General features: G+C 48.5%; 405 protein-coding genes, 11 tRNA genes, 3 rRNA genes, 1 other RNA gene, 2 pseudogenes and 1 riboswitch (1 of these 423 running past the window's edge). Of the genes and pseudogenes, 215 read left to right on the top strand and 207 right to left on the bottom strand.

Annotated elements, in window-relative coordinates:
• The 4 genes in view from eutT to eutS are tightly spaced (at most 14 nt apart) and all read right to left on the bottom strand, a layout consistent with a single transcriptional unit that may run on beyond the window.
• Positions 1-244: the 5' portion of an ethanolamine utilization cob(I)yrinic acid a,c-diamide adenosyltransferase EutT gene (eutT, locus tag EJO50_RS14185; RefSeq protein ID WP_125975235.1), read on the bottom strand. It extends 575 nt beyond the left edge of the window; only the first 244 of its 819 coding nucleotides appear in the window; it begins with the start codon at positions 242-244; the stop codon falls past the left edge of the window.
• A gap of 12 nt (positions 245-256) precedes the next feature.
• On the bottom strand, positions 257-976 hold the full coding sequence (gene eutQ / locus EJO50_RS14180) for an ethanolamine utilization acetate kinase EutQ (protein ID WP_125975233.1): 720 nt from the start codon (positions 974-976) through the stop codon (positions 257-259).
• A 14-nt stretch (positions 977-990) separates the two neighbouring features.
• Positions 991-1,458, bottom strand: coding sequence for a EutP/PduV family microcompartment system protein (locus EJO50_RS14175; RefSeq protein ID WP_125975231.1), 468 nt, complete (start codon positions 1,456-1,458; stop codon positions 991-993).
• A complete protein-coding gene (eutS, locus tag EJO50_RS14170) occupies positions 1,458-1,793 on the bottom strand; it encodes an ethanolamine utilization microcompartment protein EutS (protein ID WP_125975229.1) in 336 nt (111 codons plus the stop codon). Before eutS ends, EJO50_RS14175 begins: the two co-directional genes overlap by 1 nt.
• A gap of 445 nt (positions 1,794-2,238) precedes the next feature.
• Positions 2,239-2,461: riboswitch (cobalamin riboswitch) on the top strand.
• 136 nt (positions 2,462-2,597) lie between these two features.
• On the opposite strand from eutS, the gene EJO50_RS14165 reads away from it, so the two are divergent.
• The 11 genes from EJO50_RS14165 (at position 2,598) to EJO50_RS14115 (ending at position 14,595) form a co-directional block, all read left to right on the top strand.
• On the top strand, positions 2,598-4,409 hold the full coding sequence (locus EJO50_RS14165; protein ID WP_125975227.1) for a TonB-dependent receptor domain-containing protein: 1,812 nt from the start codon (positions 2,598-2,600) through the stop codon (positions 4,407-4,409).
• The gene (gene cobU / locus EJO50_RS14160; RefSeq protein ID WP_125975225.1) at positions 4,406-4,915 is read left to right on the top strand and encodes a bifunctional adenosylcobinamide kinase/adenosylcobinamide-phosphate guanylyltransferase; all 510 of its coding nucleotides are present in this window, start codon (positions 4,406-4,408) and stop codon (positions 4,913-4,915) included. Before EJO50_RS14165 ends, cobU begins: the two co-directional genes overlap by 4 nt.
• Positions 4,915-5,955: a CobD/CbiB family cobalamin biosynthesis protein gene (locus tag EJO50_RS14155; protein WP_125975223.1), complete on the top strand. Its 1,041-nt coding sequence runs from the start codon at positions 4,915-4,917 to the stop codon at positions 5,953-5,955. The genes cobU and EJO50_RS14155 overlap by 1 nt, the downstream gene beginning before the upstream one ends.
• The gene (gene cobD / locus EJO50_RS14150) at positions 5,943-6,971 is read left to right on the top strand and encodes a threonine-phosphate decarboxylase CobD (protein WP_125975221.1); all 1,029 of its coding nucleotides are present in this window, start codon (positions 5,943-5,945) and stop codon (positions 6,969-6,971) included. The genes EJO50_RS14155 and cobD overlap by 13 nt, the downstream gene beginning before the upstream one ends.
• The gene (locus tag EJO50_RS14145) at positions 6,968-7,771 is read left to right on the top strand and encodes an ABC transporter substrate-binding protein (RefSeq protein ID WP_125975219.1); all 804 of its coding nucleotides are present in this window, start codon (positions 6,968-6,970) and stop codon (positions 7,769-7,771) included. The genes cobD and EJO50_RS14145 overlap by 4 nt, the downstream gene beginning before the upstream one ends.
• Positions 7,772-8,216: 445 nt before the next feature.
• On the top strand, positions 8,217-8,819 hold the full coding sequence (gene cobO / locus EJO50_RS14140) for a cob(I)yrinic acid a,c-diamide adenosyltransferase (RefSeq protein WP_125975217.1): 603 nt from the start codon (positions 8,217-8,219) through the stop codon (positions 8,817-8,819).
• Positions 8,813-10,096: a cobyrinic acid a,c-diamide synthase CobB gene (locus EJO50_RS14135; protein ID WP_125975215.1), complete on the top strand. Its 1,284-nt coding sequence runs from the start codon at positions 8,813-8,815 to the stop codon at positions 10,094-10,096. The genes cobO and EJO50_RS14135 overlap by 7 nt, the downstream gene beginning before the upstream one ends.
• Positions 10,093-10,956, top strand: a complete 864-nt coding sequence (locus tag EJO50_RS14130; protein ID WP_125975213.1) for a cobalamin-binding protein — start codon at positions 10,093-10,095, stop codon at positions 10,954-10,956. Before EJO50_RS14135 ends, EJO50_RS14130 begins: the two co-directional genes overlap by 4 nt.
• Before the next feature lie 166 nt (positions 10,957-11,122).
• Entirely contained in the window at positions 11,123-12,112 is a 990-nt protein-coding gene (locus EJO50_RS14125) for a FecCD family ABC transporter permease (RefSeq protein WP_125975211.1), read from the top strand.
• Positions 12,109-12,876, top strand: coding sequence for an ABC transporter ATP-binding protein (locus tag EJO50_RS14120; RefSeq protein ID WP_164521518.1), 768 nt, complete (start codon positions 12,109-12,111; stop codon positions 12,874-12,876). Before EJO50_RS14125 ends, EJO50_RS14120 begins: the two co-directional genes overlap by 4 nt.
• A 276-nt stretch (positions 12,877-13,152) precedes the next feature.
• Entirely contained in the window at positions 13,153-14,595 is a 1,443-nt protein-coding gene (locus EJO50_RS14115; protein ID WP_233702098.1) for a cobyric acid synthase, read from the top strand.
• A 204-nt stretch (positions 14,596-14,799) separates the two neighbouring features.
• On the opposite strand, the gene rrf is transcribed toward EJO50_RS14115, so the two are convergent.
• From rrf to EJO50_RS14070, 9 genes are all read right to left on the bottom strand, one after another.
• Positions 14,800-14,913, bottom strand: a 5S ribosomal RNA gene (gene rrf, locus EJO50_RS14110).
• A 135-nt stretch (positions 14,914-15,048) separates the two neighbouring features.
• Positions 15,049-18,342: ribosomal RNA gene (locus EJO50_RS14105) — 23S ribosomal RNA — on the bottom strand.
• Positions 18,343-18,773: 431 nt separating this feature from the next.
• Positions 18,774-18,849: transfer RNA gene (locus EJO50_RS14100), tRNA-Ala, on the bottom strand.
• Between the two features lie 248 nt (positions 18,850-19,097).
• Positions 19,098-19,174: transfer RNA gene (locus tag EJO50_RS14095), tRNA-Ile, on the bottom strand.
• Positions 19,175-19,304: 130 nt separating this feature from the next.
• A 16S ribosomal RNA gene (locus EJO50_RS14090) occupies positions 19,305-20,838 on the bottom strand.
• The 16S, 23S and 5S rRNA genes sit together here with 5 tRNA genes alongside, the layout of an rRNA operon.
• Positions 20,839-21,251: 413 nt before the next feature.
• Positions 21,252-21,327, bottom strand: a tRNA-Met gene (locus EJO50_RS14085).
• Between the two features lie 27 nt (positions 21,328-21,354).
• Positions 21,355-21,430, bottom strand: a tRNA-Met gene (locus EJO50_RS14080).
• 27 nt (positions 21,431-21,457) lie between these two features.
• A tRNA-Met gene (locus EJO50_RS14075) sits at positions 21,458-21,533 on the bottom strand.
• A 131-nt stretch (positions 21,534-21,664) separates the two neighbouring features.
• Positions 21,665-22,429: a DUF2189 domain-containing protein gene (locus tag EJO50_RS14070; protein WP_125975207.1), complete on the bottom strand. Its 765-nt coding sequence runs from the start codon at positions 22,427-22,429 to the stop codon at positions 21,665-21,667.
• A gap of 306 nt (positions 22,430-22,735) precedes the next feature.
• Between EJO50_RS14070 and coxB the strand changes: the two genes are divergently transcribed.
• From coxB to EJO50_RS14045, 6 genes are all read left to right on the top strand, one after another.
• Positions 22,736-23,830, top strand: coding sequence for a cytochrome c oxidase subunit II (gene coxB / locus EJO50_RS14065; RefSeq protein ID WP_206434402.1), 1,095 nt, complete (start codon positions 22,736-22,738; stop codon positions 23,828-23,830).
• A gap of 10 nt (positions 23,831-23,840) precedes the next feature.
• Positions 23,841-25,490: a cytochrome c oxidase subunit I gene (gene ctaD / locus EJO50_RS14060; RefSeq protein ID WP_125975205.1), complete on the top strand. Its 1,650-nt coding sequence runs from the start codon at positions 23,841-23,843 to the stop codon at positions 25,488-25,490.
• A complete protein-coding gene (locus tag EJO50_RS17550; protein WP_233702097.1) occupies positions 25,483-25,578 on the top strand; it encodes a cytochrome oxidase small assembly protein in 96 nt (31 codons plus the stop codon). Before ctaD ends, EJO50_RS17550 begins: the two co-directional genes overlap by 8 nt.
• A 198-nt stretch (positions 25,579-25,776) precedes the next feature.
• Complete coding sequence (locus tag EJO50_RS14055) at positions 25,777-26,289, top strand: cytochrome c oxidase assembly protein (RefSeq protein WP_125975203.1); 513 nt, start codon at positions 25,777-25,779, stop codon at positions 26,287-26,289.
• On the top strand, positions 26,286-26,459 hold the full coding sequence (locus EJO50_RS14050) for a DUF2970 domain-containing protein (protein WP_125975200.1): 174 nt from the start codon (positions 26,286-26,288) through the stop codon (positions 26,457-26,459). The genes EJO50_RS14055 and EJO50_RS14050 overlap by 4 nt, the downstream gene beginning before the upstream one ends.
• A 118-nt stretch (positions 26,460-26,577) precedes the next feature.
• Positions 26,578-27,444 carry a cytochrome c oxidase subunit 3 gene (locus tag EJO50_RS14045; RefSeq protein ID WP_125975197.1) on the top strand — a complete coding sequence of 289 codons (867 nt, stop codon included), beginning with the start codon at positions 26,578-26,580 and terminating at the stop codon, positions 27,442-27,444.
• 457 nt (positions 27,445-27,901) lie between these two features.
• On the opposite strand, the gene EJO50_RS14040 is transcribed toward EJO50_RS14045, so the two are convergent.
• A complete protein-coding gene (locus tag EJO50_RS14040) occupies positions 27,902-28,093 on the bottom strand; it encodes a twin transmembrane helix small protein (RefSeq protein WP_125975195.1) in 192 nt (63 codons plus the stop codon).
• Here EJO50_RS14040 and EJO50_RS14035 point away from each other — a divergent pair.
• From EJO50_RS14035 to cyoE, 4 genes are all read left to right on the top strand, one after another.
• Positions 28,092-28,760, top strand: coding sequence for an SURF1 family protein (locus EJO50_RS14035; protein WP_164521517.1), 669 nt, complete (start codon positions 28,092-28,094; stop codon positions 28,758-28,760). The two genes, EJO50_RS14040 and EJO50_RS14035, sit on opposite strands and share 2 nt — an antisense overlap.
• Positions 28,760-29,215: a hypothetical protein gene (locus tag EJO50_RS14030; RefSeq protein WP_125975190.1), complete on the top strand. Its 456-nt coding sequence runs from the start codon at positions 28,760-28,762 to the stop codon at positions 29,213-29,215. The genes EJO50_RS14035 and EJO50_RS14030 overlap by 1 nt, the downstream gene beginning before the upstream one ends.
• A gap of 430 nt (positions 29,216-29,645) precedes the next feature.
• Positions 29,646-30,659, top strand: coding sequence for a COX15/CtaA family protein (locus EJO50_RS14025; protein ID WP_125975187.1), 1,014 nt, complete (start codon positions 29,646-29,648; stop codon positions 30,657-30,659).
• A gap of 156 nt (positions 30,660-30,815) precedes the next feature.
• Complete coding sequence (gene cyoE / locus EJO50_RS14020) at positions 30,816-31,715, top strand: heme o synthase (protein WP_125975185.1); 900 nt, start codon at positions 30,816-30,818, stop codon at positions 31,713-31,715.
• A gap of 60 nt (positions 31,716-31,775) precedes the next feature.
• Here cyoE and EJO50_RS14015 read toward each other — a convergent pair whose 3' ends face one another.
• The 4 genes from EJO50_RS14015 to ubiU form a co-directional block, all read right to left on the bottom strand.
• Positions 31,776-32,606, bottom strand: a complete 831-nt coding sequence (locus EJO50_RS14015) for an undecaprenyl-diphosphate phosphatase (protein ID WP_125975182.1) — start codon at positions 32,604-32,606, stop codon at positions 31,776-31,778.
• 160 nt (positions 32,607-32,766) lie between these two features.
• Positions 32,767-33,192 carry a ubiquinone anaerobic biosynthesis accessory factor UbiT gene (gene ubiT, locus EJO50_RS14010; protein ID WP_164521516.1) on the bottom strand — a complete coding sequence of 142 codons (426 nt, stop codon included), beginning with the start codon at positions 33,190-33,192 and terminating at the stop codon, positions 32,767-32,769.
• Positions 33,189-34,064: a U32 family peptidase gene (locus EJO50_RS14005; protein ID WP_125975178.1), complete on the bottom strand. Its 876-nt coding sequence runs from the start codon at positions 34,062-34,064 to the stop codon at positions 33,189-33,191. Before EJO50_RS14005 ends, ubiT begins: the two co-directional genes overlap by 4 nt.
• 417 nt (positions 34,065-34,481) lie before the next feature.
• Positions 34,482-35,480 (bottom strand): ubiquinone anaerobic biosynthesis protein UbiU, encoded by a 999-nt coding sequence (gene ubiU / locus EJO50_RS14000; protein WP_125975176.1) that lies wholly within the window; start codon positions 35,478-35,480, stop codon positions 34,482-34,484.
• A 432-nt stretch (positions 35,481-35,912) separates the two neighbouring features.
• On the opposite strand from ubiU, the gene gnd reads away from it, so the two are divergent.
• On the top strand, positions 35,913-36,824 hold the full coding sequence (gene gnd, locus EJO50_RS13995; protein ID WP_206434401.1) for a phosphogluconate dehydrogenase (NAD(+)-dependent, decarboxylating): 912 nt from the start codon (positions 35,913-35,915) through the stop codon (positions 36,822-36,824).
• A gap of 151 nt (positions 36,825-36,975) precedes the next feature.
• Here the strand turns inward: gnd and EJO50_RS13990 are convergent, their stop codons facing one another.
• The 6 genes from EJO50_RS13990 to EJO50_RS13965 form a co-directional block, all read right to left on the bottom strand.
• Positions 36,976-37,434 carry a tellurite resistance TerB family protein gene (locus EJO50_RS13990; RefSeq protein WP_125975171.1) on the bottom strand — a complete coding sequence of 153 codons (459 nt, stop codon included), beginning with the start codon at positions 37,432-37,434 and terminating at the stop codon, positions 36,976-36,978.
• Between the two features lie 197 nt (positions 37,435-37,631).
• On the bottom strand, positions 37,632-38,876 hold the full coding sequence (locus EJO50_RS13985) for a DEAD/DEAH box helicase (RefSeq protein ID WP_125975168.1): 1,245 nt from the start codon (positions 38,874-38,876) through the stop codon (positions 37,632-37,634).
• Positions 38,877-38,997: 121 nt separating this feature from the next.
• The gene (locus EJO50_RS13980; protein ID WP_125975166.1) at positions 38,998-41,595 is read right to left on the bottom strand and encodes a DEAD/DEAH box helicase; all 2,598 of its coding nucleotides are present in this window, start codon (positions 41,593-41,595) and stop codon (positions 38,998-39,000) included.
• Positions 41,596-41,711: 116 nt separating this feature from the next.
• Complete coding sequence (locus tag EJO50_RS13975) at positions 41,712-42,602, bottom strand: site-specific DNA-methyltransferase (RefSeq protein ID WP_125975163.1); 891 nt, start codon at positions 42,600-42,602, stop codon at positions 41,712-41,714.
• Between the two features lie 112 nt (positions 42,603-42,714).
• A complete protein-coding gene (locus tag EJO50_RS13970; RefSeq protein ID WP_125971449.1) occupies positions 42,715-43,464 on the bottom strand; it encodes an IS5 family transposase in 750 nt (249 codons plus the stop codon).
• An 81-nt stretch (positions 43,465-43,545) separates the two neighbouring features.
• Positions 43,546-44,160, bottom strand: coding sequence for a site-specific DNA-methyltransferase (locus EJO50_RS13965; RefSeq protein ID WP_125975160.1), 615 nt, complete (start codon positions 44,158-44,160; stop codon positions 43,546-43,548).
• 123 nt (positions 44,161-44,283) lie between these two features.
• On the opposite strand from EJO50_RS13965, the gene EJO50_RS13960 reads away from it, so the two are divergent.
• Complete coding sequence (locus tag EJO50_RS13960) at positions 44,284-44,640, top strand: helix-turn-helix domain-containing protein (protein ID WP_125975158.1); 357 nt, start codon at positions 44,284-44,286, stop codon at positions 44,638-44,640.
• Positions 44,641-44,730: 90 nt separating this feature from the next.
• Here EJO50_RS13960 and EJO50_RS13955 read toward each other — a convergent pair whose 3' ends face one another.
• From EJO50_RS13955 to EJO50_RS17195, 10 genes are all read right to left on the bottom strand, one after another.
• The gene (locus EJO50_RS13955; protein ID WP_206434400.1) at positions 44,731-45,864 is read right to left on the bottom strand and encodes an ATP-binding protein; all 1,134 of its coding nucleotides are present in this window, start codon (positions 45,862-45,864) and stop codon (positions 44,731-44,733) included.
• A gap of 226 nt (positions 45,865-46,090) precedes the next feature.
• A complete protein-coding gene (locus EJO50_RS13950) occupies positions 46,091-47,068 on the bottom strand; it encodes a peptide ABC transporter ATP-binding protein (RefSeq protein WP_125975155.1) in 978 nt (325 codons plus the stop codon).
• A complete protein-coding gene (locus EJO50_RS13945; RefSeq protein WP_125975152.1) occupies positions 47,065-48,045 on the bottom strand; it encodes an oligopeptide/dipeptide ABC transporter ATP-binding protein in 981 nt (326 codons plus the stop codon). The genes EJO50_RS13950 and EJO50_RS13945 overlap by 4 nt, the downstream gene beginning before the upstream one ends.
• 182 nt (positions 48,046-48,227) lie before the next feature.
• On the bottom strand, positions 48,228-49,139 hold the full coding sequence (locus EJO50_RS13940; protein ID WP_125975150.1) for an ABC transporter permease subunit: 912 nt from the start codon (positions 49,137-49,139) through the stop codon (positions 48,228-48,230).
• A 2-nt stretch (positions 49,140-49,141) separates the two neighbouring features.
• Positions 49,142-50,152 carry an ABC transporter permease subunit gene (locus tag EJO50_RS13935; RefSeq protein WP_125975147.1) on the bottom strand — a complete coding sequence of 337 codons (1,011 nt, stop codon included), beginning with the start codon at positions 50,150-50,152 and terminating at the stop codon, positions 49,142-49,144.
• Positions 50,153-50,307: 155 nt separating this feature from the next.
• Entirely contained in the window at positions 50,308-51,924 is a 1,617-nt protein-coding gene (locus EJO50_RS13930) for an ABC transporter substrate-binding protein (RefSeq protein ID WP_206434399.1), read from the bottom strand.
• Between the two features lie 491 nt (positions 51,925-52,415).
• Positions 52,416-53,039, bottom strand: coding sequence for an NF038129 family PEP-CTERM protein (locus tag EJO50_RS13925; RefSeq protein ID WP_125975144.1), 624 nt, complete (start codon positions 53,037-53,039; stop codon positions 52,416-52,418).
• Complete coding sequence (locus tag EJO50_RS13920; RefSeq protein WP_125975142.1) at positions 53,039-55,777, bottom strand: DUF8508 domain-containing protein; 2,739 nt, start codon at positions 55,775-55,777, stop codon at positions 53,039-53,041. Before EJO50_RS13920 ends, EJO50_RS13925 begins: the two co-directional genes overlap by 1 nt.
• A gap of 251 nt (positions 55,778-56,028) precedes the next feature.
• Positions 56,029-56,973 carry a carbohydrate kinase family protein gene (locus tag EJO50_RS13915; RefSeq protein ID WP_125975138.1) on the bottom strand — a complete coding sequence of 315 codons (945 nt, stop codon included), beginning with the start codon at positions 56,971-56,973 and terminating at the stop codon, positions 56,029-56,031.
• 89 nt (positions 56,974-57,062) lie between these two features.
• Positions 57,063-57,428, bottom strand: a complete 366-nt coding sequence (locus tag EJO50_RS17195) for a hypothetical protein (protein WP_164521382.1) — start codon at positions 57,426-57,428, stop codon at positions 57,063-57,065.
• Between the two features lie 4 nt (positions 57,429-57,432).
• Between EJO50_RS17195 and EJO50_RS13910 the strand changes: the two genes are divergently transcribed.
• Positions 57,433-58,605 (top strand): ABC transporter substrate-binding protein, encoded by a 1,173-nt coding sequence (locus EJO50_RS13910; RefSeq protein WP_233702096.1) that lies wholly within the window; start codon positions 57,433-57,435, stop codon positions 58,603-58,605.
• 431 nt (positions 58,606-59,036) lie between these two features.
• On the opposite strand, the gene EJO50_RS13905 is transcribed toward EJO50_RS13910, so the two are convergent.
• From EJO50_RS13905 to EJO50_RS13890, 4 genes are all read right to left on the bottom strand, one after another.
• Entirely contained in the window at positions 59,037-60,710 is a 1,674-nt protein-coding gene (locus EJO50_RS13905; protein ID WP_206434398.1) for a bifunctional metallophosphatase/5'-nucleotidase, read from the bottom strand.
• A 405-nt stretch (positions 60,711-61,115) separates the two neighbouring features.
• Entirely contained in the window at positions 61,116-61,355 is a 240-nt protein-coding gene (locus tag EJO50_RS13900; protein ID WP_125975137.1) for a hypothetical protein, read from the bottom strand.
• A gap of 111 nt (positions 61,356-61,466) precedes the next feature.
• Positions 61,467-62,186 carry a pseudouridine synthase gene (locus tag EJO50_RS13895; RefSeq protein ID WP_125975134.1) on the bottom strand — a complete coding sequence of 240 codons (720 nt, stop codon included), beginning with the start codon at positions 62,184-62,186 and terminating at the stop codon, positions 61,467-61,469.
• A 110-nt stretch (positions 62,187-62,296) separates the two neighbouring features.
• Positions 62,297-63,475: an SGNH/GDSL hydrolase family protein gene (locus EJO50_RS13890; protein WP_125975131.1), complete on the bottom strand. Its 1,179-nt coding sequence runs from the start codon at positions 63,473-63,475 to the stop codon at positions 62,297-62,299.
• A 439-nt stretch (positions 63,476-63,914) separates the two neighbouring features.
• Between EJO50_RS13890 and EJO50_RS13885 the strand changes: the two genes are divergently transcribed.
• The 4 genes from EJO50_RS13885 (at position 63,915) to EJO50_RS13870 (ending at position 67,863) form a co-directional block, all read left to right on the top strand.
• Positions 63,915-64,673, top strand: a complete 759-nt coding sequence (locus EJO50_RS13885) for a sulfite exporter TauE/SafE family protein (RefSeq protein ID WP_125975129.1) — start codon at positions 63,915-63,917, stop codon at positions 64,671-64,673.
• 65 nt (positions 64,674-64,738) lie between these two features.
• A complete protein-coding gene (gene nudC / locus EJO50_RS13880; protein ID WP_125975126.1) occupies positions 64,739-65,557 on the top strand; it encodes an NAD(+) diphosphatase in 819 nt (272 codons plus the stop codon).
• Between the two features lie 124 nt (positions 65,558-65,681).
• Positions 65,682-66,569 (top strand): DMT family transporter, encoded by an 888-nt coding sequence (locus tag EJO50_RS13875; RefSeq protein WP_125975123.1) that lies wholly within the window; start codon positions 65,682-65,684, stop codon positions 66,567-66,569.
• Between the two features lie 598 nt (positions 66,570-67,167).
• A complete protein-coding gene (locus EJO50_RS13870; RefSeq protein WP_125975121.1) occupies positions 67,168-67,863 on the top strand; it encodes a hypothetical protein in 696 nt (231 codons plus the stop codon).
• Positions 67,864-68,195: 332 nt separating this feature from the next.
• Here the strand turns inward: EJO50_RS13870 and EJO50_RS13865 are convergent, their stop codons facing one another.
• Positions 68,196-69,020: a class I SAM-dependent methyltransferase gene (locus EJO50_RS13865; protein ID WP_125976523.1), complete on the bottom strand. Its 825-nt coding sequence runs from the start codon at positions 69,018-69,020 to the stop codon at positions 68,196-68,198.
• Positions 69,021-69,510: 490 nt separating this feature from the next.
• Between EJO50_RS13865 and EJO50_RS13860 the strand changes: the two genes are divergently transcribed.
• From EJO50_RS13860 to EJO50_RS13850, 3 genes are all read left to right on the top strand, one after another.
• Entirely contained in the window at positions 69,511-70,239 is a 729-nt protein-coding gene (locus EJO50_RS13860) for a carbonic anhydrase family protein (protein WP_206434397.1), read from the top strand.
• Between the two features lie 308 nt (positions 70,240-70,547).
• Positions 70,548-72,707: a YgiQ family radical SAM protein gene (locus EJO50_RS13855; RefSeq protein ID WP_125975118.1), complete on the top strand. Its 2,160-nt coding sequence runs from the start codon at positions 70,548-70,550 to the stop codon at positions 72,705-72,707.
• 161 nt (positions 72,708-72,868) lie between these two features.
• A complete protein-coding gene (locus tag EJO50_RS13850; protein WP_125975116.1) occupies positions 72,869-73,069 on the top strand; it encodes a SlyX family protein in 201 nt (66 codons plus the stop codon).
• Between the two features lie 74 nt (positions 73,070-73,143).
• On the opposite strand, the gene EJO50_RS13845 is transcribed toward EJO50_RS13850, so the two are convergent.
• Positions 73,144-73,842 (bottom strand): MarC family protein, encoded by a 699-nt coding sequence (locus tag EJO50_RS13845; protein WP_233702094.1) that lies wholly within the window; start codon positions 73,840-73,842, stop codon positions 73,144-73,146.
• A gap of 76 nt (positions 73,843-73,918) precedes the next feature.
• A complete protein-coding gene (gene yqfB / locus EJO50_RS13840; RefSeq protein ID WP_125975113.1) occupies positions 73,919-74,227 on the bottom strand; it encodes a N(4)-acetylcytidine aminohydrolase in 309 nt (102 codons plus the stop codon).
• 232 nt (positions 74,228-74,459) lie between these two features.
• Here yqfB and EJO50_RS13835 point away from each other — a divergent pair, with 232 nt between their 5' ends.
• Together EJO50_RS13835 and EJO50_RS13830 are read left to right on the top strand one after the other, a co-directional pair.
• Positions 74,460-74,675 carry a hypothetical protein gene (locus tag EJO50_RS13835; RefSeq protein ID WP_125975111.1) on the top strand — a complete coding sequence of 72 codons (216 nt, stop codon included), beginning with the start codon at positions 74,460-74,462 and terminating at the stop codon, positions 74,673-74,675.
• A gap of 257 nt (positions 74,676-74,932) precedes the next feature.
• Positions 74,933-75,640, top strand: a complete 708-nt coding sequence (locus EJO50_RS13830; RefSeq protein ID WP_125975108.1) for a hypothetical protein — start codon at positions 74,933-74,935, stop codon at positions 75,638-75,640.
• Here the strand turns inward: EJO50_RS13830 and EJO50_RS13825 are convergent.
• The gene (locus EJO50_RS13825; protein ID WP_308418403.1) at positions 75,637-76,527 is read right to left on the bottom strand and encodes a LysR family transcriptional regulator; all 891 of its coding nucleotides are present in this window, start codon (positions 76,525-76,527) and stop codon (positions 75,637-75,639) included. The two genes, EJO50_RS13830 and EJO50_RS13825, sit on opposite strands and share 4 nt — an antisense overlap.
• A gap of 174 nt (positions 76,528-76,701) precedes the next feature.
• Between EJO50_RS13825 and EJO50_RS13820 the strand changes: the two genes are divergently transcribed.
• Positions 76,702-77,580 carry an MBL fold metallo-hydrolase gene (locus EJO50_RS13820; RefSeq protein ID WP_125975105.1) on the top strand — a complete coding sequence of 293 codons (879 nt, stop codon included), beginning with the start codon at positions 76,702-76,704 and terminating at the stop codon, positions 77,578-77,580.
• Between the two features lie 52 nt (positions 77,581-77,632).
• Here EJO50_RS13820 and EJO50_RS13815 read toward each other — a convergent pair whose 3' ends face one another.
• Positions 77,633-78,010, bottom strand: coding sequence for a hypothetical protein (locus EJO50_RS13815; protein ID WP_125975103.1), 378 nt, complete (start codon positions 78,008-78,010; stop codon positions 77,633-77,635).
• A gap of 156 nt (positions 78,011-78,166) precedes the next feature.
• On the opposite strand from EJO50_RS13815, the gene EJO50_RS13810 reads away from it, so the two are divergent.
• A complete protein-coding gene (locus tag EJO50_RS13810) occupies positions 78,167-79,168 on the top strand; it encodes a patatin-like phospholipase family protein (protein WP_125975100.1) in 1,002 nt (333 codons plus the stop codon).
• A 2-nt stretch (positions 79,169-79,170) separates the two neighbouring features.
• Here the strand turns inward: EJO50_RS13810 and EJO50_RS13805 are convergent, their stop codons facing one another.
• Positions 79,171-79,962 carry a transporter substrate-binding domain-containing protein gene (locus EJO50_RS13805; RefSeq protein WP_125975098.1) on the bottom strand — a complete coding sequence of 264 codons (792 nt, stop codon included), beginning with the start codon at positions 79,960-79,962 and terminating at the stop codon, positions 79,171-79,173.
• A 146-nt stretch (positions 79,963-80,108) separates the two neighbouring features.
• On the opposite strand from EJO50_RS13805, the gene EJO50_RS13800 reads away from it, so the two are divergent.
• Positions 80,109-82,088: a methyl-accepting chemotaxis protein gene (locus EJO50_RS13800; RefSeq protein WP_125975095.1), complete on the top strand. Its 1,980-nt coding sequence runs from the start codon at positions 80,109-80,111 to the stop codon at positions 82,086-82,088.
• A gap of 80 nt (positions 82,089-82,168) precedes the next feature.
• Here EJO50_RS13800 and EJO50_RS13795 read toward each other — a convergent pair whose 3' ends face one another.
• The 5 genes from EJO50_RS13795 to EJO50_RS13775 form a co-directional block, all read right to left on the bottom strand.
• A complete protein-coding gene (locus EJO50_RS13795) occupies positions 82,169-83,119 on the bottom strand; it encodes an SAM-dependent methyltransferase (RefSeq protein WP_125975092.1) in 951 nt (316 codons plus the stop codon).
• Between the two features lie 224 nt (positions 83,120-83,343).
• Positions 83,344-84,537, bottom strand: coding sequence for a branched-chain amino acid ABC transporter substrate-binding protein (locus EJO50_RS13790; RefSeq protein WP_125975089.1), 1,194 nt, complete (start codon positions 84,535-84,537; stop codon positions 83,344-83,346).
• A 183-nt stretch (positions 84,538-84,720) separates the two neighbouring features.
• The gene (locus tag EJO50_RS13785) at positions 84,721-85,629 is read right to left on the bottom strand and encodes a Dyp-type peroxidase (protein WP_125975087.1); all 909 of its coding nucleotides are present in this window, start codon (positions 85,627-85,629) and stop codon (positions 84,721-84,723) included.
• Between the two features lie 107 nt (positions 85,630-85,736).
• Positions 85,737-86,318, bottom strand: coding sequence for a YqiA/YcfP family alpha/beta fold hydrolase (locus tag EJO50_RS13780; protein WP_164521515.1), 582 nt, complete (start codon positions 86,316-86,318; stop codon positions 85,737-85,739).
• A gap of 4 nt (positions 86,319-86,322) precedes the next feature.
• Complete coding sequence (locus tag EJO50_RS13775) at positions 86,323-87,294, bottom strand: quinone oxidoreductase family protein (protein ID WP_233702092.1); 972 nt, start codon at positions 87,292-87,294, stop codon at positions 86,323-86,325.
• A gap of 189 nt (positions 87,295-87,483) precedes the next feature.
• On the opposite strand from EJO50_RS13775, the gene metH reads away from it, so the two are divergent.
• Together metH and bluB are read left to right on the top strand one after the other, a co-directional pair.
• Entirely contained in the window at positions 87,484-91,233 is a 3,750-nt protein-coding gene (gene metH / locus EJO50_RS13770; RefSeq protein ID WP_125975081.1) for a methionine synthase, read from the top strand.
• A gap of 212 nt (positions 91,234-91,445) precedes the next feature.
• Positions 91,446-92,120 carry a 5,6-dimethylbenzimidazole synthase gene (bluB, locus tag EJO50_RS13765; protein WP_125975079.1) on the top strand — a complete coding sequence of 225 codons (675 nt, stop codon included), beginning with the start codon at positions 91,446-91,448 and terminating at the stop codon, positions 92,118-92,120.
• 132 nt (positions 92,121-92,252) lie between these two features.
• Here bluB and EJO50_RS13760 read toward each other — a convergent pair.
• Positions 92,253-92,329: transfer RNA gene (locus EJO50_RS13760), tRNA-Gln, on the bottom strand.
• Positions 92,330-92,595: 266 nt separating this feature from the next.
• Here EJO50_RS13760 and EJO50_RS13755 point away from each other — a divergent pair.
• The 5 genes from EJO50_RS13755 (at position 92,596) to EJO50_RS13735 (ending at position 99,662) form a co-directional block, all read left to right on the top strand.
• The gene (locus tag EJO50_RS13755; RefSeq protein ID WP_125975076.1) at positions 92,596-92,937 is read left to right on the top strand and encodes a DUF1289 domain-containing protein; all 342 of its coding nucleotides are present in this window, start codon (positions 92,596-92,598) and stop codon (positions 92,935-92,937) included.
• Between the two features lie 313 nt (positions 92,938-93,250).
• Entirely contained in the window at positions 93,251-95,947 is a 2,697-nt protein-coding gene (locus EJO50_RS13750) for a type VI secretion system Vgr family protein (protein WP_125975073.1), read from the top strand.
• Positions 95,947-97,665, top strand: a complete 1,719-nt coding sequence (locus EJO50_RS13745; protein ID WP_125975070.1) for an esterase/lipase family protein — start codon at positions 95,947-95,949, stop codon at positions 97,663-97,665. Before EJO50_RS13750 ends, EJO50_RS13745 begins: the two co-directional genes overlap by 1 nt.
• Complete coding sequence (locus tag EJO50_RS13740) at positions 97,662-98,657, top strand: T6SS immunity protein Tli4 family protein (protein WP_125975068.1); 996 nt, start codon at positions 97,662-97,664, stop codon at positions 98,655-98,657. Before EJO50_RS13745 ends, EJO50_RS13740 begins: the two co-directional genes overlap by 4 nt.
• Before the next feature lie 30 nt (positions 98,658-98,687).
• Positions 98,688-99,662 (top strand): T6SS immunity protein Tli4 family protein, encoded by a 975-nt coding sequence (locus tag EJO50_RS13735; RefSeq protein ID WP_233702284.1) that lies wholly within the window; start codon positions 98,688-98,690, stop codon positions 99,660-99,662.
• 295 nt (positions 99,663-99,957) lie between these two features.
• Here EJO50_RS13735 and EJO50_RS13730 read toward each other — a convergent pair whose 3' ends face one another.
• The 4 genes from EJO50_RS13730 to hslU all read right to left on the bottom strand — a co-directional run bounded on the left by EJO50_RS13730 (position 99,958) and on the right by hslU (position 104,913).
• Positions 99,958-100,764, bottom strand: a complete 807-nt coding sequence (locus tag EJO50_RS13730) for an ABC transporter ATP-binding protein (RefSeq protein WP_125975063.1) — start codon at positions 100,762-100,764, stop codon at positions 99,958-99,960.
• Entirely contained in the window at positions 100,761-101,660 is a 900-nt protein-coding gene (locus EJO50_RS13725) for an ABC transporter permease (protein ID WP_125975061.1), read from the bottom strand. Before EJO50_RS13725 ends, EJO50_RS13730 begins: the two co-directional genes overlap by 4 nt.
• Before the next feature lie 161 nt (positions 101,661-101,821).
• Complete coding sequence (locus EJO50_RS13720) at positions 101,822-102,784, bottom strand: ABC transporter substrate-binding protein (protein ID WP_125975059.1); 963 nt, start codon at positions 102,782-102,784, stop codon at positions 101,822-101,824.
• A gap of 833 nt (positions 102,785-103,617) precedes the next feature.
• Positions 103,618-104,913, bottom strand: coding sequence for an ATP-dependent protease ATPase subunit HslU (hslU, locus tag EJO50_RS13715; protein WP_308418402.1), 1,296 nt, complete (start codon positions 104,911-104,913; stop codon positions 103,618-103,620).
• A gap of 193 nt (positions 104,914-105,106) precedes the next feature.
• On the opposite strand from hslU, the gene EJO50_RS13710 reads away from it, so the two are divergent.
• Positions 105,107-106,099 carry a DUF3369 domain-containing protein gene (locus tag EJO50_RS13710; RefSeq protein WP_125975057.1) on the top strand — a complete coding sequence of 331 codons (993 nt, stop codon included), beginning with the start codon at positions 105,107-105,109 and terminating at the stop codon, positions 106,097-106,099.
• 236 nt (positions 106,100-106,335) lie between these two features.
• Positions 106,336-107,850, top strand: a complete 1,515-nt coding sequence (gene ilvA / locus EJO50_RS13705; protein WP_206434396.1) for a threonine ammonia-lyase, biosynthetic — start codon at positions 106,336-106,338, stop codon at positions 107,848-107,850.
• A 195-nt stretch (positions 107,851-108,045) separates the two neighbouring features.
• On the opposite strand, the gene udp is transcribed toward ilvA, so the two are convergent.
• From udp to EJO50_RS13665, 8 genes are all read right to left on the bottom strand, one after another.
• A complete protein-coding gene (gene udp, locus EJO50_RS13700) occupies positions 108,046-108,807 on the bottom strand; it encodes a uridine phosphorylase (RefSeq protein WP_125975053.1) in 762 nt (253 codons plus the stop codon).
• A gap of 230 nt (positions 108,808-109,037) precedes the next feature.
• Entirely contained in the window at positions 109,038-109,466 is a 429-nt protein-coding gene (locus tag EJO50_RS13695) for a cytidine deaminase (RefSeq protein WP_125975051.1), read from the bottom strand.
• A gap of 3 nt (positions 109,467-109,469) precedes the next feature.
• Entirely contained in the window at positions 109,470-110,684 is a 1,215-nt protein-coding gene (locus tag EJO50_RS13690; protein WP_125975049.1) for a phosphopentomutase, read from the bottom strand.
• Positions 110,685-110,723: 39 nt separating this feature from the next.
• Complete coding sequence (deoA, locus tag EJO50_RS13685; RefSeq protein ID WP_125975047.1) at positions 110,724-112,031, bottom strand: thymidine phosphorylase; 1,308 nt, start codon at positions 112,029-112,031, stop codon at positions 110,724-110,726.
• A gap of 66 nt (positions 112,032-112,097) precedes the next feature.
• A complete protein-coding gene (gene deoC, locus EJO50_RS13680) occupies positions 112,098-112,874 on the bottom strand; it encodes a deoxyribose-phosphate aldolase (RefSeq protein WP_125975045.1) in 777 nt (258 codons plus the stop codon).
• A gap of 181 nt (positions 112,875-113,055) precedes the next feature.
• On the bottom strand, positions 113,056-114,333 hold the full coding sequence (locus EJO50_RS13675; RefSeq protein WP_125975043.1) for a NupC/NupG family nucleoside CNT transporter: 1,278 nt from the start codon (positions 114,331-114,333) through the stop codon (positions 113,056-113,058).
• A gap of 932 nt (positions 114,334-115,265) precedes the next feature.
• Positions 115,266-116,066: an inositol monophosphatase family protein gene (locus EJO50_RS13670; protein WP_125975041.1), complete on the bottom strand. Its 801-nt coding sequence runs from the start codon at positions 116,064-116,066 to the stop codon at positions 115,266-115,268.
• Positions 116,067-116,319: 253 nt separating this feature from the next.
• On the bottom strand, positions 116,320-118,719 hold the full coding sequence (locus EJO50_RS13665) for a phosphoketolase family protein (protein WP_233702090.1): 2,400 nt from the start codon (positions 118,717-118,719) through the stop codon (positions 116,320-116,322).
• A 661-nt stretch (positions 118,720-119,380) separates the two neighbouring features.
• Here EJO50_RS13665 and EJO50_RS13660 point away from each other — a divergent pair.
• The 4 genes from EJO50_RS13660 to EJO50_RS13645 all read left to right on the top strand — a co-directional run bounded on the left by EJO50_RS13660 (position 119,381) and on the right by EJO50_RS13645 (position 122,639).
• Positions 119,381-120,130, top strand: a complete 750-nt coding sequence (locus EJO50_RS13660) for a VWA domain-containing protein (protein ID WP_125975039.1) — start codon at positions 119,381-119,383, stop codon at positions 120,128-120,130.
• Between the two features lie 69 nt (positions 120,131-120,199).
• Positions 120,200-120,781 carry a TerD family protein gene (locus EJO50_RS13655; protein WP_125975037.1) on the top strand — a complete coding sequence of 194 codons (582 nt, stop codon included), beginning with the start codon at positions 120,200-120,202 and terminating at the stop codon, positions 120,779-120,781.
• Positions 120,781-121,518 carry a hypothetical protein gene (locus tag EJO50_RS13650; RefSeq protein ID WP_125975035.1) on the top strand — a complete coding sequence of 246 codons (738 nt, stop codon included), beginning with the start codon at positions 120,781-120,783 and terminating at the stop codon, positions 121,516-121,518. Before EJO50_RS13655 ends, EJO50_RS13650 begins: the two co-directional genes overlap by 1 nt.
• Positions 121,519-121,526: 8 nt before the next feature.
• Positions 121,527-122,639, top strand: coding sequence for a toxic anion resistance protein (locus EJO50_RS13645; RefSeq protein ID WP_125975033.1), 1,113 nt, complete (start codon positions 121,527-121,529; stop codon positions 122,637-122,639).
• A gap of 71 nt (positions 122,640-122,710) precedes the next feature.
• Here EJO50_RS13645 and EJO50_RS13640 read toward each other — a convergent pair whose 3' ends face one another.
• Both EJO50_RS13640 and gloA read right to left on the bottom strand, forming a co-directional pair.
• The gene (locus EJO50_RS13640; protein WP_125975031.1) at positions 122,711-124,114 is read right to left on the bottom strand and encodes a sodium:proton antiporter; all 1,404 of its coding nucleotides are present in this window, start codon (positions 124,112-124,114) and stop codon (positions 122,711-122,713) included.
• The gene (gloA, locus tag EJO50_RS13635) at positions 124,111-124,491 is read right to left on the bottom strand and encodes a lactoylglutathione lyase (protein ID WP_125975029.1); all 381 of its coding nucleotides are present in this window, start codon (positions 124,489-124,491) and stop codon (positions 124,111-124,113) included. The genes EJO50_RS13640 and gloA overlap by 4 nt, the downstream gene beginning before the upstream one ends.
• A gap of 281 nt (positions 124,492-124,772) precedes the next feature.
• Between gloA and EJO50_RS13630 the strand changes: the two genes are divergently transcribed.
• From EJO50_RS13630 to EJO50_RS13595, 10 genes are all read left to right on the top strand, one after another.
• Positions 124,773-124,848: transfer RNA gene (locus EJO50_RS13630), tRNA-Lys, on the top strand.
• Between the two features lie 27 nt (positions 124,849-124,875).
• Positions 124,876-124,951, top strand: a tRNA-Lys gene (locus EJO50_RS13625).
• 531 nt (positions 124,952-125,482) lie between these two features.
• On the top strand, positions 125,483-125,734 hold the full coding sequence (locus tag EJO50_RS17545; protein WP_233702089.1) for a hypothetical protein: 252 nt from the start codon (positions 125,483-125,485) through the stop codon (positions 125,732-125,734).
• Between the two features lie 14 nt (positions 125,735-125,748).
• Positions 125,749-126,807 carry a type VI secretion system Vgr family protein gene (locus EJO50_RS17540; protein ID WP_233702087.1) on the top strand — a complete coding sequence of 353 codons (1,059 nt, stop codon included), beginning with the start codon at positions 125,749-125,751 and terminating at the stop codon, positions 126,805-126,807.
• Positions 126,756-128,180 (top strand): DUF2345 domain-containing protein, encoded by a 1,425-nt coding sequence (locus EJO50_RS17535; protein ID WP_233702086.1) that lies wholly within the window; start codon positions 126,756-126,758, stop codon positions 128,178-128,180. The genes EJO50_RS17540 and EJO50_RS17535 overlap by 52 nt, the downstream gene beginning before the upstream one ends.
• Before the next feature lie 4 nt (positions 128,181-128,184).
• The gene (locus tag EJO50_RS13615) at positions 128,185-130,083 is read left to right on the top strand and encodes a T6SS effector phospholipase Tle3 domain-containing protein (protein ID WP_164521513.1); all 1,899 of its coding nucleotides are present in this window, start codon (positions 128,185-128,187) and stop codon (positions 130,081-130,083) included.
• Positions 130,080-131,729 (top strand): type VI lipase adapter Tla3 domain-containing protein, encoded by a 1,650-nt coding sequence (locus EJO50_RS13610; RefSeq protein WP_125975025.1) that lies wholly within the window; start codon positions 130,080-130,082, stop codon positions 131,727-131,729. The genes EJO50_RS13615 and EJO50_RS13610 overlap by 4 nt, the downstream gene beginning before the upstream one ends.
• Positions 131,730-131,840: 111 nt before the next feature.
• On the top strand, positions 131,841-132,104 hold the full coding sequence (locus EJO50_RS13605) for a PAAR domain-containing protein (RefSeq protein WP_125975023.1): 264 nt from the start codon (positions 131,841-131,843) through the stop codon (positions 132,102-132,104).
• Positions 132,105-132,217: 113 nt separating this feature from the next.
• Positions 132,218-133,171 carry a transposase gene (locus tag EJO50_RS17625; protein ID WP_125975021.1) on the top strand — a complete coding sequence of 318 codons (954 nt, stop codon included), beginning with the start codon at positions 132,218-132,220 and terminating at the stop codon, positions 133,169-133,171.
• Between the two features lie 552 nt (positions 133,172-133,723).
• Positions 133,724-133,799, top strand: a tRNA-Lys gene (locus EJO50_RS13595).
• 114 nt (positions 133,800-133,913) lie between these two features.
• On the opposite strand, the gene EJO50_RS13590 is transcribed toward EJO50_RS13595, so the two are convergent.
• The 7 genes from EJO50_RS13590 to yihA all read right to left on the bottom strand — a co-directional run bounded on the left by EJO50_RS13590 (position 133,914) and on the right by yihA (position 145,314).
• On the bottom strand, positions 133,914-134,705 hold the full coding sequence (locus EJO50_RS13590; RefSeq protein ID WP_125975019.1) for a transporter substrate-binding domain-containing protein: 792 nt from the start codon (positions 134,703-134,705) through the stop codon (positions 133,914-133,916).
• A 385-nt stretch (positions 134,706-135,090) separates the two neighbouring features.
• Positions 135,091-140,427, bottom strand: a complete 5,337-nt coding sequence (locus EJO50_RS13585) for a hybrid sensor histidine kinase/response regulator (protein WP_125975017.1) — start codon at positions 140,425-140,427, stop codon at positions 135,091-135,093.
• A gap of 109 nt (positions 140,428-140,536) precedes the next feature.
• The gene (locus EJO50_RS13580; RefSeq protein ID WP_125975015.1) at positions 140,537-142,714 is read right to left on the bottom strand and encodes a methyl-accepting chemotaxis protein; all 2,178 of its coding nucleotides are present in this window, start codon (positions 142,712-142,714) and stop codon (positions 140,537-140,539) included.
• A 150-nt stretch (positions 142,715-142,864) separates the two neighbouring features.
• Positions 142,865-143,380, bottom strand: coding sequence for a chemotaxis protein CheW (locus EJO50_RS13575; protein ID WP_125975013.1), 516 nt, complete (start codon positions 143,378-143,380; stop codon positions 142,865-142,867).
• A gap of 213 nt (positions 143,381-143,593) precedes the next feature.
• Positions 143,594-143,956 carry a response regulator gene (locus tag EJO50_RS13570; protein ID WP_125975011.1) on the bottom strand — a complete coding sequence of 121 codons (363 nt, stop codon included), beginning with the start codon at positions 143,954-143,956 and terminating at the stop codon, positions 143,594-143,596.
• A gap of 17 nt (positions 143,957-143,973) precedes the next feature.
• On the bottom strand, positions 143,974-144,357 hold the full coding sequence (locus EJO50_RS13565; RefSeq protein ID WP_125975009.1) for a response regulator: 384 nt from the start codon (positions 144,355-144,357) through the stop codon (positions 143,974-143,976).
• Positions 144,358-144,660: 303 nt separating this feature from the next.
• The gene (yihA, locus tag EJO50_RS13560) at positions 144,661-145,314 is read right to left on the bottom strand and encodes a ribosome biogenesis GTP-binding protein YihA/YsxC (protein WP_125975007.1); all 654 of its coding nucleotides are present in this window, start codon (positions 145,312-145,314) and stop codon (positions 144,661-144,663) included.
• 240 nt (positions 145,315-145,554) lie between these two features.
• On the opposite strand from yihA, the gene EJO50_RS13555 reads away from it, so the two are divergent.
• The 4 genes from EJO50_RS13555 (at position 145,555) to EJO50_RS13540 (ending at position 150,152) form a co-directional block, all read left to right on the top strand.
• A complete protein-coding gene (locus EJO50_RS13555) occupies positions 145,555-146,178 on the top strand; it encodes a c-type cytochrome (protein WP_373280517.1) in 624 nt (207 codons plus the stop codon).
• Between the two features lie 153 nt (positions 146,179-146,331).
• Positions 146,332-148,344, top strand: coding sequence for a cytochrome c biogenesis protein ResB (locus EJO50_RS13550; protein WP_125975005.1), 2,013 nt, complete (start codon positions 146,332-146,334; stop codon positions 148,342-148,344).
• Positions 148,341-149,471 carry a c-type cytochrome biogenesis protein CcsB gene (ccsB, locus tag EJO50_RS13545; protein WP_125975003.1) on the top strand — a complete coding sequence of 377 codons (1,131 nt, stop codon included), beginning with the start codon at positions 148,341-148,343 and terminating at the stop codon, positions 149,469-149,471. Before EJO50_RS13550 ends, ccsB begins: the two co-directional genes overlap by 4 nt.
• A gap of 207 nt (positions 149,472-149,678) precedes the next feature.
• Complete coding sequence (locus tag EJO50_RS13540) at positions 149,679-150,152, top strand: hypothetical protein (protein WP_125975001.1); 474 nt, start codon at positions 149,679-149,681, stop codon at positions 150,150-150,152.
• 377 nt (positions 150,153-150,529) lie between these two features.
• Here the strand turns inward: EJO50_RS13540 and EJO50_RS13535 are convergent, their stop codons facing one another.
• The 3 genes from EJO50_RS13535 to EJO50_RS13525 form a co-directional block, all read right to left on the bottom strand.
• On the bottom strand, positions 150,530-150,916 hold the full coding sequence (locus EJO50_RS13535; protein ID WP_125974999.1) for a diacylglycerol kinase: 387 nt from the start codon (positions 150,914-150,916) through the stop codon (positions 150,530-150,532).
• Entirely contained in the window at positions 150,906-151,655 is a 750-nt protein-coding gene (locus EJO50_RS13530; protein ID WP_125974997.1) for a BPSS1780 family membrane protein, read from the bottom strand. The genes EJO50_RS13535 and EJO50_RS13530 overlap by 11 nt, the downstream gene beginning before the upstream one ends.
• A 319-nt stretch (positions 151,656-151,974) precedes the next feature.
• Complete coding sequence (locus tag EJO50_RS13525) at positions 151,975-153,168, bottom strand: acetate/propionate family kinase (protein ID WP_125974995.1); 1,194 nt, start codon at positions 153,166-153,168, stop codon at positions 151,975-151,977.
• 337 nt (positions 153,169-153,505) lie between these two features.
• Between EJO50_RS13525 and EJO50_RS13520 the strand changes: the two genes are divergently transcribed.
• The gene (locus tag EJO50_RS13520; RefSeq protein WP_125974993.1) at positions 153,506-153,985 is read left to right on the top strand and encodes a biotin/lipoyl-containing protein; all 480 of its coding nucleotides are present in this window, start codon (positions 153,506-153,508) and stop codon (positions 153,983-153,985) included.
• Positions 153,986-153,987: 2 nt separating this feature from the next.
• Here EJO50_RS13520 and EJO50_RS13515 read toward each other — a convergent pair whose 3' ends face one another.
• From EJO50_RS13515 to EJO50_RS13490, 6 genes and pseudogenes are all read right to left on the bottom strand, one after another.
• On the bottom strand, positions 153,988-154,269 hold the full coding sequence (locus tag EJO50_RS13515; RefSeq protein ID WP_125974991.1) for a hypothetical protein: 282 nt from the start codon (positions 154,267-154,269) through the stop codon (positions 153,988-153,990).
• Positions 154,259-154,483: a hypothetical protein gene (locus EJO50_RS13510; protein ID WP_125974989.1), complete on the bottom strand. Its 225-nt coding sequence runs from the start codon at positions 154,481-154,483 to the stop codon at positions 154,259-154,261. The genes EJO50_RS13515 and EJO50_RS13510 overlap by 11 nt, the downstream gene beginning before the upstream one ends.
• Before the next feature lie 46 nt (positions 154,484-154,529).
• Positions 154,530-155,599: pseudogene (gene aroG, locus EJO50_RS13505) on the bottom strand (3-deoxy-7-phosphoheptulonate synthase AroG).
• Between the two features lie 64 nt (positions 155,600-155,663).
• On the bottom strand, positions 155,664-156,080 hold the full coding sequence (locus EJO50_RS13500) for a Fur family transcriptional regulator (RefSeq protein ID WP_125974987.1): 417 nt from the start codon (positions 156,078-156,080) through the stop codon (positions 155,664-155,666).
• A gap of 15 nt (positions 156,081-156,095) precedes the next feature.
• Positions 156,096-156,512 (bottom strand): RNA polymerase-binding protein DksA, encoded by a 417-nt coding sequence (gene dksA / locus EJO50_RS13495; RefSeq protein WP_125974985.1) that lies wholly within the window; start codon positions 156,510-156,512, stop codon positions 156,096-156,098.
• A gap of 185 nt (positions 156,513-156,697) precedes the next feature.
• Positions 156,698-157,000, bottom strand: coding sequence for a c-type cytochrome (locus EJO50_RS13490; RefSeq protein WP_125974983.1), 303 nt, complete (start codon positions 156,998-157,000; stop codon positions 156,698-156,700).
• Positions 157,001-157,112: 112 nt separating this feature from the next.
• On the opposite strand from EJO50_RS13490, the gene EJO50_RS13485 reads away from it, so the two are divergent.
• Entirely contained in the window at positions 157,113-157,967 is an 855-nt protein-coding gene (locus EJO50_RS13485) for an energy transducer TonB (protein WP_164521512.1), read from the top strand.
• Between the two features lie 48 nt (positions 157,968-158,015).
• A complete protein-coding gene (gene ruvC, locus EJO50_RS13480) occupies positions 158,016-158,537 on the top strand; it encodes a crossover junction endodeoxyribonuclease RuvC (protein ID WP_125974980.1) in 522 nt (173 codons plus the stop codon).
• Here the strand turns inward: ruvC and EJO50_RS13475 are convergent.
• Entirely contained in the window at positions 158,534-159,241 is a 708-nt protein-coding gene (locus tag EJO50_RS13475) for a substrate-binding periplasmic protein (RefSeq protein ID WP_125974979.1), read from the bottom strand. The two genes, ruvC and EJO50_RS13475, sit on opposite strands and share 4 nt — an antisense overlap.
• A gap of 34 nt (positions 159,242-159,275) precedes the next feature.
• Here EJO50_RS13475 and ruvA point away from each other — a divergent pair, with 34 nt between their 5' ends.
• The 11 genes from ruvA (at position 159,276) to queC (ending at position 169,166) form a co-directional block, all read left to right on the top strand.
• A complete protein-coding gene (gene ruvA / locus EJO50_RS13470; protein ID WP_125974978.1) occupies positions 159,276-159,875 on the top strand; it encodes a Holliday junction branch migration protein RuvA in 600 nt (199 codons plus the stop codon).
• 375 nt (positions 159,876-160,250) lie between these two features.
• Positions 160,251-161,288: a Holliday junction branch migration DNA helicase RuvB gene (gene ruvB, locus EJO50_RS13465; protein WP_115228480.1), complete on the top strand. Its 1,038-nt coding sequence runs from the start codon at positions 160,251-160,253 to the stop codon at positions 161,286-161,288.
• A 76-nt stretch (positions 161,289-161,364) separates the two neighbouring features.
• Positions 161,365-162,057, top strand: a complete 693-nt coding sequence (tolQ, locus tag EJO50_RS13460; protein ID WP_444542840.1) for a protein TolQ — start codon at positions 161,365-161,367, stop codon at positions 162,055-162,057.
• Positions 162,057-162,464, top strand: coding sequence for a protein TolR (gene tolR / locus EJO50_RS13455; protein ID WP_125974977.1), 408 nt, complete (start codon positions 162,057-162,059; stop codon positions 162,462-162,464). The genes tolQ and tolR overlap by 1 nt, the downstream gene beginning before the upstream one ends.
• Before the next feature lies 1 nt (position 162,465).
• A complete protein-coding gene (locus tag EJO50_RS13450) occupies positions 162,466-163,353 on the top strand; it encodes an energy transducer TonB (RefSeq protein ID WP_125974975.1) in 888 nt (295 codons plus the stop codon).
• 108 nt (positions 163,354-163,461) lie between these two features.
• Positions 163,462-164,733: a Tol-Pal system beta propeller repeat protein TolB gene (tolB, locus tag EJO50_RS13445; protein WP_125974973.1), complete on the top strand. Its 1,272-nt coding sequence runs from the start codon at positions 163,462-163,464 to the stop codon at positions 164,731-164,733.
• Between the two features lie 96 nt (positions 164,734-164,829).
• On the top strand, positions 164,830-165,378 hold the full coding sequence (gene pal, locus EJO50_RS13440) for a peptidoglycan-associated lipoprotein Pal (protein ID WP_206434395.1): 549 nt from the start codon (positions 164,830-164,832) through the stop codon (positions 165,376-165,378).
• A gap of 91 nt (positions 165,379-165,469) precedes the next feature.
• On the top strand, positions 165,470-166,198 hold the full coding sequence (locus EJO50_RS13435; RefSeq protein WP_164521511.1) for a YbgF trimerization domain-containing protein: 729 nt from the start codon (positions 165,470-165,472) through the stop codon (positions 166,196-166,198).
• 176 nt (positions 166,199-166,374) lie between these two features.
• Positions 166,375-167,019, top strand: coding sequence for a 7-carboxy-7-deazaguanine synthase QueE (gene queE / locus EJO50_RS13430; RefSeq protein ID WP_125974969.1), 645 nt, complete (start codon positions 166,375-166,377; stop codon positions 167,017-167,019).
• An 11-nt stretch (positions 167,020-167,030) separates the two neighbouring features.
• Positions 167,031-168,338, top strand: a complete 1,308-nt coding sequence (locus tag EJO50_RS13425; RefSeq protein WP_125974967.1) for a chloride channel protein — start codon at positions 167,031-167,033, stop codon at positions 168,336-168,338.
• A 144-nt stretch (positions 168,339-168,482) separates the two neighbouring features.
• Complete coding sequence (gene queC / locus EJO50_RS13420; RefSeq protein ID WP_125974965.1) at positions 168,483-169,166, top strand: 7-cyano-7-deazaguanine synthase QueC; 684 nt, start codon at positions 168,483-168,485, stop codon at positions 169,164-169,166.
• 477 nt (positions 169,167-169,643) lie between these two features.
• Here queC and hemB read toward each other — a convergent pair whose 3' ends face one another.
• From hemB to argH, 4 genes are all read right to left on the bottom strand, one after another.
• Positions 169,644-170,648 carry a porphobilinogen synthase gene (gene hemB, locus EJO50_RS13415; protein WP_125974963.1) on the bottom strand — a complete coding sequence of 335 codons (1,005 nt, stop codon included), beginning with the start codon at positions 170,646-170,648 and terminating at the stop codon, positions 169,644-169,646.
• A gap of 183 nt (positions 170,649-170,831) precedes the next feature.
• The gene (locus EJO50_RS13410; protein WP_125974961.1) at positions 170,832-172,085 is read right to left on the bottom strand and encodes a D-amino acid dehydrogenase; all 1,254 of its coding nucleotides are present in this window, start codon (positions 172,083-172,085) and stop codon (positions 170,832-170,834) included.
• A 394-nt stretch (positions 172,086-172,479) separates the two neighbouring features.
• On the bottom strand, positions 172,480-172,935 hold the full coding sequence (locus tag EJO50_RS13405; RefSeq protein ID WP_125974959.1) for a GNAT family N-acetyltransferase: 456 nt from the start codon (positions 172,933-172,935) through the stop codon (positions 172,480-172,482).
• A gap of 227 nt (positions 172,936-173,162) precedes the next feature.
• A complete protein-coding gene (argH, locus tag EJO50_RS13400) occupies positions 173,163-174,551 on the bottom strand; it encodes an argininosuccinate lyase (RefSeq protein WP_125974957.1) in 1,389 nt (462 codons plus the stop codon).
• Between the two features lie 544 nt (positions 174,552-175,095).
• Here argH and EJO50_RS13395 point away from each other — a divergent pair.
• The 3 genes from EJO50_RS13395 to ltaE all read left to right on the top strand — a co-directional run bounded on the left by EJO50_RS13395 (position 175,096) and on the right by ltaE (position 177,664).
• On the top strand, positions 175,096-175,755 hold the full coding sequence (locus tag EJO50_RS13395) for an SPOR domain-containing protein (protein ID WP_233702085.1): 660 nt from the start codon (positions 175,096-175,098) through the stop codon (positions 175,753-175,755).
• Positions 175,756-175,772: 17 nt separating this feature from the next.
• A complete protein-coding gene (locus EJO50_RS13390) occupies positions 175,773-176,423 on the top strand; it encodes a thiol:disulfide interchange protein DsbA/DsbL (protein ID WP_125974955.1) in 651 nt (216 codons plus the stop codon).
• A 209-nt stretch (positions 176,424-176,632) separates the two neighbouring features.
• On the top strand, positions 176,633-177,664 hold the full coding sequence (ltaE, locus tag EJO50_RS13385) for a low-specificity L-threonine aldolase (protein WP_125974953.1): 1,032 nt from the start codon (positions 176,633-176,635) through the stop codon (positions 177,662-177,664).
• Between the two features lie 45 nt (positions 177,665-177,709).
• Here the strand turns inward: ltaE and EJO50_RS13380 are convergent, their stop codons facing one another.
• The 7 genes from EJO50_RS13380 to EJO50_RS13350 all read right to left on the bottom strand — a co-directional run bounded on the left by EJO50_RS13380 (position 177,710) and on the right by EJO50_RS13350 (position 185,224).
• A complete protein-coding gene (locus EJO50_RS13380; RefSeq protein WP_125974951.1) occupies positions 177,710-178,843 on the bottom strand; it encodes a M14 family metallopeptidase in 1,134 nt (377 codons plus the stop codon).
• A 201-nt stretch (positions 178,844-179,044) separates the two neighbouring features.
• A complete protein-coding gene (locus EJO50_RS13375; RefSeq protein ID WP_125974949.1) occupies positions 179,045-180,031 on the bottom strand; it encodes a Gfo/Idh/MocA family protein in 987 nt (328 codons plus the stop codon).
• A gap of 410 nt (positions 180,032-180,441) precedes the next feature.
• Complete coding sequence (gene metW / locus EJO50_RS13370) at positions 180,442-181,038, bottom strand: methionine biosynthesis protein MetW (protein WP_125974947.1); 597 nt, start codon at positions 181,036-181,038, stop codon at positions 180,442-180,444.
• Positions 181,035-182,174 carry a homoserine O-succinyltransferase MetX gene (gene metX / locus EJO50_RS13365; RefSeq protein WP_125974945.1) on the bottom strand — a complete coding sequence of 380 codons (1,140 nt, stop codon included), beginning with the start codon at positions 182,172-182,174 and terminating at the stop codon, positions 181,035-181,037. The genes metW and metX overlap by 4 nt, the downstream gene beginning before the upstream one ends.
• Positions 182,175-182,349: 175 nt before the next feature.
• Positions 182,350-183,165: a glycosyltransferase family 2 protein gene (locus tag EJO50_RS13360; RefSeq protein ID WP_125974943.1), complete on the bottom strand. Its 816-nt coding sequence runs from the start codon at positions 183,163-183,165 to the stop codon at positions 182,350-182,352.
• Positions 183,162-184,361, bottom strand: coding sequence for an O-antigen ligase family protein (locus EJO50_RS13355; RefSeq protein ID WP_125974941.1), 1,200 nt, complete (start codon positions 184,359-184,361; stop codon positions 183,162-183,164). The genes EJO50_RS13360 and EJO50_RS13355 overlap by 4 nt, the downstream gene beginning before the upstream one ends.
• A complete protein-coding gene (locus tag EJO50_RS13350; protein ID WP_125974939.1) occupies positions 184,358-185,224 on the bottom strand; it encodes a glycosyltransferase family protein in 867 nt (288 codons plus the stop codon). Before EJO50_RS13350 ends, EJO50_RS13355 begins: the two co-directional genes overlap by 4 nt.
• Before the next feature lie 237 nt (positions 185,225-185,461).
• Between EJO50_RS13350 and EJO50_RS13345 the strand changes: the two genes are divergently transcribed.
• Entirely contained in the window at positions 185,462-186,214 is a 753-nt protein-coding gene (locus EJO50_RS13345) for a glycosyltransferase family 2 protein (protein WP_125974937.1), read from the top strand.
• A gap of 108 nt (positions 186,215-186,322) precedes the next feature.
• Here the strand turns inward: EJO50_RS13345 and EJO50_RS13340 are convergent, their stop codons facing one another.
• From EJO50_RS13340 to EJO50_RS13305, 8 genes are all read right to left on the bottom strand, one after another.
• Entirely contained in the window at positions 186,323-187,363 is a 1,041-nt protein-coding gene (locus EJO50_RS13340; RefSeq protein ID WP_125974935.1) for a CobW family GTP-binding protein, read from the bottom strand.
• Between the two features lie 261 nt (positions 187,364-187,624).
• A complete protein-coding gene (pth, locus tag EJO50_RS13335; RefSeq protein ID WP_125974933.1) occupies positions 187,625-188,230 on the bottom strand; it encodes an aminoacyl-tRNA hydrolase in 606 nt (201 codons plus the stop codon).
• 147 nt (positions 188,231-188,377) lie between these two features.
• Positions 188,378-188,959 (bottom strand): 50S ribosomal protein L25/general stress protein Ctc, encoded by a 582-nt coding sequence (locus tag EJO50_RS13330; protein WP_125974931.1) that lies wholly within the window; start codon positions 188,957-188,959, stop codon positions 188,378-188,380.
• 105 nt (positions 188,960-189,064) lie between these two features.
• Complete coding sequence (locus EJO50_RS13325; RefSeq protein ID WP_125974929.1) at positions 189,065-190,015, bottom strand: ribose-phosphate pyrophosphokinase; 951 nt, start codon at positions 190,013-190,015, stop codon at positions 189,065-189,067.
• A gap of 63 nt (positions 190,016-190,078) precedes the next feature.
• A tRNA-Gln gene (locus EJO50_RS13320) sits at positions 190,079-190,155 on the bottom strand.
• A 15-nt stretch (positions 190,156-190,170) separates the two neighbouring features.
• Positions 190,171-191,028 carry a 4-(cytidine 5'-diphospho)-2-C-methyl-D-erythritol kinase gene (gene ispE / locus EJO50_RS13315; RefSeq protein WP_233702084.1) on the bottom strand — a complete coding sequence of 286 codons (858 nt, stop codon included), beginning with the start codon at positions 191,026-191,028 and terminating at the stop codon, positions 190,171-190,173.
• Positions 191,010-191,537 (bottom strand): lipoprotein insertase outer membrane protein LolB, encoded by a 528-nt coding sequence (gene lolB / locus EJO50_RS13310; RefSeq protein WP_125974927.1) that lies wholly within the window; start codon positions 191,535-191,537, stop codon positions 191,010-191,012. Before lolB ends, ispE begins: the two co-directional genes overlap by 19 nt.
• Positions 191,537-193,303, bottom strand: a complete 1,767-nt coding sequence (locus tag EJO50_RS13305; RefSeq protein WP_125974925.1) for a tetratricopeptide repeat protein — start codon at positions 193,301-193,303, stop codon at positions 191,537-191,539. Before EJO50_RS13305 ends, lolB begins: the two co-directional genes overlap by 1 nt.
• A gap of 244 nt (positions 193,304-193,547) precedes the next feature.
• Between EJO50_RS13305 and mutM the strand changes: the two genes are divergently transcribed.
• From mutM to cysN, 5 genes are all read left to right on the top strand, one after another.
• On the top strand, positions 193,548-194,363 hold the full coding sequence (gene mutM / locus EJO50_RS13300; protein ID WP_125974923.1) for a bifunctional DNA-formamidopyrimidine glycosylase/DNA-(apurinic or apyrimidinic site) lyase: 816 nt from the start codon (positions 193,548-193,550) through the stop codon (positions 194,361-194,363).
• An 80-nt stretch (positions 194,364-194,443) separates the two neighbouring features.
• Complete coding sequence (locus tag EJO50_RS13295; protein WP_125974922.1) at positions 194,444-196,450, top strand: dynamin family protein; 2,007 nt, start codon at positions 194,444-194,446, stop codon at positions 196,448-196,450.
• Between the two features lie 187 nt (positions 196,451-196,637).
• Positions 196,638-197,381: a copper homeostasis protein CutC gene (locus tag EJO50_RS13290; RefSeq protein ID WP_125974920.1), complete on the top strand. Its 744-nt coding sequence runs from the start codon at positions 196,638-196,640 to the stop codon at positions 197,379-197,381.
• 157 nt (positions 197,382-197,538) lie between these two features.
• Positions 197,539-198,456, top strand: a complete 918-nt coding sequence (cysD, locus tag EJO50_RS13285; protein ID WP_125974918.1) for a sulfate adenylyltransferase subunit CysD — start codon at positions 197,539-197,541, stop codon at positions 198,454-198,456.
• A gap of 122 nt (positions 198,457-198,578) precedes the next feature.
• The gene (cysN, locus tag EJO50_RS13280) at positions 198,579-200,015 is read left to right on the top strand and encodes a sulfate adenylyltransferase subunit CysN (protein WP_125974916.1); all 1,437 of its coding nucleotides are present in this window, start codon (positions 198,579-198,581) and stop codon (positions 200,013-200,015) included.
• Positions 200,016-200,161: 146 nt separating this feature from the next.
• Here cysN and EJO50_RS13275 read toward each other — a convergent pair whose 3' ends face one another.
• From EJO50_RS13275 to EJO50_RS17650, 3 genes are all read right to left on the bottom strand, one after another.
• Positions 200,162-201,856, bottom strand: coding sequence for a PglL family O-oligosaccharyltransferase (locus EJO50_RS13275; RefSeq protein ID WP_125974914.1), 1,695 nt, complete (start codon positions 201,854-201,856; stop codon positions 200,162-200,164).
• Positions 201,857-201,920: 64 nt separating this feature from the next.
• A complete protein-coding gene (locus EJO50_RS17655) occupies positions 201,921-202,364 on the bottom strand; it encodes a pilin (RefSeq protein WP_125974912.1) in 444 nt (147 codons plus the stop codon).
• Positions 202,365-202,686: 322 nt separating this feature from the next.
• Positions 202,687-203,109 carry a pilin gene (locus EJO50_RS17650; RefSeq protein ID WP_125974910.1) on the bottom strand — a complete coding sequence of 141 codons (423 nt, stop codon included), beginning with the start codon at positions 203,107-203,109 and terminating at the stop codon, positions 202,687-202,689.
• A gap of 200 nt (positions 203,110-203,309) precedes the next feature.
• Here EJO50_RS17650 and EJO50_RS13260 point away from each other — a divergent pair.
• Positions 203,310-203,385: transfer RNA gene (locus tag EJO50_RS13260), tRNA-Thr, on the top strand.
• A 201-nt stretch (positions 203,386-203,586) separates the two neighbouring features.
• On the opposite strand, the gene EJO50_RS13255 is transcribed toward EJO50_RS13260, so the two are convergent.
• The 3 genes from EJO50_RS13255 to EJO50_RS13245 all read right to left on the bottom strand — a co-directional run bounded on the left by EJO50_RS13255 (position 203,587) and on the right by EJO50_RS13245 (position 206,302).
• Complete coding sequence (locus EJO50_RS13255) at positions 203,587-204,195, bottom strand: Maf family protein (RefSeq protein ID WP_125974908.1); 609 nt, start codon at positions 204,193-204,195, stop codon at positions 203,587-203,589.
• A gap of 89 nt (positions 204,196-204,284) precedes the next feature.
• Positions 204,285-204,755: a 23S rRNA (pseudouridine(1915)-N(3))-methyltransferase RlmH gene (gene rlmH, locus EJO50_RS13250; RefSeq protein ID WP_125974906.1), complete on the bottom strand. Its 471-nt coding sequence runs from the start codon at positions 204,753-204,755 to the stop codon at positions 204,285-204,287.
• A complete protein-coding gene (locus EJO50_RS13245; protein ID WP_164521510.1) occupies positions 204,752-206,302 on the bottom strand; it encodes an EAL domain-containing protein in 1,551 nt (516 codons plus the stop codon). Before EJO50_RS13245 ends, rlmH begins: the two co-directional genes overlap by 4 nt.
• 67 nt (positions 206,303-206,369) lie before the next feature.
• Between EJO50_RS13245 and EJO50_RS13240 the strand changes: the two genes are divergently transcribed.
• Positions 206,370-207,056 (top strand): TIGR01621 family pseudouridine synthase, encoded by a 687-nt coding sequence (locus tag EJO50_RS13240; protein WP_125974902.1) that lies wholly within the window; start codon positions 206,370-206,372, stop codon positions 207,054-207,056.
• A gap of 53 nt (positions 207,057-207,109) precedes the next feature.
• Here the strand turns inward: EJO50_RS13240 and EJO50_RS13235 are convergent, their stop codons facing one another.
• Both EJO50_RS13235 and EJO50_RS13230 read right to left on the bottom strand, forming a co-directional pair.
• On the bottom strand, positions 207,110-207,877 hold the full coding sequence (locus tag EJO50_RS13235) for a LytR/AlgR family response regulator transcription factor (protein WP_046353753.1): 768 nt from the start codon (positions 207,875-207,877) through the stop codon (positions 207,110-207,112).
• Complete coding sequence (locus tag EJO50_RS13230) at positions 207,846-208,889, bottom strand: sensor histidine kinase (protein ID WP_164521509.1); 1,044 nt, start codon at positions 208,887-208,889, stop codon at positions 207,846-207,848. The genes EJO50_RS13235 and EJO50_RS13230 overlap by 32 nt, the downstream gene beginning before the upstream one ends.
• 54 nt (positions 208,890-208,943) lie before the next feature.
• Here EJO50_RS13230 and EJO50_RS13225 point away from each other — a divergent pair, with 54 nt between their 5' ends.
• The 6 genes from EJO50_RS13225 (at position 208,944) to EJO50_RS13200 (ending at position 216,304) form a co-directional block, all read left to right on the top strand.
• A complete protein-coding gene (locus tag EJO50_RS13225) occupies positions 208,944-210,440 on the top strand; it encodes a YifB family Mg chelatase-like AAA ATPase (RefSeq protein WP_125974898.1) in 1,497 nt (498 codons plus the stop codon).
• A gap of 374 nt (positions 210,441-210,814) precedes the next feature.
• On the top strand, positions 210,815-212,791 hold the full coding sequence (parE, locus tag EJO50_RS13220; RefSeq protein ID WP_125974896.1) for a DNA topoisomerase IV subunit B: 1,977 nt from the start codon (positions 210,815-210,817) through the stop codon (positions 212,789-212,791).
• 316 nt (positions 212,792-213,107) lie between these two features.
• Positions 213,108-213,647 carry a hemerythrin domain-containing protein gene (locus EJO50_RS13215; RefSeq protein ID WP_125974894.1) on the top strand — a complete coding sequence of 180 codons (540 nt, stop codon included), beginning with the start codon at positions 213,108-213,110 and terminating at the stop codon, positions 213,645-213,647.
• The gene (locus tag EJO50_RS13210; RefSeq protein ID WP_125974892.1) at positions 213,644-214,825 is read left to right on the top strand and encodes an NnrS family protein; all 1,182 of its coding nucleotides are present in this window, start codon (positions 213,644-213,646) and stop codon (positions 214,823-214,825) included. The genes EJO50_RS13215 and EJO50_RS13210 overlap by 4 nt, the downstream gene beginning before the upstream one ends.
• A gap of 134 nt (positions 214,826-214,959) precedes the next feature.
• Positions 214,960-215,580, top strand: coding sequence for a 4'-phosphopantetheinyl transferase family protein (locus tag EJO50_RS13205; protein ID WP_125974890.1), 621 nt, complete (start codon positions 214,960-214,962; stop codon positions 215,578-215,580).
• 265 nt (positions 215,581-215,845) lie between these two features.
• Positions 215,846-216,304 (top strand): ProQ/FINO family protein, encoded by a 459-nt coding sequence (locus tag EJO50_RS13200; RefSeq protein ID WP_125974888.1) that lies wholly within the window; start codon positions 215,846-215,848, stop codon positions 216,302-216,304.
• Between the two features lie 50 nt (positions 216,305-216,354).
• On the opposite strand, the gene EJO50_RS13195 is transcribed toward EJO50_RS13200, so the two are convergent.
• A complete protein-coding gene (locus EJO50_RS13195; RefSeq protein ID WP_125974886.1) occupies positions 216,355-217,344 on the bottom strand; it encodes a TDT family transporter in 990 nt (329 codons plus the stop codon).
• A gap of 96 nt (positions 217,345-217,440) precedes the next feature.
• Between EJO50_RS13195 and EJO50_RS13190 the strand changes: the two genes are divergently transcribed.
• Both EJO50_RS13190 and EJO50_RS13185 read left to right on the top strand, forming a co-directional pair.
• Complete coding sequence (locus EJO50_RS13190) at positions 217,441-218,325, top strand: LysR substrate-binding domain-containing protein (protein ID WP_125974884.1); 885 nt, start codon at positions 217,441-217,443, stop codon at positions 218,323-218,325.
• A gap of 190 nt (positions 218,326-218,515) precedes the next feature.
• Positions 218,516-220,240, top strand: a complete 1,725-nt coding sequence (locus EJO50_RS13185) for a SulP family inorganic anion transporter (RefSeq protein ID WP_125974882.1) — start codon at positions 218,516-218,518, stop codon at positions 220,238-220,240.
• Here EJO50_RS13185 and EJO50_RS13180 read toward each other — a convergent pair.
• From EJO50_RS13180 to cobT, 7 genes are all read right to left on the bottom strand, one after another.
• Positions 220,143-220,856 (bottom strand): anaerobic ribonucleoside-triphosphate reductase activating protein, encoded by a 714-nt coding sequence (locus EJO50_RS13180; RefSeq protein WP_125974880.1) that lies wholly within the window; start codon positions 220,854-220,856, stop codon positions 220,143-220,145. The two genes, EJO50_RS13185 and EJO50_RS13180, sit on opposite strands and share 98 nt — an antisense overlap.
• Positions 220,856-221,035, bottom strand: a complete 180-nt coding sequence (gene nrdD, locus EJO50_RS13175) for an anaerobic ribonucleoside-triphosphate reductase (protein ID WP_125974878.1) — start codon at positions 221,033-221,035, stop codon at positions 220,856-220,858. The genes EJO50_RS13180 and nrdD overlap by 1 nt, the downstream gene beginning before the upstream one ends.
• A gap of 376 nt (positions 221,036-221,411) precedes the next feature.
• Complete coding sequence (locus EJO50_RS13170; protein WP_125974876.1) at positions 221,412-223,406, bottom strand: ribonucleoside triphosphate reductase; 1,995 nt, start codon at positions 223,404-223,406, stop codon at positions 221,412-221,414.
• Positions 223,407-223,562: 156 nt separating this feature from the next.
• Entirely contained in the window at positions 223,563-223,826 is a 264-nt protein-coding gene (locus EJO50_RS13165; protein WP_125974874.1) for a hypothetical protein, read from the bottom strand.
• Positions 223,827-223,896: 70 nt separating this feature from the next.
• Complete coding sequence (cobS, locus tag EJO50_RS13160; protein WP_125974872.1) at positions 223,897-224,625, bottom strand: adenosylcobinamide-GDP ribazoletransferase; 729 nt, start codon at positions 224,623-224,625, stop codon at positions 223,897-223,899.
• A 178-nt stretch (positions 224,626-224,803) separates the two neighbouring features.
• Positions 224,804-225,418, bottom strand: a complete 615-nt coding sequence (locus EJO50_RS13155) for a histidine phosphatase family protein (protein ID WP_125974870.1) — start codon at positions 225,416-225,418, stop codon at positions 224,804-224,806.
• A gap of 262 nt (positions 225,419-225,680) precedes the next feature.
• A complete protein-coding gene (gene cobT, locus EJO50_RS13150; protein WP_125974868.1) occupies positions 225,681-226,718 on the bottom strand; it encodes a nicotinate-nucleotide--dimethylbenzimidazole phosphoribosyltransferase in 1,038 nt (345 codons plus the stop codon).
• 310 nt (positions 226,719-227,028) lie between these two features.
• Between cobT and waaC the strand changes: the two genes are divergently transcribed.
• Together waaC and waaA are read left to right on the top strand one after the other, a co-directional pair.
• Positions 227,029-227,979 (top strand): lipopolysaccharide heptosyltransferase I, encoded by a 951-nt coding sequence (gene waaC, locus EJO50_RS13145; RefSeq protein WP_125974866.1) that lies wholly within the window; start codon positions 227,029-227,031, stop codon positions 227,977-227,979.
• A complete protein-coding gene (gene waaA, locus EJO50_RS13140; protein ID WP_125974864.1) occupies positions 227,976-229,244 on the top strand; it encodes a lipid IV(A) 3-deoxy-D-manno-octulosonic acid transferase in 1,269 nt (422 codons plus the stop codon). The genes waaC and waaA overlap by 4 nt, the downstream gene beginning before the upstream one ends.
• 362 nt (positions 229,245-229,606) lie before the next feature.
• On the opposite strand, the gene EJO50_RS13135 is transcribed toward waaA, so the two are convergent.
• Entirely contained in the window at positions 229,607-230,458 is an 852-nt protein-coding gene (locus tag EJO50_RS13135; protein ID WP_125974862.1) for a DMT family transporter, read from the bottom strand.
• 250 nt (positions 230,459-230,708) lie between these two features.
• Between EJO50_RS13135 and parC the strand changes: the two genes are divergently transcribed.
• Together parC and EJO50_RS13125 are read left to right on the top strand one after the other, a co-directional pair.
• The gene (gene parC, locus EJO50_RS13130) at positions 230,709-233,075 is read left to right on the top strand and encodes a DNA topoisomerase IV subunit A (RefSeq protein WP_125974860.1); all 2,367 of its coding nucleotides are present in this window, start codon (positions 230,709-230,711) and stop codon (positions 233,073-233,075) included.
• 2 nt (positions 233,076-233,077) lie between these two features.
• Positions 233,078-233,602 carry a M15 family metallopeptidase gene (locus EJO50_RS13125; protein ID WP_233702083.1) on the top strand — a complete coding sequence of 175 codons (525 nt, stop codon included), beginning with the start codon at positions 233,078-233,080 and terminating at the stop codon, positions 233,600-233,602.
• Between the two features lie 60 nt (positions 233,603-233,662).
• Here EJO50_RS13125 and EJO50_RS13120 read toward each other — a convergent pair whose 3' ends face one another.
• Together EJO50_RS13120 and thiD are read right to left on the bottom strand one after the other, a co-directional pair.
• A complete protein-coding gene (locus tag EJO50_RS13120; protein ID WP_125974858.1) occupies positions 233,663-234,619 on the bottom strand; it encodes an AraC family transcriptional regulator in 957 nt (318 codons plus the stop codon).
• Between the two features lie 16 nt (positions 234,620-234,635).
• The gene (gene thiD, locus EJO50_RS13115) at positions 234,636-235,481 is read right to left on the bottom strand and encodes a bifunctional hydroxymethylpyrimidine kinase/phosphomethylpyrimidine kinase (protein ID WP_125974856.1); all 846 of its coding nucleotides are present in this window, start codon (positions 235,479-235,481) and stop codon (positions 234,636-234,638) included.
• A gap of 59 nt (positions 235,482-235,540) precedes the next feature.
• Between thiD and EJO50_RS13110 the strand changes: the two genes are divergently transcribed.
• The 5 genes from EJO50_RS13110 (at position 235,541) to hemL (ending at position 238,920) form a co-directional block, all read left to right on the top strand.
• A complete protein-coding gene (locus EJO50_RS13110) occupies positions 235,541-235,705 on the top strand; it encodes a rubredoxin (RefSeq protein WP_125974854.1) in 165 nt (54 codons plus the stop codon).
• A 115-nt stretch (positions 235,706-235,820) separates the two neighbouring features.
• Positions 235,821-236,552 carry a M48 family metallopeptidase gene (locus tag EJO50_RS13105; protein ID WP_233702082.1) on the top strand — a complete coding sequence of 244 codons (732 nt, stop codon included), beginning with the start codon at positions 235,821-235,823 and terminating at the stop codon, positions 236,550-236,552.
• Between the two features lie 3 nt (positions 236,553-236,555).
• The gene (locus EJO50_RS13100; RefSeq protein ID WP_125974850.1) at positions 236,556-236,978 is read left to right on the top strand and encodes a CopD family protein; all 423 of its coding nucleotides are present in this window, start codon (positions 236,556-236,558) and stop codon (positions 236,976-236,978) included.
• Between the two features lie 21 nt (positions 236,979-236,999).
• Positions 237,000-237,461: a CYTH domain-containing protein gene (locus EJO50_RS13095; RefSeq protein ID WP_125974847.1), complete on the top strand. Its 462-nt coding sequence runs from the start codon at positions 237,000-237,002 to the stop codon at positions 237,459-237,461.
• Positions 237,462-237,639: 178 nt separating this feature from the next.
• Complete coding sequence (hemL, locus tag EJO50_RS13090; protein WP_125974846.1) at positions 237,640-238,920, top strand: glutamate-1-semialdehyde 2,1-aminomutase; 1,281 nt, start codon at positions 237,640-237,642, stop codon at positions 238,918-238,920.
• A gap of 103 nt (positions 238,921-239,023) precedes the next feature.
• On the opposite strand, the gene EJO50_RS13085 is transcribed toward hemL, so the two are convergent.
• Complete coding sequence (locus EJO50_RS13085) at positions 239,024-239,527, bottom strand: TlpA disulfide reductase family protein (RefSeq protein WP_164521508.1); 504 nt, start codon at positions 239,525-239,527, stop codon at positions 239,024-239,026.
• A gap of 367 nt (positions 239,528-239,894) precedes the next feature.
• Here EJO50_RS13085 and ylqF point away from each other — a divergent pair, with 367 nt between their 5' ends.
• The 8 genes from ylqF to EJO50_RS13045 all read left to right on the top strand — a co-directional run bounded on the left by ylqF (position 239,895) and on the right by EJO50_RS13045 (position 247,821).
• A complete protein-coding gene (gene ylqF / locus EJO50_RS13080) occupies positions 239,895-240,794 on the top strand; it encodes a ribosome biogenesis GTPase YlqF (protein ID WP_125974842.1) in 900 nt (299 codons plus the stop codon).
• Between the two features lie 113 nt (positions 240,795-240,907).
• Positions 240,908-241,108, top strand: coding sequence for a hypothetical protein (locus EJO50_RS13075; RefSeq protein ID WP_125974840.1), 201 nt, complete (start codon positions 240,908-240,910; stop codon positions 241,106-241,108).
• On the top strand, positions 241,105-241,422 hold the full coding sequence (locus EJO50_RS13070; protein WP_206434394.1) for a cell division protein ZapA: 318 nt from the start codon (positions 241,105-241,107) through the stop codon (positions 241,420-241,422). Before EJO50_RS13075 ends, EJO50_RS13070 begins: the two co-directional genes overlap by 4 nt.
• Positions 241,423-241,445: 23 nt before the next feature.
• A non-coding RNA gene (gene ssrS / locus EJO50_RS13065) (6S RNA) lies at positions 241,446-241,622 on the top strand.
• Positions 241,623-241,640: 18 nt separating this feature from the next.
• Positions 241,641-242,243 carry a 5-formyltetrahydrofolate cyclo-ligase gene (locus tag EJO50_RS13060; protein ID WP_164521507.1) on the top strand — a complete coding sequence of 201 codons (603 nt, stop codon included), beginning with the start codon at positions 241,641-241,643 and terminating at the stop codon, positions 242,241-242,243.
• A 241-nt stretch (positions 242,244-242,484) separates the two neighbouring features.
• Positions 242,485-245,034, top strand: coding sequence for a phosphoenolpyruvate--protein phosphotransferase (ptsP, locus tag EJO50_RS13055; protein ID WP_125974838.1), 2,550 nt, complete (start codon positions 242,485-242,487; stop codon positions 245,032-245,034).
• A 660-nt stretch (positions 245,035-245,694) separates the two neighbouring features.
• A complete protein-coding gene (gene ptsG, locus EJO50_RS13050) occupies positions 245,695-247,458 on the top strand; it encodes a PTS glucose transporter subunit IIBC (protein WP_125974836.1) in 1,764 nt (587 codons plus the stop codon).
• A gap of 168 nt (positions 247,459-247,626) precedes the next feature.
• Positions 247,627-247,821 carry a PspC domain-containing protein gene (locus EJO50_RS13045; protein ID WP_125974834.1) on the top strand — a complete coding sequence of 65 codons (195 nt, stop codon included), beginning with the start codon at positions 247,627-247,629 and terminating at the stop codon, positions 247,819-247,821.
• Positions 247,822-247,905: 84 nt separating this feature from the next.
• Here the strand turns inward: EJO50_RS13045 and EJO50_RS13040 are convergent, their stop codons facing one another.
• On the bottom strand, positions 247,906-249,924 hold the full coding sequence (locus tag EJO50_RS13040; RefSeq protein WP_125974832.1) for an NADPH-dependent 2,4-dienoyl-CoA reductase: 2,019 nt from the start codon (positions 249,922-249,924) through the stop codon (positions 247,906-247,908).
• 210 nt (positions 249,925-250,134) lie between these two features.
• Between EJO50_RS13040 and EJO50_RS13035 the strand changes: the two genes are divergently transcribed.
• On the top strand, positions 250,135-251,379 hold the full coding sequence (locus tag EJO50_RS13035) for an AmpG family muropeptide MFS transporter (protein WP_125974830.1): 1,245 nt from the start codon (positions 250,135-250,137) through the stop codon (positions 251,377-251,379).
• Between the two features lie 185 nt (positions 251,380-251,564).
• Here the strand turns inward: EJO50_RS13035 and EJO50_RS13030 are convergent, their stop codons facing one another.
• Positions 251,565-252,338: an exodeoxyribonuclease III gene (locus EJO50_RS13030; protein WP_125974828.1), complete on the bottom strand. Its 774-nt coding sequence runs from the start codon at positions 252,336-252,338 to the stop codon at positions 251,565-251,567.
• 67 nt (positions 252,339-252,405) lie between these two features.
• Here EJO50_RS13030 and pyrE point away from each other — a divergent pair, with 67 nt between their 5' ends.
• From pyrE to EJO50_RS12950, 16 genes are all read left to right on the top strand, one after another.
• Positions 252,406-253,044, top strand: a complete 639-nt coding sequence (gene pyrE, locus EJO50_RS13025) for an orotate phosphoribosyltransferase (protein ID WP_125974826.1) — start codon at positions 252,406-252,408, stop codon at positions 253,042-253,044.
• A 13-nt stretch (positions 253,045-253,057) separates the two neighbouring features.
• A complete protein-coding gene (locus EJO50_RS13020; protein ID WP_164521506.1) occupies positions 253,058-253,645 on the top strand; it encodes a DUF4124 domain-containing protein in 588 nt (195 codons plus the stop codon).
• 69 nt (positions 253,646-253,714) lie between these two features.
• On the top strand, positions 253,715-254,491 hold the full coding sequence (gene ppgK / locus EJO50_RS13015) for a polyphosphate--glucose phosphotransferase (protein WP_125974822.1): 777 nt from the start codon (positions 253,715-253,717) through the stop codon (positions 254,489-254,491).
• Between the two features lie 251 nt (positions 254,492-254,742).
• Complete coding sequence (mnmG, locus tag EJO50_RS13010; RefSeq protein WP_125974820.1) at positions 254,743-256,635, top strand: tRNA uridine-5-carboxymethylaminomethyl(34) synthesis enzyme MnmG; 1,893 nt, start codon at positions 254,743-254,745, stop codon at positions 256,633-256,635.
• Positions 256,632-257,282: a 16S rRNA (guanine(527)-N(7))-methyltransferase RsmG gene (gene rsmG, locus EJO50_RS13005; RefSeq protein ID WP_125974818.1), complete on the top strand. Its 651-nt coding sequence runs from the start codon at positions 256,632-256,634 to the stop codon at positions 257,280-257,282. The genes mnmG and rsmG overlap by 4 nt, the downstream gene beginning before the upstream one ends.
• A gap of 93 nt (positions 257,283-257,375) precedes the next feature.
• The gene (locus EJO50_RS13000) at positions 257,376-258,161 is read left to right on the top strand and encodes a ParA family protein (protein ID WP_125974816.1); all 786 of its coding nucleotides are present in this window, start codon (positions 257,376-257,378) and stop codon (positions 258,159-258,161) included.
• Positions 258,158-258,979 (top strand): ParB/RepB/Spo0J family partition protein, encoded by an 822-nt coding sequence (locus EJO50_RS12995; protein ID WP_125974814.1) that lies wholly within the window; start codon positions 258,158-258,160, stop codon positions 258,977-258,979. The genes EJO50_RS13000 and EJO50_RS12995 overlap by 4 nt, the downstream gene beginning before the upstream one ends.
• A gap of 165 nt (positions 258,980-259,144) precedes the next feature.
• Entirely contained in the window at positions 259,145-259,516 is a 372-nt protein-coding gene (locus tag EJO50_RS12990) for an ATP synthase subunit I (RefSeq protein ID WP_125974812.1), read from the top strand.
• A gap of 1 nt (position 259,517) precedes the next feature.
• Positions 259,518-260,336: a F0F1 ATP synthase subunit A gene (gene atpB / locus EJO50_RS12985; RefSeq protein ID WP_125974810.1), complete on the top strand. Its 819-nt coding sequence runs from the start codon at positions 259,518-259,520 to the stop codon at positions 260,334-260,336.
• An 86-nt stretch (positions 260,337-260,422) separates the two neighbouring features.
• The gene (gene atpE, locus EJO50_RS12980; RefSeq protein ID WP_046353800.1) at positions 260,423-260,710 is read left to right on the top strand and encodes a F0F1 ATP synthase subunit C; all 288 of its coding nucleotides are present in this window, start codon (positions 260,423-260,425) and stop codon (positions 260,708-260,710) included.
• Positions 260,711-260,739: 29 nt separating this feature from the next.
• On the top strand, positions 260,740-261,210 hold the full coding sequence (locus EJO50_RS12975) for a F0F1 ATP synthase subunit B (protein ID WP_099396736.1): 471 nt from the start codon (positions 260,740-260,742) through the stop codon (positions 261,208-261,210).
• A gap of 7 nt (positions 261,211-261,217) precedes the next feature.
• A complete protein-coding gene (locus EJO50_RS12970) occupies positions 261,218-261,754 on the top strand; it encodes a F0F1 ATP synthase subunit delta (protein ID WP_125974808.1) in 537 nt (178 codons plus the stop codon).
• Positions 261,755-261,762: 8 nt separating this feature from the next.
• Positions 261,763-263,304 carry a F0F1 ATP synthase subunit alpha gene (gene atpA, locus EJO50_RS12965; RefSeq protein WP_125974806.1) on the top strand — a complete coding sequence of 514 codons (1,542 nt, stop codon included), beginning with the start codon at positions 261,763-261,765 and terminating at the stop codon, positions 263,302-263,304.
• 28 nt (positions 263,305-263,332) lie between these two features.
• Positions 263,333-264,202 (top strand): F0F1 ATP synthase subunit gamma, encoded by an 870-nt coding sequence (gene atpG / locus EJO50_RS12960; RefSeq protein ID WP_125974804.1) that lies wholly within the window; start codon positions 263,333-263,335, stop codon positions 264,200-264,202.
• 42 nt (positions 264,203-264,244) lie between these two features.
• On the top strand, positions 264,245-265,624 hold the full coding sequence (gene atpD, locus EJO50_RS12955) for a F0F1 ATP synthase subunit beta (RefSeq protein ID WP_125974802.1): 1,380 nt from the start codon (positions 264,245-264,247) through the stop codon (positions 265,622-265,624).
• 11 nt (positions 265,625-265,635) lie between these two features.
• Complete coding sequence (locus EJO50_RS12950; RefSeq protein WP_125974800.1) at positions 265,636-266,061, top strand: F0F1 ATP synthase subunit epsilon; 426 nt, start codon at positions 265,636-265,638, stop codon at positions 266,059-266,061.
• A 121-nt stretch (positions 266,062-266,182) separates the two neighbouring features.
• On the opposite strand, the gene EJO50_RS12945 is transcribed toward EJO50_RS12950, so the two are convergent.
• On the bottom strand, positions 266,183-266,716 hold the full coding sequence (locus EJO50_RS12945) for a Fic family protein (protein WP_206434393.1): 534 nt from the start codon (positions 266,714-266,716) through the stop codon (positions 266,183-266,185).
• A gap of 170 nt (positions 266,717-266,886) precedes the next feature.
• On the opposite strand from EJO50_RS12945, the gene glmU reads away from it, so the two are divergent.
• Positions 266,887-268,254 (top strand): bifunctional UDP-N-acetylglucosamine diphosphorylase/glucosamine-1-phosphate N-acetyltransferase GlmU, encoded by a 1,368-nt coding sequence (glmU, locus tag EJO50_RS12940; protein ID WP_125974798.1) that lies wholly within the window; start codon positions 266,887-266,889, stop codon positions 268,252-268,254.
• 70 nt (positions 268,255-268,324) lie between these two features.
• Here glmU and EJO50_RS12935 read toward each other — a convergent pair whose 3' ends face one another.
• Positions 268,325-269,233 (bottom strand): RluA family pseudouridine synthase, encoded by a 909-nt coding sequence (locus EJO50_RS12935; RefSeq protein WP_125974796.1) that lies wholly within the window; start codon positions 269,231-269,233, stop codon positions 268,325-268,327.
• 283 nt (positions 269,234-269,516) lie between these two features.
• Between EJO50_RS12935 and ychF the strand changes: the two genes are divergently transcribed.
• A complete protein-coding gene (gene ychF / locus EJO50_RS12930) occupies positions 269,517-270,608 on the top strand; it encodes a redox-regulated ATPase YchF (protein WP_125974794.1) in 1,092 nt (363 codons plus the stop codon).
• A gap of 189 nt (positions 270,609-270,797) precedes the next feature.
• On the opposite strand, the gene EJO50_RS12925 is transcribed toward ychF, so the two are convergent.
• The 13 genes from EJO50_RS12925 to EJO50_RS12865 all read right to left on the bottom strand — a co-directional run bounded on the left by EJO50_RS12925 (position 270,798) and on the right by EJO50_RS12865 (position 292,246).
• Entirely contained in the window at positions 270,798-271,283 is a 486-nt protein-coding gene (locus tag EJO50_RS12925) for a hypothetical protein (protein ID WP_125974792.1), read from the bottom strand.
• 541 nt (positions 271,284-271,824) lie between these two features.
• Positions 271,825-273,282 carry a capsule polysaccharide biogenesis protein gene (locus EJO50_RS12920; RefSeq protein ID WP_206434392.1) on the bottom strand — a complete coding sequence of 486 codons (1,458 nt, stop codon included), beginning with the start codon at positions 273,280-273,282 and terminating at the stop codon, positions 271,825-271,827.
• The gene (locus EJO50_RS12915) at positions 273,279-275,408 is read right to left on the bottom strand and encodes a capsule polysaccharide biogenesis protein (protein WP_125974790.1); all 2,130 of its coding nucleotides are present in this window, start codon (positions 275,406-275,408) and stop codon (positions 273,279-273,281) included. Before EJO50_RS12915 ends, EJO50_RS12920 begins: the two co-directional genes overlap by 4 nt.
• Complete coding sequence (locus tag EJO50_RS12910) at positions 275,405-276,445, bottom strand: CgeB family protein (RefSeq protein WP_233702081.1); 1,041 nt, start codon at positions 276,443-276,445, stop codon at positions 275,405-275,407. Before EJO50_RS12910 ends, EJO50_RS12915 begins: the two co-directional genes overlap by 4 nt.
• 106 nt (positions 276,446-276,551) lie before the next feature.
• The gene (locus EJO50_RS12905; protein ID WP_125974788.1) at positions 276,552-278,315 is read right to left on the bottom strand and encodes a hypothetical protein; all 1,764 of its coding nucleotides are present in this window, start codon (positions 278,313-278,315) and stop codon (positions 276,552-276,554) included.
• 242 nt (positions 278,316-278,557) lie between these two features.
• Positions 278,558-279,679, bottom strand: a complete 1,122-nt coding sequence (locus EJO50_RS12900) for a DUF6270 domain-containing protein (RefSeq protein WP_125974786.1) — start codon at positions 279,677-279,679, stop codon at positions 278,558-278,560.
• Between the two features lie 138 nt (positions 279,680-279,817).
• A complete protein-coding gene (locus EJO50_RS12895; protein WP_125974784.1) occupies positions 279,818-285,493 on the bottom strand; it encodes a glycosyltransferase family protein in 5,676 nt (1,891 codons plus the stop codon).
• Between the two features lie 18 nt (positions 285,494-285,511).
• Positions 285,512-286,789, bottom strand: a complete 1,278-nt coding sequence (gene wecC, locus EJO50_RS12890; protein ID WP_125974782.1) for a UDP-N-acetyl-D-mannosamine dehydrogenase — start codon at positions 286,787-286,789, stop codon at positions 285,512-285,514.
• A complete protein-coding gene (wecB, locus tag EJO50_RS12885) occupies positions 286,773-287,921 on the bottom strand; it encodes a non-hydrolyzing UDP-N-acetylglucosamine 2-epimerase (protein WP_125974780.1) in 1,149 nt (382 codons plus the stop codon). The genes wecC and wecB overlap by 17 nt, the downstream gene beginning before the upstream one ends.
• Before the next feature lie 19 nt (positions 287,922-287,940).
• A complete protein-coding gene (locus tag EJO50_RS12880) occupies positions 287,941-289,653 on the bottom strand; it encodes a polysaccharide biosynthesis/export family protein (protein WP_125974778.1) in 1,713 nt (570 codons plus the stop codon).
• 3 nt (positions 289,654-289,656) lie between these two features.
• Positions 289,657-290,706 carry a KpsE/RkpR family capsule polysaccharide export protein gene (locus tag EJO50_RS12875; protein WP_206434391.1) on the bottom strand — a complete coding sequence of 350 codons (1,050 nt, stop codon included), beginning with the start codon at positions 290,704-290,706 and terminating at the stop codon, positions 289,657-289,659.
• A gap of 98 nt (positions 290,707-290,804) precedes the next feature.
• A complete protein-coding gene (locus EJO50_RS12870) occupies positions 290,805-291,470 on the bottom strand; it encodes an ABC transporter ATP-binding protein (protein WP_125974774.1) in 666 nt (221 codons plus the stop codon).
• Positions 291,467-292,246 (bottom strand): ABC transporter permease, encoded by a 780-nt coding sequence (locus EJO50_RS12865; RefSeq protein ID WP_206434390.1) that lies wholly within the window; start codon positions 292,244-292,246, stop codon positions 291,467-291,469. The genes EJO50_RS12870 and EJO50_RS12865 overlap by 4 nt, the downstream gene beginning before the upstream one ends.
• Before the next feature lie 873 nt (positions 292,247-293,119).
• Between EJO50_RS12865 and EJO50_RS12860 the strand changes: the two genes are divergently transcribed.
• The 4 genes from EJO50_RS12860 (at position 293,120) to EJO50_RS17190 (ending at position 296,597) form a co-directional block, all read left to right on the top strand.
• Entirely contained in the window at positions 293,120-293,386 is a 267-nt protein-coding gene (locus EJO50_RS12860; protein ID WP_115228617.1) for an oxidative damage protection protein, read from the top strand.
• A 369-nt stretch (positions 293,387-293,755) separates the two neighbouring features.
• Positions 293,756-295,834, top strand: a complete 2,079-nt coding sequence (gene ppk1, locus EJO50_RS12855; RefSeq protein ID WP_125974770.1) for a polyphosphate kinase 1 — start codon at positions 293,756-293,758, stop codon at positions 295,832-295,834.
• 9 nt (positions 295,835-295,843) lie between these two features.
• A complete protein-coding gene (locus EJO50_RS12850) occupies positions 295,844-296,302 on the top strand; it encodes a SixA phosphatase family protein (protein WP_125974768.1) in 459 nt (152 codons plus the stop codon).
• A gap of 136 nt (positions 296,303-296,438) precedes the next feature.
• Positions 296,439-296,597: a hypothetical protein gene (locus EJO50_RS17190; RefSeq protein ID WP_164521505.1), complete on the top strand. Its 159-nt coding sequence runs from the start codon at positions 296,439-296,441 to the stop codon at positions 296,595-296,597.
• A gap of 52 nt (positions 296,598-296,649) precedes the next feature.
• Here EJO50_RS17190 and EJO50_RS12845 read toward each other — a convergent pair whose 3' ends face one another.
• The 6 genes from EJO50_RS12845 to polA form a co-directional block, all read right to left on the bottom strand.
• Positions 296,650-297,855 carry a heme biosynthesis HemY N-terminal domain-containing protein gene (locus EJO50_RS12845; protein ID WP_125974766.1) on the bottom strand — a complete coding sequence of 402 codons (1,206 nt, stop codon included), beginning with the start codon at positions 297,853-297,855 and terminating at the stop codon, positions 296,650-296,652.
• Complete coding sequence (locus EJO50_RS12840; protein ID WP_125974764.1) at positions 297,852-298,892, bottom strand: uroporphyrinogen-III C-methyltransferase; 1,041 nt, start codon at positions 298,890-298,892, stop codon at positions 297,852-297,854. The genes EJO50_RS12845 and EJO50_RS12840 overlap by 4 nt, the downstream gene beginning before the upstream one ends.
• Complete coding sequence (locus tag EJO50_RS12835) at positions 298,889-299,662, bottom strand: uroporphyrinogen-III synthase (protein ID WP_125974762.1); 774 nt, start codon at positions 299,660-299,662, stop codon at positions 298,889-298,891. Before EJO50_RS12835 ends, EJO50_RS12840 begins: the two co-directional genes overlap by 4 nt.
• Positions 299,662-300,606 (bottom strand): hydroxymethylbilane synthase, encoded by a 945-nt coding sequence (gene hemC / locus EJO50_RS12830; RefSeq protein WP_125974760.1) that lies wholly within the window; start codon positions 300,604-300,606, stop codon positions 299,662-299,664. Before hemC ends, EJO50_RS12835 begins: the two co-directional genes overlap by 1 nt.
• Positions 300,607-300,673: 67 nt before the next feature.
• Entirely contained in the window at positions 300,674-302,620 is a 1,947-nt protein-coding gene (locus EJO50_RS12825) for a type IV pilus assembly protein FimV (protein WP_125974758.1), read from the bottom strand.
• 144 nt (positions 302,621-302,764) lie between these two features.
• A complete protein-coding gene (polA, locus tag EJO50_RS12820) occupies positions 302,765-305,536 on the bottom strand; it encodes a DNA polymerase I (protein ID WP_125974756.1) in 2,772 nt (923 codons plus the stop codon).
• A gap of 340 nt (positions 305,537-305,876) precedes the next feature.
• Between polA and EJO50_RS12815 the strand changes: the two genes are divergently transcribed.
• From EJO50_RS12815 to EJO50_RS12785, 8 genes are all read left to right on the top strand, one after another.
• Positions 305,877-306,194 (top strand): DUF2782 domain-containing protein, encoded by a 318-nt coding sequence (locus EJO50_RS12815; RefSeq protein WP_125974754.1) that lies wholly within the window; start codon positions 305,877-305,879, stop codon positions 306,192-306,194.
• A 9-nt stretch (positions 306,195-306,203) separates the two neighbouring features.
• Positions 306,204-307,142, top strand: coding sequence for a homoserine kinase (locus EJO50_RS12810; RefSeq protein WP_125974752.1), 939 nt, complete (start codon positions 306,204-306,206; stop codon positions 307,140-307,142).
• Positions 307,139-307,417, top strand: coding sequence for a hypothetical protein (locus tag EJO50_RS17510; protein ID WP_233702080.1), 279 nt, complete (start codon positions 307,139-307,141; stop codon positions 307,415-307,417). The genes EJO50_RS12810 and EJO50_RS17510 overlap by 4 nt, the downstream gene beginning before the upstream one ends.
• Complete coding sequence (locus EJO50_RS12805; RefSeq protein ID WP_233702079.1) at positions 307,396-308,529, top strand: FAD-binding oxidoreductase; 1,134 nt, start codon at positions 307,396-307,398, stop codon at positions 308,527-308,529. The genes EJO50_RS17510 and EJO50_RS12805 overlap by 22 nt, the downstream gene beginning before the upstream one ends.
• A gap of 117 nt (positions 308,530-308,646) precedes the next feature.
• Complete coding sequence (locus EJO50_RS12800; protein ID WP_125974750.1) at positions 308,647-310,830, top strand: type I secretion system permease/ATPase; 2,184 nt, start codon at positions 308,647-308,649, stop codon at positions 310,828-310,830.
• A gap of 2 nt (positions 310,831-310,832) precedes the next feature.
• On the top strand, positions 310,833-312,254 hold the full coding sequence (locus EJO50_RS12795) for an HlyD family type I secretion periplasmic adaptor subunit (RefSeq protein ID WP_125976492.1): 1,422 nt from the start codon (positions 310,833-310,835) through the stop codon (positions 312,252-312,254).
• Positions 312,251-312,853, top strand: coding sequence for a response regulator transcription factor (locus EJO50_RS12790; RefSeq protein ID WP_125974748.1), 603 nt, complete (start codon positions 312,251-312,253; stop codon positions 312,851-312,853). The genes EJO50_RS12795 and EJO50_RS12790 overlap by 4 nt, the downstream gene beginning before the upstream one ends.
• A gap of 385 nt (positions 312,854-313,238) precedes the next feature.
• Complete coding sequence (locus tag EJO50_RS12785; protein WP_125974746.1) at positions 313,239-324,248, top strand: retention module-containing protein; 11,010 nt, start codon at positions 313,239-313,241, stop codon at positions 324,246-324,248.
• Between the two features lie 50 nt (positions 324,249-324,298).
• On the opposite strand, the gene EJO50_RS12780 is transcribed toward EJO50_RS12785, so the two are convergent.
• Together EJO50_RS12780 and EJO50_RS12775 are read right to left on the bottom strand one after the other, a co-directional pair.
• A complete protein-coding gene (locus EJO50_RS12780; RefSeq protein ID WP_125974744.1) occupies positions 324,299-326,218 on the bottom strand; it encodes a bifunctional diguanylate cyclase/phosphodiesterase in 1,920 nt (639 codons plus the stop codon).
• 96 nt (positions 326,219-326,314) lie between these two features.
• Positions 326,315-326,998 (bottom strand): transglutaminase-like cysteine peptidase, encoded by a 684-nt coding sequence (locus EJO50_RS12775; protein ID WP_125974742.1) that lies wholly within the window; start codon positions 326,996-326,998, stop codon positions 326,315-326,317.
• Between the two features lie 195 nt (positions 326,999-327,193).
• Here EJO50_RS12775 and EJO50_RS12770 point away from each other — a divergent pair, with 195 nt between their 5' ends.
• From EJO50_RS12770 to moaC, 11 genes are all read left to right on the top strand, one after another.
• Positions 327,194-329,005 carry a TolC family outer membrane protein gene (locus EJO50_RS12770; RefSeq protein WP_125974740.1) on the top strand — a complete coding sequence of 604 codons (1,812 nt, stop codon included), beginning with the start codon at positions 327,194-327,196 and terminating at the stop codon, positions 329,003-329,005.
• Between the two features lie 318 nt (positions 329,006-329,323).
• Entirely contained in the window at positions 329,324-329,917 is a 594-nt protein-coding gene (locus EJO50_RS12765) for a hypothetical protein (protein WP_125974738.1), read from the top strand.
• A complete protein-coding gene (locus EJO50_RS12760) occupies positions 329,914-330,648 on the top strand; it encodes an oxygen-binding di-iron domain-containing protein (RefSeq protein ID WP_125974736.1) in 735 nt (244 codons plus the stop codon). Before EJO50_RS12765 ends, EJO50_RS12760 begins: the two co-directional genes overlap by 4 nt.
• A 103-nt stretch (positions 330,649-330,751) precedes the next feature.
• The gene (locus tag EJO50_RS12755; RefSeq protein WP_233702078.1) at positions 330,752-331,498 is read left to right on the top strand and encodes a peptidylprolyl isomerase; all 747 of its coding nucleotides are present in this window, start codon (positions 330,752-330,754) and stop codon (positions 331,496-331,498) included.
• 208 nt (positions 331,499-331,706) lie between these two features.
• The gene (locus EJO50_RS12750) at positions 331,707-332,375 is read left to right on the top strand and encodes a carbonic anhydrase (protein ID WP_125974734.1); all 669 of its coding nucleotides are present in this window, start codon (positions 331,707-331,709) and stop codon (positions 332,373-332,375) included.
• Positions 332,376-332,873 (top strand): molybdopterin-guanine dinucleotide biosynthesis protein B, encoded by a 498-nt coding sequence (mobB, locus tag EJO50_RS12745; RefSeq protein WP_233702077.1) that lies wholly within the window; start codon positions 332,376-332,378, stop codon positions 332,871-332,873.
• Complete coding sequence (locus tag EJO50_RS12740) at positions 332,845-334,041, top strand: molybdopterin molybdotransferase MoeA (protein ID WP_233702075.1); 1,197 nt, start codon at positions 332,845-332,847, stop codon at positions 334,039-334,041. The genes mobB and EJO50_RS12740 overlap by 29 nt, the downstream gene beginning before the upstream one ends.
• A 67-nt stretch (positions 334,042-334,108) precedes the next feature.
• A complete protein-coding gene (locus EJO50_RS12735; RefSeq protein ID WP_125974732.1) occupies positions 334,109-334,804 on the top strand; it encodes a DUF4197 domain-containing protein in 696 nt (231 codons plus the stop codon).
• Between the two features lie 234 nt (positions 334,805-335,038).
• Positions 335,039-335,284, top strand: coding sequence for a MoaD/ThiS family protein (locus EJO50_RS12730; protein ID WP_125974731.1), 246 nt, complete (start codon positions 335,039-335,041; stop codon positions 335,282-335,284).
• Positions 335,284-335,748, top strand: a complete 465-nt coding sequence (gene moaE / locus EJO50_RS12725) for a molybdopterin synthase catalytic subunit MoaE (RefSeq protein WP_125974729.1) — start codon at positions 335,284-335,286, stop codon at positions 335,746-335,748. Before EJO50_RS12730 ends, moaE begins: the two co-directional genes overlap by 1 nt.
• A 1-nt stretch (position 335,749) precedes the next feature.
• The gene (gene moaC, locus EJO50_RS17845) at positions 335,750-336,877 is read left to right on the top strand and encodes a cyclic pyranopterin monophosphate synthase MoaC (RefSeq protein WP_125974727.1); all 1,128 of its coding nucleotides are present in this window, start codon (positions 335,750-335,752) and stop codon (positions 336,875-336,877) included.
• Between the two features lie 270 nt (positions 336,878-337,147).
• Here the strand turns inward: moaC and EJO50_RS12715 are convergent, their stop codons facing one another.
• Complete coding sequence (locus tag EJO50_RS12715; protein ID WP_125974725.1) at positions 337,148-337,522, bottom strand: SirB2 family protein; 375 nt, start codon at positions 337,520-337,522, stop codon at positions 337,148-337,150.
• A gap of 185 nt (positions 337,523-337,707) precedes the next feature.
• Between EJO50_RS12715 and EJO50_RS12710 the strand changes: the two genes are divergently transcribed.
• The 4 genes from EJO50_RS12710 (at position 337,708) to EJO50_RS12695 (ending at position 342,446) form a co-directional block, all read left to right on the top strand.
• A complete protein-coding gene (locus tag EJO50_RS12710; protein WP_125974723.1) occupies positions 337,708-338,439 on the top strand; it encodes a pseudouridine synthase in 732 nt (243 codons plus the stop codon).
• The gene (locus EJO50_RS12705) at positions 338,439-338,738 is read left to right on the top strand and encodes an MliC family protein (RefSeq protein WP_164521504.1); all 300 of its coding nucleotides are present in this window, start codon (positions 338,439-338,441) and stop codon (positions 338,736-338,738) included. The genes EJO50_RS12710 and EJO50_RS12705 overlap by 1 nt, the downstream gene beginning before the upstream one ends.
• Positions 338,738-339,481 (top strand): TlyA family RNA methyltransferase, encoded by a 744-nt coding sequence (locus tag EJO50_RS12700; RefSeq protein WP_125974719.1) that lies wholly within the window; start codon positions 338,738-338,740, stop codon positions 339,479-339,481. Before EJO50_RS12705 ends, EJO50_RS12700 begins: the two co-directional genes overlap by 1 nt.
• 505 nt (positions 339,482-339,986) lie before the next feature.
• On the top strand, positions 339,987-342,446 hold the full coding sequence (locus tag EJO50_RS12695; protein ID WP_164521503.1) for a hypothetical protein: 2,460 nt from the start codon (positions 339,987-339,989) through the stop codon (positions 342,444-342,446).
• Between the two features lie 43 nt (positions 342,447-342,489).
• Here the strand turns inward: EJO50_RS12695 and EJO50_RS12690 are convergent, their stop codons facing one another.
• The 13 genes from EJO50_RS12690 to EJO50_RS12630 form a co-directional block, all read right to left on the bottom strand.
• Positions 342,490-344,223, bottom strand: a complete 1,734-nt coding sequence (locus EJO50_RS12690; protein WP_125974715.1) for a PglL family O-oligosaccharyltransferase — start codon at positions 344,221-344,223, stop codon at positions 342,490-342,492.
• Positions 344,220-344,960, bottom strand: coding sequence for a twin-arginine translocase subunit TatC (gene tatC / locus EJO50_RS12685; protein WP_125974713.1), 741 nt, complete (start codon positions 344,958-344,960; stop codon positions 344,220-344,222). Before tatC ends, EJO50_RS12690 begins: the two co-directional genes overlap by 4 nt.
• Positions 344,961-344,963: 3 nt before the next feature.
• Positions 344,964-345,329, bottom strand: a complete 366-nt coding sequence (gene tatB / locus EJO50_RS12680; protein WP_125974711.1) for a Sec-independent protein translocase protein TatB — start codon at positions 345,327-345,329, stop codon at positions 344,964-344,966.
• Between the two features lie 9 nt (positions 345,330-345,338).
• Entirely contained in the window at positions 345,339-345,530 is a 192-nt protein-coding gene (gene tatA, locus EJO50_RS12675) for a Sec-independent protein translocase subunit TatA (protein ID WP_125974709.1), read from the bottom strand.
• Positions 345,531-345,553: 23 nt separating this feature from the next.
• Positions 345,554-345,910, bottom strand: coding sequence for a histidine triad nucleotide-binding protein (locus EJO50_RS12670; RefSeq protein ID WP_125974707.1), 357 nt, complete (start codon positions 345,908-345,910; stop codon positions 345,554-345,556).
• A gap of 1 nt (position 345,911) precedes the next feature.
• On the bottom strand, positions 345,912-346,238 hold the full coding sequence (locus tag EJO50_RS12665) for a phosphoribosyl-ATP diphosphatase (protein ID WP_125974705.1): 327 nt from the start codon (positions 346,236-346,238) through the stop codon (positions 345,912-345,914).
• 154 nt (positions 346,239-346,392) lie between these two features.
• A complete protein-coding gene (gene hisI / locus EJO50_RS12660) occupies positions 346,393-346,782 on the bottom strand; it encodes a phosphoribosyl-AMP cyclohydrolase (protein ID WP_125974704.1) in 390 nt (129 codons plus the stop codon).
• On the bottom strand, positions 346,779-347,552 hold the full coding sequence (gene hisF, locus EJO50_RS12655) for an imidazole glycerol phosphate synthase subunit HisF (protein ID WP_125974702.1): 774 nt from the start codon (positions 347,550-347,552) through the stop codon (positions 346,779-346,781). Before hisF ends, hisI begins: the two co-directional genes overlap by 4 nt.
• A 21-nt stretch (positions 347,553-347,573) precedes the next feature.
• Complete coding sequence (locus tag EJO50_RS12650; RefSeq protein WP_125974700.1) at positions 347,574-347,912, bottom strand: hypothetical protein; 339 nt, start codon at positions 347,910-347,912, stop codon at positions 347,574-347,576.
• A gap of 66 nt (positions 347,913-347,978) precedes the next feature.
• A complete protein-coding gene (gene hisA / locus EJO50_RS12645) occupies positions 347,979-348,719 on the bottom strand; it encodes a 1-(5-phosphoribosyl)-5-[(5-phosphoribosylamino)methylideneamino]imidazole-4-carboxamide isomerase (RefSeq protein WP_125974698.1) in 741 nt (246 codons plus the stop codon).
• Positions 348,720-348,939: 220 nt separating this feature from the next.
• Positions 348,940-349,575, bottom strand: a complete 636-nt coding sequence (hisH, locus tag EJO50_RS12640; RefSeq protein WP_125974696.1) for an imidazole glycerol phosphate synthase subunit HisH — start codon at positions 349,573-349,575, stop codon at positions 348,940-348,942.
• 278 nt (positions 349,576-349,853) lie between these two features.
• Positions 349,854-350,447 (bottom strand): imidazoleglycerol-phosphate dehydratase HisB, encoded by a 594-nt coding sequence (gene hisB, locus EJO50_RS12635; protein ID WP_125974694.1) that lies wholly within the window; start codon positions 350,445-350,447, stop codon positions 349,854-349,856.
• 193 nt (positions 350,448-350,640) lie between these two features.
• A complete protein-coding gene (locus EJO50_RS12630; protein WP_125974692.1) occupies positions 350,641-350,973 on the bottom strand; it encodes a TfoX/Sxy family protein in 333 nt (110 codons plus the stop codon).
• Between the two features lie 388 nt (positions 350,974-351,361).
• Between EJO50_RS12630 and EJO50_RS12625 the strand changes: the two genes are divergently transcribed.
• From EJO50_RS12625 to EJO50_RS12600, 6 genes are all read left to right on the top strand, one after another.
• Positions 351,362-352,633, top strand: coding sequence for an ABC transporter substrate-binding protein (locus tag EJO50_RS12625; RefSeq protein WP_125974690.1), 1,272 nt, complete (start codon positions 351,362-351,364; stop codon positions 352,631-352,633).
• A gap of 255 nt (positions 352,634-352,888) precedes the next feature.
• Positions 352,889-353,950: a substrate-binding domain-containing protein gene (locus EJO50_RS12620; RefSeq protein ID WP_125974688.1), complete on the top strand. Its 1,062-nt coding sequence runs from the start codon at positions 352,889-352,891 to the stop codon at positions 353,948-353,950.
• A 91-nt stretch (positions 353,951-354,041) separates the two neighbouring features.
• Positions 354,042-355,526, top strand: a complete 1,485-nt coding sequence (locus tag EJO50_RS12615; RefSeq protein ID WP_125974686.1) for a sugar ABC transporter ATP-binding protein — start codon at positions 354,042-354,044, stop codon at positions 355,524-355,526.
• Positions 355,527-355,665: 139 nt separating this feature from the next.
• Entirely contained in the window at positions 355,666-356,646 is a 981-nt protein-coding gene (locus tag EJO50_RS12610) for an ABC transporter permease (protein ID WP_125974684.1), read from the top strand.
• Positions 356,647-356,867: 221 nt separating this feature from the next.
• Positions 356,868-358,481: a glycoside hydrolase family 3 protein gene (locus EJO50_RS12605; RefSeq protein WP_125974682.1), complete on the top strand. Its 1,614-nt coding sequence runs from the start codon at positions 356,868-356,870 to the stop codon at positions 358,479-358,481.
• Between the two features lie 196 nt (positions 358,482-358,677).
• On the top strand, positions 358,678-360,888 hold the full coding sequence (locus EJO50_RS12600; protein ID WP_206434389.1) for a carbohydrate-binding protein: 2,211 nt from the start codon (positions 358,678-358,680) through the stop codon (positions 360,886-360,888).
• A gap of 158 nt (positions 360,889-361,046) precedes the next feature.
• Here EJO50_RS12600 and EJO50_RS12595 read toward each other — a convergent pair whose 3' ends face one another.
• The 5 genes from EJO50_RS12595 to EJO50_RS12575 all read right to left on the bottom strand — a co-directional run bounded on the left by EJO50_RS12595 (position 361,047) and on the right by EJO50_RS12575 (position 367,526).
• On the bottom strand, positions 361,047-361,829 hold the full coding sequence (locus tag EJO50_RS12595; RefSeq protein ID WP_125974680.1) for a helix-turn-helix domain-containing protein: 783 nt from the start codon (positions 361,827-361,829) through the stop codon (positions 361,047-361,049).
• A 568-nt stretch (positions 361,830-362,397) separates the two neighbouring features.
• The gene (gene hisD, locus EJO50_RS12590) at positions 362,398-363,693 is read right to left on the bottom strand and encodes a histidinol dehydrogenase (protein ID WP_373280516.1); all 1,296 of its coding nucleotides are present in this window, start codon (positions 363,691-363,693) and stop codon (positions 362,398-362,400) included.
• 381 nt (positions 363,694-364,074) lie between these two features.
• Positions 364,075-365,448 carry a TRAP transporter large permease gene (locus EJO50_RS12585; RefSeq protein WP_125974678.1) on the bottom strand — a complete coding sequence of 458 codons (1,374 nt, stop codon included), beginning with the start codon at positions 365,446-365,448 and terminating at the stop codon, positions 364,075-364,077.
• Positions 365,445-366,050: a TRAP transporter small permease gene (locus EJO50_RS12580; protein ID WP_125974676.1), complete on the bottom strand. Its 606-nt coding sequence runs from the start codon at positions 366,048-366,050 to the stop codon at positions 365,445-365,447. Before EJO50_RS12580 ends, EJO50_RS12585 begins: the two co-directional genes overlap by 4 nt.
• A 480-nt stretch (positions 366,051-366,530) precedes the next feature.
• The gene (locus tag EJO50_RS12575; RefSeq protein WP_206434388.1) at positions 366,531-367,526 is read right to left on the bottom strand and encodes a TRAP transporter substrate-binding protein; all 996 of its coding nucleotides are present in this window, start codon (positions 367,524-367,526) and stop codon (positions 366,531-366,533) included.
• Between the two features lie 126 nt (positions 367,527-367,652).
• On the opposite strand from EJO50_RS12575, the gene EJO50_RS12570 reads away from it, so the two are divergent.
• Positions 367,653-369,551: a sensor histidine kinase gene (locus EJO50_RS12570; protein ID WP_125974674.1), complete on the top strand. Its 1,899-nt coding sequence runs from the start codon at positions 367,653-367,655 to the stop codon at positions 369,549-369,551.
• On the top strand, positions 369,548-370,141 hold the full coding sequence (locus EJO50_RS12565; RefSeq protein WP_125974672.1) for a response regulator transcription factor: 594 nt from the start codon (positions 369,548-369,550) through the stop codon (positions 370,139-370,141). The genes EJO50_RS12570 and EJO50_RS12565 overlap by 4 nt, the downstream gene beginning before the upstream one ends.
• A 290-nt stretch (positions 370,142-370,431) precedes the next feature.
• Here the strand turns inward: EJO50_RS12565 and EJO50_RS12560 are convergent, their stop codons facing one another.
• The 14 genes from EJO50_RS12560 to EJO50_RS12500 all read right to left on the bottom strand — a co-directional run bounded on the left by EJO50_RS12560 (position 370,432) and on the right by EJO50_RS12500 (position 379,899).
• Positions 370,432-370,938: a potassium channel family protein gene (locus EJO50_RS12560; RefSeq protein WP_164521502.1), complete on the bottom strand. Its 507-nt coding sequence runs from the start codon at positions 370,936-370,938 to the stop codon at positions 370,432-370,434.
• Positions 370,939-370,945: 7 nt separating this feature from the next.
• The gene (gene hisG / locus EJO50_RS12555) at positions 370,946-371,593 is read right to left on the bottom strand and encodes an ATP phosphoribosyltransferase (protein ID WP_125974668.1); all 648 of its coding nucleotides are present in this window, start codon (positions 371,591-371,593) and stop codon (positions 370,946-370,948) included.
• A gap of 163 nt (positions 371,594-371,756) precedes the next feature.
• Positions 371,757-372,161: a DUF4870 domain-containing protein gene (locus EJO50_RS12550; protein WP_125974666.1), complete on the bottom strand. Its 405-nt coding sequence runs from the start codon at positions 372,159-372,161 to the stop codon at positions 371,757-371,759.
• A 402-nt stretch (positions 372,162-372,563) separates the two neighbouring features.
• Positions 372,564-373,814 (bottom strand): UDP-N-acetylglucosamine 1-carboxyvinyltransferase, encoded by a 1,251-nt coding sequence (gene murA, locus EJO50_RS12545; protein WP_125974664.1) that lies wholly within the window; start codon positions 373,812-373,814, stop codon positions 372,564-372,566.
• A gap of 16 nt (positions 373,815-373,830) precedes the next feature.
• Positions 373,831-374,007 (bottom strand): hypothetical protein, encoded by a 177-nt coding sequence (locus EJO50_RS17185; protein WP_164521501.1) that lies wholly within the window; start codon positions 374,005-374,007, stop codon positions 373,831-373,833.
• On the bottom strand, positions 374,008-374,250 hold the full coding sequence (locus EJO50_RS12540; protein WP_125974662.1) for a BolA family protein: 243 nt from the start codon (positions 374,248-374,250) through the stop codon (positions 374,008-374,010). It lies immediately after the preceding gene.
• A gap of 5 nt (positions 374,251-374,255) precedes the next feature.
• Positions 374,256-375,011 carry an ABC transporter permease gene (locus EJO50_RS12535; RefSeq protein ID WP_125974660.1) on the bottom strand — a complete coding sequence of 252 codons (756 nt, stop codon included), beginning with the start codon at positions 375,009-375,011 and terminating at the stop codon, positions 374,256-374,258.
• 54 nt (positions 375,012-375,065) lie between these two features.
• Complete coding sequence (locus tag EJO50_RS12530) at positions 375,066-375,962, bottom strand: ABC transporter ATP-binding protein (RefSeq protein WP_125974658.1); 897 nt, start codon at positions 375,960-375,962, stop codon at positions 375,066-375,068.
• A complete protein-coding gene (locus tag EJO50_RS12525; protein ID WP_125974656.1) occupies positions 375,959-376,765 on the bottom strand; it encodes an MlaA family lipoprotein in 807 nt (268 codons plus the stop codon). Before EJO50_RS12525 ends, EJO50_RS12530 begins: the two co-directional genes overlap by 4 nt.
• Positions 376,766-376,864: 99 nt before the next feature.
• Positions 376,865-377,140: an STAS domain-containing protein gene (locus EJO50_RS12520; RefSeq protein WP_125974654.1), complete on the bottom strand. Its 276-nt coding sequence runs from the start codon at positions 377,138-377,140 to the stop codon at positions 376,865-376,867.
• The gene (locus EJO50_RS12515; protein WP_125974652.1) at positions 377,137-377,739 is read right to left on the bottom strand and encodes an MlaC/ttg2D family ABC transporter substrate-binding protein; all 603 of its coding nucleotides are present in this window, start codon (positions 377,737-377,739) and stop codon (positions 377,137-377,139) included. Before EJO50_RS12515 ends, EJO50_RS12520 begins: the two co-directional genes overlap by 4 nt.
• A gap of 29 nt (positions 377,740-377,768) precedes the next feature.
• On the bottom strand, positions 377,769-378,236 hold the full coding sequence (gene mlaD / locus EJO50_RS12510) for an outer membrane lipid asymmetry maintenance protein MlaD (protein WP_125974650.1): 468 nt from the start codon (positions 378,234-378,236) through the stop codon (positions 377,769-377,771).
• A 66-nt stretch (positions 378,237-378,302) separates the two neighbouring features.
• Positions 378,303-379,097 (bottom strand): lipid asymmetry maintenance ABC transporter permease subunit MlaE, encoded by a 795-nt coding sequence (gene mlaE / locus EJO50_RS12505; RefSeq protein WP_125974648.1) that lies wholly within the window; start codon positions 379,095-379,097, stop codon positions 378,303-378,305.
• Complete coding sequence (locus EJO50_RS12500; protein WP_125974646.1) at positions 379,090-379,899, bottom strand: ABC transporter ATP-binding protein; 810 nt, start codon at positions 379,897-379,899, stop codon at positions 379,090-379,092. The genes mlaE and EJO50_RS12500 overlap by 8 nt, the downstream gene beginning before the upstream one ends.
• Positions 379,900-380,338: 439 nt before the next feature.
• Between EJO50_RS12500 and EJO50_RS12495 the strand changes: the two genes are divergently transcribed.
• The 11 genes from EJO50_RS12495 (at position 380,339) to EJO50_RS12445 (ending at position 393,227) form a co-directional block, all read left to right on the top strand.
• On the top strand, positions 380,339-381,649 hold the full coding sequence (locus tag EJO50_RS12495; RefSeq protein WP_125974644.1) for an ExeA family protein: 1,311 nt from the start codon (positions 380,339-380,341) through the stop codon (positions 381,647-381,649).
• Between the two features lie 223 nt (positions 381,650-381,872).
• A complete protein-coding gene (gene mshL / locus EJO50_RS12490; RefSeq protein ID WP_125974642.1) occupies positions 381,873-383,711 on the top strand; it encodes a pilus (MSHA type) biogenesis protein MshL in 1,839 nt (612 codons plus the stop codon).
• Entirely contained in the window at positions 383,708-385,087 is a 1,380-nt protein-coding gene (locus tag EJO50_RS12485) for a tetratricopeptide repeat protein (RefSeq protein WP_125974640.1), read from the top strand. Before mshL ends, EJO50_RS12485 begins: the two co-directional genes overlap by 4 nt.
• Positions 385,084-386,790 carry a GspE/PulE family protein gene (locus EJO50_RS12480; protein WP_125974638.1) on the top strand — a complete coding sequence of 569 codons (1,707 nt, stop codon included), beginning with the start codon at positions 385,084-385,086 and terminating at the stop codon, positions 386,788-386,790. The genes EJO50_RS12485 and EJO50_RS12480 overlap by 4 nt, the downstream gene beginning before the upstream one ends.
• Positions 386,791-386,834: 44 nt before the next feature.
• Positions 386,835-387,329 (top strand): hypothetical protein, encoded by a 495-nt coding sequence (locus EJO50_RS12475; RefSeq protein WP_125974636.1) that lies wholly within the window; start codon positions 386,835-386,837, stop codon positions 387,327-387,329.
• Positions 387,330-387,401: 72 nt separating this feature from the next.
• Positions 387,402-388,598, top strand: coding sequence for a type II secretion system F family protein (locus EJO50_RS12470; RefSeq protein ID WP_125974634.1), 1,197 nt, complete (start codon positions 387,402-387,404; stop codon positions 388,596-388,598).
• Positions 388,595-390,142 (top strand): hypothetical protein, encoded by a 1,548-nt coding sequence (locus tag EJO50_RS12465; RefSeq protein ID WP_125974632.1) that lies wholly within the window; start codon positions 388,595-388,597, stop codon positions 390,140-390,142. The genes EJO50_RS12470 and EJO50_RS12465 overlap by 4 nt, the downstream gene beginning before the upstream one ends.
• Positions 390,139-390,726: a hypothetical protein gene (locus tag EJO50_RS12460; protein ID WP_125974630.1), complete on the top strand. Its 588-nt coding sequence runs from the start codon at positions 390,139-390,141 to the stop codon at positions 390,724-390,726. Before EJO50_RS12465 ends, EJO50_RS12460 begins: the two co-directional genes overlap by 4 nt.
• The gene (locus EJO50_RS12455) at positions 390,723-391,025 is read left to right on the top strand and encodes a hypothetical protein (protein WP_125974628.1); all 303 of its coding nucleotides are present in this window, start codon (positions 390,723-390,725) and stop codon (positions 391,023-391,025) included. Before EJO50_RS12460 ends, EJO50_RS12455 begins: the two co-directional genes overlap by 4 nt.
• A complete protein-coding gene (locus EJO50_RS12450; RefSeq protein WP_125974626.1) occupies positions 391,003-392,478 on the top strand; it encodes a hypothetical protein in 1,476 nt (491 codons plus the stop codon). Before EJO50_RS12455 ends, EJO50_RS12450 begins: the two co-directional genes overlap by 23 nt.
• Complete coding sequence (locus EJO50_RS12445; RefSeq protein ID WP_125974624.1) at positions 392,475-393,227, top strand: type II secretion system protein; 753 nt, start codon at positions 392,475-392,477, stop codon at positions 393,225-393,227. The genes EJO50_RS12450 and EJO50_RS12445 overlap by 4 nt, the downstream gene beginning before the upstream one ends.
• Before the next feature lie 116 nt (positions 393,228-393,343).
• Here the strand turns inward: EJO50_RS12445 and secA are convergent, their stop codons facing one another.
• Together secA and EJO50_RS12435 are read right to left on the bottom strand one after the other, a co-directional pair.
• The gene (gene secA, locus EJO50_RS12440; RefSeq protein WP_125974622.1) at positions 393,344-396,082 is read right to left on the bottom strand and encodes a preprotein translocase subunit SecA; all 2,739 of its coding nucleotides are present in this window, start codon (positions 396,080-396,082) and stop codon (positions 393,344-393,346) included.
• Between the two features lie 252 nt (positions 396,083-396,334).
• On the bottom strand, positions 396,335-397,228 hold the full coding sequence (locus EJO50_RS12435; protein WP_125974620.1) for a M23 family metallopeptidase: 894 nt from the start codon (positions 397,226-397,228) through the stop codon (positions 396,335-396,337).
• Between the two features lie 26 nt (positions 397,229-397,254).
• Here EJO50_RS12435 and EJO50_RS12430 point away from each other — a divergent pair, with 26 nt between their 5' ends.
• Both EJO50_RS12430 and EJO50_RS12425 read left to right on the top strand, forming a co-directional pair.
• A complete protein-coding gene (locus EJO50_RS12430; RefSeq protein ID WP_125974618.1) occupies positions 397,255-397,692 on the top strand; it encodes a DciA family protein in 438 nt (145 codons plus the stop codon).
• 106 nt (positions 397,693-397,798) lie between these two features.
• Positions 397,799-398,413, top strand: coding sequence for a prepilin-type N-terminal cleavage/methylation domain-containing protein (locus EJO50_RS12425; protein WP_125974616.1), 615 nt, complete (start codon positions 397,799-397,801; stop codon positions 398,411-398,413).
• Positions 398,414-398,458: 45 nt separating this feature from the next.
• Here EJO50_RS12425 and hda read toward each other — a convergent pair whose 3' ends face one another.
• Entirely contained in the window at positions 398,459-399,136 is a 678-nt protein-coding gene (gene hda / locus EJO50_RS12420; protein WP_125974614.1) for a DnaA regulatory inactivator Hda, read from the bottom strand.
• Between the two features lie 184 nt (positions 399,137-399,320).
• Between hda and purM the strand changes: the two genes are divergently transcribed.
• The 4 genes from purM to EJO50_RS12400 all read left to right on the top strand — a co-directional run bounded on the left by purM (position 399,321) and on the right by EJO50_RS12400 (position 403,544).
• Complete coding sequence (purM, locus tag EJO50_RS12415; protein WP_125974612.1) at positions 399,321-400,358, top strand: phosphoribosylformylglycinamidine cyclo-ligase; 1,038 nt, start codon at positions 399,321-399,323, stop codon at positions 400,356-400,358.
• Positions 400,359-400,490: 132 nt separating this feature from the next.
• The gene (purN, locus tag EJO50_RS12410) at positions 400,491-401,126 is read left to right on the top strand and encodes a phosphoribosylglycinamide formyltransferase (protein ID WP_125974610.1); all 636 of its coding nucleotides are present in this window, start codon (positions 400,491-400,493) and stop codon (positions 401,124-401,126) included.
• Positions 401,126-402,271, top strand: a complete 1,146-nt coding sequence (locus EJO50_RS12405) for a DUF3108 domain-containing protein (RefSeq protein ID WP_125974608.1) — start codon at positions 401,126-401,128, stop codon at positions 402,269-402,271. Before purN ends, EJO50_RS12405 begins: the two co-directional genes overlap by 1 nt.
• 4 nt (positions 402,272-402,275) lie before the next feature.
• A complete protein-coding gene (locus EJO50_RS12400; protein ID WP_125974606.1) occupies positions 402,276-403,544 on the top strand; it encodes an RsmB/NOP family class I SAM-dependent RNA methyltransferase in 1,269 nt (422 codons plus the stop codon).
• 38 nt (positions 403,545-403,582) lie between these two features.
• On the opposite strand, the gene EJO50_RS12395 is transcribed toward EJO50_RS12400, so the two are convergent.
• The 8 genes from EJO50_RS12395 to EJO50_RS12360 form a co-directional block, all read right to left on the bottom strand.
• Complete coding sequence (locus EJO50_RS12395) at positions 403,583-405,919, bottom strand: alpha/beta hydrolase family protein (protein ID WP_125974604.1); 2,337 nt, start codon at positions 405,917-405,919, stop codon at positions 403,583-403,585.
• A gap of 162 nt (positions 405,920-406,081) precedes the next feature.
• Positions 406,082-406,483 (bottom strand): ClpXP protease specificity-enhancing factor, encoded by a 402-nt coding sequence (locus EJO50_RS12390; protein ID WP_125974602.1) that lies wholly within the window; start codon positions 406,481-406,483, stop codon positions 406,082-406,084.
• A gap of 96 nt (positions 406,484-406,579) precedes the next feature.
• Complete coding sequence (locus EJO50_RS12385; protein ID WP_125974600.1) at positions 406,580-407,185, bottom strand: glutathione S-transferase N-terminal domain-containing protein; 606 nt, start codon at positions 407,183-407,185, stop codon at positions 406,580-406,582.
• Between the two features lie 201 nt (positions 407,186-407,386).
• A complete protein-coding gene (locus tag EJO50_RS12380; protein WP_125974598.1) occupies positions 407,387-408,130 on the bottom strand; it encodes a cytochrome c1 in 744 nt (247 codons plus the stop codon).
• 12 nt (positions 408,131-408,142) lie between these two features.
• Entirely contained in the window at positions 408,143-409,417 is a 1,275-nt protein-coding gene (locus EJO50_RS12375; protein ID WP_125974596.1) for a cytochrome b, read from the bottom strand.
• 10 nt (positions 409,418-409,427) lie between these two features.
• Positions 409,428-410,012, bottom strand: a complete 585-nt coding sequence (petA, locus tag EJO50_RS12370) for a ubiquinol-cytochrome c reductase iron-sulfur subunit (RefSeq protein ID WP_125974594.1) — start codon at positions 410,010-410,012, stop codon at positions 409,428-409,430.
• 110 nt (positions 410,013-410,122) lie between these two features.
• Positions 410,123-410,590, bottom strand: coding sequence for a hypothetical protein (locus EJO50_RS12365; protein WP_125974592.1), 468 nt, complete (start codon positions 410,588-410,590; stop codon positions 410,123-410,125).
• A complete protein-coding gene (locus tag EJO50_RS12360; protein WP_206434387.1) occupies positions 410,590-411,342 on the bottom strand; it encodes a Nif3-like dinuclear metal center hexameric protein in 753 nt (250 codons plus the stop codon). The genes EJO50_RS12365 and EJO50_RS12360 overlap by 1 nt, the downstream gene beginning before the upstream one ends.
• Positions 411,343-411,364: 22 nt before the next feature.
• On the opposite strand from EJO50_RS12360, the gene EJO50_RS12355 reads away from it, so the two are divergent.
• On the top strand, positions 411,365-412,516 hold the full coding sequence (locus EJO50_RS12355; protein WP_125974590.1) for a Do family serine endopeptidase: 1,152 nt from the start codon (positions 411,365-411,367) through the stop codon (positions 412,514-412,516).
• A 67-nt stretch (positions 412,517-412,583) separates the two neighbouring features.
• Here the strand turns inward: EJO50_RS12355 and EJO50_RS12350 are convergent, their stop codons facing one another.
• Positions 412,584-414,554 (bottom strand): monovalent cation:proton antiporter family protein, encoded by a 1,971-nt coding sequence (locus EJO50_RS12350; RefSeq protein WP_125974588.1) that lies wholly within the window; start codon positions 414,552-414,554, stop codon positions 412,584-412,586.
• Between the two features lie 307 nt (positions 414,555-414,861).
• Between EJO50_RS12350 and EJO50_RS12345 the strand changes: the two genes are divergently transcribed.
• The 20 genes and pseudogenes from EJO50_RS12345 (at position 414,862) to EJO50_RS12250 (ending at position 430,335) form a co-directional block, all read left to right on the top strand.
• Positions 414,862-415,833, top strand: a complete 972-nt coding sequence (locus EJO50_RS12345; RefSeq protein WP_125974586.1) for a KpsF/GutQ family sugar-phosphate isomerase — start codon at positions 414,862-414,864, stop codon at positions 415,831-415,833.
• Between the two features lie 198 nt (positions 415,834-416,031).
• Positions 416,032-416,547: a KdsC family phosphatase gene (locus EJO50_RS12340; protein ID WP_125974584.1), complete on the top strand. Its 516-nt coding sequence runs from the start codon at positions 416,032-416,034 to the stop codon at positions 416,545-416,547.
• Positions 416,547-417,125: an LPS export ABC transporter periplasmic protein LptC gene (gene lptC / locus EJO50_RS12335; RefSeq protein ID WP_125974582.1), complete on the top strand. Its 579-nt coding sequence runs from the start codon at positions 416,547-416,549 to the stop codon at positions 417,123-417,125. The genes EJO50_RS12340 and lptC overlap by 1 nt, the downstream gene beginning before the upstream one ends.
• Complete coding sequence (lptA, locus tag EJO50_RS12330) at positions 417,103-417,606, top strand: lipopolysaccharide transport periplasmic protein LptA (RefSeq protein WP_125974580.1); 504 nt, start codon at positions 417,103-417,105, stop codon at positions 417,604-417,606. The genes lptC and lptA overlap by 23 nt, the downstream gene beginning before the upstream one ends.
• Positions 417,603-418,328 carry an LPS export ABC transporter ATP-binding protein gene (lptB, locus tag EJO50_RS12325; RefSeq protein ID WP_125974578.1) on the top strand — a complete coding sequence of 242 codons (726 nt, stop codon included), beginning with the start codon at positions 417,603-417,605 and terminating at the stop codon, positions 418,326-418,328. The genes lptA and lptB overlap by 4 nt, the downstream gene beginning before the upstream one ends.
• A complete protein-coding gene (locus tag EJO50_RS12320; RefSeq protein ID WP_125974576.1) occupies positions 418,329-419,702 on the top strand; it encodes an RNA polymerase factor sigma-54 in 1,374 nt (457 codons plus the stop codon).
• A 24-nt stretch (positions 419,703-419,726) separates the two neighbouring features.
• Entirely contained in the window at positions 419,727-420,053 is a 327-nt protein-coding gene (gene hpf / locus EJO50_RS12315; RefSeq protein WP_125974574.1) for a ribosome hibernation-promoting factor, HPF/YfiA family, read from the top strand.
• Between the two features lie 105 nt (positions 420,054-420,158).
• Positions 420,159-420,632 carry a PTS IIA-like nitrogen regulatory protein PtsN gene (gene ptsN / locus EJO50_RS12310; RefSeq protein ID WP_125974572.1) on the top strand — a complete coding sequence of 158 codons (474 nt, stop codon included), beginning with the start codon at positions 420,159-420,161 and terminating at the stop codon, positions 420,630-420,632.
• Positions 420,613-421,557: an HPr(Ser) kinase/phosphatase gene (hprK, locus tag EJO50_RS12305; RefSeq protein WP_125974570.1), complete on the top strand. Its 945-nt coding sequence runs from the start codon at positions 420,613-420,615 to the stop codon at positions 421,555-421,557. The genes ptsN and hprK overlap by 20 nt, the downstream gene beginning before the upstream one ends.
• A 72-nt stretch (positions 421,558-421,629) precedes the next feature.
• Complete coding sequence (rapZ, locus tag EJO50_RS12300; protein ID WP_125974568.1) at positions 421,630-422,478, top strand: RNase adapter RapZ; 849 nt, start codon at positions 421,630-421,632, stop codon at positions 422,476-422,478.
• Positions 422,479-422,551: 73 nt separating this feature from the next.
• Entirely contained in the window at positions 422,552-422,911 is a 360-nt protein-coding gene (locus EJO50_RS12295) for a NusG domain II-containing protein (RefSeq protein ID WP_206434386.1), read from the top strand.
• Positions 422,886-423,410 (top strand): Gx transporter family protein, encoded by a 525-nt coding sequence (locus EJO50_RS12290; protein WP_125974564.1) that lies wholly within the window; start codon positions 422,886-422,888, stop codon positions 423,408-423,410. The genes EJO50_RS12295 and EJO50_RS12290 overlap by 26 nt, the downstream gene beginning before the upstream one ends.
• A 540-nt stretch (positions 423,411-423,950) precedes the next feature.
• Positions 423,951-424,559: a flavin prenyltransferase UbiX gene (locus tag EJO50_RS12285; RefSeq protein ID WP_125974562.1), complete on the top strand. Its 609-nt coding sequence runs from the start codon at positions 423,951-423,953 to the stop codon at positions 424,557-424,559.
• On the top strand, positions 424,556-426,184 hold the full coding sequence (locus tag EJO50_RS12280; protein ID WP_125974560.1) for an ArnT family glycosyltransferase: 1,629 nt from the start codon (positions 424,556-424,558) through the stop codon (positions 426,182-426,184). Before EJO50_RS12285 ends, EJO50_RS12280 begins: the two co-directional genes overlap by 4 nt.
• A gap of 82 nt (positions 426,185-426,266) precedes the next feature.
• Complete coding sequence (locus EJO50_RS12275; protein WP_125974558.1) at positions 426,267-426,980, top strand: hypothetical protein; 714 nt, start codon at positions 426,267-426,269, stop codon at positions 426,978-426,980.
• A 298-nt stretch (positions 426,981-427,278) separates the two neighbouring features.
• Complete coding sequence (locus tag EJO50_RS12270) at positions 427,279-428,259, top strand: hypothetical protein (protein WP_206434385.1); 981 nt, start codon at positions 427,279-427,281, stop codon at positions 428,257-428,259.
• Between the two features lie 144 nt (positions 428,260-428,403).
• Positions 428,404-428,868, top strand: a pseudogene (aac(6'), locus tag EJO50_RS12265) (aminoglycoside 6'-N-acetyltransferase).
• Positions 428,869-428,887: 19 nt separating this feature from the next.
• Positions 428,888-429,319, top strand: coding sequence for an SGNH/GDSL hydrolase family protein (locus tag EJO50_RS12260; RefSeq protein ID WP_125974556.1), 432 nt, complete (start codon positions 428,888-428,890; stop codon positions 429,317-429,319).
• Positions 429,316-429,816, top strand: coding sequence for a DUF2199 domain-containing protein (locus EJO50_RS12255; protein ID WP_125974554.1), 501 nt, complete (start codon positions 429,316-429,318; stop codon positions 429,814-429,816). Before EJO50_RS12260 ends, EJO50_RS12255 begins: the two co-directional genes overlap by 4 nt.
• A gap of 39 nt (positions 429,817-429,855) precedes the next feature.
• Complete coding sequence (locus tag EJO50_RS12250; protein WP_125974552.1) at positions 429,856-430,335, top strand: hypothetical protein; 480 nt, start codon at positions 429,856-429,858, stop codon at positions 430,333-430,335.
• Positions 430,336-430,392: 57 nt separating this feature from the next.
• Here the strand turns inward: EJO50_RS12250 and EJO50_RS12245 are convergent, their stop codons facing one another.
• From EJO50_RS12245 to dtd, 3 genes are all read right to left on the bottom strand, one after another.
• Positions 430,393-431,742 carry an MATE family efflux transporter gene (locus EJO50_RS12245; protein ID WP_125974550.1) on the bottom strand — a complete coding sequence of 450 codons (1,350 nt, stop codon included), beginning with the start codon at positions 431,740-431,742 and terminating at the stop codon, positions 430,393-430,395.
• Positions 431,743-431,795: 53 nt separating this feature from the next.
• Positions 431,796-432,089, bottom strand: coding sequence for a hypothetical protein (locus EJO50_RS12240; RefSeq protein WP_125974548.1), 294 nt, complete (start codon positions 432,087-432,089; stop codon positions 431,796-431,798).
• Positions 432,090-432,503: 414 nt separating this feature from the next.
• Positions 432,504-432,956: a D-aminoacyl-tRNA deacylase gene (gene dtd, locus EJO50_RS12235; protein ID WP_125974546.1), complete on the bottom strand. Its 453-nt coding sequence runs from the start codon at positions 432,954-432,956 to the stop codon at positions 432,504-432,506.
• A gap of 193 nt (positions 432,957-433,149) precedes the next feature.
• Here dtd and asd point away from each other — a divergent pair, with 193 nt between their 5' ends.
• The 4 genes from asd (at position 433,150) to EJO50_RS12215 (ending at position 436,493) form a co-directional block, all read left to right on the top strand.
• Positions 433,150-434,253, top strand: coding sequence for an aspartate-semialdehyde dehydrogenase (gene asd / locus EJO50_RS12230; protein WP_125974544.1), 1,104 nt, complete (start codon positions 433,150-433,152; stop codon positions 434,251-434,253).
• Between the two features lie 164 nt (positions 434,254-434,417).
• Positions 434,418-435,182 carry a sulfite exporter TauE/SafE family protein gene (locus EJO50_RS12225; RefSeq protein ID WP_206434383.1) on the top strand — a complete coding sequence of 255 codons (765 nt, stop codon included), beginning with the start codon at positions 434,418-434,420 and terminating at the stop codon, positions 435,180-435,182.
• Between the two features lie 61 nt (positions 435,183-435,243).
• Positions 435,244-435,702, top strand: coding sequence for an EVE domain-containing protein (locus EJO50_RS12220; RefSeq protein ID WP_125974542.1), 459 nt, complete (start codon positions 435,244-435,246; stop codon positions 435,700-435,702).
• Positions 435,696-436,493, top strand: coding sequence for a sulfite exporter TauE/SafE family protein (locus EJO50_RS12215; RefSeq protein WP_125974540.1), 798 nt, complete (start codon positions 435,696-435,698; stop codon positions 436,491-436,493). Before EJO50_RS12220 ends, EJO50_RS12215 begins: the two co-directional genes overlap by 7 nt.
• Positions 436,494-436,521: 28 nt before the next feature.
• Here EJO50_RS12215 and trhA read toward each other — a convergent pair whose 3' ends face one another.
• Positions 436,522-437,139, bottom strand: a complete 618-nt coding sequence (gene trhA, locus EJO50_RS12210) for a PAQR family membrane homeostasis protein TrhA (RefSeq protein ID WP_125974538.1) — start codon at positions 437,137-437,139, stop codon at positions 436,522-436,524.
• Between the two features lie 250 nt (positions 437,140-437,389).
• Between trhA and EJO50_RS12205 the strand changes: the two genes are divergently transcribed.
• Positions 437,390-439,069 carry an LTA synthase family protein gene (locus EJO50_RS12205; protein WP_164521500.1) on the top strand — a complete coding sequence of 560 codons (1,680 nt, stop codon included), beginning with the start codon at positions 437,390-437,392 and terminating at the stop codon, positions 439,067-439,069.
• Positions 439,070-439,092: 23 nt separating this feature from the next.
• On the opposite strand, the gene EJO50_RS12200 is transcribed toward EJO50_RS12205, so the two are convergent.
• From EJO50_RS12200 to EJO50_RS12180, 5 genes are all read right to left on the bottom strand, one after another.
• Positions 439,093-440,361, bottom strand: coding sequence for an EAL and HDOD domain-containing protein (locus EJO50_RS12200; RefSeq protein WP_125974534.1), 1,269 nt, complete (start codon positions 440,359-440,361; stop codon positions 439,093-439,095).
• Positions 440,362-440,576: 215 nt separating this feature from the next.
• Positions 440,577-441,455: a phosphoribosylaminoimidazolesuccinocarboxamide synthase gene (locus tag EJO50_RS12195; protein ID WP_125974532.1), complete on the bottom strand. Its 879-nt coding sequence runs from the start codon at positions 441,453-441,455 to the stop codon at positions 440,577-440,579.
• Positions 441,456-441,765: 310 nt separating this feature from the next.
• Complete coding sequence (locus tag EJO50_RS12190; RefSeq protein WP_125974530.1) at positions 441,766-442,374, bottom strand: FMN-binding negative transcriptional regulator; 609 nt, start codon at positions 442,372-442,374, stop codon at positions 441,766-441,768.
• A 153-nt stretch (positions 442,375-442,527) separates the two neighbouring features.
• Positions 442,528-444,267 carry an ABC transporter ATP-binding protein gene (locus EJO50_RS12185; RefSeq protein ID WP_125974528.1) on the bottom strand — a complete coding sequence of 580 codons (1,740 nt, stop codon included), beginning with the start codon at positions 444,265-444,267 and terminating at the stop codon, positions 442,528-442,530.
• A 171-nt stretch (positions 444,268-444,438) separates the two neighbouring features.
• Complete coding sequence (locus tag EJO50_RS12180) at positions 444,439-446,178, bottom strand: ABC transporter ATP-binding protein (RefSeq protein ID WP_125974525.1); 1,740 nt, start codon at positions 446,176-446,178, stop codon at positions 444,439-444,441.
• A gap of 389 nt (positions 446,179-446,567) precedes the next feature.
• Here EJO50_RS12180 and EJO50_RS12175 point away from each other — a divergent pair, with 389 nt between their 5' ends.
• The gene (locus EJO50_RS12175; protein WP_125974524.1) at positions 446,568-447,560 is read left to right on the top strand and encodes an NAD(P)/FAD-dependent oxidoreductase; all 993 of its coding nucleotides are present in this window, start codon (positions 446,568-446,570) and stop codon (positions 447,558-447,560) included.
• 175 nt (positions 447,561-447,735) lie between these two features.
• On the opposite strand, the gene EJO50_RS12170 is transcribed toward EJO50_RS12175, so the two are convergent.
• Positions 447,736-448,230, bottom strand: coding sequence for a DUF6630 family protein (locus EJO50_RS12170; protein ID WP_206434382.1), 495 nt, complete (start codon positions 448,228-448,230; stop codon positions 447,736-447,738).
• 244 nt (positions 448,231-448,474) lie between these two features.
• Entirely contained in the window at positions 448,475-450,457 is a 1,983-nt protein-coding gene (locus EJO50_RS12165; RefSeq protein ID WP_125974520.1) for an acyltransferase family protein, read from the bottom strand.
• Positions 450,458-451,349: 892 nt separating this feature from the next.
• Here EJO50_RS12165 and EJO50_RS12160 point away from each other — a divergent pair.
• From EJO50_RS12160 to EJO50_RS12150, 3 genes are all read left to right on the top strand, one after another.
• Positions 451,350-451,757 (top strand): DUF1398 domain-containing protein, encoded by a 408-nt coding sequence (locus EJO50_RS12160; RefSeq protein ID WP_125974518.1) that lies wholly within the window; start codon positions 451,350-451,352, stop codon positions 451,755-451,757.
• A 64-nt stretch (positions 451,758-451,821) separates the two neighbouring features.
• Entirely contained in the window at positions 451,822-452,166 is a 345-nt protein-coding gene (locus EJO50_RS12155; RefSeq protein WP_125974516.1) for a hypothetical protein, read from the top strand.
• A gap of 60 nt (positions 452,167-452,226) precedes the next feature.
• A complete protein-coding gene (locus EJO50_RS12150; RefSeq protein WP_125974514.1) occupies positions 452,227-452,700 on the top strand; it encodes a hypothetical protein in 474 nt (157 codons plus the stop codon).
• Positions 452,701-453,320: 620 nt separating this feature from the next.
• Here the strand turns inward: EJO50_RS12150 and EJO50_RS12145 are convergent.
• The 6 genes from EJO50_RS12145 to rpmH form a co-directional block, all read right to left on the bottom strand.
• A complete protein-coding gene (locus EJO50_RS12145) occupies positions 453,321-454,847 on the bottom strand; it encodes a transposase (protein WP_125974512.1) in 1,527 nt (508 codons plus the stop codon).
• 801 nt (positions 454,848-455,648) lie between these two features.
• A complete protein-coding gene (gene mnmE, locus EJO50_RS12140; RefSeq protein ID WP_125974510.1) occupies positions 455,649-456,983 on the bottom strand; it encodes a tRNA uridine-5-carboxymethylaminomethyl(34) synthesis GTPase MnmE in 1,335 nt (444 codons plus the stop codon).
• Between the two features lie 221 nt (positions 456,984-457,204).
• Positions 457,205-458,875, bottom strand: a complete 1,671-nt coding sequence (gene yidC, locus EJO50_RS12135; RefSeq protein WP_125974508.1) for a membrane protein insertase YidC — start codon at positions 458,873-458,875, stop codon at positions 457,205-457,207.
• Between the two features lie 24 nt (positions 458,876-458,899).
• Complete coding sequence (gene yidD / locus EJO50_RS12130) at positions 458,900-459,109, bottom strand: membrane protein insertion efficiency factor YidD (protein WP_125974506.1); 210 nt, start codon at positions 459,107-459,109, stop codon at positions 458,900-458,902.
• A complete protein-coding gene (gene rnpA, locus EJO50_RS12125) occupies positions 459,097-459,456 on the bottom strand; it encodes a ribonuclease P protein component (RefSeq protein WP_373280515.1) in 360 nt (119 codons plus the stop codon). The genes yidD and rnpA overlap by 13 nt, the downstream gene beginning before the upstream one ends.
• A gap of 31 nt (positions 459,457-459,487) precedes the next feature.
• The gene (gene rpmH / locus EJO50_RS12120; RefSeq protein ID WP_099399737.1) at positions 459,488-459,622 is read right to left on the bottom strand and encodes a 50S ribosomal protein L34; all 135 of its coding nucleotides are present in this window, start codon (positions 459,620-459,622) and stop codon (positions 459,488-459,490) included.
• A 236-nt stretch (positions 459,623-459,858) separates the two neighbouring features.
• On the opposite strand from rpmH, the gene dnaA reads away from it, so the two are divergent.
• Complete coding sequence (dnaA, locus tag EJO50_RS12115; protein ID WP_125974504.1) at positions 459,859-461,223, top strand: chromosomal replication initiator protein DnaA; 1,365 nt, start codon at positions 459,859-459,861, stop codon at positions 461,221-461,223.
• Positions 461,224-461,373 lie beyond the last annotated feature (150 nt).

Raw genomic sequence — 461,373 nt, 5'->3', positions numbered from 1 at the left:
CACGGTGGTGCTCTGCATCGCCTGTCAGTACATGGACCGGCGCAAGAACTACGTTGCCATCTGCACCGGCCTGCTCCACAAATACGCTGCCATCTGCATTCATAAACTTCACTACTAAATGGCGATCTTCAATCAAAGAGCGCGCGGCGGGCGTAAGCTTTGCATTGGCAGGAAGCTGAATCTCGGTGCCTGTAGCACGGCCAAAGTGCTCTCGCAGCCAGTCCTCAGTAATGAAGGTCATCATGCGTCAGACTCCTTAGCAATCCTGCCAGTTCGCCGGATAGGCCACGTACAAAAAGGACACTTTGCTTGGCGTGCCGAATTCAATACTGGAATTCTTGGGAATAAAAATGACATCGCCTGCTTTGGCAATGGCCGTTTCGCCATCACAGCGAATATGCAGCTCGCCATCCAGAACGATATCGATCTCGTCGTAGCGCAAGGTCCAAGGGAAAAAACTGTTTTCCCATTGCATAAAACCAGCTGCCATACTGCTGCGGTCAGCTCCGGTAATCACGTCAGCAATCCCGATCTGATTTGCGCCTGCCCCTTCGAGTAAGCCCATTTTTACCGAGCTGCCAGTCACACGCTTGATGCCACTTTTTAAGGTAATCGATTCATAGCCTGCCACCGGTACCGTAGCCACATTTGCTTGCTCTGCAGCCACTTTACGTACCAGCTGATCAATCACATTTTCCGGCACGCTGCCTGCGGGTAACTGCGCCAGTACGGCATGGCGAATTGCCGCAAGTTCCGACTCATGATCGGCAGCGATTTCTGAAGCGCCCGGCAGCACAGGGCTGGCAATCGAAACAGACGGCTTACTGGCGAGCACTTCGATAATCTCAACCCCCAGGCGCTCGGCAACCATACGAGCTTCTGCCGTCACAATGCAATCTGGCAGGGTAACTTCGATACGCGTTTTGCCTTCGGCATGCGCTGCGCGCAGGGCGTCGGCGGTGATCAATTGCTTCATACTCTAATAGCTCCTTACGGTAGGCAGTCTTTATCCGTACTACCCATGAGAGAGGATTTCAGTGCGGCCACCGTTTCAGGCCAATAACTGGAAACCTGGAAAATTTCACCCACAAACCCGTGTTCGCGCAGCATTATTTCAACAGCATCGGGATCAGCATCATCCAAATCAATTTGGCTAATGACTCCCAATACCCGCTTGCCGCCATATACACTCAATAAACCCGGCGGCATTCGGTACTGCATATCATTGGCAGCATGCACATACACCAGCACATCCACATCGTTAACGGTATTAATCAAAGCGCTATAAAGGCGGGGATGATTAAAAAACTCGCCCGGTGTATCCACACCGCCCTTGCCATCAAACTCCAGAGCCTGCGTTTTTTGCGCCACCAGCCCATCACCTTGCAAGGCATGAAATAAAGTTGATTTGCCTGCGGCAATAGAGCCCACCATGGCGTAACGAATCGTCGTCAGCATTAGCTGCGCGTTTGCATACAAACGGTGTAACCAAGAACGCGCTGCAGGCCCAGAGTCGTTTGATTTAAGGCCTCTTCTACAGCACCGGTTGATCCGTAGATTACTAAGGCACCGGAAAAACGGTCCAAAAAGCCGATCTGAATATTAGCGGCCTTACTGGCAAAATCACCGGCGATCATGGCAGTTTCACCAGGAGTAAGCGTCATGATTCCAATTGCTTCAGCCGTTGGTACGCCAATTTTTTTGGCTAAATCTTCGGTTGGGTGTGAAATCAAATGCGCCAGCGTAACCTGCTTACCGGGCACAAACTCCTGAATGATCCTTTCCTTTTCCATGCCAGCCTGCCGTGTGAAATGCTTATGTAGCTTGCATACTAATTCGCTACTCAAATAGGCCACTATCAAAAATCGGCAACAATTTATGTAAAAATTCACACCACAAAAAAAGCCTGTTTCAGGTGTTTGAAGTGTGCCTTCTAAGCTAAGCTGTACGGCATAAAAATCAAATCAAGGAGAAAAAACTTCTTAAAAAAGTAATAAAAATAAACAAAATTCGGCCAAAAGACGCAAAATTCAATCCGAATTTTGTCAGCACTACTTTTTGCGCCATGTCAAAGGCACCTTCAAAAGAATGTCTAGACTGGCAACCTGGGTCGCACAAGTTAGCGTGTCCTTTAGTATGCAGAACACATGCACAGGCACAATAAAAAGCACTCATTCCTCTGGCTTTTTTCTCTTCGCAAAACGTAATGCGCGGACACAGAAGTAACCAGGGGGTATACAATCCGCCCATTCCAAAGGTGCTCGAAAGAGTAAAACGGGAAACAGGTTCAAATCCTGTGCTGCCCCTGCAACGGTAAGCAAGTAAACAACATTAGGTAAACCACTGTCTGAAACTAGGCGGGAAGGTAATGTCAGAATCAAGATATTTATTGACGTAGTAAATGTCAGAATTGATTGAATCGCTTGTAAGTCCGGAGACCGGCCTTAAACTTCGCCCAAACGCGAAGATCAACCACGCACGGCAGGGTAGCCGAAGCGAGCTAGATTCATCTCACCCCATGGTGTTTTGCGTCATCTCTGCCGACTCCTGCCTGCTGATTACTGCCACACAGCGGGTGTGGTATTCAGGAGAGAGTCATGTTATTTCGTATCGCCCCTTTAACCATCTTGGTCGCCAGCATCTGTGCGCAAGCCGAGACAGTTCAGCTATCACCCGTCGTCACCACGGCCGCACGCTTACCGCAAGCGGTTAAGGAAGTGGTCGGTGACGTAACCGTTATCGATCAAAAAGCCATTGAAACCTCAGGTGCCATCAGCCTGCCAGAATTACTCACTCGCCAGCCAGGGATGCAAATTTCCAGTAATGGTGGAGCAGGGAAAGCAACATCGGCTTATATTCGAGGCAGCAGCTCCCAACAAACTATTTACCTGATTGATGGCATTCGCTTTGGCTCGGCAACTACTGGTACAGCAGCACTGCAACACATTCCATTATCCCAAATAGAGCGGATAGAAATCCTGCGTGGGCCAGCGGCCAGCTTATATGGCTCGGATGCAATTGGCGGCGTGATCCAAATCTTTACCCGCCAGGGCAGTAAAGGATTTCATCCTTCGGTAGAAATCGGCCTTGGAACTGAAAACACCCAAACCCTCAGTGCGCACCTTGCCGGCGGAGTCAATGACACACGCTATTCCATCGGTTTAGCCCACACTAAAACAGATGGCATCAGCGCCAGGTCAAACACTAGAGCCGGCACTTTTAGCACCGACAACGATGGTTATGAAAACACCAGCTTGTCGATCAATGCCAGCCACCGCATTAATGAAGCTCACGAATTTGGTGCAAGTCTGTTACAAGCAAAAGCAGAAAACCATTACGACTCGTCATCTTCCAGCAACTACGACGATCACGACAATGGCACAAATGGCAGCGCCACCTTCTGGATGAACAACAGCTTTACAAAGAACTGGACCAGCAAATTACAAGCAGGCGTCAGCATCGATGACAGCACAAATTATACGACTTCAGGAGAAAGCCGCTTTAAAACCAAGCAGACTCAATTGTCTTGGCTCAATGAAATTAAAGCAGGCCCCGGCATCATTACTGTTGGTGCAGAAACGCTAGAGCAAGCCGTTAGCAGCAGCACAAAGTACGATGTCGACCAACGCCGTATTAACAGCGTGCTTGCGGGGTACCTTGCTCATTTTGACAATGTTTCATTGCAAGTAAATCTGCGTAATGACGACAATAGCCAGTTTGGTAAAAAAACCACAGGAAACCTCGGAGCCTCTTGGCAAGTTGCCGACGCTTGGAAAATCGGTGGTAGCTTTGGCACTGGCTACCGTGCCCCCACATTCAACCAGCTCTATTACCCAAACTATGGCACACCAACATTACAGCCAGAGACATCAAAAAATACGGAAGCTTTTGTTCGCTTTGAAGCAAACAATGTCAAGCTTAGCGCAACGGCTTACCACAACGAAATTGATGGCATGCTAGAAACGGGCAAAACCACCACCATCGTAGTTGGTAATGCCAAGCTCAAAGGCATCACCCTCACGGCAGACTGGCAAGGCGAGATGTTTCAAGCAGGAGGTAGCTTTGATTTACTGAACGCCAAAGATACCTCTGGTGGATCAACAGATGGCAAGCAACTCACTCGTCGCGCCAAACAGTTTGGCTCAGCCTATGTAGGTGTAACACAAGGGCAATGGAGTACGCGCGGCGAAGTACAAGCTCAGGCACACCGTGAAGAAGATATTTCTGGTGGACCACGAGCTCGCCTTCCAGGCTATGCGCTGGTTAATCTGAGTGTGAACTGGCTGTTTGCTAAAGACTGGCAGGCCAGCGCCCGCGTCAACAATATATTCGATGCCGAGTACGAGCTGGCAAAAGGTTACAGCACGCTGGGTCGTAATGCCATGCTTAACCTGAGCTGGCAACATTGAGCACCGAGCTTATTTTAGGCGGGGCGCGTAGCGGCAAAAGTGGCTACGCGCTGGCCCAGGCACTGGCCCATGACGGGCCGGTGTTCTGGCTGGCAACAGCTCAGGCTTTTGATGAGGAAATGCAGGAGCGCATTATTCGTCATAAGGCTGAACGCCCCGCGCATTGGCAAACGCTGGAAGCGCCATTACAGCTGGCCGCTGCACTGGCGCAAAGCCAGGGATATTTTTGTGTGATCGATTGCCTGACGCTCTGGCTATCCAACTGGCTTTGCAAGGATGATCTGGCCAGCTGGGCACAAGAAAAGCAGGCCTTTATAACCACCGCAGCGGCGCATCGCGGTACACTATTGCTAGTGAGTAACGAAGTTGGCTTTGGCATTGTTCCTGATAATGCACTGGCCAGATTATTTCGTGATGAGGCCGGTCGCTTACATCAGGATATCGCCAGGCAAGCCACTAACGTCACCCTGGTAGTGGCCGGAATTCCTGTGCCGGTGAAGCGCTGATGCTAAATCTGCCGCCAACCCACTGGCTCTATGCCTTTGCGCTTGGCCTGCTGTTAGAACTTTGTCTAGGCGAGCCTAAGCGATTTCACCCGCTGGTGGGCTTTGGCTGGCTTGCATCCATGCTGGAGCTGCGTTTTAATCTGGCTGGCAGATTACAAACACCAAAGTACAGAAACACCCCGAAAAACCGTTGTCCCCGAATATTTTTACCGTGGATCTGGCAAAACCGCCGGGCTCCCCCCCTCGTGGAAATAACAAAGTTTTGGGAAACCTTAAATGTCTTGCGCGGAGCACTGGCCTGGCTCTTACTCCTGGGCACATCACTGGCTGCCTTTGCCCTGCTGAAATTTATTCTAGGCTGGTGGGCCGATGCCTTGGCTCTTTGGTTTGCCCTTGGCGCACGCAGCCTGTTTGAGCATATCCGGGCCATCGCCAGGCCATTAAGCACTGGCGATCTGGCTGCGGCAAGGCGTGCAGTTAGCCGCATTGTCAGCCGCAATTGCACAGAGCTGGACGACACAGGCATTGCCAAAGCAGGCCTTGAATCCACTTTAGAAAACGGTGCTGATGCCATTTTTGCCAGCCTGTTTTTCTTTGCACTATTTGGCGGCTATGGCGTGCTGCTGCATCGGCTGGCCAATACACTGGACGCTATGTGGGGTTATAAAACCGTGCGTTTATTTCATTTTGGCCGTATTGCAGCTCGGGCCGATGATGTACTCAATTTTATCCCCGCCCGCCTCACGGCACTCAGCTACGCTCTGCTCGGCCACTGCCGCAGCGCGCTTTTTTGCTGGAAAAGCCAGGCGCCACTTTGGGACAGCCCTAATGCTGGCCCCGTAATGGCAAGCGGCGCGGGCGCTTTACAAGTTTGCCTAGGAGGTGAGGCAACGTATCACGGCAAAACCCATACCCGCCCGCAACTTGGCTGCGGCCCCGCACCAACAGCCCATGATTTGCAGCGCGGTATTTCACTAGTACAAAAAACGCTAGCCCTGTGGCTCGCACTTTTACTGGGAGGCTCGCTATGGATGCTGTAAATCAGCCCCGGCACGGAGGAGATCTCCTGCGCGCCATCTCTGCATATGGCGGAGATCTGGCAGACTGGATCGACTGCTCCAGTGGCATTGCGCCTTGGGCCTACCCCTTGCCTGCCGTGCCCGGTCACATCTGGCAGCGCCTGCCAGACCAGGACCAGGCGCTATTGATTGCCGCCCAAGATTATTATGGTTGCAATCAGTTATTAGCACTGGCGGGCAGCCAGGCAGGCATCGCCCTGCTGCCCAAGCTGCGCCCTGCTTGCCAGGTTGCCATCATCAGCCCCAGTTACGCCGAGCATCACTGGCAGTGGCAACAGGCTGGCCATCAAACCAGCGCAATCAGTAGTGAACAGGTTGATAAATGGTGTATGGCAAATAAAGCCCATCACCCTGTACTTATCGTGGTTAACCCAAATAACCCCAGCGCCCAGCAAATCAGCGCAGAAACCTTACTCGCCTGGCATACAAAACTGGCTGAGCACGGTGGCTGGCTGATTGTGGACGAAGCCTTCGCCGATTGCGCCCCGGCAGCCAGCCTGCTACCGCACGCTGGTAAAACAGGGCTGATTATTTTGCGCTCCGTCGGTAAATTCTTTGGCCTGGCAGGCATTCGTCTGGGGTTTATTGCCTGTGAAAAACAGCTTTTAGACAAAATAAAACGAGCACTCGGCCCCTGGCACATCAGCGGCCCGGCGCAATGGGCAGGGCAGATCGCCTTAAGCGACAAAGCCTGGCAAAGCGCGCAACAACAGCGCTTACTAGCCAACCAGAGATGGATGATTGCAACACTTAGCGAGGCAGGTTTGCCCCCAGGTGGCAGCCTGCCCCTGCTGCACTGGAGCCCGGCTTCCAATGCCAAAACTCTGCATGGCAAACTGGCAAAACAGAAAATATGGTGTCGCCTGTTTGATCAGACAAACCATCAGGGCCTGCGTTTCGGGCCAGTGGCAGAACATCAGCAGGCACAATTTAAAACCCGGCTTATGGCCGCGCTAAACGATAAGGATGCAATATGAGTCCCTTCACAAGAATCGCCTGTCTTTCCTGCGAAACCGTTGATGTCTTATACGCGCTTGGCCAGCAGCATCGCGTAGCGGGTATCAGCGCTTTTTCACGCCATCCGGAGGGTGTGACCAAACAGCACCCGATTATTTGCGGCTTTTCCAGTGCCAAGGTTGAAAAAATCCTTGCGGTAAAACCTGATCTGGTGCTGGCTTACTCCAGCCTGCAAGGCGAGATCGTTAAAGAATGCATCCTCGCGGGCCTGGAAGTGCACTTTTTCAACCAGAAAAACTTGGTTGGCATTTTCAATATGATAGACACGCTGGGCCGCCTGCTTGATTGCCAGCCCGCCGCCACGGCACTGATTTCCGATTTAGAAGCCCAGATCGATGCCGCCTGCGCCCGGGCAGCCTGCTTTCAATCACGACCTAAAGTCTATTTTGAAGAATGGCATGATCCGCTTTATACCGGCATCCGCTGGGTTTCAGAACTGATCGAAATTGCCGGTGGCGAAGATATTTTTAGCGAGCTATCACATGCAACACGCGCCAAAGACCGCACCGTTAGCCCGGAACAAGTTATTGCCGCTCAGCCGGATATCATCATTGGCAGCTGGTGCGGCCAGCCATTCGATATCAACGCTGTGCGTACAAGGCCCGACTGGCAAAGCATACCTGCAGTTGCAAATAACCAGCTATTCGAAATAACCAGCCACGACCTCCTCGTCCCCGGCATCGCCGCGATTCGGGATGGCTTAGGACAAATCCAAAAAATTATTGCGAATTGGCAGGAACAGATCAAACCCGCATCTTGAAACACTTCGACCCCAGAGTGCACGGAGTTTCAAAGAGCAACCAGTTAGATGTACTTGTTCCCACCTTGAAAAGGCACTGTCTGCGATACAGTTGAAAACTGAAATCATGGTTTTTTATTAGCAAACAATGGGAAATGCAATAAACGCACTCTTTGCACGGGGCTTAAATTTCCCCTTGAAGCACGCCGAAGCGAGGAACAAACGGGGCGGGGTTTCGGCGAGGATGTTTAAGCGAGCGCAGCGAGTGAATCCTGCAGCAGCAGCCTCGATTGTGCGCAGTGAGGGGCCTTCGTGCTTCGTGGGGTCGCCTTCTTTGCTTACTTTCTTGGCGAAGCAAGAAAGTAAGTCCCACGCGGGGGATTCCCGCTCCAAAATCAACGTGCCGAAGGCACTTATAAAAAAAGACATTTTTGACTGTAAGTCAGCGAATTACTGGAGCATCACCATGACCATCAACACCGAACGCAACGCCCGCCACTCCGCCCGTATGGCACGCAAAAAAGCCGTCATTGATGCTCATATTGCCCAAGCCAGCATCGACACAGGCATCATGATTTTGCTTACTGGTAACGGTAAAGGTAAATCGTCTTCCGCCTTTGGTATGGTGGCACGCGCCATTGGTCACGGACTAAAAGTGGGCGTAGTCCAGTTTATTAAAAACCGTACCGATACCGGCGAAGAAGCCCTGCTCAGCAAGCATTGCGAATGGCATGTAATGGGCGATGGCTTTACCTGGGAAACACAGAATTTTGAAGCCGACAAACTTAAATCCGAAGCCGCCTGGGCCGTGGCTGCCCGCATGCTGAACGATGTCAGCTACGATGTGGTGATTCTGGATGAGCTGACGTACTGCCTCAGCTACAACTATCTGGATAAAAATATCGTAATTAAAGATATCGAATCCCGCCCGGAAATGCAGCATGTAGTAGTCACCGGCCGTGCCGCAGTCAAAGAATTACACGAGATTGCCGACACCGTGACCGTGCTGAACGACGAAAAACATGCTTATAAAGCAGGCATCAAAGCCCAAAAGGGTTTGGAATGGTAAGCGCCGCAACCCTGCTGATCGCAGCCCCTTCTTCTGGCAGCGGCAAAACCACCATCACGGCAGCTCTGGCCTGGCACCATCGCCGGCTGGGCCACAAAGTTCGCGTCTTTAAATGCGGGCCGGATTTTCTCGATCCGCTCATACTCAGCTATGCCTGTGGCTCACCGGTCGATAATCTGGATTTGTGGATGGTCGGCGAGGACTTATGCCGCCAGATGCTGGCCAATGCAGCGCAAGAGGCCGATGTGATTTTAATCGAAGCGGTGATGGGCCTCTTTGATGGCGAGCCTTCTGCTGCCGAGCTGGCCACCCGCCTGGGCCTGCCGGTGCTGGCAATTATCGATGCCAGTGCCATGGCGCAAACCTTTGGTGCGCTGGCTTTCGGGCTGGCAAACTATAAAAGCAATCTGCCGTTTTATGGCGTACTCGCTAATAAAGTTACAGGCGATCGTCATGCACAAATGTTGCAAGAGTCGGTCAAACCCCAGCACTGGCAAGGCTGGCTGGGCAAGCACGAAGCCCTGCCCGAGCGGCATTTGGGCCTGGTTCTGCCAAATGAAATCCCCGATCTGACGCAAAAACTTGATGCACTGGCTGATGCCCTGGCCAGCCAGCCAATTGCAGCGTTACCCCCAGTCATCGATTACGGCGACACGGCCCCCCCGGCCCTGCCGCCTCTGCTTGCGGGCAAACACATCGCCATCGCAAGGGATGTTGCCTTTTGCTTTATTTACCCAGCCAACTTAACCTGCCTGCGCAAGATGGGGGCCGAGCTAGTGTTTTTCTCACCACTGGCCCATGAAGCCCTGCCGCAAGCCGACGCGCTCTATTTGCCCGGTGGGTATCCGGAACTACATGCGGAAACACTCGCGGCTCATCCAAGCATCGCCACCGATTTACACCTCTGGCTTGCTGCAGGTAAACCTGTATTTGCTGAATGCGGCGGTATGCTGGCGCTTTGCGAATCACTGACGCTCAGCGATGGCACCACACATAAAATGTGGGGAATTTTAGATGCAGCAGCCAGTATGCAAAAACGCCTTTCAGCGCTCGGCACGCAAGCGTTTGACCTGGGAGCAGGCGAATTGCGCGGCCACACTTTTCATTACTCAACACTAAAAAGCACGCTGCCGCCACTGACCCATGCTACGCCTTGCCGTTTAGGCAGCCGGGGCGAAGCCATTTATCGCCAGGGTAGTCTCACCGCCAGCTATGTACATGCCTGGATGATGGGCAACCCCGTGGCCAGCGCGGCATTATTTGGAATAACAAAATGAAGCACATCCGCTATGCAGCTTTTGCAAGCTTACTGCTTGCTCATGCCGCAATCGCCAGCGTCAGTGTAAAAGACGACCGGGGCCAGACCATTACCTTAGCCAAACCGGCGCAGCGCATCATCAGCCTAGCCCCGCATGCCACCGAAGACTTGTTTGCGATTGGCGCGGGCAAGCTCATCGTGGGGGCGGTGAATCACAGCGATTATCCACCGGAAGCAAATAAAATTGAGCGTATCGGCGGCTATAACGGCTTTGATCTGGAACGCATCCGCGCCCTAAAACCCGATCTGATCGTGGCATGGCAAAGCGGCAACCCCGTTAAACAGCTGGCGCAGATCGAAACACTGGGATTACCGGTTTTTTACACTTTTTCTAAAAAACTGGAAGACGTCCCCACGGTCATGGAGCGTTTAGGCGTGTTAACTGCCAAAGAAAGCAAAGCACAAACCGCAGCCGGCAAATACCGCAGCAGCCTTGCCACACTTGAGAAAAAATACACAGGCAGAAAGCCAGTGCGTGTTTTTTATCAGGTCTGGGACAGGCCCTTGATGACGATTAACCGCGAACAAATTATCTCCGATGCGATGCGTCTTTGTGGTGGCATCAACGTCTTTGCTGCTCTGCCAGCACTGGTACCAACCATCGACGACGAAGCGGTGCTCGCCGCCAATCCGGACATAATCGTCACCAGCGGCGAGCCAGGGGTAAAAGACAGCTGGCTGAACCGCTGGAGGCGCTGGCCCAATCTGAAAGCCAATAAACACCTCTACATCCTGCCTAAAGACCTGCTCAACCGCATGGGGCCAAGATTAGTGGAAGGCACAGAAAAACTCTGCGAGGCGATTGATAAAACGCGTTAAAACCTAAACACCAAATCCAGATCTTGAAACACGGAGGACACAGAGGGCACGGAGAAAATCAGGAGTTTTAGATTTTTGGCTTTTCTCCGAATAACTCCGTGTTTCAAGATTTGGGTTTTATTTATTATTTTCAGCCATTCAAGATTTGGTTTTTAGGCAATTTATTATGAAGCATTCCCGCCTTACCCCTGCCAGACTCACCTTTACGCTACTTATGCTAAGTACTCTGCTGCTGCTTACCGCCACCCTTAGCCTCTGCTTTGGCAGTACCAGTTACCGGCCCTGGCAATTATTGGGCAATGGGCCTGATGCCGCACTGGCGCGCGATGTGGTGCTTGAGCTGCGCCTGCCGCGCACTTTAGCCGCAATTGCCGTCGGTGGTTTATTGGCTTTGGCCGGTGCTTTGCAACAGGTTCTACTTAGAAATCCACTTGCTGACCCTTACATTCTTGGCACTTCCGGCGGGGCAAGCGTCGGCGCTTTACTGGCAATGCTTCTGGGTGCAGGCGTGGCAAGCGTTAATCTGGCTGCGGGTTGCGGTGCTTTACTCAGCATTACACTAGTGTTTATTTTAGCGCGCAAAGATCACTCCAGCAGCCAGGCCCGCTTACTTTTAACCGGGGTGGCGATTGCCTCATTTTGTGGTGCGCTTTCCAGCTTATTACTCAGCCTTGCTCCCGATGGACTCTTGCGCGGTATGGTTTTCTGGATGCTGGGCGATCTTGCTGGCGCGCGCTGGCAGCTGGCATTGCCGCTACTTTTGGCGCTACTGTTACTCGTTTGGCCATTGGCACGGCAGCTCAATGTACTCAGCCAGGGCGCACAAACCGCCCATGCACTCGGGGCCAATACGCGCAAATTGCAATGGCTGCTCTACTTTGTGGCCGCTGCAGCCACAGCCATTGCGGTGACCACAGCAGGGATGATCGGCTTTATCGGGCTCATCGTTCCACACGCCTTAAGGCTGCTTTTAGGCCACGATCAACGCCTGCTATTGCCAGCTGTGGCACTGACCGGTGGCACAGTTTTACTGGCCGCTGATATCACCTCACGCATTCTTCTGGCACCGCAGCAGCTACCCGTTGGCGTGATTACCGCGCTGGCTGGCGTACCGGTCTTTTTATGGCTATTGCAACACAGGGGAGTCGTGCGATGAGCCATTTATCTATCCGCTCATTGCTCATCAAGCAGGGCGAGCGGCCACTCTGTACAGGTTTGAACCTGGAAGTAAATCGCGGTGAAAGCTGGCTTATTTTAGGAGAAAACGGCTGTGGAAAAAGCACCCTGCTGGCCACGCTGGCCGCATGGCTTAAGCCTGCTGCAGGGGAAATCCACTTGAATAAGCAATCATTTAAAAAATGGTCAGGGGCCGAGCGCGCCAAAGAAATAGCCTGGCTGAATCAGCAGGATGATTGTCCATTCCCCTTGTCCGTAATCGAAAAAATACTCAGCGGCCGCCATCCCCACTTAAGTCACTGGAATTGGGAAAGCAGTGACGATCTGCGTCTGGCAGATGAGCAATTAGCCAGGCTTGATATCAGCCACCTGAAACACCGCGACCTCGCCACGCTCTCTGGCGGCGAGCGGCGCCGTGTTAGCCTTGCTGCAGCACTTGCCCAGCAGGCACCACTGATTTTACTGGATGAACCACTATCACAACTTGATCTGCGCCACCAGCAACAGGCCTTATCAGTACTACGCGAAGAGAACCAGGCTGGCAGAACTTTGCTGATGGTTAGTCACGACCCCAACCACGCCCACCAGGCCAGCCATGTGCTGCTGATGTTTGGCAATGGCCAATGGCTGGCCGGGCCAACGATAGAAATCATGACCAGCAAAAATCTCAGTGCGCTTTATCGCACCGAAATCCGCAGCACTCATATCGAAGGGCAAGAGTGGTTTATGCCTCAGCCCCGCTAAACAACAAACCCAAATACTGAGGGGCACTAAGAACTCGGAGTTTCACGGAGAAAAGCAATTCAATAACTAAAGATTTGCTAGGACATGGCCTCCTGAAATGTCGGCACAGGCATGCTGACATGACATCATTTCGGAAAGGGGCGTTTAAAGACTAAGTACATAATCTTTAAACACCCCCAAGGTTTTCTCCGTGTTCTGCTTTTAATCTCCATGTTCTCTATGTCTACAAACCTTAGATTTGAGTATTTCTTCCCTAATGTTGCACAAGGCAAACCCATGCCCACTCTTATGATTCAAGGTTGCACCTCTGATGCAGGTAAAACCACTATCGTTGCCGCACTTTGCCGCATTCTTTTGCGTCGTGGCATCAAAGTCGCACCGTTTAAGCCACAAAATATGGCACTTAATAGCGCCGTTACCAGCGACACAGGCGAAATTGGCCGCGCCCAGGCCATGCAAGCCACTGCAGCAGGCATCGCCCCGCATACTGATTTCAACCCGGTATTACTCAAACCTTCCAGTGATTGCCGTGCTCAAGTCATTATTCAAGGTAAAAGCATCGGCAATCTGGATGCTGTGGATTACCATGCCTATAAGCAAACGGCTAAAAAAGCCGTGTTTGAATCATGGGGCCGCTTAAAAAACCAGTATGAATGGGTGATTGTGGAGGGTGCGGGCAGCCCTGCCGAAGTCAATTTACGCGCGGCTGATATCGCCAATATGGGCTTTGCCGAAGAAGCAGATTGCCCCGTCTGGCTGGTTGCTGATATCGACCGGGGCGGCGTATTTGCTCACTTTGTCGGCACCCTTGCTTGTCTATCCCCATCAGAGCACGCAAGAATTACCGGTTTTATCATCAACCGTTTTCGCGGTGATTTAAGTCTGTTACAAAGTGGAATAGACTGGCTGGAGCAAAAAACCGGCAAACCAGTCATCGCCGTTGTTCCCTATTTGCACGGACTGGATATTGCAGCGGAGGACGCCGTACCCCGTTCCGCAGGCAATGGCGGTGCGTTCAAAATCGTCATCGCAACCCTGCCGCATATTTCCAATCATACCGATTTCGACCCACTACGCCGCATTGCTGGTGTCGATTGCAGCTACGCCACACCCAATCAACCTTTGCCAGCAGCCGATCTGCTGATCATCCCTGGCAGCAAAAATACCCGTGGTGATCTGGCATGGCTGCGTCGACAAGGCTGGGACAAGCAAATCGAAAAACATCTGCGCTTTGGCGGTAAAGTCATCGGCATTTGCGGCGGCTACCAAATGCTAGGCCAAACCATCGCCGATCCACTCGGACTGGAAGGCGAAGCAGGAGATTCTAAAGGATTAGGCTGGCTGCCGATTGCCACATCTCTGGAACAAGACAAACAGCTGCGTAATTTATCGGGGCAATTACTCGCCAATGGCGAAACCGTTGCAGGTTATGAAATCCATCATGGCGAAACCCAAATCCTCGATTCAACTGCCATTCCACTGATTAAATATGCCGATGAACACGACGGCGTAATCACCGATCAGGTACTTGGCTGCTATCTGCACGGCTTATTTGATTCCAGCGAAACATTAAAATCATTACTCGCCTGGGCAGGACACCAAGTCGCAGAAGTGGTCGACCATCAACAGCTGCTGGAACAAGAAATAAACCGCCTGAGCGACGCGCTGGACCAAGCCATAGACTGGGAAAAAGCCAGGCAAGCTGGACTTATCATGTAAGTCGGGTTAGCAGTCTGCGACGAGGTTTACCTCGCTCAGCGATAATCGCGTAACCCGACCCACAGGAGCCGGGGGGGCAGGAGTCGTTTTTACGCTCCACTCCCCTCTCAACATTTCTTCCACGCAAAGCAAAACCCCCGCCTCTTTCGAGTACGGGGGTCTTGTTTACATCACGTGCGAATCTTTGATTCGCTCAGTAAAGGTGTCTGGCAATGACCTACTTTCACACAGGTAATCTGCACTATCATCGGCGCTAAGGTGTTTCACTGTCCTGTTCGGGATGGGAAGGAGTGGGACCACCTCGCTATGGTCGCCAGACTTTAACGGGGTAACTCGTTGTGTGTATTGCTCCACAACGCGTTCAGTTCAATAGAAGAAGTAATGTCTTACATTTCAAATCTAGTTTTCTAATCTGGGTAGATTATACCGTCGCGCACACGCGTCTCAGGTTATAGGATCAAGCCTTACGGGCAATTAGTATCGGTTAGCTTAACGCATTACTGCGCTTCCACACCCGACCTATCAACGTCCTGGTCTCGAACGACCCTTTAAAAGGCTTAAAGCCTTGGGGAAATCTCATCTTGAGGCGAGTTTCGCGCTTAGATGCTTTCAGCGCTTATCTCTTCCAGATTTAGCTACCCGGCGATGCCACTGGCGTGACAACCGGTACACCAGAGATCTGTCCACTCCGGTCCTCTCGTACTAGGAGCAGCCCCCCTCAAATTTCCAACGCCCACTGCAGATAGGGACCAAACTGTCTCACGACGTTTTGAACCCAGCTCACGTACCACTTTAAATGGCGAACAGCCATACCCTTGGGACCGGCTACAGCCCCAGGATGTGATGAGCCGACATCGAGGTGCCAAACTCCGCCGTCGATGTGAACTCTTGGGCGGAATCAGCCTGTTATCCCCGGAGTACCTTTTATCCGTTGAGCGATGGCCCTTCCATTCAGAACCACCGGATCACTATGTCCTGCTTTCGCACCTGCTCGACTTGTCTGTCTCGCAGTTAAGCCGCCTTATGCCATTACACTATCAGTACGATGTCCGACCGTACCTAGGCGACCTTCGAGCTCCTCCGTTACAATTTGGGAGGAGACCGCCCCAGTCAAACTGCCTACCATGCACGGTCCCCGATCCGGATAACGGACCAAGGTTAGAACCTCAAAGGGGTCAGGGTGGTATTTCAAGGTCGGCTCCACGCAGACTAGCGTCCACGCTTCATAGCCTCCCACCTATCCTACACAAACCACTTCAAAGTCCAATGCAAAGCTACAGTAAAGGTTCACGGGGTCTTTCCGTCTAGCAGCGGGGAGATTGCATCTTCACAAACATTTCAACTTCGCTGAGTCTCAGGAGGAGACAGTAGGGCCATCGTTACGCCATTCGTGCGGGTCGGAACTTACCCGACAAGGAATTTCGCTACCTTAGGACCGTTATAGTTACGGCCGCCGTTTACTGGGACTTCAGTCAAGAGCTTGCACCCCATCATTTAATCTTCCAGCACCGGGCAGGCGTCACACCCTATACGTCGTCTTTCGACTTTGCAGAGTGCTGTGTTTTTGATAAACAGTCGCAGCCCCCATTTCTCTGCGACCCATTTCTGCTCCATTCGCGAAGAACTTCACATACTCTGGGCTCACCTTCTCCCGAAGTTACGGTGATAATTTGCCGAGTTCCTTCTCCTGAGTTCTCTCAAGCACCTTAGAATTCTCTTCCTACCCACCTGTGTCGGTTTGCGGTACGGTCAATATAAAGCTGAAGCTTAGAGGCTTTTCTTGGAAGCATAGGATCAATCACTTCAGTCCGAAGACTTCGTCGTCACGTCTCAGCGTTATAGCAGCCCGGATTTGCCTAAGCCACACGCCTACTCGCTTAAACCACCTATTCCAACAGATGGCTGACCTACCTTTCTCCGTCCCCCCATCGCACTTCATATCGGTACGGGAATATTAACCCGTTGTCCATCGACTACGCATTTCTGCCTCGCCTTAGGGGCCGACTCACCCTGCGCCGATGAACGTTGCGCAGGAAACCTTGGGTTTTCGGTGTGCGGGCTTTTCACCCGCATTATCGCTACTCATGTCAGCATTCGCACTTCCGATACCTCCAGCATCCTTCTCAAGACACCTTCGCAGGCCTACGGAACGCTCCTCTACCATTTAGGAGCCAGCTTTCAGGGTTCGGGTTTCAGTGATTTGCCTAAACCATGCAACATCTTGGCGATCTCTTCATATTGATCGCGCCAACGTTGCCAGTCTGTTTCACTGATGTATCCTAAATCCATGCTATATCGTAGCCAAACTCGCACTTCATCTGCACTGCCTAAGGCAATAAAAATGAAGCGTAAAAATTCTCCTTTCAAGTAGCCTTGTTTGCCAAATCCTTCTGCAAGATTTGCAACAATGCTTTTACTCGATCGTCGTATTTGATCACCCAACGCGTATTGTTCAATCTTTGGAAAGCTTAAGCTCATCCGATGAATCTCTAAGGAGACCACATAGGCTTTCTTAAACACGTCCAATTCTTCTACACGTTGAACCATCGTTTGACTCCTGAAGCCTGAAAGCTGACTCCTAAATTCGCGTCTTCGGTTATCAGTTTGAGCCCCGTTACATCTTCCGCGCAGGACGACTCGACCAGTGAGCTATTACGCTTTCTTTAAATGATGGCTGCTTCTAAGCCAACATCCTGGCTGTCTATGCCTTCCCACCTCGTTTTCCACTTAACTGATTATTTGGGACCTTAGACGGCGATCTGGGTTGTTTCCCTCTTGACCATGGACGTTAGCACCCACAGTCTGTCTCCCATGCTCGCACTTGACGGTATTCAGAGTTTGCCATGGTTTGGTAAGTCGCGATGACCCCCTAGCCATAACAGTGCTTTACCCCCGTCAGTGATACATGAGGCACTACCTAAATAGTTTTCGAGGAGAACCAGCTATTTCCAAGTTTGTTTAGCCTTTCACCCCTATCCACAGCTCATCCCCTAATTTTGCAACATTAGTGGGTTCGGACCTCCACTGCGTATTACCGCAGCTTCATCCTGGCCATGGATAGATCACTTGGTTTCGGGTCTACGCCCAGCAACTATGCGCCCTATTCGGACTCGGTTTCCCTACGCCTCCCCTACTCGGTTAAGCTCGCTACTGAACGTAAGTCGCTGACCCATTATACAAAAGGTACGCAGTCACCCCATTTTGCAAGGGCTCCCACTGTTTGTATGCATCCGGTTTCAGGTTCTATTTCACTCCCCTCCCGGGGTTCTTTTCGCCTTTCCCTCACGGTACTGGTTCACTATCGGTCGATGATGAGTATTTAGCCTTGGAGGATGGTCCCCCCATCTTCAAACAGGATTTCTCGTGTCCCGCCCTACTTCTCGCATGCTTAGTACCAACCAATCTCTTTCGTGTACGGGGCTATCACCCACTATCGCCAGACTTTCCAGACTGTTCCACTAAAGTTTGATCTATCACATGCAGGCTCTTCCCATTTCGCTCGCCACTACTTTGGGAATCTCGGTTGATTTCTTTTCCTTCGGCTACTTAGATGTTTCAGTTCGCCGAGTTCGCTCTACACCACCTATGTATTCAGTGATGAGTGACCCAAAAGGGCCGGGTTTCCCCATTCGGATATCGATGGATCAAAGCTTATTTGCCAGCTCCCCATCGCTTTTCGCAGGCTAACGCGTCCTTCTTCGCCTATCATCGCCAAGGCATCCACCAGATGCACTTAGTCGCTTGATCCTATAACCTCAAACACGTGAAAAATATTCGCCAAGCTACTGCGAAACACAATGACTGCGTTAAAAAACGACTCAAAATCCTCATTTACATACGTAAACTCCGGTTTCTCGCCCTTTTTTGCCTTGTCCTTGCTCTTCTCGCTACGCTTGACAAAGATTTTTATGGTCGAAACCAATCACATCTTTAAAGTATCTGATTTCGCTTTGTTTGCGACATCAATTATTCAGTTCTGACTTCGAATAATCGATTTTGATACAATCTACCCTTATTTATTTCTAAACTTGAGTATTACTTCTTCTATTTTTTTAAAGATCAAAGATACATATTGCTGATTTTAGAAATCAGAAATAAAACATCGTCCCAAGCTTTAAATCTCTCTTGAGACAATATGTTATTTCTAGTTTCTTACTTCATTCCACCACTCAAAGGAGTGGTGGAGGCTAACGGACTCGAACCGTTCACCCCCTGCTTGCAAAGCAGGTGCTCTACCAGATGAGCTAAGCCCCCAGTTACTTCACTATACTTCGTCATTCAATCTCTCGTTTACCTTAGTAAACATCGAGATTTTATTTCTCGTCTAGCTCGCAATGAATTATTGCAATTTAAAATCAAATTGGCTGCTCAATAAATTCATTAAGCAATCACCTCTCTGGCCGCAATAGTCAAGTGAGGCTAGAAATAAAATAACGCAGTGTACGTTTCAGTACACAAATTATTTTATGACGACGCATCACACAGGCTAGTGCGGATTAGAATGGTGGGTCAGACAGGAATCGAACCTGTGACCCCCGCCTTATCAAGACGGTGCTCTAACCGACTGAGCTACTGACCCATTTCAGAATATTCAGGTAGCTAATCTACGCCGCCTGAGCAACTGAGCAATCTGATTTTTACGAAAACTTCTCGTATCTTCTTTTCTACAGTCGATGAGTGTGAGTACTCAATCCAAAAGTCTTCTCTTGAAAGGAGGTGATCCAGCCGCAGGTTCCCCTACGGCTACCTTGTTACGACTTCACCCCAGTCATGAATCCCACCGTGGTAAGCGGCCTCCCGAAGGTTAGCCTACCTACTTCTGGTGAAACCCATTCCCATGGTGTGACGGGCGGTGTGTACAAGGCCCGGGAACGTATTCACCGCGACATGCTGATCCGCGATTACTAGCGATTCCGACTTCATGGAGTCGAGTTGCAGACTCCAATCCGGACTACGATCGGTTTTATGAGATTAGCTCCACCTCGCGGCTTGGCAACCCTCTGTACCGACCATTGTATGACGTGTGAAGCCCTAGCCATAAGGGCCATGAGGACTTGACGTCATCCCCACCTTCCTCCGGTTTGTCACCGGCAGTCTCCTTAAAGTGCCCAACCAAATGATGGCAACTAAGGACAAGGGTTGCGCTCGTTGCGGGACTTAACCCAACATCTCACGACACGAGCTGACGACAGCCATGCAGCACCTGTGTTCAAGTTCCTTGCGGCACCCCCCAATCTCTCAGAGGTTCTTGACATGTCAAGGCTAGGTAAGGTTTTTCGCGTTGCATCGAATTAATCCACATCATCCACCGCTTGTGCGGGCCCCCGTCAATTCCTTTGAGTTTTAGCCTTGCGGCCGTACTCCCCAGGCGGTCTACTTCACGCGTTAGCTGCGTTACTAAGGAACGAATTCCCCAACAACTAGTAGACATCGTTTAGGGCGTGGACTACCAGGGTATCTAATCCTGTTTGCTCCCCACGCTTTCGTGCATGAGTGTCAGTATTAGCCCAGGGGGTTGCCTTCGCCATCGGTGTTCCTCCGCATCTCTACGCATTTCACTGCTACACGCGGAATTCCACCCCCCTCTGCCATACTCTAGTTCACCAGTTTGCAATGCAATTCCCAGGTTGAGCCCGGGGCTTTCACATCACACTTAATCAACCACCTGCGCACCCTTTACGCCCAGTAATTCCGATTAACGCTTGGACCCTACGTATTACCGCGGCTGCTGGCACGTAGTTAGCCGGTCCTTATTCTTCCGGTACTGTCATCCCCAAAAGATATTAGCTCTTAGGATTTCCTCCCGGACAAAAGCGCTTTACAACCCGAAGGCCTTCTTCACGCACGCGGCATTGCTGGATCAGGCTTGCGCCCATTGTCCAAGATTCCCCACTGCTGCCTCCCGTAGGAGTCTGGACCGTGTCTCAGTTCCAGTGTGGCGGATCGTCCTCTAAGACCCGCTACAGATCGTCGCCTTGGTGAGCCTTTACCTCACCAACTAGCTAATCTGATATCGGCCGCTCTAATAACGAGAGGTCTTGCGATCCCCCTCTTTCCCCCTCAGGGCGTATGCGGTATTAGCTATCCTTTCGGATAGTTATCCCCCATTACTAGGTACGTTCCGATATATTACTCACCCGTTCGCCACTCGTCAGCGGTGCAAGCACCCTGTTACCGTTCGACTTGCATGTGTAAAGCATGCCGCCAGCGTTCAATCTGAGCCAGGATCAAACTCTTTAGTTTAATCACTAAGCTAGTACTTACTGGCTTACAAAACTCAAGCCATTCCGAAAAATGACTCTTACTATGCAAGCACTTGTTTCGCTTCCGAATCAAGCACTCACACTCATCGACTGTATTTTTTTAAAGATCGTTTCGCTTGCCCAAACACTGTGTTGCCGTGTGTGCTGCAGCGAGAGGCCGAAATATACGGACCTTACCCGGGAAGGTCAACCACTACCGTGCAATAAAAGCGTAGTAATGCGCTAATTTGTTGATTTAAAAAGAATCCATATTGACCAGCAAATCATCAAAAGCAACAAAAGCCACTTCTTGTTTATCAAAATGCATTTAAAACGCGGGGAGCTGGCTTGCAAGAACAGAAAAAATATACGAAAAAGCCGCTCTTCAGGGTAGAAGTAGCGGCTTTTTAAATTTGGTTGCGGGGACAGGACTCGAACCTGTGACCTTCGGGTTATGAGCCCGACGAGCTGCCAACTGCTCCACCCCGCGACGGGTATCTTGCTAGAATCTATTTACTGGTTGCGGGGACAGGACTCGAACCTGTGACCTTCGGGTTATGAGCCCGACGAGCTGCCAACTGCTCCACCCCGCGACGGGTATCTTGCTAGAATCTATTTACTGGTTGCGGGGACAGGACTCGAACCTGTGACCTTCGGGTTATGAGCCCGACGAGCTGCCAACTGCTCCACCCCGCGACAGAGGGGCGAACTATACAAGAGCTCATCGGACGTGTCAATACGTAAGGAGTACTAAAAATCAATAACTCATAAATAAAATCTATTGAGCCTTGCTATGAACTCATGCCCAGGCTCAATGCATCAAGAGCTTATTCAACCAAATCCTTATAGGCATACCAGGTTGCATGGCCAAGAAGAGGAAAAATCACCACCAGCCCCACCACGGTAACAAAGCCAATAGCAGTCAGAAAAACAATCAGTGCGGCCCATTGAATCATCACAACCCGGTTTTCAGAAGTGACCCGCAAGCTGGTCATCATGGCGGTAATACTATCGATCTCCCTGTCGGCCAACATGGGGATCGAAACTGCGGTAAGACCAAAGACTAAAAAAGCCAATAAAAAGCCGGCTAAAGTCCAGACAAGCGTAAACGGTAAAAACTCTCCTGTTAAAGAGCTGATATAACCCGCCAGAGTGACATCCTGTCCGCCGTAAAACACGGCAAACAAAATAGCAGAGAAACGCTCCCAGGCAATAGCTACCATCCCCAGAGCCAGACCAAGAAAACCGAGCTGCCCCAGATTGGCCAGCAAATCACGAATCGATTGAATAAAAGATGTTGGCCGGCCTTCCTCTCGCTCAGAAGTTAGCTCGTAAATACCCGCTGCACCTAAAGGGGCCAGCAATAAAAAACCTGTGATTGATGTAGTGAATAGATAAGGGTGGTGTGCCGCCAGAGAAAGAACCAAAGCACCAATAAGCGTGACAATAACACCGTACATCAGGCTCGGGCCGGGATGAGCCCATAAATCACGCCAGCCTTTTTGTAACCAGACCATTGGACTATTTGCTGCAACTTCGCGAGTTTTGGGGAGCGTGAAATGCTGGTCCAGCGCGTCCATATGAATACTCATGATCTTCCTCCTTGAAAATAAGGCTGATATCCGGAAGAGGTTCGTATCTTCGTACCTTGCTCCGGCTTGTTCCAGCAAAAAAACTGGAGATCACAAAAATCTGTGATCAACCTAATTTCTAGTGCATATGTAATCAAGACACCGTGACGCCCAGATAAACGGCAATAAAAAAGCTTTATGTAAGAATTTTAATTACTTTACTGACTTGCACATATCAAAACTCCTGCTAGCTTGTATTGATAAACATTAAATCTGCGACCGGCCCAGTCAGTCAAGAGGAAGGCGCTACACCCAGGGAGGTGAGTAATGCGAAGACTTGCATTAGCTTTGATGTTGCCTGCTGTTACACAAGCAACAAGCATGAACTTCCAGCCTGCTCAAACTGCAATCGCCCACGACATCACAAATCTGCACACCTTGCTTATGTGGGTGATTCTGGTGATTTTTGTGCTGGTGTTTGGAGTAATGTTTTACTCAATATTAAAACATCGCAAATCCCTAGGCCACGCCGCCAAACCCTTTCATGAAAACACCACGGTTGAGATTCTCTGGACCATCATTCCAGCCCTTATTCTCGTTGCCATGGCCTGGCCTGCAGCCCGTGTGGTGATTGCACAAAAAGACACCCGCGACTCAGAAATCACCATTAAAGCCACCGGCTATCAATGGTTCTGGGGCTACAAATATCTGGATCACGGTGTTGATTTTAAAAGCCGCCTCACCACCGACCGCAAGCAAATTGATGAATACCAGGGCAAAGGCAGTGCTAAAGGCGAGCATTACCTTTTAGAAGTAGACGAGCCATTGGTTGTACCCGTAGGCAAAAAAGTACGCATTCTGACCACAAGCAATGATGTGATCCACTCCTGGGCCATGCCTGCTTTTGGCGTAAAACAAGACGCCATTCCCGGTTTTATTCGCGACACTTGGTTTAAGGCCGAAAATACCGGCACCTTCCGTGGCCAATGCTCGGAGCTTTGCGGTAAGGACCATGGCTTTATGCCCATCGTGGTGAAAGTAGTTACCGATAAAGAATTTCAGGAATGGGTAGGCAAAAAACAAGCTGAAGCCAAAGCCGCCGCCGACGATCCAAACAAAAAGTGGACCAAGGACGAGCTAATTGCCCGCGGCCGCTCTGTTTACGAAGGCAATTGTGTGGCCTGTCATAAGGCAGACGGCAAAGGCACCGGCCCTTATCCGTCGCTGGCCGGATCAAAAATTGCCACCGGCCCGATCGCTGACCACCTTGGAATTGTATTGGCAGGCAAAAACGCCATGCCCGCATGGAATGCGCTATCTGATACCGAAATTGCCGCTGTCGTGACTTACGAGCGCAATAGTTTTGGCAATACCACGGGCGATGCCCTCCTCCCCGCCGATGTTAAAGCCGCCAGAAAGTAAGGATCAGACGATGACTACTGCACACGACGCGCTCCACGCACCGGCCCACGATCATGCACATGAAGAACACCATGTTTCTTTTGTGCAGCGCTGGTTTTACGCCACCAATCATAAAGATATCGGCACGCTTTATCTGTGGTTTGCCTTCAGCATGTTTATTACCGGCGGCATTATGGCGCTGTGTATTCGCGCTGAGTTATTTCAGCCCGGCCTGCAATTCTGGCAACCTGATTTCTTTAATCAGCTCACCACCTTGCACGGCGTGATTATGGTGTTTGGCGCGATTATGCCGGCCTTTACCGGCTTGGCTAACTGGATGCTACCGCTGATGATAGGCGCACCCGATATGGCTTTTGCACGGATGAATAACTGGAGCTTCTGGCTACTGCCACCCGCTGCTGCGCTGCTGTTGATCTCATTCTTTGTACCCGGCGGCGCAGCAGCGGGCGGCTGGACTCTTTATCCGCCCTTGTCGATTCAGGCAGGCATGGGGATGGATTTAGCCATTTTTGCCATCCACCTCTTAGGGCTGTCGTCCATTATGGGCTCAATCAATATTGTCACCACCGTGCTGAATATGCGCGCGCCGGGGATGACGATGCTAAAGATGCCGCTGTTTGGCTGGACCATGCTGATTACGGCTTACCTTTTGATTGCCGTGGCGCCGGTGCTAGCAGGTGCAGTCACTATGCTGCTGACTGACCGGCATTTTGATACGCACTTTTTCAAGGCCATTGGCGGCGGCGACCCGGTATTGTTTCAGCATATTTTCTGGTTTTTTGGCCACCCCGAGGTTTACATCATGGCGCTGCCCGCTTTTGGTATCGTCAGCCAGATTATCCCCACCTTTGCGCGCAAACCGCTGTTTGGCTATGTTTCGATGGTTTACGCCACCTGCTCGATCGCCATTCTGTCGTTTATGGTCTGGGGCCACCATATGTTTGCCGTAGGAATGCCGGCCAGCACCCAGCTGTTTTTTATGTTCCTCACCATGCTGATTGCCGTGCCAACGGGGGTGAAAGTCTTTAACTGGATCGCCACCATGTGGCAGGGCAGCATGACTTTTGAAACACCGATGCTGTTTTCAATCGGCTTTGTTTGCCTGTTTACCATTGGAGGGTTTTCCGGGCTGATTCTAGCGATTGCCCCTGTCGATACCCAGATGCAAGACACCTATTATGTGGTGGCGCATTTTCATTATGTACTGGTAGCTGGTGCCTTATTTACCCTGTTTGCCGCCACCTATTACTGGCTTCCTAAATGGACCGGCAATATGTATCACGAGGGCCGGGGCCAGTTTCATTTCTGGTGGTCGATGGTCTGGTTCAACGTCACATTTTTCCCTATGCACTTTTTGGGCCTTGCCGGTATGCCACGCCGGATTCCTGATTACGCGCTGCAATTTACCGACTTTAATGCCATCGCTTCAATCGGCGCATTCTGCTTTGGCCTGGGGCAAATATTCTTTCTCTTTAACGTGATTCACACCATACGCGGTGGCGTAGGCAAAGCACCCGCCAAACCATGGGAAGGTGCAAACACGCTGGAATGGGAAGTGCCATCACCAGCACCACACCACACATGGGAAACCCCGCCTTCCTTAGAAATGGTCGAAAAAGGCCTTAAAGCCCAGGGCCTCTTGGGAGATCATCATGAGTAAAAATCTGCGCACCGCCTTGATTACCGCAAGCATCGCCCTCGCCTTTTTTGTGGGGATTATTATTCGGCGTTGGTTAATGGACGTTTAGAGCCAAACCCAAAATCTGTGGGCACGGAGAACACTGAGTTTACAAAGAGAGTACACAGGGAAAAACCAAGATCGTGCCTATACACAACTGGGTACATCACCCGCTTACGACTTGCTTTTCTCTGTGTTCTCCGTGGGCTTTGTGTTCTCTGCGTCTACAGGTTTTTTTACGTTTTTCACCTGAATACAAAAGGTAAAAATGCAAAGCACTCTTCAGCAAGCCAATCGCAAACTCGCTATACGGATGATGGTGATTGCCTGCCTGATGTTTGGTTTTGGCTATGCCATGGTGCCGTTTTATGGTGCGCTGTGTAAGGCAATGGGCATAGATCGAGCCAATAGCGATTTTGCCAACACCAGCGCAGCGGTCATCCGGGTGGAGTTTGATACCAATGTGGATACGGGCTTAGCCGCCTCCTTAATAGCGCTCGATCCGGTGCTGGCGGCCAAGCCAGGCGGCTTACTTAAAGCCAGATTTCGTTTAATTAATAAGAGCGATCAGCCATTAAAAGTACGCGCCATTCCCAGCTATGCCCCGGCCAGAGCCGCAGGCCTGCTGCAAAAACTGGAATGCTTTTGTTTTGATGGCCTCACGCTGGCCGCCAATGAACAACGCGATGTCATGGTCGTACTCTTAGTTGCTAATGAACTGCCGGAAGAGCTGGGGGCCGCCACGCTCTCTTACACGCTGCACCCGGAATTGAAATCATGATTGCAGCACTGAAAACGGTGCTCACCGCTTTTTTTGGCGTACGTAGCCGCAAAAATGCCGAGCAGACCAAACTAAAACCGCAACAGATTATTGCCGCAGGCCTGTTTTTAGCACTGTGCCTGGCGCTGAGTGTGTTTCTACTGGTACGGGTGCTGATTGCTCATGCCTAGAGTGAATTACGGCAAAAAACTGCCCAAGCCACCCGGCAAATCTAATTAAGTCTTTTTCAAGCAAGGTCTGGCTCGTGGGCATAAACGCTTGTCCACCCTAATATTGATGGAGCTGAAAATGAATGTAGAAAACGGAATTCACGATGAGCATTACTACGTGCCAGCCCCGTCGCGCTGGCCCATCGTCGGCTCTGTCGCCTTATTCTGCATGGGGCTGGGGGCTGCTTTTGCCATGAATAGTGTGGCAGCCGGAGCCTGGATTTTGTTGCTGGGCTTTGCCATTCTGATCTGGATGATTTTTGGCTGGTTTGGTGATGTGGTCAAAGAATCACAAAGCGGCAGTTACGGCCAGCAGGTCGATTACTCATTTCGCTGGGGAATGAGCTGGTTTATTTTCTCTGAAGTGATGTTTTTTGCCGCCTTTTTTGGCGCACTCTTTTACACCCGCACCATTTCTGTTCCTGAGCTGGGCTTCTTTTCTGATACCAACACCCTGCTCTGGTCAGGCTTTCATGAAAGCTGGCCAGCCCAAACCGGCCCCAAAGCCGCTGCCTATACCCCGATGGCGGCAATTGGCTTACCGGCAATCAACACCGCCCTGCTGCTCACCTCTGGCGCAACGCTCACTTGGGCACACTGGGGATTAATGGCCAATAAACGCAGCCAGCTCAAGCTTGGCCTATTGTTTACAGTGCTGCTCGGCACTCTGTTCTTAACCCTGCAAGCCGTCGAATACCACCACGGCTGGACCGAGCTTGGCCTGAAAATGAGCTCCGGCGCTTACGGCGCAACCTTCTACATGCTGACAGGCTTTCACGGCATGCACGTACTAGTCGGCACCATCATGCTGGCCACCATGCTGGTGCGAACCATGCGCGGCCACTTCAGCCCCGAACACCACTTCGGCTTCGAAGCCGCCGCCTGGTACTGGCACTTTGTAGATGTGGTGTGGCTGATTTTATTTGTGTTTGTTTATTGGTTGTAAGAAGCAACAAACCCAAATTTTGAACCACAGAGGGCACTGAGAACACGGAGTTTCACGGAGAAAAGCAAGTTCGGAGTTAAATCGTTTGGGTTTGGGTTTGGGTTTGGAATATCCCCCAACCATTTGAATTTATTTCGCAACTCATAGCATGGGGCTTAAATCTCCCCTTGAAACACGCCGTAGCGAGGAACAAGCGGGGCGGGGTTTCGGCAAGGGAGCGAGGAACGAGCCAATCCCGCCCGCCGCCGCCTCGATTGTCCGCAGCGTAGGGGCCTTCGTGTTTCGTGGGGTCGCCTTCTTTGCTTACTTTCTTGGCGAAGCAAGAAAGTGAGTCCCCGCGGGGATACCGCACCAAAATCACTGTGCCGAAGGCACTAAAAAAAGATCTTTTTTAGTTAACAAAGAAAACGGCGGGTTGCACCCGCCCTACAAAAGCAGTTCAATAAAAACAAAAAACTCATGCATTGGGATGTATCCACCCCATCCCATAAGCCACCAATAACAAAACAAATAAAGCAATCGACAAGCCCACCCTCAGTGTTAAAGCACGCACCATCTGCGTGGGTCGCCCGCCGCGAACCATCTGCAACAGTGCTCGCCCGAGGGCGATGATGATAATCAGGAGCAGGATGATGGCAACAATCTTCATGGAAAATCCTCCGTCTACACCCATCTTAGCGCAACGTCGCCGATATGCACTTGTCAGTTTAGCAATCCTAATCCTGATTACCTTTTACATGGGTCTGTGGCAGCTCAGCCGAGCACACGACAAACAAATACTCATAACGCAACTGACAAAACAAGAAGCACTCGCCCCCCTGCCTTGGGCAAAAGGCACTCCGCCCTTATTTCGCCCGATCAAACTAATCGGCCAATGGCTGCCACAGGCCCAAATCCTGCTCGATCACCGGATTGAAGCAGGCCAGATCGGCTATCACGTCATCACCCCTTTTCAGCTGAGCGATCAGAGCATAGTGCTGATCAACCGCGGCTGGTGGCCCGATGCGCAGCCCCCTAAAGCCGGTGCTAGCACCATCGTGAACGCACAGCCTTGGCCGCGTTATGTTGAGCTAGCCAACACACCGCCCAAAGATCACATCTTTCAAAATCTCCATCCGGAACGCTTTGCCGCATGGAGCAAGTTGCCCCAGCCAGTTGCCTATGCACTGATGCAAGCAGGTGAAAAAGGTTTGATCGTGCAACACAGCCAGCCCGCTATCCCGCCCGAGCGGCATCTTGCTTACACAGCCACTTGGTGGGGAATGACTTTAGCGGGTATTTTTCTTTGGATACGCTTTAAATGGGAGACAAGATAATGAAAGGACGCACCGTACTTATTGCATGTTTTATGTTATCCCTACTGCCGGTATTAGCCGCGCAAGCCGTTTGGCAATGGTGGCGACCCGTCGGAGGGAATAGCTTTGGCGAACTACTCGCCACCCCCATCGCAGCGCCCGGCCCCTGGCGATTAGCCGCTGCCGATGCCGCTTGCAGCGAGATACACGGCAAGCTGCTCTTTGCTGCCAGGCAACTGCGGCTGGCTCAGGGCGAAGCCAGCCAGCGTATTGTGCGCGCCAGTTTTTGCCCCTCGGACAATGCCGACATCGTCTACCTGCCCAGCCACGCCCCTGCCAGCGGCCTCTACCTGATCGACCCCCACGGCAATGCCGTACTGCGTTATTCCAAAGAGCAACTCTCTAACGACGATGGCAGACGCAAGGCGCTAAAAGAAATCGGGCAGGTTTTGAAAAATAATAAAGCGCTGGGTTGAAGCTGGAGGATAGGTGTAGCTACAAAGGAGCAAAGAAAATAACTTTATTTATTTGCAAACAGCAAAAAAATCGAAATGACCGCGCTCTCTGCACGGGGCTTTAGAGTCCCCTTGAAACACGCCGAAGCGAGGAACAAGCGGGCGGGGTTTCGGCGAGGACTGTCTGAGCGAAGCGAGTTCTGCAGCAGCCGCTCGATTGTCCGCAGATGAGGGGCCTTCGTGTTTCGTGGGACGGCCTTCTTTTGGTTCTTTTCTTGGCCGTTCAAGAAAAGAACGCCCCCGCGGTGGCTACCGCTCCTAAACCAACGTGCCGAAGGCACTAAAATAATGGCTTTTGACTTTGGCTAGCGCACATGGGGTAACACCCACCGCATTTTGGCTTTAAATATTAAACAAACGGCGGCTTGCACCCGCCCTACAGGAGCCATCAATGAAACCACTGCTCTGCCTTACCCTGATCTGGACTTTTTGCTTAGTCATGCTGGGTGCTTATGTGCGGCTTTCTGATGCCGGCTTGGGTTGCCCGGATTGGCCGGGCTGCTATGGGCTGCTCAGTGCGCCGGACGAGGCGCATGAAATTGCCAAGGCTGGCGCGGAGTTTGGCGGCGAAGTAGATCCAGCCAAGGGCTGGAAAGAAATGATACATCGCTATTTTGCGGGTGGATTGGGCATGCTGGTGCTGGCAGTGTGCTGCCTACTCTGGAAAAAACGCCCGCAGCTCAGCCGCGTCAGTATTTTACTGCCCCTAGCGGTGATTGTTTTTCAAGCATTACTGGGGATGTGGACCGTCACCATGAAGCTGATGCCGATCGTGGTTACCGCGCATTTGCTGGGTGGCATGACGCTGCTGGCACTGCTGACCTGGCTTAGCTCCCGCGCCCTTTTAAAGCCGCAACTTCCCAGCCAGTTGCGCCCCGTTTTCATCATCAGCCTGCTCGCCATCGTGCTGCAAATTGCCCTCGGCGGCTGGGTCTCAACCAATTATGCGGCGCTGGCTTGCAATGGTTTTCCTGCATGCCAAGGCAGCTTTGCCGCGCCTGTAGGTTTAAGCACCGCTATGCAGCCACTGCGCCAACTAGGCCAGAGCGCCAGTGGCGAAGCGCTGACGATTCATCATCTGGCCGCTATTCACTGGTTGCACAGGCTGGGCGCATTATTGCTACTCATCTGCATCAGTGTGCTGGTATGGCAGCTACGCAAAGCCACGCCCAAGTTCGCAGGGCTGATTTCTGCGGCGCTGCTGCTACAAATCTCACTGGGGATAAGCAATGTCTGGTTTGATTTACCGCTGCCGCTGGCCGTAGCGCATAACGGCGGCGCAGCGATATTACTGATGCTGGTGGTTGCCGTATGGGCGCAGGTTTTACCGGCTCAGAATATGGCCAAAGCGCACTCTGGCCTAAGCCTCACCCCAAGAGAGGGGAAAGTAGCGGCTTCGTCGTAATTTATATCGGACGGCAAACACTTAAGAACAAAACGCGTAGGAGCGGCTTTAGCCGCGAATGTCTTTAATGGCGTTTTCGCGGCTAAAGCCGCTCCTACGAAAAGCATCGTCTGAGATCGAACTTTCTTCCCCGTTTTAATTTACCGGAGCTTAGCCATGCTTACTCTTGCCCTTACCCGCTCCCATGCCAAGCTAACCGAGCTGCTCAAACTTGGCAAGCCGCGCGTCATTGCTTTGATAGTGTTCTGCGCCGTAGTTGGCATGCTGCTGGCCACACCGCAGCTGCCATCCATCGCACTGCTGCTTGCTGCCACAACAGGCATTGGTTTGGTTGCCAGCGGAGCGGCCGCTTTTAATTGCCTGATCGAAGTAGAGCGCGATGGCAATATGCGCCGCACTCAGCAGCGACCACTGGTTAAAGGCTCGGTCAGGCACAGCGACGCCCTGCTCTATGCCCTGATCACCACGGCAGTTGGGCTATGGCTGCTGGCCGCTTTTGTAAATATGCTGACGATGTGGCTGACGCTGGCTACCTTCTTTGGCTATGCAGTGATTTACACTCGCTTACTCAAAGCCGCCACGCCGCAAAATATCGTGATTGGTGGTGCGTCGGGCGCTATGCCACCCATCTTAGGCTGGGCCGCCGTCACCGGCAGTGTGCCACCTGAAGCCATGGTCTTGTTTTTGATTATTTACACCTGGACGCCGCCACACTTCTGGGCGCTGGCAATCTACCGCCGCGATGAATACGCCAAAGCAGGCCTGCCTATGTTACCAGTCACCCATGGCCTGGCATTCACCCGCTTATCCATCCTGCTCTACGCCGCCATCCTTGCCGCCGTCACCGCCCTGCCGGTGGCATTAGGCATGAGTAGCTGGCTGTATGGCATTAGCGCAGCCGTGCTCAATGCAGGCTTTTTATCGCGGGCATTTAAATTGTGGCAGGAAGAAAAAGAAGCAGAGGGAGACGTAATTGCGCGGGAATTATTTAGATATTCGATTAAATATCTAGCGTGTTTATTTGCGGCATTATTGCTGGATCATTGCTTGGTTTAAGAATGGGGAGTTGGAAGTCGAAATGGTGATTGAAGTGCCACTCCCCACTCCCCAAAAAAATCAAACCGTCCAGCTTACCAGCCCGGAATAAGCGGTGGCCAATACGATCAAACCGAAAGCAATCCGATAATAGGCAAAGCCAACAAAAGTGTGGGTTGAAACAAATTTAATCAGCGCACGAATTGCAATAAAAGCAAAAACAAACGAGGCGATAAAGCCCACGGCAAATACGCCGCTGTCGCCGATATCTAACTCATGACGATGTTTGAGCAAGCTGTAAATAGATGCCGCGCCCAACGTTGGAATCCCCAGAAAGAACGAGAACTCGGTTGCGGCCCTGCGGGAAATGCCAAGAAACATCCCGCCGATAATAGTTGCACCAGAGCGGCTGGTGCCGGGAATTAATGCCAGACACTGGCAAAGGCCTACTTTCAGTGCGTCTTTCAGACTTAAATCATCCACCGTTTCAACTACAGGGACTTTATTCACCTGGCGCTTCTCTGCCCAAAGAATAATCAAACCACCCACAATAAATGCCATTGCCACCGGCACAGGCTGAAATAAATGTGCTTTGATTACTTTACTAAATAAAAGGCCAAGAACCGCCGCCGGGATAAACGCCACCACCACCGCCAGTAATAAATTACGCTCGCCACCGGGTTTACCTGCACCGCACAATGTTTTGCTAATTTTGGCGCGATACTCCCAAACCACTGCCAGCATGGCACCCAGCTGAATAAAAATTTCGTAAACGTCACGCTTTTCCTTGCTCATAAAATTGAGCAAATCACCCGTTAAAATCAAATGGCCCGTGCTGGAAATCGGCAGAAACTCGGTAATCCCCTCAACCATGCCCATAATGAGCGACTTAAACAGCAAAACAATATCCATTAATAATCTGCCAATAACCTAAAAGAGACACGCATTATATCTGGGCAATCTTATCAACTGATTAAGATCTGGTATTTATTAGCAGAATTTACATCAAAACATACCGGCGCATTGTTTATAAAGGCGGATGAAACCCGCCAGACTTTGTTTTAACACCAAATCAAACTGGCAAATGCGCACGCAATTTGCTTGGCAGCCAGGCCAGGAGCGGCTCAAAATCGGTAGCATCCATCAAATTTTTTAGCGTGAGGCCCAGCTCGGTATCGCCTTCAATGCTTAAACGGCGCTGAAAAAACAACGTGTCTGGGTCTTCCAGACGGCGGGCCAGCACCAGATAATCGGCAAGGCTCGCGCTAAAAGTAACATCTGCTGTGCCAGTCCCACGCTTAAAGCGTCCATTCTGAAAAGACAACGTCAGGCCTCGACCAATATCCAGCACTTCCAGGCGAATATTTCGCCCGGCCAGCCAGGCAAAGTCTTCTTCCGGCCAAAGCTTGTTTTTAACCAGATTTAAGCTGCTCGCCAAGGCAATGGCCACCGGCGCTTCGGGTAGTTTAAATAAAACAAATTGCGGTAAGCGCTTCATACACATTCCTTTATGCCTGCTTCACCATGCCAATAACCGTTCACAATGCCCTGTGGATAAGCTGTTGAGAAGTCGTGGATAGCGTTGGGATAAGTTATTTTTTCGGCGTAAGCCACAACAAGCTCGCCCGTACCGGTGGATTGCGGGCTGATACGCAGGTAATCAATGCCCATCTGCGCCATTTGCGGCAACTCGGCATACAGCGATTGGCAGGCGGAAGACTGAGTCTGAATGCCGTTCAGACGCAAAAACCCCTGGCCTTCGCGGGTAGAAACCAGTTGCCCGTCCGCATGATCCAGGCAACGAAACTCACAAGCATCTTTGCTCAAGCCGTAATAGCGAGCAGTAAAGCAGCGGGCCGAAAACGCCAGCGGCAAATAGCCATGCACAAAGACTTCGGTTTCGATGGCACAGGTTTTCTCGGCCAAAATAGCGGCAATATCAGCCTGACTGCTTTCTAAAGAAGGCACCCAGCGCATTGCGCCCTGCGCCGCAAACCAATCCAGAGCTGCGCCGTTATAAATATTAAGATGCGGCCCGGCCACAAAGCGCATCCCCAGATCCCGCGCCACCTTCACCGCGCCTAAATCATTGGCCTCGATGCAGCCACCTGCCTCGGCCAGCTTTTTTAAGCTGGAAAGATCACTGGCAGACTCCAGCAGCGCCTGGGACGAAATCACCACTTCTTTACCCGCAGCACGCAAGCTCTGTACCACTTCCAGCCAATCGGCACTACGCAGCTCGTGGCGGCGCGAACAAACCACCTCACCCAGATAAATAACCTCCACCGGCCAACCCGCTGCCTCGGCATAAAAATCCAGCACCTGCTGCTTAGGCCAGTAATAAAGAATGGGGCCAAGAGAGAGTTTCATTGTTATTCCTAATGGGGCTGCTTTTAAAACCCCGTGTTTCGATACTTGTATGAAAGGGGCAAACCAAAAGCAATTTTTAAATATGACCGAGTATCGCCCCACATAAACCAGTCAGTTTGCTTGCAGCAAGCACCTAAAAACCTTAAAAACCACATTTTCTGCGTAGGGCTTAAATCCCCCTTGAAACACGCCGAAGCGAGGAACAAGCGAGCGGGGTTTCTTTGATGCCTGTCTGAGCGAAGCGAGTTCCGCAGCCGCCGCTCGATTGTCCGCAGATGAGGGGCCTTCGTGTTTCGCGGGGTCGCCTTCTTTGCTTACTTTCTTGGCGAAGCAAGAAAGTAGGTCCCACACGGGGGATTCCCGCACCTAATCACCGTGCCGCAGGCACTAAATAGACTGGATAGGCAAACCCAATAGTTATCTCCACGGCCTGCTATAAGCCCCCAGCGTTTGCTGATGCCCTTCGGACACTTTATCCAGCGTGGCTTGCCAGGCAGGTTTAACTGAATAACGCGGGTCGGCGCAGGCATCGATGGCCATGCGCAGGGTTTTAGTCACCTCGCCTACATAGGACGGGCTGCGCTGGCGGCCTTCTACCTTGATGGCGGCCACCCCGATGCGCATCAGCTCGGGCAAAATAGATAATGTATTCAAGCTGGTTGGCTCTTCCATGGCGTAATAAGTATCACCATCAACTTCAAAGCGCCCCTTGCATAGCGTGGGATAACCGGCAGGTTCACCCGCTTCGAAACGATCAATCAGTACACCATTTAAGCGCGCATCCATACGCTCACCCTGTTTATCCCAACGCACAAACTGCGCTGGGGAGCATACGCCATGGGTGTTTGGCGATTGTCCAGTAACATAGCTGGATAAAATACAGCGTCCTTCCGCCATCACACAGAGGCTGCCAAAGCCAAAGACTTCGATTTCTACCTGGGTGTTTTTAATGACGCACTCAATTTGCGGCAAAGTGAGCACGCGCGGCAATACGGCACGGCGCACGCCAAAACATTCGTGCGCTAAATTAATGGCTTCAAAATTAGTGGCAGAGCCTTGCACAGATAAGTGCAGATGCAAATGCGGATGAGTACGATGGGCATATTCCAACAGGCCAAGATCGGCCAAGATCACCGCATCAGCGCCCAGATCAGCCGCTTTATCAACCGAAGCCCGCCAGTCGGCAATTCGCCCCGGCTGAGCATAGGTATTAATCGCGATTAATACTTCACGCTGTTTGGCATGAGCATAGCGTACACCCTCGCCGAGCTGCGCATCGCTAAAATTAAGTCCGGCAAAATTTCTGGCATTGGTGGCATTTTTAAAACCAAGATAAACTGCATCAGCCCCATGATCGACGGCCATTTTCAACGCAGGCAAGCTACCCGCCGGACAAATAAGTTGGGGCAGGGCCATAAGCACCCCCGATGTATAAACAGAGGCAGCTTACAGAGAGGCAACAATGTATTTTTTAAGCTACATCAAATAAAATGCATAAACGTTGCGCAGAAAAAAGCGTGCGGCTGCAAAAAAGCAGCGACGCACGCACCGTACCCACACACAGAGTCCTTTCACAAAGCCCACACGCTTTATGACGACTTTTCAATCATAGTGCACTGCAATATATTTTGCCTTAACCAAGATCAATTTTGCTGTCATATACAAAATTCTCTTATAAAAAGTACAAGAGACACTGTTTACTGCATTTTGTAGGCATTTGCTTCGCACTGAGCAGAGCATAGTGTCATAATTCCCAACTAGCAGACATGCGGCAAAAACCCATGCTGCGGGACCTTCCGGCCGGAGCACAACCCCGGCAACGAAAACCAACAAACAAGGATGCTCAAAATGCAAATTGCAATGATTGGCCTCGGTAAAATGGGCAGCAATATGGCGCGCCGTTTGGCAGCTGGCGGAGCCACCGTATTTGGCTTTGACGTAAGCGCCGAAACAGGTAAGCAACTGGCCGCAGACCACGCCAATATCCGCAGCTTTGACTCCGTAGCTAGCCTGATTGCAGAGCTACCAAGCCCACGCGTAGTATGGATGATGCTGCCAGCAGGTGAAATCAGCGAAGCCATGTTTTCTGAGCTAACCACACTACTGGCACCAGGTGATTTAGTTATTGATGGCGCAAACGCCATGTATAAAGACTCACAACGCCATGCAAAAGAGCTGAATGCCAAAGGCTTTAAGTTTATGGATGCAGGCGTATCAGGCGGCGTATGGGGCCTGGCTAACGGCTACACCATCATGATTGGTGGCGAAAAAGACGCTTTTGCGATGGCTGAACCCTTTGTTAAAATCCTCGCCCCGGCATCAGATCGCGGCTGGATTCACGCAGGCCCAGCAGGTAGCGGCCACTACGTGAAGATGGTTCACAACGGCATTGAATACGGCATGATGCAGGCTTTTGCCGAAGGCTTTGCCCTTTTAGAAGCTAAAAAAGAGCTAAACCTTGATCTGGCTGAAGTCGCTGAAACATGGCGTCATGGCTCGGTAATCCGCTCCTGGCTGCTCGACTTAACCGCAGACACGCTGAAAAACGATACCAAACTCGACAACATCCAACCCTTCGTTCCCGATTCAGGCGAAGGCCGCTGGACCGTACTGGAAGCTGTAGAACTTGGCGTTCCTGCGCCGGTTATCGCAGCTTCATTATTCCAGCGCTACACCTCCCAGGGTAAAGGCGATTACGTTGCCAAATTGCTGTCTATGATGCGCAATGCCTTTGGCGGCCATCATGTAGCCAAGAAGTAACAGCTGCATCTGCCCCGGCCAGCAGTGCAATTTCTGAGCCTCCAAATAAGCCCCCCCTGCTTGCTGATATATCTGACATTAAAAACAAATGACCCAGAAACATTTAGCCAAAAAAAACCTGCCACAGCAGGTTTTTTTTGCTTGAAATATATTATTTCAAATCAAACTCGGTCGCATTGATGCCTAATTCATTGCAAATGGTCGCAACCATTTTCTTTTCATTGGCATCAAAATCACCATCTGCCGCACCAATCACGCAACAAACGCGGATCATTAATTTGCAGGCATCAGGATTATTTTTTAATTTAGAAATAATCTTTAATGCTTCTGCCTTACCGATTTCATAATCGAAATCAAATTTAGCGGCAATTTTATTAAAAGATTCAATCACATCAGATGAATCAAATACTTTTAATTCATCTGAATTGCTAATATAGCCCAGCATCTTGCGCTTTTCTTCCGGGCTAATTGAGCCATCACTGCTCGCCACCAAAGCACACCCGGCAATTACTGCATTTAAAAAATCTTTATTTTTAAATTTAGTCACTTCATTTGTCAGCATCGTACTGGCATCCTGACCCATTTTTTTGATCGAATCGAACAAACCCATTGTCTATCTCCTGATGCGATTAAGCAGATGATGCGGATAACTTCTGCTAATCAGATCATGGCTTAAGAAAATAGTTCAGAATATGCGGTGCCGATTAAAAAATAACTCACAACAAAACAGGTAAAACACATTAAATCAGCATTAAAAAAAGCCCGGTAGCCGTGAACGCAGGGCTTTTCAGAAGTAAAGGTGCAAAATTACTCAATACTTCCAGCAGCACGGGCCGCCGCCGCACGCAGCTTGTCTTTTTTGCTCATACGCACCCCCTTAATGCCGCCCGTATTTTCGACCACCGGCAGACTCGTCAGCCGGGCTTCAAAACCTGCAATCACTTCACGGCTCAGACGGATATTCAGGCGGGTTTCGATCAGGCGAAAATGCGCTTCGGTGGCGGCACTAATCAGGCTAATCGCAGTGCCACTCGCGCCATTTCGGCCGGTGCGACCAATGCGGTGGGTGTAATCCACTGGCGAGCGGGGCAAATCGTAATTCACCACAAAGGGCAACCCGTCGATGTCGATACCACGGCCAGCCAGATCGGTTGCTACAACCACTTGCAAGCTGCCCGACTTAAACTCGGCCAAGACCTGATTGCGGCGACCTTGGCTAAATTCCCCATGAAAAGGCGCGGCATTAATGCCCTTGGCGTACAACGTATTGGCCAGCTGCTCGCTGCCATGCTTGCTCGCCACAAACACCAGCATGCGCTGGTCTGCATTTTCTTTGATCAAATGCGCAAGCACATCGGCACGGCGCTCGGCATCCACAAAAATCGCCCGCTGCAAAATATCTGGCTGCGTTGTTTCAGTAGCGACAATCAGCACGCGCGTCGGATTATGTAAAATGCCTGTTGCCAGCGCAGTGACATCATCAGGAAAAGTCGCCGAGAAAAACAGACTCTGACGCTTAGCCGGTAACAGCGCCAAGATGCGCTTAATTTCGGCAGCAAAGCCCATATCCAGCAAACGATCGGCTTCATCAAGCACCAGAGTATTAAAAAACTCAGGCCGAACCGCATTCTTATCGATTAAATCCAGCAAGCGGCCAGGCGTTGCCACCAACACATCGACCCCACCACGCAGCTGCATCATTTGCGGATTAATCGCCACCCCGCCAAATACCGTCGCCAGCTTGATCGGCCTAGCCATATTGTTCTTACCCAAAACCGCCAGCAAGCCCTTGATCTCCTCCCCCGCCTGCACCGCCAGCTCACGCGTTGGCACCAGAATCAGTACCTTACTACTGCCAGCCAGCATAAGATGCAGCAGCGGCAGCACATAAGCAGCCGTTTTACCCGAGCCCGTGGCCGCCTGCGCCAAAACATCCTCCCCCCACAACACGGCAGGAATCACCTCCGCCTGAACGGGTGTTGGCTTGAGATAAGATTTTTTGCTGGCAGCTAGTAAAACGGCGGGTGACAGACCCAGAGCGGAAAAGGACATGATGGGCCTTAGATAATATTTCAGACGGGTGCGAAGTATAAGCGAGATGGGGGGAGCTGTCGCAGTACTGAGGGCGGGATACAATGCAGGATGGGCACGCACTTGTGCCCATCCTGAGGGATTAACTTAATATTCCCTGCATCTCATCCCAATTTTTAGCGCCCGCAGGGGCATTATTTTCAAATACCATAAAATAGCGAAAACCACGCCCAGCTAGCTTTTCCCATTCGGCGCCTAAAGCTATTTTGGCTGAAGAATCAGAGTTATCCCGGTCACCACCCTTGGTTTCTATCAACAACAGCCGGCCATTCTTTAAACGCACAATAAAATCAGGATAATGATGCTGCACTGGGCCATTGAGCATAAAACCCGTCTTGCCAAATGAATTACGGTGCCACCATGCGACATTGTCCAAACCCGCCAACAGCTCACTCATTTTATTTTCTAAGCTATTACCCCGCTCTTCTCGCAAATAAAGGGTGTTTTCACAAGGGGATAGCACTTGGGCCGGATGAATACTGGTCGGGAGAGCATGCTCTGGGCGTGTTTCAATCTCACCGCGTGCAATCCACTGTTGAAAACATTTCAACGACCACGCCGCCATTTCTTGTTTGATACGGGTCTTGATAGATTCCACATACGCTTGTTGTTGTTCCAACACATCGTCAAGCTGGCTGGATGTTAAGTTTTCCAAAATCTTCGCAATATAAGCCCGAATATCACTCTCTGCCAAAGGTGGTAATTTACCTACCCAATTCCCGACCAAGCCGCTAATTTGCCGCACTTTAGCTTCCTTATTCAGAGTGGATAAATAATCCTTTAGCTGGCGTATTTCCTGATCTTTCATCCGCACACGGGTGGCTTCGTAATCGTGCTCGCCCACTTTGACCAAATCAAGCTTGATTAAATCGCCATTTGTCGGTGTCAGCTTAAAATCCTGCACATTGCAATTGGCCAGTTTAAATTGCCGGCCAATCAAATGATCGCGCTCCAGCCAAATCCAACGATTCTCTTCGCCCTCAAGCAAAGAGCCTGCCACACACATAAAAAACTGTGGAATTTTTAACTCAGCAATTTCAGCAGCAAATTCAGCGCGTACAGGGTATTTCACTTGTTTCTCCAAGATTTCAGGCGCGATGCGCTCCACAGGCTGCGCCGCAATTTGGGCATTTAAATCTGCATTCGCTTGGCTGGCATAAGTTAAGGTCTGCCCCACTGAATCATGCAGATCAGCGGGCGCATTCACTTGGCTGGAGGGGGAATAGGGTAATGGGCGTGCCTCCGCACATAAACCTAATGCGCTTGGGGCTGAAAATAGATCTTCTGTATTTGTCGGCGGAGCGGGCTTGCTTGTATCTGGGGTATCAGGCGCAATCAGCGTATCGGGTGTGCGGTAATCTAAGCGGCTAAAACCGGCGCGATTTAATCCGGCGACGATTTTATCTAAGGTATTTGAGAACACGGCAGAAGCGGTCAGCACATAGCTCATATTCAAGGCCTCATGCCCATGCAGCCGTACTGCGGGCTGGCGCAAGATCCGCCCTAAAATTTGCTCAACATCTACTGGAGATGATCGATCCGCCAGCGTGGCCAAAATATAAGCAAACGGACAATCCCAGCCTTCTTTCAAAGCATTCACGGTAATCACAAAGCGAATCTGGCAATCACGCTCCGCTAGCGCTACGCCTTTAAGCTCATCAATTTTGGCGATTTTAATGGCAATTTGCTCAGCAGGAATGCCACGCGCCAGTAAATCGGCTTTGACCAACTCAAAGCTGCGGCTATCTTCGGCATTTTTTGGCTCGGCTTGCAGTAAGACGATAGGACGAATAAAAGTACCACCCGCCGCCGCTTCAAGCTGAGCTTGGGCTTCCAGGCGGGCGCGTAAATCAATTGCATGGGCAATCACGGCATCTTGATCTGGCAAATTTCGCACAATCACCGGCAGCTTCACCATATGCTGCTCGCGTAGCGCCATGGCCCCAACCGCGCTCACCAAATTTGCCCCGCTACGTGGCGTTGCCGTTAGCTCCAGCACCAGCGCGGGGTTTAAATGCCGCAGCATGTCATTGGATAAAGGCGTAGTCGCGTTATGGCTTTCATCCACGACGATAACGGGATTAAGGCTGGCCATGGCGGCCACCAAAGACGCCGGATCAATCGCCTCGTCGAGTGCCACGCCGTCAAATTCTGCCAATGCACCATTTTCCTGATACAGCTTACGATCGTCCTTGTTTTTGGCCCGCAGGCTGGCATATGTCAGCACCGCAATCACCACACCATCATGCGCATCATCGTAATCAAAACCGTTCAATAAACCGGCCTTATCTAATACCGTCACGCGGCCATTGAACAGGCGATTGAGCGCCACGCGGTAGGGGTGCTCTGGCTGCGTAAAAGCAGCAAGCACCTGATCATGAATAGAGCTGGATGGCACCAGCCACACACACAGCCGCGCATCACCCTGTCGCCGCTCCAGCGCATTAAAACAGGTTACCAAAGCGTGAATACCAATCAAGGTCTTGCCACCGGCTGTGGGCACTTTGGCGCAAATTTGCGGTGCACCATGCGCGGCAGTTTGAAACCCCGGCATTTGCAGCACGCCCTTGGACTCCCAGTGGGCGCGATACGCCAATACCGCATCTCCCGCCATCTGCCATTTAGCCAAATAGCCACGCAAATCGGCGATCACATCAGCTTGGTAAAGATTCAATTCCATTTATTCACGCTCATAAAAATTGCATATTTACCCAATGCACCCATGGGAAAATCAGCATCTACACAAGGTAAGGAGTCGTCTCCCCTTTGAAAAAGGGGGAAGCAAAGTCAACTGCATCACAACCTGGCAATATCACGCGGGATTTTTTTGAAGGTGATTTGGCTTTGCGCCATAAACTTTTCACCCAAGGTACACAGATCGGCGTAAATCACGCTGCGACCTTTAGCTACTTTTAATTTGGCCAATAGCTCAAAATCCAGCGTCATTACCTGATCGGCTGCATAGCAAAAATACAATGGCACCGTATTGTTAATACCCAGCCAATACGGCGATACGCTGCTATCGGGCGTAGTCAGCCCGGCGATGCTGAGGCCTTCTTGCCAAGCGATGTATTTACGGATTTCTGTGATCTCGGCCTTAGGGTTGAGGTGGCCAAATTCATCAAACAGCTTTTCACCCACGCTATAAAAATCAAATGCCCCTCCCAAACCCGCCACAGCTTTTGTGCCCTCGCCGTAGCCCGACATCACACGGCGCACCCGCTCGGCCGTAATGGTTTCGGCGTAATCCATGGTTTCAACCAGAATAAACTGCCGATTACCCCCGTCTTGGGCGTTGAGTTTGAGGACAGCGTGGGCTGTGGTGCCGGAACCGGCGAAGGAGTCGAGGACTATGGAGTTTTTGTCCGTCGCAATTTGAAGAATGCGCTCAATCAAGCGTGTTGGCTTTGGCGTATCAAATACAGCTTCTACGTCTAAAAAGATGTCTTTAACTTCTTTTTTTGCCTCTTGGCTATGACCCACTTCGTCATTACCCCACCAAGACCACGGTGTGACTCCTTCTGACTCAGAAAGAAAAGTTTTTCTCCGTGGCACCCCATCCCCATTTTTACCAAACCAAATACGATTTTCTGCGACTAATGAAGCAAAAACATCTTCAGTGTTTTTCCAACAATTTCCAGGTGGTGGCGTTACCACTCTGCCTGATGGAGTGTGAATTTCATACATTTGATTTGGTCTAAATCCTTGCGCTGAGTAATCGGATGATACCCATTTCCCTCGGGGATCAAGGTCAGGATTTTTATAAGCAGTAAGCTGTTTGCTAGGGTCTGTTGACGTTTCACATCGGTAGCCATAAAAATGCGCACGCCATGGCTATGACACTTTCATAATTTCGCTTCAACTTGTCATATCGGAATGCCACTGCGCGGTAATGCTTCAATCGCGCAAAAGCATTCTCGACCAAATGTCGATAGCAATACAGCCCACGATCTAGATCCACATTCCCTTTGATTGAATTACGTTTTCTGGGAATCACTGATCGCGCACCCTGCGCAGAAATCAGCCCTCGAAGGTACTCACTATCGTACCCCTTATCTGCGATGATCACTTCGGCTGAAGGCAGTTGGGCAATCAGCTCTGGGGCGGCAGTACAATCATTAATCTCGCCTCCGGTAATTTCGAAGGCAATCGGCAAACCATAAGCATCTACCGCCAAATGAATTTTGCTGGTGTTCCCTGCACGGCTTTTGCCAATCGCTTCAGATTGATCGCTGGCCGCCCCGGCGCTGTGTTGATGCGCCTTGGCATAGCTACCATCAATGAATACCCATTCAAAATCGGGGTCGATCAGTAAGGCTTTGAAAATATTGAGCCATTTCCCAGCTACAGACCAAGCATTAAAGCGTTTATAGACTGAATTCCATTCACCAAAGGCGCTGGGTAAATCCCGCCACGGGCAGCCAACGCGCATGCGGTAAAACATTCCTTCGACGGTAATTCGTAAATCAGGCTTGTTGTAAATGGTGTGTTGAAGCAGAATCTTTTCTAGCTTCGACCAAAGCTCGTTACTGAGCATTAATCGGGGCATCGCAAACCTGCAGGGGAAATGGTGTAGGAACCTGAATTCTGCGGGTTTGCATCCATCATTGCATGACTTTAGCTTGAAACGTCAACAGACCCTAGATTGAGGAATCTTATTAAGTGACAGCGTCGATATTCTTTTTGCATAACAGAGTACATGTTCATGTGCATCACTAAGTTGAAGCCTTGCATCAGGTGAAGTACGTTTCTGCCACAGCACATTCGCTACAAATTGACCTGAAAAAATCTCATCCAATACCAACTTCAAATGAGCCTGCTCATTATCATCAATCGAAACAAAAATCACCCCATCGTCCACCAGCAGACGTTGCAGCAATTTCAAACGCGGATACATCATGCACAGCCATTTATCGTGCCGCGTTAAATCTTCGCCCTCTTTGCCAACTACCTGCCCAAGCCACTTTTGCATTTTTGGGTCGTTAACGGCGTCGTTGTACACCCAGCCTTCGTTGCCGGTGTTGTACGGAGGGTCGATATAGATGCAATTGACCTTCCCTTCAAATTCAGGAATCAGGCTTTTTAGCGCGTCAAGATTATCGCCATGAATAATGCGGTTGCCGCTGCTATTGGCGGGCATTCCTGCGAGTGCAGCAAAGCGGTATTTTAAGTCGAGCGCGCGGTAAGGCACGTCGCGGTGATGGTGGACGACTTTATCTTTGCCGATCCATTGCAGCTTGGGCATGTTGGTCTACTTGGCGAATACGCAAATAAACCACATATTATTTGCGTTTAATGCAAATTTAGACAAGTATTATTTGCATATTCGCTTTGCGTCAGACGCAAATCAGCCCAGAAAATCCGACATATGAACATAGGATCAGTCATCAGAAAATTGCGTGTAGAACAGGGAGCAACGCTTGAACAGCTTGCTCTTGAGATCGGCACCGATGCAGGTAATTTGTCGCGCATTGAGCGCGGCACACAGCAACCAGCCCTTTATATTCTGGAGCCCATCTCTCGTGCCCTTAAAATCTCCCCCGCCGAGCTAATCGCCGCTGCCTGCGACACTGAAGCCCAAGCCGTATCCACCGAACTCGACGACATCAAACAACTCCTGCGCAACTACCGCATGCTTAATCCTGAGAATCAGCATCTGGCTATCGAGTTTGTGCGCCTGCTCAACCGTTTACAGCCGCCACAAAATCATACGGATGAAACTTAGGACGTAAAAATGGCCTTTTTACGCAAAAAAGGCCATTTTAATTTGGAAAAAATACGGAGCTAGTAGGCTCCCCTCTGCGACTCACTTATTTCAACAATAAACAATATTTTTCATTTTAAGCCATGTATTCCAGGACTCATCCTCAAGCTCATATGCGCCACGTGACTCTTTCCATACAATGCCCCGTCCTCGCAAGGCATCCAAAGCAGTCTGAATGGATCCTGTTGACAGCCCTTGGGCTACCGCACCATATTCAGCCATTGAGCTCGCACTAAACGGGCTAAATTGGCCGTGCTGAACAGACATCACGCGGATAATCGCCTGCTGTAACGCAGAAAGAGAAGTGTATTCATTTTCAATTTCAGCCCAAATTCTATTTTGCAATAAAGTGCCACCTGCCTGAATTTTTTGATTCAAGTCAGGCGCAGACTGCATCTCCAGGGCCACATCACTGATAATGCTGCGTAAAAACTCAGGCCGATAGCCCACCAATTGAAAGGTATCCCAAACGGCATTTGGATCCAGCTGATTATCCAAAGCCAAACTCCTGTTAATATGCGCGGTATATCCATCGATAAACTCACGATTTAACATCGGAAAATCCATCACACTCGAACCAAAAAACGGCATTTTGCTGTTCATCACCAAATGAGCCAGCTTATCGCGATTTGATCCGGTAAAAACGAGCATAAGCCTGGGCGCACCCTTACTGTCATTCATTCCATCCCGGGCCGCCTTTAAAGCAAACATGCTCGCTTCACCTTCTTTGCTAATCAAGGCATGCTGAGCTTCGTCTACAACCAGAAGAATAGGTTTTTTGGTAAGTTGGTACAGCAACTGTAACCCTTGAAACAGAGTCATCCCTTCGGGCAAACCAGCAGCCTGAAAATCAAAAGAAAACCCGGCAACACTAAATTTGCTAAGGCCTGTTGATTTAGCTGCCTTAGCCACAGCCCCCGATTCCTGATAGATCGTTTCCTTCACAACATCAGCGATCAGCTGCCCGGGGTCCCGAGACCGGTCAGACCACAAATCGATGTATACCGCCAGCCAACCTCGCTGTTTTGCCTCTGGCAGCAAATCTTCTCGTAAAAAAGTGGTTTTTCCAACCCTGCGCTTTGCTGTTAGAAATAGGCCGGATCTTTTATCCACCAAGCTGTCGCCCTGAAGTGCATCGCAATACATCTCTGCGACTTTAGGACGCCTGTAGCTGTAGATTTTCATCACCATTACCTTAAATTATCAATTTTTCATAAATTATGGTTTTAAAATAATTGTAGATAAATGAGCATTCCACCACAAGCCAAAATTAACGTTAGGCAACCTAAAAAAAGAAAATAATAAACCGGCCCTCTGCCCGTTACTCCCCATAGAAAAGCCGCCATCCCATGGCGATGGGTATAGCGGCGTATTAATTTACAGAGAGGGGTGTTGCACCAGACGTGCGATATCAGAGTGTAATTTTTTCCACTCGGTGGCAAGCCACCAAACGACCTTCTGCCGGGCGCAGCTGGGGGACTTCTTTACGGCAGTGATCGGAGGCAAAGGGGCAACGGGTGTTGAAAGCACAACCTGTTGGCGGATTAAGCGGGGATGGCAGCTCGCCGAGCAGCTTTACCTTGGCTCCGCGATCTTCAGCGCGAATAGCTGGCGTGGCCGACATCAGTGCGCGAGTGTAGGGGTGCAGCGGGCGATCAAACAACACTTCTTTACTGCCGTGCTCTACCGCGCGACCAAAGTACATCACCATCACATCATCTGCTACGTGTTCAACCACCGACAGATTATGGCTGATAAATACGTAAGCAATGCCCAGCTCGTCTTGCAGATCCATAAACAGATTCAGAATCTGCGCCTGAATCGATACATCCAGTGCAGAGGTCGGCTCGTCTGCCACCACCACACTTGGGTTCAGCATCATGGCGCGTGCTACGGCAATACGCTGACGCTGGCCGCCGGAAAACATATGCGGATAGCGATGATAATGCTCAGGCCGCAGGCCAACACGCGTCATCATGGCACGTACTTTCTCTTCGCGCTCTGCGGCGCTTAAAGACGTATTGAGCAGCAGTGGCTCTGCCAGCATCGTGCCGATTTGTTTACGCGGGTTTAAAGAGGCGTAGGGGTTTTGAAACACCATCTGCACTTTAGGGCGCAGTGCTTTCAGAGCCGCAACGCTCGCGCCGACGGTATCGATACCGGCAATTTGTAACTGGCCGCTGGTCAAGTCTTCGATCAGGGTAAGCTGACGCGCTAAGGTCGATTTACCACAGCCCGATTCCCCCACCACAGCCAGTGTTTTCTTGGCATGCAGACTAAAGCTTACACCGTTTAAGGCTTTGACCAAGGCGGCAGGCTTCATAAAGCCGCGTGAAACAGGGTAATGACGGGTAATTTCACTGGCGACCAGAATTGGATTATTACTCATGCTTGTGGTCTCCCGGCCTCATCAAGCGGTGTAATACAGCGCACGGTGCTTGTACCTTTATTCATCAGCGCCGGACGATTTGTTTTACAGGACTCTTGTACATAGGGGCAGCGAGGGGACAGCAAGCACCCCAACGGCCTGTCGTACTGGCCCGGTACAACGCCAGGTAACGTTGCCAGACGATGTGCGCCCTTGCTGTGTTCGGGAATCGAGCTAAGCAGCGCCTGTGTATAAGGGTGACGTGGCATATCAAAAATCGCCGGCACAGGGCTGGTTTCGGCCACTTGCCCTGCATACATCACCACCACACGCTGCGCTACTTCGGCAATCACCGCTAAATCGTGGGTAATCAGAATCAGCGCCATGTCATGCTGCTTTTGCAAATTAACCAGCAGCTCCATAATCTGCGCCTGCACCGTTACATCCAGCGCGGTGGTTGGCTCATCGGCAATCAGTAAGCGCGGCTTACAGGCAATCGCCATGGCGATCATCACCCGCTGGCTCATCCCGCCGGATAATTGATGCGGATAGGCATCGAGGCGTGATTTGGCATCAGGAATCTCTACCATTTCCAGTAACGCCAACGCCCTTGCCCTGGCTGCGGCACCACGCAGGCCTTCATGCTCGCGCAGCGTTTCCATCAGCTGGTATCCCACGGTATAAGCCGGATTCAGGCTGGAAAGTGCATCCTGAAAAATCATGGCGATATCTTTGCCAATAATCTTGCGCTTCTCGCCATCTTTCATATTCAGCAGGTCTTTGCCTTCAAAAGACAATTCATCTGCAGTGACACGGCCCGGGGCGTCGATCAAGCCCATCAGGGCCAGCATGGTGACACTTTTACCCGAGCCCGATTCGCCCACAATGCCAACGATCTCGCCACGGTTAATCGAAAAATCGGCGCTTTCTACCGCCCGAAATGGCTTATCAACCGAACCAAACGCGACGGAGAGGTTTTTTATATCTAATAAACTCATCGTTTTCTCTTTATTAGAATCATTACATAAGCAAGCTGCCTACAGCTCCAAGCAAACCCAAATCTTGAACCACGGAGGACACTGAGAACACGGAGTTTCACGGAGAAAACCAGAGGAAGTTTTCTCCGCAGTCTCAGTTTTGTCTTTCTCCGTGTTCTCAGTGTCAAAGATTTATGTTTTTTTTAAGCCAGCTTTTTCAGTTTTGGGTCCAGCGCGTCTCTAAGGCCGTCGCCCATCAGATTGAGTGCCAGTACGGTGATCAGGATGGTTACCCCCGGCATGGTCACTACCCACCAGGCGCGCTCGATGTAGTCGCGGGCGGAAGCCAGCATGGTGCCCCACTCAGGCAGTGGCGGCTGAGCGCCAAGGCCCAAAAAGCCCAGCGCGGCCGCATCTAAAATGGCGGCCGAAAAACCCATGGTGGCTTGTACGATCAGCGGAGCCATGCAATTGGGCAGCACGGTATTAAACATCAGACGCAATTGCCCCGCTCCCGATAATCTGGAAGCGATCACATAGTCTTTGGATAACTCACTCATAGCAGAGGCGCGAGCCAGACGCACATAAGAGGGCAGGCTCACGACAGAAATTGCCAGGATAGTATTCAACAGCCCCGGCCCAAGTACGGCCACAATCGCTACCGCCAGCAGCAATGAAGGCAGCGCCATCATTACATCCATCGCACGCATGATGGAGGTGCCAATAAAGTTAGGATAGAACGCGGCAATCATACCCAGCACAATGCCGGGCAGCAGCGACATCAGCACCGAAATCAGGCCAATCATCAGGCTCAGACGGGCACCATGCAGCAAGCGGCTAAGAATATCGCGGCCTACTTCATCTGTACCAAAAATAAACTGCATCGAGCCGCCTGTTTGCCAGGCCGGTGGAGTCAGAAAAAAATCCCGATATTGCTCGGTAGGCGAATGGGGCGCCAGCCATGGCGCACATAAGGCAGCCAGCACCAGTAGTACAAAAAAGATAAAGGAAACCAAGGCGCCACGGTTGCTGCTAAAGCTTTGCCAGAATTCTTTAAGAGGAGATGGATAGCTGTAAAGCGGCTCTGCAGCAGCCAGTGTTGAAGCATTTGTCATACTTACCTCGCGTGGCGAATACGTGGATTGATAACGCCATACAGCACATCAACCAGCAGGTTCACAATAATAATCAGAGTAGCGATCAATAAAATACCGCCCTGCACCACCGGGTAATCACGGCGCGAAATCGAATCAATCAACCATTTACCAATACCAGGCCAGGAGAAAATGCTTTCGGTCAGCACGGCACCGGCCAGCATGGTGCCCACCTGCAAACCAATCACTGTCACCACGGTCATCAAAGCATTACGTAGCGCATGCACCAGTACGATGCGGGTTTTAGACAAGCCTTTAGCACGGGCAGTACGGATATATTCTTCACGCAGCACTTCCAGCATGGAAGAGCGCGTCATCCGCGCAATCACCGCCATCGGGATGGTGCCCAGTACAATGGTCGGTAAAATCAGGTGCATCACCGCTGATTTAAACGCGCCCGCTTCGCCAGAAATCAGCGTATCAATCAGCATCAGGCCAGTCACCCGTGTGATGTCGTATTCCAGATCAATCCGGCCAGAAACCGGAGTCCAGCCTAGTTGCACTGAGAACAGCATAATCAGCTGCAAACCCAGCCAGAAAACCGGCATTGAATAACCGGTCAGCGCAGCGCCCATCACGGTGTGATCAATCCAGCTACCACGGCGTATGGCGGCAATCATGCCGATAATCAAACCAAACACCGAGGCCAGCAGCATGGCACAGATAGAGAGTTCTAATGTGGCGGGAAACAGCGCCCAAAAGTCTTTAATCACCGGCTCGTGTGACACCAGCGATCGGCCCAGATCGCCTTGTAATACTTTCAGCAAATATTGCCAGTACTGCACATATAAAGGCTGATCCAAACCAAGCCGAATTAGAGCTTGACGATAAAATTCAGGGTCTAGGCGACGCTCACCCACCATCACCAGCACCGGGTCCCCAGGAATCATATGAATTAGGGCAAACGCTAAAACAGTGATGCCTAAAAAAGTAGGAATCGTGACGCTTAAGCGGCGAAAAATAAAACTAAACATGGATATTTCCCCGTACGACTACAGCCGTTTGCATATCAACACCGCACAGAGCAAAACCCAGCCCTGCAAATGCAATTTTCATAAATACACTACAAAACGCTTACGTAAAAACGGCCGCCCCAAACGCAGCGGCCGTTTTTTAAAATCATGAATAATTATTGGACACTGACATTAGAAAAAGACATCGTGCCAAACGGGCTAATCTTGAAACCCTGCACTTCCTTACGAGCAGGCACGTAAACAGTGGAGTGTGCAATGGTAGTCCAAGGTATTTCACGCTTAAAGACTTCCTGCGCTTTTTCATAGAGCTTAGTACGCTCAGCCTGATTATTAATCGCACGGGCTTTAACCACCAAGCCATCAAACTCTTTGTCACACCACTTGGAGTAGTTATTACCTTCAAGCGAAGCGCAAGCCAGGTTAACACCCAGCCAGTTATCAGGATCACCATTGTCACCCGTCCAGCCAACCAGCATCGCATCATGCTCGCCACCCTTACCGCGCTTCAGGTATTCACCCCACTCGTAAGTGGTGATCTTGCCCTTAATACCAATCTTGGCCCAGTCGGATTGAATCATTTCAGCCATCAGTTTTGCATTCGGGTTGTAAGGGCGCTGAACCGGCATCGCCCACAAGGTGATCTCGGTCCCCTCGGCAATCCCGGCTTTTTTCAGCAGCACTTTGGCCTTGGCTGGATCGTAATTCTGATCTTTCAGCTTTTTATTGTAAGACCACTGAGTTGGAGGCATCGGGTTGGTGGCAGGTTGGCCCGCACCCTGATAAACCGCTTCGATAATGGCTTTTTTATTGATCGCCATATCCAGTGCCTGACGAACTTCCAGCTTATCCAGCGGCTTGTGCTGCACATTGTAAGCCAGATAGCCCAGATTAAACCCCGCCTGAGAGGACACAACCAGTGCCTTATTACTTTGCATCGATTTCAAATCAGCAGGTTTCGGGTAAGCCATCACATGGCATTCACCCTTTTGTAATTTCTGATAGCGAACGGAGGCATCGGGGGTAATCGCAAAAATCAGCTTGCCCAGTTTAACGCTACCTTTTTTCCAGTACTCCGGGTTAGCATCAAAGCGGATATTGCTGTCTTTTTGATAACTTTTGAAAATAAACGGGCCCGTGCCAATGGGCATGGTATTAAGCTGTGCGGTTTTACCACTTTTCAACAGACTATCGGCATATTCAGCCGAATAGATAGAGGCAAAAGACATGGCGATATTTTGCAAGAAAGCGGCATCAATCGTTTTTAATTTCAAGCGGATTGTATAAGCATCAACCTTTTCAATCCCCACAATATTAGTATCCAGACTCATGTCCGATACGTAGGGAAAATCTGTTGGCGCAGCCTTGTTAAATGGCAGGTTTTTATCCGTCATGCGCTGAAAGGTAAATGCCACATCGTCTGCATTAAAATCACGCGTTGGCTTAAAGAAAGGTGTGGTGTGGAATTTAACGCCTTTACGCAGGCTAAATGTGTAGGTCAAACCATCAGGCGACACTTCCCATTTTTCAGCAAGGCCCGGCTCAATCTGGGTAGAGCCCTGCGTAAATTGCACCAAACGATTAAAAACAGGTTCAGCAGAAGCATCAAAATCCGTACCTGAGGTATAACGCACCGGGTCAAAACCGGCCGGACTGCCTTCGGAACAATAAATCAGCGTTTTGCCTGCGGCCATCGCCGTACCGGCGCTCAGCACACACGCAGCAACGAGGGTTGATTTCAAAACAAAACAATATCCGGGCTGTTTTAATCGCATGAATGACTCTCCCAATACCAAGTGAATAAAGGTTTTTTTATAAACCCCTAAATGCTGGCTATCAGTAAACCTATAAATAGGGCTATGTCCTACTAGAGATATCCCCAACCCTTTTTAGCATCACTAAGTAAGTAAGCCTATCTGGGGCTTTATTTTTGCCTGCATTACAAAACAAAAATCGATATTAATCATACGATAAGCACCAAAAACTACCCTTCTACACCCACAACGTATTGGCCCTAAACAGACTATCTATTCCCCCTATCAGCACAAAAAAATCTTATGGCGTACGAAAATTTATATAAATCGGCAGATAACTCAGGTTTTCTGCTTACTTTTAAAGCAAAATGCAACAAAACAAGGCCCCTTCTGGCTTAACCTTACAAAAAACGAAAAATGCCCAATGATGAACATTTTTTACAGTAATGATCTTCAACATATAAAAAAACGGCCCTGTCAGGGCCGTTGTTTCACTCTTTAAATACACTGCTTCAAACAGTTTTTCCGTATAAATCAGCACCCATCATCCGGCGGCGCATCACCAGGCCCAGCAGCCCTAAACCTACTAAAGCATAGGTTTCTGGCTCTGGCACAGGAGTAATTGTTGCCATTATATTACCCTGTGCATCGGTGATCGTTTTGAAATCCACAGCTTGGCCAGAAGTAAATTCAGCCAAAACAGCAGCACCGGTAGGATCATTACTTAATAAAGCAGCAAAGCTTCTATCATATAGAGCCAGAGCAAAACGAGTTCCAGAGCCAATCAGACTCTGCTCCCCCGCAAATTCCACATCAAATTGCAGCTGTTTGCCAAAGATCACGCCCTGGGTAAACTGGTTCAGTTCACGGTTTTCCAGCTTAAGCACCGAGCTTAAATGACCAGATACGTTAAAGGTATTGTCGATATCAATAGACTCCAGGCTGCTACCACGGTACTGACTTACCAATGCGCTCAGTAAAGGAGAGTCGCTCAGGCCATTAAGGCCAAAAGCTACAAAGCCACCCTGTCCATCCAGAGTACGGGTATCTACATTCACGTGATACATCGCGGCAGAAGCCAGGCTGCTGCAAGCCAGAAATAATCCGGCCAGCGCTAATTTAAGTGTGTGTTTCATTATTTGAAGTCCTTAGTCGCCAGAATCTGTGCATTAAAACGGATCGCTACACGCGCAGGATTATTGAATTTAAGCGGCAAAATAAAAGGAGTGCCCGCACTAATATCGGCAGTAAATACACCACCTTCCGCGCCATTAGCCAAACTCACCCCAGATGGCAGATCTTTGATCTGCACGCGCACCGTCCCACTCACCACGCTTTGCGCAGCAAGGGTCAGGCTGCCATTAAAGGTTTTGCCAGCAGCGCTATATACCAGACCTGATTTTTGCTGAGTAAAACGATCACTCACATCAAACCATGCCTGAGGCAATCGGATTCTTGCCACTTCCGGATCATGATCGGAGGCCTGATCAGCAAACTCGGAATTCACATGCACCACGTCGTATTCGGTGCGAGCGGCCAGTGCAGCAGATGCAAAAACGTGATCCAGCACCTGGCTATTGCCTTCGAATACATAGGTGTAGCGCTCGTTCTCCGGCAGAGTTTCAACCAGATCAACCAGGCCCACTGCCTTCAGGCGCGCCACGCTGCTGGAAAACTGGTAATCATTGATATCACCCAGCACCACTACATTGGCATTGCGATCCAGAGCATTAATACGGCTGACGAAATCGGCAACGATTTGCGCCTGGTTGTTACGTTGTACTTCCGAAGTACGACCTGGCGGCTGGAAGCGACCGCTCAAGGGCTGATCCCCTCCTTTGGAATTAAAGTGGTTGGCAATCACAAACAGCTTCTGGCCATTAAACGAAAACTCGCCCACCAGTGGCTTACGGCTGGAATTAAATACCGGGTCAAGGGGCAGAATACGGCCCGGGCTGAAGGTCAGACATGCCAGCTCCGGGCAGGCTTCCACATCAACCGCTCCGGTAGATGTTCCGCCCGAGCGATCAATAAAACTGACACGTGCAGGGTTAAATAAGAACACCGGGCGAATATTGCCGCCAGGCTCACCTCCATCCTTGCCATCTACCGGATTAATCTGGCGATACTGATAAGCCGGGCCACCGGCACTTTGAATAGCAGCAATCAGCTTGCCTAGTGTTTGCGATGCATCCACCGTGCCATCGCTAGTCGCACCGTTATTATCCTGAATCTCCATCAGGCCAAGAATATCGGGTGATTGCAGGTTTTGAACAATCTGGGCAGCAAGGCGGGCAAACTTCGCACTACCTTCTTTGGCATCCAGGTTTTCCACATTAAACGAGGCAATGGCCAGCTCATCCTCAGCTTGCTTACGCGTCACTTCAGGAGCCAGGTTGCTACTGACCGGAGCAGACAACTCGCTCAGCAATACGGTGTAATTGGCAAAGTTATAATCCACCACACCTACAGCCCTGGCAAACCAATCCCCTACATTTACCGTAGAAGGCTTTACCGATCCTTGCGCCAGCTTAATGCGCTCCGGATTAAAATCAGTTTCAGTGATCACGACACCACCACGCGGCGTGCGCGGGCTGGCATCTCGACCATAATTAGGCACCACAAATACGTCACCAAATTTATTTGTCGGGCCACTTGCGATCGCACCGTCGAGCTGCACCCGCATTCCTTCTAGGCTTTCATAAAAATCAATGCCATTGGCCAGATCCAGCTGAGCAGCCTGTTCTACATCACTCACATTACCCTGCCACATGCGCTGATTAGGTACATTGGCAGCCAGAATCACAGGCTCAGGCAAAGCATTGCCCGATGACAGTTTGCTCACCCCACCTGCAGCCAATTTAATTTGCGTTGTTGTCAGATTATTAGTGCCACCTGTACTGCCCGGGCGGAATTCATTGACAACCCCCGAGACCAACACTGAATCCCCCGGCACAACACTTGGTGCACTACCGACAAAAACAAAAATCCCTTCAGACGTTAAAGGATCATTGTCGGGCTGGGTGCCCTGAATAAAAAAGCCGTTACTGCGAACCAGTGTTACAAGCCCGGGCACATCGCTCACCTGGCGGTTTTCTATAGCCGAGCGATGAGCACGGCCTTGAATATCATGGATGCGCTGAGTGCCTGGTGTTGGTGTTGGTGTTGGTGTTGGCGTTGGCGTTGGCGTTGGCGTTGGCGTTGGCGTTGGCGTTGGCGTTGGCGTTGGCGTTGGCGTTGGCGTTTCACTGCAGGTTTTGATCAACGTTGCTGTATTACGCGGCACAGGCGTAGTCACAACAAAATCAGCACTATTATCGTTACTATCCGTGCATCCCTCATTTTCACGCAATGCTGCGGTACTACTGCTTAAAGCTGCTACCGGATTTGTTTCTGCACTATTTGCGGCACCAAAACCCACAAAATCAACTACATCAGCAAAACTGCTGCACGCAGAGCCACAGCCCAATAATGTGTTGTTTTTAACCAGTGCCACTTTGCCAGAAGTACCACCTATAGCCAGAGTGCCAATTGCATCAGGCGCTGGCAAGCTTACACTCCCTCCCACACCGGCAGCTTGTTGAATCAAAAAATACTGACCCGCAAGTAATACGCCATTAATGGGCGTTTTTTGCCAGGTACTCCCCGTAGCAGAAGTGTATTGAACACTCCAGCCATTAAGGATTTCTGGCTTATCTCCGGTATTGTATAACTCAATAAAATCATTTTTGAATGTGGCGCCATTATTGCCTCCACCACCATAAACCTGGCTAATCACTACTGCAGATTGCACCGGAGCAGCAATGCCCCAGGCCATCAGACACAGTGCCACCAGCCTCTTCAGCTTGCCGCTTTCTTCACCCTTATTATTCATTGCAACCCCCCGCTTGACTAATTATTGGTATGGTCATCATTACCGATGTGGAACCAAACATTATAGATAAAACGTGAAGGAATAGCGTCAGCAATATTACAGAATTATTACACAGGGCCTTGCCTAAAACAAAAAATAGCGGGCTAACAACTAAATCGGTGCTGCCTAAAATACCAAAGGCGGCTTATTGCAAAGCCGCCCCGAATAATCATCATCATTTAACCCGCCTAAGCTTGCGGGGGCAACACAACTTAGCTTGCAGGCAAAGCAAAGCCAAATTCGGCCTTAAAGCGCACTGCCAGCTCATCACGGCTTATCCCATGGTTTTGCCCGCCCCTGGAAGCAATTTTAATTGCGCCTAAAAGCGATGCAAGCCGCCCCGTTACCGGCCAATCCCAGGTCAGGCTCATTCCATAGAGCAGGCCCCCACGGTAAGCATCACCACAACCGGTAGGATCCAGTACCTCACCTGGCATGGCCGCCGGAATATCATGACATATGCCATCGGTGTAAATTTTTGAGCCTTCTCCACCCAGAGTAATAATCAGCACTTTTGCCATATTTTGCAGTGCTTCCTGGCTAAGCCCTGTGGTGTTCAGCACCATTTCCAGCTCGTAGTCATTTAATACCAGAAAGCTAGCCAGCGAAATCATGTGTAGCAGCTCCGCCTTACTAAACATCGGCAAACCCTGGCCCGGATCAAAAATAAAAGGAATCCCGGCTTCTGCCAATTGCTCACAATGCTCCTGCATACCCTGCTTACCATCAGGAGAAACAATTGCCAGCCTGACCGGCAGCGGCACATCGCTCACCCGGTTCAGATGAGAAAAACTCATTGCTCCCGGGTGGAAGGCATTAATCTGGTTATCATCCAAATCGGTGGTTAAAAAGCACTGTCCGGTAAAAGTATCCGGCACTTCTTTAATGCTGCTACGGTGAATACCCAGCTTATCAAGGCGATCAGCATAGGAAAAAAAATCACAACCCACCGTAGCCATGATCTGCGGATCCCCGCCAAGCATTTTGAGGTTATAAGCAATATTGCCCGCACAACCTCCAAATTCACGGCGCATTTCCGGCACCATAAACGACACCGAAAGCATATGAATTTTTTCCGGCAGGATATGATTTTTGAAACGATCAGGAAACACCATAATGGTGTCATAAGCCAGTGAACCGCAGATCAAAACAGACATCGTTTCGTACCTCGCTTAGGGTTAAGCTGGCAAGTATAGATTGAAGAAAGTCATTTAAAATACAAATACATTATGAATACAACATATTTTTATGCAGAAATAGCCATGCAGAATTTATTTCTGCCCGAAATATTGATCGCTTGCAGAAAAAACAGCCACGCACCCAATCCATAATCAGCAGAAAAATAACACTCAGGGTATGGCTGTTTTCTACACCTTATTTGGTTAATGCGTAAGGCATTTTCAAACACAAAAAAACTGTATTTTTTCATACTCACAAACAGAGCGGCTGTTTCACAATATCGGGATGCCCAGCCGTTTTGGCCCCCTATTGCAGATCTGGAGAAAATAGCGATGAAGAAAAAACTAATTGCCAGCGCAATAATGATAGCCAGTGTATTAAGTGCTTCATCGGTTTTTGCTACAGAAAAAGTAAATCTTGAATTCTGGACCATGCATATGGCCCCTCAATTCAATCACTATTTTACAGATCTCGCTACACAATTTAATCAGAACAACCCCGATTTGGAAGCCGTGTGGGTTGATATGAATTGGGATCAGGTTCAACCCAAGCTCATCGCCGCTATTGCGGCAGGCAATCCGCCCGCACTGGTTAATTTTAATGTGCCCTGGGTACACGACTTTGCCCGCCAGGGAAATATACTGCCACTGGATGAATATCTGGGTACGGATAAAAATCTTTATCAGACCAATGCGCTAAATGATGTTACCTATAAAGGAAAAATCTACGCATTTCCCTGGTATAACTCTGTTTCCGTTATTGCATATAATAAAAGTTTATTTAATAAAGCTGGAATTAAAGCCCCGCCAAAAGACTTTGATGAATTACTGACCCAGGTAAAAAAAATCAGCAAAAAAACAAAAGCCCCCGCTTTTGTACCCAAGCTATCTGCGGAAAGTGGCGGCAGTTTTATTAACTGGTTTTGCTATGCTGGCCTGCCTGTAATTGAAAATGGCAAGGCCGTTTTTAATTCACCCAAACATATCGCTTTATTGCAAAAATTTGCTGATTTGTATAAAGCAGGAGCAATACCTAAAAATGTATTCAAAATGGAGTTCGAGCAAGAAATTACTTCATATAATACGCAAAGAATTGCCATGATGACGACAGCACCTCAGGCTCTGAAACGCACCCAAACAGATAGCAAAGCCATCTACGCCAAAACAGCAATTGCAGCCTTTCCCATTAGCGAGGGCAAAATAGCTTTCGGTGGCTGGATGATGGATTACGTGATTCCCACCGGAACCAAATCTCCGGCTGACGCGGCCAAACTAGGTAAGTTTTTAACCAGTGATGCCGCTCAACTGGCTTTCTCTAAAGAAACCGGCACGACTTTCCCCTCAACCAAGCAAGCTGCAACTGACAGCTACTTTATGTCAGGGGCAAAAAGTAGAGATCCCATCGAAAAATCGCGCGCCATCGCAGCATTATCTATTGGCAATGCAAAAACACTGACGCTGGAGCCGGGCATTTTGCCAGATGAAACCACCATGCAACGCATGTTGCAAAACGAAGTACAAGCCGCAATTACCGGCCAGAAATCTGCCAAAGCAGCACTGGATGCTGCAGTAAAAGACTGGAATAACAAACTAAGCAAGAGCAGCCTCTAGCATTACCAGTTCGTCATCACCATGAGGGGGTGATTTTTTATACCACCTTTGGCATCCATTTATAACAGCAGGCCTTTACCTGAAATGCCCCCGAAAATGCTTTACCTTCCGGAATCCGGGGCTTCAATCAACTTCGCTGTACAAAAAAACCTGCCTGCTAGGGCCTGCATCATCCCTATTTTTAAACGATCAGTAATGCGCCGCCACGCAGCCTTGGGCGGCAGCAACCGGTGCATCGACTTTTAAAGGCGATAACGCCCGCTCACCAATTGCATTACTTGAACCATAGCCAAATTGGCGGTATGAATACGGTTCGTTCTTTTTAAAGAAAGGAGACCCTCATCCATTAAAAAAGCCGCAGCACCACTTCCCCAGAGGCAAAGTGATACGTACGGCTAGGCACACACACAGCTCACTGTCGTGATTTATTCTTAGTTCAGAACGCTAATTCGATCTGTATTTGGGATAGCAAGCAAAGGATTTTTACTTACATACTTTTCCAGGGTATCCACATCCAGCGGGCCACCAAGGATGTCTTTACCATTTACAAACTCCAGATAACCATCCCCTCCTGTCGCCATAAAATTATTTACCGTCACGCGATAGCTGGCTTTTGGATCAATAGCAACACCATTAAGTTTGATGCTTGCAAGATCAACCTTACTACCATCTGGCTTGCTCTTATCCCATACATAGCTAAAACCAGTAGACACTTGCATGACTTTCTGAACCCCGGCATTCCATTGCTGCTCGAGCACCTTATCAATTTGCTCTCCTGTCAGCGTCATTGTTACCAAAGTATTGCCAAAAGGCTGAACAGCAAACAACTGACCGTAAGTCACCTTACCACTTGCATCTGCCGGAGCCAGCTCTGTACGCAACCCGCCCGGATTCATAAAGGCAATTTGTGAAGCACCATTATTCGGCCCTGCAGTAGCATCAAGAAGAGCATCTGCCATCACACGCCCCAGCAACATTTCACCACCTGCCGTTACCGTTTTGGTCAGCGGACCAGCGATCGATCCAACCACACGATCTTTAAGCGGCGAAACCAGTTTCAGGAACTTTTCAACCAATGATGTTTGGACTGTGTCTTTTGGCACATCACGCGTTACAGCCAGATTATTGGCACTCATCTTGATTACGTTGCGGGTTTTAGGATCAATAGTCAGATCAATATCAGTCACCATGCCACCATATTGATAAGCACTGGTCACTAACTTATCATTAATTCTGCAATTGTAAGGCTGGTGAGTATGGCCTGAAACCACCACATCAATGGCTTTATCCAGCTTATTAACAATATTGACAATCGGGCCTGAAATCCCGTTGCATTCATTGTACTTTTTATCAGCCGGGAAGCCGCCTTCGTGCAGCAAAACCACAATAGTCTCAACACCCTGCTTTTGTAACTCAGGCACAAGCTTATTCGCCGTTTCTACTTCATCTTTAAAATCTAACCCTGCAACACCAGACGGCGTAACAACATCCTTCGTGCCTTTTAAAGTCATACCGATAAAGCCGACTTTTACACCATTAAATTCTTTGATCTGGTAAGCAGGAAATAGCGTCTTGCCAGTTGCACTATGTTGCACATTGGCCGCCAGAAACTTGAATTTAGCACCATCGAATTTACCATCGGCACAGCCTACCTTATCTGCGTGGCATCCCCCATTTTGCATACGAAGTAATTCTTCACTACCATCATCAAACTCATGATTACCCACCGCGTTAAAATCCAAACCCAGGGCACTCATGGCTTCAATCGTTGGCTCGTCATGGTAGAGAGCAGAAATCATCGGGCTGGCACCGATCAGATCACCCGCAGAAACCACTACATTATTTGGATTTTTGGCTTTAAGGCTTTTAACCCAGCTCGCCAGGTATTCAATCCCCCCCACCGGAATCTTGATAGTTTTACTTGGGTCAGAAGGATCAGGAATGGTCAGAGTAATCGGTCCAGCTTCGAGGTTGCCATGAAAATCATTAATAGCAATCAGCTTGACGTCAACAGCGGAGACTTCAGGAGCTGTATCATCAGAATCAATACACGCAGTAAGCGCCAGCGTGACACTGGCCATCAGTAAAGCATTACGCAACTTCATGGTAATTCCCTCAAGCAATAAAAAAAGTTAGTAAGGTTAATTAAGTTTCATGACAAAACCATAAAGCTATGACTAAGCCATGATGTCAATAAATTGACTATACTCTTTCCTTACAAACTTTACTGTGAGGGCGGCAACAGCATACTTGCGCCTTGGAGAAGCAATACCACAAAATTTCTGACAAATATATTTCACTAGCTGAGCCACCATTCCCAGAACAGCTCATGATTGTCGGCAGTGGCCAGCATAGCTTTTACCTGATGACATCTACCCCACTTCGGCACAATTTCAAGCTCATTTTCTGGCAAGCTTTCCGCAATGCAACCAGAAGCTCATACCCATCATCTAAGGATCAATCCCTGGCTTGTCTGTGATAAAGATGAGAAATCATCAGGTTAATACCGATCAGACAACCCAAATGGTCCACCGCAGCAAATGCTGCAAGAGATCCTTCACCAGCGTTTTACCTGTATCTGTGGAAGCCAGCAGAGTGATCTCTCCCGCTTTAATATTGTCATGAGAACGGTTAACGGCAATCAACTTAACTTCAGCAGTGAAGGTTTCAGGAACCATTTTATCAAGCACACTACCCGCAGTAAGTCCCAGCGCGATGCCAACCATAAATAAGCTATTACGTAAATTCATGTTAATCCCCTCAGGCAACAAACAAAAAGTTGCTTAAAATCAATGGAATTTCACGAAAGCCAGATTAAACAATAACAACGCGCTACTTACTATACTCTTTCTTTATAAATTTTACTGTACAGACACCAATAGTGCCATTTGCTGCTCAGATAAATAGCACCACTGCCCTTCAGCCAAACCCATTTCAGCCAGCTTTAAGCCACCAATTTCAGAGCGGCGCAAACTGGCACAGTGATTACCTGCTGCGGCCAGCATGCGTTTTACCTGATGATATTTACCCTGCTCCAGCACGATTTCCAGCTCATTCTCACCCAGCTTTTTGCAATGCACGGCAGCAAGCGGCGCAGGTTCGTCGTTCAGCTGCACGCCGGCCATTAAGAGTGTAATCAGCTCTTCTGTTACAGGCTCGGCGGTAATTGCTACATAAACCTTAGGCACATGGCGCTTGGGGGAAGATTGCGCGTGGATAAATGCACCGTCATCCGACATCAGCAAGAGGCCGGTAGTATCGTGATCCAGGCGCCCAACCGGCTGCACTTCACGCCAGTTAAATTGCTCGGGAAGGAGTGTCAGCACACCGGGGTGGTGGCTGGGTTTACGTGAACATTCAAAATTGGCCGGTTTATTCAGCGCAATATAAACGTGCTCACGATAGGGCCAGCTTTCACCAAAAATGGTCAGCTCCAGTCCCGTGGTTTCAAAAGTGAGCTTAAAGTTGCTGACAATTTCACCATTTACGGCCACTTCACCGTCGGAAATCATCTCTCGACAACCCTTGCGCGTACCAAAGCCCTGCGATTGCAGGATACGATCTAATGTTAATTTGCTCATGCTTGAATTTTACCGGATACGCAACGCTGAGGCGATATGGATGATTTTAGCCAATAAAAAAACCGCGCATATGAGTTAGCACGGTTCTTTTTGTGAGAAAGTTTTAGAGCTTACTTAATATAACCCGCAGCCATTGCCGTTACTGCGGCGGCTTTACCCAAGATGGTATGCCCGGCAATCGTTGGATGTACGCCATCCGCAAACAGATAATTGGTATCAGCAGCTGCAGCCACTAGGGTTTTAGCATTACATGTCAGCGCAGAAACATTAGCAGGATTAGTAGTTGGTGGCAGAGGGGTGGCAGATACACTAATATCGTTGTTACACGCCATATTGCTGGTGTTCACCAAACCAAAGCTCACCGGGCTGGCAATGGCCTTAGCCACAAGACCTGCTGTATCCACAATTACTACCTGCTTGGCGGTCACTTCCGCAGCCAGCGCAGCGGCAACAGCCTTGTTGTATTCAATAGAAAGGTTGGTCGCCAGACCTTTTAATGGGGTAGATACAAACTGCGGAGTCACACCCAGATCCGGCATATTGGCGTAAACCACCTTGCTGGCCCCCATAGCTACCAGCGTTTTGATCTGCGTGACCATGGCGGTCACATTTTTACCAATTTCTGTAGATGCTGTCGATGGGTTAATCGTGCCGTCAGCGACCCCGCTCAAGAAAGCAAAGAAATCATTGGGCCCCCCCTGAATTAACACCAGCTGACTGGCATTGAAGCTGGTACGTGCGGCTTTGTATTTAGCAATCTGGCCTTTGATCGACAAAGCGCTGGCCGATTGATATGTCACACCTGGCTTCAGGGTAATCAGGCCATCAGTAAGTTTACCCTGTTCATCCAAAGTATCGATTTCAATACGTGCCCCGCCTTCAGCATATGCACTACCACCTAAATCATAAATTTTACCCATCGTGGCTGGCGTACCCACCGCTGCGCCAGTTGCCGGATTAAGGCCGCTAAAATTCACCACGCGATTTGGGGTGATATTTAAGCCGTACTCAGCAGCCAGAATTTCTGTCCATACCGCACCAGCCGGTGCAGTCGCTGGCTTAGTGGTAAAACGTAAACCCACAGGAATATCGTTCGTCAAATCTGCATCAGCGGTGGTTGGATTGTAAGTACCAATGTCACTTAGGCTATCGCCAAAAGAAACTATTTCTTTAATACTGCGGATGTCTGCTGGGCTACCTGTATCTCCGCCACCTCCGCACGCAGCGAGCAGAGAAGTCAGCAGCAAAATAGCAAATGGGCGGCTTGCCCGTGGCAGCGAAGAACTCATGTATATCTCCCGTCTTGTTATTGGTTTAACGCAACCCAAAGCCCGATGCTCTGTCGTTGAGAAACGATCTTCATGCTACGAATCAAACAATTGTTTGACAAGCTAAAAAAGGCTAGGATTATCCCTAAGTAAGAACAGCCTTATATAAACCAAAAATAAACAATAAAATAATGTAAGAATATAGAACATCATTGTAGATCTAAAAAAACATCTGCAAGATTGGTCTAAGCAACTGTTTCATATTGAACTAAACGCTTCATTTCTTATGTTCTAGTGAATGAGCCGCCCTAAAAGCTTGTGTATCCTGACAAAAGAGCACAAAAACATTTAGCAAACCTGGATGGCAAGTGGGTCGCATTGATGTATTTAAACAACATAACAAGTAAACCCGTTGTCTAAAGTCGCGGCAGATTAGGCCCGATGCCCCAGGCACGCCCCGATGACTGAATTGCTCGCATTATCTATTGTTTCTTTAATTGCCAATACACTTTCTGCCCTTGCTGGTGGAGGTTCAGGTCTGCTGCAACTTCCTATTTTGCTGTTTTTGGGCCTGGCTTTTCCCGTAGCACTGGCAACACATAAAGTAGCCAGCGTGGCACTGGGGCTAGGGGCTACGTTTAAATACCTAAAAGCAGGTACGCTAAACTGGCGATTTTCTGTCCTGGTGCTAGCCAGTGGTTTACCCGGTGTACTGATCGGGACTCTGCTGATTTTGCATATTCCTGAACCCTGGACACTACTCATTTTGGCCTTTCTGACCTGCGGATTAGGCCTGTATTCGCTATTATCTCCCGCACTGGGTCAACAGCAGCAAAGCCGCCACCGTAGCGGATCAAAACGCTGGGTAGGCGCAGCAGGTTTATTTTTTATTGGTGTATTAAACGGATCATTTACCTCAGGCACAGGCTTATTTGTCACACTTTGGCTGGTGCACTGGTTTGGTATGGATTACAAACGGGCCGTGGCGTATACCATGGTTCTGGCTGGATTATTCTGGAACGGTGCAGGGGCCATTTCACTGGCTTTGCAAACAGACTTACACTGGCCGTGGATTCCGGTACTGCTGCTGGCCTCTGCCCTGGGGGGCTATCTGGGCGCACACTGGGGGTTAAAACAGGGCAATCAGATAATTAAACGCTGCTTTGAAAGTGTCACTATCCTGGCAGGAATATCATTATTTATTAAAGCATTATATTAAGCACTCCAGATATTGAGCCTTCACCAGACAACCCAGTTGCCCCACTCACTTTGATAGATTTGGCCATGCTACCTATTAAATTTATTCCAAAATACAAACACCGGACGGCAGTCAGCGCCGATAACCTCTGTCTGGCTTTTATCGGCGCTCAGCTGCTGGTTCACCCTGATGGCAGATTGCCTGTAGCAAGCGATCTGCCAGCGCATGATACTGCAGAAATTTCAGTGCAAATTGGTAGTGTAACCGGGCAGGCTTGCGTGTTAATGGCATGGCATGAAAAAACTTCCTATGCCGCCAGTTTGCAAGCTATCGGCCTGCGTGCCGCCTGGGGGCTCATTGCAGACAGTCACTACTGGATAGCCGCTCGCGCACAACAATTGCTGACATTTGACAGGCAGCACCGCTTTTGTGGCTGTTGCGGCACGGCCACAACACGTATGCCCAAAGAAACAGCCAGAGAATGCCCGGCCTGTCTACATCGCGCTTATCCAAGAATTTCCCCGGCCATTATGGTGCTGATCAAAAAAGACCGGCAGCTCCTTTTAGCCCGATCCCCCCATTTTCGCTCCGGTGTTTACAGTGCGCTGGCCGGCTTTGTGGAGGCTGGAGAAAGCTGTGAAGAAGCTGTTTTTCGCGAAATTTATGAAGAGGTAGGGGTAAAAGTCTCCAAGCTAAGCTGGTTTGGCAGCCAAAGCCATCCTTTTCCACACTCTTTGATGCTGGCTTTTATTGCAGATTATGTTTCGGGGGAGATCATCCCCCAGGAAGGGGAGATCGAAGATGCGCAATGGTTCGGCCCGGAGAATCTGCCCGAGCTCCCCGGAAAATCCAGTATTGCTTATCACCTGATTCAGGCTGGCTTGGCAAAAATTGCCAGTAAATAACCGATTTGCTTCAGGCAAACCCGAGCATTAAACCACGAGGCTCACGAGGAGCCCGGAACTTCACAAAAAAACAGCTTTTCTTCAATCAAACAAAATCGCTCACGGCCCAGCAGGAAGATCCAAGATGCAGAGTACTGCCAACCACGCGTCCTTTCGCCTTGGCGTGATCCTCGCCATTTTTGCTGCAACCGGTTTTTCATGCAAAGCCATTTTTGCCAAATTAGCCTACCGACACGGTATAGACGCCATAACCTTAATCTGTTTACGCATGCTATTTGTGCTGCTGATCTTAGCCTCCTACAGCCTGTGGCGCAGCAAAGCACGGCTTGCAGGGCGCGATTATCTGGCACTGATTGGCCTGGGGCTTCTAGGCTATTACCTTTCCAGCGTACTGGACTTTATTGGCTTAATGACGGTGAGTGCCAGTCTGGAGCGGCTAATTCTCAGCCTTTATCCCACCCTAACCGTGCTGTTTTCCGTGCTGCTCACTGGCTCTGTTATGACCCGGCAGATAAAACAAGCACTGCCGCTTACCTATCTCGGCATCGCCCTTGTGATTGCGCCAGGCTTAAGCGAGGCCAATGCCGATTGGGTAGGTATCGGCTTTATTGTCGCCAGCACCACCTGCTATGCCTTATATATGAGCCTAAGCCCGGTGATGATTTCCCGGATAGGCGCAATGCGTTTTACCGAGCTGGGGCTCACTGTTTCCAGTATTGCCGTACTCTGTCATTTTTTAGTCACTCATCCAGTCAGCGCGCTCGTTCAGCCACTGCCTGTATATGGTCTTGCCGCCGCCATGGCCGTTTTTTCTACCGTACTACCAATTTATGCCACAGCTGCCGCAATGAGCCGCATCGGTGCCAGCCGCACCGCCATTATCGGCAGCCTTGGCCCTATGTTATCTATTTTGATGAGTATCGGTATTCTGGATGAGCGCCTGAGTACAATCCAGTGGCTGGGCGCAATCATTGTGATGTTGGGGGTCTGGATCATCAGTAAAAAATCTTAAAGGCAGCCCACAGGAGGTACTAAAGCAACTAATAACGGCTTCAGAGCCAATTCCGTTTAACCACCTTACCGCACAACACAATGAACAGGCGAGTTTGATCTATATCCTATTTGTAAAAGCAAAAAACGTTAATATCTGCCCGCCACTCTATTTATCAGGCAACGGGCGAGCCGGACCAAAAAAGAAAGTACAAACCGGGGCTCAGCCTTAGGCAGCCTTCGCAGGTTGGTCAGTGTAAACCACTCGTTCATCCTCGCTAAATACCAGTAATACATCCTTGCAAAGTACCAGCTAGCTCTGCAAGAGCCGGGCCCTTATTTGGATAAATCATGAAACTCTGGAATATGCTCTGTACTGCTTTTACCCGTAATTCAGCCCCCCCGCCTGTGATCCGGCCCTGCTAACGGCTTTAGCAGACAGCACCAATCCCCGTATTAAGCTCGCCAACCGTTATCAGGCACGCCTGCAAAATGCCTATGCAATTGCCCATTCCTGGAGCGGGCGTATCGTATCTCAGCTGCCAGCGCCGGTAGAGCTGTCAAGCCAAAGCTGGAATCAGGAAGCCCATGCCCATGCAGCCTTTGGCACTGCTGAAAGTGTGCAGGAAACCATCAGCCATTCCGAAGAAGTCAGAAACTGGTTTGCACAAAACCTGCTGGCCGATCACGCTTATGCCGTCTTAGTCATGCAAAGCCAGCTACAACAACGCTATGGAATGGAAGTTTGCGGCGACAATATCAGGCAGGATGTAGCCCAGCAGGTGCTGGTTTGCCGTGGACAGCAAATCAGCCAGGTTGCTGGCAGCAGCAGCGATTTACAAAAAAAACTGATTGGCCGCTTGCTTGAGCTGCTTGCCAGCCAGGCGGCCTGGCATATAGAAGCCAGAGAACAATTTAAACGCCAGCTGGAAACCGAGCTTAATGAAGTAAGAATGAGCTGGCGCTATTGCAAACCCACCGAGCCACGCTATGCCGTGCTCACACAGGAAGTTGAAAAACTATCTACAGAATTTAACGCCTGCTGCAGCGCCTTGGAGCCAGACGCCCTGCTTGCACTACTGGAAACCTCACTCACCGATGCTAATAGCCATCTCAAACTGGAAATCCAAACCCTAAAGCTCGATAAAATGAGCGTGCTCAGCCAGGCAGAAGACGCCTCTGAAATCACACTCTGCCATGTATTAATGGAGCGTGGTCAGTGGCTGGACCGCACCATCTTGCCGGTAAAAATATTACGTAGCGATGTCATCCAGCCCAAAGGCTTTAGCCAGCGGCTAGATGAGGTACTGTTTTAGTATCTGTAGCGGCTAATACTAAAAAGCCAATGAAATACGCTTGAAAGTATTTAAATTTAACCAGCAGGCTATTCGTTTTTATAAAGCGCAGCGTTTTCTGTCTCAATCTCAAATAATGACAAAAAATTAAGTCATAAATAAAATGCTAAATCAGCTTCAGTACTAACCAACATATACTCAAAACCCGATCAACCTAAATAACCGGTGGCTTTCACCGCAAATACCCAAACAGAGCACTCGCCATAGGGAGCGCAAAACGTTTTATCTTGCCCTCACAAAATAACCCCTGGCAAAAACTTATACCTCCGTGCAAGGGCTCCACAGCTCAAAAATCAAACCGTAAAAAACCGCTCCTGCATCTCTTCCAGCCCCAGCTCTGCCAGTACAGCGGCAAGGCGCTCGGTGGGTTTGCGGCGCGGCAGATTCTTATACTGGGCGATAATCAGCTCATTTTTCATCGAATGCTCCCAGCCTACCAACTCGGTCACCGTTACTTGATAGCCGTGCGCTTCCAATTGCAGGCAACGTAATACATTGGTGATCTGGCTGCCAAATTCACGGGTGTGAATCGGATGACGCCAGATTTCTGCCAGCGGGTTCTTTAGCGATTTTGCCTTATTTTTACGCAGCACAGTCGCTACTTCGGCCTGGCAGCAGGGTACCAGCACCATAAATTTAGCCTTCTTTTTTAGCGCAAAGGCAATGGCGTCGTCAGTGGCGGTATTGCAGGCATGCAGCGCAGTCACCACATCGATTGTTTCTGGTAAAAGATCAGAATTCGTTGATTCTGCCACGGATAAATTCAGGAAAGACATACCGGGGAAGCTAAGCCGCTGGGCCAGCTCTTGTGACTTTTTAACCAGCTCATCGCGGGTTTCAATGCCATAAATATGCCCGGAACCGGGCCTGTCTTTAAAGAATAAATCGTACAGAATAAAGCCCAGATAAGACTTACCCGCACCATGGTCAACCAGAGTTACCTCAGGATGCTCCACCTGTACTTCTTTTAAAAGAGGCTCAATAAACTGATAGAGGTGGTAAACCTGCTTCAATTTACGGCGGCTATCTTGATTAAGCTTGCCGTCGCGGGTGAGGATATGTAGTTCTTTAAGTAGCTCGACCGACTGGCCGGGCTTGATTTCGTGATGTTCTGTCATGGTGCGTCCAATGGCTGAGCTTGCAGCAAGGCGCAATTCTACCCCTTCTGAGCGCTTACGACACTTTGTAAACTTGCCATGCATTACCCTAGCCTTAAACCCAGATTAGCCCTTACCAGTCATAAACATAAAGTAAGCCCAACAAGCAGATATTGTAATAATTACAGGCCATGCCTACCTGGCAAATATTGCTATATTACTTCTAACCCTGTAATTTATGACACAGAAAGCAAGGATAGTCGCCTATCAACAAATGTATACACCCTGCAAAAACAGGCCAGATTCGTGCCCTGATCCCCATTAGCGCCGCAAAAACCACAAAAAACAAACGAACAAAGAAAGCAAAGAAAGCAAAGAAAGCAAAGAAAAATATTTTATTAAGCTGACTCAACACTAAAAAAAACTTGTTACTACATTGAACAAAAACATGCCATTTAACTCAAAGCAGCTGCGTAAATATGCAAATCGCAATAATATCCAAGGAGTAAAAATGAAATCATTGACATACATTCGACCACTCACACTTTCACTGATGCTGGCTTCTGCCCTAACTTATGCGGCGGCGGATCAAAGCGGCGCGATTAAACCAGAGTCTTATGCCGTCGGTAAAACCATGACCAAGGCAGTGCAGGCCAGCATTACACCAGGCTCAGCTCTAGATATTCTAAAGGCAGGCAATGTGCGCTTTGCCAGCAATAAATCTATCAAACGCGACAATAAAAAGAATGTAATGAAAACAGGCTTGGGCCAATACCCTTTAGCCAGTGTTGTGTCCTGCATTGATTCTCGTGCGACACCAGAATTAATTTTTGATCAGGGAATTGGCGATATATTTACAGCCCGCGTAGCGGGAAACATAGTGAATGAAGATATCCTGGGCAGCCTGGAATATGCAGCCAAAGTAGCGGGCTCGCGCGTTATTGTAGTGTTAGGCCACACACACTGCGGTGCAATCAAAGGTGCATGTGATGATGTAAAAATGGGTAATCTAACCAACTTAATCGCAAAACTAAAACCAGCAGTTGAAGCAACCAAAACTGATGGCGAACGCAATTCTAAAAACCATGAATTTGTACAAAAAGTAGCCGACGAAAATGTTGAACTCACCGTGCAAAAAATCCGGGATATGAGCCCCATCCTGAAAGAGATGGAAGACAAAGGCCAGATTAAAATTGTCGGCGCCATGTATGACGTTGGCACGGGTAAAGTTACCTGGTAATTCACTAAATTACGCATAGGAAACAAATTTTGTTTCCTGCTGGCTTTTCTCCCCCGTTATAAATACGGGGGCTGAAAGAGATAATATTTAGTCGTCGGTTTAAAAACGGGGAGGCCGCTTCTGCAACTCCCCGCTTTTTACTGGTCCGCACAAATTAAACAGATCTTTACTGCCTCACCCATCTCTCAATAAAAACCACCTGCCATTGATAGCTGGCTTTAATCATATCCTTATGAAAAACAAGCAATTTTTTGATTACTGCTGCCTAAATCTGCGACAATGCACAATTAGTATTGCTCATCAAAACCATGAATCCCGCTCCTACTGCCATTTCCACCCTGCCTACAGGTGTTTTCCCACGTAAACCCGCCCCGTTTTTGCCTATGAGCCGTGCCGAAATGGACGCGCTCGGTTGGGACGAATGCGACATTATTCTGGTCACGGGTGACGCTTATATCGATCACCCCAGCTTTGGCATGGCCCTAATTGGCCGCCTGCTGGAAGCGCAGGGGCTGCGGGTCGGGATTATTTGTCAGCCAGACTGGTTGTCCGCTGACGAATTCAAAACCCTAGGTAAACCAAGGCTCTTTTTTGGCGTCACCGCGGGCAATATGGATTCGATGATTAACCGCTATACCGCCGATAAAAAACCGCGTTCTGACGATGCCTATACCGCGGGTGGCATGGGCGGCAAGCGGCCTGACCGCGCCGTTACTGTTTATTCCCAGCGCTGCCGTGAGGCTTATCCTGGCGTGCAGATTATGATTGGCGGGATTGAAGCGAGCTTGCGCCGGATTGCTCAGTACGATTACTGGAGCGATAAAGTGCGCCAATCGGCGCTAATTTACTCCAAGGCTGATATTCTATTATTTGGTAATGCCGAACGCGCCTTAGTGGAAGTCGCCCAGCGCGCAGCTGCTGGCGAAAAGCTCAAAGATATGCGGGATATTCGCGGCACCGCCTTTATGAGCCCACAGGGCTGGCTGCCCGAAGGCTGGGTGGAACTTGATTCCACTACGGTAGATACCCCAGGGCGCGTCGATAAATATATCAATCCTTATGAAATGCTGCCGGAGAAATCTGAAAAAGATATCACTTCCGCCAGCGACACCAAGGCGATTCGCCTGATCAGCAAGGCCGAGCGCATCGCCGCCAGGCAGGCCGACCGGCGGCACACAGTGATCCGTATTCCGGCCTATGAAGCCGTGGCTTTTGATCCGGTGCTGTACGCCCACGCCAGCCGCACTCTGCATCTGGAATCTAATCCCGGCAATGCGCGGGCGATGGTGCAGCAGCATGGCTCGCGGGATGTATGGATTAACCCGCCACCGATTCCGCTGGCGACCCATGAGATGGATTATATCTTTGGTCAGCATTACGCCCGGAATCCGCATCCAAGCTATGGCAAAGCCCATATTCCGGCATGGGAAATGATCCGCTTCTCGATCAACATTATGCGCGGCTGTTTTGGTGGCTGTACGTTCTGCTCGATTACCGAACACGAAGGGCGGATTATCCAGAGCCGCTCGGAAGAATCCATCCTGCAAGAAATCGTCGATATCCGCGATAAAACCAAGGGTTTTACCGGGCATATTTCCGACCTTGGCGGGCCGACGGCCAATATGTATCGCCTGTCGTGTAAAGACCCAAAAATTGAATCATCTTGTAGACGCTTAAGCTGTGTTTATCCCGGCATTTGCGAAAACCTGAATACCGATCACGCGCCGCTGATTCAGCTTTACAAAAAAGCGCGCAAGATTGATGGCGTTAAACGCATCACCATTGGCTCGGGTGTTCGCTACGATATCGCAGTGGAATCGCCTGAGTATGTAAAAGAACTTGCCACCCACCATGTATCGGGTTATTTAAAAATCGCGCCGGAACACACCGAAGAAGGGCCTTTATCCAAGATGATGAAGCCCGGCATCGGCACGTTTGAGCGCTTTCGCGAGATGTTTGATTATTACTCCGAGCAAGCAGGCAAAAAGCAGAGCTTGATTCCCTACTTTATTGCCGCCCACCCCGGCACCAGCGATGAAGATATGCTGAACCTTGCACTGTGGCTGAAGAAAAACAACTTCCAGCCCGATCAGGTACAAGCCTTTACGCCTACGCCAATGGCCATGGCAACCACCATGTGGCACACCCGCCGCAATCCTTTAAGAAAGCTGGCCAGAAGCTCGGAAAAAGTAGATGTGATCCGCGATGGCCATCGCCGCAAGGTACATAAAGCCTTTTTGCGCTATCACGATTCAGATAACTGGCCTATCCTGCGCGAAGCCTTGATCGCCATGGGCCGAAGCGAGCTGATCGGTAACACGCCCAGGCATCTGATTCCGGCTCAACAACCGGGTGAAAAGTTTGTGCACGAAAAAAACAACGTCGTAGTACGTCGTACCGATAAACCGAAAGGCAAAAAAACCTTCGGCAGAAGCCGTGATGCAGCGGCACAGGGCTCTAAAAAATAAGCGGGTCATCAAAAAACCTGTAGACACAGAGCACATGGAGCTTTAAAACAGCACCCAGAGAAAACCTAAACAGAAGCACCTGCCTGAATGCTGGGCTTACTCATCAGCTTTTCCTCTGTGTGCTCTGCGTCTACAGAACTTTTAATGCCAGAGAGGAAAATATGAATTTAGAAAACCGCATTACCGAGCTGGAAATCAAGCTGGCGCTGCAAGATGAGCTATTAGAAGAATTGAACCGCATCGTTGCTACCCAGCAGCAGCAGATGGATCAGGTAATCAATGAGTTACGCTGGTTACAGCAGCAAGAGCCAAGTGGCCCGGCGCAAAAATCACTCTTTGATGAAGTACCACCGCATTATTAATTTCTGCCCACAGAAAATTAAAAAGGGCATAGTAAGCACTAACTATGCTTGCTATGCCCTATGCACCCAGAGCTTTAAACTGGCTTTAAATAATGAACCAGCAGCTCACCAAACAACACACTAAAGCCATCCCAGAAAATCTGAATGCCAATACACATCAAAATAAATGCGGATAAGCGCAGAAAAATAATAGAACCTGTACTGCCCAATAGCTTAAGCAAACGCTCTGCATGGCGGTAGCACAGGTACAAAGAATAAGAAGTAATCGCCACAGCGGTCAGGCTGGCTAAAGGCATAGAAAACTTCTGCAAACCCGGGCCATTAAACCCCGCCCCTAAAGCAATCGCCACCGTAATTGAACCAGGGCCAACCGTAATCGGAAAGGTCAGCGGATAAAATGCCCGCTCACGTAATTCATCATTACTAGGCCGCGTTTCCCCCACCTGCAACATGCCCGCAGACTTATGACTATCATCACCTGAGCTCATCAGTTGCCAGCCTGCAGTCGCAACCAGCAAGCCTCCCGCAACACGCACAATCGGCAGCGATACACCAAAAAACTCCAGTACATAACTACCAATAAACATGCTGATCAGCAGTAAAATAAAACTATAAATTCCCACCCGCCGAGCCAGAATTGTTCGCTCTTGCGAGTTGTAATCGGCCGTCATGGTTAAAAAAATCGGCGCATGACCTGGCGGATTTAAAATAGGCATTAAAGCGCCGAAAACCAGCAACATATTGCCAAAAAATACGGTTAAGGTTTGCAGCATTTTGATTAAAACCTTGCAATAAACAGCCGATAAAAATGGCATTCTAAACGAAGAAACCCATACAAACGCCCAAACATTACTTTAGCAATTCAAAGTGAATCACATAAAAATGATCCTGCCCCGGGTAAATTTCCTTAATTAACTGCTTCAATTCGACTAAACCCATGTTTTCTTGTGCTGCATGCAGCGGCGTTAGATCTGCCCAATTCACTTGAGTTACCGACAAAACCTGCATACGGCAAAACCATAAACCTTCTTCCAAAGTACTCACTTCCAGAATATCGCCAGCTTGCACATTTGCTTCGCTGGCATCCCGGATAGTGATGGTTTTGCGCTCAGCAAGGATATCGTTAACGAAGCGCTTAAAAAAAGTAATCTTTTGCATGTCATTCTTCCCGAAAAATATAAACTACAGGCTCTATAAGCTAACAGCTCTGCCTGTATAAAAATATGACTACACAGCCAGGCAACAAACCATCAAACCATTTGTTGATCAAAGGCTTATAAATAGCCTCTCTTATAAGTGCGATATAGGCAGCCACAAAAAATGTAGTTGTACTACTTTAATTTATGCTATAAAATCCGTAGTAATACTACAATCATACTGGAGATTAACCATGATCAGCTTATTAGGCAGCCTTTACCACTTCTTCTTTTCTACATCACAAAATATTACTATTAATACCCGTGTAAACCGCATCGCCACAATTGATGGCTCGGAAAAAATTGACGGGCTGGTCATGAAAGTTGAGGGCGGTCGCGCCCGTGTCTGCTGGAATAAAGGCGAAAAAACCCAGGAAGACTTAAGAAACCTCGTAACTGTTGTCGACTGATTTCAGTAACACAAATAAATCAAAAAAGGCTGACCAAAATCAGCCTTTTTTCATGAATAGCTTTAACCCGCCTGGCCACCCAGATTGCCAGCAAAAGATATAGTCTAAAAACATCCCCGAGCAACGTCTAGCAATAAGCATAGCCTGTATGCGGTATTGCGGATTAAGTGAGAAAAAACAAGCTGAAAGCATCCTGCCCCCTCAAGAAAAATCAAGATACTGCCGATAAGCAATAAATAACTTTTGGGCAACAGGCCATGACCCCGCTCTCTCTGCTAGGTAATCACGTAAATTCCAACCTATACGCATCTTCTGCAAAGAGCCCCATCGTCCACACGCAAGCGGGCCAGCCTGAAACCATAGTACAAAAAAACGATGATGTACTGGCCACACGCGCTGAAGAACTGAGCAAAGCCACCACCGGTTTGGCACAGAATTTAATGCAAGGGTTTGCCCGACAACTCTTGGGTGATGCCGCCGATGGCATGATGTTTCAGTTTGAGGTGGCCGAGCTTAGCAGCTCATCCAATTTTGCCGCAGCAGCCCGGCAAAGTGCCAATAGTGCAGCGGCTGGTTTTCGATTAGAAGACACCAGCCACTTTAATGGCAAAGGTAAACTCTTTACCGCCGATGGACGCCAATTCGAGTTTGAGATTGATGTGCGATACCAATCCATAATCGAAGGGTCCAGCACCAGCAGCTTCCAGCCTGCTCCCCAGCCCGTAAATATTCCGATAAGCCATCTGAACGCACAATTCACAGATACGGCAGACAAGCTATTAAAACGATTAAGCAGCGAGCCTAAACATCAGCCATTTCAATTATTAAAACAGGGAGAAGATGGCAAATCACTGCTAAAACTATTGGGAGATATAAGCTTACAACTACTTAACCTACCCGGTGGCCCACGATATTTGGATTTAAGCTCAGGCAGCCCGGAACAAAGTTTCCAGGAACAAGCTTAATACAAAAACTGATCCCAGCTCGGATTGCTACCAAAACGTTCAGCCAGAAAATCTAAAAAACTACGCAAAACATTAGGCATATGACGCCTGGATGTATAGAGGCCATAAATTCCTAATTCGTCCGACTGATAATCCGGCAATAAATGCACTAACTCACCCGATTCCAAGTAGCGTGCAGCACTAAAAGTTGGCTGATGCACAATTCCTGCCCCTGCCAAAGCAGCTTGCAAAATTACATTTGCATCATTCGCGCTAATTGCACCTGTCACATTCACAACAAAAGACTTACTATTTCTAGTGAAGCGCCAGCCATTCTTGCCAAAAAAAACATGATTTAAACATTGATGTTGCAATAAGTCTTCTGGATGAGTGGGAGTGCCATGCTTTGCCAAATATGCAGGTGTTGCACACACAACAGATCGGCAAATGCTTAATTTTCGGGCAATCAGGCTGGGATCAACATCGTTGGTAATCCGGATCGCTAGATCAATTCGCTCATCAACCAAGTTAATACTTCTGTCCCCCACAATCAGCTCGACCTGAGTATCCGGGTACTGTCCTACAAAGGCTGCAGCTGCTGCTGCTAAATACGATTGAGCAAAAGAATTGCTACTGGCTACACGGATCAAGCCATGCGGGGCAGCATTCAAGTTATGCGTAAGCCCCTGCACATCATCAGCCAGCTCCAGCATCTTGCGGCAGTGCGGTAAAGCATCCTGCCCGGCACTGCTAAGGCTTAGGCTACGTGTGGATCGGTGCAATAATCTGGCCCCTAACCACGTTTCCAGCTCGGCCAGATAGCGGGAAACCATCGCTCGCGACATATCCAGCTTATCTGCCGCAGCAGTTAAGCTGCCCTGATCAACCACCTCCATAAACACACGCATTGCAGTTAGCCTGTCCATCATTCTTGTAACAGCATGCGCCGCTCCTTTTTTTGCTGATTAGTCATTCGCTCGAATTATGCAACAAACTAACGCGTGATCTAGGGTTTTTCTGCGTACGGTAGACCGCTAATCTAGCATTCATTGCCAAACCAAAGATTACCAAGGAAATAAATCATGCTGAAATCTGCTACCGTTTTACCCACACTCGCTCTTGCCATTGCTGTCATTACTGGAGCACAAGCAGCCGATACACCTTTAAAGCTCGAAGTCTATGCAAACCCAGACCCCAGCACCTTTGGCGTAGCCTCTACCCTGGTAACAGGAAAAACCGAAGCCATCCTGATTGACGCACAATTTACCCTGGCCGACGCCCATCGCGTCGTAGCCAACGTGCTGGCCAGTGGCAAAAAACTGACCACGGTTTACATCAGTCACGGCGATCCTGATTACTACTTCGGCCTTGAAGTGATTACCCAGGCTTTCCCTGGAGTAAAAGTAGTAGCAAGTGCACCAACCATCGCCCACATCAGGCAAACACTGCCAAAGAAAATCGCTTACTGGGGCCCGATCCTGGGTAGCAATGCACCTAAAAATCCAATCGTTCCGAAGCAATTGTCTGGCAATACGCTAACGATTGATGGTGAGAAATTAGAAGTAATCGGCCTGGATGGCAGTAATGCAGAGCACAGCTTTGTATGGATTCCATCAATTAAAACAATTGCTGGTGGTGTATCGGTATTTGGTAATTTCCACCTGTGGACAGCAGACGATGCATCTGTAGCCAAACGTGCACAATGGTTGAAAGTCCTCGATAAGATGGAAGATTTAAAGCCAGAAGTAGTGATTCCAGGCCACTTTAAAGCAGGCACAACTTTTACCGTTGAGCACCTGCAATACAACCGTGAATACCTGAAAGCCTACGATCTTGAGCTGGCAAAAGCCAAAGACTCTGCAGCATTGATCTCTGCCATGAAAAAACGCTATCCGGATGCAGGCCTTGGCATGGCGCTGGAAATTGGTGCTAAGGTCAATAAGGGCGAAATGAAGTGGTAAAACAGACGGCCCCATAAAATAAAGAGTCCGGAAAAATCCGGGCTCTTTGCATTTAATGAGCCAATGGGCTGACTTCTCTGGGCTTGGCTGCGACAACAGCCAAATGTACCGCATCATCTTGCAAACCATGCCAAAAAACGTGTGCAGCCACTGCATGACTATGATCATTAATTTGCTGCCAGGCCCGTACCGCATCACTTGCCATCTCGAACATCACAATCGAATGATGCTCTTCCAGAGCCTGCGCCACGATGATCATGCCTACATCACTTAAATAATCAATTAAAGCACCTCGTGATTTAGTTGTTCGTTCATCGGTTGTATCGTAGGTTAGGAACAAAACTGCATCGCTCAATTGTGCAGACACAGTACGAATAAAATCAACCCGGGACAAAATACTCACCTTGCCGCATGAACTCTCAATCTTCATGATGAAACTCCTTCGCCTCAAGCAAACCTTTACTGTGTTCTAGCAGATATAAATCTGCACGCGGGCAAAGAGAGCACACATTACCTCCAGCTAAAACGAGATAAGTCATAAACAAAATGCAGATTAATCGTAAGCTATTTAAAGGCAGGAACCAGCATGGCACAGACAGCTTTAATTATCAGTGGGGGCGCTCCAAACTCCACCTTGATTGCAGGTGCTTTAGAAGCCTTTCATGAACTTGGGGTACAGATCGATGTAATATCCACAGCGGGAGCCGGAGCCCTGCTTGGCCTAATGTATATAGCCCCGAAAAACGGCGATGTTGTAAGCACTTTGCGTGGATTAAAAGAGATGGGTGTGGCAGATTTTATCTACCGTGCTTTTCCGGTTAATTTTAAAGTTTTTCATAAACCTGGTCCTATGGCCGCAGCCTATCGTCAGACACTTAATCCGTTGCTACAAATGGTGCAGCAATGGCCCGCCAGTAATGAATGGGCACAAACCCTAAAAGACAGTACCACCCTGACTTTAGCCAGTGCCTGCCCCAGTAATCTGTGCAGCAACTCTCTCGGCCTCTGCGCCCACATCCCTTTTGCCGAGCAAATTATTGACTTTAATAGCCTGCAAACCAGTCGCACCGATTTTTGGCTCAATGCTTATAACCTCAGCCAGCACCAAATGGAAAACTGGCCACACAAAAAGATTGATGTACTACACTTACAAGCAGCACTGTCTTTCCCCTATATTTATCCCCCTACCGAAATCAATGGTGACTTTTATATTGAAGGGGCCGCCATTGACTGCCTTAATTTTAAAGGCCTGCGCCAAAACTACCCGGAATTAAAAGAAATTATTATCTTTAATTTGCTTGGTGCGGAAAAATTACTCCGAAAACCAAAAGACTTATACGATGCGTGGGTTATGTCTATCATTACCCCTCTGGTTGAAATTGCCAGAGATGATATTAAACTATTTGAAGCATTACATAGCGACGGGATTAAACTGTATAAAGTTCCATTAATTGACGCCATTGCCAACAAAGACCTTCCAGATGTCTTTAACTGGTCAAGAAGCAATATGGACCGGCTTTACCAAACCGGCTATCAAACAGCAAAAGCCTATGCCAAAATCAACTTGAATCATTTAATTAAAAAATAAAATTAATAATTAACAGGTGAGTTTAAATTAATCACCGTTCTTTTATTTAAATTAAGCCCTTTTACCTTAGAAAAAAGAAACTGATCAAAAAGGCGGCGCTGTAAGCCACTTGCCAGTGCCGCTTGTAATGCTTTTTCAATCTGCCCTCTAAGCTGTGGGTAGCGGGGTGAAACATAAAAGACAAAATCACGCTCATAATTTAAAAGTAAACCAGGCTCTATTTCCAAATCCGGATGTGAGGCTAGATCATCTAAAGCTTCTATCGCTCCACGTGGCAAATAATCAACATCCCGATTACCCGCCGTAACTAACTTGAATAATATTTGCCAGTCCCCGATCTGCTCATAAACCGGTAATTGATTTTCTTTCCAGACCATGACATCAAACCACCCCTGAGCCATACCTGCACGCTTATTTGTTGCCTGTAAATCTGCCAAGGTTTTTACTTTGGAAAAGGCAGCCGCCCGCCCCTTTTTAACAAGTAATAAACGCTGGCCAATTAAACCAAAACTTAAAGGCACATTAACCCGCAAAAACCGCTTATCCCTTTCCGCAGTTTGCAAAAGCCAGTGGGCAGATAACTCCCCGCTTTCTAATAATTTATACACACGCAGTAATGGCATTTCCGGTTCCGAAACAAGGCTAACTCTATGCCCTTCCAGCTGTAACGACTCCTGCAATAAGCGATGATAATATTGTTGCTGCTGATCACGCCTGCCCATTAAATGAAGCTCAATTCTCTCTGCATAAGCAAAATCTATCAGCAGCAAAAGAACAATGCTTAATTTATACATAACTTTAACCTCTAGTTTCTCTTAATCTATAGTAGATTAAAACCAAACAAAGCTCATATTCCTTTTAGCCGCTCACCTATAGATAAAAATAAAGAAACAGCAAATCCTGCCTAAGATAAAAACTCGGCACATTCTGGATCACAGAGATGAACTACTTAATACGATTAATGCGCTCGCTCAGCTACCCTGGCCGGTTTGCCGTAATGGGCCTGGTCATCGCAATGGGTATTTGTTTTCTGGGCTACTCTCTTTATAAAGTCACTGAAACTAACCGTCTTTTCTCTGCCCGTGAACAACAGGGAATGGCGTATATCCAGCCGTGGCTTAGTTTACAAAACAGCTTGCAGCCACTGCGCTCGACCAAAGTAGCAGAATTATCCGTTAATGATAGCGAGTGGGTCAGCGAGTTTGAAAAAATACTTTCCAATGCTGAACAAATCCAAATAGTACAAGATTTAGGCTTTGATGCTAAAAGAGATGCCATGCGCCAGGCGTGGGAAGAATTTCGCAAGCAAAATGCCACAAACCCCAAAGATGCAGAGCAAAGCTATGCCAGGTTATCCAGCCTTATTACCCAACATATTTCTGATGCTTGTGATCAATCCAACCTCACCCTGGACCCTGATATCGACACCTATTACCTGATGGATACCGTCTGCTTTCGCCTGCCTGCCTATCAGGATTTACTGGGTGAACATATGGCACGCAGCGCTATCAGTTTAAAAATTGGACAAGCTGGTCAGACTACCCGTCTAATTGAACTTAGGCCAATGGCCCAGCAAAATCTGGACCTTAGTACAGGGAATTTAATCAGGGTCGGTAATTACAATACAGAAATGAATAAGCACTTTGATAACGCTTTAAATGCAATGAGCAGCCAATATAACAAACTGCAAAGCGAACTAAGCCCTCAAGCACTGGAAAACCTAAAAGCCGATGCCCTGCCCTCTCTCTTACAGAGGCACGCTCAAGGCAGTAAAGCACAGCAAGAGCTGAGTCAAAGCCTGCAAGCCGCACTCAATAAACTTTTACAAGTACGGGTTGATGACCTGACTCAGAAACGCAATTACTATGTTGGTGCAGCTATTATGGCCCTCATACTAATCAGCTTACTTGGCTGGGCCTTTTATCGTGCTCTCAGTATGCAGCTTGGCAGTGACCCAAATACCGTTGTTGCCCTGGTCAAGCTGATTGCTGCAGGTAATTTAGCGGTACCAATCCCGCCTTCAGATCAGGGAAGTCTGCTTCAAGCAATTGATAGTATGCAAAAAGACTTACGCAGCATGGTGGCAGAAACACAAATCGCCACCACTTTGCTGGGAGATATCGCAATTGAATACGCCAAAACAGTTGCAAGCATTGCAGATATGGCGATCAGGCAAAGTGAAACAACCCAGATGGTATCCAGCGCGGTTGAACAACTTTCTACCAGCATTGCCGAAAGTGCATCCCATGCCAGCAGCGCACTGGAATTAGGGACCCAATCAGAAACACAAGCGCTCCAAAGCGTAGCGGAAGTGGACTCAGCGTTTGGCCAGATGCAGCAAATAGCCGACAGCATAAACGCCGTATCCACCAGTATTAATCATCTGAGCGTTGAATCAACGCGGATTTCATCACTGGTAGGAGTTATCCGGGAAATTGCCGACCAGACAAATCTGCTGGCACTTAATGCCGCCATTGAAGCCGCACGCGCAGGAGAACAGGGCCGTGGCTTTGCCGTTGTTGCCGATGAAGTGCGTAAACTAGCCGAAAGAACATCCAGCTCTTCGGCAGAAATTGTCGGGGTTTTAGGAAAAGTCCAACATGCTACACAGGATGCGGTAAACAGTATGAATCACAGTGTGGCGGAAGTAGAACGGAACAGCCACACATCAAAAAAGGTAAGTGCGTCAGTGAATGCCATGAGAGAACAAATGAGTGGTGTAGTCGGACAATTACGCGCGATCAGCGACACCCTGCTTGAACAACGCACCGCCAGTGAACATGTAGCCCTGCATGTTGAAACCATTGCCAGAGAAGCAGATGGCAGCCGCACCTACACCGAAAAAGGCCTGCACGCCTCTAAAGAGCTACAGCAGGTAGCATCTCGCTTACAGGAAAGTGTGAGCAAATTAAAGGTTTAATCATCAGCCAGAAATGTAAAGAGCGATAAATTGTATTCGTAAAACCGCTTCTGAAAAAAGACCAAGCGAGCCTGGATAATTTAATCAGGCGGGATGCTTTTACGCTGAAAAATCCATACCCCGGCCTTTAATTCAGGTGGCAGCACCAGTTTGCTAAGCGCAGTATTTTCCTGCCAATCAAATCCCGTTTGTGCTTCATAATCGACCCAGTTGCCGGTAATAAAGCGTGAATGGCTGCCAATCACAATATAAGTTTCCACGCTACGAGTGCGGAATATCTGTTTTTCAAAACGATTTCCCGAAGGGGGCCACGAACAAATCACTACCTGCGGATTAAATCGGGCAATGGCGGCGGCGGCGTCCAAACGCTGCACCGCTTCAGGATATTGCACCACTTTTCCCCAGCTAAAATCATCGCTAGCCGTGATATCCACATTTTTATCACTTAAAAACCGGCTAAGCGTACCGTCCCCTGCGGCAATCTCCAGGCAACTACGCTGGCCAATAATCCGGGTTAGGCCTGCAATTAACTCTCGGCTATAAAAACAATAAATCCCGCGTTTTTCTACCAGAGGCATTAGGAGCCGCTTTTGCCATAACAGCGGCCAAACGCACTTAAATGCCCGCATCGAAACCGGTTTTCTGACTAAATCATGCTTAAATAAAAGCTTTTGTGCCAGAAAACCATTAAAGAAATTAAACCTGACTTTGCCCTGATACACGCCCGTTGCGGCAGAAAAAGCATATTGGCGCAGGGCCAGTTCAGCCATACGCTGACGAACTTGAGCATGTACAAAGTCGTCAAAAGCCCGGCCATTTCGCTCGCCTGATAAAAACCGCGCATCTGGCTTAACGCGCTGAGAAGAACGCTCGACCAACTGCTTAAGCTCGGCTGGATTACGCCGCGCAAACACCGATGCCAGCTCCTCACGTACAAGGAGCCAATCCTCCGGGCAAGCCTCACTTAAAGCCGCCAAACCCGGCCCGCTCTGCAACCACTGCCATCGCTGCTCGGGCGTTTTAGTATTCAAAGCACTGCTCCTGACTCATGAATCTTAAACCACAGAGAAAAACACAAGCAAAGCCAGGTTTTCTCCATGAAACTTCGTGTCCTCTGTGCCCTCCGTAGTTCAAGATCTGGGTTTTGAGTGGTGGTTATTTTCTGGCGTGCGAGCATAAAAAAATGCAAACCGGCGGGCCAGTTTGCATTAAAAGGTAATCTTACTCACCAACTTGCATGCAGACTGAAATAAACTTACTTTCCGCCCAATGTTTCCAGTACTTCCCACTTACCGTCTTTCACTTTGTACACTGTCAGGCTACCGTCTTGCAAATCGCCTTTGTCATCAAAGCTGATATTGCTGGAAGTCACTCCGCTGTGCTTGATTTTAGCCAGTACCGGCAAATATTTAGCCGGGCTGGCCGAACCGGCAGCCTGCATTGCGGCCAGCATCAGGCGGGTAGAGTCATAACCGTATGGAGTATAAATTTCTAGCTCACCGTATTTGGCTTTATAACGAGCCGCAAAATCTTTACCGCCCGGCATCAGATCCAGAGGCTGGCCAGCCAGTGCGGCAACAGTGCCTTCTGCATCCGGGCCAGCTAATTTCAGGAAGGTATCCGAGCGGGTCATTTCACCAGAAACAATCGGTGCATTAATGGCTAGGCGTTTCTTTTGACGCGCCATAGGACCGGACTGCGCATCAGAGCCACCGTAAAAAATGACATCCGGCTTAGTGCCTTTGATAGAAGTAAGAATCGAGGTGAAATCTGTCTCTTTATCACTGGTAAACTCGCGCTTCACAATTTCTGCACCGGCAGCCTTAGCAGCTTTTTCAAACTCATCAGCCAAACCCTGTCCATAAGCAGAACGATCATCAATGATGGCGATTTTCTTAGCACCTAGCTTTTCTACCGTGTATTTACCGATAACCGAGCCAAGCTGTGAATCAGAAGTCAGCGAACGAAAGGCCGTTTTAAAACCTTGAGCCGTATAAGCAGGCGCAGTGGCCATCGCAATTTGCGGTAGGCCTGCATCTGAGTAGATTTTGGAAGCTGGAATCGCACAGCCAGAATTAAAGTGCCCGATAATCCCGGCTACTTTTCTATCTACAAATTTCTCGGCAACCTGAGTGGCTGTTTTGGGATCTGCCATATCATCTTCAGCCACCAGTTCAAACTTAACAGGCTTGCCATCCAGCGTGGGTTTAGTTTCGTTTACATCATCAATCGCCAGTTGCACGCCATTTTGGTAGCCCTTGCCATAATGCGCTTGTGGCCCTGTCAGCGGCGCTGCAAAACCAATTTGTACGACCGATAAATCGCCAGCAGATACGGCAGCAGGGGCCGGAGCAGATGCCCCGGTATTGCTTTCCGGTTTTTGACCACACGCTGTCAGCGCCAAAGCAAGAGCTGCAGATAGCACGGCTGATTTCTGAACAAATTGCATAAAAACTCCCCTCGAATGTGTCCACACAATGTGGGCGCGTTCATTTTTTACAGCAATCGGGATTTTCCTGAACAAGCACAGAGCACAGAATGCTAGCCAAAAAAAATCAAGCCATAACAACGCTAAAACGCGAGCTACGGCTTGAATTTACGGCAGCAAAAAATACCTAAATAAGCTGCTGTTTTATTTTTGCAATTGCTTTAGCTGCTCAATACTAGGCGCAAAAAATGCGGCCCCCGTTACTGCGCGCGTGAAATTAAGCAAATGATCAACTCTGCCATCTGATGTAGGCGCGACCATTCTGGTCAGCATTTTTTCAAACACCAGGGGAGTTTTACAGTAGGAAATAAAATAAAGTCCCTTTTCTCCACCGGGCTGACCATAAGGCATGGAGTGCCTGAGCATCGCCAGCTCTTCACCATCCTCCTCAATAATCACCCGACTAATGTGGGCAGTGTGCGGCCGATCCTCATCGGCGATTTCTTCATTACTTTCCTTACTACGCCCAATCACTGCTTCTTGCTGGCGCACCGGAAGTTTTTTCCATTGCTCCATACGGTGCACATAGCGCTGCAGGTGAATATAACTGCCCCCACCCCAATCACCATCCACCAGTAATGCAACTTCTGCACGCTCCTCACCTACCGGATTTTCAGTCCCATCCACAAAGCCGGTCAGATCACGTGCATCCCGGTAGCGAAAACCATGTACCGTTTCGATCACATCCAGCCATTCCGACATTTCAGCGCTCAACTGATCTGCAAATTCATGCAGCAGATCATAGCGCTCGCCACGTAAATGGAGCAAAACATCGACTTCACTAACCGGCGCGGGATGAATCGCCCCTGAAATGGAAGGAAAATCCCGCAATAAAACAGGCTTGCTGCTGTAGAGCTCGGGCCAGACATGAGAGCCAAACGCAAGCACTCCGCTTGCCTGTGGATCCTCGCCCTGCAATTGAGTAATCCGATCTGAAACACTGGCTAGCAACGCCTTTAACCGCGCATCGGCACGCCTGCCCAGCCTCCGCCTAAACAAGGTAAATAGTGCGTGCCCATTGGCAGGAGGAAGAATTCCACTTTGTGGAGTCATGCTTTAATCCTTAAACAAATATCTCAGACATCGGGCGAGGCTACCCCGCCTTACAAAACAATAATGCTATCAAAAACCAGCTCTAAACAGCACGGTTATATCAAGTTTTATCGACCTTGGGCAAAGCCCCATATTTCGGGCAACCACGGCTTAAAATCGGCAAAAGCATGGTCACCCCCTTGAATAATCGTTTGACGGCAGGCTGAGTAATAACTCACACCTATTTGATAATCCAATACCTCATCACCCGTCTGTGTAAGTAACCAATATTTGTCCGGCTGGCTTGGCTGGCGTTCGAACGCCTGTAGCTGCTCGGCAAAGCAGGCATCTATCAAATGAATTTCGCCCGTCTGGTAATTGCGCTGAGGTCCCAGATATTCATTAATTCTTTCATAAGGCCTTACCGCAGGATTAATCAGCACTGCACGACAAGCAAAAGTTTCAGCAGCCCATGTGGCAAAAAAACCGCCTAATGAACTACCCACAACGCAAATATCTTCATGTGCTAAATGAAAAAACAAACCCTGAAGCAACGCTCCCGCAGCATTGGGATCCATAGGCAGCTGAGGGCAATGAAAATAATCCTGTAAGCCCTGCTCTCTCATCCAGCCAGCCATTTCCTGTGCTTTTTGCGATAGAGGGCTGGATAAAAAACCGTGCAGATAAATAATGTGCGGGCGAAGTAGCATTTTTTTAAGGCCGTAATAAAGTAGAGCCTTGCGTTTTTCGCAGTGCCAAATCCTGATGGGCCTGTGCCACATCTGCCAATGCGTAAGTCTGGCCAATTTCTGGCTTGAGTAAACCACGACGCACTGCATGGAAATAGTCTGCAGCTGTATTCACCAGCTCGGCTCTTGTTGAGGTGTAATGCCCCAGTGTAGGACGTGTAAAGAAAAGTGAACCTTTATGTGCCAGAATTGCCGGCTCAAAAGGCGGGACAGGGCCCGATGCATTACCAAAACTCACCAGCATTCCACGTGGGGTCAGGCAATCTAGCGAACCTGCAAAAGTATCTGCCCCCACTCCGTCATACACCACAGGGACGCCCTTGCCACCTGTTATTTCACGAACCTGCTCAGAAAAACGCTCATAACTAATCACATAATCACAATAACGGCGCGCAATTACTGCTTTTGCCTCAGAGCCCACAGTACCAATAACTGTAGCCCCCAGCTCTCGTGCCCACTGGCAAGCCAGCTGACCTACACCACCGGCAGCCGCATGAAATAAAATCGTTTGCCCTACGTGCACCGGAAAAGTCTGCTTAAGCAGGTATTGCGCCGTCATCCCCCGCAGCAGCGTCCCGGCTGCAATATCATCACTCACCCCTGCCGGAACAAGCACCAGTTTCTCTGCCGGCATCACCCGATACGATGCATAAGCACCCACAGCGCCACCGGCATAAGCCACCCTGTCCCCCAGCTTAAACTCAGTCACGTCGGGGCCGATCGCCCTAACCACGCCACACGCTTCAACACCCAAACCTGAAGGCAGGCTAAGCGGATACAAACCTGAACGATGATAGGTATCAATAAAATTAACACCAATCGCAGTCTGGCTCAACAAGACTTCACCTACCTGCGGTGCTGGCAAAACCTCATTTTCAAGCTGCATTACACTGCTATCACCATGAGAGTGGATACGAATCACCTGGGTTTGCATCATAATTTCCTCTTTAGGTAGTCATTACACCGAACAAACCTGACAAAAAAATAAAGCCAATCACAAACAAACGATAACCTGATTGAAAGCTTTCTGCATCGGAATTAATGAAACTACTTATCCAAAGACGAAACCCTCTGCTTGGCATGGTAAAGTTATCAATTTTGCATGATGCCCAGATTGGACCAGCCCATGACCCGCCCTCAGAGTCTTCATTCGGAACTACAAAACCAGCTCAAACAGCGCATTCTGATTTTAGACGGCGGCATGGGTACGATGATTCAGGCTTACGATTTGCAAGAAGCCGATTATCGTGGGGAGCGTTTTGCCAATTGGGCTTGCGATGTCAAAGGCAATAACGATTTGCTGGTGCTGAGCCAACCGCAAATTATCAGCGAAATCCATCAGGCATATCTGGATGCAGGCGCAGATATTATCGAGACCAATAGCTTTAACGGCACCTCGATTGCCATGGCCGATTATGAAATGGAAAGCCTGGTTTGGGAGCTGAATTTTGCCGCTGCCAAGCTGGTAAAAGATTTATGCGTGGCGCAAACCGCCAAAACACCGAATAAGCCGCGCTACTGCGCCGGTGTTTTAGGGCCAACCAACCGCACCTGCTCGATCAGCCCCGATGTAAACGATCCGGGCTATCGTAATGTCACCTTTGATGCGCTGGTTAAAAGCTACCTAGAGGCCATCGACGGCCTGGTGAAAGGCGGCGCGGATATTCTGCTGGTTGAAACGATTTTCGACACGCTGAACGCCAAAGCCGCAGTGTTCGCGATTAAACAGTATTTCCGCAAAAATAATATCGCCAAACAAGATCAATTACCGGTGATGGTTTCCGGTACGATTACCGACCAGTCTGGCCGCACCTTAACCGGCCAGACCACCGAAGCGTTTTACAACAGCCTGCGCCACTCAGACGCCATCAGCTACGGGCTGAACTGTGCGCTAGGGCCAGATTTGCTGCGTCAGTATGTAGAAGAAATGAGCCGGATTTCTGAAAGCTTTGTTTCAGTCCACGCCAATGCGGGCTTACCAAATGCTTTTGGTGGCTACGATTTGGACCCGGCCATGATGGCCGAGTCGATCAAAGAATGGGCCGAATCAGGCCTGATCAATATTGTCGGCGGCTGTTGCGGCACCACACCGGCACACATCGCCGCCATGTATGCGGCGGTCAAAGATCTGCCACCACGTGCCTTGCCCGAGATCAAAGCCAAATGCCGCCTTTCTGGCCTAGAGCCATTTAATATCGGCGATAGCGATTTATTTGTGAACGTGGGTGAGCGCACCAACGTGACCGGCTCCAAAGCCTTTGCCCGGCTAATTTTAAATGGTGATTATCCACAGGCCTTGGTGGTGGCGCGTCAGCAGGTTGAAAACGGCGCGCAAGTCATCGACATCAATATGGACGAGGGCATGCTGGACGCCCATAAGGCCATGGTCACCTTCCTGAACCTGATCGCTGCCGAGCCGGATATCTCGCGCGTACCGATCATGATCGACTCGTCCAAATGGGAGGTGATCGAAGCCGGTTTGAAGTGCGTGCAGGGCAAGTGCATTGTTAACTCGATCTCGATGAAAGAAGGCGTTGAAGCCTTTAAACACCACGCCCGTCTGGTCAAAGACTACGGCGCAGCGGTGATCGTGATGGCTTTCGATGAAGTCGGTCAGGCCGATACCTATGCCCGTAAAGTAGAAATCTGCGAAAAGAGCTACCGCATTCTGGTCGATGAAGTAGGCATGGATCCGGCCGATATTATTTTCGACCCGAATATCTTTGCGGTGGCCACAGGGATTGAAGAGCACGCCCGCTATGGGCTGGACTTTATCGAAGCCACCGGCTGGATTCACCAGAATCTGCCGCACGCCAAGGTTAGCGGCGGCGTGTCGAATGTGTCGTTCTCCTTCCGTGGCAATAATAAAGTGCGCGAAGCCATCCACGCCGTCTTCCTTTATCACGCCATTAAAAAAGGCATGACCATGGGGATTGTGAACGCGGGCGCGCTGGAAGTTTACGAAGAAGTGCCACGCGAATTACGCGATTTAATCGAAGACGTGGTGTTAATGCTGCCCGCAGGCACCAGCGCCGGAGCACCGCTCACCGAGGGCAATCTGGATGTCACCGAACGGCTGATCGAAATTGCCGAGCGCTTTAAAGGCGACGCAAGCCAAGGGAAAACCGAGGATCTGGGTTGGCGCAATGGCACGCTGCAAGAGCGCATCACCCATGCGCTGGTACGCGGCAATACCACCTTTATTCTGGAAGACACTGAGGAAGCACGCCTCGCCTGCGAGCGCCCGATTCATGTGATCGAAGGCATGCTGATGAACGGCATGAACCATGTGGGCGATCTGTTTGGATCAGGCCAGATGTTTTTGCCGCAGGTAGTTAAATCTGCCCGCGTGATGAAGGCCGCCGTTGCGCACCTAGAGCCCTTTATCGAAGCCGAAAAAATCGCCATGGGCCTGCAGGACGCGCCCGCCAAAGGCAATATTGTGATGGCAACGGTAAAAGGCGATGTGCACGATATCGGCAAAAATATTGTGGGTGTGGTGCTCCGCTGTAATAACTACAAAGTGACCGACCTTGGCGTAATGGTGCCTGCACAAAAAATCCTCGATACCGCCAAAGAAATCGGCGCAGATATGATTGGCCTCTCTGGCCTGATTACGCCTAGCCTGGAAGAAATGAGCCATGTGGCCAAAGAAATGCAGCGCCAGGGTTTTGATATTCCGCTGCTGATTGGTGGAGCCACCACGTCTAAAGTACACACTGCGGTTAAAATTGAGCCGGGCTACGCCAATGGCCCCGTGGTTTACGTGCCCGATGCCAGCCGCGCGGTAGGCGTATGCTCCAATCTGTTAAGCGATGAGCTAAAGCCCGCCTTTATGCAAAAGCTACGCGCCGAATACCAGAATATCCGCACCATTCATGAAAACAAAGGCAAGAGCAAGCTGCTGCCGATTGCCACGGCCCGCGCCAATAAATTTGAAATAGACTGGAGCAGCTACACCCCGCCCAAACCTAAGCAGCTGGGTGTGATGCACTTTGAAAAAGTGCCGCTGCAGGACATCGCCCCCTATATCGACTGGAGCCCTTTCTTTAACGCCTGGGAGCTGGCTGGTAAATATCCGCGCATTCTGACAGACGAAGTGGTGGGAGAGGCTGCCACGGCCCTGTTTGCCGATGCCCAGGCGCTAATGGCCAAAATGATTGAAGGCGAGTGGGTGCAAGCCAACGGAGTAATCGGCCTTTTCCCGGCCAGCAGCGTGGAAGACGATATTGAAATCTACCACCCGGAAAACGGCGAGCGCCTGATGACCTGGCACAATCTGCGCCAGCAAAATGCCAAGGCAGCTGGCAAGCCAAACTGGTGCCTGGCTGACTTTATTGCGCCAAAAGACAGCGGTGTAAGGGACTATATCGGCGCATTTGCCGTAACCGGCGGGCTGAATATTGACCAGCATGTAGAGCGCTTCGAGCTCGCGAGCGATGATTACAACGCCATTATGGTGAAAGCCTTGGCCGATCGTTTTGCCGAAGGCTTTGCCGAATATATGCACGAAAAAATTCGCAAAGAGCTATGGGGCTATGTGCCGGATGAAAACCTGCCTGTGGATGATCTCACCGACGAAAAATACCAGGGCATCCGCCCCGCCCCTGGCTACCCCGCCTGCCCGGATCACACACCCAAAACCGGCTTATTTAATCTGATCGACCCCGCCAGCATCGGCATGAGCCTTACCGAGGGCTACGCCATGCTGCCTACCGCAGCCGTCAGCGGCTTCTACTTCAGCCACCCGCAAGCGCAATACTTTGCAGTGGGCAAAATCGAGAAAGATCAGGTAGAAAGCTACGCAATACGCCGTGGAGTAACGATCGAGCAAGCCGAGCGCGATTTAGCACCTAATCTGGGATATAACGCCTGATTTTGTGGGCCAGATAACAGAACTTGGAAGGTAAAGTAAAACTCAGCAGACTTTGGCACCAAAACTGACAAACAACGGGTTTTACCCAGCCTGTAACAATGCAGTGCCTAGAAGCCACCGTCTTATAAAAAACACCTAGCTAAATATGTATATGGCATTATTTTATCGTAGCCACGTGCCAATTCATCCAAATCATCCGTTTCGGACACCCAATGCCCAACTTACATCGTTTTTTAGAAAGCGAAATCGAAAGCCTGACCCGGCTAATGAACCAGCGGCGCGATATTCGTCAGTTTAAAAGCGGCCCTCTGCCAGAAGGACTGATGCCCCGCTTAATTGAAGCGGCACAAATGGCCCCTTCGGTGGGCTTTATGCAGCCCTGGCGCTTTTTACATATCACCGATAGCGCATTACGTAAGCAGATGCATGTCTTGGTAGATACCGAACGCGAGCGTACCTCGGCGGCGCTGCCAAGCCGCCAGCAAGAATTTATGAAGCTAAAAGTACATGGCCTGGCAGAATGCGCCGAAGTATTGGTCGTCGCTTTAATGGATGGGCGCGAGAAACATATTTTTGGTCGCCGCACCCTGCCCGAAATGGATTTAGCCTCTGCATCCTGCGCCATCCAAAATATGTGGCTGCTGGCCCGCGCCGAAGGAATTGGTATGGGCTGGGTATCGATTTTTGAGCCTGCTGATCTGGCCAAGCTGTTAAAGATGCCGGAAGGCGCAAAGCCCATTGCCATTCTTTGTCTGGGGCAAGTTGAAGAATTTCCTGAAAAACCCACACTGGAGCGCCTGGGCTGGGGCTGCCGGTTGGAGCAAGAGCAGATCTTTTTTGAAAATAGCTGGCCAGCTGGCGATCACAGCACCCCAAGCAGCTATTAAAAGCACTCCCTGAGCCCACTTTCTGCAGAACCGATGCCCTTGCCATAACCCCAATGAATACGAGGCACTTCAGCCTTAAAAGGGCATGGTTCAGACGTAAAAAAAGCCGCTCTACGCGGCTTATTTTGCTCTTGGCAGGGGAAGAAGGATTCGAACCTTCGCATGTCGGAATCAAAATCCGATGCCTTAACCAACTTGGCGACTCCCCTGAAGAGATCGGCATACTACATGAAGAATTTTGTTTTGGGAAGCTTTAAACACAAATTTGTAAGCAACCCTATAAAAATCAGCATAGAAGCAATCTCAACCAGCTTTTTTAGCTTTTCCAAAGTCCCCACAAAATAGGGTATTAATGATGTAAGCAATATATTCTGTCTGTTTATTTCCCTTAATTTGATAAGGAAAAAACGGCATTTTGTAAGATGATCAGGAGTCAGGCTGGTAAAATCACAATTTACCCTCCTGATTTGCAATCATGACCGAAGCCATTCCCTCACCTTGCATTCAGCAGTGCAAACTGGATGACACTCAAACCTGCACCGGTTGCCGCCGCACAATTGATGAAATCAGCCTCTGGTCTAAAGCAACAGAAACAGAAAAAACCGCCATCTGGCAACGCTTACTGGCCCTGCCCTTAATTATGAAAAGCAAGCAATGCCAGCGCTGTGGCGCAAAATTCAGCTGTGGCAGTGGCGGTCAACAGGGCGGATGCTGGTGCATGGATCTCCCACCCGTTTTGTCGCCTGCCAGCATAACAGGTGATTGCTTCTGCCCCACATGCCTTAACCAGCAAATGACAGAGCGCAAGCCGTGCTAAACGTTTAAAGAGCTAGAACAGAGCACCGCAGGTCACGATAACTGGCAACAACAGACCAGCCAGTATTGTAAATAGCTTGCCGGGAATATGCCCCCCTTATGCAAGCAAATACAATCCAGAGGCAAACCTGAAGATTAATACCAGCTATTGGTGCATATATCATTTTGATAAAAACATACCCGCCGACTATGTAAGGTTATTTACTTGCAACGCACATGTAAAAAATTACAAAACCCAATAAATGACGTAATCATTTTGACAAAAAAATAGTGTGTAAGGTAGGCTACATAATCATCCCTTATAAAGCATAACCATGCGCCCCGACCAGCTCCTTGCCTCTTTCGCCGCTGCCTTTAATCAGGATCAGCGATTGATCTCATTGCAAATTGGCGATGGTGCCGTATGGGGAGATCAGCTGCTGCCCCAGCAGGTAACGGGGGAGGAAGGGCTAAACCGGCCCTTTCTTTACAGTATTAATTGCTTGTCCGCAGACGTGGCTTTAGAGCTTAAATCCTTACTGGGCTTACCGGTTGTACTGTCAATTACCGATGCTCGGGGGGGAGTAATAGAGCGCTGTGGGGTGGTTTCCCAGGCACAATTATTGGGCTCTGATGGGGGCTTTGCCAAATACAAGCTCACTGTTGAGCCGCCCTTTGCCCTGCTTAGATACCGGCGCACTTCTCGCGTTTTTCAGGATTTATCTGTACCAGATTTGATTAAACAGGTTCTGGCCGAACATCAGGACAAAAACCCCGTCTTTGCCTCAGTACAAACGCTGGATTTCAAACTGTCCGGCAATTACCCTCTCCAATCTTATACCACCCAGAAAAATGAATCTGATTATGCGTTTCTATGCAGAATCATGCAGCGTGAAGGCTTATCCTGGCGCTTTGCCCATTTAGCCGGTGATTCACCGCAAGTACAACTGGTGATTTTTGATGACGCTTACGCTATCCCCGAGGCTAGTGATTCGCACGTCAGGTTCCACAGGGCCGACTCCACAGAGACAGATGATGCACTCACTGACTGGACCACCCAGCGTCAGCTGGGAAGCAGTAGCGTAGCCTTAGCCAGCTTTGATTATAAGGCCGTTAAGACCAACCAAAGCTTTGATGACAGCTCAGTTGATCAGGGTGAAGGCGGCCAGCAAATTCAGTCGAGCTTTGAAGATTACGGCTCACTCTCGCACTACTATGCGAATAATTCTGAAGACCTTAGCCACTACGCACAGCTACGCCAGCAATCACACGATCTGGTTAAAAAGTCTTTTAGCGGCTCTGGCACATTGCGATCTTTGCAGGCAGGCCAGTGGTTTCGCCTGGAAGATCACCCCGCCCACGAGTGGGATGCCGCTGAAAAGCGTGAGTTTGTAGTAACCGAGCTTAAATTTACGGCCAATAATAATTTGCCTGTTGATCTGACCCAGCAACTGCTGATGATTGCACCGGGCCTGTTGGTGGGTTCAAATCCAGCAGATGCAGCAGAAAATGCACCTTATCAGGCGGACTTTACCGCCCAGCGCCGGGGCCAGGCGCTCACCCCTCGCTATGACGAAAGCAGCAAACCCAGCAGTTTTGGGATGCAAACAGCTACCGTGGTCGGCCCTGCCGGATCAGAAGTGCATACCGATGAGCTTGGCCGGATCAAGATCCAGTTTTCATGGCAGCGAGAAAATGAGCACCCTGATTTCGGTGCAAATCTGGATGATAAATCCTCCTGTTGGGTGCGCGTGGCTTACCCGTCTGCGGGTGCAAGCTGGGGCCATCAGTTTATCCCCAGAATCGGCCAGGAAGTTTTAGTTGGCTATCTGGATAACGATATCGACCGGCCTATTGTGACAGGCGTGGTTTATAACGGTAGCCACGGTGTGCCTGATTTTAGCGGGGCTGGTTCTCTGCCTGCGAATAAAACACTCTCGGGGATTAAAACCAAGGAGCATCAAGGCGGGCAATACAATGAATTACTGTTTGATGACACCCCACAGGAAGTACGCGCCAAGCTATCAAGTGAAACCGGTAAAACCCAGCTAAACCAGGGTTTTCTGACGCATCCCCGTAAAGATGGCAAAGCAGAGCCGCGCGGCAGTGGCTTTGAGCTTAGAACAGACTTGGCAGGCGCGATCAGAGGCGCACAAGGCTTACTACTCACCGCACATGATCAGCCCGGCGCAAAGGGCGCTCAACTGGAACGAGACGAGTTAATCTCCCAGCTAGAGCAAGCCCTTGCTATTGCTCAGCAGCTGGCCAAGCAAGCAGAAACACATGAGGCTGATAACACCGATACCAAGCAAGAAGAGCAACTATTGGGCGATTTGAAAAAATGGCACGCAGGCAGCAATACAGATAAGGAAGGCCAAGGAGGCGGTAAAGGCATCGTGGCAATGACGGCTCCCGCTGGCATTGCCATATCTTCCCAATCAGCGATCAGCATTGTATCCGGGGCTAACCATGACCAGATTGCGGCAAAAGACAGCAACCACAGCATCGGGCAAAAACTACGTTTTCGTATCGGGGAATCCCTGTCAATTTTTGTTCAGCAAATGGGTATGAAGCTGATTGCGGCAGCAGGAAAAATCCATATTCAGGCACAAAGTGATCAGATGGAAATCGGCGCGTCCAAGCGTTTACACCTTTACTCCCTGGAAGAGATTTTGCTGGAAGCCCCAAAGATTACCTTGCGCACCCAGGGCACCGATATTGCACTTGGAGCTGGCAATATCATCACCCAAGCATCAGGAAGCCACACTCAAAAAGCCAGCCAGCACAATATGGAAGGCCCCGGCAATGGCAGCCCTCAGCTACCCTCGATGCCCAAAAGTGAAAACAAAACAGATGAGCAATTTTCAATCGTCAGCCGCTCTGGCAAAGCCATCACCGAAGTAAAGCACGAAATACACAGTGATGCGGGCAAGTTATTAGAAAGTGGCAGCACAGATGCCAAAGGGGCAACCAGCCGCCTGAAGGGCAAAGCGATTGAGTCGATCAACCTTAAACTCACACGGAAAAAATAATGGCAGATCGAGAAAGAGCAGTTGATTCTAAGGCGGTACGTCGTTTGCCCCTTGAGTTTGATGATCGGGGTGAGCCAATGTTCAGCTCTGTTAAAAGCCCTGAAGATTTCAAGCTTAGTGCCCTGGTCATTCGCCCCCCGCACACCGTTATTCCTATCATTTTTGTGCCGGGAATTATGGGAACCAATATACGGATGAGTGCAAGTAAAGAAATATCATGGATGCCACCTAATGGCATATTGAAAGGGCTTGGAGAAGCGATATCAAGAAGTAGGCAGAGTCCCGCAAAACGACAACTGCAATTTGACCCGAACAAAACAGAGGTCAACCCGGATGGACCATGTAATATCCCCCGCAATTTTTTTATGCTCACCGAAAAAGAAGCTAAAAAACGGGGCTGGGGGGCGCTACACGCAGATAGCTATCATGAAACACTACAGCAATTAGAAATCAGCCTGAACGAGCAATATAGCAAGCCGGGCCGCAGCAAAGAAGATGGTAATCATTTGCTGGAAGAAATTGGCCTTTTAACCCAGCTTGGCGCAGCCGATAGCTCCTCTACAGACAAACCGGATTATAAAAAAGCCGCTGCCAAAGCCGCTGCTGCATGGGGTGAAACCCCTCCTGCACTTAGCCCTGCAGAAGTAGATAAATTAGACGATTATTACTACCCCGTATGGGCATGTGGCTATAACTGGCTGCAAAGCAATAAGGTATCTGGCGAGCATTTGCTCAAGCGTATTAATGAAGTTATTAAATTTTATAATGACAGCCAGTACTTCGAGTGCAGCAAAGTCATATTGCTGACCCATTCAATGGGCGGCTTTGTTGCCCGTAGTGCTGCGCAGCAAGATCCCAGCAAAATTTTGGGTGTTGTGCACGGCGTGCAGCCCGTTGGCGGTGCGCCCGTGGTTTACCGGCGTTTTAGGGCGGGTACTGAAGTAGATGGTTTTTTTGATATTGCAGGCGCTGCTGCCGCTGTAATTATTGGCTGGAGCGCTACCGAAATCACCCCCGCCCTCTCTTGCGCTCCTGGCCCGTTAGAGCTGCTACCCAATAGTGCCTACCCGAAAGGCTGGTTGAAAATAATTCAAAAAACTGGCAGTGAAGAAAGAATCATAAAGCAGCTGCCCGAATCAGATCCCTATGAAGAAATCTATAGCAAAACCACGGACGATTGCTGGTGGGGGATGGTCGATCCATCGTTAATTGACCCAGCGGGGGCAATTAAATCAGCCAAGAGTAAAACGCCCCTCAAAGCACATAAAGATGCATTGATCATAGCAGCTAATTTTCACGAAACAGTAGGCCTTTCTGCTCACCCTAAAACATATGGATACTATGGCATTGATGATAATAAGTTTCTAACATTCGGCAATATCAGCTGGGATAGCAAAAACAAAATATCTACTGAAAATGAATCTGTGCTACTTGCAGCAAAAGACCAATGGCGCAATACCACAGGTAAAGCAGATGTAGCCCTTGATGCTAAAAACACCCTGCATTTTAAATTAAGAAATGAGAGAGACCAGGGCGGCGATGGCACAGTGCCTTTAGTCTCAGGCGCGGCTCTGGAAAAATTAATTCCTGCTCCGCAAATGGTTTTCAAGATGAAAGGCTTTGATCATCAGAATAGTTATAAAAATCGATTTGCAATGCAATCTACAATATACAGTATCGCCAAGTTGGTTCAGCTTGCGGAGCCTGCCACACCATGAAAAAACGATCATTACAAAAAGCCACCATCGTTATTACCAGCTTATTTGCATTAATAGCAAATACTTATGCAGCGGAGCAAGCCATGTTTGAAAGAACAAAAACCTATTGTTTTGGTCGTTATTTAGTTGATATGCCTAATGAAGCAGAATTAGCAGGAGAGGGGAATAGTTATAAAGAGTTACAAATTAAATCAAAAAAAATGAGCAGTGAACTATTTGAAAAAACAATAAAAGAGCAAGAGGGTATTTTAAAAAATGAAAAGAACACTAGATCATACAAATATGTTGAAACTCGTTTTGCAGGAAATAAAAATCAAAGAATGATTGTTTCATCAAGATTTGCTTTTAATGACAAAGCATTTGGTATAGACACCTACAAAAGAACCACCAACGGATATTCATTTATAACATCAGATCGATCATTTGACGATGTTAGAATTAATGACATATTAAATGGCTATGAACAATATCTTAACCAAGTCCGCTACCGCCCCCAAAATGAAATACCTAAAGAGCCAGGTTTTTGTTTTGAAAATGGCTTTGTGGCTAATGATGGAAAAACACAGCAAGTAGAAGCTGCAAGCCTTTATTTTGTTTTAAAAAACCACCCCTACGTTAAAATACGTATAGAAAGCAATGTTTATTTCAAGCAAGAGCAGTCTTTGCTGGAAAGAATCCATGCATCAGGCATTATAAAAAAGATTGGACAGAAACTAAAATATAATAAAGAAGGAAAACGCAATATTAATGGTCTAAATGGTGAAGAAGCACTTACTGCTCTGCCTTCTGATGATGAAACAGGTATTGCCCATATATTCACCTGGGAAACTTTAGGTGAGATTGGAAACCCATTATTGCCTTCAATTAACCTGGAAATTAAAACCGGCGAATCAGGTGGAGGTCAAACCTTGCCATCCACACTGAGCAATCAAGAAGCAATGGCACTTTACGAAGCAATTGTTAAAACTATCCGAATCCGCCCAAGCAATTAATCCTGATCAGGAAAAAAACCATTGCACCCAATGCTTATTGCATCTATATCCCTACTTGCTCTGGCTGCAAACTCCTATGCAGCGGAGCAAACCATGTTTGAGAAAACAAAAACCTACTGTTTTGGGCGTTATTTGGTTAATGTACCCAATGAAGCCGAACTTAAAAATGAAGGAAATGGTTATTTATCAAGCTCAGGAATTAAAACATTAAAAACAACAAAGGCAGATATTAATAAATTAATCACCTTGAAAGAATTTGAATTAACAAATGAAAAAGATAAAAAAGACTATATTTTATCAGAATCACAATTTAAAAATAATGATCAGCAAAGAATGATAATTTCTTCGGCCACCCGATATGGAAGCACTGCTTATGGCATAGATACTTTTAAGTATTTGGATCAAGGCTATGCGGCTACAACATCAGATCGATCATATGGTGCCCAATATATTAAATCTGTAATCACTGAGTTTGAAGACTACCTTAACCAAGTCCGCTACCGCCCCCAAAATGAAATACCTAAAGAGCCAGGTTTTTGTTTTGAAAATGGCTTTGTGGCTAATGATGGAAAAACACAGCAAGTAGAAGCTGCAAGCCTTTATTTTGTTTTAAAGAATCATCCCTACGTTAAAATACGTATAGAAAGCAATGTTTATTTCAAGCAAGAGCAGTCCTTACTGGAAAGAATCCATGCATCAGGCATTATAAAAAAGATTGGGCAGAAACTAAAATATAATAAAGAAGGAAAACGCAATATTAATGGTCTAAATGGTGAAGAAGCACTTACTGCTCTGCCTTCTGATGATGAAACAGGTATTGCCCATATATTCACCTGGGAAACTTTAGGTGAGATTGGAAACCCATTATTGCCTTCAATTAACCTGGAAATTAAAACCGGCGAATCAGGTGGAGGTCAAACCTTGCCATCCACACTGAGCAATCAAGAAGCAATGGCACTTTACGAAGCAATTGTTAAAACTATCCGCATCCGCCCAAGTAATTAACCCTGATCAGGAAAAAAACCATTGCACCCAATGCTTATTGCATCTATATCCTTACTTGCTCTGGCTGCAAACTCCTATGCAGCGGAGCAAACCATGTTTGAGAAAACAAAAACCTATTGCTTTGGGTGTTATTTGGTTGGTTTATCTGCAGAAGCCATATTAAAAAATATGCTGAATAATCAGAATGGCTGAAGCTTAAACATTCAAAAGAATATGAATCTCCAAAGCAAACCTATATCCGCCTACTAAAGTCTGTTGATATTTGATTTCCGGCTTAACGAAATGAAATTATGAATCAAACCTCAACAGACCCTAATAACAAAGCATCATCATCAATTTTTTCACCGCGATTTTTTTCAAACATCGCCAGCAAATCACCCACTTCCATGGTGTGGCGCTTATCCCCTTCCACGTCCAGCACCACCTGCCCCTGATGCAGCATAACGGTGCGATGGCCATGATCCAGCGCCTGGCGCATGGAGTGCGTCACCATCAGTGCGGTCAAGTTGTTTTCTTTGACGATCCGATCAGTCAGCTGCAGCACAAAAGCGGCGGTTTTAGGATCCAGCGCGGCGGTATGCTCATCCAGCAGCAGCAAACGCGATGGCTGCAAGGAGGCCATCAACAGGCTCACCGCCTGCCTTTGCCCGCCAGAGAGTAAATCCATCCTGTCCCCTAACCGGTTTTCCAGACCCAGCTCCAGGGTAGCCAGCTTATCGCGGAAAATCGCCCGCTGCTCGTTTTTAACCGCCCGGCCAAAACCGCGCTTTTTACCGCGTTGCCAGGCAAGGGCCATGTTTTCTTCGATGCTCAAGCCTTCACAGGTGCCTGCCATCGGATCCTGAAACACCCGCGCCACCATGCCCGCTCTCTGCCATGCAGAAAGCCGGGTAACATCCTGTCCATCGATATGAATGCTGCCGCTATCCATTCGCAGATCACCGGAAATCGCATTCAGAAAAGTTGATTTGCCCGCGCCATTGCTGCCAATCACGGTCATAAACTGGCCGGATTCGATGGTGAGTGATAAACCACGCAAAACCAGATTTTCAATCGGCGTACCGGGGTTAAAGGTTTTATATAAATCACGGACTTCCATCATGACCATTTCCCCTTCTTACGAAAAAGCTTGGCTTTTACCTTTGGCAGCACCAGGGCAAATCCCACCAGAACGGCGGTAATTAAGTTTAAGTCCTGCGCTTTTAAACCAATAAAATCGGCATTAAGCGCCAGTGCGATCAGCAGGCGATAAAGCAAAGCCCCCAGCACCGTTGCCAGCGTAATCACCCACAGATTGCGCGATGGCAAGAGTGTCTCGCCAATAATCACCGCAGCAAGGCCCACCACAATCGTGCCTACGCCCATCGACACATCTGCCCCGCCCTGCGTTTGCACATAGAGCGCACCTGCAAAAGCAATGAGAGCGTTAGAAAGCGCCATGCCCACTAAAATCATCTTGTTGGTGGCAATCCCCTGAGCCCGTGCCATACGGGGATTGGCTCCGGTAGCGCGCATCGCCAGCCCTGCTTGCGAAGCAAAAAAGAAATCCATGCCTAGCTTAACCAGCACAATAATCACCGCCAGCACCGCGGGTTGCACCTGCCAGCCTCTGTCTAACTGCTCACCAATAAAAGGGGTAAATATTGAAGAAGAGCCAATCAGCGGCAAATTAGGCGCGCCCATAATGCGTAAATTAATTGAATACAGACCAATCATCACCAAAATACTGGCCAAAAGCTGCAAAATATTCAGCCGCACATTCAACCATGCTGTCAGCCAGCCCGAAGCTGCCCCTGCCAGCACCGCCATTGCACAGGCAAGCCAAGGATCATGCCCGCCAGTGATTAATGTTGCCGCCACCGCACCACCAAGGGGGAAGCTGCCATCTGCAGTTAAATCTGGGAAATTGAGCAGGCGAAAAGAAATCAGCACCCCAAGCGCCACCAGCGCAAAGATCAAACCAATTTCCAATGCGCCCATCAAGGCAATGGGAGTCATAAGTATTCCAAGGGGGAACATTAAAAAGATCGCAAAAGGTCTGTAAACACAGAGAACTCAGAAGACACGAAGCACACAGAGAAATACAAAGTAAACCCTGTCTTCCTCTGTGATCTCGGTGTTCTCATTTAGCTGGCCCTTTTTGATTAATACAGAAGAACTTACTTCACCACTTCTTTAGCTTCTTTTAGCAACTCTGCAGACAGCGTTACACCTTGTTTTTTGGCTGCAGCGGCATTGACCATCAGTTCTTGCTTAGCCCCCACTTCAGGCGCGATATCGCCGGCTTTTTCACCTTTCAGGATACGCACCACCATCTTGCCGGTCTGACGGCCCAGGTCGTAATAGCTCATCCCCATCGCGGCCACAGCCCCCCGTTTTACCAGGCTGGCATCACCTGAAACCAAAGGAATCTGTGCCTGTTGTGCCACGCCCACTAAGGATTCGTAGCTGGACACCACGTTATTATCAGTATTGGTGTAAATCGCATCGACCTTGCCAACCAGGCTTTTAGCCGCTGTCGAGATATCCACCGTGCGCGCTGCAGGCGCTTCCACCAGCGTCATACCGCGTTTAACCAGCTCCGCTTTTAATTCTTTGGCCACAATGGTTGAATTTACTTCACCCGGGCTATACACCATGCCGATGCGCTTGGCAGTGGGTTTTACTTTAAGAATTAAATCGATCTGAGGGGATAACTGCAGCATATCGGATACGCCGGTTACATTATCGTTGCCTGTCTTCCAGCTTTTCACCAGCTTAGCCGCCACCGGATCAGTCACCGCCGTAAACACCACCGGAATTGTACGCGTTGCAGCCACCACAGCCTGTGCACTTGGCGTAGCAATTGCCACAATCACATCAGGCTGATCGCCAACAAATTTGCGCGCAATTTGAGCGGCAGTTGCGGTATTACCCTGCGCACTTTGAAATTGATATTTAATTTGCTTGCCCGGCTCAAAACCCGCCGCTTTTAATTCATCCTCCACCCCTTTGCGTGCAGCATCCAGTGCAGGGTGATCCACAATTGCCGTTACGGCCACCGACTTCATATCACTGGCACCAGCTGCCAGCGACAAACTGACCAGTGCGGCCAAAAGAGCAGGTTTAGATAGTTTAAGCATCTGGCAAATCCTTGTTTCAAAGTGATTTTGAAGCTTGGGAAAAGAAAAGGCCTAAACTTTTTAAAGTAATGGATAAGCCGGCCTGCCTATATAAAATAAGCGTTTTTCAATTAAATGACAGGCAAATAGCCAAACCTTTGCTTTAGCCTCATCCTGAATAAAATACCGGGCAAATAAAGGTAATCAGCTGTAGTTGTATCGAAGATAATAGAGGGAAGTATGTACAAGATACAAAACGGGGATATCCCTAATAGAAGGCATTTTCTCTAATGTAAATTCATCTACCTAGAGATAAAGCAATCTGTGGATAACTTTGTGGGTAAGATATTAATTGAGCCATGATTTGGAAGATTTAAATCAAAAAAATCAGCCTGTCACAAAGAAGGAAAAACAACGTAAGATCTAAGCCAGATACCGCTTGGCGGCTAAAAATGAAAAGATAAATAACATTTATAAAAAGTAGTTGAAAGCACAATACTGCCTGTGTGTAAAAGCCAGAAGTACACCTTGATACACCGCAAAAAAATGGTTAATGATGAGTCAGGGAGCGACACAAATTTCAATAAATCTTTTAGAAAAACCGGCTTCGCAGGAAAGGTGCCTACCAGCGTAGTTCACACAAATGCCATTATCCAGCAGTATTTGTGCAAAAACATATTGTAAGCAAGCCACCTCCTGCCCCACACAAACAAGCTATTGTTTTTCAAATGATTTTATCAATCTACAAAAATACAGGCAGAAAACCTTACGGTTTTCTGCCTGTATTTTTGGCAAATTATGTGTATATCCGGCAGCAGATGACTACAAACACTGGCACACTGTATTGCACTTAACTAAAGCACATAGCGCGCCAAATCTTCATCTGCAGCAATGCCACCCAATTTGCTACTTACAAACTCTGCATCCACCACAATCCTGCCGCTCTTGGCATCAAAGGAAATTTCTTCCAGCAAGCGCTCCATTACGGTATACAAGCGGCGCGCACCGATATTCTCGGTGCTCTCATTCACCTGCCAGGCAATTTCGGCCATACGCTTTACACCCGTATCGGTGAAATCAAGCTCAACGCCCTCTGTGGCGAGCAAAGCCTGGTACTGCTTCACAAGGCAGGCATCAGTGCCGGTCAGGATGCTGGCAAAATCATCAACGGTGAGCGAATTTAGCTCAACCCGGATCGGAAAACGCCCTTGCAGCTCGGGAATCAAATCCGAAGGCTTGGCTAAATGAAAAGCACCGCTGGCAATAAACAGAATATGGTCTGTTTTCACCATGCCGTATTTGGTCGTTACCGTTGTGCCCTCTACCAGCGGCAGCAAATCACGCTGCACCCCCTGGCGGCTAACTTCACCACTGCCCGACTCGGCACGACTGGTCACTTTATCAATCTCATCAATAAACACAATGCCATTTTGCTCAACCGCCTGCAGTGCTTCGGTTTTTGCATCGTCTTCATTCACAAGCTTGGCTGCTTCTTCCTCAGTAAGCAGTTTCATCGCCTCTGCTACTTTCAGCTTTTGCGATTTCTTTTTATCCGAAAACGCGCCTTTAAACATTTGCTGAATCTGGCTGGAAAAATCTTCCATGCCCGGAGGGCTCATCACTTCCATGGTTGGCACAGCTGCTGCGACTTCAATTTCAATTTCTTTATCATCAAATTTACCCTCGCGCAGCATTTTGCGAAATTTCTGGCGCGTGTCCGATTCATCACTGCCACCGGGAGGTAAAAGCACATCCAGAATGCGCTCTTCAGCAGAATCACTGGCGCGATTACGGTTACGGCTAATGGCTTTATCCCGCACCTGTTTTACTGCAACCTCAACCAGATCACGAACAATACTGTCTACATCTTTACCTACATAGCCCACCTCGGTGAACTTGGTTGCCTCCACTTTAATAAAGGGTGCATCGGACAATTTAGCCAGACGACGGGCAATTTCGGTTTTACCCACACCGGTCGGCCCGATCATCAATATATTTTTCGGAGTGATTTCGCTACGCAAGGGCTCTGCTACCTGCTGTCTGCGCCAGCGATTACGCAGCGCAATGGCTACCGATTTCTTTGCAGCGGCCTGGCCAACAATGTGCTTATCCAGCTCGTGAACAATTTCCTGCGGCGTCATATGGCTCATAATCAATCCTTAACAAAATATAAAAACAGATGGTGACGCACAGAATAAATTTAAAGTCTGATCAATGGATATTTCATTTTTCATGGCTTATTAACATTCAAAAATTAAATACTAATAAGCTTCCGCAAAATAACTCTCACAGCCGCAGATAAGTTCTACACTGCCTATATACAAGCCTTACGCAGAGAGAAATATGGCAGATAGCGCGGATGATGACTGGCTGGAAGAAGACAGCCCAGGTGAAACAGACAACACCGGTTGCTGGACCATCTTGATTGTTGATGATGAGCCGGATATTCATCATGTAACCCGGCTGGCACTTGCCAATATTAAATTCCTCGGTAAACAGCTGGAAATTTTATCCTGCTACTCTGGTGCAGAAAGCCTGGCACTGCTCAGCACCCGCCATGATATCGCCTTGGTGTTACTCGATGTAGTTATGGAGCAGGAGGATTCCGGCCTGCAGGTAGCCCATGCTATTCGGGAAACGCTGGGCAATCATCAGATTCGTATTATTTTGCGCACCGGTCAGCCCGGGATGGTTCCCGAACGGCGAATCATTGAAAACTACGATATTAACGATTACAAGGCCAAAACCGAGCTGACCCGTGACAAGCTTTACACTGCCATCCTGGGAACCCTACGCTCATACAAAGACATTATGCTGCTTGAGTACCAGCGCCAGATGCTTGCCGCCAGCCGCCGGGGCTTAATGAAAGTCATCGAAGCCTCGGCCAGTATCTTTAAACAACAATCTATTCAACAATTTGCTCAAGGAGTGCTGGAGCAACTGCAATCTCTGCTCTTTTTTGAACAGGAAGCCCTTTATATCTCAGTACAAAGCGGTATAGCAGCCCTCTCTCAAAATGGGGCCATTCAGGTTATTCATGCCACCGGGGGCTATGAACAGCTTTGCGGCAAACCTTTGGAACTGAATGAACTACTGCGTTTTGATACGTCTATCAAACAGGCCATACAAAACGAACAAAGTATTTATGCCAACGACCACTTTGTTGGTTTTTTCCACACCGAGCGCGGCCCGGTTAATTTGCTCATTATCGATGGCCCTGTTGCCTTATCCAATACGGATAAAGAGCTAATCGAATTATTTTGCCACAATGCCGGTATTGCTTTTGAAAACCTGATGATGAATAAAGAAATCCAAACCATGCGCGAAGGGGAATAACAAAGCCCTGCCTTCTACAGAAGCGGCTTTAATACAACAAAAACCCAGAGAATTAGAAGCATTTTCAGCTAAAGCGGCCGCTAAGTATCTGCATTGAAAGATAGAATTAAGCGATATCTTTTTCTCAGACAAAATTAAATCAACCTAATTTTCAATTTACTGCTTTTTCAAAGCCCCAATTCACCGTTTTCAACGGTAGAATAATCCGTTCCCTCTCACCAGTCCCTAATATTGCTATGTCGAAAGATTACCTGGAAAGTATTATCAAAGCCCGTGTCTACGATGTGGCTATTGAATCCCCCCTCGAATTTGCCCCCAATCTGTCGCGCCGCATTGGTAATAAAGTACTGTTTAAACGCGAAGACATGCAGCCCGTATTCTCATTTAAAATTCGCGGTGCTTACAACAAAATGTCCAAACTTAGCCACGCCGAGCTGGAGCGTGGTGTAGTCGCTGCATCGGCAGGCAATCATGCGCAAGGTGTGGCAATGGCTGCCCAGCACTTAAAATGCCGCGCTACGATTGTGATGCCAACAACGGCCCCGCATATTAAAGTTGATGCTGTTACCCGCCGGGGTGCCGAAGTGGTTTTAATTGGCGACTCTTACTCCGATTGCTATCAGCACGCGCTTAACTTAGCCGAGCAAACCGGTGCCACGCTGATTCATCCCTTTGATGATCCTGATGTGATTGCCGGGCAGGGTACCGTGGCAATGGAAATCTTGCGCCAGTATCCAGATCATATCGATGCGGTTTTTATTCCTGTCGGCGGCGGCGGCCTGCTTGCCGGGATGGCCGCGTATATCAAGCGCCTGCGTCCGGAAATTAAAATCATGGGTGTAGAGCCAACCGATGCCAACACCATGTATTTAAGCCTGAAACTGGGCGAGCGCATTACCCTGCCACAAGTGGGCATTTTTGCCGATGGCGTAGCGGTTAAACAGGTTGGCGAGGAAACCTTCCGCCTTTGTACAGATTTTGTAGATGACGTGATTCTGGTTGATACCGACGCCATGTGCGCAGCAATTAAAGATGTATTCGAAGACAATCGCTCCATTTTGGAGCCAGCCGGAGCACTTGCCATTGCGGGCCTTAAAGCCTGGGCCACACGTGAAGGCAAACAAGACGCCACCCTGATCGCCATAGCATCAGGCGCAAATATGAATTTTGACCGCCTGCGCTATATTGCCGAGCAGGCCGAGATGGGCGAGCAGCGCGAAGCAATTGTGGCGGTTACTATTCCAGAGCAGCCAGGCTCTTTCCGTACTTTTTGCAAGCTAATTGGCGCGCGCAATATCACCGAGTTCAACTACCGCTATTCCTGCGCCACCGAAGCCCATGTGTTTGTCGGCCTATCGATCCAGAATCGCAGCGAAGTGGTTGATCTGATTGCAAATCTTGCCAGCGCAAAAATCGCCGCTGTCGATCTGACAGATAATGAACTCGCCAAACTGCATATCCGCCATTTAGTTGGCGGCAAAGCGCCAAATGTTTGCAACGAGCGCCTGATGCGTTTCGAGTTTCCTGAGCGCCCCGGTGCCTTGCTCAACTTCCTGGACGGAATGAATGGAAAGTGGAATATCAGCCTCTTTCACTACCGCAATCACGGTGCAGACTACGGCCGTATCCTGGTTGGCATTCAGGTGCCGGAACAGGACGATGCCGCATTCAAGGACTTTGTGAAAAAGCTGGGCTATATGCACTGGGATGAAAGCAATAATCCTGCGTATCACTTATTTCTGGGCGCGTAAAAAAACAGGCCGTCAAAAGACGGCCTGTTTTTCAAAGGATAAAGCACAAAATCAACCCAGAAATAACACCCTAGCATCACTCAAAGCCATACTCCACAAGAGCTAAACCGATTATTTATTTTGGTTTTCTCCGTGAAACTCTGTGCTCTCTATGGTTCAAGGTTTGGTTTTTTTTGCACACCTGAGCCTGAAAAATTACAGCAGATTACGTGCAGCCTCAATTACGATATCTACCGCAGTATGCTCAGCTAGCTTCATCGCTTCTGCATCCGGAATTTCCTGCTGGGTGCGGTTTACGATTACACCCGCCACCATCCCTGCACGCCAGCCCTGAGTGGCACACATAGTTAGCAAAGTGGCTGATTCCATTTCGTAATTCATCACGCCCATCGCTTGCCATTCTTTCATCGAGCCCTGCATGCTACTCACCACGCGGCCGCTGCAAGTATCGTAACGTTCCTGCCCCGGGTAGAAAGTATCTGATGAAGCCGTTACACCGATATGCAGTGGTTTGCCTGCTTTTTTAGCCGCATTCACCAATGCCGTCGTGCAGCCAAAATCAGCCACAGCAGGGAAGCTCATCGGTGCAAAGTGCAGGCTTGCGCCGTCCAGACGCACCGAGCCGGTAGTCACCAGCACGTCACCCACATTGATATGCGCTTGAATTGCGCCGGTTGTACCCACGCGCAGGAAAGTATTAATCCCCAGCTGTGCCAGCTCTTCAACCGCAATTGAAGTAGAAGGGCCGCCGATGCCGGTAGAGCAAATCACAATCGGCTTGCCATCGAGTTCGGCAAGATAGGTAGTGAATTCACGATGGCTGGCCAGCAACTTGGCATTGCCCATTTTTTCAGCAATACGCTGCACACGAGCAGGGTCCCCTGGAACAATCGCAAGAGTGGCACCAGCTAAATCGCTTTTAGCGAGACCTAAATGGAAAACTTCAGATTTAGACATGAGAGTCCTTCAATTTAAAAAAAACGAACCCAAACCTTGAACCACGGAGGACACAGAGAACACAGAGGGCCACGGAGAAAACCAATCATTTTCTCGTACCACGTCGTCTTCTTAAAAATCCTGCGTTTTATAGTTTGAGTTTAATTTGAGATGTAATCGTAGGGCGGGTGAAACCCCCGCTGTTTCATCGCAAAACTTAACGGATTTCTCCCGCTCTACGTATTTGATATTTACAGCGCAGGTGTATCGTTTGGATCAAGATAGAACGCACCCGGCAATAGAGCGCCTGCCGTAGTGACTTCCATATCTTCTTTCATATTGCCCAAAATCACCGGCAGCGCCGGTGTGCCGATTTCTATCATGACCTGGCGGCAGGCACCGCAAGGCGCAATCGGGCCATCGGTGTCACCAACCACGGCAATAGCAGAGAAATCACCCGGTTTATAGCCATTAGCCACCGCACTAAACAGCACGGTACGCTCTGCACAATTGCACAGGCCATAAGAAGCGTTTTCTACATTACAGCCGTGAAACACACGGCCATCTTTGGTAATCAGCGCCGCGCCAACCAGAAAACGCGAATACGGCGCATAAGCCATCGTTCTGGCGATGCGGGCCTGATCGAGTAATTCTCTTGAATCGAGTTCTTCACGCTTCATGACTTACTCCAGAAAAGCTTTCCCGACAGGGAAAGAAGAAAGATTGAACCAGTTAGCCAGGCTCTGCCCAACATCGGCGAAAGATTCACGAATACCAATACTGCCTGCCGGAACGCACTTACCGTAAACCAATACCGGCACATGTTCGCGCGTGTGCTCAGTGCCTGGCCAGCTTGGGTCGCAGCCATGATCGGCAGAGATAATCAAAATATCGTCATCTTTAAGCAGGGCCAGCATTTCTGGCAGGCGCTTATCGAATAATTCCAAACCCCGGGCGTAACCGGCAACATCACGGCGGTGACCAAATTTTTCATCAAAATCAACAAAATTGGTCATCACAATGCTGTTATCCGGTGCCTCAATCGTGGCTTTTAGCGTAGCATCCCATAGCGCGGTCAAACCGCTGGCCTTGATGCCTTTAGTGATGCCGCAATTAGCGTAAATATCAGCGATTTTGCCGATAGAAACGACCGTACCGCCTGCATCGGTCAGCTTTTCCAGCACGGTTTTGGCAGGTGGGGCCACCGCATAATCGTGACGATTGCCAGTGCGGGCGTAAGTGGCGGCTGTTTCTCCACTAAACGGGCGGGCAATTACGCGGCAAATATTGTAGGGCAGCATTTCTTCATGGGCGATCTGGCAAAGCTCATAGAGTTTTTCCAGACCAAAGCTTTCTTCGTGTGCAGCAATCTGGAACACCGAATCGGCCGAAGTATAAAAAATCGGCTTGCCCGTGGCACGATGCTCATCACCCAGCTTGGCAATGATATCGGTGCCAGAAGCGTGGCAGTTACCCAGATAGCCGGGCAGACCCGCGCGTTTCACCAGCGTTTCCAGCAGCTCTGGCGGGAAAGTATCCGTTTTTTTAGTAAAATAACCCCAGTCAAACAAGACCGGCACGCCTGCTAATTCCCAGTGGCCCGAAGGCGTGTCTTTACCCGAAGAAATCTCGAATGCCGCACCATAGGCCGCAATCGGCGTAATCGTAGCAGACAGACCCGCTGGCACCGTACCGCTAGCCAGGCCACATGCCAAACCCATTCCCAACGTTTCTAAGTTCGGAATTTTCAACGGGCCGCTGCGATCAATATCGGCTTCACCATTAAAACAACGCTCTGCAATATGGCCAAGGGTATTGGAGCCTACATCACCAAATTTGTCTGCATCGGGCGCAGCGCCTACACCAAGTGAATCCATAATCAGGAAAATAGCACGCACGGCTGACTCCTCAGGACGGGTTTACCGACCAAAATATAATTAATAAATAATTGGGTTACTGGCAACGGCAGTTAAACCATAAGTAAATGCGGCCTGTATTTCTTGCGCTGCCAGCGCTGCTGCCTGTGCGTTTTGTGCATGCACGATCGCCAATGGCTCGCCAGCTCTCACTTCCTGGCCTAAGCCAGCAATTTGTGTAATTCCTACCGCGTAATCAAGTAGCTCACCCGGCTTACGACGGCCGCCACCCAGGCTGACTACAGCCATCCCCAGAGCACGGGTATCTATCGCCACAATAAAGCCATTTTGCGCAGCCGGCACCGCAATTTGTAGCGCTGCCTGTGGCAGGTATCGTTCCGGTTTTTCAATAAAATCAGCCGGCCCACCAAGGCTGGCAATCATACGGCCAAATATTTCTGCTGCCCGGCCGCTATTAAGGGCCGCCATGAGTTTACTTTCTGCCTCGGCCGCATTAGCTGCCAACTTGCCCAGCACCAGCATCTCGCTACAAAGCGCCATCGTCACCTGATGCAAGCGCGCTGGGCGATGTTTGCCACTCAGATAATCCAGCGCACAGCGCACTTCGATGGCATTACCCGCACATGGGGCAAGTGGCTCGTTCATATCGGTGAGCAGTGCGGCGGTGGGCAGGCCTGCGCCATTCCCCACATCCACAATGCTGCTTGCCAGCTCACGCGATGCGGCCAGATTAGGCATAAATGCGCCGCTGCCTACTTTGACATCCATCACCAGCGCATCCAGCCCTGCCGATAGTTTTTTCGACAGAATCGAGCCGGTAATCATGGCCACCGATTCCACTGTGGCGGTCACATCGCGAATTGCGTAGAGGCGCTTATCAGCCGGAGCTAAATCCCCGGTCTGGCCGATGATAGCCACGCCCACTTCACGTACTGTTTTGCGAAATAACTCGGTACTTGGCTCGGTGTTGTAGCCGGGAATAGCATCAAATTTATCCAGCGTACCGCCGGTGTGGCCCAAACCACGGCCGGAAATCATCGGTACAAAACCACCGCAAGCCGCAATCATTGGCCCAAGCAGCAGGGAAACCAAATCACCCACGCCGCCCGTTGAATGTTTATCCAGCACCGGCCCGGATAAATCCAGACCGCGCCAATCCAATACCTGCCCGGAATCCCGCATCGCCAAAGTCAGCGCCACGCGCTCATCCAGCTCCATGCCTTTAAAGTAAACGGCCATCGCAAGTGCCGCGATTTGCCCTTCAGAAATGCTCTGATCACTAATGCCAGACACAAAAAAACGAATTTCATCGCCGCTTAAAACATCACCATTGCGCTTTTTACGGATGATTTCCTGGGGCAGAAACATATAAACCTCTTTGAAACAACTCACATTCTGTAGGGTGGGAAAAACCCGCCACATTCAATCAGGCAATCAATACGCAGATTTAGCTGTTGCGCCTGCGTCGTGGCCCAAAGTGGTTAGCAAGCTAGCCATCAGGCTGGACGCTCCAAAACGGAAAGTCGCAGCTTGTGCCCAGTCCGGCCCCATAATGCGATCGGCAATCGCCAAATATTCCAGCGCATCCTGTGCAGTACGCACGCCGCCTGCAGCTTTAAAGCCCACGGCTTTGCCGCTGTCTTTAATCGCCTGAATCATAATTTCAGCGGCTTCCAAGGTGGCATTCACCGGCACTTTACCGGTGGAGGTTTTAATAAAGTGCGCGCCTGCAGCAATTGAAATTTCACTGGCTTTACGAATCAGAGCAGGTGTTTTTAGCTCGCCGCTTTCGATAATAACTTTCAGAATTTTGTCACCTACCGCAGCGCGGCTTTGAGCTACCACATCAAAGCCAACCTGCTCATCCCCCGCCATCAGCGCACGCCATGGAAACACGACATCCACTTCATCTGCACCATTAGCGATAGCGGCAGCAGTTTCAGCCGCAGCTTCATCCGGTGTTGGCTCGCCACTTGGGAAATTGGTCACAGTAGCTACAGGAATATTCAAGTCGCACGCCGCCAGCGCGGCTTTTGCTGTTGGTACAAATTGCGCGTAAACACAGAGCGCTGCGGGATTGCCAACCGGAGTTTTAGCTGATGCAGCTAAAGCTTCAATCGATGCTACAGTATCGCTATCGTTCAGCGCGGTTAAATCCATTAAATGCAAACCACGCAGGGCTGCGGCACAGAGCTGATTTTGAGTCGCCATGATGTTCCTCTTAAAAAGTATTCGAATAGCCCGCCTCATCAATGAAGCATGATCTGAGCATGTTGAGTTAGCTGATTTGTGGGTAAATATCGTCAGCAAACCAGCTAACCCAACACTCCCAGCAAACTCTGCTGACCTATATTTCACAAGGAAACAAATCAGCAGAGCCTGCTCTAAAGTTTTAAGCCATGCTAATAAACAAGCCTGCAATCGTTGCGCTCATCAAATTAGACAGCGTTGCTGCAGCCACCACACGCAGGCCATAACGGCTTACTTCGGAGCGGCGCTCTGGTGCAACCGACCCAAAACCACCTGCCAGAATGGCAATTGATGAGAAATTGGCAAAGCCACACAAAGCAAAAGACAAAATAGCCAGTGTTTTAGCATCCAGGACCTGCAAACCGGCCGCCGAAACATCCGCCGCATCTTTAAGATAAGGAGCCAAGCCTACAAAGGCCACAAACTCATTCAGAATCATTTTCTGGCCAAGGAAATTACCAGCCAGCGTTGCATGTTCCCAAGGCACACCAATCAAATAAGCCAGCGGCGAGAACAGCCATCCCAGAATCATTTCCAGATTGTATTCAGGATGACCAAATAAACCTGACACACCTGCCACCATGCCATTTAACAAGGCAATCAAGCCAATAAACGCCAACAACATTGCACCCACATTCAGTGCAATTTTCAAACCTACCGCAGCGCCGGCAGCGCCCGCCTCAATCATATTTGCAGGGCGCTCTTCATCAAAAGTCAGGTCTTTAATTTCTACCGTACTCTCTTCGGTGCTTGGGCAAATAATTTTGGCAAATAGCAAACCACCCGGAATTGCCATAAATGAAGCAGCAATCAGGTATTCCATACGCACGCCAAGGCCTGCGTAACCCGCCAATACCGAGCCGGCAATCGCAGCCATACCGCTGGACATCACCGCAAACAGCTCGGGGCCACTCATACTTTTCATAAACGGTTTAACCACCGCAGGCATTTCGCTTTGCCCCAGAAAAATAGTCGTTACAGCAGAGAATGACTCCAGCTTGCTCACACCAAGCAGCTTTTGGAAGATGGTCCCTAAAATCGTCACAATCCAGCGCATTACACCAAGATAGTAGAGCACTGAAATAAACGATGTCATAAAAATAATCATCGGTAACACACGGAATGCAAACACAAATCCGCCGTTGCCAAATACCTCAAACATTTTTTTATCGACTAAACCGCCGAATAAAAATGAGATACCGTGATTACCGTATTCCAGCACATGATTCACTGCATTGGCCACATTCAGTAAAATATCTTTACCCAATGGGATAAACAATACAATTGCACCAATAGAAATCTGTGTTAATAATGCTGCAATAATAATGCGTGGTTTAATTGCTTTGCGGTTCATTGAGATTGCAAAAGCAATCGATAATAAAACAGCGATACCTATTAGGCTGCGTCCAACTTCAAACATCTTTGTCTCCCGAGGTTCACATACCGCTTTATAATCAGCGTACGCTGCGACTTGTTTTTTACGGATTTTCACTCAGCCTGCAATATAGGCCAGGCAACACCTGAAGAAATCAGGCGTTTCACTTATACTTCGACATATTTAAAAGCAACATGAATGTTTAGCAAAATATTGAGCGTAAGAAAAGCACGCCATTTACCATAAAAACAAAAATCGCTTTATTTTGCAAGGTGAAAAATAATCATTTTTCACCTTTAATTAAAGAAAAATCAGCTTTATTTAAGCATTAATTAAAAACCACATTGTAAGCAACTATATTTAGTATCTTATTTGAGAGAAATCAAAAAAACACAGACTTTGCAAAGCTAAATTTTTAATATCCGAAATGCAGTGACTCATTAACGCCCAGATTTTAATGCAAGCAAATCAATTGGGCTATAATAGAATTCTATTTTATTTATTGCAAAATCCGAGCTGCTAATCAGCCATATCCAAATTGGGAACCAAACAGTAAGATAACATTGTAAATTTATGGTGTTTGGTAAATTCCTACAAAACATAAGCATTTGCTATTCTTCATAAAAAATAGATCGTTTGAATGATATAATCTATACAAATATCACCCAGATATTCCATCTGTATTTTCTAATAATTTCCAGATAAATATAAAATATTACGCCTCAAATATATTTTAATTAATACATAACATCCGTTATAAAAAAATCAACAACTTACAGGCACCCAATTTGCGAAAAATATATTTGTGTAGATGCTCCCTAAATTTCCTATCAATTTATCTTTGGCAAACAACCAGACTATTAATTATTAAAATTTAATATTGTTTTTTTTTCATAAATCAGTGCGTTTATTTAAAATAAGGTTACAATGTACAAACAAATATAAATGACGCAAGCCTGATGCGAAAACAATTTGTGTTAACGATTATTTTTTACCCATTCCAACCAAGGCTTAAATAAGGATGGGCAACGCGCGGCTACCACTGATCTTTGCCAGATATTATCCTGCCAATAATTATCATGATGAATGCTGGCAATTTGCCCGCCGGATTCCAGCAAAATCAATACCCCTGCCGCGTAATCCCATAGCTTTTGCGAGCCATGCAGCATTAAATCAGTGCGCCCTGCTGCCAGCCAGCACCAGTCTATGGTTGATGATCCATAATTACGCAGGCTGCTAAACGGTGCTACGCTCACCACCCGGGCTGGTAATCTCCCGCCCAAATACTTAGGCTCCACTGCCGCCACCGCCTCACACAAAGACTTGGGTATATCCAGGCGTAGTGGCAAAGACTGCCCGTTCATCCAGGCGCCATAACCTGCAGCTGCCGAAAAACACTCATCCAAAGCCGGTACATAAACCACTCCCAGCACGGGCCGCCCCTGGCGAAATAAAGCGATTGATACAGAGAAATGCGGCAAACCATGCACAAAATTAGTTGTGCCATCAATCGGATCAACAATCCACAAACCATCTTCGTGATTTACCCACAGCGCTTTTTGCTCTGCCACATTCATTTCTTCGCCAAGCACCGGGCAGTTTACAATTTTAGGGAGCTCACGCTGTAATGCTGCTTGCGATGCTATATCGGCCTCGGTAAAGAGGCTGCCATCATGTTTACGACTGAATGCCACCTGCTGAAAACGCGGCATAATTTCGTCAGCCGCTACACGGCGGGCCAAAGCAACCAAATCGGGTAAACGCTCAAAATCACTCACAACTCTCTCCCTTACTTATTCTCCCCCATTGTAAGGCCACAAGCCCAATTTGTTGCATGTGCATTAAAAAATGCCGGGGAATCAATAGAGAATACTCAGGCTTTTATTCACTCAATTTAAAACAATAAATCAGTAGCAGTTTTGTCCCCTCTGTGAGGGCAAAACCTCTTACACCCTGCCTTTCCCACAAAAAAAACCGCTCCCCCATCAGGAAAGCGGTTTTTGTGGGTTTTAATCAGCTAAATATGGCTAATTAATAAGGCCACTTCCAGTTTTTAACTTCTGGCATATCGTCACCATGTTCTGCGATATATTGGCCGTGTTCTACCAGTTTGTCTGACAGTTTTTGGCGAACATGCGCGCCAATTTTTTGCAAGACAGGTACACGATCAATTACGTCGATGGCCAAGTTAAAGCGATCCAGCTTGTTCACTACCACCATATCAAACGGAGTAGAGGTCGAGCCTTCTTCGATATAACCGCGCGCATGGATGTTGCTGTGGCCATTGCGACGGTAAGTCAGGCGGTGGATCAGCCATGGGTAGCCGTGGAAAGCAAACATCACCGGTTTATCTGTAGTAAACAGCGCATCAAACTCGCGATCGGATAAGCCATGTGAGTGCTCTTTTTCCGGCTGCAAGGTCATCAGATCACACACGTTTACAAAGCGGATTTTCAGATCAGGGAAATGCTGGCGCAGCAGATCAGTTGCAGCCAAAGCTTCCATGGTCGGCACTTCACCCGCGCAAGCCATCACGACATCCGGCTCACCATCTTGATCATTAGACGCCCAGTCCCAGATACCCAGACCCTTAGTACAATGGGTGATCGCTTGATCCATGGTCAGGTATTGCAGTGCTGGCTGCTTACCGGCAACCACTACGTTTACATAGTGACGGCTACGTAATACATGATCAGTTACGCTGAGCAGGGTGTTGGCATCTGCTGGCAGGTAAACGCGGATCACTTCTGCACGTTTGTTGATCACATGATCAAGGAAACCCGGATCCTGATGACTGAAACCGTTGTGATCCTGACGCCATACGTGCGATGTAAGCAGGTAGTTCAGCGATGGCAACGGTTTACGCCAGTTGATGGTGCGTGTTGTTTTCAGCCATTTTGCATGCTGGTTAAACATCGAATCAATCACGTGGATAAACGCTTCGTAGCAGCTAAAGAAGCCATGACGACCGGTCAGGTTGTATGCTTCCAGCCAGCCCTGGCAGGTATGCTCGGACAGAATTTCCATCACGCGACCATCTTGCGCCAGAAAATCGTTGGTTTTATCCGCTTCAAGGTAATCAGCAAACCAAGTTTTGCCCGATACATCGAAAACATCGTTCCAGCGGTTGGATGCGGTTTCATCCGGCCCGAAGATACGGAAATTCTTTTGCTCTTCGTTCTCATCCATCACATCGCGCAGGAACTTACCCATCACGCGGGTGGCTTCAACGTTCACAGTACCTGGCTTATCAAAAGTAACCGCGTATTTACGGAAATCCGGCATACGCAGGTCTTTAGATTCCTGTCCATGCACAACCGGGTTAGAACCCATGCGCAACGCGCCTTCCGGTGCTAATTCGGCCAGCTCAGGCTTGAACGATCCATCGGTATTGAATAACTCTTCCGGACGATAGCTCTTCATCCAGTTTTCTAGATTGTGAACGTTTTCTTCATCGATATCAGAAAACGGCACTTGATGGCTGCGCCAGTAATCTTCAACTTTCTTGCCTTTAATTTCTTTCGGGCCAGTCCAGCCCTTAGGCGTACGCATCACAATCATTGGGTAACGCGGACGGGTAATCGGCTGGCCGGCATCCATTTCAGCCTGAGCCTTAGCACGAATCGCATCCAGCTCAGCCATACACAGATCCATGGTCGAAGCCATTTTCTGGTGGATCTCGGTAAATGACTCGTCTTTTTCATTGAATGTTTCGGTCTTCAGTTCAACAAAGTGAGGCTTGTAACCAAAGCCTTCAAACATTTTGCTGATTTCTTCATGACTGATACGGGACAACAGCGTTGGATTGGCAATCTTGTAACCATTCAGATGCAAGATAGGCAGAACAAAACCGTCATTCACCGGGTGCAGGTATTTATTGGAGTGCCAGGATGCAGCTAACGGGCCGGTTTCAGCTTCACCATCCCCCACAACTGCGATTACCGTTTGATCTGGATTATCAAATGCAGCACCAAAAGCGTGTGAAAGCGAATAACCCAGCTCGCCACCTTCGTGCATCGAACCCGGGGTTTCCGGCGCTACGTGCGAAGGGATGCCGCGCGGGAAAGAAAATTGCTTAAACAGACGTTGCATACCGGCGGTAGTGCGGTCGATATGTGGATAGAATTCTTCGTAGCTGCCTTCCAGATAAGTATTTGCCACCAGACCCGGGCCGCCATGACCAGGACCGGTGATATAAATCATCGGGCTTTTACGTTGTTTAATAACGCGATTGGCATGAACGTAAATAAAATTCAGGCCGGGTGTTGTACCCCAGTGGCCTAACAGACGTGGCTTAATATGTGCAAACTTAAGCGGTTCACGAAGAAGCGGATTACCCAGCAAATAAATTTGACCAACAGAAAGATAGTTAGCCGCACGCCAGTAAGCGTGCATTTTGTCGATTTGTGCAAGAGATAGCTGTTGAGTCACGGAACACCTCGTTGAGAGTTGCTAATCAGTAAATCATTAAGAGTTCATCTGTTCGGGCTTACTGTACATGATTACTATTTAAGGCTGCATGACAAAAATCAAACCCATCAGGAGTTGAGCACAATAAGCTTTTTACCTTACTCACAAAGGACTAGCTGTAAGCAGCGTCTGTTCCATCCAGATGCAGAATAACAAATAATACCAAATCCAAATAAGTAATTATCCGCATGGTGTTGCCTGTAAAACAATATACATTAAAGCCACTATAAAAAATAACAGTTTTATATCATAAACAAATGGTTATAAATTGCCTTAAAACAATTCAAAATATACTATTTATCATTATTTACAGCAATTAAATAGCTTTGAATTTTTATCTAAAATCAATAAATTTTATAAAAAACTCCCTGTCTTTTATAACGATGAAAACAAATCAGAGCTGCCACCCTACCAGCTACATACCTTACTTGCTCTTTGTTTACTTCTCCAGTAACTTACACCCACCATGTAAGTATGAAGTAATGACCTCCCCAAGCACTCGCATGTCAGCGCAGCCCCTTAAACAGATGCAGCTGCCCACAAACCAATCATCCCTTATACAAAATTTAAATTACAGCTGCACTCCCCCCTCCATATTTACATTCTGCTACCGGAGCAATGTATGAGTTTACCAATGGCAAAAGAGCAAGACAAAGTTCGTTTAGTCTTACAAAAACAGAATGCGCCGCCAGGCTTTAAAATAAATATGAAACTATTTGCAGATGTAAGCGGTTCATTTAAAGATGAATTTACAAAAAAACTCCCCAGTGGAGGCTATATTGTTGATCCGTTTTTTACAGCCGCACTTGCAATAGCCGGTGTCATTGACCCGGACCGTAATATTCAGATTATTGGTTTTTCAGATAGAGCACTAGATACCGGTGACTATTCTGTTGATACCGAAACCGATATACGTACTGATTTTTTAAATCGGGCCAAACCCATTTTATGGGGCTCTACCGATTATGCAAAAGCACTCGAGGCACTATTAAAAAGTAAAGCCATGGAGCAGACTCTTGGTGGCATGCTCAAAGGTCTGTTTAGCTTTGGCAAGAAAAAAACAGCAGAGAAAAAAGAAGCATTTCTAGTATTATTTGTTTCAGATGGCGAAGATATGGGCTCGGCACCCCACTTTATTTCCCAATTAAATGAGCTGGCCAAAATTGGCACTTTTGTTGTATTGATTGGTGCAAACTCGGATAAAAAGGTAAAGTTTAATTTAATGCAGAAAGCTGCGGCAGAAGTTGAAGGCTGCACATTTCATCGCCTCACTGAATTAGCCAGCCTTTCAACAGACCAGCTCTATGATCGTATTTTTGATACTGAATTTAAACGCTGGCTTGAGCAATTACCTGCCGAATACAAAAACTAGGCAAAACGCTGCGATAAAACTGCCGACTCACCATTAAATAAAACCTGGTAAGGATAAAAGAAGCTCCCCATGACTAAAGGCGGTAGCTTACCGCTCACCAAAAACAGTACTCCATTACAAGCAGTCCGCCTTGAGCTTTCCTGGTCACCACCAAAAAATTCAAGCAAAGGCAGCTATGACTTAGATGCAAGTTGCTTCCCTTTAAGCAGCACAGGTGGTGGCCCAATGGGAAAAATCACCGAAGTTGATCATATTTGCTATTGGGGCCAGCAAAAAACTCCATCTATGGAGCACTTGGCAGGGGATGATCGTACCGGAGACGGAAATGGCCCGGATGAAGTCATTCTGATTCACTTTAATGCCCTGCCCGCCAGTTGTGATTTAATCGCTATTGTTGGCACCATTGATAAAGCTATCGAGCGCGGACAAAGCTTTGCCGAAGTTGCTGATGCAAAAATGCAGATCTTCAATAATCAAACCAATGAATTATTAGCCGAAGCCAGGCTTGCAGCGCTGGACGCGGGCTCGACCGGCTGCTTATTTGCAAGTATCCGTAAAAAAGATCAGGTCTGGACCGTAGAAAACGTAAGCCAGGGCTATCCGGGTAAAGAATTACCTGATTTCTTTCAGTTATTTGGTTATCAGGGCTGATGATGCCAGAGTATCGCGATTTATTTGGCGCGCCTTCGCCCAATTTACGCGATCTGTTTGGGGAGCAAGCTGTGGTTCCCCAGGCCGCCCCCGTTTCCGAAGCATTTGCTGATTTATTTGCCAATCAGGCAAGCGCCGCCCCCTTAGCCAAAGAGGCTGCACCAGACACCTCAGCAACGCCTAAAATAATCGCAAGCACTGAAGGTGTTAATCTGCGCTATGCAGAATTGATTCAGGCCAGCAAACAATTAATGCACCACGTTATCGATCTCACCCAATCAGTTAAAAGCCGTGAAAATCTATTAAACAATATGTTTACAGAGGCCAAACGACAGGCCGATGTTTTACAGGTAGCAATAAATCCCAAACGCAATATTTTATTTAGAAAAACAACAATTGATAAGCCACAGGCCCATGCCTTAATTGATCAATTGCAATTATTTATGCGCCAAGAATTAAAACCGGATTTATTTTTACAAAACGATATAGATGAATTACTACGCCAAACCGATTACCTGGACCGGCTGGCTGGTGTTTTAAAAGCAGATGCTCTGCTCGTATTAGATCCACAGGATCAGCTACTTAATCGTATCCTCACCCAAGCGCAAATTCTGGCCCTGCAGGCGGCATCAACCAGGCAACTCACCGCGCAGCTAGACGAGCAACTCCTAGACATTGAAAACTGGCACACCCACTTTCTCTCGCTGCTAGTTGTCGATATTCAGCAAAAACTCTGAGGATCACCATGTCGCAATATAAAGATTTATTTGGCAGCCCATCGTCCGCCCCAAGCCCTCTCTCCATCGACCTTACCCAGACCGTTAACCCTTCGCTAAACATTATCCAGCCATCTGAAGTGACAACCTTACAACCGGCCACGGCAGACCCTGCCTTAGTTGCGCAGATTCGCCAGCTTGGCAGCGAACAGCTCGAAGAAATCGGCAACCGGCAGACACAGCAATTGGTTCAGTTATCCGATCAGTTATTAGCCAAAACACGCGCCAGTGATACCGGAGAATTTGGCCGTGGCATGAATGATGTACTCAAGCTGATGACCACCGTACACTACGATCAGCTGGGAGAGCCCAGCGGCTTAAACGGGCTGGTTAATCGTCTGAAACGCACTTTAAATATAGCCAAAGTCGATGTGGTACAAGCTTTTGATAGCGCCAAAGGGCAAATCGATAAAATTTGTAATGATATGCGCAATCGCCTGCGAGTCATGGAAACCGATAACCAGTGGCTTGGCAACGCTTATGCAGCCAATCTGGCAGATATGCGCACGCTGGAACAAATCCTGCCTGCCATCGGCATTGTGCTGGCCGAAGAGCAACAAAAACTGGCCGCCCTTGACCCCAACGATCCGATGCAAATTGCCGGACAAAGGCAACGGGTCGATCGCTTAACCCGCCGGGCCGAAACAATTGAGCTACAAATCCATCAGGCAAAATTGCGCGCATTTCAAATCAAAGGCCTGGAAGACGCAAATCGCGGCATCACCGATGATTTTCGCTCCCTGCTGGAAAATGCCATTCCGGCCTGGGGAACCGATATCAGTATGGGTTTACTCAGTCTGAGGCAAAAAGCTAATTTAGAAATTAGTAATCGCGTTAAAGACCAGATTCAGTCTTCAATGAAAAGGGCTGCAGACCAAATTCATGACAATGTAATTGCTGCAGAAACAGCACTGCAAAGGCAGGCGGTGGATATTAATACATTGCAACATGTGCAGGATAAAACAATTGATATGATTAGGCAGAAAATACAATTGGCCGAACAGCGCAGCCAGCAGCGGAAAAAAACAACGCAAGAACTTATCCGAATGGATGCCGAACTAAAGCAAACTTTAAAGCAATAAACTAAGCAGACGCATTAATATTTTATAATTACTCACTAAAAAGCCCCACTGACTACAATGGGGCTTTTACTCTAAAGCGAATGACTAAAAAAAACAAAAGTCATTAAAACAAACAATGGTAATAAAATAGCACAAGACCATGCCATATAGCCAAAGAAACTCGGCATTTTAATCCCACGGTCTTCTGCAACGGCTTTCACCATAAAATTAGGTGCATTACCAATATAACTTAATGCCCCCATAAACACCGAGCCTGCAGAAATAGCCAGCAGGGTAGAAGCCATTGGGCCCATTAAATGTACTGCATCGCCATGAGCCAGATTAAAGAACACGAGATAAGTCGGAGCATTATCCAGAAATGCTGATAGCAAGCCCGTCATCCAGAAATACATATAATCAATTGGGCCACCACTGGCATCGCTCACAGTATTTACCAGTGAGGCCAAATGCCCAGCCTCCCCGGCCCGTAAAATGGCGATTGCCGGGGCCATTACAATAAAGATACCGGCAAATAATTTAGCCACTTCTAAAATGGGGCCCCAGTTAAAATCATTACCTGCACGCACTGGCTTAGGAGTAAATTTCAAAGAAATCAATGCTAATGCCAGTAAAATCAAATCACGCATTAAATCCTGGATAGCCAGCTCGGTGCCTGCAATATGCCAGCTAATACCGGGCTTCCAGACACCAGACATCACCACTGCTGCCACCACGGCCGCAATTAAAAAGAAATTGAGCTTGCCGTAAATTTTGATTGGTTTATCTTGGGTTTTATCAATATCTAACACGCCCTCTTTTTTGAAGTAATAGCTATCAATAAAGTAAAACATTGTCAGTAATAAAGCCGCAGCAAATGCAACCAAAGGCAACATATGGCTAAAGGTCCAGAAAAAATCCACACCTTTTAAAAAACCAAGAAATAAAGGAGGGTCACCCAGAGGCGTTAAACCACCTCCGATATTGGCCACCAGAAAAATAAAAAACACCACAACATGCACATTATGTTTACGGTTGTCATTGGCTTTAATTAAGGGGCGAATCAGAAGCATTGCTGCACCCGTTGTCCCCATAATGGATGCCAATACCGTCCCCAGAGCCAAGATACCCGTGTTCAGCTTTGCTGAGCCGTGCAAATTACCCCAAACTAAAATTCCGCCCGAAATGGTATACAGCGCGAAAAGTATCAAAATAAATGGGATATATTCGTCAATCATTGCATGAGCAATCACACCCAGCGATGTAGGCACACCAAAAACCATCGTAAATGGCAATAAGAAACACGCCGCCCAAAAAGCAGCTACCTTACCAAAATGGCTATGCCAGAAATGGGGGGCAAATAAAGGAAATAGCGCAATAGAAAGCAATATGCCTACAAAAGGTAAAGCCCAGGCCAAGCTTAAAGTAGCACCATCAAAATCTGCAGCCAGCACAAGGCCGGGCAGCAGGCACAAAGCTAAAAATAAATATTTTTTCATTTTTGGATAAATTCGATTTTGTAACCATCTGGATCTTCAACAAAAGCAATGATGGTACTACCATGCTTCATCGGGCCTGGCTCACGTACAACCTTGCCCCCTTTCACACGCACATCATTACAGCGAACATAAATATCATCTGTTTCAATCGCGATATGCCCGTAAGCATTACCGAGATCATATTTTTCGGTATCCCAGTTATGGGTAAGCTCAAGCACCGTACCACTGGCTTCATCTTCATACCCCAAAAATGCCAGAGTAAAACGACCCTCAGCAAAATCTGTACGGCGCAGTAAACGCATACCGAGTACTTCGATATAAAACTGAATAGATAGTTCAAGATTACCCACACGGAGCATGGTATGCAGCAAGCGCATGGCGATTGTCCAATTCAAGAAAGCCTAAGTTTACCGTGTTTCCTAAACTTGCAGCATTAACGATTTTGCATAAATTTACGATTTTTTGTAAGATAGCCAGACTAAAAAAAACCAATATTAAAAAGAAAAAACTTAATTATTTCATATAGAAATATTTTAAAAAAATTTTAATAAAATCAGTAAGTAAGCAGTTTATCCCTCTGATTCATACAAGTATTTCCACACCAAGACTTGACACAGAAACTCAATCCATTAGAATGCGTCCTCTCTGAAGTGAGAGCGGGTCGTTAGCTCAGTTGGTAGAGCAGCGGACTTTTAATCCGTTTGTCGCAGGTTCGAATCCCGCACGACCCACCACTCCTAGTTCACTCAAATATACATTCAGGGCTGTTAGCTCAGCTGGTAGAGCAGCGGACTCTTAATCCGTAGGTCGACAGTTCGAATCTGTCACAGCCCACCAAGAAATCAAAGACTTAGCCCAGCCAACTAGACTGGGCTTTTTGTTGTCTGGCGATCCTCTGGCACTCTTCTGTTCTCAAGCCTCACAATACAAAGCCATTCCAACACAGCAATAATCCCCTTCGCGCCTTCCACTAGCCCTATTCAGAAATCAATCTTCTTAAGTCCATACCCTTATTAAAATAACAGCTCATCACCTCGCCTTTACCCTGTTTTAGCACCCAAAAACCAGACCAGCTAACCCTCATGAGCGCTTGCAAATGCTCGTATCACTAGCCTCAAAAGCACCTTCATAGACCCTACTTTCCCCCTCCTCATCATGTAATAAAAAAGCAGCTCAGCACATCATTGCGTACCCAAGCTGCTTATTTGTACTTTGTAAAATACTTGATTAGCCCAAACAAAAACTAGGTACAAATACTTACCAATACAGTATGCAAAATAGGTAATAAGTCCAGGTGTTTGTAATTATTGGGACATGCAAGCAAATTGTCAGGTAATCTGATCGATTGATAAAATTGTGGAATGCCCCATGCGCCCCGATCAATTGTTAGCTTCTTTCGCTGCTGCCTTTAATCAGGATCAGCGATTGATTTTATTACAAATTGGCGATGGTGCCGTATGGGGAGATCAGCTGCTGCCCCAGCGGGTCACAGGCACCGAAGGCATTAATCAGCCCTATCTTTATTACATTGACTGCTTATCGCCAGATACCGCTTTAGAGCTTAAATCCTTACTGGGCTTACCGGTTGTGCTGTCAATTACCGATGCTCGGGGGGAGTAATAGAGCGCTGTGGGGTGGTTTCCCAGGCACAATTATTAGGCTCTGATGGTGGCTTTGCCAAATACAAGCTCACTGTTGAGCCGCCCTTTGCCCTGCTTAGATACCGGCGCACTTCTCGCGTTTTTCAGGATTTATCTGTACCAGATTTGATTAAACAGGTTCTGGCCGAGCATCAGGACAAAAACCCCGTCTTTGCCTCAGTACAAACGCTGGATTTCAAACTGTCCGGCAATTACCCTCCCCAATCTTATACCACCCAGAAAAATGAATCTGATTATGCGTTTCTATGCAGAATCATGCAGCGTGAAGGCTTATCCTGGCGCTTTGTTCATTTAGCGGGCGATTCACCGCAAGTACAACTGGTGATTTTTGATGATGCTTACGCCATTCCAGAGGCCAGTGATTCACACGTCAGGTTCCACAGGGCGGATTCTACGGAAGAGGATGATGCACTCACCGATTGGACTACTCAGCGCCAGCTGAGAAGCAGTAGCGTAGCTTTAGCCAGCTTTGATTATAAAGCCGTTAAGACGAATCAAAGCTTTGATGACAGCGCGGTTGATCAGGGTGAAGGCGGCCAGCAAATTCAGTCCAGTTTTGAAGATTACGGCTCACTCGCGCACTACTACGCGAACAATGCCGAAGACCTTAGTCACTACGCACAACTACGCCAGCAATCGCACGATCAGGCTAAAAAGTCTTTTAGCGGCTTAGGCACTTTGCGATCTTTGCAGGCTGGGCAATGGTTTCGTTTAGATGACCACCCCGCTCACGAATGGGACGAGGCTGAAAAAAGAGAGTTCGTAGTCACCGAGCTTAAATTTACCGCCAATAATAATTTACCCGTCGATCTCACCCAGCAACTGCTGATGCTTGCACCGGGCCTGTTGGCGGGTTCAAATCCAGCAGATGCAGCAGAAAATGCACCTTATCAGGCAGACTTTAGCGCCCAGCGCCGGGGCCCACCCCACGCTATGACGAAAGCAGCAAGCCCAGTAGCTTTGGGGTACAAACCGCCACCGTGGTCGGCCCTGCCGGTGCAGAAGTCCATACCGACGAGCTGGGCCGTATAAAAATTCAATTCACATGGCAAAGAGCCGCAGAACACCCTGAGTTCGGTGCAAATCTGGATGATAAATCCTCCTGTTGGGTTCGCGTTGCCTACCCTTCTGCGGGGGCAAGCTGGGGTCATCAATTTATCCCGCGTATCGGCCAAGAAGTTTTAGTCAGCTACCTCGACAACGATATCGACCGGCCCATTGTCACGGGTGTGGTTCACAACGGGAGTCATCCTCCGGCCACATTTAGCGGGGTGGGTGCGCTGCCTGCCAATAAAACGCTCTCTGGGATTAAGACAAAAGAGCACGATGGTGGCCAATATGGCGAGCTGTTATTTGATGATAGCAAGGGGGAAGTAAGAACCAAGCTATCGAGTGAGCACGCTAAAACTCAATTAAACATGGGCTTTCTGACTCATCCACGAAACAATGGTAAAGCCACTGCCCGAGGCGAGGGGGCAGAGTTGCGCTCTGATGCCAGCATCAGTATTCGTGCTGCCCAAGGTTTATTGCTGACGACTTATGGCAAATTACAAGCCAGTGGTAATCAATTAGCCCGGACCGAAATGATTGAATTACTGGATCAGTGTGCCGAGTTATTCAAGGCGTTTGGCGACTATGCCAGTACTAATCAGGCCTTGACTCTGGATCAGGCGGCACAAACAGAGTTAATTGATAGCATTAAAAACTGGGAAAAAGGCAGTAATGCGGACCCAAAAGCTCAGGGCGGCGGCAAGCCGGTCATGAGCTTTACAGCGCAGGCGGGGCTAAGCTTCACCACCCCGCAAACAATCCTTGCTTATGCGGGATTGAATATGGATGTGGCCGCAAAAAAACACCTGCAGTGGACTTCGGGAGAGCGCTTTAGTCTAAACGCAGGCCAGGGTATTAGCCAGTTTGCCCAGTCTGGGGATTTTCGCATGATTGCTCATCAAGGGCAGTTTCTTATTCAAGCTCAGGCTAATGATTTTATGGCCCAAGCAGAAAAAAATATTCGCATGATCGCAGTCGACGAAATTTACCTTATGGCGAAAAAAGTAAACCTGATTGCAGAAGATGGCTCATTTATTAAAGTGGGCGATGGCATTACGCTGGGCACCAAAGGGGCCGTCAATATTAAAGCGGCCAGTAAGTCCATGAGCGGCCCTGCTACTGAAAGTATTAATTTGCCTGTATTTCAATCTGGTAAAGCGGATCAAAAATTTCAATTGCATTACCCAAGCAGTGATCCAAGCAAACCGCAAATAGCCGCCCTACGCGATTATGAAATTACTCTGAAGGATGGTAGTAAGCTCAAGGGTGTTTCTGATGCAGAGGGAAAAACTCAATTGCTGGAAGAAACCAGCATGCAGGTTGCCCAAATCCGCATACTGCCTAAGAAAGACTAACAACATGACGACAGAATCTCCAGAAGTGCCATCCATAGGCAGCAGCTCTGCCTTACTGATGCCCAATCGCTATAAAAATCACCCGGTTCAAACGCGGCGTAATATGCCCGGCGTGGTGATTTTGGTGCATGGCGTAAATGATGTGGGTGTGAGTTATTCCGCTCAGGACATTGGCCTCTGTGCTGGGCTCAATGAAAGACTGGATCGGCCTGATCTATTCCCTAATGATTTTCGGATACCTAAAGACGATGATAAAGCCGTTGAAGATCCTGATGCGATTTACTACCGGCGCATAAAAAGCGATAAAACCAATAGCCCTGTGATTCATTTTCATTGGGGCTACAAGGCAACAGATAAAGAGCTGGCTAAAGAGAAAATCAACGAACAAGTTGTAGACAAATTTGGTAATCGCTTAGATAAGCAAAATGCCAGGGGCGGCGGGATGTTTTCCAATGCCACCAGCAATATTCCTGAAATGTTTTATGGCGCGTTTAAGGGGGGCTTTTTAGTTTGGTTAACCAATAATCTGATTGCTGACAAAATCCATATCGTTACTCGTGCACCAGATCGGCACTATATGGCACTGGCAGCAAAACGACTGGCGGCGCTGATCACCCAAATTCGCGCGGTTGACCCCAATGAAACGGTGACGTTGGTGGGCCATAGCCAAGGCTGCCTTGTGGCACTTGCTGCGCAGGCGTTTTTAAAAGAGGCAGGGAAGCGCTCTGCTGATTGCCTGATTATGTGTCACCCGCCTTACGGCCTGCATGAGCCTTGGCTAGATCGCGCCACGCAGACAGGTGATGAACAAGAAACCACCAAAGCCCGTATTGAAACACTGGTGAAGCTGGTGGGACTGATTACCAAAAATCCCCACCCCTTGCCGCCCTTGCAGGAGCTTAAAGACACCGATAGCTCGCTAGGCCGCGCTGGGGACGCATGGTCGCCCACCCAAGGGAAACGTGCCAGTGTAAACGGCGATGCCCATGTACTCGATCAAGTGTTTTTTGAGCGGGATAACCGTGGCAAGGTTTATCTCTATTTTTGCCCGCACGATATGACGGTAGGCCTCGCCAATGTGCAGGGAATCGGCACACTGGGTGTGCCAGACAAGCTAGAAGGTAAAGAGCCGGTATTGGAGCGCTTAGGCCCGCGCTTTTTACAGCGCGTCTGGACGTGGCGCAAACGCGATGGAAAACCCGTGGCGGTGGGGGCTGCGCCGGGGCCGTTTGTAATGCGTATTAAAGGCGAAGCCGCTTACGATGGAGGCATGTTTGAAACTGCGGGCCGAACCGGCTTGCAAGTGGGCGAAACGCGTTCAAATAATGGCGAAGCCTTAAACCCGCCGTGGGTGCCTGATCTGCATCAGGGGGAAGACGATGAAGAGAGCAAAGAAAAAGCCGCTAAAGCAGGTGGCCCTGCACACATCGGGAATCTAAGGATTGATCCGATTGATGCCTGCGATGCCGTGGTTAAAGCGGGCGTGAAATACCTGCCTGAAGAAAAAAGAAAAGAAACACCGACTGAGGCGCGTCAGCGTTACCAAGGGGGTGAAGCAGTTCCCAACTCTTACCACTCCTCTGTCGTGGGCAACTTTGAGCATCATCGTTGGGTAACGGCGATGGATGTGGCGATCGGCCAAGCAAAATGTATGGATGATCCGGATTGGCGTGATTTGTTGCTGGCGATGGCAGATTGGCGAACAATGTTTGATCCAGCACGTAATGTTCCTACGTTTAAAAAATACAGCAATCTGGAAGAGGACGTGCGCAAGGTGCTTGAAGCTAATTATCGTTATTACAAAGAAGCGATATTTCCTGATGAAACTATGGTGCCTCGAACACCGCCAAGTCCTATCGTTAGTGAAACCCGTGCGGCTAGAGCTGCGGGGAGTAAATTATGAGTTTGCGCCGTATTGCCTTACCACGTATTCGGCCTTGGCTGCTCTTCCTGCTTGCCAGCTTTGCCATTTGGATTGTGGTGCTTGAAACCATCATTCGCCCGTCTGCTATTTCTTTGGAGTCCACCCCCATGTTGCTACGCCTAAGTTGGTGGCTATTGCCGCCACTCATTTTTATCTTTTCGCTCTTTACCGGCCAGTGGGCCTTAGGGAGCGCCAAAGTAGAAGCGGCGGAATTAAAACAGAATCAAGAGCAAGAGTTGCTGCAGCGTGCTACGGCAGCCAAGGCCAGTGAAGCCGCTAAAGCAAAAAGCCAGCAACAATTCTCGCTGGAGATTCGCAGTGTGGGGATTACGGTTGAGCGTTTTCGGCAAATGGCAATCTGGAAGCAGCTGGATAAAACCAACCACCCGCTTAAAAGTATGCTGTCGCAAAATCCTGATGATTATGAATGGGCAGGAGAGACTCGAGATTTACAAACAGATAAACGCGCTAATAATGCATTTGAAAACGCTCTGCGCTTCTGGGTAGAGCGCTGGCCTATTCCTGCTTTGGTAGCAGACTCAACAGGCATGGGAATTAATAGCATTTTATGGGCTGAAAATGGCTCAGGCTTGGGCATCCACATGTTTACTGCTTTAGGCGCACATCAGGGGGAAGGTAGCGACAAACTGGTGCAGCAGGCCTTTCAGTATTTTGATGATAATCCAGAGCTGCCTGCCATCCTCCTTTTAAGTGTGAGTACCGCAGAACTCAAAGACAGAATAAAAGATGCTCATTTTGTGCCTAATCAGCCCGATTCCATCGTCGCCATCCTGCTCACTCGTAGTGATCGTGTAGATCAGTACCTTCGCCCCTATGCGGTTGATGTACCTTACAATATCAATATGGATAAAACCCAGTACGACATTATTAAATTATGGAATTTTTACTGGGATCAGAAAGACACTTATCGCATAAGCACGCCAAAAGCTTTCGACACCATGCCGACTACTTACTGGAATGAGAAGGTTAAAACACTGATCAACCAGATCGATCCTAATGCCTCTCAGGGCGGAATGATTCCCTTCTGGAATGCGGGTAAAGCAGGCTTTAAAGCTACGCCTTGGCTGCCGGTACGCTGGACTAAATGGCAGATCGAAGACGAATACGACCGTGCACCCATCGTCGGCCATTTACATCGCCCCGTAGAAATTGATTTGAAAGGTAAAAACGACGCCGCTAAAGCTGCTGCCATCGCAACAGGCTGGCAACAGGCACTGGCTACTTTGCCAGATGGCAGTGTGCCACAGTGGTTGTTTTACGATACCGGTGCAGACAGCAAACAGGTGATTCCTTTCTCCCGTGCGATGAGTATGGAAAGCACCCCGCAGCCACTGGATTTCAGCGATGCGGCCTATAGCTACAACCTAAGCCAACGCATCGGCAATACCGGCGTTTCATCCCCATTCGTGCAGCTGGGCTTAGGCACAATGCGTAGCTATCACAAGGGTGGCGTCAGTGCCACGGTTAACCTGCGTCAGCCAGAACGGGCCAGCATCATCATGATCTCGCCTCCTACTGCCGCAGAAAAAGCCAAGAACAAGCCTAATCCCTACAATACTAATCGCGCCAATGATCCTGACCCATTTGTTAGCAGGGTGATGTAAAGCATCTTTCGCTTGCCAGACCAGGCTTCCACATAAGTACCTAACGGCCCGGTCTGGGCTTGCAAACAGGATTTTTGGCTGACTTATCAATTCAATTTGAAAGTAAATAACATGCCCAATGTCATTGTTGAAGGTTCGGACACCAGCCACGGTGGTAAAGTGATTAGTGGTAGTGCTACCGTGACTATTAATGGTTTACGCGTAGCACGTAAAGGCGATTCTTGCACATGCCCGCTGCCGGGGCATGGTGTTTGTGTGATCGTAGAAGGCGATCCTGACGACACGATTGATGGTATCCCCGTGGCTTATGAGGGGCATAAAACCAGCTGCGGGGCAGTGCTGATTTCAAGCATTTCTAATAATGGTAAGTCTTAAATAAATCTGAAACTTGGCAATGCAAACCTGAAACTGTATTTGCATAGCTTGTTTCTCATAAAACAAGCACACATTTAGCGGCCCCCTATCCACACTCTCTAAATTGCTTATTCATGGCTAAAAAAACCTACTCATTTGAATTTATCATGGCGGTTCTGAAGCAAGGTGAAGCAGGAACTACAGCTATAGAGCTGCACCGTCAGCATGGCATTTCCCCGGCTACATTTTATACGTGGCGGATGAAATTTAGCGGTATGGATGTCGCTATGATGGAGGAAAGAAAAAAACACCTCCATGCAGAAGCCCTTTTGAGAAGAAAGCGGGCGAATGCAGAGAAAAAAGATCGAGCGCTCAATAAATCAAATAAACCATTGCAAGCTGCACGGAGCTTATTACCCAGCGCAGTGCAAAAGGCCATCAAGCGCTGGAAGGCCTCCGTAAGAAGTCACACCACAATTGAAAAGCAAAAAATACTCAGCCTAGAGGCCATTCAAGGCATTGCACAAGCTTGGGGTGGTGAGTGCTTATCCAATCATTATGTAAATTTATCGACAAGAATGCCTGTTCGCTGCGCCGAGGGGCATCAGTGGCAATGTTATCCCAGTCATTTAATTGCAGGGAAATTTTGCCTTATTTGCGCTAAGCATGAACAAAGGCAGCGTGATTTAGAAAAGATCAAAAAAATAGCTGCTGCACGCGGCTGGCAATGTCTGACGATTGAATATAAAGGCTGTAAATCTGCTGTTGCATGGCGTTGTAAAAATGGGCATGAATTTACAGCCAGACCCGATAGCGTGAGAGCGGGCTTTGGTTGCATGCAATGCTTTAAAGACCGCCGTCAAAAAACGCTGGCCAAGATGCAAGACTTGGCAAAAGCAAGAGGAGGGGTTTGTTTATCTGAGTGTTATGACGCTTACGAGCGCTTACTTTGGCAATGCCAGCGTGGCCATAGATGGAAGGCTCATTCAAGAGATATTTGCAGAGGACATTGGTGCCAGCAGTGCTCATCTATAGAGAAAATCACCCGACCTGGAAGCCCTGCTTGGATCAAGTATAAGAGTGCTTAGAGCGATATAAGCCAATTAAAATAACTAATACCGAATCCGAAACAGCCTGAAAGTAGATCAACAAAATCGCTCACACACTCAAAGCAATAGTCCGGTATATGCACCCCATCACGATACCTACACCTGATCAACTTCCATTGCTCATTTGTATTCAACATTTATTTACGATTAAATTGACCATGCTTTGCTTACTCGGTAACAGAGCCTTTGCACGAATCAAAGAACTGAATTAGCATACAAAAAAATCAACGACTTACAGCTGTGTAATTTGCTAAAAATATATTTGTACAGAGCTTTCCTAAGCACTTTTATTTAACATCGCAAATCCAAAGCCTTAATAAACAAACTGTAATTGAACAGATTTTCTTCCGCTATTTTTCCTTCTACAGCTCAAGGCATAGCGCCACCCTATTTTCAGCTAAATTAACTTAATTTTTATACTTAAAATCTTTAAGTAAGCAGAAGCGAGCCTTGTAAGCGTAACTCAAAAATATTTTCTAAATTTGTTTGACACTAGGGAAATATAAGCTATAATCCGCATCTCTTTAGAGCGGGTCGTTAGCTCAGTTGGTAGAGCAGCGGACTTTTAATCCGTTTGTCGCAGGTTCGAATCCCGCACGACCCACCAGCTATATAAAGCATTTAGCCCAATCCGCAGATTGGGCTAAATGCTTTTCTATCGATCCACTGCCTCTGATAATCTCCTCATCATAAAAATCTTTTAATACCTGATGGCATTAGATTAACCACCAATTCTGAATGTACGTGGAAATGGTGTTAGCGTTTGTGGCCCAAACCACTGATTAAAAATCCTTTCTGCTTCTCCGTTGTTTTCCATTTCAAGAAGCGCCTCATTAATCAGATCCATAAAACGTTTTTCACCCAGCTTAATCGCAAGAGCGTAAACCTCGATCGCATTGGCATAATTTGATAATTCAAATTGAGCTTTATTCGTCATTTTGCTCAAAGGACGTACCAGAGCAGGCTCATCATCGACTACTGCATCAATTTTCCCATTTTCTAAGGAACGTACAGCCTCGGGAATATCGTCAAAGACAACCACGGTTGCCTTAGGATATTGTTTACGAACCAAATCCAAACCAGTTGTACCGCGCATCGCGCCAATACTGGCATTAGCCAAAGACTCGGGAGAAGGAAACTTTCCTTTCCCTGCCAGGACCTTTTGCGCTGCAACAAAATACCCGTAGCTACAATTGACTTCGCGTTCACGCTCTGCAGTTTTCGTGAAAGTAGCAACTAAAACATCAATTTTTCCGGTTTTAACCGAAGAAATACGCTCATTTGGATCTAAATCCTGCACAACCAGCTTCACACCCAACTTCCTGGCAATTGCACCGGCAAAATCGACATCGTAACCAGAAATGGTGCCATTTTTATTTCTTTGCCCAAAGGGAGGAATATCTGCCCGTACTCCGGCAACCAAGGTCCCACGTGCCTTAATTGTATCCAGCAAATCAGCATGAGAGAGCAGGCTGCTAAACGCACATAATATCGCAAGCAAAAATTTATTCATTTTCAGACCCTGTTTGTGATTGATGAAATAAATAGACTTACCTAGGCGGCACTACAATATAAGACTTTGCTAATTTTATGTGTTTGAAAAACTTTTACAATAAGGGATAAATTGCAGACACAGCCACCTATGAGCAGCGCTGAGTATGCTTTTCTTGAGAAAAAAAATAATAAGTGAAACAAGGATGGAAAGCCCCTGTTAGTAGCAAATGTTTGACATATGACATTAATTAGACGTACAACGCCCAAAAAAATGCCCGCGGCGTTTTTCGAAAAAAACGAGCGGGCCTTCATAAAAATATTTAGCCTATTTGGTAATATGTATCTGAGCGATATGCAGCATTTTTAAATTTCGCCTGCAAATAAACCGCTACAGCCATGCTGGCTTAAGACTTAATGAACCTTTGGATCTGATCAAGCAACTCCTCTTCCTGATAGGGTTTACCAAGAAAAGCATTAACTCCCAGTTCAAATGCGTAGTTCTTATGTTTATCAGCGGTGCGCGAAGTAATCATAATGATAGGAATCTGCCGCGTACCCTCGTTGGCCCGCACATTACGAGTCAGCTCAAAACCATCCATGCGCGGCATTTCAATATCAACCAGCATCACATCCGGAATCACATCGGAAAGCTGCTGCAGCGCATCTACACCATCTTTAGCTGTAAGTACCTGGAAGCCTTCACGAGCCAACAGGCGCCCGGTAATTTTACGTACCGTGAGCGAATCATCCACCACCATCACCAGAGAGGTCGTTTTAAACTCCTCGGGAACCAGCTGTGCAGCGACAGTACGTGTTTCACCCCGGGCCAGAAGGGAGAGTGGATTCATAATCATCACCACATCACCATTTCCCAGCACCGTTGCGCCGGTTACCCCGGGAATACGCACCAGCTGCGGGCCGATGGTTTTCACCACAACCTCCTGATTACGCACCAGCTCATCCACATGCAATGCCATCCGTCCGGTACCGCTACGCAGCAGCATAACGGTGTTATAACGCTTTTGCTCCGGCACGGAAACAGCATCACCTAAAAGCCTTGGCAGGTAAGCGAAGGGGTAGCGATAATCCATCCACTCCTGGAAACGACTCTCGTAAAGCCGCTCCAGAACGCCAAGTTTAATTTCCTGAACCTGCTCAATCATTCCCGAAGGAATGGCAAACTGTTCCCCGCCCGCTTTTACCAATACAACCTGAGTCACAGCTAGTGTCAGAGGTAGGTAAATAGTAAACGTCGTCCCTACACCAGCCTGGCTGGAGACATCAATCCTCCCACCCAGATCGCTCAGCTTGTTCTTCACCACATCCATGCCAATACCACGACCCGAGAGTGCGGTTAGCGAGCTGGCAGTGCTGATACCTGGTTCAAAAATCAGTTCGGTAACCATCTGATCGGTTGCCTGAAGACTCAACAGGCCTTTTTCTACTCCCTTGGCCTTTAAAGACTCCAGATCCAGACCCCTGCCATCGTCTTTAAGCAACAGAACCAGCTCATTCCCTTCCTGGCGAACTTCAACCTGCACTTCACCAAACTCTGGCTTACCCAGCGCAATACGCTGCTCGGTGCTTTCCAGACCATGGTCAATCGCATTGCGTAACATATGCTCAAATGGCGACATCATTTGATCTAACACGCCACGGTCTACCTCTACGCCGCCGCCATGCAGCTCCAGATTGACCTTTTTACCCACTTCCTTACCTGTCTGCCGGGTAAGACGGTAGAGACGGTCTGACAAGCTACTAAACGGTACCATACGCACACGCATCAAGCTTTGTTGCAGCTCTTTAGTCATGCGCGCCTGCTGCATCAGGGCTCCCGTTGAATCATCGTGGTTTTTCAGCAAGTTTTGCTGAATTGTTGCCACGTCATTCACACTTTCGGCAATAAAACGGGTCACTTCCTGCAAGCGGGTAAAACGATCGAACTCCAGCGGATCAAAGTTAGCCTCATGGCCATCCTGGATCTTCGCCTGCATTTGCGATTCAGCCTGAATTTCCATCTCTCTAAGCTGACTGCGTAAACGATTCACGTTTTCTGTCAGATCAAGCAGAGACGCTTTCATCGTGATCATTTCGGCCTCGATCCGCGATCTGGCGATCGATACCTCACCGGCCTGATTGACCAATTGATCCATTAATTCGGATTTAACACGAATCGTTGTACCGCTTTCCACTTCGACCGGCGCAGACACAACCGACTTCACCACCGGAGCAGGCTTCTTCACACCTTTTAATTCATCTGCCAGCGATTGAATCAAATCAAAATCGGCATCCAGAGCATCCAGAAGCGCTGCAGAATAATGATTTCCTGCCGCCAGCAAACGGCTTTCCATCTGGTGAGCAACCTCACCCATACGCATGGCGCCAGCCATCCGCGCACTGCCTTTAAACGTATGCAGCAGCCGCTTCAGAGAGCCTGATTCTTTCTGTACTTCATCTGGCAAGCGCAAACCACGTAAAGAGCTGCTGATCTGTTGCATCAGCTCATCCGCTTCTTCGATAAATACCGGCAACAGCTGCTCATCAATATCATCAGCCTGCAGCGCATCCAGCTCGGATTTACGCTGCACATCGTGCTTATCCATGAGCTGCTCAAACGGGGTGAGCGACTCCACGTCCAGCAAGCTGACAGCATCCCCGCCATCCACATCTTCTGCCTGCTGATCCAGCAGGCTGCTCAATGGTGACGAAGACTCATCTGCTGACTCGGAAATATCCATGGCAGTAAATTTGGGCAAATCAGCCTGCGGCTCGAAAGCTGAACCATCAAATACAGCTTCTACCTGCCCGCCCAGAGTCTCTGCACGTTCTGCCTCATCCTGCTGATCTAATAAATGGTCAAATGAGCTAAATGCCTCGATAGGCTCTTCAGGTTTAACAACCTCTGTGGAACACTCAGCAGTCAAATCTTCTGCCGGGGCTTCGCGTTCAACCTCTTCATGTAAAACAAGAAACTCATCCTCAGCCGTCACACTCAAATCGAGCATCGTTTCAAATTCAGCAATACCTGTCGGCTCATCCAAACTCAACTCAGGCGCAAGCTCTTGCTCCGGTAAGCAAATAGACGACTCCGGCATTTCAAGCTCAACGGCTGCAACCTCCGGCGTTTCGTCCAGAGAGATTTCATACGTTTTGGCTTGCAGGCTTTGCAAAGCAAGAATTTCCGCTTCCGCAAAACCTGGTGCTTCCCGCGCAAAAATAGACTCCAGCATGCTGCCAATGCGTGCAACAGCACTATCAAGCACCGGCTCCTGGCCAATCACCACTTCACCGAGCCGCTGTACCGCGTGCTCCAGGGTATAAGCCAATTCACCCAGGCTGCGAAACCCTGCAGTTGAGGCAATTCCGCCCAGAGTATGTGCTGCCAGCAAATAACTGGAAGGCGGGCTGCTCTTGCCCCCTTTCAAAGTCAGCAGATACTGAGCTGCCTCATTACAAAATAATGAGAATAACGAAGCTGAAACCGTTACCGTACCGATCACAACTTCGTCACTTGCACCCTGCTCGCCTTCCTGCGAAACGCTAATACTTTCATCTGGCACACTGGCAACGGTATCCAGCTGCACTCTAAGCTGCTCTGCCACCGCGATTAAATCACTTCCCTCAACCTGTGCCACGCCTTCACGGCTCAGCTGTTGTACCCAGCCCGAAAACGCAGTATGAGCTTGGGTAAGCAGTTGCAATAACTCAAGCGAAGCTGCTTTTTCTATCTGCATCAATTTGCTTAAAAGCTGCTCCATAGCCCAGGCAACTTGGGCAATATGGTTAAGCCCAACCATGCGGCCACTGCCTTTCAAGGTATGGAAACTACGTCTTAATACCGTTAATGCTTCTCGATCATGTGGCGCACGCCGGCAAACCAAAATCTGCTCGGCAATACTTGCCAGAACTTCCGTGGCTTCTTCCAGAAACACCTCAAGCAGCTCGGCATCAACAGCTTCATCTGTTGCAGGCAGGGGGCGCGAAGGATCAATAACAGCCTGTACTGGCAGCACATGATCAGTGGCATCCAGCTGAGGCTCTACCTCCAGCTGTTCCAGCTCACTTTCCACAGCATCAATACGCGCCGTACCTGTAAGCTTATCGATCATGATCAGGAGCGAGGCAGGCTCATCTCTGTTTTGCGCAATGCTCTCAATATAAAAACCAAGGCAGGATAAGCCCTCGGCCAGCAATTCCAGCTCTTCCTGAGCAGGTAATAAAAGTTCACTCTGGGTGAGTTGCTCAATTCTTTGCTGACAAGCTTGCAATAAAGCCGCCGCCTGCAGCTTCTCAAGCATCAGCAGGGCTCCCATTACCTGATGCAGGCTAGGATTAATTTTACTTAATTCACTACCGTTGTCCGGCTGACGAAACCATGTATCAAGGATATCTTCAACAGCCTGCAAATTACTGCGCATTTCGTGCGCCAGCTGAGCCTGCAATAGCCGCTCCTGTGCCTGCCGGGTCACTTCATCCAGATGGGGTACTTCATTTTTTGAGGAAGGATTCAGCAAGCGCTGGCACATTGCCTCAACCTGAATAGGAAAGTCTTCTGCAACCAGCGGATAAATAGCAAGACAATTGTCAATCAAAAGCAAGGCAGTAGCCACTTCCAGCGCATTTTCGTCACTGGGAGCCTGTTGATTTAAACCATGTACAGAAGAGGAAACTGCCGACCACAGATTATCCAGCCCCGAAATGGCTAAAGGCTCAGCACGCTGGGCCAGTGGTTCGAAAGCGCCAATAAACGCACTTAAACGCTCAAACTGGCCTGAACTGACACGGCCCCAGATTTCTTTACATGCATCCAGCTCATCCAGCAGGTTGCGGGCAAGCGAGCGGCGAAATTCGGATGCGGGGGAGAGCAGATCACTGTCAGCCCCAGGCAAAAGACTCTCTAACGCAAAAGACTTTCGCAAGGCTAAAGCTAGCGGGCTGCGAGTATCCAGCATCAGTAAAGCGTACAGAATATCGCGATATAAGCGCTCGGCAACCTTGCCGGAGCCATCGCTCAGACGGCGCAATTGCATATTCAAACGCAAAACCAGTTGTTTCAGATCGACATCCGGCTCAGCCTGTCCCTGACGATGGCTTAAACCGTCAAGCAAACCAGCAGCAGCCCACCAAAAATGGCGGGAAATAGCCAGTGACTGGGTCGCGGCAATTTCAGCTAAATTTTTAGCCATCACGCCTGCTGCCGCTTTATCCTGAGCCATCCAGCTCAGCAACACAGCTTCAAAACGCAAACGGCGCGCACGAACAAAAGGGCCTAGCTCATGAGCGGCCAAAGCGCGTGCAGGCAGCCCTTTGGGCAAAGACAGCTCCGCAAGCTGAGGAAAAAACAGCTCCGAACCACTCTCGGACGCCTGACGTAAAGCTGCCATTTTCTTAAAGCTGGCCAGTAATCGAAGCGGCTGATTGGGCCCACCCACAGCAATTTGCTCAAGATAACGGCTAGCCTCAACAATTGCTTTCTGAATAACAACCAGCGTATCGGAACTAATCTCATCTGCAGCGAGCGTTTGCTCAATTTCTTCACAGAACCGGGCAAGGCCAGTGAGCTCAACCATTTGCACCGCACCATGGGCCTGATGCAAAAAGGTTCGGGCATGTTTCAGCAGAGCGCTATCCCTGGTCTCATCAAACTGAGCCAAAGCTTGCGATGCTTTTTGTAAAGTTTGCTCGATTTCGCTCTTAACCCAGACTAGGGAGCCCAGATCGAATTCGGTATGCGCGCTCATTTAAAGCCTATTTTCAAGTAACACTTCAACATAATTCAAAGGCAGGCGAGGATGATCAGGGCTGTTTCCCTGCATCATCCCGCTATACCATGACCTAAAACCAACCCGATTAAAGCTTAAAGCCCGAAGCGGAGTCTTTCAGTTCTTGCGCCAGAGAAGTCAGCTGCCCCACCGCAGTCGCAGATTGTTTTGTACCGGTGGTTGTTTGCTCAGTAATCGCCAAAATATCACGCATGGATAAGTTAACCTTACTTGCCAGCTGAGTCTGACCTTCCGTTTCATGCGCAATCGATTCAATCAAACGCGCCAGATCACGGGAAACCTGACCAATCTCGGTCAGCGCCTGGCCCGCCGCATCAGACAGTTTTGCCCCTTCAACCACACCCTGAGTGGAAACTTCCATCGCGGCAACCGCATCATGGGTATCGGTCTGAATCGTTTTCACAATCGCACTAATCTGCTTGGTCGCCTCGCCTGAACGCTCAGCCAGACGCTGCACTTCCTCGGCAACGATCGAGAAGCCGCGGCCGGCATCACCCGCTGCTGCCGCCTGAATCGCCGCATTCAAAGCCAAAACGTTGGTCTGTTCGGTAATATCCGAAATCAATTCAACGATTTCACTAATTTCCTGAGAGCTTTCACCCAGTCGCTTAATCCGCTTCGCCGTTTCCTGAATCTGCTCGCGAATATCGCCCATCCCCTTAATCTGGTTCTGTACGGCCTCTGCCCCCTTCTCGGCCGCCATCAGGGATGACTGTGCCACGTTTGCAGATTCGGCAGCGTTACTAGATACACCACGAATCGAGGTCACCATCTGCTCAACCGTTTGGTTCGTGCCTTCAATTTCTACAGACTGACGTTCGGCAGCAGCAAGCAACTCATCAGAAATACCCTGCGCTTCCTGTGTAGCCGAAGTCACCTGCGCTGTTGCACGGTTAATCTTGGTAATCAGGGAACGCAACTCTTCAATCGTATAGTTAATCGAGTCGGCAATCGCCCCGGTCAAATCTTCTGTAACCGACGCACGAACAGTCAAATCTCCATCAGCTAAGTCGGCCATCTCATTTAGCAAACGCAAAATCGCTTCCTGATTCTTTTTGTTCTCGCCTTCTAGCACCAAACGGCGGCGTACCGATTCCTGGTTAAATACTGAAACCAGCTGGTACAGGGAAAATAAAGCAACGACAATAAAAATAAACTGTAAAAAGCCGGCAATAATACTGCCCACGCTGCTTTCATAGGCATCAGCAAGGGCACTGGTATCTTTCAGTAATTTCTCTGAATCAGAAATAATACTTTGGCTGGCCATTCGTGAACTAATCAAAGACTGCATGTTTTTAGAGAAAGAGGAAATAATGACTTCAAAATCACGGAAGCGAGTTGCGATTTCTTTTAATTTCTCAATTGCTGCCGGATTACTAACCGCACGAATTTGTAAATCTGGGTTTTGCCCATCCTGAAACGCAGTAATGATTTCATCAAATAAAATAGAATCTTTACCCAGTAAAGATACAACTTCAGGGTTAATCAGATCATCACCAAAAACCGTATTGGAGTTTTTAGCCATCCGCTGGGATAACATTGACAGATGCTGAGCGTATTCTAAATCACGGGCAGATCCGCCATTGTCCGCCAGCAGCTTGGCGAACTCCTGTGTGTTTTCCAGCAGAAGTGCATCATTACGGTTAATCGTTAAAACCGATTGACCAATCGTGACCAAAGCCTTTTCCTGCTTAAGAATTGTATCTACAGTAGGGCGGGTGGCGTTGCGGCTAAAAGACTTTTTCCATAATGCATTCACTGAATTAACCAGCTGAGAAGGATTGTGTGCTAATAAACTGGCAAACAATCCACCACCCGACAAGTGCTTCAAATTAGCATCAAAACGAATATAAGCATCTTTCAGAATAGGAAAAGCTTCAACTTTACCCTGCACCGCCTGTGCGGATGCACGAGCAATACGCTGTGAAAGCATCTGCATTTCAGTTGAAACCGCACGATGCTCCGCATTAAAGGACGAAGCCTGGAAAGCCAAAAATGCCGTCACGATAAATAAACCGGCAGACAGCAACATCATGGCCAATAAAACGGCCATTTGCTGACGAATAGGTAACCGGCCAATTAAGGGCAGTGGTTTTTTTAACTGTGATTCATCGGCTTCTGGCAGGCTCAGCTTGCCCATAATCCATGTTGTCTTATTCGGCTCATAACTCGCATTCGCCGAAACAGGGGCTGCCGGTTTTCTTCCGGAAAAAAGGCGTTTTACGCCATCCAGATTCAGTGCCATTGTGTATTACTCCCGATCCTGTATCTAATTTTTTTATGGCTGCTGCACATCAACAGACCATTAAAACAACTACACCCATACCATCAACTCACACCCTGGCAAAATAACCAAGAAAACTCAGATAGGGGTGCTACATTTTTCAACGGCCAGCTATATTTGACCTGTTTGTAAAAAAGCAGGCTGTACAGCTAAAGCCTGAATATCTAAACATCGCCAGGAAACGCCTGCTGCATCACGATAGGCATCTCCCGTCCAGGCTGACGAACGCGTAAGTGGGAAATCAGGCGTTAAATCCGCCAAATGCTTTAAACCAAGCATACGATCTACTAAAACAGCACAATGCAAGATGTGCCGAGAATGTAATAACAATAATCTTGCAGCAGGGGTAGCAGACAAATTCCCCGCCCCCATAAACGCAGCCAAATCACTCACACTCACCAGATTTCCGCGTAAATTGGCTACGCCTTTAAACCAAGGCTGAACCAGAGGAACAGAGGCAATAGCGGGCAAAGGCATTACTTCAGCCACATCGGATAAATCGACCAGCCAATTTTCGCCTCCGATCCTCACCCCCAGGCGGGCATCCACCTGAGCTGTAGCGGCAACGCTTTTTAATCGCGCCATTACTCCGTCTTGATAATCACGCAGGCTAATCCGTTTGGCCATGGTTTTTCCGCTTAAAGAAGCTTCAATTTAGATTTACACACAAAAGCGCTTAGATAACAGACCAAGACCAAAATTCAAATAGAGTCACTGCATGCTCCATTGCAAACACCGGTCTTTACGAATGAAATTTCATGCGCCCGAGATACTTTCCGCGAATATATTGATTTTTTTATAATCAACCCGCGAGCTTTAATTTATGCACAATACACTTTTTTACAAAGCTGCAATTTTGGAAAGTAATTCCTGCGGGTCAATAGGTTTAACTACGTACTCCACAGCGCCCTGACGACGTCCCCAAACCATATCTGTTTCCTGGTTCTTTGAAGTACACATAATAATTGGAATATGCTTAGTCAGCTCATCACGGCTAATTGTGCGCGTAGCCTGAAAACCATTCATGCCCGGCATAACAACATCCATTAAAATTAAATCCGGCATCAGCTCTTTAACTTTTGCCACGGCTTCTTCGCCCGATTCAGCAGTCACCACTTGAAAACTATTTTTAGTGAGTAGCTCACCCAAAAAGTGGCGCTCAGTCGGAGAATCATCGACGATTAATATTTTTTTAATACTCATTGCTATCCTACCCATAGTCAAATGCTGCGAATATGTGCAGCAACAGCCAATAACAGACTGTCTTTAGTAAAAGGCTTTGTTAAATACTCATCAGACCCAACCATTCGCCCTCTGGCACGATCAAACAAACCATCTTTAGAGGACAGCATAATAACGGGGGTTGTTTTATAACGCGGATTCTTTTTAATCAGCGAGCAGGTTTGATAACCGTCGAGCCTTGGCATCATCACATCAACAAAAATTACATCCGGTAAGCGATCGCTGATCTTAGCTAAAGCATCAAAGCCATCTTCTGCAAGAATAACCTCGCAACCGGCTTGCCCCAAAAAAATCTCCGCGCTTCTACGTATGGTATTGCTGTCATCAATCACCATGACTTTTACTCCGGCGAGCGTTGACATTACATTTCCCCTTATCGATTGCCAGTATATTTTCAGTATGGTTTATCAGAAACAAGCAGAATTCATCATGATTCGGCGCAGTTTACGCACTCAATTTTATCTGCAAGCATTCAATCATAAAATAAGACCAAGTGAATATGCAGAGATACAGAAAAAAAAGAAACCCCGGTCTGAGCAGGCATCGACCGGGGCTATACAGGCTCTGGCACGTTGCCAAAGCACCCGCTCAGGGAGGAAAAAGCGGGAGGTGCAGGGGCGCACCTAGAATCAAGATAGAACTATGTCATAAAACTGCAAGCCCCTTTACTCCCCGTCCATCGACTCTGAGCGCTCTGAATCAGCCTCACCTTGCGATGCTTGGTCATTCATGGCATCAAACCAGCCGCCCACTACTTTTTCTGCAATCTCTACCCCTAACTTTTTAGAGCTGGAGAATAGCTGAACGGTAATCATCGATTCGTCAGCAAACTCAGCCTCTACTTTACGCAAAATCGCGGTCTGTTCCTGGCGATTTAACTTGTCACATTTTGTCAAAATGCAGTGAATAGGCTTACCTGTAGGGCGAAACCAATCCAGCATCTGACGATCAAGCTCGGTCAGCGGACGGCGGGAATCCATAATCAGCACAAGGCCAATCAGATTGCTCCGGCGAACCAGATACTGGCTTAATAATCTTTCCCAGTGTTGTCTAACTGACACAGGTACCTCAGCATAACCGTAACCAGGTAAATCGACTAGTCGGTTATTAGCATTACCAAACTGAAAATAATTGATGTGTTGAGTGCGGCCTGGTGTTTTAGAAACAAAAGCAAGCCGTGTATGGTTGGCCAGTGTGTTAATAGCACTGGACTTGCCGGCATTAGAGCGTCCGGCAAATGCAACTTCCATACCGTCAGCCGGAAGGGCCTTCAGATCATTAACGGTTGTCAGGAATTGCAAGCCTTGGAAAAGCGACATTGGGTAACCACTGTGGTTTGTGAACGGGTCTTGTTATAGAATACCAGCAATTGAATAATCTTCGGCCGGTTCAACTTATTGCAAAATTACTGAGGTGCTCGCACCAGGCGCTAAAAATAACAAAAATTCTATATTTACTCTGGTAAATTTCAGTTTTTTTGTCTTGCCTGCCAGATGCTCACCCCGTTCTATTTTTCAACAAGCTGATTGATCCGGCTACTTGCACTTTTGAAGGAGCAAATGCTTATGCGCCGTGCGCCTGTTGCAGCAATCATTGCCACACTATTAATGGTGGCCCCGACCGCGTTTGCCGCTGGCGGCACTAAAGCAGATCCGGCAAAAGGGAAACAACTGGCCGAACAAATCTGCGCGGCATGCCACGGTATTGATGGCAACAGCGCAGCTTCTGCCAATCCTAGCCTTGCAGGCCAGCATCCCGAATATATTGTAAAACAATTGAATGAGTTCAAGACTGGTAAGCGAAAAAATCCTGTGATGATGGGCATGGCTGCACCTTTGTCCCCTGCCGATATGAAAAACGTGGCAGAGTATTTCTCTACCCAGCCAGCAAAAAATCGCGGCGCTTCTGATAAAGCACTGATTGAAGCTGGTAAGAAAATTTACCGTGGCGGCATTATGGCTAAAGGTGTTCCGGCCTGTATGGCCTGCCATGGCCCCTCCGGAGCAGGGATCCCCGGCCAGTATCCACGCATGGGCGGGCAACATTCAGCCTATACCCTGGCTCAGCTAACGACCTTTCGCAGCGGGGAGCGCAACAACAATACCGTAATGACTGATATTGCAGCCAAACTATCTGATGCTGAAATCAAGGCCGTGGCTGAATATATCCAGGCTCTGCACTGATATGACGGCAATGACACAGGTTTTTTTATCATTGAAAAACCTGTGTTGCCATTTTCTGCCGGAACTTTATTCGGTATCGGGGCTCTCTAGCTAACTTAACTGTAGCTTTAACAGATCCCCAGAACAGGGGCCTTGCGCCCCTTTTTGACTTCTATGACACCCAAAACTTCTTTTTTAAAAGCCTGGTACGAATTATTTTCGTCGATGCGTTTTGCTGTAAGTCTGCTAACTATCCTCGCAATCTCTTCGGTTATTGGCACGGTTTTAAAGCAAAACGAGCCTTACGCCAATTATAAAGTTGAGTTTGGCGAGTTCTGGTTCCAAATACTCCATCCACTTGGCTTATTTGATGTTTACCACAGCACATGGTTTTTACTAATTCTTTGCTTTCTTGTGCTTTCAACCAGCCTGTGCATCTGGCGACAAATGCCTGGAATCTGGAAAGATATTCGGGGCTATCGCGAAAACGCCAGTAATAATTCTTTGCGTTTGATGTCACACCACACCGAGCTAACTGGCGAATTACCCACCGAAGAGATCATCGATACCCTAGCCAGCCGGGGCTACCGCATCCGCACTCGTGAAGAAAATGGCCAGGTATCCATTGCTGCTAAAAAAGGCAGTTTTCAGCGTTTAGGCTATCTATTTGCCCATGCAGCCATCGTAGTGATCTGCCTAGGCGGCCTGCTTGATGGCAATGTGCCACTGAAGTTAACCGAATTATTTGGCTTTAAAACGCCCGAAACACGCAATTTACCGCAAAGTAAAGTATCTGAACAAAGCCGTTTACCGGAGGATAATTTATCTTTCCGCGGAAATGTCACCCTGCCAGAAGGCTCGGTTGGCGACGTAATTTTCTTAAATGCAGGTCAAGGCTATTTTGTTCAGGAGCTCCCCTTTGCGGTGCGTTTAAATAAGTTTTACATTGAGCACTATTCAACCGGGCAGCCCAAACTCTTTGCCAGTGATATTGATTTACTAGATAAAAAGAGCGGGTCCATACTCAAAAGAGCTAAAATTGAAGTCAATAAACCTTTAATTTACAAAGGAGTAGCCGTTTATCAAGCCAGTTTTGGTGATGGTGGTTCTTTACTGGAAATGCGCCAATGGGATTTAAACAGCCATCACGCACAGGCGCTTAATATCCGCTCGCAAACCAGTGAAAGTATGCAAATAAACGGCCAGGCTTATCAGCTGGAAATGGGCGACTTTCGATCGTTTAATATTGAAAACACAGGCAAAGTCGCCAATAGCGCCATGGCGGTCAGTAAATTTGCCCAAGCAATGGCCTCTGCACAGGCCGTACAAAGCGAGCACAACCTAAAAAACATTGGTCCGTCAATTCAATTCAAATTACGTGATAAAAATGGTCAGGCGACTGAATACCTGAATTATTTCTCTCCATTTTTTGAAAAGGGTGCAGGCTATGCCGTTACAGGCATGCGCACCGAAGTGGCAGCTCCTTTCCAATTTGTTCGCATTCCCCTGGATAAAGACCTAAAACCCGATAGCTTTATGCGTTTACGCGCCAGTCTACTTGATAAATCGCTTTACCCCGAAATTGCCCGCCGTACTGCAGCCAAGGCATTTCAAAGTGGCGGAATTACTAAAGAAAGTGAAGCGCAATTTAAGGACATAACCATCGGGGTACTCACGCGCTTTAGTGAAGGGGGCTTTCCCGCAATCGAAAGCTTTCTCGAGCAGAAAGTGCCCAAAGAGCAGCGCCAGACTGTAGCTCAAACCTACATCAAGATCCTGCAAGGCACAGTAATTGATGCAATGGATGTCACCCAGGGGCGTGCCGGTTTGCCAATTCTGCCCATTGATGAAACGCAGTACCGCTTTCTGATGGATAGTCTGGTTGCTGTCAGCAGCTTGTTTGAATATGGCCCGCCTGTCTGGCTGCAGGCGAGCAGCTTTAACGAAATTAAAGCCAGTGGTTTTCAGATTACCCGGGCTCCCGGCCAAAATATTGTTTATCTAGGTTCACTCCTGTTGGTGATCGGGATCTTCTGTATGTTTTATATTCGTGAAAATCGGGTCTGGGTACGCCTTGCAGCAGGAAAAACCTTGATTGCCATGAGTAGTAACCGCAAAAACTCAGATCTGGATCGTGAATTTCTCGAGCTCACCACAGATCTGGCTGCCAAAGGAAAAACACCATGAGTATCTCAAAGCGCCGCTTATCACCATTTGACATGGTGTTTACCGGGCTGATTCTTGCTGCAGGCCTGTTTGCTTATAAGCGCTACGCCGCTTTTATGGATTATTACGAAGAAGGCATTTTATTAGGAACCGTTGCAGCCATTGTATGGTTCGGCCGCTTCTGGCCGGCCATGCGCGTATTTTTACCCGTCAGTGCGCTATTCGCACTAGCTGGCATTGGCCTGTATCAAGGGACGCTCTCCAATGGGCAAAGTGTCTTTTGGCTAAAGTACATCCTGTCCAGTCAATCAGCGGTCATGTGGATGTGCGTACTGTATCTGCTGGCAACCTTGATGTACTGGCTAGGAATGTTGCGTCGTTCCAACACTGCACTCGGTATTGCCAGCAATTTAACCTGGGCTGCAGCCTCTGCCGCACTCATCTCGAAACTAGTACGCTGGTATGAAAGTTATCTAGTTGGCGTAGATGTGGGCCATATTCCCGTTTCAAATTTATATGAAGTCTTTATTCTGTTTTGCCTGGTTACGACACTGATGTATCTGTACTACGAGCAAAAATTCAAAGCTCAGGGTATGGCTAAAACGATGGGAGCCTTTGTGCTACCCATTATCCTGGCCGCAGTGGGTTTTATTCTCTGGTACAGCGTGGATCGGCAAGCGCATGAAATCCAGCCACTGATCCCTGCCCTGCAGTCTTGGTGGATGAAAATACACGTTCCAGCCAACTTTGTAGGCTACGGTGCTTTTGCTCTGTCTGCAGGGCTTGGTGCGGCTCAGTTATTAGTTTCACGAGGCATTTTGTCCAGCCGCCTTCCAAGCTACGATACGCTTGGTGAGGTCATGTATAAGGCTATCTCTATTGGTTTTCTGTTTTTTACCATTGCGACCATTTTGGGAGCAATGTGGGCCGCTGAGGCCTGGGGAGGCTACTGGAGCTGGGATCCAAAAGAAACATGGGCTCTGATTGTGTGGCTTAACTATGCCTCATGGCTGCATATGCGCTTAGTAAAAGGCTGGCGTGGCAATATACTGGCATGGTGGGCACTAATAGGCTTACTCGTAACCAGCTTTGCTTTTATTGGTGTAAATATGTTTTTATCAGGTTTGCATTCCTATGGTGGCCTATAAGTAGACAATTTATCCATGTTCTATAAAAAATCGCTCCCAAATGAGGGGGCGATTTTTTTATGTACTTCTCAAATAAGCTCAGATATGTACTTTTAGATGATTTAAACAAATATAAATATATCTATCATTAATTTTTTATATTATTCAGGTTGGCTTATCGATCAGAATAAGTTAATCTACTTATAGTTAATTCTACCAGTCATAAAAATGGATCAGCCACATTTCACCAAGACTGCTAAAGGCAGCAAAGAAATTGAAGAACGCAGTGGTGTACTTTCTTCAGTTGCCCGTCGTATTTTAATTATGGTCGACGGCAAAAGAACCCGTAGCGATTTACTACAAACATTTAGCCTGGCTGAATTAGAAGAGGGTTTAACAAGGCTGGAACTGCTTAAAATGATAGAAGAAAGCAGCAGCCGAACCAATAACTACGGAGGAGTAAGCATCAGTCAACAGGCACTCACTCAAATACGCCAAATGATGTATATGAGTAATCAGCAGTATCTGGCTGGCCAGTTAGACCGTTTTTTAGATAAAGACTTTGCGCTCATTCATGACCGGGCTGGCCTAGAGCCCGTATTAAAACATTGGCATCGTCTATTATGTGATGCAGGCCATGAGGTTGCCGCTTATGGTTATCTAAAGCAAATTAAAACAACTCTGGGCTGGAGTAAAAAATAATATTATCTAATAGGTATTTATCAGTCATGATCTATTCAAAAAAATATTTGGCAGCCATTAATAATTTAATATGACTTTGCGTTTCTAATGAAAATAAATACTGCTTATACTTTGTGCTGATTTTAAAAGCGCCTATATTTTTATTTTGAATCAGCGCATTAAAAAAGATAAACCAACTCATAAATTTATGTACTAAATAGCGCTTCGGCATAACCTTCACGCAATACCATTCAGCATGCGCCTTGCCCCATAAATTATGATTTTAATCATTCAGAATAAAAATCTAAACACAGCTCAAGCTGCATCACCCAGCCAACAGACAGCGCCCCTAACCAAAAGGCGCTGACTGAAAGTAGGTTGCGATCAAAAGTAAACAGCTAACCCAATACGACCAAACACCACATCAAAGCCAGATTTAGTAAACAAACCAGCTGAGCTGCACTACCCAGGTCTTTAGCCCGCTTAGCTAACTCGTGACGCTCTAACGAGGTGTGATCCACCGCAGCTTCGATCGCAGAATTAAGCAGCTCAACAATCATGCTGGCTAAATGGCTGGCAATCAGCAAAGCACGCCCCCAATGGGGTAAACCCGGAATCAAAAGTGCGCCAGGAATACCAAGCAATGCCAGCAAGGTAACCTGACGAAAAGCAGCTTCATTTAACCAGCCTGCCTTTAAACCATCCAGGGAATAGCCCAGAGCATTAAAGACACGGGCGACTCCTGTTTTGCCTTTAAACGGGCTTTCCGACACATTAAACTCCATTAACACCGACAGGCGCTGCAGTAAAAATTTCTCGGTACGCAATATATTGCATCAGCATGATCACCGGCAAGACAATCAATAACCCCAGCAGTAATGTAAATACTGATAAAAAACACAAGGCAATCGTGACCAGCCCACTCACTAAAAACGCCTGCCAGTTGCGGGTAATGCCTGCAAATGAAAGCTTCATCGCCTCGAAGGCAGAATAACCATCAAACAATATTAAAGCAGGGGCAAACCACACCGCACACATCACTGGCGTCATTAAAATAAGGCTCAGCGAGGTATGTAAATACAGCGATTTCATTTGCTCTGGCGTAGGCAAGCTTCCGGCTGGAATATCAACAAGACTGGCCTGGCTGCCAAATAAGCCCAGCACAACCGTGACCAGCATCGCAGCAAGCACATTAATTAAACCCACCCATAGCAGGGGTTTTATTTCACCGTGAAATGCAGCAAATAAATCCAGAGGGCCAACTCTGTTACCTGCATCGCACCGTTTAGCCGCCAAATATACTCCGCCCGACAATACCGGAGATACCAGGGTATAGGCCAAAGCGCCTACTACAGGCAGCACACCTGCCAGCAAAGCTAAAACAAAAAATTGCAGGACGATGACAATCCATATTCCCGGCTGACGACGAAACAACTTAAATCCATTCACACACCAATACCAGCCACGATTCGCCGCAAGGCGACGTGGCTCAGGTAAGAGATCAATTACGCTATCGTTTTCCATGATGTTCCCACTACAACTCCGGCAAGGCTTGAAGGATACGTGAACCCTTAATTTACTCAAAGGTAAACATATCAACTTACAGAATTTGAAGTCCCCTTCCTAATAAACTTCTCGTCAGAGTGGCTTATCTATTCTTTCCACGAGGTAGATCCATACAGGAAATCAGTTCACCTTAATGACAAAATCAGCCATGCATTGTGCTGGTTCTGCATAAAAGTTTAATTTCAGAAGCAATAACGATGCGATAGTGTTACGCACTTATCACGGACAAAAAAAAGCCACATGATCTGCACCATGTGGCTTTGATTAAAACTAAAAATTACGCAGCAACACACTTCAAAGCGTGGCGGGCAATCATCAGCTCTTCATTTGTTGGAATGATATAAACCGGAACACGGCTGCCTGGCAATGAAATACAACGCGCTTCACCAGAGCGTTTTGCATTTGCAACTTCATCAATTTCCACACCTAACCAGCGCAATTCATTACATACAGTGGCGCGGGCAATATCGTCGTTTTCGCCGATACCTGCAGTAAACACCAGCGCATCAAAACCTTGCATCGCAGCCGCTAAAGAAGCCGCTTCGCGCACAACACGGTGAGCAAAGTAATCAACAGCAAACTTAGCATGCGGATCTTTGCTTGCATGCAGATCACGCATATCGCTGGAAATACCCGACATACCCAACAGACCGGATTGCTTATAGATCAGCTCTTCAATTTGTGAGGCATCCATTTTCAGATGGCTCATAAAGTGCAGAATTAAAGCAGGATCGATCGTGCCGCAACGGGTGCCCATAGGCAGGCCTTCCAGCGCGGTAAAGCCCATTGTTGTTGCCTGGCAATGACCATTTAGCAATGCCGCCATCGACGAGCCATTACCCAGATGGGCCACAACGGTGCGGCCTGCTGCTGCCTTGGCATCAATCGCAGGCAGAACACTGGCAATAAATTCGTAAGAAAGGCCGTGAAAACCATAACGGCGAATACCATGCTTTTCAGTAAACTCATATGGCAAAGCGTATTGCTGCTCGATTTCAGGCTGAGTGCGGTGGAAAGCGGTATCAAAACAAGCCACTTGCGGCACGGTTGGTAAAAGCTGAGCCAGTACGCGCATTGGCATAATATTGTGCGGAGCATGCAATGGAGCCAGAGCAATGGTTTCGTCCAGGCCCTTTAATACTTCTTCAGTAATGCGCACCGGCTGGCAAAAGCTCAGGCCACCGTGCACTACACGATGACCAATCGCAGCAATCGTACGGCCTTCAATACGGCTGTTGAGCCAGGCCAGCATATGACGCAATGCAGAGTCGTGGTTCTTAGGCATATCTGCCGGCATAGATTCAGAAACCAGCTTATTGTCATCCGCATCTTTTGCTACAAACTTCGGATCAACATAAATACCGTCTGCCAGGCCTTTAAAGAGCAGAACAGGATCAGCCGCGCCGGTTTCAAACAGGGAAAACTTGATGCTGGACGATCCGGCATTAATAACTAAAACCAACTCACTCATAAACTGCTCCTTAATATTACGCTGGCGGTGATAAGAATCAATCTCATCAAAAATAGATTATTACTCATAATTGCACTTTAAAGTCATCATAAACAGGTGCAAATCATATGAGCCAGACTTAAATTGCCACAGGATAGACTTTGCTTACACACAACTCGTTGTGGCTGCGATAATATCCATGGACACGGGCCTGTGCTTATTAATCGGGCCCAATGTTAGAAACTGCAATGCTGCACTGCAATGGAATAATTACTAATGCATATTCTAAGCAGTAGTTAATTGCAACAGTATTGGTCAAAATCAAGCAAAATCATTGAAAAATAGGTGCATATTCACCATGAGTACATTCACCACGCACCTGATTTGCGTTCCCGAGCTGGAAGAAACCGCCAGTGTCAGTGCCGTGCACATCCTGCCCGGCCACCATGTGCAGAGTGATACATTACTTTTGACCTTAGTTTGTGGTAACAGTGAAATTGAAATCTGCGCTCCGGAAGCAGGATTGGTCTCCCATATAATGGTCGAAACCAAGGAAACCGTGCAATGCGGCGATCTTTTATTACAAATGGAAATTGAAGAAGAACCCACTCAGATATTTGGTGCAGAAGCCACTTTTACCAGTGCCTGCCAGTTGGACTGGCCTCATCAGCCGCTAGCAGGCACACTCAGCGTCAGTCTTAGTGCTGCCAAGCTCGCTGCCAGGCTGGGGGCAGACCTCAGCCGCATTGCAAGCCAGGGCGAATGTATTGAAGAAGCGGATATAGAAGCCCATGTCCGCTCCATCATGCTGCAATGGCAGCAAACTCATCCCCACTAAAATTACGCCTTCTCTAATTGATCCATGATTGCAACAGGATCTTGGCTCGCCGCTAAAACAGCACGCACTTTATTAAAAGCGGCGCTTGCCTCCACGGGATGCTTACCATAAGACACCACACTGGCATGCCTCCAGCCCGCAGATAACAAAGCGTTGCGCTTAAAAGTTGTACCTTCAACACCTCCTCCACCCAGTTGCATCAAAGCTTGTTCAATCAGCACATGAGGCAAGGGAGTTCGAGAAATAATATTAAAATGATCGGGAATAACTTCATCAAATTGCATGGCCTGACTCCAATATCAATAAATGACGCATTGTCAGTAAATGACCTGTATCTTTCGCACCCAGTAAAAAACTGCTGAAGTAAAGCTGCATCAGAAAAATGATCCGGTGCATCAGGGCATTTTCAATACTAGTAAAGAGCGGAGCCAAATCCAGTAATTCCTCACCGCAGGTGAAGTAGAGTTGCTGTAAAGCTTGCTCTGATTCAGAAAGCACAAACACCCCGATAAACGGGGTGTTTGCTTATTCACACAATAAAAACTTAAATATGCACCTTGGCAATGGCCCGGCGATCTGCAACGGCCTTAGCCAAATCTGCCAGCATCGTTTCAGTTTGATCCCAGCCAATACAGCCATCGGTAATTGATTGACCGTAGGCCAGCGGCTGGCCTTCTACATGATCCTGACGGCCACCCACAATATGACTCTCAACCATGACACCAAATATGCCGTTATTGCCACGGGCGAGCTGGGCGCAAACATCTGCCGAAACATCAATCTGGCGACGATAATCCTTGCTGCTATTGGCATGGCTAAAATCAACCATTACTTTTTGCGGCAGACCAGTGGCAGCCAAATCTGCCAGTGCAGAGCGTACATGATTAGTGTCGTAATTTGGCTCTTTACCACCACGTAAAATGATATGGCAATCAGGATTACCGCCAGTCGCCACAATCGCAGAATGCCCCATCTTAGTAACGGACAAGAAATGGTGTGACTGGCTGGATGCACGAATCGCATCAAGTGCAATTTTTAAATTACCGTCAGTCCCATTTTTAAAGCCAACCGGGCAAGATAATCCTGAAGCCAGCTCCCGGTGCACCTGGGATTCCGTGGTACGCGCACCAATGGCACCCCAGCTCATCAGATCCGCCATATATTGCGGCGTAATCATATCGAGGAACTCGCCGGCAGTCGGCATACCATCATTATTCAAATCAACCAGTAATTTGCGTGCAATACGCAGGCCATCGTTGATATTAAAGCTGCCATTCAGATAAGGATCATTAATCAAGCCTTTCCAGCCAACCGTTGTACGTGGTTTTTCAAAATAAACCCGCATCACGATCTCTAGATCATTCCTATGCAACTCGCGCAGCACTTTAAGCTTAGCGCCGTATTCATGCGCGGCCCCGGCATCATGAATTGAACACGGACCGATCACCACCAGAAGGCGATCATCACTGCCTTGCAAGATACGCTGAATTGCCTGCCGGGTTTCAAAAACAGTGGCAGAAGCAATCTCGCTGACAGGGAATTTCTCCATCACCGCAACAGGGGGAGTAGCTCTTTAATTTCTCGGATACGGACATCATCTGTTTGATATTGCATATTCTTCCCTAGAGCGGCGGCCTCGCGTGGCGACAAGCAGATCATAAAAGGAAGAGATTATCGCCTAACGACAGTCGGCGCAAATGCCTTTGACCGTGATTTCAACCATACGGGCCATGAAGTGTGCCGGCAAGCTGACAGGTAAATCGCTACTGACGTTTTCCAAACAGAAAAAACGCCCGCAATTTTCACACTGAAAGTGTGCATGATGATGTGGAGCAGGTGCAACAGCAAAGCGCCAAACCCGGTCATCACCGGAGAGTTTGTGCGCCAGATGCTGCTCGGTGAGCCAGTCTAAAACACGGTACACCGTTACGCGATCGATGGCTGGATGCAGCGTCGTCAGCACATCCAGGTGCGATAACGGACGCTGAGCCTCCAGGAGCACCGCTAGCACCCTAACCCGTGCGGGCGTGGTGCGAGCGCTGATCTGTGTAACTAAATCACGCGCTTTTGTGATCGTCTCGGGGGCGTGACTCATCAAAACAGCACAGAATCAGTCTGCATACTGCTTTTTCATACGTTCACGACGCTCTTGCGCTTCCAGAGACATGGATGCGGTCGGACGGGCAACCAGACGTGGCAGGCCAATGGGCTCACCTGTATCTTCACAATAACCATAATTGCCATCATCAAGCTTACGCAAAGTAGAATCAATCTTAAGCAGCAACTTACGTTCACGATCGCGCGTACGTAGCTCCAACGCGTATTCTTCTTCCAGAGTGGCGCGGTCGGCCGGATCGGGTGTGGCTTCCTGCTCTTGCAAATGCTGGCTGGTTTGGCTGGCATTTGCCAACAGCTCTGCTTTCATTTGCAGAAGCTTCGCCCGGAAAAACTCGATGTGATCCGGGTTCATGTAGTCATCTTCTGGGCCGTTCCAGTTAATGATTTCTTGTTCCGTGAGTTTGGCCATAGTCGTACTCCCTTTCTGCAAATAGGGGCGGGGCAAAAATGCTCTGCCACTTTATTTCATCTGAATGAAACAAAAACTAGACAGAACATAAACTTACAAGCATACACCCCACCAAATGGGGAGGCAGCATAATCAAGTCCCCGCCGCAATGCAATAGCTCGTTTTGCCATACAGACAGGATGGCATTAATGCGACAGTACCCAGCGTACAATAATCTTTAAATCTTTCTCTCCAATTTGCTGTGCAGGCATAGGAATTTTCCCCCATTTTCCACCCGGCAAGCCATTACGTACTTCTTTCATCAGCATCGCTTCAGCATCTTTCTGACCACGATACCTAGCTGCAACATCTCTATACGAAGGCCCTACTATTTTAGTATCAATCGCATGACAACCCAAGCAATTGTACTTTGCGACCACTTTTGCCCCATCTTCTGCCCTGGCCTGCAATGCAAAGGGTAAAAACAATAGTAGTAAATATTTAACCATACATGTTTCCTTACAAATTAATTGAAGCATAAGTATATTTTAGCAGCAAGCAGACCGCATGCGCCGTGCTACACTCCCGCGATTAAAAATCTTAGGTAATACGGGTTGGCAAATGGATAGAGCGCAACGTTTTATGGCTCTGGGCGTCGCCTTTTCGGTGCTCGCACATGCCATTCCTATTTTTGGCATGAAGTTTGTGATGCCCGATCCTAAAACACTATTTTCAGCTCAACCACTGGAAGTGGTACTTGTAAACCAGCGTACATTACAAGACGCACATAAAGCCGATGCACTGGCCCAGGCCAATCTAAATGGTGGCGGCAATACTGATGTCTTAAATCAGCATGTTAAATCCCCCCTACCTGCCAGTGAAAATCCACAATCCAGGGAAGTTGAGCGTGCAAAAGCACAGCAAAAAAAACTTGAGGCTGATGCAGAAAAACTTCTGCTACAACTCAAAGCTGACACACGTATCGCTCAGGATTTGGGTAAAAGCACACACAGCGAGCATACTGGCCTCGATAATGAGCAACTAAAACAACAGGCCCGTGAAATCGCAGGTTTAGCAGCCCAGATCAGCAAGCAAACCAGGGAGTACCAAAGCCGCCCGCGCATGACCTTTATCGGTGCCCGTGCCAGAGAATATCGTTTTGCCCGCTATGTTGAAAACTGGCGAATGAAGATGGAGCGGGTTGGTGCACTTGCTTACCCGCTGAATGCCCGTGGACAAAAGCTTTACGGTCGCTTAATGGTATCGGTTGAAATCGATGCTAACGGCAACGTACGTAAAACTGAAATTACCAAATCATCCGGCAATAAAGAACTTGATTCGGCAGCATTACGCATTGTCAAAATGGCAGCTCCCTTTGGTAAATTTCCCGATGATATCCGTAAAGATACCGATGTAATCAGCATTAGCCGTACATGGACCTTTGCCAAAGGCGATGCAGTTTTAGGCCAGGATTAATTTCAATTGCAGCCTTGCCACCGGGCATGTGCACTGTGGATCATATAGATGCGTATTCTAGGAATTGACCCCGGCTCCAGAGTAACAGGATTCGGGGTAATCGATATAGATGGACAAAACCGGAGCTATATCGCATCGGGTTGCATTCGCACTCCGGGTGGCGAGCTGGCGGTACGCATTAAATCTATTTTGCGCGGCATTGCTGAAGTAATCGAAACCTATAAGCCAGATGTAGCTGCCGTTGAAATTGTATTTGTAAACGTAAACCCACAATCAACCTTGATGCTGGGCCAGGCGCGGGGCGCTGCGATGTCGGCCCTTGTGCTGGCAGATTTACCCATCGGTGAATATACAGCACTGCAAGTCAAACAAGCTGTTGTAGGCAATGGCCATGCCGATAAGGATCAGGTCAGCCAGATGGTGCAACGCATGCTGCGCCTCAATGGCGCGCCACAATCAGATGCGGCCGATGCACTCGCAGTAGCACTTACCCATGCCCAGCACGATAGCGGCGCAATGAAACAGCTTGCCAGCCAGGGGCTAACCATTAAACGTGGCCGTCTGGCTTAAATTTTACTTCGGCAAGAGGGTAGCTCGGCATTAAAACGGTTCAGAAACTCTGGGTCTTCCTTTAAAAACCGATGGCTAAAGTAAACACCTAGAGGCTTATCTTCCTGTAATTCAGAGCGAACCTGATGCTCTGCATGCGCGACATAAATCGCTTCATACATTGCTAAATCGCTGGCCAATACCGCGCCCACCCGGCCGGCCAAAAGCATTTTAAGTAGCTGATCATGTGCTGGCGGCGTGGCATAAATGCGATAACCGGATGACTTTAGCCAGGTCAGCATATTTGAGCCAAAATAGGCCCCTACCGTAGCCGACTGGCGAAATTCTTCACTCAGTGGTTTAGCCGTGTTTTCTGCAAGAAAATACCAACGCCATTGCTGCGGAGCAATCACTTGTGAAAGTGTGGCATACCGATCGCGCTCACTATTTTGTGAAGCCGGAAAAAATCCATCTGCCTCGCCTTGCTCAACCAAATTTTGAGCACGCTTCCAGGGCAAAAATTTAATCTCCACCGGGTGTTGTAATTTATTCATGACACAGCGTACTGTTTCCAGTGCCAGACCGCTCTGATGACCATCTGCCTGCTGATTACTGTATGGCAATTGTTGCTGAGTCAGCAGCCGGACAGGTGCTGCTTGCGCCTGCAATGTACCGAGCAGACAAAAAATACCTAACGTCAAATTCGTCAAGCGAATCTCGGACATTTATACTCCCCGCTTTCCTTTAGAGATACACACCATGATCGGACGCCTTACCGGAACCCTGATCGAAAAACAGCCGCCACAAATTGTGATTGAAACCAATGGCGTGGGTTACGAAATTGATGTGCCTATGAGCACTTTTTATGTGCTGCCCCATCTAGGCCTGCCGTCCAGTTTATTTATCCACATGGTGGTACGTGAAGATGCCCAACTTTTATACGGCTTTGCCACCAAAGCTGAACGAGATACATTCCGATCCTTAATTAAAGTTAGTGGTATTGGTGCCAAAATTGCACTCGCCATTTTATCGGGAATGAACGCCGACGAGCTTGCACAAGCCATTGCAGCAGAAGATCTTGTACGGCTGTCAAAAGTACCTGGCATTGGTAAAAAAACAGCAGAAAGGCTCGTTCTGGAATTACGTGGCAAACTCAACAATCTGCCTATTATGACCTCTGCCAGCAATAATAGCGCACTGTTTCAAACAGCTGCATCAAATAAAGATGATGTGCTGCATGCGCTAATCGCCCTGGGATACAGTGAACGTGAAGCCAGCGGTGCAGTCAAAGAGCTCGCTAATGACGTGGATGTTTCCGATGGCATCCGGCGCGCCCTTAAACAACTCGTTAAAATTTAAATGCAAATGCTGCCCCTCTCCGCCATAACCGGGGCAATCCTGGTCATCCTCCCGCTCACCGTACGCAACAGCTGGCTACCGAACACCACGCTCAGGCCCGGTATTTACAGCTACGGTACACGGCCCGCCTTTTCCTGGCGGGCACACCATGAGTGCTTTGCCTTTTACTCCACCCCTGTCTGCCTCACCACCACAGTACTACCCGCGCTGGTTCGGTCCTGCCTTTTATATGGCCATTTCAGGGGAAATAGCCAGACGGGTGCCCGCTGTGCGTCGTTTCTCCGATATCATTGCAGGCTTTAGTGTTGCGGGTGCTATCGTTTATTTCCATAGCTGCACCGCAAACCGTACTAGCCCCTTGGATTCCCTACTGCCATGATCGAAACCGATGCGCTTTCTGCAGCTCCTGCCGATCGCCTGATTAGCAGCACGAAATTATCTAATCAAGAAGAAAAACTGGAACATGCCCTCAGGCCCAAACTACTCGACGAATATGTTGGGCAGGCCAAAGCGCGTGAACAATTAGAAATTTTTATTGAAGCGGCTAAAAAGCGTGGTGAAGCACTCGATCACGTCCTGCTCTTTGGCCCGCCGGGCCTGGGTAAAACAACACTGGCGCACATTATTTCCCGCGAGCTGGGGGTCAATCTGCGCCAGACTTCGGGGCCGGTATTAGAACGCGCAGGCGATCTGGCAGCAATTCTGACTAATTTAGAACCGCACGACGTGTTGTTTATCGACGAAATCCACCGGCTCAGCCCGGTAGTTGAAGAAATTCTTTACCCTGCACTCGAAGATTTTCAGCTTGATTTAATGATTGGTGAAGGCCCTGCGGCAAGGTCGGTAAAGCTTGATCTGCCGCCGTTTACACTAGTAGGCGCCACCACCCGCGCGGGGATGTTAACCAACCCGCTGCGTGATCGCTTTGGTATCGTGGCAAGGCTGGAGTTTTACTCAGCAGAAGAACTCACCCGTATCACCACACGTTCGGCACAATTACTTAATGTAAATATCGCACCTGACGGCGCATTCGAAATTGCGCGAAGATCACGGGGTACGCCACGAATAGCCAACCGCTTACTGCGTCGGGTACGCGATTACGCCGAAGTGCGTGCTGATGGTCATGTAACACGCGAAGTGGCCGATGCCGCACTCTCAATGCTTGATGTCGATCACGCGGGGCTGGATGTTATGGACAGAAAGCTTTTGTCCGCCATTTTGGAGAAATTTGCCGGTGGCCCGGTGGGGCTGGATAACGTCGCGGCAGCGATCGGTGAATCATCAGACACCATTGATGATGTCATCGAGCCTTTTTTAATCCAGCAAGGATTTTTACAAAGAACACCACGCGGCAGAATTGCCACGCTGGCTGCATATGAGCACTTCGGGCTTAGCCCAAAAAAACAAGATTAAAGTGCGCCCAAATATACATAAACCGGCGGGCTACACCCGCTCTAACAATTAACACTCCAATAAAGGATTTTCTAAAGTGGACGTTGCTGCAGCCAGCCAAGATCTGTCGATTATCACCTTAGTCCTGCATGCCAGCCCTGTTGTACAAGCGGTAATGGGTATCTTGCTAATCATGTCATTTATGTCCTGGTGGTATATCTTCAGCAAGCACTTCTCCATCTCGCACGCCAGAAAGCAGACCGAAGAATTTGAAAACCGCTTCTGGAATGGAGCTGACCTCGCCTCTTTATATGATCAAGTGCGCCGTAGCCAGGCCCTGGGCATGGAAAAAATTTTTCAAGCAGGTTTTGGTGAGTTCTTAAAATTGCGCCAGCGGGCAGGTGAGCGTGGCAATATGGAATTATCCGACGTCATGGAAGGCAGCCGCCGGGCCATGCGCGCCGCCTGCCAACGCGAACTAGACGAGCTGGATGCTCACACCTCCTTTCTGGCCACCGTTGGCTCGATCAGCCCTTATATCGGCTTATTTGGTACAGTGTGGGGAATTATGAATGCCTTTACCGGCCTTGCGAACGTCGGGCAGGCCACCTTAGCCACCGTAGCGCCCGGTATTGCAGAAGCACTGGTTGCCACCGCCATTGGCCTCTTTGCCGCCATTCCCGCCGTGGTTGCCTACAACCGCTTTGCTAATGAAGTTGATAAGCTTGCTAACCGCTTTGATACTTTTATCGAAGAGTTTTCCAATATCTTGCAACGGCAGGTGAAATAATGGCCCGCCGCGCACGCAGGATTAAAAACGAAATCAACGTTGTGCCCTATATCGACGTAATGCTGGTATTGCTGGTGATCTTTATGGTGGCCACGCCGATGATGCAACAGGGCGTGGTCAATTTACCTGCAGTTGGTAAATCCGATCAGGAAGTCAACGTGGCCCCGCTGCGGGTTGAAATCGACGCCGTTGGCGCAATTAGGCTGCACGACAAGGAGGAAACCAGCAATCTGGCCGATCTGAAAGCACTGGTCGCCAGCGTGCAAGCCAAACAAACCACCTCGCCCAATCGCCCGGTGGTGATTGCCGCAGATAAATCCATTCGCTACGAGCAGGTAATGAATGCAATGGATGCTTTAAAACAGGCCAATATTGCCCGGGTTGGCCTGCTTGTTCAGCCAAAGTGATATGAGCCTAGCCCTTAACCGTAATGAACGCCCCACTCTGGCCTTTGCACTGGCCGCTACCGTCCATTTATTACTAGTGGCCGGTTTGTTGCTGTCGATGAATTGGCAAACAAAAACGCCAGAACCGGTGGTCGTTGAGCTATGGGGAGGCCCGCCACCTGCCCCACAAGAACAAGCCCCTGCTCCAGAACAACGAAAGTCCAAAATTCCACAACCCAAAGTGGAGCCCAAGCCCGAACCTTTACCAGAAAAACCAGCTGAGATTGTCACTGCAAAAATAAAGCCGACCCCAACACCGAGGCCAACGCCGACACCTAAACCGACGCCCGTGCCCAAAGCCACTCCCGTCGCCACTCCGGTACCAACTCTGCCCCCAAGGGCCAGCGTAAAACCTACGGCTGAGCCGGCGATAAAGCCTGCCCCCGCTCCCAGGCCTGCGGCCAAAGCACCACCTAAGAAAGTATCAGCATTTGATGCAGCATTATCTGAAGGCAGCTCCATAGAGCCGGGTAAACCCGGAGCAAAACCGGGCGGCAAAGGCAATAACGCCAATGCTACCCAGAACACCGGGCCAGGCTCGGGCAGTGGCAATAGCCCGATTAGTAGCAAAGGGCTAAACGATTACCGCAGTAAGGTTTCGCAACTTATTCGCTCCAAGCTGGTCTACCCCAACCCTAAGGGCAACCCATCGGCGGAGTTCAGAATCAATGTACTGCCTAATGGTGAAATTGAAGAAGTAACGCTGATGAAATCCAGCGGCGAAACAATATATGACGAAGCAGCAAAACGTGCCATTCTGGCTTTACAACGCATGCCGCCTCTGCCTGATGGACAGCCGTTTAGCGGCGATATGCGCAACATCAGGATCTTGTTCCGCTTGAATGATTAAATCCCTTGGAAAAAGGGACTTATATAATGCAGATCGCCCCCTCTCCCGCAGCAAAAAAGAGGATATACAGCACCTTCTGTGCAATTACTTTTATGGAGAACTCCAGTAATGCTTTGGCGTAAAATTTTTAACCTGCTCACCGCAAGCTTGCTCTTAAATAGCCTGGCTCACGCGGATATGACCATTGATGTGGTTGGCGTAGGTGCATCGCAATATCCCATCGCCATTGCTCCCTTTCAAAATGAAAATCAACAAAAACAAGCCCTCACGCCAATCATTAATGATGATTTGACGCGTAGCGGGCTATTCAAAGTGATCGGAGCAGGAGATCTGTCCCCGGTACCATTTGCACCAGAACAGCTTAATTACACAACAGCACTGGCAAAAGGCGCACAAACCATGGCCATTGGCCGGGTAACACCTGGAGCGGGCGGCTTTAATGTGCAATTTTGGCTAATTGATCTGGCCAGCAAAAAGCCCCTAATTACCTGGGAGCGCAAAGCTACAGCCAGCCAGATGCGCCGGGTAGCCCACCAGATTGCAGATCTGATTTATCAACAGATCACCGGTCAGCCCGGGGCGTTCAATTCGCGGATTGCCTATGTACTCAAGCAAGGTTCACGTTTTGAATTACAAGTGTCAGATGCCGATGGCTTTGGCTCGCAAGCCATTCTGGTTTCCAGGCAACCAGTCATGTCGCCAAAATGGTCGCCGGATGGTGGCAAACTGGCCTACGTTTCTTTTGAAGATCAGAAACCGATAGTGTATGTCCACGAACTGGCTTCAGGCCGCCGCTGGAAAGCCGCCAGCTTTAAAGGCAGCAACTACGCCCCAGCCTGGTCGCCCAATGGCCGTGAACTCGCCGTTGTGCTTACCCAGAGTGGCAGCTCGCAAATTTACCTTGTTAATACCGATGGCAGCGATTTGCGTCAGCTAAGCCGAGGTGGTGAAATCAATACCGAGCCCGCATTTTCACCCGATGGGCGCTCCATTTACTTCACTTCGGATCGCGGTGGCAGCCCACAAATTTATCGCATGAACAGTAACGGCAGTAACATAGAACGGGTAACATTTCAGGGTGGTTACAATAGCTCTGCAAAGCTGAGCCCGGATGGCAAAAGTATGACCTTCATTACCCGTGACGGTGGCTATCGCGCAGCAATTATGGATTTAAGCAGCCGTCAGGTACTCACCCTTACCAATACAAGCTCGGATGATTCGCCCAGCTTTGCCCCCAATGGGCAAATGGTGCTGTACGAAACCAAAGCGGGCGGGCGGGGTGTACTGGCTGCGGTTTCAAGCGATGGCAGAGTAAAACAGCGCCTTAGGGCACAGGCAGGCGATGTACGACAACCTGCATGGGGGCCGGTACTCCGGTAAAGATACCAATTACGGAACCTTTGCTAAGCTACATGTCGTACAGCCCAAAAGCTTAGCTTTATTTCATTAAGATGTAAGACCTAAGGAAGAAACACAGTGAAGAAAGTAGCGCTTAGTTTAATCATGACTGCATTACTGGCCGCTTGCGCAAGTACTCCGATACCAACGCCACCACCGGCAGACAATACCGGCTCCACAAACACCAGCAGTAATACGGCAGCAAATACAACCCCGGCAACGGTGGATCTGACTCAGGGGGCAACAAAATCCTTTACCGAGCTGACAGACCCGAACAATATCTTGTCCAGCCGCCGTATATATTTTGATTTTGACTCCTTTATTGTGCGCCCGGATTTCCATGAGTTAGTTCAAGCTCATGCAAAATACCTGAACACCCATAAGGACGCCAAGATCATCCTGCAAGGCCATACCGATGAGCGTGGCACAGCAGAATACAACCTGGCGCTGGGCCAGAAACGTGCAGATTCGGTACGCAAAATGCTAAATGTACTTGGCGTATCAGATGGCCAGATCGAAACCGTAAGCTTTGGTGAAGAGCGCCCGCTTGAAGCAGGTGATAGTGATGTCACCCATGAGCGTAATCGCCGCGCAGAAATTGTTTACAACGGAGAAACTGCGCAGTAACCATTGTCGCAAGCTGAAAAAAGTCATAGTCTCTACCACGGACGAGCAGATGCTCGTCCGCGCGTTTTCAACTTCACATCAGATCGAATCTATGAAACGAATTGCTACTCTGTTCTTGCTTGCCTTCTCTGTGCAGGCTCACGCTGGTCTTTTTGATGACAATGAAGCGCGCCAGCAGTTAAATGATCTGCGCAATGCTCAAACCCAGGTACAAAAAAAGACTGATGATCGCCTGATGCAATTGGAGGCGAGCAATAGCCGCGCCATAGAATTAGTGGGACAAATAGAAAAACTGCGCCAGGAAATCTCCACCTTGCGCGGACAAAATGAAGTACTGCAATTTAATCTGGACGAAGCCGCCAAACGCCAGAAAGATCTTTATACCGATCTGGATGCAAGGATGCGCGCCATGGAGCTGGCAAAAGCAGAAAGTAAAGCCGCTGCCGTTGTGTCAGAGCAGCAACAGTTAGATGATATCGTGCAGCTCACCCGCTCAGGCAAGCACAAAGAGGCAGTTGTTGGCCTGCATAAATTTATTAATGAAAACACCGGCAGCGCCCAGCTTCCTACCGCCTATTACTGGATGGGAGTAAGCCAGACAGCTCTCAAAAGCTATAAGGGTGCACAGACCTCTTATCAACAGGTGCTGTCCGGTAATGACGAAACCCACGCCCCTGATGCCCTCTTCGGCCTGGCGGTTATTGCCAATGCCCAGGGTGATAAAAAATCATCGCGCCGCTTCCTGTTACAACTCATTGAGAAATACCCTCAGGCAGAAAAAGCCGCTGCAGCCAAAAAAGCGTTGCTTGCCACCGATTAAGTGTAATTAAAACAACGCTGAAAACATTAAAACTGCGTAAAATTGCCCCACTGAGATGTTGCAACGCCCACATTTTTACCCGGCGTCACCGGTTAGGTTGACGCCGTTTTTATTTCCACCGGACTGTTTTCCGGTTTGCCATGCAACAGATGTTGCCGCTGGCTTAGGAGCTTCTCTTGAAAGACGCATTACGTATTACCGAAATTTTCTGCTCATTACAGGGCGAAACCACCCGTATGGGCCTGCCTACAGTGTTTGTCCGCCTGACCGGCTGTCCGCTGCGCTGTGGCTATTGCGACAGCACCTATGCTTTTACCGGTGGTGAGACACAATCTTTTCAAACCATCCTCGATAAAATTGCCTCATTTAACACTCACCATATTTGCGTCACCGGCGGCGAACCACTGGCACAAAAAGGCGTGCATGAGCTGATGCGTTTACTTTGCGATGCCGGTTATTCACTCAGCCTGGAAACCAGCGGTGCTTTGTCCATTGCCGATGTCGATCCGCGTGTTTCGCGCATTCTGGATATCAAAACCCCCGGCTCAGGTGAATTATCCAAAATGCACTGGAAAAACCTTGATTACTTGAGCAAACAAGACGAAATCAAATTTGTTTTGTGCGATCGTAATGATTACGAATGGGCACGCGATTTAATCCGCGAGCGGCGCTTAGAAACGCTGGCCCCTGTGTTGATGTCACCTGTCTGGGAAACCCTCCCGCCCGCAAACCTCGCCGCCTGGGTGCTGGAAGATCATTTACCAGTACGTATGCAAGTGCAATTACACAAAATCCTCTGGGGTGAACGTCCCGGCGTTTAACAGGCAAACTCATGTATTGGAAACGTTGGCTGGTACGCATTAAACGCTTACCAGAACGCAGCCGCGCCACACTGGCTCTCTGGTTTGGTGCCGCAATGGTTGGTCTTGTGGCCGTTGTTTTGGCCAAGGTAGCTGATGGTGCACTGACAATATTCCAAAGCATGAGTACTCGCTGGGCATGGTGGCCTTTTTTTGCCTTGCCCTGCGGCGGAATGGCCATACGCTGGCTGATGCAAAAAATGGGCAAAGGCTCGGAAGGCAGCGGCATTCCCCAGGCCATGGCCGCCCTACAAGTAACCAATCAGCCAGCTCTTATCCGGCAACTGCTTAGTTTACGCATCGCCTGTGCCAAGTTTATCGGTGTCGTTGCAGGGCTGGGGTGTGGCTTTGTGTTAGGGCGTGAAGGCCCTACGGTACAAATTGGCGCAAGCTTAATGTATGCCTGCCGGTGCTTTATTCCTTTATCTGATGCTGTATTTCGCCGCCAGCTGATTCTGGCTGGCGGTGCAGCGGGGATTGCCGCCGCATTTAATACGCCTCTCGCTGGGATTGTGTTTGCATTTGAAGAACTGGCGCGCTCGGTAGAAGAAAAAACCTCGGGCAAGCTATTAGGCGCGGTGATTTTAGCCGGTGTGGTTTCTTTGGCGATTCAAGGTGATTACACCTATTTTGGCCGGATTTATGTGCCCGGCTTTAACTACAGCATTTTGTGGCCGATGTTTATTGTGGCAGTGAGTGCAGGCTTAATCGGTGGTTTTTTCTCCTGGCTTTGCGTACATCAGGATCGCTGGTTGCCTGTTAAAGTGAAAATGTGGCGCGCAGCCCGGCCCTATTTATTTATCGCCACATGTGGCTTTTTAATTGCCTGTATGGGACTGGCCGCTCCCATTTTTGGCAGCGGAGCAGAAATCACCAGCGAAGTGGTGACAGGCCACGGCACCATGGCCTGGTACTTTTTGCCGCTGAAGTTTTTAGGATTGCTGGCTACCTTTTTAACCGGCTTACCCGGCGGTATCTTTGCCCCGTCGCTCTCTATGGGCGCGGGGGTAAGCAGCTGGTTTCTGCCGTGGTTTGATAGTGGTATTCATATCAAGCTGATTGCCATTGGAATGGCGGCCATGCTGGCTGCAGTGACTCGGGCACCACTAACCTCGGCTATTATTTTGATAGAAATGACAGACGGGCACACGATGGTGATTTCAATTTTGGCCGCCGCGATGATCTCATCCACCGTAGCACGCCTTTTTGGCACCAATCTTTATCATGATCTGGCGGAAAAAGCCCTGCAACGCCTGGCTCAACCCCAACTATTAAAGTAATCCTATGCTGTTTCGCAATAGCAACGGCGCGATGATAGACAATGGTGAAACCTGGTTTTCCGGCATTTGCCCAAATCAGAAACACACAACACAAAACACCAGAATCATCACCATTAATCCATAAACAACACGATTGAAAATATCATGACTAAAAAACCAGCTGTTATTTTGCTCTCTGGCGGTCTCGACTCCGCTACCTGCCTTGCTATTGCCAAAGCTGAAGGCTTCGCGCCCTATTGCCTGTCTTTTGATTACGGCCAGAAGCATAACGCCGAGCTAAAAGCCGCTGCCCGGGTAGCCAAAGCACTCGGCGCAGTTGAACACCGCATTCTGAAAATTGATTTAGCAGGCTTTGGTGGCTCAGCACTCACCGACGCCACTATTGATGTACCGGTAGGCGGCGGTAAACCCGGTGAAATCCCGGTGACCTATGTGCCCGCACGCAATACCGTACTGCTCTCTTATGCACTGGCCTGGTCTGAAGTGCTGAAAGCCGACGATATTTTTATTGGCGTAAATGCCGTTGATTACTCAGGCTACCCTGATTGCCGCCCGGAATATATTGCGTCTTTTCAAGCCATGGCAAGGCTGGCGACCAAGGTGGGAGTTGAAGGCTCCAACCTCACCATCCACACTCCGCTACTGAAACTCACCAAAGCAGGAATCGCTCAAAAAGGCACTGAGCTTGGTGTTGATTACGCACTCACCGTCACCTGCTACAAAGCCGACTTTGAAGGCCGCGCCTGCGGCCAATGCGAAGCCTGCCGCCTGCGCAGTGCTGGTTTTGCCAACGCGGGGCTAGCTGATCCGACTCGCTATCAAAAGTAAGGCGAACTCGAAGCTTCGCTGAGCAACAGTTTATGTCGATCGGCGATAGCGCAATAGCGCAATAGCGCAATAGCCAGCAAGTATATTCAAAAAAAAATCGGCTTACGTGCTAGCACGGAGCCGATTTTCAAACCTGAGAAACAAAATACTGTTTTTATTAATGCCTTCGGCACATTGATTTTGGAGCGGTAGCCACCGCGGGGGCGTTCTTTTCTTGAACGGCCAAGAAAAGAACCAAAAGAAGGCCGCCCCACGAAACACGAAGGCCCCTTCGCTGCGGACAATCGAGTCGGCGGCGGATAGGATTGGCTCGCTGCCTCGCTCCCTTGCCGAAACCCCGCCCCGCTTGTTCCTCGCTACGGCGTGTTTCAAGGGGACTCTAAAGCCCCGTACCAAGAGTGTGGCTCGGGTAGTTTCTTTATTTGCTAAGAACGAAACCAAGCTACTATCTCGCGTTGAGCTTTACTCTCTTAGCAATCACTTCGCTGCCAACCACCTGGCCGCATCCAATGCAAAATAAGTCAAAATACCATCTGCACCGGCGCGTTTAAAGCCCATTAGGCTTTCCAGCACCACGGCTTCTTCATTCAGCCAGCCATTTTGCGCAGCTGCTTTGATCATGGCGTATTCGCCTGATACCTGATAAACAAAGGTCGGGGCGGCAAATTCGTCTTTCACACGCCGCACTACATCCAGATAAGGCATGCCCGGCTTCACCATCACCATATCTGCGCCTTCGGCCAGATCAAGTGCAACCTCGTGCAAGGCTTCGTTCAGATTGGCAGGGTCCATCTGGTAAGTTTTTTTATCGGCCTTGCCCAGATTAGCAGCCGAGCCAACAGCATCGCGGAAGGGGCCGTAAAAGGCTGATGCGTATTTGGCCGAGTAAGCCATGATGCGGGTATGGATATAGTTTTCCGCATCCAACGCTTTGCGAATCGCACCAATGCGGCCATCCATCATGTCTGATGGCGCAATAATATCCACGCCGGCCCCGGCATGACAAAGCGCCTGCTTTTTCAGAGCGGTAACGGTTTCTTCATTCAATACATAGCCATGGTCATCAATAATGCCGTCCTGGCCATGAATAGTGTAAGGATCAAGCGCACCATCGCTAATCAGGCCCAGCTCCGGGAAACGCGCTTTTAACTCGCGAATCACGCGAGGCACCAAACCATTTGGATTCCAGGCCTCCGCCGCATCCAATGTTTTTAAACCCTGCTCAATCACAGGGAAGATTGCTAAAGCAGGCACGCCCAGCTTGACTGCTTGCTCGGCGGTATAAAACAGCTGATCCAGACTCTGACGATTCACACCCGGCATAGAAACAATCGCCTCAGTGCGATTTGTCCCATCTAAAACAAACACCGGTAAAATCAGATTGCTCGCTGTTAAATGATTTTCACGCATCATTCTGCGCGAGAAATCATCGTGGCGCATACGGCGTAAACGGGTAGTAGGGAACGAGCGGTTGCTGTGCATAAGGCGCCACCAAACAGATAAGTGCGTTTATTTTAACGAAGATTGAGAAAAGATGATTGAACAATGCTGACAAAAAATGAAAAAATTTAGAGTGAGCACATCTTTGTGCCTACCCCATCTGTACAACCGGGTCATTAGCCATGGCAGGTTACGCCAGGATAAAGCGCTAATTCACCCTGCAACTCAATAACGCGCTAAAGCCAGGCCGCTGCTTTCGATTTCCGGTTTTTTCCTGGTAATCAAATCAGCCAGCACACGACCAGAACCACAGGCCATCGTCCAACCCAGTGTGCCGTGGCCGGTATTGAGCCACAAATTTGAATAAGACGTGCCACCCACCAGCGGCGTGCCATCTGGTGTCATTGGACGCAAACCAGTCCAAGGTTCACCCCTGCTGGTATCCCCCGCTTCAGGAAAAAGATCATTAGTAACCATCGCCAGCGTGGCAACTCGGCCCATATCCAAACGCCTGTCGTAACCTGCGACTTCGGCCATGCCGCCCACACGCAGGCGTGAATCAAAACGGGTCAGTGCAATTTTATAGCTCTCATCCAGTACAGTAGAACGTGGCGCAGCATCGGCATTTTTCAAAGGAATAGTCAGCGAATAGCCTTTCACCGGATAAACCGGCAAGTCCAGGCCCAAGGGAGCGGCCAGAGCACGCGATGCACAGCCTGCGGCCAGCACCACATGATCAGCATTAAGGATTTCACCACTCTTAAGCAGTACCTGGCGGATTTGCTGGTTTGCGGCAAGCAGGCGCTCAACCGTCACGCCGTAACGAAAAACAACGCCTGCAGCTTCGCAACGTGCGGCCAGTTTATCGGTAAACATTTTGCAATCGCCTGTTTCATCATTAGGCAATTGCAAGGCCCCCACCAATTTACCCGGCACTCGCGCTAAGGCAGGCTCTACATCCACCAGGCCCTGTGCACCCAGCAAATGATTGGGCACGCCAATCGCACTGAGGATATCCGAATCACGTTGTGCGGCTTCCAGCTGCTTGGCCGTACGGAACACTTGCAAAGTGCCCAAGCTGCGCTGCTCATATTGCAGATCAAGCGCTTCGCGCAAATCACGCAGGCAATCACGGCTATATTCAGCCAGCGGGACCATGCGGCCCTTATTGCGCTGATAAGCTTCCATCGTACAATTAGCCAGCATTCTTGCTACCCATGAAAGCTGAAATAAACTACCATCCGGGCGAATCTTAAGCGGGGAATGCGCCTGAGTCAGCCATTTAACTGCTTTCCACGGAATACCCGGTGCGGCCCAGGGCGCAGCGTAGCCAGGTGATACCTGACCCGCATTGGCAAAGCTTGTTTCGGCTGCAGGCCCATCCAGTTGTTCCAGCACGGTAACATCGCACCCTGCTACACGCAGGTAATGAGCAGTTGCTACGCCAACAACGCCAGCTCCAATAACAATGACTTGCATATTATTTAACCCTTAACCCGGATTGGATATCTACCCTTTACAGCATATCGCCGGGGAGCCAGGTTCAGCGATAGGTGATTCCCCTTTCATGAGTATATTGAAGCGCTTACCACTTAATCAAACAAATAAAGAAGAAATCAGCCAATATTTTGCTCATATTTGCAATAAAATTGCTTAACACGCTAATCAAACAAGCTTTTATTATTGCGAGCCAGAATATGAAGGCCATCTTTCAGAATAAAGCGCCCTTGTAAGGGCCTAACAGCTGCATACTTGCAAGCTTGAGCCTGGAAATTGGTGCTACTTACGGGCCATTCCAAACCTCTATTTTGTATTCTTTTGCTAAATGGCAAAGCTGCCACTACCTGGCTTCTATTGCTTTTTATCTGGCAGATCAAGCCAAAATCACCATATCGATATGCGAAATATTGTCTTCTAAATATTCCTGCCCCACCGGCACAAAGCCAAAATTGCCATAAAAACCCTGTAAATGGGATTGCGCGCCAATACGATGGCCTTGATTTGGGTAAAGTTGTTGTGAGAAGCGTAAGCCTTCTGTTACTAGCAAAGATCCGGCCCCACCACGGCGTGCATCCGGGTGCGTGATCACCCGCCCGATTGATGGCTCCGCATATTTAAAACCTGGCGGCACAAGGCGCAAGCTGGCAAGCACCTGACCATTTTGATCAAAACCTAATAAATGTTGCGAAACCGCATCGTATTGATCCATATCCGGATAAACACAGTTTTGCTCAACAATAAATACATCTTGGCGTAACTTTAAATGGGCATACAAAGTCAGCGCATCAAAATCTGCCAATCCATACCAGCGCCATTGCAATTCAATCATGTCGGCTCCATAAGAAAAAAGGCTGCCGGAGCAACCTGTTTGTATTCATTCAGCGAATATTTTTCCCTTTCAATAAAAACCTCAAATCTGCAGACACAGAGCGATGAAGAGAACACTGAGAAGACAGAGAAAAACGATGAATATTTCAAGGTTTTCTCTGTGCTCTCATTGATCTCTGTGTCTACAGATCTTCTAAGCTTTTTGTTAGAAAAATAACTTCTGCAGGGCTAGCAGCCTAGCTTTTCACGCCATTTGGCGATTTGCACCAGCACCTGAAACGGCGCGGTCCCGCCCACGTGATTACGGGCATTTAAAGAGCCTTCCAGCGTCAGCACTTCAAAAATATCTTCACCAATTAATGGTGAGAAACTTTGCAATTCAACCAATTGCAAATCACCAAGGTCTTTATGCTTTTGCTCGGCGTAATGTACTGCCAGAGCCACAGCTTCATGCGCATCACGAAAAGGGATGCCACGCTTTACCAGATAATCGGCCAAATCGGTTGCGGTAGAGAAACCCTGTTTCACCGCACGCACCATGGCTTCCGGCTTCACAGTAATGCCCCGCATCATATCTGCATAAATACGCAGGGTATCGGTCAGGGTATCAACCGTATCAAATAGCGGCTCTTTATCTTCCTGATTATCTTTATTGTAAGCCAGCGGCTGGCCCTTCATTAAAGTGAGCAGAGAAATCAGGCTGCCATTTACACGGCCGGTTTTACCACGCACCAGCTCTGGCACATCCGGGTTTTTCTTTTGCGGCATGATAGAGCTGCCGGTGCAAAAACGATCGGCAATATCAATAAAGCCATAGCGCGGGCTCATCCACAAAATAAGCTCTTCGGATAAACGCGATAAATGTGTCATCACCAATGCGGCAGCAGCAGTAAATTCAATTGCAAAATCACGGTCAGATACGGCATCAAGCGAGTTCTGACAAACTTCATCAAAGCCCAGTAATTGAGCCGTGTATTCCCGATCAATAGGGTAAGTTGTACCCGCCAGCGCAGCCGAGCCAAGCGGCAAGCGATTAACCCGTTTACGTGCATCTGCAAGACGCTCGGCATCGCGGCCCAACATTTCTACGTATGCCATCATATGGTGGCCAAAGGTAACCGGCTGGGCCACTTGCAAATGGGTAAAGCCCGGCATCACGGTAGAGGCGTTTTTTTCTGCCAGATCAATCAGAGAAATTTGCAGCTCGTGCACGAGCCCCACCAGCAAATCGATTGCACCACGCAGATAAAGGCGAATATCGGTGGCAACCTGATCATTGCGGCTGCGACCTGTGTGTAGGCGCTTACCCGCATCGCCAATCATTTGCGTCAGACGGCGCTCGATATTCATATGCACGTCTTCCAGATCCAGGCTCCATTCAAACGAGCCTTCACGGATTTCGTTCAGGATATCGGCCATACCGCCCTGAATGGACTTCAGATCTTCAATCGACAACACGCCCACTTTATTGAGCATGGCAGCATGAGCCAGAGAACCCTGGATATCGACTTCAGCCATGCGCTTATCAAAATCCACCGAGGCGGTATAACGCTTGACGAGTTCGGTAACCGGCTCATTAAAACGGCCAGACCACATCTTTTTGCTCTGATCCTGCATGTTTTTTCCTGATCGAATCTAGATTTAAGGCAAATTATATCTGCCTGCATCCACAATACGTAAATTTTCCACTAAATAAATATGTCAGGGCAATTGGTCCAGAAGCGCTTCCTGTTGCTATTTTGACAAAGAAAAGAACCTATACTACAGGCAAGGTAGATTATTACTTATACAGGCATAAAAATACGCTGTAAAAACGCAGAATACCTTATAAAAAAACCAGGAACGATGCCTGCTCCAAAAGAGTAAAGGCCCGTATAATCCGCTACAGAAATAAGAACCGATTCATGCAGAACACATAATCAGCTTTTATTTAGTCATAACAAAAAATAAATGCCTGATCATTTAAACAATATTAAAAGGCATATTAATCATTTCTTATTTACCTTTAAAACGTATCCTCTGAAGTAAAAATTGTGAAGCAGTTAGGCAATCAATTATATAAAGAGCATCCACTGACACATACGGTGTGCTGCTAATATGCCCAACTTAAACCATTATCGAATACAGTAGTGCCACAGAGATTAATACAATGTCCAGAGACATGAAAAGAACACCCCGCAGCAATACCAGTAATGCCTCGAAAAGCAGCGGAGGAGGATCTCTGCTGACAGGATTACTGATTGGCTTATTTGGTGGTGTGGCCGTCGCCGTAGCAGTTGCAGTATTTTTAAACCGCAGTGGCAACCCTTTTGCAGGAAAAGTCAGCAGCACACCAGCCGATGCCATTTCATCGGCTCCTGTTGGCCAGGCACCACTAACCCCGGAAGTATTATCTCCCGGTGGAAAAAACGACATCATCATCGTTACACCTAGCCCTACTCCGGCAGCTTCAGCTGTCACAACAGAAAATGGCGAGCGCTTTGATTTTTATAAGATGCTACCGGAACTTGCAGACAAAAAAGCTGCCGAAGTAAGCAAGCCTGCCGAGCCTAAAAAACCTGAAGCCAGCCCGCCAGTTAAAGTAGAAGCCCCCAAAGGTGCGTATTTGCAAGTCGGTTCATTCCAAAATGAGCAGGATGCGGATAACCTTAAAGCCAAACTCGCTTTACTGGGTATAGAAGCCAGAATTCAAACCAGCGATATTCCCGGTAAAGGAATCTGGCATCGTGTTCGCCTAGGGCCATTTAATTCCGGCAATGAGCTGGATAATGCCCGCTCGCAACTTAAAGCTAATGGCGTAGATAGCGCCGTTGTTAAATAACAAAGTAGGATTTGCGTATGTTAAATACTTGGCTCAAACGATTACTCATCGGCACGACCCTTCTGGCAGCAAGCTTTGCCCACGCAGAGCTCCGTGAAGGTGTTGAATATAAGAAAATGGCTAAGCCACAAGCAGTTGCCATTGCTGGCAAAAGCGAAGTCATTGAGTTCTTCTGGTATGGCTGCCCGCATTGCTTTACTGTTGCTCCTCATGTTGAAGACTGGGCAAGTAAATTACCGGCCAATGTTAATTTCCGCCGGGTGCACGTTGCATGGCCTGGCCGCAGCGATATGGAAGGCCACGCTAAAATCTTTATCGCTCTACAGGCAATGGGCCTTGATGGCAAGCAGCAGCTTGCAGTAATGAGCGCCATACAAAAAGATCGAATTGAATTACGTAAAGAAGATGTCCTGTTTGCATGGATTAAAAAACAAGGTATTGATGTAGAAAAATTCAAAGCCCAATACAATTCATTTAGCAGCAGTGCCAGTATGAATAAACTGGCGCAAATGACACGTGATTATCAAGTTGATGGCGTACCAATGTTTGTGGTCAATGGCAAATACGTAACCAGCCCGGGCATGATTAATAAAGAAGATGGCAGCATCACCCAGGTCATTAATGAGCTACTGGCCAAAGACAAACCTGCACCCGCTAAAAAGAAATAAATCTGCTCGCTGCCAGAATGCCCCGATTATATTCGGGGCATTTTTACGTCCCGAGTTCGGGTACAACAGGGCATACTCAAAATTAGATTATTCATGCGATGCAATCCCTAAGCAGCAGCAAGCGTCCCTCTCCCCTGGCCCTCCCCTCAAAATGGAAGAGAGGGACAGACAGCGCCTTCGGCGCCATTTCACCTTTTGGAGCCTTAAACATGCAATGGATAGACCTGCGCAGTGATACCGTCACCCAGCCTACCCCGGCAATGCGAACTGCCATGATGAATGCGGTGGTGGGCGATGATGTCTATGGCGACGACAGCACGGTCAATGAACTTGAGCTCCTGGCGGCAAGCATACTGGGCTTTGAAGCGGCACTGTTTGTGCCAAGCGGCACTTTTGGCAATCAGCTGGCGCTATTCACCCACTGCGAGCGTGGCGACGAAGTAATACTGGGTGAAGACAGCCATATTGTCTGGCACGAAGTAGGCGGCGCAGCGGTCATTGCCGGCGTAAACCTACGCCCTGTTCCCACCCAAAATGGCGTACTGGATGCCGGGCAAGTGCGTCGCCGCATTCGCCCCGAAGGCGATATCCACCTGCCGCGCACACGTTTAATCTGTATGGAAAACGCCCATTCCAGCGGCCGGGTTGTGCCGCTCGCCGCCATGCAGGAAATCTGGGAAACCGCCAAATCGGCAGGGCTGAAAGTTCACCTTGATGGTGCGCGGGTATTTAACGCCGCCACTCACTTAGGAGTCGATGTAAAACAGATCACCCAATATACAGACAGCGTAATGTGTTGCTTATCCAAAGGCTTAGCGGCCCCCATCGGCTCTATTCTGGCGGGAGATGCGGCTTTTATTGCCACCGCACGCAAAAAACGTAAGCTTTTAGGCGGTGGATGGCGGCAAGCCGGCGTACTTGCAGCCCCTGCCATGCTGGCACTGACAGAAATGACCCTGCGCCTGGGTGAGGACCACCAAAATGCACAGTATCTGGCTGGGCAACTGGCCAGCCTGCCTGATGTGCACGTTTGCACCGACCAGCTGCAAATCAATATGGTGTTTTTTGAAATCCGCAAAGAAATCGACGAAGGCAAACTACTCGCCCACCTTAGCGAATGCGGCATTAAATCGAATGGCACGGAAGACGGCCAATGGCGCTTTGTTTGCCACTGGCAGATTGGCAAGGAAGAGATTGATACCGTGATAAGCGCGATGAAAGCGGCGCTGGCTGCAGCTTAAAACTTCAGCTCCAAGCATGGGCACGATGTCGTGCCCATGCTGCTTTTACCTTAACTGATCCACAACCGCCAGCAGCGGCAGCAAGACGCTTGCGCCAAACTGGCGGCTACGCTCACCGTTCCAGCCTACTTCCGGCAATGGGCGTTTAGCCGTGTCTTTAAATGGCATTTCGACGGTGTAAGCCAGGCAATCAAAGGCATCGCCTACCCAGTTAGTAGCAATGGTCAGTGTTTCCGGGCCAAATTTGCCTTTTTCATAGCCAAATTCAGTTTGAAAATCCGGGCACGTTGCCAGCCATGATGCTTTAAAAGCCGCTTGCAGGCTGGCTTGGTGAGCAGAAAAAGACGCATTGTCTTCACAACCCGCTACAAAATTATGCGGAATCGCTTCGTCGCCGTGCACATCGAGGAAGGCATCGATGCCGGTTTCCAGCATCATCTGGCGCACCAGAAACACTTCCGGGCTACGCTCCATCGTTGGCGTTGCCCATTCGCGGTTCAAGTTGGCACCCGCCGCATTGGTGCGCAAATTACCGCGCACACTGCCATCCGGGTTCATATTCGGCACAATATAGAACACGGCTTTTTCCAGCAGCACGCGCGCAACGCTGTTTTCCGGATCAAGCAGGGTTTCAAGCAGACCTTCAACAAACCATTCGGCCATCGACTCACCCGGATGCTGACGCGCGGTAATCCAGATGTTTTTCTTGCCCGGCATTTCCACGCCAACGCGCAGCAAATCCATATCACGCCCATCTAAGGTGCTGCCCAGATGCACTGATTCGCACAAGGGGGATGCCTCTACCGCCTCACCAATCAGGCGCATATGGCGCTCCCACGAATACGGCTCGAAATAAGCGTAGAAAACCGATTCGCGTTCCGGGCGATGATGAATACGCAGCGTTTGGCCATCATAATCACTGGCCACACGAAACCAGTTTTCGGTGTCGTAGCTAGCCACCGCATTGTAATCAGACCAGCCATCGGGGTAAGCACTGCTGGCTGCGTTATCAAAATGAATCACACAGTCCTGATCTTTAGCGCCAAGCAAACGGAAATGAAACCACTGGCTAAATGGCGAAGCATTATCGCAGCGGATCTTCAAATGGATATTTTGGGCATCCGCAAGGCTGACCACTTCAATAGCGCCAGAATCAAACTGGCTGGAAATTTTTAGCATGATGCGATCCTAAAATAGAAAATATTGAAGCTAAAAAAACCCAAACCTTTAAACACGGAGTTAAGGAGAACACAGAGAGCCACGGAGAAAAGAAAACCTGAATGACGATGATTCAGCTTCCTAATTTAGAATGAAATAGATTGGTTTTCTCCGTGAAACTCCGTGTTCTTTGCGCTCTCTGTGGTTCAAGATTTGGGTTTATTACGATTTATTAACTGCCCTTACTTCAAACGGATAGACCAGGCCCAACTCGGCTCTGGCCGCGTCCACCATGGCAATCATGGCTCTGGAGTGAGCGTACGGCATGAGCGGGCTTTCACTTTGGCCTGTGGCCAGTAAATGGCAAAAATGGGCCGTTTCGTATTGCAGGCCTGAACCCACAGGCAGTACTTCCAGCCTGACTTTGCGACCATCTTTATAAAAAATAGTGGCCGTAGTCGGGTTCCACCATTTTTCATCCAAGACCACATGCCCACCCGGGCCAGCCAGCAGCGCCTCACCCGATCCGGCCAGATCCAGACCGCAGTAAAGCTGGCTGATGCCGCCGCTGTGCTGGCTATTGATGCTGGCAAAAGTATCCACCCCGCCATTGAGCCGACCCAAAGCCTGCACCTTTTGCACACCGCCCAGCCAATCCACCGCTAAAAACGCGCCATAAATACCGATATCCAAGAGGCCACCACCCGCCATTTCAGGCTTTAGCACGGCATGATCTGATGCTACATTAGGGTTGGCAAAGCCACAGCGCACAAAAGCCACCGGGCCGATCGGATCGTCCAATAAGTGCTCACGTAGCGCCTGATACAGTGGATAAAACCCCGGCTTCATCGCCTCCATAAACAACTGGCCGGTTTGCGTCGCCACGTCCAGCACACGTTCCAGCTCTGCAAGGCTGGTGGCCGCAGGCTTTTCACACAGCACCGCCTTACCCGCCTGCATGGCCGCAATGCTGTACTGGGCATGGCTGGTATGGGGCGTGGCGATATACACCGCATCGATATCGCTGGCGAGCAAATCATCCACACTTTGATGCACTAGCCCGCCATACTGCTCTGCAAAAGCCGTGGCCTTAGCCTGATTGCGATTCCACACCGCAGCAAGCTGCGCCTCGCCGGCAAGATAAGCCAAACCCTGAGCAAAGCGATTGGCGATATGACCAGTGCCGATAATCCCAAAACGAATAGTCATTGAGTGCCTTTGGGTTTAGAAACTGGTGTTGCACAGTTCATTGTCTTTTTAGTGCCTTCGGCACGATGATTTTGGTGCGGGCGTCCCGCTGGACCTTCCTTTCTTGTGTAGCCAAGAAAGGAAGCGAAAGAAGGCCACCCCACGAAACACGAAGGCCCCTGCGCTGCGGACAATCGAGTCGGCGGCTGCGGGACTCGCTTCGCTCAAACATCCTCGCCGAAACCCCGCCCCGCTTGTTCCTCACTCCGGCGTGTTTCAAGGGGAGATTTAAGCCCCGTGCCACTAACTGCGATACAAATTTTAATTAAACAAGTTTTAAAATACTTAAAACCTACGAAACAACTTAATTGGAGTCATGTTTTTCTCCGTGAAGCTCCGTGTTTCAAGATCTGGATTTGCTTAAATCACGATTAAACTTTATTAAACCGCACCAAAGCCAAGCTGCCGAGTAGATTAGGTAAGAACTCTACTTTTTCACCCTGATTCAATACCAATTGATGATCAATCTTTAAACCTGATTTATTCAATAACTTAGCAAAATCATTCACGGTACAAAAATGGATATTGGGCGTGTTATACCACTCGAATGGAATCGTTTCCGATACCGGCATTCTGCCCATTAGGATTTGCCAGCGGTTTTCCCAGAAGCCAAAATTAGGAAAGGTGACGATGCCGGTTTTACCCACCCTGACCATTTCCTGCAAAATGCCTTCAATATTGTGCATAGCCTGAATGGTGAGGGAAAGCACCACATAATCAAAGGAATGGTCTTCAAAAGTCGATAAGCCACTTTCCATATCACTTTGAATCACATTCACACCGTTAGCCACGCAGCCCACCACGCCATTGACATCAATTTCAACACCATAGCCACTGACTTCTTTTTGTACCGCCAGCCATGCCAGCAATTCACCGTCGCCACAACCTAAATCCAATACTCTGGATTGAGGGGGAATCCAGTCGGCAATATATTGCAAATCCGGACGTAAAGTTTTTAGCTTGCTCATTGGGCAATCTCCTTAGCAATCCGCTGCATATAGTTGCGCATAATGGCGTGATAAGGGGGGTCTTCCATTAAGAAAGCATCATGGCCGTGTTCTGATTCAATTTCTGCATAAGAAACCTGGCGTTTAGCCGCCAATAATGCTTTTACAATTTCTTTAGAGCGGGCAGGAGAAAAACGCCAGTCGGTAGTAAATGAAACGACCAGAAATTGCGCCTTGGCTTCACTTAAAGCCGCCACTAAATCATTATTGTAATGACGGGCCGGATCAAAATAATCCAGCGCTTTAGTCATTAACAAATAAGTATTGGCATCAAATACTTCGGCAAATTTATCACCTTGATAGCGCAAATAGGATTCAATTTCGAATTCCACTTCAAAGCCGTATTTATATTCACCAGAGCGCAATAGACGGCCAAATTTCTCGCCCATACCATCATCGCTTAAATAAGTAATATGCCCCAGCATGCGAGCCAATCGCAGCCCACGGCGCGGCAGGGTATTGTGCTGATAATAATCGCCGCCATGAAAATCCGGATCGGTCAGAATAGCCTGACGGGCCACATCATTAAAGGCAATATTTTGCGCGGTTAATTTGGGCGCAGAGGCAATGACGAGGCAATGGCGAATTCGCTCCGGATGGGTAATGGACCAACGCAGCGCCTGCATCCCACCCAAGCTGCCACCAATCACCGCAGCAAATTGAGTAATACCTAAACGATCGGCTAAACGTTTTTGCGTTTCAACCCAATCTCTGACCAATACCAATGGAAAAGCCGAACCATAAGGCTGGCCCGTGGCCGGATTAATAGAGGAAGGCCCGGTTGAGCCATGGCAGCCACCCAGATTATTTAAGCCAATAACAAAGAATTTATCAGTATCAATTGGCTTACCCGGCCCTATCATCGTATCCCACCAACCGGGATTTTTATCATCAACACTATAGCGGCCCGCTGCATGATGATTACCCGACAGGGCATGACAAACCAGGATGGCATTAGAAGCATCGGCGTTTAACTTGCCATAGGTTTCATACACCAACTCGTAATACGGCAGGATAGTGCCGGAAGATAAAGTAATTGGCTCGTCAAAAACCGCTTTTTGAGCGGAGACTAAACCAATGCTGCGAGGTAGCTGCATTGTTTTTCCCAAGTCTTAAAAAGCTCAAACTCAATCCAAACCATAAATCTTCAACACGGAGCACACGGAGAAAAGCAAAAACGAGAGTGAAAAAAATATAAACCTCCTAAAGATTTTCTCCGTGAAACTCCGTATTCTCTGTGTGCTCCGTGGTTTAAGATTTGGGTTTTAAGCCCTATTTATTCAATTGTGCTAATTGCGCCCGCTCTGCTTCCGGCCATTTGTCTTCCAGAGCAATCAGCTGCTCTCTGTCCGCAAAAGGCGGATAGCCTGCTTTCATCGTCAGGCGAATATAGTGGTGGATAAATACATCCAGGCAAACATGCATCGCGCGCATATCGCCAAACTCGCGCTCACGCTTTTTAGTGCGTAAATATAAATCGAAATCAGCAGCCTGAATGCGCTCATCCCACTCACCAATTTTGGCCAGTGCACTACGGGCAATCATCACGGTATTACCGACAAAGCCTTCTTTAATCTGATGCTTAAATCGCATTTGCCGGTCAAGGCAAAACTCTTCCCAATTACGGTACATCAGCTTATGCATCCAGCTGAGCGTGGTGCGATTAAAACCAAATAAACCAAGGATGTTTTTAATTTTTTGCCAGCGGTGTTTCAGCTTTTTAGTTTCCTGGGCATTTTCAATTTGCTCAATTCCGCAAACCGTAGCCACCTCTAAGCCATTCGCCGTCATCGATTCAATCAGCTTCAAGTCCCATTGGGGGGATACGATAATGTCATTATTCAGAAAAGCGAGCCAGTCATATTTTGACTGGGCAATACCCTGATTCTGGCTATGCGGATAGGCGTAATTCGCGTGATTGCGAATCACCGTTACGCCCACCGAATCAAAAAACGCCGCACTGCCATCGTTTGAACCATTATCAATAATAATCAGCTCAAAGGGGTGATGCGTATAGCGCTGCAGATTTTCCCAAAATAATTGATTCACCGCTAATTGATTATGGATGGCCGTAATAATGCTGATCATAAAGAAACCTTACGCTGAAAACTGGAACCCGCCAATAAGGCACATGCCAGTAAAACATAGGCCAGGCCCGTAATATTATCGGTAAAAAAGGAATTGGCTAAAGTTGATACGCCGTAAGAGCAAACTAAAACAGCACCCAGCCAACGCTCTGCCGAAATGCTATTCCAGGCCTGTTTTGCTGTAGCGAGTAAAACTAAAACCAGGGACAACATCCCCACCACACCCAGCTCTACACCCAGCCATAAATAATCATTATGCGGATTAGCAAATGAGCGGCGCACTTCTGAATCACCGGCATTTTTTAAATAATTCTGCTTATAGCTGCCAGTACCATGCCCTAAAACCGGAGCTTCTTTAATTAAATCTTTAGCCACTTTATGAAAAAACAATCGCAGGCCTACCGAGGTATCAATATCGCCTTTGTCGTAGCTTTGCACATCGCTTTGCACGGTACTCATTCCGGTACGCAATGCGCTGGAGCCTAAATAAAGTAATGGAGCCATTACCGCAGCAGCAATCAGCGCAATAAAAAAACCGCGCCTGCCCTGCCATAGCACGACCAATAAGCCTAATAGTAAAAGTAATAATACTTGCGCCGTGCGCCCTTTCACCATAAAGAACACATCAAAAATACACAGGGCAATCGTGATTGCTGCTGGCCAGCGCCATGCTGAAGGCAAACGCCCCGCCATCCAATAAGCGGCAATACCGCAGGCAAGAAAACTCACAAAGGTGCTGTGATAGGTATGGGTTCTAAAAACGGAATAATCGCCGATTGCACCTTGAATAATTGGCGTGCCACTGAGGCCACTGCCAATTGAAAGCACAAGGGTAATCACCGCCCCAAAACCAAAACCCGCTAATAAATACTGGCGGACAGGGGCTACAGTGCATACAGCAAAAAATAGTGGTGCTAATAAATAAGCCCGCATTTTAAGCAACATACCCAGCGCATCATTAATTGATGCATCAGTCCAGAATACGCCCAATACAAACAGCGAATACATCAAAAGGCAGGCCTGAATGAATGGCTGACGCAATGCATTAGCAATATGCTGGCGGATTTCGGAGGTAAAAATCGCGAATAAAACCAATACCCCCGCGCTGATATTTTGCATGGCGGTTGAAACAGGAATAGCAAACCCCGCCAAAAAAGCAAACCAGAGCAGAGGCTGCCGGGTAATATTTAGATTCATGCCACCACCAGACGATAATGTTTTTTAGTTAAATCACGGCCCAGTAGTTTTTCTACTTTCATTTGCCAGCGATGACGTTTTTCGCGCTTGGATAAGCGATATTGCGGATCAGCAATAAATACTAATTCGGCATAATCCTGAAACCAGGACTGCACAATAGCCGGGTGCTTGCCTTTAAAGGGCTGCAATATACTGGCATCAATCTGGCTGTAATCATGCGCTTTTGGTGTGTGATTCCAATAGCGGGAAACCTGACGAATTTTTTCATTCATTTTTTCACTGGATCGCACATGGCCGTAATGATAAATCGGGCAGCCCGTTAAAGCTGCATTCGGATAACGCCCACGTTTATTCTGGTGCATCACCACCCAGAACAAGCCATCAGGCGCCCAGCTACGAATGGTGTTGCGAATAATCCTTGGCGCGCGGCGATACCATGCGGGGCTTTGGGCGACTAAATCCGGGCAGCCATAAAAATGGTGATAATCAAACACCAGCGCTTCAACCTCGGGATTAGCCAAGTGTTTTTCCATGGCGGCGCGAATCTTGGGCGCGTCTTCTTCGTGAATGACTTCATCGCCTTCCAGATAAAATGCCCAATCTCCGCTGCAATTAAACTGAGCAATCATTTTTTGCTGAGCGTAGACATAACCACGGTCTTGCATATCCTCATTCCAGGTGGTTTCAATCACCCGAATCCGTGCATCGCCGATGGAGCGAACGCGCTCCAAAGTATCGTCATCGCTTTTACCCACCGCCACGACCACTTCATCGCAAACGCTAAGTAGGCTTTTTAAACTTTCAATGTAAGGGTAGCCAAGCAGGGTGCCATTGCGCAGGAAGGTAAAACCACTAACTTTCATAGGGAGTCCATAAAATGGGGAATCTATTAAGCATTATTCAATAAGTACTTATGCAAAGATTTTCCAACAAGGCGTACCGACGCAGACAGCATGTGCAATACGGCAAGGAGGCACAACGCAGCTGAGGGAATTTTGCGTAAGCACTTAATTGTTAATAGAGCCTTGCGGGCAGCCAGCCAATCGGGAGATTATAGCAGCCTCAATACAGCTATCTTGCGTCTTATACGCTCGCACAAAATGTTAAAAATAAGTGGTCTGATTATTACGTTTAATGAAGCGCATAATATCGTTGAATGCCTGCGCTCCATGAAACAGGTTTGCGATGATGTTGTGGTGGTCGATTCTTGCAGCAGTGATAACACGGTGGAATTAGCCAGGCAAGAAGGCGCTACGGTGATTTTGCAGCCTTTCTTAGGCGATGGACCGCAGCGCAGCGTAGGTTTGCCTCATTGCCGCCACGACTGGGTGCTGAATTTGGACGCCGATGAGCGCCTGGAAGACGATTTAGTCGCTTATTTGCAAAACACCGATTTAAGCCAGCAAAACGTCAGCGCTATTGAAACACGCCGCCGCAATTATATTGGCAATCAAACCACCCGCTTTGCCGGGCAATATCCGGATTATGTGCGGCGTATTTTTAATAAAACACAGGCCGATTTTTCACCTGTCGCTGCACACACTAAAATTCAAAGCAACTCACTAAAACAAATACTCGCGCATATTACCCATTATTCTTATAAAGATTATCCTGATATCTTTAAGCGAGCCTGCCTCTACGGCACCTGGCAAGCCCAAACCATTGCCAAAACCAATAAAAAAATCGGCCCATTCACGCCCGGTTTTCATTGTCTGTTTTCATTTTTAAAACATTATATAATTAAGCTTGGCTTTCTGGCCGGGCACGATGGATTAGCGATCTCCCTAGGCAAAGCCATCGCCTCCTACATCAAATACGCCCATGCGATTGAATTACGCCGCAATAAAAACTAAAAACCCAAATCTTGAACCACAGAGCACACGGAGAAATACATTCTTTAGTTCTTTCCGTGATCCTCCATATCCTCCCAAACTCCGTGGCGCAAGGTTTGGGTTTGGAACTCACATTATCGCAGCCAGGATGGCCGCCTCTATCACCGCCCAATCGGGCACGGTGTCACTGTTAACGATCACTTCAAAACGTGAGTCTCGGCGATAAGCCGTGGTGGTCGCGCCCGGCATGCCATCTACCCAGTCAAATCGATACCAGTCCCGCTCGGTATGAAACACGCCTTTTGCACGAGATAGGCCAGTCAAACCCACGCTTTGCGGGCTGGATAGTGCATCAAATAAATCGGCGAGTTTGGCGCTAAAAAACAGTGTTTCCGGGGCAAAAATCCAGCCACAGCTGTGCGAGTCTAAGGCGGAATGGGATTTTTTAATTGGCCAAGCCAGTTCTTCTTCCTCCGCTGCAACGGGTTTAACGCGTTTACGCAGATTATTACTATGCGAATGATACGTGCCGGTGTTTGGCCAGCGCTCAGGGTGCAGCTCTAAATCCAGCAACGCAAGATTGAACACTCCTTGTACGGCTTGCACAATAGCAAGCTTTGGCGGGAACATGGCTTGCGCCATTTTCTTGGCAGCCTCCATTTGCTCCACATCAGCCAGATCGGCCTTGCTGAGCACAATCACATCGGCCAATTGCAGCTGATCACGCCATGTTTCGTGGCTGGTATAGCGGCTGTCTTGTAAATGCCGCGCATCCAGCAGGGTGAGCACCGCCCGCACATCCAAAGCCGCAGCTAAAAAAGGATCGCGTAGTAAATCGATAATCCCAGCCGGATGCCCAAGGCCCGATGGCTCGATCAGCAGGCGATCCGGGCGTTTACCTTTGAGTAATTTAGTCAGCGTCACCCGCAGCATGGGGCTGGTGGTGCAGCAGATGCAGCCGCCGGGTACTTCGGCAACCTGTACATCACCAACCGGCAAACCATCTGCCGCCACCGATAGGCTGGCGCCATCAATGCCCACTTCGCCAAACTCATTCACCACCACCGCCCAGTACTCATCCTGGGGCTTAGTGGCAAGCAGCTTCATCATGGCGGTAGTCTTACCCACGCCTAAAAAGCCACTGATTAAATTAACCGGAGTGCGATTCATAAAGACTCAATTTGACTAAAGCAAAAAATTGGAACTTCTGTAGGCTCAGAAAAATGAAAGAACACAGAGAAACTAAAGATGTAGCTCGAAATAAATCCCAATATGATTTTACCGTCATCCCCGAGCGTTTTTATCGGGGATCCAGCTACGCTGCTAGATTCCCGATAAAAGCATTCGGGAATGACGCAGTAGTTTGGCATCAACGATGTGACGGCAAAAATATTTACTTCGTGGTCTTTCTTTAGTTCTGTGTCTAAAAGCTTACTCTGGCTTAGGTTTATTAGGCCGCTGCACACCTGCATGCAAGGCTTGCATTGCCCCGCCCATATCGCCTGCCAGCATTTTAGGCAGCACGTGATGGGCTTTGATAAACACATCCATCATGCCTTCGAATTCTTCTTTACGCGGTGGTTTTAATACAAAATTAGCCACTTCGGCCTTATTACCCGGATGGCCGATTCCCACGCGTAAACGCCAGAAATCCGGCGTACCCAGATGAGCCTGGATATCTTTTAAGCCATTATGCCCGCCATTACCGCCGCCCTGTTTTAGCTTGATCTGCCCTGCGGGAATATCCAGCTCGTCGTGCACAACCAGAATTTCTGCGGGCAAAATTTTATAAAACTGCGCCAGCGCCACCACGGATAAGCCGCTGCGGTTCATAAAAGTTTGTGGCTCCAGCAGCCAGACATCGCTGCCATGCAGGCGGGCTTTAGCTGCCAGACCATGGAATTTATTATCGTGGCGCAGGGAGGCATTGGCGTCTTTTGCTAATTCATCCACCCACCAGAAGCCCGCATTATGGCGGGTTTGTGCGTAGTCACTGCCGGGATTGCCCAGCCCTACGATCAGTTTAATTTGCGGCATAGTCTTTCTAAAAACAGGCGAAAAGGGTTATATGATAACCCAGCTCGATCATCAATTAACTTTATGCAGACAAGCTCTTCCATATCAGCACATAAAGATGCAGACGAAAAAAAACCCGCCATGGCGGGTTTTTCAAGAGCTTGAAACTTAAACAGCTTTTGCGCCGTTCAGGTTTACAAGACCCAGATCTTTGCCAGAAGCCAGAGATACCAGCTCGATACCATCTGCAAGCTTGATGTCTGACAAGTGAACGGATGTCTTCATTGCAGACAAATCGCCCAAGTCAACAGTTACAAATTCTGGCAGCTTGGAAGCTACACAACGAACCATTACTTCGTTCAGCACAGTGCTGATCGAACCACCTTGCATTTTAACACCCAGGCAAGTGTCACCGTTGATAAAGTGCAATGGCACTTTCAACTCAACAACTGTCGCTTCATTTACGCGTTGCAAGTCAACGTGCAGAACCAGTTGCTTGAATGGATGGTATTGAACGGCGCGAACCAAAACCTGCTCGGAAGCAGCGCCTTCGATGTTCAGCTTGATCAGAGCAGTGTGGAACGCTTCTTTTTGCAAAGCGTAATACATGCTGTTGTGGTCAAGTGTTACAGCTACAGGAGCTACATCGCCACCGTAAACGATTGCTGGCAAACGACCGTCACGACGCTGGCGGCGGCTCGCACCCGTACCTTGCGCGTCACGTGCTACTGCATTGATTTCAAAAGTCATGATAAAACTCCATAGGCACTTCGCCGCCATTCAGGCTGGCTTGGTGCATTTAAATAAGTGCTGTCCGCGACCAGACAGCACAGCAAGCGGACCGAAGTCCAAAATTTAGTCTACAAACAAGGACGAAACGGATTCGTCGTTGTTGATACGGCGCATCGTTTCAGCCAGAAGGCCGGCAATCGATACCACACGTACACGGCCACTGTCTTGTGCAGCCTGGATGACCGGAATTGTGTCAGTCACAACGACTTCATCCAGATCAGATTGGATGATGCGCTCTACGGCAGCGCCGGAGAATACCGCGTGAGTAGCGTAAGCCAATACACGTTTCGCACCATGCTGCTTCAAGGCTTGCGCAGCTTTACACAGCGTGTTGGCGGTATCGATCATGTCATCGATAATCACACAGGTGCGGTCTTTAACATCACCGATAATGTGCATAACTTCGGCAACGCCAGCCTTAGGGCGACGCTTATCGATAATTGCCATATCCACACCCAATTGCTTCGCCATGGCGCGGGCACGCAGCACACCGCCTACGTCCGGGCTGACGACCATCAGGTTTTCATAGCGCTTTTCGCGGATATCCGACAGCAATACCGGTGTAGAGTAGATGTTATCTACGGGGATATCGAAAAACCCCTGAATTTGATCTGCGTGTACATCTACAGTCAGTACACGGTCTACCCCGGCCACGGTTAGCATATTTGCAACCACTTTGGCAGAAATAGGCACACGAGCAGAACGTGGACGACGATCCTGACGGGAATACCCGAGGTAAGGAATCGCAGCAGTAATGCGACCAGCCGATGCACGTTTCAGTGCATCAACCATCAGCATGACTTCCATCAGATTATCGTTGGTTGGTACACAAGTGGACTGCAAAACAAAAACGTCGCGACCGCGAACGTTTTCCAGCAGCTCAACGGTTACTTCACCGTCCGAGAATCGACCAACCGTGGCGCGGCCGATCGAGATGTCCAGGTGATTAACTACGCTATCAGCAAGTTTCGGGTTAGCGTTACCAGTGAACACCATGAGACTATCGTAAGCCATTTCCGTATTCCAGAATGACGAAAAGCGTGTAATTTTTAAATTACACGCTTCTCTGAGAATGATTGGCAGGGGAAGAAGGATTCGAACCTTCGCATGTCGGAATCAAAATCCGATGCCTTAACCAACTTGGCGACTCCCCTAATGAAACTGCCTAATTACTCGGCAAATTCATGTAATGGATGCTTACTTAATGACCTTGCAACATATCCGGTCATATTTTTTGGCAGGTCGTATATTACACGGTTTGCTTCGTTGGGTGAAGAAAAACTTGCAAAAACACAACTACCCGAACCAGTCATCCTTGCATCTGCATACTGGCTAAGCCACATAATGTTTTCGCGTATTTCCGGATGATTCTTACAGGCCACGTATTCCAGATCATTTCGGGTAACGGCACTGTCGAAGTGGCGAACTCTAATCGGCACGGTATTTCTTGTCAAGTCAGGGTCTGAAAAAATTTGTGGTGTCGGTACATGAACGGGCGGATGAAGAATAACAAAAGCAGCATCCGGCGTGGCCACTGACGTCATTATTTCACCAATTCCCTCTACAAAAGCAGATTCGCCAAAAATAAAAAACGGTACATCTGCACCAAGACTCAAGCCCAGCTCCATCAGCTTGCTGCGTGTCAAGTTCAATTGCCACAAACGATTAAGGGCCAGCATCACCGTTGCAGCATCCGAGCTGCCTCCTCCCACCCCTCCCCCGATGGGCAGACGCTTTTCCACACGGATATCCACCCCTTTACTGCAGCCTGTTGCTTTTTGCAGTAAGCGTGCCGCCCGCACGGTTAAATCGCTCTCTGCCGGCACGCCGGGCAAAGGATTCAGATGCTGGATTTCTCCGCCTTCACTCACGCGCAAGCTAACGGTATCAGCCAGATCAATTAGCTGAAAAACAGATTGCAGCAGGTGATAGCCATCGCTTCGCCGCCCCACAATATGCAAAAAAAGATTGAGCTTGGCTGGTGCAGGAAAATCCTGCCAGCCACTATCTAAGGATTCCATTGCCATTCGCTTATCACGACTTTCATTTCTAAATCACTACGGCTCAGGGTTAATCTATACGGCAAGCTAGGTTGTCCGCGGTAATCACTGCTTTCTATTTTCCAGCCCGATTGCAAGAGCAACCGGCCATTTTCCGTGTTGCTCTGGCTCGTGATAGCAAGTTCCGGGTCAGCCTCGCCACGCAGCCACCAGCGTAAACCCGACACCGGTAAGGGCCAGCCCAATGCCTCTGCGATTAGCTCATCAGCAGAATTTGCTTTGGTTTCACGCTGATAAGCATCGCGCAAGCTGGCACTACCCGGACTAAAACGCAGCTCGGCCGCAGTTTGCCCCAGCGGCCCGGACAATAAAAGCTCGCTCTGCTCATTCAGCTGATGCCAGTCAAATTGTGCATAATGCCTTTCATTGGCAATTTTTAAAGCCACACGTCCACTTGCAGAATAACCAGAGCGGGGAGCCTGAGGCACTGAGCTGCAGGCATTTAACAAAAGCAGTAAAACCAACCATAAGCGCATTAGCGGATGCTCAGACGGGAAATCACTTCGAGCAGCGCTTCATTTTTTGCATCAATTAAGATAGCTGCATCCACAATTTTTTTTGCCTCAGCCCTATCCCCAAGCAACCACAGTACCTCGGCCAGGTGGGCTGCTACATCCGGCTCTGATAATTTACTGTAAGCGCGTTGCAGCAGATCTTTTGCCTGCTGCATTTTACCCTGCTTGAAACGCAGCCAGCCCAAGCTATCCAAAATGGCCGGACTATCTGGCTCTAATGCAATCGCTTGCTCAAGCAACTTTTCGGCTTCTGCTAATTTGCTCGTGCGCGTTAGCAAGGTATAACCCAGAGCATTTATTCCCTGAGCATTTGCTGGCAACAGTGCTACATATTTACGCAGATCACTTTCAGCCAAGGCATAATCACCTTGCATATCAGCCATTAACGCACGATCGTAGATTAAATCGACTGACTGTGGATAAGTTACAATACCTTTACTTAAAGTATCCACACCCTTTTTAAAATCCCGTGCCTCACGCCATAGCTGAGCATCCATCTGAATATGTTCAATCCGCAGCTGCTCAGTATCTGCAGGCAATGCGGTAATGGCTTTTCTCGCGTCATCCATTTTACCCAAGCGAGCATAGACCCGGGGCAAACGCTTTTTAGCAGAGAGCGCAAACTCCCCTCCCACCTGGCTATACCAGCTCAGTGCATCATCAAAGCGATAACGCTCTTCGGAAACCTGCCCCAGGTAATAACGTAAGTTATCTGCATTACGCGGGTTTTGCGCAATCGCCGCATTCAAATTACGGTAGGCCGTATCTAAATCGCGCTGCTGCAAAGCGATGAGACCGGTGCCAACTAAAGCATCTAAATTGCTTCCTTGCAGATTCAACACTTCCTGATAAACCTGATTGGCCTCAGGTAAACGCTGGGCCACAACCAGCTCACGCGCCAGCGTATTACGCAGACCCAGCGACATCGGGTTATCTTTTATCGCTTTTTGTAAAAACTCAATACTGCTCGCTGGCGATTGATTCGACAAAAGCTGGGCTTTATATTGAATCACCGCTTCCCAATTGGGCCGACTAGCCAGAGCACGGTCCAATTCTGCAATTGCATCATTAAAATGCTCCTGATTTGCCATCGCCACGGCGCGGGCGAAGTGCGCCTCTGGCAGCTGCGGGTATTTTTGCGTTAACTCGTCAGTAAGTACCCAGCCGGCTTTTCTGTCGCTATTTTTATCCCAGAGCAGGTGCATTTGCATAAAAAACGCAGGTGCTTCTTCGGGCCTTGCCGCAAGCAATGCCTCGATATGCGGACGCGCTTCTTCAACCCTGTCGGCGCGAATCAGTAAAGTTAGCAATATTTGCCGCGCACCAACCGAATTTGGTGCCGCAGTAATCCATTGCTGTGCCATTTCCTGAGCAAGCCCCAGTTGCCCCGCCCCAACAGCAACCTCCGTTGCCCGGCGCGCCACCCGAGGATCACGCGTACGGTTAGCGAGGTCATACCAGGTTTGTGCTGACAAAGCCGTACGGCCACGCTGTAAAGAAAGATCTGCCACCAAAAAACGTAGTAATAGATCATTCGTCAGCGGTAAACGCGATAAAGTTTCAGGGGCAAAACTTTCATCCCTTACAGACTCGGCATCGCCTACAGCCTCGGCAAGCTCACTAGTGACGTCACCAGACACAGGTACTACGGGCACAGAGGCGCAGCCACTCAAAAATAAACCACTAATAAGTACGCAAAGAGCATAGTGTCGAAAAGGGACGGGCATGGCACAATCCAGTAACGTCTGTAATCATTCCATATTAACTCGGATATTTCGGATAGTAATAGCTTGTCTTGCGCTTACTTTAACCAAAACGCATAGTAAGCCATGTAAAAATAAATGATTAGCCCGGTAGATACAAAACAATTATTTCTTATAAAACAAATCATTACCCAATAGTTTATTGATTATTTTCACACCGGCAAGCCCCGGCCCGGCCCTGTATCCAGCCCGCTCACAGGAAGACAAAGTGCCAGAATTACCAGAAGTTGAAACCACACTACGCGGAATTACATCGCATATTGAGGGCGTGGTGATCAAGGATATCATTATCCGCCAGGCCAAGCTTCGCTGGCCCATTCCTGCTGACCTGGCTCAAACGCTTAAGGGACGGGAAATTATTAATGTAAGCCGCCGTGCAAAATACTTACTGTTTAATTTTGAGCACGGCACGCTGATTATCCACCTGGGTATGTCAGGTAATTTACGCGTGTTAACCGAAACTTTTCCTGCAGAGAAACACGATCATTTTGATCTGGTTTTGGCTAATGGCAAACGTTTGCGTTACAGAGATCCTCGCCGCTTTGGCGCTTGCTTATGGCAGGCTGCAGAAAAAGGGCTGCATCCTCTATTACAAAAACTAGGACCAGAGCCCTTATCTGAGCAATTTAATACCGATTATCTTCTATCGGCCAACTCTAGTCGGAAAATAGCGATTAAACTCGCGATGATGGATAATCATACAGTGGTAGGTGTAGGCAATATCTATGCAGCCGAATCATTATTCAGAGCAAAAATTAATCCAAACAGAGCGGCAAATAGCCTAAATGCTCAAGAATCAGCACAATTAATTGATGCAATTAAAGCAACACTAGGGGATGCAATTATTGCAGGCGGAAGCACACTGCGTGATTATGTCGATAGTGACGGTAAAGCAGGTTATTTTCAGCTCAGTGCATTTGTATATGGCCGCGCAGGGATGCCATGTCGTATTTGTAAATCTGAAATTAAACAAATACGCCAGGGACAACGCAGTACATTTTATTGCCCATATTGCCAGCATTAAATAATTCGGTTAATTACAATTAAAGCAGAACAACTTACAAAGCTTGCATGAGTGCGGGCGACGCAAATAGAGAGATGGCAATGAGCACCGATTATCTGCATCAAAATGATTTAGCGGTAAATGATCCCAGTGACAACAATCGCTTAGTTGGAGATTTCCAGGCCTACAGCACTTGGCGTGCCAAACTAACCCAATCAATCAGCCAGCTTGCCCGCTGGCTGACGGAGCAGGACCTGGAAGATGCACAAAGTAATTTGCGCATCTCCCAATTAATAGAAAAGCTGCGGGATGACAAACTTAATATTGCATTTGTTGCCGAATTTTCACGCGGAAAATCAGAACTGATCAATGCGATTTTCTTTGCTCACTACGGCAAACGCATCTTACCCTCTTCTGCCGGTCGAACGACCATGTGCCCAACCGAGCTGCTTTACGATGCATCGCGTGAGCCATCCATTCAGCTATTACCCATTGAAACCCGTTTACAGAACGTAACGACCAGCGAATACCGCCGCTATCCAGAAGAGTGGAAAACTATTCCACTAGACGTAAATGATTCAAATGCGATGTTTGAATCGTTCCGGCACGTAGGTCTCACACGCCGCGCGTCAGTGGCAGAGGCCACCAGCTATGGCCTTTACAATGCCGAAGACCCGGATCAGCTCATTGCAGTGGATACCCGAGGCACCATCGAGATTCCCTGCTGGCGGCATGCTGTTATTAATTTCCCACACCCGCTGCTCAAACAGGGCTTGGTGATCCTAGACACCCCGGGCCTGAATGCGATTGGTACCGAGCCGGAGCTCACTCTTAATCTATTACCTAATGCACACGCCATTCTTTTTATTTTGGCGGCAGATACTGGTGTAACCCGCTCTGATATTGATATCTGGCGCTCGCATATCGCCAAGGGCAACAATCGCGGCCGCCTGGCTGTACTTAATAAAATCGACAGCATGTGGGATGAATTAAAAACCCCCGAACAAATCGAAACCGAGATTGATCACCAAATTGCCACTACGGCAGAGCTGCTTGGTGTACCTGTTGCCCATGTTTATCCTATTTCGGCTCAAAAAGCACTGGTTGCCAAAGTAAATCAGGATGTGGATTTGCTTGCCCGCTCGCGTCTTACCGCCCTGGAAGAAGCACTGTCCAATGAACTGCTTCCTTCCAAGCAAGATATTGTGCGTGACAGCACAATCACCGAGGTAGAAGACATTGTAAAGAATATGCGCTCCATTCTTAGTGTGCGGCGTAGCGGCGTACTGGAGCAGCTTAACGAGCTATCAGCTTTACGTGGTAAAAATCAGGATGTAGTCGGGCAAATGATGGACAAAGTCCATGCCGATAAACGCAAATTCGAGCAGGGCCTGGCCCGTTTTCAGGCTCTGCGCAGCATCTTTAGCCAGCAAACCAATCAATTACTATCTTTACTGGGCATTGATGTATTGAAGGGTAATATCGAAGCGGTACGCAATCAAATGAATCACAGCATGTTTTCCTTTGGTGAAGGCGGCTTGCGCGCCATCATGGATCAATTTTTTAAGGACGTGAATAACAATATCAGCCAGTCTGCGGTGCAGATTACTGAAATCCAGGCCATGATGGGGGCGATGTACAAAAAATTTAGCGAAGAGCATGGTCTGGCCAACGTCACCCCTCCGCCCTTCTCTACCCTGAAATACCACAAAGAAATTTCACGGCTAGAAAAATCTTTCCGTGAACATTTCAACACCATCAGCACCCTGCTCACTACCAGCAAGGGCAGGCTCTCGCACAAGTTTTTTGAAACCATCGCCAGCCGTGTGCTTTATGTATTTGAAGTTGCCAACCGCGATGTAGAAAACTGGCTGAAAGCCGTGATGGCTCCGATGGAAACGCAAGTGCGCGAGCACCAGCTGCAATTACGCCGCCGCCTGGAAAGCATCAAACGTATCCATAAAGCCACCGACACACTGGAAGGCCGTATCGAAGAGCTGGAAGAAATGGACAGGCAGCTCGCCACGCAGCTGGCGGATATGGATGGGCGCTTACGAAATATTTACGCAGCACTGGATACAGATATTTTTACAGCAAAAGTAGCATAGCAACTGATCAGTCTATTCGGAGCGACTTCCGCTCCGTTGATGACTGCGCCGCGCCCAGCCTGACACACAATAAATAAAACGATTCCGGTTTTATGCAGGATGTCATTCGAACCTTTCAAACTTCATCGTGTCTCAGCTGTCTATTAACGCCGCCCCTTCTGGCGGCGTTCTCTTTTGGAAGCATCTAATGTCTGATATTTTGCTGGAAATCTGTGCCGGATCAGTAACCTCGTGCTTGGCTGCACAAGAAGGCGGTGCGCATCGTATTGAACTTTGTGACAATCTACTGGAGGGTGGCACCACGCCATCGTATGGGCAAATCGCTGTTGCCAGAGAGCGGCTCTGGATTGGCCTGAATGTCATTATCCGCCCGCGTGGCGGCGATTTTTTATATACTGATCTGGAATACGAAGTCATGCAGCGCGATATTATCGCCTGCAAAAAACTCGGTGTAAACGGCGTGGTCATCGGCATACTGACAGCCAATGGCTATATCGATGTACCGCGTTGCAAAGCCCTGGTCGAGCTGGCTAGCCCCATGCAAGTCACTTTCCACCGCGCCTTCGATGTAGCCCAGAACCCGCTTAAAGCACTTGAAGATGTGATCGCCACCGGTTGCAATCGTCTGCTAAGCAGCGGCCAGGCAGCGACCGCATCAGAAGGGGCAGCCATGCTCAAAACGCTGCAGGCTGCCGCTGCTGATCGCTTAATCATCATGCCGGGCGCAGGCGTGCGCAGCAATAATATTGCCGAATTAATCGCAACCACCGGCTGCAAAGAATTCCACACCTCGGCCCGCCTGCCCTTTGCCAGCAAGATGCGTCATTGCAACCCCAACGTACATATGGGCATCCCCGGCCAGGACGAATACGCCTTAGTAGAAACCAATGCCGAGCTGGTGAAAGAAATTATCACTAAAGCCTCCATATAGATATAACGATTAAATCCTTCATTTAGCAGCCCGACTTCGGTAAATTCGCAGGGCTGCGCTGCATGAGCTTAGCTACGGCCTAAAGCCTTGCAGAGCGGCGCAAAGTGCCACAGAAAATCCACCAGCGTTTTGAACAATCTCTTTGCCCGGATAAAGTATGACTACCCTCAGTGAAGCAAGGCTAACTCACCTTAAGCAACTCGAAGCAGAGTCCATCCATATTATTCGAGAAGTAGCCGCCGAGTTTGATAACCCGGTCATGCTCTATTCCATCGGTAAAGATTCTGCCGTCATGCTGCATCAGGCACTCAAAGCGTTCGCGCCTGGCAAAATGCCTTTTCCGTTAATGCATGTGGATACCACATGGAAATTCGGCGAAATGATCAAATTTCGCGATAAAATGGCAGCAAAATGCGGCTTTGATCTGATTGTGCATATTAATGAAGAAGGCGTAAAAGCAGGCATCAACCCCTTTAGCGCAGGCTCGGCTAAGCACACCGACGTGATGAAAACCGAAAGCCTGAAGCAGGCACTTAATAAATACAAATTTGATGCCGCTTTTGGTGGTGCCCGCCGCGACGAAGAAAAATCCCGTGCCAAAGAGCGAGTGTACTCATTCCGCGATAAAAACCATCGCTGGGATCCCAAAGTACAGCGCCCGGAGCTATGGAATATCTACAACTCCAAAATCGACCGGGGCGAAAGCATCCGCGTATTCCCACTGTCTAACTGGACAGAGCTGGACATCTGGCAATATATCTACCTGGAAAACATCGACATCGTACCGCTCTACTTCGCCGACATTCGCCCCGTAGTTGAGCGCAATGGCACCCTGATCATGGTAGATGACGACCGTATGCCGCTGTTGCCGGGTGAAGTACCAGAAATGAAATCGGTACGCTTCAGAACACTGGGCTGTTATCCGCTCACCGGCGCTGTGGAATCCACCGCGCAAACGCTGCCAGAAATCATCCAGGAAATGCTACTCACCACCACCAGCGAGCGCCAGGGCCGAATGATCGACCACGATTCATCTGGCTCGATGGAAAAGAAAAAAATGGAAGGCTATTTCTAAAAGTTCAGAAAAACCTGTAGACACAGAGCACACAGAGGGCACTAAGAAATACAGTACCTCTTTCTCTGTGTACTCCGTGTTCGCACTGATCTCTGTGTCCACAGAATTTAAGGTTCAAAAACATGTCACACCAATCTGATCTAATCGCCAGCGATATCAAAGCCTATTTAAAGCAGCATGAAAACAAAGATCTGCTGCGTTTTATTACCTGTGGCAATGTGGATGACGGTAAATCCACCCTGATCGGCCGCCTGCTGCACGATTCAAAACTGATTTTTGAAGACCAGCTCGCCGCCATTCAAAAAGACAGCAAAAAATTTAATACTACCGACCAGGAAATCGACCTCGCTCTGCTGGTCGATGGTCTGCAAGCCGAGCGCGAGCAAGGCATTACCATCGACGTGGCTTACCGCTACTTCAGCACCGATAAGCGCAAATTTATCATTGCCGATTGCCCCGGCCACGAGCAATACACCCGCAATATGGCCACCGGCGCATCCACCTGTGATCTGGCAGTTATCCTGATCGACGCGCGTTACGGCGTGCAAACCCAGACCCGCCGCCACAGCTATATCGTCAGCCTGCTGGGCATTAAGCATGTGATTATCGCCGTGAATAAAATGGATTTAGTCGGCTTTAGCGAAGAGCGCTTTAATGAAATTCGCGCTGAATACCTGACGCTGGCTAAATCGCTGGATATTGCCGATATCCAGTTTGTGCCGATCTCTGCCCTGCGCGGCGATAATGTGGTTGCAGCAAGTAAGCAAGCGCCCTGGTACACCGGCCTGACCTTTATGCAGCACCTGGAAGCCGTGCAAATCAATCGCGATAGCCGCCTGGAATCCTTCCGCCTGCCGGTACAATACGTAAACCGCCCCAACCTCGATTTCCGTGGCTTTTGCGGCACCATCGCCGCTGGCCGCGTCTTCCCTGGCGACGAAATCATCGCCCTGCCTTCTGGCAAAACCTCCAAAGTGAAAGCGATTGTTACTTTCGAGGGCGAGCTAGAAACTGCCTTTGCCGGCCAAGCCATTACCCTGACCTTAGATCGGGAAATCGACATCAGCCGTGGCGATATGGTCGTCAAAACCAGCGACGTCCCTCCGCAAATCGGCCAGTCTTTTGACGCGCATCTGGTGTGGATGAACGAAGTCCCGCTCACCGTAGGCAAAGAATACAGTTTTAAACTAGCCGGTAAAAACGTCTTTGGCCGCATCGCCCAAATCGCCCACCGTGTGGACGTAAACAACATGGAGCATGTGGAAGCCAGCGAGCTAAAGCTCAACGAAATCGGCCTCTGCCGCATCATCCTCAACTCCCCAGTCGTCTTCGACACCTACGCAAATTGCAAAGGCACCGGTAGCTTTATCGTGATCGACCGCCTGAGCAACGCCACCGCTGGCGCAGGCATGATCGAACACGCCGCAGCCCATTCTGCCAGCATTGAGCAAGATGAACTGGCCAAATGGCGTGCTTTTGAAATTGACTTGAACACACTGGTACGCAAACACTTCCCGGAATGGGGCGCGCGGGATGTGCGGGAAATTTTTAAGAGGTGATGGTTGTTTGATCATTTAAACAAGAAATAGCCCACTAATTTAGTGGGCTATTTCTTTATAAAATTTAATATAATTTAGTACACATTATTAAATAGGCAAGGCCCTCTTAACCTCACTTAACTTATTTTATAGGATTGATACTTCAATTAACACCGTGTACCACACTGCTGAATTACCCAGTTTAAAAACTCCTGTTGATCTAGTGTACTTTTTTCTTTTGTTCCTTTTAAGCTGGTAATAAATGGAACTAGCTTTTCTGGATATACAGTAGCTGCCTTATTAAACTGTTGCTTTGCTTCTGTCATTTTACCGATACTTGCTAACCAATTAGCATGGTAATACGCAACAAAATCATCTGCTTTCCAATGTAATACTTTCTCACTAATCAAACTCATCCTCTGATTAGTATCGATTGATATTCCTGGACGAGCCATATTAAGAATAATTCTATACGCATACGGGGTAGCAGCTCCACCAAGTAAAGTGACATTACTTGCTAGTTCATAAGCTTCATTCAATTTTCCAGAGGTATGAAGCAAATTTGCTCTATCAAGCCGCAAAATATTGTAATTAAAATGTAGAACTCCAAATACAATTATTAAAACTGATAATTTACACAAAGGCATAAATATTTTGCTGTGTAACTGATATGTTTTACCTTTATCTATTTGTTTATAAAAAATAAAAAATATGAGCATAAAGTTCATATACCACAATGGATATTCAAGCTGGCTATGTATCCAAAGTATAGCCAAGCCCAAAATAGAGAAAGCAGATTTTTCATTATCTACTGTCCAAATATGATAAAAGAAAATGCCTAATAAAATTAATACTGCCATACCACCAAATACACCACCTTCTGCCAAAAACTGACTGATAATATTATGGCTATGGCTAAAAAGGGGTACAAAGTTTGGGTAGGAATACTCTCCCAAACTACGAATTTGAAAATCTTGCCAAGCAAAATTTCCAAACCCACTTCCTAGAAGAGGATGCTCAACAAAGCTTTGTAATGCACGAAAAGAGGCATCAAGGCGTAATTGGATTGATAAACCTCCATCATGAGTCATTCGCTCCGCAGCGGACCCCAAACTCATCCCAAACAATGAAAAAATTGGTTTAGTAAGTAATTGAGCAAAAAACATTGCTACACAGGCATACACCAAAGGAATATAAATAACTATTTTTTTGTACCAAAACCAAATACAGAGTAACAATAAAACAATAATATTGACTAAGCCGGTCCGAGACTGAGTGAGAGCCAACATAGGTGCCATTAATAATAAGCCACCTAGCCACCTAGCCCTGTTTAAACCAGCATGCTTTAGATAAGAGAGAGAGGCAATGCCGAGCAATAAATGGGTAGAAAATAAATTTCGTTGTTGTAATGGGCCAGATGCAACCCCATCAATAATAATTAAATAAGTACGACCTAAAATAGTAAGATTACCAAAAATATAACAAAGCCACGTAAAAATAGCTGCTAATGAAGCAGAGATAGCGAGCAACCAAGCTACATTTTTTATAGGAATTTCATTTTTATTAAGTAATAATAAAAACACACATACCAATGCAGAGAGAATAGGTAATAAACTGGCCCCGAATGAAGAGCGATGAGTCATTAAATCAAAAACAATAATAATGAGCAAGCAAATAATACTTAAATGACTAACTCTAAATTGAAAGTTATTTTTATCTATATTAGATAAGCACAAGCCTAAACCAGCCAACAATGCCATGCTGCTTGCTTGTATCATGTCTCCGGAATAAGGTTCTATAAACCATATAAAACTTACTCCTAATAAAAACAATGATAATGTATTTTTTGTTATTAAATTCAAAGTGCACCTCAAAATAAAACCCGAGTGTGCTCGGGTTTTATTTTTAATCAAACAAATAATTAAATTACAGGCAAGACTTAGGTAATAATTTTGTTAATGCAGGAATTGATGCTGAACACTGCCATGTACTAATAGGATTACCAAATGTTGCAACTGCTGTACCATTTCGTGGGGTCAGTACAACTGATCCATTCGTATTTAGGTTTGCAGTTGTAACTGTTACAACACCATTAGTACCTGTAGCAATTGTTTGTACATATTTTGAAACTGCAGATGAAGCGCTACCTGCTTCACATCCGTAGTTACCAGCGCCTGGATCTGAAGGTGCATTTTGAAAGGCATCAGTAATCGCAGTACGGCAGCTACTTGCTGCTAAAATTACTTCAGAAAGCTTCGCTTTTTGCGTGTAATCCTGATATGAAGGGATTGCTACCGCAGCCAAAATACCGATAATCGCTACAACGATCATCAACTCAATCAGAGTAAAACCTTTTTGCATATTTTTCATTTTTATTGCTCCCATACAATGTTTAAGAAGGAAGCCCTGTGCTTCACTTAACAAAAACATTCACGGGTAACTATTAAGCAATAGTCATGCCAGGTTTAAAAACAAGTTCATCTTCAATGATTTTCCGATGAATGAATCAATCAAGATAAAACAAGCCTCTCTTCATAAAAAACTTCATTCTCTCTTTAGGTAATGAGCCAATAAAAAACCTCAATCCATCACGAAATTGAGGTTTTTTTCCATAAAAAAAAAGTAATCTTAAAAAAATAATATTTATTTATAAACAAAATGTTACATGATTTTTATCATAAAAACGGTGTAGCTAGTTTTTACATGCTTTAGCGGCCAGACAGGTACCTGTTTGTGTCCAGACAATTTGTGTGCCGCCAGCAGGCACAGTCGGGGTATTAATGTAGGTATAGCCACCCGAAGCAGTATTTCCCGTTGCAGTAATAGCGGCTGTAACCGCTGTAATTGCTAAAGCGGTGGCTGCTTCTTTTGAGTTGGTAATTGTAGTTATACCTACTTTGGTTGCTGTATCGCAAAGCGTTACATCACCGCCATTTTCACTTAGACACAGGCTAATCGAAGTGCGAATCGACTCAGCAGCGGACACAATATCTTGAAAACGTGCTTTCTTGGTGTAGTCCTGATAAGACGGGATCGCCACAGCGGCCAGAATACCGATAATGGCTACAACAATCATCAATTCGATCAGAGTAAAACCCTTTTGCATGTTTTTCATTTCTTGCTCCTAATCTTTGATTTAAAAGCTTTTTTCCCTGAGCACTTACCATGCAAAATATATTTTTTGCTTAAATATGACATTGCAATATAAATGCCTGACTACATGGATTTTAGAAGTAAGCTGATTAACGGAAAGGCTTGCCAGCGGGGGTACGAGGAGTGTTTTATACTTTACTAAATACTTTTTGATAGAAAATTGCCGTTGTAGCTTAGTTGGTAGAGCAACTGATTCGTAATCAGTAGGTCGGGTGTTCGATTCACCTCAACGGCACCAGATTATTTAGATATTAAAAAAGACCCTCCTGGGTCTTTTTTATGCGGCACAGTAAGTTCAATGTGACAAAAATGGTCAGGTAGCGCCTATTTTTGACATCAGGTAGATCATTTATATCAAGGCTAATTTTGTAAGCATAGTATGCTTAAACTTAAATAGACATAAATTCCAGTGTTCCATATACCTGAGTATTGAGCACCTTTAGGGTTTAAGCGCTAAAAACCCTAGGTCATGCCGGGCCAGCAAGGCAGCAGTATCATGCAGGGGCAAACCCATTACTCCACTAAAACTACCCTGCAACTCAGAAATAAACATGCCTGCCATGCCCTGTATTCCATAGCTGCCCGCTTTATCCATAGGCTCGCCACTTGCCACATAAGCAAAAATTTGAGCAGGGCTAAGCGGCATAAAAGTAACGGTACTAATCGATAACACAACTTCTGTACCGCTAGCAGTGCGTAAACCTAAACTGGTGAATACGTCGTGACTGCGCCCAGATAGCCGTTCCAGCATACCGATTGCATCGCTGGTATCCAGGGGTTTCCCTAAAATTTGCCCATCCAGCACCACCGTAGTATCCGCTGCTAAAACAGGCAGGGGGCTTTTTCCATGAGCCAGCATGACTTGCCAGCCTGCTTCTGCTTTAGCTTTGGCCAGGCGCAATACATAGTCCCGGGCGGCTTCATTAGGAAAAGGAATTTCATCAATAGGTGCAGAGATACGCTCAAAACAAACACCAATTTGAGCAAGAAGCTCCTGACGGCGTGGACTAGCAGAGGCGAGGTAAAGCTGGGGCAGGGTAGTTGGCATAAATCATCAGGATAAAAGCGGGATTTTCCGCGTTGATAAAAAAATGGAGCGGTTTAACTAAAAACCAACTCCGACATCAGCATGAGGCATTATTCGCGATGATAGGGATGGTTATTAATGATAGAGACCGCCCGGTAAAGTTGTTCGGCCAGGATCACCCGCACCATGCCATGAGGCAGCGTCATTGCAGAGAGTTGCAGCAACTGGTTAGCGCGTTTTTTGACACTGGGGTCAAGACCATCGGTGCCACCGATAATAAATACCGTTTCACGGCCGTCAATTTGCCAGGTTTTCATTTTGTCGGCGAGCTGCATCGTCGTCCAGTTGGCACCGCGTTCATCCAGAGCCAATACGCGGGTATCTTGTGAAATAGCGGCCAGAATACGTTCAGCTTCGTCAGCCATTACTTGCTGTGCCGTTTTGCCACTCCCCCGTTTATCGGGCTTTAACTCAAGTAATTGCAATGGGAAATCGCGCGGCATACGCTTTGCGAACTCTTTATAACCTGCATCTATCCAGCCCGGCATTTTGTGCCCAACAGCAATTAAAGTCAGCTTCATACATTTTCTGGCAAAGAGTCGGAGCTTAGCGGTTTAATACTTGCCGTGGTAGGGCCCCGCAAAAATTGCCCAAATGTTTCAAAAGGCATAGCCTTGGCATAAAGCCAGCCCTGGCCGTATTCAACACCCATTTCTTTTAATATCTTTGCCTGCTCTATGGTTTCAATTCCTTCTGCTACCACGCTCAAACCCAGTGCCTTAGCCATTTGTACGATATGCAAAGCCACGTGGTGAGTGGCTGCACCACTGCCTAATGCCTGTACAAAACTTTTATCAATTTTTAAAATATCAACAGGCAAATTATGCAAATAACTAAGGCTTGAATATCCAGTACCAAAATCATCAATCAAGATGATATGACCAGCTTGCCGCAAACGAGTAATCACCTCAATTTCATTCTGCCCCAACACTAAGCTGCGCTCGGTAATTTCCAATTTAAGCCGTTGAGCACTTATTTTATGGCCTGCACAAAGAGTGATCAGCTTTTCTGCAAAGTCCGGTGTGGCTAAATCTGCCCCGGCTAAATTGACTGAAACAGTCATCATCTGATCACTCAGCCTGGATAAATCACTCACCGCCTGCTCGAGCACAAACTGGGTTAACTTACCAATCTGACCATTATCTTCGGCATAAGTAATAAATATATCAGGGCTCACTATCGAGCCATCTTGCCGCTGCCAGCGCAGCAAAGCTTCGGCGCTTTTTACTTTGCCATCTGCCAAAGAAACAATAGGCTGATAATGAAGCTGAAATTCACTTTCCTTCAGGCCTTCAATTATTTCATAACCCATTGTATAACGACGCTGATTTAACCAAAAAATAATCCCAATAAGCAGCATGCAAATGACAATACTCAAAGGCAAAAAATCCTTAAAATACTCTCGCCAGGCACGTTGTAACTCTTGTGGAGGCAAATAGGCCGTGATGATGTAATTCGGATTATTTTGGCTCGCTCTGGATTTACTCAGCCATGCCGTATTTGTTTTAATTCTTACATCATTACTGCTTGCCAATACCCTCTGATTAAGTACCGCCTCAATATATAAGCTCCGCTTTTTAACCGGTAGAATATCCACCCAATATTGTGAATTCATTACGGCATAATGAGGACCTGCGCCATATAAAATAGAGCGCTTAGGAAAATCACCTTTAAACTCAAACCAGAGCGAGCGCCCCATTATGGTTTTTTGATCACGCAAAGGTAAAGGATAGGTTCGATGGCTTGATGCGGAACACTGTACAATGCCATTGGGTGCATATAAAACATTTCGCACAAATAATTCATCAAAAGTTACCTCACTTAAACGCTGCCGATGAGCGTCACCACAGTCGTTTGGGCCAGACTTATCCAATTCGCTGAGCAAAAGCCCACTCTCTATATACGCACGGTCACTGCGCAGCATTGCCTGTTCAGTAATATCCTGAAGATAACTTCGCAACTCTTCTTCAGCCTGTTTTCTAGCCAGCCAAGCTGTAAACAGCGCGACGACCACACAGGCAAGGATCGAAATTAGAATGCCCTGCCACAATAGTTTCTTTTTGCACATATGATTATGCTTTGGTCCTATATTTAGCAAAATATCTCTTATCCTAATCTTTTTAGCCTGACCAAGCATGCCCCCCTATACAAATCATTTAGTTATTGTCTACGAACATCCTGATTTTCTGGTTGCAATCAAACCTGCAGGCCTGTCTTTTCACCAGGAAGAAGGGGAAGCAGGCTTTGTTGAAAGATTACGAAAAAAGTTAGGTGGAATAAGGCTTTGGCCAGTACATAGACTAGATAAACTAACCTCAGGCTTACTCATTTTTGCTAAAAATACCGAGGCAGCCCACTACTTTGGAGCCGCTTTTGCTGAACACCGTATTCAGAAATATTACCTAGCCATCTCGGATAAAAAGCCATTAAAAAAACAAGGCTGGATCAAAGGCGCAATGGAAAAGGGCAGGGGAGGCTCCTGGCGCCTATCCCGTGATGGTGAGCTAAAAGTAGCCACACAATTTTTTAGCTACGGAAATATACAGTCAGGTAAGCGATTATTTGTACTCAAGCCGCTCAGTGGCCGCACCCACCAGCTGCGTGTTGCCCTTAAAAGCCTGGGTAGCCCGATTCTGGGGGATGAGCGTTACGGTGGAACACCCGCAGATCGTGGCTACTTACACGCTTGGGCTTTAGATTTTGATTATCATGGAGAGAGGCAACAGATCTTATTGGCCCCGGATACCGGGCTTGATTTTCAAGGCATAGAAACACAGCTGGCAGCAATCCCGGCCCCTTGGGATTTGGCCTGGCCTAAATAATTACAAAGCAGGGGAAGGGAGTCTGTAAATCATAAAACATCCCAGAGCTACCCCTACCTGCCTTCACTTTCCAGCTTTTTAAGCTCTTTAATCACATGCTGCTGCCTGCGGCTCACAGCAAGGCGCTCGGGTAAATCGCGCAAAATAACCTGCCAGTGCGCTTCGCTACCACCCACTGCTGATTTTTCAAAGCCTGACATCATGTCACGTGCAACCAGGCAATTGCGATGAATACGCACGAAGTGATTGCCAAATTCTTCTTCTAAACGAGTCAGCGAATCTTCCAGCAGATACTCACGATCGCGTGTGCGCAAAGTAATGTATTTTTGCTCGGCTTTTAAATAATAGGCATCCGAAACAGGAATTAAATGTACCCGGCCGCGCTCTGTTACGCTGAAATGGGTACGGGCATGGCTAGCCGGCTCAGCCTGTGATCTGGCAGTCCGCATATCCTGTACCCGTTTTAAGGCAGAAATCAGCCGCTCTTTACGAATAGGCTTCAAAAGATAATCAACGGCCCGCACCTCAAATGCAGCGACTCCGTATTCCTCAAAGGCGGTAGCAAAAATCACTACAGGCGGATGCGAAAAATGACTTAGCTCACGAGCCAGCTCAATACCACTCATTTGCGGCATTTGAATATCCACAATCACCGCATCGGCGTCAGCCTCGGCCAGCGCAGCAAGTGCAGCCATACCGCTGGTAGCCGTACCGACTACATCATGCGGGCATTCGTCAGCAACATCAGCCAACACATCCTGTAACCTGCGCAAGGCGGGTATTTCATCATCAACAAGAAAAAGGCGCAGTGGCGTTCCCATGGGGAATCTCCCGGTAAGGCAAGACAATATGTACTTGATAATAGTCGTTATTCGCGTAAGTGCTTAAATTGGCTTCAGCATCGAAGTGAAGCAATAAGCGCTGACGAATATTCTGAAGTGCCATCCCATTGCCCTTATGTTGACTCACCGTCCCTGCCTGCGGCAAAGAATTTTTAATTCCCAGGTGAACATGCTTATCTTTTATGGCAATGCTGATCTGCACAGGTCTGGGATCCAAAATAGGCTCTACACCATAATAAATAGCGTTTTCCAGCAAAGGCTGCAATAAAAGCGGGGGCAAAGCTGCCATTAATGATGACTGGGCAATGTCCCATTCAACAATTAGCCTATCCCCCAGACGTACCGCCTCAATATTCAGGTAGCGACGTGCTACCTCCAGCTCGCATTCCACAGTGGAAAGCTGCTGTTTATCAACCATAACTACCCGAAATAAATCAGCTAAATCTTCCAAAACCTGCTCTGCACGCTTGGGTTCACTGCGAATTAATGACAACACCGCGTTCAAACTATTAAAAAAGAAATGCGGTCTGATCCTCGCCTGTAATGCTGCCAGCCTTGCTTCCGTTAACCTTGGTGACAATGATTTCCAGCGTAAACGCAGATAAAGCATCACAGACACTACCAACATCATGGTAAACAGAAGCGCAGGAAGCAAGGCCGTTGCAGGCTGTAATACGGAAAGCAATACTTTCCTTTGCCCGAAAACCAAAAACATCGCCAGTGCACTTACCCCCAAAACCCCCATGTGATAAGACAAGCGATTAAGCCAGGGCATCATAATAGACAGCAATAACAACGTCCCCAGCAAAGGAGGCTCTACCCACATAGCAGCCTCACCCAGCCTAAGCGGCCACTCCTCCCATACAGAAAGCCCAACTAGTACGTAAGCCAGCATACCAAGATGAATCAGCAGCAAAATACGTAGTAATACTCCAAAATTACGAAAATCCGGGAGTGGAACCAGCTCTTCAGTTGATTGTTCAAGCAGCATACGGCGCATCCATTTGTTACCTACACTATAAGGAATCCACTTCGAGCTTGCTGAATGTCTCTTGCCATTATCCATAGCCGCGCCATGATAGGAATTGAAGCGAGTGCCGTGCTGGTGGAAATCCATCTGGCTAACGGTTTACCCGCTTTTAATCTGGTAGGGCTACCCGATCTGGAAGTCAAAGAAAGCCGAGAACGCGTGCGTGCCGCTCTGGCCGTGTGTGGCTTTGAATTTCCCAACCGTCGTATCACCGTTAACCTTGCTCCTGCCGACTTACCCAAATCTTCCGGCCTTTTTGATTTGCCTATCGCCGTAGGCATCCTGGCGGCCAGTGGCCAGCTTCCTTTAGAACAGATAAATAATTTTGAGTTCGCCGGTGAATTAGGGCTATCGGGTGAATTACGCTCTATTCGGGGTGCGCTAGGTATGGCGTGGGCAGCACAGGCAATAGGCAGAACACTCATTTTACCGGCAGACAGCGCAGCAGAAGCTGCCTTACTCAGTAGCGCCAGTGTGCTCTCAGCCAGCCACCTGATGCAAGTTTGCCGACATTTACTGGGCAGCGATCAGCTAGCACTCGCAACTCCAATCGCCATCAAAGCTCCGCCTGCCATGCTCGATTTGAGTGAAGTAAAAGGCCAACAGCAAGCCAAACGCACTTTAGAAATTGCAGCAGCAGGCAGGCATAGTCTGCTCCTCATCGGGCCTCCAGGTACAGGGAAATCCATGCTGGCACAACGTTTACCCAGCCTTTTACCTGAAATGAGCGAGCTGGAAGCCCTTGAGGCTGCCCGAATTCAGTCTTTAGGCAAAGAACGCCTGGATGCCAGCCGCTTTGGCGTACGCGCTTACAGATCTCCTCATCACACCGCGTCAGCTGTGGCACTGGTTGGCGGGGGAAGTGTACCTCAGCCCGGTGAAATTTCTTTAGCGCATCATGGTGTGTTGTTTTTAGACGAACTGCCAGAGTTCGACAGAAAGGTTCTGGAAGTATTACGTGAGCCACTGGAAAGCCAGAAAATCCATATTGCCCGCGCCGCACACTCCACCGAATTTCCTGCTGATTTTCAGCTGATTGCTGCCATGAATCCCTGCCCCTGTGGCTATCTGGGCCATCCTAAAAAAGCCTGCCGCTGCACGCCTGATCAGATAGCCCGCTACCGGGGAAAATTATCCGGCCCCTTTATGGATCGAATCGATTTAGTGATCGAAGTGCCCTTATTGCCAGAAAACACACTACTGGCAGCAGCAACAGGGGAATCCTCCTCCATTGTCAGAAAGCGCGTAGTAGCCGCTCACCTTAAGCAAGCAGCAAGACAGAACACGCCTAATTCCCGCCTCAATGGCAAGCTACTTGAGCAACACTGCCCCTTAAGCGAAGAAGCCCGAGGCCTGCTGCAAACAGCGATCCAAAAATTATCACTCTCTGCCCGTGCTACCCATCGTGTGCTGAAAGTGGCCAGAACCATTGCCGATCTGGCAGGAGACGAAGCCATCAGCACAGCACATATTGCCGAAGCAATTCAATACCGGCGCAGCTTTGGGGGGTGATTAATTCATGGTGCCCGCTTAAAAGTTTCTGCACGATACAGAGCATGCTAAAAAAAGTAAGTTTTATAAGATATGTAGTGCAACAATACGGTGGCTACACAATTTGCAATATTCACTTCAACGTAATATCTATGTAAAAAGCCGAGCCTCCCAAAGCATCACCTCCAAGTCCTTTTTTCAGGGATCAGCAACACTAGATTCTCGATAAAGCCATTTGGGAATAATATTTTTTGAGTCTTTAAAAAAAGCACCAACAGGCACATGATCAGCTTAGCTCGGCTCCCAAAGGTTTTATTTATCAAGTGTTGTGGTAGTTAATTTTGTCCCAGCTTGCTAGACTCGCGACAACTTTAGTAATCGGTTTCACGTGAAACATGGCAACTCCTAAATACGACGAATCTTCTGTTAAGGTTTTAAAAGGCCTTGATCCTGTCCGGCACCGTCCCGGCATGTACACCCGCACTGATAATCCTCTGCATATCTGCCAAGAGGTAATCGACAACGCCGCCGACGAGGCTTTGGGTGGCTATGCCACTCAAATTGATGTGGTGCTGTATCGTAATCAAAGCGTGCGCGTCAGCGATAATGGCCGAGGTATTCCGGTAGGGCTGCACCCTGAGGAAGGCGTGCCAACAGTGCAAGTTGTATTTACCCAGCTGCATGCTGGCGGTAAATTCGATAAAAAAGACGGCGGTGCTTATGCATTTTCAGGCGGTTTGCATGGTGTGGGCGTTTCGGTTACCAACGCTTTATCCACGCGTTTAGAAGTAGAAGTCAAACGTGAAGGCCAGCAGCATCGCCTGGTATTTGGCTCAGGGGAAGTCATCGAGCCACTGGTGGTGCTGGGCACATGTGCCAAAAAAGACAGCGGCACCAGCGTTTATGTAGAGCCTGATCCAAAGTACTTTGATTCACCCAATATTCCGCTGGCCGATCTAGAGCATCAGCTCAAATCCAAGGCCGTGCTCTTACCCGGCTTAGTAGTAAACCTGGCCATCGAGCAGCCTAATGGCGAGCTGATCAATAAAAGCTGGTGCTACCCGGATGGCTTAACGGGCTATTTATCCGAGAAAGTAGCTGGCTACAACCAGCTTATCCCGATCTTTGAAGGCGAGAAATATATCGAGCAGGTAGACGATACTTTCTCGCTAGGTGAAGGTTGCGCCTGGGCACTGACCTGGACAGAAGACGGCCCTGTTAACCGCGAATCCTACGTCAATCTGATTACTACTCCATCAGGCGGCACGCACGAATCCGGCCTGCGCGACGGGGTTTTCCAGGCTGTTAAAACTTTTATTGAATTTCACAGTCTGCTGCCTAAAGGCGTAAAAGTGCTGCCGGAAGACTTGTTTGGCCGCTGCTCTTTTGTGCTTTCGGCCAAGATTCTGGACCCGCAATTTCAAGGCCAGACCAAAGACAAGCTCACCAGCCGTGATGGCTTAAAGCTGGTTTCTACTGTAGTGCGCTCGCCATTTGAAATCTGGCTGAATCAACATGTTGATCTGGCTAAAAAACTGGCCGAGCTGTGCATCCGCGCAGCACAAGCTCGACAAAAGAATTCGCAAAAAGTAGAAAAGAAAAAATCATCCGGTGTGGCAGTCTTACCCGGCAAGCTCACCGATTGCGCATCGGATGAAAGCGAGCGCTGTGAGCTGTTTTTAGTAGAGGGCGATTCGGCGGGTGGCTCGGCCAAACAAGGCAGGGATAAGGATTTTCAGGCCATTCTGCCCCTGCGTGGGAAGGTGCTGAACACTTGGGAAATTGATCGCGATCAGATTTTTGCCAATAATGAAGTACACGATATGGCCGTAGCCATTGGTGTTGATCCGCATACGCTGGATGATGTCAAAGCCGATTTATCTGGCCTGCGTTACGGCAAAATCATCATTATGTCGGATGCGGACGTAGACGGCAGCCATATTCAGGTACTGCTGCTCACGCTGTTTTACCGCCATTTCCCCCAGCTGATTGCCCAGGGACATGTATTTGTAGCACAACCACCGCTCTATCGTGTGGATGTAGCAGGCAGCGGCAAAGCCAAGCCGCCACGTAAATTCTATGCATTGGATGAAGGCGAGCTAACCGCCATTTTAGATAAGCTGCGTGTAGAAAAAATCCGAGAAAATGCCTGGAATATCAGCCGCTTCAAGGGTCTGGGGGAAATGAATGCCGAGCAATTATTCGACACCACCATGAACCCGGATACCCGCCGTATGCTGCGGGTTGGCATTAACGATGATGTGGCACTCAACACCCGTGAGCTGATGCACATGCTGATGGGTAAAACAGAGGCCAGCAGCCGCAAAGCGTGGCTGGAAGCGCGGGGTAATGAAGCTGAAGCGGATATTTAATTAGCAATCACATTAACAAACCATGGGCTGATTTACTTCAGCCCATTTTTTATGATCAACGAATCTTACTCGATGCAAACCTTGAACCAAGCAGCCCCCCAGAGAACACAGCATTTCATATGCAAAAGTTATTTTAAAATTAAGCTGTTTTCTTGATTTTAAATAGGTTCCTCCCCGGAAAAACAACTTAAATTGCACCCAATACGGGGCTTAAAAATCCCCTTGAAGCAGGTAAATATTGCCCTAAGTCAAATATGCAACTGTCTTTCTGCGTAAAATCCGACTAAATTAGTCGGGAATTATCAGGAGAGAAATAATGTCGCTGTTTTCTTCCGAAACGGTCACTTTTGAAACACCCATTGCTATGCTGGTAGCCTGTCACGACAGGGTTCGGCAATACGCAGCACTAACACTAAAACTGGCCCAGTATCTGATAAAAGAAGGTGCAGATACCAAGGCTCAGGATGCTGCTGCCGGCATTTTGCGCTACTTCGACGTAGCAGCTCCGCTGCACCACAACGATGAAGATCTGGATTTATTCCCACTTCTCAGCCAGTACGGTAATGCCGAACTAAAAGCCATCATTGCATCAACTAGCGCCGAGCACAAAACGCTTGGTCTGCTCTGGCAGGATGTACGCAGCTATTTAATCCCGCTGGCTGCAGGGCAGGGCGGAAAACTACCACTGGCTTTGGCAAGTGAATTTTCCAAGCGTTACCCCGCTCATGCCGATCTGGAAGAAACCCTTATTTACCCTAGCGCCGAATTGCTACTCGATGCATCCACACTGTCAGCAATGGGACAGAACATGACTAATCGGCGTATTCAAAATACCGCTCAGGATAAAACCCTATGAAAACATTTCTTAGCGCTCCTCATCGCGTTGGTTTTTTTTGTGGCACCTTATTGCTGATTGCAAGCCTTACCTGGTGGGCCAGCGAAATGTTGCTCAGAGCCGGTGGCAGCACAATACCCAGCAGCATTGCGCCTATGTTTTTACACGGTTATTTAATGTTATACGGATTTTTTCCACTGTTTATGCTGGGTTTTATCTACACAGCAGGGCCTAAATGGCTGGGAGTAGCCAGCCCGGCTGCCAAGCTCTATGCACCGGTTTTTATCACTTATGCTACAGGCAGCGCTCTATTGATTGGCGCATTATTTTGGCAGCCACTGCTTCGTATTGCCATTACGCTGCACTGGGTCAGCTGGGGGGCCGCCTGTCTCGTCTGGCTAAACCGTATACTGGCCAGCAAGGCCACAGATCGCGGCCACGCCATTCGTATCGCACTTGCCTTTACTATGGGCTGGCTGGGGCAGGCCATGGCACTGTACTGGGCGATATTTGATGTGACCGCTGGCTGGCTTGATATGCTAGAGATTGGCCTATGGGGATTTTTACTGCCAGTGTATTTAACTGTTAGCCACAGAATGCTGCCATTTTTCTCTGCCAATGTTATCCCGAACTACAGCGCATGGCGGCCACTATGGCTGTTAAACGCCATGATTGCCTTATCCTGGGGTCATGGAGCCCTAAAACTGGCACATTTCAGCAGCTTGCCAGTTGATGCCGTATTTACCGGGCTGCTCTTCTATACCAGCTACCGCTGGCGCTTATTTGCCTCATTACAAAATCGCCTCTTAGCCATGCTGCATCTGGCATTTGCCTGGGCTGCGATTGCCATGCTGCTTTACACCGCACAAGGTGCGGCCATGTTAGCAGGCTCGGTAATATTAGGATTTGCACCGATACATGCAATTGGCATCGGCTTTTTTGGCACAATGTTATTAGGCTTTGCCACAAGGGTAAGTCTGGGCCACGCAGGTCTGCCACTTATCCTTAGCAATCTGACTTGGATGCTTTATTGCCTGCTGCATGGCGTAGCTATTACCCGTATTTTCGCCGAAGTACTGCCTTGGCAAAATGCCCTGCTCTGTGCCGCGGCCTTAGGGGCATTACTGGCCTTCTTGTTATGGGGTAGCCGCTTTATGCCAGTATATTTGAAGCCCAGGGCAGATGGAAAACCAGGGTAGTTTTATTTCATCCATCCCTGGGAGTAGTCTTGCCCCAGGTAAAACACGAGCAAGTAACCGCCCTGTTGTTTTTCGGGAAGCTCAGACCCGTGGCAAGGTATATTACTCCCCAATCCTATGCTCTTGGTTTTCACATGCTTCATACCGAAGTTTTTCTTACACAAATATCACTTAACCCCTTACCAGGCAGTGATTTTCTCTCACCCAGCAGCAAAATCAGGCTGGCAACGATTCAATCACTTGCCCGCGCGCAGCAGTTTATTCTCGGGCGTCTATTGCTTGCCCAGGCAGCAAGCAAAGTTTTGGGTATTGAATACAGGGCAAACGATATTACTGAGGGGGAATTCTTTCCCTGTCTGCTTAAAGCACCTCATTTGCACGCCAGCATTTCACATAGCGGAGATTGCCTGGGAGTAACCGTTAACACCGAACGGGTAGGGCTGGACATTGAATGCTGCCGCCCTAAGGCGAACATCGCCAAATTGGCAAAATTTGCCCTGCACCGCGATGAGGCTGACTGGGTCAATGCGCTTAAAGAAGAATCACAAGAACGTTTCTACCAGCTTTGGACTTTGCGTGAAGCTGCATTTAAGGCAGGAATTCGGGATCAGGTTATTCGCGGCAGTAGCTTGATTGCTGGCGACAGCATTAAGGTTGACTGGTACTGGGCCAGTGAAAGAGAGCGTACTCATCGGGTTAGTATTGCCTGTTTGGCTCCCTGCTCTATGGTTTTAATCCACAAACCTGGCCTATAGGCATCATTACCGCTCTATTTATGACAAATAGTGGCTTAGTCGTTAAAGGTGCAAAAACAGAGAAAAACGCGGGCAAAATTACAAAAAATGGCTAAAAATTTGGGTTTCCCGATAGTAACCCTAGAGTTTTTACCGTTTTTAAGCTAACCAAACAGGCTTTAAAACCCTTTTTAGACAGACCGATAAGCGACACTTTGCGCTAGCACGGTATATGCAAACGCAGAGTTAAGGTAAGCTAGCACTTCACACCAACCCTAGTTTTCGAATGATGACCGATCAAAACTCAGCTTTAGCTCAAGCATTACAATCTGCGATTGGCGAGAAATCAGCCCGTCAACAGCAAATTATGATTATTGAATTACTTTATCAGCGTTACCCGGTGATGAAGCAATTCAAACCTTTAATGATCGGTGTTCACAAAGAACTGGAAAAAGCACTACCGCAGTTTGGTGCCAATCATGTCCATCGCTCGATTGCTGCTCATTGCCGCAAAGTGCGTTACTTGAAATCAGTAGCCCGTGGCGGTAAGCGCTTTGATCTAAATGGCAAACCGGTAGGTGATGTCACTGCAGAAGAAAAAGCGGCTGCAGCTAAATTTGTGCAAAATATCGAAGAGCGCAAAAAACCACAAACAGTGGTTGTAGCAGAAGAAGCAGCGGTTGATCAGGTCATTGCAGCAGCCAGCGAAACTATTGCCGACCCCGCTGAGAATAAAACGGAATAAACCCAGCCCCGTAAGGCCGCATCAGCGGCCTTTTTTATTATTTCTTCTGATTATCTATGAATCAATTCCCCTAATTTATAAGCACTGCCATTAGCGGGTTTCCAGATAAAAAACATTGCGTAGCGCAACGCTACATAGCCAACCACCACCGTAGCAACACCTAATTCAAACTGAGCCAACCATTGCACCTGGTCTACATAAGGAGCAGCAAATTCCCATTGTTCGAGCAAACTACTGACTTTAAACAGGGCGGTTGCACCGATCACCATCGGGAAAGTAAAAGCAGCATAGCCCGGAGAGAAGGGCAGAGTCAGCAGTTTGAAAAAAGCAAGATAGATGATACCCGTCATTAACACAGCAATCCCAAACAGAAGAGCCACAACAAGCAGTGACGGCTCTGCAGTTACGGTCAGGTAACCGGCAAGGGAAAGGCTGGCTGGAGCCGCCAGAATAGCGATTGTTGGCTTGGCTGCATCAGGCACTTCGTGACTGAAAATCAAACGATAAAGCATCAGCGGCAACATCACGGCGTAGCAAAAAATTCCGAACCACAGCAAACCATCTGCCAAAGCTGCAAATTGCCCGCCAGGAAAAGCAACATCTGCCACGATAATCCCTACCGGCGGAACAAACCAGCTTGGCACCATCTGATGAATTTCAAAATTTTTAGCGCGATACCAGATAAATGTAGCCAGAAACACCATATGCAAGAGAACAGCAAATAACCAAAGACCCTCGGCAAAACCCGGAGCAAAACGACCGGCAGCCTTGGAAACCACCATTATCGCCATTGCAAAGGTAGGCACCACACTTCCCACCACAGGATGTGCTAAATCATTCAGAAGCAAACGGGGGTGAAATACAAATTTGAAAGCTAAGATAAGTAAAAGCACACCAGCAATTACAGCACCTGATAGTTGCGCATTACCAGAAAAATCACCTCCATTTTCCCAGCACCACCCAAGGCTGGCCAGGCCTAAAGCTAAGCCCGCCATAGGGGTAGGAGCAGCAACAAGTGATTGATGAATTCGCTTAAACATATGACGGCCTTCTGTCTGTAACAATACAAATAGAATACCGTTCATATATTGTTTATCATATCTAAATGATTTGAATTAGGTGTTTAGAAAAATCAAATGAAACTCACCTTGCAACAGCTAAAAACCTTTGCTGCCATCGCCCGTTACGGCAATCTTGGTGCAGCAGCCAATGAGCTATGCCTGAGCAAGGGCGCCGTTTCACAGTCCTTGCAAGAATTAGAGCGCCAGCTGGCAACGCCATTATTTGACCGGGTTCATCCGCGCCTGCAATTAAATGCTGAAGGTAAATTATTACAACCCGTGGCCGAAGAATTACTTGCCCGGGTAATGGATATTGAAACTATGTTTGTTAGCGGTGCTGAGCCAGTTGGCAGGTTGCGGCTTGGTGCTACCCAAACCATTGGCAACTACCTGTTACCGATTCTGCTGGCACGCACCGAGCAGAGCACCACGCCCCGTATATCCATTGCCAATACCCATATCCTTAGCCACGCGCTTGCCCATTTTGAATTAGACCTCGCCCTAATCGAAGGTGAAAACCATCACCCCGATTTGATCGCGGATCCCTGGCTTAAGGATGAAATGTGCATTGTGGCCCCAGCGCAGCATCCCTTAATGACACAAACCGGGCTACCTGTCTCTGCATTAAGTAATGAAACGTGGGTGCTGCGTGAACCTATGTCTGGTAACCGGGAGCAGTTTGAGCAGCTTATCCAGCCACAGCTCAGCAACAGCCACATCGGGCTGGAGCTAAATACTCTGGAGGCTGTCATGTTAGCGGTAGAGCAGGGACTGGGGATCACCTTTATCTCAAAACTGGCCGCACAGGACCGTATCAATAGCACACGATTAGTGTGCTTACCCATGCAGCAACACTTCCCACGCCAGCTCTATCTTGCATGGCATAAACAAAAATATCATTCCGCAACCCTGCGCCGATTTATTCAATTTTGCAAGGATCAGGCGAGGGTGATTTACTAAAAATAAAACGATCATCAATGTGCATGTTCCGAGCATGTGCTGCGTCAGCAAAATAATACATTTTGCTACCTTACAAAAACATATGACTTCAGCTAAATCGCTCTACCGTTATATCTGGTCATATTTTTCACTCAAGTAACAGGACTCGGCATTGAACGCATTCTTTCTACACACAGTCCCGGGGCTGGCCATGCTTTTGAATTACCCGCGGGATTGCTGGCGACAGGATTTGCTGGCAGGATTGTCGGTGGCATCTGTCGCGCTACCGGTGGGTGTAGCCTATGCCCAGCTGGCAGGGATGAGCCCGATTGCCGGCCTTTACGCCAGCATTTTACCCATGGTGGCCTACGCACTATTTGGCTCGTCCAGGCAACTGATTGTCGGGCCTGATGCGGCCACCTGCGCCATGGTGGCTTCCACCTTGCTACCGATGGCAGCAGGCCAGCCTGAGCTCTATATTTCGCTCTCGGTGGCTTTGGCACTGATTACCGGGTTATTTTGTCTGCTGGCCAGTCGTTTTAAACTGGGCTTTCTGGCTGATTTTTTATCCCCACCAATTCTGGCCGGCTTTTTAAACGGGGTAGCCATCAGCATTGCACTGGGACAGCTGGGTAAATTACTCGGCTTTACTTTTCATAAACATGATTTTATTGGCCGAATTATCGAGCTGCCAGATCGCCTGCCCGAGCTTCATCCGGGCACTGCCCTGATCGGCCTCGGTACGCTGTTAGCCATTCAAATTATTAAGCGCCTCTTGCCTAAGCTGCCCACTGCCCTGGTTGCCATGGGGCTGGCAGGATTAATCATCTTTAGTCTGAATTTGCAAAACGCTGGCATTGCCATCATCGGTTTATTGCCTGCCGGATTACCCACCTTACACTGGCCAACCATCCCCAGGACCCATCTGGGTGAATTACTTGGCGCAGGAGCCGGGCTGGCGCTGATCAGCTTTAGCAGTGCCATTCTGACCGCCCGCAGCTTTGCAGCAAAAAACCGTTATGAAATCGATGCCGACCGTGAATTTACCGCGCTGGGCATGGCTAATATTGCTGCTGCTTTTTCACAAGGTTTTGTTATTAGCGGTGCGGATTCCAGAACTGCTGTGAATAACAATGCTGGCGGTAAAACACAAATGGTAAGCATGGTAGCTGCAGCATCAATTGCCATTGCCATCGCACTATTTACCACCCCGCTGCAATATGTACCGATTGCTGCACTGGCCGCCGTACTGATTACCGCCTCATTCGGGCTAATGAGTTTTGCCAATTTTATCTATTTTCGCCAGGCCAGCCGCGGCGAATACGGCATTGCCATCCTGACGCTGATTGGCGTGGCCTGCGTGGGCGTGATGCAAGGCATGTTATTTGCTGTATTAATTGCCACGCTAAGGCTATTAGTTAAGCTGGCCCGCCCGCACGAAAGCTTGCTTGGTGTTTATCCCAATAAAAACAGCTTTCATGATTTATCCCATCATCCTGATGCCGTACCAATTAATGGCATGCTGGTTTACCGCTTTGACGCCTCACTTAATTTTTTTAACGCCAATTACTTTCGCCAGCGCGTTTTATCTTTAACCGATGGCGCAAAAACAAAAGTGGTATGGGTGGTGCTGGACACCGTGCCCATTAATCAGATTGATATTGCAGGCATAGAAGCCGTCATTATTTTACAAAGAGATTTAAAAGAGCGCGGCATCACCCTCGCTTTGGCGGGGCGTAAAAAACAAACCGAATTTATCGCCGCCAGGCATCATAAACTGGATGAATTACAGGCCAACTTTCTGATTTTCTCCAGCGTGAAGCAGGCATATAGAGCCTTTAGGCAACAAGTGTCGATACGTACTGAAACGAAGCAAACTGCTGCTCAATTAACGCTAAGGTGGCAGGCTGAGGAAAATGAAGCTGCACAGAATTAACTAATGCCGGCTCAATGCAGCCAGCCGGTCTGAAAGATTGCAACACATAGCGTTTTACCCCTGCGGCACTTAATGTGCGGGCAAGGGCAACCAGCTCATCTTCACTATGTAGGCTAGGATGAATGGTACTACGGCATTCCAGTGCCACCTTGCTTGCCAGCAGCAGCTTTAGCGAAGCGCTGGCCACAGCACCACTTCCTACTACGGCAGTGATTTTTTCGTAACACATAAAATCACTTTTAATGTCAAAACCTACCCAGTCCAGATAAGGCAGACATTCCTGCAAACGCTTGGGATACGCGCCGCCACTATGCAGGCCAATTTTGAAGCCTAATGCTTTTACACTACGCATCATCTCGGGTAAGAGCGGCTCGGTCAGCGGCTCCCCCCCCGAAAAAACTACCGCATCCAAAAGACCTCGGCGCGTTTTTAGCCAGATCAGGATTTCATCCCACTGCGGAGCTGAATCATGCTGCTCGCGGGCCTGTAAATGAGGATTATGGCAATAAGCACAGCGCCACGGACAACCTGCCAAAAAGACGACACAAGCCAGCTCACCAGGGTAATCACAACTGGAAAACGGCACCAAGCCGCCAATTTTGGGTTCGGCTGTCATTATGGCGCGGTATTACATTCGTTAAAAAATTGCCGTTCTTTAAACTCACCTTTCTTACCAATATTAAAACTGCTTACCGGCCGGTGATACCCCATCACCCGAGTCCAGATTTCACAACGGGTACGCTCTTCATCTTTTAGTTCAGGAGCCAGCTTGGTTTGAACTGATAAATCACTCATAATTTTTTTCCAATTTTTAAAAATGTACATTCAAAAAATCTGCAGGCACAGAAATGACAAAGAAAACACAAAGCATATAGAGAAAAACTAAGAATTTATTTCATAAATAGACCACATATTAGAATCGATAAAACTTGATCCTACCCGCTCAAGCAATACTATTTTGCAAGAGCAGCTTTAGCTGCAAAAGTTCGATATATTAAAAATATTTACAGCTAAAACTGCTCTCATAATATGTGGATAGCATCAGCAGGCGTAACCCAAATTGCACGGCGACTAAACCAGGCTGCAAGCCAGATAGCTGCAAAAACCCTGAAGTCTCCTTACCTTACTCTGCATACTTTCTTATCTTCCGTATCTATACAATTTTCAGCCTTTAATTTGTAGCACAGCATTTCTTCGCCAGTAGCTCGCCATCGCACTTCGGGCAAAACTCATGGTGGCCGCTCAGGTAGCCATGCTTCGGGCAGATAGAAAAAGTGGGCGTGATGGTGATATAGGGCAGGCGATAATTTGTCAGTGCTTTTTTCACCAATGCTTTACACGCCACAGGGCTGGAAATCGCCTCGTTCATATACAGATGCAAGACAGTGCCACCGGTGTATTTACGCTGTAATTCCTGCTGACGGCCCAAGGCCTCAAACGGATCATCAGTGAAACCAACCGGCAGCTGGCTGGAATTAGTATAAAAAGGCTGATCTATCGTACCGGCCTGCAAAATATCGGGATAAGCCTTTTTATCTTCTTTAGCAAAACGATAAGTCGTGCCTTCGGCTGGCGTGGCTTCCAGATTATAAAGATGGCCGGTTTCTTCCTGAAACTCGCTCATTTTGGCGCGGATATGATCCAGCAGGCGAATTGCCAAGGCATAGCCCGCGTCAGAGCTGATATCATGCTGATCATCACTAAAATTGCGAATCATCTCGTTAATACCATTTACCCCCAGCGTACTAAAATGATTGCGCAGCGTGCCCAGATAGCGCTTGGTATAAGGATAAAGACCACCATCAATTAAGCGGCCGATTAATTTGCGTTTAATTTCCAAAGATTGTTTGGCCAGCTCCATTAGCGTATCAATTCGTGACAACAAACCCGCTTCATTACCTTTGAATTCATAACCAATCCGCGCGCAATTAATGGTCACCACGCCCAGCGAGCCGGTCTGCTCTGCCGAGCCGAATAAGCCATTACCGCGCTTTAATAATTCACGCAGATCAAGCTGCAAGCGGCAGCACATTGAACGTACCATATGCGGCTCTAAATCTGAATTTAAAAAATTCTGGAAATAGGGCAGGCCGTATTTGGCCGTCATTTCAAATAACAAATCAGTATTGGGGTGATCCCAGGCAAAATCTTTGGTGATATTGTAAGTGGGAATCGGGAAAGTAAATACACGGCCCAGTGCATCGCCCTCCATCATCACTTCGATATAGGCACGATTAATCATATCCATTTCGGCCTGCAATTCACCATAATTAAATGGCATTTCCCTGCCACCTACATAGGGAATCTGTTCGCGCAGGTCTTCCGGGCAAATCCAGTCAAAAGTCAGATTTGTAAATGGCGTTTGTGTGCCCCAGCGGCTAGGCACATTCAAATTGTAAATCAGCTCCTGGATATACTGCTTTACCTGTGTATATTGCAAATTATCTGCACGAACAAATGCCGCCATATAGGTATCAAACGAGCTAAATGCCTGCGCACCCGCCCATTCATTTTGCAAAGTGCCTAAAAAATTAACAATTTGCCCGATAGCTGCAGAAAAATGCTTGGGTGGCTTGGCTTCTACCTTACCCGGCACGCCATTAAAACCTTCTTGCAAAAGGCGGCGCAAAGACCAGCCTGCACAATAGCCAGACAGCATATCCAGGTCATGAATATGCATCGCACCAGAGCGATGTGCCTCACCAATAGCAGGCGGATAAACATGGTTTAACCAGTAATTGGCAATCATTTTGCCGCTGGTATTTAAAATCAGCCCACCCAGGCTCCAGCCCTGATTGGCATTGGCATTCACCCGCCAGTCTGATTGATCCAAATATTCATTAATCGATGATTCAACATCCACTACCGTTCGCACATCCGAGCGCAAACGCGCATGCTGGCTGCGATAAGCAATATAAGCACGAACGGTTTTTAAATAATGATATTGCAGCAGGGTTTCTTCAACCTGGTCCTGAATCTGCTCAATGGAAGGGGTGAGATCCCCTTGCAGGCGACTGCTAACCAGCTCGCTTAAGCGTATTGCTTCTGCCTCATCAAACTCACCAGTTACGCGGCTGGCATTTAGCAGCGCAAGGCGAATTTTATCAACATCAAACGCCGCGATGCGGCCATCACGTTTTAACACATATTGCGGGTATATGGTCATTTTTCCCACCTGGATCAGGGTAGAATGTTTTTACAGACCACAATATATGGTGTTTAATATCCGAATGCTTAGCTATATATAGTGTATTTGATCAGAGTCAAATACTTTCGACACAAGTTTGCAAAGCGAACAGAATGCCTGCTTTAGACAGCAATTTTAATAATCAGGCTGACCGTGGGCGGTCAGAATATAATCATATTTCGTCAAATTCATCAACTCGGCCACATAGGGTTGCAGCAGGGCAATACGGGCAGCATCCAGCATATAAGAGAGCTTCATTTCAGGATCAGGCTGATCTTGTTCATTGCGAAATAAGCTAAACAGAAACTCAACGCTAATGGTTTCGGTAATCGCCAAATGCCCTGCAAAACCGCCATCCATACCTTTTTCCCAAACTTCAATATTGCGGATAATTTTCATAAACCATTCCTATAAACACCAGAATCAGCGTTTTTTTCATAAGGTGTGCGAGTCGTTTTTCTTGCGCGCCCTATATGAGCAAAACAAGCATGCAAAATAACAGCCCAGTTTCAGTTATTTCTATCCCCGCCCCCAGGCAATCTCCTGTCATTCCGCCCAATTTATGCATTAACCACTTGGCATAAGCCCAGATTAACAAGGGAGCCGTCAATAATGCAGGGGCAATAAAATAAGACATCAGCAGCAGTAAAATCAAAAGAATATACAGTGACACGCTGGTTTTTTGCCAGGCAAATTGCTCAGCCATACCAGAAGCTAAAGGGGGTAATCGGCTCCAGTACAAAACACCAAAGCGCGCCCATGCGGGGATCAGCAAAAGCGCCAGCCATTCTTGCTGTTTTGCCAGCAGCATTAAGAGCACCAGCTTGGCGGCAGACTGGCAAATCAGCGCCAACACACCAAAGCTCCCCAGATGCGGGTCTTTCAGCACCGCCAAAAAGCGTTCCGGATCACGATGCGCAGCGCCTAAGCCATCCGACATATCGGCAAGGCCATCTAAATGCAGCCCACCAGTAATCCACGTCCAGAGCAAAAACCCCGCCAAAGCCGCCAGCCAGGGGTCTGCTTTGGCAGCAAGAAATACCACCGTGCTTAAAAAAACACCAATCAATAGGCCTACCAGAGGAAACCACGGCGCGGCAGCTGCAAGTAAAGCAGGCTCAAAATGACGAATCTGCGGCGTAGGCAAACGAGTCAAAAACTGCACCGCCAACACAGGCTCGCGCCAGTCAAATTTCATTCTTTATTCCTATTTCGTAATGACCCAGGTGCGCTAAAAACAAAGCAAATACCCACAAAAAACACATAAGGCATGAAAAAACGGATCATTTATCTTGGTTTTCTCTGTGAAACTCCGTGTTCTCAGGAACCTAAGTAGTTCAGTATTTGGGTTTTGTTCGCACGCCTATTCCAATTGCTCACGCACCCAACAGAACTTCATTATCAATCCCCTGCAAAATAGGCAGGTACTCATCATCCCAATAAAGCGTAATCATCCCCGCGTGCGCCAGCCAAAATTGATTATGCCGTACGGCAGGCAAGCCCAGCCAATTGAGTAATAAGGCCTTAGCTACGCCACCGTGGGTAATCATCACCCGGTGATTCCCATGGCTAACTTGTAGCCAGGCACGAAAAGCAGCATTTACCCGGGCAGAAAAACTCACCCAGCTTTCAATATCCGCTCCCGTATTTGCCTCAGGATTTTGTGACCAAAGCGCCCAGGCAGCTTGCTGTGCTTCACTCCATTGAGCCTTAGCTAAGCCATCTAACTCGCCAAAATTCATTTCACGCAGCTTACTATCTATATGGCAATCCAGTCCTGCCTTTCCCGCCAATTGCCGGGCAAAACCTGCACAGCGGCATAGATCAGAGCTGGCAATACTGCTTGGAGGGAAACGGGAAAAGTAATTATTTCGACCAGCCATTTGCTGCTCACCCAGGGCCGACAAGGGCAGATCCGTATGGCCAGTTAATATCCCCGCTGGAGCAATGGTTGCGCCATGCCGCAAAAGCGTAAGACGAAAACTACTCATGATTTAATACCGAAGGCTGAAAAAAGTCTGTAAACACAGAGATACACAAGAACACTAAACACACAAAAAACAGCATAAAAGTTAAGTAGTAGCAAAAACTCTATTCCAGCATAAAACCCAAATCTTAAACCACAGAGAAAAAGGAGAACACGGAGGGCCATAGAGAAAAACATAGCAAGGTTTTATCCGTATTATCTGTGGCCTCCGTATTTCAAGATTTAGGTTTTGATATGGATCATTACTTCTATCGAAAGAAGAAAATTTACTTTGTTGCAATCCCTGCCGATGAAAACGTTGCCATATCGCGGTGCAAAGCAAGGGCACTCTGGATAAGGGGCAGGGTGAGCGCTGCACCGCTGGCTTCGCCTAAACGCAGACCAAGTTGCAAGATAGGCTCAAGCTGCAAAGCAGCTAGTGCATGACCATGGCCCTTTTCATCAGAACAATGGCTAGCCAGCAACCAATCGGCGACCTCGGGTTTATTTTTTACTGCCACCAGCGCAGCGGCAGTTGTAATAAAACCATCCAGCAAAACCGGAATACCCGCTTCGGCAGCTCCCGTATAAAAGCCGGCCAATGCCGCAATTTCCAAACCACCAACCTGCACTAACCAGTCTTTAGCACTAACTGCACCGGCAGCACGAGCACGAGCTAGAGCATCTTTTACAACCTGAACTTTATGCTCACGACTCTGAGCTGTAATACCTGTACCCAGACCAACAATTTTTTCCGGCTCAATATGAGTTAGTGCACAAATCAGCGCGGCAGCGGCAGTGGTATTGCCTATACCCATTTCGCCGCCAATTAATAATGATTTGCCACCTGCCAGAGCTTCTTGCACACGATCCAACCCAATAGTCCAAGCTTGATTACATTCTTGCTCGCTCATTGCAGGTTCAATACGCAAATTAGCTGTACCAGCACGTACGGGTACTCTGAATAACACTGCATTACCACTTTCGGTAACGGTATAGCTGCTGGCCACACCAACATCGGCAACAGACAGGCTTGCTCCTGCTTCACGCGCCAGAACATTGATTGCAGCACCACCTGCTACAAAATTAGCCACCATCTGACCAGTCACTTCAGCAGGAAAGGCCGAAACACTTTCAGCGGCTACCCCATGATCTGCAGCGAAAACAACAACTGCAGGTAATAGGCGAGCGGGCACAGCCGAGTTTGAACGTGCAGCGAACCAAATGGCCAGCTCTTCAAGCTTGCCTAAGCTGCCCTGTGGCTTGGTTAATTGGCCCTGATGAAGGCGCGCTGCGGTGGCAAGCGCTTGATTTATAACAGACATAACAATGCCCAGATAAAAAGAATGCACCGTAGACGATGCACATTAATCATGCAAGCAAATAGTAAAGGACAGATGACTTAAAACATGAATACATCATTTTATTCAAACCTGTTGCGCTACGGATGCTCAACTACATGGCCTTGTTAGATAACAAGCAGAGCCATTAAAATCCCACATGCCTTACCGGCACGCATGTGCCAAATGATTAAGCGCCAAGTTACCACCAATATGGCCATACATTTTATTCACCATTAACAATGCGCCTCTACTGATGTAGTCCTTATAAAGCAACTGCGGGTAGAATGCTGCCATGTTTCAGACCCTCATTATTCGTCTCTCCTCGATGGGAGACGTCATCCATCATTTTCCTGCTCTTAGCGATTTAGCCAGGCACAGGCCCGATATTGCCATCGATTGGGTGGTAGAAGAGGGCTTTGCTGCCTTGCCTGCTTTACACCCTGCAGTGCGTACAGTTATTCCAACTGCATTACGACGCTGGCGTAAGGCACCGCTTAAATCCAGAGCAGAATTTTTAAACTTTCGCCGTCAATTACGTCACTGCCAATATGATTTAATTCTTGATTCGCAAGGCTTAATTAAAAGCGCCTTTGTTGCTAAACAAGCCCTTGGCCCAATTAGTGGCTACGACAGAGTATCGGCAAGGGAAGGCTTAGCCAGCCTGGCGTATCAGCACAAATATCCGGTATCACGTCACCAGCACGCCATTATTAGAAATCGCCAGCTAAGTGCTCAGGCATTTAATTATGAAATTGATGACAATATCAATTATGGATTGAATATCCCTCAGCTTGATCTGCCTTGGCGGCCAGGCCAGGCCTATGCCGTATTACTTTCCGCAACCAGCCGTAGCGACAAAGAATGGGCAGAAGACAACTGGATAACTCTTGGCAAACGCCTGGATGCCATAGGTATTTGCAGCGTATTACCCTGGGGCAGCACTCTGGAACAAGAGCGCAGTCAGCGCCTGGCGGCTGCGATCCCACATGCGGTCTGCCCACCACAGATGAGCCTAAAAGAAGCTGCTTCACTACTTGCAGCCAGCCAGGTTGTGGTTGGTGTTGACACCGGTCTTGCTCATCTTGCCGCTGCAGTGGCTGTGCCTGTAATCGCTATTTTTTGCGCATCCGATCCACAGCTCACCGGCGTACTGGCCAGCAGCTATGCCGTTAATTTAGGCAACAACGGCGCACCACCCAGCCTTGAATCAGTCTGGCAAGCCACGCTGGATGGCATAAAATGAGCCGCTGGCTTTATCACGCTCTGCTCTGCTGCGCTTTCCCTCTTATCTTTTTGTATCTGCTCAAGCGCTCCAAACGCCAGTCTACTTATCGTCAGCACTGGCGTGAGCGGCTGGGCTTTTATGCCAGCACACCAAATAATGGGCCATTAATCTGGCTGCACGCAGTATCGGTAGGCGAAACCCGTGCGACAGCGCCCTTAATTACAGCACTTAAAACTGCCTATCCGCAGCACCGTTTTTTAATCAGCTGCATGACGCCAACCGGCCGCGCTACTGCACAAGAGTTGTTTGCTGAGTTTGCCGAAATTGTCTATCTGCCTTACGACTATCCCGGCGCGGTAGGGCGCTTTTTAGAGCATTTTCGGCCTGGCTTTGGCGTGCTGATGGAAACTGAAATCTGGCCCAATCTGATTCATGGCTGCGCCGATCGCAACATGCCCTTGTTTTTAGCCAATGCACGTTTATCTGAGAAATCACTCAAGGGTTATTTAAAAATCGGCTCTTTAATCAAACCCGCCGTAGCCCGTCTTGCCGGTGTATTGGCTCAAAGTGAAATGGATGCCACCCGCTTAAAGCAATTAGGCAGCAGCAACACGCATATTGTTGGCAATATCAAATTTGATAATCTGCCCGATGAAAACGCCATCGCCCATGGGCTAAGCTGGCGTTACAACTTTGGATCCCGCAATGTACTGCTGTTTGCATCCAGCCGCGATGGCGAAGAAGCGTTGCTGCTTGATGCTCTGGCAAACTGGCCAGAATCACTGCTATTAATTCTGGTGCCACGCCATCCGCAGCGCTTCGATGAAGTCGCCACGCTTTTAGAGCATCGTAGTTTAAAGGTATTAAAACGCAGCACTTGGGATGAAAGCCCGCTAAGCAAAGAAGTACAAGTTTTACTAGGGGACTCGATGGGGGAAATGATCCGCTACTACACCGCCAGTGATCTGGCCATTATCGGCGGCTCCATCCTGCCCTTTGGCAGCCAGAACCTGATTGAAGCCTGCGCCTTGGGCACGCCTGTATTACTGGGACCATCTACCTATAATTTTAGCCAGGCTGCTATAGAAGCCATCACCTGCCATGCGGCATGGCAGGGCGAAGACATCCACGCCATCATCCAACAAGCCATGTATTTATTAGCCCATGCCGAAGAGCGCAAAGTCATGGGGCAAGCAGGCAAAACCTTCGCCAGCGCACATCGGGGCGCTACCCAGAAATTGCTTTCTTATTTGCCTCCTGCAGCAAAAAAACCCCGATCTTGAACCACAAAGGGTACAGAGAACATGGGCTTTCACGGAGAAAAACAAGGCTAGAATTAATTTTTTTGTAGGTTTTGAGTGTTTTAAACACCCAGCAATAAGGATTCATATCGCAGCTCGTAGCACGGGGCTTAAATCTCCCCTTGAAACACGCCGGAGCGAGGAACAAGCGGGGCAAGGCAGCGAGCCAATCCCGCCCGCCGCCGACTCGATTGTCCGCAGCGAAAGGGCCTTCGTGCTTTGAGTTTGTGGCTTGGCTTCGTTTCTTGGCCACACAAAAAAGGAAGGTCCAGCGGGACGCCCGCACCTAAATCAACCTGCCGAAGGCACTATTAAAAAAGGTGTACTTCACCTTAATTAAAAATTCACCCCCTCCCTCGCTGCGCCAGCAAATGCACCACCAGCCCAAGCAAAATACACGCCGTTCCCCAGATCAAAGATCCCGAAACTTCTTCGCCATTCAGGCTGTATCCCATCCATAAAGCCATCGCAGGCGTAATAAGGGAGATAAATGACACACTGATCGGCCTGCATTCCCTGATTAGCCAGTAATACAGGCTAAACCCCAGAACCGAACCAAATACAGCCAGATAACTGATTGCAACTAAACTTTGTACTGGAAAAGTTAAATTTGTGACATCGGTTTGCCATACACACACCATGCCCAGCACTACAGTTGCAATGCTTAATGCCCCTGCATTTACAGCCAGCGGAGATTGCCTGGCGGCTAGCTTTTTAAGTTTTACTGCAGCAGCAGCCTGTATCAGTACAGCCAGCAGCACTACCGGCACGCCCAGTATGCCAGCCGAGTTTAATTTTTCAGCAAAAATGATCAGCAAACCTGTGATACCTATCACTATCGCCAGCATTTCAAAGCGATTTAATTTTAAACCCAACCATAACCACGAAAAACCAGCTGTTGCCAGAGGAATCAAACCAAACAATACTGCCACTAAGCCTGACGATACGGTTTGTGACGCCCAGTAAACACAGAACATGGCTAAAGATGTAGCAAACCCGGCACAAGCACTGGCAGGCCAGCTGCTTGCAGGTATTTTTTGTTTGCAAACAATCAGCACAAGCAGTGCTAAGGCAGCAGCCAGCCCAAAACGGGAGGCGAGTGCAGCAGAGTAGGGAACACCTTGTACGCTCCAATTAATTGCTAAAGGCGTGGTAGACCAAAGCAAAACCAATATTAAATATGCTATTTTTTGCATGGATTATTCTTATTTTTTCCACGTTGTACCTATGGCAATTTCAACAGAAACAACACAGGACATAAAAAGTGAGTAGATTCGGGCGAGTATCTAGGCATACTATCTTGCCTTCAATGCAAGTCCATTCATACTAAAAGCAGATACCCCAGCTGTTCTTCATCCAGATGCAAGGACATTGTGACATTTTGCATGCAGTGCGCTGGCTACATAATTAGCTACAATCCCATCCTCAAATGTTCCACGTGAAACCATGACTGCCCACGAAATAGAACCTAATGATGCCGACGAGTTGGAAAGCATCGCAGATCAAGGCCCGCGCCGTTTTGTTGAAGCGCAGATCTCTGCTACTCCGGACGATGCCGAATCCGTACAGCTAGGCTTGTACGCAGAAAAAAGCTACCTCGAATACGCAATGAGCGTGATTAAAAGCCGCGCCTTACCGCAAGTAGAAGACGGACAAAAACCGGTACAACGCCGCATTCTTTACACCATGCACGGCCTTGGCCTGGTTGCTAATGCCAAGCCGATTAAATCGGCACGTATTGTCGGCGATGTAATGGGTAAGTACCACCCACACGGCGATCAATCTGCGTATGACGCACTGGTACGTATTGCTCAGGATTTTTCACTGCGCTACCCGCTAATCGATGGCCAGGGTAATTTTGGCAGCCGTGATGGCGATGGCGCAGCAGCAATGCGATACACCGAAGCACGCCTCACACCGATTGCTGAGCTATTACTGAGCGAGCTGGATAAAGGCACGACTGATTTTGTGCCCAATTACGATGGCGCATTTCAAGAGCCTTCATTGCTGCCTGCACGCTTGCCTATGTTGTTGCTTAATGGCGCATCGGGGATTGCGGTAGGGATGGCAACAGAAATCCCCGCACATAATCTGGGCGAAGTGGCTGATGCTGCAATAGCGCTGATCAAAAAGCCCACACTGACCACCAGCGATTTGCTTACTTATATCCAGGGGCCGGATTTACCCGGTGGCGGGCAGATTATCTCGCCACGCAAAGATATTGTGACCGCCTATGAAAATGGCCGTGGCAGCTTAAAGGTTCGCGCCCGTTGGACCAAAGAAGACTTGGCCCGTGGCCAGTGGCAGATTGTCATTAATGAATTGCCACACGGCACTTCCACGCAAAAAGTGCTGGAAGAGATTGAAGATTTAAGTAATCCAAAAATCAAAAAGGGCAAGAAAGCCCTGACCCAGGAACAGATTCAAACCAAGCAACTCATCCTGTCTTTAATCGATAGGGTGAGGGATGAATCAGGCAAGGAAAACGCTGTTCGCCTGGTGATTGAGCCAAAATCATCAAGGCAAAATCCTGACGATATGATGAAGCTGCTGCTGGCACACACGGCGCTGGAAAGTGGTTTATCCATCAATATGGTAACCATTGGCCGTGATGGCCGCCCTGGACAAAAATCACTACAGCAAGTGATTGCCGAGTGGATTTCTTTCCGCTTTGATACTGTTACCCGCCGCACCGAGCATCGCCTGGGGCAGGTGAATGATCGCATGCATATTCTGGAAGGCCGCTTAATTGTCTTCTTAAATATCGATGAAGTGATCCGTATTATTCGTCATAGCGACGAGCCCAAAGCGGCTTTGATTGAGGCGTTTAACTTAAGCGATCGCCAGGCCGAAGATATTTTAGAAATCCGCTTGCGCCAGTTAGCGCGCTTGGAAGGCATTAAGCTTGAGCAGGAACTGGCTGATCTGGCAAAAGAAAAAGCCGAGCTTGAACATCTTTTAGCTAATCCTGATGTAATGCAAAAACTGATCATCAAAGAAATTGAAGCAGATAAAAAGAAATTTTCCGACCCGCGCAGAACGTTGATTGTAGAAGCAGAACGGGCTTCGCTGGAAGTCACAGTGGTGGATGAGCCAGTCACAATTATTCTCTCTGAAAAAGGCTGGATGCGCGCGCGCCAGGGCCATAGCCTTGATCTGCAAAATCTCAGTTTTAAAGATGGCGATAAACTATTGGCCTTTATTGAGTGCCGCTCTATTGATCCGATTGCGATGTTTGCCAGCGATGGCCGTGTTTACACTATTCAGGCATCGGTGATTCCGGGCGGGCGTGGCGATGGTGTACCGGTAACGACCTTGATAGATCTAGCGGCTAAGTCACAAATTATTCAATTACTGGCTGCAAAACCACAAGAGCACTTAGTAATTGCCAACTCAAGTGGCTATGGTTTTTACTGCCTGTTTGAAAACTTAATGAGTCGTCAAAAAGCCGGTAAGAGCTTCCTCACGCTAGAAGAAGGCGAAACGCTACTTAAAGTTTCTACCTTTGTTCCACGTGAAACATCACAAGTTGCTTGCCTCTCCACACTGGGCAAATTGCATCTGTTTGCCTTTAGCGAGTTTAAACAACTGGCAGGAGGTGGGCGCGGAGTCATTACCATGGCCCTGGATGATAAAGACACGCTCTCCGCAATTACAGTTTGTGATGGTGTCACCCTACAAATCAATGGCACAGGCCGTGCTGGTAAAGCCATGGAATGGAAGCTGAATGTGAATGAAATGGCGCCTTATCAAGGAAAACGAGCAAGAAAAGGCAAACCAATCAACTCAAATTTGAAGCTTCCGAGTTTTTAACTATGACAATGACAGCTTTAATTGCAGCAGCTTGGGCTGATTTGGGCATTCCGCTCGATTTACTTGAGCACCGCCCATTGCAACTATTTGAAGAAGCCAGCGAGCTGGTAGATGTAGCTGTCAGTAGTGATGGCCGTATCTGGCAGCTCGTTCCGGACGCAGCCATCAGCTGGCTGGCAATGCAAAATGCGGCACAGGCGGAAGGAATAAATATTCAGATTGCGTCGGCCTATCGGGCATCAAGCCGTCAATGTGAGCTGATACAAAAGAAGTTAATGCAGGGGCAAGAAATTGAGCAAATTTTGCAGGTGCTTGCTCCACCCGGCTGTAGCGAGCACCACACCGGCCGCGCTGTAGATATTTACCAGCCCGGCGGCCCTGTAGTGGAAGAAGCCTTTGAAAATACCGCGGCTTTTAACTGGCTAAGTCTTAATGCTGCGCACTTTGGTTTTCGCCTGTCATTTCCACGCGGCAACTCATCCGGCTATCTTTATGAGCCATGGCATTGGTGCTGGCATGATGCGTAAGATGAGTGCAACCTCATACGCTTTAACAATATCCGCTCTACGAAAAATGCAATAAACCCTCTATTTATCATTTACCACCGTCGTTACCAGCTTTAATAGTTCAGGCAAAATCTCTGGCAAGCGATCTTGAATACTGCGGCCCGGTAAAAGAGGCAGACAAAGATCATAACGACCATCGTAATAGCACTCCACCCGTGGCCGCTGCGGGTCCAGCATCCATCCGGAGTAAGGCAGCCATACCAGCATTAAATCACGCCAGCGCGGGCCAATATCAGCTCGTTCACCAACGTGCCTGAACACAGCCCAACGCCCTGCCGGGCACTGATACTCACCTAATAATCTAGGTAATTTAAAGTGACTGGATATCGGTACGGCCACATCATAACGCCGCCGCTCTGCGGGTGTTGTGGCCGGATCACTCCAGACCAGGCCAAACCATCGATCCCCTTTAATTCCAAGCGTTTGACACTGCTCTTGAAAGCGCTCTAAAAACTTCTCCAAATGAAAACCATAATCTCCCACCGCTCGTTGATAAGCCATACGTCCAGCTGGCCATTCTTCCAAATTGATGTGGGCTTCAACCTCATCCCAGCTCCATATCCGATCAGCATCCGTGCCTGCAATTGTTAACCCCGGCCGATAGGACATCGAGCCTAAATTATTAGCAATCCAGCAAATTGCTACCGCCCGCCCGGCACGCAAATCACTGGGCGTAAAACCAAAGCTGCGGCCAAAGGCCCGGCTAAAAGTTGCAGGGGATGAAAAGCCAACCAAATCTGCCACTTGCCCGATTGGCAAATGTGGCGACCATTGCAAAAGTGAAGCAGCGACTTCTAAGCGTAATTGCCATAAAAATGCTTGCGGGCTATCGCCATATTCACTTTGAAAACGGTGAGCTAAATGCCAGGGCGAGTAATGGGTGACATCAGCCAGATCCGCCAATTGTAAAGGTGCAGCCAGCCCACGCACCATGCGATCAATCGCTTTTTCCAACCGAAGGCAGGGAGAGTTATCCATGTTTCACGTGAAACAATTAAAGCACCTCATCAAGCGGGGTAACTGCTAAATCTTCGGCAGATCTTGCCCAGAAGAATCGATCGGGTATCTGTTGCCCCATACCGGGCCGGTAAGCCGCCTGCAGTGTCTGCCAGGTGTAATCCTGACCTTCTTTTACCGCTTCACCAATCTGGGCACCATTGGCCAAGGCACCGGTTAATGCTGCTGCAAGCGTACTGCCTGCGCCATAGTAACTACCAGGCAACCTATCCCAAGTATCTACACTGGCGCGTCCCATATCGCTATAAAGGGCATTGATGACCTTAGGTGTATTTTCATGAGCACCTGTAATCAATACATATTCGCAACCACAATCCAGAATTCGGCTGGCAGCCGCATCCAGAGTTAAATCATCCTGATCATCCGGGTCATCCGATGCCAAATATCTTGCTTCAATGCTATTAAGCGTAACCAGTGTGGTATGTGGTAATAATAATTCACGAGTCATTGCAAGTAATTCTTCGGTAGCTAAATGATCTCCAGGCTTGGAAAAAAATACAGCATCCAGGATAAGCGGGATTTCTGGATAATCTGATGCAATTTCAGCAATCACGGTCAGGGTTTCAATGCTGCCAATCAGGCCTACTTTAATCGCATCTACTTTCATATCTTCAAGGATGCAGCGAGCCTGATCTTCCACCCACTCACTTTCAATGAGTAAAATATCTTGCTCGCCTGCACTATCTTGAATAACGACGCCGGTAATTACCGGTGCCACATGGCAACCAAGGGATGACAAAGCAAGCATATCTGCAGCAAGTCCAGCACCACCGGATGGATCATTACCAGCAAATACAAGCACAATAGGGGGGCTGGTAGTCATGGGGACATTCACTGAATCAGGTAAAATTGAAATTTTATCTTACTTAACAGGTAACTCGAATGAAAAAATATATGTGTCTCATTTGTGGCTTTATTTACGATGAAGCTGAAGGTATGCCTAACGATGGTATCGCTGCCGGAACCGCATGGGAAAACGTTCCTCCAAACTGGACTTGCCCGGATTGCGGTGCAAGAAAAGATGATTTTGAGATGATGGAAATCTGAAAGGATGGTTATGAAAAAACTGATTAGCGTAATTTTTCTTTCCGCCATACTGCCAGGCTGTCAACAGGTTAGCACTACGGAATCAGGTATAAACCAGATCAACCGTAAGCAGAACATGAGTATGCTCTTATCCGAGCAACAAGTTAACAATATGGCCAGTCAGTCCTATCAGGAGACTTTAGATAAGGCAAAAAGCAAAGGTGTGCTCAATAGCAACAAACAAATGACAGCCAGAGTTCGCAATATTGCTAATCGCATTATTCCGCAAACCAGTACATTTCGCCCTGATGCCAGCAAATGGCAATGGGAGGTTAATGTAGAAAACAGCCCGGAACTAAATGCTTATTGCATGGCTGGTGGCAAGATTATGTTTTATTCCGGCATTATTGAAAAACTAAATCTTACTGATGATGAAATTGCTCAAATTATGGGGCACGAAATTAGCCACGCTTTAAGAGAGCACAGCCGTGAGCGCATGAGTAGTGCATATAACAAGCAATTGGCTATGCAAGGCTTATCTTTGCTCACTGGTGGAAAATATGATGGCTATATGAGTATGGCTGATGAGCTAATGCAAGTAGGCTACTTTTTACCTAATAGCCGCGAGCATGAATCCGAATCCGATACCATGGGACTCGAGCTGGCTGCCAGAGCTGGTTATAAGCCACAGGCAGCGGTTAGCCTGTGGCAAAAAATGGCTGCGGCCAGCAAAGGGCAACCAGCAGAATTTCTTTCCACTCACCCTTCAAATCAAACACGCATTCAAGATTTACAGGCCAGAATCCCAGCAGTACAAGGCTTATACGATGCCGCAGTACGTAAATATCCATCCAATTTAAAAGGATAATAAATGCTCTGGGTAAAAGCGCTCCATATTATTTTTATCACCAGCTGGTTTGCGGGTTTATTTTACTTGCCAAGATTATTTGTAAACCATGCCATGAGCACAGATCACGAAACGATTGCACGTTTAAAATTAATGGAGCATAAGCTGATCCGATTTATGACTCCCTTAGGTATTTTGGCGTTGATATTTGGTATCTGGCTTTGGTCTTATTTTGATTTTTATATGGGCGCAGGCTGGCGCTGGATGCATGTGAAGCTCACGCTGGTTGCTGTTTTAATTGCTTATCACGGCTGGTGCTGGAAAATCTGTAAAAATTTTGCAGCTGATCGTAATACACGCAGCCACCGCTGGTATCGTTTTTTTAACGAGATTCCTGTTCTAGTTTTAGCAGCCTGCGTTATTTTAGTTGTGGTAAAACCTTTCTAAAAAGAGCTTTAGAGAAAAATAATGGCGATAGAAATTGAACGTAAATTCTTATTAAATGGTGATGATTGGCGTAGTGAAGTACAACAGTCAAGCCGGATTGCACAAGGTTATTTATCTAGTGATCCCGAACGAGTAGTGCGTGTTCGCTTACGTGATAATCAAGGGTTTATCACGATAAAAGGTAAAACAGCAGGGATTGAGCGTCTGGAGTTTGAATATGAAATTCCGGTTGCTGATGCAGAAGCATTGTTAAAATTATGCCCCAATACTCTGGATAAAACACGTCATTTAATCGATTTTGCTGGCCATATTTGGGAGATTGACGAATTTCATGGCAAAAATTCACCATTAATTATTGCTGAATTAGAATTAGCCAGTAGTGATGCAAATTACATAAAACCGGCATGGTTAGGTGCCGAAGTATCAAATGATTCACGATACTTTAATAGTTATCTTTCTGAACATAGCTATTCAACCTGGTAATTTACCAAGGTATACAAAATAAGCGCCCTGTAAAAGGCGCTTATTTTTTGTCTAAATAATGATGTAGTTAGTGAATTAAAACTACGTTGTGTCATGCAGCAGGCAACAAGTAAGCAATGACGGTTTCTGCATGGGATTGATAAGGCTATGATATTGTTTTTTTATTATGGATTTCCTTATGAATCAAAATCAACAATTATTTGCTGCAGCACAAAAGCATATCCCTGGTGGTGTCAATTCGCCAGTGCGTGCTTTTGGCTCTGTTGGTGGCACACCACGTTTTTTTAAAAAAGGTCTTGGTGCCTATGTCTGGGATGCAGATGATCAGCGTTATATTGATTATGTAGGTTCCTGGGGGCCGCTTATCTTAGGTCATACTCATCCAGATGTACTGGAAGCTGTTATTAATGCAGCTAAAAATGGTATGAGTTTTGGTGCACCAACGGCCGCAGAAGTAGAATTAGCTGATTTAATTTGCAAAATGCTACCGTCTATTGAACAAGTTCGGCTTGTTTCAAGTGGCACAGAAGCCACAATGAGCGCAATTCGCCTTGCCCGCGGTTTTACCGGGCGCGATAAATTAGTGAAATTTGAGGGTTGTTATCACGGTCATGCTGATAGTTTATTAGTAAAAGCGGGTTCTGGTTTATTAACTTTCGGCAATCCTTCATCAGCAGGTGTTCCAGCGTCAGTTGCAGCAGATACCTTAGTTCTACCTTACAACGATGTTGCTGCTCTAGAAGCATTGTTTGCAGAAATAGGGGAACAAATTGCTGCCATTATTGTAGAACCTATTGCTGGCAACATGAATATGGTACAAGCCAGCGCTGAATTTGTTCAAGCGATGCGTAAATTAACTGAAAATTATGGTTCGGTTTTAATTTATGATGAAGTCATGACTGGTTTTAGAGTTGGTTTACAATGTACTCAAGGTTTGCATGGGATAAAACCTGATTTAACTTGTCTTGGTAAAGTAGTGGGTGGTGGTATGCCGCTAGCTGCTTTTGGTGGTCGTAACGATATTATGGCTAAATTAGCTCCCTTGGGTCCGGTTTACCAGGCAGGGACATTGTCTGGTAATCCGGTTGCTGTAGCAGCCGGGTTGGCTACATTAAAACTTATTTCTGAATATGGTTTTTTTAATCAATTATCTATTCAAACTAAAAAATTATGTGATGGTTTAATTCAAATAGCTAAAGAAACAAATACTATTTTTTCTACACAAAGTGTAGGTGGTATGTTTGGTTTTTATTTTAGTAAAAATATTCCACAATCCTTTGCTGATGTAATGAATTCTGATCGTACTAAATTTAATTCATTTTTTCATGGTATGCTAAACAAAGGAATATATTTAGCTCCTTCTGCTTTTGAAGCAGGTTTTGTTTCTGCAGCACATTCCGATCAAGATATTATAGACACACTTGAGGTAGCTAGATTAGTATTTTTAGAAATTAGCTAATATATGAATAAAATAAAAAAACGGCCTAAATGGCCGTTTTTTTTTAAACATAAAATTCCAAGCATAAGATCATATCTCTTTGATTTTAAAGATCATTTAAATTTTACATGGATTTTTTTATTTCATTTTCGATTAAAATTTCTATTTCTTGAATATTAATTAATCCGACATATTTTTTAATAATTTTACTATCTTTATTAATTAAAAATGTACTAGGTGTTAAAGCTACATCACCAAATGCTTTTGCTGCTTTTCCATTTATATCGTGTTGTGTAAAAAAAGGTAATTTTTTTTCTTTTACATAGTTAGCAATATATTCAGGATTATCATAATCCATGGCAATAGCAATTGTTTTATAGTTATTATTTTTATATTTTTCTTGTAATTTTATAAGTTCTGGCATTTCTTTAATACATCCAGTACAACTTGTTGCCCAGAAATTAACGAGTACGATTTGGTTTTTTAATGCAGACGGGTTTAAGTTTTGTCCTTGAATACTGGTTAATTGTATATCTGGTGCTTGTTTATTTGGAGTTTGAAAAAGCAAGTAGCCAGCTATGGTTATGACAGTAGCAATAGCAATTAAACGAGGTAGATAACGTTTCATAAGATGTTTCCTTGGCATGCAAGTAGGCGATTTTAGAATATTTTTTGTCCGTTTTGTGTTGGAAAATTTATTTACATCTTTTTTCTTTTAATACTTCATTTAAGAAGAAAGATATAAGAACAACTAATAAGGGGTGATATTTTCTGTGGATAAGTCATTTTTCTTTGTTTTTTCAATCACTTAAGTTATCCACAAGGCTGGGTGTGAAATCTGTTTGACCTGTGGATAAATTGGAGATAGTTTTTTGAGTTTTGCTGTCTTGTAGGTTTTCCACAGCAGCGCTTATTTTTATCCACAGGGCAAGTAGTTGATTTGATGGATCGTTTGATTTTTCATCGTATAATGGCCTCTTTCAATGGAGGGTTCGATGGCGATCCAGTGGTTTCCAGGGCATATGAACACTGCCCGTAAGCAGGTTGCAGAGACCATGGCCAAGGTGGATTTGGTGATCGAGGTGGTTGATGCTCGTTTGCCACTCTCTAGTAGCAATCCCATGATTGAGCCGATGCGTCGTTTAAGGCAGCGTCCTGCTCTCAAGGTTTTGAATAAAGCAGATTTGGCAGATCCAAGGCTTAACAAAATTTGGCTTGAGTGGTTTAAATCTCAGCCAGGCACAGAAGCGGTGTTATTGGGTGAGGATAATAAGGTTCAGGGTGCGAAGCTGATTCCACAGTTATGCCAGGCTTTGGCTCCTCATCGTGATGGCGAGGAAAAGCCGCTTAGAGCAATGATTGTCGGGATTCCAAACGTAGGTAAATCTACTTTGATCAATCATCTGGCTAAGCGCAAAATTGCCAAGGTGGCTGATACTCCCGGTGTAACCAAAATGCAGCAGCGGGTTGAAACGCTGGCGGGTATGATTTTGTACGACACACCAGGGTTGATGTGGCCGAAAGTCCAAAATGAAGATTCAGGCTATCGTCTAGCAATGGCTGGATCGATTGGTCGTAATGCTTACGACGAAGTGGATGTTGCGCTTTATGCAATTGAGGCTTTGGTTGCGCGTTATCCGCAGCTATTGCTTGATCGCTATAAATTGAAAGACCTGCTGGCTGATGCCGAACCACTTTTTGAGTTGATTGGTAAAAAACGTGGCGCTATGTTGTCAGGTGGACGGATTGATACGCAAAAAACGGCAGACATGATTTTGACTGAGTTTCGCGGCGGTACATTAGGCCGTATCACTCTTGAAACGCCGGATGATTTTCTTGAAATGCCTGTATATGATCCAAATGATGAAGTTGAGTTGCCAGATCCGGATTTGTAAACGAAACTGGGTATTGCATATAATTTACTGAATGAACAGAGTCATTATTGGCACGACGTATTCTTGAAAAGTATTTTAGAATTCGCCTGCTTTGCTGCCTATGGAAGTCGTTGATGGAAGCTGAACTGTTAAATCTTGAAGACAAAGTAGCTCAGTTAGCGCTGCTTTGCCGTAGGTTACGCGATGAAAATCGTGGCTTGCGTCAGAAATTATTGCTGACACAGCAGCAAAATCAGGGCTTGCTGGCAAAAGTAGATGGAAGCAAAGAAAGAGTTGCTGCTATTTTAGCTAAGCTGCCGGAGGATACAGAATGAGTGGTGCAGGGATTAAGCAGCTCGATGTTTCTATCATGGGGCGTGAATTTCGTGTAGCTTGCCCTGATGAGGAAGAAGCAACACTCATACAGGCTGTTGAGTTTTTAGATCAGCGTATGCATGAGATTCGCGCATCTGGCAAAGTGATTGGGCTTGAGAAAATTGCCATTATGGCTGCGCTTAATATCACTTATGAATATTTGCATACGCGTGTTGATGGGGGTTTTGACATTGCGGCGATTCAGCGTAGAATCACCGGTATGAATTCGACGATAGACGCAGTGATGGGTGAGCAAACTGAATTGTTTTCCTAGCTCTGCGCTTGTTGTAAACCAATGCTTTCCTGCGGTGTTTGTTACGGCTTGTCTCTCTGAACCAATAATTACTTTGGTTGCCTGCCACGAGAATGCCTGTTGTGAGCATCCCCCGTTGGATGCACCTGATGGCATCCGGTCGGTGACCGCTTGAACCTTCGGTTCAAGATTGCTTGTCGGACGGCACTCGCGGGAAGCTCTTCATTGTTTCACTTCATGTGAATATCATTAGTTTATCTGGTAAATCCGAAGCGCGGCGTGCTATACGTCGCGCTCGCGCTTTGATCTCCCCTCTGGAAAGGCATTCTGCAGAATCCGCTGTTGTTGCTATGGCAATGCAATTGGGTTTATTACGCAGAGGTTTAAAAATTGCTGCGTATATTCCCGCTGGCAGTGAGTTTTCTCCATGGCAGCTGATGTTGAGTGCATTGGTACGGGATGTGGAAGTGTATGTGCCTAAAGTACCCAGACGTGGAAGAAAATTAAGTTTTGTTCGTTTAGATTCAAAAAACCGTTGGAAATTAGGGCCTCAAAATATTCTTGAGCCTTTAGATGGTGAAATATGCTCGCCACGAGATTTGGATATTGTGTTTTTGCCTTTGCTGGGGTTTGATGCAAGTCTTGCCCGATTAGGTCAGGGTGGAGGCTATTATGATTGCACATTTGAATTTAGACGAATGCGGAGGAGCTGGAAAAAACCTCGTTTAATTGGCCTTGCATTTGACATGCAATATTTTGAACAATTACCCGTAGATATCTGGGATTTACGTCTAGATTACATTTTAACTGGAAATAAAGTTTGGAAAAGACCGATTTTTTAATGATATTTCTTGTTTTTACTTTTACTTCCCTTTCTTTTACGGAAAGAAAATAAAGTATTAAATGAACTTAACGGCAAAAATATGATTTTTATGAGAAAACGCAAATTATCTTCATGATAAAGATAATAAATACACAGTTATTTTTTTTGATATCACACTAAACTACGTCGCAATTGGCGCTAAAGCCAACATAGAGTCTTTACACACATATAAAGTACTGCCCCCCAATAATGAGGTTGCCATGAATAATTCGACTCAAGCCTCTCGGCTGGATCTTTTTGCACCGTTATCAGGTGTTGTTGTTGCAATAGAATCGGTTCCAGATCCGGTATTTGCACAAAAAATGGTGGGTGATGGAGTTTCGATTGATCCAATTTCCAACCTGTTGCTTGCCCCCGTTGCCGGTAAAGTAACTCAGCTGCATTCGTCAAAACATGCGATTACAATCACCACTCCTGCTGGAATTGAAGTATTGATTCATATCGGTTTGGATACCGTAATGTTGCGTGGTGAGGGTTTTACTATCAAGGCTACAGAAGGCTCTGAGGTGAAAGTTGGCCAGCCTTTAATTGAATTCAATGCAGATTTGGTTGCCCGAAAAGCGCTCAGTTTACTAACTCAAATTGTCATTACGACAGGTGATAAAGTCGTTAAATATATACCTACGACTAAAAAAACAGTCGTTGCAGGGCAAGATGTTGTGTTGTCTCTGGATTTAGCTGGTGCCACTGTCGTGGGGCAGGTTGCTGCTGCAGATACCGCAATTCAGTCCGGCGCAATTATTGTGCCTAACCCAACGGGCTTGCATGCTCGTCCGGCCGCTGTCCTGGCTAATACAGCTAAAACATTTAAGTCCGATTTAAAGCTGCTTCGTGCCGATGACGAGGCAAATGCCAAATCGGTTGTTTCAATCATGGGGCTGGAAGTACAGCATGGTGATTCGATTTTTGTAAAAGCAACCGGCCCTGATGCGGCTCAGGCAGTTAAAGCCCTGGCCGAGTTAATTGCCAGCGGTTCAGGTGAAGAGTGTGGTGGTGTTGCGACAGCTGTTGCCGCAAAACATGTGCCTAAGCCACAAGCACGTCCGGTTCTAAAATCGAATGATCCAAATATGCTGATGGGCGTTTCTGCTTCTCCGGGGCTTGCCGTCGGATATATTTTCCAGGTTAAACAGGAAGTGATTGATGTCGCTGAAACAGGCGATACACCAGAGCTGGAAAAACATCGTCTGGAAAAAGCGTTGAAAGACGCATTTGAGCAACTGGAAACATTGAAAGGTGAAATTGCTGACCCGGTTAAGGCAGAAATTTTTGTGGCCCATCAGGAGTTATTATCAGATCCTGATTTACTGGATTTGGTCAGCGTAGGTATCAATCAGGGAAAGAGTGCCGGTTTTGCATGGCGTGCTGCATTTACCAGCTATGCAGATAAGCTGGCTAAGCTAAAAAATGAAGTTCTGGCTGGTCGTGCTAACGATATCCGTGATGTTGGCCGCCGTGTATTGTGCCTGATTGCAGGCATCAAAGAAGCTGCGCTTGAAGTTCCTAATGATGCGATTTTAATCGCTGAAGATTTAACACCTTCAGATACTGCTTCTTTAGATCGTAATAAGGTACTGGGTTTTTGTACTGTTGGCGGGGGTGCAACCAGCCACGTTGCTATTTTGGCCCGCTCTTTGAATATTCCGGCAATTTGCGGGATTGAAGAGATTGCGTTGCAACTGGCTAATGGTACGCCTGTAATTCTGGAAGGCAGCAAAGGCTGTTTACGTTTAAATCCTTCTGTTGAGGAAATTAACAATATTCGCGAGCGTCAGGTAAAGCTGGCCAAACGTCAGGCTGAAGAGCTGGAAACCGCTTTCGAACCTGCTACGACTACAGATGGGGTTTGTGTTGAGGTAGTGGCTAATATTGGTGGCCTGGAAGAAGCCCAGCAATCAGTGAAATTAGGGGGTGAAGGTGTAGGTTTGCTGCGTAGCGAGTTTTTGTATCTTGAACGCACTAATGCGCCAACAGAAGCTGAGCAAGATAAGATTTACAGCGATATTGCCAAGTCACTGGGCAAAGATCGTACCTTTGTTGTGCGTACTCTGGATGTAGGTGGTGATAAGCCGCTACCTTACCTGCCTATGTCTGCCGAAGAAAACCCATTTCTGGGTGTGCGCGGCGTACGTTTATGCCTGGCTGAACCAGAGTTATTGCATACACAAATTCGTGCCATTTTGCGCTCTGCCGAGCATGCCAAGCTGGCCATTATGTTCCCGATGATTACTTCTCTGGAAGAAGTTCGTGAAGTAAAGCGTATCGTTGCAGAAGAAAAAGCAGCCCTGGGTGTTACTTCTCCAGTACAGGTCGGCATTATGGTTGAAGTGCCTGCAACTGCGGTGATGGCCGAAATTTTTGCCAGTGAAGTTGATTTCTTCTCAATTGGTACGAACGATCTAACTCAATACACCTTGGCAATGGATCGCGGTCATCCAAAACTGGCTAAAGAAGCCGATGCAATGCACCCAGGCGTATTACGTCTGATAGCTAACACGGTGAAAGGTGCACATGCTCATGGAAAATGGGTTGGTGTTTGCGGTGGTATTGCTTCCGATCCTGCGGCCGTTCCATTGTTGATCGGTATGGGCGTAGATGAATTATCAGTTAGCGTGCCTGCTATTCCGGCTGTTAAAGCTCTGGTACGTAAACTGTCAAAGGCTGATTGTCAGCAACTGGCTGCCGAAGTATTACAAATGGGGACCGTTGCAGAGGTTCGTGCTCGATTAGCTCAGCAGTTAACTGACTAAATGTACTTTCCAGCTTAAGGCAGATTATTGTTGATCTGCCTTAAGCTTGTTTTGTGCTTGTGCTTATGTTTGAGTGTTGATTTCAGCCGGAGGTATCGGGTATCTGTATCAATATCTGATGCTCTAGTTTGTTCAGTGTTCAATGGGTTGTGGTATTACATTTTATCCGTGAGAATTACCATTGAACAATGTAAACACTATGCGCGATAGTTTTCCTTTTTTGCTGGCGACTGTCTTGGGAAGGGGGTAGTGTTCACCCCCAGGGGAGTTTCGGCTTGTTTTATGAGCCGATTTAAAAGGCAATGAATCACCTTAGTTTCTTAGAGTGATCATCGGGGCCTGTTGGCGTTTGATTCACGATTGCACTAAGTCGGAAAACGGCTTGGTGTGAAATATGCAAAATGTAATTGACTGCAATTATCAGGCTGCATAACCAGTGAACGGTCGTTTTTCGGCTCAACCCCGAAACTGCACCAATGCAGCCGGGAATCAAGTGTCAACAAACCCTAGCAAGTCAGTATTTGGACTGTGATGTCTTTTGAGGGCGGTTGTCCGTTATTTAGGTTATTGGCCGGATGCTCCACGCTATATGGAAATTCTGTCTTAACAACACATGCTTGGCGCCCGTTCCGGCTAAGCATCAGGTAGTACGGAGATATCATGTTTAAGAACGCATTTGCATTTTTGCAAAAAATTGGTAAGTCGCTGATGTTACCGGTGTCTGTATTACCGGTTGCTGGCCTGTTACTCGGGTTTGGCGCATCCAATTTTTCATTCTTGCCTGAAGTGGTTTCGCATTTGATGGCTGCCGGTGGTGGCGCCATTTTCGGTAACTTAGCGCTGATTTTTGCAATTGGTGTGGCGCTGGGCCTGACCGAAAATGATGGCGTTGCTGCCATTGCGGCCGTTGTTGGCTATGTAGTGTTGCTTGCCACGATGGGCGTTATGGCCCCGGTGCTTGGTACTGAGCCTGCCATGGTTATGGGTATGAAGGCGATGGAAACCGGTGTATTTGGCGGGATTATCGCCGGTGCTCTGGCTGCTGGCCTGTTCAATAAATATTATCGCATCGAGCTGCCTCCTTACCTGGGCTTTTTTGCGGGTAAGCGTTTTGTGCCGATTGCCACTGGTATTGTGGCCATTTTTGTTGGCGTGATCCTGTCGCTTATCTGGCCGCCGATTCAGGGCGTGATTAAAAGCTTCTCACATTGGGCGGCTTATGCTGACCCACGTTTTGCAGCAACCCTGTATGGTTTTGTTGAGCGGATGCTGGTGCCGTTTGGTCTGCATCACATCTGGAACGTACCGTTCTTCTTTGAAATCGGTAACTTCGTTGATGCAAGTGGTAAAGCTGTTCATGGCGATATTGCCCGCTTCTTTGCAGGTGATCCTACTGCCGGTATCTTGTCTGGTGCATTCTTGTTCAAGATGTTTGGTCTGCCTGCCGCTGCGGTTGCAATCTGGCATACAGCCAAGCCGGAAAACCGCGTTAAGATCGGCGGTATTATGATTTCAGCCGCGCTGACTTCATTTATGACCGGTATTACCGAGCCAATCGAATTTGCCTTCCTGTTTGTAGCTCCACAGTTGTATGTGATTCATGCTTTTCTGGCGGCATCTACCCAGTTTGTTGCTAACTCGCTCAGTATTCATATGGGCTTTAGCTTCTCACAAGGTGGTATCGACTTCCTGATGTTCAATGCCTTGGGTAAATACGCACAAAACTGGTGGTTAATTCTGCCTCTGGGTGCGGTTTATGCAGCAATTTACTATTCGGTATTCCGTTTTGTGATTGTAAAACTCAATCTTAAAACTCCGGGTCGTGAAGATGAATCGGCTGAAGAACATGTTTCAGATAACAGCGAACATGGTCGTGCCCGTGAATTAGTATTGGCTTTTGGTGGTCGTAGCAATATTAGTGGTTTGGATGCATGTATTACCCGTTTGCGTATTTCGGTTAAAGATATTTCAAAAGTAAACCAGCCTAAGTTAAAAGCCATGGGTGCTGCCGGTGTAATGGTGGTAGGTAACGGTATTCAGGCGATTTTTGGTACTCAATCAGATAATCTGAAGTCTGATATGGTTAACTACCTGAAAGTAGCTGGTCCGGAAGCCGATGTGGTTACAGCCCCTGTGCAGGAAACTGCAGCTGCGGGTGTACAGGCAACAAATACAGTCGTTTCGGGTGATGTCAGTGGTAAAGCCAAACAGATTCAGGCGGCTTTAGGTGGCGTTGCCAATATTAGTAAGCTGGAAGCGGTTGCTGGCACTCGTTTACGTGTAGAGCTGGCAGATGTTTCACGCCTTGATGAAGCTGCTTTAAAAGCGGCGGGTGTAGAAGGTGTTATGCCGCAGGGTGATCAGGTGTTCCACTTGATTGTTGGCGAGCAGGCAGTGGATCTTGCGAGTGCTTTAGCAAAATAAATGCTTAGTGCATGAAAAAAGCCCATCATTATTTGATGGGCTTTTTTTTGCCAGGATAAAAACAAGTTAGCATCCAAATACTTAATTAACTATTTTTTAAGACCCATCATATTTTAGATTTGTTTACCAGAATTGCAAATATAGCTATTTTATAAAGGGAAATAAACCATGAATAAAGTTTTACGCAGAAGTTGTGATGATCAGTGGATTGCAGGAGTAATGGGCGGTTTGGCCCATTATTTGGGAATAGGTTCGGGCAAACTGCGCCTGACTTTTGTGATTGTGTCTTGCTTGTCTGCAGCGTTTCCCGGTATTTTTGCGTATTTAATTTTATGGTTTCTGATTCCTAAGCAAACCGCATAATTCTATGCGGGGTAATAGTATTTTAATTAAAAAAGCCATCGTTTTAAAACGATGGCTTTTTTATATTTAAAAGAATTAAAACATTTAAAATGACATCGCCAGATTAAAACCTTCGGCAATAGCGCGTTTGGCGTCTACTTCTCCGGCAAGTAGTGCCCCGCCGATGCGGTGAACGGGTGCACCTGCTGCACTGAGCTCATCCCAAAGCGTGGTCACAGATTCTTGCCCCGCGCAAAGCACAATCTGGTCGACTGCAAGGCAGATTTCTTCATTATTTTGCTTGATATGCAGGCCGGCATCATCGATTTTCAGGTATTCAACTGAGCCGAGCAGATTTACACCACGTAATTGCAAAGTGGCGCGGTGTACCCAACCAGTGGTCTTGCCAGGGCCACTGCCCGGCTTGCCCTTGCTGCGTTTTAATAGCCAGATTTCCCGGCCACTAGGCTGCATAGCGGGCTTGGCTAAGCAGCCTGCACTTTCCATGCTGGCATCAATACCCCAGTCGCGGATAAAGTTGTCTGTGGGCTCTAGATTATTATGGGTTTCGGATAAAAATACGGCTGTATCAACACCAATGCCGCCTGCGCCAATAATCGCAATTTTTTTGCCAGGCTTTACTTCGCCGCGTAGCAGGGCAGGGTAGGAAACTACGCTGGGGTGGGTAATGCCATCGATATCTGGTACCCGCGGTTTGACGCCGCTGGCAATCACAATTTCATCAAACTCACCAGCCAGCTCGACAGCATTTGCAAAGTGATTCAGTTTTACGTTTACGCCAAGGTAATTGAGCTGATTGCGGTAGTAGCGTAGCGTTTCGGTAAATTCTTCCTTGCCGGGGATGCGCTGGGCAATGCCAAATTGGCCACCAATGGCAGCGCTTGCTTCAAACAGGGTGACCTGATGGCCCTGGCTGGCGGCAGCAGTAGCACAAGACAGGCCGGCTGGGCCTGCACCAATCACGGCGATGCGTTTGGCTTGCCGGGTTTTGGTCGCAATTGGAAATTCGGTTTCGCGGCAGGCGCGAGGGTTAACTAGGCAAGAAGCCGCTTTGCCCTCAAACACATGGTCGAGACAAGCCTGATTACAGGCAATACAAGTGTTGATGAGATAGGCAGCCTTGCTCGCCGCTTTATTGACAAAATCAGGATCGGCCAGGAGCGGGCGGGCTAAGGACACTATATCCGCATCGCCGCTGGCTAGAATATGCTCGGCAATTTCCGGGGTATTGATGCGGTTCACCGCAATCAGCGGAATGGACACGTGATTTTTTAGTTTACGTGTGACCCAGCTAAAGCCACCACGAGGTACGGCTGCGGCGATGGTTGGAATCCGCGCTTCATGCCAGCCGATGCCGGTGTTAATCAGGGTGACACCTGCGGTTTCCAGTGCCTGGGCAAGGGAAATCGCTTCGGGCAGCGTACCGCCATCTTGAACTAAATCAAGCAAAGACAGGCGGAAAATCACAATAAAGTTAGGGCCAACCGCAGCACGGACAGCCTTGCTGATTTCAACCGCGATACGCTGGCGGCGGCTTGCATCGCCTCCCCATTCATCATCTCGCTGATTAACGTGGCTGCAAAGGAACTGGTTGATCAGATAACCTTCCGAGCCCATGATTTCCACACCATCGTAACCCGCGCTCTGGGCGAGTTTAGCGGTATTAGCAAAGTCGGCGATGGTGCTGGTAATTTCTTCCGCGCTTAAAGCGTGGGGTGTAAATGGTGTAATCGGTGAAGCAATAGCCGATGGGGCCACACTGGCTGTGTGGTAGGCGTAGCGGCCAGCGTGCAAAATTTGCAAACAGATTTTGCCGCCCGCCTCGTGTACGGCTTGGGTAATAGGCAGGTGGCGGGGGATATCGCTTTCTTCGGCCAGCATGGCTGCATCTTCATAAATACGGCCTGCTGCATTGGGTGCAATGCCGCCGGTCACGATCAGCCCTACTCCTCCTTTTGCCCGCTCGGCATAAAAGGCCGCCATACGTTCCGGGCCATCGGGCGCTTCTTCAAGCCCTGTGTGCATGGAGCCCATCAAAACACGGTTTTTAAGGGTGGTAAAGCCCAGATCGAGGGGGCTTAATAGCTGTGTGTAGGCTGGCATTGGTGTGTTTCCAAACGATTGTTTGAATAAACCTTAGCTTGATTTCTCTGGCTTGTCCTATTGGGGTTTACCAGCAGAGATCAGAATATGGCGTATTTGCTTACCATTCTGGTAAAAATAGCCTGTGTATTTTCGAATAATACGTGCAGAGATAGTCTTGAAATGCTGAATTTAAGGTAAGGTAATGCCTCCATTTTACCGCCAGCTACTATGACTACTACTCACTGGAAATCACTTTTGTTGTCTCGGCGCATGTTGATCTGTGTGTTTACCGGATTTGCCTCGGGTTTGCCGCTGTATATCCTGCTTAATTTAGTTCCTGCATGGTTAAAAAGCGAAGGTGTTAATCTAAAAGCGATTGGTTTTTTTGCGCTGATTCAGTTTCCATTTACATGGAAATTTATCTGGGCTCCCTTATTGGATCGCTATGCTTTGCCGGGCTTAGGCAGGCGGCGTGGCTGGATGCTACTTACTCAGCTCGCCTTGCTGGTTTTAATTGCCTCATTAGGTTTATTTAACCCCAAGCTAGATTTATGGTCGATTGCTTATCTCGCCACTGCTCTGGCATTTTTTAGTGCCAGTCAGGATATTGTGCTGGATGCTTATCGCCGTGAAATTTTAAGTGACGAAGAATTGGGCTTGGGTACGTCTGTACACGTGAATGCCTATCGCATTGCCAGCCTGATTCCCGGCGCGTTTTCTCTGATCCTGGCGGATCTCTTGCCGTGGGCGCAGGTGTTTATGATTACCGGTTTGTTTATGCTGCCGGGTATTGTGATGACACTCCTGGTAAGCGAGCCACAATTAGTCCGCCCGCCTAAAACATTGCGTGAAGCGGTGGTCGAGCCTTTTTACGAATTTATGAGCCGCCATGGCTGGCAAAATGCCATGTGGATTCTGGCGTTTATCTTTTTATATAAATTAGGCGATAGCATGGCCACAGCTTTGGCTACGCCGTTTTATTTAGAAATGGGTTTTAGTAAAACGGAAATCGGCTTGATCGCTAAAAATGCAGGGCTGTGGCCTGCTGTATTTGGTGGCATTGTCGGTGGCGTGTGGATGTTAAAGCTGGGAATCAACCGGGCTTTGTGGATATTTGGCGTCGTACAAGTGGTGTCGATTTTAGGTTTTGCATGGCTTGCTACGATGGGGACAGATAAAGCTGCTTTGGCAATTGTTATTGCATTTGAAGCTTTGGGTGTTGGGCTGGGCACAGCAGCATTTACAGCTTTTATAGCCAGAACTACGGACCCGCGCTACACCGCTACCCAGTTCGCACTGTTCACCAGCCTTGCTGCTGTGCCTCGCACCTTTATTAATGCCAGCACCGGCTGGTTGGTCGAGCAAATGGGCTGGATCAGCTTTTTCTTTCTTTGTACCGCACTGGCGATTCCGGGCATGCTGCTGCTGTTTAAAGTTGCACCGTGGAATAGCAAATCAGAAAAAAGTCTGTAGACACAGAGCGAAATGAGAACACAGAGCACACAGAGAAAAAAACATAAAAGTTTTTAGTAGCCTGTCCAGTTTTTTCGAAGTAGATCGGTCTTAAGTCCAACAGGCTGTCGCTCTGTGTTCTGCTTTTAAACTCTGAGTTCTCTGTGTCTACAGATCTTAGGTTTTTATGTGGATGGCCCAATTACTTAGGGCTGGTAGTCGTAATCCACAATCAGCGGTGCATGGTCGGAGAATTTTTCGTTTTTATAGACTGAAGCACTTTGCGCCGTGGCCGCAATGCCGGGGGTGCTGATGTGGTAATCGATACGCCAGCCCACATCTTTGGCATAGGCCTGGCCGCGGTTACTCCACCATGTGTAGCCTGGGATTTCCGGGTAAAGTTTGCGCCAGACATCTACAAAATTAAGTTCGCTAAATAGTTTACCTATCCAGCTGCGTTCTTCTGGCAAGAAACCCGAATTTTTTAAATTACCTTTCCAGTTTTTAATGTCGATTTCATTGTGGGCAATATTCCAGTCGCCAAGCAGAACTACTTCGCGGCCGCTGGCTGCCAGTTGCTCCAGATGGGGGCGAAAGCGCTCTAAAAACGAAAACTTCACTTGTTGGCGCTCATCCGATGAAGAGCCTGATGGTAAATACAGCGAGACCACTGAAAGATTGCCAAAATCAGCTTGTAAATAGCGGCCTTCAACATCGATATCGGCAATGCCAAGGCCGGTAATGATACGGTCTGGCTTGTGGCGGCAATAGAGCCCCACTCCGCTATACCCTTTTTTGGCCGCATAATGAAAAAAACCTTTTAGCCCTTCCGGCTCTTTCATTTGCTGGGAAAGATCGGCTTCCTGAGCTTTAAGTTCTTGCAAGGCCACCACATCGGCGTCCTGTTTTGCCAGCCATTCAAAAAAGCCCTTATTTGCAGCTGAGCGAATGCCGTTTAAATTAGCACTGATAATGCGCATCCGGTGTCCTTTTGTAAGAAATGTTATGCTTCGCTGTATTGAAATCAATAAATGAGGAAAATGCAGCATGAGTGATTTTCGCCGCGACTTTATTTCTTTTGCTGTGGAGCAAAATGTGCTGTGTTTTGGTGATTTTATCACTAAGGCTGGACGCCAATCGCCGTACTTTTTTAATGCAGGATTATTTAGCGATGGTGCGTCGGTAGGTGCGCTGGCGCAGTTTTATGCACAGGCGGTTCAAGCATCGGGTGCCGAGTTTGATGTGTTATTCGGGCCTGCTTATAAAGGAATTGTTTTAGCAGCGGCTACAGCCGTGGCTTTGGCGGCACAGGGGCGTAATGTACCTTTTGTGTTTAATCGTAAAGAAGCAAAAGATCATGGTGAAGGCGGCGTTTTAGTGGGCGCGCCGCTGAAAGGCCGGGTGATGATTATCGATGATGTGATTTCTGCAGGCACATCGGTGCGCGAATCGGTCAATATGATTCGTGCTGCAGGTGCAGAGCCAGCAGGAGTCTTGATTGCACTTGATCGTATGGAACGCGGTCAAGGTGCATTATCGGCAGTACAAGAAGTAGAACAGCAGTATGGTATTCCGGTGATTCCTATTGCTTCACTGGATGATCTACTGGGGTATCTGGGGGCTCGGGCTGATATGGATGAGAAGCTGGCCAAAGTACGTGCTTACCGTAGCCAATACGGAATTTAAAAGGTTTTATTTGATGCAGTGTAATTTGCCTATTTTTTTGATACTGGCTTTATTAGCTGTGCCTGTCTCCGCCAAACTTTATCGTTGGGTGGATGAAACAGGCCGGGTACAATATAGCGATAAGCCACCTGTTACCGTGCCAACAAGTGGTGTGACCGAGTTGAACAAATCCGGCACAGTAAAGGCTACACCGGCCCCTATCCTGAGCAGAGAAGAGAAAGAAAAAATTCAGAACGAGCAGGCTCGGCAGAAAGAGCAGCAGCGAAAAGATCGTGCTCTGCTGCAGTCTTTTTCTAAGCCGGGGGAAATTGATCTTATCAGAGACAGGCGCATTGAGGTGGTTCAGTCGGCTATAGCAGCAAACACAATCCGGATACAAAATGCAATTCCGCGCAAAGTACGGTTAGAAACGCAGATTGCCCGTCATAAAAAAGCAAATCGTGCTGTGCCTGGTGATTTAACCGAAGATCTGGCTATTATCCAGAAAGAGGTTTCTAACATCGAGGAGGATATTAGAAATAAAAAGAAAGAAATTGAAAACATCAAATTAAAAGCCGAAGAAGATAAAAAACGTCTTTTAGAGCTAAAATCATCTAAGTAATATTTGAATATAATTTATGTTATTACTCAGATATTAAAATATACAGATATCCTAATCAAAGAGTGAAAAATGGCTGAGCAAACTGCACCTGCGACAATTGTTCTGGGTATTGATATCGGTGGCACAGGAATTAAAGGAGCGCCGGTCAATGTAGAAACGGGGGAGTTATTATGCGAGCGGGTACGCATAGATACACCGCAACCTGCCACCCCAGAAGCTGTGGGTGCCGTGGTCAAGCAGCTGGTTGATCAGTTTAACTGGCGAGGCCCCATTGGTTGTACTTTTCCTGCGATTGTTCACAATGGCGTTACCTTATCGGCTGCCAATGTGGATGCTTCATGGCTAAATGCACCTGCGCAAGATATTTTGGCGCAGGTCACTGGCCTGCCATTAAAGCTGATTAATGATGCAGATGCTGCCGGTTTGGCGGAAGGCATATATGGTGCTGCTAAGGGTAAAACGGGCAAAGTACTGATGATTACTTTGGGTACAGGCATTGGCAGTGCACTAATTGTAGATGGCAAGCTAATTAGTAATACCGAGTTTGGTCATTTGATATTTAAAAATAATGAAATTGCCGAGAAGTATTGCTCTGGAAAAGTAAAAGACGATTTAGATTTAAAATGGAAAGAATATACTCAGCGTTTAAATGAATATATTCTGCATTTACAATTATTAATATCGCCTGATTTGTTAATTATTGGTGGGGGGATTAGCAAAAAGCATGAAAAATTTATCCCCGAGCTAACAGGGTTGCGTTTCCCTGTGGTGCCTGCCGAGCTTAAAAATGATGCAGGTATTGTAGGTGCTGCACTAGAAGCTGCCCGCGAGTTTGGTGTGTTGTAATGTTTGCAGTGGTGCAAAGTTAACGCCTTGGTTCATGGTCAATGACGCGTGCACAGTTTTTATGTGCTCCTGCGCTTTTGGGGTGTTTTTCTTTGCTCTTTAAGTCCTCTGTCTAAAGACTTTTGGCTTGTAGATGTTCCACGTGAAACGCCCCGCTGAAGTTGGGGCGTTTGTGTTTTTTGCGTCGAGATAGTCGTCAGGACTAATACGGCGTAAAATCTTGCCCCTTTGCTTGCTGGATGCTCAACGCTATGCTTTATCCTACTCGATACGACGTAATTGTTGTTGGTGGCGGCCACGCCGGGACTGAGGCTGCGCTGGCGGCCGCCCGCATGGGAAGCAGAACGCTGCTGCTGACGCATAATATAGAAACCCTGGGGCAGATGTCTTGCAACCCGTCGATTGGCGGAATTGGCAAAGGGCACCTGGTCAAAGAGGTGGATGCTTTGGGTGGCGCAATGGCGCTGGCGACTGATTTTGGTGGTATTCAGTTTAAAACGCTCAATTCCAGCAAAGGTCCGGCAGTTCGGGCTACCCGCGCGCAGGCCGATCGTGTTCGCTATAAAGCTGCGGTACGTCATATGTTGGAAAACCAGCCGAATCTGGATTTATTCCAGCAGGCTGTGGATGATCTGACCCTGGATGGTGATCGTGTCACAGGCGTGATTACCCAGATTGGCATCCGGTTTGAAGCGGGTGCGGTGGTGCTGACTGCGGGGACTTTTTTGTCTGGCAAAATTCACGTCGGCTTAGAAAACCATGTTGGCGGCCGTGCGGGGGACCCTGCTTCGGTTACGCTAGCAGCACGTTTACGTGAGTTAAATTTGCCTGCTGGCCGTTTAAAAACGGGTACACCACCACGAATTGATGGGCGTTCGATTGATTTCTCGGTATTAGAAGCCCAATACGGCGATACGCCAGAGCCGGTGTTTTCGGCGCGTGGTAATCTGGGCATGCACCCAAAGCAATTGCCCTGCTGGATGGCGCACACCAATCTTAAAACGCATGAGATTATTCGTAGCGGTTTTGATCGCAGCCCGATGTTTACCGGCAAAATTGAAGGCGTGGGCCCGCGTTATTGCCCAAGTATTGAAGACAAAATTAATCGCTTTAGCGATAAAGACAGCCACCAGATTTTCTTAGAGCCTGAAGGGCTGGATACGCACGAGTATTACCCGAATGGCATTTCAACCAGCCTGCCGTTTGATATTCAGCTGGCTGCTGTGCGCTCGATTGCGGGCATGGAAAACGCGCATATTCTGCGTCCGGGCTACGCCATCGAATACGATTACTATGATCCGCGTAATTTAAAAGCGAGTTTTGAAACCAAAAGTATTGCCGGTTTATTCTTTGCCGGGCAAATTAATGGCACTACGGGCTACGAAGAAGCCGCAGCACAGGGCCTCTTGGCAGGCTTAAATGCGGGCCTCTATGTGCGCGAAAAAGATGCGTGGACGCCAAAACGCAATGAAGCTTATTTGGGCGTGCTGGCCGATGATCTGGTAACCAATGGGGTGACCGAGCCTTATCGCATGTTTACCAGCCGTGCCGAATACCGTCTACAGTTGCGTGAAGATAATGCCGATTTACGCCTGACTGAAAAAGGTCGTGAGCTGGGCCTGATTGGTGACAGAGAGTGGGAAGCTTTTTGTAAAAAGCGCGATGCAATTGACTTAGAATTGGAACGCCTGCGTACGACATGGGTAAATCCACGTATTCTTGCTGCAAGTGATGCCGAGCGTGTGCTGGGTAAGGTGATTGAGCGCGAATATACGCTGGCCGATTTACTACGCCGCCCGCAGGTCTCTTACGATAGCTTGATGTCGATGGAAATCGCCAAACCGGCGGTAGAAGACCCGCTGGTGGCTGAGCAGGTAGAGATTCAACTGAAATATCAGGGTTATATCGAGCGGCAACAATCTGAAGTGGCCAACCGCGATAATCTGGAAGAATTCCTGCTGCCAGCCGATCTGGATTTCACCGATGTATCGGGTTTATCTAAAGAAGTGCAGCAAAAGCTGATCAAACATAAGCCGGAAACCATGGGCCAGGTGTCCAGGATTTCCGGCATTACGCCAGCGGCCATTGCTTTAATGCTGGTTCACTTAAAGAAAAAGCAATTGCTTGAAAAAGGTAAAGAATGACTGCTACTGATTCCATGTTTTCCGAGCTGGCCGCAGGCCTTGCCGAACTTAAACTGGATTTATCCACGGCACAATCAGTCAGCTTATTGGCCTATGTGGCACTGATTGCAAAGTGGAATAAAACCTACAGCCTGACTGCAATTCGTGAGCCTGAGCGCATGGTTTCGCATCATCTTTTGGATTCACTTGCTCCTTTGCCTCATTTTAAGGGCGAGGCAGATGAAAAAATTCGTATCCTGGATGTGGGTTCGGGTTTTGGTACGCCGGGTATTCCATTGGCAATTGCCCGCCCGGACTGGCAGTTATTTTTGCTTGATTCCAATCATAAAAAAACCACCTTTTTGCGCCAGGTGATTGCCGAGCTGAAGCTCACCAATGTGACCGTGCTTACCGAGCGTGTAGAGCTTTATAAGCCAGAAGCACCATTTCAGATTATTACTTCGCGCGCTTTTGCCGAATTGGCAGAATTTATTAGGCTCACACAACACTTACTTGCACCAGAAGGGGAGTGGGCGGCTTTGAAAGGTATTTATCCTTTTGAAGAAATCGCGCATTTGCCGGAAACAGTAAAAGTAATTGCTGTGGATAACCTGAAAGTACCGGGCATCAATGCAGAGCGCCATTTGGTGCATGTGATTAAGGCGTAGTGTGTGGGGTGGCCTTGATGCCGCCTGATGAGTATACAATTTATTAAGTGCGGGCATCCCGCTATCCATAAGTGGGTCGTAAAGGGCTAAACGATGAAAATTCTGGCCATTGCCAATCAAAAGGGCGGTGTGGGTAAGACCACAACGGCTGTTAATTTGGCAGCAAGTCTGGCTCATTTTGGCAGAAAAGTACTGCTGGTTGATCTGGATCCGCAGGGCAATGCCACGATGGGCGTGGGGATTGATAAGGCCAAGTTATCCAGCTCGGTTTACAACCTTTTGCTTGGTGCAACACCGATTCAGGAAATTATTCAGCGCTCTGAATCTGCAGGGATTGATGTGCTGCCGGCCAATCGTAATCTGGCCGGGGCCGAGGTTGAGCTGGTAAACCAGGAGCACAGAGAATCCCGGCTGAAAGATGCCTTGGCACAAGTTGCAGATCAATACGATTACATTATTCTGGATTGCCCGCCTGCACTGACTTTACTTACGCTGAATGGCCTTGTTGCTGCAGATGCGGTACTGATTCCGATGCAGTGCGAGTATTACGCGCTGGAAGGCCTTTCTGATCTGGTAAATACACTCAAACGTATCAAGCAATCGATGAATCGTAATATTGAAATTGAAGGCCTTTTGCGTACGATGTTTGACCCGCGTTCAACCTTGGCGCAGCAGGTTTCGGATCAGCTTGTCAAACACTACACCAGTAGGCTTTACCATACAGTCATACCCCGCAATATTCGCCTGGCCGAAGCGCCTTCTTATGGTCGCCCAATCTTGTCTTATGACAAAAACTCTAAAGGCGCACTGGCGTATCTTCAGCTTGCTGGAGAGTTGCTGGCCCGCCATAATTTGCTAGAAGAGATTCCCACAGCATGAAAATGAAAGGACTTGGGCGCGGTTTAGATGCCTTGATGGGGGATAGTCAGGATTCTTTGCAAAATCTGCCGATCAATTCTTTGCAGCCGGGTAAATATCAGCCCCGCTTGCAAATGGATGAAACGGCACTAGAGGAACTTGCTGCCTCGATTCGTGCCCAGGGCCTGATGCAGCCCGTACTGGTCCGGCCAATCGGGCTGGATAAGTACGAAATTATTGCAGGGGAGCGCCGCTGGCGCGCATCAATTCAGGCTGGCTTGGTAGAAATACCCGCATTGGTGCGCGAAATTGCCGATGAAGCGGCTTTGGCAATGGCCCTGATTGAAAATATTCAACGTGAAAATTTAAATCCACTGGAAGAAGCGCTGGGTATTTCACGTTTGATTGAAGAATTTTGCATGACACATGAAGCGGCAGCAGAGGCAGTTGGAAAATCAAGAGCCAGCGTTTCAAACCTGTTAAGACTATTAAGTTTGTCTGAGCCACTGCGGAAGATGCTAATGGCCGATCAGCTCAGTATGGGGCATGCTCGTGCTTTGCTGCCTCTGGATGACTTGTTGCAGCTAGATACGGCAAGGATGGTGATTCTGAAGGGCTTATCGGTTAGAGAAACCGAGGCTTTGGTTAAAAAACAACAAGAAGCCGTACCAGAAAAACCTTTAAAACTAGCAGATCCGCGTCTTTCCGAATTGGCCGCTGAATTATCTGCAAGGGTAGGGGCCAGGGTTTCGATCAAGTCAGGAAAACAGGGAAGTGGCCGGATTACAATTGAATATAGTAGTCCGGAACAATTAAATGTCTTGCTTGGTAAGATGTAGAAAGTTTTTTGATGAAACTTCTAAAGTTTGGCGAAAGCTTACTATTTTTCTACCCTAGTATTAATTAAATGACAAGTAAATTTTGCGTAAAAGATCAATAGGGAAAATTGACGCAACACAAATCAGGTCAGTATAATCGCGGGGTTTTTCCCCAGTGGTGAGGCAATGATCGGGAAAGCACAGGTTCGGGGCATCATCCGGCTAAAGATTGGAATTGCCATCAGTACGGCTCTCCTCCTCTTACTAATTTTGGGACAAAATCCGGCGATTTCAAGTTTACTGGGCGGATTTATTGCGGTATTGGGCAGTGTTTTATATGCAGCCATTGCATATCGCATTGAATTTGCTCCACCAGCAGTGCTTCTCAAGCAGCACTTTGCTGCAGAAATGTGCAAGTTGGTTTGTACACTCGTCGCTTTTGCGGCGTTGTTCATTTTGTACCGAAAGGCAGATTGGCCATGGACGTTTGTGGGTTATCTTGCCACCACCAGTGCCTTTTGGTTTGGGCTTTTGATAAAATTTGACGGCAAAAAATAAAATGACTGAACATCACGCACCCGCTAACGCCACTGAATATATCCAGCATCATCTGTCATTTAATGAGGCAGTAGCTGACCCTGCAGGGGCGTTTCACCTTTTCAATGGTTTCCACCTGGATACATTCTGGGTGGCTCTTGTTTTAGGTTTCCTGTTTGTCGGTATTTTCGCGTTTGCCGCACGTAAAGCTACTTCAGGTGTGCCTGGCCCTTTGCAAAACTTCGTAGAAATGATCGTTGAGATGGTGGACACCCAGATCAAAGATGCATTTCACGGCAAATCAAAAGTGATTGGTCCATTAAGCCTGACGATTTTCTGCTGGGTATTTCTGATGAACGCCATGGACTTCTTGCCCGTTGATCTTTTGCCCTGGATTGGTTTGCATGTATTTGGCATTGAAAAGCTGCGCGTTGTGCCTACGGCTGACGTAAACCAGACTTTTGCCATGTCACTATCTGTGATGCTGCTTATTATTGGTTTTTCTATTAAGGCAAAAGGGCTTGTTGGCTGGCTAAAAGAGCTGTTTACTGCTCCATTTCATGCTGAAGGCCTGGCAATGACGGTGTTACTGGCACCCGTTAACTTTGCTTTTCAGATGGTTGAGTTAATTGCCAAGCCCATTTCTCTTGCTCTGCGTTTATTCGGCAATATGTATGCTGGTGAGCTGATTTTTATTCTGATCGCATTGCTGCCATTCTGGGCGCAATGGATGCTGGGCGCTCCGTGGGCCATTTTCCACATCCTGGTTGTTACCCTGCAAGCCTTCGTATTTATGATGTTGACGATTGTTTACCTCAGCCTTGCGGTTGAAGATCACTAAGATTCCCTCGGCCTGTTTCGGCAGGCCGGTGTGAGTGTTTTGCTTTCCCCTTGTTTTACCCAACCTTCCTCCTGGAGATATTAGAAATGGTTGCACCAGAAGTAATTGCTAGCGTTCAAGGCATGACTGTTATCGCTGCCGCGATCATCATCGGTTTAGCTGCTATCGGCACTGCACTTGGTTTTGCTTTGCTTGGCGGTAAGTTTTTAGAATCTGCTGCCCGCCAGCCAGAAATGATCCCGGTTCTGCAAACTAAGCTGTTTATTATCGCTGGTCTGTTAGATGCTATCTCGATGATCGGCGTTGGTGTGGCTATGCTTTACACCTTCAACAACCCGTTCCTGACTCCTCTGCTGAATGCCGTTGCTCAGTAATCTAGCCCGTCTTTTAGGAGGACATCAGCGTGGATATTAATCTGTCGCTTTTTGGCCAAATGATCACATTTGCGATCTTGGTCATCTTCACGATGAAATTCGTGTGGCCTCCGCTGACCCAGATTATGGACGAGCGTGCTAAACGCATCGCCGACGGTTTAGCTTCTGCTGATCGTGCCAAGCAAGATCTTGAACTGGCCGAGAAAGCAGCGGCTGACAAGCTTCGCGAAGCAAAGCAGCACGCAGCCGAAATCATTGCGCAAGCGGAAAAACGCGGCGCGCAATTGGTTGAAGAAGCCAAGGGCCATGCAAAGGCAGAGGGCGAACGCCTTGTTGCCGGCGCTCAAGCGGAAATTGACCAGCAAATTCAACAGGTAAAAGAAGCCTTGCGTCAGCAGGTTGCAGGTTTGGTGCTACAAGGTACCGAACAGATTCTGCGCCGCGAAGTTGATGCAAATGCCCATGCCGAGTTGTTAGCATCCATCAAAGCGGAACTGTAAGAGCGTCATGGCAGAACTCATTACCGTCGCAAGACCCTACGCCGTAGCTATCTTTCGTCTAGCCAAAGAAACCAGCACACTCCCGCTATGGTCGGATGTGCTGGCCCGGCTTGCCCTGATTGCAGGCAACGAGCTGGCGCTGGACGTCGTCGCTAATCCAAAGTTTTCCGTGGCTCAAGCAAAGGAGCTGCTGCTTGGATTACTGGGTGGTCAACAAAGCGCTGAAGTGCATAACTTCATCGATGCCGTACTTGAAAATCGCCGTTTCACCGTCCTACCGGCAGTGGCAGAGCTATTTGAAGAGTACAAGGCAGCAAACGCTGGTGAAGTAGAAGCCAGTATTGAATCCGCTTTTGCTTTGACCGATTCCCAGGTTGTCGAATTATCGGCAACTTTATCCCAACAGCTGCACCGCAAGGTCACGGCCCAAGTCAGCGTTAACCCGGAACTCATCGGGGGCGTGAAGGTGACGGTAGGTGATCTGGTCGTAGACGCATCTGTCCGCGGCAAGCTAACCGCTCTCGCCTTGAGCCTGAAGAGTTAGGAGAAATCATGCAACTTAATCCGTCCGAAATCAGTGAACTGATTAAAGCTCGGATCCAGAATTTGTCGACTGCAGCAGAAACACGTACCACGGGTACTGTTGTTTCTGTAACAGACGGTATTGTCCGTGTGCACGGCCTGTCAGAGGCTATGCAGGGCGAAATGCTGGAATTCCCGGGTAATACCTTCGGTCTGGCGCTCAATCTAGAGCGCGATTCCGTTGGTGCCGTTGTGCTTGGTGATTACAAGCACATTCAAGAAGGCGATGAAGTCAAATGTACCGGCCGCATTCTGGAAGTTCCAGTTGGCCGTGAATTGATTGGTCGTGTTGTTAACTCTCTTGGCCAGCCTATCGACGGTAAAGGCCCATTGGGTACCACAGAATCTGCACCAATCGAAAAAATTGCGCCGGGCGTTATTGCCCGCCAATCTGTGTCGCAACCGCTGCAAACCGGTATCAAATCGATTGATACCATGGTGCCAGTTGGTCGTGGTCAGCGCGAGCTGATCATTGGTGACCGTCAGACCGGTAAAACTGCCGTGGCTCTGGACGCGATCATCAACCAGAAAGGTACTGGCGTGACATGTATTTATGTTGCGATTGGCCAGAAAGCGTCTTCGATTGCCAACGTAGTGCGTAAGTTAGAAGAGCACGGCGCGATGGGTCACACCATTGTGGTTGCTGCTGCTGCTTCCGAAGCTGCTGCTCTGCAATACATCGCTGCATACTCCGGTTGCACGATGGGCGAATACTTCCGCGACCGTGGCGAAGATGCTCTGATTGTTTATGATGATCTGTCCAAGCAAGCTGTTGCTTACCGTCAGATTTCCCTGTTACTGCGCCGTCCTCCGGGCCGTGAAGCGTATCCGGGCGATGTGTTCTATCTCCACTCGCGTCTGCTGGAACGTGCTTCCCGCATTAACGAAGCAGAAGTAGAAAAACTGACTAACGGTGCAGTGAAAGGCAAAACCGGTTCTTTAACCGCGCTGCCTATCATTGAAACCCAGGCGGGTGACGTATCTGCATTCGTTCCAACGAACGTGATTTCGATTACTGACGGTCAGATTTTCCTGGAAACTGACCTGTTCAACGCGGGTATTCGCCCGGCGATGAACGCCGGTATCTCGGTGTCCCGCGTCGGCGGTGCAGCGCAGACCAAAGTAATTAAGAAGCTCGGTGGTGGTGTACGTCTGGCTCTGGCTCAGTACCGTGAACTGGCTGCATTTGCGCAGTTCGCTTCTGATCTGGACGAAGCGACACGTAAGCAACTTGAGCGCGGCAAGATGGTTACAGAACTGATGAAACAGGCTCAATACAGCCCGTTGAAAGTGTCTGAGCTGTCGATCACGCTGCTGCTGATCAACAAAGGTGTGTTTGATGACATCAAAGTTGAAAAAGCACTCGCGTTTGAAGCTGCATTCTTGGCTGACCTCAAGGCTAACCACGCAGACGTACTGGCTCGTATCGAAGACAAGGGTGACCTGGCTGTCGATGACGAAAAAGTGATCGTTAAAGCAGTGGAAGGCTTCAAGGCCAGCGCCGCGTATTGATTTGATACGTTGAGACAAGGATCAAATCATGGCAAGCGGTAAAGAAATTCGGACAAAGATCAAGAGCGTAAAAAACACGCAAAAGATCACCCGTGCTATGGAAATGGTTGCGACATCAAAAATGCGCAAGGCTCAGGAACGCATGAAAGCGGCGCGCCCTTACGGTGAAAAAATCCGTAATGTGGCTGCCCACCTGAGCGCTGCCTTTGTTGATTACACGCATCCTTATTTGCAAAAGCGCGACGTTGTTAAGCGTGCGGGCCTGATTACGATTACTTCGGACAAGGGGCTGTGTGGTGGTTTAAACACCAACTCCCTGCGTCTGGCCGTGAACCGTATGAAGGATTGGCATCAGAATGGCGTAGAAACCTCTGTCACCGCGATCGGTAACAAAGGGATCGGGTTTATGAACCGTTACGGCGCAAAGGTTTTATCCTCTGCGCACGGACTCGGTGATACCCCGCACCTTGAGCAGCTGGTTGGCCCGATCAAAGTCATGATCGACGCCTTTATTGCTGGTGAAGTAGACGAAGTTCACCTCGTTTACACTCGTTTCGTGAATACCATGAAGCAAGAGCCGGTGATCGAGCAGCTGTTACCGTTATCAGACAACGCATTTGGCGAGCCTAAAAAAGGTTACAACTGGGAATACCTGTTTGAGCCGGATGCGAAGACTGTGATCGACGAACTAATGGGCCGTTACATTGAGGCATTGGTTTACCAAGCCGTAGCGGAAAACATTTCTTCCGAGCAAGCGGCCCGCATGGTGGCGATGAAAGCGGCGACTGATAACGCAGACAATGTGATCGGCGGTCTACAGCTCCTTTACAACAAAACCCGTCAGGCAGCGATTACGAAGGAACTCTCCGAAATCGTTTCTGGCGCGGCAGCGGTGTAAGGCCCTGACGCACAACGGATTAACTGGGATTTAGGAATAACGATGAGCCAAGGTAAAATCGTACAAATCATTGGCCCGGTTGTTGACGTGGAATTCTCACGTGACAGCCTGCCAAAGGTGTATGACGCGATCACGCTCGACGCAGTCAACCTGACGCTGGAAGTACAGCAACAGCTCGGCGACGGCGTAGTGCGCGCAATTGCAATGGGTACTACTGACGGCCTGAAACGTGGCATGTTGGTAAGCGGCACTGGTGCACCGATTTCGGTGCCGGTAGGTAACGCTACACTGGGCCGCATCATGGATGTGCTCGGCAACCCGATTGATGAAGCCGGTGAAGTGAAGAGCGAAAGCAAGCGCGCTATTCACCAGCTTGCACCTAAGTTTGATGAACTGAACCAATCTATCGATCTGTTAGAAACAGGTATCAAGGTTATTGACTTGATTTGCCCGTTTGCTAAGGGTGGTAAAGTGGGTCTGTTCGGCGGTGCGGGTGTGGGCAAGACCGTTAACATGATGGAACTGATCAACAACATCGCTAAGGCACACGCCGGTTTATCCGTGTTTGCCGGTGTAGGTGAGCGTACCCGTGAAGGGAACGACTTCTACCACGAAATGAAGGACTCTAATGTTCTTGATAAAGTGGCGATGGTTTACGGTCAGATGAACGAGCCACCAGGCAACCGTTTGCGCGTAGCGCTGACTGGTCTGACTATGGCCGAACACTTCCGTGATGAAGGTCGTGACATTCTGTTCTTCGTAGATAACATCTACCGCTATACACTGGCCGGTACCGAAGTATCTGCACTCTTGGGCCGTATGCCTTCTGCCGTGGGTTACCAACCTACTCTGGCCGAAGAAATGGGTGCTCTGCAAGAGCGTATTACTTCGACCAAGACAGGTTCGATCACGTCTATTCAGGCCGTTTACGTGCCTGCGGATGACTTGACCGATCCGTCGCCAGCAACAACATTTGCTCACCTGGATGCAACCGTTGTTCTGTCGCGTGACATCGCCTCCCTGGGTATCTACCCGGCGGTTGATCCTCTCGATTCAACATCGCGTCAGCTTGATCCGCAAGTTGTGGGTGAAGAGCATTACATGGTTGCGCGTGGTGTGCAGCAAACACTGCAAAAGTACAAAGAACTGCAGGATATTATTGCGATTCTGGGTATGGATGAATTGTCTCCTGAAGACAAATTGTCGGTTTCCCGCGCACGTAAGATCCAGCGTTTCTTGTCACAGCCTTTCCATGTGGCCGAAGTGTTTACTGGTTCTCCAGGCAAATACGTGCCACTGAAAGAAACCCTCAAGGGCTTCAAGGGCATTCTTAATGGCGATTACGACCATCTTCCGGAGCAAGCCTTCTACATGGTAGGCAGCATCGAAGAAGCGGTTGAAAAAGCCAAGACCATGCAATAAGGATTAGTGCCATGGCAATGACAATGCATGTGGACGTGGTAAGTGCAGAAGCTCTGATTTACTCCGGCGTGGCTGAGTTTATCTCTGCACCTGCCGAAAAAGGTGAAATTGGTATTCTGCCGCGTCACGCCCCACTACTCACTCGTGTGAGGCCCGGAGCGGTGCGCATCAAAGTTGCCAATAGCGATGAAGAAGTGATTCTTTATGTTTCAGGCGGCATGTTAGAAGTGCAGCCTCATGTAGTTACCGTGCTGGCAGATACAGCCATTCGCGGTAAAGACATCGACGAAGCCAAGGCGCTGGACGCCAAACGCCGAGCCGAAGAAGCAATCAAGAATCACGGCACATCGATGGACTTTGCAATGGCTCAGGCCGAGCTGGTAGAAGCGGTAGCAAAACTCGCCGTAATCGACAAGCTCAAAAAGCGTGGTCACTAAGAATCTTTAGTATGGTGATAAAAAAGGCAGCTTTGGCTGCCTTTTTTACGTTTGAAGAAGGTGGTTTGAGTTTCTTTAAGCCTCTGCTCGCTCATGCTTTAAGTGATGCTAAGTCACAAGTTCAACGCGTCAATAACTCGATATAGGATTGATAGCTATAGCTGCGGTTCTTTTTTTGTCCTGTCATTTCAAGCACAATGCCAAGCTCCTCCAAAGCTTTAACGGCCACATTGCGGGAGGAAAACTGGTGTTGAGCACCTGTCTGGCCTGCGAAACGAGGCATCATCGGTAGTAATTCAAACAAACGATAAGTTGCGGGCCCGGCTTTGGAGGAGCCAAGCAGGCGACGCCGATCTGCAGAGATCAAACTGGCAATGGTGATAATACTGCGCTCGGCGTTAAAGGCCGCTTCAGCTACCCCTTCCAGAAAAAAATCAATCCAAGATTCCCAATCACCTTCGGTGCGGATGTTTGAAAGTCGCCGATAATACTCAGCTTGATGCTGCTTCAAATACCCACTTAAATACATCAATGGCTCGGGCAATAAGCCCCAGTACTCCAGCAATGCCATAATTAACAGCCGCCCAATACGGCCATTGCCATCCAAGTAAGGGTAGATAGTTTCAAACTGTGCATGTACCAACGCAATTTTCACCAAGGGCGGTAGTGCTGGAGATGTATCGTTCGCTGTTTGCTAAGGTAAAGCAAATTGGTTAGCACATATGGGGTTTCACCCTCCCTAAAGCTTTCACATTACATTTTGCCGCCAGTTTGCAGTGCAAAAAGGATTAAAATGATGTCTTTTCGCCTACCGGATTTTGTCGCATGAGTGCTTTGCTTGATGTTGTTGTTCTCGCTGCCGGTCAGGGCAAGCGTATGTATTCCAAAATGCCTAAAGTTTTGCATCGCCTGGCGGGCAAACCGCTGCTGGGGCATGTGCTGGATACAGCAAGGCAATTAAAGCCGGGCAAGCTGGTGGTGGTGTACGGCCATGGTGGCCAGCAGGTGCAGGAAGCATTGCTGGGCAGTACCGATCTGGCCTGGGCACATCAGGCCGAGCAGCTGGGAACCGGTCACGCACTGGCGCAGGCATTGCCGCATTTGCAAAGCGACACCACGCTGATGTTATACGGTGATGTGCCATTAACTCGCCTGGCTACGCTGCAAGCCTTATTACAAGCCAGCAGCCAAGGCAAGCTGGGGATCCTGACGGATATTCTGGACGATGCCACGGGCTATGGCCGCATTGTTCGCGATGCGGATGGCAAGGTCACCCACATTGTTGAGCAAAAAGACGCCAGCCCAGAGCAGGCGGCGATTACGGAAATGAATACCGGTATTCTGGCGCTGCCAACGGCAAAATTAGCAGGCTGGCTCTCCGAGCTTAAAAACGATAATGCGCAGGGCGAATATTACGCTACCGATCTGATCGCTCTGGCGGTGCGTGATGGCGTTGAGATTGCCACCGTGCACCCGCAGGATCACTGGGAAGCTGAAGGCATCAATAATAAGGTGCAACTGGCCCAGCTGGAGCGCATTCACCAGGCAAAAATCGCCCAGGCGCTGTTGCTGGCGGGTGTTAGCCTGATTGATCCGGCGCGCATCGATGTACGCGGCACGCTGCGTCATGGCATGGATGTGGTGATCGATGTGAACTGCGTGTTCGAAGGTGAAGTTATTCTTGGGAACAATGTAAAAATCGGTGCAAATTGTGTTTTAAAGAACGTCAGCATTGCAGATGATTCGGTGATTCACCCCTTTAGCCACCTGGAAGACGCCGTGGTTGGTAAGGGCAATCTGATCGGCCCGTTTGCCCGTCTGCGCCCCGGTGCCGAGCTGGCTGATGATGTGCATATCGGCAATTTTGTTGAAATCAAAAAAGCTACTATCGGCAGAGGCTCCAAAGTAAATCATCTGAGCTATATCGGTGACACCACCATGGGCAGCAAGGTGAATGTGGGCGCTGGCACGATTACAGCCAATTACGATGGCGTGAATAAATTCCGTACCATAATCGAAGACGAAGTGCGTATTGGTTCGAATAATGTGCTGGTTGCACCTGTTACCATCGGTGAAGGCGCAACTACCGGCGCAGGCTCGGTGATCGGCAAAAACGCACCGGCTGGCGAGCTGACCGTAGCGCGTGCCAGGCAGGTGACGATTTACGGCTGGCAGCGCCCGGTTAAGAAGTAAGGTGTGGGGCGCGCAATGTTGATGTGATGAATATTGTGCGTGGGCACAAAAACGTGCCCGCGTTACATTTTTACTCAGGCCAGCTGAGCTTTCGCTGGCTTTCAAAGTGTCTGTTTTCACCCGTGAACGGATCAACAAATTCAATCGCTCTGGCTAGTAATTGCAACGGGCGGCTGAAGTCGTCGCCTTTTTCAGGCAGCAATTTCGGATACCAGGGATCATTTAAAATCGGCACGCCCAGCGCGCTTAAATGGGTGCGCAGCTGGTGCTTTTTGCCGGTGTGCGGCTTGAGGCGATAACGTGCCCAGGCGCCACGCTGCTCGATCAGCTCGATATAGGTTTCGCTATTGGGCTCGCCAGGGGCTTCTTCCATGGTAAACATGCCCGCTTGCTCCTGCATAAAACTGCGGTGCACGCGGGGTAGCTCTAAGTCTGCCCGAAAAGGCGCGATCGCTTCGTATTCCTTGGCCACATCCCGCTCTGAAAACAGCGCATGGTAGCCAGAGCGGCAGGCCGGATCTAGGCTGAACAACATAATGCCTGCGGTTTCTCTGTCTAAGCGATGAATAGGTGCAATGTCGGGCGCGCCCAGCGACTTACGTAGTCGGGTGAGCAGTGTTTCCTGCAAATAACGCCCGGCCGGAATGCAGGCCAGAAAATGCGGTTTATCTGCTACCAAGAGTCGCTCATCCTGATAAATAATGTGTTCGCTAAACGGCACCGGCGTTTCTTCAGGCACTTCACGGTAATACCAGATGCGCCCATTAGGCTGGTAGCTACTTGCAACATTTAATACTTCGCCCTGATGATCAACAATCTCGCCGCGCTCTAAACGGCCACGCAAAATCTCGGCCGGCATATGCGGAAAGCGTGTGATTAAAAACGTCAGCAAATCAGGCCATTGCCCGGCAGGCAGCTGCAAAAAGCTCGGGGCAATGCCATCGCGGTGCGGCAGGGGGGAAGTACGGCGCTTACTCATGGGCTGGGCAATAAAAAAGCAAAGGAGCTGCAGTTTACGGGGCGTGGGCAGGGAAAGAAACCTTAGCATTGTGGAGGACGGGTGATGCTCATGCAGAAACCCAAATCTCGAACCACAGAGAGCACGGAGGACACAGAGAAAGATCCAGGTTTTCCTCTGTGCACGAGCAATTCCCCCTCTTTTGCCAATGGGATTTGTGCAGGGTGGGAGCGGTGATGTTCACAATGGGGTAAAATCTCACTTTTAAGTATATGTAGGCCGCAGTTTGCGGCGAAAGGATGATATGAGTCTCAAATGCGGCATTGTTGGCCTGCCTAATGTTGGTAAATCGACCCTGTTTAATGCACTGACCAAGGCCGGTATTGCGGCTGAAAACTATCCTTTTTGCACTATCGAGCCCAATGTCGGCATCGTTGAAGTGCCGGATGCACGCCTGGCGCAGTTATCGGCCATTGTGAAACCGCAAAAAATCCAGCCGGCAATTGTAGAGTTTGTAGATATCGCCGGCCTGGTTGCAGGCGCTTCCAAAGGTGAAGGCCTGGGTAACAAGTTCCTCGCTAACATCCGCGAAACAGATGCGATTGTGAATGTGGTGCGCTGTTTTGAAGACGATAACGTCATTCATGTTAATGGCAAGGTAGACCCGATCGCCGATATCGAAACCATCGGTATCGAGCTGGCACTGGCGGATATGGCCACCGCAGAAAAAGTATTTACCCGCGATAGCAAAAAAGCCCGGGCTGGTGATAAAGAAGCCATTCAGGTTGTGGCTGTGCTGGAAAAGCTGTTGCCTATTTTGAATGAAGGCAAGCCTGCCCGCTCTGCAGGGCTGTCTGATGATGAAAAGCAGGTGATTAAATCACTTTGCCTGATGACCATCAAGCCTGCCATGTATGTGGCTAATGTGGCCGAAGATGGCTTTAAAAATAACCCGCTGCTTGATCGTCTGGTTGCCCATGCTGTTGCTGAAGGTGCGCCTGTTGTGGCTGTGTGTGCCGCTATCGAGGCCGAAATTGCCGAGCTGGATGATGCTGACAAGCAGGAATTTCTTGCCGAGCTGGGCCTGGAAGAGCCAGGCTTAAATCGCCTGATTCGTGTTGGCTACGATTTACTTGGCCTGCAAACCTACTTTACCGCTGGGGTAAAAGAAGTACGCGCCTGGACGATTCACAAGGGTGATACCGGCCCGCAAGCCGCAGGTGTGATCCATACCGACTTCGAGCGCGGCTTTATTCGAGCCCAAACTATTGCTTTTGACGATTTCATTCAATACAAAGGTGAGCAGGGCGCAAAAGAAGCCGGCAAAATGCGTGCAGAGGGTAAAGAATACGTAGTGAAAGATGGCGATGTATTAAATTTCTTATTTAATGTTTAAAGCCCGATTAGTAATTAATAAAACAGATTTTTGAATACAGAAAGCCCGGCATGCCGGGTTTTTTTGCGTTTTTGTTAACGATGCTTTGTTATTTTCGCGCAGGTAAAAACCTGCTATGTGTGCGGGTTTTTGGTTAAAAGATTTGGGCTGGCAATTTAAATCTGTATTGCTTTTAAATAAGACGGATTTTTAAAAATCCCAACGTAATTGTAAAGCGGCAATGCTTTTGGATTTGTTTTTGCTATTAAATGCTGTGGCATCGGGTATATAGCCTAATTCGAGGGAAATATCTTTATAACTGGTATAAATAAAAGGAAAAACAAGTGCTCCATTCTGATGGCTGCTATTTAAATAGCCTGCCATTAAGCCCAGGCCAGCTCTGAATGAATCATTAATTGGCCAATCCTGGCGCAAGCCTGCTGTGGCATATATCGCTGTATCAGAATATGAATCCTTATAAATGCCTGCCCGCACAAAGGGCCTGCCCCAATCCTGTGTTTTGTTTGACCACTCTATCCCCAGGCCGGGATTAATTTCATTGTAATCGCAAGAGTTGTTTTTTTTCTTTTTGCAGCCAAAGTGCTTGGAAAGGCCCGCTATGGTCATTGCCGTATCGGCAAACACAGTTTGATTAAGAATACATAGTAGCAATGCAATTGGCATAAGTTGGCGCATATATTCCTCTGCGTATTTTCTACCCAGCCGAAAGCCGCTATGCAAAGATGCCTATAGCCAGGTTATTTATCATGCTTGTTGGGTTAAAAGTTAGCCTTGTTTCTTTTGTAAAAGCTGTTTTTTATTCAGCTTTCTTTCGCTGAGTAGTGTTTTTTTTATTTACAGGCTTAACTGGTTTTTACATATTAGGTCAAAAAAATTGCAAATGTGGATTTTTAATCGGGTTTTATCCTGATTATTTTTTTAAACATCGCTGACCGCCACCGCCCTTAAACGAGTCATCGGGTATGGCTGCCATTTGCTGTCGGCAGTGTAGGCTGAAAAACACTGAACCAAGCAGGCTTGAAAAATGCTGCTGATGTAAGCTAATAGGAAAATTGTAAGCGGTGAAGATTAAAAAAAGATGACCATTTAATTGCTGCAATATGACAACGGCCGTGAATTCTTGCTTCTGGCAAGCAAGCCTTGCCCAAAGCCTGCCTGCTGCCCGTGCAGCACCGGGTAGCTGTATTGGCAGATGGTGGCAGGAGGCCTGGTGAATTTACAGCATTAATATGCTGTGCATGATGGCAAAAATAGAAGTAATAAAGCTATGCCTGAATGCATTTTCACCCTGGCCAACCGGGGGGAGGCCGGTTTTGATTGGTGATACAGATTTGTTGAGCACAAGCGTACGGCTTCTGGGCCGGGTGCTGTTTGCAGGGCTCGGGCTTGGAGAAGGCGTAACACCTGGAGGAGGTGTTGGAGTGGGGCTTGGAGCTGGAGTTGGAACAGGTGTCACCTTGGGGGAGTGCGTATTCCAGATCAGCCCGCAGCATGAATCCTTTTGTGTTAGCGGCTTATAAAAACTGCCATTAAGCTGGGTTTTTGCTACCAGATGATCTCTAAAACGCTGATACAAGCCATTATCAGGCCTGGAATCGGGTGCGGCCTGCCAGAATCGATCCAGCCCGTTCTGATAAGTAAGGCCGGCAATATCATACATTGCATTACCACAGGCGATAGTGGGCGCGCCATGGTGCAGCGCGGATAAGCCCACCGTGCTATTTACTACCACCACGCCGCGCACATGATTAAGCAGCGTAGGTAAATGCTGATCATGGATATACAGCACCCGCGTTGCCACATTGGCTTGGCGGGCCAGCTTTGTGATCAGCCCGGTGTAATCCCGGTAGCCTCTGTCCATTGGGTGATGCTTAAAAACAAGTAGCGTGTCTTTGGGCGCATGCCGGGCAAAAGAGAGCAGCGTGCTTTCAATAAAGTGCTCTACACCATCAAAATCGGCATGCACTCTGATTTGCGAATCATTAAACACCTGCAAAGGCGCTAAAAAGAATTGTTTATTCCATTGGCGGATCAGCTTTTTTTGAATGCCGCGTTCAGCCCAGCGATACCACTGTTTACGCCTTGCCGAGCGTATCCACGGAAAAAGCTCAAGCAGTGATAAAGGGCGGTGATGCTGATAATGCCTGAAGAAAATTTTGCCCAGGGCCGCAATGCTGCCATACCAGAACCCATACCAAATCATGGCCCAGTAAGCATTGCCCACAGGGTATCTTTTGGGAACCAGTGTTTTTTCCTGATAATGCACTGGCTCGCGGGATAATTGCGAGTAAGCATTTACGCCAAAGCGCTCCAGAGTAATGTAATCCGGCCGCACATAGCCTTCTTCGAATACACCGATTTCCAGGCCATGTTTATCAGCAATTGCATGCGCATCCTGATGAATTTGCCGGCAATCGCCAAATAATAAAATGGCATCAATATTAAGGCGCTGAATCAGGGCCTCAAAATAGGCTGGCCATTCTGCCATGGTGCCTTGATAATTAATGGCATTACGCGGATAAAAAAACCAGTCACCGGCATTAAAATTAACTTTAAAAACTTCTGCACCCGTATTGCGCAAATCTTTTGCCAGGCGTGCAAAAAAAGTAGAAACCGGCCCTTGCAATAGCAGTACGCGTTTTCCGGCAAAGGCCTGAATACCTTCGTTAATCATGATTTAAAAATCCAAGCTTTAGCTAATATATTTAATTTGCGTAATTGGCGGCGCATAAAGCCAACCCGCAGTTTTTCCAAACCATTTTGTTTTTCCAGCGTATTGCGGGTTTTAATAATTTGCTGTAATACCGCCTCGCAGCTGGTATAGCCTTTTAAAGACCAATCCCAATACAGCGGGTAATGCAATAAAGTGCCCGCTACCAGCTCATCCAGCGATAATGGCCGGGAGCGGCGGGCAAAGCTTGCACCCTCATTTAATACATCTTCGGTAAGCCCCCAGCCCGCGTAAAACGGCTGGCCATAGACCACCACCCGCTTATGGCGCAGCAGCGCATCAAAGCCGGTAAGGGATGTCATGGTGTGCACCACATCGCAGGCATCAATGCAGCTGACCACCGATAGCCTGGCCTCTACCAAATTGGCAAATTGCAGTGCCTGAGCCAGCGCCAGCTTGCCCGCCCGGTTGCCGGACATCACATCCGGATGCGGTTTATAGACAATAAATGCATCGGGATGCGCTGCTCTGGCTGCCTGCAGCAGGCCCAGATTGGTTTTAACATCGCTGCAGCCATAGCGAATTGACGCATCGTCTTCTACCTGGCCCGGCACCAGCACAACTTCCTGGCCGGTGTTTGGCCATTGGGCCGTCTCGCAAGGCTCCAAATTATATTTACTGATGCCATGCCGGGTGATGAGCTGGCGTAAATGCTGGCTGCGTGTGCAATCCTCGTTAGAAAATTGCGTGGTATTTAAAATGTTTTCCAAAGCAGAAGGCTGGCTGGGATCAAAATAAATTCCCTGCTTATCCAGCACCAGGGAAAGCGGGCGGATTAAATCCGAGCCCAGCCCCACCGAGCGTACAAAGCCATCCTCCATACGCAGTAGCCGGGTGCCAGATGCCGCCGCCAGCTCTGCCACGCCCTTAGGCGCTTGCCGCCCCCAAAAAACCAAGCAATCGGCCGCTTGCAGGCCCAAAGCCGCTGCCTGGGCTGCATCTTTTACAAATATAACCTGCCCGCTATGCAGCGATAACAGCGGCTTGATATTTACCGCCTTCCAGCGCCTGAAACCCACGGCGATCATGCGGCCTGAATACTGGCTGGCCATTTTGCGCTGCAAAATCAGCCAGTCAATCACATCAAAAATAGTGCCCCGCTGATGATTCACCGGGTTTAAATAATGGCTGTAGTGAAAATATGCTGCGGCAAATAATTCATCCACAGATCGGCGTTGAGTGCGGCGCGGACAGGATTGTCTGTCGTCTGTTGCGCCCCAGCCTGCATACCACGGCATACCAAACACGCAAACCGGTTTGGCCGCCAGCAAAGCTTCAAAGCCCATGGTGGATGTCACCACATACACCTTATCCATCTGCTGAATAAGGCTCAGCGGATTAATCGCCTGGCGCAAAACCACCGTGCGCGCGTCATCTTGCACATGGCTTAAATAACCCTGCTTGCGCCCTGACGTAACCTCGGGATGGGTTTTTACATAAACCGTAGCATCAGGATTATCCGCGTAAGCTGCGGCTAGCATCTGGCTAAAACTCGCCGCACTCGCGCCGCCTAAAGCCACGCTCATATCCCCGGCGGTTTGATCAATCACCAGCACCCGCTGGCGATCATCGCTACGCAGCAAAGCCTGATCCAGCACCGGTGCATGATTATATTTACTCAACTGATGCTGCAGCAGCAAAGCCTTAGCCCGTGCCACATCTGCAGCAATGCCAGCCAGCAAATCAAGATTGGAATCAAGCAGCGTTTCCAAAGCTGAAGGGCCGGTGCAATCGTAGTAAATGCCTTGCGTATCACAGACCAAAGCCAGAGGCGGGCAATGCTCACCGGTGTTAAACGAGCGTAAGAAACCGTCTTCCAGTAAGCAATATGTTTGATTAGTAAGTGCAGCACGTTTTTGTGCACGAAGCCCGCTGGGTTTTCTGCCCCAGCCAATATGAATTGCGTCTGCTTGATTAAAAAAGGGCAGGGCAATTGATGGTTTTTTGCCTAGAAATAAACTTAAATGGCGATTTCGCAAAAGACCAATATCTAAAGCTGATATTTGTATCTTTTTAACTCCCCATACATTAATTGCAATAGAGGAATTTATATTTAGATGGTTATTCATTTCAACCCGATTATTTGGGTAATTTCATTTAATCGATGTGCCCAGGTATGGGTTGCAAGCACGTATTGAGCACCTGCATCTGCCCGTGCCAAATCATCAGATGATGGGCCAAATTTAAGGCGAGCAAATAGCTCGGTAGCTTCATCTGCATTATGTAATATATGGCAGTAATCTTTAAAATAGCGATCAACAGCAGGGCTAGGATTAGTAACTGCAATACCGCCACAGGCTAAAATTTCTACTAGCCTGCGAGAATACATGGTTGCAGAATCTTCAATTGTATTTACGTTTAGCGATACTAAATAATCTTTATATATTTGAGCAGTTTGTCCATGCTTAATAGCGTTTTTAACTTCAATATCTGCTAAATCAGGATAGCGATAATTATCTGATTTACGATCTGAATTACGGTCGATGACGGTTAAGCCAAGCCCTGTTTCTTGTGTGGCATTAAACATCATATCTTGCCAAAAACGCCGTTGATTATGCACATGGCGGCCATAGCTACCCACAAAGTTTGCACTGTTATATTTAAAATTAAATCCAGTAAAACAATGAGTTAATGGCTGAATGGGAAACATCAGAGTGTTAACACTGACCTCTGGTCCCACAATGGATCGGTAGCGAGGAATACAGTTTTCATCCACAGTAAAAATATGATCGAATAGCCTAGCACTTTCAATAAAGCGTTCAAAATGAACACCATCCTCTTTATTCCAAAACACACAGGGAATACCTAAATCCCGAGCGTATGTAACTACTTTCTGTAGGGCCAGATTATTGCGCTGAGGGTAGTCTGGATAACTCGCAATTTTAAACTTCCAAGCGTTATTTGGCCCTTGCCAGGCAGATTCTACTAGTAAAAAGTCAGGTTTGAGTAATTTTAATAAAAGCTTGTAGTTGAGCGGTGTTATTATTGAACAATTAAATTGCTGAGCAAGGCTCTCCTGAGTTAATGAATCAGAAATTAGCCCTATGCGTCGCTCGTTGGATGTTAAATCACCCTTCCTAGCAATTTTAATTAAATATTTAATCACGTTTTTCTAAATTTAAAAAAATAATAAGCATTATATAAAAGAAATTTGCATTAGTTGAAATTGTTGAAAATGCAATTCCAACTAAATACATTTACTGGGTGTTATGTCAATGAATTTTTTTTAAGACAATCAGACTGTCAAACCCGAACTTATCTATGTTTTTTTGATAGTTAATTATTCCTTTTACAGCATAATCACCGCTTTTGAACCCATTGCGTATCGATGCTGTGTCTAGTGATCTAAATCGTCTTGAAATATAGTCGATTATATTTTTTATTAATTCATTATCTTTGTTTTTTAAAGTTTCATTTAAGAAATTTAAAATTATATTTTTATTTTGGGGGTTTTCTAAATTTGTTATAAAATCGCAAATAACAAAAGAATTTTTTGTCATTTTTTCACTTAAATTTTTAATGCCATGGGAAAGAAAATCTGTATACTTTTCAAGTGTTAAATTTTTAATGATTACAGTATTAAAATCATTAGCCGTATTCGCGCCGTTAATAAATGATTCTGATATTACATCATAGTAAATAGTATTAATAGTAATGCCTTCCGAAATACTTAGTGAATTTTTAGTAAATTTGTGTGCTTCTTTTTCTAAAATAATTACTTCTGAGTTATCTAGGAGTACTAATTCTGGAGTCGGTTTTTTTACTTTTATTTTCATTGGTAATTTGGTGGTGTTTTCTGGAAGTTTGTTATTGTTTTCAAAATAGCAGCTAACATCTTGGGCAGATTGAGTTGTAACAATGGCTTCTTCTTTAAATCCCATGCTTTTTTTAAATATACCGATGCCTTTTTGGGGGTTGCCAACATATAAATAATTAACCCCTTTTATCCATGGTTTTGATTTTATAATGTTTTGTACCATTTCAAAAACTAATAAATTCATGATGCCATTTTGCAAATGATCTTTATGGCCCAGTATATGATTTACCTGAGCGAGCTCCCCATACAAAAAGATAGTTGAATATGCAACTAACTCATTGTTTTTAAATATTCCAAAAAATGACTCGCCATGCAAATCGCAGCTAGATTTAAATGACAAGACACTTTCTGGTCTTCGATAAAAATATTCTGGTATTTCTTGGCCTTGCCTTAGAGTATCAGATGTTCTAATTTTTATTACATCATCAATGAAGTCATCGGGGTTTACGTCTATATATGCATAGCCGGATTTTACTGCTTTTTTAATCATATTTCTTGATTTGTCTCCAATTTCATAAAGATAAGCTTCTATATTGGGAGGTATTTTTAGAATGGCAGGTTTTGCGTGATACACGGTCAGCGGAATATCGCCCTGCTTATTTAATCTTAGATAACAGTTTGTACGTTTTACATCACTATTTATATGGCGTAAAGCGTAATCATCCATTGTAGAGTACCAATGGCTAGATATGGCATGGCATTTTGGTGTGCAGGTTTTTTTATTATTTAATAAATTGAATGCAGTTCCATGCCGATATTTTGTGAATTCATTAATTAATATTTTTGAATTCATGTCAATATATATACTTTTAAGCTCATGCTCTGAGCTTAAGCTACCGTGAGGGACTTTGAATTCTATCTTTTCAAATAAAATTTCTTCTTTTGTGTTCCATAATTTAATCCCAATTCTATTTAATTTACCCTTTGGAAAATTTATTTGTTGATTAAATTCGTTGTTTTCTGATGGGTCTTTTAAATAGGTGTAATAGCCAACACCTGAAGCAGTAATTTTATTGTTTTTTAATTCTTCTGCACTTAGTTCAGTTTTAGTTTCAAAAATAAATAGAGCTGCGCCTTTTATATCTTTTGGCCAAAATCTAGCGGTTCCAATTATATCTATACTCGATAAACTATCACAAGTTACAGTGATCCAAGTCATATTTTTTTTGATAACTAAATTATTTATTAGCATAGGTTTTTACTCGAGAACTTAGTGTTTTAAATATATAATTATTGCGTAAGAACGCATTATGCCAATATTATATAGCATTGGCATTGTTTGGTCTCGATTTGGAAACTGATTAAGCTTATTGTTCTAAGTTTTTTATTTGCTAATTGTTCAGCGTGATTTTTAGATGGGAGGGAGTAATAACTTTGCATTGGTAAGGTTATCCTCATCAATTATGTCTTCTGAACTTGCGATAAACGTAGCCAATCTATGGTAATTTCGTTTTCTGGCATCCAACTTCGAAAGCCAATTCGAAAACTTGAGCATGTAGCAGGAAGCGTAAAAGAGCATCTTGTGCTTGTTTTATTCGGGCCGGTAGATAAATAGTGGTACATTCCTATACTAGGGATATGAGAGACTACAAATCCATCAAGTGGCTTCCCTTTATACCCATTAATGTCAATACAAAAAAGTGCACGCATATCCGATGTGCCATGCTCACTTTTTGTGTCCGCTTCAAATTGAATGGTCGCGCCGAATGAGCTATTAATTTCATACCATTGTATTGATGAGGTTAGCCTTTGGGATGTTAAATCAAGGAGTAAATTTGATTTTTTCTCATTTGAGCTAGCGTGTGTATTTAACAAATTACTAATAATGCCATGGTATATATCTTTAATATAGTGAAAAGGGCTGGAGCCCCAAAGATGATCTACGGCACCAATAAACATACTTTCTGGGAAAACGATGAATTGTTCAGAATTTAGATCAACACTCATCCGAGAATAGATACGTTCAAGAAATTGATTAGCGTTAAATATTCTCTCTGCTGAGTAATTTGGTAAAAAATTGCTTCCATCTTCGTGTTTATTGCTCCAATAAACTTTATTCACAAAAAGATTATTTAATATTTCTCTTTTCTTCAAAATATTAATTAACTTGCTCCAGCCTTGTTCCCATAGCTGGAAAAATTCATCCGATTTTCTTGGAATGATTTTCCCATCGGATGCTGAACTGCTAAAACCAGAGCTTAAGAGCTCGATAGATACAGTACAAATGCTGCCATCGTTAAATAAGAAAAGATCAAATCGTTCGTCAATAGCGTCTAAAAGAATAATATCTGCTTTTGTAGATAATAAAAGAGCTTCTAAATGTTTATTAATATCTATCTCTACCATTCGGCGCTGGAAATGAGAGGCTATGTTCTCTAATTGAATTCCATGAACATGGTTATGTTCAAGTGCGCTGGCTAAAGATGTTCGTGCAACATAAGTTTCAATGTTAAAAAAAGAGGATGCTTCATCATTAAATGCATCACGACTAACACAGCTACCTATAATGAATACACTTAACATTTGAAGCTCTCTTTTTTAAAGAATAGGAAACTATATATAAATGTTTTGTGTAACGATTCGTCCTTCCCGTGCTCTGCCGGGAAGGACGAATGGAATATTAGTGGTTTTTGCTTTTCGGTAATACTAAAGCAGAATAAATTAGATTATATTTATCAATGTTAGTTCTGAGCCAATAATGAAACTCATCGCGCTTTGTTTTCGCACTCTGCTTGCAGCAGATGCTGAAATTTTCTCAAATTGCTCTGGGTTATTTACTAGCTGCTCAATGGCATTCGCCATTGCTAAATGATCCTCCCCAGGTACGAGCATGCCGCAATCTGCATCAACAAATTCTGGAATTGCGGTAACTGCATTGGTTAGTGGCACTAAGCCAGAGGCCATTGCTTCATCGCGTGATACGCCTTGGGCATCCATTCTGGTTGGGCAGAGAAAAATTCCGTACTCGCGATGTAATGCAGCGATTTCCATATGAGAAAGGAAACCTCTTTCGATGATTACGTTATTAAATTTTCGCAATGGAGCAAGTGTTTCATCAAATAGTTTGCCATCACCAATGATACGAAATTCTAAATCTTTAAAAAATGGTTTATTAGATAGGGCAAGAATAGCAAGCACGCTTAAATCATTGGCATATTTGCGTGATGCAAATGGTCTAATTGATAAGATTTTTTTACGTTGTTCAATTGATTTTGGGATATATGAAAAAAGATCTGTATCAATTGGATTGTGTATTATTTGATAACTCTTACTAGGTAAACGTAAGCCAACATCTTCCATTACTTCTTCTGCAAAGTGATTGGATACGAAGATAAATTTCATATTCTCAGGGATATTACATAATAGCTTCTGCCAAAAACTCATACGCACTGCACTCTGAATTTTTGCGGTATTTCGTTCTTGCTCATTAACAAAGTTATAGTCGCGTCGATGCCAAGGTTGAATTTCAGCTCCATGTACCCAGACGAAAATTTTTATCTGTTCAACATGATGTTGTAATACTTCCCACATATCAGAGTCAAGAAAATGAACTAATACGCTCTTATAGCTGTTATTAGTTAGCAGCTTGTGTAATACCTCTTGCGAGCCAGTCATGACATCAATGTCATGAAACTCGTGGTGGGATAACCCTTCTCCATTACGCAGGCGAAATACATCTACCTTGGTACCACGTTCTGCGTAGGCGGCTACTCGGCTGTGTACAAAGCCGTTGCGATAGAGGTCATCATAATTCGGGTAATGGTTGGTAATGACTAAGTGCTCAGCTCTAGCAATAATTTCCGTGGGTTGAAATGGCCGGTGGCCAAGCACTAAGGCATTAATACGTGCTGCACCGCTTCCATAAATTCGTAGTCCAAGTCTTATCCACTCGGTGCCTGCTGGGATTGGGGCTTCCTGATTACGATTAGCGCCTTTAATAATGTGGCTGATACGTTGCTTCTGGGCATCAAGAAATAGCAAGACTATTTGCAGGTTGAGGCCCGGTGTTGTATCGAGATGGAATTGCATATTACTTTCAAAGCCAAGATCTGCAGGGCGAATGTCCGTGCTGGCATAGAGGTATTCGTGCTTACCATCTGCAAGTGTAGATTCAGCTTCCCATGTGCTGGCGGCTATATTCAGGGTGTAGCCCTTGTTTGCGGCAGGTTTAAAGTAACCGGCCAGTTGCGCACCAGTTAGCACTGGGGCTGCATCTGGGCTCGCTGCTTCTGGCTGGATACGTTCAGCTCTAGTGATTAGCTCTTCGATACTAAGCCCTAGATCCAGATTTGTTAGATCATTAACTGCAGTGGCATCAAAGTTGGCCATGCCAGCATTTTTGCAATAGTTAAACTCATCAATTGATAGCAGCTCAGCTGCTTCAATTTGGCGTGTGTAAAGGCTTGTAACCCAATTGCGTAATGTCATATCAGGAAAAAGGCTCAAGCTGGCTAATGTGGAACGTGCAGGCAGGCTTTTCTGAGGTAAGTATTGTTGTTTGGGGTATGCAAGTTGCAGCCCGTTATTTGCTGACCATACATGGTGGGTTAGTTTACCTATGGCTAGTGCTGTGCTGTAGCGCGTAGCTAAAGCAAGGTCGAGCAGATAGTTAGGGCCGTAGTAATCATCTGGCACCATGCTTGCGATAAAGCCATTTTGCTTAGTTATGTCATTGAGTTGTAAATCTACGATTGTGTTCGCTGCGAGCACTTGAATTTTATCGTTAAATTCAGCGTTTTCAGGCGTAAAGCCATTGGGAGCCACGATTACCAGGCTTCTGTTTTCATAGCTTTGGCGGCTGAAGCTGGCGAGCAAGGCATTCAGTTGCTCTTGGTTTTTGGCATAGGCAGTAACAACAATCTGGGGCAGCAGTTTTGTATACGGCTTTCCTTGCACCTTGGATGCAATATATGCAAGCCGGTCCTGATAGGTGTGCTCAAGCATTACCTTACGAAGACCGGCAAGATTGAATTTCCGTTTTTGGATATCATCACCAAGGGCATGTAATTTACGAACAACCTCTTCTCCGTTATCCGTGGTGATAATCAAATCGCCAAATAATAAACGTACCCCACGTGAGAAATTGCTAACAGTTATGGTGTTAGAAGCAAGTAAATCAAATGCCCGACGGGCAAACATGCTTTGAGATTGCTTAATGGAATTTAAGTTAATCGCATAGCGATAACCTTTATAGGCTTTGTTGATCTGATCGAAAGGTAGATTGCCCACAATAAATGCTTGGTATTCCTCTGGGAATTGATAGTTTGGATCATTTTTACCAAAGTTACGGTCGTATATTTCTACTGGGCGATATTCGCTCAGTGTAGTCATAAAATTGCCAAGATCTCTTGTGCGTTCTGGATAGCGAACATAATATGCGCCAGCAAAGCAAAATGCGTCTTTACGTTGATAAAGTTCTATTGGGTTACACGAAGACGGCTGACATGCAAATGGTAGTAAATAGACGTGATCGTGCCCTAGTGCGGCTTTATAGCGGTGAATGCAGTCAACATCTGTAGTAAAAATGTAATTAAACATTTTTGCGGTATTAAGGAAAGTCTCAAAATGAACTGGGTCCTCTTTATTCCAAAATACAGTTGGAATTTTTTGCTGAGAACACCAATCAATAATGCCTACGATCTCTTCGCTAAGATGGCCAACTTTACTGCCCCATTGATCATCTTTACCACGCCAAGCCGATTCAATAAAGAGTAATTCTGGTTTAAAACTCTGAAGCTCATTCTTCCAGTGATCTACGGATAATTGCAATAAATTGCATTCTGGCTGGTAAGAGCTAAATGTAAATTCATCCATAATGCAGGCTACTTTAAGGGCTTTAAGTGCCTGAGCTAGATTGGTATCTGAAAGTGATATTGTTGCTGATTGGTGTTTTATTTGGGTTGTTTTGGGTGAGGCTAAGCCTGCCAGGTGTGTTGTGTTTTTTTCTGCTGAAATATATTGTTTCGCAACATTGTTTTTCTTAGATTTCCGGAGTAGTGCTTCTTGTCGAAGTGCAAATAATTTACGGGGTAATTGAAAAAATGCATGAAAAGATTTAAAGCCGTGTAATAACTGATAACCAAGTTGAAACGAAAGCATAGCTCTAGTCTTGGTGATTTGATTTTCTGCATTTATTTTTTGCTGGTGGAGTGTTTCAGCTTTATTTTGGAGCTCTATTAGTGATCTTTTTGTTTGTAATAGCTGTAGCTTTAGTTTTTCTTGTTGTTGTTGCCCATTACGGCTTAAAGCTTGAGTCGTGGCTAGCTCATTACTAACTCGATTGAGTTCCGTATTTTTTTCTAATTGTATGATGTGCTGTTGTTCATGTAAATCGGTAATGGTTTTATTGCTGTGGGCTAGTTCGATTTCTAATTTATTTACTCGGTCTTTGTTTTTGCGTACGAGTGTGTCTGCATTTTTTAACTGAGAAATTAACTCTGCACATTCATTTTCAAATTGAAGGGCGAGGTCCCAAGTATTGGTGTTTTCCTGTTTTAATAATGCTTCGTTATGTTTCCATTGATTTTTGGCCGTGGCCAGAGACGCTTGTGCTGTTTCAAGTTCTTTTTGTAATAAAAGAATAACTTTTTCGTTGTTTATACATTTTATTTTAACTGTTTCATACTCATTGCTAAGTGTAAGTTGCTGCTTTGAGCTGCTAGTTAGTTGCTGATCTGCTTCGTTAATACGATGTTGTAATTCATTTATTTTATTAGTAAGTTGAATCACCTCTTGATTGAGTTTTTTTTCCTTGACCTCTTTTTCTAACATTTTTTCAATTGTAGTTTGATGTTTTTGGGTTTCTACGTTTAGCAATGCAGAGACTGTGGCGTATTCGATTTCCAGTTGAGCAAGTTTTACTTTTGCTTGACTTAATTGAGTTTTTAGATCGAGTGCAGATTGTTCACTGGCTTGTTTGGCGGCTAGTGAGAGGCTGAGTTTTTCACTAACTTGTTCAACTTGGGCTCTGGCAAGTTGATATCGTTCATTGCTTGCTTTTAAGGCCGTGGAGATTGTTTCTTGCTCCACTTCGAGGCGAATTAAACGTTTTTCTGCTTCATGGCGGGATTCACGTTGGGCGTTGAGCGTTACTTCTAGGTGCTCAATTGCGATCTGTTTTTCTTTTTGTTCGGTTTCAATTTGTTGCTTTGCTTCAGTTAATTGGCTGCTTAAATGGCTGGATAGGTGCTCAGCAATGGCTAATTGGCTATTTAGTTGGGCAATTGTGTGCTCAGAGGCATTGCGTGCGCTCTTTGCTTGGCTAAGTTCTTCCCGCTCTTGTTTGATAAGTGCATTAGCGTGTTTGTGGTTTTCTTGCTCTTTGCCCAGTTGAATAAGTAAAGCCCGATGCTCTGTTTCTAATTGAGCCATCGCCTCGCGATAGGCTGATTGCTCTTGATTATTGTGATTACTGGTTTCACTTAATTTGGATTGAGCATGCGCAAGTTCTTGTTCAGTATTTTTTATTTGTTGCTGCAGCTGAGAGCTTGCGGTTTCGCCTTGTTTACGAGCAAGTTCTTCTTGCGCGACGCGTTGTTTCAGAGTGGTGATTTGCTCGCAGGCGGTTCGATATTTAAGATTGGCATCATTCAGACGTGCGTGTATAGATGCAGCATCTTCACGCAGGCTTCGCTCTAGTGTGAGGAAGGCAGTTTCTAGTTGCCTGACTAAATCGCCTTTAAGTGTTTCTGTGCTGGGGATTTTTTCCTTTTCTGCACGTCGGCGGCCAGCTAAGCCTAGCCATTTACCAAGCACGACGATGTCTACTATTTCAAAATGGCGCGACATTAAGCGGTAAGGCTCAAGTAGGTAGTAAGTGCGTTTGTGATCAATAAAATCATTGATCCCGAACGGGACCGTTACAATCAGGCGGCCATTTTCACCTAGTTGTTTTGCGGCAGCATCAATAAAGCTTTCTGGTTGCAGTAGGTGCTCTAATACTTCTGCAATAATGATGGTTTCAAATGGTGTATCACTGAAATTAGCAGCCAAAAAGTCTCCATTGATAAAAGAGACATTTGCTTGCACCCGGCTGCTTTCGGCGGCCAGATACTGCTGGGCTTGCTCAATTGAGCGCTGCGCGGCATCCACAGCAATGACTTGCTTACCTTCGCGACCAAGCAAAATAGCCGTTACGCCTTGACTGCAGCCAACATCCAAAACTTTGGAACCTTGGACTTGGCTGCATATCCAGTGGATGCGTTGCTGTGTTTCCCGCATAAACTGTGGCCCCATCTTGCCGTAATAGGCTTCCGTTACACGATCATGAATATCGACAAGCGGTTGAGGCGTTGGAATGCTTGTTGCGGTAATTTCGGGCTGAGTTTTGACGTTCATTCTTGACTCTTTTTATACTTAAGCTACGTCGATGCCAATGGCGTCAATCAGGATGGTGTTGCTGCTCAATTTTTCTTTAATCGTTGCAAATTCTCGATGTTTTACGAGCAGAACAACTACATCGGCTACAGCGATTGCATCTTCTACGGATGCCAATTTTTGATCTGCTAAGTGTGCAGGTGGTATTTCGATATTTGGTTCAACCAGGATGAGCTTGCTTTGGGTTGCAGTTGCAAACTGTTTGGCAATTTGTACTGCAGGGCTTTCACGCAGGTCGTCAATATTGGGTTTAAATGCAAGGCCCATTAGCGCTACGGTGATAGATGCTTCTTCACGGCCAGCTGCTGTTAGTGCGGCAATGGCAGCGTTGATTTTGCCAAGGACCCATTCTGGCTTGTGATCGTTTACTTCACGGGCAGTGCGAATCATTCTGGCTTCATCGGGGGTTTTGTCGACGATGAACCATGGGTCAACAGCAATACAATGGCCACCTACACCACAGCCAGGCTGCAAAATATTTACGCGGGGATGATGATTGGCCAGTTTGATCAGCTCCCAAACATTGATGTCTAGTTTGTCACTGATCAGTGATAGTTCATTGGCAAAAGCGATGTTTACATCACGGAAGGAGTTTTCCGTTAATTTGGCCATTTCTGCTGTACGGGCATTGGTAAATAGCAACTCTCCTGTTACAAACACCCGGTAAATATCTGCGGCTTTTTTTGAGCATGCTTCACTTAGTCCGCCGATGATACGATCGTTTTCTACCAGTTCACGAATTACGTGGCCAGGTAAGACTCGTTCTGGGCAGTAGGCGATATTTACATCGATATCGGTAGTTGCTGCTCCTTCTGTTGGAAAGCAAAGATCTGGCCGGGTTGCGGCCAGCCATTGCAGCATTTGCTCCGTGGTTCCAACTGGTGAAGTTGATTCAAGGATAACGATATCGCCTTTTTTAAGAACAGGGGCGATGGATTCTGCAGCCGACCGGACGTAGCTTAAATCTGGCTCATGGTCGTCTTTGAAGGGGGTTGGTACGGCAATTAAAAATGCGTCAGCAGGCTCAGCTTTGGTGCTGGCGCGTAAGAAACCTTCCGCCACTGCAGCATGTACCACCATATCTAGCTCTGGCTCCACAATGTGGATTTTGCCTTGGTTGATGGTATCAACAGCGTGTTGGTTAATATCAATGCCAATCACTTTAACTTTGCGCGAAGCAAACATGGCCGCCGTAGGCAGGCCAATATAGCCAAGGCCAATAACAGAGACTGTGGATACTTTAGATTGCTTCGGCATATTCTTTCCTAGGTTGATTTTTTTTAATGATGTTTATGATGCGCTCGCATGCTTTTCCATCCCCATACGGGTTATGGGCGATGCTCATTTGCTGGTATTCAATGGGGTCGTTAAGCAGAGTTGTAACGGCCTGAATAATATTTTCAGCATCGGTACCTACCAATTTGACGGTGCCTGCAGCCACTGCTTCGGGGCGCTCGGTGGTGTCACGCATGACGAGTACAGGCTTGCCTAACGAAGGTGCTTCTTCTTGAATACCGCCAGAGTCGGTCAAAATAATATGGGCACGGGTCATTAAGTAGACAAAGGGTAGATAGTCCTGCGGCTCAATCAGATGGACGTTGCTTACCCCTTGCAAAATACGGCCCACAGGCTCGCGCACGTTCGGGTTAAGGTGTACTGGGTAGAGGAAATCAACATTAGGAAAATTGATGGCTAAGGTACGGATTGCTGAGCAGATCCGTTCAAAACCCTCTCCAAAATTCTCACGGCGATGGCCTGTGATTAGCACTAAGCGCGCATCCTTCCGTAGAAAAGGGAAGCTTTGGTGTAGCTGTTTTGTAAGGTTTAAATCGCTTTCTAACTTTTGTTTAACCCAAAGCAGCGCATCAATAACGGTATTGCCACTGATGTAGATATTTTCCTGCTTTACTCCTTCTTGTAACAGGTTCTGTTGGGCCTGTGTGGTCGGGGCAAAGTGATGTTTGGCTAAGGTGCTGGTTAGTTTGCGGTTTGCTTCTTCAGGCCATGGCGAATAAATATCACCTGTGCGTAGACCTGCTTCAACATGGCCAACTGCAATTTGTTGATAATAGGCGGCAAGTGTCGCTGCAAAAGTAGTAGATGTATCACCATGTACAAGAACTAGATCAGGGCGGAATTCCATTAGCACCGGCTCAAGATTTGTTAAAATCTCGCTGCTAATACCCGAGAGTGTCTGGCCGGGCTTCATAATATTGAGATCATAGTCTGGTGTAATTTCAAATAGCTCTAAAACTTGGTCTAGCATCTGACGGTGTTGAGCTGTTACACAGACCTTGGATTCAATATTGGCTTCATTTGCTAGGGCGTTTACCAGCGGTGCCATTTTGATTGCTTCAGGCCGTGTTCCAAAAACAGTTAGTACTTTCATTACGTGCACTCTTTTTAATTTAAAGTCCTAAAACAACTTTGGCACTTACCGCTATCTGATAGATAACCTGTGTCATGTCTTTCCATATCTGCCTCGATTTCACGTCGATTTTTGGTAGTACCAAGATCTCGTCGCCGGATTGGATGGCGATGGTGCTTTTGGCAGAGCCAAAGATGCCGGTTTCGCTGCTGGCTTCTTTAAAGCTGCCATCCCTGCGGGCGACGATGATGCGGGCTGCGTCGGTGTTCTGGGTGTAGCCACCGGCGCGGTTAATGTAATCATCCAGCTGTAGAGTCTGATCAAAGGCTACAGCGTTAGGGAAGAGCACTTCGCCGCTAACCAGCACCAGGCCATCCTTGGTGGGGATGCGTAATACATCGCCGTTTTCCAGTAAGAGTTGATCGCGGCTGCTGGCCTGGGCGATAACGACCTGGCCGCTGGGTTCGATTTTTCTGGCGCGCTCTACCCATTGCAAGATCAGCTCTGCTTCTTGTTTGCGCAGCACGGCTTCATCGCTGGTGCCTGATCGGGCGGTGAGGGCGGCGGCTTCTAATGATCGCAGCGAGGTATCCAGCATTTGTTTTTGCCGTACTTTTATGCTTTGGCGAAATAGCTGCAGGCTGGCCTGATCCGAATGATCGGTGTATTGGATCTGCCTTAGCAGCTCGCTCATACGTGAGCCGTAGGGCAGTACGTATTCCTGGGCGCTGCTGTGTTCACCTTCTACCCGTACGGTAATGCTGCCGGGCTTTTTATCGGCGGTAAATTCCAGCTCGTCGCCATTTTGCAGGGCCACACTGGCAGCATCAGCCAGCGGATAGTACTCGATATTTTTGATGCTACCTGTGTTGCGTATCACGCGTACATGAGTGGCTGCAGCACTGGGTTTGGTGATTTTGATCAGGTCGGCCACGCTGCGGCTTTGGTCGCTAAATTCAAAGCGTTTGGCATTGGCAGCCAGGCCGTTTACTTTTACGCTACGCTGACGTGGCGCTACAAAAATTACATCGCCATCGCTTAGTTGAATCTGCGGCATGACGCCATTTAGCAGGAAGTCGTAAAGATTGGCGCTGGCCCGCACGCTCTGGCCGCGTTTTACCTGCACGTTTAAAAAGGAGCCGCGATCAGCGTCTATGCCGCCAGCCTGATCCAGATAATGCAGCAGGCTGTCCATACTGGTGCCGCTATAGAGGCCGGGGCGGTTTACAAAGCCGCTCACAAAAATCCGTACGGGCTGGGCTGCGGCCAGGCTGGCGTAGCTGCTTACATTAGAGCGAAATGTTTTTGCGACGGCGGCTTCTACCATGCGTTGCAAATCCTGATTACGCACACCCAGCAGGGGAACGGGGCCTACATGGGGCAGGAAAATATTGCCCTTGGGGTCTACGGTTAGCTTGCTGTCAAAATCAAAAGCGCCCCATAGGCGAATCTGGATTTTGTCACCCACGGCCACGGCGTAATCGGGGTTGAATTGGGTGGCGCCGGCACGGGCAAATGCGCCGGTAAATAGATTGGCCCCAAACACATCGCTTTTTAAATTGGCGCTGTAGTCATATTGCTGCGGTGGCTCGGCCAGTGGCTGCTCATCGGCGGCAGGGTTGGCTAGTTTGGCAAGTTGTTGCTCTTGCCCGGCCTGTTTTTGAGTGGGTCTGATGTCAAAGGGGCTGGCGGCAATAGCGGGTACGGCACAAAGCAGGGCCAGTATGCTGATCAAGGTGGAGGCGATTCTCATGGGTCAGTCCTTATGGTCGCGAATAATGGCGGCCAGCAGCTGTGTTACACCGGCTATAAGCATGATGACGAGCATAAACACCAGCGTGTTGTAATAGCGGCGCGGCTCTAGTGGATATTCAGGCAGGCTTGGGGCCTGGATCACCGATACTTTTTTGATCATGCGGGTGGCTTCGATATGGCCTTTTTCCAGAGCAACCAGAGCTACTTTGTAGATGTCTTGCGCAAAGGCGGCCTGCATTTCCAGGCGCTGAAATTCTTCTACCGTGCGATTTAGCGGCTTGCCTGTGTCCGAGGTAAGCTTGGCCTGCTCCTCGGCCAGCTGTTTGGCAATAGCGGCAATTTGCTGATCCAGCTGAATAATGCTGCTGTGGTCCTGTACTAAATAAGATTGCAGCGCGCTGCGCTGGGTTTCCAGCGTAGTTTTCTGGCCTTCGAGTGCAGCCACAATGCCGGCAATATTTTCTGCGGTGGCTTGCGGGGAAACCAGCCCTTTTTTATTCTGGTAACTTAATACAGCCTGCCGGGCCTGGATGGCTCGCTCGCTCATGGTCGCGACTTGTTTTTCCAAGAATTCAACTTGTGTTTTGCCTAAGCTATGCACCATTTCATTCATGAATTGTTCGCCCTCGGCCAGCAGCAGGCTGCTAATGGCCTGGGCCATTTTGGCGTTGTAGCCCTGGGCTTTAATAATCAGCACGCCGGTGTAATCGTCAAATTCCACACTGACGCGGGATAGGTAGTAATTGTGAAAATGCTCGATAGAGTCATCTACGGACCACATGCGGGATAGCAGGTCATGGCGGCTGTCGCTGTAATGGGCGCGCAGATTTAGGCGCTTATCCAGCTTTTTGAGCATATCGATAGAGAGTAAATGATCGCGCAGCAGCAGCTGATCTGCGCGGTTGCTGCCTGTACCACCAAGCAAGCTGGAGAAATCCATAGCCTGGGCACCGGCCACATCGGTACGCTGAATAATCACATGCGCGGTAGATACATAGCGATCCGATGCGATTGTTAGCCAGTAAATGATGGCAAATAGGCTGGTGATCATGGCGATAGCCATAATTCGATAGTTTTTGAATAATGGGATTGTTTTCTTTCGTTGTCTTGCCCATGTTTTAGCAATTGGGCTATTTCTAAATTTTGTTATCATTTTGGAAGGGTGTCTTTATAGGCGTAAAGGGCATCGTCAATTAAGTTAAACCAGTGTGCTTTGCCTTGGTGTATCCATATCCCTGCAGAACAAAATTTCTTTAATGTATCTTCGCCGTGGGAAACCATAATTAAACCTGCTTGATCGGCCAGATTATTAAATGCGGCTTCTGCTTTTCCATTGAACGATGCATCACCAACAGCGGTCACTTCATCGGAAATATAAAAGTCAAAATTAAAAGCCAAAGACATCGCAAATTGCAAACGTGCTCGCATACCCGAGGAATATGTTTTAACGGGCTGCTCAAATGCAACACCAATTTCAGCAAAGTCCTGAATAAAGGCCAAGCGATCGGGGATGTCATCGGAATGGCCATGGATGCGGCAAACAAATTTGGAATTTTGTCGTCCGGTTAATGATCCTTGTAGGCCTCCGCCAAAGCCCATGGGCCAGGAAACTCGGCATTTTCGTTCTACATAGCCTTTGGTGGGCTGGTCGACTCCTGCGACTATTTGCAAAAGCGTGGATTTACCTGCGCCATTTGCACCAATCAGCCCGACATTGAGCTTGGGCGGAATCGTAAAATTAACTCCTTGTAAAACCCACTTTCCTGGGCCGTGCTCGGTTTGGTAGCGCTTGTGAACATCGTTAACAATAATCATAGGGTTATCAGTTTAGAGGCAAAGCGGCGATGTAGAGCCAAGCCTAAAAAAATGCTTACTAGGGCAAAATAATAGATATAGGCAATACTTAACTCCGTAATGGCATGATAATTTTGGGCAAACCCAAGGCGTGTCGCTTCTAAGCCATGCACTATGGGGTTAAGTAAAAGCCAATCTCTGTAGGGCTGTGGAACAGAGGAAATAGGGAACATGGCTCCAGAAATAAAATAAAGTGGCATCATTATTAATCTGATCAGATGGCTTAATTCAGGAATTAGCTCAATTGCGATGGAAGTTACTAGTCCAAAACCGAGGCCAACAAGCCAAAGCCCTAAAAATGCTTGTATTACGGAGAGTGGGTCTGATGGAGTAACGGAGTGACCAAAAATGGCGGCTCCTATCAGTAAGGTAGTCGTGATTATCATCATAAGCAGCCCTTCTAGGCTGCTTCGAACCAGCAACGTATCAATTGGTTTTACCTGTCTATAGGTAAAGAGTGCACGATTTGCACTAATAGCATTCATGACTTGAATGCCGGTACGGGTAAACATAAAGTAGGCAAGCATGCCTGTCATGATCCAGACAGCAGTGTCAATACCGCCGATGTTGTGTACTCGGATGCCAGTAAAAATAAATATGAGATAAGTAACGTGGAATACAGGCTCGGCCAGCAGCCAGAACCAGGTGGCACGTCCAGAAAATAAGCGGCTTACAGCTTCACGCAGAAATAGTGCTTTCCAAACTGCCAGTGTGATGGCTGGAGAGCTGCGTGCCATATTATTTGGCATTCTTTAAGAAAGAGGAAAGGAGGGGCAGGGACACATTCGCTTCATTGACTTGTAAAAACACGAGCTTGACCACTTGGTTAGAGTTGCTGCTTTATTTCCACCAAATCATCAAACCACAGAATGGGCATACACAAAATGCGATGGAGTGGATATAAGAATATGTTCTTAAATCCATTAATAACAATGGTTATTAAGATTTTACTTAGAAGTAGTTTCAAATGTAACGTTCATCAACATAATATGTCAATCGTATGAATTGATTTTTAGATAAGAGAAAGTTGCCATACTCATACTCATATTTATGTTTAAGTGACTGTTTTAAAATGTTTTTTTGTATTGTTTTTCTTTTGTAATGTCTGCTTGTGTGAATATTTGCGTTTTTTATTCGGGAGATAATATTGTTTTGCGGGTTGGGGGGAGTTTGTTTTTTATCGGCGTTGCTTATATTTCTGGTTTATTACAAATGTCGTTTATTAAAAATAGTTTTTTCTTGCTATTTTTGATGTTTTTGTAAGTTATATTTTAAGCATTTTACATGTTTCCCATTTGCATGGTTTTAATGTAAGTTAGTTTGGGGCTGCCAGTTTATGAGAGGAAATCTCTGTTTTTGTGCCGTGCGGGCTACTTTGTGCAGGGTTTTTATTCGGCATTGCTTTTCGGGGCCGCCTTTTTTGCTGTGTGTGTCTGCTCTGTTATAATTCTCAGTTACCCTGGTTGAATCAGAAGGTGCTTGTTGTTATCTCAGAGGCAGGCAAGAGGGGTGTTTGTTTCGGTAAAAGTTTGATATGTTTTTAAGTTGATTAAGAACAGGTTTTTGTTATTTTCTAGAAATATAAATGTAATATTATTGAGGTGATACGAATGAGCCGCACTGTGAATTGTGTAAAGTTGGGCCGTGAAGCAGAAGGGATGGATTTTCCGCCGCTGCCGGGGGCTTTAGGCAAGAAGGTTTTTGATAACGTATCCAAGGAAGCATGGCAGGCCTGGGTTAAGCATCAAACCATGCTGATTAATGAAAACCGTCTGAGTCTGGCTGATCCGCGTGCGCGTCAGTATTTGCAACAGCAGCTGGAGAATTATTTCTTTGGTGATGGCGCAGAAATGCCTGCGGGTTTTGTACCGCAATAAATCGTGAGGCAGAGGCTGTTTATATCTGGCCTTTGTTTTTTTGTAACCCCATTTTGTCTATTGCAAAGCGTTGGTGTATTTAAGATTTTAAACTCTGGCGGGTTATTTGTTTTGCCCGCTCATTTGTAGATCCAGTTTATCAATTTATTTGGGTTTATATCGGAGTTAAACAGGTATTGTTAAGTTTTCAGGACAATCCTGAGGCTCTGTTTATCATTTTCGCATGCTCTTGAGCAGAGCATGCGTTAATACCGGTTTTTTGTCTGATCGGTAATGGTAAAAATAAATGGATCAGTGTTTTTTAGCTGACCGAGTTATATTTCTTGTCATCCGTTTTTTTGATGGGCTATTTAATTTGAGCAAAAAGTGATGAGTTATAAACCTGCAGATAATCAATTAATGCTAAACCGTGAAATGGGGTTGCTGGAGTTTAATCGCCGGGTATTAGCCCAGGCGGAAGATGCAAGTAATCCTTTACTGGAACGTTTAAAATTTTTGTGTATTGTGTCATCTAATCTGGATGAGTTTTTTGAAGTACGTGTAGCCTGGCTGAAAGAAAATATGCGCCATAACCCGGCCCGGCTTTTGCCTGAGGGGATGACGCCATTACAGGCTTTTGAGCTGGTGGCGCGTGAGGCGCATGATTTGGTTGATCGCCAGTATGATTTATTGCTGGAAGTAATGCTTCCCGCGCTGGCTAAGGAAGGCATTCATTTTTTCCGCCGCAGCGTGTGGACAGATGAGCAGCGCGAGTGGGTGCGGGATTTCTTTTTCCGGGAATTGATGCCTATTCTTACGCCGATCGGTCTTGATCCTTCGCATCCTTTTCCACGTGTATTAAATAAATCACTGAATTTTATTGTTGAGCTGGAAGGCAATGATGCCTTTGGCCGCAGCTCGGGAATCGCCATTGTGCAGGCGCCGCGTATTTTGCCGCGCTTTGTAAAAATGCCTGCCGATATCTCGGGCGTGGAGCATGGCTTTGTATTTTTGTCCTCTATTTTGCATGCGCATGTGGATGAGCTGTTCTCGGGTATGCATGTGCTGGGCTGTTATCAGTTCCGGGTGACGCGGGATTCGGATCTGTCGGTTGATGATGATGATCTGAAAGATTTGCGTGCCGCGCTGAAAGGGGAATTATCGCAGCGCTCCTATGGCGACGCCGTGCGTTTGGAGGTGGCTGATAATTGTCCTAAGCATTTACAGCATTTCTTGCGTGATCAGTTTGGTTTGCAGGATGTGGATCTTTACCGCGTGAACGGCCCGGTTAATCTGGTGCGGCTGATGCAGGTGCCGGATCAGGTTGATCGCTCAGATTTGAAATTCGAGCCCTTTATGCCGGGCGTGCCTGCTGAGCTGCGCAAGCAGCCGGATATGTTTGCTGCCATTCGCCATGGTGATATTCTTTTGCATCACCCTTACCAGAGTTTCACCCCCGTGATCGATTTGCTGCAGCAGGCAGCAAGAGACCCGCAGGTGGTGGCGATCAAAATGACAGTTTACCGCACGGGTACCGAATCTGCCCTGATGGAAGCGCTGTGTGATGCGGCTGGCCGGGGTAAGGAAGTCACCGCTGTGGTTGAGCTGATGGCGCGTTTTGATGAAGAAGCCAATATCAACTGGGCGGCCAAGCTGGAGCTGGCCGGGGTGCACGTGGTGTATGGCGTGTATGGCTATAAAACACACGCAAAAATGCTGTTGATTGTACGCCGTGAAGAAGGAAAACTGCGTCGTTACGCCCATGTTGGTACGGGTAATTACCATCCGCGTACAACCAAGCTTTATACCGATTTTGGCTTGATGACTGTGAATGAAGAAATCGTCAGTGATGTAAACGACGTATTTATGCAGCTCACCGGTCTTGGCCTGGCGGGGGATCATCATCAGCTGTGGCAAGCGCCGTTTACTTTGCAGCCAAATATTCTGAAGTACATTGATAAAGAAATTGTCCACGCCAAGGCGGGCCGCAAGGCGGTGATTATCGCCAAGATGAATGCCTTGCTGGAGCCTACCGTGATTGATAAGCTTTATCAGGCATCGCAGGCCGGGGTAACCATTCATTTGATCGTGCGTGGAGTTTGTGCTTTGCGACCCGGTATTCCCGGCGTGTCGGACAATATCCGGGTGCGATCTGTGGTTGGGCGTTTATTAGAGCATCACCGCGTTTTCTATTTTTACAATGGCGGGGCAGAGGATGTTTATCTTTCTTCTGCTGACTGGATGGGGCGCAATTTATTCCGCCGCATTGAAATTGCCTTCCCGGTTCTGGATTTAAAAGTAAAACGGCGTGTAATTCGTGAAAGTTTGCGACCAGGCCTGGTGGATAATACTCAGGCATGGGAAATGCAGTCTGATGGCCGCTATCGCCGTAAGACATCAAGGGGCGGAAAGGTGCGCTCATCGCAAGCTACGCTATTGGCAGAATTAACTGCTAAACCACGTAATTGAAGGACGATTGTGGATTTAATCTTGTGGCGTCATGCAGAAGCGGAGGATGGGGCGGATGATTTGCTGCGCCCTTTAACCTCTAAAGGGCGTAAGCAGGCCGAGAAAATGGCTAGCTGGCTGAGCAAGCGCTTCGATGGGAGCGCATTCACAGTGGTGAGCAGTGAGGCGTTGCGTTGCCGGGAAACGGCCAGGGCATTAAGTAAGCAATTTAAGATTGATGCAAGGCTAAACCCCGGTGCTTTAGCAGCTTCGTATATCGAGGTTAGCAACTGGCCCCGTGAGCCGGGAAAGACGGTTGTACTGGTGGGGCATCAGCCAGAGCTTGGGCGTGCTGCGGCAGTGGTGCTTGCAGGCAAAGAGCTGGATTGGGAGCTGCGTCGTGGTGGCTGCTGGTGGTTGCAAAGACAGGTAAAAGACGGGCAGATCAGTTATTTATTGCGGACGGTAATGTCGCCGGAATTACTTTAATCGTTGTTTAATTAGAATGTACTGCTGCTTAAATAGAAAGTCTGTCTTTTGTTTGGGGTGGTATTCGAGCAATCGTATTAATGCATTGTGTTATTGTTGAGTAATATTTTAACGCAAATTAATCGGGGGCAATAAAATGCTAACTCATACTCAAGTTCGCAAACCTGCTGCACCCTCTGGCTATATTGAGCCTGATTTTTTTGAGCGTAATAAGGAAGCTGCTCCATTTTCATGGGTTTCTTTTTCTGATGAGAAAAAAACGGTACTGCCACTGCCTCAGAACAATAAGGGTTAAATATGCAAAACGGCTGCAATCGATGCAGCCGTTTTTTTTGCCACGTGTTTTTTTAAAGCAAGCTGGCTTGTGGCAAAGCCAGTGCCAGGCTGGCCCGGTAATGCCGGCTGGCGGCATCATTTTTATCCAGTGAAGCAAGTAGCTCCGCCAGCTCTGAATGAGCCACGGCAGTCGGGTGCACCGCAATACTGGCTTCCAGATAGGTTTGTGCTTTACCCCAAAGTGCGCTGGCCCGGCAAAGCCTGCCAAGCGTCAGCAGCAGTAAATGATCTTTCGGGTGCTGTTTAAGCCACAGCTCTGCCTGTTGAAGCTGGGAAATTAAAGCTTCCCCGCTTAAGCCCAGCGAGCCGTAGCGGCCAGCCAGCGTGCTGGACCATTCATTTCTAAGGGTTTCTTCCAGTAAGCTGCGTGCCAGAGCAGGCTCGCCCTGATTTTTGTAGCTGTCTGCAACGGCCTCTACCAGCAGCGGTAATCCTTTGTCGCTGGCTGGCAGTTTATTCCACCAGTCTTTGAGCTGATGGCTTGATAAAGGCTGCTGTTTCAGCCTGAGCAGATAAGCCTGGTTGCGGATGCGTCTGGCTTGTTCGGCATCTACGGCTTCGCTTTTTGCCAGTTGCTCTACCAGGCGTAGCACAGCATCCGGGTTTTCTTCACGCAGGCGTAAACGCAGCTCAAGCTGCAGGGCTGCGGTAAGCTTGGGCGAGATTTGTCTTGCTGCGGCAAGGGCATTGCCTGCATCGGTGTAGCGGCGCTCATCCAGATATAACTCTCCGGCCATCATTGCTGCAGCTAAGTGCTGATTACCAAAGCGTTGCTGGAGTTTCTCCAGATACTGATCGCGGCGGGCAAAATCACGCATTTGATGCGAGGCACGGCTGGCAAGCAGCGCATTGACTGCAAAAGCGTCATTATTTTCGCTGTTATTGAGGGCTTCGCCTGCCAGGCGCTCTGCCCGTTGATAGCGGCCTTCAAAAAACGCCAGGCGTGCCTCACGTTCCAGCTGAATTGAGGCATCTCTTTGCTGGCGTTCACGGTATTGCTTTACTTTGTGCGGAAGGCCGCCCAGCTCTGCAACAACACGCAGCAGCATATACAGCAGGGCAACGGTGAGCAGCATCAGTATCACAAATACATTCAGCGAAATTTCAATACGCCGTGGCGGCAGGAAAAGCAACACATAGCCGGTATTGAGCTGGGCAAACAGGGTAAGGCCTACGGCCAGCGCAAATAAGGCAATGATCCAGAGTAAAATTCTCATTGCTTGGCCCTTTCTGCAATGGTGCGGGCGCTGCGTACTGCCGCCAGGCTACTGCCTAATTCGGGCAATTGAATTGCCAGATCCTGTGCTGCTAATTGCTTGAGTGTGGCGATGGATGCAGCAGTTTGCGGTGCTTTTTTATCGAAATATTGTTCCAGATAACGCAGGGCTGCCGTGAGATCGCTGTTGTAGCTGGTTTTGTCCTTGAGCAGCAGGGATATGCGGGCATCCAGCAGCCTTAGCTTGATGTTTTCACGTAAGAAAAAACTTTGTTCCGGGGACAGCAGCATGGCTTCCGGCTTATCCATGCGGCGGATCTGGATGAGTTGTTTAAGTTGTTGCCAGATTTCATCCGAAAATTTGACCAAGGCGGTACTGCTGGTCGATGCTTTTATTGCAGCGGGCGGCTGGCGGTAGCCATCAATAGACAGAGGTAAGTCTTGCAGCCCTTTGATCAGACTATCCAGCTTGACGCTGATGCCGATAATATCCACATAGGGCAGTGCTTTCAGGGTATCAATATCCCGGGTAATGCTCTGACGCAGGCTGATCAGTTCGGGGCGATTAAGTTGTGCAAGTTTCTGGTCGATATTTGTCAGCGCAAGCAGTGCGCCATTGACATTGCCGCCCAATTGTAACTGCTGGCTGGCAAAGCCCAGAATTTGCTCTATTTCGGAAAGCGCACGATGTGTTTCGTTATGGGTAAGCGCTTCATACATATTATTTAGCGCTTGCTGCTGGCTGAGTGACTCAGCCTGCTTTGCTTCAAGCAGCGAAAGCTTGGTAGCAAATTGCTCGTATAGTTTGGCACTGCCTGCCAGCTGTTTGCTAAATTCCACCGTGCTGTTTTTATTGGCAGCCAGCTGGCGGCTGATGTCCAGCTTGAATTGCTCCATGGCCTGCTGCTGATACAGCCAGACACCCGCAGCCGCGATGATGGCTACGCAGCTGAGCACAATAGCGGCCTGAGGAACGAAGCGACGGCTAGGCGTTTGTAGTGTCGCTGCGAGCGAGTCTTGTGAAGTATCCTGAGTCATCTTGATTCCTGGCGGGGTTTTGTGAAGTGCAGACAGATGCCATGCAAAATGCCGCTATCCCCCGCATCCGTAAGTTCTATTTGTTTTGCACCCAAGGCGATCAGCGTCTGTGCAATACGTGGATGAGGTACGAAATATATGCGTGATTGTAACGCTTGCAGCGCCTCGCCTCCAGCTAGCTGGAATAAGTGTTGCGCTGCTTCGGAGCTGGATATGATGATGCCATCACAACCCCTGTCTAATTGGCTGGTTAAATGGTCCAGATCAAAGCGGGGAGGCTGTCTTTGGTAGGCGGTAATCAGGGTCAGCAGTGCACCACGCTCTTGTAAGGCACTTGGTAATAATTCACGTCCGCCATTTCCACGAAATAACACCAGCTTTTTGCCCGCTAAAGACTGCATTCTGGCTTCTTGCAGCAGGCCTTCGCTATCAAATTGTGAGGCGGGGCAGATAATATCCTGAACCCCGAGTGCCCTTGCCCGTCGCTCGCTGCCTGGCCCTACTACTGCCACTGGTAAATTTTGCGGCCAGGGGCCGGGTAACCGGGCAAATACGGCATCAAGTGCAGACGGGCTGATAAAAACAGCCAAATCAAATTGTCCGATATTTGCCAGTGCAAATTGCAGTGGCGCAAGGTCGGCTGGCGGGGCGATTTCGAGCAGGGGCAGGGGCAGTACCTCAGCGCCCGCGGCATGCAGCAGATTGACCAAATCTGCCGCTTGCTGGCTGGGACGCGTAACCCACAGGCGCAGGCCGCTCAGTATTTGCATTATTCTGCGGCAGCAGCTGCAGCCAGACTCTTCAGAATCTCGGTTGCGCCTTCGGTGCACAGCAGCTCGGCTACCTGTAAGCCTAAGCCATTGGCTGCAGCTAAAGAGCCATTGCCTTCGGCATAGATAATATCGCTGCCATCCGGGTTGGCAATAAAGGCACGCAGGCGCAAAAAGCCATCATCTTCTTCGGCAAAAGCACCCAATGGAATCTGGCAGGAGCCACCCAGACGGCGGGACAAAGAGCGCTCTGCTGTAACACACGCCGCTGTTGCCGGGTGATTAAACGGGGTTAGCAACGAGATTAAATCGCTACGGTCACTGCGTACCTCAATACCCAGCGCACCCTGGCCAGGAGAGGGCAGGCTGTCATCAGGGGAAATAGCACTTTTAATCCGGCTGGCCAATCCCAGGCGAATCAGCCCTGCCGAGGCCAGGATAATTGCATCGTATTCACCGGCATCGAGCTTACCCAAACGAGTGCCCACATTGCCGCGTAAAGGCTTAATGACCAGATGCGGAAAGCGTGCGCGTAATTGTGATTCGCGGCGCAGGCTGGATGTGCCAACGACACAGCCAGCGGTTAATTGATCAAGTGAATCGTATTGATTGGAGACAAAAGCATCACGGGGGTCTTCCCGCTCGCCAATGGCGGCCAGTGTGAAGCCTTCGGGTAAAACCATCGGCACGTCTTTCATTGAATGCACGGCAATGTCTGCACGGCCTTCGCTGATGGCCGTTTCCAGCTCTTTGACAAATAGCCCCTTGCCGCCAATTTTATTCAGGGTTACGTCTAAAATCCGGTCACCCTGTGTGGTCATGCCGAGTAATTCAACCTGAAGTCCAGGGTAAAGCGCCTCAAGCCGCGCCTTAACGTGGTTGGCCTGCCAGAGCGCAAGCGGGCTTTCGCGGGTAGCGATAACAAGGCGGTTAGGTTCAGTCACTTGCGTATCCTTTAGCGTGAGTGCATATAGGAACGCATTCTATCATCAGCTGAAGGCCAGGTTGGCTTCAGTGTTTACGTGGTTCGAAGTGCGCGGGTGGAGGTAGTTGATCGATTTCTAATTCCACCAGGTCTATTTCTTCAATTGCTTGGGCTTCTTCATGGGACAAGGGGGATTCTATTTCTACCGGTTCGGCTATTTCAAAGTCTATTGAAGGCTCGATATTTATGTGTTCTGTTTTTTCAAACGAGAGCAATAATTCGGATGGTATGGGCGTTATTTTTTCAAACGGCACCGACATTTCTACTTCCTCAGCGTGTTCAAGCGGCATAGAGGCTTCGATTGTTTCTTCATCACTAAGTAATGAAATATCCAGAGCGCTGTTATTGGTTTCAGGCAGAGAGAATTCCAGTGGTGGCAGATCAAGCGAAATAACTTGTGGTGCTGATCTGGCATCCGTACGTTGTACGGTGCGTTCTTCTTCAACCGGCGATAAAAACTCCATCAGCAAAGCGTCCTGATCGCTTAAGGGCTCGGCAGCGACGGGCTCGATAGTCTGGGGCATAGCCTCAGAAGGGCTGGCAGCTTCTGCTGTTTCTTGCTCGGCAGCGGGTTCAATACTGATTTCAATATCGGTTTCATGCGTGCTGTAGAGCGGGTTTTCCGGATCCAGACGGTGGCCAATATTGCGGACCAGCGCCCAGTCGTCTGCATCGGCTCCCAAATCATGGAAGCGTCTGGCCAGCTGGGCGTATTCGGTTTTCATGCCCTGCTGACGCAATACCCGGAACAGCAGCAGCCACGGCTCGTTGTCCGCTTCGTTTTCGTCAATGGTTTGGTAGAGAAGCTCGATTGCCTGATCCGTTTCACCTTGGGCCACCAGCAATTGCGCTCGCTCCAGTGTGGCGCTGCCGTCTTCTTCTTCCTGAACTTCAATACCGCCGTAAAACAGCTGGCTATGCCGGAAAAGCGAATGCTCTTCCATTGCATTTGCAGGTTTTATGATTTTCTGACCAGTCCGCTGGATATTGGAAATGGAGCTTTCTGCATCCGTATCCCAGGTATTTCGCTGATGGCGGCGCAGCCATAAACCGGCACCCGCTGCAACAGCCAGCAGTGCGAGTACGGCGGCCATCCACCAGCCTGTGGAGTCCTCTGTTTTTACGCGCTTTGGGGGTATGGGTTCCACTACCGGGGCTTTAGAAGGCTTTGGTGGCGCGATTTTGCTGATGTTTAGGCTGGCAGAAGGGGCGGGGGTAGGCTCGGGACTGATATTGCTTGCCGAAACGGGGCCTGCACTGTCATTTAGGGCTTGCAGCTGCAACATCGATTGTTGCAAGCGGATCATTTCTGACTGAAGCTGCTCCTGTAAGCTTTGTATTGTCTCAATTTTGATTTTCAGTTCTTCAGGGCTGAGCACGGCCGGAGGCTGATTTTTAAAGCTTAATTCGCTTTCGATGCGTAATTGCCCATTGCCAGCGGGCAGAGGCTGAGCTATTTCGGCAGGTTTAGATGAATGATTACGGGCTGTCGTTGTTTGGCTTTCTGTGGCTTTACTGGTTTTTAGTGGTTTTGCTGTGCGTTGCGGGCGGCTTGGTGCAATGTTTTCTGTAGGGCGAGCTGCCGAAGGAGGCGGCTCTTCAGCAACAGTTGGCGGTGTAAGTGGTGCAGGGTCTAAAAACACAGTGTAGCTGCGTTGCAGTTGTTGACCTTTACACTCCATTTTTATATTGAAGCTGGTTATTGGCTCAAATACGATGTTGGCAGATTGAATCAGAATTTCTCCACCACGCTCTTTGCTTTGCAGGCGCAGGGAGGCAGGCCCCAGTCCGGGCAGTTCATCATTTGGAGCGATGATACTTAGTTTGCTGCACTCTTCAGCCGGGTCATCTGTAGGGGAAAGTTGATAGCTTACTTTACCGCGAAAGCGTTGACCGACGGCAGATTGGACGGTTAGTTCTCCCAGTGTCAGAGCGGCCGCCGGCTCACTGATTGCCAGTGTAAGGCACAGCATTTTCCATCCAAATTGCGGCTTGAGAGAAGAGGGGTTTATCATCATCAATTGTGTTATCTGTTCTAATGCCAAGTTAGCTGTATAGGGAGCGTCGTAGCTGGACTGTAGACTATTTACTGAAGGCTGACAAAGAGCGCGTCAGAGTTAATGAGCTTCTTCCCAGTTCAGGCCCACTCCTACTTCGGCGTGTAAGGGTACGGTGAGCTTGGCGGCTGCGGCCATTCTGAGAGGCAGCTCTTTTTGCATCATGCCGATCTCGTCGTCGGGTACTTCCAGCACGAGTTCATCGTGTACCTGCATAATTAAACGGCTTTTCAAGCCTTTTTCTTTAATCCAATCGGCCACATTAATCATGGCCAGTTTAATTAAATCTGCGGCTGTGCCCTGCATCGGTGCATTAATGGCGGCGCGTTCTGCTCCGGCGCGGCGGGCGGCGTTGGCAGATTTGATTTCCGGCAGCCAGAGGCGGCGGCCAAATACTGTTTCTACATAGCCATATTCTTTGGCGCTGGCGCGGATGTTTTCCATATATCTGGCCACACCCTGAAAGCGAGCAAAGTAGCGGTCGATAAAGTTTTTAGCTGCATCGCGCGGGATTTCCAGCTGGGCTGCCAGGCCAAACACACCCATGCCGTAAATCAGGCCAAAGTTAATGCTTTTGGCGTAGCGGCGCTGCTCGCTGCTGACTTGATCAAGTGCTACGGCAAACACTTCGGCAGCGGTGGTGCGGTGGATGTCTTCTCCTGAATTAAACGCCGCAATCATCGCCTCGTCACCAGACAGATGCGCCATAATGCGCAGCTCGATTTGCGAGTAATCGGCAGACATAATTTGCCAGCCTTTGGGGGCGATAAAGGCTTCACGAATCTTGCGGCCTTCCATGCTTTTGATCGGGATATTTTGCAGATTGGGCTCGCTGGAACTTAGGCGCCCCGTAATTGCCACGGTCTGGTTGTAGCTGGTGTGCACACGGCCGGTACGCGGATTGACCATCAGCGGCAGCTTGTCAGTGTAAGTAGATTTCAGCTTGGACAGCGAGCGGTGTTCGAGCAGCACTTTGGGCAGCGGGAAATCCTTTGCCAGCTCTTGCAGCACTTCTTCATCGGTAGACGGCGCGCCCTTCGGGGTTTTTTTAATCACTGGCAACTTGAGCTGCTCGAAGAAAATCTCGCCAATTTGCTTGGGGCTGGAGAGATTAAATGGCTGGCCAGCCAAATCGTAAGCGCTTTGTTCAAGCTCCAGAAGGCGCAGGCCAATTTCGTGGCTTTGCTGGTTGAGCTTATGGCTGTCAAGCATGACGCCGGTGCGCTCCATTTCAAACAGGATGCTGCGCGATGGCATTTCGATTTCTCGGTACACATGGGCCAGCCCGCCGCTCAGGCGTGGCAACATGGCATGGGCCAGTTGCAGAGTAATATCGGCATCTTCTGCAGCATATGTACTGGCGATGTCTACGGCGACTTCATCAAAGCCAATCTGCTTGGCCCCTTTGCCACACAACTCTTCAAACTTAATCGTTGCAACGCCTAGCTCTCTCTCGGCCTGTGCGTCCATATTGTGTTTTTCATGGCTGGCCAGCACATAGGACATCAAAAGGGTATCGTCTTCGACTCCGGCCAGCGCGATGCCGTGATTGGCAAAAATATGCTGATCAAATTTTAAATTCTGGCCGAGTTTTTTATGGCTGGCCGATTCCAGCCAAGGCTTGAGCTTGGCAAGGGTCGCATCCAGTGGCAATTGATCTACGGCATCCGGCCCGCGGTGGGCGAGTGGCAGGTAGGCGGCGTGGCCTTGCTCTATGCAAAATGACATGCCGACAATTTGCGAGTTTAAGGCATCCAAACCGGTGGTTTCGGTATCGAGAGATACGATGGGCGCGGCCAGCAGCTGGCTCAGCCAGCCGTCTAACTCGGCATCTGTCAGGATAGTTTGGTAATTGCGCTCGACAGGGGAGCGTTCGGCAGGGGCATCAAGGGCGGGGGCGCTGCTTGCAGGTTCTGCTGATGGGCTGGCAATCAGGCTGAATAAATCATCACTGGCTGGTATCGGCGCAGCGGTTTTGCTTTCGGCTTCACGAATCCAGCTGCGGAAATTGGCCTGGCGGAAAATTCCCAGCAGGGTGTTCCAGTCTTCACTTTGTGGTACCAGATCGGCAAATTGCTGAGGCAGATCCGCACTTAAATCAAGATCACATTTAATGGTGACCAGCTGCCTGGCCATGGGCAGCCATTCCAGCGTTTTGCGTAAATTTTCGCCGACGACGCCTTTTATTGAGTCTGCATTGGCCATGATTGCGTCAAGGTTTTGATATTCTGTTAGCCATTTTTGTGCAGTTTTCGGGCCACATTTTGGAACACCAGGTACGTTATCTACGGTATCGCCAATCAGAGCCAGATAATCGACAATTTGCTCGGGCCGCACGCCAAATTTATTGATTACGCCTTCGGTATCAAGCACTTCTTCGGTCATCGAGTTTTCGATACGCACATACTGATTAACCAGCTGAGCCATGTCTTTATCACCAGTCGACATAATGGTAGTAATACCGTGTTCTGTGCCCCAGCTTGCAAGTGTGCCAATCACATCGTCAGCTTCTACACCATCGACCATCAGTATCTTGATACCAAATGCTTTCACCGCAGCGTGAATGGGCTCGATCTGCACCCGTAATTCGTCGGGCATGGATGGGCGTTGCGCTTTGTATTCGCTATATAAATCATCACGAAAGGTTTTGCCCTTGGCATCAAATACGCAGGCGATATAGTCGGCAGGTGTTTGCTGACGTAGCTTTTTCAGCATATTAACAAAGCCGTACAGTGCATTGGTGGGCGTGCCGTCTGGTGCCGCCAGATCGCGGATCGCATGGAAGGCTCGGTAAAGGTAGGAAGAGCCGTCAATTAAAAGCAGGGTCGCCATGCGGTGAAACTCTCTATACTTGATGTAAGAAAAATAGCTGCTTGCTTAGTGCTTGAGCAAGAAGTGTTTGGTTTGGATTTATTCAAAATGATGTTGAATCCAGCGTATTATAAGGCTTAAGCCATTGAATCGCTGTTTTTATCTGTCAGTTTAAGTATGTCACTGCTGACATTTATTTCATAATCACTTTGATGTATACGTCAAATTTCCGGCGGTTTGTAGCACAGACAATGGTGGTGATGAGCTTGTGCATTGCGACCATTTCTACAAATTAAAGGCTGGTATAAATAAGAAACTCAGACTGGGCTGGCGGCCTGAGCCGGCTTTAAAAGGAAATCAAATGCGCCCTATCTTATTTTGTTTTTTATTGAGCAGTTCTGTGTATGCTGCGGCTCCCAGCGATGCGCCGCCGCCTTTGCCTGCAACTGAAAGCGAAGCAAAGGTGCTTGAAGCTCCGGAAATTCGTGTGATTGAAAAAAATGATGTGACAATTGCCGAATATCGTATCAGGGGAAAGCTTTATATGGTGAAAGTCTCCCCGAAAGTCGGCCTGCCCTATTTTCTGATTGATAAGGAAGGGCAGGGGCGCTTTGATCGTAGTGATGATCTGGGTAGCAGTAATTTGTCTGTGCCACGTTGGGTTATTTTTGAATTTTGAGTCGAATCTATGTCAGTTTTTACTACCGTGACAGCGGAAGACCTCGGTCCCTTCCTGAAGCGTTACTCCATTGGCAGCTTGTTGGAACTTAAAGGTATTGCGGCTGGGATTACCAATACTAATTATTTTGTGACGACCTCTCACGGCCGCTATGTGCTGACACTGTTTGAAAATCTGACTGCAGATGAGTTGCCTTTCTATGTCAATTTGATGGCTCATCTGGCCAACCATGGCATTGCCGTGGCTGCGCCTGTTGCAAATTTGGCTGATGAGTATGTTGATGAGCTTAATGGCCGCCCTACATTACTTGTGCAGTGTGTGCCCGGTACGGTGGTGGATAAGCCAAGTGCCGCACAATGCTTTGAAGTCGGGGAAATGCTGGCACAAATGCATCTGGCAGCGTGCAGTTATCGCGGGGAAATGAAAAACCCGCGCGGGGCAGATTGGTGGAATGCAACTGCTCCTTGTTTATTTGAGTTGATGAGCGCAGCTGATGCCGAGCAGTTGCGGGCCGAGCTGGCTTTGCAGGCTGAGCAGTGTTTTGATGATTTGCCCAGGGGCGTGATTCATGCGGATTTATTTCGCGACAATGTCCTGCTTAATGGCGATCATGTTGGTGGCTTTATTGATTTTTACTATGCCTGTAATGATGTTTTTCTGTATGACCTGGCGATTACCTTGAATGACTGGTGTGCCAGCGAATCGGGCGATGTTAATGCAGATCGGGCCAAGGCTCTGCTGCAAGGCTATCAGGGTGTTCGTGTTTTACAAGCTAATGAAATTGCGGCCTGGCCAGTGCTGCTGCGTGCTGCGGCGCTACGTTTCTGGGTATCACGTCTGTATGATTTTTATAAACCGGCAGCGGGTGAAATGACCTTTGCTAAAGACCCCTGGCATTTTCAGCGGATCATTAATGCGCATGCAGAGCGGCAGGATTTCTGGCTGTGAGTACTTTTCTGGATGCGCTTAAAGGCTTACTGGATACGGCGGGTGTTTTAACCGGCAAAGATACTGAGGGCTATTGTCTTGATCAGCGTCGTCGCTATCAGGGCGCGGCTCTGGCTGTGGCCAGGCCCCGCTCCGGTGTTGAAGTCGCTGCAGTCGTTCAGCTTTGTAGCCTGCATGGTATAGCGATTGTGCCGCAGGGGGTAACACCAGCCTCTGTGGTGGTGCAACGCCTGATGCATCTGGTAAGGCTTTGGTGTTGTCGCTGGAAAGGATGAATCAGATCATCGAGGTTGATCCAGATAACAACACGATGCTTGTTGAAGCAGGTGCCATTCTTGCTGATGTGCAGGCTGCTGCGAGGGCGGCTAATCGTCTGTTTCCTGCGGAGTGGGCTGCTGCAGGCTCCTGCCGTATTGGTGGCGCATTAGCGATTAACGCAGGCGGGGTGAATGTATTACGCTACGGCAATATGCGGGAGCTGACTTTGGGGCTGGAAGTTGTGTTGCCCAGCGGGGAGATCTGGAATGGTTTGCGAGGCTTAAGAAAAGATAATACGGGTTACGATTTAAAGCAGCTCTTTGTTGGCTCCGAAGGAACTTTGGGCGTAATTACCCGTGCTGTTCTGCGGCTTTATCCCTTGCCTACTGCTCATGCAACGGCACTGGTTGCTGTGAGTGATCCAACGGCCGCTGTTGAATTATTGCGTGGAGTGCAGGCTGCAGTGGGGGATCGGGTTACCTCTTTTGAGCTGATCTCCAAACCTTGTTTTGAATTGTTGATTAAGCAGTGCCCCGGCTTGCCACGCCCGTTTAGCCCCTTGCCTGAATGGGCTGTATTAGTGGAGTTATCTGACGGCGGTGATAGCTATGCGCTGACCGATCAATTGGCCGAAGTTTTACATGCGCTTGCTTGTGATAATGCACTGCTTGCACAAAATAGCAGGCAGTCCAGGGACTTTTGGCAGCTTAGAGAACATATCCCGGAAGCGCAGCGCTGTGAGGGAGTGAGTATTAAGCACGATATTAGTGTGCCTGTTGGAAATATCCCTGCATTTTTAAATGAATGTGGCCGCCAATTGGCACAGGCATATGCTGATTCAGCAATCATTGCTTTTGGGCATTTAGGTGATGGCAATTTGCATTACAACGTTTTTAGAACAGAAAAAACTGCTGCACTGTATGCTGATGAGCCAGCGATTAATGATATTGTTTATTCCTGTGTTGCCCATCACAATGGAAGTATTAGTGCAGAGCATGGTATTGGACAATTAAAACGTTATCATTTGGCCAAATATAGAAACCCTTTGGAATTAGCTTTGATGCAGCAAATAAAGCAGGTGTTTGATCCAAAACAAATCATGAATCCGGGAAAGGTTTTGGTCGATTAAATAGCGTATGATGCTTTTCATATGCATTTGTATTAATATTCTATACAATAGAATTATTAATTCGCTTTGCAATTGCAGCGGAAATATTTTTTATCACTACTAAAATAAAGTTAATGCATGAGCGAGTCTAATCCCAGCCATTTTAAAGCGACTGATCGTCCTGACTGGCGTGTGGGAGAGCATCAGAGTCGTTTTGATCCACTTCTGGATTGTCTTGCCGAGCTGACGCGCATTCACGGGCAACCGTGGACATGTGAGGCTTTATCGGCTGGCCTGCCTCTCACTGATAATTTGCTGTCACCTTCTCTTGTGCCGCGTGCGGCTGCCAGGGCCGGGCTTTCTGCGCGTGTGGTTCGCCGCTCTTTGCAAGAGCTGCCAACAAGTTTATTCCCTGTTATTTTACTGCTTAAGGACCGTGGTGCCTGCCTGTTACTGGAGTGGACCACTGATGGCATGGCCCGTATTTGTTTCCCAGAAACGGGTGAATCCTCCGAGCTGGTCGATGCCGAATCCTTAGCCGCATCTCATAACGGCATTGTGATTTTTGTCCGTCCCAAATTCAGGTTTGAAACACGCGCACCCGAGCACGGTGCGGTTCGAAGCCGGCATTGGTTCTGGGGGGTGGTGAAAGACAATTGGCGTTTATACCGTGATGCCCTGCTGGCTGCCCTGCTGATTAATATGCTGGCGCTGGCAATGCCGCTATTTTCTATGAATGTGTATGACCGGGTTGTGCCCAATCATGCCCTGGAAACATTATGGGTGCTGGCAGTTGGTGCTGTGGCGGTGCTGTGTTTTGATCTGATATTGCGTACTGTTCGTGGCCATATCATTGATGTAGCTTCCAAGCGTATTGATGTGACGCTCTCGGCTTTAATTATGGAGCGGGTTCTGGGGTTGCGAATGGAAGCACGCCCGGCATCTGTAGGCTCTTTTGTGGCTAATCTGCGCGCTTTTGAATCGGTGCGTGATTTTATTGCTTCAGCCTCGATCACGACTTTGGTTGATTTACCCTTTGTGTTGATTTTCCTTTTGGTAATGGCCTGGATTTCCCCATGGCTGGCTGTACCTGCCATGGTGGGGATTGTACTGGTGGTGGGCTTTACACTACTGGCCCAGGACAAAATGCAGGAAATGGTTGAGCTTACGCAGCGCGCATCGGCGCAGCGCAATGCCACTTTGGTTGAAGGTCTGGTAGGTATTGAAACAATTAAAGTGATGGGCGCTGAGAGTGAGTTTCAGCGGCGCTGGGAGCGTTCCACTCATTTTCTTGCTCAGATTGGCTCCAAGCTGAAATTGCTTTCTTCTACCACAGTTAATTTTGCTGCATTTATCAGCCAGTTAGTTAGCGTGATTGTCATTATTGTGGGTGTGTATTTACTTACTGAAAATATGGTTACGATGGGGGGAATTATTGCGGCTTCCATGCTGTCGGGCCGGGCATTGGCCCCGCTTGGGCAGGTTGCTGGCTTATTAATGCAATATCAAAATGCGCGTACATCATTAGCGGGTATTGAATCACATATGAAATTGCCGGTTGAGCGTCCGGAGAATAGTAATTTTCTACACCGCGAATCTTTCCGTGGTGATATCGAATTTAAAAATGTGAGCTTTGCTTATGCAGGCAATGAAGAGAAAGTATTAAATAATGTTTCGTTCAAGTTAAAAGCCGGTGAAAAAATGGCTGTTATTGGCCGTATTGGTTCGGGTAAAACGACAATAGAAAAGCTTATTCTTGGTTTGTATTATCCCAGTGAAGGAGCCGTATTGATTGATGGCGTGGATACACGGCAAATTGACCCTGCTGAGTTACGCCGTGCAGTAGGGCACGTGCCGCAGGAGCCGATCCTGTTTTATGGCACATTACGCCAGAATATTGCAATGGGAGCTCCTTTTGCAGATGATGGCAGTATTCTGGCTGCTGCCGAGTTGGCGGGGGTTAAGGAGTTTTCAGATTTGCATCCACGCGGCTTTGATATGCTGATTTCCGAGCGTGGTGATTCTTTATCAGGCGGGCAGCGGCAAACCGTTTCTATTGCCCGTGCCATGCTTAATGATCCGCCCATGCTGCTGCTGGATGAGCCTACCAGTGCTATGGATCATCTTTCCGAAGAAAAACTAAAAGCCCGCCTTAAAGCGTATATCACGCAAAAAACCTTATTGCTGGTTACTCACCGCACTTCTTTGCTTGATCTGGTTGATCGCCTGATTGTGCTGGATCAGGGGCAGGTTGTAGCAGATGGGCCTAAGGCTCAGGTGGTTGAAGCGTTGCAGCAGGGCAGAATAGGCAGGAGCAGCTGATGATGCAGATTGAAAGCGCCAAGCCTAATTTTTTGCATAAAAACTGGCAGAAACTGGTTAGCCGAAGTTCTAACTGGTTTGATAGATATTTATTTCGTGGCGAAGCTCATGATATGGTCGACCACAGTGATTTTGTGGCTGATGCTGACTGGGTCATCGTTGAGCAAAGCCCTCGTGGTGCCCGGATCTTAGTGTGGACTTCGGCTGTTACTGTTCTTGTGGTGCTGGTCTGGGCTGGGCTGGCAAAAATTGATGAAGTTACACGTGGTGAAGGCAAGGTGATTCCTTCAAGGCAGATTCAGGTGATTCAAAGCCTGGATGGCGGGATTGTAAAAGAAATTCTTGTCAGAGAAGGCGAGCAGGTCAAACTGGGTCAGTTGCTGGTAACTATTGATCCCACACGCTTTGTTTCGTCACTAAAAGAAAATCGGGCGCAGTATTTATCGCTAAAGGCCAAGGCTGCGCGTCTTGAGGCTTTGGCTTCCGGCCAGCCTTTTGTTGTTCCTGACGAAGTGCAGGCCGAGTCGCCAGAAATTGTGATTCAGGAACGCGGCTTGTATGAATCCCGTAAGGCAGAAATGAATGCGCTGATTAGTGGTGCGCAGCAGCAGCTGATACAGCGTGGACAGGAGCTAAATGAAGCAAGGGCAAGGCGCGAGCAGGCAGGGCAGGGCTATGCGCTTACTTTGCGCGAGCTGGAAGCCACTAAGCCACTTTTAAAAAGCGGTGCTGTCTCTGATGTGGAAGTTTTACGTCTGGAGCGTGATGTATCACGCTATTTGGGCGAACGTGATTCTGCAGGGTCGCAAATCCCTCGTATTCAGTCGGCGATGAGTGAGGCGGGTAGTAAAATTCGTGAGGTGGAACTGACCTTTAGAAATCAGGCTCGTTCGGAATTAGGTGAAACAGTGGGCAAGCTCAATAGCCTGACCGAGGGTAGTGTGGCCCTGGCTGATAGGGTTAAGCAGTCAGAAATTCGCTCACCGGTCAATGGGACAGTTAAGCAGTTGCAAGTGAATACTGTGGGTGGCGTAGTGCAGCCAGGGAAAGGGATTATCGAAGTTGTGCCAGGGGATGATGCACTTTTGCTAGAGGCACGGATTTTGCCTAAAGACATTGCTTTTCTACGCCCCGGAGCTCCGGCAATTGTAAAGTTCACAGCTTATGATTTTTCTATCTACGGCGGGCTTGATGCGAAGCTTGAGCATATTAGTGCGGACACGGTGGTTGATGAAAAAGGAAATGCTTTTTATATCGTAAAAGTAAGAACCAGTGCTAGTTTCCTAAATGCGGGAGGTAAAAAATTGCCCATTATTCCAGGCATGGTCGCTGAGGTTGATATTCTGACTGGTAAAAAAACGGTACTGTCTTACCTGCTAAAACCGGTTCTCCGTGCAAAATCTAATGCGTTGACTGAGCGATGAACTTCTTAATACTAACTGCAGATACTTTTTTGCTTGCTCATATTCAGCAGGCAACTCAACAAAAGCTGGTGAAGCTTGATTCATTGGCAAGCCTGACTGACCGTTCTGGGGGCGTTGTGCTGGTTGATTTGGCCATGCCTGCATTACCCGCGTTGGGCGATGCCATTTGGCTGAGCTATACGGCAGCAAATCAGATTATCTTTGTAAGCTCTGCCCCCAGTGATGCCGAGCATCTTGTGGCACTGACGGCAGGTGCTCGCGGCTATTGCCATGCGTATGCCAGCGGTGAGTCCTTGCAGGCTATTCTGAATGTGGTTGCTGCGGGGGGCGTGTGGGCTGGCCCGGCTATTTTGCAAGCGCTGATTCGATCTGTGAATAAATTGTTTGTACCTAAAGATACGCAAGCCTGGATGTCTCCTTTGACAGCCAGAGAGCGTGAAGTGGCTCAGCTTGTTTCCAATGGCAGTGTAAATAAAGATATTGCCCGTGAATTAGGTATTACAGAGCGGACGGTGAAGTTTCACCTTGGCCTGATTTTTGAAAAGTTAAAGGTTAGTGATCGCCTGCAACTGGCTCTATTGGCCAAAGGAATTCGCTAGCATCAGCGAGTAGATTTTGTTTTTCGGTAATGCCGTTCACCTAAAGCAGGTGAGCGGCATTTTTTTTGGTCGGTATGTCCGCATGGGGTAACAAAGAAACTTGGGATGCTTAAAAAAAGCGATGGTTAGGGCGGAAGTTTCCGATTCGCGTTTTCAAATGGCCTTGAGTTATTTGCAATATGAATGGGGCAGCTGGTGGTCAATAGTTCAGCCAGAATTTCAGAATAGACTTGTAAATCAGTCCTTAGACCGAGCAGGCATTATATGTCGGAGCGAGGTTTTTTCCGATCGGTGGTATATGTTACTGTACTTAAGTACAGTAGGTATTTGTACAAGATAAGACTAATCTCACGCTTAACTTATTCAAACTAATAGTTGAACGATTATGGCTGAGCAAATTAGTAGTACAAACAAACCAAACGTTACCGTTGTTCACATCGACGGTAACGTTTTTTTGCGGGATGCAACCGGGAAGTCTGTGCCATTAAAAGAAGGCCAGCTGTTAAATGAAAATGAAATTTTTGTAACCTCTGCTGATGGACGAGTCCAGCTACTTATGCCTAATGGCGAGCTGCTTGAAATTGGCGGTGATCGTACAGTGCAAATTGATGCCCAGATGCTGGGTAGCACCCCAGTAGATGTGGCCTCTGCAGCAATTGCAGATTTAAATGCTTCAACCGATAAAATTGCCACAGCTCTTGCTAATGGCACAGACTTAAGTACTGAATTAGAAGCAACTGCGGCGGGTTTGGCAGGAGCAGCAGGCGCAGAGGATGGGCATTCCTTTGTGCAGTTAGGGCGTATTGTCGAGGGGGTGGATCCACTTTCCTTTGTATTTGGAAGTAATGATCTGAATGAGCAGGATGTCATTGATCAGGGTGCAACGCTTATTCAAACGATACAAGCGGCTGATGACGCAATTAATCTTGATGAAGATGGCTCTGTCACCGTTAATGTGCTTGGCAATGATGTTGGGTCCGGATTAACTGTCGTTAGTGCGACTGCAAATAATGGCAAGGTGCTTATCAATCCCGATGGCTCGCTGACTTATACCCCGAATGCCAACTATAACGGGCCGGATAATATTTTTTACACCGTCAGTAACCCCAATGGCAGTACAAGCAGTGCGGTTGTTAAAGTTAGCATCAACCCTGTAAATGATCTTCCTGTTGTCCCCGATACCAATGGCAATCCTATAAATACACCTGTTGCAATTGCAACTAAAGAAGATACTCCATTTACGGCAAAACTAAATATCACTGACCCAGACGGCGACCCGCTGACCTTTAGCGCAAAAGATCAGCCGGCTCACGGCACCGTTACTGTTAATCCTGACGGTAGTTATGTTTATACGCCTGCCACAGATTACAACGGTAAAGACAGCTTCACCGTGACCGTCGATGACGGCAAAGGTGGCACTACCCTTGTAACCGTTGATGTGACTGTTGATCCGGTCAATGATGCGCCCGTAGGCACAAATCAAACGGTTGTGACACCGGAAGACACCCCTATTAACGGTCAGCTGGTCGCGACAGATAAAGACGGTGATCCGCTGACCTTTAGCGCAAAAGATCAGCCGGCTCACGGCACCGTTACTGTTAATCCTGACGGTAGTTATGTTTATACGCCTGCCACAGATTACAACGGTAAAGACAGCTTCACCGTGACCGTCGATGACGGCAAAGGTGGCACTACCCTTGTAACCGTTGATGTGACTGTTGATCCGGTCAATGATGCGCCCGTAGGCACAAATCAAACGGTTGTGACACCGGAAGACACCCCTATTAACGGTCAGCTGGTCGCGACAGATAAAGACGGTGATCCGCTGACCTTTAGCGCAAAAGATCAGCCGGCTCACGGCACCGTTACTGTTAATCCTGACGGCAGTTATGTTTATACGCCTGCCACAGATTACAACGGTAAAGACAGCTTCACCGTGACCGTCGATGACGGCAAAGGTGGCACTACCCTTGTAACCGTTGATGTGGCTGTTGATCCGGTTAATGATGCGCCCGTAGGTACAAATCAAACGGTTGTGACACCGGAAGACACCCCTATTAACGGTCAGCTGGTCGCGACAGATAAAGACGGCGACCCGCTGACCTTTAGCGCAAAAGATCAGCCGGCTCACGGCACCGTTACTGTTAATCCTGACGGCAGTTATGTTTATACGCCTGCCACAGATTACAACGGTAAAGACAGCTTTACCGTGACTGTTGATGATGGCAAAGGTGGCACTACCCTTGTAACCGTTGATGTGACTGTTGATCCGGTCAATGATGCGCCCGTAGGCACAAATCAAACGGTTGTGACACCGGAAGACACCCCTATTAACGGTCAGCTGGTCGCGACAGATAAAGACGGCGACCCGCTGACCTTTAGCGCAAAAGATCAGCCGACTCACGGTACTGTCACCGTTAACCCTGACGGCAGTTATGTTTATACGCCTGCCACAGATTACAACGGTAAAGACAGCTTCACCGTGACCGTCGATGACGGCAAAGGTGGCACTACCCTTGTAACCATTGATGTGACTGTTGATCCATTGAATGATCCGGCTGTGATCAGCGGCGCAGATCGTGGTGAAGTCACTGAAGATCTGTCGGTGAATGCTGCCCAGCAAATCACGACCGGCGGCAAGCTGGACATTATCGATCCGGACAGTGGCGAAGCCGCCTTCCAAGCTCAGGCCGGTACGGCCGGAACCTACGGCCAGTTCAGCATCGATACCGCAGGGAACTGGACTTACGTTGCTGACAACACCCGTGCGGATATCCAGGCACTGGATGATGGTGAAACCCGTACCGAACACTTCACTGTGCTCAGTGCGGATGGCACAAGCGTTACTGTTACAGTAACTCTGAACGGGACGAACGATCTTCCGGTGGCGACCGCCGCCAGCCTGATTACTAAAGAAGGCGATCCGCTTGCGACCGGTCAGCTGGTTGCAACGGATGCGGACACACAGGATCAGGGTCAGTTGGTCTTTGCCGCCAATACCCCGGCTCCGGTTGCGGGCTTAACAATTAACGCTAACGGCAGCTATAGCTTTGACCCAGGTCATGGCGCTTACGAGCATCTTAAAGCCGGTGAGAAGCTCACTCTGAATGTGCCATATACCGTCACCGATGGCACTGCTACGGTGAACAGCACACTCACGATTGAAATCACCGGCACCAACGACAAACCGGTTGTGAATCCACCGGCAGGCCCACTGGATCCTGCGCTGACTTACGATCCGTCCACCGGCACATACAGTCATAAAGTACCGGAAGACACGGTTGTGACAGGTAAAGTCGTGGGTAGCGATGTGGATGGCGATACCCTGAGCTATGTTCAGGCCACAGGCCCGGCACATGGCACAGTCAGCATTGACATGAACACCGGCGCCTACGTTTACACTCCGGGTAAAGACTATGTTGGTAACGACAGCTTTACGGTGACCGTCTCCGACGGTCAGGGTGGTACAGCTCTGGCCACGGTGAAGATCGAGCTGACACCGGACACGGATCCGGCTGTGATCAGCGGCGCAGATCGTGGTGAAGTCACTGAAGATCTGTCGGTGAATGCTGCCCAGCAAATCACGACTGGCGGCAAGCTGGACATTACCGATCCGGACAGTGGCGAAGCCGTCTTCCAGGCTCAGGCCGGTACGGCCGGAACCTACGGCCAGTTCAGCATCGATACCGCAGGGAACTGGACTTACGTTGCTGACAACACCCGTGCGGATATTCAGGCACTGGATGATGGTGAAACCCGTACCGAACACTTCACTGTGCTCAGTGCGGATGGCACAAGCGTTACTGTTACAGTAACCCTGAACGGGACGAACGATCTTCCGGTGGCGACCGCCGCCAGCCTGATCACTAAAGAAGGCGATCCACTTGCGACCGGTCAGCTGGTTGCAACGGATGCGGACACACAGGATCAGGGTCAGTTGGTCTTTGCCGCCAATACCCCGGCTCCGGTTGCGGGCTTAACAATTAACGCTAACGGCAGCTATAGCTTTGACCCAGGTCATGGCGCTTACGAGCATCTTAAAGCCGGTGAGAAGCTCACTCTGAATGTGCCATATACCGTCACCGATGGCACTGCTACGGTGAACAGCACACTCACGATTGAAATCACCGGCACCAACGACAAACCGGTTGTGAATCCACCGGCAGGCCCACTGGATCCTGCGCTGACTTACGATCCGTCCACCGGCACATACAGTCATAAAGTACCGGAAGACACGGTTGTGACAGGTAAAGTCGTGGGTAGCGATGTGGATGGCGATACCCTGAGCTATGTTCAGGCCACAGGCCCGGCACATGGCACAGTCAGCATTGACATGAACACCGGCGCCTACGTTTACACTCCGGGTAAAGACTATGTTGGTAACGACAGCTTTACGGTGACCGTCTCCGACGGTCAGGGTGGTACAGCTCTGGCCACGGTGAAGATCGAGCTGACACCGGACACGGATCCGGCTGTGATCAGCGGCGCAGATCGTGGTGAAGTCACTGAAGATCTGTCGGTGAATGCTGCCCAGCAAATCACGACTGGCGGCAAGCTGGACATTACCGATCCGGACAGTGGCGAAGCCGTCTTCCAGGCTCAGGCCGGTACGGCCGGAACCTACGGCCAGTTCAGCATCGATACCGCAGGGAACTGGACTTACGTTGCTGACAACACCCGCGCGGATATCCAGGCACTGGATGACGGTGAAACCCGTACCGAACACTTCACTGTGCGCAGTGCGGATGGCACAAGCGTTACCGTTACAGTAACCCTGAACGGGACGAACGATCTTCCGGTGGCGACCGCCGCCAGCCTGATCACTAAAGAAGGCGATCCGCTTGCGACCGGTCAGCTGGTTGCAACGGATGCGGACACACAGGATCAGGGTCAGTTGGTCTTTGCCGCCAATACCCCGGCTCCGGTTGCGGGCTTAACAATTAACGCTAACGGCAGCTATAGCTTTGACCCAGGTCATGGCGCTTACGAGCATCTTAAAGCCGGTGAGAAGCTCACTCTGAATGTGCCATATACCGTCACCGATGGCACTGCTACGGTGAACAGCACACTCACGATTGAAATCACCGGTACCAACGACAAACCGGTTGTGAATCCACCGGCAGGCCCGCTGGATCCTGCGCTGACTTACGATCCGTCCACCGGCACATACAGTCATAAAGTACCGGAAGACACGGTTGTGACAGGTAAAGTCGTGGGTAGCGATGTGGATGGCGATACCCTGAGCTATGTTCAGGCCACAGGCCCGGTACATGGCACAGTCAGCATTGACATGAACACCGGCGCCTACGTTTACACCCCTGGCAAAGACTATGTTGGTAACGACAGCTTTACGGTGACCGTCTCCGACGGTCAGGGTGGTACAGCTCTGGCCACGGTGAAGATCGAGCTGACACCGGACACGGATCCGGCTGTGATCAGCGGCGCAGATCGTGGTGAAGTCACTGAAGATCTGTCGGTGAATGCTGCCCAGCAAATCACGACCGGCGGCAAGCTGGACATTACCGATCCGGACAGTGGCGAAGCCGTCTTCCAGGCTCAGGCCGGTACGGCCGGAACCTACGGCCAGTTCAGCATCGATACCGCAGGGAACTGGACTTACGTTGCTGACAACACCCGTGCGGATATTCAGGCACTGGATGATGGTGAAACCCGTACCGAACACTTCACTGTGCTCAGTGCGGATGGCACAAGCGTTACTGTTACAGTAACCCTGAACGGGACGAACGATCTTCCGGTGGCGACCGCCGCCAGCCTGATCACTAAAGAAGGCGATCCACTTGCGACCGGTCAGCTGGTTGCAACGGATGCGGACACACAGGATCAGGGTCAGTTGGTCTTTGCCGCCAATACCCCGGCTCCGGTTGCGGGCTTAACAATTAACGCTAACGGCAGCTATAGCTTTGACCCAGGTCATGGCGCTTACGAGCATCTTAAAGCCGGTGAGAAGCTCACTCTGAATGTGCCATATACCGTCACCGATGGCACTGCTACGGTGAACAGCACACTCACGATTGAAATCACCGGTACCAACGACAAACCGGTTGTGAATCCACCGGCAGGCCCGCTGGATCCTGCGCTGACTTACGATCCGTCCACCGGCACATACAGTCATAAAGTACCGGAAGACACGGTTGTGACAGGTAAAGTCGTGGGTAGCGATGTGGATGGCGATACCCTGAGCTATGTTCAGGCCACAGGCCCGGTACATGGCACAGTCAGCATTGACATGAACACCGGCGCCTACGTTTACACCCCTGGCAAAGACTATGTTGGTAACGACAGCTTTACGGTGACCGTCTCCGACGGTCAGGGTGGTACAGCTCTGGCCACGGTGAAGATCGAGCTGACACCGGACACGGATCCGGCTGTGATCAGCGGCGCAGATCGTGGTGAAGTCACTGAAGATCTGTCGGTGAATGCTGCCCAGCAAATCACGACCGGCGGCAAGCTGGACATTACCGATCCGGACAGTGGCGAAGCCGTCTTCCAGGCTCAGGCCGGTACGGCCGGAACCTACGGCCAGTTCAGCATCGATACCGCAGGGAACTGGACTTACGTTGCTGACAACACCCGTGCGGATATTCAGGCACTGGATGATGGTGAAACCCGTACCGAACACTTCACTGTGCTCAGTGCGGATGGCACAAGCGTTACTGTTACAGTAACCCTGAACGGGACGAACGATCTTCCGGTGGCGACCGCCGCCAGCCTGATCACTAAAGAAGGCGATCCACTTGCGACCGGTCAGCTGGTTGCAACGGATGCGGACACACAGGATCAGGGTCAGTTGGTCTTTGCCGCCAATACCCCGGCTCCGGTTGCGGGCTTAACAATTAACGCTAACGGCAGCTATAGCTTTGACCCAGGTCATGGCGCTTACGAGCATCTTAAAGCCGGTGAGAAGCTCACTCTGAATGTGCCATATACCGTCACCGATGGCACTGCTACGGTGAACAGCACACTCACGATTGAAATCACCGGCACCAACGACAAACCGGTTGTGAATCCACCGGCAGGCCCACTGGATCCTGCGCTGACTTACGATCCGTCCACCGGCACATACAGTCATAAAGTACCGGAAGACACGGTTGTGACAGGTAAAGTCGTGGGTAGCGATGTGGATGGCGATACCCTGAGCTATGTTCAGGCCACAGGCCCGGCACATGGCACAGTCAGCATTGACATGAACACCGGCGCCTACGTTTACACTCCGGGCAAAGACTACGTTGGTAACGACAGCTTTACGGTGACCGTCTCCGACGGTCAGGGTGGTACCGCACTGGCCACGGTGAAGATCGAGCTGACACCGGACACTGATCCGGCTGTGATCAGCGGCGCAGATCGTGGTGAAGTCACTGAAGATCTGTCGGTGAATGCTGCCCAGCAAATCACGACCGGCGGCAAGCTGGACATTACCGATCCGGACAGTGGCGAAGCCGTCTTCCAGGCTCAGGCCGGTACGGCCGGAACCTACGGCCAGTTCAGCATCGATACCGCAGGGAACTGGACTTACGTTGCTGACAACACCCGTGCGGATATCCAGGCACTGGATGACGGTGAAACCCGTACCGAACACTTCACTGTGCGCAGTGCGGATGGCACAAGCGTTACCGTTACAGTAACCCTGAACGGGACGAACGATCTTCCGGTGGCGACCGCCGCCAGCCTGATCACTAAAGAAGGCGATCCGCTTGCGACCGGTCAGCTGGTTGCAACGGATGCGGACACACAGGATCAGGGTCAGTTGGTCTTTGCCGCCAATACCCCGGCTCCGGTTGCGGGCTTAACAATTAACGCCAACGGCAGCTATAGCTTTGACCCAGGTCATGGCGCTTACGAGCATCTTAAAGCCGGTGAGAAGCTCACTCTGAATGTGCCATATACCGTCACCGATGGCACTGCTACGGTGAACAGCACACTCACGATTGAAATCACCGGCACCAACGACAAACCGGTTGTGAATCCACCGGCAGGCCCACTGGATCCTGCGCTGACTTACGATCCGTCCACCGGCACATACAGTCATAAAGTACCGGAAGACACGGTTGTGACAGGTAAAGTCGTGGGTAGCGATGTGGATGGCGATACCCTGAGCTATGTTCAGGCCACAGGCCCGGTACATGGCACAGTCAGCATTGACATGAACACCGGCGCCTACGTTTACACTCCGGGTAAAGACTATGTTGGTAACGACAGCTTTACGGTGACCGTCTCCGACGGTCAGGGTGGTACAGCACTGGCCACGGTGAAGATCGAGCTGACACCTGTTAATGATCTGCCTGTGTTGGTTGCGGACGTTAAAAACACACTGGAAAACCATCCCGTTTCTGGCAATGTTTTATCGAATGACAGTGACCCTGACGGGGCATTGCATGTCACAACGTTTACTGTGGCTGGAGTGACGGTTAATGCCGGGCAAACAGCAAATATTGTGGGTGTGGGTACTTTCTCCATTGCGGCTAATGGGGATTACATTTTTACACCAGTCGTAAATTACCATGGAGTGGTTCCTCTAGTTACTTACAATGTTGCGGACCCATTGGGTGGCACGGGCAGCAGCACATTAACCTTAAGTATTACGCCTAACCAGCCGCCTATCGTTGGTAATGCAAGGGCTACAGTTTCAGAAGAAGGTTTGTTGGGAGGGATCACTGATGGTGCAGGCTCACCAACAGACACGACGAACAGCACTGTCAGCTCTGGTACGATCGCAATTAGTGATCCCGATAGTCCAAGCTTAACAACGACTCTGATTGCACCGACAGATGTTCTGTCGTCTGGCGGACAGGCACTGGTATGGAGTGGAAGTGGCACGCAGAATCTGGTTGCTAAAGTTGGTAGTACAACCATTGCGACCGTTCACATCGATAATAGCGGCCAGTACTCTGTTACTTTAAGCGGGCCGATTGATCACCCTGTTAACAGTGTTGAGGATGTGAAATCCTTTAATGTTGGCGTTCAGGTTTCCGATGGTCGTTTAAACAGCACCGGTACACTGACGGTGAATGTTGAAGATGATGCTCCTGTTGGGCAAAGTAAGACTGTTAATGTGCAGATTCCTAATGTGGACAGTAATTTAATCCTGACCATTGATGTGTCTGGGAGTATGGCAGAGCCTAGTGGAATTTCGGGTAAAACCAGGTTACAAGTTACGAAAGAGGCGATTACCAAGCTGATTGATGATTATGATGCGCTGGGTGACGTTAAAGTAATGATGGTTACTTTTAGCTCTTCGGCGACTACTCAACAAAGTGGCGGGCAAATCTGGATGAGTGCGGGTGAAGCCAAGGCTATTCTGGCCAATCTCGTTGCCAACGGAGGGACAAATTATGATGTAGCCGTCGGGCAGGTCATGACGAATTACGATAAGGTAGGCAAGATAGCAGGAGCTCAGAATATTGGTTACTTCTTTTCTGATGGTGAGCCTAGTACACCAGCAGTTGGGTTGGATGCCGCTGAGACACTTACCTGGACTAACTTCCTAAATAGTAAAGACATTAATTCTTTGGCTTTAGGTCTGGGCTCTGGTGTAGCAGCGACTCATCTGAATCCGGTTGCTTACAACGGTACGAGTACCGGCTCTGAGGCTAATGCTATTATCGTGACAGATTTGGCGCAATTACCGCCTATCCTGCGTGATACGATCGTTGTCCCTAATTCAGGCGATTTAACAGGGGGTGTTATTTCGGGTGCGTCATCAGGCTTTGGCGCTGATGGCGGACGCATGAACGATATAACCGTAGACGGAGTGAAGTACACCTTTAATGTGGCGACTAATTCAATTGTGACCACTGCTTTGGCTAGTAAATTTACTTTTGATGCGGTGACGCATCAATTAAAAGTAAATACAGCATTGGGTGGGCAATTTGCGATTGATATGGATGATGGCAAATATGCTTACACGCCCCCTATTACTAAAGTATCTGGGTCTAGTGAAAATATTGGCTTCACCTTAATTGATAACGATGGCGATCTGGATACTTCTAATAGCCGTCTTACGATTAATATTGTGCCGCCGGCTCAGGGCAGCACAATACAACTGGCGGCTTCAACTACTGCTATTGCTGATAATACACGTGGCCTGCATGGGGAGTTTTTTGGTTATAACTATGATGCTGATAAGAGTACGGGCATAACATATAACCTTCAAAGCCAGGATAATATAGTTGGCAATTTAGACAATATCAGTGATATCACGGCCGTAATAAATGGCCGTCAAGGTAGTAAAATTGTGGGCACAGGAGTTGAGGCCAGCGCATCGGCTAGCGATGCCACTTTTGTTGCAGATCATGTGAAGTATGGTGTTGCACCAGCGGTTACCGGCAACCTGGGTACTAATAATGCGGTAGTGGCAGGCACGGCAATTACATCGGGTAACCTTTATAATTTCCTTGGTGCAAATAATGTGGTCTCTGATACGGCTGGACTTGCGGCAACCAGTACCTTTGGCAATACCACTGATTCAATTATACGTATGGTGGGAGGCGCTTATTTTGCTGCAGGCACTTACGATATTCGTGTGGTGGCTGATGATGGTTTCCGCATAGCGATTGATGGCAAGTCGGTGTTTGAACATGATGCAAATCAGTCTCCAAGCTCCAGGGTGCAAACGGGAGTGGTTATCAGTGAAGGGATGCATAACCTTGAAGTGCTGTATTGGGAACAGGGTGGTAATGCTGTTCTAAATGTTGAGTTTAAACCATCCGGCGCTGCCGATAGTGCATATGTCACTCTTGGAATTGAGGACATGGCCCTGTTCCATGGAACACAAGTACCTGTGCTGACCGAGCTGCAGGATATTATCGAGGATCCAAACAATAACGGGCATTATCTGGTTCGTAGTGGACAAGAGGTAACAGGAAGCAGTCAGTCTGATACGATTACTGGATCGGCAGGTCGCGATATTATTCATGGCGGTGCTGGCAACGATGTGATTAATGCGGGTGCTGGAGCTGACCGGATTGATGGCGGTGCAGGCAGCGATACCTTAACAGGTGGCCTGGGTGCGGATACTTTCCATTGGACTCTGGCAGATAAGGGGGCTGTGGGAGTGCCTGCGATTGATAAAGTTACTGATTTTTCAACGGTGAGCTACAACGCCGGCGGGGATAGGCTGGATCTGAGAGACTTACTGCAGGGAGAGAATCACAATGTAGGCACGGGTAATCTCACCCAATATCTGCATTTTGAGAAATCAGGCGCAGATACGATCATCCATGTAAGTAGTGCGGGTGCTTACACTGGTTTGTTTAATGCGGGTGCTGATGATCAGCAGGTTATTTTGTCAGGAATTGATTTAACCAGTAATGGGAGCCTGGCGGATACCGCGATTATTCAAGATCTGCTTAATAAGGGTAAGTTGATTACGGATTAAACAAAAAAGGCCAGCAGATGAACCGCTGGCCTTTTTTGTGGTTGATTAATTTAAGGGGCACTGGCAATTGGGCCACTTAAGCCGTTAATTCCCAGTGTTTTAAGCATTTCCCATTCATTCTTAGTTTGCACCCGTTCGGCAATCGTGAGTAGACCATGGCCGGAAGCGATACCGGTAATGGCTTTAACCAGATTCTGATTACCCAGATGTTGATCAATTGCTTGAATAAAACTACCGTCAATTTTAAGGTAATCAAGCTGCAATTCATAAAGCTGAGGAATACTGCCGAAATGGCGGCCAAAGTGTTTAATCCCAATTTTGCAGCCTAATGGGCGTACTTTCTGGGCAAAGTTAGCCAGTGCGGTAATTTCATCTCTAAAACCAAATTCATTCACTTCAAACCACAGGCGACTTGCAGAATGTTTATGTTGTTGCAATATGCTAAGCAGCGATTCAATAAATTGCTCATCTGCAATTGATTTAGCTTCTAAGTTAACCGCCAGTTGAGCTTCGTGTAATTTGAGTTCCGCGCAGGCAAGCCGTACAGATTCCAGGTCCAGAATACTGCTCATGCCCAGTCGGCTAATAAAGGGCATAAATGTGCCTGCTGTAAGTAATTCTTTTGTTTCCGGATGGCGTAGGCGCAGCAATAATTCGCGATGCAATGGTTGGCCATCAATTAAAATTGCCGGAAACGAAGCTAATTCAAAATTATGATTTTTAAATGCTTTTTGAAGCAAAGGTTGCCAGTCCTGCGCGGGTAGGGCCTGATTTGCGCTGGCACTGCTGACATGGCCTGTGCCGTTGGCTCCACTGCTTTCAGCTTGGGCAAGCGCTTGATCTGTACCGGCCAATAATTGGCTGATGCTGTCATTATGTTGATACGTTGCAATGCCAATTGCCGCTAAATCATCCGCATCGGTTAGCTCGTGCTGGCGAAGCTCTGCCAAGCCCTGGTGAAGTTCTTTCGCTAAATCGAGGCCTTGTTGGCGATCTAAACCGGGAGCCAGCAACGCAAAATCTGCGCCATTTAGGCGGGCAACCAAGCGATCCGGTTCTTGGCCTGTTAAAGAAGCTAATTGCCCTGCTGCCATTTGCAAAAATTGATCTGCTCTTTCCCGCCCTAAACGCCGGTTTACTTCTGCCAGATTATGCAGGCGCATAATGAGTAAAATTCCGTTTGGTGCTGCCTCGTCATCTTCTAGGGCTTGAGATAAACGTCCCATAAAAAAATTGCGGTTAGGTAATTGGGTAAGGGCATCCCTATTGGCTTCGCTACGCAGAGCATCAATGCGGGCAGCTTGCTCGGAAAACATAGTCTTAACGCGGCTAACCATGGTATTCATGGCGTTTACAACACTTTTTAATTCTTTATAGCGTGGCTCTGGAATAGTAATAAAACGGCGTTCACTAATTGCTTCAGCCTGCTCTACCATTTGAGTGATGGGTTTTTTTACCCAGTTCAGCAATAGTTGTAAGCCCGCACCACAGACCAAGCCTGCACCAATAATCCAGACAAACAGGCGCATTGCTCCTTCCCATAAGGCCTGATAAGCAAAGCGTGAGTGCGCGACGACGGTGACCGTGCCAGCCTGCTTCCAGCCATCGCTAACCTGGGCTTTACCAAAGGCAATTTGTAGGGAGAATGTCTGCACAAACCAATTAGGTACCCCATCGGCTTTATCGTTATTTTTGCGCTCGACCAGTGTTTTTCCATGGTTGTCGCTAAACCGGATTAATTCAAAGTGCCCGGTATCAAATAAGGCGGATACATTGAGCTCAATAGTGGCCGGATCTTTGCTTTGCTGTGACATTGACAGTGCTAAAGACGACGCATTATCATTACTTTGAGTAAATAGCTGTTGCTCTAAATAACCGCGAGCGGTGTAAACGCTTACAATAAAGCTTCCGATAAAGGCCACCAGGGTAGCCAGAATAATCATCATCCAGAGCTGGCGAAAGAGTGACATGGTATTTCCTTGCTAGAGCTGGGCATTTATTCAGACTTTCAACGCCCATTGAATTAAATAAGTTTGCACTTTATCGGGTCACACAACACTAAGTGCTCAATCTGTTTCATATCCTTCTGCTTTCATTTTGGTAATTAAATCTTTCCAGCGGGATAATTTATCAACCGGGCCAGTTGGCTGGGCTGCTGCTCCTGTAAAAATGCCATCACTATTAAAGCTAAATACAGGTGTTAAATCAGGGCGGCGGGAAGCCGGGCGGATATCGTTAAGTAAATTATCCAGAACTAAAGGTTCTGCATCCGCACTTGAGTAGTAAGTTAAGACCATATGTGCTTGGCTGACATTACTTGAACTACCACCGATTTTAGCTTTAACATAAGTAAGTCGGAGTTTTTCTTTGGCAACTCCTAGTTCTTTTAGGCTGAAATATTTAATAATTGCGAAATCCTCGCAATCTCCCGCGCCTTTACCTATGGTTTCTAGCGGGGTGGCCCAATAGTCGGGGGCATTCCATGTGCTGGGGTCATCGCTAAACTGAACCCGACGATTAAAAAAATCATTAATGCGTTTTAGTTTGTCGGCTTCAGAGGCATTGCGTGCTTCAGTAATAAGGACTTGCCAGTCACTAAATAAACGAACAGGTATTTGTCCCCAGCGCTGTACCAGTGATTTTTGTAAGCGATCAAAATCAAGGTTAGAGGCCGCATGCAATACGAAAGACAGTAGGGCTAAAAGCCATACTGTTTTTATATGTAAGTGATGGGAGGTGCGTTGTGGCATCAGTCTGGATGGTTTTAAAAGCTATTCATTTATAGTGGTTTAATTCACCAGAATTGTCCAACTTACAATTATAAATATAAAGGCAGAAAGAACAATGGTAAGGTGTTACCCTGTCGGTTATTATGAAAAAGATAATCCAGCTCAATTAGCTGGTGCATAAAAAATATTACTTGTGAATTACATGGGATTAAAAATATGAATCTGAAACTTTGCTTTGCCGTTACTTTGGCATTGAGTGCAATGGGAGTACATGCTGCAGCGCCTGCTACTTTGCAGGAAGCGGCCGAGCGGGCCATTACAAACAATCCGGAATTACGTGCTCGCTGGTTTGAGTTCCGTGCTTCTACTGAGGATGTTTCTGCTGCTCGTGGAGGTTATTTGCCACAGGTAGATTTTCAAGCTTATGCTGGCCGCGAGTGGCAAATGCGCCCTAGCGGTGATACCGGTGGTTTCAACCATCCCGGTGCCACGTTGTCTTTGCGCCAAATGCTATTTGATGGCTTTGCTACAAGTAATGAAGTTCAGCGCTTAGGCTATGCAAGACTGACCCGCTATTACGAATTACTTTCTTCGTCCGATCAGATTGCTTATGAGAGCGTCCGTGCGTACCAGGATGTGTTGCGGTATCGCGAATTGGTAGCTCTTGCTCAGGATAACTATGCACTACATAAAGAAATTCTAGGCCAGATCGAAGAGCGGGTTAAAGCGGGTGTTGGTCGCCGGGTCGATCTGGAGCAGGCTTCAGGGCGCTTGGCTTTGGCCGAGTCTAACTGGTTGACAGATTTATCAAATTTACACGATGTATCTGCACGTTTTCAGCGTATTGTGGGCGAAGCACCTGCTGCAACTTTGGCTCCTGCTCAGGATCTTCGAGCAGCGCTGCCTAAGGAAGGCAGTGCTGTTTTAGCAACGGCTTTGAAGCAGAATCCTAGTTTTCTGGCTGCTGTATCTAACATCCGTTCTGCACGCAGTGACGCTGAAACACGTAAATCCAATAATTATCCCAAGCTGGAGCTTGTTGCAAGGCAGGCTATTGATCGCGATCGGGACAATATCAGCGGTACTTTTCAGGACCGTACGATTCAGCTCAATTTAAATTACAACTTATTTAGTGGAGGCCGTGACAGCGCACGTATACGTGGCGCGGTAGAAAAGCTGAACTCTGCTTATGAGTTACGTGATAAAACCTGTCGTGATATTCGCCAAACTACGCAAATTGCCTGGAATGACGTACGCCGGCTGAATGAACAAATGAAGTTCCTTGATCAGCACCAACTTTCTACTGAGAAATCTCGCGATGCCTATCGTAAGCAGTTTGATATTGGTCAGCGCACTTTGCTGGATCTTTTAGATACTGAAAACGAATTATTTACAGCCAAGCGTGCGGTTGTTGCTGCCGTTTACGATTTAAAAACTTCGGAAGCGGGCGTTTTAACTCAGACTCACCAGATTCTTGCTGCTCTGAAACTTGCTCCGCTTGAGGCTGCTGTACCGGAAGATCTGGACGATAGTCAGCTGGATGATGAGCGTATTCGTTGTAGTGCAGAGATGCCAGAGGCATATGTGATGGATAGGGAGGGCGTAATGGCTAATCGTCCGCCTTTAGCACCTATTGCGGTACCTGAGGCGCTCAGTGCGCCCGTTAACAAAGATCTGGTGCAGTTTGGTAATGATCTGGTAGATAAATGGTCGAAAGCATGGGCAGAGAAACGGGTTGATGATTACCTGGTGTTTTATGCAAACAGCTTTGTGCCAAGCAATGGCATGAGTGTTGATAAATGGAAAGAATTTCGCCGTAGCCGCATCGCTAAACAGGGCAATCTGAGTATTACGCTGGATAAAATGCAGCTGAAGCAAATTAATGAAACCCAGGCTGAAGCCAGCTTTGAGCAAAGTTATAAGTCTAAGGATTACACCGATGCGGTGCATAAAACTTTGGAAATGGTAAAGCAGGGCGGGCAGTGGAAAATTAAGGCAGAGAAAGTAACAAGTGGTAAAGCCTACTAATTTTTTGATTGAAAAGTAAGATGAGGCTAGGTATTTTCGTCTTTTCTTTATAAAAAATGGGCCTTCTTCGGAAGGCCCATTTTTTTTGTCTGATACTGCTGCCTGTTTAATAAACTGCATGTTTAGCCATTTTAATTTATAGGTTCATCTCCAAAATGGTAGCTAACCCAGCTGTGAATCAAATATAAATAGAGCTTGGCTGATCTTATGTTGTTTGTCAGTTTTTATATTGATTAGCACTCGCTCTTCTTTCCAACGACTTAGTGATCTATAAAGAAATGGCTCGTTATTAGGGACGGGCAGTGCGGAGATTGGCTCATGGCGGATATCGCTGCTGAATTGCAAAACACAGTTTTAATTAATGAAAATATCAAGATGGTGATTTGGAATTGCTTTGAAATTAATTTAATGGGCTTAAATGCTATTTTACTGGCCAAAAGGGCTGGGCGGATGGCCCGGGGGTTTGGAATCATTTCGGGCGAATTACGTGAGCTATCTTTGCAATTGCAAGGCAGCATGAGCCGGTTGAGTAATGCAAGCCAGGATATGCTGGCTGAGTCGTCGCACAGCATGACACAAGAGCGGCGCAACCAGATGCTGGCTCAGACTTCGGGGCTCTCTGCTGAAAATGCCACATATCTCGCAGAAACGCTGCGACGTAACCGTAAGGCCGCCGATGATTATTCCGAACGCTTACGTGTGGTACATCAGCGCCTTGTTGAATATGTCGATGAAGCTTATCAAGCTTGTGTATTTGGAGTGGTGATTGCACGGGCAGCCCGGATCGAATCTGCTTATTCGGGTGAGCATTCCAATGTATTGGCCGAATTATCGAATGATTTCGCTAGAAAAGTGGATTCTATTGTGCCCAGGCTGGAAGAACTACGACGTATTTCAGGGAAGATGAGATGAAAAAAGCACAAATATTATTTGAGCAGGATGATCATCGCTGGTTTGCTATTTCGCGTGATCCAGATCGCCCCAGTCATTTAATCGATACCAACGAATACGTGATCAGCAATGGTTGTGAAGCTCTTATTACCGACCCCGGGGGGCTGGAGGTTTTTCCCGCCGTGTTTTCGGCAGTGAGTACGGTGATTGATCCTCGGCTCATTCATAGTATTTTCTCATCACATCAGGATCCTGATGTAATTTCTTCTTTGGCACTGTGGTTAGAGTTTAATCCGGAAATGAAATGCCATATCTCTGGTTTATGGGCATCTTTTGTTCCCCATTTTGGTGGCTCGGCGAATACCATGATGTCTATTCCCGATCAGGGGAGTGAAATTGTGGTGGGTAGTGCGCATTTGAGTGCCATTCCTGCCCATTATTTGCATTCTTCGGGTAATTTTCATCTTTATGATCTTAAGGCACAGATTTTATTTTCAGGAGATGTAGGTGCAGCGTTGCTGCCAGAGAGTAATAGTGATTTATTTGTCAGCGATTTTGACCGTCATATTCGATTTGCCGAAGGGTTTCATAAGCGCTGGATGGGATCAAACAGCGCGAAGCGAGTGTGGTGTGAAAAAGCCGCCAGTTTGAAAATCGATATGATCTGCCCGCAACATGGATCGGTGTATGTGGGGGAGGATGTTGAGCGCTTTATTAACTGGTTTGATGAGCTGCATGTAGGGCTTTTTTAATGACGATCAAGTGCAGCTTAAAGGCAGGAAAGGAATTTGATCAGGGGGCTGGAAATTGCGAATTCAGCCCCCATTTCAGTTTCTTAACCAGCCTTCAAGGAATATGATGAGTATCACTGTTAATGGCGTTGAAATTACCGATGCAATGATTGAGGCCGAAAGTCAGCACCATCAAGATGCGCCATCTATGTTGGATGCAACGATTCAAGAGTTGATTTTGCGTGAACTCTTGTTGCAACGTGCCGCTTCTTTGACGATTGAGGCCGCTACTCCGGAAGAAACCATCGGTTTACTGCTGCAAACAGAAGTCAAAATAACCGATGCAGATGAGGTAGCTTGTCAGGAGTATTACGACAATAATCCGCAATCTTTTGTGCGTGGCGAAATGGTTGAAGGCAGCCATATTTTATTCAAGCCTAGTGATGAGGTATCTTTGGATGCCATTCGTGAAACGGCTAGTGCAGTATTAGCTGACGTAAAAGCAAATCCGGGAAAATTTGCAGAGCTGGCCCGTGAACATTCCGCTTGCCCGTCAGGCCAGCAGGGCGGTGATCTTGGCCAGTTTGGTCGCGGTCAGATGGTGCCGGAATTTGAACATGCTGTGTTTAGCCTGAACGCGGGTGAAGTTGCTGCCGATTTGGTAGAAACTCAGTTTGGTTTACATATTATTCGTGCGGGCGAGAAAGTGGCTGGTGCGACCGTTGCTTTTGACGAAGTAAAAGAAAAGCTGGCTGAGTTTTTAAGCAATATTGCTACTCGCCGTGCCATGAATCAGTACCTGCAAACGCTAGTGAATGCTGCCAAAATCGAAGGTTACACTTTGCCAGCTGCAGAGCCGGCGGCGGCATAGTTTTTAGGTTTGCTTTGGTGTAAGTCATCAATGGCCGGCAATGCTGGCCATTTTCAATTTGGATGCAGATATATACGTGCTTTGAGTGGAGGATGATCCATAAAAAGAGCATAAGCTGACAAATTTTCTATGTAATTTTTACAGGGAAATGCGATTTATAGCTCAGAGTGGTGGATAATCAGCCCGTCTCTTTTACGGGTTAACCCTTATGGCCGATTTGCATCAGTTTATTGAAGGTTTTCGCGATTTCCAGCAGCAGTATTTTGCTGGCGAAACCGCTTTGTTTGACCGTTTACGTGCAGGCCAGACACCAACGACCGTGTTGATAGGCTGCTGTGATTCCCGGGTTGACCCTGCTATTTTGACCCAATGCGCGCCTGGCGAGATGTTTATTATTCGCAATGTGGCTAATCTGGTTCCTCCTTTTGAGCAGGGGACTACCAATCAAGGGGTATCTGCAGCATTGCAATACGCTGTTACTGTGCTTAATGTGAGCCGTATTGTTGTGCTGGGGCATAGTCACTGTGGCGGGATTAAAGCGTTGATGGATAGTGCGGATATTGTTGATAAAGATGATTTCTTGGGGCGCTGGATTCATATCGCCAGCAAAGCAAAAGAGCGTGTTTTACAGCAGTTGCCAGATGGTGATCAGGCGGCCCGTTACCGTGCTTGTGAGCTGGAAGCCATTCGGGATTCTTTAAATAATCTGGAAACTTTTCCATGGATTAAGGCGCGCTTAGGTATGGACGCTCTTAGTTTGCATGGCTGGTTTTTTGATTTTGAACACGGCGCCTTACTTGGCTTTAATAGAGAAAGCGGGCAATTTCAACCGCTGGTAAGTGCTTTGCCCTCCCAGGATTTTTTAATCGAGATTTAATTGGTTGCTATTAAAACGCATATTCCGTACGTCTTGGGAATCGCCGGCTGGTCGGGCTGTGGCAAAACCACTCTGATTGAAAAGCTATTGCCAGAATTGGCTGCGCTGGGGATTTTGGTTAGCGTCATCAAGCATACCCACCATCATGTGCAATTTGAGCCGGCAGGCAAAGACACTTCACGTTTTCGTGCTGCGGGTGCAGGTGAAGTATTGTTGGCCTCGCCTCAGGGTTTTGCTTTGCTGCATGATGGGGATCAGCCACTTACTGAGCTGCTGGCTCGCCTGGTACCGGTGGATCTTGTTTTGGTTGAAGGCTTTAAAATGGCTGCTATTCCCAAAATAGAAGTGCGTCGTACTGATTACCCTGCCATAGAGGACCCGCACATTATTGCGATTGCCAGTGATTGTTCGCCGGATAGTTCTCTGCCTGTTTTCGATCTTAACCAAGCTGCAGAGATTGCAGCATTTATTGCTGCGAGTTGCCATGCTGGATTTTGATCATGCTTTATCCCAATTACTGGCTCAGGCCCGTGTTTCACCTGCCGTTGAAACGTTGGTTTTAAATCAGGCTAAAGGCCGTATTCTGGCTGAAGATGTGGTTTCACAGATTGCAGTGCCCGCCTTTGATAACAGTGGCATGGATGGTTATGCCCTGAATGTGGGTGAAATTTGGCCTGAACATTTTGCGCTGGTGCAGAGGATTGCTGCAGGTGAAGTAGGGCAGGCGCTTGGCTTTGGGGATGCGGCCAGAATTTTTACCGGAGCACCTATTCCTGCTGGCGCCAATGTGGTGGTGATGCAAGAGAGTTGTCGCTGTGAAGAGGGACGGGTTTATATCACTCAAAAGGTAAAGCCGGGTGCCAATATTCGCCTGCGGGGTGAGGATATTCAGGCCGGTGCTGTGATTTTGCCCGCCGGAACACGTTTAAGTGCCGCCGCAATTGGTTTAGCAGCGTCCATTGGTATGGAAAAACTGCTGGTAAAGCGGCCGCTAAAGATTGCCTTGCTTTCGACGGGAGACGAGCTGGTGGAGCCAGGGCAGCCGCTGACCGCCGGGAAAATTTATAACTCTAATCGCTATGCCATTACGGCTTTATTGGAGGATTACACGGTCACTGACCTGGGTATTGTTCCTGATGACGCCAAGTTAACCAAGGATGTTTTGTGGCAGGCGGCTCAGGAGCATGATGTTCTGATCACTTCGGGAGGGGTGTCGGTAGGCGAAGAAGATCATGTTAAAGCCGCTGTAGAGCAGCTGGGCAGTTTAAATTTATGGAAAATCGCAATTAAACCGGGAAAGCCTTTTGCATATGGGCAAATTGCCGGGTGTGATTTTATTGGCTTACCGGGTAATCCTGTTTCCAGTTTCGTTACCTTTTTATTACTGGTGCGCCCATTTTTATTAGCCCGCATGGGGAGCCTGAATACAGCTCCTCCCCGCTTTAAGCTAAGCGCCGCGTTTGAATGGAAAAAAGCAGGTCATCGCCGTGAGTTTTTGCGTGGCCGATTAAATTCGGCCGGGCAGGTGGAGATTTATCCACATCAGGGCTCGGGGGTATTAACCTCTCTGGTTTGGGCGACAGGCCTGGTAGATATTGCTATAGGTGAAACAATTAGCCTTGGTGATACGGTTACTTTTATTCCCTATGCAGCATGCATTGAATGAGTTAATTAATGCTATGCTGTAATTGATTGGATTTAAGTAAGACTTGAGTTAATTATGGAATAACAATATGAAAGCAAACATTCGGCGCAGCCTATTGCTTAGCTTACTTTGCATTATTGCATTACCTGTTTTTGCAAGCGGGTTTGATTTACTTTCTGAGCGTGATGCCTTAGGTGGTTTAAAAGAAGCGCTGCTGCAGGGCGTGATCAACGCAAGCTTGCAGCTGAGTAAAACAGATGGTTTTCTTGCCAATGATAAAGTAAGGATTCCGCTGCCAGATGCAATGCGAAAGGCTGAACCCGTACTACGTACTTTGGGTATGGGGCAGCCCCTGGATGAATTACAAACGTCAATGAATCGGGCTGCAGAAGCCGCCGTGCCAAGGGCCAAGCAATTGCTGATTAACGCGATTAAGAAAATGAGTGTGCAGGACGCAAAGAATATTCTGCTTGGCAGTGATGATGCGGCTACACAATATTTCAAACAGGCAAGCCAGGCGCCGCTTACAGAGCAATTTTTACCAGTAGTGAGGCAAACTACTTCAAAGTTGCAATTAGCTGAGCAATATAATCGCCTGGCGGGTAAAGCCGCTGGTTTTGGGATGGTTAAAGCGGAAGATTCGACAGTAGAGCAATACGTAACACGTAAAGCACTGGATGGCCTCTATCTGGTGATTGCCGAAGAAGAGCGAGCAATCCGCCAAGACCCCTTGGCTGCCGTAGGGAAACTGGCTAAAAAAACATTTGGTTTATTGAGTGATTAATGATAAATACATAAAAAATGTACGGTTTTTTTGAGGTATTTATTTAAAAATTCTGCTATTTCCGCTCAGGCGAGTGTCCTGTATTGATGCTGGATTTCTAACAGAAATCTGGCAGAAATACCTGGAGATTACTGTTTAATCAGAGGCTTGTTGATTAATTCAGATTATTAGTCTGCTACGGTTTTTAGAAATATTTCCATTTAAACAAAGTGCTTGTTCTTTAGGCAAAAATCAATGATTCGTGTTTTATATTTTGCCCGGTTACGGGATGTTTTTGGTTGTAGTGAGGAAGTGCTGTCTGCACCTGCAACAATTGCCGAGTTGATTACTGTTTTAGCAGCACGTGGTGGTGTTTGGGCTGATGAGCTGTCGGCAGGCAAGGTGTTTCGTGTCGCGATTAATCAGGAAATGGCGAGTCTGGAAGATAAGATTCCTGTGGAGGCCGAAGTGGCGATTTTTCCACCGGTGACGGGGGGATAATGGCCGATATCCGGATCCAGGTACAAAGTGCAGATTTTGATTTTGCTGCAGAATATGCCCGCTTTGATGGCAATGCGGCAGTGGGGGCGGTTGTTGCTTTTGTTGGGCGGGTGAGGGATCTGGATCAAAGCGTTACTGCGATGAGCCTTGAGCATTATCCGGGTATGACAGAAAAATCGCTGGCAGGTATTGTCGATCAAGCATGTGGCTACTGGCCCTTGCAAGCCGTGACTGTCATCCACCGGGTGGGTGATTTGCAGGCGGCGGAACAAATTGTGCTGGTGCTGACTGCTTCGGCTCACCGCCTGGCTGCTTATGAATCAAATGCCTTTATTATGGATTTTCTAAAAACTCAGGCGCCTTTCTGGAAAAAAGAAGGAAATGGTGCTTGCCTGCAATGGGTAGATGCACGAGAGAGCGACCAGAGCGCGCTTGATCGCTGGCAGTACTTGAAGGTGGTTTAAGATGATTTTGGATGCGGTCATTCTGGCAGGTGGTGAAGGGCGTCGCATGGGAGGGCGTGATAAAGGCCTGGTGGAGCTTTCCGGCAAACCTCTGGTTGAATGGAGTTTGGAGGCCTTATCCCGGCAGACCCGGCTTGTGGATCATATTCTGATCTCGGCCAATCGCAATTTGCCTGATTACGCCCGCTTTGGCTCGCCCGTTTTACGAGATGTTTATCCTGGTCACCCCGGCCCTTTAGCTGGCATTCATTCCGCTTTACTGGCTTCTCCTTCACAATACCTGCTGGTTCTTCCCTGTGACGTACCTTTTTTACCCGCCGATCTGGTTGAAAAACTACTGGCACAGTTAGAGCAGGGTGAAACAGAGGTTGTGGTTGCCCGCACCCCGGATGGGCAAATTCATCCGACAATCTGTATGCTGAGGCATGAGGTTTTGGCTTCTTTAATGGATAGATTATCCCGGCAAGAACTTAAATTATCTGCCTGGCAGGAAAGTCTGAAGCAGCAGTATGTTGATTTCCCAGAGCTGGCTTTTCCAAATTTAAATACCCAAGATGATCTGGCTGTGTGTGCGGCCCGTTTGTCCGGAGTCGACACTATTCCTATGCCTTATCGAGCAACTGATCAAACACAAGAAGCCCCGGCATCGGGCCTGACACATTTTAATGCTAATGGCGAAGCACATATGGTGGATGTGGGCAGCAAGGTAGACAGCCATCGCGTAGCCCGTGCTGTAGGTGAAATCCGTATGCTGCCTACCACCTTGCACTTAATTGAAACAGGTAGTCATAAAAAAGGCGATGTCTTGGGAGTGGCCAGAATTGCGGCCATTATGGCGTCTAAACGTACTGCAGATTTAATCCCGCTTTGTCATCCGGTTCCGCTGACCAGTGTGAGCGTTGATTTTATTATTGATCGGGCAGGTAGCCTGGTTCGCTGCGAGGTGACGGCTGAAACGGTCGGGCGCACAGGGGTAGAAATGGAGGCGCTGACGGCACTCAATATTGCACTTCTTACCATTTACGATATGTGCAAGGCTGTAGATCGCGGCATGATTATGTCGCAGATTCGTTTGCTGGAGAAACAAGGTGGCAAATCGGGGCATTGGCAGGCCAGCCATATAATTTAATGCCACCCTATGACATTGGATAAAATGATTTAGGGGCAAACGCTAAAGACAGAACGGGGCACGGAAATCGCAGCCCCGTTTTTTGTCCTCGGAGCATGAGGCAGCGCAGGCGGTTACAGCATGCTTTGATTCTGATAACCGGTTGGGTTGATCGCGGCATCTCACACTCATTCCTGCAATCTAGGATCCTGGTATAAAGCAAATTGAGCACACCAGGCTTTTAAGCTGCGATTTACCAAGAGCCTTTGGTAAGGGCATTTATTGCCTGAATTAAATTAATCCCAGCAAAGCACTTTTACTGAATGCCACGCCAATCATATAGGCAAAGACTAGCACTGAAGCGATCAGGGCGCCGCTGCGGATGGTTTTGGTTCTGCCCCGTTTAAGCGCGATCGTTCCAAGAATAATATAAAGCAGCAGCCCGGCTATCTTGGCTGCCAGCCATGTTTTGGGGCCGGGATATATCATTGCCAGGCTGATACCGCTGATCAAAAGTGCTGTATCAATGATATGCGGTGTAATACGGAAAAAACGCTGCTGCAAGCGTGGCGATTCAGCCAGCATTAATCCTCCCCGCAGCAGAAATAGCCCCAGCGACAGGGTAATAAGCAGCATATGCAAATGTTTTACAGCAAGATATTCCATGGGAAGGGCTCTCTCGTGCGAAAATGGTCAGTTCTGTATCTTAATGGCTTCTGTTAACGTTGAGTACTGTGATTCATTGGCTTTGACTGCAATGAATTGTTTCATCATTGCAGCCATTAAAGTCAAAGCTTGCCTGCCGGGTATTTTAGCCAGGCGGGTTAGTAGAATGAAAGGATAAAGGGTTTATGGAAGAATTACGCTTATCAAAGCGCTTAGCCGAACTGGGCCTTTGCTCGCGCCGTGAGGCCGATGAATATATTGCCAAGGGCTGGGTAAAGGTCGATGGCGTGGTGGTGGATGTATTGGGCAGCAAAGTTTTGCCGAGCCAGGTGGTGAGCCTGGAGCCTGCAGCTAAGGCCACCCAGGCCGGGCGAGTGACCATTCTTGTGAATAAGCCGGTGGGCTATGTGTCCGGGCAGGCGGAAAAAGGCTATACCCCCGCTGTTGCGCTGGTGGTGCCGGATAATCACTGGGAAGGGGATACCAGCGGTATTCGCTTTGTACCGCCGCATATGCGTGATCTGGCTCCTGCAGGGCGTCTGGATATCGATTCGGTAGGTCTTTTGGTACTGACACAGGACGGCGTGGTGGCCAAGACACTGATTGGCGAAAACTCGAATGTTGAAAAAGAATATCTGGTGCGTGTTTCCGGGCAGCTAAGCAGCGATGGTATGAAAAAGCTTAATCATGGTTTGAGCCTGGATGGGAAAGCGCTGAAACCCGCTCGCGTCAGCTGGCAAAATGAAAATCAGCTGCGCTTTATTCTACGTGAAGGTAAAAAGCGCCAGATTCGCCGTATGTGCGAATTAGTTGGTCTGGAAGTCGTTGGCTTAAAGCGTATTCGTATTGGGCGCGTACTGCTGGGTGATTTACCGCCGGGTAAATGGCGCTATTTATCGGCTACGGAGAAATTCTAATGCTGCGCGCACTGGTCTTTGTTTTGCTCAGCGGCATGGCTTACGCTACGCCCAATGAAATAACCGGCCCCTATCAATGCAAAAGTGGCAAGTCGTTTTACGTTACCTCAAGTGCCGATATGGCGCAGGTGCGTTTACGTTTTGATGGCCGGATTTACGATCTGGATGAGCAGCGTACGGCCAGTGGTGCGGCATGGGGGGATGGCCAGTGGCTGTGGTGGACCAAGGGCAGTAATAGTTTTTTAGAGCGTAATGCCGTTGTTGTTGCTAAAGATTGCCAAAAGAAATCGGTACATTAATGTTGCGTGTTGATGTTCTATTGGTAGAGCAGGGGCTGGCCCCTTCCCGCACTGCTGCGCAAGGCATGATCGCTGCTGGCCGGGTGAGCTGCGCTGGCAAGGTGCTAAGCAAGGCTAGCCTTAAGCTGGATAAAGATCAGCCCCTCTCGGTGGCTCGTGACGAGAGTGATCGTTTTGTTTCCCGTGGCGGGTTTAAGCTGGCGGGGGCATTAGCGCAGGCCGGATTGGATGTGGCGGGCTGGCAGGTGCTGGATGTGGGGATTTCTACCGGCGGCTTTACCGATTGCCTGTTGCAGGCAGGTGCACGCAAAGTGATTGGTGTGGAAGTAGGCCACGGCCAGCTTCACCCAAGGCTGCTTAATGATGCCAGAGTGGTGCAGTTTGAAGGTGTTAATGCCCGCCATCTGGTGCCAGAGCTGATTGCCGGGGTGCAGGACGGGCCGCTGCAGCTGATTGTGGGAGATGTGTCGTTTATCTCGCTTACCCTTATTTTGCCTGCTCTGCGCGCCATGCTGCAGCCGCAGGCTACGCTGCTGTTTTTGGTGAAGCCTCAGTTTGAAGTAGGCAAAGCCGGCATTGCCCGTGGCGGCATTGTTAAAGATGAAAGTCTTTATGTTCAAGTTGAAGACAAAATAAAAACAGCCGCCATTGCGGCTGGATTTACAGTCCAAAATTACTTCACCAGCCCCATCACAGGCGGCGATGGCAATCGTGAGTTTTTTATTCATGCTCTTGCCGTGTAAATAACACTGATCTGCCTATGGATTTTCTTAACAAAAGTTACTTTTGTTAAGAAAGATTCAGTTTGTTCTGCTGTGCTTGTGTAGCTGGAAATTCAGCGTCCCAAAAGCACTCGGGAATGGTCACTTCAATTAACGCTTCCTTTATACAAATATTATTTACTCATTAAACCTGAATAGATAAATAGTATTTCGTATATCCATTCTGATAAGAAGCCCTCATCTGTAGGTGTGTACCTCTTCTTTTTTTGCGTTAAATTTACTCATTAAGTAAGTTTAACGTATGATTTATTGATTAATTTTCATTATCATATGCTTTATACCTTACATATTTTGAATTGTTTGGGCGGTAGTATAGGGGTACATCTTTGCCAAAAATAAGCAACTTCCCTTTATGAGAATAGTATTTGTGTTGAAGGGGATTCGCTGTATGCATATGACTTAAATGTCCGCTGGCTTATTGCACAGGCAAAATTTTATTATTAGCTCTATTTATGGGAATAAAATAATGCCAAAAACTTTAAGTCAGGATATAAATACAAATTTTTTTCCTTCTGTATCTAATGAAGAAAAGATTGATTTTAAAAAAAAACCGGCTTGTGATATCTCTGAAAATATTTTTATAGAAGTAAATGATGATTATTCTGATTTAGTGGAAAAGAAAATAGAAGAATGTAGTAATAGTGCATACTCTGATTATTTAATACGTATTTTAAGTAAATTCCCTAGGCGTTTTATTAAAGAAAAGGTTATAGGTTATCAAAAAAATATTTTATCTAGCTGTTTCGATTTAATGTCAATAGTTCTAGCATTAGGTGATTCGTCAGTTTATAAAGTAGAAAAAATTTATTTTGAAATGATTGATGCGTTGAATGATTGCAATAAAGTTGCAAAATTTATCTCATTTTTTGACCATAAAAATGATAAATATAATATAGATATTTATGATCTTGAAACAGGAGGGAAAATTCTAACAGGTGTTGCCATCGCAATTAGTAAACGCCTAGAGGTATTGTTGTCAGATCGCCGTTTTAGATTAGGGTTGGAAACATATATTGCTGGCTATCATTTAAATGAGGTTTTTGAAGAGCTGTTAAGTAATTATGAAGATGATGAAACTTTATTCGATTTGCTACACCCTATTGGTTTTATGGAGAAGCGTCTTTATGAGTTGGTTGAAAATAAAAATGCCAGCCTTTATGATAGGGTGAGGGTCTATTTTGAAAATACTGATGTATTAATGGTTGTTGAAAACCCTATATACACAGCATTGCCTGATTCATTAAAAAAAGATAATCATTGGGAGGAGAGAAAAAAGAGTTCAGATAAAAATCGTTATTTTTTTAAAGAATATACTATAAGAGAATTTATGAGTGGCTATCACCGTTACGAGGCTGCAAAAGATTCGCTGGTTACATTGTCTGATATTGCACCTTGGGCAGCAGGTTATCATGCTGGTGAATTAAATATTTTATCTAATATGGATATTTCTATAGAGTATCAGAGCTATTTTGTTGAAACACTGAAAAATGATACGTTTCGAAGTAGATTCAAGAAAATGATTGCTGACCGTGTAAACGGAATTATTTTAGCTGAACTTGATGAATATAAGGTAGTCCATTTTGAAGGGCGTGTGACAACTGGGCTGCTTGTAAGAAAAATTAAAGAAGGATTGGAATTTAAATCGTTAATAGATGGAAAAGAATACAGGTTTGAAAGTTGGAAGGAAGCAAATGAGGTTTTGAATGAAGATGATGGTACAGATCTAGGCGATATTAATAATGATTTTTTAATTTACATTAAAATGCATGTGTTATTTTCACAGAGAAATATATATCCAAAAAGACGTCGTAAATATATTTTGACAATGAATGGTTTTTATTCTTCAGAGTTAGAGAAAGTAAAGCTTGAAATTACTGAAGACGATGTAATTTGCACTTTGGATTATTTATATAAAAATATTGTTGATAACAATCTGGAAGATATGGATTACCTGTCAAGATCTGACCTTGAAATTAGTACAACGTACTGGATGTCATGGACAAAGGCTATCTTTACTGCGATGTCTGTTGCTGCATTGCCATTTGGTTTTATTGGTCTTATTATTGATTCAATGGCTTCAATTCCTTCCATTATTCAGGCTCAAATAGCAGATCGTGATGAGGATAAATTAGCTTTTGCTACTGATGCTCTAAAAATAATTTCAATTGTTCTGGCCGGTGCTGCGGCAGCAAAATTAGGCGCTGAAGTTGTCAATACTATTGGAAAAGCCAGATTTAAAAATATAATTGAGAAGGCCGCAGAAAAAATTAGTCTGGCCTCTATTTCGGTAAAAATAGAAAAAATATTAATAGCGGAGACAGTAACATCTGCTGTGGATGTCACTGTTATAAAAAATCTGGAAGCATTAATCATGGCTGATGATGTTTTGTATCAGATAAAAGATTATATTATTGATCCATTTGATGAGTGTTTTAATTCAGTCACAAGTATGGCGCCAATTTTAAAGAAGAAGGGATATTCTGTACGCGTGGGGGCAACCCTTTGCTGGGAACATATTGATGATAGTTTGCCGGAGAATCACTTTTTTTGTGTAATTACAAAAAATAGCCGTGATTACATTGTTGATTTGACCGGGAGTCAGTATGACTTTATTGAGCAGACACAAGGAGGTGTAAGGTCTGCTTTGGTTCTGACAAAAGACGAATGGATAAGAAGATTTAAAGAGGGGTTTAATACTTCAGATCTTTACCAAGACAGAGCCGTTAAATATCGGGAATTTGCGAATATTTCCGAGGCCGAGCTTCACTTTGGCAGTGCTTCTTTCAGGCGGGCCACCCATTATATTGATGAGCAAACGTTTTTCATAAAGAGGCCTTTCTGGGTTTATGAAAATGTGAAGCAAACAATAATGGATGGAGTCAGAGAGGTGATTGAGGAATATATTCCCCAACCCCTCGCTGATTAGTGTGGCTTAAGAAGAACGCTATTTTATATTTTGATGCGGACAACTATTTGTGTGTTTTTCCAAATAGTTGCTCTGCATCTTCGACTTCTTTGATTAATGCACGCACTTCCGGTTCTTTGAATTCCTGAATGGTTTCGTTAAAGTAATTCAGGCTTTCCGGATAGGAAAATGCGGCCTGGCGCATCAGCTGGTGGGCTTTACTGGTATTGCCGCGCAGCGCCTCCATAATAGCCTGATCGCTAAGCTGGCTTGGGTAGGGGCGTACCTGATTGAGCCTGTCTAAAATCTGCAGTTTCCAGGGCATATCCTGCCTGCTGGCCACGATGTAATTGGACAGTGCAAAATCTGCGTAAAAATCAATCAGCGGATTTTTCTTTAACTCCTGCAATGTTTTAATTCGACCTGCATTGTCAGCAGGTTTGTCAGATGGATCCATAATCGGGTAAATCTGGATATATAACAAACCGCCAAAAACAGCCGTAGCAAGAGCGGCGACGCCGTAGGCACCAAGGCCAAACCGTGCTGCCCAGTCCGGGAATTGCAGCCTGCGCGGCGCATCAGAGCGCATAAAGAACAGCGCCAGAGCAAAGGGTCCAAGCAGGTGGTAATACCAGAGTGGGTATTCAACCAGGCTATGCAGCACCGAAACAATCACCAGTGCGGCACCAAATATTTTGACCGGATCATGTTCGCGTTTCAGCAGGGCGATAAACATCCATAGGATACCGCCAGCCATGATCAGCGTACCTGCCAAACCTGTTTCCGCCATGATATTGAGCAGTGAATTATGGGCGTGAGTAAACAGCACACTTTCTTGCACAATGGCAAAAGCAGGGTTGATTTGCAGGGCAATACTTTGTGACGGATAAGCAGCCCAGCCCACACCGAGCCAGGGGTGAGCCAGGAAGGTGATCCAGGCTTTCTGCCATTCTACCAGGCGGCGGGAGCCATTCGAATCCAGGCGATCCAGCCCGGTGGGGACTTCATTTTTTGCGTGCAGCAGTGATTGCAGGATGTCGTTAATCCACGGAGCAACAAATTGCATCACGATAATCAGTGCAGCACTGATGGCAAGCAGCCAGCCAAAGCGACGTATGCTGTCTTTACCCAGGTAGGCTGATAATGAGCCAAAGACCAGCCATGCACCGGCATACATAAATGGGGAGCGTGATCCGCTCCAGGCAATGGCGAGTGCCAGCCAGATGGCGACAGGCCAGAACCAGGCTTTAGGCAGCTCTTTTTCGGCAGCAAGCCATGCTGCTGCTGCCAGCCCCCAACTTAAATAATGGCCATATAAATTCTTTTGTCCCAAATGGCCAAAGATCAGTCGCGGGCCATTTTGCAGCAACTCAATCACCTGCTGCACTGATACTGCAGAATTGAAAATGGCTCCTGCCAGCAGGCCCCAGGCAAAATAGCTAGCCAATTGCATCTTGCCAAAATGCTCTGTTGCCCTTGCCAGAGCCCATACCGAAAATGCTGCGGTTAGCGCGTAGAGAATCGGCTCGGTGCGATCAGACCAGTACAGTACCGGCATCAGAATGATTTGCAGTGCAATCACTGCCGCCAGACCGAACCAGATCAGGCTGGCATAGGGCGGGCTGGATTTTTTGGTGCCGGGAAGCAAGGTGGCAGTCAGCACCATTAATACGGCTAGCACCAGAGCGGCTAGCTCGGATGGAAACACCGGGTTGGGCTGGTAGCGAAAGGGAATGCCGCAGGGGACTGCGGCAAGCAAAAATAGCAGGGTCTGAAATATTCGGAGTTGCGGAATCATGGGGCACTTTCGATGGTTTTCTGAGGAGGGCGGTACATCCAGCCTGCGACGAGTACTCCTGCTTCAAAAAGCAGCCAGAGCGGAATGGCCAGCAGGCATTGGGATACAACATCGGGCGGGGTCACAACGGCTGCGATGACAAAGGAGCCGACGATAACATAGGGGCGGATCTCTTTTAGCTTGGCGATGCTGATAAAGCCCATTCTTACCAGCACAATCACCAGAATAGGAACTTCAAATGTGATACCAAACGAGATAAACAAGCCTATGGCAAAGTCGAGGTACTCGCCCGAATCTGGCAGCCATTGCATCGATGCAGGTACTACTGAAACAATAAACTTAAATACCACACCAAAAACAAGGAAGTAGGCAAAACCAACGCCCAGCATAAAGAGTAGAGTGGAGGCGAATACCAGGGGCAGGATCAGTTTTTTTTCATGGGTATACAGGCCTGGTGCAATAAAGCCCCACATTTGATAGAGGGTATGGGGTAGCGTAAGCATAAAGGCCGCCATAGAGGCGATTTTGATCTGTAAAACAAAAGGTGAAGCAATACCGATGGTGATCAGTTTCTGATGAGGTAAAACATGGGTAAGCGGTGCTACCATCAGATCATAAAGCTGTTCCGAAAAGGCAAAACAGGCAATAAATCCAATTAAAAAAACTGCTGCGATACGTACGATTCTTGTACGCAGCTCAATTAAATGCACCAAAAGGGGCTGGAGGTTATCCGTCATTGTTTAACGCCGATCCGGCCTGGAGTCTGAAGGAGGTGCTGCGGGCAGAGTATCGTCCCGAGGGGCCGGTGCAACTTCAATCTCCCGGATTGGAGCGGGCTCCGACAAGGCCTGGGCTGCTTCTTCCAGGGGCTGGTGAATGGTCTGGCTGAGTGCTGAAGCTTCGGCCCGAATTTCGGCTTCGACTTTAGCCAGCTCTGCCAGCTGGAACTCTTTATCTAAATCTGATTTCACGGTCGAGATAAAGCGCTGCGCACGGCCCAGCAAAGCACCTGCAGTCCGCGCGACTTTAGGTAGTTTCTCTGGGCCAATGACGATTAAGGCGACGGCACTAATAATAATTAGCTCGCCAAAACTTACATCAAACACGGGCCAGCCTTAAGATTTATTAGTATCGACAGGTTTATCTTCTGTTTTGGCAGCAGGTGTTTCACCGTCCTTAATACCATCTTTAAAACCTTTCACGGCCGAGCCTAAGTCTTTACCGATGCTGCCCAGTTTTTTTGTGCCAAACACCAGAACTACAATGACCAATACAACTAACCAGTGCCAGATGCTGAATGAACCCATGATGTAATCTCCTGATAGCGCGCTTATTGCGTGCTGATTTCTGAAATATTTGTTGAGAGCGTTTTACCGCCAATAATGTGCATATGAAGGTGAAAGAAAGTCTGTCCGCCACCATGACCTGTGTTAATAATGGTTCGATAGCCATCGCTTAAACCTTGCTCTGCTGCCAGTTTTGACGTCAGCAGCATCATTTTGCCAAGCAGGGGCTGATGCTGGGTTTGGGCGTGTGCTAAAGAATCCAGATGTGTTTTTGGTACTAATAAAAAGTGAACCGGTGCAGCAGGATGAATATCATGAAAGGCGATAACATCATCGTCTTCATAAATTGTCTTTGCCGGGATTTCACCCGCTGCAATTTTACAAAAAAGGCAGTCGCTCACTTTATTGCTCCTTACGGGCGTTCTTTTCATCTATTCCTGAAATGCCCTCGCGGCGTGCTAATTCTGCCAGCACGTCTTCGTGGCTTAATCCTGCATGCTCAAGCAATACCAGGGTATGAAACCACAGATCAGCAACTTCCCGGACCAGATGCAGCTTATTGCCATCTTTGGCTGCCATAATTGTTTCAACAGCCTCTTCACCCACCTTTTTCAAGATTTCGTCAGTGCCTTTATGAAACAGCCTGGCTACATACGAGCTTGATGGATCTGCACCATGCCTGCCGGCCAGCATGGTTGATAAGCGCTCCAGAATGTCTGCGGAAACCATGATCTATATCCCTGGGTCAATTCAGAACCCGATTATATTGCTATTAGGTTACAAGTACGTGGCGATTCTTCGGAAATCTTGCGGATTGTCTATTCTTACAACTCTTAAGCAGATCACGGCTGCGCATGTTGCCTATGATCTGCTTGTATGTAAATTAATGGCTGTTGCCATAAATCTTTGCCGGATCTTTTATGACTTCATCCGTGATTTGCCATTCATTATTGATGAGTGTCCGAAAGAAACAGCTTTTTCGACCAGTATGGCAGGCAATACCACCTACTTGCTCGATCTGGTAAATCAGCACATCGCCATCGCAATCAAACTGAATGGCTGATACTTTCTGAAAATGCCCTGATTCCTCGCCCTTATGCCAGAGCTTTTGTCTGGAGCGGGTCCAATAATGGGCGGTGTTTTTTTCGGCTGTTAATGCTACAGCTTCCCGGTTGGCATAGGCAAACATCAGCACCCGGCCACTGTCTTTATCTTGGGCAATTACGGGCACCAGCCCTTTTTCGTCCCACTTTATTTCATCCAGCCAGCTCATAAACGCACCTCAATCCCTGCTGCCCGCATAGCTTCTTTGGCCTGGCGGATCGTGCATTCGCCAAAGTGAAAGATACTTGCTGCCAGCACGGCATCGGCGTGGCCCTGAATAACACCGTCAACCAGATGTTGTACATTTCCAACGCCGCCCGAAGCAATCACGGGGATATCTACGGCGTCACTTACTGCACGGGTGAGCGGCAGATTAAAGCCGATCTTGGTGCCGTCTCTGTCCATGCTGGTTAGCAAAATCTCGCCAGCGCCCAGCATTTGCATGCGGGTGGCCCATTCAATGGCGTCCAGCCCGGTGGCGGTGCGCCCCCCATGGGTAAATACTTCCCAGCGCAAGGGCTCGCCCGGCAGGCTGACTTGCTTGGCATCGATGGCCACCACAATAGCCTGGCTGCCAAAACGGTCTGTCGCGTCTTTTACCATTTGCGGATTAGTCACAGCGGTGGTGTTGATACTGACTTTATCGGCACCGGCGTTCAGCAGGCGGCGGATATCATCCACCACACGTACACCGCCGCCCACGGTCAGCGGAATAAATACCTGGGCTGCAACTTCTTCAATCACATGCAAAATAATATCGCGCTGATCGGATGAAGCCGTGATGTCTAAAAAGGTAATTTCGTCTGCACCCTGGGCATCGTACTTTTTGGCAATTTCAACCGGATCCCCCGCATCGCGCAGGCCCACAAAGTTAACGCCTTTTACAACACGGCCAGCGGTTACATCAAGACAGGGAATAATTCGTTTAGCAAGGGACATAAGGCTTCTTTAAAAGGGGGCTTATTCGGATTGCTGACTAACCCAGAGCGCCCATAGCTTATTTGCGGCTTCACCATATTGACCAGGGCTACCCGCAAATTCAGCACTGAACCACTGAATAAAGACGTTATGCAGCACTTCTCTGACGTCATCTTCGGATTGGCATTGGGGCAGAATGCGCAAGATACTACCCACTTCAGGCGCATAGCCCTGAGGTTCTGTCATCAGCGGGATTACCATCGGGTTGCAATCAAAAAGCAGCTGACAGATTGCGGTAAAAAGCAGCGGATCCTGCTCTTGCAGATAGTCGCTCACCTTGCGCTCGCTTTGGGCCCAATCAAACCATTCAGGCTGTGACATGGGCACCTCGCTGCTTTAGGTGCATCAGAAAAACGGAGCGCTTTGCCATCGTTTTTCCGGTTTACTCTAGTTAGATAATTCGTCGGCCAGTTCCTGCGCCGCTTTAAAGTCTATCGTGCCCTCGTAAATGGCACGGCCGGTAATGACGCCTTCAATTCCTTCTGATTCTACTTCGGCCAGTTTTCTGATGTCGTCCAGATTAGTGAGTCCGCCAGAAGCAATCACGGGAATCGTGAGTGCCTGGGCCAGCTTTACCGTGGCTTCGATATTCACACCGGAGAGCATGCCATCGCGGCCGATATCGGTGTAAATCACACTTTCTACGCCGTAGCCTTCAAAGCGTTTGGCCAGATCAATCACATTCAGATCGGTGATCTTTGCCCAGCCATCGGTGGCTACAAAACCGTCTTTGGCATCCAGCCCCACAATAATCTGGCCGGGGAAAGCATCACAGGCTTCGTGTAAAAAGCCTGGTTGCTTGATAGCGGCGGTGCCGATAATAACGTAATCAATACCTGCATCTAGATACATTTCGATCGTTTCTAAGCTGCGAATTCCTCCGCCCAATTGCACTGGCACTTCGCCATTAATCGCTTTAAGAATGTTTTTAACTGCGGCTAAATTTTTGGGTTTGCCAGCAAATGCACCATTGAGATCGACAAGGTGCATGCGGCGTGCGCCCTGGCCTAACCAATGGCTTACAAAACTGGCCGGGTCGTCAGAAAATACAGTGGCGTCGCTCATTTCGCCCTGGCGCAGGCGGACACATTGGCCGTCTTTTAGATCAATTGCAGGAATAATTAGCATGATGGAGTCAGGTTTATTTTGTGAGGAAAGAAAATTGTTTTTTGGCTTGAGCCAAAAGATTAAAAATCAGCATACAGCTAAAAAAATCAGGCATGCCGCTTGGTCTGCATAAGAATTATCCGGATAAAAAGGCCGTGGCTACGTTGAGAATACCGGTTATCAACGCTTGTGTTTAGGGCTTCACAGCGGTAGTTCCAATGCGTTTTCATGCTATTGCCTTTTAGGTATTGCCATTCCAGTTTACAAAATTCTTTAATAAGCTTAGACCAGCATGATGGCTTTTTTCAGGATGGCATTGAATTGCAAAAATATTATCCCTTGCTACTGCTGCTGCAAAGCGATAAGGATAGGCACTTTCTAATACGGTAATGTCCTCTTCCGGCTGAAAATGATAGCTATGCACAAAATAAAAGCGCTCTGCATCGCTGATACCCGCACAGAGCGGATGATCATGTACTTTAAACATTTCATTCCAGCCCATATGCGGCACTTTTAATTTTTGGCCATGGGTGTCAAACATTTTAGGAAAACGCCGCACATTGCCTTTAAAAATGCCAAGGCCAGCAGTGTCGCCTTCTTCGCTGTGCTCAAACAAAAGCTGTGCTCCGACGCATATTCCCAGAAAGGGCCTGCTGTAAGCCGCATCCAGCACGGCCTGTTTTAAGCCGCGCTCGGTGAGCTCTTTCATACAATCGGGCATAGCGCCCTGGCCGGGGAATACAACTTTATCGGCTGCAGCCACCTCGGCAGGATTGGCGGTCAGTATAATTTCTGCCAGATCGCCTGCAACGTGTTCTAAAGCCTTGGTAACCGAGCGTAAATTGCCCATTCCATAATCGACGACTGCAATTTTCATGGTGTTTTCAGTGTTGGATCAGGGCGGCATGGCCACCGACCGGGTGATTGATATTCGCTTGATACTGACATAGTTGCAAGGTTGAGCCACATTTTTTCTGTAACCAGGCAGATGACAGCTGCACTGCTCCGGCACATATCATCTTCACCACCGGGGCTCATTTGTGTTTTTTAATAGCATGGAGGTCATTGAAATAGGGTTGCGTCGTTTAATGAGCAAATCAGCAGTGCATGCCGAACTTGCCAAGAGCCACCAGAAAACAGCGGTTAACCCGGGCATTAGCCGACCAATGTGCCCTTGGTCGAAGGGGTCATACCCGCCATGCGCTCATCCCGTTCTACAGCCATCCGCAGTGCCCGGCCGAGTGCCTTGAAGATAGTCTCAGCCTGATGGTGAGCATTCTGGCCTTTCAGATTATCAATATGCAGGCTGATGGCGGCGTGATTAATAAAGCCGCGGAAAAACTCACCAAATAAATCAACATCAAAGTTGCCAATCATGGCGCGGGTGTACTCAACATTGTATTCCAGACAGGGGCGGCCGGATAAATCTACCACTACCCGCGAAAGGGCCTCATCCAGCGGCACATAGCTGTGACCGTAACGGCGAATACCTTTTTTATCACCAACAGCCTGAGCAAAGGCTTGGCCCAGCGTAATGCCTACGTCTTCTACTGTGTGGTGAGCATCAATGTGCAGATCGCCAACGGCCTTGATTTCGATATCGAACAAGCCATGGCGGGCAATCTGATCGAGCATGTGTTCAAAAAAAGGTACGCCGGTATCAAATTTTGATACTCCTGTTCCATCAAGATTAAGTGTGACGGTAATCTGGGTTTCCAGAGTATTACGGCAAGCAGTAATCTGACGCATGTTTATCGCCTTGATCAAGGAGGGATAAGTTTAAAAAATGGCCCGCCGGCATCTTGCCGGGCAGCCCTGCATTATCAAGATTGAGTGTAACTTGTTTATTATGGCGATATGCTCGGTGCGCCCTGTTTGGATTGTCTATGAGAATGGCTTTGTTGTGTAGCCATTTTGCTTACATCTTTGGAGGCAGCCTTCTTTAGCGCTTACGTAGTGCAGCGGCAATGCCTTTTCTGGCCCAAAAAATCATTGTTTGAGTGTCGTCCAGTGCTTCTTCTGGCAGTGGGTAGTAAGCCATGCTCTGCTGTGAGCCGTCTTTTTTGCTATAGGTGAAGGGTTTTAGGCCCAAATCACTAAAGTCTGCCTTTGAAGTGGCATCGGCTTTGATATACAAATTATCGTTCACCACGATGGCAAAGAAAATTTCATCACAATATATTCCATAGCCCCCGAACATGGCTTTGGTACGCAGTGTTCCAAGCTCAGCCAGCTGCTCTGATAAATATTCAATGTACTCGCTTCGTTTGGCCATTTTGTGTGCTTTTTTCCGTTACTTAAACGATGTTTGCAGTATCCGCCCCGGACTATATCTGTTGTGGCGGCTAATTCCAGTCATGGTTTATGCCAAAAATACAACGAAGCTGTCAATATCTTGACTTACACCTATAAAATGCCTACATTTTGCATTTGATTGCCTAGGTATATTGATTTATAGGTGTGTTTTCCAAGTTATTGAGATCTATTGTCTAGCAATAAATCCAGCCTGTTGTTTGAATACTTTTAAAATTCGATTTTTTATAAAAGAGCTGAAAAAGATATTTTTTTATTAAAAATATGATAATCAACCAAGTCAAAAAAACGTTGTATTCCAAAAATAGTGGGGTTTAAAAGCCCACTTCATAAAGTCCGGAGAGAGAGTCATGTCAAAGCGCTTTAAGTTGGTTCGTCCATTATTGCTGGCCGCTATGTTGTCTTCAACATTTGCTCATGCTGCAGATACAACGAAGGTTGAATTCTGGACATTTAACGTTACCAAGTTTGCTCCATACTGGAATGACGCAGTTCAGCGCTTTAATAAAGAAAATCCAGAATTGGAAGCTGTCTGGGTAGATATGAACTGGGATCAGATTCAGCCTAAGCTGGTTGCTGCCATTGCTGCAGGTAACCCACCGGCTCTGGTAAATTTTAATACACCCTGGACTCATGAGTTTGCTCATAAGGATTTATTGCAACCGCTGGATGCGTTAATTGGCAAAAACAAAGCAGAATACCAGGCTGGCGCTTTGCAGGATCTGACTGTTGACGGCAAGATTTATGGTTATCCTTTTTATAATGCCGTGTCGGTTATTGCTTATAACAAAGATTTGTTAAGTAAGAGCGGTATCAAGGCAAATCCGAAAAACTTTGAAGAATTTGTGGCTGCTGCCCGCACCATTACGGCTAAAACTGGCGTTGCCGCATTCTCGCCTAAATTAGCGACTAAAAGCGGTGATGGCGGTATGATTCCTTGGTTCCAGTACATGGGATTGCCAATCTTTGCTAATGGTAAAGCTGCATTTAATAGCCCTAAGCATATTAAAGCGGTGGAAACATTTGCTGATCTTTATAAGAAAGGCGTATTGCCAAAAGACAGCTTCCGCCTTGAATTCGAGCAGGAAATTGCAGGTTACAGCGCAGGCAAAATTGCGATGATGACAACGGGCCCAACCGCTTTGGGCAAACTGGCTGACAGCAGTAAAGTGGCCTATGACAAAACAGCTGTTATGGCATTTCCTGCCGGTGAGGGCAAAATGGCACTGGGTGCCTGGCTGATGTCTTTTGTTCAGCCCAAGGGTTACAAAAACCCGGAAGCTGCTGCAAAACTGGGCTTGTTTCTGACCAATAGCGAGCAGCAATTAGGCTTCTCCAGGGCGACAGGTACAACATTCCCATCTGCTCGTAAAGCCGCCGAAAGTGATTTCTTTGCAGCAGGCTCTAGTATTGATCCGGTTGCTGTTGCGCGCGCAACTGCGGCCAAATCAATGGGCGCTGCCCGTACTCTGACCCTGCCAGCTGCGCTGATGCCAGATGCAACGACCATGAATAAAGAGTTTAACGACGAAGTTCAAGCTGCAATCGAAGGCCGTAAATCTGCCAAAGAGGCTTTAAATGCAGCAGCTAAAAAATGGAATGAGCGCATTGCTGCTAAGTAATTCAAAGCTTTTATTTTCCTCTGCCGGGTAATCGGCATTTTATTCCCCTGCCAAGGCAGGGGAATTTTTTTACTTAAAATCATGAATTTAAATTTTTGAATAGATAATTTAAATACTGTGTTTACTGATTTATTTTTAAAATAAGGGCATAGATATGAATAGCAATAAAAATTATATTTTTCATCTCTGGTGATTGACGATGCCTATAAAACACCTATACTGCACCTATAAATACCTACATCCAAAGGTTGAAAAATGCGCGCTAGTTTAAAAGGTCTGCTGCTTGCCCTGCTCTGTGCCAATGCTTTTGGGGCGGTGGATCATACCGTGGGGCCAAATGGTGAAACGCCAACACCTTATGTTCAGGTAAAGCTGGCAGCTCAGGATGTGGCTCAGCTGAAGGGTAAGGATTACAAAGCGGCGATTCTGATGCATACCACGTCGGATTTTTCGACTGCTTTGATTGCGGGCGCCAAAAAGGTATTTGATGAATTGGGTATTAAAGTTGTAGCTGTTACCGATGCAGAAATGGACCCAAAAAAGCAGCGCACCGATCTTGAAACCGTTCTGGCGCTGAAACCCAATATTATTATTTCTCTGGTAATTGATCCTGTTTCCGGCGCGGTGGCTTTTAAGCAGGCCACTGAGCAGGGCGTGAAACTGGTGTTTATCAGCAATGCACCTCAGGGGTTTAAGGCAGGCAAAGACTACGCAGGTATTGTGACTGATGATTTGTTTGGTATGGGTAAAGCTGCGGCAGAGCTAATGGCTGACAGTATTGCTGGCAAGGGTGATGTGGCTGTGATGCACCATGCGGCGAATTACTATGTGACCAATCAGCGTGATGGCGCTGTAAAAGCCGTGCTGGCACGGTATCCCAATATTAAGGTGGTGGCTGATAAAGGCATTGCTAACCCTAATGATGGGGAAGTGATTGCTTCTGCCATTCTCACGCAAAACCCCACAGTTAAAGCGATTTATGCCCCTTGGGATGCGATTGCCGAAGGCGTGACTGCGGCCATTCGTGCTGCTGGCAGTAGAGACGTAAAGGTTATTACCATGGATCTGGGCGCGGCCAGTGCGCTGGATATGGTGAAGGGCGGCAATGTGGCGGGGATTGTGAGCGATTTACCTTATGACATGGGTAAAACGCTGGCCACCATGGGTGCCTTGTCGCTGATTAATAAGCCGACGCCTGCCTTTGTCACCGTAGATGCCATTAAGGTGACCTCGGCTAATCTGGCTGCTCAGTGGAATAAAGCCTTGTTTCGTCAGCCGCCCGATGCTGTTCTGAAAGCATTGGCAGCAAAAAAATAAAGGGTATGCGGCAGGTTTTACCTGCCCTGTAAAGCGGGTTTTGTACGGTAGAGCGGGTAAAACCCGCTAAGCAATAGGAATTTTATCTCAAATGAATGAAGCTGCAATTCAGGCGCGGGGGCTGACCAAATCGTTTGATGGCAATGCCGTATTAAAAGGCGTTGATTTTACGCTGCGGCAAGGCGAAGTACATGCGATGGTTGGCCAGAACGGCGCAGGTAAATCGACCTTTATGAAGTTGCTAAATGGCTATTACCAGCGCGATGCCGGCGAGATGGATTTATTTGGCCAGCGGGCTGATTTTCAGTCGCCGCGTGATGCGCGTGAGGCTGGTGTGGTTATGGTTTATCAGGATTTAAGTCTGGTTGCGACCATGAGCGTAGCCGAGAATATTTTTATGGCCAACTGGCAGAATGGCTGGGGCGGCATGGTTGATCACCGCGCCATGGAGCAAGCCACGCTGGCAGTGCTGGAAAAAATGGGCATTGCGCTCGACCCTTGGCAGGCGGTCGGCGAGCTGACGATGGGCCAGCAGCAGTTTATCGAGATTGCCAAGGCGATTTCGCAAAACGCCAAAGTATTGATTCTGGATGAGCCCACCGCGTCTTTATCGGATAAAGAAATCGAAAAACTGTTTGCGGTGGTCAACACCCTGAAATCGCAGGGCGTTTCGATTATCTATATCACCCATTATTTGCGCGATATTTTCAAGATTTGCGATTCGGTGAGCGTGCTGCGCGATGGTTTTCTGGTACGCAGCAGCGCTGTGGTCAGCACAAATATTGAAGAATTAGTTGCCGATATGCTGGGTCATCACCGTAAGGTTAACGAGAGCTGGCAGCGCCTGGCGGTGGATACCGGGCAAACACCTTTGCTGGAGCTACGCAATATAGGGACTGCGGCCCTGATTGATGTGTCTTTTAAGGTGTATCCGGGGCAGGTTGTTGGCCTGGCGGGCTTGCTGGGCAGTGGGCGTACCGAGATTCTGGAAGCCATTTTTGGTCTGGAGGCTATTGAATCCGGGCAGATTTTGCTTTCAGGCCGAAAGGTTGATATTAGGACGCCTAAGGACGCAATTAAGCTGGGAATTAATCTGGTTCCGGAAGATCGGCGCAGCCAGGGGCTGGTTTTGGATTTTAGTGTAGCTGACAATGTGCTAATGTCTTTGTTTAAAAAGTTGTCTTATTTCTTACTTGTTAACGAAAATATTGGTAATGAAATGGTTGGACATTTGATTAAACGCTTACACATTAAGACCAGCGGCCCAGGCCAGGTGGTAAGATTTTTATCAGGTGGCAATCAGCAAAAAGTAGTGATAGCCAAGTGCATGAGCACCAATGCACGGGTAATGCTGCTGGATGATCCTACTTTTGGCATCGATCTGAGCTCTAAATACGAAATCATGCGTATCGTGAATGAATATGCCGCGCAGGGAAATGCGGTGGTGTTTGTTTCCAGCGAGTACAGCGAAATTGCCAGCTTTTGCGATCACACCTATATCGTCAACAAAGGGCGTATTTCCGGGCAGATTAAAGAAGGGCAAACAGAAGAGCGTTTGCTGGCTGAGGTGCAGTAGCGGCTGGGGATTAGGCATGGCTTGGGTAAGGCGGTTCGCGGGTTTTGGCGGACAAAATGTCGTAGCCCGACAGGTTTAAGCAGGGTAGTAGGGCCAGGAAAAACAGCAAAAAAATCTAATTCCTATCTAAGAGGGATGTATGGATATCACGGCAAATAAAGCGGACGCAGCAGTTGTGCCTGCCCGCCAGACAGACTGGAAAAGCTTGGTTATTTATCTGGTTTTTATCGGTATTTTCGTTTTTTTCTCGATTACCCTGCACGACAAAGGCTTTTTAGAAGCGGGTAATCTGATGAATATTGCCCGCCAGACCGCCATGATTTCGATTATGGCGGTGGGCATGACTTTTGTGCTTTCGGCTGCAGAGATTGATTTGTCTTTCGGCGCAATTGTGGCCTTGTCTGCAGTCACCGCCGCCATGCTGATGCCTTATGGCATTGTGCTGGCGGTAACCGGGGCATTATTGGCCGGCTCTTTGTGCGGGCTGATTAATGGCCTGTTTGTTTCTAAAGTCGGCATCCCGTCTTTTCTGGTGACTTTAGGAATGGCGGGCATTATCACTGGCGTTACGCGCTGGATTACCGCTTTGCAATCAATTCCGGTAGAGAATGAAACCTTTATCTTTGTATTTGGTTCTGGTGATATCGGCCCGGTTTCGGTGTTGTTTATCTGGATGGTGCTGATTGCCGTTTTGGGCCATGTACTGCTGCGCCGCACCGCCTTTGGTAAAGAAGTGCTGGCCAGCGGTGGTAACAAAATCGCCGCCATGTATTCCGGTATTAACGTGAATCGCATCAAGCTCTATGTGCTGGTATTGAATGCGTTTTTAGCGGCGCTGGCAGGGATTCTTTACTCAGGCCGGCTGCAAAGTGCCCGTTACACCTTGGGCGAAAATGATCTGATGATGGTGGTGGCCGCGGTGATTATTGGCGGCACCAGCCTGTTTGGCGGCAAGGGCACGGTAATGGGCTCCATCATCGGCGCGCTGATCATGGGCATGGTGAATAACGGGCTGGTATTGATGGGCTTGAATGTGGATCAGCAAATGATTTTCCGTGGCCTGATTATCATCTTTGCCGTGACCCTGACCATGGGCAATTTACGCAAGAAAAAGCGTTAAACATATGTAGGGTGGGTACGTCCTTGTGCCTACGTGTGATCTCGTAAAAACCCAAATCTTGAACCACAGAGAACACGGAGTTCTACAGAGAAAACCAGTAGATTTCTGTGCTCTGTGTTTGCATAAGTAGGTCCGTTTAAGACTTAGCCAATCATTATTTATAGCCAGACCGTGTTTTACACGGCCTATGGCCCCTTATTGCTTAAATTTGGAGTTTTCTCATGTTTGAATCGTTTCGCAGCCAGGCTGCACAAAAAATAAGCGGCTGGTCTTTGGAAGAAAAAGTAGGCCAGTTATTTATTTTAGCCTTTCCTGGCAAAGATGCCGAAGCGGCGCGTCCTTTGATTGAGCGCTACAACCTGGGTGGCTGCTATTTAAGCCAAGATAATGCGGCCACTTTTGCTGAGGCGCGTCAGCTGACTCAGGCGATGGCCGCCATTGCGAATCAGCGAGTGGATAGCGTGCCGATGCTCTTGGGCGTGGATCAGGAAGGTGCATGGAGCGTGCTGACGCCTGAATCGACCACCGGGCCGGGTAATCTGGCATTGGGCAGCGCGGATAATCCTGCGCTGAGTGCGCAGATGTATAGCGTATTTGGCATTGAAATGCGCTCGGCTGGTTTTAATTGCGTGCTTGGCCCTTGTGCTGATGTCAATTTGCTTCCTAATTCACCGATTATTGATACCCGTGCTTTTGGTGAAGTGCCAGCCCAAGTGGCGGTGCAGGTAGGGGCGGCAGTACACGGCGCTCACGATGGTGGAATTGTCGTTTGTGCCAAGCATTTCCCCGGGCATGGTGATACCACGGGTGACACGCACCGTGAAATCCCTGTGGTGGATAAATCGCTGGCGACATTAATGGTGGAAGATCTTGCCCCGTTTAAAGCTGCCATTGATGCGCGCGTTGAGCTGATGATGACCTCGCATATCTGCTATCCGCAGATTGATGCGGTGTATCCGGCCACCTTATCGCGCGCCATTTTGCAGGATGTGCTGCGTGAAAAGCTGGGTTTCAAAGGCATTGTGATTTCTGACAGCATGAATATGGGCGCGATTCGCCAGAATTTCCCGCCGGTAGAGGCCGCCATTATTGCCTTTAAAGCCGGTATCGACATGATGATGCTCTCTGAAGAGCACTACGATCACAACGATAATTATCTTGAAAACCAGCTGGCCATGATTGGGGCCATTGTCAGCGCGGTGGAAGACGGCCGTATGCCGGAAGCGGAGCTGAATCTGATTGTTGAACGTGTTGTGGCATTCAAACTGGCACGTTTGCTAGGCATGCCGCTGTTTCAAGATTTTAATCTGCAGGCAAACCGCAGTGTAGAGCAGGCTGCAGCTGCTGCGGCGGTTAAAGTTTTGGCCGACCCGGCAGGTAATTTGCCGATCGCAGCGAATAAAGAAGTGTATGTACTGCAAACCACTCCGCTGGCCGATTATGCCAATCTGGTCAATCCTCGCGGTATTGGCCCTAATCAGGCAGTGCCGGCATTTGATTATTTTGCCGATGAAATGCGCGCTGCTCTGGTAGGCAATCGCCTTCATATTCTGGATTACGTTAAATCTAAAGCCTGGCTTGCCAAGGTAGAGGCTGCCCCTGATCAGCTGATTTTAGCCGTGATCGAAAACTACCCGCTGCCAGGTGAAGATTTTAAACAAGCGGCATCTAAAGCGCTCGTCGGCGAATTAGCCGCCAAATTTGGCCCGCAATTAGTGGTGATTGGTTTACGCAATGCTTATGAGAGAGTGCCCGAATTCGCCAGCCATGTTTGCGCTTACGGTAGCCGTGAATGCAGCGCCCGCGCTGCGGCCCGGGCTTGTTTGAGTGTTTGATTTATTGGGATGTGTTCTCCCCGGCAAAGTAATGCGGGGGTGATAGTCATAATAAGTGGGGCTTAATTATTTATTTCTTTATCAAAGGAGGTGCATAAATTAAATAAACCTGATTTTGGATTTGCGTATTAGATTTTTCAAAAAATATAAAGAATTTTTGCTTTTTAAATGGCATCTATCCTAAATAGAGAGACGAATGAAAAATTCAATGAAGCATCGCTTAACCATTTTAGCTAGTTTATTAGTTTCTGTACCCATGGTTGCAGTTGCCGCACCTGCTGCAACAAAGGGGTCTTTCCAGGATTTCCTTGATAATATGCGTGCTTTTGAATCGGGTATTGATCCGGCTAAAGCTGATTTTTATAAACAGAACTTTAATTCTCCTATTCTGCGCTATGCCAAAGTGGTCAGTCCTGGTTTGCCAGTCCGTGATCCGGCCACGGGTAGCCTGATTATTGAGCCGACTACGGTCAATCAATATTTTACCAAATTGGGTTTGAATACTATTTATGACCCAAATGCAGCTGATCAGGCTGCAATGTTTAAAACCATGCAATACAGCTCGCTTAATGCATGGGGTTTTATTGGTTATCAGCTTGGTGAAGCATTAATGATTGATACCGGTTATTACTCGCCGGTAAAATATGTTTCTGTCACAGAAAATTTAGATAAGTTTTATATTTTTGCACCTGATTCAACCTGGGCAAATGGCGTGACCGAAGCCAGTATCGAGATTCCAGGCTCTGGCGGTAATAAAGTTCGCGGCACGCATAATAATCGATGGGAAGGTACTTTCTCTGGCCGAAATGGCGTGAATAGCTTTGCAGATTTAAAAGTACCTGCAAAACAAGAGTATGTAATTCGTGATGCCATGCGTTTTAATTATGGTGTGATGTCAGAAAAATTAGCCGCTGCAAATATTACCTGGGCTCAGGCTTTAGCTAAAACCTGGCCAGGAAAAGATGAAAACGGTAATCCGATTACTATTCAGGCCACCATGTCCGGCTTATTAGCTGCAGCTCACTTGGGTGGAGCCTGGGGAGCTGCAGATTTATTAATTACCAATAAAGTGGCTTGCGACGAGCAAGGTACTTGCGTCACAACATATATCCACAAATTTGGTAATTACGATACGCAAATTGATACCCCGAGTGACGACACTATTAGCGGCGGCCCTCTGGATGAGGTTTTGTCAGCAGGGCTGGGTAATGACACGGTTTATACCGGTGGTGGCAAAAATACTATTTATCTTAGCCAGTTTCCTGGTGGCACAACCACAGTAAAAGATTTTGTGGTGGGTAACGATAAAATTGTATTACGCAATTGGACGGGTACTAATCCGCTGGCAACTTTAGCCGTTACAGATAGTACTGGCGGTGCATTGCTGCAGTTTGCCGGTCAGTCTGTTTTGCTGGAAAAGGTCTCTGCTGCTGCAGTTAAAGCAAACCCTGCTGCGGTTATTGCGGTTTCTTCTGTATATAAACTGGCATGGTCGGGTAAACAGGTTGCGACGGGCTTTAACCCTGCCCTGGATCAGATTCAGGGGACTGCAGGTCTTGGCTTTAAGCACCTGAAAATATTTCAGGACAATGGCAGCCTGTTCGTAGGAACGCAAGCTGCAGATGGTGGAATCTATTCCTGGATCGAGTTGCCTGGTGTCACCCGCGCTCAGGTTACTCCGGAAATGTTTAGTAATATGGCAGGCAGCTATTTTGCACTTGAGTACACTGTGTTACTGAACCCAACTTCATGGGGCTGGAGTCAGACAAAGAGTGTTGATTACTTCAAGGCCGCCAATACTACGGTTAACCTGGCTGCATTTCAGTATGCATTCGCTGCTCTGGCTTTAAAGCAAGATGGGGCGGATGTTGTGCTTACCCTAAACCCTGCTTCTAATGGTGGGGATACCAAGGCACTGCGCTTACTTAATACTAAGATTTCTGATCTGTCGGCTAAGAATTTCTACGGTGTAACCGGCAATTACAGCGATATGAAGATTGATGACCCATCGACTGCGGTTTACTTTTCTGTAACGGCTTCGGCAGGTACAGGCGGTGTAATTTCCCCGTCGGGTGTGGTGCAGGTGCGTGAAAAAACCAATCAGGTCTTTACCATCACTCCAAATGCTAACTACAAAATCAAGAGCATTACCGTAGATGGTGTAGCTCAGGCTATCAGTAGCTCATTTACCCTGGTGAATGTCACTGGCCCGCGCAGTGTTGCTGTAAGTTTTGAAGCTGGCAGCATCAACACCTGCGCTGCTGCTGCATGGTCTGCCACACAGGTTTATGCAGCTGGTGGCACCAAGGTTTCACACAAGGGCTTCGAGTACACCAATAAATGGTGGACTCAGGGCAATGAGCCAGGTACTAACGATGTATGGACTAAAGGCGCAGCTTGCCAATAAGCATCGTTGCTAACGTGTGAGTAAAAAGCCCTGCCGTCAATTGGTGGCAGGGCTTGCGATGATTGCTGTTGGAAAAAATTCTTCAATATAAATAGTTTAACTTTCTTGGTTTTTTCAGTGAAACTTCGTGTTTTCTGTGTTTGAAAATTTAGGTTTTATTAGGAAGATAAACTAATTAAATAATTACGCAGATTAATCCCTTTGTTGGTAATGCCCAGTTTATTCCTTAAACTATTTCTATGATTTTCAACTGTTTTAGAGGCTACGCTTAAGCTTTGGGCGATTTCTTTGGTCGACATTCCCACTTTAATAAATTTGGCGACTTGCACTTCGGAAGGCGTGAGCAGGGCATATAAGCTGGTATCAATTTCGCCATTATCATTTACTGCTGATGCCACAATACCTTCGATTAAATCGAGGCACATAATCAGAATTGGATCGGAAATAGTCGCTTTGACCTGCCGTATTTGCGGTAAATGCTGGCTGCGGATGCGCTCTAATACTTCGTCAATTTCGCCACTATCCTGCCATTCTCTGAATTCGGTTAGCGTTTCAGTCAGGCTATAGAATTTTGCAAAATCGGGATTAGGGTAATGAGCGTCGTTTTCTTCTTCTAAAGAGCCAACTTCGACATGCCAAAGGCTTTGATTAACACGGAATAAATGAAGTTTTAAATTACGGTTAAAAAATTTCCAGCCGTCCGAGCCGCTAACCGAGGTTTTAATCAGCGCTTTAATTGCCGCCAGATTATCCTGCCCGATCAGGAAGCTGAAATGGTCAAGCTGGGTGGCTGTTTCGTGCGAAGGGTAATTATGATCCAGAATCTCACCCGAGCTGAAAAAGCTAATCACAAAAATATTGCGATAGGCGAGTACATATTGAAATGAGCTGATTTTCATTTCAAGTTGTTCAATTAATTGTTTGGTCTGGTCAGTGGTCATTCTTTTGCTTGAAAGTGATGAAGGCACACGGTATTGGTGGGATTCATTTTAGCTTAGCTGTTGTGAACATGGGGGATTGAATGTTGCGTTGCAGGGGGAGGGTTTGAGTTTTTGTGTGGTGGGCTTTATTTAATTAGCGCGAAGTGATGCAAAAGCCTATTTCTAGTGCCCTCGGCACGTTGGTTTAGGAGCGGTAGCCACTGCGGGGCCTTCCTTCCTTCCTTCCTTTCTTTGTTTCTTTGCTTCGCCAAGAAAGTAAGCAAAGAAGGCGACCCCACGAAACACGAAGGCCCCTCATCTGCGGACAGCGGCGGCTGCGGGACTCGCTTCGCTCAAACAGGATCAAAGCAACCTCGCCCGCTTGTTCGGAGCTTGCGTGTTTCAAGGGGAGGATTTAAGCCCTGTGCGATGAGTAGCGAAGAAAATTTAGATTGCTGAGTTTAAAAATACTCAAAAATTCAAAAAAATAGCTCAACTCTAAAAGCTTTCCTCCGTGTTCTCCGTGTTTCAAGATTTGGGTTTTCAGCTTCAAGCTACGGCAGGTTTTCCGCCGTAGCTTGCTCACTCATCAATCCTTCAAACGATATTCCGCTGATCGTGCATGGGCGGTGAGCCCTTCGCCGTGGGCGAGGGTGCTGGCGATGCGGCCCAGTTTCTGGCTGCCGGCTTCTGAAACCTGGATGATGCTGGTGCGTTTTTGGAAGTCATAAACGCCCAGCGGGCTGGCAAAACGGGCGGTACGGGCGGTGGGTAAAACATGATTTGGCCCGGCGCAATAGTCGCCTAAAGACTCGCTGGTGAACTTGCCGATAAAGATTGCACCTGCGTGATGTAGCTCAGGTAGGTAGACTTCTGGGGTAGCAATAGATAATTCCAGGTGCTCCGGCGCAATATAATTGGCAATTTTGCAGGCTTCGTGCAGATCCTTTACCGTGATTAAAGCTCCACGGTCAGTGAGGGAGGCGCGAATAATTTCCTGGCGTGGCATGCTGGGGAGTAGCTTTTCGATGCTTGCAGCCACTTGCCCAATGAAATTCTCATCCGGGCAAAGCAGAATCGCCTGGGCGATTTCATCGTGCTCGGCCTGGCTGAATAAATCCATCGCAATCCAGTCCGGGTCGGTAGTGCCATCGCAAATCACCAAAATCTCGGACGGGCCAGCCACCATATCAATGCCGACAATGCCAAATACACGGCGCTTGGCGGCGGCCACATAGGCGTTGCCGGGGCCGGTAATTTTATCCACAGCGGGCACGGTTTGGGTACCAAAAGCCAGCGCGCCCACGGCTTGAGCGCCACCAATGCAGAATGCCCGGCTTACACCGGCCACGAAGGCTGCGGCCAGGACCAGATCGTTGCGTTCGCCGCGTGGCGTGGGCACCACCATGATAATTTCGGCCACACCGGCCACATGGGCGGGAATGGCATTCATTAATACCGACGATGGATAGCTGGCCTTACCACCCGGTACATAAATCCCGACTCTATCGAGCGCCGTGACCTGCTGGCCCAGCACCGTGCCATCTTCATCGGTGTATTGCCAGGACGCCATTTTCTGGTGTTCGTGATATTTGCGCACCCGCTCTGCTGCGGCCACCAGGGCATCTCTTTGCACATCGGGCAGGCGCTCGAAAGCGGCTTTCAGCTCCGCCTGAGTCAGCTCTAGTCCGGCCATGGTTTGCGCGGCCACGCCGTCAAAGCGCTGGGTGTATTCCACCACGGCCGTATCACCGCGTGCTTTTACATCGTCAAGAATGGCCGCAACCCGGGCATCCACATCTGGGTCTTGCGAGGTTTCAAAAGCCAGCAGGGCGGCGAGTTGTGATTGAAAATCAGCAGAACGAGAATCAAGGCGACGCAACATGGCAGAGTCCAAAAATCTATCGTGGGACGATTATACCCAACTAGCCGCCTGCCGGACTTACAGTGATATTCAGCAGTAAAACCTACTCTTTAAGAATATGGAGAACACATACGAACAAGCCGAAAAGCATTTCGTGTGTTTGTTTTTGTGCAGCGTATTACCTTGATTTGCCGGTTATTTAGCCCCTGCTTAAATAGCACATCCACCCGATTTTTACCGGTTTCAATCAGCCCGTCATTCGGGCTGTCGGTATTTTGTACCCAGTCAATGGCGGCGGTTTTGCTGATTTGAGCGTTTTTGGCAAGGGGGATCAAAACTAACACAGGCCCCAGCCGCTATCAATGAGGCTGGGGCCTGTGTAGTTTGAACATCAGTAAGGGCTTACATCATCCCCATCGCTCTTGGCAGCCAGAGTGAAATAGCAGGCACATAAGTTACCAGCAGCAAAAAGACCAGCATGGTGAGCAGCCACGGCCAGACGGCAATGGTGAGCTCGGTGATGCCCATTTTGGTGATGCCCGAGGCCACGTAAAGATTTAGCCCTACCGGCGGATGGCACATGCCGACTTCCATATTCACTGTGATTAAAATCCCGAAGTGAATTGGATCAATCCCCAGCTTGATAGCAACAGGGAACAGGATAGGGGCCATGATCAGGATGATGGACGATGGCTCCATCACATTACCGGCCAAGAGCAGCAGAATATTCACCGCTAGCAAAAAGGTAATCGGGCCAAGGCCCATGCCCAGTAGCCAATCGGCCATGGCCTGCGGGATGCCTTCGTTGGTCATTACAAATGAGAACAGTACGGCATTGGTAATGATGTAGAGCAGCATGGCGCTCATGCTGGCGGAATCAAGCAGCACTTTAGGCACGCGGCTCAGTGGCAAATCGCGGTAGACAAATACGGCGATGATAAAGGCGTAAACGGCGGCAATGGCGGCGGCTTCGGTGGGGGTGAAAATACCGGTGTAAATCCCGCCCAGCACCAGCACGATCAGCATCAGGCCCCAGACCGAGCGGCGAAATGCAGACCAGCGCTCACCGGTTGTGGCTTTAGGCATGCGCGGATAGCCAAACTTACGTGCACGCCACCAGGTGGTTAGCCCCAGCAGGAACGCCAGCATCAGGCCGGGTACAACTCCCGCCATAAATAGTGCGCCAACCGAAGTATTGGTGGCAACAGAGAACATCACCATGGCAATGGATGGCGGAATCAAAATCCCTAAAGCACCAGCCGTGGTAATCACCCCTGCGCCAAATTGCCGTGGAAATCCCTGCTTAATCATGGCAGGCAAGAGGATGGAACCAATCGCCACTACGGTGGCCGGGCTGGAGCCGGAAACCGCAGCAAATAATGCACAGGCTAATACGCCCGCCAAACCCAGACCGCCATGAAAGTGGCCCACCATGCTGGTGGCAAAATCGATCATGCGGCGGGCGACACCACCGTGGGTTAAGAAATTGCCAGCCAGAATAAAGAATGGAATGGCCATAATTTCAAATTTTTCGATTCCCGTGAACAATTTCAGTGCCACCGATTCGATAGGCACATTGGTCATGGTGAATAAGAAGGTGAGTACGGTAAGACCCAGCGCAATAGAGATCGGCATGCCGGTGGCCATCAGCGCCAGCAGCAGGCAGAACACCACGGCTTTTTTGCCGCCAACGAGGGCGATAATCGCTAAAGATCCGAATAGCAGTGCGGGTATTTTGATTGACCAGTGTGCTTCTGGTGCAGAAATGGTGCTCATGCTGGTTTTCCTTCTGCTTCTTCTAACCCTTCAACGTGGGCCACGTCGTAATGAGGTAAATCACCAGTGCGCAAAAAAGCTGCGGCTACTTGTAAAAACCGGAAACACATCAGGCTGGTGCCCAGGGGAATGGCGCTGTATACCATCCAGGTTGGCCATTCCAGATCCGGCGTAGTCGGGCCTTCGTAGAGATTGCCCACTGTCATCCCCAAGGCATGAGTAAATGCATAGTGTGCACCGTTTCCCCAGACAAACTGCGCGCCAAGTACGGCCACAATGCCGGTGAACAGCGCCCCTGCTAAGAGGCCCAGCATGACAAAGGCGGCGCGATATTTTGGCTCCAACCGGTTAATCATCACATCCACACCCACGTGGATGCCAACGCGCACCCCATAGGCCGCGCCAAATTTAGCCATCCATACAAATAAAATAATGCACAGCTCCTGAGCCCAGGAAAGGTTGATGCTGAGCAGCCAGTTTTGGATGATGGGCAGATGGGCCCCGGAGGCGTAGCGATGAATGACGGCGATAAAAATCACCAGCGTCGCCACCGCCATCAGCGAGGCAATGAGCCACTCTTCCAGGTGATCAAGTATTTTCATGAAAGTCTCCGAAGGGACGGTGGGTTTTATAAAAGGGGCTTGTGGCCCCTCGTTGGCCGGGTGTTTACCCGCGGCTTTTATTGCACTGCACGTTAAGTAAATTCAAAGGATCTGTTTAGTGCCTTCGGCACCTTGATTTAGGTGCGGGAATCCCCCGCGTGGGACTCACTTTCTTGAACGGCCAAGAAAGTAAGCAAAGAAGGCCGCCCCGACCAGCACGAAAGCCCCTCACTGCGGATAATCGGCTCGGCGAAAAAGGCTGCTCGCTCGCTGCCTCGCTACCCCTTTTCCGAAACCCCGATCCGATTATTCCTCGCTTCGGCGTGCTTCAAGGGGTGATTTAAGCCCTATGCCGTGAGCGTGGTCATTGCGTTATCTCGTTGTTTACTAATGAAAAATCAAATTGATTAGTGCCCGCCCGAAGCAGAAGTTGTAGGGCGGGCAAGGTTTAATACCCACGCTGCATACCCCCTTAAATCTTTACTCAACCGGTTTAAAAGCGGTTTCTTTGTAAATCTCGCTCAGCAAATCTTGTCCGAAGCGGGAGGCCATTTTTTGGTGGACGGGGATGAGGGCTTTGCGAAAAGCAGCGCGCTCGGCGGCAGTTGGGGTGTAGATGGTGGTTTTGCCACTGGCCTTGATGGCTGTTAATGCTTTATCGGTTTCTTGCTTGGCGATCTGGTTGGCGTAGACCGATGATTCATTCATGGCGGTGGTCAGCGTGGCACGAATATCGGCAGGCAGGCCTTCCCAGAAGGTTTTGTTGACGATCACTGCATAGCCAAGGAAGCCGTGGTTGGTCAGTGCCAGGTGTTTTTGCACTTCAAAGGCTTTGCTGGTGTAGAGATTGGATGGTTCCAGCTCGGTGCCGTCTACTACGCCGGTTTGCAGGGCCTGGTAAACCTCGGAAAAGGCCATAACCTGTGGCAGGGCACCCACGGCACGCATTTCTTCGTCCAGTACTTTCGAAGATTGAATCCGTACTTTCATGCCGCGCAGATCGTCCGGGGTGCGGATGGGTTTGTTGCTGGAGAAGTTTTTAAAGCCGTTTTCCCAGAAGCCCAGCGCCTTAATGCCTTTGCTTTCCAGCTTGGTAAATAGCTTGGCACCAATCGGGCCTTTCATTACTTTTTCTACTTCGGCATAGCTATCGAAAATATAGGGCAGATCGAAGATCTCGAATTCTTTCACTCCCAGAGGGCCAAATTTGGCAAGACTAGGGGCCAGCATTTGTACTGCGCCCAATTGCAGCGCTTCCATTTCTTCTTTGTCTTTGTAAAGCTGGCTGTTTGGATAAACTTCTACCTTAACCCGGCCCTTGGTGCGCTCTTCGGTGATTTTTTTAAAGTACTCAGCAGCTTTGCCCTTGGGGGTATCGACGGCAACAACGTGGCTGAACTTGATCACGATCGGCGCTTCGGCCGCGAAGGAAGAAGTGACAGTAAGTGCCAGAATGGCTGCTAGTAAAGTGCGCATTACAATCTCCAAAGCTGTTGAGTGTATGGATGATTGTTGACCAGTAAGCATGTGCATTCAATTGTGGTTGTCACGACTGTGGTAAACCACAGTCAGCATAAGGTTACCCTGTGCTAACATTGCTTCATGCAATTGCTTACTACTCTTTCACGCCGCCTTAGTGCTCACCCATGGTTTCTTCCAAGGTTGGCCCTGGTGTTGTTTGTGGCAACTGTTCTGGGTTTATTCGCCTATTTGCGCCACGGCGAGCACAAAGAAGCGCGGCTGGTGCTGATTAACGATGTGCTGTGGGTAGAGCAGAATCTGCGCTTTGTACTGGGCCAATCCGAAGAGCGTCTGGCGGCACTGCTGGAGCAATCTCGCGATGGCAGCTTAAGCGAGGCCGAATTTCGTGGTCGTGCACGGTTGATCATTGGTGCAAATGCTGCAATTACTGGCATTCAGCTGCGTACCAAAAATCAGAGTTTCAGCTATGGGCAGCGTTTATCGGCAGATGTAACTCGGGAGGCTATTGCTCTGGCTCAGGGGATAGGGCGGCCTAGTTACACCGTGCCGCTTTACCCCAAGGGGATGATTGCGCTGATTCTGGCCGAGCATGATTTGGAGCTGGTGGCATCAATTGCCTTGCCAAAATTATTGCAGCAGCAGGTTCCCTGGTGGTTTGCTTACAAATACCGGCTGGCCATGATTGATGCAGATGGCCGGGAAGTAGCTAGTAAATCAAAAATCGAGGCAGATGATACTAATCTCAGCTATCAGCTTCCTTTTGATTTAGTCAGCAGTGGCTTACTGTTGCGCATCACGGCTTACCGCCATCCAACCGGTCTTGTGCAAAAGCTGCTGACTGCCAGCGTGATCGGACTGGCACTGATTGTGCTGTTTAGCTGGTGGCGTTTGCGTCGTCAGATGCAGGCGCGGTTGCTGGCAGAAAATGCACTGAGGGAAGAGCATGCTTTTCGCACCGCGATGGAAGATTCACTTTCGGTAGGGATGCGCGCCCGTGATATGGATGGCCGTATTGTTTATGTAAACCCTGCTTTTTGTGGCATGGTGGGTTATGCTGCCGAAGAGCTGATCGGCTCGCTGCCGCCTTACCCCTACTGGAATCCTGAAGACATCGCCGGGCACCAGGCGCAAAACGAGATCGTGCTTAGCGGCCGTGCACCGCACGATGGATTTGAATCGATGGTGCGGCATAGGGGGGGCAATCTGGTCGCCACCCGTGTTTACACCACGCCGCTGATCGATGCGACCGGCAAGCAGCGCGGCTGGATGAGCTCGGTGGTGGATATCACCGCCTTAAAAGCCGCCGAAGCCAGAGAGCGCGAGCAGGAAGAAATGCTCCGCCACACCGGCAAGCTGATCACTATGGGTGAAATGGCGTCCACACTGGCGCACGAGCTGAATCAGCCGCTGATGGCAATGAGCAATTACGCCAGCGCGGCCCGCCAGTTTGCTAATCAGAATAACCATGAAATGCTTGATTCGACGCTTAGCAAGATTGCAGGGCAGGCGCATCGTGCCGCTGCCGTGGTAAAGCGTATCCGCGAGTTTGTACAAAAGCGCACCCCGCATTGCGGGCCCTGTGATATCAATCATATTGCCAGCAATGCTTTTGAGCTGATTGATGCCAGCGCACGCAGCCAGGGTGTGCGCCTGCATTTTAATCTGGCTGGCACACTGCCCCTGATCGAGGCAGATGAAGTTTTACTTGGGCAAGTGGTGCTGAATCTGCTGCGAAATGCGCTGGATGCCAGTGGCGAGCAGCCACAAAGCCGCCGTGATGTATGGCTGGCTACCTATTGTGACGATGCGATGGTTTATTTATCGGTCTGTGATCGGGGCTCGGGTATTGCGCCTGAAGTGGCCAGCCGCTTGTTTGACGCATTTTTCACCACAAAATCGCTGGGAATGGGGATCGGGCTGAATATTTGCCGTTCTATTTTAGAGCAGCATCACGGCAAATTATGGTTTGAAGCTCACCCTCAGGGCGGCACCTATTTTTATATGAGTCTTCCTCGATGAAAACAGTTTATTTGCTTGATGATGATATTGCCGTGCGTGATTCGCTCGGCCTTTTATTGCTTTCACATGGCTATACCGTGCATGCATTTGAAGGCGGGGAGGCTTTTTTAGCTGCTATTGATGCCAGCAGCGAGGGTGTGGTGCTGCTTGATGTGCGCATGCCCGGCCTGAGCGGGCCAGAGGTATTTAAGCGGCTTTATGAGTCAGGAAGCGAGCTGATCGTATTGTTTTTGTCCGGCCATGGTGATATCCCAATGGCGGTACAGGCGATCCGGCAGGGGGCTTTTGATTTCTTAGAAAAACCTTGTAGTGAAAAACGTTTGCTTGAGCGGATTGATGACGCACTAGAGGTTGCGATTGGCCGCCAGTCTGTGCGTGGCAATCAGCAATTATTAGAAAAACGCCTCGCCTCGATTACACCGCGCGAGCGCGAGGTGATGGATTGGATTTTACAGGGCAAGCTTAATAAGCAAATCGCCGATGAAATGCAAATCGCCATTCGCACGGTAGAAGTCCACCGCGCCAATGTCTTTGCCAAAATGGGCGTGCGCTCTGCGCTGGATTTATCGCAGTTGTTGAAGGGGGCTTAGGGGCAATCCTATCAACCTAGGGATCGGTATCATAGGGGCACAGCATAAGCTGCGAATGTTTTAAAAGCAGTGCTTTCGTGGCTAAAGCTGCTCTTACGAAAAACATAATGCTTTTGTGTTTTGCTTAAGTTACAGGATCGGGTTTTATTCGCACTGCACATTAAAAAATTAAGTCCGGCTTTTAATCAATTCATCAACACAGAAATTATTTAATAAGAGATTTAATCGGAGAATTAGATTATTAATATCATTAAACAGTGGGTTAAATATATTAAATAAACTCAATCTATTTATTGTGACTCTGCCTGAGGAGGGTAAATCACGCGGCTGAAAATCAGGGTGATGAAAATACCAAAATGGGTTGAGCCTATCAGCGATTCGGCCATAAGCAGTATTTTGCCGGAGCGATTACAAGGAATAAAATCCCCGAAGCCCACGGTGGCAAAGGTGGTAGTTGAAAAATACAGTGAGTCCAGAAAACCCGGCTCGGGCAGGCAGCTGCCGCCGGGGCCGAAGAGGGCGAATCTTTGCCAGCCCACAGCAAACATAAAAATTAATAGCATATTGCTAAATAAAAACAGGCATACCGCACCTGCGGGGGATATGCCTTTGCTGAGGCGCTGGCCCTGGGCAATGCTAAATACAAATGACAGGTAATTAAGGTAAATGGCTGCAATAAAAATCTGCAATGCAATGCCGCTTTTATTCAGCAGATCAAGTTTTAACAGCCACGGCCAGAGAAACATCAGCAGCAGCGCATAAAGGGTAATGCGCCGCCAGTGGGGTTTTTTAGTCATCGGCTGGTCAGACCTGCCGTGCTGCCACGGTAGCTGCAAACGCATCAATAATCGGCTGGAGCTGGCTGTGTTTAAGTTTCAGCGCAGCTTGGTTGACTACTAAGCGCGAGCTGATTTCACGGATGTCTTCTACGGCTACCAGATTATTGGCTTTGAGTGTGCTGCCGGTTGAAACCAGATCGACAATGGCATCGGCAAGGCCAACCAGCGGGGCTAGCTCCATAGAGCCGTAGAGCTTGATTAAATCGACGTGTACGCCTTTGCTGGCAAAGTGTTCGCGTGCGCATTCGGTGTATTTGGTGGCGATGCGCAGACGGGCACCTTGCTTTACTGCGCCTTCGTAATCAAAGCCATTTTGTACGGCCACCATCAGGCGGCATTTGGCGATGTCTAAATCGAGTGGCAGATAAAGACCCGCTCCGCCGTGTTCCAGCAGTACATCTTTACCGGCAATACCCAGATCGGCCGCGCCATATTGCACATAGGTGGGCACATCGGTGGCGCGCACAATAATCAGTCTGACGTTTTCCAGATTAGTGCCAATAATCAGCTTGCGGCTGGATTCTGGTGCTTCAGAAGGCACAATGCCTGCGGCAGCCAGCAGGGGTAGTGTTTCTTCGAAGATGCGGCCTTTGGATAGCGCGATGGTGATCATAAATACGGTCCGGTAGATTGAAATAGTGCAGCTGCACAGCTGTGATCCGATAAAATCTGAAGATCAGAAGGAGCAGGCTGCTAATACTACACGTTTTTGCAAGTGCATCACGCCAGCTGGTATTCTGGTGCCCGGATAGCCATTTATGGGAGCTGCCTGTTAACTACCTGAATACTTTGAGGCTGACAGGGTATCTGGATGGCCAGCCGTTGATGGCTTTTGCGCCTTCCCATAAAGCAAAAATAGCGGAGCCAATGGCGATCCACCAAAGTGGCAGCGGGCTTTGCACGATAAAGCCAGCCAGCATTGCAAGGGCATACAGGCAACCCATCAGCAGCTGAAAATTGCAGGCATTAATGGCGTGTTGTTCTACATAATCTGAATGCACACGGGCAAATTGCAGCACGATAAGCGGAATCATCAGTGCCAGCACGGCCATTGGTAAAATGGGCAGCCAGAAAACACCGGCCAGATGTGCCAGTGCGGCAGCGCCTTTTTCATTTTGTGAAGGCGGGCGCGGCTTGTCGTCTTGTTCTTCTGCCGCAGGTTTTGGATTGAAGATGAACATGGTTATGCCTAGAAAATGAGCTGTGTTATGTAGGGTAGGTTCTACCCTATACGCACTAATTAAAGTCAAAAAGATCTTTTTAGTGCCTTCGGCACGCTGATTTTGGAGAGGGTGCCCCCGCAGGGGCGTTCTTTTCTTGCTTCGCCAAGAAAAGAACCAAAAGAAGGCGACCCCACGAAACACGAAGGCTCCTGCGCTGCGGACAATCGAGTCGGCGGCGGGCGGGATTGGCTCGTTCCTCGCTCCCTTGCCGAAACCCCGCCCCGCTTGTTCCTCACTCCGGCGTGTTTCAAGGGGAGATTTAAGCCCAGTGCCAAGAGTGTGGCTATTTAGGAAATCCGCTCAATTTGCGCGCCAACAGCCGGTAATTTGCGTTCTATAAACTCATAAGCAGGTCAAGGCTTAGGCAATTCGCTCAATTTGTGCGCCAACAGCCGATAGCTTGCGCTCGATATGCTCGTAGCCGCGATCCAGGTGATAAATACGATCCACAATGGTTTCGCCACTGGCGATCAGGCCTGCAATGACTAATGATGCCGATGCGCGCAGGTCGGTGGCCATGACTGTGGCGCCTTCCAGTTTTTCAACGCCGGTTACGATGGCGGTATTGCCTTCGGTATTGATTTTAGCGCCCATGCGGATCAGCTCGGGTGCGTGCATAAAGCGGTTTTCAAAAATAGTTTCCGTGATGACACCGGTACCTTCTGCCAGGCAGTTCAGCAGCATAAATTGCGCTTGCATATCGGTTGGAAAAGCAGGGTATGGCATGGTGCGGATATTCACGGCCTTAGGGCGTTGTTTCATATCGATGGCAATCCAGTCGTCCCCCGCTTCGATGTAGGCACCGGCTTCGCGTAGTTTTTCGAGAACGGCTTCCATGATATCCGCACGGGTATTGCGTAATACCAGCTTGCCTTGCGCGACTGCGGCGGCGATCAGGAAGGTGCCGGTTTCGATACGATCAGGCACGATGGCGTGCTCAGCACCATGCAGCTTGGCCACGCCTTCGATGGTGATGGTGTCTGTACCGTGGCCGCTGATTTTTGCACCCATTTTGATCAGGCAATCGGCCAGATCAACCACTTCGGGCTCGCGGGCCGCATTTTCAATAATGGTAATGCCGTCGGCCAGTGTGGCGGCCATCAGCAGATTTTCGGTACCGGTTACGGTAACCATATCGCAAACAATACGCGCGCCTTTCAGTTTGCCGGTGGCTTTTACATAGCCATGCTCGATCACAATCTCGGCACCCATCGCTTGCAGGCCTTTGATATGCTGATCAACCGGGCGCGCGCCAATGGCGCAGCCCCCAGGCAGGGAAACCTGAGCTTCACCAAAGCGTGCCAATGTGGGGCCGAGCACCAGAATCGATGCACGCATGGTTTTAACCAGCTCGTAGGGGGCGATTAGGGTGGTGACTTCATTGGCGGTGATTTCGTACTCGTGTACGTTATCGGTCATCACGCGCACGCCCATGCCTTGCAGTAATTTTTGTGTAGTTTTTACGTCAGCCAGCTGTGGCACATTGGTCAGGCGTAAAGTACCAGCAGTCAGCAAGCTGGCACATAAAATGGGCAGAGCGGCGTTTTTTGCACCAGAGATAGAGATTTCACCAGATAGCGGATTGCCGCCGGTAATTCTTAATTTGTCCATTTGCAGAGCTCTTGAGTTATTTCAGGCAGTACCAAAGCAGTGCGGCAGCGCCTGCGATCAGCCATGGCAGGTTGGTCAAAGCCATCAGGCTTTGTGAACTGCGATCCAGCGGTTTTTGCGCCTCAATTCTGGCTTTTTCCAGCCTGGCTCGATTTTTTTCGATGGCGTCCAGATTGAAGCGATCTTCGCTCATTCAGGCACGCTCAGCCCATTCGGCCGGAGTCAGTGTTTTTTCCAGCGACAGGGCGTGTAGTTTACCTGAATCAATCTCCGGTTTAACCGAGTCTTTGACTAAACGGTGGCGTGCTAAAAGGCCCAGCCCCTCAAAGCGCGGGGATGCGATACGCGCATAAAAATGATGGCCATCACCTGTCACTTCAACTGCTGTTGCACTCAGGCGCTCGGTAAGTAAGGCTTGTACTGATTCGGGAGTCATGGATTTTATTGCCTTAATTTGTAACCGGATTTAATCAATGTGTAGGCGGCACTGCCAATAATAAGTAAAGAAAGTGCTGCAACGGCAAAAGCATGCCAGGGAGAGACATCGCTTACGCCAAAGAAGCCATAGCGAAAACCGTCAATCATATAAAAAATAGGGTTCCAGCTCGATACGCCCTGCCAGAACGCGGGAAGGCTGTGAATGGAGTAGAACACACCCGATAAAAACGTGAGCGGCATAATTAGAAAGTTTTGAAATGCGGCCAGCTGATCGTATTTTTCTGCCCAGATTCCCGCCAGTATACCCAGTGCTGCCATCATGGCTGAACTTGTCAGCGCAAAGACCAGAATCCACAGGGGATGGGCAAAAGCTGGTAAGTTAAACCATATGGTCATCAGCAGCACACCTGTGCCTACGACAAGGCCTCGTACCATGGCGGCCAGCATATAGGCGAGGAAAAACTCCAGATGCGACAGGGGGGGCAGCAGGGCAAAAATCAGGCTGCCGGTGACTTTGGATTGGATCAGGCTGGATGAAGAATTGGCAAAGCTGTTTTGTAGCACCGACATCATTACCAAACCCGGAATCAGAAACGCCGTGTATTGCACGCCCGGATAAGGTTGAATATGGCTGTCGAGTACGTGGGCAAAAATGAGTAAGTACATTAGCGCGGTGAGTACGGGAGCGGCTACGGTTTGAAAAGCCACTTTCCAAAAGCGCAGTACTTCTTTGTAAAACAGCGTGTAAAAACCTTGCATAGTGCCTTCTTATTGCAAATGGTGGGTGAGCCGTGTCGTGATGGCGCTGACTGCCTAGCTGGCAGACATCATATCGACAAAAATAGTTTCCAGATCGGCTTTGCCCACTTCGATATCACGCAGTTGTACCGAGTTGTTTCTTAGCTCGGTCAGAATGGCTTCCAGATCTTTGCAATCGGCCAGCTTGAGCTCAAAGCCATGGTCGCGCTCACAAATTAGCAGTGGCGCGAGTGATGCGGGGAGTTGGGCAGGCTGGATCTTGATAAAGAGCTCGCGTGCCGCACCACGGCTCATTAGCGTGTCTTTGTTTTCCAGTGAAATCAGCTCACCTTTTTTTAGCATGGCGATGCGATTACACAGGGTTTCGGCTTCTTCCAAATAATGTGTAGTCAGCACAATGGTGTGGCCGTCATTATTGAGGCGGCGGATAAAATCCCACAGTGTTTTACGCAGCTCAACATCCACACCGGCAGTGGGTTCATCCAGCACAATGACAGGGGGGCGGTGCACCAGGGCTTGGGCTACCATTACCCGGCGTTTCATCCCTCCGGACAGAGCCCGCATATTGGTGTCGGCTTTATCGGTAAGGCCCAGATTGGCAAGGATCTCGTCGATCCAGTCGCCATTATTGCGCAGACCAAAATAGCCTGATTGAAATGTCAGTGTTTCACGTACGGTAAAAAAGGGATCGAATACCAGCTCCTGCGGTACGATGCCTACTGCGCGGCGAGCTTCACGGTAGTTTTTCTGGACATCAAAGCCCATCACTTCAATCCGCCCGCTCGTGGGGCGCGATAAGCCAGCCAGAGCGGAAATTAGTGTGGTTTTGCCCGCACCATTGGGACCGAGCAGGGCAAAAAAATCACCCTGCTCGATGGTAAAGCTCACACCTTTCAGGGCGTGGAAATCGCCAAACTGTTTGGCGACGGAATCAAAAACAATTGCGCTCAAGGTGCAACCTCAGCCACGCCACTGGCGGGCAGGCTTGCAGGAGCACTTGCGGCAGATGTTTTTGTTTGTAGTTCTTCAGCAGCATCCATTGCATCCAGCTCTTCGTCTGTCGGCCCCAATTGCAAAGGTTTAGGCGGATTATTATCCCATACTTTGAAATATCTGCGTTGCAGATAGGCGTCGCGGATATAGGCATAAGGATCGGCCTGGGTACTGATCAACTGCTCAAGCGGTAATAACTGGCGGCGTTGTTCAATACCCCATGCACTGTAGCGAATCACTTGGGTGCTCAGGTCTTGCGTGCCATCCCAGATATCTAAGGGGTCGGCAAAAAAGCGCACAGCCAGATCACTGCTGTCGCGCAGCGTGGTCGGGCCACGGAAAGGAAGCATTAAATAAGGACCGGAGCCCACTCCCCAGCTGCCCAGGGCTTGTCCGATATCTTCGTCGCTTTTTTTAAGGCCCATATCACTGGCCCAGTCGACTAAACCAAACATGCCCAGCGTGGTATTGACCAGCACCCGCCCCATACTATGGCTGGCTTCGCTGCCCTTGCCCTGTAACAGGGCTCCAAACGAGGCAAAGAAATCATCAATATTGCCAAAGAAATTACCTGCTCCCTGCTTAACCGGGCCAGGGGAGTATTTTTCGTGTGCTTGGGCGGCTGGTTTTACTACGGCTTTATCAATCGCATTATTGAATGCATAAATGCCGCGATTAACGGGCTCGATTGGGTCGTAATTATTCTGTGGCGTCGCACATGCGCCGAGCAGTAGGGCAAAAAAAGGAAGAAGACGGCGCATGTGAGTTGGTAAATAAGTGGGCAAGGTCGGTATTCTAAGCTGATTTGCAGCTTGGTGCTGGTTTATAGAGTGCCGCCAAGCCGGATCAGGGCGGAAATTTTATATTCTGTTACTCAGAGGCAAAAGCGCATCTACTTCGTAGAGGTGAATTAAACCGGTGAGCCCTTCAGGAACACCGAAAAATTGCAGCTCGCCACCTTGCTTTTGAGCACTGCGCATCCAGTGCAAAAGCAGCGCAACTGCACTGGAGTCTGCCGTTGTGATTTGGCTTAGGTCTACATTTAGTTGCTCGCCCTGCCCTATGCTGGGCAATGTGGCGAGCTGGCGGCTTGCGGATTCAAGCGTGAGTGTGCCGTTAGGTTGAAAGATTTTCATTTGTTTGTATTACGCTGAGCATTGTTACGATCGGATAATTGTTTGATCAGGCCCTCAATACCGTCTTTACGAATGATGGCATTGAATTGATTACGGTTGTTATTGATAAAGCTGATGCCGTCAACCGCAATATCGTAGGTTTTCCAGCCGGTATCGGTTTTTTCGAAGCTAAAATCCAGTGGAATAGGCTTCTGGCCAGGCAGACTGACTTCGGTTAACACGGACATTTCGCTGGCATCATTGCCGGGGCGGGTACCCTTAACATCAACCTGTGCATTCTTGTAGATAGACAGCGCCGAGAAATAAGTACGAACCAGCATTGTACGAAATTCACGGGTCAGTGCCTGTTGCTGCTCCGGTGTGGCTGTTTTCCAGTTGCGTCCTACTGCCAGCATGGTCATGCGGTTGTAATCAGCCAGAGGTGCAACGCGTGTATCCACCAAATCCCGGGCTTTTAGCGGGTCTTTATCGTTTTTCTTGATGATTTCCAGCACGTCGCGGCTGACATTCTTAACGATCAGTTCTGGTGATTCAGTAAGTGCCGCAAGGCTGCAGGTAGCGATAAAACCCATTGAGAGGGCGAGGATCCATTTTTTCATTTTGTGTACTCCATTGGTATTGCTTACGATCATTTTTCGGCAGCAGTTTCAGCTTTGTTAAACAGCACCCGGCTAATCAATTGCTCCAGCACAATGGCTGAAGAAGTAATAGTGAAGTTGTTTCCTGCCTGGAGCATTTTGTCGTCAGCTCCAGATGTCACTCCGATGTATTGCTCACCCAAAAGACCCGAGGTGAGAATTTCAGCAGAAGCATCTTTGCTGAAATGATAGCGGCTATCCATGCTTAGCTTCACCCGTGCAACGTAACGCTCTGTATCAAGAGTGATGCTACTCACACGGCCAACCAGTACCCCTGCGCTTTTCACCGGGGCACGCACTTTAAGCCCGCCCACATTATCAAAGTTGGCAGTAAGTTCGTAGCTGTCCGATGCTGGTAAAGTTGTTTGGCTGCTGACGCGCAAAGATAAAAATAGCAAGGCCGCGATGCCCGCAACGGCAAATAAGCCTACCCAAAAATCAATCATGCCTCGTTTCATTTTAAATACCTCTTTCACTCATTAATAGCGAACATATCGGCGGTATGCCGAGCCATCCGGAAAATCTTAAATTCCTCTGAACATAAAGGCGGTGAGGACAAAGTCCAGCGCCAGAATGACGAGTGAGCTGGTCACAACGGTGCGGGTTGTCGCGCCTGATACACCTTCGGCGGTAGGGGGCGCATCATACCCTTCAAAAACAGCAATAAGGGAGATGGCAATACCAAAAACCACGCTCTTGATCACACCGTTGATCACATCCTGACGAAAATCCACTGCACTTTGCATTTGTGACCAGAATGCACCTTCATCGAGCCCGAGCAGCTTTACCCCGATCAGATAGCCGCCAAAAATCCCCATTGCGCTAAACATGGCTGCAAGCAGCGGCATGGAAATGACACCTCCCCAGAAGCGGGGTGCAACAACACGGGCGATAGGATTAACAGCCATCATCTCCATTGCGGCAAGTTGCTCTGTTGCTTTCATTAAACCAATCTCGGCGGTAATGGCCGAGCCGGCACGGCTGGCAAAAAGCAAAGCACCAACTACAGGGCCAAGCTCTCTGACTAAAGACAGGGCAACTAAAACGCCTAGCGACTCGGTTGCGCCAAAGCGCTGTAGCGTATCAAAGCCTTGCAGAGCTAAAACCATGCCTACAAATAAGCCCGATATCGCAATAATCAAGACGGACAACACCCCTGCAAACCATATTTCGCGCATAGTAAGCTGAAATCTGAGCAAGGACGTAGGAGAGTGGCGCAGGATCGCCAGCATAAAGCGACAGGCAAAACCTAGCTTGATGATGGCGTTACTGAAAGGCTGCCCAAATCTTGAGATGGCATTAAACAGGTAATCAAGCATGGCGAGGCTCCAGTCCAAGATCGCTGCTATAGGGGGCAGCGGGTTTATGGAAAGGCACAGGGCCATCTGTTTCCCCGTTGATAAATTGTTTTACAAAGGGATGAGTGGACACTCGGACTTGTTCCGGCGTGCCTTCTGCAACAATTTTGCCATCAGCCAGGAAATAGACATAGTCCACAATCGATAGTGATTCTTCTACATCGTGTGTCACAATCACAGACGCGGCACCAAGGGCGTCATTCAAGTTACGGATCAACTTACCGATGGTGGCGAGTGAAATCGGATCCAGCCCGGTAAAAGGCTCATCGTAAAGCATGACGGCAGGATCAAGTGCAATAGCCCGTGCCAGAGCAACCCGCCTTGCCATTCCGCCGGATAATTCGGATGGCATCAGATCGCTGACCCCACGCAGGCCTACAGCGTTCAGCTTCATCAGTACCAAATCATGAATCATGGATTCAGGCAGATTGCTGCGTTCTCTAAGTGGAAAAGCCACGTTGTCAAATACGGATAAATCGGTAAAAAGCGCCCCGAACTGAAATAACATGCCCAGTTTTTTGCGCATTTTATAGAGGCTTGCCTCGTTCATGCTGCCGACATCTTCTCCGGCAACAGTCAGCTTGCCCTGATGGGGCTGAATTTGTCCACCGATAAGCTTGAGGATGGTGGTTTTCCCCGAGCCCGATCCACCCATAATGGCGACGACCTGGCCGGGCTTGATGCTGAGCGAAACATCGGTAAGCACCGGGCGTTCGCCGTAAGCAAAGCTCACATTCTCAAACTGGACCAGCGAGGAAGGCATGGTTCACGATACTCTTGGCATAAAAGAGGCCCATTGTAGGTGGGTATGGCTTGGCCAGATAGATTAACTTTGCATGAAAATGTATGGAATTATTGCCATGCAGCAAAGCTGGTGTGTTATGAGAATAGTTTTAACTCATAAATGGCGGGAAATTTGTTGTATTTTTATGTTGTGGTTTCGGGATAAAAAAGCCAGTAATGGCAGAGAAACAAACTAAAAAACAACATTTCATTGACATATTTCTTTGTTTTTTCGAGTTTACCTTCCATTTTTTCTGTCTATTTAATAGGTAATGTACTGTCGTTAGGGGCAAAGGCCGGGCTGTGATTATTTTTTACCATGTTGTAACAGCAATTTATTTATCCGGATATTTGTTTATTTTTTACTGAATCCTCGTACTAGTATGAAAGCAAGCCTTCATCCTTAGACAGGATTACCAATGTATCTAGAGCACTTTGGCTTAAACGAACCCCCTTTTCGGATTACACCCCACCCTGAATTTTTTTTTGTCGGTGCGAAACGGGGCGCCACTCTAGATGCTCTGATTTACGCTGTGCTGGCAGGAGAGGGCCTGGTTAAAGTGTCGGGCGAGGTGGGCAGCGGCAAAACCATGCTATGTCGGGTATTAATTGAGCGTTTGCCAGCCAGTGTGGATAGCGTTTATATCGCCAATCCCGCCATGAGGCCGGATGAATTAATGCTGATGATTGCTGACGATCTGGGCATCGTTTGCGATGCGACTTACGCCAGTGGCAGAGTTAGAGATTTACAGTCAGCCTTACTTGAGCGCTTTGCTGCCGGGCGGCAGGTCGTTATTTTGATTGACGAAGCGCATGCCATGCCAACAGAAAGCCTGGAGGCGGTCAGGCTGCTTTCAAATTTGGATCACGGGCATCATAAATTATTGCAAATTGTTTTGTTTGGGCAAACCGAGTTGGATGATCGTTTGGCCAGGCAGGATTTGCGTCAGCTGCGGGAGCGGATTACCCATGTTTTTCAGCTTGCTCCGCTTAGATCGAACGATATCAAGGCTTATATTGATTTTCGGATGCGTACAGCGGGATACCGTGGGCCGGAGCTGTTTCAAACCGGGGCGCTAAAGTCGATTTACCGGGCTTCGGAAGGATTAACCCGCCGGGTTAATATTTTAGCGGATAAGGCCTTGATGGCTGCATTTAGCCAGAGTGCGCATTTTGTGAGTGCCAGCCATGTCAACGCCGCAATAAAAGACAGTGCATTTCAGCCAATTAAAAAACGCCCCGCCTTGTTGTGGATATTACTGCTGCTTGGGGCTGTGGCCGGAGGCGTTTGGGGTAATTTGCAGCAGGCACTACTTAGGCCGCAGCCGCAAGAGCTTGCCATTGCTCCTCCGTTGCAGCTGGTTAGTACAAATGAAGTAGCAGATATCCCTCTTTCAGCTTCTTTTCGCCAGAAATTAATCGAATCCAGGCAAAAAATAAACCGTGCAGAAGTGAGCCATATGGCGGTGATGCTTCTGGTTACCCAGCGGGATAAGGGAGGGGAGCTGGAGAGGTTTTTGGCTCAGGCCAGCAAGGATTTGCCCCGTGATCAGTTACTGATATATCCCGCAGAATTACGAGGTAATAAAGGCTGGGGGCTGGTTTATGGTTTTTTCTCTGATAAAAACAGTGCAAAAGCGGCCATGGCGGCATTGCCGGAATCTTTACGAAAAAATAAGCCTATTTTGCGCTCGGTTGGTGGAATGCGGGATGAATTGTGGAATTTGTAAGTGTGGATAAATAACTGCAGCACAAGCAATTAATTAGGATTAATAAATCATTCCCTTCTATAAATTATGGCATACCGGGATCAGATTATAAGTCTGATTTTACTGGCAATGTACACCGATTGAATAAGGGCATGGAGGTGTTTTATATCAGTCATTATGGTTAGCTTGATTTTTTGATGAGCCGGGCTATGAAGCAGCAGATCCTTTGTGTGAGTGCACGATAATGCGGTGGCAAATTTTAATTTTAGTTTTATTGCTCAGTGCCTGTGCTGGCCACCCTGGCCTGGAAGTAGAAACTGGCCGTCATTTGGAGGCTAAAGCGGTTTCTGCCAGCATTCCAAGGCCCGTTGCTGCGGCACCTTTATTACCTAAACCCCAGCCTGCTGCTAAAACGGCTACATATAGCGTGGTGGTGCATCAGGTGCCGGTGAATGAAATTCTTTTTGCATTGGGCCGGGATGCAAAAATTAATGTGGATGTGCATGCAGGGGTGAGTGGTAATGTAACCTTAAACGCAATTAATCAGACCTTGCTGCAAATATTAGAGCGGATGAGTAAACAAGTTGATTTACGTTGGGAGCTTGAAAATGGCGTATTAACAGTTACGCCTGATATACCTTATTTTAAAACCTATAAAATGAATTATTTTAATTTATCCAGAAATGTGAAGTCCAACGTTACGCTGGCTAATTCGGTCAGTAGCGGCACAGGTGGTGGCTCTGGCAATAGCTCTAATACCCTGATTGATATGGCGGCTGATCATCATTTATGGAAACAGATAGATTTAAATTTAAAAGAACTATTGGGTATTTCGGCAGACATTAAAAGCGGCGGTGTACAGCTTGGGACGATTGTCCAGGATCAAAGTGTTCAGGCACTTAAAAGTAATGCATCTGCAGGTAAAAAAGAAGTAATAAAAACTGCGGTAGAGGCAGCAAAAGTAGCAAAAGATGTTGCACAGGCTAATAAAATAAATGTAGAAACAGAAAAAATAAAAACAGGTGAATCCCTGCCGGTCAATAAGGCCAGCCCTGCAGTAGATATTAACAGCAGCAGGCTGGTAATTCTTAACTCTGAAACAGGTGTGATCACAGTAAGAGCCAGCCAGAAAGAACATATAAAAGTAGCCGAGTATTTAAATGCCGTGCAAGGTGGTGCTTTGCGGCAGGTGCTTATTGAAGCAACAATTGTTGAGGTCTTGCTTTCGGATCAGTATCAGGCCGGGGTGGATTGGAGCCGGATTGGTGAAACAGATAATCAATTAAATTTTAGCCAGAAATCTTTAGCCAATAATTTGGGCACAGCGCCATTAAGTGTACTTTCATATACCAAGGTTGGAGGTATTTTGAGTGGCACATTTAATTTTACGATTAAAATGCTGGAGCAATTCGGGCGCACCCGTGTTTTATCTAGCCCAAAGATTATGGCATTAAATAATCAGACTGCCGTGATGAAAGTGGTGGAAGAGCAGGTTTATTTTACGGTTAAAGTGACGCCTCCGGTTATTACGGATGGAAAGGTAACAACACAGGCAACTTATGATAGCGAATTACACACAGTGCCAATTGGTCTGGTTATGCAGGTTACGCCACAAATATCGGAGGATGGTCAGGTTGCACTTAATGTGAGGCCAACGATTACCAATATTAATTCATTTGTTGAAGACCCTGCCGTGGCGATTTTAGCTGCGACAACAAATACGCAGATTAAAAGTCTGGTTCCCATATTGCAAGTCAGAGAATTTGATTCCACATTAAAAGTAGCTAGTGGGCAAGTGGCTATTTTGGGGGGATTAATTCAGGACTCCTTGAATAATGACAGACAAGGTGTGCCGGGTTTGTCCCGCATGCCTTATCTTGGGGATTTATTTAGTTACCGAAATGATAAATTAAGCAAAATTGAATTAGTGGTATTTCTGCGGCCAGTACTAATTAAGGATGCCGGAAGCGATTTAGGAAATTATCAGCAGTTTTTACCTAATGATCAGTTTTTTAAGAATGAAGCAGATCATGATTTATCGGCATTTCAGTCCGGCAGCGTGCCTTTGGGGACTAAGCCATGAGCTTATTGCTGCAAGCCTTAAAAAAAGCCGAGGAGGCCAAGCGGTTGCGCGAGGCTGCAGCAGCAGGGCCGCCCGGCACCGAGTTAGCAGAGGTTTTGGCAGCAGAGCCTGGCAGCTCCCTGCAGCTTAGCGATGCGGCAGAAAAAAAAGAGGACACCACTGTCTCTGCCATAGAGGAAACGGGTTTATTGTCTTTGGAAGAGCCAGAACCTCTGCCGCCTGCTGCCGAGCTGTCATGGGAGTTTGTGCCCCTGCCCTCAGATGAATTGGTTGTGCCCGCTGTTGTGCCTGAGGAAGAGAAGGCAGACCCTGTGCAGCCAGTGCCAGTGCCAGTGCTGCAAGCAGCAGAGGAAACCGAGCCGGAAGAAGATCTCGCCTGGCTTGCTCCGTCTCCCCCTCCTCCCGAGGCGCTTCTTGCTCCGGCTGCGCCTACTGTTTCTCCGCCCGCACCGCAAATACCCGTTTCTCCGGTGCCTAGGGTGCATCATCGCTCCAAATTACTTCCCTGGCTGGTGCTTTGTGGTGTTTTGATTATCGGGGGTATGGGGGGCTATTTCTGGTGGCAATATCAGGCTTTGAGCATACCTGTTACTCCAGCTGCCGCCATAGCTAAAGCCGCTCCTGCAGTTGTTATGCCTGTAATTGCTGATCCGCTTCCTGTGCCTGCTGCTGTGTTGCCGGCTAGCTCCGCCACCGCGTTGCCTGCGCCGCCCCCCAAGCCTTTCTCCAATCCGGTACCTGATCGTTTTAAAGACGATGCTGCCAGTGTGCAGGAGCGATCGGGAGCGCCAGATGGGGCCGGGATTCGCTTTAATGCTCAAAGTACGGAAGCTGCTGTGCCTCTGCCGCTGGCAATGGCATATCGCTCTTTTCAGCAGGGTGATTACCGTGCGGCCGAAGAGGGGTACAAGCGTATGTTGCAGCTGGATGCGCGCAATCGTGATGCCTTGCTGGGTATGGCGGCTTTGGCTATGCAGCGGGGGGCAGGCTCTGAGGCGGCGCATTTCTACCGGCAAATATTATTACTCTATCCGAGGGATGAAGCGGCGCAGGCGGCTTTGTATTCTCTTACTCCCGGTAATGAAAATTCGGAGGCAGGATTGCGTCAGCTCTCGGGCCAGCAGGCGGATGCTGCATTTGCCTTAGCTAATCTTTATGCAGGGCAAAATCGCTGGAGCGAGGCGCAAGGTGCTTATTTTCAAGCGCTATCCCTCGATGCGGGCAATGCCGATTATGCATTTAATCTGGCTGTGAGCCTGGAGCACCTGAAGGAGAGTAAAACTGCAGCAAGATATTACCGGCAGGCCCTGGCAGGCAAAGGCTCTTTTGATCGTACGATTGCTGAAGCCAGGCTGCTGGCTCTGGAGTCGCCATGAACGCGCCCGGCAGGAAGCTACCACTGGGCGAGCTGCTGGTTTCCAAAGGCTTGCTATCGGAAGATCAGCTGCGAATTACCCTGTTTGAGCAACGACGAAGTGGTATTCCGCTGGGCAAGCTGATGGTGTCGCTGGGCTTTGTGTCCGAAGGTATTTTGCGTGATGCCCTGTCAGAAAACCTGGGGCAGGTCAGTGTTGATTTATCCAATATTCTGGCTGATGCCCAGGCGATTAAGCTGGTGCCCAAAGAAGTGGCCAAGCGGCACATGTTGCTGCCGGTGTCACTTGATCTTGAACGTAATAAGCTGACACTGGCGATGTCTAATCCTAATAATCTGGTTGCACTTGATCAGGTTCGCATGCTGCTTAAAGACAAGTATGAGCTGGAAACGCTGCTTGCCGCAGAATCCGATTTAGTCCATGCCATCGACCAGTATTATGGTTTTGAGTTGTCGATTGACGGCATTTTGAATGAAATTGAAACCGGTGTAATTGACTGGGCCAGCTTGCAGCATGCGGAGGCCGAGTATAACCAGCCGGTGGTGCGGCTTATTGATGCTCTGCTGGCCGATGCCTGTACGCGCGGCGCGTCGGATCTTCATTTTGAGCCTGAATCATCTTTTGTGCGGATTCGCTACCGCATCGATGGTGTGCTGAGGCAAATTCGCGCCCTGCATAAAACCTATTGGCCGGCGATGGTGGTGCGGTTAAAGGTGATGAGCAATATGAATATCGCTGAAACCCGTTCGCCACAGGATGGCCGGATCTCACTGACTATTGCAGGCCAGCCTTTGGATTTTCGGGTAGCGGCGCAGCCCACCACCTGGGGTGAAAATATCGTACTGCGGATTTTAGATCGGCAAAAAGGCCTGGTGAAGATGGATAAGTTGGGCCTGAGTAAAGAAAATCTTTATTTATTGCAGCTGATGATTGCCAGGCCGGAGGGGATTATCTTGGTGACCGGCCCAACCGGATCGGGAAAAACCACCACCCTTTATTCGATTTTAAGCAGTGTCAACACCGAAGCCGTGAATATTATGACACTGGAAGATCCTGTGGAATATCCGGTTCCCATGCTGAGGCAAACCTCGGTGAATGAAGCTGCAAAAATGGATTTTGTAAATGGTATTCGCTCGATGATGCGGCAAGATCCGGACATTATTTTACTGGGTGAAATCCGTGATCGCGATACCGCTGATATGGCATTTCGCGCAGCCATGACCGGGCACCAGGTCTACTCAACTTTGCATACCAACTCGGCTATCGGCTCGATTCCGCGCCTGCTGGATATTGGCGTGCTGCCCGATGCTCTGGCGGGCAATATCATCGGTATTATCGCCCAGCGTCTTGCTCGTAAGCTCTGCCTGCTCTGTCGTGAGCCCTACGAGCCTGATGCTTTTGAGCGGCGCTTGCTGGGCATTGATCCTGAGGGCGAGCCGATCACGCTGTATCGCGCCAGCGGTTGCCCCAAGTGTGAGCACCAGGGTTATAAGGGACGTTTAACGGTGATGGAAGTTCTGAAAATGAGCGCCGAGCTGGATGAACTCATCGCCCGGCATGCAACTCGCCTGGAAATGAAAAAAGCGGCTGAGGCCCAGGGTTTCAGAACGATGGCCGATGATGCTTGCCGCCATGTGTTAGATGGTGTGACTTCGCTTGCAGAGATTTCCCGTGTAATTGATTTAACCGACAGGGTGGCTTAGGTACACCAGGGTCTTGGTGGATATTCTGAGAAAGGAAGATTGCAATGTATGTACGTGAACACGTTTCGCGCGTGATTGATGGTAAAACCTACAATACGCGAACCGCATTAAATTGCCATATGCATACAGACTCAAAAGACGAGTATGGCGTGCCGCATCTGATTGAGCTTTATCGCACCAAGCGTGATCAGTATTTTCTGGTTGAGCACAATATTCCTCACCCCTATATGGATATCGAAAAAAAGGTAGCCACCGATGTGCTGACTCCGATTACGCCAGAGCAGGCACAGGAGTGGGTAGACAGATATTGTCCGTGGCGCAAAGAGAAGATTTTTGCATCAAGTTGCGAAGCAGATGCCACCACGCTGACTTTACGTATAGACAAAATGACGAAAGCGCAGCTTATCGCCCAGGCTGCCAAACATAATCTGACTCTCAATGCCTATTGCCTGCTGAAGCTGGAAAAAATTCTCTATGAAAAAGATGTTCCCCGGTGTGGCGGGCTTTTTCTGGAACGAGGATTTAACCCTTCGGAGTGAGGCGCAGTTTGCAGCCCCCTCTTCGGTGATGAGTAGATGCCTTTGCTGGCGTTGTTTACTGAGGAAAAGCCAATGCAGTTTATTTATCGTGCGGTAGATAATGCAGGCCATATTCAAAAGGGGAAGTCAGAAGCAAATAATCTGGCGGATCTGGAGCAGCGCCTGGAGCGAATAGGGCTTAGTTTGATTGCAGGCAAAGCGGCATCGGCAGGGGGCGTGCTGGGCGGTAAAAAAGTGAGCAGGCGAGAGCTTATTACGTTCACTTTTCATATGGAGCAGCTTACCCGTGCCGGGGTCTCTATTCTGGAAGGCTTATCTGATCTGCGCGATAGCCTGGAAGAGCCGCATTTTCGGGAAGTGATTGCCAATTTGATTGAAGATATTGAAGGGGGACACCAGTTTTCACAGGCGCTGGCCGGGCATCCGCAGGTTTTTGATGCCATTTATGTAAATTTAATTCGGGCAGGTGAGAGCAGCGGTAAATTGCCCGAGGTATTACTCAATTTATCTGATTCATTAAAATGGCAGGACGAGCTGGTTTCACAAACCAAAAAAATAGTGATGTATCCGGCTTTTGTGGGGGTATTAGTTGTGGCGGTAATTACCTTTTTAATGATTTATTTAGTTCCGCAATTAGTGTCTTTTGTGGCCGCCATGCAGCAAACGCTACCTTTGAATACCCGTATTTTAATTGCGGTTTCTAATATATTTATTTATTACTGGTGGGCTTTATTTGGTGTCCCTATTGTTTTATTTATTCTGCTTCGTTTACGTTTGCGCCATGACGCCAAGTTTCGCCACCGCTTTGATGGCTGGAAGCTGACTCTCCCGCCATTTGGCCCTATTTTGCACAAGATTATTCTGGCGCGCTTTGCCAATTTTTTTGCATTAATGTATGCGGCAGGAATTCCTATTCTGGATTGCATCAAGATATCCGAAGGAATTGTGAGTAATAGCATGGTGGCCGAATCATTAAGGCGGATTCAGGCCCAGATCCGCGAGGGGCAGGGGGTAACCGCCAGTTTTAATCAGGAAAAAATGTTCCCGCCTCTGGTGCTGCGTATGCTGAAAGTAGGCGAGAGCACCGGTCAGCTGGATCATGCTCTGATGAATGTATCTTATTTTTATAACCGCGACGTAAAAGAGTCGATTGAGCGGGTGCAGGCTTTGATTGAGCCATCACTCACTGTGGTGCTGGGCCTGATTCTGGCCTGGATTATGTCCTCGGTCTTGGGGCCTATTTTTGACACCATCAGTAAATTGCGATGAGTCACTGCACACTGTTTTTATCCAATACCCGGCTGATCGCTTTTTATCTGGAGAAAGGGCGGCTGATCGAGCGTGCGCGTTTTGCTCTGGATGATGACTGGGCCGCCGCATTTTCTGGTTTTCTGGATGCCTGGAAAGAAGATATTTTCAGCCTTCTGGTTGACGTGGTCGAGGAAGACTTTCAGCTGGAATCAATTCCTCACCTGGGGCGTAATGATCGCAATGCTTTGCTGGCGAGGCGTCTGGATCAGAATTATCGAATTACACCTTACCGGCGTGCTTTTGTGCAGGCCTTTGCCCAATCAGGTGCGCAGGACAAGGTACTGATGTCGGCTTTAACGCTGGCAGCTCCCATTGATGCGGTTGTAGACGCGCTGTTAGCTAAAAAAATGGTCTTGCAGGGTATTTATTCCGCTGCGCTTTTGGCTGGAGAAATGCTGCACAGATCAGGCCTGAGTTTAAGCCATTATTTGCTGGTTTCTTTCACTCCCGGTGGCGGGATGCGGCAGAGCTACCTCGCTGCCGACGGGCTTAAATTTAGCCGTGTCAGCAGTCTGCCTGAGGGGACAAATTTACAGGATGCCGGACGCCTGGCCGAGGTGATTGTGCTTGAGGCGCTGCGGGCCAGACAGTATTTATCGACGCTGCGCCTGCTGGGACGTGAAGATAAATTGCAGCTGGCTGTGCTTGCGCCTGGTGGCGTGGATTACCAGCCAGCCATGAGCCAGTGTCTGGCAAGCAGCAGTGAGGCTGCTCAGTTTGTGCTCAGTGACGTACCGCTTGGTTTGCTGGCAGATAAACTGCACCTGCCTAAAGCAGACTCCTTGCTGCACCTTTTATGCAGCTGGCTGGAGCTGTATCCCCCTGCAAATCACTATGGGCAGGGGCGTCACCTTATTTATGCAATATGGCGAAAACGCGGTATTTTTCTGCGCCGTGCCTCGTATCTCTGTTTATTTCTGGCTTTTGTCTGGGGCGCTCTGGCGGTATTGGAGGCCACTGAAATTCAGGCTTCAATTAATCAGTCGTTTAAAAATAAAGGCCGGATTGATGAGCGTTTGCGGCATTTTAATCTGCTGCTAGAGCAAAGTCAGGCCAGCGATCCTGCGGCAATGAAGGGCACGGTTGAGCTGTATACCAAGGAGTTTCTGACCTGGCCGGATATGGATAGCCAGGCACAGCAAGTGAGTGGCGTATTGCTGGATTTTCCTGAGATCGTGCTTGATGAGCTGTATTGGCAATCCGGCCGCGCCCCGGCTGATCCAGCTGCACAAGTGGCAGATGCATCGGTTCCTGCTGCTTTGCCTTCGGTATTAGAGCTTAAAGGCCGGGTAGAGCCCTTTGATTTGCAATACCGGCAGGCATTGGCGAGTGTGGAGCGCTTAAGTGTACGCTTGTCAGGCTTGCCTGGAGTGAAAGTGCAGCCTGTGACTTTACCCCTGAATACCAGTTCAAAATCGGGAGTGGAAGGAAGGCCATTACTGCAGGACAGTAAGCGGGTTGATTTTGTGTTGCGCCTGAGCTGGGAGCAAAAAGCACCATGAAAATTGATTTTCAATCCTTAAAGCTGATACGCCACGATCTGGTTTTGAGCGGGGCCGTTTTAGGTTTGGCTCTTTTACTGATTGTACTGTCACAGATTTATTTATTGCATGCGAAGGCTGAGCAGCAGGCTTTGCGCAGCAGTGTACAGCACTTAACCTTGCAGGCAGATGAGCAGGAAAATGCCTGGAATAATACCCGGCAATACCGTGCGCTTTATCAGACGCTCAGCCAGCGTGGCGTATTAAATGGAGAGCACCGGCTAGACTGGATTGAATACCTTACCGAGCTGAACCGCCGCTCGCCGGGGCTCAATGTGTTATTTCGTTTTGAACCGCAGCGTGTTTTTGCCGCCACGGCTGAAACTGTACAGTTGTACGGCAGCAAAATGATGCTTAGTTTTGAGCCTGATGATGAAGAGGGGTTTTCCGAGGTGCTGACAGGGTTAAGGCGCTTACCTGGCTGGCCAGTGACGGAGCAGTGTGTGATCGGCCGTAATACAGAGCCAGATACAGGTTTGAAAGTAGTCTGTGATATTGAGTGGTTAAGCATTGGGCCGCTAGTGGCTCCTGAGGCAGGTCAATGAAATATATTCTTCTGTTTTTTTTGATATGCAGCTCATGGGTACATGCCGAGTGGGGGCGTTTATTTTTTAGCCCCGGTGAGCGGGCAGTGGCGCGGGGCGATGCATCATCACCGTATTCTGCGGAGGTTACCGAGGCCGATACAATCAGGCTGGATGGTGAAATTAACCATAATGGTAAAAAAATACGCTGGCTTGATGGCGAGCTAAGTACGTCTCCAGTGCCGGCGGGACTAAAAGTCGGGCAAACGCTTAACCGCCAGAGCGGGGAAAAACGTGATGTTTATCAGGCCAGGCCTTAGGCATTGCTACCAGCGTGGCGCCATTGCCCTGATGTTGTTAATGATTCTCGGGCTTGGCGTTGCCGGGGCCATTCTGGCAGGCTTTAGCTACCACGCGCTGGATCTGTATCGTGAGCAGCAAACACAGAATGTGCTGGCAGAGGCTAAGAAAATACTCTTGTCCGAGGCTTTATCCAAGCGTGGCAATACCGTGCCTGTTACCCGCCCCGGAGAGTTTTTCTGCCCGGATCTTAATATTCCCGGTGAAGCTGCCTATGGGCAAAGTGGTTTAAATGGCGCTGCTTGTCCTGGTGCTGCGGCACGCGTTGGCCGCATTCCCTGGAGAAATTACCAGGCTGCAGAGCTGCATGATAGCTCGGGTGAGCCGCTTTGGATGGCTGTGGTGGATGGTTTTCAGGAGCGAAGAAATGTTCCTTTAAATAGCGATACGGCACCGGCAGGTGCTAATCCCTGGTTTTATGCTGCTGCCAATAATGGTGCCCAGGCATTGTCTGATGCGGCAGACCCGGTAATTGTCGTGATTATGGCCCCTGGGGCAGCTCTTGGCGGGCAAAACCGCAGCACGGCAGCGCAGCAGCGCAATCCTAATAATTATCTGGAATGCAATCAGCTGACTATGGGAGGTGCCTGTCTTGGTGCACCCAATAACTATGCTAATTACAATGCCACGCAGGGGCGGTTTTTAAATGGCCCGCGGCTGGATGCCAATGGGAGCCCTGTACTTAATGACCGCCTGATTACTATTCGGCGCAGCGAGTTGTTACTGCCTTTAGAAAAACGTGCGGCCAAAGACTATCAGCAGCTGCTCAATCTTTGGGCTTTGCAGGTGGTTACGGGGCTTGGATATTTACCTAATCCTGCCAGCTATGCAGATCTTGGTTGTGCAGATACTGCTGTAGTAAATAGCAACGGTTGTACACCTTCACCGGCAGCTTGCCGTGGGCATATCCCGAAATCAATCTCGTTAACGGGAGTGGGTTTACTGCCCGTTTTGCCTGAATATCTGGTTAACCCCGCCAATAGGCCTGCCACGATGGCCAGCCAGGCTGAATGGCAGAATGTGCTGCTTGAATATGATTGGCTTTATCGTAACCGCTGGGAGCAAATGTTTTTTTATGCCGTGGCTAATACGGCAAACTGCCCTGCTCCTATCTCGCTAACGCTAAGAAATATGCAACTACCGGCAGGTAGTGTAAATGCAGTCATGATAGGAGCAGGGGTTGCACAAACAGGGCAAACCCGTTCAGTAGCTGCAGACAAAATCGTGCTGAATAATTATCTGGACCCCGTCACAAGTTATGTTGTAGCACCGGACATTAATCGCCGAGCCTGGGATGCTGTGCCGCCCCAAATTGATCAATATGCCAAGCTTGGGCCTGCAGATGCAGGCAATGACAGTTTTTATTATCGGATTACAAACCAGTGGATCTATGCGGCAAAGGATAGGCCATGAAGGAAAGAGGTTTTACACTTGCCGAAATTGCCATTGTGCTTGTAGTCATCGGTATTATGCTGGTGGGCGGACTAGGGGCATTCAAGGCTCAAACGGATAGCCAGAGAGTGCGCGACGGGCGGGCTCAAATAAGCGAAATTAAAGAGTCTTTGCTAGGTTTTGCTGTGCAACATGGTTATTTACCCTGCCCGGCAGATCCGTTGCTGACAACTTTTGTGGAAGACCGTGCTGCAAATGGCACTTGCAATCGGGCTGAGGGCAGTATTCCAGGCGCGACCTTGGGTTTGGCACGATCAATTGATCCTTTTAATAAACCATTTACCTATCGGGTTACACTGGGGTTTGCCGATAATGGCCCGGCGTCTTTTCCGCCTGCTGTAAGCGATAGCAATCAAACACTGGGAGCTGTAGGAAGCTGCCCTGCGGGGAGTATTGCTCCGGTGGGGGTGAGTTTTATCCTTTGCTCATCAGGGGATATTTTTATTTTTCCCAGCTCGGGTGCACCTACACCTCTGGCTTCCAATGTGCTGGTTGTGGTTGTGATGCACTACCGCCATGGCCCGCCTAATGGCGTGGCTGGCTCTGTCGATGAGCAGGAAAACACTAATAACGATGTTAATTTTGTGAGCAAACTCAGGGCGGAGGATGATGTCGCGACACCTGTTGATGAAGAATACGACGACATCACCGATTGGATTAGCCCGTCTATTCTGGCGGGAAAAATGCTGGCGGCGGGCAAGTTGCCTTAATGCGTGGGTTTGCTTGGGTGTTACAGGGTTTGAAAGCCGTTGATATTTAGCTGATGTAAGCGCTCATAAATAAAAACCCCGAAGCATGCTTCGGGGTTTTTTGTGGCAGCAAGGTATTAAGCAATTTGCCCATGGCAGTGCTTATATTTTTTGCCAGAGCCGCAAGGGCAGATGTCGTTGCGGGCTACGCCGGAAAATTGTACTTTTGCACCGCTTTCCATGGCTTGCAGCAACGCCGCTTTGATCTGCTCTTCATCACCGCTTGCCAGTAAAGCTTCCAGCTCTTGATGATTAAATTGCAATGCAGAGGCAGGCAGCTCCTGTGGGCGAACGGCATCAGCATCTTCTTGCGAGCGAACCTGCACGGTCATTACAATCTGGATGACTTCGCGTTTGATGTTTTCTAAAAGCTGAGAGAACAATTCGAACGCTTCGCGCTTGTATTCCTGCTTAGGGTTTTTTTGTGCGTAGCCGCGCAGATGAATACCCTGACGCAGATGATCTAAGGACGACAGGTGCTCGCGCCAGCTTTGATCAACGTGCTGCAAGAGTACCGAGCGTTCAAACTGACGGAAAGTCTGCTCTCCTGCCAGCTCAACTTTCTGCTTGTAGCTTTCAGCTGCCGCAACCTGTACACGCTCTTTCATTGCTTCGATTGTTAGCGTGGTGTCGTTTTTGACCCAGTCGGCGATGGCCAGATCAATATTAAACTCGCCCAGCGCACGCTCTAAGCCCGCGACATCCCATTGCTCTTCCATTGAATCGGCTGGAATATAGGTGTCAAACAGATCTGAAACCATGCTGTCACGCATTGCTCCGATGGTTTCGCTGACTTCGGCGCTTTCCAGAATTTCATTACGCTGGCCATAGATGGCTTTGCGCTGCTCGTTAGATACATCATCGTATTCTAGCAATTGCTTACGAATATCGAAGTTGCGGCCTTCTACTTTACGCTGGGCAGATTCAATGGCGCGGGAAACCATGCCTGCTTCAATTGGCTCGCCTTCAGGCATTTTCAAACGATCCATCACCATCGCTACGCGATCACCGGCAAAAATACGCAGCAGTGAATCTTCCAGCGATAGATAAAAACGGCTGGAGCCCGGGTCACCCTGACGGCCAGAACGGCCACGCAGCTGGTTATCGATACGGCGTGACTCGTGGCGCTCGGTACCAATAATATGTAAGCCGCCTGCAGCCACAACGGCATCATGGACGATTTTCCAGTCTGCTTTCATTGCTGTGATTTTGGCGGCCTTGTCGGCTTCGCTTAATTCTTTATCGGCTTCAATGGCCTTGATTTCGCGCTCGATATTACCGCCCAGCACGATATCGGTACCGCGACCGGCCATATTGGTGGCAATGGTAATCACGCCGGGCGCACCGGCCTGGGCCACGATATCGGCCTCACGCGCATGCTGTTTGGCATTCAGCACATTGTGCTTAAAGCCGTCTTTTGTCAGCATTTCGGAGAGTAATTCAGATTGCTCAATCGATGTTGTACCTACCAGCACCGGCTGCTTGCGTTCCTGGCAGCCTTTGATATCGGTGATGATGGCGTTGTATTTTTCGCGGTCGGTTTTGTAAACCTGATCCTGCCTGTCGTCTCGCACCATATCGCGGTTGGTTGGCACAATCACGGTTTCCAGACCGTAAATTTGCTGGAATTCGTAAGCTTCAGTATCGGCTGTACCGGTCATGCCGGATAGCTTGGTATACATGCGGAAGTAGTTTTGCAGGGTAATCGTGGCAAGAGTTTGGTTCTCTTGATTGATTTCCACGCCTTCCTTTGCCTCAACGGCCTGATGCAGGCCTTCAGACCAGCGGCGGCCTGACATTAAACGACCGGTAAATTCGTCAACGATGACAATCTCGCCTTCATCCGTTACCACGTAGTGCTGGTCACGCTGGAATAAGGCATGGGCACGCATCGCAGCATACAGATGATGCACTAGGCTGATATTGCCAGCGGAGTACAGGCTGTCACCTTCTTTTAATAGGCCCCTCTTGGTGAGGATGGCTTCTACTTTTTCATGGCCTGCTTCTGACAGCAATACCGAGTGGGCTTTTTCATCCACCCAGAAATCGCCTTCTGATTCTTCTTCAGTTTGGCGGCTTAGCTGGCCCGGAATATCGTTAACCAGCTGGTAAAGCTCGATGCTGTCTTCAGCCGGGCCAGAGATAATCAAGGGTGTTCTGGCTTCGTCGATCAGAATCGAATCGACTTCGTCGACGATGGCGTAGTTTAGCTTGCCCTGTACACGTTCACCCACGCTAAACACCATATTGTCACGCAGATAGTCAAAGCCGAATTCGTTATTGGTGCCGTAGGTAATGTCGCAGGCATAGGCAGCTTGTTTTTCGTCGTGCTGCATCTGGCCCAGATTCACACCACAAGTGAGCCCCAGGAAGTTGTAAAGCTTGCTCATCGTGCCCGCGTCGCGGCTGGCCAGGTAATCATTCACGGTAATGACATGCACGCCATTGCCGGATAAGGCGTTCAGGTAGGCGGGCAGAGTGGCCACCAGCGTTTTACCTTCACCGGTGCGCATTTCGGAGATCTTGCCCTGGTGTAGTGCTAAGCCACCCATCAGCTGTACGTCAAAGTGACGCATGCCTAAGCTGCGCTTGGAGCCTTCGCGGCAGACAGCAAAGGCCTCTGGCAGAATTTGATCAAGTGTTTCACCCTTGGCAACACGGCCGCGGAATTCTTCCGTTTTGGCGTGCAAGTCATCGTCGGAAAGAGCAGCAATGTCCGCTTCAAGGGCGTTGATCTGTTTTACGATGGTGCTGTATTGTTTGAGCAGGCGGTCATTACGGCTTCCGAAAACTTTTTTGAGCAAATTTGCAATCATCTAAAGCTACCAGCAATGGGCTAAGCCCGGTTATTGTGACAACGGCGGATAAGCATCCTGTAAAACGTATCTAGAACCCGACTACCGCCAGCTATGTACTGGCTTTGCGTCAAAAAAATCTCTCAAAATCTTCATTTACCAATTGTAAACTCCGGGTTTTTGAGGTTTTTGCCTTGTCTTCGGGCTTCTCGCTCGTTTTTCAGCATCCAGCTCGTCCGCCGTATATGCTATCGTTTTAGTCAAAATTCAAGATCAGTCATCTGATTTGGTCGCAGCAATATTCATTTCATTTGTGGCGGGGCCAATAAATCGTAAGGGGTTTTGTGCAATCCCTTTATATCTTATTTCAAAGTGCAGGTGCGGGCCTGTTGATCGGCCCGTGGATCCCAGTAAGGCAATAGTCTGCCCCGCATCAACCTGGTCACCTGTTTTTACTACAAGCTTAGATGCGTGAGCATAGCGGCTCGTGATGCCGTTGCCGTGATCCAAGTCAACCATATTACCATATTGGGGATGGAAGGCTGCAAAGCTGACTTTACCGCTGGCTGCCGCCATAATGGGCGTGCCGCTATCGCCTACAAAATCGATTCCCTCATGAAAAACTTGGCTGCCATTAAACGGATCAATCCGCTTGCCAAAGCTTGAGGATTGCAAACCTACATTGAGTGGTGCTTTTGAAGGCAGTTGCCAGGCTTTTGGCCGCAGTAACACGCTTTCAGCTAGCGATAGCTGATCCAGCCGGGCATTCAGATTGTGGCTGGCGGCATCAATTTCGTTTGCTAAAGTTTCGGTGCTTAGTGCTGTGCCACCGTGCTGCAGCCCGCCGCGGGGTACGGGCTGGCTGGATAAAAACGGCTTAATATCGATACCGGTTTTATTGCCAACCTGGCTGGCAAGCCCATCAAGGCGTAGTAATTTTGCCTGGAGCTCACCCACGCGGATGGCGAGCGCATCGATTTCGGTCTGGCGGGCGTTATTAGCGTTTGGTATCAGGTGCCATAGTGCGGGGGCCTGTTTAAGGCTGCTGGCAATGGCAAAGCCGATTGAGGCGACGACTAGTGCTGCTATCAAGCCCAGGCAAACTACTTGCCGGGTATCGAGAGAGACTGTTTTGCCTAAACGATTCGACATCACAATGATATTCATTTATTTATCCTTACAGGCCATCAGCCATGAAAAAGACCATCTTGCAGCAAGTCGGGCACAACAGGCAGCTCGCCAGTTTGATGGATCAGGTTGACGATCTGGCAAGGGTGCTGGCACAGGTGCGTGCTGTACTGCCGCCCGCGATGGCAGCGCATTGCCTTGGGGTGGCCTGGTCTGGTGACACTTTATTAATTGGCGTAAGTGGCAGTGCTGCAGCATCCAGGATACGCCTGAACGCGCCTCAGATTCTTGCGGCACTGCAAGCCGGCGGATGGAAAGCTACCGTAGTTCAGCCCAAGGTGCAAGTCGGCTTGCAAAGTACAAATGCCATGCGAAGCAAAGACTTACATCTGAAAGCAGGAGCCTGCGCTGCTTTTTCGCAGCTGGCTGATACTTTGGAAGAGGGGCCGTTAAGGCTGGCCATTGAATCCCTCCTGGAGCGCCATGTATCCAAAGGCAGTTGAGTTTGCGGTTTTAGTCTATAAACCTTGTAAGGCCTTGTAATGACATGTGTTTACTGACGTTCAGGCCATCTTCGTTTAGTGGCAGAATCGATAAAGGGGCTGGGCAATGAAAGTTGATCATTCTGGAAGTCGGGGAAAACAAAGTGGCTTTACTTTGGTTGAACTTGCCATTGTGCTGGTGATTATCGGTTTGATTTTAGGTATGGCATTTAAAGGTAAAGACCTGATTGATGGGGCGAAGGTAAAAAGTGCCCAGACCAGTGCCAATAAAATTCAATCTGGCATGAATATTTATTTTGAACGGTACGGTGCATATCCGGGGGATGGTTGCCCTGCAGGGACGACAACTCCGGCAGGCTGTATTGCAGCCAGAAATGGTTTGTTAACGGCAGCTGAGGGTTTAACAACATTACCTTTACTAACCGGTACAAATATTTTGTCTGCAAGTGATATACGTTCACCTTTCGGAGTGAACTGGGCTGTTGCTGTTGGGGGGGCTGGAAATACAACAGCAAATAGAAATTACCTTACATTAACAACAACAGTAACCGCTGCCGCTGATGTACGCCTGGTTTGTGCGATGGATCAGCAATTTGATGATGGCGTGCCAACAACTGGTAATATTCGCAGTACTGGTTTATATGCTCCGGCACCACCTGCAATATTTGACTGTTGGGCGATGAATGCACAGGCATCACTAAGTATTCAAATATTGCCGTAATTTATTAAAATAGGCACAGGGGTGGTTCACAATCCGCCCCGGCCTCTATTCTGTCCAGTCCCCTCGCAGCACTTCCCTTAGCAAAGAAACTGTTACTGGTCTTTTTTCGGTCAAAGATAAACCGTTAGCCGCATCCAGGTGCTGATACAGCGTCGGCAAATCACGCGATGCGTGGCGCAGCAGGTAATCGGCCAAATCATCCCCTAGCTCAAAACCCAGTGTATAGGCCCGGCGTTTTAGTGCAGCAGCTTTGTCTGTGTCCGATAGTGGTTTTAGCTGATACACAAGTCCCCAGCCCAAGCGAGTGCTCAAATCCGGTCTGAGCAGTAGCAGCATTGGCGGTTTGGGGCCAGCAGCCAGCAGCAGGCCTCCGCCCTCTTTTAGTGTATTGAAGTGATCGAAAAGACGTACCTGTTCGTCACGGCTAAGCGCATCAACGTTGTCCACAATCAGTGCGGCTTTTTTGGGTAAAGAAGCGGGCAGGGCGTCGTGGGCCGCATCGGTAAAAAATATTTGAGCGTCGGCGGGCAGCATGGCGCGCGCGGCGGCGAGTAAGTGGCTCTTGCCACTGCCGTGCTCTCCCCAGAAATAGAGAAAGCGCACGTCTCCCTCACCAAGGCTCCAACAACCAAGCTGATACAGTAGCTCGGCGTTTTCGCCACGGATAAAGTCCTCAAAAGAGGGTAGGGCTGGCAGTTGCAGATCCAGCACGAGTTGCTTCATGCGGGAGGGGCTCCAAGAGGTCGATGACAAGCGTGCGGGTGTTTTTTCACAAGATGCGATAAAATGCCTGGCTTTGCAGCAGGTGTACCCCGAATCGGAGGTCTACGCCTGCACTAATATAACGAATGTTCGCCATTCTAGCGCAGAAGCCCCTAGTGGCGCTGCCAGTTTCACGAGGCCATGCATGACCAATCAAAGCTTGAGCTACCGCGATGCAGGTGTCGATATCGATGCCGGTGATCAGTTGGTTGAAAATATTAAGCCCTATGCCAAGCGTACCATGCGCCCAGAGGTGCTGAGTGGTATTGGTGGTTTCGGCGGTTTAGTCGAAATCAGTAAAAAATACCAAGAGCCTGTTTTAGTCTCCGGCACCGATGGTGTGGGCACTAAACTTAAGCTCGCTTTTGAGCTGAATCGCCACGATGCCGTGGGGATTGATCTGGTTGCGATGAGTGTGAATGATATCTTGGTGCAAGGTGCTGAGCCGTTGTTCTTTCTCGATTATTTTGCCTGTGGCAAGCTGGATGTGCCTAATGCAACTGAAGTCATTCGCGGGATTGCTCATGGCTGCGAGCAGGCGGGGTGTGCACTTATTGGTGGTGAAACTGCAGAAATGCCTGGCATGTACCCGGTGGGTGAATACGATCTGGCGGGCTTTGCGGTGGGCGTGGTTGAAAAAAGTAAAATCATTACCGGCGACAATATTGTGCCGGGTGATGTGGTGCTGGGTCTGGCTTCTAACGGGGCTCACTCTAATGGCTACAGTCTGATTCGTAAAATCATGCATCGCGCAGAAGCTGATTATGCTGCAGAATTTGACGGTGGTAAGAGCCTGGCTGATGTGGTGATGGCTGCAACACGGATTTACGTGAAGCCGTTGTTGAAACTAATGCAAGCTTTGCCGGTCAAGGGTATGGCACATATTACCGGTGGCGGTATCAGCGAAAACGTGCCACGTGTATTGCCAAATAATGTGGTTGCCGCCATCGATGCAAAATCCTGGACTATGCCCAAGTTATTTCAGTGGCTGCAAAAAGAAGGTAATGTGGACGCGCAAGAAATGTACCGCACCTTTAACTGTGGCGTGGGGATGGTCGTGATTATGGCTGCAGATCAGGCTGCTGCTGCGATTGCCCTGCTTGAAGCGGAAGGTGAAACGGTTTACACCCTGGGTGTTATCCGTGCCCGTGCGGGTGATGAGCACCAGACACAAGTGATGTAAGAAGGTTGTAGGGCGGGCGCAGGCTTATTGTGCCCACGCGTTTATGTGTCACCAGAGTGGGCACTATGCGTGTTTACCCCAGCTAGATACAGGGCGAGGGACTCCTACCTCGCCCTTTCTCTTTTGAGACTTATGAAAAATATCGTTATCTTGATTTCTGGTCGTGGCAGCAATATGCAGGCCATTGTGGATGCGCAAATCGCGGGTGCAAATATCTGTGCCGTGATTGCTAATCGCTCCGACGCCGCAGGCCTGGCCTGGGCCGCAGAGCGTGGTATTGCGACTGCTGTGCTTGATCATAAGCACTATGCTGGCCGAGAGGACTTTGATGCCGCGCTGATCTCGCTAATTGATGGTTATACGCCAGATTTAATCGTGTTGGCGGGCTTTATGCGGATTCTGACTGCAGAATTTGTGGATCGCTATGCAGGGCGCCTGCTCAATATTCATCCATCCCTGTTGCCTGCTTACACAGGCTTGCACACGCATGAACGTGCTCTGGCTGATGGCGTGAAGATTACTGGGTGTACCGTGCATTTTGTGACGGCTGAGCTGGATCACGGCCCAATTATTGTGCAGGCGGCCCTGGCTGTACTGGATGATGATACGGTTGCCAGTCTATCTGCCAGAATGCTGGAGCAAGAGCATTTGATTTATCCGCAGGCCGTGCGCTGGTTTGTAGAAGATCGGCTGACGCTGGTGAATGGCAGGGTGCATATAGATTGCCCTGCAGCTGCTGCCGTATTGATTGCACCAGCGGTGCTTTAATGCTGCGCTGGCCGGGGATGCTGCTGGGGATTGCTGCACTGCTGTCCCTGCTGCTGCATCTTGCATCAATATTTAACGAGCAAATTTATGCCTGGCTTACACAGCAACCTTATACCGAAAGCGAACTAAAAAAAGTTACGCAAAAATTGAGTGATATCGCGCAGGCAGAAGATGCCCGCCCTGCCGGTTTAAAAGGAATTAAGCCGGCAGAGCATCAGGTGGTGTATCTGCATCGTGGGCCAGTATCGGGCAAAGTTGAAAAGCCTGTTGTTTTGGCAGCCAAAAAATCCCCGGTGAAGGTGATTGCGAGTAGTGCGCCTGTTAAGCAGATAGCAAGCAGCGTGGTTAAGGTTGTTGCTAGTTCGGTAGAGAAAGTGCTTGCATCGGCAGCCAGTAGCGTTGAACCTGTAGCGTTAATTGTTTCATCGGTGATCGAGGAGGAAGTATTGCCTCCGCCTCAAGAAAGTCCTTTGGTAGCGGAGCAAACCTACCCTGCTCAGGTTGAAATTACCTATGCCTATGGTATTTTTCCGATTCGTATGAGCTGGAATGCTGAGAATGGCCGTTATTTGTTAAAACTACGTGGTGCACTGTTTAGTAAATCACGCATGTTTGTGAGTGATGGCAAAGTTGGGCCTAACGGTGTTATCCCGCAACGATTTGCAGATTATCGGGATGGAAAGCTGATTAATGAGGCCATTTTTAATTGGGATGACAAGCAAGTCATTCTTAAAGATGGTGGTAGCAGCAAGGCTGAGGCTTTAAAAGCTGGTGATCAGGATGTATTTTCTGCCGCTTTTCAGCTGGCCTTACAGGGCTCACGGATGAAAGATTTTACTTTTACCGTAGCCAGTGGCCGTAAGATTTATAAAGACGTGCCGTTTGAAATTAGCGGCCAGGCCAGCCTGCGATTAGGTGACAAACAAGTAGAAGCCATATTACTGCGTGGCCGTTTTGAAGACCGCACTTTTGATTTCTGGCTGGCGCCACAGTGGCACAATATGCCAGTACGAATGACCTTATCACTGGGTAGCGAAGGCAGCTTCGATATCTGGGCCAATGATATAAAAATTAATGGGGAAATGGTGCTGGAGCCTTCAAGCAATAACCATAACTCCAACTCCAACCGCACGATGCAAAGATAAAGACATGATTGCTTTAAACAATACCCGTTACCACGCTGCTATTTCCGTGTTATCCGAAATGCTGGTGTTTGCCGCCCCATCCGATGCCACCATGTCGCGTTTTTTTCGCAGCAATCCCAATCTGGGCGGGCAGGATCGCCATATGATTGCCGAATGCGTGTATGGCATTTTGCGCAATAAAATTCGCCTTGAGTGGGTTTTAGGCGGCCCGGCCAATGCGCGCAGCCTGCTGACGGCTTATTTGGTGGTGGTAGAGCGCCGCAATCTGCGTGAATGTGGTGACTGGTTCCCGGACACTGAAAAAGATAATTTTGCCCTGTGTAAAAGCAAAAAACTTGCCGAAGCGCCTGTGTATGTGCGTGCCGATCTGCCGGAATGGGTCGTGAATGATTTAATCGCAGGTGGCATGAATGATGCCGATATTCTTGCACTGGGTGCAGGCCTGCAAGGCGCAGCTGCACTTGACTTGCGGGTAAACAGCTTAAAAGCCAAGCGTGAACAGGTTGCCGCCGAGTTGCTGGATGTAGGTGGGGTAGAAACCACACCAACGCCCTATTCGCCCTGGGGCCTGCGTGTAACCGGCAAGCCCGCCATCAATAAATACCGCGCCTTTACCGAAGGCCGTGTGGAAGTACAAGACGAAGGCAGCCAGCTTTTGGGCCTGCTCACCGGCGCAAAACGTGGCCAGATGGTGGTGGATTTCTGCGCGGGTGCGGGGGGTAAAACGCTGCTCTTGGGCGCAATGATGAATTCCAGTGGCCGCTTGTACGCCTTTGATGTATCCGAAAAACGCCTGAACAACTTCAAGCCGCGTCTGGCTAGATCTGGCTTGTCTAATGTTAGCGCGCAGCTGATTTCCAGCGAAAACGATCAAAAGATTAAGCGTCTGGTCGGCAAAATTGATTCGGTACTGGTCGATGCGCCTTGCTCCGGCATGGGCACCGTACGCCGCAATCCCGATCTGAAATTCCGCCAAAATCCAGCCAGCGTGCTTGAGCTGAACGCCATGCAAACTAGCATTCTGGCCTCGGCTTCGCGCTTGGTAAAATCAGCAGGGCGCTTGGTTTACGCCACTTGCAGCTTTTTGCCATCCGAAAATGAGGCCATTATTGAAGCCTTCCTTGCCGCCAATCCAGACTTCAAACTACTGGACGCGCCTGAGCTGCTAAAGACCGAGCAAGTAGAAATTCCGCTGACCGGCCCCTACTTCAAACTGTCCCCCCACCTGCATCAGGCCGATGCCTTTTTTGCGGCGGTCATGCAGAGAGATTAATGATTTCAAGAAAATCCCATCAACTTGATGGGGTTTTTTTATGGCTTGGTTTTTAAATAGGTTTCCAGCCACTGATCCTGCTCCCACAGCATGTGCATAATGGATTCGCGGGCGCGGTAGCCGTGGCTTTCATTGGGCAGCATCACGAGGCGTGCTCTTACACCCAGCCCTTGCAGGGCCTGGTACATGCGCTCGCTTTGCACGGGAAAGGTGCCGGAATTGTTGTCCATTTCGCCATGAATCAGTAGCAGCGGGTCTTTGATCTGGTCGGCAAAGTTGAATGGCGCCATAGCCTGGTAGACTGGTTTGGCCTCCCAGAAATTACGCTCTTCGGATTGAAAACCAAAGGGGGTGAGCGTGCGGTTGTAAGCGCCGGATCTGGCGATGCCCGCCTTAAACAGCCGGGTGTGGGCCAGTAGATTAGCGGTCATAAATGCGCCGTAACTATGCCCGCCAATGGCAATTTTATCGCGATCAGCTACCCCCAGCTTAACCACGGCATCGACTGCGGCTTCGGCATTCATGGTGAGCTGTGGCAGGTAATTATCGTTAGGCTCGGTTTTGCCTTCGCCCACAATTGGCATGGCGGGGTTGTCGAGCACGGCGTAGCCGCGGGCCAGCATGGCTTGCGGGCCAAAGTAGCTGATGCGGTTAAAGCGATATGGCGATTCGCGCACCTGGCTGGCGAGCTGGGCATTTTTAAATTCGCGCGGGTAAGCCCACATGAGCATCGGCAGCGGGCCATCTTTTTTAGCGTCGTAGCCTGCGGGTAGATAGAGCGTTGCATCCAGCATCACACCATCTTTGCGCGGGTACTGAATTTTTTGCTTTTGCACGCCTTTAAGCTGTGGCGAGGGATGCGGGAATTGCGTGAGCGCCCGTGGCTGAGTGCTGCTTGTAATATCGTGCAGGTAAAAGTTTGGCCTTTCGGTAGTGGCTTCGCGGCTGCTGATAAAGCGATTCTCATCTATCATCGCCACGGGGATTTCATAAAACGGAGCTTGCGATTGCCAGAGGCGCTCTGATTTTTTGCTGTCTAATTCATAGCGGTCTAAAAATGGCCGGTCGCCTTCCGGGCCTGCGCCTTCACCAATCAGATAAATCACCTTGCCATCACTCTTAATGATGTTTTGGCCGTAGGCATTTTTTGCCAGCACAGGCTCGCCGGGGTCGGCGTAGCGGTCTTCTGATTTGCGGGCAGTGAGCAGCTCAGGTGCTTGCTCTGGATGATCGGGGCGGATGCGCCAGGTGCGGGTGTCACGCGTTTTCCACCAGGATTCTTCGATCAGCGCCAGATCACCACTTCCCCATTGTAGGGATGAAGCACGCCAGGCCAGCCCGGTCAGTTTTTGGGGCTGGGTGGTGAAGGGCTCACTTTGCTGAAAGAGCGCATCACGAATTTTGGCTTCTTTGGCAGGATCACCATCATCCTGTGCTTGCAGCCAGGTGAGTGTGGCGGGCAGATCTTTGCGCCATGCAAAATGACGCGGCTCTTTGGATACAGCATCGTTACCCGGCGGGATGCGATCTTGCAGCGGCAGGGCTACTGTTTTAAGCAGCTTGCCCTGCGTATTCCAAACTTCAACCGCCTGTGGGAAGTAATAAACGGGGAGCAGATACGAATAAGGGCGGCGTAGCGAGGTGGTTAGAATTAACCCACCGTCAGGGGATGCGCTGGTAGCCAGCAGGGTAAGTGGCTGGGCAATCTTTTTGATTTCACCTTTCAGGCTGACGGTGGCCAGCTGGCTTTGCAGATGCCAATCAAGCAGATCAGCATCTGCCGGTGTTTTTAGCATGTCAGCATAGGTGCGGATTGCGCTTTTGCTGCCAGGCTGGCTGTTCTGGGTATTGGGGCCACTGGGGGTAAGTGTTGCGGTTGGTGCTTTGCCTGCGGGTTTGAGCTGTACCAGTAATTGCTCGCTGGCACCAAGCCAGCTGAAGCCAGTCCCGGCGATAGCATTCAGCGGCTCTTTAATTAATGGTCTGGCGCTGGCTTGGTTCACATCAATCAGCCATAGCTCAATGCCCGTATTGCCCCAGCGGCTAAAAGCAATCCAGCGTTCATTGGCCGACCATGCCGTATCTGCAATCCTTGCTTCTTTGGGTAAGCCGCTGATATTGCGGTTTTGGCCGGTTTTGATGTTCAGCAGGCTGGCACCATTGGCAAAATCAAAGCGGCTTTGGCTGCTCATTCCTGGATTAATACGCAGGCCCGCGAGTTTTAATTCGGGCTGGGCTACATCGCTGATGCTGGGCAAACCTGGCAAGCTAAGCAACAGGGCGGTGCCGTGCCTGGGGCCAAGACGGAATAGGGGGCCACGCGGCGCATCGGCAACGGCTTGTAATTCGGCCGGCGGGGTTTGATAGGCTGCCATGGAGAAGGGGCTCATTATCAGAGTAAGTAGTAAAAATAGGTGCATAGGATTGGTACAAAATAGTCGGGTGTGTAAACGCACTTTACCGCGCCAAATTGTAAGGCTAATGAAATTTATTATCGGGTGAGTATATGAAAAATCCCACCTCAGGGGTGGGATTTCTTATTTAACAACTCGCAGCTGTGGCTTGCCTGTCGGGCGGGGCGGCGTGTCATTTGGGCTATCGTCCGGTGTTTCTGTCGTTTCATTCGGGCCTTCATATTCAAAGCCCATACCTTCCCCATTTTCACGTGAGAAGATAGAAACTACACAACCAACGGGGACCAGAATCTCTCTGGAAACACCGCTAAAGCGAGCTGAAAAGCTGATGTAGTCATTGCCAATACTGAGATTGTGTGTGGCGTTATAGCTGATATCCAGCACGATCTCGTTGTTTTTAACATGCTCCATCGGCACTTGCATCTTGCTCATTACACGCACAACCAGATAAGGCGTATAGCCATGATCCGAGCACCATTCATGCAGCGCACGAATTAAATAAGGCTTGGTAGATACGGTTTGCACGGTTTGTCCTTAGTGACTGGAGGATAGGGAGCTGCGAGCAGGGAATCATGACTTATGCATGTGCTCCCTGCTTACAGTTCTTTCTATGCCTGCAAATTACTTACGCATCGCCTTTTCGTTAGCAGTTAACGAATCGATAAAGGCTTGGCGGCTAAACAGGCGCTCGCCATATTTCATGATCGGAGCAAGAGCTTTGGTGACTTCGATACCGTAGTGCTCAAAGCGCCAGATGAGTGGTGCAATCGCGACATCCAGCATGGAGAACTCCTCTCCTAGCATGAATTTCTGCTTGGCAAATAAAGGGGCAATCTGGGTCAGGTTATCGCGGATGGTTACGCGGGCCTTTTCCATTTCTTTTTTTGTAGTGCCACTGGTTTCCAGCGTTTTAACGTGGATAAACAGCTCGCGTTCAAAGTTAAACAGCATCAAACGGGCACGGGCGCGCATCACAGGATCTGCTGGCATCAGCTGTGGGTGTGGGAAACGCTCGTCAATATATTCGTTAATAATGTTGGATTCATACAAAGTCAGATCGCGCTCAATCAGCACAGGCACTTCATTGTATGGATTCATGACTGCTAAATCTTCAGGCTTGCTGTGAACATCGACGTCGATGATTTCGAAATCCATGCCCTTCTCAAATAAGACAATACGACAGCGGTGGCTAAACGGGCAGGATGTACCGGAATACAGCTTCATCATGGTGACGGATCTCTGCAAAAGTATATGAATTGCAGCATTCTACGCATTTTGGCAAGTTTAATCTATTAAATAAGGATAACTTATTGATTCTTATTGAAATAATTCAATTGTGTAATCGTGGGCATTGTTGATTTTTTTACTTGGAAATAAAAAAAAGCGGCAGGTTTCCCAGCCGCTTTACTGATTTTAATACCTGGGCATTTAGTGAATATCGCGCCAGTATTCTTTTTTCAGCATATAGCTAATCGGAATCATAAAGAATAAGAGGAACAGCAATACGCCATAGCCAATTTGCTCACGCTTAACCTGAGCGGGCTCACCCATATAAACCATGTAGTTCACCAGATCTGCAACACGATGGTCGAACTCGGTCTGATCAAATGCGCCATTTTCGCCAGTTTTAGTGAGGTTGCCAGGAGTAAGGAGTTTCAGCTTTTTATGCTCGCCTTTCACTTCCAGTACCTGCTGGCCTTGCTGATCCCATAGAACATTCGGCATGCCGACTTTATCGAAAGTCAGATTGTTCCAGCCGGTAGGGCGGGTTTCATCACGGTAAAAGCTGCGCAGATAGGTGTAGAGGTAGTCTGCACCGCGAGAGCGTGAAATCACCGATAAATCTGGTGGTGTTGCACCAAACCAAATCTTAGCGTCGTTGGCTTGCATCGACACTTTCATCAGATCACCTACTTTGCTTGTAGGAAACATCAGATTCGCTTCGATTTGTGCTTCGGTTAGACCGATGTCTTGCAGGCGGTTATAGCGCATGGCCACAGCACCGTGACAGGACAGGCAGTAGTTAACGAAAGTTTGTGCACCACGTTGCAGGCTTTCGGTGTCACGCAGATTAATCGGTGCTTTGTCTAAATGTACTTCGGTGTTTGCCTGGCTGCCAAAACTGACGCTGGCTAATAAGGCGAACAGCAGTGTATTGAGTGTCTTTTTCATATTGTCCTCCCCTTAGTGCATCGTAACGCGGTCAGGAACCGGTTTGGTTTTATCAATCTTGGTGTAATAAGGCATCGCCAAGAAGAAGACAAAGTAGATGACTGACAACAATTGTGCAATGACTGTACGGACATTGGTTGAAGGCAGTGCGCCTAAAATACCAAGGCCAATAAAGGCGATCACAAATAATGTCAGCATGATTTTGTAGATAGGGCCACGGTAGCGGATTGATTTAACTGGTGATTTATCCAGCCAAGGCAGAGCTGCAATAATCATGGTTGCCGCACCCATCGCCAGTACGCCCCAAACCTGTGTGCCAAAGAAAGATGGCACCGCACGCAAGATGGCGTAAAACGGAGTGAAGTACCAGACCGGTGCAATATGGGCAGGAGTTTTCAGTGCATCGGCCGGATCAAAGTTAGGGTGCTCAAGGAAGTAGCCGCCCATTTCTGGAGCAAAGAAGATAATGGCGCTAAATACCGCCAGGAACACTGAAACGCCAAAAATGTCTTTTACCGTGTAGTAGGGGTGGAAAGGAATTCCGTCCAGTGGAATGCCGGTTTTAGGATCTTTTTTCTTCTTGATTTCCACACCATCCGGGTTATTCGAGCCTACTTCGTGTAAAGCCACCAGGTGAGCTACCACCAGCGCCAGCAGTACCAGCGGCAGGGCAATCACATGCAGGGCAAAGAAACGGTTCAGAGTAGCGTCCGATACCACAAAGTCACCACGAATCAGTACGGATAAATCCGGGCCAATCACAGGAATCGAGCTAAACAGATTCACAATCACCTGTGCGCCCCAGAATGACATCTGGCCCCAGGGCAGCAGGTAGCCCAGGAACGCTTCGGCCATCAGGCATAGATAAATCATCATACCGAATACCCAGATGAGTTCACGCGGCTTTTGGTAAGAACCATAAATCAGACCACGGAACATATGCAGGTAGACCACCACAAAGAACATCGATGCGCCTGTGGAGTGCATATAACGAATCAGCCAGCCGCCTGCAACATCACGCATGATGTATTCGACCGAGGCAAATGCTACCGAGATATTGGTACCCGGAATCAATGAACCATCCGGTTTGTAGTTCATGGTGAGGAAAATACCGGTGACAATTTGGATCACCAGTACCAGCATCGCCAAAGAGCCAAAGAAATACCAGAAATTAAAGTTTTTGGGTGCGTAGTATTCGGAAATGTGTGCTTTCCAGGTGGAGGTCAGCGGAAAGCGCTCATCCACCCAGTTGAGGGCCTGCTGGCCCATCTCTTGTGCTTTGCTCATGGGTCAGCCTCTATTTATCGTCGCCAATCAACAACCGCGCTTCAGTTATATACTTATGCGGCGGAATGATGAGGTTTGTCGGAGCTGGAACGCCAGAGTACACGCGGCCAGCGAGGTCGAATTTGGAGCCATGGCATGGGCAGTAAAACCCCCCTAGCCAATCCGGGCCCAGGTCGGCAGGAGCCAAGTCCGGACGGAATGTTGGCGAACAGCCCAAGTGCGTACAGACACCGAGTGCAACCCAGATTTCAGGCTTGATCGAGCGGGCCGGGTTATTGCAATAGTCTGGCTGGGTGCTGCTGAGCGATTTAGGGTCGCTTAGCTTGCTGTCGAGCTTTGGCAAGTTGGCCAGCATTTCAGGTGTACGTTTTACAACCCAAACTGGTTTACCCCGCCATTCGGTGGTTACTTGCTGGCCCAGTTCAAGCTTGCTGATATCCAATTCCACGGGTGCACCCGCAGCCTTGGCTCGCTCGGAAGGAAAAAAACTTGCGATAAAAGGCGTGGCTGCACCTGCCCCTGCTACCGCACCGGCAACGCCCGTGGCGATCAGCAGGAATCGCCGTTTGCTGTTATCTACTTGCTGGTCACTCATAACCCAATCCCTGATTGACGGCTAAAACTACCAAATTCTACCTGAAACGACAGGGGAACTTAAAGCTTTGCGCGCATGTCTTTAACAATCTCTCTTGCCCGTGCCCCTATTTAGGGCTTAGAACGGGCGTAAGTCTGTAATTCTTCATCTATTTTATCAGCGACAGCTGATGTAATTTCACTGACACTTTCGTGTGCTGTACCGGGGGCGGTTATTTGCCAGACCCGTGCAGAAAGCTGCCAGCCACCATTGAGTGGTGTAAGGGTATAGCTCATCCTAGCCTCTGTGGCCTGTGTGACATTAGGAATTTGCATGCTGAATTCCAAACGTTGTGTTGTTCTTTGTTTGAGCTGCATACCCTTTTGTTTACGATAAAGCACGATGTCGTCAAGGATGGCGCGGGCCGGGCGATCTTTAATCAAAATACTGGGCTGATTTTCTGTCGTTTCTGTTGTGTTTACTGGATTTTGCTGGGTTTGTGCAGGGGGAGTTGTCTGGTTTTTCTCTGTGCCAGATGGTGTACTTGCGCAGGCAGAGAGTAGGGTCAGGGCAGCTAGTGAGAGTAAAAAGCGTTTCATTAGACTGGGTTCGCTTGGTCAAGATGAATGTGTTCTAGCCCATATTGGCTGGCTAGGTGCTGGCCTAATGCTTCGATTCCATAGCGCTCGGTGGCATGGTGCCCTGCTGCGATATAGCTCACTCCGCTTTCTTTGGCTAAGTGAGTGACAAACTCAGATGCTTCACCTGTAATAAAGCAATCAATCTCTAATTGTGCTGCTTCGTGAAAAAAGCTTTGCGCGCCACCGGTGCACCAGGCGACTCGTTTGATTAATTGTTCGCCCGGGCCAATAACCAGGGGAGAGCGTTGTAATTGCGCATCAATTTGCAGTGTAAATTCTGCCAAAGAGAGAGGGGTTTCCAGCTCGCCGAGCCAGCCGAGCTTCTGATCACCAAAATGATTTGAGCCGACAAGGCCTAATTTTTTCCCCAGTTGTGCGTTATTGCCTAGTGTGGGATGTGCATCAAGGGGAAGATGATAGGCAAGTAGATTGATGTCGTTTGCCAGTAGTTTAGCAATGCGGGCCTTTTTTGTGCGGGTGATGCAGGCGTTTTCACCTTTCCAGAAAAAACCGTGGTGTACCAGTAATGCATCTGCGTTTAAATCAATTGCCGCATCAATCAGAGCAAGTGAAGCAGTTACACCTGTGACAATACGCCCGATGTCTGGGCGACCCTCAATTTGCAGGCCGTTTGGGCAGTAGTCACGCCAAGTGTCTACAAGCAGCAGTTGTCCGATATAATTTTCTAGATCTTGTCGTGCTATGGGCATATTTAACAGCGCCTTGGAAAACATGAAAAAACTTTGGTTAATTTTCGCACAAACTACAACAGCAGGTCTTGCTGTCTGGTTCCTAGTTAGCTTACTTCGTCCGGATTTGGTTCATCCGCCCGCTCCGGCTCCCGTGGTGATGGTGCAACAAAATCGCGCGGAAGCCGCGTCTGCACCTACTGTGGCGTCGTATAGTCCTGCTGCAAGGCGCGCTATGCCATCAGTAGTAAATATCTACACCGCCAAAGAAGTAAAGACACCTTTACCTCCTTTACTTAATGATCCGCGTTTTCGGCGCTTTTTGGGTGATCGTTTGGGCGGGGAAGAGCAGCGTGCTTCAAGTCTGGGCTCTGGAGTAATTGTCTCTGATCAGGGTTATATCATCACTAATAATCATGTGGTGGAGTCGGCCGACGAAATTGAAGTGGCTTTATCGGATGGCCGCACGGCATCGGCCAAATTAATTGGTGCAGATCCTGATACTGATCTGGCGGTGATTAAAATCGAGCTGGATCGCTTGCCTGCTATTACCTTTGCCGATGCAAGCAAGGCGGAAATCGGTGATGTTGTACTGGCAATTGGTAACCCTTTTGGCGTTGGCCAGACGGTGACAATGGGGATTATCTCGGCCCTGGGGCGCTCCGAACTGGGGATCAATACGTTTGAAAACTTTATTCAAACCGATGCACCGATTAATCCCGGTAACTCCGGCGGTGCTTTGATTGATACCAAAGGTAATCTGGTCGGGATCAATACCGCTATTTATTCCAAAACGGGTGGATCTTTAGGGATTGGGTTTGCTATTCCTGCTTCAACCATCCGGCAAATTATGGATGCCCTGATTAAAGACGGCAGCGTGACGCGCGGCTGGCTTGGGGTAGAGATGCAGGAAGTCACGCCAGAGCTGGCGGCATCTTTTCGCCTGGACGAAGCGAGGGGAGCACTGATTGCCGGCGTAGTACGTGGCGGGCCGGCTGATCGGGCGGGCCTGAAACCGGGCGATGTTTTACTTAAAATTGGCGGCTCGGAAGTGCGTAATGCCTCGGGCATGCTTAATCTGATTGCTGCATTCAAGCCCGATGAAGAGGTGGAAATGGAAGTATTTCGCCGTGGTAAGCCCGTAGTCCTGCCCGTTAAATTAGGCAAGAGGCCCAAGTTTAATAATCGTCGTTAGTCTGCTGATCAAAAATCCACGCCCCGGCGTGGATTTTTTTAGCGAATTGCATCGCAATGACTTTTGTTTAATGTCCCTGCAATAGGCGAATCTCTGCAGCTGCCAGATTGTCGCTTTCTCCCAGAATAACCAGGGTATCTCCAGCCTGGAGCTCAAAGCTGGCATCGGGTTGTGTTGGCAGCATATTGCGGCGCCGCACACTTCGCACTTCGATATGGAGATTTTCGAGTTTGAGCTCACCCAGATGCTGGCCAACAGCGGCAGCATCATTGGACAGGTAAATGGTGTGCAAACGGGGCTGCGGGCGATCGCTGTCGTCGGCATCCTCGCTTACTCCACGGTAAAACCCGCGCAGCAGCTGGTAGCGCGCTTCCCGAACTTCGCGTACGCGGTGTACCACCTTATTTAAGGGCACACCCAGCAGCATCAGCGTATGAGAGGCCAGCATCAGGCTGCCTTCCATGATTTCTGCTACAACTTCGGTTGCACCTGCATTTTTGAGCTGGTCGATATCGGTGTCGTCCTGTGTGCGAATAACGATTGGCAGCTCCGGGCGGATTGCATGCACGATTTCTAAAATCCGCATAGCGGAATGGGTTTCGGAATAAGTGACAACGATAGCGCTGGCCCGCATCAGGCCAGCAGCAATCAGTACTTCTCGTTTGGCTGCATCACCATAAACAACAGAATCACCGGCTGCGGATGCTTCACGTACCATATCGGGGTCTAAATCCAGGGCAAAAAAGTCGATGCCTTCCTGATTTAGGATACGAGCTAAGGATTGCCCGCTACGGCCATAGCCACACAAAATTACATGGCCATGCTGCTGCATGCCGAGCACGGCAACCTGATGCAGACTGGCGGCCAGGTTCATCCATTCCGAACGAGCAAGACGCAGGACTAATTTATCGGAGTGCTGAATCAAAAATGGTGTAATCAGCATGGATAAAACAATACCGGCAACGGTAGTTTGTAAAATATCTTCGGGTAGCAGGGCACTTTTAGAGGCCAGTGCCAGCATAACAAAAGCAAATTCGCCACCTTGGCCAATGGTAAAGCCAGTGCGCCAGGCCGAGCCGGGAGTGCTGCCAAAAAGTCTGGAAAGTGCGGCAATCATCAGTATTTTGCCGGGGCCAAGCAGGGCGAGCACTAAAAGTACCCGCCACCATTGGGCCAGCAGTACCGAGTAATCTAAATTCATCCCGACCGTAACAAAGAACAAGCCCAGCAGCAGGTCGCGAAAAGGGCGCACATCGTCCTCTACCTGATAGCGAAAGTCTGTTTCGGCAATCAGCATGCCAGCCAGAAAAGCGCCGAGAGCAAGTGACAAGCCTGCCAGCTCGGTCATCCAGGCAATACCCAGCGTAACCAGCAGCAGGTTGAGCATAAATAGTTCGCTTGAATGTTGTCTGGCGACCATATTGAACCAGGGGCGCATGAGTTTTTGCCCAAAATAGAGCAGAACCATTAGCACAACGATGATCTTGAGTGCAGCCAGCCCCAGTGCTACAAGCAGTTCACTACCGGGCAGGCCAAGTACCGGAATCATAATTAGGAAGGGTACGACGGCCAAATCTTGAAATAGTAAAATACCAATTGCATTTTGCCCGTGCGGAGAATGAAGTTCATTGCGATCGGCCAGTAATTTAGAAGCCATCGCAGTGGATGACATCGAGAGTACGCCACCCAGAGCCAGGCCCACTTTCCAATCCAGGCCCGCCCAAAAGCAAATCAGCATCGTGGTGAGCAGCATCGCCATGACTTGCATCAGCCCCAGACCAAATACAATGTGGCGCATTGCATTCAGGCGAGCCAGATTAAATTCCAGCCCCAGAGTAAACATCAAAAAAACCACGCCATACTCGGCAAGATGTGTTGCTTCGTTGCTGCTGGCAATAAAGCCCAGGGCGTGCGGGCCAATGAGTAAACCCACCAGCAAATAACCCAGCATGGCGGGAAGTTTAAGGTGACGGCACAGGACAACCGTTAAAACGGCAGCAGCAAGCAAGAGTAATAACGAGGAGAGTTGGATGGACATAGGCCGTATAAAGTTTGTTGCGTGCTGACAAAGTGCCGAGGATTACATCCTGGCAGCCGTTTAAGTGTCCTGAAGGAGAGCCCGGTATTCAGGGGGCGTTGTACGCCTTCCCAGGTTGATCGTATATGTGGTAAGTCTATTCGTTTTTATTGCCACAGGCCGCTTATTTATGGATATTAGCCTGATTTCCTAAATGGATTCTATCGGACATTAACCTAGGCTTATCGCATCAATTGATCTGGACTGGCATATTGCCAGCAGACACAGGTGGCGGGGGAGGGGCTGCTTCTCTTATACTTTCGCGCATATGAAAAATGCTGAATTTATCCTCGGGTGCGCTCGTCGCGTACTTCGGGTTGAGGCTGATGCTGTTTTCGCGCTGGCCGAGCGAATCAATGATCAGTTTGTGAAAGCTTGCGAGCTGATTCTTTCCTGCCATGGGCGGGTCATCGTGATCGGGATTGGCAAGTCGGGGCATATCGCAAAAAAAATTGCGGCCACGATGGCGAGTACCGGCACACCTGCATTTTTTGTGCATCCTTCCGAAGCGGCTCACGGCGATTTGGGTATGATCACCCGCAGTGATGTGGTGCTGGCCTTGTCTAACTCGGGTGAAAGTGATGAGGTGATCGCTTTACTGCCTAGCCTGAAACGCCTGGCCATTCCTTTGATTGCCATGACGGGCAATGCCGAATCCACATTAAGCAGGCAGGCCGCTGTGCACCTTGATGCAGGTGTGGCTCAGGAAGCCTGTCCTTTGAATCTGGCACCAACAGCAAGTACAACAGCGGCCCTTGCTCTGGGCGATGCGCTGGCCGTGGCTTTACTGGAAGCACGTGGTTTTCAGGCCGAGGATTTTGCCCTGTCGCATCCGGGGGGCAGCCTGGGGCGGCGTTTACTGGTGCTGGTCAGAGATTTAATGCACACCGGTGAGGCTTTACCTGTGGTGCAGCAGGATGTTTTGTTGCGCGATGCACTGCTTGAAATCAGTAAAAAGGGCATGGGTATGACCGCTGTGGTCGATGCCGAAGGTAAATTAACAGGCATTTTTACTGATGGTGATTTGCGCCGTGCCCTTGATCTGGATGTTGATGTACGGGATACCCGAGTTTCCACGGTTATGACGCCGCTGCCTGCAACCATTGAGGCAGGCAGATTAGCTGCCGAAGCAGTGCAGCAGATGGATGCTCGCCGGGTAAATGGTTTATTGGTGCTGGAGGCAGGGGAGCTGATTGGTGCAATTAATATGCATGACCTGCTTCGGGCCCGTGTAGTTTAAAATATGGTGTTGCCGTAAAAGCAAACCCAGGTTGCGTTTAGTGCTGCGCTGGCTGTGTGTCGAAAAAAACGATTGAAAATCATTATTACTTACTTTTTGATGAAAGCAGTGATTTTTATGGTTTTTTTGCCTTGCCACCGGGGTTTTGCTGCGTTTTGCAACGACCTCATGAATAAAAATAATTGAGAGAAAAGAATAATGACCGATATGGCCAAAGCAGTGCGTTTAATGATTTTTGACGTTGATGGCGTCATGACCGATGGTAGTTTGTACTACAGCGATGCAGGTGAAGAGCTGAAAGCGTTTAATTCACTGGATGGGCATGGTCTGAAAATGTTACGTGCCAGCGGGGTAAAGCTGGCCATTATTACGGGCCGTACCTCGCAGCTGGTTGAAAAGCGGGCCAAGGATCTGGGCGTTGACTATCTTTATCAGGGTGCTCACGATAAGCGGGCTAGCTATGAAGACTTGCTGCAAGCTGCTGGTGTAGGCCAGGATGCGTGTGGTTATATGGGGGATGATGTGATCGATATTCCCGTCATGCGCCGGGTTGCATTCGCCGTTGCGGTGCCTGATTCTCCTGAGCTGGTGCGTAAACATGCTCATTACATTACAGGCAGTTCAGGTGGCCGGGGTGCGGTAAGAGAGGTATGCGAGTATCTGATGCAGTCTCAGGGCACACTTGACGCCGCAATGGCGCCTTACCTCGCCTGATGGCCGTTCCCGGCACTACTCGCCTGCTTCCTTTGGCCCTTGTTGTTTTGCTGGGCAGCCTTACCTGGCTGCTTGACAGGGCGGCGAGTATACCAAGCTCTGCAGTGGCGGCTAACTCCGATCAGCCCGATATGCTGGTTGATAAGGCTACAGTGGTTCGTTTCGGAGAAGATGGCCAGCCTTTGTCTTTACTGACAGCAGCTCGTGTTTCACATTTACCTGCTGGTGATATTACCTGGCTGGAAAAGCCGCAGCTGCGTTATACCGCGCCCGGTCAGCCGCGTCTGGATGTCCGTGGTGAGCGGGCGAAATCGGTGAATCAGGGGCGCGAGGTGTGGTTTCCCGGTGCAGTTACTATGGTCAGAGCCGCTAGCGGTACGCAGGCGGAGCTTACGATCAAAGGGCGGGACATGCATGTTTTACCGGATACGGGTGTGGCCAGCTCCGAGGCCCCTGCAATTGCAAAAATGGGCACGTATATTGTTGAATCAGTCGGCTTTATTGCTGATTCCAAGGCTGAAACGCTGGAACTTAAATCTAATGTCAGGATGAGCTATGAGCCGATTCATACCCGCTAAAATTATTTTATTCATGTTGCTGGCAGGCTCTGCTTATGCAGAAAAAGCAGATCGGGAAAAACCGATCAAAATTGCTGCAGCAAATTGTGTGATGAATCAAAAAACGCAGGCAAGTGTCTGTACCAAGGACGTTGTACTGACTCAGGGCTCATTGAGCATACGGGCGGATAAGCTGACAGTGCGTCAGGATGATGCAGGTAATCAATACGTTGCCGGAAACGGTGGCCCTGTTCGTTTCCGGCAAAAAATGGATGATAGCAATGACTGGGTGGATGCTGAAGCACTGCGTTTTGACTATGACGGCCATACTGGCATTATCAAGCTGATGGATAAAGCCTGGGTCAAGCGCGGTGAAGATCAGGTTTATAGTGATCTGATTACCTACGATTTAAAGAATGAAGCCTATCAGGCGCAAGGCAGGCCCGAGGGCAACGGGCGCGTTAATATCGTGATTACCCCGAAAAAGGCTCCTGCTCCATGACCAGCTCTTTACGTGCCGAACAGCTAGAAAAACGTTATGGCAAAAGAACCGTTGTGCGTGATGTCACGATGGAAATCTCAAGCGGTGAAGTGGTAGGTTTGCTTGGCCCTAACGGGGCAGGCAAAACAACCAGTTTTTATATGATTGTTGGCCTGGTAGGCATGAATGGCGGGCGGATTACGCTAGATGGTGAGGATATCGGCCATTTACCTATTCATCAGAGGGCGCGGCGTGGTTTGGGCTATTTGCCGCAAGAAGCGTCTATCTTTCGTAAAATGACGGTGGCACAAAATATCAGTGCAGTGCTTGAATTACATTGCAAAAATAGTGAGCAAATCAGCACTCGCTTAGATGAGTTGCTGCATGATTTGCATATTTCGCATCTGCGTGATGCAGGCGCGATGGGATTATCAGGGGGGGAGCGCCGTCGGGTAGAAATTGCCAGGGCTCTGGCTGCCAACCCGCGTTTTATTCTGCTTGATGAGCCCTTTGCCGGGGTAGACCCGATTGCCGTGATGGATATTCAACGTATTATCGGTTTTTTAAAACAAAGGGGAATCGGTGTTTTGATCACTGATCATAATGTGCGGGAGACCCTTGGTATTTGCGATCGTGCTTACATCATTTCCGAAGGTGCGGTGATGGCGTCAGGCGCTCCGAAAGACATTGTTGAAAATGAAAGTGTGCGTCGGGTATATCTCGGTGAACATTTCCGCATGTAAATGAAACAAACTCTGCAGCTGCGGCTATCCCAGCAACTTAATCTTACTCCCCAACTACAGCAGGCGATCAAGCTGCTGCAGCTTTCTACCCTTGATTTTCAGCAAGAGCTTGAACAGTATCTGAGTGAAAATCCGCTATTGGAGCGGGGAGAGGAAGCTGCGGCTGGTGAAGCTGAGCAGCCGGAGTCCCAGTGGGAAATAGGAGAGGACGACGGCTTGCGCTGGGAGGGCTCCAGCCATAGCGGCTCGGATGATGATGAAGATTTTGATCCTGCCAGCAATATTGCCCGTGATTTGGATTTGCGTGAATATCTGTTACAGCAGGCGGGACTGCTGCCCCTCTCCCATAGGGATAAATCGTTATTGCTGATGTTGATAGAGGCGTTGGATGATGACGGTTTTCTTTCTCAATCCTTAGAGGAGGTTTTTTCTCAGCTGCCAGAGGAACTAATTCAGGATTATGAGCTCGAACCTGATGACTTAAGGATTGCTTTAATTCGCTTACAGCACCTGGAGCCGCTTGGGGTGGGCGCAAGGGATACGGCAGATTGTTTATGCTTACAACTGCGCCAAAAACCCGATAGTGCCGCAAGAGAATTAGCATTAAAAATTGCCCATAATTCGCTCGATTTATTAGCCGGACGGGACTACACTAGGCTTAAACGAACCTTCAAATGTGAAGATGGTGAGTTAAAAGCTGCACAAGAATTGATTGTAAGTTTAAATCCAAGACCAAGTGCTCAATGGTCTGCAGCGTCACCCAGATATGTAAGCCCGGATGTGATTGTGCAAAAGGTAAGAGGTGCCTGGCGTGTCAGATTACACGATGCCTCCATGCCAAAATTACGGGTAAACCGCCTTTATGCAGATATCTTACAAAAAGGTGATGGCGGACATCTGGCGCGGGAGTTACAGGAAGCCCGCTGGCTGGTTAAGAGTGTACAGCAGCGTTTCGACACTATTTTACGAGTGGCCACGGCAATTGTAGAGCGGCAGCGTGCGTTTTTTGAACATGGTGAAGTGGCAATGCGCCCGTTGGTACTCAGGGATATTGCTGAAGAATTAGATTTACATGAGTCCACTATTTCCAGGGTGACCACGCAAAAATATATGCTTACGCCGCGTGGCCTGTATGAATTCAAGTTTTTCTTCGGTAGCCATGTTGATACGGATGCCGGGGGAGAGTGTTCTGCTACAGCGATCAAAGCATTGATCAAGCAGATGGTGCAGCAAGAAGATAAGAGAAAACCTTTAAGTGATAGTGTGTTGGCAGAAGCTTTGTCTGCTCAGGGTATTGTGGTAGCACGTCGTACAGTTGCCAAATACCGCGAGGCATTGCAGATTTATCCAGTAAGTCAGCGCAAAAGTTTGTAAGGCCCCAACGGAAGGAGTAACCCTATGAATTTGAATATCAGTGGCCATCATCTTGAAGTGACCCCGTCTATCCGTGAATATGTAAACAGTAAGATGGAAAAGGTCATCCGGCACTTTGATAATGTGATCGACGTTAATGTCGTCCTCTCCGTGGAGAAACTGCAGCATCAGGTTGAAGCAACCGTTCATGTTCGTGGCCGTGATATCCATGTGGAAGCAGCGGATGAAAATATGTATGCGGCTATTGATTTGCTGGCAGATAAGCTTGACCGTCAGGTGGTGAAGCACAAAGAAAAATCAATGGATCATCGTAATGAATCCATTAAGCAACACCAGCCTGCCGCCGAATAAAGCAATTTTTGTCACCTTAGCGGGAACCGGAAGATTCAGGTTCCCGTTTTTGTTTTTAAACGACGGCGCTACAATAGGTGTCGTCCCTGTTTTGGTCTGTCTACAATGAGCTTGATCGCCCAAATTTTGCCGAGCGGAAATGTCTTTCTGGACATGGAAGTGAGCAGCAAAAAACGTATTTTCGAACAAGTCGGTATTGTGTTTGAGAATAGTCACGGTATTGCCCGCAGCGTTATTTTTGATAGTCTGTTTGCCCGTGAGAAGCTGGGCTCTACAGGTTTAGGTCAGGGTGTTGCCATTCCGCACGGCCGGATTAAAGGTTTAAAAGAAGCAACAGGTGCTTTTGTTCGCCTGGATGAGCCGATTCCTTATGACGCGCCTGATGGCAAGCCTGTTTCTTTGGTGTTTGTTTTGCTTGTGCCAGCTCACGCAACTGATTTACATCTGCAAATTCTGTCCGAGCTTGCCCAACTCTTTTCAGACAAAGTGTTGCGTGAGAGCTTGCTGGCTGCTACGGAGCCGGGCCAGATCTGGAAATTAATCAGCACCTGGGAGCCCTATGCCTCAGATTTCAGTTAGACAGCTTTTTATTGATAACGCCGAAAAACTGCGACTCACCTGGGTTGCAGGGCAATCGGGCGCAAATAATCTGTTATCTAATGATGCGTCGGAGCAAAAACCGACTTTATCTCTGGTGGGCCATCTGAATTTTATCCACCCTAACCGTATTCAGGTGCTTGGGGTGGCAGAAACAGTCTATCTGCTGCAGCTGAGCGTTGAGGCGCAAAGAGAATCGCTGGCAAAGCTGTTCTCAAATGAAATGGCAGCAGTCATTGTGGCTAATGGCCAGATTGTGGGTGATTGCCTGCGCGAAGCCTCCGAGCGCTTTCATGTGCCGCTGCTTACCTCCCCCGAGCAATCTCCTTATCTGATGGATGTTCTGCGTTATTACCTGTCCAAGGCACTGGCGGTTTCTACACATCTGCACGGGGTGTTTCTGGATGTGCTGGAAGTGGGTGTTTTGTTAACCGGTGAATCATCGATGGGTAAAAGCGAGCTGGCACTGGAGCTGATTTCACGCGGTCATGGCTTAGTGGCTGATGATGTGGTTGAGGTTTATCGCACCAATCCGGAAACGCTGGAAGGGCGCTGCCCGCCGATGTTGCGTGATTTTCTGGAGGTGCGCGGAATTGGCGTGCTCAATATCCGTACTATTTTCGGTGAAACTGCGGTCAGACCACGTAAAACACTTAAGCTGATTATGCATCTGGCCAAGGCAGGTGGTGAAAAAGTAGCGCCAATGGATCGATTGCAAATGCAGGCGGCCACGCAGGATATCCTTGGCGTGCCAATTCGTAAGCTAGTGATTCCTGTGGCGGCAGGTCGAAATTTAGCGGTTCTGGTTGAAGCCGCAGTTCGAAACTATATTTTACAATTACGTGGTATTGATTCAACGCGTGAGTTTATTGAAAGACATCAGAAATTTATGGAGATGGGCGAATAAGCGCTTATCTTTCTTCAAAGCTTGGCAGGCGGCAATGAATCAATTGAATAATATGGCAGTGGGGATGGGGGATTGAAACAGCAACAGGTTATTTTGTTATCTGGTTTATCGGGCGCAGGTAAAAGCGTTGCGCTAAAAGCCTTGGAAGACCTTGGCTATTTTTGCATCGATAATCTACCCGCGCCTTTGCTGCCGCAAACGGCAGCATTGCTGGATGAAGACGGCTATCCAAAAATCGCCATTTCGGTGGATGTGCGCAGCGCTCACAATTTTGCCAGCTTTCCTAATCATCTAGAGGCTCTGCTTGAGCTGGGGCTTGATGTGCAAATGTTGTTTCTGGAAGCGAATAACGAAACACTGGTGAAGCGCTTTTCTGAAACACGTCGCAGCCACCCGCTCTCTGGTGACTCATTAACGGTGACCGAGGCGATTGCTCTGGAGCGTGAAATGTTGGCAGATTTCTCCGCTGTTGCCCATCGCATTGATACCAGTGGCCTGTCGGCCAACCAGCTGCGCAGCTGGATTAGGCAGTTTGTGGCACTGGATCGCTCCAGGCTCACGGTAATTTTTGAATCTTTTGGCTTTAAGCACGGCCTGCCGATGGATGCCGATTTTGTCTTTGATGCACGTTGCCTGCCTAACCCGTATTACGACAAATCTTTGCGCCCTTTAACGGGTAAAGATCAGCCGGTGGTAGATTTTTTAGCCCGGCAAGAAGTCGTGGGGCGTTTTCAGGCGCAGATCAAAACATTTATGCAAGCCTGGTTGCCAGAGTTTGAAGCCGATAATCGTAGCTATATCACGGTAGCCATTGGTTGCACTGGTGGGCAGCATCGATCGGTGTATCTGGCGGAGCAACTGGCTAAGTACTTTGCTGAGCATAGGCAGGTATTACTTAGGCACCGTGAGCAGCATGCCTGAAATCAAACGTTCCGCAGGCACTGATTTTCCCCTTCTCCCCTTGGAGGGCAAGGGAAAAAGAAAGAATCAAGTAATGCGGCCAGGTGACTGGCCGTTTGTCATCATGGCGCTGGCTTTTGTGCTGTATCTGGGTTTTTGGAGCTGGCAGCAAGATAGCGCTACGCGAGTGCGTATTTATCAGGCGGGTAAAGTTTTTGCCGAGCTGGATTTAAACGCAGAGCGCACCTTACAGGTGGCAGGCCCCCTGGGGCTCACTTCTGTGGAAATAAAATCGGGTAGGGCACGCATTAGTAGTGATCCTAGCCCGCGCCAATATTGTGTGCGTATGGGCTGGCTGGATCAGGCTGGCCAGATGGCGATTTGTCTGCCTAATCGTATTAGTATCGAGCTTTTAGGCTCACGTCCTTATGAAATCGACAGCCTCAGTTACTGAAATCCGCATCAAGCCTGGCTTGGATGATGTGCGAATTGCCCGTTATGCCGCGCTGGCGATTGCGCTGTCGGTGCTGGAGGCAGGTATTCCTTCGCCTATTCCCGGTATTAAGCCGGGGCTGGCTAATATCATTACTCTGATTGCACTCTGGCGCTTTGGCTGGCGGGATGCCGCTTGGATTTCCATGCTTAGAATTATCGGTAGTAGTATTGTCATCGGAGGATTTCTATCCCCCGGCTTTGCCATGAGCCTGATGGGAGGGCTGTGCAGTTTATTGGCTTTGGCTGTTGTCAGCTACTTACCCCGGCGCTGGTTCGGGCCAGTCTCGCATTCTCTTGCTGCCGCTTTTGCCCATATGGCCGGTCAGCTATTATTGGCGCGGCTGTGGCTGATTCCGCATAATGGCATCATCCATTTAGTGCCGCTGTTTGCTGCGGCGGCTCTGGTGTTTGGTGTGGTAAACGGGGTGATTGCCGCAAAGTTGCTGGCGAATGAGTGAATATGTTCAAAGAGCGTAGGGCGGGTGAAATCCCATACGCGCTAAGTAAAGTAAAAAGATCTTTTTAGTGCCTTCGGCACGTTGATTTAGGTGCGGGCGTCCCGCTGGACCTTCCTTTCTTGCGCGGCCAAGAAACGAAGCCAAAGAAGGCCACCCCTAAAACATGACATCTCCTCGCTGCGGACAATCGAGGTGGCGTTAATTCAACTCGCTTCGCTAAACACGAATTGACGACGGCCCCACCCCGCTTGTTCCTCGCTCGGCGTGTTTTCAGGGTAGGGTAAAAGCCCTGTTGCCGGGAGCGTGGTTATAATGTTTTTTCGTTGTTTGCTGATGAAAAAAAGTGTTTAGCACATATGGGGTGAAATCCGCCAGATTTTTGTCTGAAATGTTCGGAAATCGGCGTGTTGCACCGGCCCTACAAAACACACAAGCGTTATAAGTATCCATTGATTGAATTCTCTTCGCGTTCCGTTTTTTTACTCTGAGCTTTCTGTATCAACAGACCTTAGGGTGTGACATCGTTTTAATAGGTTTCAAATGAAAACAATAACATTGGCTTTTACCGGAGCATCTGGCCTGCCTTATGGTTTGCGCACGCTGGAATGCCTGCTGGCGGCGGGTTGCACCGTACATGTGCTCTATACCCAGGCGGCGCAAATTGTGGCTAAGCAAGAGCTGGGCGAAACCTGGCCTTCGCGGGCGGCTGATCTGGCGGTGCATTTTCGTCAGCGCTATGGCGTAGTTGATAAATCAAAGTTGCAAGTTTTTGGCCAGCAAGAATGGTTTGCCCCGATGGCATCTGGCTCTAATCCCGGCGATGGTATGGTGGTTTGCCCCTGCACCATGGGTGCTTTATCGGCAATTGCGGTGGGTGCCTCGGATAATTTATTAGAGCGCGCTGCGGATGTAATGATCAAAGAAGGCAAAAAATTAGTGGTTGTTCCACGTGAAGCACCTTTTTCAGTGCTGCATCTGGAAAATATGCTCAAGCTGGCAAAGCTGGGGGTGGTGATCCTGCCGCCCAATCCGGGCTTTTATCACCACCCTAAAACCATCGCCGATCTGGTCGATTTTGTGGTGGCCCGGATTCTGGATCAGTTTCAAATCCCGCATCAGCTGATGCCGCGCTGGGGGGAGGAGGGATGAATTTAAAAATTAACTGGCCTTCATGGAAAACGGCTTGCTTTGTCCTGATAGCCTTGTGGTTCTGGCCCTCACTGGCCCCGCATGATCCATGGAAGCCTGATGAAAGCTATATTCTTGGTCTGGTTTATGAATACACGCTGCGGGATAACTGGCTGGTGCCGATGCTCTCTGGCGAGCCATTTATGGAAAAACCACCGCTGTTTTTCTGGACCGCAGCAGCCTTCTCCCGCTATGTGTTTCCCTGGCTGCCTGTGCATACGGCAGCCAGGCTTGCCGCTGCATTTTATATTGCACTGACCTTTATTTTTGCGGCACTGGCCGCAGGGCAATTTGCTGCCCGCAAGCGGGTGAAAGATCCATCACAAGCAGCGTGGTTTACTGCTATTTTACTGGCTGGCACGCTGGGGCTGGCTGGCAATGGCCATCATATTCTGACCGATAGCGCCTTATTTGCCAGTTTTGCTATTGCGCTTTATGCATTCTCCATTTTTCCTAAACAGCCACTGGTCAGTGGCTTGCTGATGGGTACGGCGTGGGGAATGGCGTTTTTAACTAAGGGTTTATTGGGGCCGGGCTGTCTTGGCCTGGCGGCTTTACTGCTGCCGCTCTTTGACCGTATTTACCGGCAAAAAGCTTATTTACTAACACTTAGTATTGCCTTGCTTGTCGCACTGCCTTGGTGGCTGATCTGGCCCTGGCGCTTATGGCTGGCCTCGCCAGAGTTATTTCATACCTGGTTTTGGGTGAATAATTTTGGGCGTTTTCTGGGTGAAAATAATCTTGGCCCAGAATATAGGCACGGTTTTTACCTGAAGATTCTGCCATGGCATGCCTTCCCGCTGATCCTTTATCTGCCGGTACTGTTTTTCAGGCAACGCCTTGACGCATTTAAAAATGCGGCCCCGGCGGCCCTGCTTTGCCTCCTGACCTACACCATCTTGTCGCTGGCGAAGACATCAATGGAGCTATACGCCGTGCCCGCCGTCGTGGCCTTTGCCGTATGGATGGGCGCGCAGGCATCTTGTGTTCCCGCCGCCTTCGAACGCCGCTTTGGGCTGGTCGCCCTCTGCTTACTTGCCATCAGTGCGCTAGTGCTGTGGTGGGCATGGGCGGCGCTTTACTTTGGCTTGCCTTTGCAAGCGCGCCTGCTGCATTTCTTACCGGGTTTTGCTGAACAGCCGAACTGGTTGGGCGTGCTGTCTGCACTCGCGCTCACCATCTTCGTGTGGAATCTGGCCTGGCGGGTGCCACAGAGGGCCAAACATGAAGGTGCCGTGCGCTGGCTGGCCGTGCTGGTAATGAGCTACGGCCTGGTCTTCAGCCTGCTGTTGCCCGCCCTAAATTACAGCAAAAGCTATAAACCGATGATGCTGGATTTAGCCACCCAACTGGATAAAACCCAGTGCCTGGCAAGCTTTGGCCTTGGGGAACACGAAAGAGGCAACTTCCACTACTACACCACCATGCGGGTGGAGCGCTTCGAAATAGGCCGGGGCAAAGAATGCCCGCAGCTATTAATCCAGGGCAGCATCATGTCTGCGAATATTGGCGACTATACCCTGCTGAAGAAAACCACCAGGACGGCAGGTAGGTATGAGGAGTTTAGTGTTTGGCGTAAGAGTTAATGAATATTGCTTACCATTTGCTGATATTATGCTAATTTATGGTGTTTGTATTTTTTAGTGCTCTTAATTTAAGGAACGGTTGATGCTCTTCTCTGATGAGTTTATTGCCACGCTAAAGGAAGACCCAGTCCGGGGGACGATTAGCCTCTGCGGCAAAACTTTTGAGCATCTTGATCTCGAGAGCCAAGAAGGATGGCGCGATTCTGACTTTACGATTTTGATAGAAGCCTATGCGCTGCTGGTGGAGGTTATTGAATCTGGCTTGTTGCCAGTACGGCTAGAGTACCCGGTAATCGCAAACGGAGGCTCAAATGAGTGCGGAACATTGTTCGAATTTATCCACGAGGTGCGTGAAATCTGCGTAGGTGAAGAAGCCAAACTTCTAGTATCTGCACTCCGAAACCGTTTTAAGACATCACTAAGTTCGGGCTTTTTATACGAATTCTCTCAAGGCGATTTAGATCGGGTTCAAGCACTGGTGAATCAATTACGAGAGCTAATCGCTGATGCAGGTCACTTCGAGAAGGAGCACCAGCAGCGACTACTTCGGCGTTTGGAAAAGCTACAGTCAGAACTTCATAAAAAGGTGTCAGACCTTGATCGATTCTGGGGACTAATTGGTGATGCTGGCGTTGTGATTGGGAAATTGGGTGAAGACGCGAAGCCAATAGTCGACAGAATCCGAGAGATTACTGACATCGTTTGGCAGACTCAGTCAAGAGCTGAAGAGTTGCCAAGTGGTACGAAACTCCCTCAACTTGAACACAGATCGCCAGCCAGCATTGAAGAGCTCTAACCCATTGACCAAGCGGACCTAGTAGGGCTGGGTAGTAGTATCTACCTGCGTTAAGTGGTACTGCCAATCACTAGCACCAACCCACTCACCACTCACTCCGCTACCATCCTTGAATCACGGGTTACGCCTGCGGCTAACCCGCCCTACAGGTCTGTAAGTCTCTTTGTCCTGCAGGATTTTGGATGCTTGTTACACCGGAAGTTTGTCATCGCTTGCGGTCAAAACCATCATTTCACCGAGTATGCGAGATAAGTCGCACTGGCCGGTGAATTGAAACGTTAACGATCAACGGAATGTTATGAAACTTATCAGCACCCTACTCATTGTGTTTGCGTCTATTTCTATTTCATGGGCTACTGAGCTTAAGCAGTTTAATTTTGAGCCGGAAACGAAATCGCAAGCAATTACTGTGGAAAAAACGGCTTGTGGTTTTCCGGAATTAAAATTGCCCAAGGAATTTGCTGTGTTCGCGGCAGGAGCCTACTCTGGCCGAAAGATTGCGTTTCAAATTGATCAGAGCGGCCATGAAGGAACACAGATTGATGTTGTGGTAAATAGCCCCAATAAGCCTGTTGTATTGATGCTTGGTGCCTATGAACCAACGATTTGGAATATTGGTTGGTCAAAAGCAACTAAAATCATTGCGGTGTTAGTTGGGGGATATCATCGGCAGGCTGTAGCCGGGCTGGCGAAAGGCACTCCATTACTGCTTAGCACTTACGACAATCTGGGGCCATGCGGATACTTCTACGTTACCCCTGATAATCTGGCCCCTTTGAATCCTTTGTCCAAGCGTGTTTTTGCACGTCAGGTTGATATGGTCTTCCCTGCAACAAATGGCAAGGTAGTTGTCGGAGAGCCTTTGCCAGCTGGAAGTAAGTTGCTTACATCTGGTGAAACTATACCTGAGTTGTTTTATGACAAAGCTGCACCGATTGCGGGTCCTGCAGGATTAGAAGATGCTGTTCGCAGAGGGCTTTTACGAAAGGCTACCGCCGCTGATGCTCAAGCTTGGGCCGATGCAGTTCTGAAAAGTTCGCCACAAAGAGATATACCGCCGGTTGCTGGTCAAGGCGTTCCTAAGCCTCCAAAGATGTCTGTATACAATGCGTATGTAGTGCTTAAACCATTTACTTACCCTTCTGGGTTGTATGGTGGAAATTCGGCGACCTTCCTGATTCGTAAGGGCGTACCAAAACCAGATGGCGAGCCGGGACATTCTGCTGTTTATGATTTCAACACGCTGAATTGCCAGGGGGCATTATGCGGTGTTCACTAACCTTAAAAGGCCGCACAAAGTCATAACCCGCAATGCACCACCTCGTGCGGTGTAATGCCCAGCGTTTATTTGCGGCCCACATCCTCTATTTGATTACACCCCTTGGCCTTGTTTTGGGCGGCCTGCATCTTTTGAGGTCTTGAAATGATCACTCCCTGTAAATCTCTTAATCAGCCGGGCTGGCTTGATCTTCGGGCAGCGCTTTGGCCTGATTGTTCAAATGCTGAGCACTTGGCAGAAATGGCGCTTTTTTTAGCTTCGCCGCAGCGTTTTGCCTAATTTGTGGAATACGATCAATCTGGCAGGGCGCTTGGGTTTATTGAGCTGGCCGCGCGGGGCGATTATGTAAATGGCACGGAGTCTTCGCCGGTGGCTTTTCTTGAAGGAATTTATGTTGAGCCCAGCGCAAGACGGCGCGGCATCGCGGGCAAGCTGGTTGCTGCCGCCGAGCAATGGGCCAAAGAGTATGGCTGCAAGGAATTTGCCTCTGATGCGGCAATAGACAATATCCAGAGCCATGCCATGCATAAATCGCCCTGCATAAACATCAATCCCCGCCGGATCGCTGATATCAAAGCAGCCGCCGCTGCTTATTTACTAAGAAACTGACGCACTTACGGAAATCGCCATGATTTTACCTAGCCTGCAGCAATCCTCCTCCCCGCGCACCTGGCTGTTTTACGGCGACAGCATTACCCATGGTGTGCTGCATACAGTGGGCGCGCGCTGTTTTAGCGAGCACTTTACCGAGCGGCTGCGTTTTGAGCTGGAGCGGCCAGATGATGTGGTGCTTAATACCGCGTGCTCCGGGCATAACACGCGGCAGATGCTGGGCCATTTCCCCCTGCGCGTGGCGCGCTTTAAGCCGGATATAGCTCTGCTGATGGCCGGAATGAACGATTGCAACAGCAGGCTGGCCGATGGGCAATATGTGCCGCTGGACGAATTCTGCGCCAATCTGTCCACCATGATTTCTGCCGTGCGGGGCTGGGCCAGATTCGTTAAAGTTCAGATACTACGATTGTGGCTTTTATTTTCATCTACCAAGGCAGCAGAATGAGTTTGTATCTTTGCAGAACCTGTAATGAGCAACATAATGAGTTACCGATGTGCCTGGGAGCGGGCGCACCTGCTCTCTGGTATTCCATCCCTGAGGACAAGCGAGCAAGCCGGGCGGAGCTTACTTCGGATCAATGTGTTATTGATGGGGGGCACTTCTTTATCCTTGGGCGTATTCTCATTCCGGTGCATGATGGCATGGGGCCGCTTATATGGCTGGCTTGGGTTTCGCTGAGTGAAGCAAATTTTCTTCGTAGCGGTGAGCTTTGGGAAAGTGAAGGCCGCGAAAGTGAGCCGCCCTATTTTGGCTGGCTGCAAAGCGATTTGCCCTATACGCCAAGCACACTTAGCCTTAAAACTCAGGTACAAACCGGCCCCGTTGGGGAGTGGCCCAGCATTTTGCTTGAGCATACAGACCACCCACTTGCACTAGAGCAATATCACGGTATATCAATGGCCCGGGTTCAGCAGATTGCAGAGGCTGCTTTGCACCGGTAGTTAAATACCCGGCTATGTCGCAGAGAAAAAAGCGCCTATATGCTGGCCACACTTGGTGTTTATCAAGTTAGGAATCTTATGCTCTCACGGCTTGAATTTGCTTCTTATCATGTGGCGCTCTTTTTCATCTCTGGCATTTTGATGAGCATCGTTATTAGCTCATTATTTTTGTTTGATTTTCTGCAGTGGTTCAAAATTTCTGAAAATATAGGCTGGATCATTGTGTTGTCTTTCTGGACTTGCGGCTCAGGATTTTTCACTGTTGCGATATCCCAGGGTATGAGAGCTTTTTCCCTGGATGTTTGGGACGAAGCGCAAGCTCATGGTGCCTCATTTGTTTTGCTACTCGGCCACCTTGGGCCTTTGGGGTCTGCATATCTGCTTAATATAATGAGTTCACAGTCAGGTGGATCATCAGGACTTTTTTTACTGCCTTTTATTGCTTGGGCTGCAGTTCTCTATCCGGCGGGGATCATCATGGCGAATTCCCGTATTAAGCAGGTGCTGGAGGATGACTAAGAGATGGAGGCCTTATGATTTTTTAGGGCATGCAAGGCTGTTAAACGCGAGCCAAGCTTAGTTCGCCAACTGTTTCAAACTAATCCTGCGAAACAGCGCCATCAGGGCAAGGGCGGCGCAGGTCAGGGCGGCGATGAGCGCAATCCAGTAGCCTTGTACGCCGTGGCCGGGAATCGTAGATGTACCAAAGGTGAGCAAATAGCCCAGCGGAATACCGATCGCCCAAAAGGCGGTAAGGTGAATCAGCATGGGGCCACGGGTGGATTTGTAGCCGCGTAATACGCCTGCCACCACCACTTGCGTGGCGTCGGAAAACTGGAAGAAGCCTGCCAACACCAGCAGCTGGCTGGCCAGCATCAGGACAACGGTATCACTGGTGTAAAAACCTGCAATAAAACGCGAGGCAAAAATCATGGCCGTGCCGGTTAAGAGGGCAACACTTAACCCCATGCGAATGCCTGTCTGGCCAATAAAACGAGCATTTTTATAATCCCCTGCACCAATCGCATGCCCCACCCTGACGGTGAGTGCGGTGCCGAGCGCCATCGGCACCATAAAGGTGAGCGATGAGAAATTCAGTGTGATCTGGTGTGCCGCAACGGTAACCGTGCCCAAGCGGGCAATTAATAAGCCGATCAGGCTAAATGCGCTGACCTCTACAAAAAACATCATACCAATGGGCAGGCCCAGCTTGATCAGCTGTTTTTGTGCTTGCCAGTTTATGCTCTGCCATGCACGAAATGGCTGAGTGTTTGTATAAACGCGGGCGTAGCGAATCCATGTGGCCAATAGCAGGAAATTAACCCATACACAAAAAGCGGTTGCCCAGCCGCAGCCCACGCCACCCATGGCTGGAAAGCCCCAGTGGCCGTAGATTAGTACCCAGTTGCAAGGGATATTGAGCAAAAGGCAAAAGATAGAAATCACCATCATGGGTTTGGTCTGATTCAGTGCCGCGCTGTAGCAATACAAAACGCGGTAGCAGGCAAAGGCTGGCAGGCCCCAGCTGACGGCTTTTAAAAACTCTTGTGCCTTATGGGCGACAATTGCTTCAAGGCCCAGATGATTAAAAACTGGCAGGGTGAAGCGAATTAAAATCAGGCCGGCCAGCGCCAGTAACAAAGCTTGCAGTAGTGCTTGCTGAGTCAGGTTAGCAATAGGCTTAAGATCATTTGCGCCAATTTTCTGTGCAACCAGCGGGCTGATGGCTAGTAAAAATCCCATCATTGTCACCATCACAGTTACCCAGATGGACGAGCCCACTGATACTGCAGCCAGATCACCTGCCGAAACTCGCCCGGCCATCACCGCATCAATAAATGAAGTGCCTGTGGTTGCGAGTTGCCCGATGGCAATAGGCCATGCAAGATGCCAGGTGGCGCGAATATCAGTGAGTCGGCTGTTCATAGTGATCTACTTTTGTGCCTGCTAAGTAGATCAGTCTGTCGTTTGACTGGCTACTATTTATGCAAGCAAAATGGATTGATAGGTTCGTATTCGGCAAGCAAACCGGGATAGCGTCGGCTAAACATTAGTGCATCTTGCAAATTTATATCCAGAATAACGACGCTGCCATTGGCCAGATTCTCGGTACGAAAGCCCAGGCTGCTGGCTGCAGCAAAGGCCTTGGATAGTGCCAGAGGTGAGGTATTGCGTTTGGCACTAAGGCGCAGCCAGCTTTGTGTTTTCCAGCGCAGGGCCGGATGCAGTTCGCGGGTGGCTTGAGTTAATTCCTGGGCTAGGCAGTCGTACATGGCAGCATTCCTAATTCAAACAGTGGGAAGCCGGTCGCAAGGTTTTTGAAATCAGATGCGGCCAACGCTTTAGCGATATTTCCCCATATCTGTACTGCCGACTTGGGCGCGCCTCGCAAGTTGTCGATTAATTGGCGCGTAAAACAAAAAACCCGCAAGCGCGGGTGACGCTGCTTTAGCTGTATTTATAAAGCGCCCGCAAGCTGGCAAAATCAACTCGGCGCTGTGTGGTTCATTCTGGCAATGAGTTGATTTGCTGTCAAGCAGCTTTATCTGGCAGCCTGTCAGGCTTGATTCTGTTCTGCTGTAAAAATGCCGGGCCTGGGCTTAATCACCCCCAGCCCGATTCAAAAATAATCAAAATATTTTCAAACCGGGCACTTCCTCACTATGGATACCCAGGCCCGGCGGCGGCTACTCAGGATTTTTTGAATCTAACATCAGCGTGATCGGGCCGTCATTAATCAGCTCAACCTGCATATCCGCGCCAAAAATGCCTGTAGGAACAGGTTTGGCGCTTAGCTGGGCCAGTTTTTGCACAAAGGCATTAAATAGCGGCTGGGAAATTTCCCCCCTGGCAGCTCTGCCCCAGGATGGGCGATTACCCTTGTTATAGGAGCCAAATAGCGTGAATTGCGAAACCGCCAGCATTTCGCCCTGGCAATCAAGTACCGAGCGATTCATCACCTGTGCTTCATCTTCAAAGATACGCAAATTGCATATTTTTTTTGCGGTCCAGTTTAAATCGGTTTCAGAATCGCTGTTTTCAATGCCAACCAGCAGCAATAATCCCGCAGCTATCTGCCCGCAGATTTCGCCATCTACTGCCACACTGGCCTGCTTTACTCTTTGAATTAAGACGCGCATTTTTCCCCCTGAGCAAAGATATTACCGCGACTGACTATTTTGTAAGCACAAATATTATATGCAGACATCAAGTGTAATTGGCGTATTTGTATGGAAGAGTCCCGATTTACATTTTCCTAAGAAAAGGGGCGGCAGCTAGTCAATATGCTGAATATTCAGTATTCTGATTTATTTTACTGCTAGGGATAAACCCATGAAAAAAGTAGGTCTGGTTGGCTGGCGCGGCATGGTGGGTTCTGTCCTCATGCAACGTATGCAGGAAGAAAAAGATTTTGATGTGATTGATCCGGTATTCTTTACGACTTCGCAAGCTGGCCAGGCCGCTCCGAATTTTGGCAAAGACGCAGGCACACTGAAAAACGCTAACGACATCGCTGAGCTGGCTGCGATGGATGTGATTATTTCCTGTCAGGGCGGTGATTACACCTCAGATATTTTTCCGAAACTGCGCGCTGCAGGTTGGGATGGTTACTGGATTGATGCGGCTTCTACCCTGCGTATGGAAGAAAACGCAGTAATCGTACTTGATCCGGTCAATGACGATTTGATCCGAGCCTCTTTGGCTAAAGGCGTTAAAAACTATATTGGCGGCAATTGTACTAATTCCATCATGCTGATGGGTATGGGTGGTTTGTTTAAAGCAGGCTTGGTCGATTGGGTGAGCTCAATGACTTACCAAGCGGCATCCGGCGGCGGCGCAAATCATATGCGCGAGCTGATTAAGGGTATGGGCGTGGTGTATGGTTCGGTAGCCGATGAATTAGCAACGCCTGCTTCGGCGATTTTAGAAATCGATCGTAAGGTTGCCGAAACAATCCGCAGCGATGTACCTACAGAATTCTTTGGCGCTCCCTTGGCCGGCGGCCTGATTCCCTGGATTGACGCGCAGCTGGATAACGGCCAGACCAAGGAAGAATGGAAAGGTCAGGCTGAGGTGAATAAAATTCTTGGTAATGAAGCGGCTATTCCTGTTGATGGTCTCTGTGTGCGTATCGGTGCGATGCGCTGCCACAGCCTTGCTTTGACTATTAAGCTAAATAAAGATCTGCCACTTGCCGAAATTGAAGCACTGATTCAGTCTGGCAATCAGTGGGTGAAATGGGTACCAAATGACCGCTCGGTAACGGTTAAAGAGCTGACCCCGGCTTCTATCACCGGCAAAATGGACATCGGCGTAGGCCGTGTACGTAAGCTCAATATGGGCCCGGAATACATCAGCGCATTTGTGATCGGTGATCAGCTGCTCTGGGGCGCTGCCGAGCCATTACGTCGTATGTTGCGGATTTTGTTGGGCTAATTTCAGGGGGGGCACGGCTTGTGCCCACGCGTTGGAATAGTGGAAATAGAGCATATCTGTGCTCTATTTTTTTGCCTGTTACGGTGCATGATAAATAAATCTGTTTCTGTTACTGATTTGAAGCTTGCATGATAATGGTCAGCTATCTGCATCTGCGAGTTTCTATGCTTACTGATTTAATTCTTCTGCTCCCACTCGCTTTTACTGCCGGTTTAATCGACGCTGCCGTAGGCGGTGGTGGGCTGGTGATGATTCCGGGCCTCTTTGCGGTCTTGCCGCGCGAAATTCCAGCAGCTCTTTTTGGTAGCAATAAATTATCTTCGATGATGGGTACGGCATCTGCCGCTGTGCGCTATGCACGGCGGGTTAAATTGCCGTGGAATGTTTTATTACCGATGGCCGCTGCTGCCTTTGTTGGCTCCTATCTGGGTGCGCGCTCTTTGCATTTGCTGCCATTGGAATGGGTGCGCCCGCTGGTGATTGGTCTGCTTGCCATTATGCTGGCTTACACCTGGCTAAAACCGTCATTCGGGCATGAAGACGCAGAGCGGGCGCTGACCCGCCGTGATCTCTATATTGGCTTATTGATTGGGCTGGTGATCGGGTTTTATGATGGATTCTTTGGTCCCGGCACCGGTTCATTTTTGATTTTTCTGTTTGTACGCTTATTTCATTTTGATTTTTTACGCGCTTCGGCATCGGCCAAAGTGGTGAATTTAGCCACCAATCTGGCTGCGCTGGCGTTCTTTATTCCCGCCAAAATGCTGATCTGGGGTTACGCCATCCCAATGGGGATGGCCAATATCGCCGGGGCGCAAGTGGGCAGCAAAATGGCCTTAAAAGGCGGAAACGTCTGGGTACGCCGCTTATTTTTGATTTTATCGGTCACACTAATTTCTAAGCTGGTATGGGATACTTTCCGGCACTAAATACGTATCTGAAAACAACATAAGATTTGGGTTTTGATGTTGGTTTTATAAAGGGTTAGAGATGAATTATTGGTTGATGAAATCAGAGCCGGATGATGTGTCGATTGATGATCTGGCGGCGCGTTCCGATCAGACAGTGGGCTGGTATGGCGTGCGTAATTATCAGGCCCGTAATTTTATGCGCGATCAGATGCAGCTTGGTGACGTGGTGTTTTTTTATCATTCCAGCTGTAAAGAGCCCGGTATTGCCGGCCTTGCCACAGTCTGCCGCCCGGCCTACCCGGACCCTACCCAGTTTGATACTGCCTCTGAGTATTTTGACGCAAAATCAACGCTTGATAAGCCACGCTGGCTGCAAGTTGATGTGTGTTTCGTACAAAAAACACGCTTATTAAGCTTGAGCGAGTTGCGTAGCCATCCAGAGCTGGCGCAGATGATGTTATTGCAAAAAGGCTCGCGGCTGTCCATTACCCCTGTGTCTGCCGCAGATGCCGCCTTTATTCTGGCAAAACTATGCTGACCGCGATTCTGGCCTATTTAAGCGTCGGGCTGATTGCCGGGTTTTTAGCGGGTTTGCTGGGCGTGGGCGGTGGACTCGTGATTGTGCCTGCGCTCTTGTATGTGTTTGCTCTGCTTGGTCTGCCGCCAGAGCATCATCAGCACCTGGCTTTGGGTACATCAATGGCGACGATTGTGTTTACCGGTATTGCCAGCCTGAAGGCCCACCATGCCCGTGGTGCTGTGCGCTGGCCGGTGGTAAAAAGCATCACGCCGGGCATTTTACTGGGCACTTTTGCTGGCGCACAGTTGGCGGCTTTTATCCCCGGTTTAGGCTTGCAGTGGTTTTTTGTGGTGTTTGCTTATTTGGTGGCGGCCCAAATGCTGCTGGATATTAAACCTAAGCCATCCAGAGCCTTGCCCGGCAAAGGCGGCATGACGGCGGTGGGGACTTCTATCGGCCTGGTTTCCAGCTGGGTAGGTATAGGTGGCGGATCTTTATCCGTACCATTTATGACGCTGTGCAATGTGCCGGTAAAAGAGGCGATAGGCACTTCGGCCGCGATTGGTTTTCCGATTGCTCTGGCCGGGGCATTGGGTTATGTGGTGAGTGGCTGGGCGGCAAATGCGCTGCCACAAGGTGCTTTAGGCTTTGTATACCTGCCTGCGCTGGCGGGTATTGTGCTGGCCAGTTTCCCCATGGCCAAAGTAGGTGCTGCCGCGGCACACCGCCTGCCTGTGCCGGTACTAAAAAAATGTTTCGCAGCTCTGTTGATTGTGCTGGCAAGCAAGATGCTGTGGAGTTTGTTGTAATCGTCACGTGGGGCGGGTTTTACCCGCCCTAAATCACATAAAACAAAATGCTGATAAATTGGCAGAGGCTGCCGCCGAGCACGAACAGATGCCAGATGCCATGACCGTGGGGGATGCGGGTGTCGAGTACGTAAAATACAATTCCCAGGGTATAGACTACGCCGCCTGCAGCCAGCCAGCTCATACCTGCGGGGGGGAGTGCTGCCATTAAGGGCTTGATGGCAAAGATAATTAACCAGCCCATCACCACGTAAATGCCTAAGGACAAGATACGGGTGCGTTTTCCCAGAATATTTTCCTGCACGATGCCGAAGATCGCCAGTGCCCAGTTCACGCCAAAAATGGTCCAGCCCAGGGGGCCTCTTAGGGTGACGAGGGCAAAAGGCGTATAGCTGCCTGCAATTAATAGGTAAATGGCACAGTGATCCAGCCGCTGGAAAACAGCTTTGGCTTTGCCCTTGAGTGAATGATAAAGGGTAGAAACAACATAGAGTAGCACCAGTGTGCTGCCATAAACCGCTACACTGACGATTTTCCACGGATCGCCTGTCATTGCTGCAAACGTGACGAGCACGATCAGCCCGCTGACCGCGAGTGCCGCCCCGATTAAGTGGCTCCAGCTATTGAAGCGCTCTCCATGGTACATAATGATCCTTTGTTGGTATAAGGCTGCCCGAGGATAGCGGCTATAGATGCCGCATGCTTGGTACAAATGCCTTATAAATGAGTTTGGTTTTTATTACAAAAAACTCAGCGATATAACTTTATCTATGTTTACAGGAGGAATTTTATCTGTAAATAGTGTGCTTCATCATGATTTTATTACGTTAATCGGTTGATTTTATGCTAGATTTGCCGCCCCTTTTAATTACGTGTGTTTCTGCCGGTTTATGCTGATGTCGTATTTCGAGAAGGCTGTTTTTTTTAGAAAAATAGTTAAGCAACTGGCCTTTATTCTTGGCCCGGTGCTTTTGCTGCTGCTTGGGCGTTATTTTGTAGATCAGAACTGGAGCGTGCAGCGCCTCCTGTTTTCTGGCTTGCTGTTTGCATTTTTGGCCCTGGTCCTGAATCGTTGGGCTGCAACGGTTGTGGCAATTGGGCTGGAAGGTTTGCTCTGCCAGGCGAGCTGGTTAAAAGAAGGGCAGACGGGTGAGCCGCTGCTGGCCCGTGATCTGTTTGAGGTTTCTCAGGGTGTATCTTTAGCCAGCTATCTGAACTGGGAAATGATTGCGTTTTCATTGTTAGTGGCGTGTGCCGTGGGTGTGGGAGTCTGGAAAAGGCCGCGCTTTGCATGGTGGCGGTTAGCCCTGGCTCTGCTCTTACCTGCTCTTTTACTGATACGTATTTTTGATCATGGGGTGCTTAACAAAACCAGCAGCAGCATCCTGGCCGAGCATTTTAAGGCAAGTTATCTGTCATATAACTTTATTCAGAACACTCGGCAAAATGGCTTACTGGTCCATCTTTATCAAACGGCTGAAAGTGTGAAACTGCCGTCTGCCGGGGCTCATTCCTTTTACACGCTGGGCACACTTAAAACACAGCAGGCCATTGAGCCGGATGTGGTGCTGATTTTATGTGAAGCCTGTTTTACCAGCCTGGATGATGATCACTTTATAACGCCGATTGCGCGTTTGAAGCAAAAGGGCTTTAGTGCCAGCATGATGCTCAGCCCTGTGTATGGGGGAGGCACGGCAGAGGCCGAGTTTGAAATGTTAACGGGCTTGTCGTCTGCTGTTTTACCGGGTATTGATTATCAGAATTATGCCAGCAGCTACCGCAAGGATGCGGCAACACTGGTTTCCCGCTACAAAGATGCGGGTTACCGAACAATTGGCATGCATAATTTTTATGGCAATTTCTGGAAGCGGAGCAATATCTACCCTAGTTTTGGCTTTAGTTCGACACGTTTTGTAGAAGAGATGTCATGGAAAACCAGAACCTGGCCGGACGATGGTCTTTTATATGATGCTGCGCTTAAAGCTTATGCGCAAGGCCCGGCTAAAGGCAAAACCATGCTGTCCTTGGTAACCGTAATGACACACGGTAATTACACAGACAGAGATTATGACGGCGGAATGGGCGATTACAATCAGCGTCTGAATGCTGCAGTAAAACATCTGGAAAAATTTGTGAAGCAGCTTGAGGCTCAGGCAAAAAAGCGTAAACGCCCGCTGGTGATTGCTTTGATTGGTGATCATAAGCCTTCTTTGACAGCCGCTTTTTATCGTAAAGGCGTCTTTGATGATCATTTTTTTCGCAGTAAAGGCGATCGCAACGATAAATTTCGCTTTGCTTATAAACTAACGCCTCAGCAATGGCGAAAGCGCGCTGAAGTTCCTTTATTTATCAAGGCCAGCAGGCCAGATCTTGCGGCCGGTATGATTGGCAATCTGGCCGGAAAACCGATGTTCTGCTTGCCTGGGGAATTAGCTCAGCTATTGCCTAAGGAGGATCCTTTCTGGGGGGCGTTATCCAGTCTCTGTGCCAGAGAGTCTGATCAGCTTGTGCCTACCCAGCAGGTAGAGTGGCGCAAGGTGTTCGAACCCGCATTATTTGCCGAGCGTTTGTTTTAGACCGGATCATTCTGTTTTGTAAGCTACGCTCCTTCGCTGGCGGCCTCAACGCTAAGCAGTGCTTCGTAATACATTTTGAAAAAATGATTTGCATTGATCCCGCATTCAACCAGCAGCCTGGCATCCGGGCACTGTGCAGATTCGCTGGCAATGGCGAGGCTTAGAAATGGGGCATAGGGGCCTGTGCTGTTCAGCAGCGCGGAGCAGACGGCTTCCGGCAGCTTAAGCAGCCCGACAATTTGTGTCAGGGGGCGGTGGATTAGCTGCTCTAGTACGGAAAATAGACCCAGTAAATACAGATGATCTTTTTCCTGAGGCCAGCGCTGGCTTCCCAGACGCTCGGTGAGCTCGGCGCGTAATAAGGCATATTCCAGCAGGGCAGGGTTAGGCCTTTCCTGGCCGGGTAAGGAAAACAGTAGTAAGGAAAGCCAGCGGTATAAACGTTCCCGGCCCAATGCCACCAGGGCCTGATCTAGCGTGTCTATTTTTTTATTGCGTGCTTCGGCGGCCGAGTTGGCTTGTGCCAGTACCCTGAAAGAGAGCAGCGGATCGGTTTTTAGTGACAGCGCAATTTCATTATTGCTGGCGTCTTGCTGCAGCAAATTCAGTAAATCGATAATTCTTAAAAATCCAGCTTCGATAGGGCCTTCCCGCCAGGTGTTCTGGTGAAACAACCTGCCTGCGGCATAGGTAATACCCAGCTGCTGGCAAAGCTGGAACTCATCATGCCAGGCTAAATCCAGCATCAGCATGGGTTTGTTTGGGGCCTGCACTTTAATGCGCTGTACCAGTTTTTCTATATCGGTGGCCAGCTTGCCATTAACTGAGAAGCTTAGCCACTGAGCCTGGGTAACAATCTCGGATGACCATGTGGCAGGTAGCTGGAGCACCAATCCTAACCCCGCTTTTTGAAGCTTCTGTAATGCGGTCAGGCCATGCTCGGGCAAGGCGGTGTTGGTATTGAGCAGCAGCATTCCTCCCTGTTCAGCAAATTGTGCCAGCTCTGGCTGTAGCAAGCTGCCAGCAGATATTTCCAGCAGGCGCAGGCGTTTTTTACCCGCCGTTGTACCCAGGCGTACGGCGTGACAGATTAACTCTCTTTCTTCCAGTAAAGTCTGTGTAAGGCTTTCTTTGTTATTTGCCCTCCTGCGAAGCAGGCTGCCAATGATTTTGCCATCATTATCGATAATATTTATGAGTTGCAGCTGTAATGCAATTGCAGGGCCTTGATAAACAGGGCGTGCAGGTGGTGGTGGCGGCTTCACAAAAAGCTGTTGTAAGAAATTAAACATGGTATCTGAGCATTAGGCAGAGAAGTGCTTAAGCCTAGCAGAAGAAATAGGGGTTGTTGCGAGGGTGTGTTGGGAGGATGGCAGATCTGTTACTTAGCCTGGCCAACGCTGTGCTGCGTGCGGGTAAATACGCGGGCACAGAACGCCTTAATTGCCTGGAGGTGAGCAGGCCGCCAGCTTTTATTGAAGCTGTCGGCCGGTTTTTAAATTATGTTTTACTTAGTCAGCTTATCCAGTGCTTCGCGGTATTTAGCGGCGGTTTTTTCAGCAACTTCCAAAGGCAGGGCAGGGGCTGGCGGGGTTTTGTCCCAGCCGGTGGTTTCCAGCCAGTCACGCACAAACTGCTTGTCGTAGCTGGGAGGATTACTGCCTGGTACGTATTGATCGGCAGGCCAGAAGCGGCTTGAATCTGGTGTCAGCGCTTCATCCATCAGGCACAGCGTGCCATCGGTATCCAGGCCAAATTCAAACTTGGTGTCGGCAATGATAATGCCGCAGGTTGCCGCGTAAATGCTGGCGGCTTTATAGAGTGCAATGGCGGTATCGCGCACCCTGGCGGCAAGCTCCACGCCAATTACTTCTTCACAGCGCGCATAGCTGATATTTTCATCATGGTCGCCCAATTCTGCTTTGGTGGACGGGGTGAAAACAGGCTCAGGTAACTGATCTGCTTCGCGTAAACCAGCAGGCAAAGCCATGCCGCAGATGCTGCCGTTTTGTTGATACTCTTTCCAGCCAGAGCCTGCGATATAGCCGCGAACAATCGCTTCTACAGCCACTGGTTTCAGGCGCTTTACTACCACGGCGCGGCCTTCAACCTGAGGCAGGTCAGCTGCACTGACCACGTCTTCTGCACGCTCGCCGGTGAAGTGGCTGGGCACCACGTCTTTGAGCTTATCAAACCAGAAGTTGGAAATAGCGGTCAGGATTTTGCCTTTTTCAGGAATCGGCTCGGCCAGAATCACATCAAATGCAGAAAGGCGGTCGGTTGCGATCATCAGCATGCGCGCATCATCAATCGCGTAAAGATCGCGTACTTTGCCCGAATAAATTTTAGTCAGGCTGGTCAAATTGGTCGTGGTAAGGCCGGTCATCGCATTTCCTTAAAGCAGCAGAGTGAAGCAACAGGCTGCTATTTTGCCCGATTATTTTAGCTTTCGCATAAAAGCTGCCAAGTCTTTAGTTAAAAGACGCGATTTATAGGGGGGCACGCTAAAAACCCCAACCTTGAACCACAGAGAACACGGAGAAAACCTTGAGGAGTGCTGTGTGCCTAATTTTCTTATCTTTGTGTTTCAAGGTTTGGGGTAAGGTACAGTGAGCAAAACATAGTTCTCTAAGAGAGCCATGAAAGGTTTGGAAAAAACTATTATTTTTCTTGGTTTTCTCTGTGCTCTCCGTGGTTCAAGACTTGGGTTTGGTCTGGTGTTTTTGCATAAAGGCTGCCAGTTCCTGATCGGCTGGCGAGCCTTTGGCTAAGGCTTGAATAATGTGTTCTTGGGCTGCCTGCGGTTTATTTTGGGAAAGCTTGAATTTGCCACTGAGCGAGGTGATGCTGATTTCAAAGCCCACAATTGCCGCTTGTAAGCGTTGGATAAATTCGGCAGGCATGATGTCTGGCCGCTTATAAGGCTCGCCTTCGTATTGAGCGAGCAGGGTGGCTAAGGCCGGGGCGGGGTTCTCCTGCAATTCAATACAGCCAGTCACGTGCACTGCGCTGTAGTTCCAGGTGGGTACCTGCGGACCATTGGGGTAGTAGCGGTGCGAGACATAGCTGTGCGGCCCCTGGAAAATCACCAGCACCTCGGCATTATTTTGCCATGCCTGCCAATGCGGATTAGCCCGCGCGATATGGCCGACCAGTTTTTGCTCGTCGCATATTAAAGTGAGCGGTAAATGGCTGGCAAACGCCTTGCCATCCACCTGGCTGATCAGCGTGGCAAAGCCGTAATCCCGAATAAAGTCATGCAGTATTTCTGTATCTTTGACGGCAAAGGAGGCAGGGGTGTACATGGTTTAACCTTTAAAAGCTTTAAAGACTAAGTTCTGTAGGCACAGAAATAAATGAGAACACTGAGAAAACTCAAATGCCTTAATCGCTTAAGGTTTTCTTTGTGTGCTGCTTTTTAAACTCCGTGTTCTCTGTGCCTACAGATCTTAGGTTTTTTAAGTGCCCGCATCCAGCTGCTGCAACAGATAAAGCCGCTGATAAATGCCGCGCTCGATTTGCATCAGCTCTTCGTGCTTGCCTTTTTCTGCGATGCGGCCGTGGTTGAGTACGATGATTTGATCGGCGTCGCGGATGGTGGAAAGGCGATGGGCGATCGAGATCATGGTGACCTTGCCGTGCAGGCGGGATAAAGCTTGCTGGACAATTTGCTCGGTTTCACTGTCGATATGCGAGGTGGCTTCGTCCAGCAGCAGGATGCGCGGTTTGCCAGCCAGTGCTCGGGCGATGGCGATTAGCTGTTTTTGGCCGGTAGAGAGCCGCGTGCCGCTTTCGCCCATATCGGTGTCATAGCCGTTTTCTAAGCTTAAAATCAGTTGGTGCACATTGGCTGCTTTAGCGGCGGTTTCGATTTCTTCCTGGCTAAGTTTGCGGCCCATATCAATATTGTCGCGCGCGCTGGACGCCAGCAAAAACGGGTCTTGCGGCACGAGGCCCACACCGCTTCTGAACGCGGCATCGCCAATTTCCAGTAGCGGATAACCATCAATTTCGATTTCCCCGGCTTGTGGTGTGTAAAAGCGCAGCAGTAAGGAGAGCAGCGTTGATTTACCGCTGCCGGTGTGCCCTACAATGCCGTAGAAAGAGCCGGCCGAAATAGCGAGCGATAGATCGTGCAGCACGGGGTGCCTGGCATCATAACCAAAGGCCACATCTTTAAAGTGCACTGCGCCCTGGCTGATCTGGCCCAGCCCATTACCATTGATGGCCTGTTTTTCACCCAGCAATACATTGACCCGCGCTGCGGACACCACTGCCTGCTGGATCTGGCTAAATTGCATGGTGATTTGAATCAGTGGCTCCACTACGCGGGCGATATAGCTGACAAAGGCGTACAGCACGCCAATCTCCAGGCCGCTAAAGCTTTGCTTACCAAATATCCAGATGACGGTGGCGAGCAGTGCCACATTTAAAAAATCCAGCGCAGGGCGCAGCAGCCAGGCATTGGCGCGCAGTTCGGCCATGCGCGCGGCGTAAAGGCTGTTGTTGGTATTTTGAAAACGGGCGGTAAAGCGTTGCTCGGAGTTCGTTGCCTGTAATACGCTCATCCCGGCAATGGATTCGGCCATCTGGGCATTGATATCGCTGCGCAACTGGCGCGCCTGGGTTACCGACGGCGCGCTCCAGCGCTGATACAGCCACACAATCAAAACCACCGCCGGAATCAGGATCAGCACAATCAGCATCAGGCGCCAGTTGAGCCAGGCCATGGCTGTTAGCGTACCGAGCACCACAATCAGGCTATCGAGCATCACAAATAGCACTTGCACATACAGTGCTTTGACCGATTCGGTATCGTTAGTAACGCGGCTGACCAGCTGGCCAGTGATGGCCTTATCAAAAAACGCCATCGGTAGTGCTAACACGTGGCTGTAAACCCGCTCGCGTAAGCGTTTGACCGAGCGCATCGCAACACCGGCAAGGCGCAGTAGCTGAAAATAGCGAATCAAAGACGCTGCCCAGCCACAAGCCAGCCCGCCACCTAGCAGCATAAAAATCTCGGGCCAGTTTAAAATGTGCGGCAAGAGATGCTGATCAATAAACATCTTGCCCAGCAGTGGCCCTGCGGCCTCCAGCAGCGCAGCGCAGATCAGCCAGAATAAACCCAGCCACAAATGACGGCGCTCTGGCAGCGCAGCATGATTAAGCAGCGAAATAGCTTGCTTACGTTCGCTCATAGATTAACCTTTTTGCTTACAAGCAACTTCAAATCTGCAGTTGAAAATTCAGTGTAAAGGCTTCAAAGCCCAAACCTTGAAACAAGGAGGGCACAGAGAACATGGAATTTCACGGATAAACCCTTTTAATAAAGTGTTTTTCTCCGTGGTTTAAGGTCTGGGTTTATTCAATCACTCTTCCAGGCTGGCTTCCAGCTGTTGGTAGCGCCATTGGCTGGCGTACCAGCCGTCTAGCTCAACTAACTCCTGGTGCTTGCCACTTTCTACTACCTTGCCGTTTTTCAGTACCGCAATATGGTTGGCGTCGACTACGGCAGAGAGGCGGTGGCTGACGATAATCATGCTGCGCCCCTGTTTGGTGTCTCTGAGGTGATCCAGAATCTGTGTTTCAGTTTGTGTGTCGACGGCCGATAGCGCGTCGTCGAGCAGCAAGAGCGGCGCGTCGGATAGCAGGGCGCGGGCGATGGCGACGCGCTGGCGTTGCCCGCCAGAAAGCGATACACCTTTCTCGCCCACCGGCGTTGCATAGCCCTGCGGCAGACGCAGAATATCGTCGTGCACCGCTGCCAGCTTGGCGACTCGCTCGATTTCGGTCTGCGTGGCGTCCGGCTTGATCAGGGCAATATTTTCTGCAAGCGACGCCGAGAATAAAAATGATTCCTGCGGCACCCAGCTCATGGCCGAGCGCAGCTGCTGCAATTTATAGTCTTCAACGTTGATGCCATTCCAGCGCACTGTGCCGCTTTGCGGATGGTATTGGCGCAGCAACATACGCAGCAGCGTCGATTTGCCTGCGCCCGTTGGCCCAACCAGCGCCAGTGTTTGCCCGGCAGCAAGGCTAAGCGAAATACCTGCCAGTGCGGCGTGGTTTTGTTCCGGGTAAGTAAACTCGATTGCATCAAAATTTAGCAAGCCATTAGGTGTGCTTTCGACAACACCGTAATCATCCACCGTCAGTGGCTGGCTTAATAAGGGATCAAGCCGCGCCCATGCCGCTTTGCCGCGCTCCAGCAAAGAAAGCACCCAACCCGCAGCAAACATCGGCCAGATCAGCTGGCCCAGATACATGCTAAAGCTGGTCAGCTCGCCAATGCTCAGCTGATTGTGCCAAACCAGATAGCCGCCTAAAGACAGCGTTAATATGCTGGCAGCAGTCAGTGTCATGCCGACTACCGGTTCAAATGCGGCCTCCCAGCGCTGCTCATTCAGGCTTGCTTTGGCGGCGTTTTCGGCCAGGCCGGAGAGCACCTTGCTGTTTCTGCCTTCTAAGCCCAAAGCCCGCAGCGTACGCACGCCAGCCAGGGTTTCCTGCACATGATCGTTAAGTGCCGAAAAGCGCTCCAGTGAATCGGTAGAGGCTTGATGCACCTGGCGCGACAGCCGCCAAAAGCCAAACGCCATCAAAGGGAAGGGCAGCAGAGCCACGGCGGCCAAGCGCCAGTCTATGCCCAGCGTCATCATGGCCAGCACCAGTATCAGTGTCATCGAGCCATCAAAACCGGCCAGCATGGCTTCGCCTGCGGCCATTTCTACGGCGTCGATATCATTCGTGCCACGCGCCATCAAATCGCCGGTGCGCTGGAGATGATAAAAGGCCGGGCCTTGCGCGGCCAGCTTTTGGTAAAGCTGTACTCTAAGCTCAATCCCCAGGCGATAAGCTGCTGTAAACAGCTGTAAACGCCAGCCAACACGCAAAAAATAAATAGTCAGGCCCATGGCCACCAGGCCGGCTAATTGCCAGAGCAGTAAATCAGTGCTTAGTGATTTATTGACTAAACCATCAATTAGCTGGCCTACCCTGCGAGGAATCCATACCGTCAGCAGGGCTACGGCAAAGAGCATCAGCGCAGCCAAAATATAGGCACGCCAATGGCGACGGACAAAGTCGCCCAATAATTTAAATAACGTCATAAGGGGAGATCTCGAAAGCTTCAGCTGGTGCAGGTAACAAGGCGATCAGGCCTAATTTAATGCTTAGATATTACGCAAGATTTTATCTAGGAATTGGTAAGCTGAATAGCAAGCATTACCTACTTCTTGTGTATTAAATGTACGGTGTTTTTTGCCGTATAAAAGTGCTTCGAAATAATATATTGATCATCTCCGAATTGGATGCGCAGGGGATTTTCGGTATCACAGAATTTCTTATAGAAACAGATCACGATTTTATTAAACCTGCTCGGGCTGTATTTAAAGTGATGTTGGGGCTTTGCCAGCGAATGCCAAGTTATAAATCGCAAGTAAGGAATGGGCTGGTAAGATTGGGCTATAGCTCATTAATTGTTTGAAAGAGAGAAATCATGTCTTCCCATTACGATGTTCTGATTCTTGGTGCAGGCATGGCAGGTTTAAGCTGTGCGCGGCGTTTGCAAGATGCCGGTAAGAAAGTTGTAGTATTAGAAAAAGCCCCGGGTTTAGGCGGGCGTATGGCTTGCCGCAGCACGGCAAAAGGCGGGTGGGATCATGGCGCGCAGTACTTTACCGTCAGCGACAGCGATTTTGTAGCGCAAGTTGCAAAGTGGCAGCAAGCGGGCTGTGTGGACGAATGGGCAGGCAAAGTTCAGGCCTGGGATGGTGAATATTTTAGCCAGCCGGGCGTGCAGCAACGCTGGGTTGGTGTGCCGGGCATGGATGCGCCCTTGCATCAGCTGGTTGAAGGAATCGAAGTTTTATTCGAGATTGATATTGATGGTATCCGCAATCTGGATGGCAGCTGGCAAGTACTGGCAGGAGAGGAAAGCTGGCGGGCAGATAAGCTGGTGCTGGCTATGCCTGCCGATCAGCTTGCACCGCTACTGCCAGCCGGTCATGCCTTGGCTGCGCTTGCCGCATCTTGCCCGATGGAGCCATGCTGGGCACTGCTGATTCATTCGGCAAGGCCGATTGATCTGCCTTTTGACGGCTTGTCTATTAATCAGGGCCCGTTTACCTGGCTGGCAAGAAACACCAGCAAACCAGGCCGTGGCAGTGAAGAAAACTGGGTGGCGCATGCCTCACCAGAATGGTCACGCGAGCATCTGGCTTTAACACCGGATAAAGCCTGTGCGCTGTTGACACGTGCTTTTGGTGATTTATTCCACGATATGCCAGTGGATAATTTACCGGTGTTCAAACTGCTGCAAATGAGTGCTTACCGCTGGCGCTACGCCAGCAGTGCCATGGTTGCTGCCGAAAAGCCCTATGTCTTAAGTGATGATGGTCTGGCTTTAGCCGGGGATTGGCTGGCAGGCGGCAAAGCAGAGGGCGCTTACCGCTCTGGCTTTGCATTGGCCGGGGCTTTGCTGGTGGCATAGACGTCAGCTACGTCGTACGAATGATGCAGGGTGGATACACCCTCATGAGCACTAAGCAAAGTCAAAAAGATCTTTTTAGTGCCTTCATGGGGTGCAACCTGCATACTTTTCAGCATTGCTCGCGGGTTTTACTCGCGCTACAGAACTAGATTTGGTGGGTTTTGCACCATAGTACTTAAAATGGCATATCACCCGTTCTGAATTCCACACCCAGTACTTCAGAAAGCCCCAGCATTTCTTCATCATCAGTGCTTTTCGTGATCCAGCCACCGTAGCAATCGCTGCCCGTTGCCCAGTTCCACAGTGTGTAGCCATGCTTGCGAAGTTGCTCGAAGGCGGCTTCCATAAGGTCTGGCACACTGGTATTGTCCAGAAATTCGTCATCCGGGTCATCCATACCCCAGTCGATGCTGACATCGACACGTTCAGCCAGTGTTTCTACGCTGGCGGTAAAGGATTCGGTATCTTTCCAATCAACAAAGAAGCCGGATTCCCAGTCGGTCACATCTTTGATGATCCAGATCAGCTCAGGTTCATCGTCAGATTCATCATCGTTTTGGGCATCCCGTTCCTCTTCAAATGCCGCCCATTGTGCTTCAACAGCGGCATGGTCATCCAGATTAATCAGTTCTAAAAGTCGCTTGATGGCTGCTTCGTTAGTAGTACTCACGATGGACTCCTTTTAAATACGATTAAAAGTATATTCAGTCACTTGCATGGCTAAAATCTACTCCTTATTTAGCAATTTGAAAGCTAAATAAGATGAGCGATTTGCATCATGTAACATACTAATTTTACTGATTACCAGCATAATAATTTGGCCATAATATGCCTGGATTGTATAGATACTTTCTTTGCCCTTGCTTTCTGTGGTTCATAGATAATGTATTGCATATGCTTTCAAAAGTCTTAAGCTACCGCCAGGCTGCACGTAGCAGGGCGAGAAACGAGGGGTAGAGCACCCGGTTGCCATGGGCGCTTAAATGATCACCATCAAAAAACAAAGGCAATTGCTGATCAAAAGCCGAACAGGTGTCTGATGGGCACAGAGCAGAGAAAGTTTCCCAGACAAGCAGCTTAGGATGGTGTTTTTGTAAAGCGGCGAGTGTTGTGGTGGCGGGCTTACTCATTTCTTGTAAGTAGCTGCGTTTTATACTGAGCCCGCTTTGGCAGATGGGATTGCTGGCATTAAACCAGTCCGAGCAGCGAAATGGGGGGGATTTAAAAACAGGCTTGGGCGCGTCCAGCATGACAATTAACGAGCGTTTTTCCAGACGGTTAATAATGTTTTCTGCTTCTGCCAGCACCTGATTACGATGCTCGTCCGCTTTGTGGTTGGAGTCAAAAACCTGTGCTTCGATAAAGGTAGTCCACTGATCGCTTAAGCGGGGCATTCTGAGTGAGGCTAAAAAAATCAGATCTCCTGCCTGGGCCGTTTGTTCGATTTGCCTGAGTGCTTGTTCAATAAATTCTGCACAGCGCGAATCTGCTGTCTGGCGTAAATTGGCAACAGGGCAGCCGGCTGCGGAGTAAGGTAAAACTTCAATGCCTTGCTCATCACTCAGTTTACGCAGCATGGTGCGATAAGCGGCAGCATGCGAATCGCCCAGAATAAAGATCCTTCGTTTGGTAAATGCAGGGGTTTTCAGATCACCGCCAGCCGATGGCCAGGGCTCGGGATACCAGTTTTGCACATCGCGGGTAACGCTTAGGCTAAGCCATGGCTGAGCTTTAAAAATATACTGGGTAGAAATAAAGCAGAGCAAAATAATTGAAACACCACCGCTTACAATTTTCCAGTTTTGCTTACTATGAATAAAGATATTTTTGCGTATTGGCCGCTCTAGAAAATGGTAGGAAAAAATACTGCATAAGCCCGTAGCTAATACTGCGGCCAGGATATTGCCAGGGTGATCCAGACCGCTTGTCCATCTGAAAAGCACCAGAACAGGCCAGTGCCATAAATAGAGCGAATAGGATATTTTACCGATATAAACCAGCCATGAAAATTGAAGGGTAATTCTTAAAAACCCTTTATCTGATTGGCCGGTTACGCCGGTAATTAGACATAAAGTGCCACTTGTTGCTAATAGCGCCCAGGGAAACGGAAAGGATTTAGGATCAGAATACATAAATGCAGCCACAATTAATATAATGCCAAGCGCAATGGCAAAATTTGAACTGTGTTTTGATCGGGCAATTAATTTATTTTGCTGGTGAAATATAAACAGCATTGCACCACTGGCTAGCTCCCAGAATCGGCTGGGCAGCAGATAATAAGCATGGTCTGGAGCCGATTGGGTTTCATAGGCACAATAAAGTAAAGAAATAAAAAATAGTAGTGGTAATAGGTATGCAGCAATTTTCCCCATCAAGTTTTTTTGTTCTTTGTATTTAATCCAGATAAAAAACACAAAGGGAAACAGCAGATAAAATTGCTCTTCAACTGCTAAAGACCAGGTATGGGTAAAAGCATTAAATTCTACGCGCGGTGAGAAATAGCCATCATTAAACCAGATCAGTGCAAAATTACTTAAGCCGGCAAAGGCGTACAGGGCGGTGTTGTTACTGCTTTGGCTTAGCCATGATGCGGGAACAAACAGTGTTTGTAGCAGGCCAATAACAATCAGGCAGGCCAGTAGTGCCGGGTAGATACGGATAATGCGCCGGGAGTAAAATTGCAGCACAAAGCTCACAAAATGAGCATGGCTGCTTTTTGCCAGGCTAGCGCTGACTACGTAGCCGGAAATCACAAAAAAGACATCTACCCCTGAAAAACCACCGGGCAAAATCAGCGGATTGAAATGAAATAAAATAACCGCTAAAACAGCGATGGCTCGCAGGCTATCTATTTCCGCAATATAGCCGGAAAGGGGTGCTTTATTAATTAGATTCATTAGCTGCCTTTATGATAAACGCATAAAAACACCTGCCGATTGTAAAGCATATCGGTGGTGTGATGCAAAGTAGCAAGGGTTGTATGCGGGATAGGCGTGATTGATATGCTCTTCCCGTTTTATGATTTATTCATAGCAGATAGCGATGTGTTTTATTGATCTTTAAAAGCAAAAATCCGCATTGAAGTGGATTTTTTTGCAGGTTTGGCTGGATATCTATTTAATTCACTACTGCGTTGGCTGCAATTGTGAATCAAATGCGAGCACGGCCTAATTTACCCAAAATGTACGAAATAGTGCTATAGGCCGCATAAATATTGGGTTTATATGTTTAATTATTGGTTTTGTTTGCCATAGGCCCATGCTGATTATGTGAGCGCTTAAGTTTTGGACATATTGTCATCAAATTGAAAATCTTGACGAGATGGGTGAGAGGTTGTTTATGGTGCATGCGACCAAGGTGTACACCTTACTAGTGCTTATTTTGGTTTATAATTACATAGCATAATCTTTGCATACGTAGAATAGAAATCATAAGTGTCGTGTAATATAAAGGCCTTCCTGCCAGCCTTTGGTTTCTCATGATCCTTGATTTGCCAGCCTCCTTCGCCGCTGCTTTTAATCAGGATCAACGCCTTATCTATTTAGTAAGATAGACAAAGCGAACAACCTATAGGGTCTTATATTTGACATGAAGCAATCAACTTAACCTTCTTTTTATTTACCTTAAAATGCTTGAAACTATCAGAGTGGGAAAACACGCCTAACATGGCATTCAAGCAGGCGGGCCGAAACGTGCGGCTTTTTATTCAATTGCAGCGTAGGCCAGCTGTTTAACTCTACGTTAGGTGCTTTATTCTCCTCACCTATTTACTTACGCAAAGGGCCTCCTATGAAATCCGAAATTGTCGCCGAAGCTGCGCGTACAACACTAGACGGAAGTATTCCGTTTCCTGAGGTTGTTCGTAAACTTATGGAAACGGGTGTCGAGTATTACCACGTTGACTATGTGGCACTACAAAAAACTTATTACAGTGCCTCTGGTGAAATTATCAAAACGCCTATCAATTACGAGGGGCTACCTTCGGTCTCCGCCGATTTCAATGCTGATGCGTTGCGAATGGCAATTCTCGATAGCCAACAAAATGGTCAGCACTACCGAGATTTCTCTAAGCGAGCCATGAGCGCGGGTGTGCAAGGTTATATTGCATTTTTGCGCGGACAGCGAGTTACTTATTGGGGGCGCAATGGAGATCAACATGTCGAGTGGTTCCCCGGTGCAAAGCCTGCAAACGCCTAGTCTGGTGTTCAAGCGGAGCTGCGCAAAAAGCTGCGCAGCCGTTTAACTTTACGTTAGGGTTCCTGTGCGAGTTCAATCAAAAATAATTGAAGATCGCCCCTCGGTTTTGGCTCGAATTGCCCGTTTCTTTTTAGGCATAGTAGAGTTTTGTACTGTCCTGGATGATGTTTACTTCGTTTTTTCTCTACTTGCTGGGCTTGGTTTTCTTGGCTATCTTGGGTTCGTCTGGCTATCGCGCTTTTTGCATAACGGCCAGTTCTTCGCTGCTGCCATAGTTGGTATGATTATTATCACTATCTCCCTAGCGACTATCTTAAGGCCATATTTGGCTATTACATTAGCTCTAGGTGTGGCGGCTGTTTGTGGTGTAGCGCTTTTTTCAGGGACGGGTTATGTATTTTTACCCTAGCCCATTATTTAAGCAGGACGTGCTAAAGCGCGCCTCTTAATTCAAACATTAGCGGTGAATATGAAATTTCAAGTTACTGACACGTACATAAAAAACCAAAACAAGAAGATTGTCTATTTGGCTATGCTTTTTGCTGCGCTTAGTTGCGCTGTTATTGTGGCAATAGCCCGGGCCGATAAAGTTTCTGACATGATCTTCCCAGTAATGGGACTATATTTTTTTATACAAGGGTTGTTTGACTTGTATAAGAAATTTAGAGAGGGGTGGGGCGCATATCCAACCTTTGAAATTAATAATGAATCTGCAATGGTTCATGTAAGTTACAACAATATGACGATCAGTTTCCCTCTGTCAGAGATAGACAAGTTGCGTCTTCAATATAAATCCGGACAGCTAGAATCAATTCTGCTTAATATGAAGTCAGAACAAAAATTAGTTATCAATGGCTATGAGAACCTTGAAGTGATGGCGGAGGCATTTCAGCGATTTATACCAACAGGCAACGTAAAAGTCGCAACTTGGTTTCACCATTAACCCACCATTCAAGCGGGGCGCCTATTGATGCCTCTTAATTTTACGTTAGGGAGCCTCTGCACGAATCGAAAACACTGGATTGCTATGTAATAAAATCAAGGAGTTATAGTATAAAATTGCGAAAAATGTATTTGTGCAGAGCTTCCCTAGGTCTGTTTGCCCATTGTTTTGCTTTTTAGTTGGTACACTGTAGTGGCAGTTTGTGCTGCGGTACGCGAATATTTTTATTCTTTTTTACAGCCTTTTGTTTTCGCAGTTTATTAATAAATACGCTTTTAATTCTTTTACTTTGTTTTCGTGGCTTTATTTTTTCGTATTGCTGTTTCATTATGAAAAACGGGGCTTTATTTTTTGTGCAGCGGCAATACACCTAACATGCGTATTCAAGCAAACTGACTTGAACGTGCGGTTTTTTTATTCAATCGCAGCGCGTTGTCTACCCTTTTACCAAACGTTGACGCTGTAGAAAAACCCTTTTCCAGCCCGATTCCCGGCAAAAAAATGGTGCAGGTTTGATCTGTGCTATTTTGCTTTTTCATGCATCCGAACTGGTCAACCGCTGCGTCCTGCTTGCTGGGATGGCAGTAACCGCCAGGCGAGAGATTTCCCCCTCTTTTTGCCTACTGCCCGAACCCGTGATGCGCCAGTTTCTCGATGTTGTGCACTAGGCAATATAGCTTCCACTGCGTGTCGACCTTCCTCCGGCCACGTAGCGTAAAGCGATCCAGCCGCTTGTTGTGCCGGATATTGCCAAATACCGGTTCGACCGTGGCAAACCTTCTGCCGTAACGGGCTTTGCCTTCTTCGCTGTCGATGGCCCGCTTCATCCGGTCCGTATGGCTTTCTTCGGTTGTATCGGCCTTGCCGCGAAAGAAGGCGACTTGCCGGACTTGGGTCATCTCTGGCGTACGCAGGCATTTAGCGTGTTGTTCGCAGGCCAAGCAATCGCGCAGGGTGCCGCTGTATTTCGTGGCGAGGCGCCCGTTGTGGATGCAGTTCGTGCCATTGCGGTAGAGCTGCTTGCCGGCCGGGCAGGTGCAGATGCCGGTTTCCGGATCGAGCGTAAAGTCCTGCGGCTGGTATCGCTTGGCGGCTTTCTTCGGATGCGCCTTGTCATAGAGCGGATCGGGTTTGCCTTTGTGTTTGCCCTGGTCCTTGAAGCGTTCGTCGCGTTGGCGCATGCCGTTGTCCGCAATCAGTGCCGCGATGCCTTCTTCGGCCAGCGTCTTGAGATTGGCTTCGGAGTGGTAGCCGGCATCGGCCGTGTAGAGCGTATCCGGGGTGGCCTGGGCTTGCGTGGCACGCACGACCGGCAGCAGCAGTTCCTGTTCCGAGCCGGTGCCATGGGCCTGCGCTTCGATGATGACCTGATTCTTGGCGTCGACCGCTGCCACGCCAGTAAAACCTTGAATGACGCCTTTGCTGGTGGCCATCTTGGCGCTGTCCAGATCGGTACGGTTGCTCTTCCTGATGGCGCCCTTGCTGCCTTTGCGATCCTTGGGGTGATCGGCCAGCCATTGACGCAGTTCGGCGGCTTCACGGCCCAGGCTTTCGGCCTTTTGCCGGGATTTCTCGGCAAGGTCGGGTTCGACAGGCAGGCTGTCGTTCGCGTGGTGGCGCTCGAGCATCTTCTTCGCGGCCATTTCGAGTTTGTCGGCCTGGTGGGCAAAGTCGGCCCGCGTGCCGCTCCTGGCTTTGGAGGCGTTGCTCGGCAACTTGACGCCGTCAATGGCGAACATTTCCCGCCCGATCAGGCCTTGCCGGTCACAGAGGTAAAGCACTTGGGCGAAGAGTTGGGCGACCTCCTCGTCAAGGCTGGAAACGAAGGCGGCCAGTGTCGTGAAGTACGGCGCGGTATCACCGCTAAGCGCAATGAAGGTGACGTGTTCGCGGCACAGCCGCTCGATGCCCCGGCTGCTCACCACGCCTTGGGCGTAGGCGCAAAGAATGACCTTGAGCAGCATCCCCGGCGGATAGGCGCTGGCGCCGCTCTCATCGTTGCGGTAACGACTATCGAAGAGGGAAAGGTCGAATTCGTGGTCAAGCAGGTGATGTACGGCATGTTCGAAACTACCTGGCAGGAGTTGCTTCTCCAGATCCACCGCCAGAAACCTCGGGCTGGTGTCGATTGGTTTGTAGCGGGCCATTGCCGTCTCCTGAACTCGTCTTCAGGTTCGAACCTTGTTATTCCATATGGTTCACGGCACGATGGCGGGATGAATACCATTTTTCTACAGCGTCGTTAGAGAAAAAACAATGAACGTGTTCGTGTATGTGGCAACAATTACCTTTGCAGGGACAATCGTCGCTTACCTTTTTGGTCGTGTCGTATACAACATCAATGGGTTTTTATCGTTTTTTTTATATATTTTCGTGTCACTTGGCTTAGGTTTCTTCCTAAGTTTTCCCATATTGTCCATTGCTGGGACCGTCTGTTTTGCTCTGGATTTAAAAGAAACACAATGTATCAATACAGACGATCAGACTGTTTGGTTTCTAGCTACTCCGTTAGTTCTTTTTCCTGTCTACATAACCTGCATGTTTATTGGCCGCGCGCTCGGGAAACAGAAAAACCCATAATCAACGGGGTCAAATTCCATTGAATGCGCTCAAACCAAGGTCTAGCTGGACTGGTCTATATAGGGCAGTTTCGTTTGAATTACATCAGGGGCCGCCCCTTATTTTTATGTTAAGGGGCAATTTGCAGATGGCTGTAGATGAGCTACTGATGCAATTCTTTGAAAAAAACCTTTAGGGTGAGGTTTTACATTTGACATTAAGCAATATAACCAGCCTTGCAAAAGCAAGTCGGGTTTTATCTTGGCTGCGCCTGGTGTGCACCTAAAACTCTCGGCTGTATACGGAAGAGGGCGAACTAGGCGGAATGATAAAGCGGCGTAAATGCTGGGTTTTGCTGGGGGGTGCGAGCTGTGGCGCCCCCTCGGAAACTACTTTCCAATACAAAAGCGGCTAAAAATCACGCCAAGTAGATCATCGGAAGTAAACTGTCCGGTGATTTCGCTGAGGGCGTTTTGTGCCAGGCGCAATTCTTCTGCAAAAATTTCGATTTGCAGATAGGCATTTTCCGCTGTTATCAGATGGCTTTGGGCGCGGCGGATGGCGTTCAGATGGCGCTCTCTTGCGATAAATACGCTGTCGTCGTGGCCGTGCCAGCCCACCAGTGTAAGCAGTTTGTTGCGCAGCTCGTTAAGTCCTATGCCCGCTTTGGCAGACACGTGGATTTCATTATCAGCCACAATGCCGGGTACATCACCAGTCAGGTCAATCTTATTAAATACACGCAGTACGGGCAGCCCGGGTGGTAGTTTATCCAGGATGGCCTGATCATTGCTGCTAATGCCGATGCGGCTGTCGATCAGCAGCAGGGCGAGCTCGGCCTTGGCAATGGCGGCCCAGGTGCGCTCGATCCCTATTTTTTCTACGGCATCAGTGGTATCACGCAAGCCGGCGGTGTCGATAATATGGGCGGGCACGCCGTCGAGCTGGATTAGCTCGCGCACGGTATCGCGGGTGGTGCCGGCAATGTCAGTGACGATGGCGATTTCTTCGCCTGCCAGCGCATTCATCAGGCTGCTTTTGCCTACATTAGGCTGGCCGATAAGCACCACATGCATGCCTTCCCGCAGTAACTTGCCCTGTGTGGCCGTGCCAAGCACGCGTTGCAGCTGGTTTTGCAGCTCTAGCAATTTGCCGTGGGCATTGGCGGCCTCCAGAAAATCGATGTCTTCTTCGGGAAAATCCAGTGTGGCTTCTACCAGCATACGCAGGGTGATCAGCTCGTCGACCAGCACATGAATTTCGCGCGAAAACGCGCCGTCCAGTGATTTGAGCGCTGATTTAGCGGCTGCAGCCGATTGGGCATCGATCAGATCGGCCACGGCTTCGGCCTGCGCCAAATCCATTTTGCCATTAAAAAACGCACGTTTGCTGAACTCGCCCGCTTCGGCAAAACGCGCGCCCAGCTCCAGGCAGCGGGACAGCAGCATTTGCATCACCACTGGTCCGCCGTGGCCTTGCAGCTCCAGCACTTCTTCGCCGGTAAAGGAGTTGGGGGCGGGAAAATACAGCGCAATGCCTTCGTCCAGCACGCTTCCATCCGCAGCTTTAAAGCGGGCAAAGTGGGCGTAGCGCGGCGTTAAGGGTTTGCCGATCAGCTTGGCTACGATCTCGCCCAACTGACGGCCAGAAATACGAATAACGCCCACGCCTCCCCGGCCGGGGGCAGTGGCAATGGCAGCGATGATGTCGGGGGTGTAAAGCATGGCGTACTCGGTATGGGATTGAAGTAAAACTTTTCTGGTAAGGGGGCAAAGCAGGGGGCATCAGCCTTGCGGTGTTTGCCACAGATTATACGTGGTATGACTGCTCTGGTGGCGGCGCAGCAGTGCTCTTTGCGTCCGTTAGACAAGAAAACTCCGGGGGGAAGTTTGATTTCTTGCAATAAAAACGCCGCCCGAAGGCGGCGTTTGCTGGCAGTGGCTGATCAGGCTTTGGTGAGCTTCACCGTCTTATCGTCATCTGCATTTTCAATCTGGCGCGTGATATACCATTGCTGGGCAATAGAAATCACGTTGTTCACTACCCAGTACAAAACGAGGCCTGCCGGGAAGAAGAAGAAGAACACACTGAACATCAGCGGCATAATCTTCATCATCTTGGCTTGCATCGGATCCGGTGGTGGAGGAGATAGCGATGTCTGGATATACATCGAGATCGTCATCAGCACAGGCAGTACGTAGTAAGGATCTTTCACCGATAGGTCGGTAATCCAGAAAATCCACGGGGCCTGGCGTAATTCAACCGATGCCAGCAGTGCCCAGTAAAGTGCAATAAAGACCGGAATCTGTACCAGCATAGGCAGACAACCACCCAGCGGATTCACTTTTTCGGTTTTATACATTTCCATTACGGCTTGCTGGAACTTCATCTTGTCATCGCCATGCTTCGCTTTTAGCTGTTCCATGCGCGGTGCAAGCTTGCGCATTTTTGCCATTGAGCGGTAGCTCGCGGCGGCCAGAGGGAAGAACATCGCTTTGATCAGCATGGTCAGCAGAATAATCGACCATCCCCAGTTTCCAACCATCTTGTGGATAAAATCCAGTACTGCAAAGATGGGTTTAGAGAAAATGGTGAAAATGCCATAGTCTTTAATCAGATCAAAGCCCGTGGATACGGTGTTCAGTACGCGGGTTTCTTCCGGACCAACAAACAGTGGCATGCTGGATTCATACTTTGCGTTGGCAGCAATTGTTGGTAAATCAACAATAACACCGGCTGAATACAGGCCATCTGGCAGTTTTTTCAGCTCGTAGCGAACACCGTTTGTGCCGCTTACCGCAGGCAAGCCAGTAGGGGAAACGATCCAGGCGCTGGCAAAGTAGTGCTGCAGCATGGCAACCCAGCCGTCTTTGGCTGCTTGTTCATAATCAGCTTCGCCTTTATCTAGCTTGCTGAACTCTACCTTCTGGAATTTCTTCTTATCGGTATAAACAGCAGGACCAGTAAAGGTGGTGGCACCCATGTAGCCACCGCCACCTTCAGGTGTTTTGCCATCACGCAGCAGACGGTAGTAAGCCGAAGTGTTCAATGGTTTAGCCGAGCCGTTAACCAGCTCGTACTTCACATCGATCAGATAGCTATCACGCTTAAAGGTATAAACCTTGGCGATTTTTACACCATCAGGGCCGGCGGCCTCCAGGCGAACAGAGACTTCCTTCTGGCCATCAGCCAGCTGATAAGCCGTTTGTGCACTGGTAAAAATACTTTTATGCGTTGGCAGACCTTCACCGATTAAGCCGGTTTGCGCGACATAGATATGCTCGCCTTCATCCTGTAGCAGGGTAAATGGTTTTTTTGCATCATCAAGTTTGCCGTGCTTAAGCAGCTCTACGCGGCGTAAATCAGCACCGTTGGTATCGATTTCAGCATTAAAGAGGTCTGTTTTTACGGTGATGCGCTGGCCGCGTTGCAGTCTGCCTGCATCTTGTGGTGCTTGGCCGGGCGCAGCTTTTGGTGTTGTGGTGGTGCCACTCGTTGCACTTGCTGTTGCTGCAGGCGCTTTTATTTGAGGGTAACGCTCTTCCATCCACTTCTGCCAGAAGAACAGAATGCCGAATGACAACGCGATAAAGAGGATGAGTCTTTTGGTATCCATCTTGGCTCGAAAGGGTATGCAGATTTATGGTACCGGATCATAGCCACAGCCACCCCGGGGGTGACAACGGCATAGCCGGCGAGTAGTCAGCCAGCCCCCTTTCACCACGCCGTAGCGTGTGACGGCTTCAATACCGTATTGGGAGCAGCTTGGCGTAAAACGACAGCGCGCTCCAAGGAGCGGGCTAATAGTAAACCGATAAAGTTGCAGTAGCGCGACGATTATTTTCGACATTTATGAATCTTGCCGAGCAGTGAAATAAGTGCTTCACGTGCTGCAGCGCCTTCTTTTCGTCCAAATGGCCGACGTGCGCGTACTACCAGATCAATGCCGGATACTTTGTTTGCGTTCAGGCGAAATGTTTCCCGCACTGTGCGTTTGATGTAGTTGCGGCCTACGGCCCGTTTGTCTGTTTTTTTTCCGACAACTAAGCCAAGTCTGGCGTGATCAAGCCCGTTGGGCCTGCCAAGTACTTGAAAAAAATCGTTGGAAGAAGAACAGCGCAAACTAAAAACGGATGAAAATTCATCCGCTTTTAGCAGGCGCATATTGCGCGCAAAACCAGCTTGGGAGTGTCCCAACAAAGCTTAGCTTCAAGGTTTTTGCCCGCAATTAAGCGGTCAAAACCTTGCGGCCCTTTGCGCGGCGAGCATTAACAACCGCTACACCACCACGGGTTTTCATACGTGCACGAAAGCCGTGAGTGCGTTTGCGCTTGATAACTGAAGGTTGGAATGTACGTTTCATAATATTGGATCCCTGCCAAACAAAACCGAAGTAAACCGTTGATTACATAGCTACTCAGCCATCTTGTCAATACCTTTTATTGATCCACGGCATAATAGGGCTGTGGATAAGTACGGGATGAAGCGGTACAATCCCCCCTCGTTCTCCTTGAATAACATCACCGCTTTCGTCGTTGGCCTCTTTTTATAGCGAGGTATATTTGCGTGTTTGCGAATCACGACGGACAGGATACCCCTATGTCTGTGCTGGAAAATTGCTGGCCCCACTGCCTTACTGAGTTGGAGCGTCGTTTGGGCGCGGACCAGTTTCGTATCTGGATTAAACCCCTTACGGTTGAAATGACTGATGAGGGCCTAAACCTGATCGTACCGAATCAGATTTTCTTACAATTTATCCGTGATCGTTATCTTGGAATGATTGAAGAAGCTGCCTCCACCTTTGCAACGGGCGATGCGCCCGTTATCGCTCTGCGTGTAGGCGCGATGCAGCGGCCTGCCGCCGCGCCTCAGGCCAGCAATGCTGCCGAGGGTAAGCCTGCTCCTGCCAAAGCGGTGATTAGTGTTTCTGCTGCCAACCATGAAACAACACGCTTAAACCCAAATTTTACTTTTGAAACACTGGTTACCGGTAAGGCCAATCAGCTGGCACGTGCTGCTGCAATCCAGGTGGCAGAAAACCCTGGTGTCAGCTACAACCCGCTATTTGTTTATGGTGGTGTTGGCCTGGGTAAGACGCACTTGATTCAATCAATTGGCAACTATGTGCATCAGCGTAATCCGGGTGCCAAGATTCGCTATATCCACGCCGAAAAATACGTGCAGGATGTGGTACGTGCTTATCAGCACAAAGCATTTGATGAGTTTAAACGCTACTACCATTCGCTGGATTTGCTGCTGATTGATGATATTCAGTTCTTTGTGGGCAAAGACAAAACCCAGGAAGAGTTCTTCTATGCTTTTAACGCCCTTGTTGAAGCGCATAAGCAAATTATTATCACATCCGATCGCTACCCAAAAGAAATCGACGGGCTGCAAGAGCGCTTAACTTCGCGCTTTTCCTGGGGCTTAACTGTTGCTATCGAGCCGCCCGAGCTGGAAATGCGCGTGGCGATTCTGATGAAAAAAGCCGAGCGTGAAAACTTCAAGCTCGATGCCAATGTGGCGTTTTTTGTGGCCAAACATATCCGCTCTAATGTGCGGGAGTTAGAAGGCGCACTGAAGCGGGTATTGGCTTATTCGCGCTTTACCAATCAGCCGATTACACTGGATGCCGCCAAAGAAGCGCTGAAAGATATTCTGGCGTCCGGCAGCCGTCAGGTTTCGGTAGAAAATATTCAGAAAACAGTCGCAGATTTTTATAAAATCAAGATTGCAGATATGCATTCCAAAAAGCGTACCCGTGATATTGCCAGGCCAAGGCAGATTGCGATGGCGCTGACCAAAGAGCTGACGCAAATGTCTTTACCTGCCATTGGTGAAGCTTTTGGCGGACGGGATCACACCACGGTTCTGCATGCCTGTCGTACTATTGAAGAAATGCGCGGCAGCGATAGCGAAATTGCTCATCAATACGGTGTATTGTTGCAAATGCTGCGCAGTTGATTTTGTGAGGCGGGCGCTCTGGCAGCTTAAATTTCGCTGCTGCTTGGCCCGCTGAGCTACTGTGTAATGGCAAAATGATTCTAAGTATTTTGCATTATAAACAGGGGCTGATTTTGTAAGTTTGGGTGTAGCTTGGCTTATTTAACATTA

Source organism: Iodobacter ciconiae (assembly GCF_003952345.1).
Lineage (GTDB): Bacteria > Pseudomonadota > Gammaproteobacteria > Burkholderiales > Chitinibacteraceae > Iodobacter > Iodobacter ciconiae.
Note: the sequence above shows the minus strand (reverse complement) of the source record. Positions and strands in the feature narration are given on the sequence as shown.

Coding starts and splice junctions, on each gene's coding strand:
- eutQ (WP_125975233.1), bottom strand. CDS start 976: ATGAAGCAATTGATCACCGCCGACGCCCTGCGCGCAGCGCATGCCGAA.
- EJO50_RS14175 (WP_125975231.1), bottom strand. CDS start 1,458: ATGCTGACGACGATTCGTTACGCCATGGTGGGCTCTATTGCCGCAGGC.
- eutS (WP_125975229.1), bottom strand. CDS start 1,793: ATGGAAAAGGAAAGGATCATTCAGGAGTTTGTGCCCGGTAAGCAGGTT.
- EJO50_RS14165 (WP_125975227.1), top strand. CDS start 2,598: ATGTTATTTCGTATCGCCCCTTTAACCATCTTGGTCGCCAGCATCTGT.
- EJO50_RS14155 (WP_125975223.1), top strand. CDS start 4,915: ATGCTAAATCTGCCGCCAACCCACTGGCTCTATGCCTTTGCGCTTGGC.
- cobD (WP_125975221.1), top strand. CDS start 5,943: ATGGATGCTGTAAATCAGCCCCGGCACGGAGGAGATCTCCTGCGCGCC.
- EJO50_RS14145 (WP_125975219.1), top strand. CDS start 6,968: ATGAGTCCCTTCACAAGAATCGCCTGTCTTTCCTGCGAAACCGTTGAT.
- cobO (WP_125975217.1), top strand. CDS start 8,217: ATGACCATCAACACCGAACGCAACGCCCGCCACTCCGCCCGTATGGCA.
- EJO50_RS14135 (WP_125975215.1), top strand. CDS start 8,813: ATGGTAAGCGCCGCAACCCTGCTGATCGCAGCCCCTTCTTCTGGCAGC.
- EJO50_RS14130 (WP_125975213.1), top strand. CDS start 10,093: ATGAAGCACATCCGCTATGCAGCTTTTGCAAGCTTACTGCTTGCTCAT.
- EJO50_RS14125 (WP_125975211.1), top strand. CDS start 11,123: ATGAAGCATTCCCGCCTTACCCCTGCCAGACTCACCTTTACGCTACTT.
- EJO50_RS14120 (WP_164521518.1), top strand. CDS start 12,109: ATGAGCCATTTATCTATCCGCTCATTGCTCATCAAGCAGGGCGAGCGG.
- EJO50_RS14115 (WP_233702098.1), top strand. CDS start 13,153: ATGCCCACTCTTATGATTCAAGGTTGCACCTCTGATGCAGGTAAAACC.
- EJO50_RS14070 (WP_125975207.1), bottom strand. CDS start 22,429: ATGAGTATTCATATGGACGCGCTGGACCAGCATTTCACGCTCCCCAAA.
- coxB (WP_206434402.1), top strand. CDS start 22,736: ATGCGAAGACTTGCATTAGCTTTGATGTTGCCTGCTGTTACACAAGCA.
- ctaD (WP_125975205.1), top strand. CDS start 23,841: ATGACTACTGCACACGACGCGCTCCACGCACCGGCCCACGATCATGCA.
- EJO50_RS17550 (WP_233702097.1), top strand. CDS start 25,483: ATGAGTAAAAATCTGCGCACCGCCTTGATTACCGCAAGCATCGCCCTC.
- EJO50_RS14055 (WP_125975203.1), top strand. CDS start 25,777: ATGCAAAGCACTCTTCAGCAAGCCAATCGCAAACTCGCTATACGGATG.
- EJO50_RS14050 (WP_125975200.1), top strand. CDS start 26,286: ATGATTGCAGCACTGAAAACGGTGCTCACCGCTTTTTTTGGCGTACGT.
- EJO50_RS14045 (WP_125975197.1), top strand. CDS start 26,578: ATGAATGTAGAAAACGGAATTCACGATGAGCATTACTACGTGCCAGCC.
- EJO50_RS14035 (WP_164521517.1), top strand. CDS start 28,092: ATGGAAAATCCTCCGTCTACACCCATCTTAGCGCAACGTCGCCGATAT.
- EJO50_RS14040 (WP_125975195.1), bottom strand. CDS start 28,093: ATGAAGATTGTTGCCATCATCCTGCTCCTGATTATCATCATCGCCCTC.
- EJO50_RS14030 (WP_125975190.1), top strand. CDS start 28,760: ATGAAAGGACGCACCGTACTTATTGCATGTTTTATGTTATCCCTACTG.
- EJO50_RS14025 (WP_125975187.1), top strand. CDS start 29,646: ATGAAACCACTGCTCTGCCTTACCCTGATCTGGACTTTTTGCTTAGTC.
- cyoE (WP_125975185.1), top strand. CDS start 30,816: ATGCTTACTCTTGCCCTTACCCGCTCCCATGCCAAGCTAACCGAGCTG.
- EJO50_RS14015 (WP_125975182.1), bottom strand. CDS start 32,606: ATGGATATTGTTTTGCTGTTTAAGTCGCTCATTATGGGCATGGTTGAG.
- ubiT (WP_164521516.1), bottom strand. CDS start 33,192: ATGAAGCGCTTACCGCAATTTGTTTTATTTAAACTACCCGAAGCGCCG.
- EJO50_RS14005 (WP_125975178.1), bottom strand. CDS start 34,064: ATGAAACTCTCTCTTGGCCCCATTCTTTATTACTGGCCTAAGCAGCAG.
- ubiU (WP_125975176.1), bottom strand. CDS start 35,480: ATGGCCCTGCCCCAACTTATTTGTCCGGCGGGTAGCTTGCCTGCGTTG.
- gnd (WP_206434401.1), top strand. CDS start 35,913: ATGCAAATTGCAATGATTGGCCTCGGTAAAATGGGCAGCAATATGGCG.
- EJO50_RS13990 (WP_125975171.1), bottom strand. CDS start 37,434: ATGGGTTTGTTCGATTCGATCAAAAAAATGGGTCAGGATGCCAGTACG.
- EJO50_RS13985 (WP_125975168.1), bottom strand. CDS start 38,876: ATGTCCTTTTCCGCTCTGGGTCTGTCACCCGCCGTTTTACTAGCTGCC.
- EJO50_RS13980 (WP_125975166.1), bottom strand. CDS start 41,595: ATGGAATTGAATCTTTACCAAGCTGATGTGATCGCCGATTTGCGTGGC.
- EJO50_RS13975 (WP_125975163.1), bottom strand. CDS start 42,602: ATGTATGAAATTCACACTCCATCAGGCAGAGTGGTAACGCCACCACCT.
- EJO50_RS13970 (WP_125971449.1), bottom strand. CDS start 43,464: ATGCCCCGATTAATGCTCAGTAACGAGCTTTGGTCGAAGCTAGAAAAG.
- EJO50_RS13965 (WP_125975160.1), bottom strand. CDS start 44,160: ATGCCCAAGCTGCAATGGATCGGCAAAGATAAAGTCGTCCACCATCAC.
- EJO50_RS13960 (WP_125975158.1), top strand. CDS start 44,284: ATGAACATAGGATCAGTCATCAGAAAATTGCGTGTAGAACAGGGAGCA.
- EJO50_RS13955 (WP_206434400.1), bottom strand. CDS start 45,864: ATGAAAATCTACAGCTACAGGCGTCCTAAAGTCGCAGAGATGTATTGC.
- EJO50_RS13950 (WP_125975155.1), bottom strand. CDS start 47,068: ATGAGTAATAATCCAATTCTGGTCGCCAGTGAAATTACCCGTCATTAC.
- EJO50_RS13945 (WP_125975152.1), bottom strand. CDS start 48,045: ATGAGTTTATTAGATATAAAAAACCTCTCCGTCGCGTTTGGTTCGGTT.
- EJO50_RS13940 (WP_125975150.1), bottom strand. CDS start 49,139: ATGACAAATGCTTCAACACTGGCTGCTGCAGAGCCGCTTTACAGCTAT.
- EJO50_RS13935 (WP_125975147.1), bottom strand. CDS start 50,152: ATGTTTAGTTTTATTTTTCGCCGCTTAAGCGTCACGATTCCTACTTTT.
- EJO50_RS13930 (WP_206434399.1), bottom strand. CDS start 51,924: ATGCGATTAAAACAGCCCGGATATTGTTTTGTTTTGAAATCAACCCTC.
- EJO50_RS13925 (WP_125975144.1), bottom strand. CDS start 53,039: ATGAAACACACACTTAAATTAGCGCTGGCCGGATTATTTCTGGCTTGC.
- EJO50_RS13920 (WP_125975142.1), bottom strand. CDS start 55,777: ATGAATAATAAGGGTGAAGAAAGCGGCAAGCTGAAGAGGCTGGTGGCA.
- EJO50_RS13915 (WP_125975138.1), bottom strand. CDS start 56,973: ATGTCTGTTTTGATCTGCGGTTCACTGGCTTATGACACCATTATGGTG.
- EJO50_RS17195 (WP_164521382.1), bottom strand. CDS start 57,428: ATGGTCCAGAATTCAAGATTTACTTTTTCTGTAGCAAAAACCGATGAA.
- EJO50_RS13910 (WP_233702096.1), top strand. CDS start 57,433: ATGGCCCCTCAATTCAATCACTATTTTACAGATCTCGCTACACAATTT.
- EJO50_RS13905 (WP_206434398.1), bottom strand. CDS start 60,710: ATGAAGTTGCGTAATGCTTTACTGATGGCCAGTGTCACGCTGGCGCTT.
- EJO50_RS13900 (WP_125975137.1), bottom strand. CDS start 61,355: ATGAATTTACGTAATAGCTTATTTATGGTTGGCATCGCGCTGGGACTT.
- EJO50_RS13895 (WP_125975134.1), bottom strand. CDS start 62,186: ATGAGCAAATTAACATTAGATCGTATCCTGCAATCGCAGGGCTTTGGT.
- EJO50_RS13890 (WP_125975131.1), bottom strand. CDS start 63,475: ATGAGTTCTTCGCTGCCACGGGCAAGCCGCCCATTTGCTATTTTGCTG.
- EJO50_RS13885 (WP_125975129.1), top strand. CDS start 63,915: ATGACTGAATTGCTCGCATTATCTATTGTTTCTTTAATTGCCAATACA.
- nudC (WP_125975126.1), top strand. CDS start 64,739: ATGCTACCTATTAAATTTATTCCAAAATACAAACACCGGACGGCAGTC.
- EJO50_RS13875 (WP_125975123.1), top strand. CDS start 65,682: ATGCAGAGTACTGCCAACCACGCGTCCTTTCGCCTTGGCGTGATCCTC.
- EJO50_RS13865 (WP_125976523.1), bottom strand. CDS start 69,020: ATGACAGAACATCACGAAATCAAGCCCGGCCAGTCGGTCGAGCTACTT.
- EJO50_RS13860 (WP_206434397.1), top strand. CDS start 69,511: ATGAAATCATTGACATACATTCGACCACTCACACTTTCACTGATGCTG.
- EJO50_RS13855 (WP_125975118.1), top strand. CDS start 70,548: ATGAATCCCGCTCCTACTGCCATTTCCACCCTGCCTACAGGTGTTTTC.
- EJO50_RS13850 (WP_125975116.1), top strand. CDS start 72,869: ATGAATTTAGAAAACCGCATTACCGAGCTGGAAATCAAGCTGGCGCTG.
- EJO50_RS13845 (WP_233702094.1), bottom strand. CDS start 73,842: ATGCTGCAAACCTTAACCGTATTTTTTGGCAATATGTTGCTGGTTTTC.
- yqfB (WP_125975113.1), bottom strand. CDS start 74,227: ATGCAAAAGATTACTTTTTTTAAGCGCTTCGTTAACGATATCCTTGCT.
- EJO50_RS13835 (WP_125975111.1), top strand. CDS start 74,460: ATGATCAGCTTATTAGGCAGCCTTTACCACTTCTTCTTTTCTACATCA.
- EJO50_RS13830 (WP_125975108.1), top strand. CDS start 74,933: ATGACCCCGCTCTCTCTGCTAGGTAATCACGTAAATTCCAACCTATAC.
- EJO50_RS13825 (WP_308418403.1), bottom strand. CDS start 76,527: ATGCGTGTGTTTATGGAGGTGGTTGATCAGGGCAGCTTAACTGCTGCG.
- EJO50_RS13820 (WP_125975105.1), top strand. CDS start 76,702: ATGCTGAAATCTGCTACCGTTTTACCCACACTCGCTCTTGCCATTGCT.
- EJO50_RS13815 (WP_125975103.1), bottom strand. CDS start 78,010: ATGAAGATTGAGAGTTCATGCGGCAAGGTGAGTATTTTGTCCCGGGTT.
- EJO50_RS13810 (WP_125975100.1), top strand. CDS start 78,167: ATGGCACAGACAGCTTTAATTATCAGTGGGGGCGCTCCAAACTCCACC.
- EJO50_RS13805 (WP_125975098.1), bottom strand. CDS start 79,962: ATGTATAAATTAAGCATTGTTCTTTTGCTGCTGATAGATTTTGCTTAT.
- EJO50_RS13800 (WP_125975095.1), top strand. CDS start 80,109: ATGAACTACTTAATACGATTAATGCGCTCGCTCAGCTACCCTGGCCGG.
- EJO50_RS13790 (WP_125975089.1), bottom strand. CDS start 84,537: ATGCAATTTGTTCAGAAATCAGCCGTGCTATCTGCAGCTCTTGCTTTG.
- EJO50_RS13785 (WP_125975087.1), bottom strand. CDS start 85,629: ATGACTCCACAAAGTGGAATTCTTCCTCCTGCCAATGGGCACGCACTA.
- EJO50_RS13780 (WP_164521515.1), bottom strand. CDS start 86,318: ATGCTACTTCGCCCGCACATTATTTATCTGCACGGTTTTTTATCCAGC.
- EJO50_RS13775 (WP_233702092.1), bottom strand. CDS start 87,294: ATGATGCAAACCCAGGTGATTCGTATCCACTCTCATGGTGATAGCAGT.
- metH (WP_125975081.1), top strand. CDS start 87,484: ATGACCCGCCCTCAGAGTCTTCATTCGGAACTACAAAACCAGCTCAAA.
- bluB (WP_125975079.1), top strand. CDS start 91,446: ATGCCCAACTTACATCGTTTTTTAGAAAGCGAAATCGAAAGCCTGACC.
- EJO50_RS13755 (WP_125975076.1), top strand. CDS start 92,596: ATGACCGAAGCCATTCCCTCACCTTGCATTCAGCAGTGCAAACTGGAT.
- EJO50_RS13750 (WP_125975073.1), top strand. CDS start 93,251: ATGCGCCCCGACCAGCTCCTTGCCTCTTTCGCCGCTGCCTTTAATCAG.
- EJO50_RS13745 (WP_125975070.1), top strand. CDS start 95,947: ATGGCAGATCGAGAAAGAGCAGTTGATTCTAAGGCGGTACGTCGTTTG.
- EJO50_RS13740 (WP_125975068.1), top strand. CDS start 97,662: ATGAAAAAACGATCATTACAAAAAGCCACCATCGTTATTACCAGCTTA.
- EJO50_RS13735 (WP_233702284.1), top strand. CDS start 98,688: ATGCTTATTGCATCTATATCCCTACTTGCTCTGGCTGCAAACTCCTAT.
- EJO50_RS13730 (WP_125975063.1), bottom strand. CDS start 100,764: ATGATGGAAGTCCGTGATTTATATAAAACCTTTAACCCCGGTACGCCG.
- EJO50_RS13725 (WP_125975061.1), bottom strand. CDS start 101,660: ATGACTCCCATTGCCTTGATGGGCGCATTGGAAATTGGTTTGATCTTT.
- EJO50_RS13720 (WP_125975059.1), bottom strand. CDS start 102,784: ATGCTTAAACTATCTAAACCTGCTCTTTTGGCCGCACTGGTCAGTTTG.
- hslU (WP_308418402.1), bottom strand. CDS start 104,913: ATGAGCCATATGACGCCGCAGGAAATTGTTCACGAGCTGGATAAGCAC.
- EJO50_RS13710 (WP_125975057.1), top strand. CDS start 105,107: ATGGCAGATAGCGCGGATGATGACTGGCTGGAAGAAGACAGCCCAGGT.
- ilvA (WP_206434396.1), top strand. CDS start 106,336: ATGTCGAAAGATTACCTGGAAAGTATTATCAAAGCCCGTGTCTACGAT.
- udp (WP_125975053.1), bottom strand. CDS start 108,807: ATGTCTAAATCTGAAGTTTTCCATTTAGGTCTCGCTAAAAGCGATTTA.
- EJO50_RS13695 (WP_125975051.1), bottom strand. CDS start 109,466: ATGAAGCGTGAAGAACTCGATTCAAGAGAATTACTCGATCAGGCCCGC.
- deoA (WP_125975047.1), bottom strand. CDS start 112,031: ATGTTTCTGCCCCAGGAAATCATCCGTAAAAAGCGCAATGGTGATGTT.
- deoC (WP_125975045.1), bottom strand. CDS start 112,874: ATGGCGACTCAAAATCAGCTCTGTGCCGCAGCCCTGCGTGGTTTGCAT.
- EJO50_RS13675 (WP_125975043.1), bottom strand. CDS start 114,333: ATGTTTGAAGTTGGACGCAGCCTAATAGGTATCGCTGTTTTATTATCG.
- EJO50_RS13660 (WP_125975039.1), top strand. CDS start 119,381: ATGAGTTTACCAATGGCAAAAGAGCAAGACAAAGTTCGTTTAGTCTTA.
- EJO50_RS13655 (WP_125975037.1), top strand. CDS start 120,200: ATGACTAAAGGCGGTAGCTTACCGCTCACCAAAAACAGTACTCCATTA.
- EJO50_RS13650 (WP_125975035.1), top strand. CDS start 120,781: ATGATGCCAGAGTATCGCGATTTATTTGGCGCGCCTTCGCCCAATTTA.
- EJO50_RS13645 (WP_125975033.1), top strand. CDS start 121,527: ATGTCGCAATATAAAGATTTATTTGGCAGCCCATCGTCCGCCCCAAGC.
- EJO50_RS13640 (WP_125975031.1), bottom strand. CDS start 124,114: ATGAAAAAATATTTATTTTTAGCTTTGTGCCTGCTGCCCGGCCTTGTG.
- gloA (WP_125975029.1), bottom strand. CDS start 124,491: ATGCGCTTGCTGCATACCATGCTCCGTGTGGGTAATCTTGAACTATCT.
- EJO50_RS17545 (WP_233702089.1), top strand. CDS start 125,483: ATGCGCCCCGATCAATTGTTAGCTTCTTTCGCTGCTGCCTTTAATCAG.
- EJO50_RS13615 (WP_164521513.1), top strand. CDS start 128,185: ATGACGACAGAATCTCCAGAAGTGCCATCCATAGGCAGCAGCTCTGCC.
- EJO50_RS13610 (WP_125975025.1), top strand. CDS start 130,080: ATGAGTTTGCGCCGTATTGCCTTACCACGTATTCGGCCTTGGCTGCTC.
- EJO50_RS13605 (WP_125975023.1), top strand. CDS start 131,841: ATGCCCAATGTCATTGTTGAAGGTTCGGACACCAGCCACGGTGGTAAA.
- EJO50_RS17625 (WP_125975021.1), top strand. CDS start 132,218: ATGGCTAAAAAAACCTACTCATTTGAATTTATCATGGCGGTTCTGAAG.
- EJO50_RS13590 (WP_125975019.1), bottom strand. CDS start 134,705: ATGAATAAATTTTTGCTTGCGATATTATGTGCGTTTAGCAGCCTGCTC.
- EJO50_RS13585 (WP_125975017.1), bottom strand. CDS start 140,427: ATGAGCGCGCATACCGAATTCGATCTGGGCTCCCTAGTCTGGGTTAAG.
- EJO50_RS13580 (WP_125975015.1), bottom strand. CDS start 142,714: ATGGCACTGAATCTGGATGGCGTAAAACGCCTTTTTTCCGGAAGAAAA.
- EJO50_RS13575 (WP_125975013.1), bottom strand. CDS start 143,380: ATGGCCAAACGGATTAGCCTGCGTGATTATCAAGACGGAGTAATGGCG.
- EJO50_RS13570 (WP_125975011.1), bottom strand. CDS start 143,956: ATGAGTATTAAAAAAATATTAATCGTCGATGATTCTCCGACTGAGCGC.
- EJO50_RS13565 (WP_125975009.1), bottom strand. CDS start 144,357: ATGTCAACGCTCGCCGGAGTAAAAGTCATGGTGATTGATGACAGCAAT.
- yihA (WP_125975007.1), bottom strand. CDS start 145,314: ATGTCGCTTTTCCAAGGCTTGCAATTCCTGACAACCGTTAATGATCTG.
- EJO50_RS13555 (WP_373280517.1), top strand. CDS start 145,555: ATGCTTATGCGCCGTGCGCCTGTTGCAGCAATCATTGCCACACTATTA.
- EJO50_RS13550 (WP_125975005.1), top strand. CDS start 146,332: ATGACACCCAAAACTTCTTTTTTAAAAGCCTGGTACGAATTATTTTCG.
- ccsB (WP_125975003.1), top strand. CDS start 148,341: ATGAGTATCTCAAAGCGCCGCTTATCACCATTTGACATGGTGTTTACC.
- EJO50_RS13540 (WP_125975001.1), top strand. CDS start 149,679: ATGGATCAGCCACATTTCACCAAGACTGCTAAAGGCAGCAAAGAAATT.
- EJO50_RS13535 (WP_125974999.1), bottom strand. CDS start 150,916: ATGGAGTTTAATGTGTCGGAAAGCCCGTTTAAAGGCAAAACAGGAGTC.
- EJO50_RS13530 (WP_125974997.1), bottom strand. CDS start 151,655: ATGGAAAACGATAGCGTAATTGATCTCTTACCTGAGCCACGTCGCCTT.
- EJO50_RS13525 (WP_125974995.1), bottom strand. CDS start 153,168: ATGAGTGAGTTGGTTTTAGTTATTAATGCCGGATCGTCCAGCATCAAG.
- EJO50_RS13520 (WP_125974993.1), top strand. CDS start 153,506: ATGAGTACATTCACCACGCACCTGATTTGCGTTCCCGAGCTGGAAGAA.
- EJO50_RS13515 (WP_125974991.1), bottom strand. CDS start 154,269: ATGCAATTTGATGAAGTTATTCCCGATCATTTTAATATTATTTCTCGA.
- EJO50_RS13500 (WP_125974987.1), bottom strand. CDS start 156,080: ATGAGTCACGCCCCCGAGACGATCACAAAAGCGCGTGATTTAGTTACA.
- dksA (WP_125974985.1), bottom strand. CDS start 156,512: ATGGCCAAACTCACGGAACAAGAAATCATTAACTGGAACGGCCCAGAA.
- EJO50_RS13490 (WP_125974983.1), bottom strand. CDS start 157,000: ATGGTTAAATATTTACTACTATTGTTTTTACCCTTTGCATTGCAGGCC.
- EJO50_RS13485 (WP_164521512.1), top strand. CDS start 157,113: ATGGATAGAGCGCAACGTTTTATGGCTCTGGGCGTCGCCTTTTCGGTG.
- ruvC (WP_125974980.1), top strand. CDS start 158,016: ATGCGTATTCTAGGAATTGACCCCGGCTCCAGAGTAACAGGATTCGGG.
- EJO50_RS13475 (WP_125974979.1), bottom strand. CDS start 159,241: ATGTCCGAGATTCGCTTGACGAATTTGACGTTAGGTATTTTTTGTCTG.
- ruvA (WP_125974978.1), top strand. CDS start 159,276: ATGATCGGACGCCTTACCGGAACCCTGATCGAAAAACAGCCGCCACAA.
- ruvB (WP_115228480.1), top strand. CDS start 160,251: ATGATCGAAACCGATGCGCTTTCTGCAGCTCCTGCCGATCGCCTGATT.
- tolR (WP_125974977.1), top strand. CDS start 162,057: ATGGCCCGCCGCGCACGCAGGATTAAAAACGAAATCAACGTTGTGCCC.
- EJO50_RS13450 (WP_125974975.1), top strand. CDS start 162,466: ATGAGCCTAGCCCTTAACCGTAATGAACGCCCCACTCTGGCCTTTGCA.
- tolB (WP_125974973.1), top strand. CDS start 163,462: ATGCTTTGGCGTAAAATTTTTAACCTGCTCACCGCAAGCTTGCTCTTA.
- EJO50_RS13435 (WP_164521511.1), top strand. CDS start 165,470: ATGAAACGAATTGCTACTCTGTTCTTGCTTGCCTTCTCTGTGCAGGCT.
- EJO50_RS13425 (WP_125974967.1), top strand. CDS start 167,031: ATGTATTGGAAACGTTGGCTGGTACGCATTAAACGCTTACCAGAACGC.
- queC (WP_125974965.1), top strand. CDS start 168,483: ATGACTAAAAAACCAGCTGTTATTTTGCTCTCTGGCGGTCTCGACTCC.
- hemB (WP_125974963.1), bottom strand. CDS start 170,648: ATGCACAGCAACCGCTCGTTCCCTACTACCCGTTTACGCCGTATGCGC.
- EJO50_RS13410 (WP_125974961.1), bottom strand. CDS start 172,085: ATGCAAGTCATTGTTATTGGAGCTGGCGTTGTTGGCGTAGCAACTGCT.
- EJO50_RS13405 (WP_125974959.1), bottom strand. CDS start 172,935: ATGATTGAATTGCAATGGCGCTGGTATGGATTGGCAGATTTTGATGCG.
- argH (WP_125974957.1), bottom strand. CDS start 174,551: ATGCAGGATCAGAGCAAAAAGATGTGGTCTGGCCGTTTTAATGAGCCG.
- EJO50_RS13395 (WP_233702085.1), top strand. CDS start 175,096: ATGAAAAGAACACCCCGCAGCAATACCAGTAATGCCTCGAAAAGCAGC.
- EJO50_RS13390 (WP_125974955.1), top strand. CDS start 175,773: ATGTTAAATACTTGGCTCAAACGATTACTCATCGGCACGACCCTTCTG.
- ltaE (WP_125974953.1), top strand. CDS start 176,633: ATGCAATGGATAGACCTGCGCAGTGATACCGTCACCCAGCCTACCCCG.
- EJO50_RS13380 (WP_125974951.1), bottom strand. CDS start 178,843: ATGCTAAAAATTTCCAGCCAGTTTGATTCTGGCGCTATTGAAGTGGTC.
- EJO50_RS13375 (WP_125974949.1), bottom strand. CDS start 180,031: ATGACTATTCGTTTTGGGATTATCGGCACTGGTCATATCGCCAATCGC.
- metW (WP_125974947.1), bottom strand. CDS start 181,038: ATGAGCAAGCTAAAAACTTTACGTCCGGATTTGCAATATATTGCCGAC.
- metX (WP_125974945.1), bottom strand. CDS start 182,174: ATGCAGCTACCTCGCAGCATTGGTTTAGTCTCCGCTCAAAAAGCGGTT.
- EJO50_RS13360 (WP_125974943.1), bottom strand. CDS start 183,165: ATGATCAGCATTATTACGGCCATCCATAATCAATTAGCGGTGAATCAA.
- EJO50_RS13355 (WP_125974941.1), bottom strand. CDS start 184,361: ATGAATCTAAATATTACCCGGCAGCCTCTGCTCTGGTTTGCTTTTTTG.
- EJO50_RS13350 (WP_125974939.1), bottom strand. CDS start 185,224: ATGAAAGTTAGTGGTTTTACCTTCCTGCGCAATGGCACCCTGCTTGGC.
- EJO50_RS13345 (WP_125974937.1), top strand. CDS start 185,462: ATGTTAAAAATAAGTGGTCTGATTATTACGTTTAATGAAGCGCATAAT.
- EJO50_RS13340 (WP_125974935.1), bottom strand. CDS start 187,363: ATGAATCGCACTCCGGTTAATTTAATCAGTGGCTTTTTAGGCGTGGGT.
- pth (WP_125974933.1), bottom strand. CDS start 188,230: ATGCCGCAAATTAAACTGATCGTAGGGCTGGGCAATCCCGGCAGTGAC.
- EJO50_RS13330 (WP_125974931.1), bottom strand. CDS start 188,959: ATGACTTTTGAAATCAATGCAGTAGCACGTGACGCGCAAGGTACGGGT.
- EJO50_RS13325 (WP_125974929.1), bottom strand. CDS start 190,015: ATGGCTTACGATAGTCTCATGGTGTTCACTGGTAACGCTAACCCGAAA.
- ispE (WP_233702084.1), bottom strand. CDS start 191,028: ATGGCAATGGAATCCTTAGATAGTGGCTGGCAGGATTTTCCTGCACCA.
- lolB (WP_125974927.1), bottom strand. CDS start 191,537: ATGCGCTTATGGTTGGTTTTACTGCTTTTGTTAAATGCCTGCAGCTCA.
- EJO50_RS13305 (WP_125974925.1), bottom strand. CDS start 193,303: ATGCCCGTCCCTTTTCGACACTATGCTCTTTGCGTACTTATTAGTGGT.
- EJO50_RS13295 (WP_125974922.1), top strand. CDS start 194,444: ATGAGCACCGATTATCTGCATCAAAATGATTTAGCGGTAAATGATCCC.
- EJO50_RS13290 (WP_125974920.1), top strand. CDS start 196,638: ATGTCTGATATTTTGCTGGAAATCTGTGCCGGATCAGTAACCTCGTGC.
- cysD (WP_125974918.1), top strand. CDS start 197,539: ATGACTACCCTCAGTGAAGCAAGGCTAACTCACCTTAAGCAACTCGAA.
- cysN (WP_125974916.1), top strand. CDS start 198,579: ATGTCACACCAATCTGATCTAATCGCCAGCGATATCAAAGCCTATTTA.
- EJO50_RS17655 (WP_125974912.1), bottom strand. CDS start 202,364: ATGAAAAATATGCAAAAAGGTTTTACTCTGATTGAGTTGATGATCGTT.
- EJO50_RS17650 (WP_125974910.1), bottom strand. CDS start 203,109: ATGAAAAACATGCAAAAGGGTTTTACTCTGATCGAATTGATGATTGTT.
- EJO50_RS13255 (WP_125974908.1), bottom strand. CDS start 204,195: ATGCCAACTACCCTGCCCCAGCTTTACCTCGCCTCTGCTAGTCCACGC.
- rlmH (WP_125974906.1), bottom strand. CDS start 204,755: ATGAAGCTGACTTTAATTGCTGTTGGGCACAAAATGCCGGGCTGGATA.
- EJO50_RS13245 (WP_164521510.1), bottom strand. CDS start 206,302: ATGTGCAAAAAGAAACTATTGTGGCAGGGCATTCTAATTTCGATCCTT.
- EJO50_RS13240 (WP_125974902.1), top strand. CDS start 206,370: ATGCCCCCCTATACAAATCATTTAGTTATTGTCTACGAACATCCTGAT.
- EJO50_RS13235 (WP_046353753.1), bottom strand. CDS start 207,877: ATGGGAACGCCACTGCGCCTTTTTCTTGTTGATGATGAAATACCCGCC.
- EJO50_RS13230 (WP_164521509.1), bottom strand. CDS start 208,889: ATGCTGCTTGAACAATCAACTGAAGAGCTGGTTCCACTCCCGGATTTT.
- EJO50_RS13225 (WP_125974898.1), top strand. CDS start 208,944: ATGTCTCTTGCCATTATCCATAGCCGCGCCATGATAGGAATTGAAGCG.
- parE (WP_125974896.1), top strand. CDS start 210,815: ATGGCAACTCCTAAATACGACGAATCTTCTGTTAAGGTTTTAAAAGGC.
- EJO50_RS13215 (WP_125974894.1), top strand. CDS start 213,108: ATGTCGCTGTTTTCTTCCGAAACGGTCACTTTTGAAACACCCATTGCT.
- EJO50_RS13210 (WP_125974892.1), top strand. CDS start 213,644: ATGAAAACATTTCTTAGCGCTCCTCATCGCGTTGGTTTTTTTTGTGGC.
- EJO50_RS13205 (WP_125974890.1), top strand. CDS start 214,960: ATGCTTCATACCGAAGTTTTTCTTACACAAATATCACTTAACCCCTTA.
- EJO50_RS13200 (WP_125974888.1), top strand. CDS start 215,846: ATGATGACCGATCAAAACTCAGCTTTAGCTCAAGCATTACAATCTGCG.
- EJO50_RS13195 (WP_125974886.1), bottom strand. CDS start 217,344: ATGTTTAAGCGAATTCATCAATCACTTGTTGCTGCTCCTACCCCTATG.
- EJO50_RS13190 (WP_125974884.1), top strand. CDS start 217,441: ATGAAACTCACCTTGCAACAGCTAAAAACCTTTGCTGCCATCGCCCGT.
- EJO50_RS13185 (WP_125974882.1), top strand. CDS start 218,516: ATGCTTTTGAATTACCCGCGGGATTGCTGGCGACAGGATTTGCTGGCA.
- EJO50_RS13180 (WP_125974880.1), bottom strand. CDS start 220,856: ATGACAGCCGAACCCAAAATTGGCGGCTTGGTGCCGTTTTCCAGTTGT.
- nrdD (WP_125974878.1), bottom strand. CDS start 221,035: ATGAGTGATTTATCAGTTCAAACCAAGCTGGCTCCTGAACTAAAAGAT.
- EJO50_RS13170 (WP_125974876.1), bottom strand. CDS start 223,406: ATGACCATATACCCGCAATATGTGTTAAAACGTGATGGCCGCATCGCG.
- EJO50_RS13165 (WP_125974874.1), bottom strand. CDS start 223,826: ATGAAAATTATCCGCAATATTGAAGTTTGGGAAAAAGGTATGGATGGC.
- cobS (WP_125974872.1), bottom strand. CDS start 224,625: ATGAAATTTGACTGGCGCGAGCCTGTGTTGGCGGTGCAGTTTTTGACT.
- EJO50_RS13155 (WP_125974870.1), bottom strand. CDS start 225,418: ATGAGTAGTTTTCGTCTTACGCTTTTGCGGCATGGCGCAACCATTGCT.
- cobT (WP_125974868.1), bottom strand. CDS start 226,718: ATGTCTGTTATAAATCAAGCGCTTGCCACCGCAGCGCGCCTTCATCAG.
- waaC (WP_125974866.1), top strand. CDS start 227,029: ATGTTTCAGACCCTCATTATTCGTCTCTCCTCGATGGGAGACGTCATC.
- waaA (WP_125974864.1), top strand. CDS start 227,976: ATGAGCCGCTGGCTTTATCACGCTCTGCTCTGCTGCGCTTTCCCTCTT.
- EJO50_RS13135 (WP_125974862.1), bottom strand. CDS start 230,458: ATGCAAAAAATAGCATATTTAATATTGGTTTTGCTTTGGTCTACCACG.
- parC (WP_125974860.1), top strand. CDS start 230,709: ATGACTGCCCACGAAATAGAACCTAATGATGCCGACGAGTTGGAAAGC.
- EJO50_RS13125 (WP_233702083.1), top strand. CDS start 233,078: ATGACAATGACAGCTTTAATTGCAGCAGCTTGGGCTGATTTGGGCATT.
- EJO50_RS13120 (WP_125974858.1), bottom strand. CDS start 234,619: ATGGATAACTCTCCCTGCCTTCGGTTGGAAAAAGCGATTGATCGCATG.
- thiD (WP_125974856.1), bottom strand. CDS start 235,481: ATGACTACCAGCCCCCCTATTGTGCTTGTATTTGCTGGTAATGATCCA.
- EJO50_RS13110 (WP_125974854.1), top strand. CDS start 235,541: ATGAAAAAATATATGTGTCTCATTTGTGGCTTTATTTACGATGAAGCT.
- EJO50_RS13105 (WP_233702082.1), top strand. CDS start 235,821: ATGAGTATGCTCTTATCCGAGCAACAAGTTAACAATATGGCCAGTCAG.
- EJO50_RS13100 (WP_125974850.1), top strand. CDS start 236,556: ATGCTCTGGGTAAAAGCGCTCCATATTATTTTTATCACCAGCTGGTTT.
- EJO50_RS13095 (WP_125974847.1), top strand. CDS start 237,000: ATGGCGATAGAAATTGAACGTAAATTCTTATTAAATGGTGATGATTGG.
- hemL (WP_125974846.1), top strand. CDS start 237,640: ATGAATCAAAATCAACAATTATTTGCTGCAGCACAAAAGCATATCCCT.
- EJO50_RS13085 (WP_164521508.1), bottom strand. CDS start 239,527: ATGAAACGTTATCTACCTCGTTTAATTGCTATTGCTACTGTCATAACC.
- ylqF (WP_125974842.1), top strand. CDS start 239,895: ATGGCGATCCAGTGGTTTCCAGGGCATATGAACACTGCCCGTAAGCAG.
- EJO50_RS13075 (WP_125974840.1), top strand. CDS start 240,908: ATGGAAGCTGAACTGTTAAATCTTGAAGACAAAGTAGCTCAGTTAGCG.
- EJO50_RS13070 (WP_206434394.1), top strand. CDS start 241,105: ATGAGTGGTGCAGGGATTAAGCAGCTCGATGTTTCTATCATGGGGCGT.
- ptsP (WP_125974838.1), top strand. CDS start 242,485: ATGAATAATTCGACTCAAGCCTCTCGGCTGGATCTTTTTGCACCGTTA.
- ptsG (WP_125974836.1), top strand. CDS start 245,695: ATGTTTAAGAACGCATTTGCATTTTTGCAAAAAATTGGTAAGTCGCTG.
- EJO50_RS13045 (WP_125974834.1), top strand. CDS start 247,627: ATGAATAAAGTTTTACGCAGAAGTTGTGATGATCAGTGGATTGCAGGA.
- EJO50_RS13040 (WP_125974832.1), bottom strand. CDS start 249,924: ATGCCAGCCTACACACAGCTATTAAGCCCCCTCGATCTGGGCTTTACC.
- EJO50_RS13035 (WP_125974830.1), top strand. CDS start 250,135: ATGACTACTACTCACTGGAAATCACTTTTGTTGTCTCGGCGCATGTTG.
- EJO50_RS13030 (WP_125974828.1), bottom strand. CDS start 252,338: ATGCGCATTATCAGTGCTAATTTAAACGGCATTCGCTCAGCTGCAAAT.
- pyrE (WP_125974826.1), top strand. CDS start 252,406: ATGAGTGATTTTCGCCGCGACTTTATTTCTTTTGCTGTGGAGCAAAAT.
- EJO50_RS13020 (WP_164521506.1), top strand. CDS start 253,058: ATGCAGTGTAATTTGCCTATTTTTTTGATACTGGCTTTATTAGCTGTG.
- ppgK (WP_125974822.1), top strand. CDS start 253,715: ATGGCTGAGCAAACTGCACCTGCGACAATTGTTCTGGGTATTGATATC.
- mnmG (WP_125974820.1), top strand. CDS start 254,743: ATGCTTTATCCTACTCGATACGACGTAATTGTTGTTGGTGGCGGCCAC.
- rsmG (WP_125974818.1), top strand. CDS start 256,632: ATGACTGCTACTGATTCCATGTTTTCCGAGCTGGCCGCAGGCCTTGCC.
- EJO50_RS13000 (WP_125974816.1), top strand. CDS start 257,376: ATGAAAATTCTGGCCATTGCCAATCAAAAGGGCGGTGTGGGTAAGACC.
- EJO50_RS12995 (WP_125974814.1), top strand. CDS start 258,158: ATGAAAATGAAAGGACTTGGGCGCGGTTTAGATGCCTTGATGGGGGAT.
- EJO50_RS12990 (WP_125974812.1), top strand. CDS start 259,145: ATGATCGGGAAAGCACAGGTTCGGGGCATCATCCGGCTAAAGATTGGA.
- atpB (WP_125974810.1), top strand. CDS start 259,518: ATGACTGAACATCACGCACCCGCTAACGCCACTGAATATATCCAGCAT.
- atpE (WP_046353800.1), top strand. CDS start 260,423: ATGGTTGCACCAGAAGTAATTGCTAGCGTTCAAGGCATGACTGTTATC.
- EJO50_RS12970 (WP_125974808.1), top strand. CDS start 261,218: ATGGCAGAACTCATTACCGTCGCAAGACCCTACGCCGTAGCTATCTTT.
- atpA (WP_125974806.1), top strand. CDS start 261,763: ATGCAACTTAATCCGTCCGAAATCAGTGAACTGATTAAAGCTCGGATC.
- atpG (WP_125974804.1), top strand. CDS start 263,333: ATGGCAAGCGGTAAAGAAATTCGGACAAAGATCAAGAGCGTAAAAAAC.
- atpD (WP_125974802.1), top strand. CDS start 264,245: ATGAGCCAAGGTAAAATCGTACAAATCATTGGCCCGGTTGTTGACGTG.
- EJO50_RS12950 (WP_125974800.1), top strand. CDS start 265,636: ATGGCAATGACAATGCATGTGGACGTGGTAAGTGCAGAAGCTCTGATT.
- glmU (WP_125974798.1), top strand. CDS start 266,887: ATGAGTGCTTTGCTTGATGTTGTTGTTCTCGCTGCCGGTCAGGGCAAG.
- EJO50_RS12935 (WP_125974796.1), bottom strand. CDS start 269,233: ATGAGTAAGCGCCGTACTTCCCCCCTGCCGCACCGCGATGGCATTGCC.
- ychF (WP_125974794.1), top strand. CDS start 269,517: ATGAGTCTCAAATGCGGCATTGTTGGCCTGCCTAATGTTGGTAAATCG.
- EJO50_RS12925 (WP_125974792.1), bottom strand. CDS start 271,283: ATGCGCCAACTTATGCCAATTGCATTGCTACTATGTATTCTTAATCAA.
- EJO50_RS12920 (WP_206434392.1), bottom strand. CDS start 273,282: ATGATTAACGAAGGTATTCAGGCCTTTGCCGGAAAACGCGTACTGCTA.
- EJO50_RS12915 (WP_125974790.1), bottom strand. CDS start 275,408: ATGAATAACCATCTAAATATAAATTCCTCTATTGCAATTAATGTATGG.
- EJO50_RS12905 (WP_125974788.1), bottom strand. CDS start 278,315: ATGACTTGGATCACTGTAACTTGTGATAGTTTATCGAGTATAGATATA.
- EJO50_RS12900 (WP_125974786.1), bottom strand. CDS start 279,679: ATGTTAAGTGTATTCATTATAGGTAGCTGTGTTAGTCGTGATGCATTT.
- EJO50_RS12895 (WP_125974784.1), bottom strand. CDS start 285,493: ATGAACGTCAAAACTCAGCCCGAAATTACCGCAACAAGCATTCCAACG.
- wecC (WP_125974782.1), bottom strand. CDS start 286,789: ATGCCGAAGCAATCTAAAGTATCCACAGTCTCTGTTATTGGCCTTGGC.
- wecB (WP_125974780.1), bottom strand. CDS start 287,921: ATGAAAGTACTAACTGTTTTTGGAACACGGCCTGAAGCAATCAAAATG.
- EJO50_RS12880 (WP_125974778.1), bottom strand. CDS start 289,653: ATGAGAATCGCCTCCACCTTGATCAGCATACTGGCCCTGCTTTGTGCC.
- EJO50_RS12875 (WP_206434391.1), bottom strand. CDS start 290,706: ATGATCACCAGCCTATTTGCCATCATTTACTGGCTAACAATCGCATCG.
- EJO50_RS12870 (WP_125974774.1), bottom strand. CDS start 291,470: ATGATTATTGTTAACGATGTTCACAAGCGCTACCAAACCGAGCACGGC.
- EJO50_RS12865 (WP_206434390.1), bottom strand. CDS start 292,246: ATGGCACGCAGCTCTCCAGCCATCACACTGGCAGTTTGGAAAGCACTA.
- EJO50_RS12860 (WP_115228617.1), top strand. CDS start 293,120: ATGAGCCGCACTGTGAATTGTGTAAAGTTGGGCCGTGAAGCAGAAGGG.
- ppk1 (WP_125974770.1), top strand. CDS start 293,756: ATGAGTTATAAACCTGCAGATAATCAATTAATGCTAAACCGTGAAATG.
- EJO50_RS17190 (WP_164521505.1), top strand. CDS start 296,439: ATGCTAACTCATACTCAAGTTCGCAAACCTGCTGCACCCTCTGGCTAT.
- EJO50_RS12845 (WP_125974766.1), bottom strand. CDS start 297,855: ATGAGAATTTTACTCTGGATCATTGCCTTATTTGCGCTGGCCGTAGGC.
- EJO50_RS12840 (WP_125974764.1), bottom strand. CDS start 298,892: ATGACTCAGGATACTTCACAAGACTCGCTCGCAGCGACACTACAAACG.
- EJO50_RS12835 (WP_125974762.1), bottom strand. CDS start 299,662: ATGCAAATACTGAGCGGCCTGCGCCTGTGGGTTACGCGTCCCAGCCAG.
- EJO50_RS12825 (WP_125974758.1), bottom strand. CDS start 302,620: ATGCTGTGCCTTACACTGGCAATCAGTGAGCCGGCGGCCGCTCTGACA.
- polA (WP_125974756.1), bottom strand. CDS start 305,536: ATGGCGACCCTGCTTTTAATTGACGGCTCTTCCTACCTTTACCGAGCC.
- EJO50_RS12815 (WP_125974754.1), top strand. CDS start 305,877: ATGCGCCCTATCTTATTTTGTTTTTTATTGAGCAGTTCTGTGTATGCT.
- EJO50_RS12810 (WP_125974752.1), top strand. CDS start 306,204: ATGTCAGTTTTTACTACCGTGACAGCGGAAGACCTCGGTCCCTTCCTG.
- EJO50_RS12800 (WP_125974750.1), top strand. CDS start 308,647: ATGAGCGAGTCTAATCCCAGCCATTTTAAAGCGACTGATCGTCCTGAC.
- EJO50_RS12795 (WP_125976492.1), top strand. CDS start 310,833: ATGCAGATTGAAAGCGCCAAGCCTAATTTTTTGCATAAAAACTGGCAG.
- EJO50_RS12790 (WP_125974748.1), top strand. CDS start 312,251: ATGAACTTCTTAATACTAACTGCAGATACTTTTTTGCTTGCTCATATT.
- EJO50_RS12785 (WP_125974746.1), top strand. CDS start 313,239: ATGGCTGAGCAAATTAGTAGTACAAACAAACCAAACGTTACCGTTGTT.
- EJO50_RS12780 (WP_125974744.1), bottom strand. CDS start 326,218: ATGTCACTCTTTCGCCAGCTCTGGATGATGATTATTCTGGCTACCCTG.
- EJO50_RS12775 (WP_125974742.1), bottom strand. CDS start 326,998: ATGCCACAACGCACCTCCCATCACTTACATATAAAAACAGTATGGCTT.
- EJO50_RS12770 (WP_125974740.1), top strand. CDS start 327,194: ATGAATCTGAAACTTTGCTTTGCCGTTACTTTGGCATTGAGTGCAATG.
- EJO50_RS12765 (WP_125974738.1), top strand. CDS start 329,324: ATGGCGGATATCGCTGCTGAATTGCAAAACACAGTTTTAATTAATGAA.
- EJO50_RS12760 (WP_125974736.1), top strand. CDS start 329,914: ATGAAAAAAGCACAAATATTATTTGAGCAGGATGATCATCGCTGGTTT.
- EJO50_RS12755 (WP_233702078.1), top strand. CDS start 330,752: ATGATGAGTATCACTGTTAATGGCGTTGAAATTACCGATGCAATGATT.
- EJO50_RS12750 (WP_125974734.1), top strand. CDS start 331,707: ATGGCCGATTTGCATCAGTTTATTGAAGGTTTTCGCGATTTCCAGCAG.
- EJO50_RS12735 (WP_125974732.1), top strand. CDS start 334,109: ATGAAAGCAAACATTCGGCGCAGCCTATTGCTTAGCTTACTTTGCATT.
- EJO50_RS12730 (WP_125974731.1), top strand. CDS start 335,039: ATGATTCGTGTTTTATATTTTGCCCGGTTACGGGATGTTTTTGGTTGT.
- moaE (WP_125974729.1), top strand. CDS start 335,284: ATGGCCGATATCCGGATCCAGGTACAAAGTGCAGATTTTGATTTTGCT.
- moaC (WP_125974727.1), top strand. CDS start 335,750: ATGATTTTGGATGCGGTCATTCTGGCAGGTGGTGAAGGGCGTCGCATG.
- EJO50_RS12715 (WP_125974725.1), bottom strand. CDS start 337,522: ATGGAATATCTTGCTGTAAAACATTTGCATATGCTGCTTATTACCCTG.
- EJO50_RS12710 (WP_125974723.1), top strand. CDS start 337,708: ATGGAAGAATTACGCTTATCAAAGCGCTTAGCCGAACTGGGCCTTTGC.
- EJO50_RS12705 (WP_164521504.1), top strand. CDS start 338,439: ATGCTGCGCGCACTGGTCTTTGTTTTGCTCAGCGGCATGGCTTACGCT.
- EJO50_RS12700 (WP_125974719.1), top strand. CDS start 338,738: ATGTTGCGTGTTGATGTTCTATTGGTAGAGCAGGGGCTGGCCCCTTCC.
- EJO50_RS12695 (WP_164521503.1), top strand. CDS start 339,987: ATGCCAAAAACTTTAAGTCAGGATATAAATACAAATTTTTTTCCTTCT.
- EJO50_RS12690 (WP_125974715.1), bottom strand. CDS start 344,223: ATGATTCCGCAACTCCGAATATTTCAGACCCTGCTATTTTTGCTTGCC.
- tatC (WP_125974713.1), bottom strand. CDS start 344,960: ATGACGGATAACCTCCAGCCCCTTTTGGTGCATTTAATTGAGCTGCGT.
- tatA (WP_125974709.1), bottom strand. CDS start 345,530: ATGGGTTCATTCAGCATCTGGCACTGGTTAGTTGTATTGGTCATTGTA.
- EJO50_RS12665 (WP_125974705.1), bottom strand. CDS start 346,238: ATGGTTTCCGCAGACATTCTGGAGCGCTTATCAACCATGCTGGCCGGC.
- hisI (WP_125974704.1), bottom strand. CDS start 346,782: ATGAGCTGGCTGGATGAAATAAAGTGGGACGAAAAAGGGCTGGTGCCC.
- hisF (WP_125974702.1), bottom strand. CDS start 347,552: ATGTCCCTTGCTAAACGAATTATTCCCTGTCTTGATGTAACCGCTGGC.
- EJO50_RS12650 (WP_125974700.1), bottom strand. CDS start 347,912: ATGTCACAGCCTGAATGGTTTGATTGGGCCCAAAGCGAGCGCAAGGTG.
- hisA (WP_125974698.1), bottom strand. CDS start 348,719: ATGCTAATTATTCCTGCAATTGATCTAAAAGACGGCCAATGTGTCCGC.
- hisH (WP_125974696.1), bottom strand. CDS start 349,575: ATGAAAATTGCAGTCGTCGATTATGGAATGGGCAATTTACGCTCGGTT.
- hisB (WP_125974694.1), bottom strand. CDS start 350,447: ATGCGTCAGATTACTGCTTGCCGTAATACTCTGGAAACCCAGATTACC.
- EJO50_RS12630 (WP_125974692.1), bottom strand. CDS start 350,973: ATGGCCAAACGAAGCGAGTACATTGAATATTTATCAGAGCAGCTGGCT.
- EJO50_RS12625 (WP_125974690.1), top strand. CDS start 351,362: ATGTCAAAGCGCTTTAAGTTGGTTCGTCCATTATTGCTGGCCGCTATG.
- EJO50_RS12620 (WP_125974688.1), top strand. CDS start 352,889: ATGCGCGCTAGTTTAAAAGGTCTGCTGCTTGCCCTGCTCTGTGCCAAT.
- EJO50_RS12615 (WP_125974686.1), top strand. CDS start 354,042: ATGAATGAAGCTGCAATTCAGGCGCGGGGGCTGACCAAATCGTTTGAT.
- EJO50_RS12610 (WP_125974684.1), top strand. CDS start 355,666: ATGGATATCACGGCAAATAAAGCGGACGCAGCAGTTGTGCCTGCCCGC.
- EJO50_RS12605 (WP_125974682.1), top strand. CDS start 356,868: ATGTTTGAATCGTTTCGCAGCCAGGCTGCACAAAAAATAAGCGGCTGG.
- EJO50_RS12600 (WP_206434389.1), top strand. CDS start 358,678: ATGAAAAATTCAATGAAGCATCGCTTAACCATTTTAGCTAGTTTATTA.
- EJO50_RS12595 (WP_125974680.1), bottom strand. CDS start 361,829: ATGACCACTGACCAGACCAAACAATTAATTGAACAACTTGAAATGAAA.
- hisD (WP_373280516.1), bottom strand. CDS start 363,693: ATGTTGCGTCGCCTTGATTCTCGTTCTGCTGATTTTCAATCACAACTC.
- EJO50_RS12585 (WP_125974678.1), bottom strand. CDS start 365,448: ATGAGCACCATTTCTGCACCAGAAGCACACTGGTCAATCAAAATACCC.
- EJO50_RS12580 (WP_125974676.1), bottom strand. CDS start 366,050: ATGAAAATACTTGATCACCTGGAAGAGTGGCTCATTGCCTCGCTGATG.
- EJO50_RS12575 (WP_206434388.1), bottom strand. CDS start 367,526: ATGCGCACTTTACTAGCAGCCATTCTGGCACTTACTGTCACTTCTTCC.
- EJO50_RS12570 (WP_125974674.1), top strand. CDS start 367,653: ATGCAATTGCTTACTACTCTTTCACGCCGCCTTAGTGCTCACCCATGG.
- EJO50_RS12565 (WP_125974672.1), top strand. CDS start 369,548: ATGAAAACAGTTTATTTGCTTGATGATGATATTGCCGTGCGTGATTCG.
- EJO50_RS12560 (WP_164521502.1), bottom strand. CDS start 370,938: ATGACTAAAAAACCCCACTGGCGGCGCATTACCCTTTATGCGCTGCTG.
- hisG (WP_125974668.1), bottom strand. CDS start 371,593: ATGATCACCATCGCGCTATCCAAAGGCCGCATCTTCGAAGAAACACTA.
- EJO50_RS12550 (WP_125974666.1), bottom strand. CDS start 372,161: ATGTTCATCTTCAATCCAAAACCTGCGGCAGAAGAACAAGACGACAAG.
- murA (WP_125974664.1), bottom strand. CDS start 373,814: ATGGACAAATTAAGAATTACCGGCGGCAATCCGCTATCTGGTGAAATC.
- EJO50_RS17185 (WP_164521501.1), bottom strand. CDS start 374,007: ATGAGCGAAGATCGCTTCAATCTGGACGCCATCGAAAAAAATCGAGCC.
- EJO50_RS12540 (WP_125974662.1), bottom strand. CDS start 374,250: ATGACTCCCGAATCAGTACAAGCCTTACTTACCGAGCGCCTGAGTGCA.
- EJO50_RS12535 (WP_125974660.1), bottom strand. CDS start 375,011: ATGCAAGGTTTTTACACGCTGTTTTACAAAGAAGTACTGCGCTTTTGG.
- EJO50_RS12525 (WP_125974656.1), bottom strand. CDS start 376,765: ATGCGCCGTCTTCTTCCTTTTTTTGCCCTACTGCTCGGCGCATGTGCG.
- EJO50_RS12520 (WP_125974654.1), bottom strand. CDS start 377,140: ATGAAAATCTTTCAACCTAACGGCACACTCACGCTTGAATCCGCAAGC.
- EJO50_RS12515 (WP_125974652.1), bottom strand. CDS start 377,739: ATGAAAAAATGGATCCTCGCCCTCTCAATGGGTTTTATCGCTACCTGC.
- mlaD (WP_125974650.1), bottom strand. CDS start 378,236: ATGAAACGAGGCATGATTGATTTTTGGGTAGGCTTATTTGCCGTTGCG.
- mlaE (WP_125974648.1), bottom strand. CDS start 379,097: ATGCTTGATTACCTGTTTAATGCCATCTCAAGATTTGGGCAGCCTTTC.
- EJO50_RS12500 (WP_125974646.1), bottom strand. CDS start 379,899: ATGCCTTCCTCGCTGGTCCAGTTTGAGAATGTGAGCTTTGCTTACGGC.
- EJO50_RS12495 (WP_125974644.1), top strand. CDS start 380,339: ATGTATCTAGAGCACTTTGGCTTAAACGAACCCCCTTTTCGGATTACA.
- mshL (WP_125974642.1), top strand. CDS start 381,873: ATGCGGTGGCAAATTTTAATTTTAGTTTTATTGCTCAGTGCCTGTGCT.
- EJO50_RS12485 (WP_125974640.1), top strand. CDS start 383,708: ATGAGCTTATTGCTGCAAGCCTTAAAAAAAGCCGAGGAGGCCAAGCGG.
- EJO50_RS12480 (WP_125974638.1), top strand. CDS start 385,084: ATGAACGCGCCCGGCAGGAAGCTACCACTGGGCGAGCTGCTGGTTTCC.
- EJO50_RS12475 (WP_125974636.1), top strand. CDS start 386,835: ATGTATGTACGTGAACACGTTTCGCGCGTGATTGATGGTAAAACCTAC.
- EJO50_RS12470 (WP_125974634.1), top strand. CDS start 387,402: ATGCAGTTTATTTATCGTGCGGTAGATAATGCAGGCCATATTCAAAAG.
- EJO50_RS12465 (WP_125974632.1), top strand. CDS start 388,595: ATGAGTCACTGCACACTGTTTTTATCCAATACCCGGCTGATCGCTTTT.
- EJO50_RS12460 (WP_125974630.1), top strand. CDS start 390,139: ATGAAAATTGATTTTCAATCCTTAAAGCTGATACGCCACGATCTGGTT.
- EJO50_RS12455 (WP_125974628.1), top strand. CDS start 390,723: ATGAAATATATTCTTCTGTTTTTTTTGATATGCAGCTCATGGGTACAT.
- EJO50_RS12450 (WP_125974626.1), top strand. CDS start 391,003: ATGTTTATCAGGCCAGGCCTTAGGCATTGCTACCAGCGTGGCGCCATT.
- EJO50_RS12445 (WP_125974624.1), top strand. CDS start 392,475: ATGAAGGAAAGAGGTTTTACACTTGCCGAAATTGCCATTGTGCTTGTA.
- secA (WP_125974622.1), bottom strand. CDS start 396,082: ATGATTGCAAATTTGCTCAAAAAAGTTTTCGGAAGCCGTAATGACCGC.
- EJO50_RS12435 (WP_125974620.1), bottom strand. CDS start 397,228: ATGAATATCATTGTGATGTCGAATCGTTTAGGCAAAACAGTCTCTCTC.
- EJO50_RS12430 (WP_125974618.1), top strand. CDS start 397,255: ATGAAAAAGACCATCTTGCAGCAAGTCGGGCACAACAGGCAGCTCGCC.
- EJO50_RS12425 (WP_125974616.1), top strand. CDS start 397,799: ATGAAAGTTGATCATTCTGGAAGTCGGGGAAAACAAAGTGGCTTTACT.
- hda (WP_125974614.1), bottom strand. CDS start 399,136: ATGAAGCAACTCGTGCTGGATCTGCAACTGCCAGCCCTACCCTCTTTT.
- purM (WP_125974612.1), top strand. CDS start 399,321: ATGACCAATCAAAGCTTGAGCTACCGCGATGCAGGTGTCGATATCGAT.
- purN (WP_125974610.1), top strand. CDS start 400,491: ATGAAAAATATCGTTATCTTGATTTCTGGTCGTGGCAGCAATATGCAG.
- EJO50_RS12405 (WP_125974608.1), top strand. CDS start 401,126: ATGCTGCGCTGGCCGGGGATGCTGCTGGGGATTGCTGCACTGCTGTCC.
- EJO50_RS12400 (WP_125974606.1), top strand. CDS start 402,276: ATGATTGCTTTAAACAATACCCGTTACCACGCTGCTATTTCCGTGTTA.
- EJO50_RS12395 (WP_125974604.1), bottom strand. CDS start 405,919: ATGGCAGCCTATCAAACCCCGCCGGCCGAATTACAAGCCGTTGCCGAT.
- EJO50_RS12385 (WP_125974600.1), bottom strand. CDS start 407,185: ATGATGAAGCTGTATTCCGGTACATCCTGCCCGTTTAGCCACCGCTGT.
- EJO50_RS12380 (WP_125974598.1), bottom strand. CDS start 408,130: ATGAAAAAGACACTCAATACACTGCTGTTCGCCTTATTAGCCAGCGTC.
- EJO50_RS12375 (WP_125974596.1), bottom strand. CDS start 409,417: ATGAGCAAAGCACAAGAGATGGGCCAGCAGGCCCTCAACTGGGTGGAT.
- petA (WP_125974594.1), bottom strand. CDS start 410,012: ATGAGTGACCAGCAAGTAGATAACAGCAAACGGCGATTCCTGCTGATC.
- EJO50_RS12365 (WP_125974592.1), bottom strand. CDS start 410,590: ATGAAACGCTTTTTACTCTCACTAGCTGCCCTGACCCTACTCTCTGCC.
- EJO50_RS12360 (WP_206434387.1), bottom strand. CDS start 411,342: ATGCCCATAGCACGACAAGATCTAGAAAATTATATCGGACAACTGCTG.
- EJO50_RS12355 (WP_125974590.1), top strand. CDS start 411,365: ATGAAAAAACTTTGGTTAATTTTCGCACAAACTACAACAGCAGGTCTT.
- EJO50_RS12350 (WP_125974588.1), bottom strand. CDS start 414,554: ATGTCCATCCAACTCTCCTCGTTATTACTCTTGCTTGCTGCTGCCGTT.
- EJO50_RS12345 (WP_125974586.1), top strand. CDS start 414,862: ATGAAAAATGCTGAATTTATCCTCGGGTGCGCTCGTCGCGTACTTCGG.
- EJO50_RS12340 (WP_125974584.1), top strand. CDS start 416,032: ATGACCGATATGGCCAAAGCAGTGCGTTTAATGATTTTTGACGTTGAT.
- lptC (WP_125974582.1), top strand. CDS start 416,547: ATGGCCGTTCCCGGCACTACTCGCCTGCTTCCTTTGGCCCTTGTTGTT.
- lptA (WP_125974580.1), top strand. CDS start 417,103: ATGAGCCGATTCATACCCGCTAAAATTATTTTATTCATGTTGCTGGCA.
- lptB (WP_125974578.1), top strand. CDS start 417,603: ATGACCAGCTCTTTACGTGCCGAACAGCTAGAAAAACGTTATGGCAAA.
- EJO50_RS12320 (WP_125974576.1), top strand. CDS start 418,329: ATGAAACAAACTCTGCAGCTGCGGCTATCCCAGCAACTTAATCTTACT.
- hpf (WP_125974574.1), top strand. CDS start 419,727: ATGAATTTGAATATCAGTGGCCATCATCTTGAAGTGACCCCGTCTATC.
- ptsN (WP_125974572.1), top strand. CDS start 420,159: ATGAGCTTGATCGCCCAAATTTTGCCGAGCGGAAATGTCTTTCTGGAC.
- hprK (WP_125974570.1), top strand. CDS start 420,613: ATGCCTCAGATTTCAGTTAGACAGCTTTTTATTGATAACGCCGAAAAA.
- EJO50_RS12295 (WP_206434386.1), top strand. CDS start 422,552: ATGCGGCCAGGTGACTGGCCGTTTGTCATCATGGCGCTGGCTTTTGTG.
- EJO50_RS12290 (WP_125974564.1), top strand. CDS start 422,886: ATGAAATCGACAGCCTCAGTTACTGAAATCCGCATCAAGCCTGGCTTG.
- EJO50_RS12285 (WP_125974562.1), top strand. CDS start 423,951: ATGAAAACAATAACATTGGCTTTTACCGGAGCATCTGGCCTGCCTTAT.
- EJO50_RS12280 (WP_125974560.1), top strand. CDS start 424,556: ATGAATTTAAAAATTAACTGGCCTTCATGGAAAACGGCTTGCTTTGTC.
- EJO50_RS12275 (WP_125974558.1), top strand. CDS start 426,267: ATGCTCTTCTCTGATGAGTTTATTGCCACGCTAAAGGAAGACCCAGTC.
- EJO50_RS12270 (WP_206434385.1), top strand. CDS start 427,279: ATGAAACTTATCAGCACCCTACTCATTGTGTTTGCGTCTATTTCTATT.
- EJO50_RS12260 (WP_125974556.1), top strand. CDS start 428,888: ATGATTTTACCTAGCCTGCAGCAATCCTCCTCCCCGCGCACCTGGCTG.
- EJO50_RS12255 (WP_125974554.1), top strand. CDS start 429,316: ATGAGTTTGTATCTTTGCAGAACCTGTAATGAGCAACATAATGAGTTA.
- EJO50_RS12250 (WP_125974552.1), top strand. CDS start 429,856: ATGCTGGCCACACTTGGTGTTTATCAAGTTAGGAATCTTATGCTCTCA.
- EJO50_RS12245 (WP_125974550.1), bottom strand. CDS start 431,742: ATGAACAGCCGACTCACTGATATTCGCGCCACCTGGCATCTTGCATGG.
- EJO50_RS12240 (WP_125974548.1), bottom strand. CDS start 432,089: ATGTACGACTGCCTAGCCCAGGAATTAACTCAAGCCACCCGCGAACTG.
- dtd (WP_125974546.1), bottom strand. CDS start 432,956: ATGCGCGTCTTAATTCAAAGAGTAAAGCAGGCCAGTGTGGCAGTAGAT.
- asd (WP_125974544.1), top strand. CDS start 433,150: ATGAAAAAAGTAGGTCTGGTTGGCTGGCGCGGCATGGTGGGTTCTGTC.
- EJO50_RS12225 (WP_206434383.1), top strand. CDS start 434,418: ATGCTTACTGATTTAATTCTTCTGCTCCCACTCGCTTTTACTGCCGGT.
- EJO50_RS12220 (WP_125974542.1), top strand. CDS start 435,244: ATGAATTATTGGTTGATGAAATCAGAGCCGGATGATGTGTCGATTGAT.
- EJO50_RS12215 (WP_125974540.1), top strand. CDS start 435,696: ATGCTGACCGCGATTCTGGCCTATTTAAGCGTCGGGCTGATTGCCGGG.
- trhA (WP_125974538.1), bottom strand. CDS start 437,139: ATGTACCATGGAGAGCGCTTCAATAGCTGGAGCCACTTAATCGGGGCG.
- EJO50_RS12205 (WP_164521500.1), top strand. CDS start 437,390: ATGTCGTATTTCGAGAAGGCTGTTTTTTTTAGAAAAATAGTTAAGCAA.
- EJO50_RS12200 (WP_125974534.1), bottom strand. CDS start 440,361: ATGTTTAATTTCTTACAACAGCTTTTTGTGAAGCCGCCACCACCACCT.
- EJO50_RS12195 (WP_125974532.1), bottom strand. CDS start 441,455: ATGACCGGCCTTACCACGACCAATTTGACCAGCCTGACTAAAATTTAT.
- EJO50_RS12190 (WP_125974530.1), bottom strand. CDS start 442,374: ATGTACACCCCTGCCTCCTTTGCCGTCAAAGATACAGAAATACTGCAT.
- EJO50_RS12185 (WP_125974528.1), bottom strand. CDS start 444,267: ATGAGCGAACGTAAGCAAGCTATTTCGCTGCTTAATCATGCTGCGCTG.
- EJO50_RS12180 (WP_125974525.1), bottom strand. CDS start 446,178: ATGACGTTATTTAAATTATTGGGCGACTTTGTCCGTCGCCATTGGCGT.
- EJO50_RS12175 (WP_125974524.1), top strand. CDS start 446,568: ATGTCTTCCCATTACGATGTTCTGATTCTTGGTGCAGGCATGGCAGGT.
- EJO50_RS12165 (WP_125974520.1), bottom strand. CDS start 450,457: ATGAATCTAATTAATAAAGCACCCCTTTCCGGCTATATTGCGGAAATA.
- EJO50_RS12160 (WP_125974518.1), top strand. CDS start 451,350: ATGAAATCCGAAATTGTCGCCGAAGCTGCGCGTACAACACTAGACGGA.
- EJO50_RS12150 (WP_125974514.1), top strand. CDS start 452,227: ATGAAATTTCAAGTTACTGACACGTACATAAAAAACCAAAACAAGAAG.
- EJO50_RS12145 (WP_125974512.1), bottom strand. CDS start 454,847: ATGGCCCGCTACAAACCAATCGACACCAGCCCGAGGTTTCTGGCGGTG.
- mnmE (WP_125974510.1), bottom strand. CDS start 456,983: ATGCTTTACACCCCCGACATCATCGCTGCCATTGCCACTGCCCCCGGC.
- yidC (WP_125974508.1), bottom strand. CDS start 458,875: ATGGATACCAAAAGACTCATCCTCTTTATCGCGTTGTCATTCGGCATT.
- yidD (WP_125974506.1), bottom strand. CDS start 459,109: ATGTCGAAAATAATCGTCGCGCTACTGCAACTTTATCGGTTTACTATT.
- rpmH (WP_099399737.1), bottom strand. CDS start 459,622: ATGAAACGTACATTCCAACCTTCAGTTATCAAGCGCAAACGCACTCAC.
- dnaA (WP_125974504.1), top strand. CDS start 459,859: ATGTCTGTGCTGGAAAATTGCTGGCCCCACTGCCTTACTGAGTTGGAG.